The organism is Pararhodobacter aggregans, assembly GCF_003075525.1.
GTDB lineage: Bacteria > Pseudomonadota > Alphaproteobacteria > Rhodobacterales > Rhodobacteraceae > Pararhodobacter > Pararhodobacter aggregans.
Window position 1 is genome coordinate 1 of record NZ_QDDR01000003.1, and the last position, 400202, is coordinate 400202.

At 68.6% G+C, this 400202-nt stretch carries 406 protein-coding genes, 3 tRNA genes and 1 pseudogene; 203 read left to right on the top strand and 207 right to left on the bottom strand.

Going from position 1 to position 400202, the window contains the following annotated elements; all coding sequences use genetic code 11:
• The 3 genes from DDE23_RS06955 to DDE23_RS06965 form a co-directional block, all read left to right on the top strand.
• On the top strand, positions 1 to 129 hold a 129-nt coding region (locus DDE23_RS06955; protein ID WP_475271471.1), incomplete at its 5' end, for an EF-Tu C-terminal domain-related protein.
• A 154-nt stretch (positions 130 to 283) separates the two neighbouring features.
• On the top strand, positions 284 to 610 hold the full coding sequence (locus DDE23_RS06960; RefSeq protein ID WP_107751251.1) for a YnfA family protein: 327 nt from the start codon (positions 284 to 286) through the stop codon (positions 608 to 610).
• A gap of 74 nt (positions 611 to 684) precedes the next feature.
• Positions 685 to 2202 (top strand): YifB family Mg chelatase-like AAA ATPase, encoded by a 1518-nt coding sequence (locus tag DDE23_RS06965; RefSeq protein ID WP_107751252.1) that lies wholly within the window; start codon positions 685 to 687, stop codon positions 2200 to 2202.
• On the opposite strand, the gene DDE23_RS06970 is transcribed toward DDE23_RS06965, so the two are convergent.
• The 4 genes from DDE23_RS06970 to rsmI form a co-directional block, all read right to left on the bottom strand.
• Positions 2165 to 3070 (bottom strand): alpha/beta hydrolase fold domain-containing protein, encoded by a 906-nt coding sequence (locus tag DDE23_RS06970; RefSeq protein ID WP_107751253.1) that lies wholly within the window; start codon positions 3068 to 3070, stop codon positions 2165 to 2167. The two genes, DDE23_RS06965 and DDE23_RS06970, sit on opposite strands and share 38 nt — an antisense overlap.
• Positions 3067 to 4008, bottom strand: coding sequence for a glutathione synthase (gene gshB, locus DDE23_RS06975; RefSeq protein ID WP_107751619.1), 942 nt, complete (start codon positions 4006 to 4008; stop codon positions 3067 to 3069). Before gshB ends, DDE23_RS06970 begins: the two co-directional genes overlap by 4 nt.
• A gap of 124 nt (positions 4009 to 4132) precedes the next feature.
• Positions 4133 to 4486 (bottom strand): YraN family protein, encoded by a 354-nt coding sequence (locus DDE23_RS06980; protein ID WP_107751254.1) that lies wholly within the window; start codon positions 4484 to 4486, stop codon positions 4133 to 4135.
• Entirely contained in the window at positions 4483 to 5397 is a 915-nt protein-coding gene (rsmI, locus tag DDE23_RS06985) for a 16S rRNA (cytidine(1402)-2'-O)-methyltransferase (RefSeq protein ID WP_107751255.1), read from the bottom strand. The genes DDE23_RS06980 and rsmI overlap by 4 nt, the downstream gene beginning before the upstream one ends.
• Before the next feature lie 116 nt (positions 5398 to 5513).
• On the opposite strand from rsmI, the gene DDE23_RS06990 reads away from it, so the two are divergent.
• The 3 genes from DDE23_RS06990 to murJ all read left to right on the top strand — a co-directional run bounded on the left by DDE23_RS06990 (position 5514) and on the right by murJ (position 11217).
• Positions 5514 to 6740, top strand: coding sequence for a penicillin-binding protein activator (locus DDE23_RS06990; RefSeq protein ID WP_107751256.1), 1227 nt, complete (start codon positions 5514 to 5516; stop codon positions 6738 to 6740).
• 9 nt (positions 6741 to 6749) lie between these two features.
• The gene (locus DDE23_RS06995; protein WP_107751257.1) at positions 6750 to 9566 is read left to right on the top strand and encodes a [protein-PII] uridylyltransferase; all 2817 of its coding nucleotides are present in this window, start codon (positions 6750 to 6752) and stop codon (positions 9564 to 9566) included.
• A gap of 109 nt (positions 9567 to 9675) precedes the next feature.
• The gene (gene murJ, locus DDE23_RS07000; RefSeq protein ID WP_107751258.1) at positions 9676 to 11217 is read left to right on the top strand and encodes a murein biosynthesis integral membrane protein MurJ; all 1542 of its coding nucleotides are present in this window, start codon (positions 9676 to 9678) and stop codon (positions 11215 to 11217) included.
• 52 nt (positions 11218 to 11269) lie between these two features.
• Here the strand turns inward: murJ and DDE23_RS07005 are convergent, their stop codons facing one another.
• Positions 11270 to 11503, bottom strand: a complete 234-nt coding sequence (locus DDE23_RS07005) for a GlsB/YeaQ/YmgE family stress response membrane protein (RefSeq protein ID WP_107751259.1) — start codon at positions 11501 to 11503, stop codon at positions 11270 to 11272.
• A gap of 59 nt (positions 11504 to 11562) precedes the next feature.
• Positions 11563 to 12279 carry a rhomboid family intramembrane serine protease gene (locus DDE23_RS07010; RefSeq protein ID WP_107751260.1) on the bottom strand — a complete coding sequence of 239 codons (717 nt, stop codon included), beginning with the start codon at positions 12277 to 12279 and terminating at the stop codon, positions 11563 to 11565.
• A gap of 95 nt (positions 12280 to 12374) precedes the next feature.
• Here DDE23_RS07010 and trpS point away from each other — a divergent pair, with 95 nt between their 5' ends.
• Complete coding sequence (gene trpS, locus DDE23_RS07015) at positions 12375 to 13436, top strand: tryptophan--tRNA ligase (protein ID WP_107751261.1); 1062 nt, start codon at positions 12375 to 12377, stop codon at positions 13434 to 13436.
• A gap of 377 nt (positions 13437 to 13813) precedes the next feature.
• Here the strand turns inward: trpS and DDE23_RS07020 are convergent, their stop codons facing one another.
• Both DDE23_RS07020 and DDE23_RS07025 read right to left on the bottom strand, forming a co-directional pair.
• Positions 13814 to 15103 (bottom strand): HlyD family type I secretion periplasmic adaptor subunit, encoded by a 1290-nt coding sequence (locus DDE23_RS07020; protein ID WP_157957983.1) that lies wholly within the window; start codon positions 15101 to 15103, stop codon positions 13814 to 13816.
• Positions 15096 to 16805: a type I secretion system permease/ATPase gene (locus DDE23_RS07025; protein ID WP_107751263.1), complete on the bottom strand. Its 1710-nt coding sequence runs from the start codon at positions 16803 to 16805 to the stop codon at positions 15096 to 15098. The genes DDE23_RS07020 and DDE23_RS07025 overlap by 8 nt, the downstream gene beginning before the upstream one ends.
• 111 nt (positions 16806 to 16916) lie before the next feature.
• Between DDE23_RS07025 and DDE23_RS07030 the strand changes: the two genes are divergently transcribed.
• The 3 genes from DDE23_RS07030 to DDE23_RS07040 are packed head-to-tail and all read left to right on the top strand — an operon-like array spanning position 16917 to position 18602.
• Complete coding sequence (locus tag DDE23_RS07030) at positions 16917 to 17642, top strand: MlaA family lipoprotein (RefSeq protein ID WP_157957984.1); 726 nt, start codon at positions 16917 to 16919, stop codon at positions 17640 to 17642.
• Positions 17629 to 18237: an MlaC/ttg2D family ABC transporter substrate-binding protein gene (locus tag DDE23_RS07035; RefSeq protein WP_107751265.1), complete on the top strand. Its 609-nt coding sequence runs from the start codon at positions 17629 to 17631 to the stop codon at positions 18235 to 18237. The genes DDE23_RS07030 and DDE23_RS07035 overlap by 14 nt, the downstream gene beginning before the upstream one ends.
• Positions 18234 to 18602, top strand: coding sequence for a hypothetical protein (locus DDE23_RS07040; protein WP_107751266.1), 369 nt, complete (start codon positions 18234 to 18236; stop codon positions 18600 to 18602). Before DDE23_RS07035 ends, DDE23_RS07040 begins: the two co-directional genes overlap by 4 nt.
• 72 nt (positions 18603 to 18674) lie before the next feature.
• On the opposite strand, the gene DDE23_RS07045 is transcribed toward DDE23_RS07040, so the two are convergent.
• Positions 18675 to 20888, bottom strand: coding sequence for a transglycosylase domain-containing protein (locus DDE23_RS07045; RefSeq protein ID WP_107751267.1), 2214 nt, complete (start codon positions 20886 to 20888; stop codon positions 18675 to 18677).
• 275 nt (positions 20889 to 21163) lie between these two features.
• On the opposite strand from DDE23_RS07045, the gene DDE23_RS07050 reads away from it, so the two are divergent.
• Together DDE23_RS07050 and DDE23_RS07055 are read left to right on the top strand one after the other, a co-directional pair.
• Positions 21164 to 21502 (top strand): P-II family nitrogen regulator, encoded by a 339-nt coding sequence (locus DDE23_RS07050; RefSeq protein ID WP_107751268.1) that lies wholly within the window; start codon positions 21164 to 21166, stop codon positions 21500 to 21502.
• Between the two features lie 29 nt (positions 21503 to 21531).
• On the top strand, positions 21532 to 22881 hold the full coding sequence (locus DDE23_RS07055) for an ammonium transporter (protein WP_107751269.1): 1350 nt from the start codon (positions 21532 to 21534) through the stop codon (positions 22879 to 22881).
• Positions 22882 to 23108: 227 nt separating this feature from the next.
• On the opposite strand, the gene DDE23_RS07060 is transcribed toward DDE23_RS07055, so the two are convergent.
• On the bottom strand, positions 23109 to 24146 hold the full coding sequence (locus DDE23_RS07060; protein ID WP_107751270.1) for a LacI family DNA-binding transcriptional regulator: 1038 nt from the start codon (positions 24144 to 24146) through the stop codon (positions 23109 to 23111).
• 190 nt (positions 24147 to 24336) lie between these two features.
• Between DDE23_RS07060 and DDE23_RS07065 the strand changes: the two genes are divergently transcribed.
• A tRNA-Arg gene (locus DDE23_RS07065) sits at positions 24337 to 24413 on the top strand.
• 32 nt (positions 24414 to 24445) lie between these two features.
• On the opposite strand, the gene DDE23_RS07070 is transcribed toward DDE23_RS07065, so the two are convergent.
• Positions 24446 to 25624 (bottom strand): calcium-binding protein, encoded by a 1179-nt coding sequence (locus tag DDE23_RS07070; RefSeq protein ID WP_107751271.1) that lies wholly within the window; start codon positions 25622 to 25624, stop codon positions 24446 to 24448.
• Positions 25625 to 25912: 288 nt separating this feature from the next.
• Here DDE23_RS07070 and rpsO point away from each other — a divergent pair, with 288 nt between their 5' ends.
• From rpsO to pnp, 6 genes are all read left to right on the top strand, one after another.
• The gene (gene rpsO / locus DDE23_RS07075; RefSeq protein WP_107751272.1) at positions 25913 to 26182 is read left to right on the top strand and encodes a 30S ribosomal protein S15; all 270 of its coding nucleotides are present in this window, start codon (positions 25913 to 25915) and stop codon (positions 26180 to 26182) included.
• A 137-nt stretch (positions 26183 to 26319) separates the two neighbouring features.
• Positions 26320 to 26979 carry a potassium channel family protein gene (locus tag DDE23_RS07080; protein WP_107751273.1) on the top strand — a complete coding sequence of 220 codons (660 nt, stop codon included), beginning with the start codon at positions 26320 to 26322 and terminating at the stop codon, positions 26977 to 26979.
• A gap of 2 nt (positions 26980 to 26981) precedes the next feature.
• A complete protein-coding gene (locus tag DDE23_RS07085; RefSeq protein WP_238149938.1) occupies positions 26982 to 28325 on the top strand; it encodes a TrkH family potassium uptake protein in 1344 nt (447 codons plus the stop codon).
• A 197-nt stretch (positions 28326 to 28522) separates the two neighbouring features.
• Positions 28523 to 29554 carry a GAF domain-containing protein gene (locus DDE23_RS07090; protein ID WP_107751274.1) on the top strand — a complete coding sequence of 344 codons (1032 nt, stop codon included), beginning with the start codon at positions 28523 to 28525 and terminating at the stop codon, positions 29552 to 29554.
• A gap of 136 nt (positions 29555 to 29690) precedes the next feature.
• A complete protein-coding gene (locus tag DDE23_RS07095) occupies positions 29691 to 30083 on the top strand; it encodes a YbhB/YbcL family Raf kinase inhibitor-like protein (protein WP_107751275.1) in 393 nt (130 codons plus the stop codon).
• A gap of 248 nt (positions 30084 to 30331) precedes the next feature.
• Positions 30332 to 32470, top strand: coding sequence for a polyribonucleotide nucleotidyltransferase (gene pnp / locus DDE23_RS07100; RefSeq protein WP_107751276.1), 2139 nt, complete (start codon positions 30332 to 30334; stop codon positions 32468 to 32470).
• A 220-nt stretch (positions 32471 to 32690) separates the two neighbouring features.
• On the opposite strand, the gene DDE23_RS07105 is transcribed toward pnp, so the two are convergent.
• Both DDE23_RS07105 and DDE23_RS07110 read right to left on the bottom strand, forming a co-directional pair.
• A complete protein-coding gene (locus DDE23_RS07105) occupies positions 32691 to 33749 on the bottom strand; it encodes an aspartate-semialdehyde dehydrogenase (protein WP_107751277.1) in 1059 nt (352 codons plus the stop codon).
• Between the two features lie 269 nt (positions 33750 to 34018).
• On the bottom strand, positions 34019 to 35557 hold the full coding sequence (locus DDE23_RS07110) for a hypothetical protein (RefSeq protein WP_133239528.1): 1539 nt from the start codon (positions 35555 to 35557) through the stop codon (positions 34019 to 34021).
• A 144-nt stretch (positions 35558 to 35701) separates the two neighbouring features.
• Between DDE23_RS07110 and DDE23_RS07115 the strand changes: the two genes are divergently transcribed.
• The 8 genes from DDE23_RS07115 to DDE23_RS07150 all read left to right on the top strand — a co-directional run bounded on the left by DDE23_RS07115 (position 35702) and on the right by DDE23_RS07150 (position 42031).
• A complete protein-coding gene (locus tag DDE23_RS07115) occupies positions 35702 to 36469 on the top strand; it encodes an SDR family oxidoreductase (RefSeq protein ID WP_107751279.1) in 768 nt (255 codons plus the stop codon).
• Positions 36466 to 37092 (top strand): enoyl-CoA hydratase/isomerase family protein, encoded by a 627-nt coding sequence (locus tag DDE23_RS07120; RefSeq protein ID WP_107751280.1) that lies wholly within the window; start codon positions 36466 to 36468, stop codon positions 37090 to 37092. The genes DDE23_RS07115 and DDE23_RS07120 overlap by 4 nt, the downstream gene beginning before the upstream one ends.
• Positions 37093 to 37124: 32 nt before the next feature.
• Positions 37125 to 37478: a hypothetical protein gene (locus DDE23_RS07125; RefSeq protein ID WP_107751281.1), complete on the top strand. Its 354-nt coding sequence runs from the start codon at positions 37125 to 37127 to the stop codon at positions 37476 to 37478.
• A gap of 39 nt (positions 37479 to 37517) precedes the next feature.
• Positions 37518 to 38009, top strand: a complete 492-nt coding sequence (locus DDE23_RS07130; protein WP_107751282.1) for a copper chaperone PCu(A)C — start codon at positions 37518 to 37520, stop codon at positions 38007 to 38009.
• 243 nt (positions 38010 to 38252) lie between these two features.
• Entirely contained in the window at positions 38253 to 39386 is a 1134-nt protein-coding gene (locus DDE23_RS07135; RefSeq protein ID WP_133239529.1) for a hypothetical protein, read from the top strand.
• Between the two features lie 58 nt (positions 39387 to 39444).
• Positions 39445 to 40260: an alpha/beta fold hydrolase gene (locus DDE23_RS07140; protein ID WP_107751284.1), complete on the top strand. Its 816-nt coding sequence runs from the start codon at positions 39445 to 39447 to the stop codon at positions 40258 to 40260.
• Between the two features lie 59 nt (positions 40261 to 40319).
• The gene (locus DDE23_RS07145) at positions 40320 to 41408 is read left to right on the top strand and encodes a CobW family GTP-binding protein (protein ID WP_107751285.1); all 1089 of its coding nucleotides are present in this window, start codon (positions 40320 to 40322) and stop codon (positions 41406 to 41408) included.
• Positions 41409 to 41647: 239 nt separating this feature from the next.
• Entirely contained in the window at positions 41648 to 42031 is a 384-nt protein-coding gene (locus tag DDE23_RS07150; RefSeq protein WP_107751286.1) for a hypothetical protein, read from the top strand.
• A gap of 12 nt (positions 42032 to 42043) precedes the next feature.
• On the opposite strand, the gene DDE23_RS07155 is transcribed toward DDE23_RS07150, so the two are convergent.
• A complete protein-coding gene (locus DDE23_RS07155; protein ID WP_107751287.1) occupies positions 42044 to 43150 on the bottom strand; it encodes a PQQ-dependent sugar dehydrogenase in 1107 nt (368 codons plus the stop codon).
• 217 nt (positions 43151 to 43367) lie between these two features.
• On the opposite strand from DDE23_RS07155, the gene DDE23_RS07160 reads away from it, so the two are divergent.
• Complete coding sequence (locus tag DDE23_RS07160; RefSeq protein ID WP_107751288.1) at positions 43368 to 43883, top strand: hypothetical protein; 516 nt, start codon at positions 43368 to 43370, stop codon at positions 43881 to 43883.
• Between the two features lie 132 nt (positions 43884 to 44015).
• Here DDE23_RS07160 and trmD read toward each other — a convergent pair whose 3' ends face one another.
• The 9 genes from trmD to ffh all read right to left on the bottom strand — a co-directional run bounded on the left by trmD (position 44016) and on the right by ffh (position 49969).
• On the bottom strand, positions 44016 to 44822 hold the full coding sequence (trmD, locus tag DDE23_RS07165) for a tRNA (guanosine(37)-N1)-methyltransferase TrmD (protein WP_107751289.1): 807 nt from the start codon (positions 44820 to 44822) through the stop codon (positions 44016 to 44018).
• A complete protein-coding gene (gene rimM / locus DDE23_RS07170; protein ID WP_107751290.1) occupies positions 44819 to 45325 on the bottom strand; it encodes a ribosome maturation factor RimM in 507 nt (168 codons plus the stop codon). Before rimM ends, trmD begins: the two co-directional genes overlap by 4 nt.
• A gap of 130 nt (positions 45326 to 45455) precedes the next feature.
• Positions 45456 to 45803, bottom strand: a complete 348-nt coding sequence (gene rpsP / locus DDE23_RS07175) for a 30S ribosomal protein S16 (protein WP_107751291.1) — start codon at positions 45801 to 45803, stop codon at positions 45456 to 45458.
• 57 nt (positions 45804 to 45860) lie between these two features.
• Positions 45861 to 46157, bottom strand: coding sequence for a chorismate mutase (locus DDE23_RS07180; protein WP_107751292.1), 297 nt, complete (start codon positions 46155 to 46157; stop codon positions 45861 to 45863).
• A complete protein-coding gene (locus DDE23_RS07185) occupies positions 46154 to 46777 on the bottom strand; it encodes a GNAT family N-acetyltransferase (protein WP_107751293.1) in 624 nt (207 codons plus the stop codon). Before DDE23_RS07185 ends, DDE23_RS07180 begins: the two co-directional genes overlap by 4 nt.
• Complete coding sequence (locus DDE23_RS07190) at positions 46774 to 47331, bottom strand: GNAT family N-acetyltransferase (RefSeq protein WP_107751294.1); 558 nt, start codon at positions 47329 to 47331, stop codon at positions 46774 to 46776. Before DDE23_RS07190 ends, DDE23_RS07185 begins: the two co-directional genes overlap by 4 nt.
• The gene (locus tag DDE23_RS07195; RefSeq protein ID WP_107751295.1) at positions 47328 to 47864 is read right to left on the bottom strand and encodes a GNAT family N-acetyltransferase; all 537 of its coding nucleotides are present in this window, start codon (positions 47862 to 47864) and stop codon (positions 47328 to 47330) included. Before DDE23_RS07195 ends, DDE23_RS07190 begins: the two co-directional genes overlap by 4 nt.
• Complete coding sequence (locus DDE23_RS07200; RefSeq protein ID WP_107751296.1) at positions 47861 to 48370, bottom strand: GNAT family N-acetyltransferase; 510 nt, start codon at positions 48368 to 48370, stop codon at positions 47861 to 47863. The genes DDE23_RS07195 and DDE23_RS07200 overlap by 4 nt, the downstream gene beginning before the upstream one ends.
• A gap of 96 nt (positions 48371 to 48466) precedes the next feature.
• Complete coding sequence (gene ffh / locus DDE23_RS07205) at positions 48467 to 49969, bottom strand: signal recognition particle protein (RefSeq protein ID WP_107751297.1); 1503 nt, start codon at positions 49967 to 49969, stop codon at positions 48467 to 48469.
• 271 nt (positions 49970 to 50240) lie between these two features.
• Between ffh and DDE23_RS07210 the strand changes: the two genes are divergently transcribed.
• The 3 genes from DDE23_RS07210 (at position 50241) to DDE23_RS07220 (ending at position 52742) form a co-directional block, all read left to right on the top strand.
• Complete coding sequence (locus DDE23_RS07210; protein WP_107751298.1) at positions 50241 to 51059, top strand: rhomboid family intramembrane serine protease; 819 nt, start codon at positions 50241 to 50243, stop codon at positions 51057 to 51059.
• On the top strand, positions 51059 to 51970 hold the full coding sequence (gene trhO, locus DDE23_RS07215) for an oxygen-dependent tRNA uridine(34) hydroxylase TrhO (protein ID WP_107751299.1): 912 nt from the start codon (positions 51059 to 51061) through the stop codon (positions 51968 to 51970). The genes DDE23_RS07210 and trhO overlap by 1 nt, the downstream gene beginning before the upstream one ends.
• Before the next feature lie 130 nt (positions 51971 to 52100).
• The gene (locus tag DDE23_RS07220) at positions 52101 to 52742 is read left to right on the top strand and encodes a 5-formyltetrahydrofolate cyclo-ligase (protein WP_107751300.1); all 642 of its coding nucleotides are present in this window, start codon (positions 52101 to 52103) and stop codon (positions 52740 to 52742) included.
• A 104-nt stretch (positions 52743 to 52846) separates the two neighbouring features.
• Here the strand turns inward: DDE23_RS07220 and DDE23_RS07225 are convergent, their stop codons facing one another.
• The 4 genes from DDE23_RS07225 to DDE23_RS07240 form a co-directional block, all read right to left on the bottom strand.
• Positions 52847 to 54328 carry an inorganic phosphate transporter gene (locus tag DDE23_RS07225; protein WP_107751301.1) on the bottom strand — a complete coding sequence of 494 codons (1482 nt, stop codon included), beginning with the start codon at positions 54326 to 54328 and terminating at the stop codon, positions 52847 to 52849.
• A gap of 72 nt (positions 54329 to 54400) precedes the next feature.
• The gene (locus tag DDE23_RS07230; protein ID WP_107751302.1) at positions 54401 to 54859 is read right to left on the bottom strand and encodes an NUDIX hydrolase; all 459 of its coding nucleotides are present in this window, start codon (positions 54857 to 54859) and stop codon (positions 54401 to 54403) included.
• 78 nt (positions 54860 to 54937) lie between these two features.
• Positions 54938 to 55363 (bottom strand): alternative ribosome rescue aminoacyl-tRNA hydrolase ArfB, encoded by a 426-nt coding sequence (gene arfB / locus DDE23_RS07235; protein WP_107751303.1) that lies wholly within the window; start codon positions 55361 to 55363, stop codon positions 54938 to 54940.
• A 259-nt stretch (positions 55364 to 55622) separates the two neighbouring features.
• Complete coding sequence (locus DDE23_RS07240; protein ID WP_107751304.1) at positions 55623 to 56258, bottom strand: queuosine precursor transporter; 636 nt, start codon at positions 56256 to 56258, stop codon at positions 55623 to 55625.
• A 227-nt stretch (positions 56259 to 56485) separates the two neighbouring features.
• Between DDE23_RS07240 and DDE23_RS07245 the strand changes: the two genes are divergently transcribed.
• A complete protein-coding gene (locus DDE23_RS07245) occupies positions 56486 to 59884 on the top strand; it encodes a hypothetical protein (protein ID WP_107751305.1) in 3399 nt (1132 codons plus the stop codon).
• 53 nt (positions 59885 to 59937) lie between these two features.
• On the opposite strand, the gene DDE23_RS07250 is transcribed toward DDE23_RS07245, so the two are convergent.
• The 9 genes from DDE23_RS07250 to DDE23_RS07290 all read right to left on the bottom strand — a co-directional run bounded on the left by DDE23_RS07250 (position 59938) and on the right by DDE23_RS07290 (position 68430).
• On the bottom strand, positions 59938 to 60744 hold the full coding sequence (locus tag DDE23_RS07250) for a ferredoxin--NADP reductase (protein WP_107751306.1): 807 nt from the start codon (positions 60742 to 60744) through the stop codon (positions 59938 to 59940).
• Positions 60741 to 61118, bottom strand: coding sequence for a DUF934 domain-containing protein (locus tag DDE23_RS07255; protein ID WP_107751307.1), 378 nt, complete (start codon positions 61116 to 61118; stop codon positions 60741 to 60743). The genes DDE23_RS07250 and DDE23_RS07255 overlap by 4 nt, the downstream gene beginning before the upstream one ends.
• Entirely contained in the window at positions 61115 to 61840 is a 726-nt protein-coding gene (locus tag DDE23_RS07260) for a phosphoadenylyl-sulfate reductase (RefSeq protein ID WP_107751308.1), read from the bottom strand. The genes DDE23_RS07255 and DDE23_RS07260 overlap by 4 nt, the downstream gene beginning before the upstream one ends.
• The gene (locus tag DDE23_RS07265) at positions 61815 to 63479 is read right to left on the bottom strand and encodes a nitrite/sulfite reductase (protein ID WP_107751309.1); all 1665 of its coding nucleotides are present in this window, start codon (positions 63477 to 63479) and stop codon (positions 61815 to 61817) included. The genes DDE23_RS07260 and DDE23_RS07265 overlap by 26 nt, the downstream gene beginning before the upstream one ends.
• A gap of 10 nt (positions 63480 to 63489) precedes the next feature.
• Positions 63490 to 63789, bottom strand: coding sequence for a DUF2849 domain-containing protein (locus DDE23_RS07270; protein ID WP_107751310.1), 300 nt, complete (start codon positions 63787 to 63789; stop codon positions 63490 to 63492).
• Positions 63789 to 65183 (bottom strand): siroheme synthase CysG, encoded by a 1395-nt coding sequence (gene cysG / locus DDE23_RS07275; RefSeq protein WP_107751311.1) that lies wholly within the window; start codon positions 65181 to 65183, stop codon positions 63789 to 63791. The genes DDE23_RS07270 and cysG overlap by 1 nt, the downstream gene beginning before the upstream one ends.
• Before the next feature lie 192 nt (positions 65184 to 65375).
• A complete protein-coding gene (locus tag DDE23_RS07280) occupies positions 65376 to 66443 on the bottom strand; it encodes a hypothetical protein (RefSeq protein WP_133239530.1) in 1068 nt (355 codons plus the stop codon).
• On the bottom strand, positions 66424 to 67266 hold the full coding sequence (locus DDE23_RS07285) for a hypothetical protein (RefSeq protein WP_107751313.1): 843 nt from the start codon (positions 67264 to 67266) through the stop codon (positions 66424 to 66426). Before DDE23_RS07285 ends, DDE23_RS07280 begins: the two co-directional genes overlap by 20 nt.
• 69 nt (positions 67267 to 67335) lie before the next feature.
• Complete coding sequence (locus tag DDE23_RS07290; RefSeq protein WP_107751314.1) at positions 67336 to 68430, bottom strand: DUF475 domain-containing protein; 1095 nt, start codon at positions 68428 to 68430, stop codon at positions 67336 to 67338.
• Between the two features lie 275 nt (positions 68431 to 68705).
• On the opposite strand from DDE23_RS07290, the gene DDE23_RS07295 reads away from it, so the two are divergent.
• Positions 68706 to 69113, top strand: coding sequence for a hypothetical protein (locus DDE23_RS07295; protein WP_107751315.1), 408 nt, complete (start codon positions 68706 to 68708; stop codon positions 69111 to 69113).
• 15 nt (positions 69114 to 69128) lie between these two features.
• On the opposite strand, the gene DDE23_RS07300 is transcribed toward DDE23_RS07295, so the two are convergent.
• Genes DDE23_RS07300 through DDE23_RS07330 form a run of 7 tightly spaced genes read right to left on the bottom strand, consistent with a single transcriptional unit; the run spans position 69129 to position 76409 of the window.
• On the bottom strand, positions 69129 to 70103 hold the full coding sequence (locus DDE23_RS07300) for an ornithine cyclodeaminase family protein (RefSeq protein WP_107751316.1): 975 nt from the start codon (positions 70101 to 70103) through the stop codon (positions 69129 to 69131).
• Entirely contained in the window at positions 70100 to 70957 is an 858-nt protein-coding gene (locus DDE23_RS07305) for an alpha/beta fold hydrolase (protein ID WP_107751317.1), read from the bottom strand. The genes DDE23_RS07300 and DDE23_RS07305 overlap by 4 nt, the downstream gene beginning before the upstream one ends.
• On the bottom strand, positions 70954 to 72429 hold the full coding sequence (locus tag DDE23_RS07310; RefSeq protein ID WP_107751318.1) for a M81 family metallopeptidase: 1476 nt from the start codon (positions 72427 to 72429) through the stop codon (positions 70954 to 70956). The genes DDE23_RS07305 and DDE23_RS07310 overlap by 4 nt, the downstream gene beginning before the upstream one ends.
• Complete coding sequence (locus tag DDE23_RS07315; RefSeq protein ID WP_107751319.1) at positions 72426 to 72968, bottom strand: TRAP transporter small permease; 543 nt, start codon at positions 72966 to 72968, stop codon at positions 72426 to 72428. The genes DDE23_RS07310 and DDE23_RS07315 overlap by 4 nt, the downstream gene beginning before the upstream one ends.
• Before the next feature lie 27 nt (positions 72969 to 72995).
• Positions 72996 to 73958 (bottom strand): TRAP transporter substrate-binding protein, encoded by a 963-nt coding sequence (locus DDE23_RS07320; RefSeq protein WP_107751320.1) that lies wholly within the window; start codon positions 73956 to 73958, stop codon positions 72996 to 72998.
• Positions 73959 to 73992: 34 nt separating this feature from the next.
• Positions 73993 to 75279 carry a TRAP transporter large permease gene (locus DDE23_RS07325; protein ID WP_107751321.1) on the bottom strand — a complete coding sequence of 429 codons (1287 nt, stop codon included), beginning with the start codon at positions 75277 to 75279 and terminating at the stop codon, positions 73993 to 73995.
• Entirely contained in the window at positions 75276 to 76409 is a 1134-nt protein-coding gene (locus DDE23_RS07330) for an NAD(P)/FAD-dependent oxidoreductase (protein WP_107751322.1), read from the bottom strand. The genes DDE23_RS07325 and DDE23_RS07330 overlap by 4 nt, the downstream gene beginning before the upstream one ends.
• A 111-nt stretch (positions 76410 to 76520) precedes the next feature.
• On the opposite strand from DDE23_RS07330, the gene DDE23_RS07335 reads away from it, so the two are divergent.
• A complete protein-coding gene (locus DDE23_RS07335; RefSeq protein WP_107751323.1) occupies positions 76521 to 77147 on the top strand; it encodes a helix-turn-helix domain-containing protein in 627 nt (208 codons plus the stop codon).
• A gap of 404 nt (positions 77148 to 77551) precedes the next feature.
• Here the strand turns inward: DDE23_RS07335 and DDE23_RS07340 are convergent, their stop codons facing one another.
• The 7 genes from DDE23_RS07340 to DDE23_RS07370 all read right to left on the bottom strand — a co-directional run bounded on the left by DDE23_RS07340 (position 77552) and on the right by DDE23_RS07370 (position 83523).
• Positions 77552 to 78859, bottom strand: coding sequence for a branched-chain amino acid ABC transporter permease (locus DDE23_RS07340; RefSeq protein ID WP_107751324.1), 1308 nt, complete (start codon positions 78857 to 78859; stop codon positions 77552 to 77554).
• A complete protein-coding gene (locus DDE23_RS07345) occupies positions 78850 to 79860 on the bottom strand; it encodes a branched-chain amino acid ABC transporter permease (protein ID WP_107751325.1) in 1011 nt (336 codons plus the stop codon). Before DDE23_RS07345 ends, DDE23_RS07340 begins: the two co-directional genes overlap by 10 nt.
• A gap of 81 nt (positions 79861 to 79941) precedes the next feature.
• The gene (locus DDE23_RS07350) at positions 79942 to 80373 is read right to left on the bottom strand and encodes a hypothetical protein (protein WP_107751326.1); all 432 of its coding nucleotides are present in this window, start codon (positions 80371 to 80373) and stop codon (positions 79942 to 79944) included.
• Positions 80374 to 80398: 25 nt separating this feature from the next.
• On the bottom strand, positions 80399 to 80749 hold the full coding sequence (locus tag DDE23_RS07355; protein WP_107751327.1) for a hypothetical protein: 351 nt from the start codon (positions 80747 to 80749) through the stop codon (positions 80399 to 80401).
• A gap of 3 nt (positions 80750 to 80752) precedes the next feature.
• Positions 80753 to 81487, bottom strand: coding sequence for an ABC transporter ATP-binding protein (locus tag DDE23_RS07360; RefSeq protein ID WP_107751328.1), 735 nt, complete (start codon positions 81485 to 81487; stop codon positions 80753 to 80755).
• On the bottom strand, positions 81480 to 82271 hold the full coding sequence (locus tag DDE23_RS07365; RefSeq protein WP_107751329.1) for an ABC transporter ATP-binding protein: 792 nt from the start codon (positions 82269 to 82271) through the stop codon (positions 81480 to 81482). Before DDE23_RS07365 ends, DDE23_RS07360 begins: the two co-directional genes overlap by 8 nt.
• 70 nt (positions 82272 to 82341) lie before the next feature.
• Entirely contained in the window at positions 82342 to 83523 is a 1182-nt protein-coding gene (locus tag DDE23_RS07370; protein ID WP_107751330.1) for an ABC transporter substrate-binding protein, read from the bottom strand.
• Positions 83524 to 83969: 446 nt separating this feature from the next.
• Between DDE23_RS07370 and DDE23_RS07375 the strand changes: the two genes are divergently transcribed.
• The 6 genes from DDE23_RS07375 to DDE23_RS07400 all read left to right on the top strand — a co-directional run bounded on the left by DDE23_RS07375 (position 83970) and on the right by DDE23_RS07400 (position 90493).
• On the top strand, positions 83970 to 84689 hold the full coding sequence (locus DDE23_RS07375) for a metallophosphoesterase (RefSeq protein WP_107751621.1): 720 nt from the start codon (positions 83970 to 83972) through the stop codon (positions 84687 to 84689).
• 54 nt (positions 84690 to 84743) lie between these two features.
• Positions 84744 to 85544, top strand: coding sequence for a flagellar motor protein MotB (locus DDE23_RS07380; protein ID WP_107751331.1), 801 nt, complete (start codon positions 84744 to 84746; stop codon positions 85542 to 85544).
• Positions 85545 to 85627: 83 nt separating this feature from the next.
• Positions 85628 to 86935 carry a flagellar hook protein FlgE gene (locus DDE23_RS07385; RefSeq protein WP_107751332.1) on the top strand — a complete coding sequence of 436 codons (1308 nt, stop codon included), beginning with the start codon at positions 85628 to 85630 and terminating at the stop codon, positions 86933 to 86935.
• Between the two features lie 19 nt (positions 86936 to 86954).
• A complete protein-coding gene (flgK, locus tag DDE23_RS07390; protein ID WP_107751333.1) occupies positions 86955 to 88382 on the top strand; it encodes a flagellar hook-associated protein FlgK in 1428 nt (475 codons plus the stop codon).
• Between the two features lie 3 nt (positions 88383 to 88385).
• Positions 88386 to 89393 (top strand): flagellin, encoded by a 1008-nt coding sequence (locus tag DDE23_RS07395; RefSeq protein WP_107751334.1) that lies wholly within the window; start codon positions 88386 to 88388, stop codon positions 89391 to 89393.
• Positions 89393 to 90493, top strand: coding sequence for a flagellar basal body P-ring protein FlgI (locus DDE23_RS07400; RefSeq protein WP_107751335.1), 1101 nt, complete (start codon positions 89393 to 89395; stop codon positions 90491 to 90493). The genes DDE23_RS07395 and DDE23_RS07400 overlap by 1 nt, the downstream gene beginning before the upstream one ends.
• 2304 nt (positions 90494 to 92797) lie before the next feature.
• Here DDE23_RS07400 and DDE23_RS07405 read toward each other — a convergent pair.
• From DDE23_RS07405 to DDE23_RS07435, 7 genes are all read right to left on the bottom strand, one after another.
• The gene (locus DDE23_RS07405; RefSeq protein ID WP_107751336.1) at positions 92798 to 94024 is read right to left on the bottom strand and encodes a glycosyltransferase; all 1227 of its coding nucleotides are present in this window, start codon (positions 94022 to 94024) and stop codon (positions 92798 to 92800) included.
• Positions 94021 to 95643, bottom strand: a complete 1623-nt coding sequence (locus tag DDE23_RS07410) for an ABC transporter ATP-binding protein (RefSeq protein WP_107751337.1) — start codon at positions 95641 to 95643, stop codon at positions 94021 to 94023. The genes DDE23_RS07405 and DDE23_RS07410 overlap by 4 nt, the downstream gene beginning before the upstream one ends.
• Positions 95640 to 96749 (bottom strand): ABC transporter permease, encoded by a 1110-nt coding sequence (locus DDE23_RS07415; RefSeq protein ID WP_107751338.1) that lies wholly within the window; start codon positions 96747 to 96749, stop codon positions 95640 to 95642. Before DDE23_RS07415 ends, DDE23_RS07410 begins: the two co-directional genes overlap by 4 nt.
• A 3-nt stretch (positions 96750 to 96752) precedes the next feature.
• Positions 96753 to 97844: a microcin C ABC transporter permease YejB gene (locus DDE23_RS07420; RefSeq protein ID WP_107751339.1), complete on the bottom strand. Its 1092-nt coding sequence runs from the start codon at positions 97842 to 97844 to the stop codon at positions 96753 to 96755.
• 10 nt (positions 97845 to 97854) lie between these two features.
• Complete coding sequence (locus DDE23_RS07425; RefSeq protein ID WP_107751340.1) at positions 97855 to 99789, bottom strand: extracellular solute-binding protein; 1935 nt, start codon at positions 99787 to 99789, stop codon at positions 97855 to 97857.
• Positions 99790 to 99914: 125 nt separating this feature from the next.
• Positions 99915 to 100403: a c-type cytochrome gene (locus tag DDE23_RS07430; protein ID WP_107751341.1), complete on the bottom strand. Its 489-nt coding sequence runs from the start codon at positions 100401 to 100403 to the stop codon at positions 99915 to 99917.
• Positions 100404 to 100538: 135 nt separating this feature from the next.
• Positions 100539 to 101069, bottom strand: coding sequence for a c-type cytochrome (locus tag DDE23_RS07435; protein ID WP_107751342.1), 531 nt, complete (start codon positions 101067 to 101069; stop codon positions 100539 to 100541).
• A gap of 120 nt (positions 101070 to 101189) precedes the next feature.
• On the opposite strand from DDE23_RS07435, the gene DDE23_RS07440 reads away from it, so the two are divergent.
• From DDE23_RS07440 to DDE23_RS07455, 4 genes are all read left to right on the top strand, one after another.
• Entirely contained in the window at positions 101190 to 102023 is an 834-nt protein-coding gene (locus tag DDE23_RS07440) for a prephenate dehydratase (RefSeq protein ID WP_107751343.1), read from the top strand.
• A gap of 13 nt (positions 102024 to 102036) precedes the next feature.
• A complete protein-coding gene (locus tag DDE23_RS07445) occupies positions 102037 to 102261 on the top strand; it encodes a hypothetical protein (protein ID WP_107751344.1) in 225 nt (74 codons plus the stop codon).
• A 115-nt stretch (positions 102262 to 102376) separates the two neighbouring features.
• Positions 102377 to 103141, top strand: a complete 765-nt coding sequence (locus DDE23_RS07450; RefSeq protein ID WP_107751345.1) for an SDR family NAD(P)-dependent oxidoreductase — start codon at positions 102377 to 102379, stop codon at positions 103139 to 103141.
• A gap of 22 nt (positions 103142 to 103163) precedes the next feature.
• Entirely contained in the window at positions 103164 to 104243 is a 1080-nt protein-coding gene (locus DDE23_RS07455; RefSeq protein ID WP_107751346.1) for an AbrB family transcriptional regulator, read from the top strand.
• Between the two features lie 26 nt (positions 104244 to 104269).
• Here DDE23_RS07455 and hemP read toward each other — a convergent pair whose 3' ends face one another.
• The gene (gene hemP / locus DDE23_RS07460; protein WP_107751347.1) at positions 104270 to 104446 is read right to left on the bottom strand and encodes a hemin uptake protein HemP; all 177 of its coding nucleotides are present in this window, start codon (positions 104444 to 104446) and stop codon (positions 104270 to 104272) included.
• A gap of 71 nt (positions 104447 to 104517) precedes the next feature.
• Positions 104518 to 105312 (bottom strand): HTH-type transcriptional regulator BhcR, encoded by a 795-nt coding sequence (gene bhcR, locus DDE23_RS07465; RefSeq protein WP_107751348.1) that lies wholly within the window; start codon positions 105310 to 105312, stop codon positions 104518 to 104520.
• Positions 105313 to 105469: 157 nt separating this feature from the next.
• On the opposite strand from bhcR, the gene bhcA reads away from it, so the two are divergent.
• The 12 genes from bhcA (at position 105470) to lpxK (ending at position 117691) form a co-directional block, all read left to right on the top strand.
• On the top strand, positions 105470 to 106669 hold the full coding sequence (bhcA, locus tag DDE23_RS07470; RefSeq protein ID WP_107751349.1) for an L-aspartate--glyoxylate aminotransferase BhcA: 1200 nt from the start codon (positions 105470 to 105472) through the stop codon (positions 106667 to 106669).
• 205 nt (positions 106670 to 106874) lie between these two features.
• Positions 106875 to 107846 carry a beta-hydroxyaspartate dehydratase BhcB gene (bhcB, locus tag DDE23_RS07480; protein WP_202863228.1) on the top strand — a complete coding sequence of 324 codons (972 nt, stop codon included), beginning with the start codon at positions 106875 to 106877 and terminating at the stop codon, positions 107844 to 107846.
• A 3-nt stretch (positions 107847 to 107849) separates the two neighbouring features.
• A complete protein-coding gene (gene bhcC / locus DDE23_RS07485; RefSeq protein WP_107751350.1) occupies positions 107850 to 109004 on the top strand; it encodes a 3-hydroxy-D-aspartate aldolase BhcC in 1155 nt (384 codons plus the stop codon).
• Between the two features lie 67 nt (positions 109005 to 109071).
• Entirely contained in the window at positions 109072 to 110025 is a 954-nt protein-coding gene (locus DDE23_RS07490) for an ornithine cyclodeaminase family protein (protein ID WP_107751351.1), read from the top strand.
• A gap of 44 nt (positions 110026 to 110069) precedes the next feature.
• Positions 110070 to 111047 (top strand): type I glyceraldehyde-3-phosphate dehydrogenase, encoded by a 978-nt coding sequence (locus DDE23_RS07495; protein WP_107751352.1) that lies wholly within the window; start codon positions 110070 to 110072, stop codon positions 111045 to 111047.
• The gene (locus DDE23_RS07500; RefSeq protein WP_202863229.1) at positions 111044 to 111721 is read left to right on the top strand and encodes a 2-keto-4-pentenoate hydratase; all 678 of its coding nucleotides are present in this window, start codon (positions 111044 to 111046) and stop codon (positions 111719 to 111721) included. Before DDE23_RS07495 ends, DDE23_RS07500 begins: the two co-directional genes overlap by 4 nt.
• A complete protein-coding gene (locus DDE23_RS25395) occupies positions 111661 to 111810 on the top strand; it encodes a hypothetical protein (RefSeq protein WP_202863230.1) in 150 nt (49 codons plus the stop codon). Before DDE23_RS07500 ends, DDE23_RS25395 begins: the two co-directional genes overlap by 61 nt.
• A 114-nt stretch (positions 111811 to 111924) precedes the next feature.
• Positions 111925 to 113382, top strand: coding sequence for a cobyric acid synthase (locus DDE23_RS07505; protein ID WP_107751353.1), 1458 nt, complete (start codon positions 111925 to 111927; stop codon positions 113380 to 113382).
• 71 nt (positions 113383 to 113453) lie between these two features.
• Entirely contained in the window at positions 113454 to 114791 is a 1338-nt protein-coding gene (locus tag DDE23_RS07510) for a TldD/PmbA family protein (protein ID WP_107751354.1), read from the top strand.
• Entirely contained in the window at positions 114778 to 115584 is an 807-nt protein-coding gene (locus DDE23_RS07515) for an inositol monophosphatase family protein (protein WP_107751355.1), read from the top strand. Before DDE23_RS07510 ends, DDE23_RS07515 begins: the two co-directional genes overlap by 14 nt.
• Positions 115584 to 116693, top strand: coding sequence for a hypothetical protein (locus DDE23_RS07520; RefSeq protein WP_107751356.1), 1110 nt, complete (start codon positions 115584 to 115586; stop codon positions 116691 to 116693). Before DDE23_RS07515 ends, DDE23_RS07520 begins: the two co-directional genes overlap by 1 nt.
• A complete protein-coding gene (gene lpxK, locus DDE23_RS07525) occupies positions 116690 to 117691 on the top strand; it encodes a tetraacyldisaccharide 4'-kinase (RefSeq protein WP_107751357.1) in 1002 nt (333 codons plus the stop codon). Before DDE23_RS07520 ends, lpxK begins: the two co-directional genes overlap by 4 nt.
• Positions 117692 to 117758: 67 nt before the next feature.
• Here lpxK and DDE23_RS07530 read toward each other — a convergent pair whose 3' ends face one another.
• From DDE23_RS07530 to DDE23_RS07580, 11 genes are all read right to left on the bottom strand, one after another.
• Positions 117759 to 118949 (bottom strand): thiolase family protein, encoded by a 1191-nt coding sequence (locus DDE23_RS07530; protein WP_107751358.1) that lies wholly within the window; start codon positions 118947 to 118949, stop codon positions 117759 to 117761.
• A gap of 4 nt (positions 118950 to 118953) precedes the next feature.
• Complete coding sequence (locus DDE23_RS07535) at positions 118954 to 120741, bottom strand: feruloyl-CoA synthase (protein WP_107751359.1); 1788 nt, start codon at positions 120739 to 120741, stop codon at positions 118954 to 118956.
• Positions 120713 to 121177 carry a MarR family winged helix-turn-helix transcriptional regulator gene (locus DDE23_RS07540; protein WP_107751360.1) on the bottom strand — a complete coding sequence of 155 codons (465 nt, stop codon included), beginning with the start codon at positions 121175 to 121177 and terminating at the stop codon, positions 120713 to 120715. The genes DDE23_RS07535 and DDE23_RS07540 overlap by 29 nt, the downstream gene beginning before the upstream one ends.
• Positions 121174 to 121929, bottom strand: a complete 756-nt coding sequence (locus tag DDE23_RS07545; RefSeq protein WP_107751361.1) for a crotonase/enoyl-CoA hydratase family protein — start codon at positions 121927 to 121929, stop codon at positions 121174 to 121176. The genes DDE23_RS07540 and DDE23_RS07545 overlap by 4 nt, the downstream gene beginning before the upstream one ends.
• A 4-nt stretch (positions 121930 to 121933) precedes the next feature.
• On the bottom strand, positions 121934 to 122698 hold the full coding sequence (locus DDE23_RS07550; RefSeq protein WP_107751362.1) for an SDR family NAD(P)-dependent oxidoreductase: 765 nt from the start codon (positions 122696 to 122698) through the stop codon (positions 121934 to 121936).
• Between the two features lie 99 nt (positions 122699 to 122797).
• On the bottom strand, positions 122798 to 124111 hold the full coding sequence (locus DDE23_RS07555; protein ID WP_107751363.1) for a TRAP transporter large permease: 1314 nt from the start codon (positions 124109 to 124111) through the stop codon (positions 122798 to 122800).
• Positions 124108 to 124701 carry a TRAP transporter small permease gene (locus DDE23_RS07560; protein ID WP_107751364.1) on the bottom strand — a complete coding sequence of 198 codons (594 nt, stop codon included), beginning with the start codon at positions 124699 to 124701 and terminating at the stop codon, positions 124108 to 124110. The genes DDE23_RS07555 and DDE23_RS07560 overlap by 4 nt, the downstream gene beginning before the upstream one ends.
• A gap of 76 nt (positions 124702 to 124777) precedes the next feature.
• A complete protein-coding gene (locus tag DDE23_RS07565; protein ID WP_107751365.1) occupies positions 124778 to 125818 on the bottom strand; it encodes a TRAP transporter substrate-binding protein in 1041 nt (346 codons plus the stop codon).
• An 89-nt stretch (positions 125819 to 125907) separates the two neighbouring features.
• Positions 125908 to 126948: a TRAP transporter substrate-binding protein gene (locus DDE23_RS07570; RefSeq protein ID WP_170121816.1), complete on the bottom strand. Its 1041-nt coding sequence runs from the start codon at positions 126946 to 126948 to the stop codon at positions 125908 to 125910.
• A 213-nt stretch (positions 126949 to 127161) separates the two neighbouring features.
• The gene (gene maiA / locus DDE23_RS07575) at positions 127162 to 127806 is read right to left on the bottom strand and encodes a maleylacetoacetate isomerase (RefSeq protein WP_337589830.1); all 645 of its coding nucleotides are present in this window, start codon (positions 127804 to 127806) and stop codon (positions 127162 to 127164) included.
• On the bottom strand, positions 127803 to 128504 hold the full coding sequence (locus DDE23_RS07580; RefSeq protein ID WP_107751367.1) for a fumarylacetoacetate hydrolase family protein: 702 nt from the start codon (positions 128502 to 128504) through the stop codon (positions 127803 to 127805). The genes maiA and DDE23_RS07580 overlap by 4 nt, the downstream gene beginning before the upstream one ends.
• A 283-nt stretch (positions 128505 to 128787) precedes the next feature.
• Here DDE23_RS07580 and DDE23_RS07585 point away from each other — a divergent pair, with 283 nt between their 5' ends.
• On the top strand, positions 128788 to 129249 hold the full coding sequence (locus DDE23_RS07585) for a MarR family winged helix-turn-helix transcriptional regulator (protein WP_238149926.1): 462 nt from the start codon (positions 128788 to 128790) through the stop codon (positions 129247 to 129249).
• Here the strand turns inward: DDE23_RS07585 and DDE23_RS07590 are convergent.
• Entirely contained in the window at positions 129246 to 130826 is a 1581-nt protein-coding gene (locus tag DDE23_RS07590; protein WP_107751368.1) for an ATP-binding cassette domain-containing protein, read from the bottom strand. The genes DDE23_RS07585 and DDE23_RS07590 overlap by 4 nt on opposite strands.
• Positions 130827 to 131034: 208 nt before the next feature.
• On the opposite strand from DDE23_RS07590, the gene DDE23_RS07595 reads away from it, so the two are divergent.
• The 6 genes from DDE23_RS07595 to DDE23_RS07620 all read left to right on the top strand — a co-directional run bounded on the left by DDE23_RS07595 (position 131035) and on the right by DDE23_RS07620 (position 136677).
• A complete protein-coding gene (locus tag DDE23_RS07595; protein ID WP_107751625.1) occupies positions 131035 to 132210 on the top strand; it encodes a substrate-binding domain-containing protein in 1176 nt (391 codons plus the stop codon).
• Positions 132211 to 132344: 134 nt separating this feature from the next.
• Positions 132345 to 133109 (top strand): ABC transporter ATP-binding protein, encoded by a 765-nt coding sequence (locus tag DDE23_RS07600; RefSeq protein WP_107751369.1) that lies wholly within the window; start codon positions 132345 to 132347, stop codon positions 133107 to 133109.
• Complete coding sequence (locus DDE23_RS07605; protein WP_107751370.1) at positions 133102 to 133824, top strand: ABC transporter ATP-binding protein; 723 nt, start codon at positions 133102 to 133104, stop codon at positions 133822 to 133824. The genes DDE23_RS07600 and DDE23_RS07605 overlap by 8 nt, the downstream gene beginning before the upstream one ends.
• A complete protein-coding gene (locus DDE23_RS07610) occupies positions 133821 to 134855 on the top strand; it encodes a branched-chain amino acid ABC transporter permease (RefSeq protein ID WP_107751371.1) in 1035 nt (344 codons plus the stop codon). The genes DDE23_RS07605 and DDE23_RS07610 overlap by 4 nt, the downstream gene beginning before the upstream one ends.
• Positions 134856 to 134857: 2 nt before the next feature.
• The gene (locus DDE23_RS07615; protein WP_107751372.1) at positions 134858 to 135907 is read left to right on the top strand and encodes a branched-chain amino acid ABC transporter permease; all 1050 of its coding nucleotides are present in this window, start codon (positions 134858 to 134860) and stop codon (positions 135905 to 135907) included.
• A complete protein-coding gene (locus DDE23_RS07620; protein ID WP_107751373.1) occupies positions 135904 to 136677 on the top strand; it encodes an alpha/beta fold hydrolase in 774 nt (257 codons plus the stop codon). The genes DDE23_RS07615 and DDE23_RS07620 overlap by 4 nt, the downstream gene beginning before the upstream one ends.
• 160 nt (positions 136678 to 136837) lie before the next feature.
• On the opposite strand, the gene DDE23_RS07625 is transcribed toward DDE23_RS07620, so the two are convergent.
• Genes DDE23_RS07625 through sseA form a run of 3 tightly spaced genes read right to left on the bottom strand, consistent with a single transcriptional unit; the run spans position 136838 to position 139443 of the window.
• On the bottom strand, positions 136838 to 138016 hold the full coding sequence (locus tag DDE23_RS07625) for an amino acid aminotransferase (protein WP_107751374.1): 1179 nt from the start codon (positions 138014 to 138016) through the stop codon (positions 136838 to 136840).
• A gap of 10 nt (positions 138017 to 138026) precedes the next feature.
• Positions 138027 to 138593, bottom strand: coding sequence for a GNAT family N-acetyltransferase (locus DDE23_RS07630; protein WP_107751375.1), 567 nt, complete (start codon positions 138591 to 138593; stop codon positions 138027 to 138029).
• 1 nt (position 138594) lies between these two features.
• Entirely contained in the window at positions 138595 to 139443 is an 849-nt protein-coding gene (gene sseA, locus DDE23_RS07635; RefSeq protein WP_107751376.1) for a 3-mercaptopyruvate sulfurtransferase, read from the bottom strand.
• Between the two features lie 188 nt (positions 139444 to 139631).
• Between sseA and zapE the strand changes: the two genes are divergently transcribed.
• Positions 139632 to 140726, top strand: coding sequence for a cell division protein ZapE (zapE, locus tag DDE23_RS07640; RefSeq protein WP_107751377.1), 1095 nt, complete (start codon positions 139632 to 139634; stop codon positions 140724 to 140726).
• Here the strand turns inward: zapE and DDE23_RS07645 are convergent.
• Entirely contained in the window at positions 140723 to 140908 is a 186-nt protein-coding gene (locus DDE23_RS07645; protein WP_107751378.1) for a hypothetical protein, read from the bottom strand. The two genes, zapE and DDE23_RS07645, sit on opposite strands and share 4 nt — an antisense overlap.
• 58 nt (positions 140909 to 140966) lie before the next feature.
• On the bottom strand, positions 140967 to 141854 hold the full coding sequence (locus DDE23_RS07650) for an NAD-dependent epimerase/dehydratase family protein (RefSeq protein WP_107751379.1): 888 nt from the start codon (positions 141852 to 141854) through the stop codon (positions 140967 to 140969).
• 86 nt (positions 141855 to 141940) lie between these two features.
• Between DDE23_RS07650 and DDE23_RS07655 the strand changes: the two genes are divergently transcribed.
• The gene (locus DDE23_RS07655) at positions 141941 to 142843 is read left to right on the top strand and encodes a LysR family transcriptional regulator (protein ID WP_107751380.1); all 903 of its coding nucleotides are present in this window, start codon (positions 141941 to 141943) and stop codon (positions 142841 to 142843) included.
• 3 nt (positions 142844 to 142846) lie between these two features.
• Here DDE23_RS07655 and DDE23_RS07660 read toward each other — a convergent pair whose 3' ends face one another.
• Positions 142847 to 143239: a hypothetical protein gene (locus DDE23_RS07660; RefSeq protein ID WP_107751381.1), complete on the bottom strand. Its 393-nt coding sequence runs from the start codon at positions 143237 to 143239 to the stop codon at positions 142847 to 142849.
• A gap of 141 nt (positions 143240 to 143380) precedes the next feature.
• On the opposite strand from DDE23_RS07660, the gene leuB reads away from it, so the two are divergent.
• Positions 143381 to 144487 carry a 3-isopropylmalate dehydrogenase gene (gene leuB, locus DDE23_RS07665; RefSeq protein ID WP_107751382.1) on the top strand — a complete coding sequence of 369 codons (1107 nt, stop codon included), beginning with the start codon at positions 143381 to 143383 and terminating at the stop codon, positions 144485 to 144487.
• Between the two features lie 41 nt (positions 144488 to 144528).
• On the opposite strand, the gene DDE23_RS07670 is transcribed toward leuB, so the two are convergent.
• Entirely contained in the window at positions 144529 to 145098 is a 570-nt protein-coding gene (locus tag DDE23_RS07670; protein ID WP_107751383.1) for a TetR/AcrR family transcriptional regulator, read from the bottom strand.
• 54 nt (positions 145099 to 145152) lie between these two features.
• On the opposite strand from DDE23_RS07670, the gene DDE23_RS07675 reads away from it, so the two are divergent.
• From DDE23_RS07675 to DDE23_RS07690, 4 genes are all read left to right on the top strand, one after another.
• Positions 145153 to 145596, top strand: coding sequence for a VOC family protein (locus tag DDE23_RS07675; protein ID WP_107751384.1), 444 nt, complete (start codon positions 145153 to 145155; stop codon positions 145594 to 145596).
• Positions 145593 to 145907 carry an MmcQ/YjbR family DNA-binding protein gene (locus DDE23_RS07680; RefSeq protein ID WP_107751385.1) on the top strand — a complete coding sequence of 105 codons (315 nt, stop codon included), beginning with the start codon at positions 145593 to 145595 and terminating at the stop codon, positions 145905 to 145907. The genes DDE23_RS07675 and DDE23_RS07680 overlap by 4 nt, the downstream gene beginning before the upstream one ends.
• A gap of 68 nt (positions 145908 to 145975) precedes the next feature.
• On the top strand, positions 145976 to 146413 hold the full coding sequence (locus tag DDE23_RS07685) for an SgcJ/EcaC family oxidoreductase (RefSeq protein ID WP_107751386.1): 438 nt from the start codon (positions 145976 to 145978) through the stop codon (positions 146411 to 146413).
• A 303-nt stretch (positions 146414 to 146716) separates the two neighbouring features.
• The gene (locus tag DDE23_RS07690) at positions 146717 to 147091 is read left to right on the top strand and encodes a hypothetical protein (protein ID WP_107751387.1); all 375 of its coding nucleotides are present in this window, start codon (positions 146717 to 146719) and stop codon (positions 147089 to 147091) included.
• An 84-nt stretch (positions 147092 to 147175) separates the two neighbouring features.
• Here the strand turns inward: DDE23_RS07690 and DDE23_RS07695 are convergent, their stop codons facing one another.
• Positions 147176 to 148354, bottom strand: coding sequence for a thiolase family protein (locus tag DDE23_RS07695; protein ID WP_107751388.1), 1179 nt, complete (start codon positions 148352 to 148354; stop codon positions 147176 to 147178).
• A gap of 83 nt (positions 148355 to 148437) precedes the next feature.
• On the opposite strand from DDE23_RS07695, the gene DDE23_RS07700 reads away from it, so the two are divergent.
• Entirely contained in the window at positions 148438 to 148773 is a 336-nt protein-coding gene (locus tag DDE23_RS07700; protein ID WP_107751389.1) for an STAS domain-containing protein, read from the top strand.
• Between the two features lie 43 nt (positions 148774 to 148816).
• Positions 148817 to 149314, top strand: a complete 498-nt coding sequence (locus DDE23_RS07705; RefSeq protein ID WP_157957985.1) for an ATP-binding protein — start codon at positions 148817 to 148819, stop codon at positions 149312 to 149314.
• Between the two features lie 1864 nt (positions 149315 to 151178).
• Here DDE23_RS07705 and hspQ read toward each other — a convergent pair.
• Positions 151179 to 151505, bottom strand: coding sequence for a heat shock protein HspQ (gene hspQ / locus DDE23_RS07710; RefSeq protein ID WP_107751391.1), 327 nt, complete (start codon positions 151503 to 151505; stop codon positions 151179 to 151181).
• Between the two features lie 251 nt (positions 151506 to 151756).
• Here hspQ and DDE23_RS07715 point away from each other — a divergent pair, with 251 nt between their 5' ends.
• On the top strand, positions 151757 to 152350 hold the full coding sequence (locus DDE23_RS07715; protein WP_107751392.1) for a transglycosylase SLT domain-containing protein: 594 nt from the start codon (positions 151757 to 151759) through the stop codon (positions 152348 to 152350).
• On the opposite strand, the gene DDE23_RS07720 is transcribed toward DDE23_RS07715, so the two are convergent.
• Complete coding sequence (locus tag DDE23_RS07720) at positions 152347 to 152964, bottom strand: LolA family protein (protein WP_107751393.1); 618 nt, start codon at positions 152962 to 152964, stop codon at positions 152347 to 152349. The two genes, DDE23_RS07715 and DDE23_RS07720, sit on opposite strands and share 4 nt — an antisense overlap.
• A gap of 139 nt (positions 152965 to 153103) precedes the next feature.
• Between DDE23_RS07720 and DDE23_RS07725 the strand changes: the two genes are divergently transcribed.
• A complete protein-coding gene (locus DDE23_RS07725) occupies positions 153104 to 154306 on the top strand; it encodes a GTP-binding protein (protein WP_238149927.1) in 1203 nt (400 codons plus the stop codon).
• The gene (locus DDE23_RS07730; protein ID WP_107751395.1) at positions 154299 to 154598 is read left to right on the top strand and encodes a DUF6525 family protein; all 300 of its coding nucleotides are present in this window, start codon (positions 154299 to 154301) and stop codon (positions 154596 to 154598) included. Before DDE23_RS07725 ends, DDE23_RS07730 begins: the two co-directional genes overlap by 8 nt.
• 18 nt (positions 154599 to 154616) lie before the next feature.
• Here DDE23_RS07730 and DDE23_RS07735 read toward each other — a convergent pair whose 3' ends face one another.
• A complete protein-coding gene (locus DDE23_RS07735; RefSeq protein WP_107751396.1) occupies positions 154617 to 155270 on the bottom strand; it encodes a peroxiredoxin in 654 nt (217 codons plus the stop codon).
• A 235-nt stretch (positions 155271 to 155505) separates the two neighbouring features.
• Between DDE23_RS07735 and DDE23_RS07740 the strand changes: the two genes are divergently transcribed.
• From DDE23_RS07740 to DDE23_RS07765, 6 genes are all read left to right on the top strand, one after another.
• Positions 155506 to 156174, top strand: a complete 669-nt coding sequence (locus DDE23_RS07740; RefSeq protein ID WP_107751397.1) for a hypothetical protein — start codon at positions 155506 to 155508, stop codon at positions 156172 to 156174.
• Positions 156175 to 156254: 80 nt separating this feature from the next.
• Positions 156255 to 157700: an aldehyde dehydrogenase family protein gene (locus DDE23_RS07745; protein WP_107751398.1), complete on the top strand. Its 1446-nt coding sequence runs from the start codon at positions 156255 to 156257 to the stop codon at positions 157698 to 157700.
• Positions 157693 to 158145, top strand: a complete 453-nt coding sequence (locus DDE23_RS07750) for a hypothetical protein (RefSeq protein WP_107751399.1) — start codon at positions 157693 to 157695, stop codon at positions 158143 to 158145. The genes DDE23_RS07745 and DDE23_RS07750 overlap by 8 nt, the downstream gene beginning before the upstream one ends.
• A 16-nt stretch (positions 158146 to 158161) precedes the next feature.
• On the top strand, positions 158162 to 158545 hold the full coding sequence (locus DDE23_RS07755) for a histidine triad nucleotide-binding protein (protein ID WP_107751400.1): 384 nt from the start codon (positions 158162 to 158164) through the stop codon (positions 158543 to 158545).
• A 114-nt stretch (positions 158546 to 158659) separates the two neighbouring features.
• A complete protein-coding gene (locus DDE23_RS07760; protein WP_107751401.1) occupies positions 158660 to 159355 on the top strand; it encodes a haloacid dehalogenase type II in 696 nt (231 codons plus the stop codon).
• Between the two features lie 52 nt (positions 159356 to 159407).
• Positions 159408 to 160628, top strand: coding sequence for an MFS transporter (locus DDE23_RS07765; RefSeq protein ID WP_107751402.1), 1221 nt, complete (start codon positions 159408 to 159410; stop codon positions 160626 to 160628).
• A 119-nt stretch (positions 160629 to 160747) separates the two neighbouring features.
• Here the strand turns inward: DDE23_RS07765 and DDE23_RS07770 are convergent, their stop codons facing one another.
• On the bottom strand, positions 160748 to 161467 hold the full coding sequence (locus DDE23_RS07770) for a helix-turn-helix transcriptional regulator (RefSeq protein WP_107751403.1): 720 nt from the start codon (positions 161465 to 161467) through the stop codon (positions 160748 to 160750).
• 125 nt (positions 161468 to 161592) lie between these two features.
• On the opposite strand from DDE23_RS07770, the gene nthA reads away from it, so the two are divergent.
• The 4 genes from nthA to DDE23_RS25705 are packed head-to-tail and all read left to right on the top strand — an operon-like array spanning position 161593 to position 164083.
• Complete coding sequence (gene nthA / locus DDE23_RS07775) at positions 161593 to 162192, top strand: nitrile hydratase subunit alpha (RefSeq protein ID WP_107751404.1); 600 nt, start codon at positions 161593 to 161595, stop codon at positions 162190 to 162192.
• The gene (gene nthB / locus DDE23_RS07780; RefSeq protein ID WP_107751405.1) at positions 162189 to 162845 is read left to right on the top strand and encodes a nitrile hydratase subunit beta; all 657 of its coding nucleotides are present in this window, start codon (positions 162189 to 162191) and stop codon (positions 162843 to 162845) included. Before nthA ends, nthB begins: the two co-directional genes overlap by 4 nt.
• The gene (locus DDE23_RS07785; RefSeq protein ID WP_202863231.1) at positions 162832 to 163146 is read left to right on the top strand and encodes a nitrile hydratase accessory protein; all 315 of its coding nucleotides are present in this window, start codon (positions 162832 to 162834) and stop codon (positions 163144 to 163146) included. The genes nthB and DDE23_RS07785 overlap by 14 nt, the downstream gene beginning before the upstream one ends.
• 49 nt (positions 163147 to 163195) lie before the next feature.
• Positions 163196 to 164083 (top strand): DMT family transporter, encoded by an 888-nt coding sequence (locus tag DDE23_RS25705; protein ID WP_107751407.1) that lies wholly within the window; start codon positions 163196 to 163198, stop codon positions 164081 to 164083.
• 44 nt (positions 164084 to 164127) lie between these two features.
• Here the strand turns inward: DDE23_RS25705 and DDE23_RS07795 are convergent, their stop codons facing one another.
• On the bottom strand, positions 164128 to 165264 hold the full coding sequence (locus DDE23_RS07795) for a WD40/YVTN/BNR-like repeat-containing protein (RefSeq protein ID WP_107751408.1): 1137 nt from the start codon (positions 165262 to 165264) through the stop codon (positions 164128 to 164130).
• A 205-nt stretch (positions 165265 to 165469) separates the two neighbouring features.
• Between DDE23_RS07795 and DDE23_RS07800 the strand changes: the two genes are divergently transcribed.
• From DDE23_RS07800 to DDE23_RS07820, 5 genes are read left to right on the top strand one after another with little or no spacing between them, the layout of a single operon-like run.
• The gene (locus DDE23_RS07800) at positions 165470 to 166081 is read left to right on the top strand and encodes a TetR/AcrR family transcriptional regulator (protein WP_107751409.1); all 612 of its coding nucleotides are present in this window, start codon (positions 165470 to 165472) and stop codon (positions 166079 to 166081) included.
• The gene (locus DDE23_RS07805; protein ID WP_107751410.1) at positions 166078 to 166827 is read left to right on the top strand and encodes an enoyl-CoA hydratase/isomerase family protein; all 750 of its coding nucleotides are present in this window, start codon (positions 166078 to 166080) and stop codon (positions 166825 to 166827) included. The genes DDE23_RS07800 and DDE23_RS07805 overlap by 4 nt, the downstream gene beginning before the upstream one ends.
• Before the next feature lies 1 nt (position 166828).
• Positions 166829 to 168274: an AMP-binding protein gene (locus tag DDE23_RS07810; RefSeq protein WP_116548234.1), complete on the top strand. Its 1446-nt coding sequence runs from the start codon at positions 166829 to 166831 to the stop codon at positions 168272 to 168274.
• Positions 168271 to 168615, top strand: a complete 345-nt coding sequence (locus DDE23_RS07815) for a MaoC/PaaZ C-terminal domain-containing protein (RefSeq protein WP_238149928.1) — start codon at positions 168271 to 168273, stop codon at positions 168613 to 168615. Before DDE23_RS07810 ends, DDE23_RS07815 begins: the two co-directional genes overlap by 4 nt.
• A complete protein-coding gene (locus DDE23_RS07820) occupies positions 168612 to 168968 on the top strand; it encodes a hotdog family protein (protein ID WP_107751412.1) in 357 nt (118 codons plus the stop codon). The genes DDE23_RS07815 and DDE23_RS07820 overlap by 4 nt, the downstream gene beginning before the upstream one ends.
• A gap of 110 nt (positions 168969 to 169078) precedes the next feature.
• Here the strand turns inward: DDE23_RS07820 and DDE23_RS07825 are convergent, their stop codons facing one another.
• From DDE23_RS07825 to dapB, 4 genes are all read right to left on the bottom strand, one after another.
• Entirely contained in the window at positions 169079 to 170038 is a 960-nt protein-coding gene (locus DDE23_RS07825; protein WP_107751413.1) for a sensor histidine kinase, read from the bottom strand.
• Positions 170035 to 170706 carry a response regulator transcription factor gene (locus DDE23_RS07830; RefSeq protein ID WP_107751414.1) on the bottom strand — a complete coding sequence of 224 codons (672 nt, stop codon included), beginning with the start codon at positions 170704 to 170706 and terminating at the stop codon, positions 170035 to 170037. Before DDE23_RS07830 ends, DDE23_RS07825 begins: the two co-directional genes overlap by 4 nt.
• Positions 170703 to 172046 carry a DUF4153 domain-containing protein gene (locus tag DDE23_RS07835; RefSeq protein ID WP_107751415.1) on the bottom strand — a complete coding sequence of 448 codons (1344 nt, stop codon included), beginning with the start codon at positions 172044 to 172046 and terminating at the stop codon, positions 170703 to 170705. Before DDE23_RS07835 ends, DDE23_RS07830 begins: the two co-directional genes overlap by 4 nt.
• Before the next feature lie 90 nt (positions 172047 to 172136).
• Positions 172137 to 172958 carry a 4-hydroxy-tetrahydrodipicolinate reductase gene (gene dapB, locus DDE23_RS07840; RefSeq protein ID WP_107751416.1) on the bottom strand — a complete coding sequence of 274 codons (822 nt, stop codon included), beginning with the start codon at positions 172956 to 172958 and terminating at the stop codon, positions 172137 to 172139.
• A 90-nt stretch (positions 172959 to 173048) separates the two neighbouring features.
• Between dapB and rbfA the strand changes: the two genes are divergently transcribed.
• Genes rbfA through DDE23_RS07860 form a run of 4 tightly spaced genes read left to right on the top strand, consistent with a single transcriptional unit; the run spans position 173049 to position 176057 of the window.
• Positions 173049 to 173465 (top strand): 30S ribosome-binding factor RbfA, encoded by a 417-nt coding sequence (gene rbfA / locus DDE23_RS07845; RefSeq protein WP_107751626.1) that lies wholly within the window; start codon positions 173049 to 173051, stop codon positions 173463 to 173465.
• The gene (locus DDE23_RS07850; protein ID WP_107751417.1) at positions 173455 to 174186 is read left to right on the top strand and encodes a phosphodiester glycosidase family protein; all 732 of its coding nucleotides are present in this window, start codon (positions 173455 to 173457) and stop codon (positions 174184 to 174186) included. Before rbfA ends, DDE23_RS07850 begins: the two co-directional genes overlap by 11 nt.
• Positions 174187 to 174240: 54 nt before the next feature.
• The gene (locus DDE23_RS07855; protein WP_192883715.1) at positions 174241 to 175677 is read left to right on the top strand and encodes a protein adenylyltransferase SelO; all 1437 of its coding nucleotides are present in this window, start codon (positions 174241 to 174243) and stop codon (positions 175675 to 175677) included.
• 35 nt (positions 175678 to 175712) lie between these two features.
• Complete coding sequence (locus DDE23_RS07860) at positions 175713 to 176057, top strand: dihydrodipicolinate reductase (protein WP_107751419.1); 345 nt, start codon at positions 175713 to 175715, stop codon at positions 176055 to 176057.
• A 29-nt stretch (positions 176058 to 176086) separates the two neighbouring features.
• Here DDE23_RS07860 and DDE23_RS07865 read toward each other — a convergent pair whose 3' ends face one another.
• Entirely contained in the window at positions 176087 to 176278 is a 192-nt protein-coding gene (locus DDE23_RS07865; RefSeq protein ID WP_107751420.1) for a DUF1674 domain-containing protein, read from the bottom strand.
• 76 nt (positions 176279 to 176354) lie between these two features.
• Here DDE23_RS07865 and DDE23_RS07870 point away from each other — a divergent pair, with 76 nt between their 5' ends.
• The 9 genes from DDE23_RS07870 (at position 176355) to DDE23_RS07910 (ending at position 187846) form a co-directional block, all read left to right on the top strand.
• Positions 176355 to 177578: an RsmB/NOP family class I SAM-dependent RNA methyltransferase gene (locus tag DDE23_RS07870; RefSeq protein ID WP_107751421.1), complete on the top strand. Its 1224-nt coding sequence runs from the start codon at positions 176355 to 176357 to the stop codon at positions 177576 to 177578.
• A 37-nt stretch (positions 177579 to 177615) separates the two neighbouring features.
• Positions 177616 to 179382, top strand: a complete 1767-nt coding sequence (locus DDE23_RS07875; protein WP_107751422.1) for a heparinase II/III family protein — start codon at positions 177616 to 177618, stop codon at positions 179380 to 179382.
• A 14-nt stretch (positions 179383 to 179396) separates the two neighbouring features.
• Positions 179397 to 180980, top strand: coding sequence for a bifunctional phosphoribosylaminoimidazolecarboxamide formyltransferase/IMP cyclohydrolase (gene purH / locus DDE23_RS07880; RefSeq protein ID WP_107751423.1), 1584 nt, complete (start codon positions 179397 to 179399; stop codon positions 180978 to 180980).
• 4 nt (positions 180981 to 180984) lie between these two features.
• Entirely contained in the window at positions 180985 to 181476 is a 492-nt protein-coding gene (gene lspA, locus DDE23_RS07885; protein WP_107751424.1) for a signal peptidase II, read from the top strand.
• Positions 181477 to 181512: 36 nt separating this feature from the next.
• Positions 181513 to 182046 (top strand): DUF3035 domain-containing protein, encoded by a 534-nt coding sequence (locus DDE23_RS07890; protein WP_107751425.1) that lies wholly within the window; start codon positions 181513 to 181515, stop codon positions 182044 to 182046.
• Between the two features lie 132 nt (positions 182047 to 182178).
• A complete protein-coding gene (locus DDE23_RS07895; protein ID WP_107751426.1) occupies positions 182179 to 183510 on the top strand; it encodes a M16 family metallopeptidase in 1332 nt (443 codons plus the stop codon).
• Positions 183510 to 184832, top strand: coding sequence for a M16 family metallopeptidase (locus DDE23_RS07900; protein ID WP_107751427.1), 1323 nt, complete (start codon positions 183510 to 183512; stop codon positions 184830 to 184832). Before DDE23_RS07895 ends, DDE23_RS07900 begins: the two co-directional genes overlap by 1 nt.
• Before the next feature lie 39 nt (positions 184833 to 184871).
• Positions 184872 to 186701, top strand: a complete 1830-nt coding sequence (mutL, locus tag DDE23_RS07905; protein WP_107751428.1) for a DNA mismatch repair endonuclease MutL — start codon at positions 184872 to 184874, stop codon at positions 186699 to 186701.
• Positions 186698 to 187846 (top strand): DNA recombination protein RmuC, encoded by a 1149-nt coding sequence (locus tag DDE23_RS07910; protein ID WP_107751429.1) that lies wholly within the window; start codon positions 186698 to 186700, stop codon positions 187844 to 187846. The genes mutL and DDE23_RS07910 overlap by 4 nt, the downstream gene beginning before the upstream one ends.
• Positions 187847 to 188018: 172 nt before the next feature.
• Here DDE23_RS07910 and DDE23_RS07915 read toward each other — a convergent pair whose 3' ends face one another.
• On the bottom strand, positions 188019 to 190316 hold the full coding sequence (locus DDE23_RS07915) for an aldehyde dehydrogenase family protein (RefSeq protein ID WP_107751430.1): 2298 nt from the start codon (positions 190314 to 190316) through the stop codon (positions 188019 to 188021).
• Between the two features lie 7 nt (positions 190317 to 190323).
• Positions 190324 to 191274 carry a deoxyribose-phosphate aldolase gene (gene deoC, locus DDE23_RS07920; protein WP_107751431.1) on the bottom strand — a complete coding sequence of 317 codons (951 nt, stop codon included), beginning with the start codon at positions 191272 to 191274 and terminating at the stop codon, positions 190324 to 190326.
• A 179-nt stretch (positions 191275 to 191453) separates the two neighbouring features.
• On the opposite strand from deoC, the gene DDE23_RS07925 reads away from it, so the two are divergent.
• Together DDE23_RS07925 and DDE23_RS07930 are read left to right on the top strand one after the other, a co-directional pair.
• A complete protein-coding gene (locus tag DDE23_RS07925) occupies positions 191454 to 192542 on the top strand; it encodes an ABC transporter ATP-binding protein (protein ID WP_202863232.1) in 1089 nt (362 codons plus the stop codon).
• Between the two features lie 71 nt (positions 192543 to 192613).
• Positions 192614 to 194032 carry a lytic murein transglycosylase gene (locus DDE23_RS07930; protein ID WP_107751432.1) on the top strand — a complete coding sequence of 473 codons (1419 nt, stop codon included), beginning with the start codon at positions 192614 to 192616 and terminating at the stop codon, positions 194030 to 194032.
• A gap of 174 nt (positions 194033 to 194206) precedes the next feature.
• Here the strand turns inward: DDE23_RS07930 and DDE23_RS07935 are convergent, their stop codons facing one another.
• Entirely contained in the window at positions 194207 to 195076 is an 870-nt protein-coding gene (locus DDE23_RS07935) for a branched-chain amino acid aminotransferase (RefSeq protein WP_107751433.1), read from the bottom strand.
• A gap of 155 nt (positions 195077 to 195231) precedes the next feature.
• On the opposite strand from DDE23_RS07935, the gene DDE23_RS07940 reads away from it, so the two are divergent.
• From DDE23_RS07940 to DDE23_RS07970, 7 genes are all read left to right on the top strand, one after another.
• The gene (locus DDE23_RS07940; protein ID WP_107751434.1) at positions 195232 to 195732 is read left to right on the top strand and encodes a MarR family winged helix-turn-helix transcriptional regulator; all 501 of its coding nucleotides are present in this window, start codon (positions 195232 to 195234) and stop codon (positions 195730 to 195732) included.
• Positions 195729 to 196442 (top strand): response regulator, encoded by a 714-nt coding sequence (locus DDE23_RS07945; protein ID WP_107751435.1) that lies wholly within the window; start codon positions 195729 to 195731, stop codon positions 196440 to 196442. The genes DDE23_RS07940 and DDE23_RS07945 overlap by 4 nt, the downstream gene beginning before the upstream one ends.
• Before the next feature lie 102 nt (positions 196443 to 196544).
• Positions 196545 to 196619: transfer RNA gene (locus tag DDE23_RS07950), tRNA-Lys, on the top strand.
• A gap of 381 nt (positions 196620 to 197000) precedes the next feature.
• Complete coding sequence (locus DDE23_RS07955; RefSeq protein WP_107751436.1) at positions 197001 to 197807, top strand: UDP-2,3-diacylglucosamine diphosphatase; 807 nt, start codon at positions 197001 to 197003, stop codon at positions 197805 to 197807.
• Between the two features lie 5 nt (positions 197808 to 197812).
• Positions 197813 to 198928, top strand: a complete 1116-nt coding sequence (locus DDE23_RS07960) for a ceramide glucosyltransferase (protein WP_107751628.1) — start codon at positions 197813 to 197815, stop codon at positions 198926 to 198928.
• Positions 198928 to 199500 carry a DedA family protein gene (locus DDE23_RS07965; protein ID WP_107751437.1) on the top strand — a complete coding sequence of 191 codons (573 nt, stop codon included), beginning with the start codon at positions 198928 to 198930 and terminating at the stop codon, positions 199498 to 199500. The genes DDE23_RS07960 and DDE23_RS07965 overlap by 1 nt, the downstream gene beginning before the upstream one ends.
• The gene (locus tag DDE23_RS07970; protein WP_107751438.1) at positions 199497 to 200273 is read left to right on the top strand and encodes a glycosyltransferase family 2 protein; all 777 of its coding nucleotides are present in this window, start codon (positions 199497 to 199499) and stop codon (positions 200271 to 200273) included. Before DDE23_RS07965 ends, DDE23_RS07970 begins: the two co-directional genes overlap by 4 nt.
• On the opposite strand, the gene DDE23_RS07975 is transcribed toward DDE23_RS07970, so the two are convergent.
• The 6 genes from DDE23_RS07975 to DDE23_RS08000 form a co-directional block, all read right to left on the bottom strand.
• A complete protein-coding gene (locus DDE23_RS07975) occupies positions 200159 to 201508 on the bottom strand; it encodes an MATE family efflux transporter (RefSeq protein WP_116548235.1) in 1350 nt (449 codons plus the stop codon). The genes DDE23_RS07970 and DDE23_RS07975 overlap by 115 nt on opposite strands.
• A 92-nt stretch (positions 201509 to 201600) precedes the next feature.
• On the bottom strand, positions 201601 to 202641 hold the full coding sequence (locus DDE23_RS07980; RefSeq protein WP_107751439.1) for a saccharopine dehydrogenase: 1041 nt from the start codon (positions 202639 to 202641) through the stop codon (positions 201601 to 201603).
• Between the two features lies 1 nt (position 202642).
• Positions 202643 to 203095, bottom strand: a complete 453-nt coding sequence (locus DDE23_RS07985; RefSeq protein WP_107751440.1) for a GAF domain-containing protein — start codon at positions 203093 to 203095, stop codon at positions 202643 to 202645.
• A gap of 273 nt (positions 203096 to 203368) precedes the next feature.
• Positions 203369 to 204085 (bottom strand): LrgB family protein, encoded by a 717-nt coding sequence (locus tag DDE23_RS07990; RefSeq protein WP_107751441.1) that lies wholly within the window; start codon positions 204083 to 204085, stop codon positions 203369 to 203371.
• Entirely contained in the window at positions 204078 to 204431 is a 354-nt protein-coding gene (locus DDE23_RS07995) for a CidA/LrgA family protein (RefSeq protein WP_107751442.1), read from the bottom strand. Before DDE23_RS07995 ends, DDE23_RS07990 begins: the two co-directional genes overlap by 8 nt.
• Positions 204428 to 204865: a MarR family winged helix-turn-helix transcriptional regulator gene (locus tag DDE23_RS08000; protein ID WP_107751443.1), complete on the bottom strand. Its 438-nt coding sequence runs from the start codon at positions 204863 to 204865 to the stop codon at positions 204428 to 204430. The genes DDE23_RS07995 and DDE23_RS08000 overlap by 4 nt, the downstream gene beginning before the upstream one ends.
• Before the next feature lie 194 nt (positions 204866 to 205059).
• Between DDE23_RS08000 and hmgA the strand changes: the two genes are divergently transcribed.
• Positions 205060 to 206430 (top strand): homogentisate 1,2-dioxygenase, encoded by a 1371-nt coding sequence (gene hmgA, locus DDE23_RS08005; protein ID WP_107751444.1) that lies wholly within the window; start codon positions 205060 to 205062, stop codon positions 206428 to 206430.
• A 58-nt stretch (positions 206431 to 206488) separates the two neighbouring features.
• Positions 206489 to 207745: a fumarylacetoacetase gene (gene fahA / locus DDE23_RS08010; RefSeq protein WP_107751445.1), complete on the top strand. Its 1257-nt coding sequence runs from the start codon at positions 206489 to 206491 to the stop codon at positions 207743 to 207745.
• Between the two features lie 189 nt (positions 207746 to 207934).
• Here fahA and DDE23_RS08015 read toward each other — a convergent pair whose 3' ends face one another.
• From DDE23_RS08015 to DDE23_RS08035, 5 genes are all read right to left on the bottom strand, one after another.
• The gene (locus DDE23_RS08015; protein WP_107751446.1) at positions 207935 to 208258 is read right to left on the bottom strand and encodes a DUF3775 domain-containing protein; all 324 of its coding nucleotides are present in this window, start codon (positions 208256 to 208258) and stop codon (positions 207935 to 207937) included.
• A 71-nt stretch (positions 208259 to 208329) separates the two neighbouring features.
• Complete coding sequence (locus tag DDE23_RS08020) at positions 208330 to 209052, bottom strand: SDR family NAD(P)-dependent oxidoreductase (RefSeq protein ID WP_107751447.1); 723 nt, start codon at positions 209050 to 209052, stop codon at positions 208330 to 208332.
• The gene (locus DDE23_RS08025; protein WP_107751448.1) at positions 209049 to 209600 is read right to left on the bottom strand and encodes a DUF3833 domain-containing protein; all 552 of its coding nucleotides are present in this window, start codon (positions 209598 to 209600) and stop codon (positions 209049 to 209051) included. Before DDE23_RS08025 ends, DDE23_RS08020 begins: the two co-directional genes overlap by 4 nt.
• On the bottom strand, positions 209597 to 210352 hold the full coding sequence (locus DDE23_RS08030) for a DUF1365 domain-containing protein (RefSeq protein WP_107751449.1): 756 nt from the start codon (positions 210350 to 210352) through the stop codon (positions 209597 to 209599). The genes DDE23_RS08025 and DDE23_RS08030 overlap by 4 nt, the downstream gene beginning before the upstream one ends.
• Entirely contained in the window at positions 210349 to 211641 is a 1293-nt protein-coding gene (locus DDE23_RS08035; protein WP_107751450.1) for an NAD(P)/FAD-dependent oxidoreductase, read from the bottom strand. The genes DDE23_RS08030 and DDE23_RS08035 overlap by 4 nt, the downstream gene beginning before the upstream one ends.
• Before the next feature lie 273 nt (positions 211642 to 211914).
• On the opposite strand from DDE23_RS08035, the gene DDE23_RS08040 reads away from it, so the two are divergent.
• From DDE23_RS08040 to DDE23_RS08050, 3 genes are read left to right on the top strand one after another with little or no spacing between them, the layout of a single operon-like run.
• On the top strand, positions 211915 to 212421 hold the full coding sequence (locus tag DDE23_RS08040; RefSeq protein ID WP_238149939.1) for a sigma-70 family RNA polymerase sigma factor: 507 nt from the start codon (positions 211915 to 211917) through the stop codon (positions 212419 to 212421).
• A gap of 11 nt (positions 212422 to 212432) precedes the next feature.
• Positions 212433 to 213071: a ChrR family anti-sigma-E factor gene (locus tag DDE23_RS08045; protein ID WP_107751452.1), complete on the top strand. Its 639-nt coding sequence runs from the start codon at positions 212433 to 212435 to the stop codon at positions 213069 to 213071.
• A 60-nt stretch (positions 213072 to 213131) separates the two neighbouring features.
• Positions 213132 to 213572 (top strand): MaoC family dehydratase, encoded by a 441-nt coding sequence (locus tag DDE23_RS08050; RefSeq protein WP_107751453.1) that lies wholly within the window; start codon positions 213132 to 213134, stop codon positions 213570 to 213572.
• Between the two features lie 19 nt (positions 213573 to 213591).
• Here DDE23_RS08050 and smpB read toward each other — a convergent pair whose 3' ends face one another.
• The gene (gene smpB, locus DDE23_RS08055; protein ID WP_107751454.1) at positions 213592 to 214068 is read right to left on the bottom strand and encodes an SsrA-binding protein SmpB; all 477 of its coding nucleotides are present in this window, start codon (positions 214066 to 214068) and stop codon (positions 213592 to 213594) included.
• A gap of 105 nt (positions 214069 to 214173) precedes the next feature.
• Between smpB and DDE23_RS08060 the strand changes: the two genes are divergently transcribed.
• The 3 genes from DDE23_RS08060 to DDE23_RS08070 all read left to right on the top strand — a co-directional run bounded on the left by DDE23_RS08060 (position 214174) and on the right by DDE23_RS08070 (position 215829).
• Positions 214174 to 214569 carry an I78 family peptidase inhibitor gene (locus DDE23_RS08060; RefSeq protein ID WP_157957986.1) on the top strand — a complete coding sequence of 132 codons (396 nt, stop codon included), beginning with the start codon at positions 214174 to 214176 and terminating at the stop codon, positions 214567 to 214569.
• Positions 214570 to 214809: 240 nt separating this feature from the next.
• Positions 214810 to 215151 carry a DUF2794 domain-containing protein gene (locus DDE23_RS08065; protein ID WP_107751456.1) on the top strand — a complete coding sequence of 114 codons (342 nt, stop codon included), beginning with the start codon at positions 214810 to 214812 and terminating at the stop codon, positions 215149 to 215151.
• Between the two features lie 27 nt (positions 215152 to 215178).
• The gene (locus DDE23_RS08070) at positions 215179 to 215829 is read left to right on the top strand and encodes an RluA family pseudouridine synthase (RefSeq protein WP_107751457.1); all 651 of its coding nucleotides are present in this window, start codon (positions 215179 to 215181) and stop codon (positions 215827 to 215829) included.
• A 6-nt stretch (positions 215830 to 215835) separates the two neighbouring features.
• Here DDE23_RS08070 and DDE23_RS08075 read toward each other — a convergent pair whose 3' ends face one another.
• The 10 genes from DDE23_RS08075 to DDE23_RS08120 form a co-directional block, all read right to left on the bottom strand.
• A complete protein-coding gene (locus DDE23_RS08075) occupies positions 215836 to 216300 on the bottom strand; it encodes a PTS sugar transporter subunit IIA (protein ID WP_107751458.1) in 465 nt (154 codons plus the stop codon).
• 71 nt (positions 216301 to 216371) lie between these two features.
• Positions 216372 to 216938 carry a ribosome hibernation-promoting factor, HPF/YfiA family gene (hpf, locus tag DDE23_RS08080; protein ID WP_107751459.1) on the bottom strand — a complete coding sequence of 189 codons (567 nt, stop codon included), beginning with the start codon at positions 216936 to 216938 and terminating at the stop codon, positions 216372 to 216374.
• A gap of 81 nt (positions 216939 to 217019) precedes the next feature.
• Positions 217020 to 218306 (bottom strand): RNA polymerase factor sigma-54, encoded by a 1287-nt coding sequence (locus tag DDE23_RS08085; RefSeq protein ID WP_107751460.1) that lies wholly within the window; start codon positions 218304 to 218306, stop codon positions 217020 to 217022.
• A gap of 48 nt (positions 218307 to 218354) precedes the next feature.
• Entirely contained in the window at positions 218355 to 219095 is a 741-nt protein-coding gene (gene lptB, locus DDE23_RS08090) for an LPS export ABC transporter ATP-binding protein (protein ID WP_238149930.1), read from the bottom strand.
• A gap of 8 nt (positions 219096 to 219103) precedes the next feature.
• Entirely contained in the window at positions 219104 to 219601 is a 498-nt protein-coding gene (locus DDE23_RS08095) for an LptA/OstA family protein (protein ID WP_107751462.1), read from the bottom strand.
• Complete coding sequence (locus DDE23_RS08100) at positions 219601 to 220236, bottom strand: hypothetical protein (protein WP_107751463.1); 636 nt, start codon at positions 220234 to 220236, stop codon at positions 219601 to 219603. The genes DDE23_RS08095 and DDE23_RS08100 overlap by 1 nt, the downstream gene beginning before the upstream one ends.
• A 1-nt stretch (position 220237) precedes the next feature.
• On the bottom strand, positions 220238 to 220849 hold the full coding sequence (locus DDE23_RS08105; protein WP_107751464.1) for a ribonuclease D: 612 nt from the start codon (positions 220847 to 220849) through the stop codon (positions 220238 to 220240).
• 97 nt (positions 220850 to 220946) lie between these two features.
• Positions 220947 to 221831: a formyltetrahydrofolate deformylase gene (gene purU, locus DDE23_RS08110; RefSeq protein ID WP_107751465.1), complete on the bottom strand. Its 885-nt coding sequence runs from the start codon at positions 221829 to 221831 to the stop codon at positions 220947 to 220949.
• A gap of 164 nt (positions 221832 to 221995) precedes the next feature.
• The gene (locus DDE23_RS08115) at positions 221996 to 222664 is read right to left on the bottom strand and encodes a dienelactone hydrolase family protein (RefSeq protein WP_107751466.1); all 669 of its coding nucleotides are present in this window, start codon (positions 222662 to 222664) and stop codon (positions 221996 to 221998) included.
• 133 nt (positions 222665 to 222797) lie between these two features.
• Positions 222798 to 222882, bottom strand: a tRNA-Leu gene (locus tag DDE23_RS08120).
• A 201-nt stretch (positions 222883 to 223083) separates the two neighbouring features.
• On the opposite strand from DDE23_RS08120, the gene DDE23_RS08125 reads away from it, so the two are divergent.
• The gene (locus DDE23_RS08125; RefSeq protein WP_107751467.1) at positions 223084 to 224073 is read left to right on the top strand and encodes a complex I NDUFA9 subunit family protein; all 990 of its coding nucleotides are present in this window, start codon (positions 223084 to 223086) and stop codon (positions 224071 to 224073) included.
• 21 nt (positions 224074 to 224094) lie between these two features.
• On the opposite strand, the gene DDE23_RS08130 is transcribed toward DDE23_RS08125, so the two are convergent.
• Complete coding sequence (locus tag DDE23_RS08130) at positions 224095 to 224898, bottom strand: undecaprenyl-diphosphate phosphatase (RefSeq protein WP_107751468.1); 804 nt, start codon at positions 224896 to 224898, stop codon at positions 224095 to 224097.
• Between the two features lie 215 nt (positions 224899 to 225113).
• Between DDE23_RS08130 and DDE23_RS08135 the strand changes: the two genes are divergently transcribed.
• Genes DDE23_RS08135 through gltB form a run of 4 tightly spaced genes read left to right on the top strand, consistent with a single transcriptional unit; the run spans position 225114 to position 232276 of the window.
• Positions 225114 to 226550, top strand: a complete 1437-nt coding sequence (locus tag DDE23_RS08135; RefSeq protein WP_107751469.1) for an NAD(P)-dependent oxidoreductase — start codon at positions 225114 to 225116, stop codon at positions 226548 to 226550.
• The gene (locus DDE23_RS08140; RefSeq protein WP_107751470.1) at positions 226547 to 227284 is read left to right on the top strand and encodes a hypothetical protein; all 738 of its coding nucleotides are present in this window, start codon (positions 226547 to 226549) and stop codon (positions 227282 to 227284) included. Before DDE23_RS08135 ends, DDE23_RS08140 begins: the two co-directional genes overlap by 4 nt.
• The gene (locus DDE23_RS08145; RefSeq protein WP_107751471.1) at positions 227281 to 227724 is read left to right on the top strand and encodes a GFA family protein; all 444 of its coding nucleotides are present in this window, start codon (positions 227281 to 227283) and stop codon (positions 227722 to 227724) included. Before DDE23_RS08140 ends, DDE23_RS08145 begins: the two co-directional genes overlap by 4 nt.
• Before the next feature lie 13 nt (positions 227725 to 227737).
• Entirely contained in the window at positions 227738 to 232276 is a 4539-nt protein-coding gene (gene gltB / locus DDE23_RS08150; RefSeq protein ID WP_107751472.1) for a glutamate synthase large subunit, read from the top strand.
• An 86-nt stretch (positions 232277 to 232362) separates the two neighbouring features.
• On the opposite strand, the gene DDE23_RS08155 is transcribed toward gltB, so the two are convergent.
• Genes DDE23_RS08155 through DDE23_RS08180 form a run of 6 tightly spaced genes read right to left on the bottom strand, consistent with a single transcriptional unit; the run spans position 232363 to position 238980 of the window.
• Entirely contained in the window at positions 232363 to 233550 is a 1188-nt protein-coding gene (locus DDE23_RS08155) for an ABC transporter substrate-binding protein (RefSeq protein WP_107751473.1), read from the bottom strand.
• Between the two features lie 44 nt (positions 233551 to 233594).
• Positions 233595 to 235460, bottom strand: coding sequence for an AMP-dependent synthetase/ligase (locus tag DDE23_RS08160; RefSeq protein ID WP_107751474.1), 1866 nt, complete (start codon positions 235458 to 235460; stop codon positions 233595 to 233597).
• Positions 235457 to 236227, bottom strand: coding sequence for an ABC transporter ATP-binding protein (locus DDE23_RS08165; protein ID WP_107751475.1), 771 nt, complete (start codon positions 236225 to 236227; stop codon positions 235457 to 235459). The genes DDE23_RS08160 and DDE23_RS08165 overlap by 4 nt, the downstream gene beginning before the upstream one ends.
• On the bottom strand, positions 236224 to 237024 hold the full coding sequence (locus DDE23_RS08170; RefSeq protein ID WP_107751476.1) for an ABC transporter ATP-binding protein: 801 nt from the start codon (positions 237022 to 237024) through the stop codon (positions 236224 to 236226). Before DDE23_RS08170 ends, DDE23_RS08165 begins: the two co-directional genes overlap by 4 nt.
• A complete protein-coding gene (locus DDE23_RS08175; RefSeq protein WP_107751477.1) occupies positions 237021 to 238100 on the bottom strand; it encodes a branched-chain amino acid ABC transporter permease in 1080 nt (359 codons plus the stop codon). The genes DDE23_RS08170 and DDE23_RS08175 overlap by 4 nt, the downstream gene beginning before the upstream one ends.
• Before the next feature lie 4 nt (positions 238101 to 238104).
• Positions 238105 to 238980 carry a branched-chain amino acid ABC transporter permease gene (locus tag DDE23_RS08180; RefSeq protein WP_107751478.1) on the bottom strand — a complete coding sequence of 292 codons (876 nt, stop codon included), beginning with the start codon at positions 238978 to 238980 and terminating at the stop codon, positions 238105 to 238107.
• Positions 238981 to 239319: 339 nt separating this feature from the next.
• Between DDE23_RS08180 and DDE23_RS08185 the strand changes: the two genes are divergently transcribed.
• Together DDE23_RS08185 and DDE23_RS08190 are read left to right on the top strand one after the other, a co-directional pair.
• On the top strand, positions 239320 to 240393 hold the full coding sequence (locus DDE23_RS08185; RefSeq protein WP_107751479.1) for a transglutaminase domain-containing protein: 1074 nt from the start codon (positions 239320 to 239322) through the stop codon (positions 240391 to 240393).
• Positions 240390 to 241658, top strand: coding sequence for a phosphopantothenoylcysteine decarboxylase domain-containing protein (locus DDE23_RS08190; protein ID WP_107751480.1), 1269 nt, complete (start codon positions 240390 to 240392; stop codon positions 241656 to 241658). Before DDE23_RS08185 ends, DDE23_RS08190 begins: the two co-directional genes overlap by 4 nt.
• 83 nt (positions 241659 to 241741) lie before the next feature.
• Here DDE23_RS08190 and DDE23_RS08195 read toward each other — a convergent pair whose 3' ends face one another.
• Both DDE23_RS08195 and DDE23_RS08200 read right to left on the bottom strand, forming a co-directional pair.
• Positions 241742 to 242452 (bottom strand): hypothetical protein, encoded by a 711-nt coding sequence (locus DDE23_RS08195; protein WP_107751481.1) that lies wholly within the window; start codon positions 242450 to 242452, stop codon positions 241742 to 241744.
• Positions 242424 to 242714, bottom strand: coding sequence for a hypothetical protein (locus DDE23_RS08200; RefSeq protein WP_107751482.1), 291 nt, complete (start codon positions 242712 to 242714; stop codon positions 242424 to 242426). Before DDE23_RS08200 ends, DDE23_RS08195 begins: the two co-directional genes overlap by 29 nt.
• A 241-nt stretch (positions 242715 to 242955) precedes the next feature.
• On the opposite strand from DDE23_RS08200, the gene DDE23_RS08205 reads away from it, so the two are divergent.
• From DDE23_RS08205 to DDE23_RS08215, 3 genes are all read left to right on the top strand, one after another.
• Entirely contained in the window at positions 242956 to 243699 is a 744-nt protein-coding gene (locus tag DDE23_RS08205) for a hypothetical protein (RefSeq protein WP_107751483.1), read from the top strand.
• A gap of 222 nt (positions 243700 to 243921) precedes the next feature.
• Entirely contained in the window at positions 243922 to 244539 is a 618-nt protein-coding gene (locus DDE23_RS08210; protein ID WP_107751484.1) for a ribonuclease HII, read from the top strand.
• Positions 244540 to 244651: 112 nt separating this feature from the next.
• On the top strand, positions 244652 to 245758 hold the full coding sequence (locus DDE23_RS08215) for a site-specific DNA-methyltransferase (RefSeq protein WP_107751485.1): 1107 nt from the start codon (positions 244652 to 244654) through the stop codon (positions 245756 to 245758).
• Between the two features lie 244 nt (positions 245759 to 246002).
• Here DDE23_RS08215 and DDE23_RS25305 read toward each other — a convergent pair whose 3' ends face one another.
• The 5 genes from DDE23_RS25305 to DDE23_RS08235 all read right to left on the bottom strand — a co-directional run bounded on the left by DDE23_RS25305 (position 246003) and on the right by DDE23_RS08235 (position 249942).
• Positions 246003 to 246170 (bottom strand): hypothetical protein, encoded by a 168-nt coding sequence (locus tag DDE23_RS25305; protein WP_170121818.1) that lies wholly within the window; start codon positions 246168 to 246170, stop codon positions 246003 to 246005.
• Between the two features lie 11 nt (positions 246171 to 246181).
• Entirely contained in the window at positions 246182 to 246952 is a 771-nt protein-coding gene (locus DDE23_RS08220) for a FadR/GntR family transcriptional regulator (protein ID WP_107751486.1), read from the bottom strand.
• 111 nt (positions 246953 to 247063) lie between these two features.
• A complete protein-coding gene (locus DDE23_RS08225) occupies positions 247064 to 247699 on the bottom strand; it encodes a YiaD family glycine zipper/OmpA-like lipoprotein (protein ID WP_107751487.1) in 636 nt (211 codons plus the stop codon).
• A gap of 128 nt (positions 247700 to 247827) precedes the next feature.
• On the bottom strand, positions 247828 to 248679 hold the full coding sequence (locus tag DDE23_RS08230; RefSeq protein WP_192883714.1) for a methylated-DNA--[protein]-cysteine S-methyltransferase: 852 nt from the start codon (positions 248677 to 248679) through the stop codon (positions 247828 to 247830).
• Between the two features lie 87 nt (positions 248680 to 248766).
• Positions 248767 to 249942: a 4Fe-4S double cluster binding domain-containing protein gene (locus tag DDE23_RS08235; RefSeq protein ID WP_244913102.1), complete on the bottom strand. Its 1176-nt coding sequence runs from the start codon at positions 249940 to 249942 to the stop codon at positions 248767 to 248769.
• Between the two features lie 102 nt (positions 249943 to 250044).
• Between DDE23_RS08235 and DDE23_RS08240 the strand changes: the two genes are divergently transcribed.
• Genes DDE23_RS08240 through htpX form a run of 5 tightly spaced genes read left to right on the top strand, consistent with a single transcriptional unit; the run spans position 250045 to position 254290 of the window.
• A complete protein-coding gene (locus tag DDE23_RS08240) occupies positions 250045 to 251262 on the top strand; it encodes an MFS transporter (RefSeq protein WP_107751490.1) in 1218 nt (405 codons plus the stop codon).
• 38 nt (positions 251263 to 251300) lie between these two features.
• On the top strand, positions 251301 to 251945 hold the full coding sequence (gene nth, locus DDE23_RS08245) for an endonuclease III (protein WP_107751491.1): 645 nt from the start codon (positions 251301 to 251303) through the stop codon (positions 251943 to 251945).
• Positions 251942 to 252340 carry a RidA family protein gene (locus DDE23_RS08250; protein WP_107751492.1) on the top strand — a complete coding sequence of 133 codons (399 nt, stop codon included), beginning with the start codon at positions 251942 to 251944 and terminating at the stop codon, positions 252338 to 252340. The genes nth and DDE23_RS08250 overlap by 4 nt, the downstream gene beginning before the upstream one ends.
• A complete protein-coding gene (locus tag DDE23_RS08255) occupies positions 252337 to 253329 on the top strand; it encodes an adenosine kinase (RefSeq protein ID WP_107751493.1) in 993 nt (330 codons plus the stop codon). Before DDE23_RS08250 ends, DDE23_RS08255 begins: the two co-directional genes overlap by 4 nt.
• Positions 253330 to 253384: 55 nt before the next feature.
• Positions 253385 to 254290 (top strand): zinc metalloprotease HtpX, encoded by a 906-nt coding sequence (htpX, locus tag DDE23_RS08260; RefSeq protein WP_107751494.1) that lies wholly within the window; start codon positions 253385 to 253387, stop codon positions 254288 to 254290.
• 172 nt (positions 254291 to 254462) lie between these two features.
• On the opposite strand, the gene DDE23_RS08265 is transcribed toward htpX, so the two are convergent.
• Genes DDE23_RS08265 through DDE23_RS08275 form a run of 3 tightly spaced genes read right to left on the bottom strand, consistent with a single transcriptional unit; the run spans position 254463 to position 256863 of the window.
• Positions 254463 to 255593, bottom strand: coding sequence for a CaiB/BaiF CoA transferase family protein (locus tag DDE23_RS08265; protein WP_107751495.1), 1131 nt, complete (start codon positions 255591 to 255593; stop codon positions 254463 to 254465).
• On the bottom strand, positions 255593 to 256279 hold the full coding sequence (locus tag DDE23_RS08270) for a DsbA family protein (protein WP_107751496.1): 687 nt from the start codon (positions 256277 to 256279) through the stop codon (positions 255593 to 255595). Before DDE23_RS08270 ends, DDE23_RS08265 begins: the two co-directional genes overlap by 1 nt.
• Positions 256276 to 256863 carry a DUF721 domain-containing protein gene (locus DDE23_RS08275; protein ID WP_238149931.1) on the bottom strand — a complete coding sequence of 196 codons (588 nt, stop codon included), beginning with the start codon at positions 256861 to 256863 and terminating at the stop codon, positions 256276 to 256278. The genes DDE23_RS08270 and DDE23_RS08275 overlap by 4 nt, the downstream gene beginning before the upstream one ends.
• Positions 256864 to 256949: 86 nt before the next feature.
• On the opposite strand from DDE23_RS08275, the gene DDE23_RS08280 reads away from it, so the two are divergent.
• Positions 256950 to 258029 carry an A/G-specific adenine glycosylase gene (locus tag DDE23_RS08280; protein WP_107751497.1) on the top strand — a complete coding sequence of 360 codons (1080 nt, stop codon included), beginning with the start codon at positions 256950 to 256952 and terminating at the stop codon, positions 258027 to 258029.
• Positions 258030 to 258051: 22 nt separating this feature from the next.
• Complete coding sequence (locus DDE23_RS08285; RefSeq protein WP_107751498.1) at positions 258052 to 259194, top strand: alkane 1-monooxygenase; 1143 nt, start codon at positions 258052 to 258054, stop codon at positions 259192 to 259194.
• 4 nt (positions 259195 to 259198) lie between these two features.
• Here DDE23_RS08285 and DDE23_RS08290 read toward each other — a convergent pair whose 3' ends face one another.
• The 9 genes from DDE23_RS08290 to DDE23_RS08330 all read right to left on the bottom strand — a co-directional run bounded on the left by DDE23_RS08290 (position 259199) and on the right by DDE23_RS08330 (position 267545).
• Positions 259199 to 259918, bottom strand: coding sequence for a hypothetical protein (locus DDE23_RS08290; protein ID WP_107751499.1), 720 nt, complete (start codon positions 259916 to 259918; stop codon positions 259199 to 259201).
• Between the two features lie 81 nt (positions 259919 to 259999).
• Entirely contained in the window at positions 260000 to 260746 is a 747-nt protein-coding gene (locus tag DDE23_RS08295; protein ID WP_107751500.1) for a hypothetical protein, read from the bottom strand.
• Between the two features lie 11 nt (positions 260747 to 260757).
• The gene (locus DDE23_RS08300) at positions 260758 to 261498 is read right to left on the bottom strand and encodes a hypothetical protein (protein ID WP_107751501.1); all 741 of its coding nucleotides are present in this window, start codon (positions 261496 to 261498) and stop codon (positions 260758 to 260760) included.
• A gap of 71 nt (positions 261499 to 261569) precedes the next feature.
• On the bottom strand, positions 261570 to 262622 hold the full coding sequence (corA, locus tag DDE23_RS08305) for a magnesium/cobalt transporter CorA (RefSeq protein WP_107751502.1): 1053 nt from the start codon (positions 262620 to 262622) through the stop codon (positions 261570 to 261572).
• 10 nt (positions 262623 to 262632) lie between these two features.
• Entirely contained in the window at positions 262633 to 263505 is an 873-nt protein-coding gene (locus tag DDE23_RS08310; protein ID WP_107751503.1) for a DMT family transporter, read from the bottom strand.
• 355 nt (positions 263506 to 263860) lie between these two features.
• Positions 263861 to 264766 carry an SDH family Clp fold serine proteinase gene (locus DDE23_RS08315; RefSeq protein ID WP_238149932.1) on the bottom strand — a complete coding sequence of 302 codons (906 nt, stop codon included), beginning with the start codon at positions 264764 to 264766 and terminating at the stop codon, positions 263861 to 263863.
• Between the two features lie 391 nt (positions 264767 to 265157).
• Positions 265158 to 265529, bottom strand: a complete 372-nt coding sequence (locus tag DDE23_RS08320; protein WP_107751505.1) for a hypothetical protein — start codon at positions 265527 to 265529, stop codon at positions 265158 to 265160.
• Positions 265530 to 265631: 102 nt separating this feature from the next.
• Entirely contained in the window at positions 265632 to 265916 is a 285-nt protein-coding gene (locus DDE23_RS08325; protein WP_107751506.1) for an HU family DNA-binding protein, read from the bottom strand.
• Between the two features lie 153 nt (positions 265917 to 266069).
• Complete coding sequence (locus DDE23_RS08330; protein ID WP_107751507.1) at positions 266070 to 267545, bottom strand: AMP nucleosidase; 1476 nt, start codon at positions 267543 to 267545, stop codon at positions 266070 to 266072.
• A gap of 289 nt (positions 267546 to 267834) precedes the next feature.
• On the opposite strand from DDE23_RS08330, the gene DDE23_RS08335 reads away from it, so the two are divergent.
• Entirely contained in the window at positions 267835 to 268458 is a 624-nt protein-coding gene (locus DDE23_RS08335; protein WP_133239532.1) for an outer membrane protein, read from the top strand.
• A 422-nt stretch (positions 268459 to 268880) separates the two neighbouring features.
• On the top strand, positions 268881 to 269381 hold the full coding sequence (locus tag DDE23_RS08340; protein WP_157957987.1) for an outer membrane protein: 501 nt from the start codon (positions 268881 to 268883) through the stop codon (positions 269379 to 269381).
• Positions 269382 to 269444: 63 nt separating this feature from the next.
• Here DDE23_RS08340 and DDE23_RS08345 read toward each other — a convergent pair whose 3' ends face one another.
• Positions 269445 to 269900 (bottom strand): NADAR family protein, encoded by a 456-nt coding sequence (locus tag DDE23_RS08345; RefSeq protein ID WP_107751510.1) that lies wholly within the window; start codon positions 269898 to 269900, stop codon positions 269445 to 269447.
• Positions 269901 to 270360: 460 nt separating this feature from the next.
• Here DDE23_RS08345 and DDE23_RS08350 point away from each other — a divergent pair, with 460 nt between their 5' ends.
• A complete protein-coding gene (locus DDE23_RS08350) occupies positions 270361 to 270996 on the top strand; it encodes an outer membrane protein (RefSeq protein ID WP_107751511.1) in 636 nt (211 codons plus the stop codon).
• Positions 270997 to 271057: 61 nt separating this feature from the next.
• On the opposite strand, the gene dxs is transcribed toward DDE23_RS08350, so the two are convergent.
• The 6 genes from dxs to hslV form a co-directional block, all read right to left on the bottom strand.
• Positions 271058 to 272986 (bottom strand): 1-deoxy-D-xylulose-5-phosphate synthase, encoded by a 1929-nt coding sequence (gene dxs / locus DDE23_RS08355; RefSeq protein ID WP_107751512.1) that lies wholly within the window; start codon positions 272984 to 272986, stop codon positions 271058 to 271060.
• Between the two features lie 12 nt (positions 272987 to 272998).
• Positions 272999 to 273850, bottom strand: a complete 852-nt coding sequence (locus DDE23_RS08360) for a polyprenyl synthetase family protein (protein WP_107751513.1) — start codon at positions 273848 to 273850, stop codon at positions 272999 to 273001.
• A complete protein-coding gene (locus tag DDE23_RS08365) occupies positions 273847 to 274083 on the bottom strand; it encodes an exodeoxyribonuclease VII small subunit (protein WP_107751514.1) in 237 nt (78 codons plus the stop codon). Before DDE23_RS08365 ends, DDE23_RS08360 begins: the two co-directional genes overlap by 4 nt.
• Positions 274080 to 275015 (bottom strand): histone deacetylase family protein, encoded by a 936-nt coding sequence (locus DDE23_RS08370; RefSeq protein WP_107751515.1) that lies wholly within the window; start codon positions 275013 to 275015, stop codon positions 274080 to 274082. Before DDE23_RS08370 ends, DDE23_RS08365 begins: the two co-directional genes overlap by 4 nt.
• A gap of 265 nt (positions 275016 to 275280) precedes the next feature.
• Positions 275281 to 276579 carry an ATP-dependent protease ATPase subunit HslU gene (gene hslU / locus DDE23_RS08375; protein WP_107751516.1) on the bottom strand — a complete coding sequence of 433 codons (1299 nt, stop codon included), beginning with the start codon at positions 276577 to 276579 and terminating at the stop codon, positions 275281 to 275283.
• Positions 276576 to 277133, bottom strand: a complete 558-nt coding sequence (gene hslV / locus DDE23_RS08380) for an ATP-dependent protease subunit HslV (RefSeq protein WP_107751517.1) — start codon at positions 277131 to 277133, stop codon at positions 276576 to 276578. Before hslV ends, hslU begins: the two co-directional genes overlap by 4 nt.
• Positions 277134 to 277238: 105 nt before the next feature.
• Between hslV and tsaE the strand changes: the two genes are divergently transcribed.
• The 4 genes from tsaE to trxA are packed head-to-tail and all read left to right on the top strand — an operon-like array spanning position 277239 to position 284272.
• Positions 277239 to 277691: a tRNA (adenosine(37)-N6)-threonylcarbamoyltransferase complex ATPase subunit type 1 TsaE gene (gene tsaE / locus DDE23_RS08385; protein WP_107751518.1), complete on the top strand. Its 453-nt coding sequence runs from the start codon at positions 277239 to 277241 to the stop codon at positions 277689 to 277691.
• Positions 277678 to 280596, top strand: a complete 2919-nt coding sequence (addB, locus tag DDE23_RS08390; protein ID WP_420330160.1) for a double-strand break repair protein AddB — start codon at positions 277678 to 277680, stop codon at positions 280594 to 280596. The genes tsaE and addB overlap by 14 nt, the downstream gene beginning before the upstream one ends.
• Positions 280589 to 283897 carry a double-strand break repair helicase AddA gene (gene addA, locus DDE23_RS08395; protein ID WP_107751519.1) on the top strand — a complete coding sequence of 1103 codons (3309 nt, stop codon included), beginning with the start codon at positions 280589 to 280591 and terminating at the stop codon, positions 283895 to 283897. Before addB ends, addA begins: the two co-directional genes overlap by 8 nt.
• A 54-nt stretch (positions 283898 to 283951) precedes the next feature.
• Positions 283952 to 284272: a thioredoxin gene (trxA, locus tag DDE23_RS08400; RefSeq protein WP_107751520.1), complete on the top strand. Its 321-nt coding sequence runs from the start codon at positions 283952 to 283954 to the stop codon at positions 284270 to 284272.
• 72 nt (positions 284273 to 284344) lie between these two features.
• Here the strand turns inward: trxA and DDE23_RS08405 are convergent, their stop codons facing one another.
• On the bottom strand, positions 284345 to 285925 hold the full coding sequence (locus DDE23_RS08405) for a PAS-domain containing protein (protein WP_107751521.1): 1581 nt from the start codon (positions 285923 to 285925) through the stop codon (positions 284345 to 284347).
• 147 nt (positions 285926 to 286072) lie between these two features.
• On the bottom strand, positions 286073 to 287461 hold the full coding sequence (regB, locus tag DDE23_RS08410) for a sensor histidine kinase RegB (protein WP_107751522.1): 1389 nt from the start codon (positions 287459 to 287461) through the stop codon (positions 286073 to 286075).
• A 95-nt stretch (positions 287462 to 287556) separates the two neighbouring features.
• Here regB and DDE23_RS08415 point away from each other — a divergent pair, with 95 nt between their 5' ends.
• Both DDE23_RS08415 and DDE23_RS08420 read left to right on the top strand, forming a co-directional pair.
• Positions 287557 to 288201 carry an SCO family protein gene (locus tag DDE23_RS08415; protein ID WP_107751523.1) on the top strand — a complete coding sequence of 215 codons (645 nt, stop codon included), beginning with the start codon at positions 287557 to 287559 and terminating at the stop codon, positions 288199 to 288201.
• A gap of 101 nt (positions 288202 to 288302) precedes the next feature.
• Complete coding sequence (locus DDE23_RS08420; RefSeq protein ID WP_107751524.1) at positions 288303 to 288860, top strand: ActR/PrrA/RegA family redox response regulator transcription factor; 558 nt, start codon at positions 288303 to 288305, stop codon at positions 288858 to 288860.
• On the opposite strand, the gene smc is transcribed toward DDE23_RS08420, so the two are convergent.
• Positions 288861 to 292310, bottom strand: coding sequence for a chromosome segregation protein SMC (gene smc, locus DDE23_RS08425; RefSeq protein ID WP_107751525.1), 3450 nt, complete (start codon positions 292308 to 292310; stop codon positions 288861 to 288863).
• Positions 292311 to 292502: 192 nt separating this feature from the next.
• Between smc and DDE23_RS25825 the strand changes: the two genes are divergently transcribed.
• The 3 genes from DDE23_RS25825 to DDE23_RS08445 all read left to right on the top strand — a co-directional run bounded on the left by DDE23_RS25825 (position 292503) and on the right by DDE23_RS08445 (position 295319).
• Positions 292503 to 293417: a GNAT family N-acetyltransferase gene (locus DDE23_RS25825; protein ID WP_337589831.1), complete on the top strand. Its 915-nt coding sequence runs from the start codon at positions 292503 to 292505 to the stop codon at positions 293415 to 293417.
• A 90-nt stretch (positions 293418 to 293507) separates the two neighbouring features.
• Positions 293508 to 294713 (top strand): TsoY family (seleno)protein, encoded by a 1206-nt coding sequence (locus DDE23_RS25025; protein WP_157957988.1) that lies wholly within the window; start codon positions 293508 to 293510, stop codon positions 294711 to 294713.
• Between the two features lie 165 nt (positions 294714 to 294878).
• A complete protein-coding gene (locus DDE23_RS08445; RefSeq protein ID WP_107751526.1) occupies positions 294879 to 295319 on the top strand; it encodes a DsrE family protein in 441 nt (146 codons plus the stop codon).
• 21 nt (positions 295320 to 295340) lie between these two features.
• Here DDE23_RS08445 and DDE23_RS08450 read toward each other — a convergent pair whose 3' ends face one another.
• Together DDE23_RS08450 and DDE23_RS08455 are read right to left on the bottom strand one after the other, a co-directional pair.
• A complete protein-coding gene (locus tag DDE23_RS08450; RefSeq protein ID WP_107751527.1) occupies positions 295341 to 295841 on the bottom strand; it encodes a hypothetical protein in 501 nt (166 codons plus the stop codon).
• A gap of 94 nt (positions 295842 to 295935) precedes the next feature.
• Positions 295936 to 296280, bottom strand: coding sequence for an ArsR/SmtB family transcription factor (locus DDE23_RS08455; RefSeq protein ID WP_107751528.1), 345 nt, complete (start codon positions 296278 to 296280; stop codon positions 295936 to 295938).
• A 216-nt stretch (positions 296281 to 296496) separates the two neighbouring features.
• On the opposite strand from DDE23_RS08455, the gene DDE23_RS08460 reads away from it, so the two are divergent.
• The 5 genes from DDE23_RS08460 to DDE23_RS08480 all read left to right on the top strand — a co-directional run bounded on the left by DDE23_RS08460 (position 296497) and on the right by DDE23_RS08480 (position 299092).
• The gene (locus DDE23_RS08460; RefSeq protein WP_107751529.1) at positions 296497 to 296832 is read left to right on the top strand and encodes an AtpZ/AtpI family protein; all 336 of its coding nucleotides are present in this window, start codon (positions 296497 to 296499) and stop codon (positions 296830 to 296832) included.
• A gap of 3 nt (positions 296833 to 296835) precedes the next feature.
• Positions 296836 to 297606, top strand: a complete 771-nt coding sequence (locus DDE23_RS08465) for a F0F1 ATP synthase subunit A (protein WP_272947872.1) — start codon at positions 296836 to 296838, stop codon at positions 297604 to 297606.
• Between the two features lie 52 nt (positions 297607 to 297658).
• Positions 297659 to 297895, top strand: a complete 237-nt coding sequence (locus DDE23_RS08470; RefSeq protein ID WP_107751530.1) for a F0F1 ATP synthase subunit C — start codon at positions 297659 to 297661, stop codon at positions 297893 to 297895.
• A gap of 79 nt (positions 297896 to 297974) precedes the next feature.
• Positions 297975 to 298538, top strand: coding sequence for a F0F1 ATP synthase subunit B' (locus DDE23_RS08475; protein ID WP_107751531.1), 564 nt, complete (start codon positions 297975 to 297977; stop codon positions 298536 to 298538).
• Positions 298535 to 299092, top strand: a complete 558-nt coding sequence (locus DDE23_RS08480) for a F0F1 ATP synthase subunit B (protein ID WP_107751532.1) — start codon at positions 298535 to 298537, stop codon at positions 299090 to 299092. The genes DDE23_RS08475 and DDE23_RS08480 overlap by 4 nt, the downstream gene beginning before the upstream one ends.
• A gap of 56 nt (positions 299093 to 299148) precedes the next feature.
• Here DDE23_RS08480 and DDE23_RS08485 read toward each other — a convergent pair whose 3' ends face one another.
• Complete coding sequence (locus DDE23_RS08485; RefSeq protein WP_107751533.1) at positions 299149 to 299724, bottom strand: TetR/AcrR family transcriptional regulator; 576 nt, start codon at positions 299722 to 299724, stop codon at positions 299149 to 299151.
• A gap of 66 nt (positions 299725 to 299790) precedes the next feature.
• Between DDE23_RS08485 and DDE23_RS08490 the strand changes: the two genes are divergently transcribed.
• Complete coding sequence (locus DDE23_RS08490) at positions 299791 to 300216, top strand: VOC family protein (protein ID WP_107751534.1); 426 nt, start codon at positions 299791 to 299793, stop codon at positions 300214 to 300216.
• 3 nt (positions 300217 to 300219) lie between these two features.
• Here DDE23_RS08490 and DDE23_RS08495 read toward each other — a convergent pair whose 3' ends face one another.
• Positions 300220 to 301245, bottom strand: a complete 1026-nt coding sequence (locus DDE23_RS08495) for an NAD(P)/FAD-dependent oxidoreductase (protein WP_107751535.1) — start codon at positions 301243 to 301245, stop codon at positions 300220 to 300222.
• 55 nt (positions 301246 to 301300) lie between these two features.
• Between DDE23_RS08495 and mnmC2 the strand changes: the two genes are divergently transcribed.
• Together mnmC2 and DDE23_RS08505 are read left to right on the top strand one after the other, a co-directional pair.
• Positions 301301 to 301957 (top strand): tRNA (5-methylaminomethyl-2-thiouridine)(34)-methyltransferase MnmC2, encoded by a 657-nt coding sequence (gene mnmC2, locus DDE23_RS08500; protein ID WP_107751536.1) that lies wholly within the window; start codon positions 301301 to 301303, stop codon positions 301955 to 301957.
• Positions 301954 to 302832, top strand: coding sequence for a DMT family transporter (locus DDE23_RS08505; RefSeq protein ID WP_107751537.1), 879 nt, complete (start codon positions 301954 to 301956; stop codon positions 302830 to 302832). Before mnmC2 ends, DDE23_RS08505 begins: the two co-directional genes overlap by 4 nt.
• Before the next feature lies 1 nt (position 302833).
• On the opposite strand, the gene DDE23_RS08510 is transcribed toward DDE23_RS08505, so the two are convergent.
• Positions 302834 to 303145, bottom strand: coding sequence for a hypothetical protein (locus DDE23_RS08510; RefSeq protein WP_107751538.1), 312 nt, complete (start codon positions 303143 to 303145; stop codon positions 302834 to 302836).
• A gap of 201 nt (positions 303146 to 303346) precedes the next feature.
• Here DDE23_RS08510 and DDE23_RS08515 point away from each other — a divergent pair, with 201 nt between their 5' ends.
• Entirely contained in the window at positions 303347 to 304930 is a 1584-nt protein-coding gene (locus DDE23_RS08515; protein WP_107751539.1) for a GMC family oxidoreductase, read from the top strand.
• A gap of 184 nt (positions 304931 to 305114) precedes the next feature.
• Here DDE23_RS08515 and ubiG read toward each other — a convergent pair whose 3' ends face one another.
• Positions 305115 to 305849, bottom strand: a complete 735-nt coding sequence (ubiG, locus tag DDE23_RS08520) for a bifunctional 2-polyprenyl-6-hydroxyphenol methylase/3-demethylubiquinol 3-O-methyltransferase UbiG (protein ID WP_107751540.1) — start codon at positions 305847 to 305849, stop codon at positions 305115 to 305117.
• 72 nt (positions 305850 to 305921) lie between these two features.
• Here ubiG and pip point away from each other — a divergent pair, with 72 nt between their 5' ends.
• Complete coding sequence (gene pip / locus DDE23_RS08525; protein ID WP_107751633.1) at positions 305922 to 306905, top strand: prolyl aminopeptidase; 984 nt, start codon at positions 305922 to 305924, stop codon at positions 306903 to 306905.
• Between the two features lie 11 nt (positions 306906 to 306916).
• On the opposite strand, the gene DDE23_RS08530 is transcribed toward pip, so the two are convergent.
• Positions 306917 to 307798, bottom strand: a complete 882-nt coding sequence (locus DDE23_RS08530; RefSeq protein ID WP_107751541.1) for an esterase-like activity of phytase family protein — start codon at positions 307796 to 307798, stop codon at positions 306917 to 306919.
• A gap of 180 nt (positions 307799 to 307978) precedes the next feature.
• Here DDE23_RS08530 and rimP point away from each other — a divergent pair, with 180 nt between their 5' ends.
• Genes rimP through infB form a run of 4 tightly spaced genes read left to right on the top strand, consistent with a single transcriptional unit; the run spans position 307979 to position 313431 of the window.
• Positions 307979 to 308605: a ribosome maturation factor RimP gene (gene rimP / locus DDE23_RS08535; protein WP_107751542.1), complete on the top strand. Its 627-nt coding sequence runs from the start codon at positions 307979 to 307981 to the stop codon at positions 308603 to 308605.
• Positions 308606 to 308608: 3 nt separating this feature from the next.
• Positions 308609 to 310219, top strand: a complete 1611-nt coding sequence (nusA, locus tag DDE23_RS08540) for a transcription termination factor NusA (protein WP_107751543.1) — start codon at positions 308609 to 308611, stop codon at positions 310217 to 310219.
• A gap of 12 nt (positions 310220 to 310231) precedes the next feature.
• Entirely contained in the window at positions 310232 to 310858 is a 627-nt protein-coding gene (locus tag DDE23_RS08545; protein WP_107751544.1) for an RNA-binding protein, read from the top strand.
• 8 nt (positions 310859 to 310866) lie between these two features.
• A complete protein-coding gene (gene infB, locus DDE23_RS08550; RefSeq protein WP_107751545.1) occupies positions 310867 to 313431 on the top strand; it encodes a translation initiation factor IF-2 in 2565 nt (854 codons plus the stop codon).
• A gap of 54 nt (positions 313432 to 313485) precedes the next feature.
• Here the strand turns inward: infB and DDE23_RS08555 are convergent, their stop codons facing one another.
• Positions 313486 to 313977 carry a GNAT family N-acetyltransferase gene (locus DDE23_RS08555; protein ID WP_107751546.1) on the bottom strand — a complete coding sequence of 164 codons (492 nt, stop codon included), beginning with the start codon at positions 313975 to 313977 and terminating at the stop codon, positions 313486 to 313488.
• Positions 313978 to 313980: 3 nt separating this feature from the next.
• On the bottom strand, positions 313981 to 314244 hold the full coding sequence (locus DDE23_RS08560; RefSeq protein ID WP_107751547.1) for a YjhX family toxin: 264 nt from the start codon (positions 314242 to 314244) through the stop codon (positions 313981 to 313983).
• Positions 314245 to 314503: 259 nt separating this feature from the next.
• Between DDE23_RS08560 and DDE23_RS08565 the strand changes: the two genes are divergently transcribed.
• Positions 314504 to 315142, top strand: coding sequence for a LysE family translocator (locus DDE23_RS08565; protein WP_107751548.1), 639 nt, complete (start codon positions 314504 to 314506; stop codon positions 315140 to 315142).
• Here DDE23_RS08565 and DDE23_RS08570 read toward each other — a convergent pair.
• The 4 genes from DDE23_RS08570 to DDE23_RS08585 all read right to left on the bottom strand — a co-directional run bounded on the left by DDE23_RS08570 (position 315139) and on the right by DDE23_RS08585 (position 317526).
• On the bottom strand, positions 315139 to 315531 hold the full coding sequence (locus DDE23_RS08570; RefSeq protein WP_107751634.1) for a MarR family winged helix-turn-helix transcriptional regulator: 393 nt from the start codon (positions 315529 to 315531) through the stop codon (positions 315139 to 315141). The genes DDE23_RS08565 and DDE23_RS08570 overlap by 4 nt on opposite strands.
• 44 nt (positions 315532 to 315575) lie before the next feature.
• On the bottom strand, positions 315576 to 316421 hold the full coding sequence (locus tag DDE23_RS08575) for a carbon-nitrogen hydrolase family protein (protein ID WP_107751635.1): 846 nt from the start codon (positions 316419 to 316421) through the stop codon (positions 315576 to 315578).
• Positions 316421 to 316678 (bottom strand): glutaredoxin 3, encoded by a 258-nt coding sequence (gene grxC, locus DDE23_RS08580; RefSeq protein ID WP_107751549.1) that lies wholly within the window; start codon positions 316676 to 316678, stop codon positions 316421 to 316423. The genes DDE23_RS08575 and grxC overlap by 1 nt, the downstream gene beginning before the upstream one ends.
• Positions 316679 to 316752: 74 nt before the next feature.
• Complete coding sequence (locus DDE23_RS08585) at positions 316753 to 317526, bottom strand: ComF family protein (RefSeq protein WP_107751550.1); 774 nt, start codon at positions 317524 to 317526, stop codon at positions 316753 to 316755.
• Between DDE23_RS08585 and DDE23_RS08590 the strand changes: the two genes are divergently transcribed.
• Together DDE23_RS08590 and hemH are read left to right on the top strand one after the other, a co-directional pair.
• Positions 317525 to 318385 (top strand): methyltransferase domain-containing protein, encoded by an 861-nt coding sequence (locus tag DDE23_RS08590; RefSeq protein ID WP_107751551.1) that lies wholly within the window; start codon positions 317525 to 317527, stop codon positions 318383 to 318385. The genes DDE23_RS08585 and DDE23_RS08590 overlap by 2 nt on opposite strands.
• A 49-nt stretch (positions 318386 to 318434) precedes the next feature.
• Positions 318435 to 319484 (top strand): ferrochelatase, encoded by a 1050-nt coding sequence (gene hemH / locus DDE23_RS08595; RefSeq protein ID WP_107751552.1) that lies wholly within the window; start codon positions 318435 to 318437, stop codon positions 319482 to 319484.
• 115 nt (positions 319485 to 319599) lie between these two features.
• On the opposite strand, the gene DDE23_RS08600 is transcribed toward hemH, so the two are convergent.
• On the bottom strand, positions 319600 to 319779 hold the full coding sequence (locus tag DDE23_RS08600) for a hypothetical protein (protein WP_107751636.1): 180 nt from the start codon (positions 319777 to 319779) through the stop codon (positions 319600 to 319602).
• 150 nt (positions 319780 to 319929) lie between these two features.
• Positions 319930 to 320556, bottom strand: coding sequence for a L,D-transpeptidase (locus DDE23_RS08605; protein WP_107751553.1), 627 nt, complete (start codon positions 320554 to 320556; stop codon positions 319930 to 319932).
• A 154-nt stretch (positions 320557 to 320710) separates the two neighbouring features.
• Between DDE23_RS08605 and dalA the strand changes: the two genes are divergently transcribed.
• Complete coding sequence (gene dalA, locus DDE23_RS08610) at positions 320711 to 321316, top strand: divisome-associated lipoprotein DalA (protein WP_107751554.1); 606 nt, start codon at positions 320711 to 320713, stop codon at positions 321314 to 321316.
• Here dalA and DDE23_RS08615 read toward each other — a convergent pair.
• Together DDE23_RS08615 and DDE23_RS08620 are read right to left on the bottom strand one after the other, a co-directional pair.
• Positions 321313 to 321810, bottom strand: coding sequence for a L,D-transpeptidase family protein (locus tag DDE23_RS08615; RefSeq protein ID WP_107751555.1), 498 nt, complete (start codon positions 321808 to 321810; stop codon positions 321313 to 321315). The genes dalA and DDE23_RS08615 overlap by 4 nt on opposite strands.
• On the bottom strand, positions 321807 to 322253 hold the full coding sequence (locus tag DDE23_RS08620) for an NUDIX hydrolase (RefSeq protein ID WP_107751556.1): 447 nt from the start codon (positions 322251 to 322253) through the stop codon (positions 321807 to 321809). The genes DDE23_RS08615 and DDE23_RS08620 overlap by 4 nt, the downstream gene beginning before the upstream one ends.
• A 117-nt stretch (positions 322254 to 322370) precedes the next feature.
• Between DDE23_RS08620 and hslO the strand changes: the two genes are divergently transcribed.
• From hslO to DDE23_RS08660, 8 genes are all read left to right on the top strand, one after another.
• On the top strand, positions 322371 to 323363 hold the full coding sequence (hslO, locus tag DDE23_RS08625) for an Hsp33 family molecular chaperone HslO (protein ID WP_107751557.1): 993 nt from the start codon (positions 322371 to 322373) through the stop codon (positions 323361 to 323363).
• Positions 323347 to 323946, top strand: a complete 600-nt coding sequence (locus DDE23_RS08630; protein WP_107751558.1) for a CoA pyrophosphatase — start codon at positions 323347 to 323349, stop codon at positions 323944 to 323946. The genes hslO and DDE23_RS08630 overlap by 17 nt, the downstream gene beginning before the upstream one ends.
• Positions 323943 to 325094 carry a CCA tRNA nucleotidyltransferase gene (locus tag DDE23_RS08635; protein ID WP_107751559.1) on the top strand — a complete coding sequence of 384 codons (1152 nt, stop codon included), beginning with the start codon at positions 323943 to 323945 and terminating at the stop codon, positions 325092 to 325094. The genes DDE23_RS08630 and DDE23_RS08635 overlap by 4 nt, the downstream gene beginning before the upstream one ends.
• 47 nt (positions 325095 to 325141) lie before the next feature.
• Positions 325142 to 326986: an ABC transporter ATP-binding protein gene (locus DDE23_RS08640; RefSeq protein ID WP_107751560.1), complete on the top strand. Its 1845-nt coding sequence runs from the start codon at positions 325142 to 325144 to the stop codon at positions 326984 to 326986.
• A gap of 85 nt (positions 326987 to 327071) precedes the next feature.
• Entirely contained in the window at positions 327072 to 328907 is a 1836-nt protein-coding gene (locus tag DDE23_RS08645) for an ABC transporter ATP-binding protein (protein ID WP_107751561.1), read from the top strand.
• A complete protein-coding gene (locus DDE23_RS08650; protein ID WP_107751562.1) occupies positions 328908 to 329327 on the top strand; it encodes a VOC family protein in 420 nt (139 codons plus the stop codon).
• Positions 329324 to 330541 (top strand): class I SAM-dependent RNA methyltransferase, encoded by a 1218-nt coding sequence (locus DDE23_RS08655; protein WP_107751563.1) that lies wholly within the window; start codon positions 329324 to 329326, stop codon positions 330539 to 330541. The genes DDE23_RS08650 and DDE23_RS08655 overlap by 4 nt, the downstream gene beginning before the upstream one ends.
• Positions 330542 to 330557: 16 nt before the next feature.
• On the top strand, positions 330558 to 331331 hold the full coding sequence (locus DDE23_RS08660; RefSeq protein ID WP_107751564.1) for an ion transporter: 774 nt from the start codon (positions 330558 to 330560) through the stop codon (positions 331329 to 331331).
• Between the two features lie 12 nt (positions 331332 to 331343).
• On the opposite strand, the gene DDE23_RS08665 is transcribed toward DDE23_RS08660, so the two are convergent.
• A complete protein-coding gene (locus tag DDE23_RS08665) occupies positions 331344 to 332618 on the bottom strand; it encodes a PP2C family protein-serine/threonine phosphatase (RefSeq protein WP_238149933.1) in 1275 nt (424 codons plus the stop codon).
• A gap of 146 nt (positions 332619 to 332764) precedes the next feature.
• On the opposite strand from DDE23_RS08665, the gene DDE23_RS08670 reads away from it, so the two are divergent.
• A complete protein-coding gene (locus tag DDE23_RS08670) occupies positions 332765 to 333091 on the top strand; it encodes an Hpt domain-containing protein (RefSeq protein WP_107751565.1) in 327 nt (108 codons plus the stop codon).
• Positions 333092 to 333120: 29 nt separating this feature from the next.
• Here DDE23_RS08670 and ilvA read toward each other — a convergent pair whose 3' ends face one another.
• Entirely contained in the window at positions 333121 to 334368 is a 1248-nt protein-coding gene (gene ilvA / locus DDE23_RS08675) for a threonine ammonia-lyase IlvA (RefSeq protein ID WP_107751566.1), read from the bottom strand.
• A gap of 113 nt (positions 334369 to 334481) precedes the next feature.
• Between ilvA and DDE23_RS08680 the strand changes: the two genes are divergently transcribed.
• Positions 334482 to 335678 carry an alpha/beta hydrolase gene (locus tag DDE23_RS08680; protein ID WP_133239534.1) on the top strand — a complete coding sequence of 399 codons (1197 nt, stop codon included), beginning with the start codon at positions 334482 to 334484 and terminating at the stop codon, positions 335676 to 335678.
• Here the strand turns inward: DDE23_RS08680 and DDE23_RS08685 are convergent.
• Positions 335675 to 336322, bottom strand: a complete 648-nt coding sequence (locus DDE23_RS08685; protein ID WP_107751568.1) for a Smr/MutS family protein — start codon at positions 336320 to 336322, stop codon at positions 335675 to 335677. The genes DDE23_RS08680 and DDE23_RS08685 overlap by 4 nt on opposite strands.
• 15 nt (positions 336323 to 336337) lie before the next feature.
• Positions 336338 to 337006, bottom strand: a complete 669-nt coding sequence (locus DDE23_RS08690) for a Tim44/TimA family putative adaptor protein (RefSeq protein ID WP_107751569.1) — start codon at positions 337004 to 337006, stop codon at positions 336338 to 336340.
• A gap of 142 nt (positions 337007 to 337148) precedes the next feature.
• Between DDE23_RS08690 and DDE23_RS08695 the strand changes: the two genes are divergently transcribed.
• The 4 genes from DDE23_RS08695 (at position 337149) to DDE23_RS08710 (ending at position 339598) form a co-directional block, all read left to right on the top strand.
• Positions 337149 to 337598 carry an FxsA family protein gene (locus DDE23_RS08695; RefSeq protein ID WP_107751570.1) on the top strand — a complete coding sequence of 150 codons (450 nt, stop codon included), beginning with the start codon at positions 337149 to 337151 and terminating at the stop codon, positions 337596 to 337598.
• Positions 337599 to 337656: 58 nt separating this feature from the next.
• Positions 337657 to 338163: a protein-export chaperone SecB gene (gene secB, locus DDE23_RS08700; RefSeq protein ID WP_107751571.1), complete on the top strand. Its 507-nt coding sequence runs from the start codon at positions 337657 to 337659 to the stop codon at positions 338161 to 338163.
• A 111-nt stretch (positions 338164 to 338274) separates the two neighbouring features.
• Positions 338275 to 338949, top strand: a complete 675-nt coding sequence (locus DDE23_RS25030; RefSeq protein WP_157957989.1) for a hypothetical protein — start codon at positions 338275 to 338277, stop codon at positions 338947 to 338949.
• A 52-nt stretch (positions 338950 to 339001) separates the two neighbouring features.
• Entirely contained in the window at positions 339002 to 339598 is a 597-nt protein-coding gene (locus DDE23_RS08710) for an HD domain-containing protein (protein ID WP_107751572.1), read from the top strand.
• A 3-nt stretch (positions 339599 to 339601) separates the two neighbouring features.
• Here DDE23_RS08710 and DDE23_RS08715 read toward each other — a convergent pair whose 3' ends face one another.
• Both DDE23_RS08715 and DDE23_RS08720 read right to left on the bottom strand, forming a co-directional pair.
• The gene (locus tag DDE23_RS08715) at positions 339602 to 340027 is read right to left on the bottom strand and encodes an acyl-CoA thioesterase (RefSeq protein WP_107751573.1); all 426 of its coding nucleotides are present in this window, start codon (positions 340025 to 340027) and stop codon (positions 339602 to 339604) included.
• The gene (locus DDE23_RS08720) at positions 340020 to 340811 is read right to left on the bottom strand and encodes a hypothetical protein (protein WP_107751574.1); all 792 of its coding nucleotides are present in this window, start codon (positions 340809 to 340811) and stop codon (positions 340020 to 340022) included. Before DDE23_RS08720 ends, DDE23_RS08715 begins: the two co-directional genes overlap by 8 nt.
• A 130-nt stretch (positions 340812 to 340941) precedes the next feature.
• On the opposite strand from DDE23_RS08720, the gene DDE23_RS08725 reads away from it, so the two are divergent.
• Both DDE23_RS08725 and DDE23_RS08730 read left to right on the top strand, forming a co-directional pair.
• Positions 340942 to 342174 (top strand): argininosuccinate synthase, encoded by a 1233-nt coding sequence (locus tag DDE23_RS08725; RefSeq protein WP_107751638.1) that lies wholly within the window; start codon positions 340942 to 340944, stop codon positions 342172 to 342174.
• Between the two features lie 161 nt (positions 342175 to 342335).
• Complete coding sequence (locus tag DDE23_RS08730; RefSeq protein WP_107751575.1) at positions 342336 to 343289, top strand: LysR family transcriptional regulator; 954 nt, start codon at positions 342336 to 342338, stop codon at positions 343287 to 343289.
• Here DDE23_RS08730 and DDE23_RS08735 read toward each other — a convergent pair.
• From DDE23_RS08735 to DDE23_RS08755, 5 genes are all read right to left on the bottom strand, one after another.
• A complete protein-coding gene (locus DDE23_RS08735; RefSeq protein WP_107751576.1) occupies positions 343277 to 344593 on the bottom strand; it encodes a lyase family protein in 1317 nt (438 codons plus the stop codon). The two genes, DDE23_RS08730 and DDE23_RS08735, sit on opposite strands and share 13 nt — an antisense overlap.
• A 27-nt stretch (positions 344594 to 344620) precedes the next feature.
• Positions 344621 to 345913, bottom strand: coding sequence for a TRAP transporter large permease (locus DDE23_RS08740; RefSeq protein WP_238149934.1), 1293 nt, complete (start codon positions 345911 to 345913; stop codon positions 344621 to 344623).
• Between the two features lie 4 nt (positions 345914 to 345917).
• Positions 345918 to 346427: a TRAP transporter small permease gene (locus tag DDE23_RS08745; protein ID WP_107751577.1), complete on the bottom strand. Its 510-nt coding sequence runs from the start codon at positions 346425 to 346427 to the stop codon at positions 345918 to 345920.
• Positions 346424 to 347446, bottom strand: coding sequence for a TRAP transporter substrate-binding protein DctP (gene dctP, locus DDE23_RS08750; RefSeq protein WP_107751578.1), 1023 nt, complete (start codon positions 347444 to 347446; stop codon positions 346424 to 346426). Before dctP ends, DDE23_RS08745 begins: the two co-directional genes overlap by 4 nt.
• 210 nt (positions 347447 to 347656) lie before the next feature.
• Positions 347657 to 348682: a CaiB/BaiF CoA transferase family protein gene (locus tag DDE23_RS08755; RefSeq protein WP_238149940.1), complete on the bottom strand. Its 1026-nt coding sequence runs from the start codon at positions 348680 to 348682 to the stop codon at positions 347657 to 347659.
• An 86-nt stretch (positions 348683 to 348768) separates the two neighbouring features.
• On the opposite strand from DDE23_RS08755, the gene DDE23_RS08760 reads away from it, so the two are divergent.
• Genes DDE23_RS08760 through DDE23_RS08790 form a run of 7 tightly spaced genes read left to right on the top strand, consistent with a single transcriptional unit; the run spans position 348769 to position 355381 of the window.
• Entirely contained in the window at positions 348769 to 349191 is a 423-nt protein-coding gene (locus DDE23_RS08760) for a Zn-ribbon domain-containing OB-fold protein (protein WP_157957990.1), read from the top strand.
• Positions 349188 to 350288, top strand: coding sequence for a thiolase C-terminal domain-containing protein (locus DDE23_RS08765; RefSeq protein WP_107751581.1), 1101 nt, complete (start codon positions 349188 to 349190; stop codon positions 350286 to 350288). Before DDE23_RS08760 ends, DDE23_RS08765 begins: the two co-directional genes overlap by 4 nt.
• 18 nt (positions 350289 to 350306) lie before the next feature.
• A complete protein-coding gene (locus tag DDE23_RS08770) occupies positions 350307 to 350630 on the top strand; it encodes a hypothetical protein (protein WP_107751582.1) in 324 nt (107 codons plus the stop codon).
• A gap of 56 nt (positions 350631 to 350686) precedes the next feature.
• The gene (locus DDE23_RS08775; RefSeq protein ID WP_107751583.1) at positions 350687 to 352009 is read left to right on the top strand and encodes a Rieske 2Fe-2S domain-containing protein; all 1323 of its coding nucleotides are present in this window, start codon (positions 350687 to 350689) and stop codon (positions 352007 to 352009) included.
• Positions 352006 to 353226 (top strand): CaiB/BaiF CoA transferase family protein, encoded by a 1221-nt coding sequence (locus tag DDE23_RS08780; RefSeq protein ID WP_107751584.1) that lies wholly within the window; start codon positions 352006 to 352008, stop codon positions 353224 to 353226. The genes DDE23_RS08775 and DDE23_RS08780 overlap by 4 nt, the downstream gene beginning before the upstream one ends.
• Positions 353223 to 354413: a CaiB/BaiF CoA transferase family protein gene (locus DDE23_RS08785; protein WP_107751585.1), complete on the top strand. Its 1191-nt coding sequence runs from the start codon at positions 353223 to 353225 to the stop codon at positions 354411 to 354413. The genes DDE23_RS08780 and DDE23_RS08785 overlap by 4 nt, the downstream gene beginning before the upstream one ends.
• Entirely contained in the window at positions 354410 to 355381 is a 972-nt protein-coding gene (locus tag DDE23_RS08790) for a PDR/VanB family oxidoreductase (RefSeq protein WP_107751586.1), read from the top strand. The genes DDE23_RS08785 and DDE23_RS08790 overlap by 4 nt, the downstream gene beginning before the upstream one ends.
• Positions 355382 to 355420: 39 nt before the next feature.
• Here DDE23_RS08790 and DDE23_RS08795 read toward each other — a convergent pair whose 3' ends face one another.
• The 4 genes from DDE23_RS08795 to DDE23_RS08810 form a co-directional block, all read right to left on the bottom strand.
• Positions 355421 to 356413, bottom strand: a complete 993-nt coding sequence (locus tag DDE23_RS08795) for a nitroreductase family protein (protein WP_107751587.1) — start codon at positions 356411 to 356413, stop codon at positions 355421 to 355423.
• Complete coding sequence (locus DDE23_RS08800) at positions 356406 to 357530, bottom strand: CaiB/BaiF CoA transferase family protein (protein ID WP_107751588.1); 1125 nt, start codon at positions 357528 to 357530, stop codon at positions 356406 to 356408. The genes DDE23_RS08795 and DDE23_RS08800 overlap by 8 nt, the downstream gene beginning before the upstream one ends.
• Positions 357527 to 358684: an acyl-CoA dehydrogenase family protein gene (locus tag DDE23_RS08805; RefSeq protein WP_107751589.1), complete on the bottom strand. Its 1158-nt coding sequence runs from the start codon at positions 358682 to 358684 to the stop codon at positions 357527 to 357529. Before DDE23_RS08805 ends, DDE23_RS08800 begins: the two co-directional genes overlap by 4 nt.
• Before the next feature lie 63 nt (positions 358685 to 358747).
• Positions 358748 to 359479 (bottom strand): FadR/GntR family transcriptional regulator, encoded by a 732-nt coding sequence (locus DDE23_RS08810; protein ID WP_170121820.1) that lies wholly within the window; start codon positions 359477 to 359479, stop codon positions 358748 to 358750.
• Between the two features lie 143 nt (positions 359480 to 359622).
• On the opposite strand from DDE23_RS08810, the gene DDE23_RS08815 reads away from it, so the two are divergent.
• Positions 359623 to 361032 (top strand): hypothetical protein, encoded by a 1410-nt coding sequence (locus tag DDE23_RS08815; RefSeq protein WP_107751591.1) that lies wholly within the window; start codon positions 359623 to 359625, stop codon positions 361030 to 361032.
• Positions 361033 to 361092: 60 nt separating this feature from the next.
• Here DDE23_RS08815 and DDE23_RS08820 read toward each other — a convergent pair whose 3' ends face one another.
• The 4 genes from DDE23_RS08820 to DDE23_RS08835 all read right to left on the bottom strand — a co-directional run bounded on the left by DDE23_RS08820 (position 361093) and on the right by DDE23_RS08835 (position 364948).
• A complete protein-coding gene (locus DDE23_RS08820) occupies positions 361093 to 362199 on the bottom strand; it encodes a C4-dicarboxylate TRAP transporter substrate-binding protein (RefSeq protein ID WP_107751592.1) in 1107 nt (368 codons plus the stop codon).
• A gap of 31 nt (positions 362200 to 362230) precedes the next feature.
• Positions 362231 to 363538: a TRAP transporter large permease gene (locus DDE23_RS08825; RefSeq protein ID WP_107751593.1), complete on the bottom strand. Its 1308-nt coding sequence runs from the start codon at positions 363536 to 363538 to the stop codon at positions 362231 to 362233.
• Positions 363531 to 364070, bottom strand: coding sequence for a TRAP transporter small permease (locus DDE23_RS08830; protein ID WP_157957991.1), 540 nt, complete (start codon positions 364068 to 364070; stop codon positions 363531 to 363533). Before DDE23_RS08830 ends, DDE23_RS08825 begins: the two co-directional genes overlap by 8 nt.
• A 152-nt stretch (positions 364071 to 364222) precedes the next feature.
• Positions 364223 to 364948 carry a FadR/GntR family transcriptional regulator gene (locus tag DDE23_RS08835; protein WP_107751594.1) on the bottom strand — a complete coding sequence of 242 codons (726 nt, stop codon included), beginning with the start codon at positions 364946 to 364948 and terminating at the stop codon, positions 364223 to 364225.
• Positions 364949 to 365072: 124 nt separating this feature from the next.
• On the opposite strand from DDE23_RS08835, the gene DDE23_RS08840 reads away from it, so the two are divergent.
• Positions 365073 to 366611 carry an AMP-binding protein gene (locus DDE23_RS08840; RefSeq protein ID WP_202863233.1) on the top strand — a complete coding sequence of 513 codons (1539 nt, stop codon included), beginning with the start codon at positions 365073 to 365075 and terminating at the stop codon, positions 366609 to 366611.
• 123 nt (positions 366612 to 366734) lie between these two features.
• On the opposite strand, the gene DDE23_RS08845 is transcribed toward DDE23_RS08840, so the two are convergent.
• The 4 genes from DDE23_RS08845 to DDE23_RS08860 all read right to left on the bottom strand — a co-directional run bounded on the left by DDE23_RS08845 (position 366735) and on the right by DDE23_RS08860 (position 371019).
• Positions 366735 to 368042, bottom strand: coding sequence for a TRAP transporter large permease (locus DDE23_RS08845; protein WP_107751595.1), 1308 nt, complete (start codon positions 368040 to 368042; stop codon positions 366735 to 366737).
• Positions 368035 to 368553: a TRAP transporter small permease gene (locus DDE23_RS08850; RefSeq protein ID WP_107751596.1), complete on the bottom strand. Its 519-nt coding sequence runs from the start codon at positions 368551 to 368553 to the stop codon at positions 368035 to 368037. The genes DDE23_RS08845 and DDE23_RS08850 overlap by 8 nt, the downstream gene beginning before the upstream one ends.
• 70 nt (positions 368554 to 368623) lie before the next feature.
• Positions 368624 to 369748 carry a C4-dicarboxylate TRAP transporter substrate-binding protein gene (locus tag DDE23_RS08855; RefSeq protein ID WP_107751597.1) on the bottom strand — a complete coding sequence of 375 codons (1125 nt, stop codon included), beginning with the start codon at positions 369746 to 369748 and terminating at the stop codon, positions 368624 to 368626.
• Between the two features lie 206 nt (positions 369749 to 369954).
• Positions 369955 to 371019 (bottom strand): MBL fold metallo-hydrolase, encoded by a 1065-nt coding sequence (locus DDE23_RS08860; RefSeq protein ID WP_238149935.1) that lies wholly within the window; start codon positions 371017 to 371019, stop codon positions 369955 to 369957.
• A 148-nt stretch (positions 371020 to 371167) separates the two neighbouring features.
• On the opposite strand from DDE23_RS08860, the gene DDE23_RS08865 reads away from it, so the two are divergent.
• A complete protein-coding gene (locus DDE23_RS08865) occupies positions 371168 to 371890 on the top strand; it encodes a FadR/GntR family transcriptional regulator (protein WP_170121821.1) in 723 nt (240 codons plus the stop codon).
• Positions 371891 to 371926: 36 nt separating this feature from the next.
• On the opposite strand, the gene DDE23_RS08870 is transcribed toward DDE23_RS08865, so the two are convergent.
• The 7 genes from DDE23_RS08870 to DDE23_RS08900 all read right to left on the bottom strand — a co-directional run bounded on the left by DDE23_RS08870 (position 371927) and on the right by DDE23_RS08900 (position 380991).
• The gene (locus DDE23_RS08870) at positions 371927 to 372781 is read right to left on the bottom strand and encodes a MaoC/PaaZ C-terminal domain-containing protein (protein WP_238149936.1); all 855 of its coding nucleotides are present in this window, start codon (positions 372779 to 372781) and stop codon (positions 371927 to 371929) included.
• A 24-nt stretch (positions 372782 to 372805) separates the two neighbouring features.
• Positions 372806 to 374947 (bottom strand): 3-hydroxyacyl-CoA dehydrogenase NAD-binding domain-containing protein, encoded by a 2142-nt coding sequence (locus DDE23_RS08875; protein WP_107751599.1) that lies wholly within the window; start codon positions 374945 to 374947, stop codon positions 372806 to 372808.
• Positions 374948 to 374968: 21 nt separating this feature from the next.
• Positions 374969 to 376174: an acetyl-CoA C-acetyltransferase gene (locus DDE23_RS08880; RefSeq protein ID WP_107751600.1), complete on the bottom strand. Its 1206-nt coding sequence runs from the start codon at positions 376172 to 376174 to the stop codon at positions 374969 to 374971.
• A 55-nt stretch (positions 376175 to 376229) separates the two neighbouring features.
• Positions 376230 to 377771: an AMP-binding protein gene (locus DDE23_RS08885; RefSeq protein WP_107751601.1), complete on the bottom strand. Its 1542-nt coding sequence runs from the start codon at positions 377769 to 377771 to the stop codon at positions 376230 to 376232.
• 33 nt (positions 377772 to 377804) lie between these two features.
• Positions 377805 to 379106 (bottom strand): acyl-CoA dehydrogenase family protein, encoded by a 1302-nt coding sequence (locus tag DDE23_RS08890; RefSeq protein WP_107751602.1) that lies wholly within the window; start codon positions 379104 to 379106, stop codon positions 377805 to 377807.
• Between the two features lie 81 nt (positions 379107 to 379187).
• On the bottom strand, positions 379188 to 379928 hold the full coding sequence (locus DDE23_RS08895) for an SDR family NAD(P)-dependent oxidoreductase (RefSeq protein WP_107751603.1): 741 nt from the start codon (positions 379926 to 379928) through the stop codon (positions 379188 to 379190).
• A gap of 10 nt (positions 379929 to 379938) precedes the next feature.
• Positions 379939 to 380991 carry a phosphotransferase family protein gene (locus DDE23_RS08900; protein WP_238149937.1) on the bottom strand — a complete coding sequence of 351 codons (1053 nt, stop codon included), beginning with the start codon at positions 380989 to 380991 and terminating at the stop codon, positions 379939 to 379941.
• 125 nt (positions 380992 to 381116) lie between these two features.
• Here DDE23_RS08900 and DDE23_RS08905 point away from each other — a divergent pair, with 125 nt between their 5' ends.
• Complete coding sequence (locus DDE23_RS08905; RefSeq protein WP_107751604.1) at positions 381117 to 382103, top strand: NADPH:quinone oxidoreductase family protein; 987 nt, start codon at positions 381117 to 381119, stop codon at positions 382101 to 382103.
• A gap of 67 nt (positions 382104 to 382170) precedes the next feature.
• On the opposite strand, the gene DDE23_RS08910 is transcribed toward DDE23_RS08905, so the two are convergent.
• The 4 genes from DDE23_RS08910 to DDE23_RS08925 form a co-directional block, all read right to left on the bottom strand.
• Entirely contained in the window at positions 382171 to 383514 is a 1344-nt protein-coding gene (locus DDE23_RS08910; RefSeq protein WP_107751605.1) for a TRAP transporter large permease, read from the bottom strand.
• Between the two features lie 26 nt (positions 383515 to 383540).
• The gene (locus tag DDE23_RS08915; protein ID WP_157957992.1) at positions 383541 to 384053 is read right to left on the bottom strand and encodes a TRAP transporter small permease; all 513 of its coding nucleotides are present in this window, start codon (positions 384051 to 384053) and stop codon (positions 383541 to 383543) included.
• 82 nt (positions 384054 to 384135) lie between these two features.
• Positions 384136 to 385209 (bottom strand): C4-dicarboxylate TRAP transporter substrate-binding protein, encoded by a 1074-nt coding sequence (locus DDE23_RS08920; RefSeq protein ID WP_157957993.1) that lies wholly within the window; start codon positions 385207 to 385209, stop codon positions 384136 to 384138.
• A 136-nt stretch (positions 385210 to 385345) separates the two neighbouring features.
• The gene (locus DDE23_RS08925; RefSeq protein WP_107751608.1) at positions 385346 to 386347 is read right to left on the bottom strand and encodes an NADPH:quinone oxidoreductase family protein; all 1002 of its coding nucleotides are present in this window, start codon (positions 386345 to 386347) and stop codon (positions 385346 to 385348) included.
• 99 nt (positions 386348 to 386446) lie between these two features.
• Between DDE23_RS08925 and DDE23_RS08930 the strand changes: the two genes are divergently transcribed.
• Entirely contained in the window at positions 386447 to 387232 is a 786-nt protein-coding gene (locus DDE23_RS08930; protein WP_107751609.1) for an SDR family NAD(P)-dependent oxidoreductase, read from the top strand.
• Positions 387233 to 387249: 17 nt separating this feature from the next.
• Here the strand turns inward: DDE23_RS08930 and DDE23_RS08935 are convergent, their stop codons facing one another.
• Positions 387250 to 388407: an acyl-CoA dehydrogenase family protein gene (locus tag DDE23_RS08935; protein ID WP_107751610.1), complete on the bottom strand. Its 1158-nt coding sequence runs from the start codon at positions 388405 to 388407 to the stop codon at positions 387250 to 387252.
• A 1-nt stretch (position 388408) separates the two neighbouring features.
• Complete coding sequence (locus DDE23_RS08940; RefSeq protein ID WP_107751611.1) at positions 388409 to 389413, bottom strand: CaiB/BaiF CoA transferase family protein; 1005 nt, start codon at positions 389411 to 389413, stop codon at positions 388409 to 388411.
• Positions 389414 to 389510: 97 nt separating this feature from the next.
• Here DDE23_RS08940 and DDE23_RS08945 point away from each other — a divergent pair, with 97 nt between their 5' ends.
• From DDE23_RS08945 to DDE23_RS08975, 7 genes are all read left to right on the top strand, one after another.
• A complete protein-coding gene (locus DDE23_RS08945) occupies positions 389511 to 390446 on the top strand; it encodes an NAD(P)H-dependent flavin oxidoreductase (protein WP_107751612.1) in 936 nt (311 codons plus the stop codon).
• 174 nt (positions 390447 to 390620) lie between these two features.
• Positions 390621 to 391844: an acyl-CoA dehydrogenase family protein gene (locus DDE23_RS08950; RefSeq protein ID WP_107751613.1), complete on the top strand. Its 1224-nt coding sequence runs from the start codon at positions 390621 to 390623 to the stop codon at positions 391842 to 391844.
• Positions 391841 to 392953: an acyl-CoA dehydrogenase family protein gene (locus DDE23_RS08955; RefSeq protein WP_107751614.1), complete on the top strand. Its 1113-nt coding sequence runs from the start codon at positions 391841 to 391843 to the stop codon at positions 392951 to 392953. Before DDE23_RS08950 ends, DDE23_RS08955 begins: the two co-directional genes overlap by 4 nt.
• Positions 392950 to 394101: a thiolase domain-containing protein gene (locus DDE23_RS08960; RefSeq protein ID WP_107751615.1), complete on the top strand. Its 1152-nt coding sequence runs from the start codon at positions 392950 to 392952 to the stop codon at positions 394099 to 394101. Before DDE23_RS08955 ends, DDE23_RS08960 begins: the two co-directional genes overlap by 4 nt.
• Position 394102: 1 nt before the next feature.
• Positions 394103 to 394495 (top strand): Zn-ribbon domain-containing OB-fold protein, encoded by a 393-nt coding sequence (locus DDE23_RS08965; RefSeq protein ID WP_107751616.1) that lies wholly within the window; start codon positions 394103 to 394105, stop codon positions 394493 to 394495.
• A 10-nt stretch (positions 394496 to 394505) separates the two neighbouring features.
• Complete coding sequence (locus DDE23_RS08970; protein WP_107751617.1) at positions 394506 to 395276, top strand: SDR family NAD(P)-dependent oxidoreductase; 771 nt, start codon at positions 394506 to 394508, stop codon at positions 395274 to 395276.
• Between the two features lie 24 nt (positions 395277 to 395300).
• Positions 395301 to 396083, top strand: a complete 783-nt coding sequence (locus DDE23_RS08975; protein ID WP_107751618.1) for an enoyl-CoA hydratase-related protein — start codon at positions 395301 to 395303, stop codon at positions 396081 to 396083.
• Between the two features lie 88 nt (positions 396084 to 396171).
• On the opposite strand, the pseudogene DDE23_RS08980 reads toward DDE23_RS08975, so the two are convergent.
• A pseudogene (locus tag DDE23_RS08980) lies at positions 396172 to 396600 on the bottom strand (electron transfer flavoprotein subunit alpha/FixB family protein); the annotation flags it as partial.
• 148 nt (positions 396601 to 396748) lie between these two features.
• On the bottom strand, positions 396749 to 397624 hold the full coding sequence (locus DDE23_RS08985; RefSeq protein WP_107752285.1) for a 3-hydroxybutyryl-CoA dehydrogenase: 876 nt from the start codon (positions 397622 to 397624) through the stop codon (positions 396749 to 396751).
• Between the two features lie 144 nt (positions 397625 to 397768).
• Here DDE23_RS08985 and DDE23_RS08990 point away from each other — a divergent pair, with 144 nt between their 5' ends.
• Positions 397769 to 398428 carry a DUF6473 family protein gene (locus DDE23_RS08990; RefSeq protein ID WP_107752284.1) on the top strand — a complete coding sequence of 220 codons (660 nt, stop codon included), beginning with the start codon at positions 397769 to 397771 and terminating at the stop codon, positions 398426 to 398428.
• An 84-nt stretch (positions 398429 to 398512) separates the two neighbouring features.
• Here the strand turns inward: DDE23_RS08990 and DDE23_RS08995 are convergent, their stop codons facing one another.
• Both DDE23_RS08995 and DDE23_RS09000 read right to left on the bottom strand, forming a co-directional pair.
• The gene (locus DDE23_RS08995) at positions 398513 to 399439 is read right to left on the bottom strand and encodes an electron transfer flavoprotein subunit alpha/FixB family protein (RefSeq protein WP_116548237.1); all 927 of its coding nucleotides are present in this window, start codon (positions 399437 to 399439) and stop codon (positions 398513 to 398515) included.
• Positions 399439 to 400200, bottom strand: a complete 762-nt coding sequence (locus DDE23_RS09000; RefSeq protein ID WP_107755229.1) for an electron transfer flavoprotein subunit beta/FixA family protein — start codon at positions 400198 to 400200, stop codon at positions 399439 to 399441. Before DDE23_RS09000 ends, DDE23_RS08995 begins: the two co-directional genes overlap by 1 nt.
• Positions 400201 to 400202 lie beyond the last annotated feature (2 nt).

Genomic DNA, 400202 nt, shown 5'->3' on the forward strand with positions numbered 1-400202 from the left:
CCGGGCGACAACCTGAAGTTCGAAGTCTCGCTGATCGCGCCGATCGCCATGGAAGAGAAGCTCCGCTTCGCCATCCGTGAAGGCGGCCGCACCGTCGGCGCCGGCGTCGTCTCCAAGATCCTGAAGTGATCTCGGAAACTCGGGGCGGCGCCAGCGTCGTCTCGAAAACCCTGAAGTGACGAGACCCCGTAGGATGGGCAATATTGCCCATCCTACCGACACCGAACCAAAGGCGCGCCGGGCAACCAGCGCGCCCTTCTGCTTTCCCGCCCCGGATCCCGCCATGACCACAATCGCCCTCTATGTCGCGGCCGCGCTGGCGGAGATTGCCGGCTGTTTCGCCGTCTGGGCCTGGTGGCGGCTTGGTGCCGGGGCCCTCTGGCTGCTGCCCGGGCTGGCGGCGCTGGCGCTCTTCGCCTGGCTGCTGGCGCAGGTCCCCGCGGCCCAGGCCGGACGCGCCTTCGCCGCCTATGGCGGGATCTACATCACCGCCTCGCTCCTCTGGCTCTGGCTGGCCGAGGGGCGGCGGCCGGACCTCTGGGACCTGACCGGCGCCCTTCTCTGCCTGCTGGGCGCGGCGGCGATCCTCTGGGGCCCGCGCGGCGCCTGAGCGCAAGGTCCCGTTAACCATTCCTAAAAGGTTAACGGCGATCCTCGGCCCCTGCGGCGGAAACGGGGGATCGCATGCTGGCCTGCGCGCGCACAGTGGCCTTTGACGGGCTCGAGGCCCGTCTGGTCGAGGCGCAATGCGTCCTCAGCCCCGGCCTGCCCGCCTTCCATGTCGTCGGCCTGCCCGACAAGGCGGTGAGCGAGGCCCGCGAACGGGTCCGCGCCGCCCTCGCCTCGCTGGCCATCGCCCTGCCGCCCAAACGCATCACCGTCAACCTCTCGCCCGCCGACCTGCCCAAGGAGGGCTCGCATTTCGACCTGCCGATCGCCCTCTCGCTGCTCGCCGCGCTGGGCATCATCCCCGTCGACGCGCTGGCCGAAACCGTCTCGCTGGGCGAGCTGTCGCTCGACGGGGCGCTGGTGCCGGTGCTGGGCGCCCTGCCCGCCGCCATGACTGCGGCCGCGGAATCCTGTACCCTGATCTGCCCCCGCGCCTGCGGGGCCGAGGCCGCCTGGGTCGGCGCCGCGCGCGTGCTGGCGCCCTCCAGCCTGCAGGACGCCATCGCCCATTTCACCGGCCGCACCCCCCTGCCCGCCGCCCGCCCGGGCGAGGTCACACCTGTAGCCTCCGCCCGCGACCTGCGCGACGTCAAGGGCCAGGAACGCGCAAAGCGGGCACTGGAGATCGCCGCCGCCGGGCGCCATCACCTCATCATGGTCGGCTCGCCCGGCTCCGGCAAATCCATGCTGGCCGCCCGCCTGCCGGGGCTGTTGCCGCCGCTGTCGGCCATGGAAGCCCTTGAAACCTCGATGATCCATTCGCTGGCCGGGCTTCTGGACGAAGGCGGCATCTCCCGCACCCGGCCCTTCCGCGAGCCCCATCACACCGCCTCGGTCGCCGCCATCGTCGGCGGCGGCAAGGGCGCCAAACCCGGCGAGATCAGCCTCGCCCATAACGGCGTCCTGTTCCTGGACGAGCTGCCGGAATTCCCCCGCACCGTGCTGGAAACCCTGCGCCAGCCGATCGAAACCGGCGAGGTGGTGGTGGCCCGCGCCAATGCCCATACCCGCTATCCCTGCCGCTTCCTGCTGGTTGCCGCCGCCAATCCCTGCCGCTGCGGCTATCTGGCCGAGCCCGGCCGCGCCTGCAACCGCGCGCCGCATTGCGGCGAGGATTACATCGGCCGCATCTCGGGCCCGCTGATGGACCGCTTCGACCTGCGGCTTGAGGTGCCGCCGGTCGCCTGGTCCGACCTCGACCTGCCGCCGACCGGCGAGAGTTCGGCCGCCATCGCCGCCCGGGTCGCCCAAGCGCGCGCGGTGCAGGAGGCCCGGTTCGAGGGGCGCCCGGGGCTGCGGGTCAACGCCGATGCCGAGGGCGCCCTGCTGGAGGAAATCGCCGCGCCCGACCGCGAAGGCAAGGAGACGCTGGCCCTGGTGGCCGAGCGCTTCGGCCTGACGGCGCGGGGCTATCACCGGGTGCTGCGAGTGGCGCGGACGATTGCCGATCTGGACGGCTCGCCCGATGTGCGGGCGCCGCATGTGGCCGAGGCGATCAGCTTTCGGCTGTTGGTCGCAGACAGGACAGGATGAAGCGCGCCGTGTGATCGAGCGTATCGTCGGCTTCGGGCAGCCAGCCGTGCAGCATCGGCCAGACATGCGGCAGGTCCCCGGCGATGCGGATTTCGGCCCCGGGCAGGCGGCCGCGCATGCGCTGGGCGTCGTCGCGCAGGATCTCGGTTTCGGCGGCGAGGATCAGCACCGGCGGCGCGGCCGGGAAGGTCGCGTAGAGCGGCGAGAGGCGCGGGTCGTCGGCATCGGCGGGACGCGCCCCGCCCAGGATCTGCGCCCGCGTCTCGGTCAGGCGATGCGCGGGCAGCACCTGATCGCGCGAGGCATTGGTGACCAGCGAGGCGCCGGAAAAGGTCAGGTCGGTCCAGGGCGAAAAGGCGAAGAGCCCCGCCGGCACCCGCCCCTCGCGGCACAGATGCCCGAGGAGCGCCAGCGCCAGACCGCCGCCGGCCGAATCACCGCCCAGAACGATGCTCTCGGGCCGGTGGCCGCGCCGGACCAGCCCGTCATAGGCGGCCAGCGCATCCTCGAAAGCGGCGGGAAAGGGGTGTTCGGGCGCCAGCCGATATCCCGCGACGAAGACCCGGGCGCCGCTGCGCTGCGCCAGCGCGGCGGCGAGCGCGGCATGGGTGCGGGGGCTGCCCATCAGATAGGCGCCGCCGTGGAAATAGAGGATCACGCCCTCGTCCTGCGGCTGGTTCGAGATCCACAGACCCGGCACCCCGCCCTCTTCGGCCTCCAGCAGCAGGCTGCGCGGCGGCAGGCGGCAGAAACGCCGCGCCATCCGTTCGAAATGCGCCCGCGCCGCGCGCGGATCGCGCTGACGCGCCAGCGAGGGGCGCGTCAGGTTCAGCCCGACGAAGCGGGCGACCCTGGCCTGCCAGCTCATTTGGCCGCGCGCCGGGCTTCCAGCGCCTCCCAGATGCGGGCGGCCACGTTGATGCCATCGAAACGCTCCAGCTCCTGGATGCCGGTGGGCGAGGTCACGTTGATCTCGGTCAGCCAGTCGCCGATCACGTCGATGCCAACGAAAACCTGGCCCTTCTCGCGCAGGAGGGGGCCGATGGCAGCGCAGATCTCACGGTCGCGGGCGGTCAGCTCGACCTTCTCGGGACGGCCGCCGACATGCATGTTCGAGCGCGTCTCGCCCTCGGCCGGAACCCGGTTGATGGCGCCGACCGGCTCACCATCGACGAGGATGACGCGCTTGTCGCCCTTGGTCACGGCGGGGAGGTATTTCTGCACGATGAGCGGCTCGCGCGAGAAGCCGGTGAAAAGCTCGTAGAGCGACGAGAGGTTGCGGTCGTTGGCGTCGAGCCGGAACACCCCGGCGCCGCCGTTCCCGTAGAGGGGCTTGAGGATCACATCGCCGTGGCGGTGCTTGAAGTCCTTGATCTCGCTCAGAGATCTGGCGATCATCGTCGGCGGGGTCAGCTGCGGGAAGGTCAGGACCAGCAGCTTCTCCGGGTAGTTGCGCACCCAGAACGGGTCATTCGCCACCACCACCTTGTCGCGGATCAGGTCCAGCAGATGGGTGGTGGTGATATAGGCCATGTCGAAGGGCGGGTCCTGGCGCAGCCAGACCACATCCATGGTCGAGAGGTCCAGCCGCTCCTCCGGTCCGAAGGCCACATGGTCGCCCTGCACGCGCTTGACGGTGAAGGGGCGGGCCCGGGCCACGACTCGGCCTTCGTCGAAGGTCAGCTTGTCGGGCGTGTAGACCCACAGCTGATGGCCCCGCGCCTGGGCCTCTTCGGCCAGGCGGAAGGACGAATCCGCGTTGATGTTGACGCCCTCGATCGGGTCCATCTGGAAAGCGATACGCAGCGCCATGACACCTCCTGCCGATCCGCGAAGGGATCGCCGATCCGGCACCCCCAGCGGATAGATGGCTCAGACGCGCCGGAGTTTCAATCGCTTCGGCCGCTTCCGTTCGGTCTTCACGCAGGCGTCAGGCGCAAAGTGCGTTCTCCAGGATCTCGATCCGGCCGAAAGAATCGATCAGCGCCACGTCGAAACGGGCCGGTGTGTTCAGCCCGGCCGGACAGGTGCCGAGGAATTCCGACGCAGCGTCATAAAGCCGTTGGATCTGCCGGGCCGAGAGCCGTTCCGCCGCCCGTGCATGGCTGCGGCTTTTCTTGACCTCGACAAAGACAAAGCCGTCGCCGTCCCGCATCACCAGGTCGATTTCGCCGCCCTTGCCGCGCCAGCGATGCCGGACCAGCGGGAAACCCCGCTGCTGATAATCGCGCGCCACCTGCCCCTCGGCCGAAAGACCCGCGTGATAGGAAACCGATCCGCTCATTCGTCCCCTTTCCCGAGCGCCAGCGCCCGCTGATACACCTGCCGGCGCGGCAGGCCCGTCGCGCCCGCCACCGCATCCACTGCCTCGCGCAGCGAGACATCCGCCATCGCCGCCCGCAGCATTCCGTCCAGATCGAGGGCCACATCCCGCGCCGCCGCCTGCCCCAGCAGCAAGACGATCTCCCCCTTGAGATCACGGTCGGCAATCGCTGCCGTCACCTCGGCAAGCGAGCCTCGAATCACCTCCTCGAAGCGTTTGGTGAGTTCGCGGCACAGTGCGACCTCCCGTTCCCCATACTCGCCCAATTCATCTAACAATCGGTGAATGCGCTTGGGGCTTTCGTACATCACCAGCGTCGCCGGGATCCCTGTCACCTCGGCCAGCCAGCTTTTGCGCGCGCCGCCCTGCGCGGGGGGAAAGCCCAGAAAGCAGAAGCGGTCGGTCGGCAGCCCGCCCACCGCCAGCGCGGTCAGCACGGCCGAGGCGCCGGGCGCGGCAAGCACGGGAAAACCTTCGGCAATCGCCGCCCGGGCCAGCTGGAAACCGGGGTCGGCGACCAGAGGGGTTCCGGCCTCGCTGGCATAGGCCACCGACTTTCCTTCGGCCAGCAGGCCCATGATCCGCGGCCGGACCTGGGCGCCGTTGTGGTCGTGATAGGCGATCAGCGGACGACCCTTCAGGGGCACGCCATGGATCTCCATCAGCCGGCGCAGGCTGCGGGTGTCCTCGGCCGCCAGCACATCGGCCCCGGCAAAGAGGTCGAGCGCCCGCAGCGTGATGTCGCGCGCGGCACCGATCGGCGTCGAGACCAGATGCAGCCCCGGCGGCACCCGCCCCGGCCGCGCCGAATGGGCCTCGATCCCGGCGGAATGCCGCGCGTCCCCGTCCCCGGACCCTTGCGTCTCGCTCATGCTCGTTCCACAGACACGTTTACTTCACCCCTGGCGTTCAATACTTGTGCCATAGTGTCGCCCGCGGCGAACGCCACCGCAACCCGCCCTGCAAGACCTGATCCGTGAGGAAGTCGATGGATAGCGAAGCCCCCGCACGCAAGCGCCAAGACCGCCAGCCCCTTTCCATCCTGTCGTCGACGGCTCTTGCTGCTCCCACCCGCCGCGGCGCGCTGCTCGGCCTGCTGTCGCTTGCCGCCTGCGGCCCGATCGCGCTGGGGGGCTCGCGCAACGCCGCGCCGATCAATACCGCAGCGCCCGTGGCCGTGGGCCTGCTGGTGCCCTCCGGCTCCACGACCCAGGGCAATGACATCCTGGCCGCGAACCTGGAAAACGCCGCGCGGCTGGCCATCGCCGATCTGGAGGGCGTGCAGATCGACCTGCGCGTCTATGCCACGCAAGGCGACCCCACCATCGCCGCGCAGGTCGCCCGCCAGGCGGTTGACGAGGGCGCGCGCATCCTGCTGGGTCCGGTGCACGGGGCCGAGGCCTCGGCCGTCGGCACCGCCGTCGCCGCGCTGGGCATCAACGTGCTGGCCTTCTCGAACAACCCGGCGATTGCCGGCAACAACGTCTTCGTGCTGGGCCTGACCCCGGACAATGCCGCGCGCCGCGTGCTGTCCTACGCCATGGCCAACAACCGCGGCCGGGTGATGATCATCGGCGAGCGGACCAGTGCGGGCGAGTTGATGATGGCCTCGGTCAACCGGGCCGCGGCCGAGACCGGCGCGCAGATCGTCGCGACCGAGACTTACGATTTCTCGCAGCAGGGCATCGTCGCGGCGCTGCCGCAGATGGCCTCCTCGGCCCGGTCCTCGGGCGCGCAGTCGATCCTGTTCACCGCCGACAGCGCGGGCGCCCTGCCGGTGTTGGCGCAGCTGCTGCCCGACAACCGCATCGCCTATCCGCAATTCCAGTTCATGGGCGTGACGCAGTGGAACATTCCCCCCGCCACGCTGCAATTGCGCGGCTTGCAGGACGGCTGGTTCACCCTGCCCGACCCCGGCGTCACCCAGCAGTTCGAGAGCCGCTATGCCGCCGCTTATGGCGCAACGCCGCATCCGATTGCGGGGCTGGCCTATGACGGGATCGCCGCCATCGGCGCGCTGCTGCGCACCGGCTCGAACGAGGCCCTGTCGCACAGCGCGCTGCGCCAGCAATCGGGCTTCGTCGGCGTGAACGGCGTCTTCCGCTTCCTGTCCGACGGCACCAACGAGCGCGGGCTCGCCGTGGCCACGATCCGCAACAATGCGCTGGTCATCCTGGACCCGGCGCCGCGCAGCTTCGCCGGTCCCGGCGCGTAGGATCCGTCCATGGACAAAGCCGCCGCCCCTCTGGCCCCTGCCGAGCGGCTCTATGCCCTGCCTCCCGCCCCCGGCCCCGACGAATCGCTGATCGTCGAGGCGGGGCGGATCTGCGACCTCGACGCGCTGGAGACGGCGCTGCGCGAGGGGCTGGCGGGACAGGACGACGCGCGCGAGATCCGGGCGCTGACGGTCAAGATCCTGAGCGAGGTCCTGCGGCAGGGCAATGCGGTGCTGCATGCGGCGCTGGCCCGCTCGCCCCGCGATTCGCGCAGCTATGTCCGGGCGCAGAGCTGGCTGACGGATACGGTAGTGATCGCCGCGCTGCGGGTGGCGCAACTGAACCTGCATCCCAATGGCGCACCGACCAAGGGCCAGCGGATCGCCGTCATGGCGGTCGGCGGCTATGGCCGGGCCGAGATGGCGCCGTTTTCCGACGTGGACCTGCTGTTCCTGGCGCCGACCAAGCTGAGCGGCTGGGCGGAAAGCGTCATCGAATCCACGCTCTACATCCTGTGGGATCTGAAGCTGAAGATCGGCCATTCCAGCCGCACGGTCGAGGATTGCCTGCGCCTGGGGCGCGAGGATTACACGATCCGCACCGCGCTGTTGGAGACCCGCTTCCTGACCGGCAACACGACGCTGGCCCGGGAATTGCGCGACCGGCTCTGGTCCGAGCTTTTCGCCAATACCCAGTCCGATTTCATCGAGGCCAAGCTGGCCGAGCGGTCCGAACGGCACCAGAAACAGGGCGGCCAGCGCTATGTGCTGGAGCCCAACGTGAAAGAGGGCAAGGGCGGGCTCAGGGACCTGCAAACCCTCTACTGGATCGCCAAATACATGCACCGCGCGCAGAAGGCGGCGGAGCTGGTGGGCCTCGGCTTCTACACCAAGCCGGAATACGAGAATTTCCGCGCCGCCGAGACCTTCCTCTGGGCGGTGCGCTGCCATCTGCACATCCTGACCGGGCGGGCCACCGATACGCTGAGTTTCGACCTGCAGCCCGAGGTGGCCCAGCGCATGGGCTATCTGGACCATGGCGGGCGCCGCGCGGTCGAGCATTTCATGCAGGATTACTTCCGCCACGCCACCCGCGTGGGGGAACTGACCCGCGTCTTCCTCACCGCGCTGGAAGAGCGTCACGTCAAGCGGGCGCCCAAGCTGCTGGGCCTGCTCAGGCGGCGCAAAAAGGTGAAACCGGGCTACAGTGTCGAGCTGAACCGGCTGGACATCGAGGATCCGAAAAGCTTCCTCGCCGATCCGCTGAACCTGCTGCGCATCTTCGAGGAGGGGCTGCGCACCGGCATGCTGCTGCACCCCGATGCGATGCGCCTCGTTGCCGCCAACCTCGACCGGATCGACGCCGACATGCGGGAAAACCCCGAGGCGGCGCGCATCTTCCTCGACATGCTGCTCAAGCATGGCAACCCCGAGCGGCCGCTCCGGCGGATGAACGAGCTGGGCGTGCTCAGCGCCTTCATCCCCGAATTCGAGCCGATCGTGGCGATGATGCAGTTCAACGTCTACCACCATTACACGGTGGACGAACACACGATCCAATGCGTCAGCGCCCTGGCGCAAATCGAGCGCAAGGAGCTGAAGGAAGAGCTGCCGCTCTCGTCCGCGATCCTCGACGCGGGGGTCAACCGCAAGGTGCTGTACGTGGCGCTGCTGCTGCATGACATCGGCAAGGGCCGGCCCGAGGATCACTCGATCCTCGGCGCGCAGATCGCCCGCAAGGTGGCGCCGCGGCTGGGCCTGAACCCCGAGGAATGCGAGACGGTGGAATGGCTGGTGCGCCATCACCTTCTGATGTCCGACATGGCGCAGAAACGCGATATCGCCGACCCGCGCACCATCCGCGATTTCGCCAAGCTGGTGAAGACCAAGAAGCGGCTCGACCTGCTGACGGTGCTGACCGTCTGCGACATCCGCGGCGTGGGCCCCGGGACCTGGAACAACTGGAAGGCCATGCTGCTCAGGGCGCTGCACGCCGATACGGCGGCCGCGCTGCAGGACGGGGCCGAGGCGCTCAACCGCTCGAACCGCGAGGATGAGGCCAAGCGCGCGCTCCGCCGGGCCCTGGCCGACTGGCCGCGCGCCGATCTGGCGGCCGAGACGGCGCGCCATTACGGCCCCTATTGGCAGGGCCTCACCCCCGAGACGCATGTCGTCTTCGCCCAGCTGCTGCGCGACCTGCCCAACAACGAGATCCGCATCGACCTGAAGCTGGTCGATGACCGCGACGCGACCCGCGCCTGTTTCGCGCTGGCCGACCATCCGGGCATCTTCTCGCGGCTGGCCGGGGCGCTGGCGCTGGTCGGCGCCAATATCGTCGACGCGCGGACCTATACGACCAAGGACGGCTACGCGACGGCCGAGTTCTGGATCCAGGACGCCGAGGGCAAACCCTACGAGGAAGCCCGCCTGCCCCGCCTGCGCAAGATGATCGAGAAGACCTTTGCCGGCGAGGTGGTGGCGACCCAGGCGCTGAAGGACCGCGACAAGGTCAAGAAACGCGAACGCGCCTTCCGGGTGCCCACCAAGATCGTTTTCGACAACGAGGGCTCGGATATCTACACGATCATCGAGGTCGACACCCGCGACCGTCCCGGCCTGCTTTACGATCTGACGCGGACGCTGGCCGCGAACAACATCTACATCGCCAGCGCGGTCATCGCGACTTATGGCGTGCAGGTGGTGGACAGCTTCTACGTCAAGGACATGTTCGGCCTGAAACTGCACGCCAAGTCCAAGCAGGAATCGCTGGAGAAGAAGCTGCGCGCCGCCATCGAGGCCGGGGCGCAGCGGGCGGCGCAGGGGTGACAGGGGCGCGGCTGCCGGCGCTGCGGGCCGGGCGCGGCCGTCGGCGCCTGCCCGGGCCGATAGGGGGCAGCGCCGGAGTTAGGCCCGGCGCGGATACGAAGGACAAGTCTTGAAACCGATCCGCCTGATCCGTTCCGTCGTCACCGTCGGCGGCTGGACCCTGCTGTCGCGCGGCGCGGGCTTCGTGCGCGACGTGATGATGGCGGCCTATCTCGGCTCGGGCCCGGTGGCCGAAGCGTTCTTCGTCGCCTTCTCACTGCCCAACATGTTCCGCCGCTTCTTTGCCGAGGGCGCCTTCAACATGGCCTTCGTGCCGATGTTCGCCAAGAAGCTGGAGACTGGCGACGATGCGCAAGGCTTTGCCCGCGATGCTTTTTCCGGGCTGGCCGGGGTGCTGCTGATCTTCTCGCTGATCGGCACGCTGCTGATGCCCTGGCTGGTGATGGCGATGGCATGGGGCTGGATTGGGGACGAACGCTTTGCATTGACCGTCATGTTCGGGCGGATCACCTTCGTTTACATCCTGTTCATTTCGCTGGTGGCGCTGCTCTCGGGGGTGCTGAACACCTTCGGTCGCTTCACCGAGGCCAGTTTCGTCCCCGTCCTGATGAACCTGATGTTCATCGCCGCCATGCTGCTGGCCGACCGCGCCAACTGGGACATGGGTCTGACGCTTGCCTGGACGGTGCCGCTGACCGGCGTCGCACAGTTCCTGTTCACCTGGTTCTCGGCCCGTCGGCAGGGTTTCACGCTGCTGCCGCACTGGCCACGGCTGACCCCGGACCTAAAGCGCCTTCTCATCATCGCAGGACCCGCCGTCCTTTCCGGCGGCGTGGTGCAGGTCAATCTGCTGGTGGGCCGAGGGGTAGCCTCATGGACGGATGGTGCCGTGGCCTGGCTCAACTACGCCGACCGGCTCTATCAATTGCCGCTGGGCGTGGTGGGCATCGCCATCGGCACCGTGCTGCTGCCCGATCTCAGCCGCCGCCTGCGCGCGGGCGATGCCGAGGGCGGCCGCGCCAGTTTCAACCGCGGGACGGAATTCGCCCTCGCCCTGACCCTGCCCGCCGCCGTGGCGCTGGTGGTGATCGCCGGGCCCTTGGTCGGCGTGCTCTATGGCCGCGGCAGCTGGACGGCCGAGGATACCTGGGCCACCGCGCTGGCGCTGGCGATCTATGGCGCGGGTCTGCCGGCCTTCGTCATGCACAAGGTGCTGCAACCCCTCTATTACGCGCGCGAGGATACCCGCCGCCCGTTCCGCTATGCGCTCTGGTCGATGGGGGTGAACGCGGCTCTGGCGGTCGGCCTGTCGCCGCTGATCGGCTTTGCCGCCGCCGCGCTGGCGACCACGCTGTCGGCCTGGACGATGGTCTGGCAGTTGTGGTCGGGCAGCCGCGGCATGGGGGCCGAGGCGCAATGGGACGACCGCCTGAAATCCCGCCTGCCGCGGATCATCGCCGCCGCGGCGCTGATGGGCGCGGTGCTCTGGGTCGCGGCCGGGTCGTTGGCACCGCTCCTCGCCGCGCCCGGCTGGCGCTATCTGGCCCTGGCGGGCCTGGTGGCGATCGGCGTCGTCAGCTATTTCGGCGGCGGCGCGGCGCTGGGCGCCTTCCGCCTGTCGGATTTCAAGGGCCTGCGCCGGCGACGCTAAAGGCAAGCGCCGACCCGAAGACCGGCGCTGCCAACCCCCGGCACGGCGGCCCTCAGAAGACCTTTCGGCCCACGGCGATTAGGATCACGGCACCGACGAAGCCCGCGATCAGATAGCCGAAGATCCCCGAGAAGCTAACGCCGACCAGGCCGAAGATGAAGCCCGCCACCGCCGCACCGACGATGCCGAGGATGATGTTCAAAAACACCCCGGTGTCGGATTTCATGAACATCGCGGCGAACCAGCCCGCCAGACCGCCGATGATGATGGAACCGATGATCCCCATTGCAAACTCCCTGCGTTGCCTTCTTCATGTAGGGGATCGCGCCGGGCCGACAAGACGCCTCAGCCGCGAATCCGCGCCCTGAGACGCTGCCAGCTTCCGGGGCCCAGCACCAGCGCCGAAGCGCCGAAGCCCAGCGCGAAAGCCGCCAGCTCCGCCATCCAGGCGGGCCCCGTCTCGGCCAGCATCGCAAAGGCCAGCCGCGCGCCGATCAGGACGCCAATGAGGGCGAAGGCCCGGCGCTGCTTGACCCGGTCGCCATGGGCATCGCGCCAGCGCAGCCAGGTCACCGCGCCGACCAGCGCGAAGGCCATCGGCATCGCCCCCAGCAGCCAGCCCAGCTGATCCTGCGCCGTGACCAGCCCGAACAGGAACGCTGCCGCCACCGGCACCACCAGCGCCAGCGCCAGAAATCGGATCGCCCCGAAACTCTCGCCCACCATCTTGCCCAGCGCCGCCAGCAGCACCACGGCAAAGACGGCATGCATCAGGCTGCCATGGACGACGCTGTAGCTGAGGTAGCGCAGCAGGTGGGTCGGCGGAAAGCGCCTGTTCTCCAGCATCCACTCCTGGATACCGCTGGAAAAGGCGAAACGCTCGATCGCCCGGACCCGCCAGCCGATGCCCTGCTCACCGCCGATCACCCCCTGCCCGGCCAGGCTGAGGGTGATCTCGACCGCCAGGATCACCAGGACCAGCAGCCAGACCGCCCCCGGCAAAGGGTTGATCGGCGAGGAATTGAGGTCGCGCAGCAGGCGCTCGTCGTCTGGGTCGCTCATCGGGGCTCCGGTCGGGTCCGCGTGGGGTCGGTTGACGCCCCGTCGCGCCAGCGATAAGCGAGGCGGAGCCGTTTTTCCACCATGGAGTGTCGTCCATGACCGACGCCAAGGCCCCGACCGCCACCGCCGATGCGAACCCGGGCTTCACGCCGCGGGTGTTTTCCGGGATCCAGCCCTCGGGCGGCCTGACGCTGGGCAATTACCTCGGCGCCATCAAGCGCTTCGTGGAGATGCAGGGCCAGGGGGTCGAGACGATCTATTGCATGGTCGACATGCATGCGATCACCGTCTGGCAGGACCCCGAGGCCTTGCGCCGGCAGACACGGGAACTGGCGGCGGGCTATCTGGCGGCGGGCCTCGATCCCACGAAATCCATCCTCTTCAACCAGAGCCAGGTCTCGGCCCATGCCGAATTAGGCTGGATTTTCAACTGCGTGGCCCGGATGGGCTGGATGAACCGCATGACGCAGTGGAAGGACAAGACCTCGGGCAAGGATGCCGAGAAGGCCTCGCTGGGGCTTTTCGCCTATCCCTCGCTGATGGCGGCCGACATTCTGGTCTATCACGCCACGCATGTGCCGGTGGGCGAGGACCAGAAGCAGCATGTCGAGCTGACCCGCGACATCGCGGCGAAGTTCAACCATGATTTCAAGGTCGATTTCTTCCCGATGACCAACCCGGTGATCGAGGGCGCGGCGACGCGGGTGATGAGTCTGCGCGACGGCACCAAGAAGATGTCGAAATCGGACCCGTCGGATGCCGCGCGGATCAACCTCACGGACGATGCCGACACGATCGCCAAAAAGATCAAGAAGGCCAAGACCGACGCCGAGCCGCTGCCCGAAAGCTTCGAGGCGCTGGCCGACCGGCCCGAGGCGAAGAATCTGGTCAACATCTATGCGGCGCTCGCGGGCATGACCAAGGATGCGGTGCTGGCCGAGTTCGCGGGTCAGGGTTTCGGCGCCTTCAAGCCGAAGCTCGCCGATCTGGCGGTCGCCTCGCTGGCCCCGATCTCGACCGAGATGTCGCGGCTGATGCAGGACCCGGCCGAGATCGACCGGATCCTCGGCCAGGGGGCCGACAAGGCCGATGCCATCGCCCGGCCGATCCTGGAAAAGACCTACGACATCGTCGGCATGATCCGCTCGCGCCGCTGAGGCGACTGGCGGCGGCTGGCCCGCTCCCGCCCGCCTCCCGCCGCGAAGCGGCCGGTGCTGGTGACGGACCCTGCGCGGCCCGTCGCGCGCCCGGCGTTCCGTCCCCGGGGACGGGCATCCTCCCCCCTCCCCGCCTGCTCCCCCAAGGCAGTACGAAAGCGCCGCCCCTCTCCTCCCGCGCCACCGTCCTGCCGCCTTCTTTGCGCTTCAAATATCCTCGGGGGTTTCCAAAGGGGGTGGAAAACCCCCTTTGGCGGGGGGTGCGGGGGGCGGCGCCCCCCGCCGGTCGCCCGAGGAGCGCGCGCTTGCGCGCGGGACGAGGGCGAAACCGCTCCCCTGCCCCCGCCCCTGACCCTGACCTGGCGCCGTGCCCGCGCTCACGGCTCGCGCAGCGCCCGGGCGAAATGGTCGCGGACCGGGTCGATCAGATAGGCCAGCGGCGTGCGCACGCCGGTGGCGATGAAGGCCTGCACGCTCATCCCCGGGACCAGACCGTCCTCGCCCACGGCGCTCAGCGTCTCGGCTGTCGGCACGATCTCGACCCGGAAATGCCGCGTGCCGGTGCGTTCGTCGGCGAAGGTCGCGGCCGAAATCGCCGTCACGCGCCCCGGCAGATCCGGCAATTCGCGCGCGGTGAGGCCAGGAAAGCGCAGCATCGCCAGCTGACCGAGACGGATATAGTCGATCTCGTCGGGACTCACGCGCAGGGTCAGCACCGGCTTGGGCGGCGCCGAGAGGATCTGCATCACCACGTCGGCCGGGCGCAGCACGGTCCCGACGGCGGCGATCGTCAGGTCATGCACCACGCCCGCCGCCGGGGCCCGGATCTCGAGCGCGGCGAGATGGGTCAGCAGGGCCGCGCGGCGCGCGTTCAGCTCGATCAGCTGGCGCCCGGTTTCGGCGAATTGCAGTTCCGCTTCCTCGCGCCGGGCCGCCCCCAGCGACGAGACCTGCATGGCGATCTCGGTGATCTGGCCGCGCAATTCGCCGTCCCGCGCGGCGAGCGCGGCGCGGGACCCGGCCAGCCGGGCATTGGCGCGCGCCAGTTCGCTGACCCGGGTCGACGGGGTGAGGCCGCGGTCGCGCAGCACCTGCTGGTTGTCGAGTTCCTCGTGCAGGATCTGCGCCTCGGCCTCCAGTTCCTGCCGCTGGCCGATCAGCCCTTCCAGTTCGGCCTCGGCCTGGCGGCGGCGCTGCAGGAGCTGCGCTTCCTGCCGCTCGTAGGTTTCGCGCCGGGCATCGTAGAGGCGCAGCTGGGCCCGCAGCGCCCGCATGCGCACGCGGTCTTCCATCGCCGAGACCGGCACCACCGGGAAATCGAGGCCGTCACGCTCGGCCCTGAGGCGCATGAGCCGCGCCTCGGCCTCGACGATCTGCGCCTCGATGAAGTCGAGTTCGCTGCGGGGGGCGGCATTGTCCAGGGCGGCCAGCAACTCGCCCGCGGCGACCGTCTGGCCCTCGTGCACCAGCAATTGCGCGACGACGCCCCCGTCCGGGTGCTGCACCGGGTGGCGGTAGGGGGCGACATCGACCTCGCCCATCGCCACCACGGCCGAGATGATGGCGGCGCTCGCCGCCCAGCCGATCAGCCCGGTCAGCAGGATCACGCAGGCGGTCATGCCCAGCAGGATGGGCGAGCGGGCCTTGAGTTCGGGGATCTCATCCATCGCGCCCCCGCCCTCCGCCGCCGCCATTGCCGACCACCGCCATGTGATTGCGCACCATCTCGCGCAGGATGATGTCACGCGGGCCGAAGCCGGTCTGCACGCCGCCATCCAGCACCAGCAGATCGTCGCATTCGGCGATCGAGGTCGGGCGCAGCGCCGTCACCACCACCACCGCGCCGCGCGCCTTCAGCGCCCGGACCGCGGCGTTGAAGGCCGAGGTGCCGTCAGCGTCGAGATGCGCCGAGGGTTCGTCCAGAATGACCAGCGCCGGATCGTTGTAGAAGGCCCGCGCCAGCCCCACGCGCTGCACCAGCCCGCCGGCCAGATGCGCGACCTCGGGCTCGGTCGAGGTGTCATAGGCCTCGGGCAGGGCGGTGATCGCCCCATGCACCCCGGCCAGCCGTGCCGCGGCCTCGATCCGGGTGGGGTCGGCCTTGGGGTCGTGGCGGGCGATGGCCTCGCCCAGCGTGCCGGGCAGCAGGGCGAAGCGCTGCGGCAGGTAGCCGATGCGGGTCACCGGCACCTTGGAGAGCGGCACCTCACCCAGCCGCAGAACCCCGGCCGAAGGCGGCATCGCCCCGGCCAGAACCCGCGAGAACAGGCTCTTGCCCGAACCGCCCGGCCCGATCACCCCCAGCGCCGTGCCGGGGCGCACGGTGAAGCCGTTGAGCCTGAGCACCGCCTCGCGCCGCCCCTGCGGCACGACGACCAGCCCCCGCACGCTGAGCGCGCCGCCGACCGGGCCGCTGACCGGCTCGACCGCGGCGCCGGTGGCGCGCAGGAAGCCGTCGAGTCTGCGCCAGCCCGCCAGCGCCACATGCAGCCGCCCCCAATGCGCCGCCAGCTGCTCGACCGGTGCCAGCGCCCGACCGAGCAGGATCGAGGTGCCGACCATCAGGCCCGGCGACAGCTGGTTGTCGAGCACCAGCCAGGCCCCCAGGGCCAGCGTCGCCGATTGCAGGAACAGCCGGAAGGTCCGGGCCAGCGCCGTCGAGCGCACCGAGCGGTCAGTCGTGGTCAGCAGCGCTGACAGCGCCTCGCGCCGGTAATCGCGCCAGCGGGCGAAGACATCGGGCGTCAGGCTGGCGACGCGGTCGCCGCCCTCATTCTCGATCGCGGCCTGCAGCAGGTCGGCGGCCGAATCCTGCCGGTGGGCGTTGCCCAGAAGCCGCCGCTGCTGCATGTGCCCGGACAGAGCCAGCAGCGCCAGCACCACGCCGCCCCAGACCGCCAGCCACCCGAGATAGGGATGCACGACATAGAGCAGCGCGAGAAAGGCCAGGGTCCAGGGCAGGTCCAGCAGCGCCTGGGCGATCTGCGAGCCCAGCACGCGTTGCACCGTATCGAGGTCATGCATCGCCAGCGCGGCGCGCGGATCGGGCGGATCGCGCAGACGGGCACGGAGACTGGCCTCGAACACGCGCTTTTCCAGCTCGTGCCGGGCCCAGGCGCCGATGCGGAGCAGGATCTGCCCCCGCGCCGTGTCGATCCCCGCCATCATGGCATAGAGAAAGCCCACCAGCGCGAAGAGGACGAAAAGCGTGGCGGTCGAGCGGCCGGTCAGCACCCGGTCATAGACCTGCAGCATGAAGATCGGCCCGGTCAGCACCAGCAGGTTCGAAACCGCGCCGAAGAGCAGCGCCGCGACCCACAGGCTGCGCGTCTTCGCGGTCCAGTTTCCGGCCGTGATCCTGTTCGGCATGCCGCACCCCGACAAACGGGGAAGCACGGTTGCCCTTGTCACATTCCCCTTTTACACCACCCTTAGGACCGAGGTGCTAGTATTCGGTAAATGAGCGCAAAGGAGGCACGCGTGAGACATCGCTGGCTGGCAGCATTCTTCGCCATCGCGCTGATCGCAGGCTGCGCCCGCGCGCCGGAGCCGGGGGTCAACGACCCCTACGAATCGACCAACCGGGCCTGGTTCGACAGCAATCTGCGGCTGAGTTCGGCCATCACCGGCAGCGAGGAAGCGCCAGGGGAAACCACGCCGCCCCGCGCCAGCCCCTTCCGCCGCGCGCTGAGCAACGTCGGCGGCAACCTGGGCCTTCCGTCCAGCATTCTCAACGACTTGCTGCAGATCCGCCCCGCGCGCGCGGCCGAAAACACCGTGCGGCTGGTCATCAACACGACCGTCGGTCTGGGCGGGCTGTTCGACCCGGCCGGGGCCATGGGCTTCCACGGCCGCCGCTCGGATTTCGGCGAGACGCTGCATCGCTGGGGTGTCGGCGAAGGCGCCTATGTGGTGTTGCCGGTCTTTGGCCCCTCGACCGAGCGCGACAGCGCCGGGCTGGTGGTCGACATGCTGATCGACCCGCTGCGGTTCGTGCTGCCCGCCCCGGAATATGGCTACAGCAGCGCCGTGCGTCTCGGCGGACGCCTGGCCGATGCGGCGGAATATTCGGACCTGCTCGACGCGAATGTGATCAATACCGCCGACCCTTATGCCCAGGCGCGCCTTCTTTATCTGCAGACCAGACGCTATCATCTGGGCGTCGAAGTCGAAGAGGAGATCATTGACCCCTATGCCGATTTCTAGACCGACCCGCCGTCTGCTGCTGGCCAGCATGGCCGCCGCCGCCGCCGCCCCGATGCTGGGCGGGCCCGCCGCCGCGCTGACCCAGGCGCAGGCGAACGAGCTGATCGGGCGGGTGATGGCCGACGTGCAGGGGATCATCAACTCGGGATCCTCGGAATCGCAGGTCATCACCCGGTTCGAGCAGCTTTTCACCCGCTACGCCGATGTGCCGACCATCGCCCGCTCGGCCCTCGGCCCGCCGGCGCGGAGCGCGAGCGCGGCGCAGATGTCGGCCTTTACCGAGGCTTTCCGCGGCTATCTGGCGCGCAAATACGGCCGCCAGTTCCGCCGCTTCGCCGGGGCCGCGGCCGAGGTCACGGGCGCGCGCCAGGTGCAGAGCTTCTGGGAGGTCGTCTCGACCATCACCATGCGCGGCGAGGCCCCGTTCGAGGTTCGCTGGCATGTGTCGGACCGGTCGGGGCAGATCCTGTTCTTCAACCTTATCATCGACGGCGTGAATGTCCTGGCCGCCGAGCGGCAGGAAGTCGGCAGCATGCTGGAACGCCGGGGCGGCAACCTGGACCGGATGATCCAGGACCTGCGGCAAGCCGGATGAGGGCCGCGCTGATCCTGACCCTGGCCCTGATGGCGAGCGGCGCCTCGGCGCAGAGCCTCTATGACGGGACATGGACCTATCTCGATGCCTCCAGCTGCAGGCCCGGGTCGGATGCGGTGATCCGCGTCACCGGGTCCGAGATCCGCTATTACGAATCCCTGTGCCGCCTGTCCAATCCGGTGCCGGTGCGGGACATGGGCGCCACGCTCTATGACGCCGAATGCGCGGGCGAGGGCGACACATGGCAGCACCGGCTCATGCTGATGCGGACCGAGGAGGGGCAGCTGCTGCAGCTGACCCCGGGCCGCGCGCAGCTGCTGAATGCCTGCCCCGCGGACAGCCCGGCCGAGGCGCCGGGGAAATAACCCACCCGCCATCGCGCAAGCAAAAGGCCGGCTCAGCGCCGGCCTTTTGCGTTCAGTGCTGGCCTTTTGCGGTCAACGTCCGCCCAGCAGCCCGTTCAGGATCCCCATCACCGCGTCGCCAAGGCTGTCGCCGCCGCCTTGGGTCGAGCCCGGCGCGCCGCGGGTGGTCGGCGGTTGCAGGTCGGTGTTGGGCTGCGAGGGCACGATCATCGGCAGCGGATGCAGCGGCGTCCCCTCGTGCACGCGGACCATGACCTCGCGCCAGATCTCGGCCGGGAGGCCGCCACCGGAAACGCCGGTCAGCGGCGCGTTGTCGTCGTTGCCCATCCAGACGCCGACCACGTAATCGGCGGTGAAGCCGACGAACCAGGCGTCGCGGGCGCTGGTCGTGGTGCCGGTCTTGCCCGCGGCCTGCCGCCCGTCGGGCAGCCGGGCCCGCCGGCCGGTGCCATAGGGCGCGTCGATCACCTGCGTCATCATCCAGACCAGCCGCTCGGCCGCCTCGGCGCTGATAACCCGCTCGCCGATACCCGAGCCGATGGTCATCAGCGGCGTCCGCTCTCCGGCCAGCGACAGCGAGGTGAAGCCATAGGGCCGCACCGACGAGCCGCCGTTCAGGATGCCCGCGAAAGCCGCCGTCATGTCCAGCAGCGTCGCCTCGGACGAGCCCAGCGCCAGCGAGGGCCCCTCGGCCAGTTCGGAATGCAGGCCGAAGGCGTTCGCGGCCTGGCGCACGCGCTCGCGGCCCATCGCCTCGGAAATGCGCACGGCGGGGATGTTCTGCGACCGGGCCAGGGCCTCGGCCAGGGTCATGTAGCCCAGGAAGTTGTTGGAGTAATTCCGCGGCGTCCAGGGGCCCGAGCCCGGGACGTTGATGGTCAGGGGCGAATCCTCGACCAGATCGAAGGGCTGATAGCCGTCCTCCATCGCCAGCGCATAGACGAAGGGCTTGAAGGCCGAGCCGGTCTGCCGCTGCGCCTGGGTGGCGCGGTTGAAGCCGCCGGTCACGTAATGCCGCCCGCCGACCATGCCCCGCACGGCGCCATCGGCCGACATGATGACCACCGCCGCCTCGGCCTCGGAGCCCTCGCGCACCCGGTCGGCGAAGACCTGGCGCACGGCTTCTTCGGCGGCGCGCTGGATGCGCTGGTCCAGCGTGGTCTGGATCATCACGTCCTCGGTCGTCTCGCGCGTCAGATAGGCCGGGCCGCTCTGCATCACCCAATCGGCGAAATAGCCGCCGGTGGTGCTGTCCGCCGCCTCGTGCAGGGTCGCCGGATTGGCGCGGGCCTGCTGGTACTCGGCCTCGGACAGATAGCCCTGTTCGCGCATCAGCCCCAGCACCACCGCGGCGCGTTCCTGCGCGCGTTGCAGGTTGCGGGTCGGCGCGTAATAGCTGGGCGCGGGCAGAAGGCCCGCCAGCATCGCCGCCTGTTGCGGGTTCACCTCGCGCGCCGAGATGCCGAAATAGCGCTCGGACGCGGCCTCGAACCCGCGCGAACTGGCGCCGAGGAAGGCGCGGTTCAGATAGATCGAGAGGATCTCGTCCTTGGAATAATGCAGTTCCAGCGCGAAGGCATAGGGCAGTTCCTGGATCTTGCGCCAGATCGTGCCCTCGCGGCAATCGGCCTCGTAGGCGGCCTCGTTCTGCCAGACATCGGGGTCGAATTCACGCCCCAGGCACAGCAGTTTCGCCACCTGCTGGGTGATGGTCGAGCCGCCCGCGCCCCGGAACGCCCCCCGCCCCGAGGCGATGTTCGAGGCGATGGCCCCGGCGATGCCGCGCGGGCTCACGCCGAAATGCCAGTAAAAGCGCCGGTCCTCGGAGGCCACGACCGCGTGGCGCAGATGCTCGGACACATCCCCGGCCATGGTCGAGCCGCCGAAGGATTCGCCCCGCCAGGCAAAGACTGTGCCGTCCGCGTCGCTCATCGTCACCGAACCGCGGGCCCGGCCGTCCAGAAGCTCGGTCACGCTGCCGGGCAAGGTGGTGTAGAAATAGAAGGTCGCGGCCGCCATCACCAGCATGGCCAGCAGCGACACCCGCCAGGTGACGCCCCAGACGATGCGGAAGACCAGCCGGAAAAAGCCGCCGACGAAACGCACGATCGGGTTGCCCGAGCGTTTCGGCTGACGCTTGCGCGGGGGCCTGCGCCCGCCGCCCCCCGACCCGCCCCGCGACCCGCCGCCCGACCCGCCGCCCGACCCGTTGCCAGCCTGAGGCCGAGGCGCCGAGGCGCGCCGGTCCGCCACAAGAGGAGGACGCCGGGTTCCGTTCGATACCATACGCTGTTCTGCCCGCTGCCGTGCCGTTTCGTGTCTTTGGCGTACAATACCCGCGCGCCGCGCGCTTGTGGAGGCCCCCTCTCACGGCGATTCGCCTTCGTGATATGCCCGATATTTAATCGGCCGTGCCTAATTGTTCATTTTTTGAGCAATCAGCCGGTTTCGGGGCGGTTTCCGGCCCGTCCCAGCGTTGCGCTTTGCCGCTTTGGACAGCGCTATTGGCGCAGGACGCGCCCGGCGAAGGGCGCCCCTGGGACCGCAAGAAGGGGGCACACGTGAAGTACATCATCGCAGCAATCAAGCCGTTCAAGCTGGAGGAGGTCCGCGAGGCGCTGACCACCATCGGCGTGCGCGGCCTGATGGTCACCGAGATCAAGGGCTTCGGGACGCAGTCGGGACATACCGAAATCTACCGCGGCGCCGAATACGCCGTGAACTTCGTTCCGAAAGTGAAACTGGAAATCGCCGTGCCCGATGGACTGGCGGATCAGGTCGTCGAGACGCTGTCGCGGACCGCGCGCACCGGCAAGATCGGCGACGGCAAGATCTTCGTTCTGGATCTGGAACAGGCAACCCGCGTGCGGACCGGCGAAGCCGGCGACGAAGCGCTCTGAGCGACCACGGGACAAAGGGACCGACACACATGCAACTGAAAAAACTCCTTCCCTCTGCTGCCGTGGCCGCGATGCTGCCGCTGGCCGCCCTCGCCCAGGAGGCGACCGAGGCCGCCGCCGAGGTGGTGACCGAAACCATGGACAAGGGCGATGTCGCCTGGATGATGACCGCCACCGTGCTGGTGCTGTTCATGATCGTCCCGGGCCTGGCGCTGTTCTACGGCGGCCTCGTGCGCTCGAAGAACATGCTCTCGGTGCTGATGCAATGTACCTCCATCGCCGCCATGGTCATGGTGATCTGGGTGCTCTGGGGCTATTCCTTCGCCTTCGGCGGCAGCACCTCGCCCTATTGGGGCGGCTTCGGCAAACTGTTCCTCGGCGGTGTCACGGCTGATTCGATGGCCGCGACCTTCACCGATGGCGTGGTGATCCCCGAATTCATCTTCATCGCCTTCCAGATGACCTTTGCCGCCATCACCCCGGCCCTGATCGTCGGCGCCTTCGCCGAGCGCATCAAGTTCGGCGCGATGATGCTGTTCATGGCGCTTTGGGTGACGCTGGTCTATTTCCCGATCGCCCACATGGTCTGGGACGGCTCGGGCCTGATCTTCAACCTGGGCGGCGGCACCGGCGCCATCGACTTCGCCGGCGGCACCGTGGTCCACATCAACGCCGGGATCGCGGCGCTGGTCGCGGCGCTGGTCATCGGCCCGCGCGTGGGCTTCAAGAAAGACAACATGGCCCCGCATTCGATGACCCTGACGCTGGTTGGCGCCGGCATGCTCTGGGTCGGCTGGTTCGGCTTCAACGCCGGTTCCAACCTCGAGGCCAACGGGGGCGCCGGCCTGGCGATGATCAACACCTTCATCGCCACCGCCGCCGCCATCCTGGCCTGGAACATCGTCGAGAAGATCACCCGCAAGCATTCCTCGATGCTGGGTGCCGCCTCGGGCATGATCGCCGGCCTCGTGGCCATCACCCCGGCCTGCGGCACCATCGGCCCGATGGGCGCCATCGTGCTGGGCGCCGCGGCCTCGGTGATCTGCTACTTCTTCGTGGCGGTCGTGAAGACCAAGATGGGCTATGACGACAGCCTCGACGTGTTCGGCATCCACGGCATCGGCGGCATCGTCGGCGCCATCGGCACCGGCTTCCTCTCGGCCGAAGCCTTCGGCGGCGTGGGCACCCTGGCCGATACCGCGGCCGCCCAGACCTGGATCCAGATCCAGGCCGTGGCGATCACCATCGTCTGGTCGGGCGTCGTGTCCTTCATCCTGCTGAAAGTCGTCGACATGGTCATGGGTCTGCGCGTGTCGACCGATGACGAGCGTCAGGGCCTGGACCTCACCAGCCACGGCGAATCGGCCTACAACCACTGATCCCGCTCTCTCTCCGACGGGATCCTGGACCCGGGCGTTCGCGCCCGGGTTCTTTCGTTTCGGCGTTTGGAGCTTGGCGGGAGCAGAGGGGTTTCGCCCTCGGCCGCAAGGCTTTCAGCCTCGCGCCTTCGGGCGACCAGCCGGGGGGTTTCACACCCCCCGGACCCCCCGTGGGATATTTGCAGAACGAAGAGGGAGGGGGGGCGGCGCCTGGCCGCGCCCGGATCTCAGCCCCGGCGGATGGTGTCGCCCGGTTCCAGCCGCGGGGTGAGCTGGATCTTGTGGCCGCCCATCACCCCGTCGCCGAAGCCCTTGCCGGCGATGATCGCCGCCGCCTTCTCGCCGATCTCACGGCGGCAGGCGTCGATGGTGGCCAGCTGCATCGGCAGCCCGTCCAGGAAATCGGTGCCGTTGAACCCGGCGAGGCCCAGCCTGCCCGGGATGTCATAGCCCTTGTCGAGGCAGTAGAGCAGCCCGCCCGCGCCGATCATGTCGTTGGAATAATAGAGGAAGTCGATGTCCGGGTTGCGGGTCAAGATCGCCTCGGTCAGCTCGCGGCCCTTCTTCAGCGCCGAGCCCCCGGAATAGAGTTCCGTCGCGGTCAGTTCCAGCCCGTGCTCGGCCAGCCCCTCGATCAGCCCTTCCATGCGTTTGCGCGCGCGGTGGTCGTCGGTCATCTTGGTGCCCAGAAAGCCGATCCTGCGATAGCCCGCGGCGACGATGGCCTCGGCCATCTGGCGCCCCGCGGCGCGATGCGAGATGCCGACCACGCTGTCGATGGGCTCGCCGTCGGAATCCATGATCTCGACGATCGGGATCCCCGCGTTCTCCAGCATGGCGCGCGCGGCTTCGGTATGTTCGAGGCCTGCAATGATGACACCCGAGGGACGCCAGGACAGCATCTCGTAGAGGACTTCCTCTTCCTTCTCCGCCGAGTAATTCGTGACGCCGAAGACCGGCTGCAGCCCGCTGTCCTCCAGCGCGGCGGAGATGCCGCTCAGCACCTCGGGAAAGACCATGTTCGACAGGGACGGCACGATCACCGCCACCAGATTGACCTGTTGCGAGGCCAGCCCGCCGGCGATCTTGTTGGGCACATAGCCCAGCGCCCGGGCGGCGGCGAGGACCTTCTCGCGCGTGGCGGGCGAGACATCCTCGCGGTTCCTGAGCACCCGGCTGACCGTCATCTCGCTGACCCCGCAGGCCTCGGACACGTCCCGCAGCGTCAGGGGGCGGCGGATCTCGGGTTGACGGGGTTGCGACATGCGGCGGGCCTCCTTCGTGCGGAGGAACGGCGTGACGCCATCCTCCGCGCCCCTGATCGTTACGGCGAATGAGCCTTTCTAGACCGGGGTTTAGGCCAGTGTCAAAGCAAGGATGATACCGCAATCATCAGGCCCTGCCGCGCGGTCCGGGCTTGCCTTGCGCCGCACTTGCCGCGATAGAGGGGGCGGCGGCCCCGTGGCTCAACTGGATAGAGCAGTCCCCTCCTAAGGGACAGGTTGCAGGTTCGAATCCTGCCGGGGTCACCATCGCCCTTTTCGGGGCGCGCGATCTCCCTGTTTCAGCCCGAATGTATCGGGACCAGCGCGATGTCGGTGGGGCCGATCGCGGTGACACCCTGCAGCAATGCCAGCGGCTGACCGTCGATGAGGATGCGCAGGCCGCCCGCCTCGGCGTCGTAGAGGGTCGTGACCTCGGGCTCGGGGCCCTGCCCGTCCCAGCCGATGGTCAGATGGTCGATGCCGGGTTCGAAATCTGCCACCACGGCCGGGTTGTCGGCGTCGATCCAGCCGTCCAGCAGGAAGGTATCGGCCCCCTCTCCGCCATGGGCCAGATCGTTGCCGCCCAGATGCAGCGTGTCGGCGCCCGCGCCGCCGTTCAGCGTATCCGCCTCGCCGCGGTCGTTGCCGCCCTCGAGCCGGTCGTTGCCATCGCCCCCCATCAGGAGGTCGCGCCCCTCGCCCCCGTCCAGCGCGTCGTCGTCGAAGCCGCCCTCGAGCGTATCGTCGCCCTCACCGCCGTTGAGCGTGTCGGCGCCCGAGCCGCCGGTCAGCCAATCCGCCCCCGAGCCGCCATCAAGGATGTCATCGCCGCTGGCGCCCAGGAGCCAGTCGGCATCGTCGCCGCCAGTGAGCGTGTCGTTGCCGGTGCCGCCGTCGAGCGTGTCGGACCCCGCCCCGCCATCGAGCGAGTCGCGGCCGCCCATCCCCTCGACCCAATCGTTGCCGCCGCCGCCGAGAACCGTATCCGAGCCCGCCTCGACGGCCAGATTGTCGTCGCCATCGGTGCCTTCAAGGTAGCGGTTGGCGGGCAGTTCGGGCGGATATTCGCTGTCGGTGATGGTGCCGTCGGCGGGCTCTTCGCCGCCCGGCGCAGCGGGCGCCGGGTCGACCTGTACGGCGGGGGCAGTTCCGGCGGGATCGACGAGCGCCAGGGTGTCGTCCTCCGGGGCCGGGAGGGCGGAGGCGGCCGGGTCGTCTGCGGGCGCGGGTTCCCCGGGCATCGGCGTTTCGGGCAGGGGGTCTTCGGGCAGGGGATCGTCGGGCGGGGGTTCGGTTCCGCCGGGCTCCTCGCCCGCGGCGTCGATCAGCTCGCCTTCGCCGGTGGCATCGCCGCCGGGGTCGTCCCCGGGCGCCGCCGGATCGGGATCATCGACCGCGTCCTCGGCCGCGCCGCGGATGAAGGTATCGCTCACGCCCGCGGCGACCGCGATGCCGAGAAGCCCCAGCAGAAACCACATGCAAACCCCCAGCCGCCCGCAGACGGCACACCGTTACAGAGTCCAGAATACACCGCGAACCCTTGAACAAACAGGGACCATAGAGACGCAGCAAGGCAGATTCTGCGCGCATGGTTAACATCCCGCCCCGCCGCCCGGTCCCTGCCCCGCGCGAATCCGATTGCCCTTGGGCCGCCGATCGCCTATACGCGCGCATCCTCGCCCCGTCATGGGGTCAGGACCCTCCATGGGCCCGCGCTGGACGACATCCCGGCCGATGCCTTCACCCTTTGACCACAGGAGACCCCGATGTCGATCACCGTCGAAGAAAAGCAGCGTCTGATCAAGGAATTCGGCACCAAGGAAGGCGACACCGGCTCGCCCGAAGTGCAGGTTGCCATCCTGACCTCGCGCATCACCACCCTGACCGAGCACTTCAAGACCCACAAGAAGGACAACCACAGCCGTCGTGGCCTTCTGATGCTGGTCGCCCAGCGCCGCAAGCTGCTGGACTACCTGAAGGGCAAGGAAGAGGCCCGCTACACCGCGCTGATCGGCCGCCTCGGCATCCGCCGCTGAGCTGCCGCGCCTCGCGCAGACGACCGAACGCCGGCTCATCGAGCCGGCGTTTTGCATGCCCGATGGCCCTTTGGCCTCCCCTTGACTTCCCCGCTTCTGCGGCGCAGCGTGCGCGGGTTTTCCGCTTGGGGGACCCCATGGCAAAGAGAAACCGCAGCTTCGCGGTGGTCGGCCTCGGCGCTTTCGGCAGCACCGTCGCCACCGAACTGGCCCGCTTTGGCAACCGCGTTATCGGCATCGACATCGACGAACGCCGCGTCTCGCTTCTGACCTCGACCCTGAGCAGCGCGCTCATCATGGACGCCACCGACGAGGCGGCCCTGCGCGAGGCGGGGATCGACAAGTACGACGTGGCGCTGGTCGCCATCGGCTCGAACCTCGAGGCCAGCATCCTGACCGCGATGACGCTCAAGCTGATCGGGATCGAGACGATCTGGGTCAAGGCCTCGAGCCGCACGCATCACCGGATCCTGGCCAAGCTGGGCGTCGACCGGGTGATCCAGCCCGAGCAGGAGATGGGCCGCCACATCGCCCAGATGCTCAACAACCCGGTGCTGCAGGATTACGTCAGCCTCGGCAACGGCTACAGCGTCGTCAACATCGTGGTGCCGAAGCGGCTGGAGGGGCGCGAGCTGAGCACCCTGGGCCTGGGCACGGTCCATGACCTGCGGCTGCTGGGGGTGATGCGGGGGACCGAGTTCCGCCATTCCACCGAGGACACGCTGCTGGAGACCGACGACAAGCTGATCTTGCTGGGCAAGCGCGGCGAGTTGCGCAGCTTCGGGGATTCGCTGTGAGATTGCGCCGCCGGCTGCGGAAGCTGGGCGGCCGGCTGCGCCAGATCCCGCCGCCCGCCATCCTGGCCCTGCTCTATGCGGTGCTGATCGCCCTGGGCGCGATGGCGCTGAAACTGCCGCTCGCGCATACGGGCGCTCTCACCTGGTCGGATGCGATCTTCACCGCCACCTCGGCGGTGACGGTGACGGGGCTCGTGGTGTTCGACGTGGGCGCCCAGCTGACCTGGTTCGGCGAATTCGTGGTGGCCTTCCTGATCCAGCTGGGCGGGCTGGGGCTGATGACCTTCGCGGTGCTGATCCTGGCCGCGCTGGGCATGCCTTTGGGCATCACCGGGCAGGTCTTCCTGCGCGAGGACCTGAACCACCATTCCATGCACCGGCTGCTGGGGCTGGCCGGGACCGTCCTGCGCGTGGTGCTGGTCTGCGAGGTGGCGGGCGCGCTGCTCCTGGCGCTGACCTTCGTGCCGCGGCTGGGGCTGGCCGAGGGGATGTGGGCGGCCGTCTTCCACTCCATCTCCGCCTTCAACAACGCCGGATTTTCCACCTTCCCGGACGGGCTGATCGGCTATGCCACCGACCCGGTGGTCAACAGCGTGATCCCGGCGCTGTTCATCATCGGCGGCATCGGCTTCGTGGTCATGAGGGACGTGACCGGCGGCCGCCCGCCGCAGGCCTGGAGCCTGCACACCAAGATCATGCTGCTGGGGACCGGCATCCTGATCCCCTGGTCGGTGCTGGGCTTTGCCGCGCTGGAATGGAACAACCCCGGCACGCTGGGCCAGTATGACAGCACCATCGCCCGGCTGGTGGTCAGCTGGTTTCAGGGCGTGACCACCCGGACCGCGGGTTTCAACACCGTCGATATCGGCCAGTTGCACGACGACACCTCGGTCATGTTCATCTCGCTGATGCTGATCGGCGGCGGCCCGGCCTCGACCGCGGGCGGGATCAAGGTGACGACCTTCGTCGTCATGCTGCTGGCCACCGTCGCCTTCTTCCGCCGTCAGACACAGCTGCATGCCTTCGGCCGCTCCATCGGGCTGGAGCAGGTGCTCAAGGTCATGGCGCTGACGGCGATCTCGGTGCTGATCGTCTTCATCGGCGTCTTCATCATGACCGTGGCCCATGACGGCCAGTTCCTCGACATCGCCTTCGAGGTCTCCTCGGCCTTCGGCACCGTGGGCCTGAGTCGCGGCATCACCGGCGAGCTGAACGAGGTCGGCCGGACGGTGATCGTGGCGATCATGTTCCTGGGCCGGGTCGGACCGCTGACGCTGGGCTTCTTCCTGGCCACCCGCACCACGCCCCGCATCCGTTATCCGCAGGCGACAATTCACCTAGGCTGACGCTTGGCTCTTTCCCTGCGCGGCAGGCAGGCTATATTCCTCTGGTCAGCGCGTATGGGGCGCGCCCTATCCCGAGATCTGCCATCGACGACCTTCTCCGCCCGGCTCCGCAGCCGTTTCCGAATGTTGAACCCGCCGACCATGCCGAACGGCTCGCCGGCAGAGAGCGGCTCGACGCCCTAACCCGGAGCCAGCTGATGGATTCCGGGGCCGAAGTGGTGTTCGACCGGGCCTCGCGGCTGGCCTCGCGCATTCTGGGAACGCCGATCGCGCTGCTTTCGGTGGTCGATTCGAAGCGGCAGTTCTTCAAATCCTCGGTCGGGCTGGACGAGGGGCTGACCGGCACGCCGCTGTCGCATTCCTTCTGCCAATATGTGGTCAGCCGGGGCGCGCCGCTGGCGGTCAGCGACGCCCGTGTGCATCCGCTGCTGGCCAGCAACGGCGCGGTGCCGGACCTGCAGGTCATCGCCTATCTGGGCGTGCCTGTGCGCGATGGCGAGGGGCAGGTCCTGGGCTCGCTCTGCGCCATCGACCATGAACCGCGCGAGTGGACCGAGCGGGATCTGGCCGACCTGACCGACCTCGCCACCATCGTCGAGACCGAGATCGCCCTGCGACGCGTGGTGGTCGAGCGGCAATTGCTGATCCAGGAGCTGAACCACCGGGTGAAGAACCTGTTCTCGGTGGTGGGCGGCATCGTCCGCATGAGCCGCGCCACCGGCGAAAGCGCCAGCGCGCTGTCGGATCGCCTGCAGGCGCTGTCGCGGGCCCATGCGCTGATCGCCCCCGCCATCCACGCCAATCAACCGGCCGAAGCCGGGACCACGCTGCGCGCCCTGATCGGCACGCTGCTGGCGCCCTGGGATTCCGAGGGGCAGGCCTGGCAAATACAGGGCGGGGATCTGACCATCGGCGCCCGGGCCACCACGGCATTGACACTGGCCTTTCACGAACTGGCCACCAATGCCGCGAAATACGGCGCCCTGTCGGATGACACACCCGGGGCGAGGCTGAGCATCGACTGGGTGATCGGCGACGAGGATCTGCGCCTGACCTGGGCCGAATGCGGGGTCGAGGCCGTCGCCGCAGCCGCGGCTCCGGCCGGGTTCGGCACGCAGCTGATCGGCCTGACCCTGCAGGGCCAGCTGGGCGGCAGGGTCGACACCTGCCACGACGACAGCACGCTGCGCCATGTCATCACCCTCCCGCTGAGCGCGCTGGCCCATTGAGGCGCGGATGCCGGAGCCCCGACCGGCCGCCCGGATCTTTCCTTGACCCCTCGGACAGGTGACCCCACACTTCCCCGGCGCCTGCGGAACGACCAGACGACGGCGCATTTCACTGTAAAAAGTAGGGGAGAACGTCATGATCCGGTTTACGTTTTTCGTTGCGGCCGCCCTTCTGGCCGGCGCGACCGCAGCCCAGGCCCAATTCAGTCTCGCCTTTCAATGGGGCAATATTCCCCGCTGCACCTCGGGCAATCCCAACACCGTCCCGAACCCCCAGTTCACGATCCGCAACCTGCCCGCGGGCACTGACACGGTCGAACTGCGGCTCGTCGATCTCGACGTTCCGCAATACAATCACGGCGGTGCGACCCTGCGGCTGAGCCAGTCGGGCACCCTGCCGCCGGGGATCTTCACCTATCGCAGCCCCTGCCCGCCCAATGGCGTGCATACCTATCAATGGACGGCGACCGCCCGTCAGGGGCGGCAGGTGCTGGGCACGGCCACCGCGCAGCGGCGCTACCCGGAATAGATCGCCGGACGCAATCCGACCGACACCAGCGGGGAAAGGGGCGCCGCGCTGCGCGGGCTGTCGCCCGCGCGGCCGACTGCCGCGGCCTCCCCCTTCCCCCGCAGCCATTTTTCCTGTATGGCCCCGCAGCATCTGTGACGTGACGCTGTGACCCCGGCGTGATGCGAAGGATAGGGGTCGGCGGCAATGGGGCCGCCATAGACACGGGAGACCCGGCAGGGGCCGGGAGCGCTCCCAGAGGAAACTGAATGTTCAATATCACCAAGAAATCCATCCAGTGGGGCCAAGAGACGCTCACGCTGGAATCGGGCCGCGTTGCCCGCCAGGCCGACGGCTCGGTCATCGCCACGCTGGGCGACACCTCGGTCATGGCCAACGTGACCTTCGCCAAGGCGGCGAAGCCCGGTCAGGACTTTTTCCCGCTGACCGTCCATTACCAGGAACGCACCTACGCCGCGGGCAAGATCCCCGGCGGGTTCTTCAAGCGTGAAGGCCGTCCCTCGGAAAAAGAGACGCTGACCTCGCGCCTGATCGACCGCCCGATCCGCCCGCTGTTCGTCGAAGGCTTCCGCAACGAAGTGCTGGTCGTCTGCACCGTGCTGTCGCACGATCTGGTCAACGAACCCGACGTGCTGGCGATGATCGCCGCCTCGGCCGCGCTGACCATCTCGGGCGTGCCCTTCATGGGCCCGATCGCCGCCGCGCGCGTCGGTTTCGCCAATGGCGAGTATGTGCTGAACCCCGATTGCGACGACATGGTCAAGCTGCGGGACAACCCCGAACAGCGTCTGGACCTGGTCGTGGCCGGCACCGCCGACGCGGTGATGATGGTCGAATCCGAAGCCTATGAGCTGTCGGAAGCCGAGATGCTGGGCGCCGTGAAATTCGCCCACGAGTCGATCCAGCCGGTCATCGGCCTGATCATCGACTTCGCCGAGGAATGCGCGAAAGAGCCCTTCGACTTCGACGCGCCCGACTATTCGGCGATCCTGTCGCGGATCAAGGCGCTGGGCGAGACGCAGATGCGCGCCGCCTTCGCCATCAAGGACAAGCAGGACCGCGTCAACGCGATCTCGGAAGCCCGCGCCGCCATCAAGGCGCAGCTGAACGAGGCCGAGCTGGCCGACCCGCAGCTCGACACCGCGATGAAGAAGCTGGAAGCCTCGATCCTGCGCGGCGACGTCATCAACGGCGCGCCCCGCATCGACGGCCGCTCGACCACCGACATCCGCCCGATCACCTGCGAAACCTCGGTCCTGCCGCGGACGCATGGCTCGGCGTTGTTCACCCGGGGCGAGACGCAATCGCTCTGCGTGGCGACGCTCGGCACCGGCGATGACGAGCAATTCGTCGACGCGCTGACCGGCACCTACAAGGCCAACTTCCTGCTGCACTACAACTTCCCGCCCTATTCGGTCGGCGAAGTGGGCCGCATGGGCAGCCCGGGCCGCCGTGAGATCGGTCACGGGAAACTCGCCTGGCGCGCGCTGCAGGCCGTCCTGCCCGCCGCCACCGACTTCCCCTACACGATCCGCATGGTCTCCGAGATCACCGAATCGAACGGCTCCAGCTCGATGGCCACCGTCTGCGGCGGCTCGCTGTCGATGATGGACGCGGGCGTGCCGCTGAAGGCGCCGGTCGCCGGTGTGGCCATGGGCCTGATCCTGGAAGACGACGGCCGCTTCGCCGTGCTGACCGACATCCTGGGCGACGAGGATCACCTCGGCGACATGGACTTCAAGGTCGCGGGCACCGAGAATGGCATCACCTCGCTGCAGATGGACATCAAGGTTTCGGGGATCACCTTCGAGATCATGGAGCAGGCCCTGGCGCAAGCCAAGGACGGCCGGATGCACATCCTGGGCGAGATGGCGAAATCGCTGACCTCGGCCAATGCCTTCAGCCAATACGCGCCGAAGATCGAGACGATGACCATCCCGACCGACAAGATCCGCGAAGTGATCGGCTCGGGCGGCAAGGTGATCCGCGAGATCGTCGAAGTCTCGGGCGCCAAGGTCGACATCAACGACGACGGCACGATCAAGATCGCCTCGAACGACCAGGCGGCGATCAAGAAGGCCTATGACATGATCTATTCGATCGTGGCAGAGCCGGAAGTCGGCCAGATCTACACCGGCACCGTGGTGAAGATCGTCGATTTCGGCGCCTTCGTGAACTTCTTCGGCAAGCGCGACGGTCTGGTCCACGTGTCCCAGATCGCCAACAAGCGCCTGAACCACCCGTCCGACCTGCTGAAGGAAGGCCAGGAAGTGAAGGTCAAGCTCTTGGGCTTCGACGATCGCGGCAAGGTCCGCCTGGCGATGAAGATGGTCGACCAGGAAACCGGCGAAGAGATCGCCGAGAAGAAAGACGACAGCGCCGAGTGATCGGTTCTGTCTGAAAGATGCGGGGCCCCGGCAGCGATGCCGGGGCCCTTGGCGTTTGACGAGCGGTGCGTGCAAGCACGCACCCTACGGGCGCAGGGTCTGCTTGCCAGGCCTGCGCCTCTGCACCGGAAAGGCGGCCTCTTCCCGGCGGTAGGGTGCGTGCTTGCACGCACCGGGCCCGGTCAGGTGGGATGAAATCCCACCCTACGGGTGCCCCGCCTCAGAGCAGCGCCTCGGCGATCTGCACCGCGTTCAGCGCCGCGCCTTTCAGCAGCTGGTCCCCCACCACGAAGAGCGCCAGCGAATTCCCCGTGGGGTCGCCCAGATCCTCGCGGATGCGGCCGACCAGCACGGCGTCCTGGCCCGAGGCCTCGACCGGCATCGGGAAATGGTTGCCGACGCGGTCATCGACCAGCCGCAGGCCCGGGGCCACGCCCAGCAGCTGGCGGGCGCGCTCGACCGAGACGGGGGCGTCGAACTCGATGCTCACCGCCATGCCATGCGCGCGCAAGACCGGCACGCGGATGCAGGTGATGCCGACCGGCAGGTCGGGGCGGCCGAGGATGCGGCGGGTTTCGGCCACGACTTTCTCTTCCTCGCCGTTGTAGCCGCTGTCGGGATCGACCGCCGCGTTATGCGAGAAGAAGTTGAAGGCATAGGGATGCGGCAGAACCTTCGGCGTGAAGGGTTGGCCGTCCAGATAGGCGGCGGTCGCCTGACGCAGCTCCTCCATCGCCGCGGCCCCGGCGCCGGAGGCGGCCTGATAGGTCGCCACGTTCAGCCGCCGGATGCGCGTCTCCTGCGCCAGCGGCGCCAGCGCCACGGTCAGGATCGCCGCCACGCAATTCGGGTTGGCGATGATGCCGCTATGCGCCGCCATGGCGGCGGCGTTGACCTCGGGCACCACCAGCGGCACCTCGGGCGCCATGCGGAAGGCCGAGGAATTGTCGACGACGATGGCCCCGGCCGCCACGGCGATCGGCCCGTATTTGCGCGAGATCGAGGCCCCGGCCGAGAAGAGCGCGAGATCGACGCCGCGGAAGCTGTCCTCGGTCAGCTCCTGCACGACATGATCGCGGCCACGGAACGACAGCCGCGTGCCCGCCGAGCGGGCCGAGGCGAGGAGGCGCAGCTCGGCCACCGGGAAATCGCGGCTGGTCAGGCTTTCCAGGAGTTCGACGCCCACCGCGCCGGTCGCGCCGACGATGGCGACGACGGGGTGGGCCGGCAGGCGGCGGTTCAGGACGGGGGCGGGGGCATCAAGGACTTCGGTCGACATCGTCTTCTCCAAGAGAGGACGGGGACCGTTTTCCGTGTCGCGCCCCGTCCGGTTTCCGGCGGGGCTTTCGGGGTTCAGTTCGGCCGACCGACCGCGCACACCCGAAGGACCCCCGCCGGAGCGGTGGTTTTCATAGTGCGCTTGAGGGTCGATGCGAAGAACATGGCGCGGCAGGTAGCACCCGCCGCGCCGCAAATCAAGGGGCTTGCCGGGGGCGGCCCCGGGGCCGGGGTAGGATGGGCAATATTGCCCATCCTACGATCCCCCGCTCAGAACGGCAGCGGCGCGCCGTTCACCGTGATCGCGCCGCCGGGCTGCAGCACCACCTCGGATTGCAGGTGGTCGTCACCCACCGGCCGGCTCAGCCCGTTCATCATCATCCGCACGAAGAACAGCTGGTCCTGCGGCACCAGACCCATGCCCTGCAGCCGGGTCAGCAGCCGCTCGCCGCCCACCAGATCGAACAGGAACCGCCCGTCGGCATTGGGCCGCGCCTGGCCGATCTGGCCCATCAGCCCGCCGATCAGCGCCACCGCGCCCGAGCCGGTCAGCGCCGAATCGCCGACCTGCAGACGCAGGTCGTTCAGCGACACGCTGGACACATCGACGGGCGGCGCGTCGCTCTCGCCGAAATCGGGGCCGATCTCCTGGGTCAGCCGGCCCTGGGCGCCCAGATCCACGGTCAGCGTCACGGGTTCGCCCGCGAATTGCCCCGCGCCGACCATCGCCAGCAGCTCGGCCGAGGGCGCGAGGTCGCGGAACGAGATCATGTAGCGCAGCGGCTGGTCATCGGGCGTTGCCACCAGCGGGAAGCCGAAGGCCATGTCCATGCCGCCCAGCGTCACCGAGCCCGGCAGCTGGCCGTAGCGGCCGCTCATCGACACGCCCTCGGCGTCGCCGGTGATGTCGACCCGCCCGTCCGCCGCGTCGAGCCGCAGCTGGCTGGCGCCGCCCTGGGTCTGCATGGCGACTTCCACCCCCTCGATCATCTGGCGCGAGGTCTGCGCCGACGCGCCGGAGGTGAATTCGAGGCTGGCCGAGAAGCCGCTGTCGAAGGCCCGGCGGATCGCGCCCTCGTCATCCGACAGCGTGTCCAGTTCGGTGCCGGTGAAACGTATCGCGGGCGCGGTGATCGAGCCCGCCTGGCTGATGGTCACGCCCTCGGTGCCCGGATCGGGATAGGTCAGGTCATAGGCGACACTGGCCGCCTGCAGCGAGATTTCCGCCGCCCCTTCGCGCGCCGCGCGCAGGCTGGCGTCCAGCGCCTGGAACTGCATCGAGACGCTGAGCGGGTCGGTCACGGAGCCGCCCTTGCCGCCCGGCAGGGTCACGCTGCCCGGCACCTGCACCAGCGACAGGTTCGGGAAGTCCAGATCCAGCGCCGCATTCGTCTCGGTCAGGTTGCCGGTGATGGTGCCATCATGGGTGACGGTGAAATGCCGCGTCAGCCCGCCTGCGAACAGGATCGCCAGATCCACCTGCGCCGAGGGCGCCAGCGCGATCATCTCGCCCTGGGGTTCGACCCGGAGCGTGTCCATGCTGATGATAAGGTCATTGGGGTTGGCGGTCGGGAAGATCCGCAGCCCGCTGACGGTCACCGAGGCATCGGTGCCGGTCGTGCCGGTGCTGGTCATGGTGAGCCCGGCGCCCGCGGCCATGCTTTGCAGATTGGCCCAGGCTTCGGGGGCCGTCAGGGCGAAGGCCGCGCCCGGCTGGATCGCCGCCAGGCACAGCGCCATCGCCGTGGCGGGCGCCACAAACCGGGGAGTGGCGCTCCGGGCGGAAGGACGGAGGGAGATGAACGACATTTCGGGTGAACTCCTTTTCAGCCTCGCGGCGTAACAGGCGCGAATTCTGGCGTGCGCCCCCCGGGCGTCAAGTGAAAAGCCGGTGTACAGGGATGGTCAGGCACGAATCTGCGCGCTACCAAAGGCCGCAAACGGAGGCACAGGATGCAGCATAGCACAGAGCGCGAGGCGGCGATCCGGGGTCGTTCGGTCCTCGTCACCGGCGCAAGCCGCGGCATCGGCGCCGCCGCCGCGCGCCGTTTCGCCGCCGCCGGGGCCAGGCTGGGGCTGGCCGGGCGCCCTTCGGACGCGCTGGCCCGGGTCGCCGAGGAGACGGGCGCCACGCTCATCCCCTGCGACGTGGCCGAGGCGGATCAGGTCGAAGCGGCGGTCGCGCGGATGGTGGCGCTGCACGGGCGGCTCGATGTGCTGATCAACAATGCCGGTGTCATCGAGCCGATCGCGCTGATCGCCTCGGCCGATGTGACGGCCTGGGGACGGCAGATCGACGTCAACCTCAAGGGCGTGTTTCACGGCATGCACGCGGCGCTGCCGGTGATGCAGAAACAGGGCGGCGGCACCATCCTGACCGTCGGCTCGGGGGCGGCCTATAACGCGCTCGAAGGCTGGTCGGGCTATTGCGCCTCGAAAGCCGGGGCGATCATGCTGACCCGCGCCGCGCATCTGGAGGCGGGGTCGCGGGTGCGCGTGCTCTCGCTCTCGCCCGGGACCGTCGCCACGGACATGCAGCGGGCGATCAAGGGCTCGGGCATCAACGCCGTCAGCCAGCTGAACTGGGAGGCGCATGTGCCACCCGAATGGCCGGCCGAGGCGCTGCTCTGGATGTGCACCGCCGACGCGGACGCGTTCCGCGGCGCCGAGGTTTCCTTGCGCGACGAGGGGATCCGCGCCCGTCTGGGGCTCACGCGATGATCCGGCGCGAGGATGCGGGCGCGCTGACCATCCTGACGCTGGACCGGCCGGACAAGGCCAATTCGCTGACCCGGGCGATGATGGAACGGCTGGTGGCCGACCTGCGCGACGCGGGCGCGCGCCAGCAGGCGGTGATCCTGACCGGCGCGGGCAAGGTCTTTTCCGCGGGCGCCGATCTGGACGAGGCGCGGGCGGGGCTGGCCACCGACGGGATCTGGGAGGAATTGTCCGGCACCATGGCCGCTCTCCCCTGCCTGACCATCGCGGCGCTGAACGGCACGCTGGCAGGCGGGGCTTTCGGCATGGCGCTGGCCTGCGACATCCGCCTGGCGGTGCCGGGGGCGAAATTCTTCTATCCGGTGATGAAGCTGGGCTTCCTGCCGCAACCCTCGGACCCGGCGCGGCTGGCGGCGCTGGTCGGCCCCGGACGGGCGCGGATGATCCTGATGGGCGGCGCCCGGGTCGAGGCGGCAGAGGCGCTGGCCTGGGGCCTCGTCGACCGGCTGGTCGAGCCCGGGGCGCTGATGGACGCCGCCCGGGCCCTGACCGCCGATGCCTGCGCCGCGCCCTCGGGCCATGCCGGGCGGATCAAGGCGATGATCCCGCGCGATTGGTCGCACTAGCCTTTGCCCGGCCCGGCCCCTAGATTGGCGCCATGCGGATCCTGCGCGCCCTGTTCCTGACCTGCCTGGTCGCCACCCTGATCTCGGGCTCGGTGACCATGGCCTCTGCCCGCCATCAGGCGCGGGCGGCAGGCGAGGTGGTGATCTGCACGGGCTACGGGCTGACCACGATCTCGATCGACGAGAACGGCGATCCGGTCAGCGGGACCGTCATCCTCTGCCCCGATTGCCTGCCGGCGCTGGCGGCGCTGACCGATACCGTGGTCCGCCTGCCCGAAGCGCCGGGCAGGCTGAGCCCGGTGCGCTACGCCCTGCCGCATGTGCCGACCCCCGCGCCGCCGGCGCCGGTCCACAGCCTGACCCGCGGCCCTCCGGTCCCGGTCTGAAACCCCTTCGCTTTCAGACCCTCAAAGACAGGACAGATCATGTTCCGCACCTTGCTTCTTGCCGCCCCGGCGGCCCTTCTTTCCCTGCCCGCGCTGGCCTGCGACGGCTTCTCCGTCGAGGGCGGCTATGTCCGCAGCTCGACCGCGATGTCGACCTCGGGCGCGGGGTTCATGACCCTGGTGAACAACGGCGACACCGACTGCCGCGTGGTCGGCGCCCGCACCGGGGCCGCGGCCCGGGCCGAGCTGCACACCCACCAGATCGACGCCAATGGCGTGGCCCGGATGATCGAGGTCGAGGAAGGCTTCGCCATCCCGGCGGGCGGCACCCATGCGCTGGAACGCGGCGCCGACCATCTGATGCTGATGGGCCTGACCGCGCCGCTGACCCAGGGCGAGATGGTCGCGGTGACCTTCGTCTTCGAGGATGGCAGCGAAGCCTCGGCCGAGCTGCCGGTGGACAACGAGCGGATGCCGGGTGCCATGGGTGGCGGGTCCATGGGCGGCATGGGCCACAGCCACGGCAATTGAGGGGCTTCGCCCTCGGTTCCCTCGGGCGACCAAAGTGGGGGGGTGAGCGGCGTCTCGGAAACGCGCCAGTGGCGCGTTTCAGCCGCGAACGCCGCGCCCGTGGCGCGGCCGGATGGAGCCCCCCGCACCCCCTCGCCAAAGGGGGTTTTCCACCCCCTTTGGAAACCCCCGAGGATATTTTCAGAACAAAGATGACGGGGCCGGGTTGAGCGTTGACCCCGGCTCGCCCACATTGGGCGGGTCATGGCGCTGTTCAGGAAGCCTCCGCTGGATCTGCGCGCGCGTCGGCGACGGCGGGTGGAGCGGGGGATATTGGCGCTGCTGGCGCTGTGTTCACTGCTCTGGACCGGCTGGTGGCTGCGGGATCTGGCGGCGATGCCGGTTTTCGAGCCCTTCGTCGCGCGGACGGAATCGCAGCTGGCCGTGGCCTATGACCGGGCGCTGACCCGCGAGGCGACGCCCGAGGCGTTGATCGCCCGGCTGGAGGCACGGCTGGACGAGGATCCCCGCGACTGGGTGGTGATCGAAGCGCTGGTCGAGCTGGCCACGGCGCAAGGCATCGCCCTGCCCCAACCGCTGCTGGACCGGCGCGCGGCGCTCGATGCCGAGGACAATGGCTGGATCGCCAGCGGCATCGACTGCCTGGCCTGCAGCTGGGACCTGCGCGATTGCACGCTGTCGGGCGCGCTGGCCTGCGGCATCGCCGTCAATGTCACCGTGCTGGGCGATCTGGTGGCGCTGACCCGCGAGGGGGCGCATTACGCCGCTGGCGAGCCGGTCGATCAGGTCGATGTCGGCATCGCCTTTGTCGGCATCGCCGCGACCGGGCTCGTGGTCTTCACCGGCGGGACCTCCTATGCGGTGAAGGTCGGCTCGGGCCTGTTGCGCGTCGCCCATCGGATGGGGCGGCTCGCGCCCGATCTGATCGCGCCCTTCCGCCGCGCCGTGGCCTTCGGCATCGACTGGGGGCGGCTGCCCGCCGTGCGCTCGGCCGATGATCTGGCCGGGCTGGCGCGGCCGGCGGTGATCCGCCCGGCGGTCGAGGTGGCGCAGGATCTGGGGCGGCTCAACGCCCGGCTGGGCACCCGGCAGGCGCTGCATCTGATGGGTGGGCTCGACACGCCCGCCGATGCCGCGCGGGTCGCCCGGGCCTCGGAGGCGCTGGGGCCGCGCACGCTGGGCGCCTGGGAGATGCTGGGCAAGTCGCGGTTCCTGCGGCTGGGGCTGCGGTTCTCGGACGAGCTGCTGGCGGCGATGGTCGGGATCTTCTCGCTGATGACCTCGGCCCTGGCGCTGCTGGCGCCGCTGGTCGCGCGGATGGGGCGCGGCGCGGGGCGGCTGGTGCTGCGGGGCGTGCTGCGGCTGGTGATCCGCTGAGGCTTTCGGACCGCCCGGCCGCGCGCTAGGCTGCCGGCGAGCCACAGGAGCGCCGCCCATGAAAACCCACGCCATCGAGACCGATTTCGGCACCATCGCCGTGCAGGACAACGAGGCCGACGGCCCGGTCCTGCTGCTGGTGCACGGCAATTCCGCCTGCAAGGAGGTCTTCGCGCCGCAATTCGCCGCCCCCGCGCTGCAGGGCCTGCGGTTGGTCGCGCCGGACCTGCCCGGCCATGGCCATTCGACCGACGCGCCGGTGCCCGAGGCCGCCTATACCTTCGCCGGCTATGCGGCGATGCTGGAGGCGGTGCAGGCGGCGCTGGGGATCCGGGCGCCCTGGGTCTTCGGCTGGTCCTTGGGCGGCCACGCGGCGCTGGAGATGATCGGCCGGGGCACGCCGGTGGCGGGGCTGATGATCTCGGGCACGCCGCCGGTCGCCCCCTCGGTCGAGAGCTTCATGTCGGCCTTCAACATCGACCCCGCGGCCGAGAACCTGACCGCCAAGCGCGATTTCACCGACGCGGACGCGCTGGCCTATGCGCTGCACACCGGCGGCATCGGCGGCGAGGTGGATCCGCATCTGCTGGCCATGGTCCGACGCACCGACGGGCGGGCGCGGGAGATCATGTTCACCTCGGCCATGACGCAGGGCTTCATCGACGAACGCGCCGTGGTCGCGGGGATGGACGTGCCCTTCGCCGTGGCGAACGGGGCCGAGGATGCCTTCCTGCAGCATGGCTATTTCGACGGGCTGGAGGCGCCGACGCTCTGGCGGCACGGGATGCTCAGGGTCGAGGGGGCGGGTCACGCGCCCTTCCGGCAGACGCCCCGGGCCTTCAACACGCTGCTGGCGGAGTTCGTGGGCGCCTGAGCGCATTGCCAAGCGGCGCCCCAGACCCTAGGTGAGGGGCGTCAAACCGGAGATCCGCCATGCCCGCCCCCATCCCCGTGACCCTGCTGACCGGCTTCCTCGGCTCGGGCAAGACCACGCTTCTGAACGCGCTGCTCAAGGATCCGGGCATGGACCGGGCGGCGGTGGTCATCAACGAATTCGGCGAGATCGGGCTGGATCACGACCTGATCGAAAGTTCGACCGAGACGATGGTGCTGATGGCCTCGGGCTGCCTGTGCTGCACCGTGCGCGGCGATCTGGCCGAAACGCTGAACGACCTGCGCGAGCGCAAGGAAGCGGGCGAGATCGCCTTCGACCGGGTGGTGATCGAGACGACCGGGATCGCCGATCCGGCGCCCATCGTGCAGACCCTGGTGATGGATGGGGACCTGTCCTACGATTTCGCCCTCGACGGGGTGCTGGTGACGGCGGATGCGGCCACGGGCGCGCGGACGCTGGACCAGAATTTCGAGGCGGTGCAGCAGGTGGCCATGGCCGACCGGCTGATCCTGACCAAGACCGATCTGGTGACGGCGGCGCAGCTGGCGACCTTCGAGCAGCGTCTGGCCGCCATCAACCCGGGCGCGCCACGGCACAAGGCCGATCACGGGCGCATCGACCCCGCGCTGCTGTTCGGCCTGTCGCCCACGCAGGAGAGCAGCGCGCAGCAGGCGCTGGCCTGGGTCGCGGCGGCGCCGAAGAAGGCCAGCCTGCCGCCCTTGTCGGGGCTGAAGCAGACCGTCCCGGCCGGGCAGTCGCACGGGCTTTTCGCCAGCGGCGCCGGCCAGCGGCCCAGCCATGACGGCCGCGTCACCTCGCAATCCATCGAGATCAACGAGCCGATCTCGCCCATCGTCTTCGACCTCTGGCTGGAAAGCCTGATGAACTCGGCCGCCGCCGACATCCTGCGGCTGAAGGGCGTGGTGCATGTCGAGGGGATGAAACATCCCTTCGCCCTGCATGGCGTGCAGCACATCTTCCACCCGCCGGTGCCGCTGTCGCATTGGCCCGAGGGCGACCGCACCACGCGCATTGTCGTGATTGGACGCGACCTGCCGCCGGGCTATCTGGCGGACAGTCTGGCCTTCCTGCGGTCGAAGCCGCCGGTCACCGAACACCGGATCTGATCCGGGACCCTGCACCGGGTTCCTAAACCGGCATCGCGCCAACGCCACCCCGGAGCGCCCCGGTTTTGCGCAAGCGTCACCGAAACCGGCCAGAATCCGGGCGATTCGGCGCGCGACCCGGTGTCGCAGCGCGCAGGATTTTGACCGGACCTTGCGCCCGATCATGGTGAGGAGGGGCGCCCGGGTCAGGAATCGGCGCAGCGTCGTTCCGACGAGTTCGTTCAGGCGAGGAGGAAAAAATGTCCAACGAGTATCAGTCCACCGGCGGCTTTGGTCCGCAGATCAGCTTCTGGTGCCATATCTGGCAATCGCAGGTGGAACAGAGCTTTCGCCTCTGGGGTTACTGGGCGCAGTTCATGCCGCGCGACAGCGCCGCGAAACTGGCAGCCGAGGCTGAGGCGCTGAAACCCGTGGTCCGCACCACGCCGTCCCGTGCGCGCGCCGCCACGCCGAAAACTGCCAGATCGGCGCCGAAGCCGGACGCGGTGACGCCCGCCGCCCGCCCGGTTCTGGCCCTTGCGGCCGAGAGCCCGGCCCCCCGGACCACCCCGGCCAAGAAGGCGCCCCGCACCCCGGTCGAGGCCAAGGCCAAACCGGCCCCCGGCAAGCCCGTGGTGCATTGAGCGCGGCGCGGCCTATTCGGCCGTGAGCCGCATGAGCCGCCCGTCGACATCGTCCTCGATGAGCCAGACGGCGCCATCGGGGGCCACCGCGACATCGCGGATCCGCGCTTCCATGTAATAGCGCGCGGTTTCGTTCGGGACGCCGTTGTCGAACTGCACCACGACCAGCGCCTGACTGGCCAGCCCGCCGATCAGCGCCGCGCCCTCCCACTCGGGGAACATGGCGCCGCTGTAGAAGCTGAGCCCGGCGGGGGCGATCACCGGCGTCCACCAGAGCGCGGGCGCGTGCAGATCGGGGCGGGTGACGTGATCGGGAATGTCCGAACCGCCGTAGTTGCGGCCGTTCGACACCAGCGGCCAGCCGTAATTCGCGCCGCGCTCGATCAGGTTCATCTCATCCCCGCCGCGCGGGCCCATCTCATGCTCCCAGAGCCGCCCGTCGGGGGCGAAGGCCAGCCCATAGGGGTTGCGGTGTCCGGTGGTCCAGGTCAGCGCCCGCACCCCGCCCTCGCCCGCCATCGGGTTGTCGGCGGGGACGCTGCCATCGAGATGCAGGCGCAGGATCTTGCCGCGCGGGTCATCGGGATCGGGCAGGCGGTCATGTTCGGTGCGGTCGCCCACGGCCAGGAACAGGTACTCGCCCGAGGGATCGAAAGCGATCTGCGCGCCGGGATGGCCGCCGCCGCCGGGCGGGTCCTGGCGCCAGAGCTCGGTCACCTCCTCCAGCGCGGGGGCGTCGGTGAGCCGCGCGCGCACCAGCGTCAACGCGTTCCCGTTCCGGCCGGGCGCGGTATAGGTCAGATAGAGCAACCCCGAGGTGTCGAAATCCGGCGCCAGCGCCACGTCCAGAAGACCGTTCTGGCCCTGTGCATGCGGTTCGGGCGCATTGGCGACCTCGGTCAGGTCGCCCTGCTGCGTGACCAGGAAGAGGCCCCCCGGGCGCTGCGTCACCAGCATCCGCCCGTCGGGCAGAAAGGCCATGGCCCAGGGCGATTCCAGCCGCGCGACCTCGGTCACCGAAAAGGGCGGGGTGGCATCCGGCCGCTCGCCGATCTGGCGGTTCTGGGCCTGGGCGGGCTGGGCGAGAAGAGCAAGCGCGAGGAGCAGGGGAAGAGCCATCAGGAGGGTCCGTCATTGAGGGCGGGCGATCGGGCGGTTCCCCCCAAAGATAGGGATTTCCGCGGCCGAAAGAACCGGGGCGCGCTGACATTCGCGTCAGCCACCCTTGAAGCCACGCGAATCCCGGCGTCCGGCCGGGTGAATCGCGCGCAAGACCCTTGACCTTGGCGCCGCACCGGCCACCATTCCCGCATCCCTTTCGAACGCCCGGATTGCCGTGACCTATCGCTTCAGCCTGCTGCTCGCCGCCGCCCTCTCGGCCTCTCCCGCCCTTGCCAACCCCACCGACAGCGCCGAGACCAGCGCCTTCTACGGCTCGGCCCGCAACTGGATGATCGAGGCGCTCAGCGTCAACGGGGTCTTCACCGGCTGCCGGGCGACGATCCCGCTGCAGGCGGCGGGACCGCTGCTGCTGGAACGCAGCTATGCGGGTTATGGCGATTGGGCAATGTTCCTGCCGACCTCGCAGGCGCCGAGCCCGGTTTATGGCCACCAGCTGCCCGCCCGGTTCGGCGTGGACCAGCAGGAAGTGCCGACCGAAGTGCGGATCTATCCCGGCGGCTGGGCCTCGATGGCGGTGGACGAGGCGATGCTGCAGCAGATCATGGACGGCAACATCCTGACCGCCGAGCTGCAGGGCGAGGACCCGCGGCAATGGATCCTGAACGGATCGACCGCGGCGCTGGATCTGGCGCAGGAATGCTACGAACGGCAGGGAACCGCCTGGCGCTGAACCGGAGCGAGGGGTTTCGCCCTCGTTGCCCGCTGTCGCGGGCGCCTCGGGCGACCAGGCGGGGGGCGCTGCCCCCCGCACCCCCCGGGATATTTAAGGCGCAAAGAAAGGCAGATGCCGGGGTGCTGGCGCTCAATCCTTGCCCTTGTGGCGGGCCCAGAGGTCCGGGCGCCGCTCGCGGGTGATCCGCTCGCTTTCCGCGCGGCGCCATCTGGCGATCTCGGCATGGTTGCCGGACAACAGCACCGGCGGGATCTCGCGCCCTTCCCAGACCGGGGGTTTGGTATACTGCGGATGCTCCAGAAGGCCCGCCGAATGGCTTTCCTCCTCGGTCGAGGCGGCATTGCCGAGGACCCCGGGAAGCAGCCGCACGGTGGCGTCGATCATCGCCTGCGCCGCGATCTCGCCGCCGGTCAGGACGAAATCGCCAAGGCTGACCTCCTCGATCCCGAAATGCTCCAGCACCCGTTCGTCGACGCCCTCGAACCGGCCGCAGAGCAGCGTGACACCGTCGCAGGCCGCCCAGCGCCGCGCCGTCGCCTGGTCGAAGGGCCGCCCGCGGGGCGAGAGATAGACCACCGGCCAGCGCGCCCGCCCGGGGTTGCCCTGATCGGCAACGCGCAGGGCCTTGGCCACCACATCGGCGCGCAGCACCATCCCGGCGCCGCCGCCCGCGGGCGTGTCGTCGACATTGCGGTGCCTGCCCTCGCCGAAGGGGCGCAGGTCGATCGTCTCCAGCCGCCACTGGCCGCGGTCCATGGCCTTGCCGGTCAGGGATTGCTCCAGCACGCCGGGAAAGGCGGCGGGGAACAGGGTGATGACCTTGGCGGTCCAGGCGCCCTTGATCCGCGGCGGGCCGCCCATCAGATCCTCGGGCTGCAACGACAGCCGGATCGCCACCCGCCGGTGCGAGCGCTTGGGCGCCTCCTCGTCGCTCATTCCCAAAGGCCCTCGGGCGGGTCAGCGATGATCCGGCCCGCCGCCAGATCGACCGTCGGCACCACCGCCAGGGTGAAGGGCAGCAGCGCATTGCCCTTGCCGGGGCGCTGGATCTCCAGAATGTCGCCGGCGCCGTGGTTCAAGACGGCGCTCACCCGCCCCAGGACGGCGCCGCCGGTGTCCAGCACCGTCAGCCCGATCAGGTCGGCGTGATAGAATTCGTCGTCGGGCAGCGCCGGCAGGCGCTCGCGGTCGGCGAACAGCCGCAGGCCCTTCAGCGCCTCGGCTTCCTCGCGCGTGTCGATACCGGAAAGACGGGCCGAGAACCCGTTCGGGATCGCCTGCCCAAGCCGCACCGAGAACTGGCGCGTGTCATCCTCGGACCAGAGCGGCGCATAGGCGGCAATCGCCTCGGGCTGGGCGCAGAAGGACTTCAGCCGCACCTCGCCGCGGACCCCGAAGGCCCCGGCGATCGCTCCCACACAGACCCGGTCACTGGCCACGTGCCGCCCCCTTCATCTTCGTTCTGAAAATATCCTCAGGGGGGTCCGGGGGGCAGAATGCCCCCCGGCCGGTCGCCCGAGGGCTCGGCGCCGGAGGCGTCGCGGCCGAGGGCGAAACCCCTGCCCGGCCTTATTCGGCCGATTCGGCCTTGGCGGCGCGCTCTTTGGCGCGTTCCACGGCTTTCTTCCCCGGCTGGCCCTTGTTGGGGTTGTTGCGCTCGGTCTTGGCGCGGAGCCCCGCGGCTTCCAGGAAGCGCACGATGCGGTCGGTCGGCTGGGCGCCGCGGTCCAGCCAGAACTGGACGCGCTCGGCATCCATCTTCACGCGCTCTTCGCTGTCCTTGGCGACCAGCGGGTTGTAGGTGCCGACCTTCTCCAGGAAACGGCCGTCGCGCGGCATGCGGGAATCGCAGACGACGATGGCGTAGAAGGGGCGCTTGTTCGAACCGCCACGGGCGAGACGGATTTTGGTAGCCATGGTTGGATCTCCTTTGAATGGCTGGTCAGGCGGACCCAACGGGCCGCCACTTCGGGGTCAGTGCTGCAACCTCTCGTGGTGACGGATCACCTCCGAGATGATGAAGGTCAGGAATTTCTTGGCGAATTCCGGGTCGAGGTCGGCCTCTTTGGCCAACCATTCCAGCCGCTCGATCTGCCGCGCCTCGCGCGAGGGATCGGACGGGGGAAGGGCGTGTTCCGCCTTCAGCTTGCCCACCGCCTGGGTGTGCTTGAAGCGTTCGGCGAGGGTATAGACGAGGATCGCATCGAGCCGGTCGATGCTTTCGCGGTGGCCGCGCAGCAGGTCGTCGGCGCGTTGGGAATCGTCGGTCATGCGGGCCTCCGGGCCGTCGTTGCGGGCGGGTTTGCGGGCGAGGTTGCGTGGCGGGGCGCGCGGGGCGCCCCGGTCGGGTGATGGCGCCAGACCTCGCAGCCGTCGTGGCTGGCCACGGGCTCGGCGCCCAGGCGTCGCGCCAGCGCGCGCGAGCGGGCGTTGTCGGGCGCGACATAGCTGACCAGCGTGGTCAGGCGCAGCGGGCCCCAGGCATGGGCCAGCACCGCCTGCGCCGCTTCCTGCGCCAGGCCCTGCCCCTCATGCGCGTCGGACAGGAACCAGCCGAGTTCCGGCTCCAGATCCCCCGGCTCGAAGCCGATCAGGACGAAGCCCGCCGTTTCGCCAGCCTGCGTTTCCAGCGTCCAGATGCCGTGGCCGCGCAGCAGCCACAGGCTGACCAGCCGGCACCAGTCGTCCCAGGCATCGGCCCGGGTCAGGACCTCGCCCATCGGCTCGGCGCGGGGGCCGGTCAGGATCGCGGCATAGACCGGGAAATCCTCGAGCCGCGGGGCGCGCAGCACCAGCCGCTCGGTGCGCAGCACCGGGACCCTTGCGGCGATCGCCTGCGCCAGGTCCTGCGCGGGTCCGGGGATCGGCGTCTCGTGCGGGGCGGCGATCATGCGTAGGCCTCCATCCCGGCGCCCTGCGTGTCCGCAGCGGGGTGGCGCCAGATGCCGGCGGGGCCGAATTGCGCATGGGTGACGCTGCTTTCGCGGATGCAGCCCAGCCGGATGGCCAGCGCCTCGGAGCGGGTGTTGCCGTCGAGGATCAGGCTGATGGCGCTGGTCCAGCCCAGCGCCTCATAAGCCCAGGTCCGGGCCGCCAGCGCGGCTTCGGTCGCGATGCCGCGGCCCTCGCCCTGCCAGAGGGTCCAGGCGATCTCGGGCTCGGGCCAGCCTTCGGGGAAGAAGGGCCCGGTGGTGCCCAGCGCTTCGCCGGTCGCCTTGTCCTCGATCACGAAGACACCGTAGCCGCGCAGCACCCAATGCCCCACCACATGGCCAAAGGCCCGCCAGGCGAGGTTGCGGTCCATCGGCCCGCCGGTGAAGCGCGCGCGCTCGCTGGCCAGATAGGCGGCGTAGGCGTCGAAATCCGTGGCGCGGGGCGCGCGCAGCACCAGCCGCGGCGTCTCCAGCCGCGGCACCAGCGCCTCGAAGCTCTGCGACAGGCTCATGCCGCGCCCCCTTCCGGGTGGCGCCAGGCGCGCACATCGTCGGTGCCCGGGGTCGGGGCCGCGGCATCGGGCGTGCAGCCCAGCCGCCGGGCCAGCGCTTCCGAGCGGGCGTTCTCCCGGTCGATGTAGCTGACGAAACGGGTCCAGCCCAAAGCCTCGCGCGCCCAGTCGCGCACGGCGCTCGCCGCCTCGAAGGCATAGCCCTTGCCCTCGGCCCCGGCATGCCAGATCGACCAGCCGATTTCCGGCTCGGGCCAGGCGGCGGGGAACCACGGACCGGCCATGCCCAGCGCGCGGTCGTCGCCCTTGGCGGTGATGGTGAACATGCCGTAGCCGCGCAGCACCCAATGGCCGATGACATGGCCGAAGCCGCGCCAGGCCTTTTCGTCATCCATCTCGGCCGCGCGCACAAAGCGCGAGCGGTCGTCGCGGGTGAAGGCGAGGAACGCGGGCCAATCCGCCGCGACGGGCGCGCGCAGCACCAGCCGCTCGGTGGTCAGGACCGGCGTGGCCGAGAGGGTGACCGCACTCATGCCGCCCTCCGCAGATCGTGCAGGATCACCACATCGCCCGGGTCGACGCCCGGCCGCGCCGGGTCGATCACCCCGCCCAGCCTGAGGCCCAGCGCGAGGGAGCGGGTGTTGCGCGGGTCGATGATATTGACCAGATGCTCCCAGCCGAAACGCGCCCGGGCCCAGCCCATGACCGCCCGCGCAGCCTCGGCGGCGATGCCGCGGCCCTCGGCCTCGGGCACCACGAACCAGCCCAGTTCGGTCTCGGGGAAGCCCTCGGGCTGGTAGATCCCGACATCGCCCAGATAGGCGCCGGTTTCGCGATCCTCGACCGCGAAAGGGCCGTAGCCGCGCAGCAACCAGAGCGCCGCGTCCGAAGCCCAGACCCGGTAGGCGCCCGCGCGGTCCAGCGGCCCGCCCTCATGGACCGAGCGCCCGGTGGCGAAGAATTCCGCCCAATGCTCGAAATCCGACAGCTGCGGCTGGCGCAGGATCAGGCGGTCGGTGGTCAACACGGGGGCGATCATCCCCAGCCCTCCATCCCCGGCGCGCAGGCCCGCAGCCCGGCGGTGGCAGGCACCGTCGGCAGGGTCGCGCAGAGGATCAGGGCGAAGCGCATCGGTTTACCGCTTCTTGCCGAAGCCCGAGAGCCCGCCGGGCAGGCCACCACCCAGCCCCGGCAGGCCCATGCCGCGCGGCATCGCCCCGCCGCGCATGGCGGCGGAGGCGGCTTTCATCGCCTCGGGATCGGCCAGCTGCTTCTGCATCTCGGCCATGTCGGGATTCTTGCCGAACATCGACTTCATCGCCTGTTTCAGCATGCCGCCCTTGCCCATCTTCTTCATCACATCGGCCATCTGCCGGTGCATCTTGAGCAGCTTGTTCAGCTCGGACACTTCCAGCCCGGCGCCCGCCGCGATCCGCTTCTTGCGGCTCGCCTGCAAGAGGTCGGGGTTGGCGCGTTCCTTCTTGGTCATCGACTGGATCAGGGCGATCTGGCGCTTGAGCATGCGGTCGTCGAGCCCGGCTTCCTCGGCCTGTTTCGACATCTTGGCCATGCCGGGCATCATGCCCATGACCGATTGCATGCCGCCCATCTTCAGCATCTGGTCCAGCTGCTGACGCAGGTCGTTCATGTTGAACTGACCCTTCTGGAAGCGCTTCATCATCCGCTCGGCCTGCTCGGCCTCCAGCGTGTGCTGCGCGCGCTCGACCAGCGCCACGATGTCGCCCATGCCGAGGATGCGGCCGGCGATCCGCTCGGCCTCGAAGGTCTCCAGCGCGTCGGTCTTCTCGCCCAGACCGACGAAGCGGATCGGCTTGCCGGTGACGGCGCGCATCGACAGCGCCGCACCGCCCCGCCCGTCGCCGTCCATCCGGGTGAGGACCACGCCGGTGATGCCGACCTTGCCCTCGAATTCCGTGGCGACGTTCACCGCGTCCTGACCGGTCAAGCCGTCCACGACCAGCAGCGTCTCGCGCGGGCTGACCGCATCGCGGACCGCCTGAACCTCGTCCATCAGCACTTCGTCGATGTGCAGACGACCGGCGGTGTCCAGCAGATAGACGTCATAGCCGCCCAAAGTCGCCTGGCTCTTGGCGCGCTTGGCGATGGCGACCGCATTCTCGCCCTTGACGATCGGCAGCGTATCGACGCCGATCTGCCCGCCCAGAATCGCCAGCTGCTCCATCGCCGCCGGGCGGTTGGTGTCCAAGGACGCCATCAGCACCCGCTTGCCCTCGCGCTCCTTCAACCGGCGGGCCAGCTTGGCCGTGGTCGTGGTCTTGCCCGAGCCCTGCAGACCGACCATCAGCACCGGCGCCGGCGGGTTGTCGATCTTCAGCCGGCCCGGATCCTCGTCGCCCCGCAGGGTGGCGATCAGCTCGTCATGGACGATCTTCACCACCTGCTGGCCGGGCGTCACCGATTTGGTGACCGCCGAGCCCGTCGCCTTCTCCTGCACCCGCTTGATGAAGCTGCGCGCCACCGGCAACGAGACATCCGCCTCCAAGAGCGCCACCCGCACCTCGCGCAGGGCGGCGGTCACGTCGTCAGCCGACAGCGCGCCCGCCTTGGTGAGGCGGTCGAAGACGCCGCCAAGGCGCTCGGACAGATTCTCGAACATGGCAGTCCTTTCGGGACAGGCTTCGGGGCCACGGGGTTCCGCACCCGTGGGCGCAACGCGCTGACGGATGGCGATCCCCGCAAAATGCGATGGGACCGGACGCGTGAGGGCATCCGGGGAATTGTCCGGCACATAGGCCCGCAGGCCGCCCGAGTCAAGGAAATCCCCCGCCCGGGCCCGCGCCGCCTGTGCTTTTCATTCTGCCTGAAATACGCTCGGGGGGTCCGGGGGGCAGACGGCCCCCCGGCCTATCCACCCAGAGGACCCCCGGATGTTCGCGATCGCCGACCACAACCCCACCCGCCACATCCGCTTTCCCTATGTGAACTGGGCGATCATCGCGCTCTGCACGGTGCTGTTCGTGATCCAGGTCCCCTGGCCCGATTACGCCTTCACCCCGGCCAGCCTGCACCCCGTGGGCGGGCTGAAGCCCCCCGGCGGCGGGCCCGAGGTCATGGGCCAGATGGTCAGCTACATGTTCCTGCACGCCACCTGGCTACATCTCATCGGCAACATGGTCACGCTCTGGGTGTTCGGCGACAATATCGAGGATGCGATGGGCCATTGGCGCTATCCCCTCTTCTTCATCCTCTGCGGCATGGCGGGCGCGGGGGCCGAGGCCTGGCTCTCGGCCGATCCGACGGTGCCGGTGATCGGCGCCTCGGGGGCCATCGCCGGGGTGATGGGCGCCTATCTGCTGCTGCATCCGCGCGCCAAGGTGCTGGTGCTGGTAGCCTTCCGCGTGCCCGTGCTGGCGCCTGCCGGGCTGTTCGTCGGCCTCAGCGTGGCGCTCGACGTGATCGCCGCCCTGTCCGAGATCCCGGGCGAGGTACGGGTCGCCTTCTGGGCCCATGTCGGCGGCTTCGCGGCGGGGGCGGTGCTGATCGTGCTGATGCGCTGGCGCGACGTGCCGCTCCTCCAGCCGCCGCAGCCGCATCCCGAAGCCGGGTTCTTCGGCGCCGGCCGCTGGCTGCCCGATTTCGGCAAGGAACGCCCGGGCGGCTCGGCGCTGTGGTTCTGGGTCAAGGCCACGGTCTTCTTCATCGTCGTCGCCGTGCTGGTCGAGACGGTGCTCGGGGGGGCCGTCTGATGCCGGTCGTCGCCGCGCTTTACCATTTCGCCCGCTTCCCCGACCCCGCCGCGCTGAAGGGTCCGCTGGCCCGGCTCGGCTGTTCGCAGGGGGTGAAGGGCTCGCTCCTGCTGGCGCCCGAGGGGATCAACGGCACCATCGCCGGCCCCCGCGAGGGGATCGACGCCATGCTGACGCATATCCGCGCCCTGCCGGGCTGCGACGGGCTCGACTGGAAGGAATCATTCGCCGAGGACATGCCCTTCGGCCGCCTCAAGGTGCGCCTCAAGCGCGAGATCGTGACCATGGGCCAGCCCGGCGTCGATCCCCGCGCCCGGGTCGGCCATTATGTCGAGGCGCGGGACTGGAACGCCCTGATCAGCGCCCCCGACGTGGCCGTCATCGACACCCGCAACGATTACGAGGTCGCCATCGGCAGTTTCGAGGGCGCCGTGGACCCGGGCACCCGCTCCTTCGGCGATTTCCCGGCCTGGTGGGAGGCCAATCGCGACCGCTTCCACAACAAGCGGATCGCCATGTTCTGCACCGGCGGCATCCGCTGCGAGAAATCGACCAACTGGCTGCTGGGTCAGGGGGTCGAGGAGGTCTATCACCTCAAGGGCGGCATCCTGAAATACCTGGAAGACGTGCCCGAGGAGCAAAGCCTCTGGCAGGGCGGCTGCTTCGTCTTCGACCAGCGCGTCGCGGTGGGCCACGGGCTGAAACCCACGGGCCACGCGCTTTGCCACGCCTGCCGCCGGCCGCTCGATACCGCCGACCGGCAGCATCCGGATTACGAGGAGGGCGTGAGCTGCGCTCGCTGCATCGGGGAATACAGCGAGGACCGGCGCGAGGGCTTCCGCGAACGCCAGCGCCAGATCCGGCTGGCCGAGGCGCGGGGCGCGCGGCATCTGGGACCGGACGAGGCGTAGGATGGGCCGTTCCGCGCCCCGGCGCGGGTTGGCCCATCCCCCGCGCGGCGGTTTCGGCCGCAAGGCGGCGCTTTCCCCTGTCCGCAGCGGCCCGGGATGCCTAATTCTTGGGCAGCACCCGGAGGTCCCGATGAGCGACACACCCGATCCCGCCTCGCCCCCCTGCTACGCGCATGAGATCCCGCCACCTGCGGAGCCCCTCGACTGGCGGCTCTGGCGCAAGGCCCAGCGCGAGGCGCTGCTCGCCGCCCGGCAGGCGATCCCGGCCGAGGAGCGGGCGCGGGTGGCGGCCGAAGTAGCGGGGGTGCTGGACCGGCTGATCGCGCCGGGGCCGGGGCAGATCATCAGCCTCTACTGGCCGTTCAAGGCGGAACTGGACCTGCGGAACTGGATGGCGACGGCGCAGGCGAAGGGCGCCCGGATCGCCCTGCCGCTGGTCGAGGCCAAGGGCCGCCCGCTGAAATTCCGCGAATGGTTCCCCGGCTGCGCCATGGAGCGGGGGATCTGGAACATCCTGCAACCGGCGGGACCTGAGGAAATCACGCCGAATGTGGTGATCGCGCCTCTGGTCGGCTTCGACCCCGATGCCTACCGGCTGGGCTATGGCGGCGGGTTCTTCGACCGGACGCTGGCCGCGCTGGGGCCGGGGGTGAAGGCGGTGGGCGTGGGCCATCCCTCGGCCGCGCTCAGGACCATCCACCCGCAGCCGCATGACATCGCCATGAACGCGATCGTCACGGGCGAAAAGGGCGTGATCCTCAACGGGTGGTGAGCCGCTGGGTGGGATGAAATCCCACCCTACAGGGTACGGCGCATTGAAACCCCGTATGACAGGGCGCACAGGGCGTAGGGTGGGGTTCCACCCCACCTTGCGCCTTACCGCAACCCGGCCAGCAGCGTCGCCGCCCAGAACAGCCCCGCCGACAGCGCCGAGGTGGCGGGCACGGTAATCACCCAGGCCGCCAGGATGGTCAGCATATGCGAGCGGCGCACGACCTTGCGGCGGGTGCGTTCCTCGACCGGCAGGGTCGAGAGGTCGCGGTTCTCCTTCAGGATCTTCTCGTGATACCATTCGCGGTAGAAGCCCACGCCGAAGATCCCGCCGATGGCGATATGGGTGGAGCTGACCGGCAGCCCCAGCCACGAGGCGATGATCACCACCACCGCCGCCGACAGCGCCACGCACCAGGCGCGCATGGCGTTGAGGCGCGTGATCTCGGACCCCACGATGTTGATCAGCTTCGGCCCGAACAGCATCAGGCCCACCGACAGGCCGACGGCGCCGACGATCATCACCCAATAGGGGATCTGCACCCGGTCGCCCGAAGCCCCGTCCGAGACCGCATGCACGATGGCGGCCAGGGGCCCCACCGCATTCGCCACATCATTCGCGCCATGGGCGAAGGACAAAAGCGCCGCCGACAGCACCAGCGGGATGGCGAAAAGGCCCTTCAGGGCTTTCGTCCGGTTCTCCAGCCCGCGTGACTGGCGGGCGATCACCGGGCGCATGACCAAGGCCAGCGGCACGGCCACGGCCAGACCCACCAGCAACGATTCACCCAGCGACAGATGCACCAGCGCCTTCAGCCCCTTCAGCGCCATATAGGTGGCGAAGACCCCGCCCATGACGCCGATCAGGATCGGCACCCAGGTGCGGGCGGCGGCGATCTTGTCCTCTCGGTACAGAATCCGGTTATTCAGCAGCGCCAGGAACAGCGCCGCGATCACCCCGCCCATAACGGGCGAGATCACCCAGCTGGCGGCGATGGTGCCCATCACGCCCCAGTTGACCGCGCCGAACCCGGCTGCGGCGATGCCCGCGCCCATCACCCCCCCGACGATGGAATGCGTGGTCGAGACCGGCGCGCCCATGGCGGTCGCGAGGTGGATCCAGAGCGCGCCCGCCAGCAGCGCCGCCATCATCGCCCAGATGAAGATCTCGGGCGCAGCCACGCTTTCGGGCGCCACGATCCCGCGCGACACGGTGGAGACGACATCGCCCCCGGCCAGCAGCGCCCCCGCGGTTTCGCACAGCGCCGCGATGACCAGCGCGCCGCCCAGCGTCACGGCCCGCGCGCCCACCGCCGGGCCCATGTTGTTGGCCACGTCATTGGCGCCGATGTTCAGCGCCATATAGGCGCCGATGGCGGCGGCCAGCACCACCACCCAGGTCCCGGCGCCGCCCCCCATGATGGTGACGGCGGCCAGACCGGCGATGACGATGAAGACCAGCGCGATCCCCGGCGCGACCAGCGGACGCGAGGTGAACAGCGTCGCCTGTTCCAGCAGGCCGATACGGCCGAGGTCCTTGTCGAGGGTCTTGATGGCCTTGGCGTTCGGGTCGGCAGGCGAGGTCATGCGGGCTCCGGGGAGTGTCACAGAACTGTTACAGCCCCCTAACGCGGCATGGGCACGATCACAACCGGGAAGTCAGGCCAGCGCGCGGATCACCGCCTTCAGTTCCGGCTCTTCCACCGCTTTCGCGGCCTCGTTCACCCGCATCCAGCTGCGGCGGCGGCGGGCCCTTTCCGGGTATTCCTCGGCCAGCGTGGTCACGTCGATGCGGTAGACCGAGCAGCGGCAGGTGACGGGAATCCCGCCCTTGACGGTCTTCTGGTAGCCATAGCTGCCGACCGGGTATTCATCGACCGCACCCTGCACGCCCGCTTCTTCCCAGGCCTCCTGCAGGGCGGCCTGGGCCAGCGACTTGCCCTCCATCGGCCAGCCCTTCGGCACGATCCAGCGCTTCGAATCGAGGCTGGTCACCAGCAGCACCTCGGGGCCCTTCTTGCCCTGCCGCACGCACAAGGCCGCCGTCTGAACGAATTCAGGGCGCTTGAACACCGGTTCGACAAAGTTGCGAAAGGCCGCCAGGGCGGTCTGTTTCATGCGGTTCTGCTCGACCTCAGGGGCTGCCCCGCTGCGGGGCGGCTCGTTTTGCGGTTTGGACTTATCCACAGACTGGGCTCAGTTTTCCGGGTCGTCAACAGCACCGCGCAGGGATTTGACCGATCCTCTGCGAGTTTTCGCATCCATGCGGCGTTGCTGGCTACCATAGGTGGGTTTCGTGGCAATCCGGCGACGGGGGGCGACCAGCGCCTGGCGGATCAGGTCGGTCAGACGCTCGCGGGCGATCTCGCGGTTGCGGGCCTGGCTGCGGGTCTCGTCCACCTGCAGGACCAGCGCCCCCTCCAGCGTCCAGCGCCGTCCGGCCAGCCGCTTGAGCCGCGCCTTGACGGCGGGTGCCAGCGCGGGCGAGCGCTCGGCCTCGAATCGCAATTCGACAGCCGAAGAGACCTTGTTGACGTTCTGCCCGCCGGGCCCCGAAGCGCGCATGAAGCTCTCGCTCAGTTCCCAGTCCTGGATGACAATCTGATCGGTGACGTACAGCATGGATCTTGAAATAGGGTTCGCAGCGCCAATCGAAAGGGCCGCCCGGCTATTCGAGCGGCCCTCACGAGCTTCAGGAGATGGAGCCGGTTAGAAACAGGCCCAATCAGGATATTACAGCCGACGGGCTGCCGTCAGCTGGCCGTCCTCCTGACTGTCCCGACACCTCTCTCCAATATCACTCTCGACACTGGACCACCTCCTTTCGCTGGGTTGAACCGTAAGGCGATGGTGGCATGTATGTTGTATTTGTCAAAGGCTTTTACGCCATCCTTTGGGTCAATTTCGCAACGATGAGCCGGAAGGGCAACAATGCCACCATGGCCAGCGCCAATTTGACCATCCAGTCGGCAAGCGCGAGAGAAACCCACAAAGGTGTCATCGGACCGACACCCAGCACTGGCAAAATCTCCTGCGCCCAACTAACATCCGCCGCCGGATCGACCCAGGCCATGGTCGCCGAGAAGGCGGTCGAGAAGAAGATCAGCGTATCGAGCGAGGCGCCGATCAGGGTCGAGATCAGCGGCGCTTTCCACCACGCCCCGCCACGGACCGCGTTGAAGACGCCGATATCGACCATCTGCGCCACGAGGAACGCGGCGCCCGAGCCCAGCGCGATGCGCAGGGTGACGGCGGGGTAGGCGTAGCCGTCGCCCTGGATCATGATCTGCGTGCCGATCAGCGAGCAGGCGACCCCCACGGCGAAACCGGCCCAGACGACGCGGCGCGCGGCCTGCGGTCCGTAGACGCGGTTCATCACATCGGTGACGAGGAAGGCGAAGGGATAGGTCAGCGCCCCCCAGGTGAGCCAGTCACCCAGAAGGAATTGCACAAGGATATTCGAGGCCACGACGATGGCGGCCATGGCAAGGATGCCGGGCAGGTAGAGGCGGGTCATGTTCTGAAACCGTTTTGACAAGGTGGTCGGGGACTTGGCCGCGCCTCCGGTCCGTTCAGGCGGGCCGTTCGGGCCGGGCGGGCGACGCGCCCCTCTACGCCCGCGCGCCCAACAAATCAAGGGAGGGATGAAGAGGTCGTGATCCGCCAGCGCCACGAGAGGCTTTGATTGCGGGGAAGGAGTGCTATCGTACCCGGTAATTGACCGATCCTCCGGGGAAAATATTCATGACTGCCTTTTCGCTTCGCGGCTCGACCGCGCTCGTCGCGCTTTCGGTGTCTCTGACCATCGCCGTTCCGTTCACCGCCGTCGGGCAATCCTCGCCCGAGGTCACGGCGCCCGAGGCGCCCATACCCGAGATCGTCGCGCCGCAGGTCGCCGAACCGGCGATCGCGGCCCCGGCAGCCCCGGCTGCCCCGGCTGCCGAGGCCCCCTGGCAAACCGTCACCCGGCTGGGCCTCCGCTTCGAGGTTCCGCCCGGCGCCGTGCTCCCCGACGCCGCCGAAGGCCTGCGCGAAGCCGCCGTCTCGACCATCGGCGCCAACGGGGTGGGCGCGCGGATGGGGATCCGTCTGCTGGATACCGCCGAACGCGAGAGCATGCCGGCACCGGATGCGCCCGAGATGGCGGCGTTCCTGTCCGACCTGTCCGGCGTGCCGGTGACCGCGACCGGGGTCGAGATGACCCTGGGCACGTGGCGGCTCATCGCCTATGGCGGCAGCGGGGCGATCCCGGCCTCGGGCGGCGGCACGCTCGACGCGCGGATGCTCTATCTGATCTCCGCCGAGCCCGACGCGAACGGCCAAGCGCTGATGGTCGCGGTGTTCAGCGCGGGCCTCGGCGATGGCGTCGCGGCCGAGCTGGAGGCGCATTTCATCGGCTCGCTCGCCCCGGCCGATGACATGCCCGGGGCCGAAGCCGAGGAGCCCGAAGCGGCCACTGCCACGGCGCCCGAGCCCCCGGCAGCAAGCGCCGAGGCCGACCCGACCGCGCCGCTGCTGGCCGCGGTCGAGGCGATGCCCCTGCCCGCCCGGGTCACCCCCGAGGGCTGGGAACGTCACAGCGCCTTCGGTCTTTCCGTCGCCGCCCCGGCCGAGGCCGAGATGACCGACCGCAGCAACCGGCGGAACCCCGAAGTCTCGTTCAGGCTGCGGCCCGACGGTTCCGGGACCGAGCTGCGGATCGCGTTGGCGGCAATGAGCGCCGAGGAACTCTCGGCCCTCGGCATCGCCCCCGGAACCCCCGGTTTCCTCGAGATGATCGCCCAGGGCGCCGGGATCCCGACCGCCGAAAGCCCGCGCCGCATTCTGGTCGGCGACCGGGGGATGGTGATTTATGTCGGCATGGGCCTGCGCGAGCGACAGCCGAATCGGGGCGAGTATGAGCACACCCTCTCCCTGATCGCCGAGGAACCCGACGCCGAGGGCAATTACGCCGTGGTCGGCGCCACCGCCCGCGGCTATGCCCCGGATGAGGCCGAAACGCTGGTCAATCAGGTGATCGCCTCGGTCGCGCCCGAGATCGTCGAGGCTGCTCCGGCCACGACCGAGACCCCGCCCGAGACCGGCCCCGCCACCGAAGACGCCACCGATGACACCACGTCGGGCTTTGACGCCATCGCCGCGGCGCTGCCTGCCCCTTCGGGCACGATGCCCGAAGGCTGGGACGCGGTCGAGGCGATGGGCGTGCGCATGGCGGTGCCGCCCGGCCTCGATGTCGAGGCCGACCCCGAGGGCCGCGGCCTCGACATCGGCGGCCGCGACGAGGCGGCGCGGACCGAGATCGAGATGGGCGGCGTGCTGGCGGCGCCCGACCGGCTTGCGCCCTTCGACGGCCCGCCCGGCAGCCCCCGTTTCGCTGAGGGTCTGGCGCGATGGGCCCGGGTCGAGGTCCGCGATTCCGGGCGTGAACTGCCCCTCGGCGGGCGGTCGATGCGGCTTTACATCGCCTCGGGCGAGCAGGAGGAAACCCCGCAGCTGGGCGGCCGGGTGACCGGCTTCTATCTGGTGTCGATGCAGCCCGATGCGGCGGGCGACACGCTGATCCTGGGCGGTGCCTTCCGCGGCTATGCCGAGGCCGATGCCGTGGCGCTGATCGGCCAGATCGTCGCCAGCCTCGGCGATGCCGCCCCGTCCGCGGCGCCGGTGGCAGTTGCGGTGGCGGAAACCCCGATCCTGCCCGGGTTTGCCGCGATCCGGCTACCGGCGGGTGTCACCGTCTTGCAGGAGGACCGCAACGAACGGTCGGCCGACCTGTTCCTTGGCGAGGCGGGCGCCCCGCCGCAGACCCGCCTCAATGCCGGGCGCCTGATGGGCCGCCCGCTGGAGCGCCAGCTCGACCGCATGCTGCACGAGGTCGATGCGCTGACCGAGGCCGAGATCGGCGGCATGCCGGTCTGGGTGATCCACGGCACCGCCACCCATTCGCTCGAGGACCGGCCGGCCGATGCCGCCGCCCGGATCCCCGCGCAACTCGTCGTGCCGCAGCTCTGCGAGGAGGGCGCGCCGGTCTATCTGCTGGGCATCCTCGGCGCTCCGGGGGATGAGGCGCGGATTGACGCGATGCTGCCGCAGCTGGTGCTGCAGCGGCCCGAAGGGGCCGGGGAATGCCCGCCCTCGGTCATGGACGGGGTCCGCGCGATGATCGCCGCCGATACCGGGACCTCGGGCACCGGGGCCGCGCCGATCACCCTGCCGCAATCGCCTGCGGTGCCCGAGGGCTGGGCGCGGCACAGCCGCTTCGGCCTGACCTTCGCCGCGCCCGCGGAGATGGAGATGCGCCGCGAGCGGCTTCTGGCCGACCGGATGGAATACTGGCTGCAGGCGCGCGACGGCGCGGGTGAGGTCAGCGAGGAAATCTCGCTGCGCATCTTCACCCCGACATCGCTCGGCGACATGCCGCTGCAGACCCCCGACCAGCCGGGCTTTGCGGCGATGCTGTCGGGCTTCGGCGAGATCACCGTGGCCGAAAGTGGCGAACGGATGGTGCTGGGGGATGTGACGCTGCGCGCCTTCCGGGGCGACAGCAACATCGACGGGCGCCTCGTGCGGCTGCTTTATCTGATCGCCGAGGCGCCTTCGGCCAACGGGCTCAGCCCCTGGCTGGTGGTACGTTCGGCCGGGCAGACCTCGGATGCCGCCCTCGGCTTCGAACGGGACGTTCTGGCCAGCCTCAGCGGCAGCCCCGAGATCCCGCCGCAGACCGAGGAACCTGCGCCGGACCGCACCCCGCCCACGGCCGAGCCGCCGCGGACCCAGTCCCCGGTCGCCTCGACCGCCAGCCCCGAGGCGCAGGCCTTCCAGGCCGCGCGGACCGATGGCAGCACCGAGGCGCTGCTGGCCTATCTCGCCGCCTATCCGCGCGGGCTGCATTCGGGCGATGCGCGGACGATGCTGCGGGAACGCGGTATCGTGCCGCCGGACGAACGCCGCCCGATAGCGCCCGTGACCGACCCCGAGGCGATGGATTGGCAGCGCGCGCTGGACGAGGCGCGGATGGAGGGATTCTGGACCTATCTGAAGATGTGGCCGCAGGGGCTGCATGCGGACGAGGCCCGCGCCCGGCTCGATCAGCTGCGCCCGCCCGCGCCGGTGCCCTATGCGCCTTCGCCGCGGCCGATGAAGTAAGCGGGACGCGGGACTTGTAGGATGGGCAATATTGCCCATCCTACGGAAACGCCTCAGACGCCGTCGCCGACGAAGGCCTTCTCGATCACGTAATCGGCGGGGGCGGAATTCGAGCCCTCTTCCAGCCCGAAGCCTTCCAGCACCGCCGCCACATCCTTGTTGAACGCCAGCGAGCCGCAGACCATCGCCCGGTCCCGCACCGGATCGAGCGGCCCTTCGAGCCCCAGATCGGCAAAGACTTTGCCCGAGGTCAGGTTGTCGGTGATCCGGCCCATGAACGGGCCCTGTTCTCGGGTCGTTGTCGGGTAGTACTGCAGCTTGTCGCCGATCAGTTCGCCGATCACGGGATCGTCGCGCAGATCCGCCACCAGCTGCCGCCCGTATTCCAGCTCTCCGGCCTCGCGGCAGGTGTGCATCATCACCACGCTGTCGTATTTCTCCCAGGTCTCGGGCTCGCGCAGCAGCGAGGCGAAGGGGGCGAACCCCGTCCCCGTGGCCAGGAACCACAACCGCTTGCCGGGTTTCAGCGCGTCATGCACCAGCGTGCCCACCGGTTTGGGGCGCAGGATGATCGGCTGGCCGACCTCGATATGTTGCAAGCGCGAGGTCAGCGGCCCGTCCGGCACCTTGATCGAATAGAATTCCAGCTCCTCGTCCCAAGCGGGCGAGGCGATGGAATAGGCCCGCAGGATCGGCTTGCCGTTGTCACCGGCCAGCCCGATCATCACGAATTCCCCCGACCGGAACCGCAGGCTCTGCGGCCGCGTCACCCGGAAGGAAAACAGCCGGTCGGTCCAGTGGGTGACCTGGGTGACGGTCTGAAGATCGGGGTTCACCTTCAGCGATACGGGGGCGTTCATGCGGTCCTCCGCAGCCGGGCGCGGTAATCGTTGGCCTGCCAGGCGGCGCGGGACAGCCATTGCGCTTCGGGTTGGCGCTCGGCCAGATCCTCGTCGATCTCGACCTCGTCGAACCCGGCGCGGCGGGCCATGGCGTATTGGTCGGCGATCACATGGCCCGCGGCACGCAGGCGCCCGGTGAAGCCGGCGCGCCGCAGACGCGCGGCCAGCGTGAAGCCGCGCCCGTCCGAGAACGCCGGGAAGCTCACGCGGATCGCCGTCACGCCGTCGATCTGCGTCTCGACCGCGGCGATATCCACATCGGGGGCGAGGTCGAACCAGTCGCCGTTATGGGTTTCGGGCTGAAAGCCCTGGTCGGTGACGATCACGCTCATGACGCCTGCCTCCTGATAACGCGGCCATCGACGATATGGATGCCGCATTCGTTCTTGTCCTGACCGCGCCAGCGACCGGCCCGGGGATCCTCACCCGCGGCCACCGGCCCGGTGCAGGGCGCGCAGCCGATCGACGGGTAGCCCTTCGCCACCAGCGGGTGCCGGGGCAGATCGTGCGCGTCCATGTAGGCCGCCAGATCCGCAGCCTTCCACCCGGCCAGCGGGTTGACCTTTAGATGCCCGGTCGTGCTGTCATGCTCGAAGAGGTCGATCGCCGCGCGCTCGCCGCTCTGAAAGCGCTTGCGGCCGGTGATCCAGCCGTCGAAGCCCTGAAGCGCCTGTTCCAGCGGCCGCGTCTTGCGCAGGTCGCAGCAGCTGTCGGTATCCGACAGGTGCAGCAGGTTGTCGCTGTCGCCCTGAAACAGCGCCTCGCGCGCGGGGCGGATGACCCGCAGATCGCTCAGCCCCAGCCTTTCGGCCAGGTCGCGCTGATAGGTCAGCGTTTCCTCGAACAGCATCAGCGTGTCGATGAACAGCACCGGCGTGGCGCGGTCGATCTCGGCCACCATGTGCAGGAGCACGGCGGAATCGGCGCCGAAGCTCGACACCATGGCGATCTGCCCCAGCGCCCCCGAGAGCGCGACGCGCAGCGCGCCGGTGCCGTCGCCCTCGTAGCGGGCGTTCAGGCGGGTGAGGTCAGGCTGCATGACGTTCCGCGCCATAGAGCGCCTCCTTGAAGGGGCCGAGGCCGAGGCGGCGATAGGCTTGCAGGAAGGTCTCTTCGCGGCTGGTCCGCAGGTCCAGATAGGCCCGCAGGATCCGCTCGATGGCCGGGACGATCTGGTCATAGGCAAAGCCGGGGCCGGTGCGTTCGCCCAGCGCCGCATCCTCGGACCCGTCGCCGCCCAGCGTGATCTGGTAGTTCTCCACGCCCGCGCGGTCGAGGCCCAGGATGCCGATATGCCCGACATGGTGGTGCCCGCAGGCGTTGATGCAGCCCGAGATCTTGATCTTCAAGGGGCCGATATCGTGCTCCAGCTTCAGCGCGTCGAAATGGGTGGCGATCTCCTGCGCGATGGGGATCGAGCGGGCGGTGGCCAGCGCGCAGTAATCCATGCCCGGGCAGGCGATGATGTCGCTGACAAGGCCCACATTCGCCGTGGCCAGACCCCGCCCTTTCAGCGCCTTGTGCACCGCCGGCAGATCGGCCAGCGCCACATGCGGCAGGATCACGTTCTGCTCGTGGCTGAGGCGGATCTCGCCGTAGCCATAACGCTCGGCCAGATCGGCAATCAGCCGCATCTGGTCCGAGGTCATGTCGCCGGGCGTCTCGCCATGCGCTTTCAGCGAGATGGTGACGATGGCGTGGCCCTCGGCCTTGTGGGCGTGCAGGTTGGTATCGGCCCAGGCGCGGAACACCGGATCGGCGCTGTAGGCCGCCTGATAGCCAAGGTCCGAGGCCTGGCGGAACTGCGGCGCGCGGAACATTCCCTGGATGCGGGCCAGCGCGGCCAGCGTCCCGGCGGTGTCGAACTGCGGCGCGATCTCGGCGAAGCGGGCCTCGACCAGATCGCGGACCGTGTCGATCCCGTTCTCGTGCACGGTGATCTTGATCCGGGCCTTGTACTTGTTGTCGCGCCGGCCCAGCAGGTTGTAGGTGCCGACCACGGCCTCCAGATAGGGCAGCAGATCGGCCACAGGCAGGAAGTCGCGCAGCACCTTGCCGATCATCGGCGTCCGGCCGAGGCCGCCGCCCACGATCACCTCGAACCCCTCGGCGTAGTCCTTGCGAACCATGCGCAGGCCGATGTCATGGGCCCGGGTCACGGCGCGGTCGATCTCGGATCCCGTCACGGCGACCTTGAACTTGCGCGGCAGGAACTGGAATTCCGGGTGGTCGGTCGACCATTGCCGGATCAGTTCCGCATAGGGCCGCGGATCGGCGATTTCCTCGGCCGCGGCGGCGGCGAAATGGTCCGAGGTCACGTTGCGGATCGTGTTGCCCGAGGTCTGGATGGCGTGCAGCCCCACCTCGGCCAGCGCGTCCAGCATGTCCGGCACATCGGTCAGCTTCGGCCAGTTGAACTGCACGTTCTGGCGGGTGGTGACGTGGCCATAGCCCTCGTCCCAGCGGTCGGCGATCTCGGCCAGCTTGCGCAGCTGGATGGGGTTCAGCGTGCCGTAGGGCACCGCCACCCGCAGCATATAGGCGTGGAGTTGCAAGTAGAGGCCGTTCATCAGGCGCAGCGGCTTGAATTCGTCCTCGGTCAGCGAGCCGTCGATGCGGCGGGCGACCTGTTCGCGGAACTGGCGGTTGCGTTCCTTCAGAAACGCGGTGTCGAAATCGTCGTAGACGTACATGGATCTGTCCTCAGGCCGCAGCTTGCTTGCCGTGGGCATAATTCGAGGGGCCGCGGCGGCGGAAATCCTCGCGGAAATGGGTGGGTTCGATGCCCTGGGCGGTCAGGCGGACCTCGGCCAGGTAACAGCCGACCACCTCGCCCCCGCGCGTCGCCGCCTTGGCCAGCGCCGCCTCGGCCTCGGCCTGATCCTCAAACGCGCGGGCCGCTTTCAGGTCGCGGGTCCAGCCCTCGGCCGCGGTCAGATAGACCACATCGCCCTCGATCAGGGCGTTGGCGGTGACGACTTGGATCTGGGGCGCGCGGGACATCAGGCGAATTCCTCGAGAAGGGCGGGAAGGACGGCGGCGGCCTTGGCGGGCGCCAGACCGAAAAGGGTGATGACGGGACCGGCAAAGGCGGCCTCGGCCAGCGTGGCGGGCAGGTCGCCCAGCCGCGCCGTGACGATGCGCTGATCGGGGCGCGAGACGTTTTCGACCAGCGTGACCGGGGTCTCGGCATCGGCGCCGTGCATGATGAGGCGGCCCTGCACGAAGCGCGCGGCGCGCTTGCCCATGTAGATCGCGGCGACGGCGCCCGGGCGGGCCAGCGCGCGCCAGTCGTGATCGGCGTAGCCCTGCACATCCTGCGCCGTCAGCAGCCGCAGCTCGCCGTTGCGGCCCCGGCGGGTCAGGCTGGCGCCGATGGCGGCGGCGGCGGCGCTGGCGGCGGTGATGCCGGGCGTCACCGACCAGTCGATCCCGGCCCCGGTCAGCGCCTCGGTTTCCTCATCCAGACGCCCGAAGACCGAGGCATCGCCCCCCTTCAGCCGCACCACGCGCAGCCCGGCGGCGGCGTGGCGGATCATCAGGTCGTTGATCTGTTCCTGCGGGGTCGAGGGGCCGAACCCCTCCTTGCCGACGGCGATGAACTCGGCCTCGCGCCGGGCCAGTTCCAGGATCGCGGCGGGCACCAGACGGTCGTGGATCACCACATCGGCGGCATCCAGCAGGCGGCGGGCCTTCAGCGTCATCAGCTCGGGATCGCCGGGACCGGCGCCGACCAGATCGACGCGGCCTGGCTCGGGCTCGGCGTTCAGATGCTCGCGCAGCAGGGCTTCGAGCGCATGATCGAGCAGTTCCTCCCCCGCCTCGGCCAGAACCTCGGGCCCGGTGCGGAAATAATAGTCCGCCCAGAAGTCGCGGCGCGCGCGGCCCTGCGGCAGGGCTTCGGCCCGGGCGCGGAACAGCTTGCCGGCGCGGGCGAGCGGGCCCAGACCCTGCGGCAGACGCTCTTCCAGATCGGTCTTCAGCGCGCGGGCCAGCACCGGCGCCGCGCCTTCGGTGCCGATGGCGATGGTCACCGGGGCGCGGTCGACGATGGCCGGGGTGATGAAATCGCTGCCTTCGAGGTTGTCGACCACGTTGACCAGCACCCCGGCGGCACGCGCCAGCCGGGCGAAGCGCGCATCCGCCTCGGCCTCGCCATGCGCGCCATAGGCCAGCGCGGCGCCGGTCAGATCCGCGGCCCCGGGGGCGCGGCGGTTCAGGGTGACGCCATGGGCGGTGGCGGTCGCTTCCAGATCGGCCTCGGGCGCCTCGGCGAACAGGTGCAGCCGCGCCTCGGTCTTCAAGAGCAGCCGGAGCTTGGCCAGCGCGAAGGCACCGCTGCCAGCGATGACGACCTTGCGGTCGGCCAGATCGAGGAAGATCGGGAAATGCTGCATCGAAGCCTCCGGGGTTGAGGCTCAAGATGGAAAAATTTCCTCCAAACAGCAAGATAACCGGCAAAACAAGGAGGATTCAGGGGCCGCGCCGCGCCGGATGGGAGAAAATTGTTCCAGATCCGGCACAACAGGAATGGTTGTCCTCCGACTCCCTGCCGGGCCGGAATTCCCGTCTTGCCGCGCTGCCGCGACTCAGCGCTGGCCGAGGCGGAATCGAACCGAAAGCCCGGTCCGGTTGTCCTCGAACAGCGCGATGGTCGAGGTGGTGACCTGATGCGTGACCTCGATGCTCATGCCGCGCCGGGCCTCGATCGACAGGCCCAGACCGGTCACATGGTCCTCACGCGGCATGCCCAGCAGCATCCCGCCCGAGGCCTGCACATGCCAGGCGCTGACCGAGACCGGCCGGTCGCGCCACAGGAAGCCGACCCGCGCGCCGATCCGGCCCCGCGTGGCGGTGGCGCCCGCGATGGGCGTGGCGGTGCCAAGCGTAAGCTCGGTGACGGCGCCGTTCCAGACCGCCGACCAGCCCAGCGTGGCGCCGGTCTGCTGGCCCGCGTCCAGCGCCCGGCGGTCCAGTTCAAGGCTGATCTGATGCGCGGCCTCGGCGGTCGAGAACAGATGCACCAGCGCGGCCGAGATCCCGGTCGAGCTGCCTTCGGTCAGCGCCCGACGGCTGGCCGAGGCCGAGGCGCAGACATCGATGAAGGTCCAGCCGCTGACATGGTTGCGCGCGCAGGCCTCAACTCCGGCGGCGCCACGGCCGATATCATGCACCGGCGACCAGGCCAGTTCGGCCGTGGCGCGCAGGTCAATGATCCGCCCCTCGGCCCAGGAGAGCCGCGCCGTGGCATCCAGCCGTCCGCCCAGCATCAGCCCGGCACGGGCGCGGCTGGCGGGGTCGGCGTCGAAGATCAGCCCGCCGATGACCAGCCGGTCATGGAAATAGCCGCCGTTGATGTTGTCATCCCAGGTCAGGATCGGGCTGAACCGCAGGGAACGGTCCATCAGCTCGGCCCCGCCCTCGTTGTAAAAGCCGGTATCGCGCAGGGCGCGGCGCAGGGCATTGGTATAGGCGGGGGGCGCGCGGCGGGTGTCCTGCGCGCGGGCCAGGGTGAACAGCCTGAGCCGCTCGCTCGACGCCAGCGGCGCCAGCCGCGCCCGGTCGAAGGCATCCGCCCCCGCCCGCGGCGCCAGCGCCGTCAGGGCGAGGCAGAGCATCACCAGAAGCGAGAGTGCCTTACGGGCGAGGGAAGGCATTCGGATCCACCCCGACAAAGCCGCCGTCCACCGTCACCTGACGGCCGGTCGCCGAATCCGTGCCACTGGCCTCGTAAAGACCCGAGGTCGACAGCTCGTTCATGCCGTTCTCGTAGGTGGGGGTGCCGCCCAGCGTGCCGCGCAGGGTGCCGTCCACGGCCAGGATTGCCGGGCTGTCCGGGTCCCAGACGCGGATGGTGATGCCGTCGCCATAGGCGCCGGTAATGATGTTGAGGGGCACGTCCTCGGCCTCGATCTCCATGCGGACCTGCGATTCGGCGGTGACCCCGGTCCGCAGGTTCAGGCTGACCGTCTCGGCGTCGAAGTCGATCTCCATGTTGACCAGCCCTTCGGCGTCCGAGCCCTGCAGCATCGGACCGCCGTCGATGGTCACCCAGGAGTAATTCGCACCGCGCAGGTAGAAACGGCCGGTCGCGGCGATCAGGGCGCCGTCGCGCACGTTCGAGAAGGGCTCCTGATCGGCGGTCAGCCGGACCAGGCGCGTGGCGCGGCCGGTCGGGCCGTCGACCTCGGCCAGCACCTCGACCGCCATGCGCCCCTCGTAGGGGGTGCCCTGCAGGTCGATCAGGGACCGATAGCCTGCCGGATCGGCGGGATCGTCATCCTCGAAGGCGGCGATGGCGCTGGCATCGCCGGGCGTCGCGTAATCGCGGCGCACCCGGCTGTAGCCGTTATGCGCGGTGGTATAGGTCTCATAACCGGCAACCGTGATCGGTTGGCCGGCCGGCAGCGGCGGCAAGCCGCCCCCGGACGAGCAGGCGGCGACAAGAACGAGGGCGGGGAGGGTGAGGATCGGGCGCATGGCCCTTTCCTAAATGGAAACAATGGCAAAATCCGGGCAGATTGCCCTCGAAATTGTGGAAAATTGTTTCTATTCGCCCTCGCCGCCGTGCAGCCGGTTCCACCGCACCGAGGACCAGAGCGCCACACCGATCAGACCGGCGCCGAACAGACCCGTCACCACCTCGGGGATCGCCACCAGCGCCTGCACATACATGATGATCGACAGCGCGATGATGGCATAGAACGCCCCGTGTTCGAGGTAGCGGTATTGCGCCAGCGTCTGCTTTTCGACCAGCATGATGGTCATGGAGCGGACATACATCGCCCCAATGCCCAGCCCGATGGCGATGACGAACAGGTTGTGGCTGAGGGCAAAGGCGCCGATCACCCCGTCGAAGCTGAACGAGGCATCCAGCACCTCAAGATACAGGAACGCTCCGATCCCGCCCTTGGCGGCGGTGGCCAGCGTCGCCTGTTTCGAATCAAGGAAGCCGGACAGGACCTCGACCAGCAGGAAGGTCAGCAGGCCCCAGATGGCCGAAACGGTGAAGAGATGCCGCTCGAGCTCGGGCAGCAGCCGCGAGATGCCCAGCGCCAGCGCCAGCACCACGGCGACCTCGATCCCGCGGACCGTCGAATAGCGCGACATGCGGCTTTCCAGCCAGGGGAGCCAGTGGATGTCCTTGTCATGGTCGAAAAAGAAGGTGAGGCCGACCATCATCAGGAAGGTGCCGCCGAACGCCGCAATGGGCAGATGCGCGTTTTCCAGGATATGGGCGTAGCTGTCGGGCTCGGTCGCGGCGAGGCGCAGGGCCTCCCACGGGCCGACATGGGCGGCGATGACCACGATCAACAGCGGAAAGACGATCCGCATGCCGAAGACCGCGATCAGGATGCCCCAGGTCAGGAACCGGCGCTGCCATTCGGGGCGCATGTCCTTGAGCTTGTTGGCATTGACGACGGCGTTGTCAAACGAGAGCGAGATTTCCAGCACCGCCAGCACCGCGACGATGAACAGCGTCGACAGCGCGCCGGACCAGGTCCCGGTGCTTTGCCAACCCAGCACGCCACCCAGGGCGATGCCCAGGATGGTGACGACAAGGGCGGCACGGAAATAGTGGAACAGCGGTGCATGCGCCGGGCCGGGCGCAGCGGCGGAGGGCAGCTTGGGTGTCGGGGACATGATGACCGTAGCGCGGCAGTTGTCACGTCAGTGCCGACATCGCGAAAGCGCCGCAACTTTCGCCAGAGGGGCCCGGTCACCGATAGTGCCCCCGGAACCTGCCGGGGGTGCCCCTGATATAGCGCGGCCCCGGGCTTTGGAAAAGGGCCGTGACCCGGTCCCGGGTGGCGGAGGTCCGCCGCCCCCCGGCGCAGGGCCGGAACCCGGGCCCTGACCGGGCGTTTCCGTCCCGACCCCGCCCCGCCGCGGCGGTGCCCCTGAGAAAGGACAGAATGATGAAACGCGCGATGATCGCCGGCCTTGCCGCCCTGAGCACGCTGATCGCCGCCCCCGCAGCCTTTGCCGACCCGCCGCCCCATGCCCGGGCGCATGGCCGCGGGCACGCGGAATGCCGCGGCCATGAGTGCGGCAGGCGCGGCAATCCCGGCCACGGCTGGAATGACGAGCGGCATGGCGGGCGGCATCTGGACCGTCACCGCGACGCGTCTGTGCCCCATATCACCATCAACATCGGCGATGACGGCCGGTATGGCGAGCGCTGGACCTGGCGCGACGGCTACGGCTTCGGCCCGGCGCCCCGTGGCCGGGAATACCGGGTTATCAACGGCCAGCTGGTCATGGTCGACGCCCAGACGCTGCAGATCGTCGCCATCGTCGGCCTGCTGAGCGCGCTGCTCAACTGACCGCAGAGGCGGGGGTCAGAGGGAAACCTCGGTCCCCCGCCCCTCGCGCTCGGCCCGGGCCAGCGCGTGATGGGCGACGGCCAGATCCTGCGCCACGATCCCCAGCGAGCGATAGAGCGTGATCGCTTCCGGCCCCGACCGCCCCGGCCCGCCGTTCAGATGCGCGCCGATCTCGCCTTTCAGGTGTTCCGGCGCGAAGAGCCCCGCCTTCAGCCCCTCGACCACCTCACCCGCCTGCGCCATCAGCGAGGGCAGGTAGTCGCAGAAGACCTCGGCCCGGGGGATGACAGCATCGTCCAGCTCGCGTTTCGAGGCAACCGAGGCACCGACGATATTGAGGTGCTGCCCCGGTTCCAGCCAGGCGCCCTGCAGCACGGGCGTGGCGGAATTGGTCACCGTGCAGAGGATGTCGGCGCCACGAACGCCAGCCTGCGCGTCGGTGCCATGGGTTGTGGTCAGGCCGGGATGGCGGGAAGCGGCATGGGTGGCGAAGGCTTCCGCCGCCTCGGCCCGGCGGCCGACAACGTGCAGATGGGTGATCGGTCGGACCGCCAGCATCGCCGTCAGGTGGTGCTCGGCCTGCTCGCCGGTGCCGATCAGCGTCAACCGCGCGGCCTCGGAGCGGGCCAGTGCCCGCGTAGCAACCGCCGAGGCGGCGGCAGTGCGGATCGCGGTCAGCAGACCCGCATCCATCATCGCCACGGCGCCGCCCGTCTCGGATTCGAACAGGACCACTGCACCGCGATGCCCGGAAAGACCCTTCTTCGGGTTTTCGGGAAACAGGCTCACCAGCTTCACGCCGAAGCACATCGGCTCGCCCAGCGAACCCGACATCACCCCCATCATATTGGCCCCGCCCACCGGCACCACATGGCGCAGCGGCAGTTCCGCCGCCCCGCGCGAGACGCTGCGCATGGTGGTCTCGATCACCTCGATCGCCTGCTCCATCGGCAGGAGCGCGGCGATATCGGCGTTCGAAAGGATCCTCATGCCTGGTGGATCCCGTACGTCAGCACCCAGTCGGGCGAGAGGGGCTCAAGCCCCAGCCGGGCCTTGAGGATGTTGCTGTAAAGCGCGGGCCGCAGCAGATAGGGGAAATGCCCGCCCCAGAGGAAGCGGAAGGCCGCGGCGGGGGCGTTCCGCGCCCGCACGGCATCGCGCATCGGCGGGGGGATCAGCGGGTCGTCGACGGATTCGATGGTGGTGGCGCTGTCGGCGGTGTTGGACAGCGGCGGCAGCTCGGGCCCGGTCTTGATCGCGTCGAGCCTTGCGCGGAGTTCGTTCTCCAGGATCCGGCCGCCGGCCTCGGTCAGCAGCAGGTCGAACATCTCGGCCCAGTCGGGATAGGCGGCGCGGGCGGCGCTCATGCTGGTCTCGAACCCGGCGCGCAGGTCAGCGATGGGGGCCTGCCACAGATCCAGCGAATAGGGCAGATGGGTGCGCGGCGCACCGACATCCGACAGCGTGTTGCCGGGGAAGAGGTGGCTGACCAGCCCCGGGTGCTGCGCCGCGAAATACTGCGCCAGGAACCCGCCCAGCGAGGAGCCCAGCACGGCGGCCTTGGCGATCCCCAGCCGCTGCAACAGCACGGCCAGCGAGGCCGACCATTCCGGCACCCCGCCGCTGTCGGGGTAACTGACCGAAAGGACTCGACGATGCGGCGCCAGCGCCTCGATCTGCGCGAAGAAGATATCGGCGCGGCCCAGCGTGCCGGGCAGGAACAGAAAGGCCTCGCCCGTGCCGCCGGTGTCGATCAGGCCCCAGTCGCGGCCCTCCAGTTCGATCCGTTGTTCGGGAAAGCGCGAAAGAAAGGCATCGCGCGCCTGCATCAGGGAATTGGTCATGCGAAAGGGTTCTCCACGCGCGGCCAATAGGTCAGGGACCGGTGGCGATAGGGGATGGCGGTGAAATCGGGGGTGATGGCCCCCGGCGCGGCGATGGGGATGATGACCGAGGCGATGGGCGCGAACCCGGCGCGGTAATGGTTCGAGGATTTCACGCAGACATGGCGCTTCTTCGACAGGTCGATGCCCAGTTGGGTGAAGGCCTCGGGGTGGAAGGTCTGGGTGCGGGTGTCGTTGACGATCAGGTCGATGTTGTCCGTCTCGTCCCCGGTGCCCGCGTCAATGGACAGCCAGACGATGGTGCCCAGATTGACTGGCAGCGAGCCGAAGCGCTGGGAAAGGCCGGAGGCGACGCGCTTGATGGTGACAGTCAGGTCCAGGGGATCGCCCGACATCGGCCCGCATTTGCCGCCGAGCCGGATGGCCAGCTGCGCGCCCTCGCCGATCTCGGCGCAGAGCCGCACCACCACCGGGTCCCAGTAGATGCCCGAGGCGACCGAGGTCAGGCCCCGGTCCAGAATCGCCCTGAGCAGGAAGGTGGAATCGGACGGCGCCCCGCCGCCCGCGTTGTCGGACATGTCGGCCAGCACGATGGGGCCCTGATTGTGACCGGCGGCCTTGTCCAGCGCCTGGTCGATGGTCAGGACCTCCTGAAAGATCGCCTCCTTCTCGCGCCAGAGCTTTTCCCCGATCTCGCGCGCCATCCGTTCCGCCAGCGCAGCGTCGCCATCGGTGATGGCCAGCGCCCTTGCGCCGGTGCGTTCGTGGTCGCCCCAGGGGAAGCCATGCGCCAAGCTGAGGGACAGCACCCCGGGTTCGGATTCCCGCGCGGTCAGGGCGTCGACGAAGGCGCGCATCGGGCCTTCGGGCGTGGGCATGGCCATGATGATCCGGCAATCGTAATCGCGCATCACCGGCTTGGTCTTGCCCTCGGCCGCATCGGCGATGAGCGCGAACAGCTCCGCCCCGCGCTCCAGAATGTCGATATGGGGGTATTCCTTGAAGCAGATCAGCGCCGTGGCCTCGGTCAGCATCTGCTCGGTCAGGTGGCAATGCGGGTCCAGCAGGGCGCCGATCTTCGCCTCGGGGGCAACCGCGCGGCAGGCGGCGATCAGGTCACCCTCACAATCGGGGTAGCCGTCGGCGATCATCGCGCCGTGAAGCTGCAGCAGGATCACGTCCACCGGCATCGCGGCTTTCAGATCGGCGACGATCTCATCGCGGAAATCCTCGTAGACCTTGCGCACCGTCAGCCCGCCCGGCTGAGCGAAGGCGGCGAGGCTTTCGGCCACCTGCCAGCCCTTCGCCTCGGCCTGCTTGCGCCACAGGTGCAGCGCGCCGGTCCAGTAGACGGGCGCGCCCTGGGTGGCGGTGCCGTGGTGGACATGCCCCTCCTCGAAGGCGGCGATGCCGGTGGGCAGCGGGGAAAAGCTGTTGGTCTCGGTCGCAAGGCAGGCGATGAAGCACTTCATGGGGCAGTCCGGGCAGGGGCGGGAAGCTGGCCCGTCGCCTGCAGCGCCAGCCGCGCCAGCAGGTGGACGAGGATCAGCGCGAAGGCGACCGGCACGGCCGCGGTGAACCAGATCATCGGGATGTCCAGCATTTCGGCCGAGCGGCCAAGGCTGCGGCCGAGGAAACCGCGCGCCAGGTTCATGTTGGGGCCGAAGAGGCAGTACCAGAGCACCGGAGCGACAAACAGCACGACGCCCAGCGCCCGGACCACGGCCAGCGCCCCGCCCGCCGTGCCGCGCAGCGTGGCCACATGCGGAAAGAGCACCGGGTCGGCCCCGGCGCGAAACGCCGCCGAGGCCCCCAGCATGCCGGCCCAGACCATGGCGCGACGCGCCATTTCCTCGGTCCAGATCGGCGGGTCAGAGAGGATGTAGCGCGCGATGACCTGCCAGCCCGCGGCATAGACCATGACCAGCACCGCCAGCACCGCGCCCCAGAGGGCGATGGTGTTGAGCAGTGCTGAAATGCGGTCTAGGCCCCGGGCCATCCTGCCGATCATCACGCGCGTCCTTCCCCAACAGAAGCCTTACTCGGCGATCGCCGCCTGCCATTGGGCAAGTTGCTCGGGCGAGACGATCAGATCGTAGGTGGTGGCCGAGGCGGTCTGGAACTCGGCCCGCGCCTCGGGCGAGAGTTCCGAGATGGTGACGCCCGCGGCTTCGAGCTGGGCGATCACGCCGGTCTGGGTGCCCAGCCAGCTGCGGTTCGCCTCGTTGGCGGCGGCCGCGGCGGCATCGACCGTGGCGCGGTCGGAATCGCTGAGGCCCTCGTACCAATCCTCGGACACGATGACGATCCTGAGCGAGGGCGAGATTTCTGCCGGGGTGAAATACTTGATGAAGTCGGTGTGCCCGAACAGCAGCGGCACGAAGGCCGGGTTCAGGTAGCCGTTGGCGACGCCCGTCTGCAGCGCGTTCGGCACCTCGGCCCAGCTGACCACGGTCCCGGTCGAGCCCCAGGCGGCATAGAGCTGGATCTGGCTTTCATCGAGCGCCCGCATCCGCAGGTCCGACATGTCGGCCATCGAGGTGACGGGATGCAGCGTGTTGAAGATACCGGTCGCCGGACCCACGGTATCGACCGCCAGCACCTGCACGCCGGAGCCGTCGAGCCCCTCGTTGATCGCGGCCAGCATGCCGTTGTCGTAGAGTGCGCGGTCGACCGCGGCCATGTCGGCGAAGAAATAGGGCAGGCGCAGCCCGTAGATCAGCGTGTCGATCGAGGCGACGATGCCCAGGGGCGAGAGGCCCACTTCCACCAGGCCCTGGCTGACCTGATCGAACACCTCGTCATCGCCGCCCAGCGCGCCGCGCTGGTATTCCTCGGCCGCCAGCCCGTGTTCGTTCAGATAGGTCGAGAAGGCATGCGCCCAGACATAGCTGCCCGAGCCCTCCAGATCCGGCGGGCTGTCGAGCGAGATCTTGATCTGCGCCGAGGCGGCGCTGGCGAACAGGGCGAGAGCGCTCGCCGCGAGTAGGATCTTCTTCATCGTCTTACCTCCGCTTGTTGGTTTCGTTCTTGGGTCAGTCACCCAGCAGCCCCATGGTCCGGGGCAGCCAGAGCGTCACATCGGGCAGCCAGATCAGCACCCCCAGCACCAGCACCTCGACCAGCAGGAACGGCAGCACCGCGCGGGCCAGCCGCCAGTAATTCAGCCCCGTCACCGTCGACACGATCAAGAGGCACCCGCCCAGGGGCGGCGAAATCAGGCCGATGCAGAGGTTGAAGCACAGCACGATCCCCAGATGCACCGGGTCCGCGCCCTGTTCGATGGCCACGGGCGCCAGCAGCGGCACCAGCAGCGCCAGCGCCACGGGGATGTCCAGCACCATGCCCGCCGCCAGGAAGATCAGGTTCAGGAGGATCATGTAGCCGACCGGGCCCAGCCCCATCTCGGTCACCATCCCGGCGATGGCCTCGGGCAGGCGTTCCAGCGCGCCCAGATAGCCCAGCGCCGAGACGGCGCAGATGATCATGAAGATCGACCCCGACAGCATCGCCGTGCGCCTGAGCGCCTCGATCATCTGGCCCAGCGCCAGACGCTCGTAGAACATGCCCGCCAGCGTGGCGGCGACCACGGCGACGGCGGCGGCCTCGGTCGGGGTCATCCAGCCCAGCACGATACCGCCGACGATAATCAGCGGGATGCCCAGCGCGGGCAGCGCGTTCAGGACCGTGGGCAGCAGCGGCGGGATCTCGGCCCGCGTCAGCCGCGGGTGGTCGTCGCGCCAGGCGTAGAAGCTGTTCGTGGCCATCAGCGCCGCCGCCAGCAGCAGGCCCGGCACGATCCCGGCGATGAACAGCGCGGTAACCGAAGTTCCCATCAGCGCGCCGTAGAAGATCATGATGATCGAGGGCGGCACGATCGGCCCGATGATCGACGAGGCCGCGGTGATCGCGCCCGCATAGGGCAGCTTGTAGCCCTGCTCGGTCATCGCTGGCACCAGCGTGTTCGACACCGCCGCGCTGTCGGCCACGGCCGAGCCCGAGATCCCGGCGAAGAAGACCGAGGTCAGCACGTTCACATGCCCCAGCCCGCCGCGCACCCGCCCGACCATGACCATGGCCAGCCGGATCAGCACCCGGGTCACGCCGCCGCGGTTCATGATCTCGCCCGCCAGGATGAAAAGCGGCATGGCCATCAGCGCGAAGACGTCGATCTTGGAGAAGATCTGCTGCGGCAGGACGGCCAGATAGCGCTCCTGCCCGGCGGCGAAGAAGGCCAGCACCGTGGCGCCACCGATGACATAGGCGATGGCCAGGCCCGAGCCCAACAGCAGCGCTCCGACAAGGGGGACAATCCAGATCATGCGGCAAGCGCCTGGCGGCGGGGGGCGAGCGCCTCGGCCCGGACCCCGTGATCGGCGATATCCTGCGGGATCGGCTGGCCCAAAGCCAGCGCCGCGGCGGTGCGGCCCAGCGCCGGGGCGGTCTGGATGCCGTAGCCCCCCTGCCCCGCCACCCAGACGAAGCCGGCCGCATCGGGCGCAGGGCCCACGACCGGCGCCTTGTCGGCGACGAAGGACCGAAGCCCCGCCCATTTGTGGTCGATCCGCCGCACCGGCAGGTCCACCGCCTGCTGCACGCGGTCGATGCAGAGCGCCACATCCCATTCGTCGGGCTGGGCGTCGCAGGGCTCGGAGGGTGTCTCGTCGGCGGGGGACAACAGCAGCTTGCCGGCGTCGGGGCGCAGATAGAAGGTCTCGTCGATATCCACGACCATCGGCCAGTCGTCGACATTCTGCCCGGCAGGCGGCGCCACCAGCATCGCGGTGCGCCGCTTCGGCACCAGACCCACCGGCGCCACCCCGGCCATCCGGGCGATGTCGTCGGCCCAGGCGCCCGAGGCATTGACCAGCATCTCGGCCGTGATCTCGCCCTGCGGCGTCTCGATGCGCCAGCCTTTGCCCGCGCGGGTGATGCCCGTCACCTCGGCCTTGAGCCGCAGCTCGCCCCGATGAGCGGTCAGCGCCCGCAGGAATTGCCGGTGCAGCGCCTCGACGTCGATATCGGCGGATCCGGCGTCGTGCAGCGCGCCTGCGAGGTAATCCTCGCGCAGGAGCGGCAGCATCGCCCGGGCCTCGGCGGCGCTGATCCGCGTGACCGGCAGATCGGCGGCCGCGGCCTCGAGGCTGGCACCCTGACCGGCATTGGCCACGAACAGCACGTCCCGGGGACGCAACAGCGGATAGGGACGCTCGGCGCTGGGGGGCGCGTTGAAGGCGGCGGCCGAGGCGCGGGTCAGCGCCCGGATCACCGGCGGGCCATAGCTGGGGGTATAAAGCGCGGCAGAACGGCCGGTGGTGTGATAGCCCGGCGCGCTTTCACGCTCCAGCAGCAGCACATCCTGTCCCGCCGCCGCCAGTTCGGCCGCGACCGAGGCCCCGGCGATCCCGGCGCCGATCACGACGATCCCCCTGTGATGTCCCCTCGAGCCCATCGCGCGCCTTCCCCTTTGCCTCACGCTAACACGGTTTTTCGCATCAGAAAGAGGAATTTTTCCGATACGAAAATTAATTGCACGCGTCCCGGTTGCGCGTATGATCGGGGCATGCCGCCCAGAAATCGCGCCTTGGCCCGCCCCGACCCGACCGAGATGGCAGACAGCCAGCGCGCCGAATTCGGCAGCCGGTTGAAGGAGTTGCGCCGGGCCCGCGGCTGGACGCTGGCGCAGCTGGCGGAACGCTCGGGGCTGGCCGTCTCGACCATTTCCAAGGCCGAGCGCGGGCTGATGTCGCTGACCTATGACCGGATGCTCTCGCTCGCGCGGGGGATTGGCGTGGACATGGCCGAGTTCTTCACCGCCGAGGGCGCGGTCTTCGCGCCGGGCAGTTTCGCGGTGGCGCCGAAGGGCGTTTTCCAGAAGCAGGAGACGCGGAACTACGTCTACGAGATGCTGTTCCCCGAGATCCGCAACAAGGCGATGGTGCCGATGATGGGCACGCTCAAGGCCCATGACCTGATGGATTTCGACGATTTCGTCCGCCATCCGGGGCAGGAATTCCTGCTGGTGCTGGAAGGCGCCGTGACGGTTTTCGCCGAGGGCAAGGCGCCGGTGCTGCTGAGGCAGGGCGATTCGCTCTATTTCGACAGCTCGCGCGGGCATCTCTATGCCTCGGCCGGGGCGGTCGATGCCCGGATTCTGGTGGTCTGTACCGAGGTGGAAGGCGGCGCCTGAGCCGTTTGCGGTGCGTGCAAGCACGCACCCTACGGGTCATCGCTCATCCAAGCCCCATTGCCGCCTTGGCAGGGTAGCGCCGGAACTGCCCCCTGCGGGACCGTCGAGACGACCGCTCCCGTAGGGTGCGTGCTCGCACGCACCCTCCCCATGCACTCTTCGTGACAAGGGCGGCGCCCGAACCGCCGGGGTGGGCGAGAAGCGCCCGCCCCGGGGGGGCGGTTCGGGCGCTGCCCGGCTTGCCGCCGGGCGGGACCGTCGAGACGTCCGCCCCCGTAGGGTGCGTGCTCGCACGCACCGTCTGGCCCCCGTAGGGTGGGATTTCATCCCACCTGGGCGAGGCCCGAACGGAAAAGGGCCCGTACCACCGGTACGGGCCCTTTCCTGTCACATGCCGGAAGACGCTACTTCTCGGGGATCAGCCCCCTCGGCGCGAACCGCAGGACCAACAGCAGGATCAGCCCCATGGTCAGGAGCCGCATATGCGCCGCGCTGTCCAGCAGATGGCTGCGCAGGAAGCTGTCCTCGGGCAGGGGCGCGGTGATCCAGCCCATCAGCCACAGGCCGATCGGCTCGACCTCGACCCAGAGGAACCAGATCAGGAAGCCGCCCAGCACGGCGCCCCAATTGTTCCCCGACCCGCCGACGATCACCATCACCCAGATCAGGAAGGTGAAGCGCAACGGCTGGTAGGAGCCGGGCGTGAACAACCCGTCGAGCGTGGTCAGCATCGCCCCGGCGATGCCGCAGACCGCCGAGCCGAGGATGAACACCTGCAGATGCCGCTTCGTCACGTCCTTGCCCATGGCCCGCGCCGCCGTCTCGTTGTCGCGGATCGCCCGCATCATCCGGCCCCAGGGCGAGCGCCAGGCGCGTTCCGACAGCCACATGATGACGCCGAGGACCACGATGAAGGTCAGTGCGAAACAGGCTTTGACGAAGAGGGACGAGGCCTCGGCCGGGGCCAGCCCGAACCACGAGGCCCAGGCGATGAAATCGGGGTTGCTCTGCAGGCTGACCTCGTAGGGGATCGGCGCGCGCGGCAGGCCGTTCACGTTGCGCACCCCGCGCGACAGCCAGTCCTCGTTCTTCAGCACGGCGATGATCGTCTCGGCGATGCCCAGCGTGGCGATGGCCAGATAGTCGGACCTCAGACCCAGGCTGACCTTGCCGATCACCCAGGCCGCGCCCGCCGCCAGCAGGCCGCCAACGATCCAGCTGGCGAAGATCGGCAGACCGGCGCCGCCCAGATAGCCGGCGACGGCGGTGTTGGTGCCCTCGATCGCGTCGACCGCCGGGTCCAGCACCGCGCGGAAAAGAAAGAACCCGCCTACCACCACGACCAGCAGCACCAGCGCCCGGGTCCAGCCCTTCTGCATCCGCCGGTAGACCAGGACGCCCAGCGCGATGGCCGCGACGCCGATCAGGATGCCGAAGATCGCCCTGAGGCCCCCCGCCGCCCAGGCGTCATGCACCGGCGGCATCGAGGTCAGCACCGTGGCGACCCCGCCCAGCGCGACGAAGCCCATCGTGCCGACAGAGAAGAGCCCGGCGTAACCCCACTGGATGTTCACGCCCAGCGCCATGATCGCCGAGATCAGGCACATGTTGACCAGACCCATGGCGACCGAGGGGCTCTGCAGCCAGCCGACCAGCACCAGCAGCACCGCCATGATGAGGAAATAGGAGGTGTTTTTCGCGCTCATACGGATTGCCCCTTGAAGAGCCCGGTCGGGCGGAACAGCAGCACAAGCACCAGCAGCACGAAGCTGACCGCGAACTTGTAATCGGTGGAAAGGAGTTGCATCAGCCCCTGCGGCTCGAGGCTCTCGGGCAGCAGGTATTCAAAGAACTTGCGGAAGGCATAGGTAACGCCCACCTCGCTCAGCGCGATGACATAGGCCCCGGCCACGGCCCCCAGCGGGTTGCCCAGCCCCCCCAGGATGGCCGCCGCGAACATCGGCAGCAGCAGCTGGAAATAGGTGAAGGGCTTGAAGCTCTTGTCCAGGCCATAGAGCGTGCCCGCCACCGTCACCAGCACGGCGACGATCAGCCAGGTCACCATGACCACCCGTTCGGGATTGATGCCCGACAACAGCGCCAGATCCTCGTTGTCCGAGAAAGCGCGCATCGACTTGCCGGTGCGGGTGCGGTTCAGGAACCAGAAGAGCGCCCCCACCACGACCAGCGTCACCGAGATGGTGATGAGCTGCGACCAGCGCAGGCCCAGCCCCTCGGCCAGGCCGGTCGCGTCGCGGAAATCGCGCACGGTGAACAGGAACCGCGCGCCATCGGCGAAGTTCTGGTCATCGGGGCCGATGACCAGCCGGGTCAGCCCGTTCACCACGAACATGACGCCGAGCGAGGCCATCACCACGACGATGGGCGCCGCGCGGACCTTCCGATAGAAGCGATAGACGGATCGGTCGACCCCCAGCAGCAGCAGCGCCGTCACCACGATCCCCACCGGCAGCGCCAGCAGCGCGGTCGGAAGCGGGTCGATGGAGACGCCGAGCGATTGCAGCCACCAGGTGAACAGGATCACCGCCATGGTGCCGAAGGCCATCACGTCGCCATGCGCAAAATGTGAAAAGCGCAGGATGCCGTAGACCAGCGTGATCCCCAGCGCGCCCAGCGCCAGCTGGCTGCCATAGGAGACGGCCGGGATGAGGACGAAATTGCCCAGAAGGACCAGGGCGTTCAGGAAATCCATGTCGAAGCCTTTCCGGTTTCGATGGGGAACGAGGACGGCATCTGGTGCCGATCCGTGAGGCGGGCCCGGGTGAGGTCTGTGTCAGGCATCCCGAAACTCCCCGCATGCGCCGTGCAGCAGCCACTCGGTCGCGCCGTCGAGGCCGAGGGACAGAAGCTCGGCATTCGCGCCGGATTCATCGACGCTGAGCGCGAAGGCCCCGGCGGCATGCTCGCCCCCCAGAACCACGCGACCGGATTCGGTGCTGAGGAAATGCAGCCCCAGGTCAGCCTCGCCCAGCCGGAAGCCGATCACCGCGTCAATCGGCGTGCTGCGCTCCAGCCGGGCCACGATCTCGGCACTCTGGCACAGGCCATCGGCGTCGCAGCGCTGGTCGAAACGGCATTCCGCCGTTTGCAAGGCCAGCGCCGCGCCGGGGGTCAACAGCGCGCCCAGCACCAGCAGGCGGCCATGGGAGATGGCCGTGAAGAAGATGGATTTGCCCGGCGATCGCAGGGCGTTCAGAAAGTCCATACGTTTGCCTTTCCCGCGACGCGCGTCATTCGGGCGAACAGTGGATGGTCATCAGCGCGGCCTCGTCGGCACTGCCTTCCACCGGCGAGGCGGTCAGCAGGCCGGCGCCATCGCCGGTGAAACGAAGCTGATAGATGCGGCCGGCGCTTTCCCAGGCGGCGGTCTGCAGCACGCCGTCATAGACCGGGCTGAGGTGATCGCCGTTCATGGCGACCTCCAGCCCGCCACCGAGGAAGGCGAGGTCGAACCCCTCGCCCCCCTCGGTGCAGGTGCCTTGCAGGTCGCAACTGCGCAACACGGCGCAGGTGAACCCGTCGCGCTGGCTTTCGGCAAGGGCGGGCGTGGCGAGCAGCAGGCTCAGCAGAAGATACCGCATCGCTCAGCCCCCCAGGAAGGAACGCCGCACCTCGGGATCGGCGAGAAGCGCCTGCCCGGTATCGGTGTAGCGGTTGGCGCCCTGAACCAGCACATAGCCCTTGTCGGCGATCTCCAGCGCCTGGCGGGCGTTCTGTTCCACCATCAGGATCGAGATACCGGTGCGGGCGATCTCGATGATCCGGTCGAAAAGCTCGTCCATGACAATGGGCGAGACCCCGGCGGTGGGCTCGTCCAGCATCAGGACCGAGGGCTTGGTCATCAGCGCGCGGCCGACGGCCACCTGCTGGCGCTGCCCGCCGGAAAGCTCGCCCGCCGCCTGCCGCCGCTTGTCCTTGAGGATCGGGAACAGGTCATAGATCTGCGCCATCGTCTCGCGGTAATCATCCGTGCGGATGAAGGCGCCCATCTCCAGGTTTTCCTCGACGGTCATCGAGGGGAAGATGTTGCGCACCTGCGGCACAAAGCCCATGCCGCGCGCCACGCGGTCCTGCGGCGAGAGCGCGGTGATATCCTCGCCATTCAGCCGCACCTGCCCCTTGCGCAGGTTCAGCATGCCGAAGACGGCCTTCATGGCGGTCGATTTGCCGGCGCCGTTCGGGCCGACGATCACCGCGATCTGGCCCTTGTCCACGGCGATGGTGCAGGAATGCAGGATATCCGCCGCGCCATAGCCGCCGGTCATCGCCTCGCCGATCAGCACAGCCTCGGGGTCGGGAAGAACGGGATGTTCAGACATGGCCGACCTCCGCCTTCACCTTGTTCTTCAGCCCGGTGCCCAGATAGGCCTCGATCACCGCCTCGTTGGCCTTGATCTCGTCCAGCGTGCCCTCGGCCAGCACCTTGCCCTCGGCCATGCAGATGACCGGGTTGCAGATGCGGCCGATGAAATCCATGTCGTGCTCGATGACCACGAAAGTATAGCCGCGCTCCTGGTTCAGGCGCACTATGGCATCGGCGATGGTGTTCAGCAGCGTCCGGTTCACGCCCGCGCCGACCTCGTCCAGAAAGACGATCTTGGCGTCGGTCATCATCGTCCGGCCCAGTTCGAGCAGTTTCTTCTGCCCGCCCGAGATGTTGCCGGCCTTTTCGTCGGCGATATGGCTGATGGTCAGGAATTCCAGCACCTCGTTGGCGCGGCGGCGGATCTCCTCGTCTTCCAGGGCAACCTTGCGGCGCTGGAACCAGGCCGAGACCAGCCCCTCGCCCATCTGGCGGGGCGGCACCATCATCAGGTTCTCGCGCACCGTCATGGAATGGAATTCATGCGCGATCTGGAAGGTTCGGAGCAGCCCCTTGTGGAACAGCTCGTGCGGCTCGAGGCCGGTGATATCCTCGCCCGCCATCGTCACGGTCCCGGAGGTGGGTTTCAGCACCCCGGCGATGACGTTGAAAAGCGTGGTCTTGCCCGCGCCGTTGGGACCGATCAACCCGGTGATCGACCCTTCGGCGATATGCAGCGTCGCACCGTCGACGGCGTGAAAGCCCCCGAAGTGCTTGTGCAGATTCTCGACACGGATCATGGGAAATCCTTACGAAAAGGCAGCCCGGACCCGCGCCCGGACTGCCCTTGAGGTCAGGGTTTACGCCGCATCAGCGGAAGCGGACGGTGACGAATTCGTCGCCCTGGATCTCCAGCTCGCGGTAATTGCCCGCGCTTTCGCCCGGCCCGATCAGTTCCACGGCCGAGGCGCCGACGTAATCGACGTCACCACCGGCGGCGATGATCTCCAGCGCGCGCGCCAGCTGACCCGGGAAGATCTGCTCGCCCGGGGCGTTGGCCACGTCCATCACGTGATCCTTGTAATCGGCCGAAGCGGTCGATCCCGCGGCCGCCATGGCCAGCAGCATCAGCGCCGCAGCGTCATAGGATTCCGGCGCGAAGGCCGAGGTCCCGTCGAAGCCCGCCGCCGAGGCGAGGTCCTGGAACATCTGCGTGCCGGGGTTGTCGGCGCCCGGCAGCTGGCCGTAGGAGCCCTGGATCTCGTCGCCCATGGCGTCGATCAGCGACTGGCCGATCATGCCGTCCACCAGTTCGAACGTGTCGAAGGCGCCGAGGTCCAGCGCCGAGCGGATGATGCCGCGGCCGCCCTGGTCGACATAGCCCGCAACGACCAGCACCTCGCCACCGGCCGCCGCCAGCGCGCCGACTTCGGCCGAGTAATCCGCCTTGCCGTCCTCGTGGCTGGCAACCATGGTCACGGAGCCGCCCGCTTCGGTGAAGGCCGCCTGGATCGAATCCGCCAGGCCCGCGCCGTAGTCGTTGTTGGTGTACGAGATGGCGATCGACTCGACGCCGCGGTCACGCAGGATGTCGGCCACGACCTGGCCCTGACGGGCGTCCGACGGCGCGGTGCGGAAGAACAGGCCGTCGTCCTCGGCCGTCGACAGCGCGGGCGAGGTCGCCGAGGGCGAGATCATGACGATCCCGTTCGGGCGGGCGACGTTCTGCAGGATGGCGCCCGTGACGCCCGAGCAATCGGCGCCGACGATGCCGACCACGCGGTCCGAGGTCACCAGACGCTCGGCCGTGGCGACGGCGAGGCCGGAATCGACGCAGCCGTCATCGCCGCGCACCGAGGTCACGTTGCCCAGCGTGAAGAGGCCCGAGGCGTTGACCTCGGCAATCGCCATCTCGGCCGATTGGGCCATCGTCGGGGTGATCGATTCCAGCGGCCCGGTGAAGCCGAAGATGATGCCCAGCGGCACATCGTCAGCCTGCGCGGCGCCTGCCGCGAAGCCGACCAATGCGGTGGTCATAAGAAACTTTTTCATGGATCTGGTCCTTCCTGTGGATTGGATTTCCGGTCGGTCTCGGGGCAGGGTTGCCTCGGGAACCTTATCTGTCGCACCGGCTCTCGTTCCGCCTTGCGGGCGGCTGGCCGGTGTCGGCGGCAAAACTCGCGAGTCGTCTCGTGGGTCTCAACTCCCTCCTTCTGCGCCGTTGACCGGCATTCAGATGGCGTCCCCGAACCGGGCCCGAAGGCCGCGTCCCGGGTGTATCGCTTTCCCGACTTTACCCGGCGCCACGCTTTCGGCAACACCCTTCCGTCACCGAATTCCCCCTCCCGGCAGGGCCCGGCCGGGTTTTTCCCGCCTTCCGCTGGGTCAAGTGCGCGCCGCCCCGGCCGCCCTCGCCGAATCGTGCCCCGCCATCGCGTTGAACTCGCCCGGGTTTTGGCCCAGAAGGGCAACGCTTCCGAAAGGGATTCCCCATGACTCTGCGCAGCTACGCCATCGGCGATATCCACGGCCAGATCGACCTGTTGCACGCCGCCCATGCCCGGATCGCCGCCGACCGCGCCCGCACCGGCGACGCCGAGGCGCCGGTCATCCATCTGGGCGATCTGGTCGACCGCGGGCCGGATTCGCGGGGCGTGGTGGACCTGCTGCTGAAAGGCCAGCTTTCCGGTCAGAACTGGGTGGCGCTGAAGGGCAACCACGACCGCATGTTCGGCTATTACCTGGAGGGGCGGACCGATCCGGCGCTGCGCCCCGGCCTCGATTATCTGAACCCGCGGATCGGTGGCGATGCGACGCTGGCCAGCTACGGCCTCGCCCCCGATGCCCCCCCGGCCGAGGCCCGAGCCGCCGTCCCCGCCGGGCACCGCGCCTTCATCGAGGGGCTGCCCAGCTACCACCTGCGCGGCGGGGTGCTTTTCGTCCATGCCGGCATCCGCCCGGGCGTGGCGCTGAACGACCAGACCGAGACCGACATGGCCTGGATCCGCGCGCCGTTCCTGGACTTCACCGGGGCCCATCCCTGGCTGGTCGTGCACGGCCATACCCACCGCCCCGCCGCCGAGCATTGCGGCAACCGGGTGAATATCGACAGCTCGGCCGCCTATGGCGGGCCGCTGACCGCCGTGGTGATCGAGGGGCGCGAGGTCTTCACCCTGACCGATCAGGGCCGCGAACCCCTGCTGCCGGGCGCCGATTAACCCGGGCTTCACCTCTGCCTGCTAGGCCGGAAGCGGGTGAATAAAGGTGTTGAGATGAGCCGACAGAACGACGTCGCGCCCATCATCATCAAGCGCAAGAAGGTAATCGTGGGGGGCGGCCATCACGGCGGCGCCTGGAAGGTGGCTTATGCCGACTTCGTCACCGCGATGATGGCCTTCTTCCTGATGATGTGGCTGCTGGGCGCAACCACCGAATCGCAGCGCCGCGGGCTGGCGGATTACTTCAATCCCTCGATCCCGGTGCACCGGATCTCCTCGGGCGGGGAAGGGATGTTCGGCGGCTCGGATCTGGAGACCCGCGACCAATCCGCCCCCGCCACCCCCGCCGAGAACGAGACCGATTCGGGCGTCGATACCCAGGTCGAAACCCGCAGCTTCGAGGATCTTCAGCAGCGCCTGACCGGCCTCGGCGGCGAAAGCGCGGTGCTGGACGAGGCCCTGCGCCATGTCGTCACCCGCCAGACCGACGAGGGGCTGGTGGTCGAACTGTTCGACCTGCCCGGCGCCCCGCTCTTCGAGCCCGAAACCAACGAGCCGACCGAGGTGACCCGCCGCATCGTGACCATCGTGTCGCAGATATTCGGCATGGTTCTCAATCCCCTGGCGATCGAGGGGCATACGCGGACCTATTCCGTCGTCCAGGCCAGCGATCCCCGCTGGGCGCTGTCCACCGCCCGCGCCGACCGTATCCGCAGGCTGCTGGACGAGGACGGTTTCGACCCCGCGCGCATCGCCCGGGTGAGCGGCCATGCCGACCGCCGGCCCGCCGATCCCAACCCGATGTCGGTCCGCAACAACCGGCTGGAACTGATCCTGCTGCGCAGCCGCCGCTGAGCGGTCGGGCGTTAGGCGCACATTAAGACGCCTCGTGCAACCTCGGGTCCAGTCGCTCCGCACCAGCACGAAAGGCAGGACCCATGTCCACCCTCTATTCCTCGTTCAACGCCGGTATCGCCGGGCTGAATGCCAACTCGACGCGGCTTGCCGCGATCTCCGACAACATCGCCAATACCGGCACGCTCGGCTACAAGCGCGTCGTCGCCTCGTTCCAGTCGATGGTGATGGGCGGCTCGCATTACGGCCCCTATATCGCTGGGGGCGTGCGCGCCTCGACGATCCGGCTGATCGACGAACGGGGCGCCATCACCGCCAGCGCCAATGCCACCGACCTCGCGGTCAGCGGCCGCGGCTTCCTGCCGGTGACCGCGCAATCGGCGCTGAACCGCTCGGGCAATCTGCCGCTGATGCTGACCACCACCGGCTCCTTCCGGCCCAATGCCGACGGCCTCCTGGAAAATCCGGCCGGGCTGATCCTGCTGGGCTGGCCCGCCGATCCCGACGGCTCGATCCCCGCCTTCCCGCGCGACACGATCGGCGGGCTGGAACCGATCCGCATCAACTCGAACCAATTCGCCTCGGACCCGACGACGCGCATCAACGTCCGCGTCAACCTGCCCGCCACCGGCACCCGCGCCGATTCCGATGGCCGCTCGCATGACGTGGCGCTCGAATATTACAGCCCGCTCGGCACCACCGACACGCTGACCATGACTTTCGCGCCGACCGTGCCCGCCACCGGCCAGTCGAACGAATGGACCGCCACGGTGACCGATCCCTCCACCGGCACCGTGATCGGCGAATACACCATCACCTTCGACGACCAGCCGCCGAACGGGGGCCGCATCCTCAGCGTCACCACCGGCGGCGCGGGCGGCGCCTATGACCCGCTGACCGGCGAATTCACCGTCACCACCGACTCGGGTCAGGACATCGCGCTGAACATCGGCATGCTGGGGGACGAGGACAGCATAACCCAGATGGCCGACAGTTTCATCCCCGTCTCGACCGACCGCGACGGCTCGCCGGTGCAATCCCTGGTCGGCGTGCAGGTCGATGCGACCGGCTATGTGAAGGCCTATTACGACAGCGGCCTGATCCGCACCATCGCCCAGATCCCGCTGGTCGACGTGCCCAACCCCAACGGGCTGATGGCGCTGGACAACCAGGCCTATCGGGTCGCACCCGAATCGGGCGCCATGTTCCTGTGGAACGCCGGCGACGGCCCGACGGGCGAGATCAACGGCTTCTCGCGCGAGGAATCGGCAACCGATGTCGCGGCGGAACTGACCAACATGATCCAGACCCAGCGCGCCTATTCCTCGAACGCCAAGGTCATCCAGACCGTGGACGAGATGCTGCAGGAAACCGCCAATCTGAAGCGCTGACCGATAGGAGGGCCGGACCATGGGCATCACATCCGCACTGAACAACGCCAATTCCGGCCTTGCCGCCTCGGCGCGCGCGGTGCAGGTGGTCTCGGCCAATATCGCCAATGCGCTGACCCCCGGCTACGCCGCCCGCCAGCTGGAGCTGAGCGCGGCCACGCTGGGGGGCGTCGGCGGCGGGGTCCGGGTCAACGGAATCACCCGCCTGGTCGACCCGATCCTGCTGGGACTGCAGCGCGACGCGGGCGCCGCGCTGGCCTCGGGCAACAGCGCCTCGGCCTTCTGGCAACGGATCGAAACCAGCATCGGCCAGCCCGGCGAGGGGCTCTCGGCCGCACTCACGGCCTTCGACGCGGCGCTGATCGCCGCCAGCGAACGCCCCGATCTGACCAGCCGCCTCGCCGCGGTCTCGGACAGCGCCAAGTCCCTCGCCGCCAGACTGGGCAGCATCGAGGATACGGTTCAGCAGCTGCGGGTCGAGGCCGACAAGGCCATCGCCAATGACCTGCGCAGCCTGAACGAGGGGCTTGCCCGCGTCGATGTGCTGAACGACCAGATCGTCAAGATGCGGATGGGCGGCCAGCCCACCCAGGGGCTGGAGGACGAACGCCAGTCGCTGATCTCCTCCCTGTCCGAGATCGTGCCGCTGCGCGAATACCCGCGCGACAACGGGCGGGTCATGCTCTATTCCGCCGCGGGTGAATTGCTGCTCGATACCGAACCCGCGGTCTTCGGTTTCACCAATACCGTGGCCATCGACGCCGGGATGTCGGTCGGCGCCGGGCTTTCCGGCCTCACCCTCAACGGCCGCGCCATCGCCACCGGCGACAGCGGCCCGGTCGGTGGCGGGCGCCTCGGCACCAGCTTTGCCATCCGGGACGAGGCCGCGCCCGCTGTCCAGACCCAGATCGACGCCTTCGCCCGCGACCTGATCGCCCGTTTCTCGGATCCGGCAAGCGACCCGACACTGGCGGGGGCCGTCGGTCTCTTCACCGATGACGGGGGGCCGGACAGCGGGCTTGCCGGGCTCGCCGGTCGGCTGTCGCTCAACGCGGCGGTCGATCCCGCCGCGGGCGGTGCGCTCTGGCGGATCCGTGACGGGATCGGCGCCGCCATCCCCGGCCCGGTCGGCGATCCGGCACAGATCAACCGGTTGCTCGGCGCGCTCGATCGCAGCCTGCCCTCGGGCCCCGGCAGCCCGCTGCAGGATGTCGCCGCACAGCTGGGCGACCTGCTGACCGCCGTCTCCCGCAACCGGCAAAGCGCCGAAGACACGCAGGCCAGCGCCCGGACCCGCCACGACACCTTTACCGAATCGATGTTGGCGCAGGGCGTCGATACCGATTCCGAGATGCAGCGCCTCCTCCTGATCGAAGAGGCCTATGCCGCCAACGCCCGCGTCATCCAGACCGCCGACGCGATGCTGCGCACCCTGCTGGAGATCTGATCGATGAGCTGGCTCACCCTCGGCAGCCTGGCCCTGCCCTTCACCATGAACCGCAATGCCCTGATCTTGCGGCAGGAAATGTCCCGCCTCAATCAGGAGGTGGTCACGGGCGTCGCCAAGGATCCCCAGCGCCGGCTCAGGGGCGATCTGGGGCCGCTCAGCGCCGTCGAAAGCCGCCTCTCCCGGATCGAGGCCTTCACCCAGGCCAATACGCTGGCCACCAACGCCGCCGACATCGCGCAATCGGCCCTGAACCGCGCGGGGGATATCGCCTCGGACATCGGCAACCGGATGCTCGCGGTCTCGATCGACGGCATCGCCCCGGCGACCCTGCGCGCCGGGGCCACCGCCGCCCGCAACGCCCTCGGCGATCTGGCCAGCACCCTCTCGCAGCGCGTGGCCGGCCGGGCGGTCCTTTCGGGAAATGCAAGCGACACGGCCCCGCTGCCCGACGGCGAGGCGATCCTTGCCACGATCCTGCCCTCGGTTACCGGCCTGACCGACCCGGATGACATCGTCACCGCGGTCACCGCCGCCTTCATGGATCCGGGGGGCCTGTTCGAGACGACGCTCTACCAGGGCGGCCCCGCCGCCGAGGGCCCCGCCATCGACACCGCCGCCAATGCCCCGGCGCTGCCCACCGCCGCGGACCCCGCCCTGCGCAAATTGATGGCCGGGCTGGTGATCTCGGCCCTCGCCGGCAGCACCGCGCTGGGCCTCGCCGACGTGCACCGCCAGCAGATGGCGCAGGCCGGGGCCGAGGCGCTGATCGGTGCCGCCCCCGCCATCGCCGAGGCGCAGGCCAGTCTGGGCGAAACCCAGGCGCGGCTGGACACCACCCTCACCCGCCTCGGCGGTGAGCGCGACGCCCTCACCCTGGCCCGTCACAGCCTGATCGGCGTCGATCCCTATCAGGCGGCCAGCGAGCTCGACGTGGTGCAGACCCGGCTCGAGACGCTTTATGCGCTGACCGCCCGCACGCAGCGGCTGTCGCTGACGGAGTATCTCTGATGCTGCGCGCCCTCGCGGCCCTTCTGCTCATCCTGCTGACGGCCAGCGCCGCCGCGGCACAGATCCGCCTCAAGGATCTGGTCGAGTTCGACGGCGTCAGGGGCAACGATCTGATCGGCTACGGCCTTGTCGTGGGGCTGGACGGGACCGGTGACGGAATCCGCAACGCGCCCTTCACCGAGGACATCATGACCAACATCCTCGAACGGCTGGGGGTCAACATCACCGGCGAGCAATTCCGGCCCCGCAACGTGGCCGCGGTGCTGGTGACGGCGACGCTGCCGCCGTTTTCGCGCGCAGGCTCCCGGGTCGATGTCACCGTCTCGGCGATCGGCGACGCCAGCAGCCTGTTCGGCGGCACCTTGGTGATGACGCCGCTGAACGGGGCGGATGGGCAGATCTATGCCGTGGCCCAGGGCGCGGTTCTGGCCGGCGGGGTGGCGGCGCGCGGCGCCGCCGCGCAGGTGGTCGAGGGGGTGCCGACCTCGGGGTCGATCCCCGGCGGGGCCCGCGTCGAGCGCGAGGTCGATTTCACCCTTGCCTCGCTGCCCAGGGTCCGCTTGGCCCTCCGCCAGGCGGATTTCACCACGGCGGTGCGGATCGAGCAGGTGATCAACAGCCATTTCGGCCGGGCGGTGGCCGCAATGCAGGATTCGGGCACCGTGCTTCTGGACATCGCCGCCACCCGCGCCCCTTCGGCGGCCCATGCCCTCAGTCAGGTCGAGAACCTGGTCGTCGATCCGGGCTCGCGGGCCCGGGTGGTGATCGACCAGCGCTCGGGCACCATTGTCATGGGCGAGGATGTCCGGATCAGCCGGGTCGCCGTGGCGCAGGGCGGGCTCACGCTGCGGGTCGAGGAGACACCGCAGGCGATCCAGCCCAACCCCTTCAGCCCGGGCGAAACGGTGGTCGTGCCGCGCACCAACGCCTCGATCACCCCGCGCCCCGGCGTCGGCATGGCCGAGGTTGCGGGCGGGACCTCGCTGGCGCAGGTGGTGGCAGGACTGAATGCTCTGGGGGTGGGACCGCGGGACATGATCGACATCCTGAACACGATCAATGCAGCGGGCGCGCTGCATGCGGATCTGGTCGTGCGCTGACCGCTTTGACGGGATGTCCGGCGCCTGATCCCCGAGTGTCAACGGATTGCCTCGATTGGTCCGACACCGCGTCAAGCCGATGGGAGAATTGCCGGAGGTCGCAGGACGAGACCGCAGGAAGGGTCCGCAGGACGGAGCCGCCAGTCCGCTCGCCAGCCCTTGAACCAAGCCGGGAACGACATTCGCGATCGCGCGCCGGTGCAGAAGGATCTCGCGCTGGCGGGACGCCCCCTCGCTGCTGCGGACGTGGATCGAGCGCGCCGCCGATCGGCGGCGCCCCTTCCCGGACGCGAGGGGCCCCCGGCCTCCCCGAAACGCAGCGGCAAACGCGGGATCGCTGATCTCGGCGGCCGATCATGCGGGGTGCCTGCCCTCGGCTGGCGGGCGCGCGGCGGGCCCCCGGCCGCGCGCCCGCCGCCATCGGCCCTGCCTCGCGCAGCGTGCTCGATGGCGCGGGGGGGCCTTGGGAAAGGGCTCCAGCCCGACGGGCGTCGCCCCCTTGCCAGGCCGCGGGAGGCGCGGCAAGGCACCGGAGAGAGGTTCGCCCTCCGCGATGACCGGCCGGGCATGACGAGCCGTCGGCCAGAGAGCGGACGCCCAGCTGTCACAGGCGACTGGCTCTCGACCACGGGATGCTGACTGCTGTGACTGGCGCCGATTCCCTCGGCCTACCGGACGCCGTCGAGCGACGCGCTGGCGGCATGTCCGGGCCGGGTCGGCGGCAAATCCGGGTCTCGGGGATAGCGGATGTCCTGCGACCAGACCGGCACCCGCCGTCAGAAGAGCGCAGGCGCGGATCCGGGACGAAGCATCCGTGACCTCGCCCCCCGGCAACGCGGATCGGTATCGCCGTCCGATAGGGCGGGCCCCGCGCCATCGTCCAGGAATGCGGGGTCGGGCCAGGGATAGGCCGCTCATGCTTGGCCGGGCCCTGCGCCCCTTGCCGGCTTGGGTCATCGGCGGAGGCTGGGGCCCGCGGACCGGCACCCTGAACCCGGCAGACCGGGAGGAGGCGATCATGCCCCCTTGGATCGGCACGGCGCCGCGGTCGGGCGTGGATCGACCTCCGTCCTCCCGCGGCGCTGGGGCGAGGCAGGGGCGGTGGGATCGACCGTCGTCCCGGGCCGGGCTGACCCAGGCGTCTGCCGAAACCGGGGCAGGACCGACACCGGTCACCCGCAGCGGCAGAAGGCGGGCCGGCAACCGGAGGACCGCATGCGCATCATCAACGATGAACGGAAACAGGAGCCTCGCCCGGGCGCTACGGGATCGGCGCCGCTTTCCTCTGAGTGCGGGTTGAAGACGCCTGATTGCCTGAAGACAGCGCCTCTGGGGACCGCACCGATGCGGAGTTGCTCGGCCTCAGCGGCATGCGTGATGCAGGCCCCCCCAGGGGCAAGACATCGAGACCGGCGGGCCGAGACGCGCCAGATTGCGAGGCGGCGGGCAACGGGGCCACAGCGGCGCCCGACCGGACCAACGCCACCGCCCCGGCCCGCGGACTGGAAACACCGCGCGGACGACCACGGGACTGAGGCGCCCCCTGATGTCCTCATGCCGGGCTCGACCTGGGTCTGCGACCCGGCGTCGGGGCTGCCGACCCTTCGCGCCCGTGCTTGCTCTGCGCGGCATTGGCACGCGCGATGGGGCGCGCCTTTCCCGCCCGTCAACGTCCCGGATCAGACATCGGCGGCGGCAGAGAGACGGCCGCCGGTCGGGCCGAGAGTGGCTCCCCCGGCGGCGTGGCGGCGCAGGGCCCGGGTGGTCGGGGAACCGCGATCGCGGATCGGAGGGGCATCCCTCCGCCCCCGGATTTCGTCCGGCCGATAACCACGGGCTGGGCCAGAGGGAAGAGACCGGCCGCTCTTCGGCGTCCGGTCAGCCACCGCCGAAGCGCAGGGAAAGCGTCGCGGAGGTGGATTGCAACGGGCAGCTCCCCCTCGGGTCTTGACCAAGGTGATGCCGGTCGTGCGAAGCCTGTCGGCGACACCGGACCAGCCGCCGGAATTGGCCGGTCAGGCGGGCGATCCTGCCCCGCAACGCTGCCGCCTGATCTTGCCGATCACGCGCCGCTTGCGCGCGCTGCAACCTCTGCCGCTCCCGGGCGCGACCCACCGGTTTCATGCTGCGATACTGCAACGCCCTGCGCAGCCTGACATAACGGGTCCTCAAGGCAGGCGGCGAGCCGCGGATCTGCCGCCGCAGGAGCCGATACGGGGGCCCCTTGTCCGCAGGCCCGGATCCCCGCAAACAGAGGGCCGAGCCACGCGGGTCCGACAGATCGGCGGCCGGAAACGCCCAGGCTCAGGTCCCCAGCGTGCCCTCGACGAAGGCGACGAGGCGGGGCAGACAGATGCGGGTCAGGTCGTAATTCTCGACGATATGCGCCCGGGCGGCGCGGCGCAGGGGCTCGAACTCGGCCGGGCGGGCGAGGCATTCGGTCAGCGTCGCCGCCATCGCCCCGGTGTCGAAGAAATCCACCAGCCGCCCGTTCACCCCGTCCTCGATCAGCTCCTCGACCGGGGCGGTGCGCGAGCCGACCACCAGCGCGCCGGCACTCATCGCCTCCAGCATCGACCAGGACAGCACGAAGGGCACCGTCAGGTAACAATGCACGCGGGTGCATTGCATGAGACCGACGAAGGTGGCGTAAGGCACCTTGCCGGTGAAATGCACGCGAGACAGGTCCAGCCGGTCGCGCACCTCGTCGAGGAAGATCTCTTTCCAGCTGCGGCCGCCGCCCGGACGGGCGCCATAGCTCACTTCGTCGCCGCCGATGATGACGACCTGCGCCCGGGGCCGGGCGCGCAGCACCTCGGGCAGGGCGCGCATGAAGGAATGATAGCCGCGGTAGGGTTCGAGATTGCGGTTGATGAAGGTCAGGAGTTCGTCGCCCGCGCGGAATTCGACGCCCGAGGGCAGGGTCACCCGGGCCGCCGGATCGGGGGCCAGCCGCGCGGTGTCGACGCCGTCATGGATGATGGTGATCTTGTCGCGGAAACAGGCGGGGAAGGTGTCGGCCTGAAACTCGGTCGGCGCCAGCGCGGCATCAGCCTGCGCCATCATCAGCGCCTGATGCCCCTGCCGGGCGACGACGGCATAGGCCTTGTCCTCGGATTCGGTGGCGAATTCGGGATCGAAACCCACGTCGAGCCCGCGCGGCGCGTAATAGAGTTCGGCATAGACGATGAGCCGCGCCTCGGGCCAGACCTCGCGCAGGAACAGGGTCTCGCCCCAGCCGCCATGGCCGAAGATCACGTCCGGGCGATAGCCGTGCCGGTCACGCAGGATCCGGGCGGCGCGGGCCACGCGATAGGCGCGGTTGGTCATCTCGGCGAAGGTGGTGCCAAGCTGGGCGACCTTCGGATCGGGGCGGGGATCGGGCTTGCGGTAGCGGAAGGTGGTGATGGCGGTCTTGCGGGCGTTGGTCTCGTCGGTGAGCGCGGTCACGTCATGGCCGCGTTCCACCAGAGCCGGGGCCAGATGCAGGAACTGGCCCGGGAAATTCTGGTGAACGAAGAGGATCTTCATCCCTCGGACCGGCCGATCGTGCGCAGGTCGAAAGCCGCCGCCAGCAGGGCCTTGGTATACTCGCTTTCGGGCGCGTCGAAGATCTGCGCGGCGGGGCCGTATTCCAGCACATCGCCCGATTTCATCACCAGGATCTGGTGCGCCATGGCCCGCACGACGCGCAGATCGTGGCTGATGAACAGATAGGCCAGCCCGTGCTTGCGTTGCAGGTCGCGCAGCAATTCGACGATCTGCACCTGCACCGTCATGTCCAGGGCCGAGGTCGGCTCGTCCAGAATGACCAGCTTCGGTTGCAGGATCATGGCCCGGGCCACGGCGATCCGCTGCCGCTGCCCGCCCGAGAATTCATGCGGGTAGCGGTGCATCATCGCCGGATCGAGGCCGACCTCCTCCATGATCGCGGCGACCGCCTGGCGGGCGCTGCCGCCGGTCGGCACGCCGTGGACGCCCAGCCCTTCGGCGATGATCTCCTCGACCGTCATGCGCGGGCTGAGGCTGCCATAGGGGTCCTGAAAGACGATCTGCATGTCGCGCCGGAGCGCCCTGAGCGCGGCGCGGCCGGTCCCGTCACGGGCACCGGCCGAAATGTCGCGGCCCAGAAAGACGATCCGCCCCTCGGAGCGGGTCAGCCGGGCAATGGCCAGCGCCAGCGTGGTCTTGCCCGAACCGCTTTCGCCGACGATGCCCAGCGTCTCACCGGCACGCAGGCTGAGCGAGGCGTCGTTGACCGCCTTGATGTGCCCGACGGTGCGGCGCAGGAAACCGCGGGTGATCGGGAACCAGACGCGCAGATTCTCGGTCCGCAGGATCTCGGTCGCCTCGGCGGGCACCGGATCGGGGCGGCCCTGCGGCTCGGCGGCCAGCAGCTTGCGGGTATAGGGGTGGCGGGGATCGGAGAAGACGCGCTCGGTCGGGCCCTGTTCGACGATCTCGCCGTTCTGCATGACGCAGACCCGGTCGGCCACGCGGCGGACGATGTTCAGATCATGGGTGATGAACAGCATCGACATGCGTTCCGAGCGTTTCAGCCCGGCCAGCAGTTCGAGGATCTGCGCCTGAATCGTCACGTCCAGCGCGGTGGTCGGCTCGTCCGCGACCAGCAGTTTCGGGCCGTTGGCCAGCGCCATGGCGATCATGACCCGCTGGCGCTGCCCGCCCGACAACTGGTGCGGATAGGCGCTGAGCCGGGTCTCGGCGTCGCGGATGCCGACCTTTTCCAGAAGCTCCAGCGCCCGGGCGCGGGCCTGTTCGCCGCGCAGCGCCTGATGCAGTTCCAGCGCCTCGGTGATCTGCCGCTCGACCGTGTGCAGCGGGTTGAGCGAGGTCATCGGCTCCTGGAAGATGAAGCTGATGTCGTTGCCGCGCACCCGGCGCAGTTCGGCGGCATCGGCGCCGACCATCTCGGCCCCTTCGAAGGTGATCGACCCCGCCAGATGCGCGGCATCGCCCAAGAGGCCCACGGTGGACAGCGCCGTCACCGACTTGCCCGAGCCGCTTTCGCCGACCAGCGCCACCGTCTCGCCCTCGGCGATGTCGAAGCTGACGCCCTTGACGGCGCGGGTCTCCTGCCCGCCCTGCCGGAAGGTGACGCTCAGATCGTGGACGCGCAGCAGGGTCATCGGAAGGTCTTTCGCGGGTCGAAGGCATCGCGAATGCCCTCGAAGATGAAGACCAGCAGGCTGAGCATGATGGCGAAGGTGAAGAAGGCGGTGAACCCCAGCCAGGTGGCTTGCAGGTTCTGTTTCGCCTGCAGCGTCAGGTTGCCCAGCGAGGGGGCGCTGGCGGGCAGGCCGAAGCCGAGGAAGTCGAGCGTGGCCAGCGCGCCGATGGCGCCGGTGATGATGAAGGGCAGCATGGTGACGGTGGCCACCATGGCGTTGGGCAGCACATGGCGGAACATGATCCGCCCGTTCGAGACGCCCAGCGCGCGGGCGGCGCGGACGTATTCGAAGTTCCGCGCCCTGAGGAATTCGGCCCGCACGACGCCCACCAGCGCCGTCCAGCTGAACATCACCATCAGGAACACCAAGAGCCAGAAGTTCATCGGCGTGATCGCGGCGATGATGATGATGACATAGAGCGAGGGGACGGAGCCCCAAAGCTCGATCAACCGTTGCGCCACCAGATCGGTGATGCCGCCGAAGAAGCCCTGCACGGCCCCGGCGAAGATCCCCACGACCGAGGAAATCGCCACCACGACGAAGGCGAAGCTGACCGACAGCCGGAAGCCATAGATCACCCGCGCCAGCACGTCGCGGGCGCCGCCGTCGGTGCCCAGCCAATGATCGCCATCGGGGGCCGAGGGTGCCGGGCCGCCGAGGTTGTTGATCGTGTCATAGGAATAGGGGATCGGCGGCCAGAGCAGCCAGCCCGCGACCACCGGCTCGCCCTCGACACTGCCGGTGGCTTCGGCCTGGGCCAGCGCGTCCTCGGGGTCATCCAGACACCATTCGATGCCGCCGGTGCGGATCAGGCATTGCACCTCGTCCGTGCGGTAATCGGCCTGGGTGCGGAACTCGCCGCCATAGGCGGTTTCCGGGTAGAACTGGAAGATCGGGAATTGCACATCGCCGCGATAGCTGACGGCGATTGGCACGTCATTGGCCAGGAATTCCGCGAACATCGTCACGCCATAGAGGACCAGAAAGATCCACAGCGACCAGAAGGCCCGGCGGTTGGCGCGGAAGTTGCGCCAGCGCCGCTGATTCAGGGGCGACAGGGCCATGCGTCAGCTCTCCCGCGTCTCGAAGTCGATGCGGGGGTCGATCCAGACATACATCAGGTCCGAGATGATGCCGACGATCAGCCCCAGCAGGGTGAAGATGAACAGCGTGCCGAAGATCACCGGATAATCCCGGGCCAGCGCCGCCTCGTAGAACAGCTTGCCCAGCCCGTCGAGCGAGAATACCGCCTCGATGATGAGCGAGCCGCCGAAGAAGGCGCCGATGAACACGGCCGGGAAGCCGGCGATGACGATCAGCATGGCGTTGCGGAACACATGGCCATAGAGGACCTTGCGCTCCACCAGCCCCTTGGCGCGGGCGGTGACCACGTATTGCTTGCGCAATTCGTCGAGGAACGAGTTCTTGGTCAGCAAGGTCAGCGTGGCGAAGCTGGAGATGGTCAGCGCGATGGTCGGCAGGACCATGTGATGCGCGTAATCGAGGATGTATTCCGGCCAGCTCATCTGCGCCACGACCTCGGCCTCGGAATGGAGGCCGCGCAGCGGGAACCACTGGAAATAGGAGCCGCCCGCGAACAGCACCAGCAGCAGGATCGCGAACAGGAAGCCCGGGATCGCGTAGCCCACGATGATCGCGCCCGAGGTCCAGGTATCAAAGGGCGTACCGTCCTTGACCGCCTTGCGGATGCCCAGCGGGATCGAGACCATATAGGCGATGAGGGTGGACCAGAGGCCCAATGAGATCGACACCGGCATTCGCTCGATAATCAGCTGGATCACGGTCTTCGAGGTGAAATAGCTGGTCCCGAAATCGAAGCGGAAATAATTCCACATCATGTCGAGGAAGCGTTGAAGCGGCGGCTTGTCGAAGCCGAATTCGCGTTCGAGCTGCTCGATGAAGGCAGGCGGCAGGCCGCGGGCGCCGATATAGCGTTCCTCGCCGCCACCGCCGCCGCGGCTTGCGTCATCGCCCGCGCCGGTGAAGCCGCGGGTGACGTCGCCCTGCCCCTGCATGTTGGCGATGACCTGTTCGATCGGCCCGCCGGGGACGAACTGGACCAGCGTGAAATTGATGATCATCACGCCAATGAGCGTGGGGATCACCAAGAGCAGGCGGCGGAGGATATAGGCACCCATGCCGGAAGCCCTACCTCAGCGCCCCCGCGGCGCGCAACTCTGCCGCGCGCTCGGCATCGTACCACCACCAGTCCAGCACCCCTGCCGAATAGCGCGGCGTCTCCTCGGGATGGCGGTACATGTCCCAATAGGCGAACCATTGGTTGGCGCTGTACCACAGCGGCACCATGATCCGTTCCCAGCGCAGCACCCGGTCCAGGGCACGCAGCGTGGTATCGCGATCCTCGGGCGACTCGGTCACCAGCGAGATGTTGATGATCTCGTCCACCAGCGGGCTGCGCAGCGCCGCCGGGTTGAACAGGTCATCCGCCGCCTCGGATCCGAAGCGCTGGAGCAATCCGGTGCCGGTGTCGAGGAAGGCCGGATAGGAATCGAGGATCATGTCGTAATCGTGGTTCCGCTCGCGCTCGGTATATTGCGCGGGGTCGATGCGCTGGCCCTGCGCGTCGATGCCCATGGTGCGCAGATTGTCGAGGAAGCTCTCGATGATCGCCTCGGCGGTGGCGGAACCGGCGGTGGAATAGGGGAACTGGATGACCATCCGCTGCCCCTCGGCGTTGCGGCGCAGGCCCTGGTCGCCGACGGTCCAGCCCGCCTCTTCCAGCAGGCGGTTGGCGCGGCGCATGTTGCGCCGGTCGATCAGCTGATCGGCCGAGGAACTGTGTGCGGTCACCGCTTCCTCGGTCAGCAATTCCGGCGGCACCAGATCGCCCAACGATTGCAGGAACGCCAGTTCCGCGCCTTCGGGCACGCCCGTGGCCTCCAGCGGCGAGCCCTGGGAATAGGAATAGCGCTGGCTCATCAGCCCGTATTGCAGCTGCTGGTTGGTCCATTCGAAGTTATAGGCCAGGGACAGCGCCTCGCGCACCCGCCGGTCCTGCAGGAAGGGACGGTTGAGGTTGAAGACGAAGCCCAGCGCGGTGGGCGGGGTGCCGTCGGGGATTTCCTCGCGCTTGACCCAGCCGCGCTCGACCGCCGGGAAATCGTAGCCGATGGCCCATTGGCGCGAATTGCCCTCGGCGCGGAAGGTGTATTCGCCGGTCTTGAAGGCCTCGAACGCGGCGGCGTCGTCGCTGAAATACTCGACCCGGATGCGGTCGAAATTGTTGCGGCCGACGTTGATCGGCAGATCCTTCGCCCAGTAATTCGGGTCGCGGCGATAGGTGATGCGGCGGTTGACCTCGAAACTGTCCAGCACATAGGGGCCGGAGCCGGGCGAAATCTCCATCCGCGGCTCGTCGAGGCGGGCGCCGGTCTCCTCGTACCAGCGTTTGGAGAACACCGACTGATAGCCCACCTGGTCGATCAGCGAGCGGCGCGAGATATTCGGCGCGAATTCGAATTTGACGGTGTGGTCATCCAGCGCCACGGCGCTCAGCACCCGCTGGCGCACCGCCTCGGCATAGGAGGGCAGGCCCTGCTCCAGGATCAGGTCGTTGCTGAACACCACGTCATGCGCGGTCAGCGGCGTCCCGTCCGAGAAATGCGCCTCGGGGCGCATGTGGAAGATCACCCAATCCTTGGTTTCCGGGTATTCGATCGTATGGGCCAGCAGCCCGTAAAGCTCGTCATAGACATCGGCGGGGGTCGCGTCACCGAAGGGGCCGCTGGTCAGCAGCAGGCTCTCATAGATCGCATGGCTGTAACGCCCGGCCCGGCCCCGGCGCGAGAAAGGGTTCATCGAATCGAAGGTGCCCGAGGCGTATTCGGAAATCTCGCCGCCCTTGGGCGCGTCCGGGTTCACATAGTTGAAATGCTCGAAATCCTCGGCATAGCTGAGGTTGCCGTAATAGGAATAGCCATGCGCGCGGATCAGATTGTCCTGCGCCCGGCCCCGTCGCGGCATCATCAACCCCGCCCCCAGTGCCGCCGCCCCGCCCATCAAGCCGCGCCGCGTCAGCGTCAGGGCGGATTTCGATGCCAGGGGGGAAACGGGTCGGGTCATGCGGCGCTCTCCTGTAGACGTCTGACTTCTGGGGGTCAGATGGGCTTTCTCCACCTAAATCCGCCCCCGCCCCCTGTTGCAAGTGGCGTTTGCGTGAGGCCAGCGCGTTTTCTGCCCGCGAATGCTCAGCGCGCGCGCTCTTCGAGGAAGCGGATGACATTCAGGCGGTCGGCGCGGTCCTGCGTGCCGAAGAAGGCCATGCTGGTGCCGGGCGCCGCCTCGCTGGGGCGGGCGAGGAAACGGCTCAGCGCCGCGACGTCCCAGACCGGGCCAAGACGGGCCAGGGCGCCGGTGTAATCATAGCCCTGCACGCCATTCACCGGCATGCCGACCACGTCGAACAGGCTTGGCCCGACGCCGTTGTCGTTGGGGTCGAGCGAATGGCAGACCTGGCAGCGGCGGGTGAAATAGGCCTCGCCCGCCACCGGATCGGCCTGGGCATAAAGCGCCAGTAGATCGACGCCCGCATCGGGGTCGAAGGCGGGCGGCGGGGCCTCGTGGTTCAGCGTGTCGGCGGCCGAGGGCAATTGCCCCGTCTCGCGTGCCGTCTCGGCCAGGGCGGGGGCCGGGACCAGCATCAGGCACAGGAGCAGGGCTTTGGCGCGGGGCGTCATGGCATGTCTCGCAGGGGGTGCCATGGATGAAAGCCCGGCAATCCCGTTCCGGCAAGCGATTTTCGCCGACCCCCGGACAGCAAAAGGGCCGCGCGCGAAAGCGGCGGCCCTTTGACGATCGGTTGGTGCGGCGGATCAGCCCGGATGATCGGCGAGGTAGCGGATCAGGTTGACCCGGTCCTCGGGGCTGGAGATGCCGCGGAAGCTCATGCGGGTGCCCGGCGCCATGGCGCGGGGGTCGCGGAGGAAGTGGAACAGGTTCTCGACCGACCAGGTTTCGCCCATGGCCAGCAGCGCGCCCGAGTAGTTGTAGCCGTCCACCGCGTCGATGGCGCGGTCGACCACGCCGTCCAGATGCGGGCCGGTGCCGTTGGTGCCGTCCAGCTTGTGGCAGGACTGGCAGTTGCGCCACAGCGCGGCGCCGGCGGCGGAATCGGCGGTCTCATAAAGCGCCATCACGTCGATGCCGTCATCGGGGTTGGTCGGGGCGGCGGGCGCCGCGCCTTCACCGCCCTCGACGGGCAGCGGATAGACCGCATGGGCATGGTCGTCGCCATGAGCGGCGGGCAGATAGATCGCCGAGGCGCCCCAATTCGCAAGAAGGAAGAACAGGAGTGCCGCGCAGAGCGCTGCCACCGTCTTGGTGATAACCATGGTATCGAACATGTCGCATCCCGAGCCTGAGCAGAAGTCGCGCCCTTCTACCCGCTTCCCCTTGGCCAATTCAAGCGCTAGTTACCGCGACGAATTGACTGAGCAGCCTGCTTTTTGCGGGCGGAGGGCATGATGAGCAAGCGTATCGCATTCCAGGGTGAACCCGGCGCCTATTCGCACGAGGCCTGCGCGGCCTCGCGCCCCGGATTCGAGGCGCTGCCCTGCAACACCTTCGAGGAGGTGATCGACTCGGTCCGCGAGGGCCGGGCCGAGCTGGCCATGCTCCCGGTCGAGAATTCGACCTATGGCCGCGTCGCCGACATCCACCGCCTGCTGCCGGAAAGCGGGCTGCATATCGTGGACGAGGCTTTCGTGCGGGTGCGCATCGCGCTGATGGGCCTGCCGGGCGCCAGGCTGGACGACATCCGCCATGTCCGCGCCCATCTGGTGCTGATCCCGCAGGCGCGCAGCTTCCTCAAGTCCAAGGGCATCACCGCCGAGGCCGCCGCCGACAGCGCCGGTGCCGCCGCCGATCTGGCCCGCACCCGCATTGCGCATGAGGGCGTGCTGGCCAGCGAGATGGCGGCGCAGATCTACGGGCTGGACGTGCTGGCCACGGATATCGAGGACAACCACCACAACACTACCCGCTTCCTGGTCATGTCGCCCGAACCCGACCTGACCCGGCGCGGCAGCCATGGCATGGTCACCACCTTCGTGTTTCAGGTCCGCAACATCCCCGCCGCGCTCTACAAGGCGATGGGCGGGTTCGCGACCAATGGGGTGAACATGACCAAGCTGGAAAGCTACATGGTCGACGGCTCGTTCACCGCGACCCAGTTCTATGCCGATATCGAGGGGCACCCGGACGACCCCAACGTGAAACTGGCGCTGGACGAGCTGAGCTATTTCACCACCCGGCTGCATATCCTGGGGACCTACCCGGCCTCGGACGCGCGGCTCTGAGCGGGAGCGGGGGATGGTAAAGGCGCTATTGTACTTGGTTGGATGGTTGGCAGTTCTGGTTGCCAGCACAGGGATCGCCATCCGCGTTGCCGGATCTGATGCGATGGTGCGGCAATACGCAGGAGGATCCCGCAATCTGGATTTCACTTTCTATCTGCTGGTTGTCGGTCTCATATTCCTCGCTCTCGCCGCCATCCTTACCCGCCTCGACACCCTGCTGGCTCAACGCGAGGAGTGAGCGCCCCTCCGGTGGCGCTCCGCTCTGCCCCAGCGTAATTCCCGCCACCGTTCCGCCATCGCTTTCCTCTTCGTTTCAAGCGGTCTAGGCTCCGCGCAACCGAGGGAGGAAGCTCATGGATACGCAACTTCAGGGACGTCACGCGCTGGTCACCGGCGGGGGCACGGGGATCGGCCTGGCCATCGCGCAGATGCTGGCGGGGCGCGGCGCACAGGTCACCATCACCGGCCGCCGCGCCGATGTCCTGTCTGACGCCGCCGCCGCAACGCCCGGCCTGCACGCGCTGGCCATGGACGTGGCCGATGAGGCGAGCGTGGTCGAGGGCACGGCCAAGGCCGTCGCCGCGCGCGGGCCGGTCACCATCTGCGTCGCCAATGCGGGCATCGCCGAGGGCAAGTCGATGGCCAAGATGGACCTCGCCTTCTGGCGCAAGATGATGGCGATCAACCTCGACGGCGCCTATCTGACGGTGCGTGAATGCCTGCCCGGCATGCTGGCCGAAGGCTGGGGGCGCACGCTTTTCGTGTCCTCCATCGCCGGGATCAAGGGGCTGAAGGGGGCGCCGGCCTATACCGCCTCGAAACACGGGATGATCGGGCTGATGCGCGGCCTGTCCGAGGATTACCTCGGCTCGGACCTGACCTTCAACGCGCTCTGCCCGGGCTATACCGACACCGATATCATCGCCCGCAACACCCAATCCATCGCCGCCCGCGCCGGCATCGACACCGACCAGGCGCGCAACATGATGGTCAAGACCAACCGCCACAAGCGCCTGATTACCGCCGACGAGGTCGCCGCGGTGGCCGCGCTGCTGGTCGGGCCGCAATCGTCCAGCCTCAACGGTCAGGTCTACGAGATCGCCGGGGGGCAGATGTGACACCGGATGTGACTGCGGGCGCATGTCGGGCCTGACCCGGTTCACCAACGGCATCCCGCCGCTGACCATCCTGGCGACCTTTGGCCTGGGCGGCGCGGGCGGGTTGCTGGCCAGCTGGCTGGGCCTGCCCCTGGCCATGCTGCTGGGCTCGATGACTGCGGTAACGCTGGCCTCGGCGCTGGGGCTGCGGGTCAGCGGCCATGCGCTGGCCGTGCCGCAGAAATGGCGCTACGTGCTGGTGCCCATCGTCGGCACCGCCATCGGCGCCAGCTTCCCGCCGGATTTCGCCAGCCAGGCGATGCATTGGTGGCTGACCATGGCGGCGCTGGTGATCTTCATCCCGGCGGTGCATGCCCTGGGCTATCTGCTGTTCGGGCGCCTGGGCGGGCTCAGCCGTCCGACCGCCTTTTACGCCGCCATGCCCGGGGGCTTCATCGAATCGCTCGACATGGGGGAAAAGGCCGGGGCCGACATGCCGATGCTCATCATGCTGCAATTGCTGCGGCTGATCCTGTGCATCGTGCTGATCCCCATCGCCTTTTCGCTGATCGAGGGACAGGCCGTCGGCTCGGCCTCGGGCCTTGCCGCGGGCGCCGGGCACGCGCCGCTCACCGTGTGGGACGCGGCCGTGCTGACCGCCATCGCCGTTTCGGGCTGGTTCATCGCCAGCCGCCTCAACTTTCCCGCCGCCGTGCTGTCCGGCCCCCTGCTGCTGAGCGGGCTCGCCCATGCGCTGGGCCTGACCGCGGCGGTGCCGCCGGTCTGGATGGTGCTGGTCACGCAATGGGTGATGGGAACCTCGCTGGCGGTGAGGCTTTCGGGCTTCACCCGCGGCGAGGCGGGGCTGGCGCTGCGCCTGTCGCTGGCGCATGTCGGGCTGATGCTGGGGGTCGCGCTGGGCGTGGCCCTGCTGACCTCGGGCCCGGTGGGCGAGCCGATCTCGGCGGTGGTTCTGGCCTTCGCGCCGGGTGGCGTGACCGAGATGTCGCTGGTCGCGCTGTCGCTGCACCTGAGCGCGGTCTATGTCACGCTGCACCATCTGGCGCGCATCGTGCTGGCCGTGCTGGTGGCGCGGATCGGGCAGCGCTGGGTCGGGCTTTGACGCCCGACCCCAGAGCCGTCAGCGCGTCACTTCGTCAGGATCAGCTTGCCGGCGCGGGTGATGCGCAGGTCATAGACCTTGCCGTCCAGTTCGATCTGCGCCTGCGTGCCACCCTTGGTCAGCGCGCGGGCCGAATGCACGGGCAGGCCGCGTTGCGGAACCGCTTCGGCGCGGGTGAAATCCGGTTGGGAATAGAGGGACATAACACTCTCCATGGTCGGGTGAGCCTATTCCTGACAAAAACACTTGGATGAGTCAATCCCGATTTTAACACTCAGGATTTGACGGCCCCGCCGATGGACCGGGTGATCTCGGCTGCCGCCGCCCTGACCCGGGCGCCCAGCTCCGGCAGCGCATCGGGCGGCAGGCGGAACACCGGCCCGCTGATCGAGACACCGGCGACCGGCTCGCCATGGGCGTTGAAGATCGGCGCGGCGACGCAGCGCATGCCCTCGGTCCGTTCCTGATTGTCCAGCGCCCAGCCCCGGCTGCGGGTCAGGGCGAGGTTGCGCGCCAGCGCCTCGGGCTCGGTGATCGTGGCCTCGGTGAAGCGGGTCAGCGGCCCCGGGTTCAGCCCCGGCATCCAGGCCATGAGCGCCTTGCCGATGCCCGAGGCATGAAGGGCCGAGCGCGTCCCGGGCGAGAAGAAGGCGCGGATCGCCTGATGCGTCTCCACCTGCGTGAGGAACAGGACCTCGCCCTGCTGCTCGATCCCCAGATTGGCGGTCTCGTTCGTGGCCCGCATCAGCGCCTGCATTGGCGCCCGGGCCCGTTCGACGACATTGGTGCGCCGGAGGAAGGCCGCGCCAGTGCGGAAGGTGCCAGCGCCGACGTACCAGACCTGCCCCCGTGGATCGAGCTCCACCATCTGCCGCTGCGCCAGCGTGGTCAGCACGCGGTAGGTGGTGGCAGGCGATTCGCCTTCGGCCTGCGCCAGTTCGGTCAGGGTCATCCCGTCCGATCCCGCCAGCGCTTGCAACAGCGCCATGGCCCGGTCCAGCGCCCGGATCGTGTTCTGCTCGGTCTTGTCGTGAAAGGCCTTGGGACGGCCGCGGCGGGACTCGGTCATGTACGCCTCCGAAAATCGATTTCAATAGATGAAAAAGTATAGCAGCTTATGATGATTGGGAAAATCACCCTCAAGGCACTTGTGAAAAAACATTTCAAAAAAATTGAGGGGGGAGGCGCCGCGCCCTAGGATCAGCGGACAATCAAGGAGCGCGACCATGACCGCCCACCAAGCCTTTGCCCAGAACCCGGTCTTCATTCCCGGCCCCACCAACATGCCCGAGGCCCTGCGCAAGGCCTGCGATGTGCCGACGCTGGACCACCGCTCGCCCGCTTTCGCGCGAATGCTGGCCCCGGCGCTGGCGGGGGTGAAGCGGGTGATGGGTATGGAGTCGGGCGAGGTGTTCCTGCTGCCCGCCACCGGCACCGGCGGCTGGGAGGCGGCGATCGCCAACACGCTTTCGCCCGGCGACCGGGTGCTGGCGGCGCGCTATGGCGTCTTCTCGGCCCGCTGGATCGACCTCTGCCAGCGTTTCGGGCTGGAGGTCGAGGTGCTGGACACCCCCTGGGGCGAGGGCCTGCCGCTGGAGCGGATCGAGGCGGCGCTGAGGGCCGACCGGACCGGCCGGATCAAGACGGTTCTGGCCACGCATAACGAGACGGCGACCGGCGTGCGCTCGGACATCGCCGGGCTGCGCCGGGCGATGGACCGGGCCGGGCACGAGGCGCTGATGATGGTTGACGGGGTCAGTTCCATCGCCTCGATGCCGTTCGATTTCAGCGGCTGGGGCGTCGATATCGCGGTGACCGGCAGTCAGAAGGGCTTCATGCTGCCGCCGGGGCTGGCGATTCTGGGGCTCTCGGACAGGGCGCTGGCGGCGATGGAGAATGCCCGCCTGCCCCGCACCTATTTCGACCTGAAGGACATGCGCCGCAGCATGGCGGCGGGCGGCTATCCCTATACCCCGCCGGTCGGGCTGATCGCCGGCCTCGCCGCCTCGGTGGCGATGCTGGAGGATGAGGGCCTGGCGGCGGTCCACGCCCGCCACTACCGGCTGGCCGAAGGCGTGCGCCGGGCCGTGGCGGGCTGGGGGCTTTCCACCTGCGCCGCCGGGCCGGCGCTCGCCTCGGATACGGTGACGGCGGTTCTGGCGCCCGAGGGCTGCGATGCCAACGCCTTCGTCGCCCGCGCCGCCGGGACCTATGGCATGGCCTTCGGCACCGGGCTGGGACAGCTGGCGGGCAAGGCCTTCCGCATCGGCCATCTGGGGATGCTGTCGGACCCCCTGATGCTGGCCGGGCTGGCGACGGCCGAGATGGTGATGGCGGATCTGGGCTGGCCGGTCCGGCTGGGCTCGGGCGTGGTGGCGGCGCAGGACTTCTATCGCGGGGCCTTGCCGCTGGCGGCGGCGGCCTGAGGGCGGGGCTGACGCCCCGGGAAAGGGGGGGGGGGGGGGGGGGGGGGGGGGGGGGGGGGGGGGGGGGGGGGGGGGGGGGGGGGGGGGGGGGGGGGGGGGGGGGGGGGGGGGGGGAGCGGGGGGCTGCCGCCCCCCGCACCCCCCGCTTCAAGGAGGGTTTTCCACCCTCCTTGAAAATCCTCCCGAGGATATTTGGAGAACAAAGATGAAGGATCTGGGGATGGAACTCCCGAGCTATGCCGATGTGGTGGCCGCGCAGGCGCGGATCGCGCCGCATGTGCACCGGACGCCGGTGCTGACCTCGCGGATGATGGATGAACAGGCCGGGGCCTCGCTGTTTTTCAAATGCGAGACTTTGCAGAAGGCCGGGGCCTTCAAGGCGCGCGGGGCCGCGAACGCGGTGTTCGGGCTGAGCGAGGCGCAGGCGGCGCGGGGGGTGGCCACGCATTCCTCGGGCAATCACGGGACCTGTCTGGCCTATGCCGCCGGGCGGCGGGGCATTCCCTGCACCGTGGTGATGCCGCGCACCGCGCCGCAGGCGAAGAAGGACGCCGTGCGCGGCTATGGCGGGCGGGTGGTGGAATGCGAGCCCTCGACCACATCCCGCGAGGCGGTCTTTGCCGGGGTGCTGGCCGAAACCGGGGCCGAATTCGTCCATCCCTACAACGACAAGCGGGTCATCGCCGGTCAGGGCACCTGTTCGCTGGAGCTGATCGAGCAGGCGCCGGATCTGGACGCGGTGATCGCGCCGATTGGCGGGGGCGGGATGGTCTCGGGCACCTGTCTGGCGCTGTCGCAGGCGGCACCGCGGGTGCGGATCTATGCCGCCGAGCCTGAACAGGCCGACGATGCGGCGCGCAGTTTCCGCGCCGGGCATATCATCGCTGACGACGCGCCGGTCACGGTGGCGGACGGGCTGAAAGTGCCGCTGAAGGCGCTGACCTGGCATTTCGTCAGCCGCCATGTCACCGATATCCTGACCGTCAGCGAGGCGGAGATCATCGCCGCCATGCTGCTGATCTGGAAGCGGCTGAAGATCATCGCCGAGCCTTCGAGCGCGGTGCCGCTGGCCGCCGTGCTGAAGAACCCCGCCTTGTTCGCCGGGCAGCGGGTCGGCATCATTCTCACCGGCAGCAATGTCGACCTCGACCGTCTGCCCTGGCAGCAAGGAGCCTGAGCCATGAAAGATATCGCGGATCTGGAGGTCGGTTTCGATGTGCCCGCCCTGCCGGGGATGACGGAAGCCGAGATCGCGACGCCCTGTCTGGTGCTGGATCTGGACGCGCTGGAGCGCAATCTGCGCAAGATGGGGGCCTATGCCGCCGCCCACGGGATGCGGCTGCGGGTGCATGGCAAGATGCACAAATCGGTCGATGTCTACCGGTTGCAGGAGGAGATCGGCGGCGCCTGCGGCATCTGCTGCCAGAAGGTCAGCGAGGCCGAGGTCTTTGCCCGGGCCGGGGTCAGGGATGTGCTGGTCTCGAACCAGGTGCGGGGCGCGGCCAAGGTCGACCGGCTGGCGCGGCTGCCGACGCTGGGCGCGCGCACGCTCTGCTGCGTCGACGATCCGGCGAATGTGGCCGAGCTGTCGGCGGCGGCGGTGCGGCACGGGACGCAGATCGAATGCCTGGTCGAGATTGATTGCGGCGCGGGGCGCTGCGGGGTTTCCTCGACCTCGGACGTGGTGGCGCTGGCCCGGGCCATCGACGCCGCGCCGGGGCTGAAATTCGCCGGGCTGCAGGCCTATCAGGGGGCGATGCAGCACCTCGACCGCTATGCCGACCGCAAGGCCAAGCTGGATGTCGCGGTGGCCATGGTGCGCGAGGCTGTCGAGGCGCTGGCGGCCGAGGGGCTGGACTGCGACATCGTCGGCGGCGGCGGCACCGGCAGTTATTATTTCGAGAGCGCCTCAGGCGTCTATAACGAGCTGCAATGCGGGTCCTACGCCTTCATGGATGCGGATTACGGCCGGATCCTCGATGAAGGCGGCCAGCGGATCGACCGCGGGGAATGGGAGAACGCGCTGTTCCTGCTGACCTCGGTCATGAGCCATGCGAAGGCCGATCGGGCGGTGGTCGACGCCGGGCTGAAGGCGCAATCGGTGGACAGTGGCTTGCCGGTGGTCTTCGGGCGGGACGACGTGCGCTATGTGAAATGTTCGGACGAGCATGGCGTCATCGAGGACCCTTCGGGCGCCCTGACGGTCGGCGACCGGCTGCGGCTGGTGCCGGGGCATTGCGATCCGACCTGCAACGTCCACGACTGGTATGTCGGCGTCCGGAACGGGGTGGTCGAGGTGGTCTGGCCCGTCTCGGCCCGCGGCAAGGCCTGGTGAGGAAGCCGGGGGCATTCTGCCCCCGGACCCCCTGAGCGTATTTGGGACAAGATGATGAGGGTGCGGCATGCTGGTGGTGCCTGAGCGGCTGATTGCCGGGCTGATGGGGCCGGACGAGGCCTTCGAGGCCGTGGCCGAGGTGTTCCGGCAGACGGCCGGGGGCGCGGCGCGGAACTTTCCGGTGGTGCGCGAGGCCCTGGGGGGCGGGCGGCAGTACGGGTTCAAATCGGGGATGGGCCCGGGGGCGCTGGGGGTCAAGGCAGGGGGCTATTTCCCCGGCAACGCGGCGCGCGGGATCACCAACCACCAATCGGTGGTGACGCTTTTCGATCCCGAGACCGGGCGGCCCGAGGCGATGATCGGCGGCAATCTGTTGACCGCGCTGAGAACCGCGGCGGCGGCGGCGGTGTCCATCGACGCGCTGGCCCGGCCCGGGGCGCGGGTGCTGGGGATCGTCGGTGCCGGGCATCAGGCAGCGTTCCAGCTGCGCGCCGCGGCCCGGGTGCGGCGCTTCGAGCGGGTGATCGCCTGGAACCGGACGCCGGAGCGGCTGGCGGGGCTGGCGGCGGTCGCGGAGGAGCTGGGGCTGCCGTTCGAGGCGGTCCCGCTGGCAGGGATGCGCGAGGCGGAGGTCATCGTCACCATCACCTCTTCGCCGGCCTATGCCCTGGCGGCGGCACATGTCTCGCCCGGCACGCATCTGGCCTGCATGGGCACCGACACGATCGGCAAGCAGGAGGTCGAGCCCGCCCTTCTCGGCGCGGCGCGGGTCTTCACCGACGAGCCCGCGCAATCGGTGACGCTGGGCGAGGCGCAGCACGCGGTGGCGCAGGGCTTGCTGGACCCCGCCCGCATCGTGCCGCTGGGCGCGGTCCTGACCGGCGAGGCCCCGGGGCGCGAGGATCCCGACCAGATCACCCTCTATGATGGCACCGGGGTCGGGCTTCAGGACCTCGCCGTCGCGGCAAGGGTGCTGGCGCTGGCCAAGGCACGCGGCCTCGCAATCCCGGTTGAGATTTGATCAAACCAAGCCTAGCAAGGGGGCCTCAGCCTTCGGAGGGTGCCATGCGGGTGATGATCAACGGCTTCGGGCGGATCGGGCGGACGGTACTGCGCGCCTGGCTGAAAGGCGGCTGGCCGGGGATCGAGATTGTCGCCATCAACGACATCGCCCCCGCCGAGACCTGCGCCTATCTTCTGGAATACGACAGCGTTTTCGGGCCCTTGGAGGGTGTGGCGCTGGAGGGCGAGACGCTGGTCGTCCAGGGCCGCCGCCTGCCGCTGACCCGGGTGTCGGACATCGGCACGCTGGACCTGTCGGGCGTCGATCTGGTGATGGAATGCACCGGCAAGGCCGAGTCGCGGGCGGTCGCCGAGGCCGGGCTCAGCGCCGGGGCGGCGCGGGTGCTGATCTCTGGCCCCTCGGACGCGGCGGATGCGACGCTGGTCCTTGGCGCGAATGACGCGCTGCTCACGCCCGCCCTGCGCGTGGTCTCGAACGCCTCCTGCACCACCAACGCGCTGGCGCCCCTGGCCCGTCTGCTGGACGAGGCCTTCGGGATCAGCGCCGGCTGGATGACGACGATCCATTGCTACACCGGCTCGCAACCCACCGTGGACGCGCCGCGCTCCTCGGACCCCGCGCGCAACCGGGCCGCGGCGCTGTCGATGGTGCCGACCACGACCAGCGCCGGGCGGCTTCTGGACCGGGTGCTGCCGACGCTCGAAGGAATCATCGAATGCGCCGCGGTGCGGGTGCCCACCGCCAGCGTCTCGGCCGTGGACCTCTGCGTCGTGCCGAAGCGCCGCGCGGGGGTCGAGGCGGTCAATGCCGTGCTGGAGGGCGCGGGCGGGGTGATCGGCTGGACCGCGAAGCCGCTGGTGTCGTCGGACCTGCGCGCCCGGCCCGAATCGATCGTCATGGCCCTGCCCGAGACGCGGGTCAGCGGTGCCGGGCTGATCCGGGTGTTCGGCTGGTACGACAACGAATGGGGCTTCTCGTGCCGCATGCTGGACATGGCTGAGCGGATGGGCGCGGCATGATTACCATCGCCGACGCCATCCTGCATGCCTTCGACCGCGGCCAGCCGATGGCGCCGATCACCGACTCCGACCCGGGGTTCGACCTGCCCCGCGCCTATCAGGCGCAGGCGCTGCTGACCGCGGCCCGGGTCCGGCGCGGCGCCCGGGTGGTCGGGGTGAAAACCGGCTTCACCAACACCACGATCTGGGACGAGTACAACGTCCACGCCCCGATCCACGGGCCGGTCTTCGACACGACCTGGCGCACGGGACCCCTGGCCCTCGCCCCCTTCCTCGAACCCCGGATCGAGCCCGAGATTGTGCTGAAGCTCGGCGCCTCGCCCGCGCCCGGCATGGGGCCGGAGGCGCTGAAAACCTGCGTCGCCGAGGTCGCGCGCGGGTTCGAGATCGTGCACTCCCCCTTCCCCGGCTGGCGTTTCCGCGCGCCCGATACCGTGACGAGGGCGCCCTGCACGGCGCCCTCGTCACCGGCGATTTCGTCCCGGCCACGCCCGGGCTCCTCGACGCGCTCGCCGATCTCGACGTCACGCTCCTCTGCGACGGCGCCGCCATGGACCGGGGCCATTCCCGCAACGTCCTGGGTCTCGGGCCGCTCGCCGCGCTGGCCGATCTGGTGGCGCAACGGGGCGAGGACCGGCTGCCGGCGGGCTGGATCGTCTCGACCGGCACGCTGACCCGCGCCCTGCCCATCGCCCCCGGCCAGAGCTGGACCACCACCATCGACGGCGCCGACCTCCCGCCGCTGACCCTTGCCCTGACCTGACCCCTTCTTTGCGCTCCAAATATCCCGGGGGGTGAATGCGCGGCACGCGCAGAGGGGGGCTGGCCCCCCTCCCTTTCCCCGCGCTAACACAGGAACGAAGCAAGGGGTGAGGCGATGACGGCGACAGTGATGATCCAGGGCGCGGGCTCGAATGTCGGCAAGTCGCTGCTGGTGGCGGGCTTCGCGCGGGTCTTTGCCCGGCGGGGGCTCAGCGTGCGGCCCTTCAAGCCGCAGAACATGTCGAACAACGCCGCCGTCACCCCGGAGGGGGCCGAGATCGGCCGGGCGCAGGCGCTGCAGGCCATGGCCTGCGGCGTGCCGCCGTCCGTTCACATGAACCCGATCCTGCTGAAACCCGAATCCGAGACCGGCGCGCAGGTGATCGTCCAGGGCGCCCGCTTCGCCACCTGCAAGGCGCGGGAATATTCCGCGCTGAAGCCGCAACTCATGGCCCCGGTGCTGGACAGTTTCGCCCGGCTGACGGCCGAGGCCGATCTGGTCATTGTCGAGGGCGCGGGCAGCCCGGCCGAGGTCAATCTGCGCGCGGGCGACATCGCCAACATGGGCTTTGCGCAGGCCGCCCGGGTGCCGGTGGTGCTGACCGGCGACATCGACCGGGGCGGGGTCATCGCCCAGATCGTCGGCACGCAGGCGGTGCTGGATCAGGCCGACAACGCGCTTATCAAGGGCTTTCTCATCAACAAGTTCCGGGGCGATCCCCGGCTTTTCGACGATGGCTACCGGATGATTGCCGAGCGGACCGGCTGGCAGGGTCTGGGCGTGCTGCCGTGGTTCGCCGATGCCCACCGCCTGCCGGCCGAGGATGCCGCCGACCTGCGCCGCAAGAGCGCGGGCACCGGGTTCCGCATCGTCGTGCCGCAGCTCAATCGGATCGCCAATTTCGACGATCTCGACCCGCTGATGGCCGAACCCGGCGTCAGCGTCGAGGTGATCGCCCCCGGCCTGCCGCTGCCGGTCGAGGCCGATCTGATCCTGATCCCCGGCTCCAAATCCACCATCGCCGACCTCGCCCATTTCCGGGCGCAGGGCTGGGACATCGACCTTCAGGCGGCGCTGCGGCGGGGCGCCAAAGTCCTCGGCCTCTGCGGCGGCTACCAGATGCTGGGCCGCTCCATCGCCGACCCCGAGGGGATCGAGGGCGCGCCGGGCTCTGTCCCCGGCCTCGGCCTCCTGGACGTGGACACCGTCATGACCCCGGAAAAGCGGGTGACGCTGACCGAGGCGGTGCATGCGGCCTCGGGCGAGGCGGCGCAGGGGTATGAGATCCACATCGGCCGGACCGAGGGGCCGGACCGCGCGCGGCCCCTTTTCACCGTCGATGGCCAGCCGGAAGGGGCGATCCGGGCCGACGGGCGGGTCATGGGCAGCTACCTGCACGGGCTCTTCGGCGCGGACGGGTTCCGGCGGGCGTTTCTGGCCGGGCTGGGGGCGACCACCGGCAACGCCTCCTACGCCGAGGGGGTGGAGGAGGCGCTGGAAAAGCTGGCCGATCATCTGGAGGCCCATGCCGATTGCGCGGGCCTGCTGGAGATAGCCCGCCGGGGCCTCTGACCCGCGTCCCGGGTTTCCTTTGTCGCGCCTTGGCGCTAAGCCTCTGGGAACCAAGTTTCACAGGCTGATCCATGACCCAAGACCTCGCCCATGCCCTTCTCGATGCCGCCCGCAAGGCCGGGGCCGATGCCGCCGACGCGCTGGTGATCGAGGGCACGGCGCTGTCCATCGACGTGCGCGAGGGGCGGCTGGAGCATGCCGAACGGGCCGAGGGGCTGGACCTGGGCCTGCGGGTGCTGATCGGGCGGCGGCAGGCCTGCGTGTCCTCCTCGGATGCCAGGCCCGAAACGCTGGCGATGATGGCCGAACGCGCCGTCGCCATGGCCCACGAGGCGCCCGAGGATCCCTACGCGGGCCTCGCCGATCCCGGCCAGCTGAGCGCCCGGCGCGATGGCGAGGGGCTGGATCTGTTCGACCCCGCCGCCGAACCCGACCCCGCCGCGCTGGAAGACGACGCCCGCCGGGCCGAGGCCGCCGCCCGCGCCGTGCCCGGCATCAGCCAGATCGACCAGTCGGGCGCCAGCTATTCGCGCCGCACGATCCATCTGGCCGCGACCAACGGCTTTGTCGGTGGCTATCAGCGGTCCACGCGCAACACTTCCTGCGTCGCCATCACCGGCGAGGGCACGGGGATGGAGCGCGACTGGTCCAGCGAAAGCCGCATCTTCCAGGCCGACCTGCCCAGCCCCGAGGCGATCGGCACCGAAGCGGGCCAGCGCGCCGCCGCCCGCAAGGGCAGCCGCAAGCCGCCGTCGGGCGCCTTTCCGGTGCTTTATGACGAGCGCGTGGCCTCCTCGCTGATCGGGCATCTGACCTCGGCGATCAACGGCACCGCCATCAGCCGCGGCGCCAGCTGGCTGCGCGATGCGCTGGGCCAGCCGGTGCTGCCCCGGGGCTTCACGCTGACTGAGGATCCGCTGCGCCGCCGCATCGCCGGAACCCGCCCCTTTGACGCCGAGGGGCTGGCGACGGCCCGGCGCCTCTGGGTCGAGGACGGGGTGCTGCAAGGCTGGGTGCTGGACCTTGCGACGGCGCGGAAACTGGGGCTGGAAAGCACCTCGAACGCGGCGCGCGGCCCCTCGGCCCCGCCTTCGCCCAGCCTGTCCAATCTGGCGCTGAGCCAGGGGACGGCCAGCCGCGCCGATCTGATCGCGGGCATGGGGACGGGCCTGCTGATTACCTCGCTGATCGGCTCGACCATCAACCCGACGACCGGTGATTATTCGCGCGGCGCCTCGGGCTTCTGGATCGAGAACGGCGAAATCGCCTATCCGGTCAACGAATGCACCATCGCCGGCAATCTGCGCGACATGCTGATGCGGATGACGGCGGCGAATGACGCGCGCGCGCACCTCTCCACGCAGGTGCCGTCGCTTCTGGTCGAGGGCCTGACGATTGCCGGCGCGTGACGGCGATCTGGCCGATCTCCAGCTTCTGACCGAGGCCGCGCAGGCGGCGGGTGCCATTGCGCGGCGGTTCTTCGACGGCGAGGCCAAGGTCTGGGACAAGGGCGACGGGCAGGGCCCGGTGACCGAAGCCGACCTGGCGGTGAACGAGCATCTGCACGGCTTTCTGGGCCAGGCCCGGCCCGGCTATGGCTGGCTGTCCGAGGAGAGCAACCCGCTGGGCAACCTCGCCCGCCTCGCGCACGAGCGTTGCTTCGTCATCGATCCGATCGACGGCACGCGGTCCTTCATCGACCGTCAGCCCGGTTTCGCCCATGCGCTGGCGGTGACGGACAAGGGCGCGCCCGTGGCGGCGGTGGTGCATCTGCCGATGCTGGACCTGACCTATGCCGCGGTGCGGGGCGGGGGCGCCACGCTGAACGGCAAGCCCATCGCCGCCACCCAGCCCGAGGGGCCCTTGGGGGCGACGATGCTGGTGGCGCGCCCGGCCCTCGACCCGGTGCACTGGCCGGGCGGCGTGCCGCCGGTGAAGCGCGAATTCCGGCCCTCGCTGGCCTGGCGGCTGGCGCTGGTCGGTGAAGGCCGCTTCGATTCCATGCTGACGATCCGCGATTCCTGGGATTGGGACATCGCGGGCGCGGCGCTGATCGCCACCGAGGCGGGCGCCCGCGTCACCGACCGCCACGGCCATCCCCTGCGCTTCAACCGGGCCGAGGCCCGCAGCCCCGGCGTGGTCGCCGCGGGCCCGGCGCTGCATGCGGCGCTGATGGCGGGCCTGACCGGGGACGCGGCCTGATGCCCGCCGCGACACCCGCCCGCGGTGTCTGGTTGCACGCCACCGACGCCGCGCTGACCGGAGCGCTGCGGGTGCTGGCCCGGCAGCTGGCCGAGCGTCCCGATGCGCCCCCGACCTGGGTCACGGGCGATGCCGCGGCGCCGGGACCGGGCGAGGATCTGCGCGCCATTGACGCCGCTTTCGACCGTTTCCCGACCCGGCTGCTGGTGCTGGCGGGCCCGGCGCTGCCCGCGGCGCTGATGGACCGCGCCCGCGCCCGCAACATCGCCCTGATGCTGGTCGAGGCGGTGCCGCCCGGCGCCCGCGGCGGCTGGCGGCTTTTCGGCGCGCAGCCGCGCGGCCAGCTGGGCCGCTTCCAGCAGATCCACGCCCGGGACGAGGCCGCCGCCACCGCGCTGCGCCGTCAGGTCAGGGACGCGGTGCCGGTCCTGCCGACCGGGCGGCTCGCGCGCTTTGCCCCGGTGCCGGGCTGCAACATCCAGGAGCTGGACGCGATGCGCCAGTCGATCGGGGCCCGCCCGGTTTGGCTGGCCCATGACCTGCCCGAGGCCGAGGCCGACGCGGCCTTCCTCGCCCATTCCCACGCCCTGCGCCGCGCCCATCGCCTGCTGATGATCGCCCAGCCGCGCGACCCCGCCGGGGGCGCCACGCTGGCCAGCCGCGCGGCCGAGGTGGGGTTCGTCTGCGCCCGCCGGTCGGCCGACGAGGAGATCGACGAGACGACGCAGGTCTATGTCGCCGATGCAGGCGACGATCCGGGGCTTTTCCTGCGGCTGGCGCCGGTCACCTTCCTCGGCGGCTCGCTGACCGCGGGGGCGCCGATCCCCTCGCCGGTGATCCCGGCGGCGCTGGGTTCGGCGCTGGTCTTCGGCCCGCATGCCGAGGGCGACGAGGGCCGCTTCATGGACCAGCTGCGCACGCAGGGCGGCGGGCGGCAGATCAACGGGCCGTCGGACCTCGGCCCGGCGGTCAGCGCGTTGCTCTCGCCCGAGGCGGGGGCCGATGCGGCGCTCAGGGCCTGGTCGCTGGCGACCGACGGGTCCGAGGCGACCCTCGCCGTGGCCGATGCGATCTGCGACTGGCTGACGCTGAACGGGGGACGGGGATGAGGGCGCCGCGCTTCTGGACCAATCCCCCCGCGCGGCCCGGCTGGCAGGCCCGGCTGCTGGCGCCGCTGGGCTGGCTCTATGCCCGCGCCACGGCGCGGCGCGTGGCGCAGCCCGGCGCGCTGCGGGTGGGGGTGCCGGTGATCTGCGTCGGCAACCTGAACGCGGGCGGCACCGGCAAGACACCCACGGTCATCGCCCTGATGCAGGCGCTGGCGGCACGCGGGCTGTCGCCGCAGGTCGTCTCGCGCGGGTATGGCGGCACGCTGGAGGGGCCGGTCTATGTCAACGAACGCGGCCACCGCGCGGCCGAGGTTGGTGACGAGCCGCTGCTGATGGCCGCCTTCGGCCATGTCTGGGTGGCGAAGGACCGCGCCGCGGGGGTGCAGATCGCCGCCGACAAGGGCGCCGATGTGGTGCTGCTGGACGACGGGTTCCAGAACCCCTCGGTGGTCAAGACGGCCTCGGTCGTGGTGGTGGACGCGGCGGTGGGCTTCGGCAACGGGCGCTGCATCCCGGCCGGCCCCCTGCGCGAGCCGGTGGCGGCGGGTCTGGCGCGGGCGACCTGCGTGCTGGCCATCGGCGGGGACGAGGCGCAGGCGCGGTTCCGCGCGGACTGGGGCGCGGCGCTGGGATCGGTGCCGCTGTTCACCGGCGCGCTGGAGCCCTTGCAGACCGGGATGATGTGGCAGGGGCTGCGGGTGCTGGCCTTCGCCGGTATCGGCCGGCCGGGCAAGTTCTTCGAAACGCTGCGCCAGACCGGGGCCGAGGTGGTGCGGATGCAGGCGCTGGACGACCACCAACCGCTGACCACGCCGCTGTTCATGCGGCTCGAAGCCGAGGCCAAGGCGGCCAAAGCGCAGCTGGTGACGACCGAGAAGGACGCGGTGCGCCTGCCGTTGGACGCCAGAAAGCGGGTGCTGACCCTGCCGGTGCGGTTGAAGATCGCCGATGAGGCGGGGTTCCTGCGGGTGTTGGGGCTCACGGCGCCGTCGCCCTGACGTAGGGTGCGTGCTTGCACGCACCGATCCAGAGGCAGGGAAGGTGCGTGCAAGCACGCACCCTACGTCAGCCGACCCGGACCACCACCGCCATCGCCGAATCCCCGGCCGCGCAGCCCTGGAACAATCCGGTGCCGCCGCCGCGCATCTCCAGCTCCTCGATCAGCTCGATCACGCCGCGCAGCCCGGTCGGCCCCTGCGGATGGCCCCAGATCAGCGACGAGCCGTAGTTGTTCATCCCCCGCCAGTCGATGCCGAAGGCCCGGGCAAAGGCGATGTCATTGACCGCGAAGGGATTGTGCGACTTGATCGCGTCGATCCCGCCGATCCCCAGCCCCAGCTGATCCAGCGCCCGCTGTGTGGCCTTGATCGGCGCGGCGGGCATGAAGCCCTTTTCCTCGCGCGCCTGCGTCACCGCCAGGATCGAGACCCTGGGCCCCGTCCCCAGCTCCGCCGCCTGCCCGGCCTCGGCACAGAGGATCATCCCCGCGTTGCCGTCGGCGGGATGGGTCTGTCCGGCGAAGGTCACGCTGCCGCCCTCGCGCACCGGCTTCAGCCGCGCCATCTTTTCGGCATCGACCGGCTGGATGCCCTGATCGCCCGAAACGGTGCCGACAGACTTGCGGAACCCCGCATCCGGCACCTCCAGATCCGCCATGTAGCGCCGCTGAAAGGCGCGGTCCCCGGCCAGCGCGTCCTGGTACTGGGCGTGACGGTGGATCACCAGCTCGTGCTGTTCCTCGGTCGCGATGCCCTCGCGGCGGGCCACGTTCTCGGCCGTGTCGACCATGGCGTTCTTGGCGAAAGGATCGTGGTTGAAACTGTCCAGCACCCAGTTCTCGCTGGCGCCGGTGCCGCCCGGGCCGCCCGGCGCCGGGTAATAGACATGCGCGCCGTTGGACAGCCGGTCGCCCGCCGCGACCAGCGCCACCTTGGCGTTGCCCAAAGCCATCTCGCCCGCCGCGGTGGCGATCAGCCGCGGGCCGGTGGCGCAGGCCTGGTTGACGGTGGGGCCTGCCAGCCCCTCGGCCCCGATCAGGGCCGAGAACCACGGCGCGCCGTAAAAGATGTTGGGCTGGATCACGGTATAGCCATAGGCGACGTAATCCAGCGCCTCCGCTGCAAGGCCACGGTCAGTCATCGCCGCGCGGGTGACATGGGCGGCGAACTGCACCGAATGCAGATGCGCGAAGGCCCCCTGCCAGCGGGCGAAGGGCGAGGACCAATAGGCCCCGTAGGGGATATGGGCGATGGCCATGGGGTCAGACCTTGATCGTTGCGGGGTCGGCGTCGTCATAGAGCCGGTCGAGCATCGCCTTGCGGGTCAGCAGCAGCTTGCGGAAGTTGAGGTTGCCCTTGGCGGTGATCTCGCCCTCGGCCATCGAGGGCGGCTCGGCCAGCACCTGCGCCCGGCGCACGGCATGGGCCGAACCCTCGGTCGGGCCGGGTTTCAGCCGCAGGGCAATCTCGGCCGCCTGCGTCACCGCCAGCGCGCCGCCGTGATCCACCGCGCCTGCGCGCAGGGCGTCGGTCGGCACGATCATCACCCCCACCTCGGCCCGGTCGGCGCCGGTGATGACGATGTCCTGCGCCAGGCCCTTCAGCTTGCCCAGCAGCTCCAGCCTGAGGCCCGCTGCCCGCACCCAGGTGCCGGTGTTCAGCTTGAACTCCTCGGCCAGGCGGCCGTCGAACTTCATGCCCTTGTTCATGTCGGCGGGATCGACGAAGCGCATGGCGTCGCCGGTGATGAAATAGCCTTCCTCGTCAAAGGCCTCGGCGGTCTTTTCGGGGTCGTTCAGATAACCCGGCGTGATCGTGTCGCCCTTCACCCGCACCTCGAAGCGGTTCTCGTCATCGGCGGGGACCAGCTTGATCGTCACCTCGGGCAGCGGCACGCCGATGATCCCCGATTGATGGGTGAATTCGTGCTGGATCAGCGCGGCGGGCGCCGTCTCGGTCAGGCCCCAGGACGAGTTGAAGAGCGGCATGTCGCCCCGCACCTCGTGCGCCATGGCCTCCAGATCGGCCCAGATGTCCTGCGGCAACGAGGCCCCGGCGTAGAACAGCATGTCGAGGTTCTGGAAATACTGGCGGCGCAGCGTGGCGTCCTCCTTCATCGCGTCGCGCAGCACGGCGAAGCCGACCGGCACGTTGAAGGCGATGGTGGGCGAGACCATGCGCAGGTTCTCGATCGTATGCGCGGCGAGCGCTGGCGTCGGCTTGCCGTTGTCGATATAGAGCGTGCCGCCGTTGGCCAGCACCAGATTGAAATTGTGCGAGCCGCCGAAAACGTGGTTCCAGGGCAGCCAGTCCAGCAGGACGGGCGGCTTTTCGGTGACGAAGGGCAGGCAGACGGCCAGCTGCGCCTGATTGGTGGTCATCATCCGCTGCGTGGTCAGGACGCCCTTGGGATGCGAGGTCGAGCCCGAGGTCAGCAGGTATTTCGCCACCGTGTCGGGGCCGACGGCGGCGTTCAGCCCGCTGACATCGCCCCGGCCCTTTTCCAGATCGGCAAAGGCGGTCAGGCCCGGACCCGCGCCCTGGCTCACGACCTTCTCGATACCGTCGAAGACCGGCAGCGCCAGCGCCGCGCCATAGCGGGCGGCATCGTCGGCAAAGACCATGGCCGGGCGGATCATCCCGGCGATGCGTTCCAGCACCGGATGCGCCCCCGGGATCAGCGCGTATTGCTCGGCCACCGGCACGCTCGGCACGCCGATATACTGCGCGGCGAGGGTCAGCAGGGCGTGGTCCACCCCGTTGCCGCTGACGATCAGGATCGGCGTCCCCGCGCCCATGCCACGGTCGGCCAGCGCGGCGGCGAGAGCCTTCACCTGCTCCAGCGCCTGGGCATAGGTGACCTCGCGCCAGCCGGGGCCCGAGCGTTCGGCCAGGAACACGCGGTCCGGCGCGGCGGCGGCCCAGTCGACCAGCCAGTCGGTGGTGCGATGGGCGACCGGGCCCAGATCCCAGCCGCTGCTCAGCAGGATCGCGCCATCGGGCCGATCCTCGCGCGTTGCCCTATGGGCGCGATACCTGTCGTGCGTCATCCGAACTCCTCCCGTTCGATTGAATCTGCCGCAGGGCGCGGTGCAGGGCTGCGCGTTCCTCGTCGCTCAGCCCCCGCGCCATGCGGTCGTCATGCTCGGTCACGGCGACGAAGCTGCGCTCGGCCAGGCGGCGCCCCTTCAGCGTGACCTTGAGTTCATAGGCGCGCCGGTCATCCCGCGCGCGGGTCCGCGTCACCAGATCGAGACCTTCCAGCTCGTCCAGGATCAGCACCAGATTGGGCCGCTCGATGGCCAGGATCTCGGCCAGCTGCGTCTGCCTCAGGCCCGGGTTGTCGCGGATCACCGAGAGCACGGAGAAGGTCAGCATCCTCAGGCCATAGGGCGCCAGCACCGCGTTCACATCGGTCTGGATCGCGGCAAAGGCGCGCTTCATGTCGTAGCCCATGAAGACGCGCAGGATGCTGTCGCCGCTCATGCCCGGAATTGCGGATCGCGCTTTTGCAGGAAAGCGGTCAGGCCCTCGCGGGCGTCGCTGCTGGTCTGGGTGATGGCGGCGCAGAGGCTTTCGGTGAAGAACCCGTCTGCCCTTCCCATGTCGTCGATCCGGGCCAGCGCCTGGATCATGATGTAGTTCGACAGCGGCGCGTTGCCGGCGATCTGTTCGGCCAGTTCCCGCGCCTTGGCCATGGCATCGTCCACGACATAATGGGCAAGGCCCATCGCCCGGCCGTCCTGCGCGTCATATTTGCGCCCGGTGAGCATCATCTCGGTCATCCGGTCGGCGCCGATGATGCGGCCGACGCGGACGCTGGCGCCGCCGCCGATGAAGATGCCGCGCCGCCCCTCGGGCAGCTGGAAATAGGCGGTGGGATCGGCGACACGCACATGAGTCGCGGTGGCAATCTCAAGCCCGCCGCCGATCACCGCGCCGGACAGGGCCGAGACCACCGGCAGCCCGCCAAACTGCACCCGCTCCAGCGTGGCATGCCAGCCGCGCGAATGGCGCATGACGGCTTCGGCATCCATCCGGCCCGCGTGTTCGCTGAGGTCGAGGCCGGAACAGAAATTGCCCCCCGCCCCGGTCAGGATCGCCACCTTCACCGCGGCCGGAGGCGCGCGGAAGAAGGTGTCGATCTGGGCGAACAACCCGTCCGACATGGCGTTGCGCTTGTCGGGACGGTTCAGGGTCAGCGTGGCGATGCTGCCGTCGATCGCGATGTCCAGCATGGGCTTAGCGCGGCGGCAGGCGGGTGGCGCCGTCAAGGCGGATCGTCGTGCCGTTGAGATAGGCGTTCTCGACGATCTGGGCGACCATCAGCCCGTATTCCGAGGGATGGCCCAGCCGGTCCGGGAAGGGGATGTTGGCGGTGATCTGGCGGGTGGTTTCCTCCGGCAGGCTCTCCATCATCGGGGTGTTGAAGAGGCCGGGCGCGATGGCCATGACCCGGATGCCCGAGCGCGCCAGTTCCCGCGCGGCGGGCAGGCACATCGAGGCGATGCCGCCTTTCGAGGCCGAATAGGCCGATTGCCCGACCTGACCGTCCTGCCAGGCGGCCGAGGCGGTGTTGATGACCACGCCCCGTTCGCCGCCGTCCAGGGGGTCCTGCTCCTGCATGCCCTTCACGGCATAGGACATGACGATGTAGCTGCCGATCAGGTTGACGCGGATCACCTTCTCGAAAAGGTCGATCGACATCTTGCCCTCGCGCCCGACGATCCGGGCGGCGACGCCGATCCCGGCGCAGTTCACGGCGACCCGGGGTGCGGCGCCGTAATGGGCCTTCACCGCGTCGAAAGCCGCGGCCACCGCCGCTTCGGAGCCGACATCCGCCTGCACGCCGAAGCCGCCGATCTCGGCCGCGACCGCATCGGCCTTGCCGCCGTCGAAATCGAGCACCGCAACCCTGGCGCCCCGGGCAGCCAGCAGCCGCGCGGTGGCGGCACCCAGGCCGCTGCCGGCACCGGTGACAAGGGCGATCTGTCCGTCGATTTGCATGGAAACCTCCTCCCAAGGTTATGTTGGATATTAATTACATCTCGTAACTATATCGAGTCAAGAAAACCCCGGGGCCTTGGCCACCGGGGTTTTCAGGGATCAGGGGATCAGGAACAGCGTGATCGCCGGGAAGGCCACCAGGATCAGCACGCGGATCAGGTCGGACACCACGAACCACGACACCGCCTTGTAGGTGTGGGTCATCGGCGTCAGCCGGTCCATGGCGTTGATGATGAACAGGTTCATCCCCACCGGCGGGGTGATGAGCCCCGTCTCGACCACGATCAGCACCAGAATGCCGAACCAGATGGCGACATGTTCCGAGGGCATGCCGAAATCCAGCGCCATCATCATCGGGAAGAAGATCGGGATGGTCAGCAGGATCATCGACAGGCTGTCCATGACGCAGCCCAGAACCAGATAGATGGCGAGGATCAGCAGCAGCACGGCGACCGGCGCCAGGCCCAGGCTGACCACCCAGTCGCTCAGCGCGTTGGGCACCTGGGTGCGGGCGAGGAAGCCGTTGTAGAAGGCCGCGCCGAAGACGATGAAGAAGATCATCGCCGAAGAGCGCGCGGTCGAGGTGAAGCTTTCCAGCAGCGTCCTCAGGTTGAGGCCCCGGTTGGCCAGCGCGATCAGGCCGGTGCCCAGCGCCCCGACCGCCGCGCCCTCGGTGGGGGTGAAGACACCGCCATAGATGCCGCCGACCACGGCCAGGAACACCAGGATCACCGGCCAGACCTGCCACAGCAGTTTGAAACGCTCGCCCATCGGCACGCGCTCGGCGGTGCCCGCCCGCTCGGGGTAGATGCGGACATAGATCGAGATGACGATCATGTAGCCGATGGCGGCCAGGATCCCGGGCGCGAAGGCGGCAAGGAACAGCTTGGCGATGTTCTGCTCGGCCAGGATGGCGTAGATCACCAGCACCACCGAGGGCGGGATCAGGATGCCCAGCGTGCCGCCCGCCGCCAGAAGCGCGGTCGAGATGCCGCCGTCATAGCCGAAGCGCCGCAGTTCCGGCAGCGCCACGCGGCCCATGGTGGCGGCGGTGGCCAGCGACGAGCCGCAGATCGCCCCGAACCCCGCGCAAGAGGCGACGGCGGCGATGCCGACCCCGCCCTTGCGGTGGCCGACGAAGGATTCCGCCGCCTTGAACAGCGCCTTCGACATGCCGCCGATGGTGGCGAAATAGCCCATCAGCAGGAACATCGGCACCACGGCCAGCGATTCGCTGGCAAAGGTCGAATAGGCCGCGTTCTTCAGCTGGGCCAGTGGCACACGGGTCGAGCCGTCGATGATCCAGTAGCCGGCGAAGCCGGTGACGAACATCGACAGGCCGATCGGCACGCGGACGAAAATCAGGCCGAGGAGGACGGGAAAGGACAGGATGCCGATCGCAAGGTTGCTCAATGGTCTGCTCCGGCGGTGGCGATGAGGGTACGGTTGGTGACGGCCTCGGCCAGGCGGACCAGGGCCATGTAGACGGCAATCGCGGCCGTGGCGATGGCGGGCACCAGGGCCAGCGCATAGTTCCACCACAGCGGATATTGCAGCAGGAAGGTGGTCGAGCGGCGCCGCGCCAGCGTGTTCATCCCGTCGTAGAGCTGCACCGCGATCAGGACCAGCGCCGCGGCGAACAAGGCCTCGATCAGCACCTGCATCCAGCGCCGGGTCCGGTCGCTGAGGCCCGAGGTGAAGACATCGACCGTGGCATGCCCGGCGGTGATCTGGCACCAGCCGAGGAAGCAGAACACGGCAAAGGCCAGCCCGCCGACCAGCAGCTCATAATCGCCGAAGATCGGCCCGACGCCCGCGTCGAGCAATTGCCGGGCGAGGCCGGGCATGGTCGACTGCATCCAGGTGGAATGCAGCAGGTCCGAGGCCTCGCGCCCGATGATCGAGAGGCAGAGCATCAGCACCAAGATGGTCAGCACCAGGCCGCCGATCACGGCCATCAGCCAGGCGATGCCGTAGAAGATCCTGTGTATCGTTGCGAACATGCGTGTCCCGTCCCTCGGGTCCTTCAGGTTGCCGCCCGCCCGCACTCAGGCGGACGGGCCTGTCGCTGCCCCGCGGTCAGTGCGAGGCCTGATAATCCGCCATCAGCTGGCGGGCCTCGTCGAGAAGCGCCTGACCGTCGATCCCCTGCGATTGCATGTCGGCCAGCCAGCTGTCGTAGACCGGCTGCGCCGCCTCGCGCCAGGCCGCCACATCGGCCTCGGGGATGGTGATGATGTTGTTGCCGTTATCGACCGCCAGCTGACGGGCGGGAATGTCCGCATCCGCCTGCGTGCCACCGGCGAAGACCGACAGGTCGGCGCCCGAGTTGCGGTCGATGATCTCGCGCAGGTCGTCCGGCAGCCCCTCGTAGACCTCGCGGTTCATCGCCAGGGTGAAGGTCACCGTATAGGGATAGGAATTCTCGAACTCGGTGTGGTTGTTGACCAGTTCCGGCACGCGCAGCGAGGTCGTCACCTCCCACGGGATCACCGCGCCGTCGATGACGCCGCGCGACAGGCTTTCGGGGATCATGGTGACCGGCAGGCCGATCGGCTCGGCCCCGAGGATCTGCAACAGCTGCCCGACCATCCGCGACGGCGTGCGCAGCTTCAGGCCCTGCATGTCGGCGATGGTGTTGACCGGCCGGTTCGAGTGGATCACGCCCGGGCCATGCACCCAGGTCGCCAGCAGATGCACGTCCTGATAATCGGTATCGGCCATATGCTCGGTGAACATCTGCCAATAGGCGGCCGAGGCGGCGCGGGCATCCTGCACGAAGAAGGGCAGTTCGAAGACCTCGGTGCGCGGGAAGCGGCCGGGGGTGAAGCCGTTCACGGTCCAGGCGATGTCGGCGATGCCGTCGATCACCTGATCCATCAGCTCGGGCGGGGTGCCGCCCAGCGCCATGGCCGGGAAACGCTCGATGCGGATACGGCCCTCGGATTCACGCTCGATCGTGTCGGCCCAGACGTCCAGCACCAGCGCCGGCACATTGGCCTGCGGCGGCAGGAACTGGTGCAGGCGCAGCGTGACCTCCTGCGCCAGCGCGGCGCCCGCGGTCAGCGCGCTCAGCGCCACGGCACTGGCAAGGCCTGCGATCTTGGAAAAATGCGGCATACTGTCCTCCCTGATGCCCCGTACAATCGTTGGTGCGAGAGGGGCGCGGCTTGTGACCGCGCCCCCAGGCTTCTTGGTGCCTCTGCGGCTTATTGGTGCGCCGCTTCGTATTCGGCCATCAGCGACTGGGCTTCGTCGATCAGCGCCTGACCATCGATGCCGCGGCCGTTCATGTCGGCGACCCAGGTGGCATAGAGCGGCTCGACCAGCGTGCGCCATTCGGCCGCGTCCGCTTCGGACACGGTGACGATGTTGTTGCCCGCATCGACGGCGATCTGACGGGCCGGACCGTCGGCATCGGCCTGCGTGCCACCCGCGAAGATCGAGAATTCGAGGCCCGAGTTCTGGTCGATGACCTGTTGCAGGTCCTCGGGCAGCGAATCGTAGGTGTCCTGGTTCATCGCGAACGAGAAGGTCAGCACATAGAGCGCCGGGCCTTCGAATTCGGTGTGGTTATGCACCAGCTCCGAGACATGCAGCGCGGTGGTCACTTCCCACGGGATCGTGGTGCCGTCGATCACGCCGCGCGACAGCGCTTCCGGCACGCCCGAGACCGGCAGGCCGACCGCTTCGGCGCCGACCAGCGCCAGCAGGTCGTTCACCCCGCGCGAGCCGCCGCGGATCTTCATGCCCTGCAGGTCCGAGGGATGCATGACCGGACGGTTGGTGTGGAACATGCCCGGGCCGTGGACCCAGGTGGCCAGCATGTGCACGCCGGCGAAATCGTCCTGCATGTGCTCTTCATACATCTGCCACAGCGCCGACGAGGCCGCGCGGGCATCGGCGACCATGAAGGGCAGTTCGAAGACTTCGGTCTGCGGGAAGCGGCCCGGCGTGTAGCCGTTCACGGTCCAGATGATGTCGGCCACGCCGTCCATGACCTGATCCATCAGCTCGGGCGGGGTGCCGCCCAGCGCCATCGAGGCGTAGCGCTCGATGCGGATGCGGCCGTTCGAGTCGCGCTCGACATTGTCGGCCCAGACGTCCAGCACGTCGCGCGGCACATTGGCCTGCGCCGGCAGGAACTGGTGCATCCGAAGGGTGAATTCCTGGGCCGAGGCCGTACCGGCCGTGAGGGCCACCGCCGCCGCGGCACCCATCAGACCCAGGATCGTTCTGCGCTTGGTCATGTGTGTTCCTCCCAAAGACACAAGGCTGGCACTATGTTGCAAGTGATGGCACACGTCGCATTATATTGCCAACATATTTTTGTTTGTCGTGCATTCCCCGCCGCGGACGCTCCTCGCCCCCGCTTTGTTGCGAGTGCAAGGTTCCATGCGGCGACGATTCCTGCAAGCATTATTTGTTGACCGATCGGTCACTCTTTGCGGGGCGCGCTTGGCTCATTCGGCGTCGGGCTGACGGCTGGGATGAGCCTCGGCGAAGGCCGGCAGCGCCTCGCAGGCCTCGGCAATCGCGCTCAGCCGCGGCATGGCTGACAGATCGACCTTGAAGCGCCGCGCGGCGAAGATCTGCGGCAGCAGATAGACCTCGGCCATGCCCGGCGCCTCGCCAAAGGCGTAGCGGCTGGCGGGGCGTTTGGCCAGCAGCGCCTCGCAGGCGGCCAGACCGTCGCCGATCCAGCGCTGGCACCAGATTTCCTTGCCCTCGGCCCCCTGACCGAACGCCGTGTCCAGATATTGCAGCACGCGCAGGTTCTGCAGCGGATGGATCTCGCAGGCGATGACGGCGCAGAAGGCCCGGACCGCGGCGCGGTCGGCAGCGCCGGTCGGCAGGAGCGCGGGCTCGGGATGGGTTTCCTCCAGCCATTCGAGGATGGCGGGGGATTGCGTCAGCACCAGCCCGTCCACCTCCAGCGTCGGCACCAGACCTTGCGGGTTCAGGGCCTTGTAGGCGGGGGATTTCTGCTGCCCGCCGTCCTTGACCAGATGCACCGCCACCTGCTCATAGGCCAGCCCCTTGAGGTTCAGCGCGATCCGGCAGCGATAGCTCGAGGACGAACGGAAATAGCCGTGAAGCGTCATCATTCCGCCACCCCCAGCGTCAGGGCGATGGGCTCCAGCCCGTCGATGCCGCCGGTAATCACGTCGCCCGCCACCACGGCGCCGACACCCGCGGGGGTGCCGGTCATGATGATGTCACCGGGCATCAGGTGATAATAATGCGACAGATGGCTGATGACCTCGGCCGGGGACCAGACGAGTTCGTCCAGCGTCGCGTCCTGGCGGATCTGGCCATTCACCGACAAATGGATGCGCCGCCCGGCCAGCGAGGGGATCGAGGCCGCCGGGGTCAGCGCCGTCAGCACCGCCGATTGTTCGACATCCTTGCCCAGATCCCAGGGGCGGCGGTTGTCCTTGCCGTCCTGCTGGCGGTCGCGCCGGGTCATGTCCAGCCCCGAGCCATAGCCGAAGATCGCCGCCTGCCCGGCCGCCAGATCGCCCTTGAAGACCGGCGCCCCGACGGCGACGACCAGCTCCATCTCGTAATGGAAATTCGAGGTGCCCGGCGGATAGGGCACCGTCGCACCCGAGGCGCAGAAGGCCCCGGCCGGGGTCTTGGTGAAATACCACGGCGCCTCGCGGTCCACCGTGCCACCCATCTCGGCGGCATGGGCCTCGTAATTGCGGCCGACACAGAAAATGCGGTTCACCGGGTATTCGGCGCTCTGGCCCAGCACCTTGACGCTGTGCACCGGCGCGGGCGGGAAGAGATAATCGGTCATCGGGCGCGTTCCTTGTCGTGTTCCTGCCTGTCCGGGGACGGCGTGAGATCGGGTCGGGGAGGGCGATGGCCAATCCCCCGGCCGCCGCTGTCAGGCCTAGCGCGGCGGGGGCCCGTAGGGAAGACCGAAGCGCGGGCGCCGGTGGCGGCGGCAAGGCACCCCTGCCCCTGCGGTCCTTGCTGCATCATGACATCCCCCTCGCCCCGGCCGCGGCCCGGCATTTGGGTAGTATGCTAACGATCAGCATGCTTGTCAAAGCCCCCGCGCCGCGTATCCTTGGCCCATGTCCATCGTCCATGCCATGCCGGGTTTCCTGATCCGCCGCCTGAACCAGATCTCGATGTCGGTGTTTCAGGAGCGCATGCAGCGCCTGGGGCTCGACCTGACCTCGGTGCAATTCGCGGCCCTCGTGGCCCTGTCCGAAAACCCCGGGATCGACCAGGCGACGCTGGCCGGGCTCATCGCCCATGACCGGGTGACCATCGGCGGTGTGGTGGACCGGCTGGTCGCCAAGGATCTGGTCGCACGCCGGATCAACCCACAGGACCGCCGCGCCCGGCAACTGGCCCTGACCGACAGCGGCGCAACGCTGCTGCAACGCCTGATCCCCGAGGTTCAGGCGTTGCAGCACGACATCCTCGCCGGTCTCTCGGCTGCGGAGGTCGCGGCCTTCGTCACCCTCGCCAGACGCACCACCGAGGCGGGCAACGACCGCTCGCGCGCCCCGCTCCGCCCCCGGGACTAGCCCAGCGCCAGCCGCCTTGTCGGCGCCAGCGCCTCAAGGAAACGGGTGTCGTGGCTGACCACCACCAGCGCCCCGTCATAACCGGCCAGCGCCGCCTCCAGCGCCTCGGTCGCGTCGAGGTCCAGGTGATTCGTCGGCTCGTCCAGCAACAGCAGCGAGGGTGGCCGCGGCCCGCCCAGCGTGCAGGCCAGCCCGGCCCTCAGCCGCTGCCCGCCGCTAAGCGCGCCGACCGTCTGCAAGGCGTCCTCGGCCCGAAACAGGAACCGGGCCAGCGTCGCCCGCGCCCTGTTCTCGTCCGCCCCGGGGTTGAGCCGCAGGAAGGCCTCGCGCAGCGTCTCGGCCGGGTCGAGCAGGCTCACCGATTGGTCGAGCATCGCCAGCGGAACCGGCCGCTCCACCGTTCCGGTCAGGGGTGCCAGCGCCCCGGTAATCAGCGCCATCAGCGTCGATTTCCCCGCCCCGTTCGGCCCGGTGATCGCCAGCCGCTCGGGCCCGGTCAGCACCAGCGACAGGTCGCGGATCACCGGGTGCGCCGGGTCGTGCCCGCCCGTCACCCGGTCCAGCCGCAGGACGATCCGGTCGCGCGGCAGGCCGGTCGGCGGCAGGTCCATCCGCATCGGCTGCAGGATCTCGACCTTGGCCCGCGCCGCCTCCAGCGCCGCCCCGGCCTCGGCCGCGCGCGCCTCGCGCAGCCGGGCGCCGGACCCGTCGGTGCCCTCGGCCCGGTCCTTGCGCGCATCGAGCAACAGCTTCGGCTGATCGCCCCGCGCCCGCACCCGCCGGCCCGCGGCATCGCTGCGCGCCTTGCGTTCGGCCGCCTGCCGAGCCCGGCGCGCACTCTCGTCCTGCTGGCGCGCGGCATGGTCCAGCGCCTGCCCGGCCGCCTGCAGCGCCACCGCCTTCTGCGCGCGATAGGCGCTGTAGCCGCCCCCGAACCGCGCCGCGCCCAGCGTCGTCAGCTCGACGATGGCATCCATCTGCTCCAGCAGTTCCCGGTCATGGCTGACGACGATCGCCGCCCGGCCCCAGGCGGCCAGAGCCGCCAGCACCGCCGCCCGCCCCTCGGCATCGAGGTTGTTCGTGGGCTCGTCCAGCAGCAGGATGTCGGGCGCGTCGAACAGGGCCGCCGCCAGCGCCGCACGGGTCACCTGACCGCCTGACAGGGCGGCAAGCGGCGTCCCTGGCGGCATCGCCAGCCCCAGCGCCAGAAGCGCCGCCTCCAGCCGCGCGGGCAGGGTCCAGTCGGCCTCGGCCAGATCCTCGGCGCTGGCCGCGCCCGCCTCGGCCCGGTCGAGGAGCGCCAGCGCCGCGCGCGCGCCGAACAGGTCGGCCAGCGTCTGGTCCCCGGCATGGACCTGCCGCAGCATCGCCACCCGGCCATGGCGCAGGATCTGCCCCGAGGCGGGCGTCACCTCTCCGGCGATGAGGCGCAACACTGTGGTCTTGCCGGTGCCGTTGCGGCCGACAAGCCCGGTGCGCCCGGGGCCGAAGGACAGGGACAGATCGGTGAAAAGCGGCGCGCCGTCAGGCTTGAGGAAGCCGAGCGCTGCAAGGGTGACGGAGGTCAGGGCAGACATGGAGAATTTCCCGAATCGTGGCGGTAGGGGCGACGGTTTCGAGATGGCGATCCATGGCGGTAACTCCGGTGCTTTCCGCCGCCAATCTAACCCCTCGGCGCCCGAGTTCAACCGAACCGGCCAAAGTTTCCTTGACAGAAAGGGATTCGCCCGGCATCCCTAAGTGAAACATGAATCATTGTTCATGTTTGCGAACAGGGAGGAATTCATGAGATTGCTGTTGAGCGCGGCCTTCGTTGCCTTGGCCACCGCCCCCGCCATGGCCGACGAGATCCGCATCGCCCATATCCACGACATGACCGGCGCGCTGGAAGCCTATGCCGCGCAAAGCCAGATCGGCCTGATGATGGGCCTCGAATACGCCACCGAAGGCACGATGCAGGTGGAGGGTAACGATCTGGTTGTCACCGAATATGACAGCCAGCTGCGCCCCGATCTGGGCCGCGCCCTGCTGGCGCAGGCCTTCGGCGACGATGGCGCCGATATCGCCGTCGGCCCCACCTCGTCGGGCGTGGCCCTGGCCATGCTGCCGGTGGCCGAGGAATACGAGCGCATCCTGCTGGTGGAACCGGCGGTGGCCGATTCGATCACCGGCGCCGACTGGAACCGCTACATCTTCCGCACCGGGCGCAACTCCAGCCAGGACGCCATCTCGAACGCCATCGCCCTGGGGCAGGAGGGCGTGGTGATCGCCACGCTGGCGCAGGATTACGCCTTCGGCCGCGACGGCATCGCCGCCTTCCGCGAAGCGCTGGAAGGCACCCCCGCCCGGCTGGTGCATGAGGAATACGCGCCCACCGACACCACCGATTTCACCGCCGCCGCCGAGCGCATCTTCAACGCCCTGCAGGAACACGAAGGCGACCGTCGCCTGTTCGTCATCTGGGCGGGCGGCAACAACCCGATGAGCCGGATCCAGGCGATGGACCCGGGCCGGTTCGGCATCCAGATGGCCACCGGCGGCAACATCCTGCCTGCGATGGTCAGCTACCGCGACTTCCCCGGCATGGAGGGCGCGACCTATTACTATTATGAGATCCCGCAGAATCCGGTGAACCAATGGTTCGTCGAACAGCACATGGAACGCTACGGCACCCCGCCCGATTTCTTCACCGCAGGCGGCATGGCGGCCGGGATCGCCATCGTCGAGGCCCTGCGCGCCAGCGGCGGCTCGACCGATGCCGAGGATCTGATCACCGCCATGGAGGGCATGCATTTCGAGACGCCCAAGGGCGAGATGTGGTTCCGCGCCGAGGACCATCAGGCCATGCAATCCATGTACCACTTCCGCATCGCCATCCATGACGGCGTCGAATGGGCCGTGCCGGAACTGGTGCGCGAGATCACGCCCGACATGATGGACATCCCGATCCGCAACCAGTGATCGGGCGTTGATCGGCCGGGGGGCGTCCGCCGCGCGCCCCCCTCATCTTTGTTCTTCAAATATCCCGGGGGGCTCGGGGGGCTGGCCCCCCGAACCTTGCCGCACGCGCCACCCTCCCCTCGAAAAGGCCTGCCATGCCCCAGCCTTCTCTCGTCACCCAGGATCTGACCGTGCGCTTCGGCGGCCATGTCGCCGTGGACCGCGTGAGCTGCGCCTTCACCCCCGGCGAGCTGACCGCCATCGTCGGCCCCAACGGCGCCGGCAAGACCACCTATTTCAACCTGATCTCGGGCCAGATCCGCGCCACCTCGGGCCGTGTGACGCTCATGGGCCGCGACATTTCCGGCCTCTCGCCCTCGGCCCGGACCGAGGCAGGGCTCGGCCGCGCCTTTCAGCTGACCAACCTCTTCCCCCGCCTCACCGTTCTGGAAAACGTCCGCCTGGTCATCCAGGCGCGCGAGCGGCGGGGCTTCAACCTCTGGACCATGGCGATGGGCCACCGCGACCTGATCGAGGAAGCCGAGGCGGTGCTGGACCGCGTCCGCCTGACCGCGCTGCGCGACCAGAATGTCAGCGCCCTGTCGCACGGCGACCAGCGCAAGCTGGAGGTGGCGGCGATGATCGCCCTGAAGCCCCGGGTCTTCATGTTCGACGAACCCACCGCCGGCATGTCGGTCGAGGAGGCGCCGGTCATCCTGGACCTGATCGCCGGGATCAAGGCCGACCCCGCCGCCACCGTCCTGCTGGTCGAACACAAGATGGACGTGATCCGCAGCCTCGCCGACCGCATCATCGTCCTGCACAACGGCGCGCTGGTGGCCGATGGCAAACCGGCCGAGGTCATGGCCTCGGCCGTGGTGCAGGAGGCCTATCTCGGCAAGGAACTGACCGATGTCTGACGCCATTCTCAGGCTGAAGGGCGTCAAGACCGACATCGCCCAGTACCACATCCTGCACGGCGTCGACCTCGATGTGCCACGCGGCGCGGTGACCATGCTGCTGGGCCGCAACGGCGCGGGCAAGACCACCACGCTGCGCACCATCATGGGGCTGTGGAAGCCGCATCAGGGCGAAATCCTGCTCGATGGCGCGCCGATCAACGGCCTCAACCCCGCGCAGATCGCCCGGCGCGGCATCGGCTTCGTACCCGAGGATATGGGGATCTTCTCGGACCTCACGGTCGAGGAGAACATCCGCCTCGCCGCCCTGTCCGGCCAGCCGATCCCCGAACGCCTCGACTGGATTTTCGAGGCCTTTCCGGCGCTGCGCACCTTCTGGAAATCCGCCGCAGGCACCCTGTCCGGCGGGCAGAAGCAGATGCTCTCGGTCGCCCGCGCGGTGGTCGAGGATCGCGAACTCTACCTGATCGACGAACCCTCCAAGGGGCTGGCCCCCGCCATCGTCGCCACGCTGGCCAAGGCGCTGAAAGACCTGAAGAACCGCGGCGCCTCGATCCTGATGGTCGAGCAGAATTTCTCGCTGGCCAAGGCCCTGGGCGATCATGTCGCGGTCATGGATGACGGCAGGATCATCTGGACCGGCCGCATGACCGAGCTGGCCTCGGACACCGGCCTGCAGGAACGCCTGATGGGCCTGAAGATGGAAACCGCATGACCGATTCCGCCCCCACCCATGCCCCCACGATGACCAAGTTGCCGCTGGCCGAACGGCTGCGGCCCTGGCTGCCGGTGCTGCTGGTGCCGGTGCTGATCGTCATCGGCTACCTGATCATCCCCTCGCAATCGTCGTGGCTGACGCTGACCGTCTCCGGCCTCGCCATGGGGATGATGATCTTCGTCATCGCCTCGGGGATGACGCTGGTTTTCGGCCTGATGGATGTCATCAACTTCGGGCACGGCGCCTTCATCTCGTTCGGGGCCTTCGTCGGCACCACCGTGCTGCTGGCGCTGGGGCAGATGACCGGCGCACCCTCGCTACTCCTGAACCTGCTGGCCATCGCCGGGGCGGTGCTGGCGGCGATGATCGTCACCGGCGGCATGGGCTGGGCCTTCGAGCGCGCCATCGTGCGCCCGGTCTATGGCAGCCACCTCAAGCAGATCCTCGTCACCATGGGCGGGCTCATTGTCGCCGAACAGCTGATCTATGTGATCTGGGGCGGGCATGAGATCGTCATCGCAAGGCCCGAGACGCTGAAAGGCGCCATCACCTTCGCCGGCGCCGCGCTGGAGAAATACCGGCTGGTCGCGGTCGCCGTGGGGCTGATCGTGTTCCTCGCGCTCAGGCTGGTGCTCAGACGCACCAAGCTGGGCCTCATCGTCCGCGCGGGCGTCGAGAACCCCGAGATGGTGCAGGCGCTGGGCTACAACATCACCCGCGTCTTCGTCGGCGTCTTCATCGCCGGATCGGCGCTGGCGGGCCTCGGCGGCGTCATGTGGGCGCTCTATCAGGAGGTCATCACCGCCCATATGGGCAACGAGATCATGATCCTCGTGTTCATCGTGGTCATCATCGGCGGCCTCGGCTCGGTCGAGGGCTGCTTCATCGGCGCGCTGACCGTGGGGCTGGTGCAGAACTACGCCGCTTTCATGGAGCCGAAACTGGCCCTGATTTCCAACATCGCCCTGATGGTGGCGATCCTGATGTGGCGGCCCATGGGCATGGTCCCGGTGGTGAAGGCGAAGTGACGATGATGCGCATTCTTTCCGGCGATTCCCCGAAAAGCCCGGTGCTGGCGGTGCTGCTGGCGCTGATCCTGCTGGCGCTGGCCTTCGCGCCTTTCCTGTTCCCCGGCTCGCGGTCGCTGGAAACCGCCGCCCGGATCTGCATCTTCATCGTGCTGGTGGCGAGCTACGACTTGCTCTTGGGCTATGGCGGCATCGTCAGCTTCGCCCATACCATGTTCTTCGGCATGGGCGCCTACGGCGTCGCCATCGCCACGGCGCGGATGGGCACGGGATACCCGGCGCTGGCGGTGGGCGCACTGGCTGGCATGGTCGCGGCGGGACTGGTGGCGCTGCTGATCGCGCTGCTGTCACTGCGCGTGCGGGCGATCTTCTTCGCCATGATTACGCTCGCCATCGCCTCGGCCGTGGCGGTGCTGGTCAGCCAGCTGTCGGCCATCACCGGCGGCGAGGACGGGATGAACATCCGCATCCCGCGCGAACTGACCCCGGCCTTCCGGCTGGGCGAGGTGATGGGCACCGGGATCAACGGCAAGATCCTGAACTATTACCTCGTGTTCTTCTGCTGCCTGGCGCTGTTCCTGCTGATGCTGCGCATCGTCAACTCGCCCTTCGGCCGCGTCCTGCAGGCGATCCGCGAAAACGCCTTCCGGGCCGAGGCGATCGGCTACCGCGTCGTCCTCTACCGGGCGCTCGCCACCTGCCTCAGCGCGATGATCGCGGCACTGGCGGGGTCGCTCTTCGCCATCTGGCTGCGCTACGTGGGCCCGGCGACCACGCTGGGGATGGAGATCATGATGGACATCCTGCTCATCGTGGTGATCGGCGGCATGGGGACGATGTATGGCGCGGTAGTCGGCACGGCGATCTTCGTGCTGGCGCAGAACTACCTGAAAACGCTGATGGGCGGCATGTCCGAGGCAACCTCGGCCCTGCCGCTGATCCCCGACCTCCTCAGCCCCGACCGCTGGCTTCTGTGGCTGGGCATCCTCTTCATCCTGTCGGTCTATTTCTTCCCCACCGGCATCGTCGGCCGCCTGCGGGGAACCCGGTGACGCGCGAGTCCCGCGTGACAATCCGGGGCCCTGCGGGCGCCCCGCCGGTCATCCTGCTGCACGGCTGGACCATGACCGGCGGGATCTGGGCGCCGGTCATGGAGCGGCTTCCTGCGCGCTGCTACGCCCCCGACCTGCCCGCACATGGCGAGACCACGGGCTACGCGCCCTCGGTCGAGGGCGGCGTGGCGCAGCTGGGCGATCTGATCGCGGAGCAGGGGATAGAGGGCGCCACGCTGGTCGGCTGGTCGCTGGGCGCGCTGATCGGCTGGCGCTACCTGGCCGGGGGCGGCGCGGGCGTGGCGCGCATGGTCTCGCTCGACATGTCGCCCTGCCCCCTGCCCGCGCCCGGCTGGGATTTCCCGATGCGCGGCCAGAGCGCCGAGAAAGCCGCCCGCGGCGCCGCCCGCTTCCGCGCCGACTGGCCGGGCGCCGCGCGCGCCATCGCCCAGGGCATGTTCGCCCGCCCCGAAAGCGCGCCGCCGCAGATCGGGGCCGGGATCCGCCGCCAGGACCCCGAGGCCATGGCGTGCTTCTGGGAATCGCTGGTGGCGGTGGACCTGAGGGAGGCCATCCCGACACTGGACCTGCAGCTGCTGGCGATGCACGGCGCCGAGAGCCGGGTCTATGCCCCCGAGACCGGCGCCTGGATCGCCAGCGCGGCGAAACGGGGATCGGTCAAAGTGCTGCCCGGCTGCGGCCATGCGCCGAACCTTGAAGACCCGGACAGCACCGCCGCGGCGATCCGCGATTTCGCCCGTCTCGCCTGAGGCACGGTTCCTCCGGAAGGGCGTATTTTCAGCAGAATGAAAAGGCGCAGACAATTTGACTCAAATTGCGCATCTTTGTTCTGCAAATATCCTCGGGGGGTGAGGCCGCAGGCCGAGGGGGGCAGAAGGCCCCCCTGCTCCGCTGCCACCCGAGGTGCCGTCAAAGGATTGCGGCGATGCCGCGGGCCACCATCGGGATGCTCTCCTCGGTCAGGCCCGCCATGTTCAGCCGTCCGCCGCCGACGACATAGACGCCGTATTCCTCGCGCAGGCGCTCAATCTGGGCATCGTCCCCGCCCAAGAGCGAGAACATGCCGCGCTGGTCGGCGAGATAGCCGAAGCGGTCCGAGCCGGAAGCATCGCGCAGGGCTTCGGCCAGCAGCCGCCGCAGGCGGTTCATCCGGTCGCGCATCTCGGTCAGTTCCGCTTCCCAATCGGCGCGGAGTGCCGGATCCTCGAGGATCATCGTCACCACCCGCGCGCCGTGGTCGGGCGGGAAGCTGATCGCCTGGCGGTTCAGCACCTCCAGATTGCCCTGGACCGTGGCGCGCTCGCCCTCCGGCGCGATGACCAGGCAGCAGCCGGTCCGCTCGCGGTAGAGGCCGAAGTTCTTCGAGGTCGAGGCGGCGACGATCATCCGCTCGACCCGCGCGGCGAGCATCCGGACGCCCGCGGCATCGGCATCGAGCCCGTCGCCAAAGCCCTGATAGGCGATGTCGACGAAGGGCAGCACGCCCGTCTCGGCGCAGAAATCGGCGAGTTGCGCCCAATCCTCGGCGTTCAGATCCGCCCCGGTCGGGTTGTGGCAGCAGCCATGCACCAGCACCACATCGCCCGCCTGCGCCCCGGCCAGATCGGCCCACATGCCGGCGCGATCCACCACGCCATTCTCGGCGTCGTAATAGCGGTAGGTCTTGAACGAGAGGCCCGCGGCCTTGGTCAGGGCGAAATGGTTGGGCCAGGTCGGTTGCGAGATCCAGATCGTGGCGTGGGGATGGGCCTTGGCCACCAGGTCGAGCCCCAGCCGCACCGCCGCCGTGCCGCCGGTCGCGGCGCTGCCCGCCAGACGCGCGGCGGGCACGCTGTCGCCCAGCACCAGCCCGGCCATCGCCGCGCGGAAGGCGGGATCGCCCGAGAGCGTGGTATAGGTCTTGGTTTCCTGCGTCTCGACCAGGCGCCGTTCGGCGGCCTTGACCGCGCGCATCACCGGCGTGTTGCCCTGCGCATCCTTGTAGACGCCGAGGCCGAGGTCGACCTTGGCCGTGCGCGGATCCTCGCGGTAGAGGGTCATCACCTTGAGGATCGGGTCGCCCGGCGGGGGGGTGAGCGTCTGGAACATGGCAGGATCCTCAGGTCAGGGGTTGCGAGGCGGTGAAATCCTGCACCAGCTTGCGCGATTTCACCTCGGTCCGCACGGGCGAGAAGCCCATGCGCTGGTATTGCTGCAGGGCGCGGGGATGGTCCAGCGTGCAGGTGTTGACGGTGACTTTCCGCGTGTCCGGCCGCTCCCAGGCGGTCAGCAGCGCGGTCTTCAGCAGCCAGGACCCCAGCCCGGTCCCCACCGCCTGCGGCACCAGTCCGAAATAGGCAAGGTCGCAGGTCCCGGCCTCGGTCCCGTCGAGCATGAAGAAACCCTGCGGCCAGCCCCGCGACATCAGCGCATAGAGCGCGACCTCGGGGTGCTGGATCCAGGCCTCGACCTCGGCCGCAGGGCGGGCGTGCTGGTCGGTCCAGGCATAATCGCGTCCGACCGCGTCATAAAGCGACAGGAACCACCAGACCGGCGGCGCATCGGCGCGGACCAGCAGCCCTTCGCGCCCCAGGGGCAGCGGTGGCCAGCCGAAGCCCGGCCGCTTGGTCATCTCCAGCCAGGTGACGCGGTAGTCGATCGACTGGCCGGCCCGGTACAGCGTCATCTCAGCCCTTCTCGACCTTCAGGTCGGGGTACATGCCCCATTCCGACCAGGACCCGTCATAAAGCGCGTGCTGGCGGTTGCCGAGGATCTCCAGCGCCAAGGACAGCACCGCCGCCGTGACCCCCGACCCGCAGGAGGTGATGACCGGGCGGGCGATATCCACGCCCGCGGCCTCGAAGGCGGCGCGGAGCCCGGCTTCGTCCTTCATCGTGTTGTCGGAGTTCAGCAGCGTCAGGAACGGCACGCTTTTCGCGCCGGGGATATGACCCGCGCGCAGGCCCGGGCGGGGTTCGGCGGCCTCGCCCCGGAAGCGTTCGGCGGACCGCGCATCGGCGATCTGCCAGTCACCCAGTTTCGAGGCCGAGGCGACCTGGCTCACGTCCTTGACCAGATGCGCCTGGCGCTGGACGGTGATGTGGCGGTCGCGGACCACGGGCGGCATGTCGTCCAGCGGGCGGCCCTCGGCCTTCCACTTGGGCAGGCCGCCGTCCAGCACCGCGACATCGGTCTTGCCCATCAGGCGGAAGGTCCACCAGACGCGGGGCGCCGACCAGATGCCCTTGCTGTCATAGACCACGACCTGATGGCCGTCGCCCACGCCCATCGCCCGCATCCGGCTGATGAATTTCTCGGGCGGGGGGGCCATGTGGGGCAGCGCCGAGCGCTGGTCGCTGATCTCGTCGATATCGAAGAAACGGGCGCCGGGAATATGCTCGACCTCGTATTCCTCCCGGGCGTTGCGGCCCGAATCGGCGAAATGCCACGAGGCATCCAGAAGCCGCAGATCGGGATCGTTCAGATGCGCGGCCAGCCACTCGGTGGACACCAGCGTGCGCGGATCGTCGGCCATCTCAATCTCCCTTGCTTCACACGGCCCACCGTTACCGAATGCGCACCGGGTGAGGCAAGGGCAGAAGCGGGGTTGCGCCCCCGTGACGGCGGGGCCGGCGGCAATTGGCGCGCCCGCCGGCCGGGGATTTCGCCCCTGTATACCGGCGCATGCTGGCCTTGGCCGCAGCGGCGCGCTAAGTCAGCCGGATGACACAGAACGCCCGACTGACCCTGACCGAGATCTACGACGCCAAGGTGGCGGCGGGCGAGCTGCATCCCGACGCCGCCCAGCGCGCCGTCCTGCCCGCGCTGGAGGAACGGCGCGCCTTTCTGGAGCAGCCGGTGAAGAAGGGCCTGTTGGGCGGTTTCTTCAAGAAGGCGCCCGAGGGTTACAAGGGTCTCTACCTCTGGGGCGGGGTCGGACGCGGCAAGTCGATGCTGATGGATCTGTTCGAGAAATCCGTGGATATCGAGGCCAAGCGCCGGGTCCATTTCCACGCCTTCATGCAGGAAATCCACCACGGCATGCACGAGGCCCGCAAGACCGGTGTTGACGATGCGCTGGCCCCGGTGGCGAAGAAAGTGGCCGAGGATCTGCGGCTGCTGGCCTTCGACGAGATGCAGATCACCGATATCACCGATGCGATGATCGTGGGCCGTCTGTTCCAGATGCTGATGGAGGCGGGGGTGGTGATCGTCACCACCTCGAACCGGGTGCCCGAGGATCTGTACAAGAACGGGCTGAACCGGGCGCTGTTCCTGCCCTTCATCGCGCTGATCCGCCAGAAGATGGACGTGATCGACCTGATCAGCGAGACGGATTATCGCCAGCACCGGCTGACCGGCCAGCAGGTCTATTTCACCCCCGCCGGTTCCGCCGCGCGGGCGGCGATCGACACGCTCTGGCACGAGCTGACCGGCCATGCGACCGGCACGCCCTTGGTGCTGAGCGTGCAGGGCCGTCAGGTCGAGGTGCCGCGCCATCACAACGCGGTGGCCCGGGCCTCGTTCTGGGATCTCTGCGGGCGGCCGCTGGGTCCGGCGGATTACCTGTCGCTGGCGGAAAAGGTGCGGGTGCTGATCCTCGAGGATATCCCGATGCTGTCGGCGTCGAATTACAACGAGGCCAAGCGCTTCGTCACGCTGATCGACGCCTTGTACGAGGCCAAGGTCCGCCTGATCGCCAGCGCCGCCGACGAGCCTGAACGGCTTTATGCCGAAGGTGCGGGCGCCTTCGAATTCGAACGCACGGCCAGCCGCCTGCGCGAGATGCAGGCGGCCGACTGGGGCAGCGACCTTTAGGCCCCGCTGCCGGTCTTCTCGATCCGGGAGAAGGCTTTCAGCTTGCCGTCGCCCTGCGTCCGGGGGCGCTGCTGCAAGGCCATCGTCGCCTTGCTGGGCATGTCGGCCTTGGCGGCGGCGGTGAACCTTTCCAGCCGCCCTTTCGAGGCACCGCGATCATGGTCGAGGGGATGTTTGGACATCAATCTCTCCTGTGTCGATGGCGTCGGAAGGGCAGCCTAACGCAGCCGCCCCCGCAAGTCACGCCGCAGCCGCGAAACCCTGCCGCCGCGCCAACACGGCACGCAGAACCTCGCTGAGCGGGGTTTCGCGGAACTCGGGCAGCAGCGCCCGAAGCCGGGCGCCGGACAGGCTGTGCGGCGTGTCGTAGAGGTAGCGCATCTCGCCCAGCTCGCGCCCCAGCTCCCAGACCGGCGCGGCCAGACGGATCGCCCACCACGGGAAATGGCCCAGCCTGAGCTTGCGGCCGGTGAGCCCGTGCAGCGCCTGCATCAGGTCGCGGGTCGAGGCGGTGTGACCGGGGAACGGCACATCGCAGAAAGCTGGCAGCGCGGCGCGCTTTTCGGCCAGCATGACGCCGGCGCGGGCCATGTCGGGCAGATAGGCATAGGCATGCGCGGCGTCGGGATCGCCCATCGAGGTGACGACGCCCTTGGCGAAACTGCGCAGCGTGGCGATGTCGATCAGCGATTCCGCCGTGTCGGGGTCGATGAAATCCCCCGCCCTGACGATGATCGTGCGCACCCCCTCGGCCGCGGCAGCCTTGTAGCGGGCCTCGACCTCGGCCCGGATGCGGCCCTTGCGGGACACCGGCCGGTGCGGAGTCGTCTCGTCCCAGGGGCCGGGCTGGGTGCCGAAGACATAGACATTGCCGGGAAAGAGGATCGTCGCGCCCGAGGCTTTGGCGGCGGCCAGAACCTCGGTGGTGATGGCGGGCAGGATCCGGTCCCAGGCGTGGTAATTGGGCGGGTTCAGCCCGTTGACGATCACCGCGCAGCCCTGCGCCGCGGCGGCCATGTCGGTGCCGCGGGTGTAGGCCCTTGTCTGCCAGCCAGCGTCCTGGAAGGCCTTGGTGAAATGGCGGCCGATCTTGCCACGGGCGCCGAGGATCAGGGCGGTCTGGGTCATGGGACATCTCCTTTGCCCCCCTGATATGCCCCCGCGACACCCTGAATGAAATTGCATGGCCGCGCATATCCTGTATTCAGAAATGTATGGATACGCTCGCTTCCCTCGACTGGTCGCTGGTTCAGGCCTTTCTCGCCGTGGCCGAGACCGGCAGCCTGTCCTCGGCCGCCCGCCAGCTGGGCCGCAGCCAGCCGACGCTCGGCCGCCAGATCCGGACCATGGAGGCGCAGCTGGGCGCCGACCTCTTCCACCGCCAGCCGCGCGGCCTGGCCCTGACCGAGACGGGCAATGCCCTGCTCTCGCCCGCCCGGGCGATGCGCGAGGCGGCGAACGCCATGGCGCTGGCCGCCGCCGGGCGCGAGGAGAGGCTGGAGGGCAGCGTGCGCCTGACCGCCTCGGTCGCCGTCTCGGTCTTTCACCTGCCGCGCATCCTGACCGCGATCCGCCGGGCCGAGCCCCGCATCGCGCTGGAGCTGGTGCCGTCCGACCGCTCTTCGAACCTGCTGTATCGCGAGGCCGATATCGCCATCCGCATGTATCGCCCGACGCAGCAGGATCTGGTGACCCGGCATCTGGGCGACACGGCCATCGGCGCCTTCGCCTCCCGCGACTACATCCAGCGGCGCGGCCTGCCCCGCGGCGTGGCCGAGACCGCGACGCACGACCTGATCGGCCAGGACCGCGAGACGCTATTGCTGGACGGGATGCGGGCGCTGGGCCTGCCTGCCACGAAGGACATGTTCGCCTTTCGCTGCGACGATGTGGCGACCAGCTGGCAATTGATCCGGGCGGGGGCCGGGATCGGCTTCATCCAGCGCAGCCTGGGCCAGCGCGACCCCGATCTGGTCGAGATCGACCTCGGGGTGAGCCTGCCCACCCTGCCCGTCTGGCTGACGGCACACGAGGCCATGCGCCGGACACCGCGCATCCGCCGGGTCTGGGACCTGCTGGCCGAGGCGCTGGTCCCGGCGATGGACCTGCGCCGCTGAGCCCTATTCGATCGGCGTCGCGTCGAGCGATCCGCCCCAGGCGATCAGCCGACGGATCAGCGGCTGCACCCGGGGCATTTCGCGCGCGCAGGTCTCGGGCTTGTCCAGCATGTCGAAGGCCGGGTGATAGAAACGGTCGTCATAGGCGTTGGCATCAAGGCCCAGACTCTCGGCAATCAGATCGGCGGTGCCGGTCAGAAGCGCCCATTCGGCGCTGTTGTCGCTGCCCCCCGGACAATTGCTCTGCACGACATTGGCGACGACCAGCTGCATGAGCAGGTGCTCCTGCTCGCCCTGGGTCATCGGCGGCAGCGTCGGCAGGGGGACGGTAACCCCGCCATCGGCCTGGGCGGCACCGGCCGTCAGGCACAGGGCGAGGACAAGGGAAAAGCGCATGGAAAGAACCTGCTGAAAAGGGATCAGACGGCAGAGTAGCACGGAGTCGGGGCCGGAAAAGACACGAAAACCGGCGCGCGCTTGACCGCGCGGCAGAGGCAGGCTAGGCCGCTTTCGCATCCGTATTGACAGGAGTCCCCCGTGGCGAACCCTTCCATCCTGATCCTGGCCGGCGACGGCATCGGCCCCGAAGTCATGGGCGAAGTGAAGAAGATCATCGCCTGGTACGGTGACAAGCGCGGGCTTGCCTTCGACGTGAGCGAGGATCTGGTGGGCGGCTGCGCCTATGACGCGCATGGCACGCCCCTGACCGATGCGACCATGGAAAAGGCGCAGGAGGTGGACGCCGTGCTGCTGGGCGCCGTCGGCGGCCCGCAATACGACAGCCTGCCCTTCGCCGTGAAGCCCGAGCGCGGCCTCCTGCGCCTGCGCAAGGAGATGGACCTCTACGCCAACCTGCGCCCGGCCCAGTGCTTCGACGCGCTGGCCGATTTCAGCTCGCTGAAGAAGGACGTGGTGGCCGGGCTCGACATCATGATCGTGCGCGAGCTGACCTCGGGCGTCTATTTCGGCGAACCGCGCGGCGTCTTCACCGAAGGCAATGAGCGCGTCGGCATCAACACCCAGCGCTATACCGAGAGCGAGATCGCCCGCGTCGCCCGCTCGGCGTTTGAACTGGCCCGCAAGCGCGGCAACAAGGTCTGCTCGATGGAGAAGGCCAATGTGATGGAATCGGGCGTCCTGTGGCGCGAGGTCGTGCAGGAGATCCACGACAAGGAATACCCGGACGTGGCGCTGAGCCACATGTACGCCGATGCCGGCGCCATGCAGCTGACCCGCTGGCCGAAGCAGTTCGACGTGATCGTCACCGACAACCTGTTCGGCGACCTGCTGTCGGATCTGGCGGCGATGCTGACCGGCTCGCTGGGGATGCTGCCCTCGGCCTCGCTCGGCGCGCCGATGGCGAATGGCCGCCCGAAGGCGCTGTATGAACCGGTGCACGGCTCGGCGCCCGACATCGCCGGTCAGGGCAAGGCCAACCCGATCGCCTGCATCCTGTCCTTCGCCATGGCGCTGCGCTATTCGTTCAACGAACTGACCGAAGCCGATCGCCTGGAAAAGGCCGTCGAGAAGGTTCTGGCCGATGGCCTGCGCACCGGCGACCTGATGGGCCCCGAGGGCGGCACCCCGGTCTCGACCGCTGCCATGGGCGACGCGATCATCGCCGCGCTGGACGCCAGCCTCTGAGACGACGCCGGTAGGATGGGCAATATTGCCCATCCTACGCCTCAGCCCTCCACCAGCCGCAGGGCCAGCGCCGCCAGCCCGTCGGCGAAGTCGCGGTCCAGGGGCAGGTGCCCGGTCAGGAGCCGGTAGAAGAGCGGCCCGTAGATCATGTCGAGCAGCGTCTCGATCTCGGCCTCCGCCACCCTTCCCTGCAACAACCCCCGCCCCGTCTCCCGGCTGGCCAGGATCACCTGATTGCGGAACGCGCGGCTGATCTCGCTTTCCGGGTCGGACGCCGCCAGCGCCATGGCGATCTGCCGCCCCCGCGTCGCCGCGAAGGTCGCGACCAGCGCCCTCAGCTGACCGCGCAGCCGCAGCGCCAGCGTATCGCCCCGCGGTTCGGGATCCTCGGCATCCAGCATCAGCGCCGCCATCGCCAGCTCCAGCGCATGGGCCCAGTGGCGGTAGAGCGTGGGCTTGCCCACGCCCGAGCGCTGCGCCACCGCATCCATGGTCAGGCGTCCCAGCCCCTCCTCGGTCAGGATGGCGCGGGCGGCCTCCAGCGCCTTGTCGCGGGCCTCGGCCGAGGGGGGGCGGCCTGGGCCGCGGCGGGAAACGGGTTGACGGGTCATATTACGAAACGTAACGTAACATAATTCGCCGTCAACCCCCAACCGGAGTCGCCGATGCCCGCCCTTCTTTCGCTCAGCCCCTATCTGGTCTGCCGCAATGCCGCCTCGGCACTCGCGTTCTATCAGGCGGCCTTCGGCGCCGAGGAGATCTTCCGCATGACCGATCCCGCCGATGGCCGTATCGGCCATGCCGAGCTGCGCATCGCAGGCGCCTTGGTCATGATCGCCGACGAATACCCCGATTTCGGCGCCATCAGCCCCGACACGCTGGGCGGCACCGCCGTCACGCTGCATCTGGCGACCGAGGATGCCGATGCCGCCACCGCCCGGGCCGAGGCCGCCGGTGCGCTGGTCCTGCGCCCGCCCGCGACGCAGAGCTTCGGCGAGCGCAGCGCCGTGCTGCTGGACCCCTACGGCCATCGCTGGATGCTGTCGCAGAATGTCGAGGCCCTGACCCCCGAGGAAATGCAGCGCCGCTGGTCGGAACAGGGCGCGTGACCGGAGCCGAGTTCCGGACGATGGCGCTGGCCCTCCCCGGCACCGGGGAGGCGCCGCATTTCGACCGCGCCGCCTTTCGCGTGCGGCGGATCTATGCCTCGCTGGCCGCCGACGGGCTCAGCGCCAATCTCAACCTCTCGCCCGAGGAACAGGCGCATTACGCGGCCCTGCTGCCCGGCCATGTCAGGCCGGTCCCGAATGCCTGGGGCGCCCGGGGCTGGACCGAGGTGACGCTCTCGGGCCTTTCTCCCGACAGGCTGGAGGGCCCGCTGCGCGCCGCCTGGGCCCGGGGATCGGCGCGCGGGCTCTAACCCGAATGGGTAAAGCGCCGCGGCCAGGGCGGGCGTAGACTGATCGCTCATCCCAACGAGGTTCTTTCATGCACGCCCTGCGCTCCCTGACCGTCGTCCTCGCCTTCCTCCTGTCCCTGACCCCCGCCGCGGCGCAGGTCGCCACCCCGCGCGAAGCAGCCGACCGCATGGTCGCCGCCGTCGCCGCGCGGGACGCCGCCGCTGTCGCCGCGCTCTATGCGCCCGAAGCGATCGTCCTCGTCGCCTCGCAACCCGTCATCGCCGGACGCGAGGCGATCGGCCAGGCATGGGCGCGCAATTTCGCCGGCGGCTATGCCGCGCTGGCCATCCTGCAGGCCCGCACCGACACCGGCAGCGACCGCGCGGCGATGGTCATCCTGTGGGAGGCGACGATCCGGCCGCAGGGCGCCGCGCCGCAGTCGATCCGGGGCCGGTCGCTTCTCTATTTCACCCGCGCGGCGGAAGGCTGGCTGATTTCGGCCGACATGTCGCAAGTCCCAGGCTGAGATTTTTCGGCGGCCAAGGCAGCACCCCGCGCATCTGCCCCGACGTCAGGCATGACGCCCCGCCCGGTCGCAGCGGCCGCACCCGGCGGGTGCCGTTACGGCATCGTTACAAAACCGCCAAGAACGTTACGCATGTTAAGGGTTCAAGGCCCCTCACGCGATTTTTTACCCGCATTTTTGCACAGTCTGCGGTCAATTTGGGCATATGTGTTACGGATTGATGACGCGGCACCGGAGACCTACCTCCATCTCGTGACCGGAAACGATCACAAGAACCAAAGACAGAAAAGTTAGAGAACTGACATGAACCGCGTTATCACCACCGCCGCCGTCGCCGCTTTCGCCGCTCTGGGCGCCGTCGCTGCCCATGCAGCCGACGTCAATGGCGCTGGCATCGTGACCCCGTCGACCGTCGCTGCGACCTCGTCCGCCCACACCCTCCGTGCCGGCAACGTCTATTCGGCCCGTGACCTGGCGGTTGCCGGCCTGAACGCCTCGGACGTCCTCGAAGTCCAGGCCCCCGCGCAACTCGAAGTTCGCGCCGGTGACGTCTATTCGTCGCGCGACCTGAACGTCGCCGGCCTGAACGCCAACGATCTGGTTGTCGTCAGCAACTTCGCCGATCCGACCCGCAACCCGTCGACCAATGACCGTCGCAGCCTCAGCGACGAACGCTGATCCCAGCGACATCGTTAGCGTTACCCTCACGACGCGCGCCCTCCCCGGCGCGCGTCGAAATGTTTCGAGGCGCGGCCCCGGCCCTCAGGGCCGTTCGATGGCGATGGCCGTGCCCTCGCCCCCGCCGATGCAGATCGCCGCGATTCCCCGTTTCAGGCCCCGGTTCTCCAGCGCGTGCAGCAGCGTCACGATGATCCGCGCGCCCGAGGCGCCGATCGGATGGCCCAGCGCGCAGGCGCCGCCGTTCACGTTCATCTTCTCGCGCGGGATCCCCATTTCGCGCATGAAGGCCATGGGCACCACGGCGAAGGCCTCGTTGACCTCCCACAGGTCCACATCCGCGACCGACCAGCCCAGCCGGTCCAGCAGCTTGCGGGCGGCCGGAACCGGAGCGGTGGTGAACCAGCCCGGCGCCTGGGCGTGGCTGGCGTGACCGCGGACGATGGCGCGGATCGGCGCGCTCGTCTCCTCGGCCAGCGCGCGGGACGCCAGAACCAGCGCCGCCGCTCCGTCCGAGATCGAGGAGGAATTCGCCGCCGTCACCGTCCCGTCCTTGCGGAAGGCAGGTTTCAGCGTCGGGATCTTCTCGGGCCGGGCATTGGCGGGCTGCTCATCGGCCGTGATCGTCACCTCGCCCTTCGGCGTGTGCAGCGTGACCGCCGCGATCTCTCCGTCGAAGGCGCCGTCGGCCTGCGCCGACAGGGCGTTGGTCAGCGAGGTCAGCGCGTAATCGTCCTGCGCCTCGCGGGTGAACTGGAAATGCCCGGCGCAATCCTCGGCGAAGGTGCCCATGAGGCGGCCCCGGTCATAGGCGTCTTCCAGCCCGTCGAGGAACATGTGGTCGATCACCTGCTGGTGGCCGATCCGCGCGCCCGCCCGCATCTTCGGCAAGAGATACGGCGCTTCGGTCATACTTTCCATGCCGCCCGCGACCATCAGCCCGGTCTGGCCCAGCGCGATCTGGTCATGGGCGATCATCGCCGCCTTCATCCCCGAGCCGCACATCTTGTTCAGCGTCGTCGCCGGCACTTCGGGGCCGAGACCCGCCTTGAACCCGGCCTGCCGCGCGGGTGCCTGCCCCTGACCGGCGGGCAGAACGCAGCCCATTAACAATTCCTCGACCCGTTCGGGCGGGGTGCCCGCGCTCTCCAGCGCCGCGGCGATTGCCGCGCCGCCCAGTTCCGCCGCTGGCATCCCCTTGAAAATACCCTGGAAACCACCCATCGGGGTGCGCGCGGCACCAATGATGACGACCTCGGCCATCGGGCTCTCCCTTCGCACGTAAACCTTTCGGTAACGTTTAGCGCCTAGGCTGTTCGATGAACAAGACAATTGCGGAGGATGGAGTGGACATCGCCACGTCACGGGTCGGTCAGGCGCTGGTCGTCACCGTCATGGACAGCCGGATCGACGCCGCCGTGGCGATCGAATTCAAGGAGGCCGTGCGCACGGAAGCCGAGTCGCCGGGCAATCCCGTCATTCTGGACCTGTCCAACGTCACTTTCCTCGACAGCAGCGGGCTGGGCGCCGTGGTGGCGGTCATGAAGCTTCTGGGCGCCGAGCGTCGGCTGGAATTGTCGGGCCTGACCCCGCCTGTCGCCAAGGTCTTCCGCCTGACGCGCATGGACAGCGTCTTTACCATCCACTCGGAACTCCCCGGCGCGTTGCGGGCCACCGGCTGACTGCAGGGGAGAGGATGAAACAATGTCGGGCCGCGCTGTGAGCATGTCAGATTCCTCCGTTGGCGCCCCCTCCCGGCCCCGGACGGCGGCCGGACATGACAGGGGCGACGCAGGCAATCCCCGCCCCCTTTTCGACCGTGGCTTCCTGGCCGCGGACAAGACCACCCGCGCAGTGCTGGCCGATCTGGTGGCCGACCTGTCCCGTGCCGGGCTCACGCCGGACGACCTGTCGAACGCCGAGCTGGTTCTGGCCGAAGTCCTGAACAACATCGCCGAACACGCCTACAGCAAGGCACCGGGCCCGGTCGAGCTGCGGGTCGAGCTGCAGCGCGCGGGTCTGGGCTGCACCATTTCCGATCAGGGCCGCTCGCTGCCCGCGGGCGTGGTGCCGGACCCGGAACTGCCGCTGATCGCCCCGCCCGATCACCTGCCTGAGGGCGGGTTCGGCTGGCACATCATCCGCTGCCTGACCACCGATCTGCGTTACGCCAAGGACGGCGACTGGAACCGGCTCAGTCTGCGCATCCCTTGGGCGGATTGACGTTGGGCTGGACGAACTTGGTCGGGCTGGCGCGCTCCGCTCCGCCCGACCCCCCCGCCAGCGGCAAGGGCCGGCGATCCGGCGATGCGGCGCTTGAGAAGAAAACCCGCTGAGGGCACGCTCTCCCCGGGGTGACCGAGGCCAAGACCAGACGGCAGGCCCACAAGACGGCCAAATCCCCGCCTTGCGTCAGCGATGGTCGGGTCGGCCGCTGCAGGTCGAGGCCGGGTTCCTCAGAGCCCACGACCGCACCCCGCGAAAATTCTGACGAAACGCAGCCTGGCTGACGCACAAGCCCGCTTGCACTGACCCCGCCTGCTCTGGCCCGGCTGTCGGAGGCACGCGCTGACATCGGCCTTCGGCCATTTGCCCAGCCGCAGGGACGTCGCCCGCTTCCACCCGCCCACCAGGCGCCGGAACGGCGCGCGCGCACCCGGAGGCACTCTCCCCACCACCGCAACAGCGGCCGTCACGCGCCCGGACGGGACACGGGCGACAGGGCCACCCCCAAGGACGGCGCCCCATGCCACCCGCCCAATCCGCGCCGGGGCTGCGTGCTTTCACCCGGCCGACACTCTCCCCGCCACCACAACAGCGACCGTCAAGCGCCCGGTCGGGACAAGGGCGACAGGGCCACCACCAAGGACGTCGCCCGATACCACCCGCCCACCAGGCGCCGGAACGGCGCGCGCGCACCCGGAGGCACTCTCCCCACCACCGCAACAGTGGCCGTCAAGCGCCCGGTCGGGACAAGGGCGACAGGGCCACCCGCAAGGACGGCGCACCGCGCCACCCGCCCAGTCGGCGCCGGAACCGCGTGCGCTCACCCGGCCGACACTCTCCCCACCGTCGCAACAGTGACCGTCACGCGCCCGGTCGGGACAAGAGCGACAGGGCCACCCGCAAGGACGGCGCCCCATGCCACCCGCCCAATCCGCGCCGGAGCAGCGTACTCTCACCCGGCCGACACTCTCCCCGCCACCACAACAGCGGCCGTCAAGTGCCTGGGCGGGACACGGACGACGGGCACAGCCGCAGGGACGGCGCCCCGCGCCACCCGCCCAGTCGGCGCCGGAACAGCGTGCGCTCACCCGGGGGGCGCTCTCCCCACTATCGCAACAGTGACCGTCGAGCAGCCCGGACGGGATACGGTCGACAGGGCCACCCGCAAGGACGGCGCCCCATGCCACCCGCCCAATCCGCGCCGGAACAGCATGTGCTCACCCGGGGAGCACTCTCCCCACCATCGCAACAGCGACCGTCAAGTCCCCGGTCGGGACACGGACGACAGGAAACCCGCAAGGATGCCGCCCCATGCCACCCGCCCAATCGGCGGAGGCTGGCCTTGCGCTCGCGCGGGCGTGCCCCTGCCCCGTTGACAGAGGCGCGACCAGGAGCGGCTCCGTCAACGGTGGCCGGTCTGACGCAAGGTCCGCTCGCACGCGGGCCCCGGCCCTCGGCGCCTGAACGGGCGGACCCTGCGCCTGTCCGGTGATCGCCCGCCCCGACCGCGAGGCGCGATCCCGACCGGCTCGGCCGAGACCTGCCCGACCGACGCGGGAAGGGCGTTTCGGTCCGACTGCGCTCGCCAGGCGTCCGTTCGCCCAGTCCGCATGGACGCCATCCGCATGCGCCCGGTGAACGTCGATCCGTCGGCGCCGGGTCGGCCCGATGTCGGCACGCGACGCTCTCCGACCGGCGCCAACGCATCCTGCGCCCGGCCGGGACCGGCACCGGCCACCGCGCAGTCTGCCCCATCGGGAACCGCCTGCAACGCCGCGGCCCGAGGCAACGGCGATGCCCCGGCGCGACACCGGCCTGCCGCGTGCAGCCCTTCGCCGGGCCGCCCGAGCATCTCAGGAATTCAGTTCAGCTGCGCCTGCAGCGGATAGAAGCCGTTCTCGAAATCGCCGAACAGATCCGGCAGATCGGGGTGGTCGATCGGCTCGCCCGTATCGTCCGCCACCAGATTCTGTTCCGAGACATAGGCCACGTAATAACTGTTATCGTTCTCGGCCAGCAGGTGGTAGAAAGGCTGATCCTTGGCGGGACGGCTGTCCTCGGGGATCGCATCGTACCATTCCTGCGTATTGGCGAAGATCGCGTCCACATCGAAAACCACGCCGCGGAACGGGTGCTTACGGTGGCGGACCACCTGGCCGAGCCGGAATTTCGCGTGTGTCTTGAGCATGGAACGGTCCTTCACGCCGACCATCTAGCGTGAGTCGGCGGTTAACGTCCATACGGCTCCGCGGGATGGCGGGGAAACAGTCTGTGAATCCTGTCCCAACAGTGGCGCAATTGCGGCAAGATTGTGGCGCCGAAACCCGATCGCCCCCCGATCACGGCCGGACACGTCCTCGTTACGGCATTTTCCCTGCAAGATCGTTTCAAAACGCACCGAAATGCGCTACCAAGGGAAAAAAAGATCGAGGCAGTATCATGAGCAGCGTTCCCCGCCTTGCGGCGGCGGTTCTGGCATTGTCGGTCCTGGCCGCCTGCGGCGGGCGCGACCATGCCCCTCCCCGCAATCTGGATGACGCCTGCGCGCTGGCAGACGAGCGCCCGGCCTATCTGCGCGCCATGCGCGACACCGAACGCCGCTGGGACGTGCCGGTGCCGGTGCAGATGGCGATCATCCATGCCGAAAGCCGCTTCCGCGGCGATGCCCGCACCCCGCACCGCTACGCGCTGGGTGTCATTCCGATGGGGCGGCAATCCTCGGCCTATGGCTATAGCCAGGCGCTGGACGGCACCTGGGAGGAATACCAGAGTGACACCCGCAACCGCCGCGCCTCGCGCGATGACATCCGCGATGCGACCGATTTCATCGGCTGGTACTCGTCGCTCTCGGCGCAGCGCAACGGCATCCCGCCGACCGATGCGCGCAACCTCTACCTTGCCTATCACGAGGGGCATACGGGCTATGCCCGCGGCAGCTATCAGAACCAGGCCTGGCTTCTGCGCGTGGCCGACCGGGTGGCCGACCGCGCGGTGATGTACGATACCCAGCTGAGGGCCTGCGGGCGGCGTTAGCGGCCCTGGGTCAGGCCCCGGCGCTGAAGCTCGGCATCGAGGCTGAAGAGCAGCGAGCCGAGCGAGACGCCGGTCCTGAGCGTGCCCAGAATCACCGTCGTCTCGCGCCCGGTGTCATCGGTGATGACCCATTGCCTGAGCTCGGTCGGGTTGGCGCTGAACACCAGCCGGATGCTGCCGTATTCCGGATGCGCCGGATCCTGGGCCACGACCACGGTGGTCGGCCCGTCCTCAGCGTGCTGCACGACCATGCGGTCGCGCTCCAGGTTGACGGTGTCGTCGAGGATCAGGTTCAGCGGCGTGCGCGACAGCGGATAGGTCGAGGGCCCGGCATTCGAACGCGCGTCGAAGATGTTCACCGCCCCGTTCGAGGCCAGCACCAGCGAGCGGTCGGGCGCATCGTATTCGAAGCGCACCCGCCCGGGGCGGTGGATCATCAGTCGCCCGGTCGAGATGGAGCCATCGGGGTTCACCTGGGTGAAATCCGACTGCGCCGTGCGGAACGAGTTGAAATAGCGCGAGATCTCGGCCAGCGAGATCGGCGCGGCGAGGGCCGGCTTGGCAAGGGCGAGGCCGGCGAGGGCCAGCGAGGCAAGAAGGGTGCGTCGGTTCATGCCGATTAGATAGCGCAGCCCCTGCCATGCCGCAGCAGGGAAGTTGCTCACGGGTAAACACATCGGCGCGACGGCGCCCGTTGCCTTCCGTCGCCCGGCCCCGTATTGTTATGTTATCACATATCCAATGAGGCCCCGCATGTCCCCCGATCCCCGCCTGCCCGTGACGATCCTCTCGGGCTTCCTCGGCGCCGGCAAGACCACGCTCCTGAACCATGTCCTGAACAACCGCGACGGGCTGCGCGTGGCGGTCATCGTCAACGACATGTCCGAGGTGAACATCGACGCCGACCTGATCGCCGCCGGGGTCGACCTGCGGCACGGCGAGGAGCGGATGGTCGAGATGTCGAACGGCTGCATCTGCTGCACCCTGCGCGGCGATCTGCTGGCCGAGGTCCGGGCGCTGGCCGAGGAAGGCCGCTTCGACCATCTGCTCATCGAATCGACCGGCATCAGCGAGCCCCTGCCGGTCGCCGCCACCTTCGCCTTCCGCGATGAGGCGGGGCAGGCGCTGGACGATGTGGCGCGGCTGGACACGATGGTGACGGTGGTCGATGCGGTGAACCTGCCGGGCGATTTCGCCAGCCATGACGCGCTGGCCGACCGGGGCGAGACCTCGGGCGAGGGCGACGAGCGGCATCTGGTGCAGCTCTTGACCGAGCAGATCGAATTCGCCGATGTGATCGTGCTGAACAAGGTGACGGATGCGGGGCCCGCGCGGCTGGATGCCGCGCGCAAGATCGTGAAGGCGCTGAACCCCGACGCGCGGTTGATCGAAACCGACCGGGCGCAGGTTCCGGCGGCCGAGGTCCTCGCCACCGGGCGTTTCGATTTCGACCGGGCGCAGGAGCATCCGCTCTGGGCCAAGGAGCTTTACGGTTTCGCCCAGCACGTGCCCGAGACCGAGGAATACGGCATCGCCAGTTTCGTCTACCGCGCCCGGGCGCCCTTTCACCCGCAGCGGCTGCATGCGGTGCTGAACGGCCCGCTGCCCGGGGTGATCCGCGCCAAGGGGCATTTCTGGATCGCCACGCGCCCGGCCTGGGTCGCCGAGTTCAGCCTGGCGGGCGCGCTGTCCTCGGTCACGCCGCTGGGCATGTGGTGGGCCGCCGTCCCGCACGAGCGCTGGCCCGACGATCCGCGGATGCGGGCCGAGATGGCCGAGCATTGGGTCGAGCCCTGGGGCGACCGGCGGCAGGAACTGGTCTTCATCGGCGCCGGGATGGACGAGGGGGCGATTCGCGGCGCGCTGGACGCGGCACTGGTCTCGGGCGCGCAGGAGCCGGGCGATGCGCTGGGCCTGCCCGACCCGTTCCCGCGCTGGGGCAAGGGCGATGCCTAACCTGCGCAGCGGCTTGCGGCGGCGGGCGGGCTCGATGCGGGCGCATGACGCGCTGCCGCCACCGCTGCGCGCCTGGCTCTGCGCCGCCGCCCTGCCCTGGAGCCCGCGCTCGGCGCTGAAGCTCTGGACCCGGGCGCTGGCCGAGACCGGCGACCCGGCCGAGGCCCGCGCGCGGCTGGACCGGGCCGAGGCGCGGACCCTGGCGCGGGACGCCGGGCGCATCTGGGGGCAGGATCATCCCGCCACGCCCCCGGCAAAGGAAAACCCGCGCCGGGGGGACCGGCGCGGGTGATAGCGGTGCAGGGCTGGATCAGACCGGCGCCTTGGTCTTGCGCAGATAGGGCAGCGGGATGTCCAGCTTGCCGAAACGCGCCTGCGCATCCTCGGTCGAGACCGACAGCGCCACGATCACGTCGTCGCCCGGCTGCCAGTCCGCCGGGGTGGCAAAGGGCTTGCCATCGGTCTGGCGGATGGCGTCCAGCGCGCGCAGGATCTCGTCGAAGTTGCGGCCCACCGACATGGGATAGATCAGCATCAGGCGGATCTTCTTGTCCGGCCCGATGATGAAGGTGGTGCGCACGGTGGCGGTGTCATTGGCGGTGCGGCCATCGGGCAGATAGGCCTCGGCCGGGAGCATGTCATAGAGCTTGGCGACATTGAGCCCCTTGTCGGCGATGATCGGGAAGGTCATCTCGGCGCCGCCATAGGTCTTCACGTCTGCCATCCACTTGTGGTGATCCTCGACCCCGTCGATCGAGACACCGGCCAGCTTGCAGCCGCGCTTGGCGAATTCGCCCGTCAGCTTGGCCGCGGCCGAGAATTCGGTGGTGCAGACCGGGGTGAAATCCTTGGGATGGCTGAAGAGAACGGCGTAATTGTCGCCGATGTATTCGTGCCATTTGATCGTGCCCTGGGTCGATTCCGCGGTGAAATCGGGGGCGATGTCATTGATGCGCAGGCTCATGGATCATTCCCTTCAGTGAATGCTTGAATTCGAGATAAGGGTCCTCCCGGCAAAGAGAAGCCCCCATCCGGCGATTTCCGCCGATGGCGACATTCCGTCACGCAGCCCGGCCCCGGCGTCAACGGGAATCTTCCGGCCGGGCCAGAGGCCGCCTGCCAGCCCGCCGCGTCGTGGATTCACCTTTCGTTAACCATCAGTGGGCGACAAGAGAGGCTTGTTGTCGTGGGGAAAGGCCATGGTGCGTTTCCGGGTTCTTCTGGCGCTGGTGCTTGCGCTCTCGATCGGCGCCGGGGGTCCGGCCCGGGCCGGACCCTGGCCGCGCGAACAGGGCCGCTTCTTCCTGTCCACAACCTCCACACTGGGCGCGGCGAACGGCTGGCGCCCGCAGCAGACCGAATATTACGCCGAATACGGCCTGCGCCCGCGGCTGACCATCGGCGCGGCGCTCTCGACAAGCTGGCGCGTGGATTACGCCGATCTCTTCTTGCGCTGGCACCCGCTGGACCTGCCGCAGGGGCTGGCTTTCGGCGTGACCTCGGGGCTGCGCTACGTGCCCCACAGCATCGCCCCTTACCAGCCCTTCGTCGCCGTGGAAGCCGGGCGTGGCATGGCACTGGGCGAGGGCAACCTCTGGACCCAGGCGGGTGTCCGGCTCTATGCCGCGCGCGTCCCATGGGGCACGGAACTGGCCACCGACTGGAGCAGCCAGGTCGGCTATGCCCGGGGCCGTTGGCTGGTGATGCTGGGCGCCACCCATTTCCGCAGCCGCCAGGTCGCCATCACCCGCCTGCGCCCGGCCATCGGCCTGCGCCTGATGGACCGTTTCCGTCTGGTGGCCGAGGCGGTGATCCCGCCGGGCGGCCGGGTCGACGCGGTTCGCATCGGCCTCTGGTCCGAGTTCTGAGGGCACCCGCCCGGGCGGCTCCCCTTGCCCTCTGCGGGGGCAGGTGACAGGTTGTCGGGAAATTACCGGAGATCGCACCAATGCTGGACAAACGCCGCTTCTACATCAACGGACACTGGGTGAACCCGGTCGCGGGCCGCGATCTGGAGGTCATCGACCCCTCGACCGAAGAGCCCTGCGCGGTGATCTCGCTGGGCGGCACCGCCGACAGCGACGCCGCCGTGGCCGCCGCCCGCGCCGCCCTGCCTGCCTTCATGGAAACCCCGCCCGCCGAGCGCAAGGCGCTGGTCGAGCGGATTCTGGAAGTCTACAAGCGCCGCAACGACGAGATGGGCGCCGCGATCAGCCTGGAAATGGGCGCGCCCATCGACATGGCGAAGAGCAGCCAGGCGACCTCGGGCACCTGGCATATCGAGAATTTCCTCCGCGCCTTCGACCAGATCGAATTCGAAGCCCCGCTCAGCGAGCGGGCGCAGGAAGACCGGATCATCAAGGAAGCGGTCGGCGTCTGCGCGCTCATCACGCCCTGGAACTGGCCGATGAACCAGGTCACGCTCAAGGTGATCCCGGCGCTGCTCGCGGGCTGCACCATGGTGCTGAAACCCTCGGAAATCGCGCCGCTCTCGTCGATGCTGTTCGCCGAGATTCTCGATGAAGCTGGCGTGCCGCCCGGCGTCTTCAATCTGGTGAACGGCGACGGGCCGGGGGTGGGCACGGACCTGTCGGGCCACCCCGATGTCGACATGGTCAGCTTCACGGGGTCGACCCGCGCGGGCATCGCGATTTCCAAGAACGCGGCCGAGACGCTGAAGCACATCCACCTCGAACTCGGCGGCAAGGGGGCGAACATCATCTTCGCCGATGCCGACGAAAAGGCCGTGATCCGCGGCGCCCGGCATTGCTTCAACAACACCGGCCAAAGCTGCAACGCGCCGACCCGCATGCTGGTCGAACGCTCAATCTATGACCGCGCCGTGGAAATCGCCGCCGAGACGGCCGAAAAGACCCGCGTCGCCAGCGCCCATGAGGCGGGCAACCATATCGGCCCGGTGGTCAGCCAGGCGCAATTCGACAAGATCCAGGGCCTGATCCAGAAGGGCATCGACGAGGGCGCCAAGCTGGTCGCCGGGGGCCTCGGCCGCCCCGACGGGCTGAACCGCGGCTTCTTCGTGCGCCCCACGGTCTTTGCCGATGTCACCAACGACATGACCATCGCCCGCGAAGAGATCTTCGGCCCGGTGCTGTCGATCATCCCCTTCGAGGACGAGGCGGAGGCGCTGCGCATCGCCAATGACACGGTGTACGGGCTCACCAACTACGTCCAGTCGCAGGACGGCGCCAAGCGCAACCGGCTGGCCCGGCGCCTGCGCTCGGGCATGGTCGAGATGAACGGCAAGTCGCGCGGCCGCGGCTCGCCCTTCGGCGGCATGAAAGCCTCCGGGCGCGGGCGCGAAGGCGGGGTCTGGGGCATCGAGGATTTCCTCGAGGTCAAGGCCGTCTCGGGCTGGTCGGCCGAAGATGCGTAAGCTCGCCCTCGCCCTGGCGCTGACCCTCGCCGCCCCGGTGGCAGGCGCCTGGACCGAGCCGCCGCGCGGCTCGGCGCTGAGGGCCGACCTGATGGACGCGGCCCGCCCGCTGGCCGAACGGGTGCTGGGCGCGCCGGTGGAATTCGTGGTCCATGACCTGCGGGTCGAGGGCGATGTCGCCTTCGCCGCGCTCACCGCCCAGCGACCGGGCGGCGCCCCCATCGACCTGCTCGCCACGCCCGGATACCGGCGGGGCGAGATCGATCCCGAGTTCATGGACGGCTCGACCCTGCAGGTGCTCTACCAGCGCTCGGGCCGTCAATGGGTGGCGGTCGACCACGCCATCGGCGCCACCGATGTCTGGTACGCCGACCCCGCCTATTGCCCGATCTGGGCCCCCGTCCTGCCCGGGAATTTCTGTCCCGGATCCCCGTCGATGAAATGAGAGCGGAGTAAGCGCCGTGGCCTATGCCTATGATACCAATAACATCTTTGCCAAGATCCTGCGCGGCGAGATCCCCTGCAACAAGCTGCTGGAGACCGAGCATTCGCTGGCCTTCCACGACATCCGCCCGCAGGCGCCGCATCATGTGCTGGTGATCCCGAAGGGGCCCTATGTGACCTTCGACCATTTCGCGCTGGAAGCCTCGGACGCCGAGAAGGCCGATTTCCTCACCGCCATCGGCAAGGTCTGCGCGGCGCTGGGCGTGCAGCCGGGCGAAGGCGGCGCGGGCTATCGCGCCATCTCGAACGCCGGCAACGACGGCGTGCAGGAGGTGCCGCATCTGCATGTGCATATCCTGGGCGGAAGGGTGCTGGGCCGGATGCTGGAGCGCGCCGAGTAAGGCACGGGAAACAGGAGGGGGGCCTTCTGCCCCCCTCGCCTTCGGCTCACCCCCCGAGGATATTTGCAGCGCAAAGAAGCGGCGGGTCGGGGAGCGGTTTGGGAGGGGCCTCGCATGAGCAAGAACCGGATCAGGGCCTGCGTGTTTGACGCCTATGGCACGCTCTTTGACGTGGGCGCGGCGGCGCGGATCGCGGCGGGCGAACCGGGGGCCGCAGCCTGGGCGCCCCGCTGGCCCGAGATCGCCGCCGACTGGCGCCGCAAGCAGCTGGAATACACCTGGCTCAGGGCGGTGGCCGGGCATCATGCCGATTTCTGGCAGGTGACGCAGGACGGGCTCGACTGGGCGCTGGAGAAGGCGGGGCTGACCGATCCCGCCCTGCGCGAACGGCTGCTGGCGCTGTACTGGCAGCTCGCGGCTTTTCCCGAGGTTCCGGGCATGCTGGCCGCGCTGGCCGGACAGGGGCAGAGGCTGGCGATCCTGTCCAACGGCTCGCCCGGGATGCTGGAGGGGGCGGTCAATTCCGCCGGGCTTCAGGGCGTCTTCGAGGCGCTTTACTCGGTCGAAAGCGTCGGCGTCTTCAAGCCGCATGACCGGGTCTACGAACTGGTCGGCGCCGGGCTGGGGCTGGAACCCGGGGAGGTGCTGTTCGTCTCTTCAAACGGCTGGGACGCCTGCGCGGGCGCGGCCTTCGGCTTCACCACCGCCTGGGTCAACCGTGACGGGGCGCCGATGGACCGGCTCTTTGGCAGGCCGCATCATGTGCTGGGCGATCTGGCCGCCCTGCCCGGGCTGCTGGCGGGCCTTTAACCTGTAAAGTTTTCACTGGCAGCAAGGCCGGACGGGCCCTAGTCTGCCCGGCATGAACCCGATCCTCGACTCCCGCTATTCCTGGGCGCGTCTTGCGCTGTCGCTGTCGATCTCGACCGTCGGCAGCGTCGGCATGTGGTCGATCATCGCCCTGATGCCCGCCGTGCAGGCCGAATTCGGCGGCGGGCGGGGCGCGGCCTCGTTGCCCTATACGCTGACCATGACCGGCTATGCGCTGGGCAATGTCGTCTGGGGTCGGCTGCTGGACCGGTTCGGCGTCATCCCGGTGCTGATGGCGGCGGCGCTGTTGACGGCGCTGGGCTACGTTCTGGCGGCGATCAGCCCCTCGATGGCGACGCTGGCCGCGGGGCAGGCGGTGATCGGGCTGGGCGCGGCGGCCTTCTTCGCGCCGCTGATGGCCGATATCTCGCTCTGGTTCCGCCGCCGCCGGGGGATCGCCGTGGGCATCGCCGCCAGCGGCAATTACCTGGCCGGTGCGATCTGGCCGCTGGCGCTGTCGGGCGTCCTGGCCGAGAGCGGCTGGCGCGGTGTCTGTTGGCTGCTGGCCCTGCTGGTGCCGCTGCTGATCGTCCCCGCCTCGCTGTTCCTGCGCCGCCGCCTGCCCGCCGAAAGCCTGACCGCCGCCGCCCAGGCCACCGGCCGGGCGCTGCGCGAGGTGCCCTGGTCGCCACGGATGATGACCTGGCTTCTGGCGCTGGCGGGCGTGGCCTGCTGCGTCGCCATGTCGATGCCGCAGGTGCATATCGTCGCCTTCTGCGTCGACCTCGGCTATGGCCCGGCCGTGGGGGCCGAGATGCTCAGCCTCATGCTGATGGGGGGCGTCGCCTCGCGGCTGGTCTCGGGCTTCGTCATGGACCGGCTGGGCGGCATCCCGACGCTGCTGATCGGCTCGATCGGGCAGATGATCGGGCTGATCCTGTACCTGCCCTTCGACGGGCTGGCCTCGCTCTATGTCGTGAGCCTGATCTTCGGCCTCAGCCAGGGCGGCATCGTGCCCGCCTATGCCATCATCATCCGCGAATACCTCCCCGCGCGCGAGGCCGGGGCGCGGGTCGGTTTCGTCATCATGGCGACGATCCTGGGCATGGCGCTGGGCGGCTGGATGTCGGGCTGGATCTATGACGCGAGCGGCTCGTATCAGCTGGCCTTCCTGAACGGGATTGCCTGGAACGCGCTGAACATCGGGGTGATGGTCACCATCCTGCTGCGCAGCCGTCCGCGGCGGCCCGAGGCGGCGCTGGCCGCGGCCTGAACGGACAGGAAAAAACGGGACGGCGCGGGTTGCACCGTCCCGTACCTTGCAGAAATGTTTCTCTGAATGGGATCAGCCTAGCGCGGGTTGACGCTGAGACAACTGTGACTTGTGACAGGTCACACGGGCAAAAGATGCTGTTCCACGGCGATGGCGATCGCCTCGGACCGCGAGCGGGCCGCAAGCTTGCGGCGGGCGTTGTCGAAATGGAAGCGCACGGTGCGGATGCTGATCGCCGCCTGCCGAGCAATATCGGCATCGCCCTGGCCCAGCCGCGCCAGCGACAGGATCTGCACCTCGCGCGGGGTCAGCAGGGCATTCTCGTCCAGTTGCTGCGCCACCAGCACCCGCAGCCGGTCATGGGCATGTTCCAGCAGGAATTGCAGCCGGGCGCGCAGTGCGGGCCCGGGATCGGGCGCATTCCCGGCCAGCACCGTAAAGCCGCGGTAGCCGTTGGCGCGGTAGACCGGCACCAGAAAGCCCTCGGGGTAGCCGAGGCCGGCGGCGAAATCGAGCACCTCGCGCTCGGCGGCAGCGGGCAGGAAGCCGCAGCGCCCGGCCCGCAGGTCCGAGATGGTGAACGGGCGGCCCAGCGCCTTCATCGCCCTGAGCGTCGGGTCGCGGTCGCCGAACTGCCGGTCGTAATAGGCGCTCTGCCAGGCCTGCGGCCAGTTGGTGACCATGAATTGCGTGGGATAGGGCGCATCGGGATGCGGCGCGGCGCCGATGGCATAGATCGAGAACCCGTGCGGCTCGGACCAGGACAGCAGCTCGGCGCAGGCGGCGGCCGGTGTCTGGGCCTGCGCCAGCGCGGCGGGAAAGTCGAAGACGTCGGGCATTGCGTCGATCCTCTTGCGCGGCCCCTGACGCGAGCCTGCCAGATTCCACGCATCCCACAAGCCCCTTGCAGGGCTTGCGCGCGCGCGCCTTTCGCCTAACCTAGGCCGCTGACCAAGGAGCCGCCATGCCCCACGATCACGACAACCACCTCGACCCGATGGATGCCCGTGTCCGGGCGCTGGAGACGATCCTGACCCGCAAGGGCCTGATCGAGACTGCCGCGGTCGACGCGATCATCGAGACCTATGCCGAGAAGGTCGGCCCGCAGAATGGCGCCTCGGTCGTGGCCCGGGCCTGGACCGATCCCGCCTTCGCCGAGTGGCTGGAGCGCGACGCCACCGCGGCCGTCGCCTCGATGGGCTTCACCGGCCGTCAGGGCGAGCATGTGCGCGCCGTCTTCAACACGCCGGACCAGCATCATGTCATCGTCTGCACGCTGTGCTCCTGCTATCCGTGGAGCCTGCTGGGCCTGCCGCCGGTGTGGTACAAATCCCCCGCCTACCGCTCACGCGTGGTGATCGAGCCGCGGGCGGTGCTGGCCGAATTCGGGCTGAACCTGCCCGAGGGCACCAAGCTGCGCGTCTGGGATTCCACCGCCGAGCTGCGCTATCTGGTCGTGCCGATGCGGCCCGAGGGGACCGAGGGCTGGTCGGCCGCGCAACTGGCCGAACTCGTCACCCGCGAAAGCATGATCGGCACGGGCCTCGCCCGGGTTCCGGCATGAACGGCCCGCATGACCTTGGCGGCAAGATGGGTTTCGGCCCGGTCCTGCCCGAGGCCGACGAGCCGTGGTTTCACGCCCCGTGGGAGGCCCGCGCGCTGGGTGTGGTGCTGGCCTGCGGGGCGCTCGGCCGCTGGAACCTGGACGAAAGCCGCCACGCGCGGGAATGCCTGCCGCCCGCCACCTATTACGCGGCCAGCTATTACGAGATCTGGATCCGGGCGCTGGAGGTGCTGCTCACCCGCCACGGCCTTGTCACGCCCGATGAACTGGCCATGGGGCACGCGCCCGAAGGCCCGGCCGATGCCCGCCGCCTGAGCGCCGAGCGGGTGCCCGCCGTCCTCGCCCGGGGCGGGCCCTGCGACCGGCAGGTGGACAAGGCGCCGCGATTCGCTGCGGGCCAGCGGGTGCGGGCGAAGAACGCCCATCCGCGGGGTCACACCCGTCTGCCGATCTATCTGGCCGGCAAGCAGGGCGTCATCGACTCCGACCACGGCGGCTTCGTCCTGCCCGACAGCAACGCCCATGGCCTGGGCGAGACGCCGCAGCGCCTCTATACCGTCGTCTTCGACGCGGCCGAGGTCTGGGGCGCCGACAGCGAACCCGGGCTGACGATCAGCGCCGACCTCTGGGAGGGGTATCTTGACCACGCCTGAGCCCACGCCCCCCGACCATGCCCCGTTCCAGGCCCCCTGGCAGGCGCAGCTCTTCGGCGTGACCGTGGCGCTGGCCGATGCGGGCGTTTTCACCTGGCCCGACTGGACCCGCGCCCTGGGGGCCGAGATCGCCCGCGAGACGCCCTATTGGGAGGCCTGGCTGGTGACGCTGGAGAAACTGCTGGCCGGTCTGGGTGTCGCCCTGCCGCCCGAGGTCGCGGCGCTGGCGCATCGGTGGGAAGAGGCCGCGCATGCCACGCCGCATGGCCAGCCGATCCTGCTGGAGAATGCCCAAGGCTAAGTCGCCCGCGCTCCTGTACGGAGCGGATGCGCGCTGATAGACCCGGGGGATGCCCCGTCATCAGACCCTTGCGCTCCTCGGCGTGATCCTCGCCTCGGTCGGCTTCGGCCTCGTGCCGCTCTTCGCCCGGTCGCTGACCGATCAGGGCATGGCCCCGCACGCCGTGGCGCTTTACCGCTACACGCTGGCCACGCTCCTGCTGGCGCCGCTGGCCTGGCGCTGGCGGCACCGGGGGCGGGTGCTGGCCTGGGGGCTGGCGGCGGGGCTGCTGATGGGGCTGGGCTGGGCCGCCTATGTCCGCGCGGTCGAGGTGGTGCCGGTCTCGACCGCGGGCGTCCTCTACATGACCTATCCCGCCTTCGCGCTGGCCTTCGCCTGGGCTCTGTTCGGCGAACGGCCGCAGGCCCGCGCCATCGTCGCCGCGCTGGTGATCCTGGGCGCCGCGGCGCTGGTCACCGGCCCGGGCAATGTCGAACCGCAGCACCTGCCCGCGCTGCTGATGTCGCTGGCGGCCCCGGCGGGCTTCGGGCTGGGGATCGCGGTGCTGGTCCACCGTCTGCCCGAGGTTCCGGCGCTGGTTCGCATCGGCATCGTCTCGGCCGGCTCGGTGCTGGGCCTCGCGCCGCTGGCGCTGGCGACGCCGGTAGAGGCGCTGCTGCCGGTGGATGCGGCGGGCTGGGGCATGGTGGCGGGGATCGGGCTGGGAACGGCGCTGATCCCGCAGCTGCTTTACACGATCTGTTCGCCGGTGGTCGGCACCGCCCGCACCGCCGTGGCGGGCAGCGTCGAATTGCCGGTGATGTTCGCCATCGGCTGGTTCGCCTTTGGCGAGGCGCTGGGGCCGCCGCAATGGATCGCCTGCGCGCTGGTGCTGGGGGCGATCCTGCTCAGCCCGGCGCGGCGTCCGCGCAGCGTGGCCGGGGCCGTGGAGCCGTAGGATGGGTCGTTCCGCGCCCTTGGGCGCGGGTTGACCCATCCTCCTCAGCGCCGGTGCATGACCTCGACCCCCAGCACGGTCGGCAGGTGGCGGGCGATCTCGGACCAGGTCTCACCCTCGTCCACCGAGGCAAAGACGCTCCCCGAGTTGGTGCCGAAATAGATCCCCGCCTTTTCGGCCCTGTCGGTCGCCATCGCCTGCCTGAGCACCGTGAAATAGGCCCCGTCCGGCAGGCCCTGCCGCATCGGCTCCCATCCCTCGCCCGCCTGCCGCGAGCGCCAGACGGTGGCCTTGCCCTCGGGCGGGGTGCGCCCGCCCCATTCGCTGAGCGGCAGGACATAGAGCGTGTCGGGGTCCTGCGGATGCACCGCCACCGGGAAGCCGAAATTCGACGGCAGCCCCTCGGTGATCTCATCCCAGGACCGCCCCTCGTCGCGCGAGCGGAACACGCCGTTGTGGTTCTGCATGTAGATCACCCGCCCATCGGCCGACCGCGCCATGTTGTGCACGCAGAACCCGACATCCTTGGCGCATTCGCCGGTGAAGGGGTCGGGCGTCGTCGCCTGATTGGTGCGCCGGTTACGCCGCTCCCAGGTCGCGCCCCCGTCCTCCGAGGCAAAGACCCCGGCGGCCGAGATCGCCACCCAGAGCTTCTCGCCCTCGCCCAGCACCGTGTGCAGCACCAGCCCCGCGCCGCCCGGCTCCCAGCTGTCGGCAGAGGGGTGATTGCTCAGCCCCTCGACCCTCTCCCAGCTCGCGCCCTCGTCCTTGCTGGCATAGAGCGCCGCGGGGCGGGCCCCGGCATAGAGCGTGTCGCCCACTTTCGACAGCACCCAGATCGCGTTCATCTGCCCCTTGAAGGGCGCATCCGGGTTGGGGCCCCGGCCCAGCATCTTGCGGAAATTCTCATCGGCGGCGAGGTATTCGTCCATCTTGCCGTTGGACAGCTGCGCGTGGCTCCAGCTGGCGCCGTGGTCGGGGGATTTCCAGACCGCCACGCCCTGCCATTCGCCCCCCGCCGCGGCCCAGATCGTGCCGGTCTGCGGGTCGCCGGTGGCATGGTTCACCGGCCAGCCGTCGCAGAACGGGCCGCTCACCGTCCATTCCTGCCGCGCGCCATCCGAATCGATCAGGAACAACCCTTTCGAGGTGCTCGCCAGCACCGTCACCCGCTCGTCCATCGAATCCTCCCGTCCGTGGTCGGGAGGATCCTAGCACAGTTTCCATACCGGTTGGTCGGTTTCTTGCAGGGCCGCGCGAAAGTCAGCGCGGCCCCTCCGGCAAGACCGCGAGGCGAGGGGCGATCCGCCGGGCAAACCCGGATTGGACTTGACAGATTTTCCGCCGCTTTCAATATGACGACTGATTCAGGTGTCAGGAGTGCCGATGACCGACCCAGCCGCCCGCCGCCCCGTCGCCAGCCGTCCGCGCACCCGTCGCGGGCAGGACACGCGCGAGGGGATCCTCCGCGCGGCCGAGGCGGTGATCGGAGACCTCGGCTTCGCCGCCGCCTCGATCGCCGACATCACCCGTCGGGCGGGGATCGCGCAGGGCACGTTCTATATCTATTTCCAGTCGAAGGACGAGGTTTTCCGCGAACTGGTCATCGAGATGGGCAAGCTGACCCGCGCCCATCTGGCCGAAGCCGTGGCCGACGCCCCCGACCGCCTGACCGCCGAACGCCGGGGCCTCAGGGCGTTCCTGGGCTTCGTCGGCACCCGCCCCACGCTCTATAACATCGTCATGGAAGCGCGCTTCGTCGCCCCCGATGCGTACCGGCAGTATTACACCACCTTCGCCCGGGGCTATGGCCAGAACCTCGCCGCCGCCGTGCGCGAGGGCGAGATCCGCTCGGGCGACGCCGAGATCCGCGCCTGGGCGCTGATGGGCATGGCGATCACCCTGGGCGAGCGCTTCGGCATCTGGGAGGGCGAGGCGGATCTGGACCGCATCGTCGACGAGGTCTTCGACATGCTGGAACGCGGGCTGAAGCCATGAGCCTGGTGACGCTGGAGGAGGAGGCCGGCGTGGCCCGCCTGACGCTCCACCGCGAGGGGCGGGCGAACGCCCTGACCGCGGAATTGCTGGAGGATCTGCTGGCGGCGCTGGACCATGTGGGCACCCCCCGGGCGCTGGTCCTGTCCGGCGCCGGGCGCCATTTCTCGACCGGCGGGGATGTGGCGCGTTTCGCGGCCGAGGTCGAGGCGGGCAATGGCCGCGCCTATGCCCGGCGCACGGTCGGCGCCCTGAACGCGGCGATCCTGCGGCTTTCGGCGCTGCCCTGCCCGGTCATCGCCCGGGTGCAGGGCGCGCTGACCGGCGGCGCCTTGGGGCTGGTACTGGCCGCCGATCTGGTGGTGATGACCCCCGGCGCCTTCATCCAGCCCTGGTACGCGGTGGTGGGTTTCGCCCCGGACGGCGGCTGGACCGGGATGCTGGCCGACCGCATCGGCGCCGACCGGGTGCGCGCGCTGCATCTGCTGAACGGCCGGATCACCGCGGCTGAGGCGCAGGCGCTGGGCCTCGCGCAGGCGGTCAGCGACGACCCGGAGGGGGTGGTGGCAGGCTGGCTTTCCACCCTCGCCGCGCATGAGCCGGGCTGCATGGCGGCGGTGAAGCGGCTGCTGGCCCGCGACCCCGCGCCCTCGCTCGCGGCGGAACTGGCCGCCTTCGTCGAGCGGGTCGAGGCGCCCGAGGTCCGCGCCGGGATGGCCCGCTTCCTGCACTCGCTGGAGAGGGCGTGACATGGGCCTGATCCCCGACCTTTCTGCCCGCCGCGCCCAGCTGTCGCCCAGGGCGCCCGCCTTCGTCGACCATGAGACCGGCGATGTCTGGTCCTTCGCCTGGGTGGACGCGGCTGCCGCTCGTCTGGGCGCCGCGCTGCTGGCCCGGGTGCCGCGGGGGTCGCGCGTCGCCATCCTCTGCCACAACCGGCCCGAATTCTTCGTGGCGCTCTTCGCCTGCCAGAAGGCCGGGCTGATCCTCGCGCCGTTGAACTGGCGTCAGCCGGTGGCGGAGCTGCTGCCGGTGGTGGCCAGCGTCAACTGCGCGCTGGTCCTGCATGACGAGACCTTCGCCGCCCCCGCCGCCGGGCTGGGCCTGCCCACGATGGCGCTGGAGATCCCCGACACCGCCCCCCTGCCCCCCGTCCCGGTGGACGAGGATCAGCCGTGGTACGTCCTTTTCACCTCGGGCACCACCGGCACGCCCAAGGCGGTGATCCAGACGCCGCGCATGGTGGTGGCGAATGCGGTGAACATCGCGCAGGCCATGGGGCTGACGGCGCAGGACCGGACGGTCAATTTCCTGCCGCTGTTCCACACCGGGGGGATCAACCTGTTTACCATGCCGCTGTTCTTGTGGGGTGGCGTGTCCCTGGTTCTGCGCAAGTTCGACGCGCCGGTGCTGCTGGACCTGCTGGCAAAGGGCGCGGTGACGCAATTCTTCGGGGTGCCGGCGATCTATCAGGCGCTGATGCAGATGGACCTCGCGCAGGCGGATTTCACCGCCTGCAAGGGCTGGGCCTGCGGCGGCGCGGCGCTGCCCGAGGCCACGATCCGCTTCTTCGCCGAGAAGGGCGCGCTGATCTGCAACGGGTTCGGCATGACCGAGACGGGGCCGACCGGCTTCCTGATCGACCGCGACGCCGCCATCAGTAAGATCGGCAGCGTCGGCAAGCCGCAGATGATGACCGAGGCGCGGCTGGATGGCGTGCCGGATGGCGAGCCGGGGGCGGGCGAGCTGCTGCTTCGGGGCCCCACGGTGACCCCGGGCTATCTGGACAATCCGCAGGCGACCGGGGCCGCCTTCACCCCGGACGGCTGGCTGAAATCGGGCGATGTCGCGGCGCGGGATCAGGACGGCTATTACCGGATCATCGACCGCATCAAGGACATGTACATCTCGGGCGGCGAGAACGTCTATCCGGCCGAGGTGGAGAAGGTCCTCATCACCCATCCCGCGATTCTGGAGGCCGCCGTTCTGGGCATACCCGACGCGCGCTGGGGCGAGACCGGCGTCGCCTTCCTGATCTCCCGGCCCGGGCAGGCGCCGGACCCCGTCGCGCTGACCGCCTGGCTGCGCGAGAGGCTGGCGGCCTACAAGCTGCCGAAGTCCTTCCACGTGGTCGAGGATTTCCCCCGCACCGCCGCCGGGAAGGTCCGCAAACCCGAGTTGAGGAAACTTCTGTGACAGAAACGCTCTGGACCCCCACGCAGGCCGATTTCGACGCCTTCGCCCGCGTCTCGGGCGATGACAACCCGATCCATGTGGACCCCGCGTTCAGCGCCCGCACCCGGTTCGGCCGCACGGTCAGCCACGGGATGCTGATCTATTCCCGCCTCTGGGCGATGGTGCGCGCGGCGCATCCCGGGCGGGGGCAGGTGTTTCAGGACATGATGTTCCCCAACCCCGCCTATGCGGGCGAGACACTGGTCCTTTCGGTCGAGGGCGCGGGGCCGGAACTGGCGGTCAGCGCCCGGCGGCAGGCGGATGGGGCGGTCTGCTTTCAGGGCAAGGCGGTGCTGGCATGAAGGTCGGGGACAGCGCCGAGGTGACGCGCCGGTACAGCGCCGGGGACATGGCGGATTTCGCCGCGCTGGCGGGCGGGGATCTGCCCGGCCATGTGCCCGAGCCGCTGATCGGTGCGCTTTTCAGCTATCTGCTGGGGGTGGAGCTGCCGGGGTCCGGCACCAATTACCTCAAGCAGAGCCTCGATTTCCGGGGCGCGGCTCCGCTGGACGTGCCCCTGACCGCGCGGGTCGAGATCACCCGGTTGCGGCCGGAAAAGCATCTGGTCGATCTGGCCACCACCTGCCGGTTGCCGGACGGAACGCTGGTCTGCGAGGGCCGGGCGCTGGTGCTGGCGAAGGACGTGGGGGCTTAGGCGGCAGGAGCGCCAAGGGCGGCGCCCGTACCGCCGGGGTGGGCGAGAAGCGCCCGCCCCGGGGGGGCGGTGCGGGCGCTGCCCGGCGTGCCGCCGGGCGAAACAGGAACTTACCCCCGAAACTCGATCCTGAACCGCGCGCCCCGTTCGGACGGGACCAAGACGATCCCCGCCCGATGAGCCTCCAGCAGGTTGCGCACCACCGAAAGGCCCATGCCGGTCCCGCCCTGATCCCGGCGCGTGGTGAAGAACGGGTCGAACACCCGCCCCGCGTTCCCGGCCGAGACCCCGCGCCCGTCGTCCGCCACCTCGACCCAAGGCGCAGGTTCCCCCCCCGCGATCAGCACCACCCGCCCCGCGCCATGCTCGGCCGCGTTGCGCAGAAGCTGCCCCAGCACGATCCGCAACCCCTCGGCCGCCAGCGGCACCGGCGCATCCGCCGCGACCTCGACCGCCAGATCGGGGAAATCAGCGGCGAGCACGGGCACCACCTCGCCCAGCCGCGACTGGCCCAGATAGCGCACCTCGCGCGCCTGAGCGGCCCGCCGCAGGGCCGCAAGCTGCGCCTCGATCTGCGCCCGCGCGCCGTCGATCTGCGCCACCAGCGCCCGGTCCTCGGCGCCCAGCGTGCCGCCGTCCTCCAGCAACTCCACCGCCGCGCGGATCGCGGAAACCGGGGTCTTCAACTCGTGCGTCACATGGTCGGTATGGGCGCGGATCGTCGCCTCGCGGTCCCTGAGCGCCTCGGCCATGGCGATGACGCGCTGGCCGGTGCGATAGGTCTCGCGCGTGCCGAAATGGCGGGGGCGGTCAGGGCTGGCGGCGGTTTCCTGCGCCTCGGCATAAGCCTCGAGCGCCAGCGTCGGCCGCAACAACAGCCGCCATTGCAGCCAGCCCAGAAACCCCGTGCCCAGGGCGATCAGCGCGGCGAGGATCATCTCGGCGTTGCGAAAGCCGATGGCGGGGCCGAGGTAGCGCAGCGCCACCAGTCCGGCAAAGGACAGGGCCAGCGTCCCCGCCAGCCCGCCCGCCAGCACGAAGGCGAGGGACGGACGCCAGCCCGGCCTCATGCCCGGACCCCGGCGCGGATGCCCTGCCCGTGGACGGTCTCCAGCACGCCATCGCAGCCCGCCTCGGCCAGCTTGCGGCGCAGGTTGCGCAGGTGGCTGTCCAGCGTCCGGTCCGACACCGCGCTGCGCGCGCCCCAGAGCGCCGCGACCAGCACGGGGCGCGTAACCAGCCGCCCGGGCGCCGCCATCAATTGCGCGAGGATCTGGAATTCGGTGGCGGTCAGCGGCACCTCCACCCCCCCGGCCCGGCATTGCCGCGCCTCCAGATCCAGCACCAGATCGCCCAGCGCCAGCCGCTGGCCGGGTCCGCCGCCCGCGCGCTTGAGGATGGCGCGGACGCGGGCCACCACCTCACGCGGGCTGAAGGGCTTGGTGACGTAATCGTCGGCCCCCAGTTCCAGCCCCAGCACGCGGTCGATCTCGTCGTCGCGGGCGGTCAGGAACAGGATCGGCACGTCCGAGGTGGCGCGGATCCGGCGGCAGGCCTCGAACCCGTCCATCTCGGGCAGGCCCACGTCCAGGATCACCAGATCCGGCCCCTCGCGCGTCACCGTGGCCAGCGCCGCACGCCCGTCGCCGGCCGTCACCACCGCATGGCCCGCGCGTTCCAGCGCCAGCCTGAGCAGGTCGCGCAGGCGGGGGTCGTCATCGACGATCAGGATCTTCATCGGCCAGCCTCCAATGCCGCGAGATTATGGCGCACCCGCCACGCCCGGAAGCCCCAATCCCGCCAGCCCCGGGTCACGGGTGCGTGCCTGGCGCCACAGCTGCCCAGGCGGAAGCCGGGGGGCGGCGGGGTCTCGGCCCCGGCCCAGGCGACGGCGGCCATCGGCCCCAGATCGCAGACGTAATTCGGATCGGCATTGGGATGGGCAAGGTTCTGCGCGGCGACGATCCCGGCGAAATTGACGAAGCAGGCGACATAGAGCGTGACAAGCCCCAGCCCCCCGGCCCGGACCAGCAGCCAGAGATTGCCGCGCCCGGCCAGCACCTGCCACAGGCTGAGCCCCAGCCCGGCCGCCACCAGCCCCATCCAGATCAGGGCATGCAGGCGCAGATAGGTCAGCCCGTAGGCGCCGATATAGAGGTCGAGCCGCAGCATCGCCGCCCCGCACAGCACCATGTTCTGCGCCAGCCACAGCCCCAGCAGCGGCTTGACCGCCGGATGCGCCGACAGGAACGGCCGGGCGGCCAGCGCGAAGGCCCCGGCCAACATGGCGGTGGCCAGCAGCGGATAGGCGCCGCGATGGGCGTAATCGGCAAAGCTCATCCCCTCGGGCAGGTCGGCGCCCGCGATCAGGATCGACAGGTCGGTCAGGGTCTGCACGCCGATCACCAGATTGAAGAGGATCAGCGCCCGGATCACCGACCCCGCGCTGAGCCCGCTGCCGGGCAGGCGCAGCTGTGGGGCGGCGGTTACGGGGCCGGGGGTCAGGAAAGGCGCGACCAGGAGCGCGGTTCCGCCCCAGAAGAGCCCCCGCTCCAGCGCGGCAAAAAGGTCCAGATCCAGCGAGAAAAGCCGCGACAGCACCGGGTTCGCATCCATCAGCAGCGCGATGAACACCGCGCTGCCCCCCAGCGGAAAAGCCCAGAGCGCGACCTGACGGCGGATCGCCCCGGCCTCGGCCGGAAGGGCGCGGATGGCGCGCAGGCTGCGCCCCGGATCAAGCGGCGCCAGCCAGCGCCCGGGCAGGGCCAGCGCATAGCCAAGCGCGCCGCTCAGCGGGCCATGCACCCAGGCCAGCGCCACGATCAGCCCGGCGGCGAGGAAGGCCATCGACAGCGCCTGAAGCATCTCGATCACCGGCAGGGCGGCGGCGAGAAGCAGCAGGGCGGGACCGACAAGGCGGCTGAGCGGCCGGACCGACCAACTGGCGGCAGCGAAGATGGCAAAGGCAAAAAGCGCCAGCGACAGGCCGGGAGCCTGCCGCCAGAAGAGGAAATCGCCGAGAAGGACAAGAACGGCCAGCGCGGCCAGCGGCGCGAGGGGGGAAATACGGGTCTGCATGAACGGCTCCGGGTCAAGGTGGATCGCCCCACCCTGCCCGGTGCCCCGTGCAGATGCCCCGCGCGGTTCGTGCAGATTTCGTGCAGGGCGTCAGAGGCCCAGCACGGCCGCCATGTCGTATTCGCCCTTGGCCTGCCCCTGCGCCCAGAGCGCGGCCTTGACCGCCCCCCGCGCAAAGACGCCCCGGTCCGAAGCGACGTGGCGCAGGATGATCCGCTCGCCATCCGCCGCGAAGATCACGTCATGCTCGCCGATGTAATCGCCCGCCCGGATGGCCGAGAAGCCGATGCTGCCGCGCTCCCGCGGGCCGGTGATGCCGTCGCGCCCGCGCACCGCGGCCTCGTCCAGCGACACGCCCCGCCCTTCGGCCGCGGCCTGGCCCAGCATCAGCGCGGTGCCCGACGGGGCGTCGACCTTGTGCCGGTGGTGCGATTCGACGATCTCGATGTCGTAATCGGCGTCGAGCGCGGCCGCGACCTTGCGGGTCAGCGCCACCAGCAGGTTGACGCCGAGGCTCATGTTCCCGGCCCGCACGATGACGCCCTGTTTCGCCGCCGCGCCGATGGCGGCGATGTCGTCCTTCGACAGGCCCGTGGTGCCGATCACATGCGCGCAGCCCGCGGCCATCGCCACCGGCGCCAGCGCCACGGTGGCGGCGGGGGCGGTGAAATCGACCACCGCCTGCGCGCCCGACAGCGCCGCCGCGGGATCGTCCGAGACGGTCACGCCCAGCGGCGCCCCGCCCAGCATCAGCCCCAGATCCTTGCCGACCCAGGGGTGGCCCGGACGCTCCAGCGCGCCCGCCAGCCGCGCCTTGTCCGAGCCGGTCAGGACCTGCACCAGCATCCGGCCCATGCGGCCGGAAACGCCGTTGACGACGATCGCGGGAAGGGGGGCAGCGGTGTCGGTCATGTCAAACTCCTGTGTTCGCCCCTCCATATCCTGCGTCAAGGGACAGGAAAACCGCTTTCCGCGCCCGGTTTCTTGCCCTAGATGGAGGGCATGTGCGCAAAACGTTTCTCTCAGGGATCGGGTCCCACCCAGCGGCAGCTTCGCGTCGCCGAGGTCATCCGCCACCGTCTGGCCGAAGTGCTGGCGCGGGGTGATATCCATGATCCCGACCTGTCGCGGCTGGTCATCACCGTGTCCGAGGTGACCACCTCGCCCGACCTCAAGCACGCCACGGCCTATATCATGCCCCTGGGCGGCGAAGGGGCCGAGGAGGCGCTGAAGGCGCTGCGCCGGTCCAAGGCGGAACTGCGCCATCATGTGGCGCGCGATCTGGGGCTGAAATACGCGCCCGATCTGAAGTTCGAACTGGACGCCACCTTCGACCGCATGGATGACGCGCGGCGCATCTTCAACGATCCCCGCGTGCAGGCCGATGTCGCCGCCCGGGACGAGGACGATGAGGAATAGCCTCGCCGTCGCGCTGGGACTGGTTCTGGCCGGTCCCGCCTCGGCCGAATGCCGCGACATGGCATTCGAAGCGCTCAGCTTCTCTGTCTGCGAAGTCACGGCCGATCAGGATCTGCGGCTTTTCCTCGACGATGCCGAGGGTCAGCGCTTCGGCTCCTTCGCCCGGATCGACGCCGCGCTGAACGCCGAAGGCGCGCATCTGGTCTTCGCCATGAATGCCGGCATGTACCACCCCGACCGCGCCCCCGTGGGCCTTTACGTCGAGGAGGGCGAGCGCCGCGCCGGGCTGGTCACGCGCGAGGGGCCGGGCAATTTCGGCCTGCTGCCCAATGGTGTCTTCTGCTTCGGGGACGGCACCCTTGCAGTGATCGAAAGCCGCCGCTTCGCCGAGGAGGCGCCCGCCTGCCGCTTCGCCACGCAATCGGGGCCGATGCTGGTGATCGACGGCGCGTTGCATCCGCGCTTCCTGCCCGACAGCGACTCGCTGAACCTCAGGAACGGGGTCGGCGTCAGCGCCGACGGGCAGACGGCTTTCTTCGTCATCTCGGACCAGCCGGTCACCTTCCACCGCTTCGCCCGCTTCTTCCGCGACGAACTGGGCGTGCCCGATGCGCTCTATTTCGACGGCCGGATCTCGCGGCTTTACGCGCCGGAACTGGGCCGCGACGATTGGGGCGTGCCGATGGGGCCGGTGGTCGGTCTGGTCGCGCCCGGCAGCTGAGGGGGTTCCCCCGGGCGCCGGGATGCCTATCTGGAGGGGCAGAGGTGCCCCATGCTGACCATTCCCTTCGACAATTCCTATGCCCGCGATCTTGAGGGCATGTATCTGCCGTTCCAGGGCGCCGTCGCGCCGGAACCGGCCTTGGTCTGGCTGAACGAGGGGCTGGCGGCCGAGCTGGGCCTCGATCCCTTGGCGCTGCGGGAACCGGCGGGCCTCGCCATGCTGACCGGCGGCGCCATGCCCGAAGGCGCCTCGCCCCTGGCCATGGCCTATGCCGGGCACCAGTTCGGCGGCTTCTCGCCGCAGCTGGGCGACGGGCGGGCCATGCTGGTGGGCGAGGTGATCGACCGGCAGGGGCAGCGGCGCGACCTCCATCTGAAGGGCTCGGGCCGGACGCCCTTTTCGCGCGGCGGCGACGGCAAGGCGGCTTTGGGGCCAGTCCTGCGCGAGGTGATCCTGGGTGAGGCGATGCAGGGCCTTGGCATCCCCACCACCCGGGCGCTGTCGGCCGTGACGACGGGCGAGACGGTGTGGCGCGACGGCACGGGGCTGCAAGGCGCGGTGCTGGCCCGGGTCGCGTCCAGCCATCTGCGGGTGGGGACCTTCCAGTTCTTCTATGCCCGGCGGGAAACCGCCCGGCTGCGGCTGCTGGCCGATTATGCCATCGCCCGGCATGACCCGGATCTGAGCGGCACGCCGGATCGTTACCTCGCCTTCCTGCACCGGGTCATTGCCCGGCAGATGGCGCTGGTGGCCGGGTGGGTCTCGGTCGGGTTCGTGCATGGGGTGATGAACACCGACAACATGACGATCTCGGGCGAGACCATCGACTATGGCCCCTGCGCCTTCATCGACGCGCATGATCCGGCGGCGGTGTTTTCCTCGATCGACGCGCAGGGCCGCTATGCCTATGGCAACCAGCCGCTGCTGGCGCGCTGGAACCTGGCCCGGCTGGCAGAGACGCTGCTGCCGCTGATTGCCGAGAACCCGGACGAGGCGCTGCCGGAATTGCAGGCGGTGATCGAAGGGGCCGAGGGGCTCTACGCCGCCGAACGCCGCAAGCGGTTCGGGGCGAAACTGGGGGTCACGGGCGCGGACGACGCGCTGATCGACGGGTTCCTCGACATGCTGACGGCGCAGGGGGCGGATTTCACCGGCGCCTTCCGGGCGCTGTCGGAGGTCGCCCGGGGCAACCGGCTGCCGCTGGGGGCGCTGATCGGGCGCGATCCACGGCTGGAGGGCTGGCTGGCGGAATGGGACAGCCGCCGCGACCGGACGCCTGAGGCGATGGAGGCGGTGAACCCGCTCTACATCCCGCGCAACCACCGGGTGGAGGAGGCGCTGGCCGCAGCACAGACAGGCGATCTGGCCCCGATGCAGCGGCTGATGGAGGCGCTGGCCACGCCCTGTGCCGCGCGGCCCGGTTTCGAGGATCTGGAGGGCCCTGCACCGGCGGGATTCGGCGATTACGTCACTTTCTGCGGCACCTGACGAAACCAATCCGGCCCCTGCTGCGTAGGAGGGGCATGCGCTCGATCCTGACCCTTGTCCTGATCCTGATCCCCGGCCTCGCACCGGCCTTCGAGCCGGTGCGCGACGGCGGCCAGTTCCGCCACCTGATCGAAGGGCATGCGCTGACCCGGCTGGGGATCCGGCTTGAGGTGCGGGCGGATGGCCAGATCACCGGGCGCGGCATGGGCCGGCCGGTCAGCGGCGAATGGCAATGGCGGGACGGGTATTTCTGCCGGACGCTGTTTTGGGGCGACACGGATCTGGGCGCCGATTGTCAGGCGGTACTGCGGGACGGCGACGAATTGCGCTTCGTCACCGAACGCGGCGCGGGGATCCATGCGGATTTCCGGCTGCGGTGAGGGATGGGCGAATCGCCCATCCTACGGGCTCAGAAATCGACCGCGATGCCCTTCTTCTCCCAATCGCCATAGCGCACGGGCTCAGGCCCGTTGCGGCCACCCAGTTTCTTGGGCAGGGTCGCGGCCTCGGCTTCGGCCTTCTGGCGGCGTTCCTCGGCCTCGGCCAGGGCGCGTCGGGCGGCCGGTGGCAGGTCGGAGGCGGGCAGGTCGGAGGCGGACATCGGCTTTCCTCTCGTCGGTGGGCGGGATAAGGGCTAGGTAGCCCCCTGCCCCAAGCGAAACAAGCCCGAGGACCCGATGTCGCCCAGCCAAGACCCGCGCCGCATGGCTGCCACGCTGGTGGCGGGCGTCGTCGGCGGCGCCATGCTGCCCGAGGTGCCGCTGCCGCCCGCAGACCCCGCCGACCGGGCCCGCGCCCAGCGGCTGGCGCTGGCCACCCTGCGCAATTTCGCCCGCACCCAGGCAGTGCTGGCGCCGCTGATGGCCCGCGAACCGGCGCCTCTGGTGATGGCGGCGCTCAGGGTCGCCACGGTCGAGCTGCTGGAACTGGGCGAGGCGCCGCATGGCGTGGTCAGCGCCACGGTGAACGGGCTGAAGGCCGACCGCCAGACCGCCCGCGCCGCCGGACTGGCCAATGCCGTGCTGCGCCGGGTCGCTGGGGTCGAGGGCTGGGCCGATCTGCCGGTGCAGCCGCTGCCCGGCTGGCTGCGCCGCCGGTTGCGGGGGCTCTGGGGCGAGGAGGTCGTCAAGGCCATCGAGGCCGCGCATCACCGGACCCCGCCGCTGGACCTGAGCCTCAAGCCCGGCAAGACCGCGCCCGAGGGGGCCGAGCCCGTCGCATCCTCGTGGCGGTTGCCGGCCGGGGTGCAGGTCAGCGCCCTGCCCGGCTTTGCCGAGGGCGATTGGTGGATTCAGGACGCCGCCGCCGCCCTGCCCGCGACGCTGCTGGCGGTGCAACCCGGCGAGACGGTGCTGGACCTCTGCGCCGCGCCCGGGGGCAAGACGATGCAGCTGGCGGCCCGGGGCGCCGAGGTCACGGCGCTCGACCTCAGCGCGCCGCGGCTGAAACGGCTGTCCGAGAACCTCGCCCGCACCGGCCTCTCCGCCCGGATCGTCACGGCCGATGCGCTGGACTGGAGCCCGGAGGCGCCGGTCGATGCCGTGCTTCTGGACGCGCCCTGTTCGGCCACCGGCACGATCCGCCGTCACCCCGACCTGCCCTTCGTGCGCAAACCCGCCGATGTGGAGGCGCTGACCGCCTTGCAGGGGCAGCTTCTGGACCGGGCGCTGGGCTTCCTCAGACCCGGCGGGCGGCTGGTCTATTGCACCTGCTCGCTTCTGCCCGAGGAGGGCGAGGCGCAGGTCTCCGCCGCGCTGCAACGCCATCCCGGCCTGACCGCCGGGACCCCGGCCCTGCCCCTGGGTCGCGCCACGCCCGAGGGTGGCTGGCGCCTGCGCCCCGACGATCACGAAGGGGGCATCGACGGCTTCTACATGGCGCTCCTCCGCCAGAGAGGATGACAGAAGCCGCCCTTGGCGCTATGCCCGAGGGAAAAGAATGGTGAGGGCCATGGAGCAGGGCTGGAGCGCGCGCAAGACACGGTGGGGCAACCGCCTTGCCGCGCGTGCGGTGCGCTCGGCGCCCCCGGCGGGCGGCTTCGTGTCGATGCCGGAACCCCGCACCGTGGGCTTTTACGCCAAGGGCCGGCAACTGGCGCAGGGCAATTTCCTGCTGGCCGGGCATATGGTGGAAACGCTGGCGCCCTGGGATGTGGAGCCCCCCTCGCAGGGCTTTGCGGCCGAGTTGCACGGCATGGCCTGGCTCGACCATCTGGCGGCCAATGGCGACCGCGAGGCGCGGCTCAAGGCGCAGGCCTGGGTCAGCGACTGGATCCAGCGCTTCGGCATGGGCGACGGCCCGGGCTGGACGCCGGATGTGACCGGCCGAAGGGTGCTGCGCTGGCTGCATCACGCGGTGTTCCTGACCGTGGGCCGCGAGGCCGAGGAGAACCAGCCCTTCTTCGCCGCGCTGGGCCGGCAGACCGCCTTCCTGGCCCGCCGCTGGCGCCATGCCACCCCCGGCCTGCCCCGGTTCGAGGCGCTGACCGGCCTCCTTTACGCCGCCTTCGCCCTGATCGGGATGGAGCCGCACCGCGGCGAGGCGGTGAGCGCCCTGACCCGCGCCTGCACCGACGACATCGCCGCCGACGGCGGCCTTGCCAGCCGCAATCCCGAGGATCTGCTGGAGACCTTCACCCTGCTGACCTGGGCGCTGCGGGCGCTGGAGGATGCCGGGGCACCGATCCCCCCGGCGCTGGAAACCGCGCTGGGCCGGATCGCGCCCTGCCTCAGGACGCTCAGACACGCCGATGGCGGGCTCTGCCGTTTCCATGGCGGGGGCCGGGGGATGGAGGGGCGGCTGGAACACGCGCTGTCCATCGCCGCTGTGCCGGTCCGCCCCAACCGGACGCTGGCCATGGGCTATGCCCGGCTCGAAGGCGGGCGGACGACGGTGCTGGTCGACGCTGCCGCTCCGCCCGGCGGACCCTCGGCGCGGCAGGCGCATGCCTCGATGCTGGCGTTTGAACTGACCTCGAACCGGCGGCCCCTGGTGGTCAGCTCAGGCTCGGGCGTGCCGTTCGGGCCGGAATGGGAAAAGGCCGGGCGCGCCACCAATTCGCATTCGACCCTCTCGCTCGACGGCTTCTCCTCGGCCCGCTTCGGCCGCATCTCGCGCCCCGAGGAAGGCGGCGCGCCCTTGGTCGAGGGGCCCTCGCTGGTCACCCAGCACCGCTCGGACGAGCGCGACGGATCGTCGCTGCTGCTCAGCCACGACGGCTATGTGCCGACCCATGGTCTGACGCATATCCGCACGCTGAGCATGGGGCGCGACGGGCGGGTGCTGCTGGGCGAGGATACGCTGGCCGCGCTGGAACCGGCCCATCGCAAGACCTTCGAGGCGGTGCTGATGCGCGGCAAAATGCGCGGCGTTTCCTATGCCTTGCGCTTTCATCTGCATCCCGATGCCGATGCGTCCCTTGATATGAACGGCAGCGCCGTGTCGGTGGCGCTGCCCTCGGGCGAGATCTGGGTCTTCCGATTCGACGGCGCCGGGCGGCTGTCGCTGGAGCCCTCGGTCTATCTGGAAAAGGGGCGGCTGGCGCCCCGGCCCTGCCAGCAGGTGGTCATCCGGGGCGTGATCCTGGACGATAGCGCGCAGATAAACTGGACACTCGCCAAGGCACGCGATACCCCGCTCGCGATTCGCGACATCGGCCGCGACGACGACCTGGCCCTGCCGCGTGACCTGTTCGCCCTGGATTGAGGAAGCCCTCCGAAATGACCGATCTTGTCCCCGTCAAACGCGCCCTTCTTTCGGTTTCCGACAAGGGCGGCCTGATCGAACTGGGCCAGGCGCTCGCCGCCAAGGGCGTTGACCTCGTATCCACCGGCGGCACCGCCAAGGCGCTGCGCGAGGCGGGGCTGGCGGTGAAGGACGTGGCCGATCTGACCGGTTTCCCCGAGATGATGGACGGGCGCGTCAAGACGCTGCATCCGATGGTCCATGGCGGGCTGCTGGCCCTGCGCGAGGATGCGGGGCATCTGGCCTCCATGGCCGACCACGGGATCCTGCCGATCGACCTGCTGGTCGTGAACCTCTACCCGTTCGAGGCCACTGTCGCGAAGGGCGGCGATTACGACGATTGCGTGGAGAACATCGACATCGGCGGCCCGGCCATGCTGCGCGCCGCCGCCAAGAACCACGCCTATGTCACCGTGATTACCGACCCCGAGGATTACGCACCCCTTCTGGCGCAACTGGAACAGGGCGGCACCACGCTGCGTTTCCGGCAGGAATGCGCGGCGAACACCTATGCCCGGACCGCGGCCTATGACGCGGCAGTTTCGGCGTGGTTCGCGAAGACGCTGGAAACCCCGGCGCCGCGCCGCCGTGCCTTTGCCGGCACGCTGGCCCAGACCCTGCGCTACGGCGAGAACCCGCATCAATCGGCGGCCTTCTATACCGATGGCACCGGCCGCCCGGGCGTGGCCACCGCCGTGCAGCATCAGGGCAAGGAACTGTCCTACAACAACATCAACGACACCGACGCGGCTTTCGAGCTGGTGGCGGAATTCGACCCCTCCGAAGGCGCCGCCTGCGCCATCATCAAGCACGCCAACCCCTGCGGCGTGGCGAAGGGCAAGACCCTGCTCGAGGCCTACAAGGCCGCGTTTGACTGCGACCGGACCTCGGCCTTCGGCGGCATCGTGGCGCTGAACCGGCCGCTCGATGCCGAGACCGCGCAGGAGATCACCGGCATCTTCACCGAGGTCGTCATCGCCCCCGGCGCCTCGGACGAGGCGAAAGCCATCTTCGCCGCCAAGAAGAACCTGCGCCTCTTGACCACCGAGGGGCTGCCGGATGTGCGCGACGGCGGGCTGACCTTCCGCCAGGTCGCCGGCGGGTTCCTGGTGCAGGACAAGGACAACGGCTTTGTCGGGCTGGACGATCTGAAGGTCGTGACGAAGAAGGCGCCGACGCCTGAGCAGATGGCCGACCTGCTGCTCGCGTGGAAGATCGCCAAGCACGTCAAGTCGAACGCCATCGTCTATGTCAAGGACGGCGCCACGGTCGGCGTCGGCGCGGGCCAGATGAGCCGGGTCGATTCGGCCCTGATCGCCGCCAAGAAGGCCGAACGCATGGCCGAGGCGCTGGGCCTGCCCCAGCCCCTGACCATCGGCTCGGCGGTGGCCTCGGACGCGTTCTTCCCCTTCCCCGACGGGCTGATGGAAGCGGCGGCCGCGGGCGCGACCTGCGTCATCCAGCCCGGCGGCTCGATGCGCGACGCCGAGGTGATCGCCGCCGCCGACGAGGCCGGGCTCGCCATGGTCTTCACCGGCATGCGCCATTTCCGGCATTGATCGCATGCGGCTGACCTTTATCACCGCCCTCGTCACCCTCTTGGCCGACCAGATCCTGAAATGGCTCGTGGTCGTCGGCCTGAACCTGCGCGAAATCCTGCTGATCGAGGTCTGGCCGCCCTATCTGACCCTGTCCATGGCCTGGAACCGGGGCGTCAATTTCGGCCTTTTCGCCGATGAGTCGCCGGTCCTGCGCTGGGCGCTGATCGTGCTGCCGGTGGTGGTGACGGTCTGGGTCTGGCGCTGGGTCCGACGCGAGGGCGGCAGCCCCCTGATGCGGGCCTCGGCCGGACTTTTGATCGGCGGCGCGCTGGGCAATGCCATCGACCGGCTGGTCTGGGGCGCGGTTGCGGATTTCCTCAACGTTTCCTGCTGCGGCTTCACCAACCCCTGGGCCTTCAACGTGGCCGATATTGCCATCTTCGTGGGCGCCTTCGGGCTGATCCTCGCCGCGGGGGGAAAAACGCCCCGTGACGACCGCGCCAGCATGGGCTAAGACAGGGCAACTTTCCTGCCGCTGTCCGAGACCGGGATGACCCTTCTTCGCCTCTGCACCCTTGCCACGATCGGCGCCCTGGCCTTGGGCGCCTGCTCGCGCAATGGCGACGTGCCCTTGCTGATGAACGCCTCGGCCCGGCAGGATTCGCCTGACGAATTCTCGGTCCTGCCGACGCAGCCGCTGCAGGCACCGCCCGATTTCAGCTCGCTGCCGACACCGACGCCGGGGGGCTCGAACCTTGTCGATCCCGATCCGCGCGCGTCGGTCGTGGCGGCGCTGGGCGGCCGGGTCTCGGCCGAACGCACCGGCAGCGTGCCCGCCGCCGATGCCGGGCTGCTGGCCTATGCCGGGCGCAACGGGGTCACCCCCGATATCCGCACCACGCTGGCGGTCGAGGACGAGGACGTCCGCCGTCAGGGCGGCGGCCGCATCCTGGAGCGGATGTTCAACACCAACCTCTACCGCCGCGCCTATGAGGAGCAGATCCTCGACCCGCAGGCGGAATTGCAGCGCTGGCGGGCCCGGGGCGTTCGCACCCCGGCCGCGCCGCCGCCGCCGCAGAACTGAGCGCCCCGAGACGCTTCGCGACACGCTTCCCGACACGGCCCCCGACACTGAGGCTTCACAAACGCGGCACACCCCGTTGCGCCGCGCCTGTGCCGCGGTCATTCTGCCCCGACTGACCGCGGAGCCCTTTTCATGTTCGTTGCCAAGCGCCTGATCGCCGCCACTTTCGTCTGGGCTGCGAGCGCCCTTGCCGCCGCCGCCGAAGATCCCCAGCTCTTTACCCTCGACAACGGCATGCAGGTGGTGGTGGTCGAGGATCACCGCGCCCCGGTCGTCGTGCAGATGGTCTGGTATCGGGTCGGCGCCGCGGATGATCCCGCCGGGCATTCCGGCATTGCCCATTTCCTCGAACATCTGATGTTCAAGGCGACCGACAGCATGGAGGAAGGCGAATTCGACGCCGTGGTGCAGGCCAATGGCGGCAGCCACAACGCCTTTACCAGCTGGGATTACACCGCCTATCACCAGCGCGTCGCCGCCGACCGTCTGCCGATCATGATGCAGATGGAGGCCGACCGCATGGTCAACCTGCGCCTCGACCGGTCCGACTGGCTGCCTGAGCGTGACGTGATCCTGCGCGAACGCGGGCAGACGCTGGAATCCAGCCCCGACCGGGTGTTCGGCGAACAGATGCGCGCCGCGCTTTACCAAAACAGCCCCTACGGCCGCCCGATCATCGGCTGGCGCCACGAGATGGAGCAGCTGACCGGCGATATCGCCACCGATTTCTACCGCGTCCATTACGCGCCGAACAACGCCATCCTGGTGGTGGCGGGCGATGTCGAGGCCGAGGAGGTTCTGGCGCTGGCCAACCAGTATTACGGCCCGATTCCCGCCGTCACCGACATGCCCGAACGGTTCCGCCCGCAGGAGCCGCCGCAGCTGGCTGAACGGCGGCTCGTGATGCGCGACGCGCGCGTCGGCCAGCCCTATGTCAACCGCCTCTATCTGGCGCCGAACCGCCGCCCGGGCGATCAGCACGAGGCCGCGGCCTTCGAGGTGCTGGCGGCGATCCTAGGCGGATCCTCGCAGACCTCGGTGCTGGAACGCCGCCTGACCTATGACGAGGGGATCGCGATCAGCGCCTGGGCCGGTTACAGCGGCGACGCGCTGGACAGCGGCACCTTCTCGCTGGGGATCATGCCGGCCGAAGGCGTGACGCTGGAAGCGGCCGAGGCCGCGCTGGACCGCGTGCTGGCCGATTTCATCGAGACCGGCGTCGACATGGACCAGCTGGAGCGCGTGCGGATGCAGATCCGCGCCGCGGCGATCTATGAACAGGATGACACCGCTGACCGGGCGAACACGCTGGGCGCCGATCTGGTGCTGGGGTTGAGTCTGCAAGACAGCGAGGATTGGCTGTCGATCCTCGAATCGGTGACGCCCGAGGAGGTGCTCGCCGCCGCGCGCAGGCTCGATCGCCGCGCCTCGGTCACCGGCTGGTTGATGGGAGCGGAAGAGTGATGCGTTTCAACCGTCTGATCGGCGCCGCGCTGGCGCTTGCCCTGTCCTTCGCCGCCCCGGCGCTGGCCATCGACATCGAGGACGTGACCTCGCCCGCCGGGCACGAGGCCTGGCTGGTCGAGGAGCATTCGATCCCCTTCGTCTCCATCGAGGTGATCTTCACCGGCGGCGCCTCGCTCGATCCCGAGGGCAAGGCGGGCGCGGTGTCGCTGATGACCGCGCTGCTGACCGAGGGCGCGGGCGATCTGGACGCGCAGGGCTATGCCGCCGCGCTGGAGGCCCTCGCCGGTTCGGTCAGTTTCGACGCCGGGCGCGATTCCGTCTCGATGACCATCCGCGCGCTGAGCGAGAACCGCGATCAGGTCATCGACCTGGCGCTGATGGCCCTGACCGATGCGCAATTCAGCCACATGAGCCTGGACCGGGTGCGGGCGCAGACCATCGCCTCGCTCGAACGCGCGGCGCGCAACCCCAGCACCATCGCGCAAGAGACCTATTCGCGGCTGGGCTACGCCGGGCATCCCTATGCCACGCCCACCGACGGCACCGCCGCCACGGTGGGGGCGCTGACGCTGGATGACATTCTGGCCGCCCATCGCGCCGCCTTCACCAGCGACCGGATCGTGGTCGGCGCCGCGGGCGATATCACCGGGCCGGAACTGGCCGCGATCATCGACCGCATCGCGCAGGATCTGCCGGCGGCCGAACGCCCGCTGCCCGAATACCGGGTCTATGACGCGGCGCCCGGCGTGACCGTGGTCCCCTTCGACGGGCCGCAATCGGTCATCCAGTTCGGCCATGGCGGCATGGACGCCGACGACCCCGATTTCATGGCGGCCTTCGTCATGAACGAGATCTTCGGCGGCGGCGGCTTCAACTCGCGCCTGATGGCCGAGATCCGCGAGGCGCGCGGCCTGACCTACGGGATCTATACCTCGCTTGCCTCGTCGCGCTTCGGGGACAGCTATGTCGGCCGCTTCTCGACCGGCAACGAAACCGCGGCCGAGGCGATCGAGCTGGTGCGCGAGCAGTTCCAATGGCTGGCCGATGGCGGCATCACGCAGGAGGATCTGGAACGCATCCAGACCTATATGACCGGCGCCTATCCGCTCAGGTTCGACGGCAACGAATCCATCGCCCGGATCCTCGCCTCGATGCAGTTTCAGGGCTATCCGCTGAACTACGTCAACATCCGCAACGATCTGGTCCGCGCCGTCACGCTGGAGGATATCCAGCGCGTCGCCCAGCGTCTGGCCCAGCCCGAGGCGCTGCATTTCGTGGTGGTCGGCCAGCCCGCGGGCGTCGAGTCCACGACGCCGTGACGCTTTAACGGGGCCGGGCTTCATGCTATGCCTAGTGGCATGCAAGCAGCCCGCCCCAAGATAAGCCAAGCCCTTCCCGTCATTCGTCAATTGGACGATGCCGCCGCGAATCGCATCGCGGCGGGCGAAGTGGTGGAACGGCCGGCCTCGGCCGTGAAGGAACTGGTGGAGAACGCGCTCGACGCGGGCGCCACCCGGGTGCGGGTCGATTACGCGGGCGGTGGCAAGGTGCTGATCCGGGTGACGGATGACGGCCACGGCATGACGCCCGCCGATCTGCCGCTGGCGCTGAGCCGCCACGCCACCTCGAAGATCGACGGCTCGGATCTCTTGGACATCCACACCTTCGGTTTCCGGGGCGAGGCGCTGCCCTCCCTCGGCGCCGTCGGGCGGCTGACCATCACCAGCCGGGCCGAGGGGCATGAGGGGGCCGAGATCACCGTGACCGGCGGCCAGATCGGCCCCGTCCGCCCCGCCGCACTGAACCGCGGCACGCAGGTGGAACTGCGCGACCTGTTCTTCGCCACGCCCGCGCGGCTGAAGTTCCTGCGCACCGACCGGGCCGAGGCACAGGCCATCGCCGAGGTGATGCGCAAGCTGGCCATGGCCGAGCCCTTCGTCGGCTTCACCCTCTATGACGTGGACGGCCAGCGCGAGATCCTGCGGGTCGATGCCGAACAGGGCGAGTTGTTCGACGCGCTCGGCGCCCGCCTCGGCCGGTTGATGGGCCGCGACTTCGTGGAGAACGCCATCCGGCTGGATCTGGAGCGGGACGCCTTCCGCCTGACCGGCTTTGCCGCGCTGCCGACCTATTCGCGGGGCTCGGCCGTGGCGCAGCACCTCTTCGTCAACGGCCGTCCGGTGCGGGACAAGCTGCTGATCGGTGCCCTGCGCGCCGCCTATATGGATGTGCTGTCGCGCGACCGGCACCCGGCGGCGGTGCTGTTTCTGGATTGCGACCCGCATCTGGTCGATGTGAACGTCCACCCCGCCAAGGCCGAGGTCCGGTTCCGCGATTCCGCTCTGGTGCGCGGCATGGTGGTCAGCGGGCTGCGCCACGCGCTGGCCGGGGCCGGGCACCGGGCCTCGGGCACCGTGGCCGATGAGACGCTGGCGGCGATGCGGCCCGAACCCGTGGCGCCGCGCGTCTACCAGATGGATTTCGCAAGCCGCCCCAGCCTTGGCGCGCTGCGCCACGCCTATGCCGCGCAGGCCCCGGCCGAGGCCCTCCACGAAGCCCCCGCGCCTTTCACCTCTGCCCGGGTCGAGCCCGAACAGGGCCCGGTCGAAACCCCGCTGGGTGCCGCCCGCGCGCAGCTGCATGAAAACTACATCATCGCCCAGACCAAGGACGGGATCGTCATCGTCGACCAGCACGCGGCGCATGAGCGGCTGGTCTATGAGCGGCTGAAGGCACAGGTCGCCGAACACGGCGTCACCGCGCAGGCGCTGCTGATCCCCGAGATCATCACCCTGTCCATCAGCGACGCCCAGCGCCTGCTGGACCATGCCGGGGACCTGGCGACGCTGGGTCTGGTGCTGGAACCCTTCGGCGAGGGCACGGTCGCCGTCCGCGAAACCCCCGCCGCGCTGGGCAATTGCGACGCGCGGGGGCTGGTGCTGGATATCCTCGATGAACTCGCTGACCTCGGGTCCTCGCAGAAGCTGGGCGCGCGGATTGATGCCGTCCTCAGCCGGATGGCCTGCCACGGCTCCATCCGCTCGGGCCGCCAGATGCGGGCCGAGGAGATGAACGCGCTTCTGCGCGAGATGGAGGCGACGCCGCTGTCCGGGCAGTGCAACCACGGGCGGCCGACTTACGTTGAGCTGAAACTCTCGGATATCGAGAAGCTGTTCGGCCGGCGATGACCCTCGATCTATCCGATCCCTGGGTTCTGGCGGCGGGCGGCGCCGGGTTCCTCGTCCTCCTCCTGCTGCTGATTCTCCATGCCGCGCTGAAATCCGCGCGCATCGCCGCGCCGATCGCCGGGCAGATGGCGCAGCTGGGTCAGCGGGTGCAGGCGCTTAGCGACGGCCAGCAGCATCTGGCGGGCGGGCTGCACCATGTGTCCGACGCGCAAGCCCGGGCGCAGACGCAGATGCTGGGGCTGATGGAGCAGCGGCTGGCGGACGTAGCCGACACGATGGGCGAGGCGCTGGAAGGCAGCGCCGTCCGCACCGCGCGCAGCCTCGGCGACCTGCACGCGCGGCTGGAGGCGATCGACAAGGCGCAGGCGAATATCGAGAAGCTGTCGGGCGATGTGCTGTCCCTGCAGGACATCCTGTCGAACAAGCAGACCCGCGGCGCCTTTGGCGAGATCCAGCTGCATGACATCGTGGCGCAGGCGCTGCCGTCCGACAGCTACACGATGCAGGCGACGCTCTCGAACGGGAAGCGCGCCGATTGTCTGGTGCATCTGCCCAAGCCCCCCGGCCCCATCGCCATCGACGCCAAATTCCCGCTGGAACCCTACGAGGCCCTACGCGCGGCCGAGACCGAGGGCGAAAAGCAGGAGGCCCGGCGGATGATGCGCGCCGCGATCCGCCACCACATGCGGGCCATCGCCGAGAAATACATTCTCGAGGGCGAGACGGCCGAGGGGGCGCTGATGTTCCTGCCCTCGGAGGCGGTCTATGCCGAACTGCACGCCAACTTCCCCGATCTGGTGCGCGAGGGCTTCGGGCTCAGGGTTTGGGTCGTCTCGCCCACCACCTGCATGGCGACGCTCAACACCATGCGGGCGGTGCTGAAGGACGCGCGGATGAAGGAACAGGCGGGGGCGATCCGGCGGGAGCTGGCGATGCTCTGCCGCGATCTGGACCTGCTGGGCGGGCGGGTCGAGAACCTCGACCGGCACTTCGCGCAGGCGACAAAGGACGTGGCCGAGATCCGCACCTCGGCCGACCGCGCCACGCGCCGCGCGCGGCGGCTCGACAATTTCGACTTCGAGGAGGTGGCGCCCGAGAGCCCGCCGCAACGCCTGACCGACCGGCAGCCCGAACGGCTGGGCTGAACCCGCGCAGCGAAAAGGGCCGGGGAGCGAACCCCGACCCCTTTGCCTTCCGAAGTTTCCCAACCCGGAATGCCCCCGCCGCCCGGCCCCAACCGCCAGACGACAAGGGATCTTCAAATGGGGGACGGGCGGGGATGGACCCCGCCCTGGCATCGCCGATGCTGGAAGGGTGTTACGCCCCGTAAGGCACCCAGACCGTCTTGACCTGCACGGACCGCCGCAGGAACTCCCGCGATTGTCCGGCCGGTCCCGTCCAGTCGCGCATTCGCGACTCGGCCCAGACGGGTTTGAGGTTGCCGGCCGAAAAGGCCTCGGCCTTGCGGCAGAGGTCGGGGTCGGCAAAGACCCAGAGCGCCGCCACGTCGTCGTGTTTCGCCAGCGTCTCGGCCAGTTCCCCGCGCGGGCCGGTGACGATGTTGACCACGCCCCCCGGCACGTCCGAGGTATCCAGCACCTGATAGAGGTCCAGCGCCGGGACCGGATTGGATTGCGAGGCCACGGCCACGACCCGGTTGCCCATGGCGATGGCGGGCAGGACGGTCGAGACGAAACCCAGAAGCGGCGCTTCCTCAGGGCAGACAATGCCCATGACGCCGAAGGGTTCCTTCATCGCCAGGGTGACGTTGGGGCCGGTGGTGGAATGGACCTTGCCGTCGTACTTGTCGGCCCAGGCCGCCCAGTAGAACGCGCGTTCCACGGCCTGCGCGACCTCATCCTTCGGCGCGAAGTCTTTGGCGCGGGCGCTCAGGTTCTCGGCCAGGAAATAGAGGACCTGCGCGCGGTTGTGGCCGGTGACCTTGGACCAGCCCTTGGCCCCATGCGCCGCCTCGACCGCGTTGCGGATGTCCTTGCGGCCGCCCAGCGGCACCTGCGCGCCCGCCACGGCATAGGAATAGCCGCCATCGGGCCGCTTCTGCGCCCCGCCGATATAGAGCTTGCGGGTACGGTCCACGGCATCGCCCGAGGCCTCGCCCGGCAGGGCCGAGACGGCGGCGGGGGCCTTGCGTTCCTTGCCACTGGCCTCGTCCGAGGTCAGGTAGGCCAGCATCCCCTCGCGCGCGCCCTCACGGCCAAAGCCCGATTCGCGCATCCCGCCGAAGGGGGCGTTGGCGTCGAACATGTTGGTGCCGTTGATCCAGACGACGCCCGCCTTGACCTGCGCGGCAATGTCCAGCGCGGTCGTCAGGTTTTCCGACCAGATCGAGGCCGCGAGGCCGTAGCGGGTGTTGTTGGCCAGTTCCACCGCCTCACCGGGGGTGCGGAAGGTCATCAGCGTGACGACGGGGCCGAAGATCTCCTCGGTATTGGCGATGTTGGCGGCGCCCAGATCGGTCAGCAGCATCGGCGGGCAGAAGGATCCCGGACCGTTCGGCACCGGCGCCTGATGCAGGATCGCGCCCTGTTGCACGGCCTGATCGACCAGCCCCCGGATGCGTTCAAGCTGCGTGGTGTGAACCACGGCGCCGACATCGGTAGACTTGTCCAGCGGATCGCCGACGCGCAGCTTCGCCATGCGGGCTTTCAGCCTGGCGGTGAAGGTCTCGGCCACCTGCTCCTGCACCAGAATGCGCGATCCCGCGCAACAGACCTCGCCCTGGTTGAACCAGATCGCGTCCACCACGCCCTCGACCGCCGCATCCAGATCGGCCTCGGCGAAGACGATGAACGGCGACTTGCCGCCCAGTTCCAGCGTCAGCGCCTTGCCGGTCCCGGCGGTCTGCTGGCGGATCAGGCGGCCCACTTCGGTCGAGCCGGTGAAGGCGATCTTGTCCACGTCCGAGGCGACCAGCGCCGCCCCCGTCCGCCCGTCGCCGGTGACGATGTTGACCACGCCTTTGGGCAGCCCGGCCTCGACGCAGAGTTCCGCGAAAAGGAGCGCGGTAAGCGGCGTGAATTCGGCGGGTTTCAGGACCACCGTGTTGCCTGCGGCCAAGGCGGGCGCGACCTTCCACGCCAGCATCAGCAGGGGGAAGTTCCACGGGATGATCTGCCCGCAGACGCCATGCGGCCGCATCCCCGGGAATTCGTCGGCCAGCAGCTCGGCCCAGCCGGCGTGGTGATAGAAATGGCGCACCGCCAGCGGCACGTCGATGTCGCGCGATTCGCGGATCGGCTTGCCGTTGTCCAGCGTCTCCAGCACCGCGAACAGCCGCTCGCGCTTCTGCATCAGCCGGGCCAGCGCATAGAGATGCCGCGCCCGCTGCCCGCCGGACAGCTTCGCCCAGCCCTTGGCGGCGGACCGCGCGGCCTTCACCGCCTCGGCCACGTCGGCCTCGGACCCCTGCGCGACCTGCGCCAGCTCCGCCCCGGTGGCGGGGTTGGTGACGGCGAAACTCTCGCCCGGTTTGGTGAAGGCACCGTTGATGAAATGCCCGAAGGCGCGGCCTTTCAGCCAGTCCATGGCGATGGCGGCGGATTCGGGGGCGGGACCGTAGTCCATCATGGCGAGGGCTTCCGTGACTGTGGGCATGGCGACCTCAGGCGATGGCGTGGCGGTGCGAGGCGGCATAGCGCCCGGTGACATGGTGTTCCAGCTGGCGCTCGATATCGCCCAGCATGGACGAGGCGCCGAAGCGGAAGAGGTCGGGCTCCAGCCAGTCGCGGCCCAGCTCCTCCTTCATCAGGATCTGCCAGGACAAAGCGTCCTTGCCGGTCTTCATGCCGCCCGCAGGTTTGAAGCCGATCTTCACCCCGGTCCGGTCGCCGTAATCGCGCAAGGCCCGCACCATGGTCAGCGACACCGGGATCGTGGCATTGACGCCCTCTTTCCCGGTCGAGGTCTTGATGAAATCGGCCCCCGCCTGCATCGCGACCATGGACGCCGCATAGACATTCGACAGGGTGACCAGATCGCCGGTCGCCAGAATCGCCTTCATATGCGCCGCGCCCGAGGCTTCGCGCATCGCCGCGACCTCGTCGTAAAGCGCGTTCCACTCGCCCTGAAAGACATGGGCGCGGGTGATGACGATGTCGATCTCGTCGGCGCCCTGATCGGCGGCATAGCGGATCTCGGCCAGCCGCAGGTCCAAGGGCATCAGCCCCGCCGGGAACCCCGTCGCGACCGAGGCCACCGGGATCCCGCTGTTCGACAGCGCGCGCTTGGCCGCGCCCACCATGGTCGGATAGACGCAGACCGCGCCGGTCTTCGGCATCTCGGCCAGTCCCAGCCCCTCGGCAATCGAATCGGCCAGCGGGCGGCGGGCCTTGGCGCAGAGCCGCGCCACCCGGTCCTCGGTATCGTCGCCGGCCAGCGTCGTCAGATCCATGCAGCGAATGGCATTGACCAGCCAAGCCGCCTGATGTTCCTTCTTCACACTGCGCCGCGCCAGCAGGCTGGCCGCCCGACGCTCGGCAGCGGGGCGGTTGACCTGAACGCGGTCGAACCAGTCTTTCGTCAGCGGCATTCCGGGGTTGCGGTCGTGCGTCATGGGGGGAATCCGGGCTCGGGGAGAAGCGACACTATGGCATGCTCCGGGTAGCACACAATTCCCTTTTGACCAAACGGTCAAATTACCTCACGTCGCAAGCGACACCGCGCCCGGCCAAAGAAAATTGACATTCCCGCGACCCGGGAATACCCAAGCGCAACGGTTGGGATTGCCGAAAAATGACCGAACTGCCCAAGACCCTGACCTTCCGCATGCCGGCCGACGCCTCGCCTCTGGGCTTCCGCCAGCGCCCGGCCAAGCCGCTGCTGGAGGTCGACCGCCTGCGCAAGACCTTCTCCCATGCCGGGGCGGCGGCGGTCGAGCGCGTGTCTCTGGCACTGGGCGAAGGTGAGTTGCTGGCGCTCCTCGGCCCCTCGGGCTGCGGCAAGACCACAACGCTGAGGATGATCGGCGGCTTCGAGGACCCGGACGAGGGCTCGGTCGCCTTCGAGGGTCGCGACATCACCCATCTGCCGCCCGAAGCCCGCGGCATCGGCTTCGTCTTTCAGGATTACGCCCTGTTCCCGCATCTGAGCGTGCTGGACAACGTGAAATTCGGCCTGCGCAAACTGCCCCGCGCCCAAGCCCAGGCCCGGGCCGAGGAAATGCTGCGTCTGGTCGGGCTGGCCGATCTGGGCAAACGCCGACCGCATCAGCTGTCGGGCGGGCAACAGCAGCGCGTGGCGCTGGCGCGCGCGCTGGCGGTGGCGCCGAAGCTGATCCTGCTGGACGAGCCCTTTTCCAACCTCGACGCCAAGATGCGGGTCGAGACGCGGCAGGAAGTGCGCAAGCTGCTGAAGGAAACCGGCTCGGCCGGGATTCTGGTCACGCATGACCAGGAGGAAGCGCTGGCGCTGGCCGACCGGATCGCGGTGATGGATGCGGGCCGGGTGGTGCAGATGGGCACGCCCGATGAGATCTACCGCAACCCGGTCAGCGAATTCGTGGCGAATTTCATCGGCCGGTCGAACATCCTGACTGGCACGGCGAACGGCATGAACGTGCAGACCGCCTTCGGCAATCTGCCGATGAGCCGCGCCGCGAATGGCGCGGTGACGCTGGCGGTACGCCCGGAACAGATCATGCTGGACGCCGACCCCAACGGCGCGGCGATCATCACCGGACGGGAATTCCGCGGCCATGACCAGATCTATTGGGTGCAGGAAGGCGACGATTGCCTGATCGTCATCTCCGGCCCCGGCCAGCAGCATGCCATCGGCACGCGGGTGACGATGCGGATCTGCGATTGCGTGGTTCCGCTCACCTGAACACGCCGTTCTTTCCCGCTTAACGCGATTGCGGTAGACTTCTGTCAAAACAAGGACAGAGCAGGCTTTCCATGGATCTCCGCGCCGGATTCCTCTGGCTGTGCGCCGCATGCCTCCTCCCGATCGACGCGGGCGCCAATGTCGATCGCTCGCCGCGCCCGCACAGCCGCCCGGTTTCGGGCGGCAGCGTCCTCACGCCGCCGACCCGCGCCGCCACCCCGATCGAGGGCGATGAGCGCGAGACGACGCGCGCGCTGGCCCGCGGCGCGGTGCTGACCGGGCTTGCTCCGGCCGTCAGCCAGCGCCCGCAGGCCCGGCCCGTTGCGCTGGCCCGCGCCACAAGGGCCAGCGCGCCGGTCATCACCGCCTCGGGCAATGCCCAGTTCGACCGCTGGCTGGCCGGGTTCCGCAGCCGTGCGCGTCAGGCGGGGATCTCCGAGCCGGTGCTCAACGCCTCGCTCAACGGCATCCGCCCGAACAGTGAGATCCTCCAGCGCGAGGCGCATCAGCCCGAATTCAGCCGCCCGATCTGGGAATACCTCGACAGCGCCGTGTCGCAGACCCGCATCGCCAATGGCCAGCGCGCCCTGCGCGAACACCGGCGCCTGCTGGACGAGATCGAGGCCCGCTACAACGTCGACCGCGAGGTGGTGGTGGCGGTCTGGGGGCTGGAAAGCTCCTTCGGCACGCTCAGGGGCCGCACGGCGATCATCCCGGCGCTGGCCACGCTCGCCATGTCCTCGCGCCGCGCGGATTTCTACGAGGAACAGCTGATCGGCGCGCTGCGCATCATCCAGTCGGGCGACGTGGACCCCAGCCACATGGTCGGCTCCTGGGCCGGCGCCATGGGGCATACGCAATTCATCCCGACCAGCTACCTCGCCTATGCGGTGGATTTCCGCGGCGACGGGCGGCGCGACATCTGGTCGGACGACCCGACCGATTCGCTCGCTTCGACCGCCGCCTATCTCGCCAGCCACGGCTGGCAGCGCGGCCAGCCCTGGGGGGTCGAGGTGGTGATCCCCCGCAATTTCAACCCGCGCCTCGCCAACACCAGCCGCAGCGTCGGCGAATGGCGCCAATTGGGGGTCGAACCGCAGCGCGGCGCCACCCTGCCCCGCTCGGGCGAGGCGACGCTCCTGTTCCCGGCCGGCTCGCGCGGGCCCGCGATCCTCGCCTTCCAGAACTTCCGCACCATCAAGCGCTACAACAACGCCGATGCCTATGCGATCGCCATCGGCCATCTGGCCGACCGGCTGCGCGGCGGCGGCGGCTTCGTCGGCACCTGGCCGCGCGACGACCGCCCGCTCAGCCGGACCGAGCGCGAGGAACTGCAACGCATCCTCGCCCGGGCGGGCCATTACGACGGCACCATCGACGGCCGCGTCGGCCAGGGCACGCTCAGCGCGGTGCGCGACTGGCAGGCCCAGAACGGCCTGCCGCCCGACGGCTATGTCTCGCTCGCGCTCCTGCAAAGGATGAGGCGGTAAGGCAAAGCCCCACCGCCCCATCTTTGTTCCGGAAATATCCTCGGGGGTTCCTCAAGGGGGTGGAAAACCCCCTTGAGCGGGGGGTGCGGGGGTGAGCGGCGTCTCTGAAACGCGCCAGTGGCGCGTTTCAGCCGCGAACGCCGCGCGGCCGGACCTTGCCCCCCGCTTCCTCCGTCACGCGCGGACCAGCGTCTCGTAGGTATCCGAGACCTTCCGCGTCAGATCGCCCACCTGGAAATGGAACTCGCCGATCTGCCCCACCGGGGTCACTTCGGCCGCGGTGCCGGTCAGCCAGCATTCCGAGAACGAGGACAGCTCCTCGGGCATGATGTGGCGCTCGACCACTTCCAGCCCCATGTCCTTGAGCATGCCGATCACCGTCTGCCGGGTGATGCCGTTGAGGAAGGCATCGGCCAGCGGCGTATGCACCACGCCGTCCTTGACGAAGAAGACGTTGGCCCCGGTCGCCTCGGCCACATAGCCGCGGTAATCCATGAACAAGGCGTCCGAGCAGCCCTTGGCCTCGGCCGCGTGCTTGGACATGGTGCAGATCATGTAGAGGCCGGCAGCCTTGGCCGCGGTCGGGATCGTTTCGGGCGAGGGGCGCTTCCATTTGGCGATGTCGAGCTTGGCGCCCTGCCACTTCGCGTCGCCGTAATACGCGCCCCATTCCCAGCCCGCGACCGCCAGCATCACCGGGTTGCGCGCCGCCGAAACGCCCATGTCCAGCCCCGCCCCGCGCCAGGCGACCGCGCGCACATAGGCGTCGGTCCAGCCATTGGCCTTGAGCATCGCATATTTGGCTTCCTCGATCTGATCGACCGTATAGGGGATCGTCATGTCCAGGAGGCGCCCGGATTCGATCAGCCGGGCCGAATGCTCGCGGCTCTTGAAGATCTTGCCGTTGTAGCAGCGCTCGCCCTCGAACACCGACGAGGCGTAGTGCATGGCATGGGTCAGGATGTGGACCTTGGCGTCGCGCCAGGGCACCAGCGCCCCGTCCATCCAGATGTATCCGTCTCTGTCGTCATACGCGCCGGCCATCGTCGCCTCCTCAGGCACAGAATTTTCCGATTGTTGCGCCGGTTACGTTCAAACTGGACATAATCTTGCGTCAACCCGCCGGGTTGCTAACAATTGATTCTTGGAAAGTCAACAAGGCTGACATAAACAGGGGCTGACCGGAACGGGAGGCACGGATGGCTGACGGGACCACGGGCGGCGAGAACCTGCTGTTCCTGACCGACGAACAGCTGCGCAAGGGGATCGAGGCGATGTTCTTCGCCTATCGCGGCTTCACGGCCGATCCCGACCGCATCCTCGATGAACTCGCCTATGGCCGCGCCCATCACCGGGCGCTGCATTTCATCAACCGCTCGCGCGGGACCACGGTCAACAACCTGCTGGCCGTGCTGGGCGTGACCAAGCAATCCCTCAACCGCGTGCTGCGCACCCTGATCGAGGACGGGCTGGTCGAATCGCGCGTCGGGCGCGAGGATCGGCGCGAGAGGCACCTCTACCTCACGCCTGCGGGCGCCGAGCTGGAGCGCCAGCTCTCCGAGGCGCAGCGGGCGCGGATGCGCGCCGCCTATCGCGCGGCGGGGCCGCAGGCGGTGGCGGGGTTCCGGCAGGTGCTGGAGGCGATGATGGACGACGGGATCCGCGCCCAGTATCTGGCGCTGAAGGACGGCAAAGCATGAGTGACCAGCCGGCGCATCTGTTGATCGTCGACGATGACGAGCGGATCCGCGACTTGCTCAAGCGGTATCTGATGAAGCAGGGCTTCATGGTGACCGCCGCGCGCGACGCGGCGCAGGCCCGGCGGCTGCTGTCGGGGCTGGCCTTCGATCTGATGGTCCTCGACGTGATGATGCCCGGCGAGGACGGCGTGGCGCTGACCCGCTGGCTGAGGGGCGAGCTGGCGACGCCGGTGATCCTGCTGACCGCCCGGGGCGAGGCGAAGGACCGCATCACCGGGTTCGAGGCAGGCGCCGACGATTACCTGTCCAAGCCCTTCGAGCCGCGCGAACTGGTGCTCAGGATCAACGCCATCCTGCGCCGCACCCCGCGCCCCGAGGCCGACCAGACCCAGCAGCCGGTCCTGATGCTGGGCCGCCTGCGCTACGAGATCGAGACCGGCGATCTGCGCGACGGCAGCGACCCGGTGCGCCTGACCCAGACCGAGTCGGCCCTGATGAAGGTGCTGGCGGCGCGGCACGGCCAGGTGGTCAGCCGCGAGGCGCTGGTCGATCAGCTGGGCCGCGAGCGGGGCCTCGGTGCTGAGGTGGCGCAGGAGCGCGCCATCGATGTGCAGATCACCCGCCTGCGACGCAAGCTCGAGGCCGATCCGCGCCGCCCGCGCTACCTGCAAACGGTGCGCGGCGAGGGCTATATGCTGACCACCGGCTGAGGGACGCGGCGTCGCGACGAAGCGCCCTGCAAGTCCATCTGAAAAAAAGGCATCTTTCGCCTTGACCCCGGCGACAGTTCTTTCTAGTTAGCCTCGCATCGTGGGCCGGTAGCTCAGCGGTAGAGCAACTGACTTTTAATCAGTTGGCCACAGGTTCGATCCCTGTCCGGCTCACCACTTTCTTCCGAAGGCTCGGGCGGCAACGCCCGGGCCTTCGGTCGTTTCAGGCCCCCGCGCCGCGCCTGCTGACGGGCGCCTTCCCCGCCCCTCCGGCCTTTGTTTCCTGCCCTATTCGCGCCTCCTGCCCCTGACCGGCCAGCGGCGCGCGCCTCCGCCCCGGCCGGGCCAGACCCGCGCCCGGCGCGGGCGGGATGACGCGAATCACTTGGGGCCGACCGCGCGCGGCGGGTAAAGATATCGTGCACCGCAGATCCTCTTTTCGGCTGGGCGGGATCGTTCTCTGGTTTATGCTGCGTTGCAGAAGCGTCATGATTCCGTCACGCGACCGTTTCCCGCCCCGGGCAAGTTGCGCGCGACCGTAGCGACCGCAGGTTCAGAATGCCCGACCGCTCTGCCCCGTTCCCCATGCCGCAGCCCTGCCGGACGCTTTTCCTCTCCGATCTGCATCTGGGCGCGCTGGGTGCCCAGCCCGAGAGGATCCTCGAATTCCTGATGGCCAACCCGGCCCAGACCTATGTGCTGGCGGGCGATGTGCTGGACCTCTGGCAGCCGCTGCTGCCGCATTGGACCGGCGCCGATCAGGCGGTGATCGACCACCTGAACGCCCGGCAGGCGCAGGGCGCGCGGCTGATCTATCTGCGCGGCAACCACGACCCCTTCCCCGAGCGCGCGCCCGAGGCCAAGCGCCCCCGGGTCGAGGCGGTCGAAACCCATCTGCACGAAGCCGCCGACGGCCGCCGCTATCTGGTGATCCATGGCGACCAGATCGACGCGCGGATCTTCCGGGCCCATGTCTTTACCCGCCTCGGCAGCCGCATCGACCACGCGCTGCGGCTGGTGGACCGCCGCCTGCAACGCCTCTCGCGCTCGGCGCCGGGGACCGAGGCCCGCAGCTCGATCGAGGCGCTGCTGGCCTGGCTGAACACGCTGATGCACCTTGGCCGCACGCATGAGCGGCGGCTGGTGGAACTGGCCCGGGCGCAGGGCGTCGACGGGGTGATCTGCGGCCATTTCCACATCGCCGGGCTGCACGCCGATCACGGTCTGGTATATGCCAATTGCGGCGATTGGGTGGATAGCCTAAGTGGGTTGGTGGAGACTTTCGACGGCCGCCTTCGGCTGGTCACCGCGCCCGAACCCGCGCGCGTCCCGCAGACCGCGACCCCCGACCTGCTGGAGGCGTGATGTCCCTGCTGCTTGCCCTCGGCGCCGCAACCCTGCTGGGGTTGCATCTGGCGAGTGTCGCCCTCTATCTGCACCGGCTGAACCGCCCCCGCCGCCTGCCCTTCGGCATCGGCAGGCCGACGGTGACGCTGCTGCGGCCGGTCTGCGGGCTGGACCCTTTCGACGCCGAGACGCTGGAAAGCTCGTTCACGCAGGATTACCCGGATTACGAGGTGATCTTCTGCGCGCAGGCCGCGGACGACCCCGCCGTGCCCCTGCTGCGCCGCCTGATGGCCCGCTATCCGCAGGTTCCGGCGCGGCTGATGATCGGTTTCGACGCGGTGACCGGCAATCCCAAGCTGAACAACCTGTGGAAGGGCTGGAACGCCGCCGGTTCGGACTGGATCTGCACCACCGACGCCAATCTGCTGCTGCCGCCCGACTACCTCAGCACCGTGGTGGGTTCCTGGGGCGCGGGCACCGGCCTTGTTTCCTCGCCGCCCCTCGGCATCCGGCCCGAGGGCTGGGGCGGGCATCTGGAATGCGCCGTGCTGAATTCGAACCAGGCGCGGCTGCAATACGCCTCGGACAGCCTCGGCAGCGGCTATGCCCAGGGCAAGACCATGTTCTTCAACCGGGCGCTGGTCGACCGGGCGGGCGGCTTCATCGCGCTCGGCACCTATATCGCCGAGGATGCGACCGCCACCCGCATGACCCGCTCGCTGGGGCTGGAGGTGACGCTGGCGCCCCTGCCCTTCGCCCAGCCCGTCGGCAAGCGCAGCCTGCGGCAGGTCTGGGACCGGCAATTGCGTTGGAGCCGGGTGCGCCGCGACGCCTTCCCGGGCCTCTTCGCGCTGGAATTCCTGAACGGGGCGCTCGCGCCCGTCCTGCTGGCGCTGCTGGCCGCCGGGCCGTTGTTCGCGCTGGCCTATCTGGCGATCTGGTATCTGGCCGAGGCCTATCTGATCCGCCGCGCCGGTTGGCCCGGCGGCTGGCGTGACCTCGCCGTGCTGCCGCTGCGCGACCTGATGCTGCCCGCGCTCTGGCTCGCCACCTTCGCCCGGCGCGGTTTCGAGTGGCGCGGCACGACGATGACCAAGCCCGAGCCGGACAGAAAAGGGCAGATGTCTGTTGCGGAATAATGGATAACGCCGAACTTCTGGCCCTGGTCCACCAATACGGGCTGGCGATCCTCGCCCCGCTGGCGCTGATCGAGGGGCCGATCGTCTCGATCCTGGGCGGGTATCTGGCCGGGCACGGGCTGGTCAAGCTGCCCGCGCTTCTGGTCGTGGTGATCGCCGCCGACCTGCTGGGCGACGCAATCCTCTATGGCATCGGCCGGCGGGGCGGGCGGCTGCTGCCGGCGCGGCTGCGCGCGCGGATGTCCCGCAACACCAAGCTGCAAGACCGCCTGAAGCGAGAGATGCAGGACCACGGCGCCCGGCTTCTGGTCATCGCCAAGCTGACCCATGGCGCGGGTTTCGCCGTGCTGCTGGCGGCGGGCGCCACGCGCTACCCGTTCCCGCGTTTCCTGCTGGTCAATCTGGGCGCCACGATCATCAAGAGCAGCGCCCTTGTGGCGCTGGGCTGGTGGCTGGGCGACCGCTGGCAGCATGCCGAGGTCTGGATGGACCGCGCCATCGTCGCCGTGGTGGCGCTGGCGGTGATCCTGCTCATGGTCTGGCTGCACCGCGCCCACCGGAGCGAGGCATGACCCGCCTCACCTGCCTGATCCCCGCCTGGAACGAGGCCGCCCGCCTGCCGGGCGTGCTGGCCGCGGTGCAGGACCATCCGCTGATCGACCGGCTGCTGGTCATTGACGACGGCTCGACCGACGGCACGGCCGAGGTGGCGCGCAGGCTGGGGGCCGAAGTGCTGGAAATGCCCGTGAACGGCGGCAAGACCGCCGCGCTGGCCGCCGGGATCGCGGCGCTCACGGGTGAACATGTGCTGCTGCTGGACGCCGATCTGCTGGGGCTGACGGCCGAGGATGTGACCCGCCTCGCCGCCCCCGTGCTGGACGGGGCGGCCGAGGCCACCATCTCGCTCAGGGGCAATGCGCCGGGGCTGTGGCGGGCCTTGGGCGTCGATTACATCAGCGGCGAGCGGGTGCTGCCCGTGGCGCTGCTGCAGGCGCTGGCGCCCGAACTGCCCGGCCTGCCGCGCTTCGGGTTCGAGGTGTTCCTGAACCGGGCGATGAAGGCCCATGGCCTCAGGGTGCAGATCATCGGCTGGCCCGGGGTGGCCAGCCCGTGGAAGGCCGCGAAGCAGGGCCTCTGGCGCGGGCTCCGGGGTGATGCCGCGATGATCCGCGACATCCTGCGCTGTCAGAGCCCCCGCGAATTGCTGGCGCAGATCCTCTGGCTGCGGTCTCAGACCGCGCGCCAGAACCGCACATGCAGCGCCAGCGCGGCGGTGGTCAGCCCCATGACCAGCCCCAGCCAGATCCCCACCCCCTCCCAGCCCAGCAGGAAGCCCAGCCCGTAACCGCAGGGCAGGCCCACCAGCCAGTAGGAAACGGCAGCAATGACCATCGGCTGCTTGGTGTCCTGAATGCCGCGCAACAGACCCATGGCCATGACCTGCCCCGAATCCGCGAACTGGAACAGCGCCGCCACCATGAGCAGCGTCACGCCCAGCGGGATGATCGCCGCGCGCTCGGGATCGTCGGGTTTCAGGAACAGGCCCACCATCTGTTCGGCAAAAATCCAGTAGACGAAGATCGTGGCCAGCGCGAAGCCCAGCGACAGGACCACGGCGGCCAGCGCCCCGGACCTGAGCGCCGCCACATCGCCCCGCCCCCGCGCCCGGCCGACCATCACCGTCGCCGCGTTCGAAAGCCCCAGATGGACCATGAAGAACAGCGCCGTGATCTCCAGCGCGATGGAATGCGCGGCCAGCGTGTTCTTGCCCAGCCAGCCCATCATCACCGCAGAGGCGGCGAAAAGCCCGGTCTCGGCCAAGAGCGCCAGCCCGATGGGCAGGCCCAGCGCATTGACCCGCCGCAGCGCCACCCAATCGGGGCGCCAGAAGCGGACCAGCAGCTGGTAATGCTTCAGCGACGGCAGGCTGATGGCATAGACCATCAGCACCACCAGCGTGACGATCTGCACCAGGACCGAGGCCACGGCCGCGCCCCGCGCCCCCATTTCGGGAAAGCCCAGATTGCCGAAGATCAGCAGCCAGTTGACGCCGATATTGACGAAGACCCCGGCGATGGTCGCCCAGAGCACCACCTGCGTCCGGCCCAGCGCCGCGAGGTAGCTTTTCATCACCATCGCGACCAGCGCCGGTGCCAGACCGAAGCCGACGATGGACAGGTATCCGCCGCCCACCAGCGCCACATCCGGCTCCTGCCCCAGCGCCGCCAGCAGCGAGCCCGACAGCAGGAACAGCGGCAGCGCCACCGCCGCGAAGGCCAGCGACAGCCAGATCCCCATCCGGGTGACGCGCCGCACCTCGGTATCGTCGCCCGCCGCGGCGGCGGTCGCCACCATCGGCATCACCGCCTGGGCAAAGCCCATGCCCAGCGTGAAGATGACGAAGAACACCGTCGCCCCCAGCGCCCCGGCCGCCAGATCGGTGACGGTGTACCAGCCCAGCATGACCGTATCGGTCACATGCAGCAGGAATTGCGCGACATGGCTGCCGACCAGCGGCAGACCCAGAACGAGCACGGCACGGGCATTCGCAAGAAAGCCGGTTTGAACAGGGGCAGACATGGGTGAATTCCGAGAACAAACGCCCGGCAAAATGGCCGAGCCGTCCTCTATGCCTGCGATCCCGTTCCTTGAAAAGACCCGGAGGTTGTTTTTTAACCTGCGAAGCGTTCGAACTCGGCCCGGGCCCGGCCCCAGACGCCCTGCTCCGGCGCGTCCAGCGCCATCAGATGCGGCAGCAGCTGCGCCGCGAAATCCTGCGAGGATTCGACCGGCAGCAGCGAAGGCAGGTTGTCGATGGCCATGACATCGAGCGGCGGGTTCTCCGCCACCCGCAGTACCGGCGCCGCCCAGTCGGTCGCCCGGTCATAGACCGGCACCGGGTTATAGGCGCTGCCCGGGTCGCAGGCGATATCGCCGATCACCGTCAGGCGGCGCGCGCGCGTCCCGGCATCGGCGGGCACGAAGACCGGGCAACCGGGCCGGGCGAGGATGCAGTTGAAAAAGAGGTCATGCGCCAGAACCTCGGGGAAGGGCCCGCCACTGGCGGTCTCGGCCATGTCCCAGCGGGTGACGGCCAGGCCCAGCGCCTCCAGCAGATCCGCCGCCCCGGTGCCGACCCGACCCAGCGCACCGATAATCAGGGCGGTGGGTTTGCGGCCCGCCAGGTCGGCGGCCAGATCGGCGATCATCGCCTCCTTGTCGGCATGGCGGTGGACCGGCGGGCAGAGCCCGCCCGCTTGCTGCGCCGCCCAGGCCTTGACGCTGACCCCCGCGCCCGCGAAGCCCGCCCAATAGCCGAAGGCCGCGACGCGGCGCCCGCGCTCGTCCACCAGCGATTCAAGATCGTAAAGCGTGCCGCCCCCGTCCCGGAACCGTTTCAGCAACGCAGGTCCGGCGGGCTGGCCCTTGTAGGCATGACCGAACAGAATGTGGCGGTGCCTGAGCGGCGTGCCATCCTCGGGCAATTCCTTCAGGCCGAAGACGATGGCGTCCGAGGGCGCCTCGGGCCAGCTGGCATAGGGCGCGCGCTCGCAGCCCGCCGCGAGGTAAGGCGCCAGCGGCAGCGCCCGCACCGGGCTTTCCTCGACCGTGACGCGGAAGCCCTTGGCGATCAGCGCCGCCGCGCCCTCGGGTGTCAGACCCACCCGCTCCTCGTTCGGCCGCTGCTCGGCCCGGACCCACAGATGCACCATGTCAGACTCCGGCAAAGGTTTCGGCCAGGATCGCGGCCAGCGCGCGCGCGTCCTCGTCGGTGAAGGCATCGGGCCGGTCGCTGTCGATGTCGAAGACGCCGATCACAGCGCCCCGCCCGTCAAAGACCGGCAGCACCAACTCGGACCGCGTGGACGAGGAACAGGCGATATGCCCGGGGAAAGCCTCGACATCCGGCACCAGCTGCACCGCCCGCGTGCGCGCTGCCGCCCCGCAGACGCCGCGCTCGAAAGGGATCACCAGACAGCCATGGCCGCCCTGATAGGGCCCGATCTTCAGCAGACCCGGCGCCACGACCCGGTAGAACCCGGTCCAGTCGAAGCGGTCATCGGCATGATGCACCTCGCAGGCGAGCGTCGCCATCAGCGCCACCACATCGGTCTCGCCCTCGGTCAGGGCACGGATTGTCTGGGCAAGGGCAGGATAATCGGCCATCGGCGCCTCCGTTTCGCTGACCTCTGCCACAGCGCGGGCGGCGAAGAAAGGGGGGCGCTGCCCCCCTCGGCCTGACGGCCTCACCCCCCGGGATATTTGACGCGCAAAGAAGCGGCCTTAACCAGGCATCAAGGTTAACGCCGCACGGCCCCCCGCGCCCCTCCCGGCTCAAGCGCGACGGCACAGCCGCCGCGCGCCCCCTTCCATCTTTGTTCCTCAAATATCCCGGGGGTCCGGGGGCAGCGCCCCCGGGGCTGCCGCATGCGCGCCGCGTCAGAGGAAGAGCCGCAGCACCACCGGCGCCAGCAGCGCCGTCAGGATCGCGTTGAGCCCCATGCCGATCCCGGCGAAGGCGCCCGCCGTCGGATGCACCTGAAAGGCCCGCGCCGTGCCGATGCCATGCGCCGCCGTCCCCACCGCCAGCCCCCGCGCCCGCCAGTCCCGCAGCCGCAGCGCGTCAAGAAGCGGCGTCGCGATCAGCGCGCCGGTGATCCCGGTCAGGATCACCAACACCGCCGCCAGCGTGGGCGAGCCGCCCAGCCCCTCGGCGATGCCGATGGCGACCGGCGCGGTGGTGCTCTTGGGCGCCAGCGAGGCCAGCGTCGCCAGATCCAGCCCCAGCGCCCGGCCGATCGCCAGGGCCGAGATCATGGCCACGACCGACCCCGTGACCACCCCGGCCAGCACCGGCAGCACGGCGCGGCGCAGCCGGGCGCCCTGCCGGTAGAGCGGCACCGCCAGCGAGACGGTGGCCGGGCCCAGCAGGAAATGCACGAATTGCGCGCCCTCGAAATAGGTCGCGTAGGGCGTGCCGGTGGCCCAGAGCATCAGCCCCAGCAGCACGACCGAGATCAGCACGGTATTGGCCAGCGGCGGGCGGCCCAGCGCCTCGGCCACCAGATCGGCCAGCGCATAGGCCAGCAGCGTCAGCGTCAGCCACAAGAGCGGCCCCTGCGCGAGATAGGACCAGATCTCGGCCACGTCACGCATCGTGCGACCCCGTCAGCCGCGCCACCAGCGTGAAGGCCAGCGCCCCGGCGGCGATGGCCAGCGCCGTGGAAATCAGGATCGCCGCACCCAGCGCCAGCGCCTGAGGCCCCAGCCGGTCCAGATGCCCGACCACCCCCACCCCCGCCGGCACGAAGAGCAGGGACAGATGGCGCAGGATCCCCTCGCCCACCGGCATCACCGCCTCGGCCACCCGGGGCAGCAGGACCATCAACGCCCAAAGCAGCGCCATGCCCAGCACCGGCCCCGGCACGGGCAGCGACAGCAAGCGGGCGCCGACCTCGCCCGCCAGCTGGCAGGACAGGATCAGCGCCAGGGCGCGGATCATTTCGGATCGTCCAGCAGCGCGGCGATCCCGGCCTCCAGCCCCTCGACCAGCGGGCCGAGCCGGGCCTTCATCTCTTCCTGATAGCCGATCGCCACCGGCAGCAGCCGCGCCACCAGCGCCTCGCCCTCGGGCGTGAGCCTGAGCAGCAGAAGCCGCCGGTCGCTGTCATTCACCGCCTTGGTGATGTAGCCCGCCGCCTCCAGCCGAGAGGCGGCGCGGCTGACCTTGGATTTCTCCATATCGACCCGCGCCTCGACATCGCGGACCGAGACATCGCCGCCCTGATGCAGATGCACCAGCACCCGCCATTCCGGGATCGAGATGCCGAATTCCTCGCGGTAACGCTCGGCAAAGGCCCGGCTGATGCGGCCCGCCACCGCGTTCAGGCGGTAGGGCAGAAAGGTGTTCAGGTCGAAGGCGTTGGCGTCGGTCATGCGCGGTCAATTTCGAGGATCAGGGGAGGTGGCGGCCAGCCGACCACACTTGACGGGCGAAATCAATCGGCCCCTCGGCGCGGCTTTGCTGCTCCCCGCCCGCAGATCCGCCGGGGGGCCTTGACTTTGTTGCATATGCAATAAATATTTGGTGCATCGCAGATGACCCATTCCGCCCCAGCGAGGAGCCCGCCATGAACGACCAGAGCCTGCCCATCGGCATGATCCGCGCCCCCTCGGTCACCGGCCCGCATGAAGGCTACATGCCCGGCTTCGGCAATGATTTCGAAACCGAGGCGCTGCCGGGCGCCCTGCCGCAGGGCCAGAACTCGCCGCAGAAGGTCAATTACGGCCTCTATGCCGAGCAGCTTTCGGGCACCGCCTTCACCGCGCCCCGCGGCCAGAACGAGCGGACCTGGTGCTACCGCATCCGCCCCTCGGTCAAGCATACCGGCCGCTTCGCCAAGATCGCCGTCGAGGGCTGGAAAACCGCGCCGCATGTGCTGCCCGATGTCATCAGCCTGGGCCAGTACCGCTGGGACCCGGTCCCGATGCCGGGCCAGGGCGAGAGCTACAGCTGGATCACCGGCATGCGGACCATCACCACGGCGGGCGACGTCAACACCCAGGTCGGCATGGCGAGCCATGTCTATCTGGTGACCACCTCGATGGTGGACGAATATTTCTACTCGGCCGATTCGGAATTGCTGGTGGTGCCTCAGGAAGGGCGCCTCAGGTTCTGCACCGAGATGGGGATCATCGACCTCGAACCCAAGGAAATCGCCATCCTGCCGCGCGGGCTCGTGTACCGGGTCGAGGTGCTGGACGGCCCGGCGCGCGGCTTCGTCTGCGAGAATTACGGCCAGAAATTCGACCTGCCTAACCGCGGGCCGATCGGCGCCAATTGCCTGGCCAATCCGCGCGACTTCAAGACCCCGGTCGCGGCCTTCGAGGACAAGGAAACCCGCTCGCGCGTGGTCATCAAATGGTGTGGCCAGTTCCACGAGACCTTCATCGACCATTCGCCGCTGGACGTGGTGGCCTGGCACGGCAATTACTGCCCGGTGAAATACGATCTGCGCACCTATTCGCCGGTCGGCGCGCTGCTGTTCGACCACCCGGACCCGTCGATCTTCACCGTGCTGACGGCGCCCTCGGGGCAGGAGGGGACGGCGAACATCGACTTCGTGCTGTTCCGGGAACGCTGGATGGTGGCCGAGAACACCTTCCGCCCGCCGTGGTATCACAAGAACATCATGTCGGAACTGATGGGCAACATCTATGGCCAGTATGATGCGAAGCCCCAAGGCTTCCAGCCGGGAGGCCTGAGCCTGCACAATTGCATGTTGCCGCACGGGCCCGACCGGGACGCGTTCGAGGGCGCCTCGAACGCCGATCTGAAGCCGCATCTTCTGGACAACACCATGTCCTTCATGTTCGAGACCCGCTTCCCGCAGCACCTGACGGAATGGGCCGCGACCAAGGCGCCCTTGCAGGACAATTACCTCGATTGCTGGACCTCGCTGGAGAAGAAATTCGACGGCACGCCCGGTATCAAGGACTGACCCCTTGTAGGATGGGCAATATTGCCCATCCTACGGGACGACAATTGCTGGAGTTTTCATGACCCTGATCCGTTCCTGGCTGACCGCGGCCAACGACCCCGCCTGCCCCTTCCCGCTCAACAACCTGCCCTGCGGCGTTTTCTCGACCCCGGGCGGCGCGCCCCGCTGCGGCGTGGCGATCGGCGATCAGGTGCTGGACGTGGCGGGGATGGAGAAGGCAGGCCTGCTGCATCTGGCCGAGAAGCCGCTGCTGCAGGCGGCGGCCTGGAACCCGCTGATGGACGCCGGCCAGCCGGTCTGGGAGAAGCTGCGCAGCGCCCTGATGGGCCATCTGCGCGAGGGCTCCGACACCCAGGACCAGCTCGCCGCCTATCTGCACCCGCTGTCCTCGGTCCGGCTGCACCTGCCCTTCCAGGTCACCGAATACACCGATTTCTACGCCGGCAAGAACCACGCCTTCAACGTCGGCACCATGTTCCGCGGCCCCGAGAACGCGCTGCCGCCGAACTGGCTGCACATCCCGATCGGCTACAACGGCCGCGCCTCCTCGGTCGTGGTCTCGGGCACGCCGGTGCGCCGCCCCTGGGGCCAGCTGAAGGGCCCGCAGGACGAGGCCCCGCGATTTGCCCCCTGCGCCCGCTTCGACCTTGAGCTGGAAATGGGCGCCGTGGTCGGCAAACCCTCGTCCGGGCCGGTGACGGTGGCCGAGGCTGACGACATGATCTTCGGCTATGTGCTGCTCAACGACTGGTCGGCGCGCGACATCCAGGCCTGGGAATACGTCCCGCTGGGCCCGTTCCAAGCCAAGGCCACGGCCACCACCATCAGCCCCTGGATCGTGACCAAAGCCGCCCTCGGCGCCTTCCGCGCCTCGACGCCCGCCCGCGAGAAACCGCTGCTGCCCTATCTCGAGGAACCGCGGCCGATGCTCTATGACATCCAGCTCTCGGTCGAGCTGGCGACCGAGGGCGGCCCCGCGACCGAGATCTGCCGCACCAACTACCGCGAGATGTACTACTCCGCCGCCCAGCAACTGGCGCATCACACCACCTCGGGCTGCCCGATGCGGGTGGGGGACCTTCTGGGCTCGGGCACCATCTCGGGTGCCACGAAGGACAGCCGCGGCTCGCTGCTGGAACTGAGCTGGGGCGGCAAGGAGCCGCTGACCCTGCCCGGCGGCGGCACCCGCAGCTTCCTGGAAGACGGCGACACGCTGACCCTGAAGGGCCAGTGCAAGGGCGAGGGCTATACCATCGGCTTCGGCGATTGCACCGGGACCATCCTGCCCGCGCTGGCGGATCCCTACGCGCGGTGAAACAGAAAGGGGGGCTTTGCGCCCCCCTCGGCCTGCGGCCTCACCCCCCGCAGGATATTTGAAGAACAAAGATCATGGTTAGCGAATCGTTAAGCCCCATCTTTGTTCTCCAAATATCCCGGGGGTGAGCCGCGGATGCGGCGAGGGGGCAGCGCCCCCTCCTTGCCCGGCCGGGGCCAGGCGCGGACCTCAGCGGTCGTAGAAATCCTCTTCCGCCTCGGTCACGTCGATCTCCAGCGCCTCGAGCCCCGCTTCCAGGTTCTCGGACAGATGCGGCATCCCCATCAGGTAATCCGCCGTGGGCGTCGTCGCTTCGGCGAAGGCGGTTTCCAGCGCTTCGGCGTAATCCTCGGGCTCGAAGGCGCCGCGGCCGACCCAGGCGATCGCCACCAGATGCGCCTTCTCGTCATCATTCAGCGCGTCGATGAAGGCGTGCACCTCGCCCGGGCGACCGCGTTCGCGGGCCTGAAAGATGATATGGACCACCTTCTTGATGCTGATTTCGGGCGTCATCGCGATCTCCTGTCCGTGACTCCAGCATCGCGCCGATGACCCGCGCGTGCAAGGGGGCGTCAGCCCGGCGCTCAGGATCGGGCGAAAAGCCGGTTCCAAAGCGGCGTGGGCAACAGCCGCCCGGCGCGGAACAGCCAGGAGAAAAGCATCGGGAAGGAGGTGGCGGGCCTTCCGGACCGGATGGCGCCCAGAACCCGCGCCGCGGCATCCTCGGGCTCCATCAGGAAGGGCATGGAGAAATCGTTGCGATCGGTCAGCCGGGTGCGGATGAAGCCCGGGTTGACCAGCTGCACCCGAACGCCGGTGCCCCGCAGATCCGCCTGCAGGGACTGGCCGAGGTTCATCAGCGCGGCCTTGGACTGGCCGTAGCCCAGGCTGCCGGGCAGGCCCCGGAACCCCGCCAGCGAGCCGGTCAGCACCACGCGCCCCTGATTGCGCGCGATCATGCCGGGCAGGACATGGCCCAGCACCCGCACCGCGCCATTGAGGTTCACGTCGAGCATGGTCTCGATGCGGACGCTGTCCCATTCCTGCGCCGTCATCGGCCAATAGGCGCCCGCCAGATAGATCAGGCCGTCGACCGGCCCCGCGGCCTCGGCCGCGGTGGCGACGGCGGCGGGGTCGCTCACATCGAGGGGCAGCGCCCTGGCGTCGAGATCACCGGCCAGCGCCCGCAGCCTTTCCTCGCCCCGGGCCGAGAGGATCAGCCGCGCGCCTTCGGCCGCCATCGCGGTGGCCAGCGCCCGGCCCAGCCCCTCGGAGGCGCCGATCAGCCACCAGCGCTGGTCCTTCACGCCGGCACCTGCCGCATGGTCGCCACCAGCTCGGCCACCTTGATGCCGAACTTGCGGAACTGGCTGCGGTTGATGATCGTGCCGTTCTCCATCAGGTACATCCAGTCGGTCACGTCCAGCACCCAGCCCCCGGCGTGATCGGGCAGGCGGATGCGGTATTGCAGCTGAAGGCCCGCCCCTTCCTGCCGGCCGCGACCGGGGTCGGTGAGGTCATCGGCCTCGGCCTTGATGGCGCCGTCGTTGCCCAGCGTCAGGCGCCACTGGCGTTGCTGGGTTTCGCCGCTGGCGTAGCGGAACGTCTCGTCCAGCAGGCCGCGGTTGCCGTCCCAGCGGCCCTCCATCTGCGCGACAAAGCGCGAGGTGACGCGGCCGGTCGGGCCATAGATCACCCCTTCGCAGAGCAAGGGCCCCGAGAGGTGGCGGCGGATATCCAGCTGCGGCGACATTGCCGCGTAATCGCCGGGCTGCTGGGCGGTGAAGCCCAGAAAGCGGCGGGCGATCAGCGCGGCCATCAGCACGCCGACCAGGGTGAGCAGAACCTCGGTCATCGCGAAACCTCCTCGACGGGCGGGGTGGGGCGGGGGCGATAGGCCGCCCCCTTCCACCAGAGTTTCAGCGCCTGCCAATGGATCAGCGCCAGCACCCGGCGCGAGCCCAGCGGGCGGCGCAACATGGCGCCGATCAGCCCGGGCGCGGTGGCGGGTTTGCGCAACCCGGTGAGCGTGGCGACGAGGCCGCCCTTGGCATGGCCATAGGCGATGCGGATGGCGATGGCCTCGGGGCGGATGTCGAAGCGGAAGCGGTAGTCGCCCTCGACCGGCTGGAAGGGCGAGACATGGAAGATCTTCTGCGCTTGCAGCGAATCCTCGACCGTGATCGCCGCCCAATCGTCGCGGCGGCAAAGATAGGAATGGCGGTCGCCGAAGGTGTTGCTCACCTCGGCAATCACGCAGATCAGCGCGCCCCCGGGATCGTGGCAGAGCCAGAAACTGACCGGGTTGAACACATGACCCAGCACGCGGGGTTGCGCCAGCAGGTCGATCCGCCCGATGGGCGGCGCCCCGGCATCGGCCAGCACCGCGCGCACCCATGCCGCGCCCTGACCGCGCCCGCGCTCGCCGCCATGGTCGGTGTCGTGCAGGGACATGAGGTTCGCGCGGTTGCGCGACAGCAGCCAGGGCATGCGCTGCGGCGCCTCGGCGTCGATCAGCAGGTAATCGACGCCATAGGCGAAGCGGTTCGCCAGCGCCCCCGCGCGCCCGTGAAAGGTGCGCCCGGCGATATGCTCGACCGCGCTCATGCCGCCTCCTGCGCCAGAGGCTGGCCCATCTTCGCCACCACATCCACGGCGCTGGCGAAACCGTCCTCGTGGAAGCCGTTGCGCATCCAGGCGCCGCAGAACCAGGTGTTGCGGTGGCCGTTCAGCACCTTCAGCACATCCTGCGCGGCAAAGGCGGCCAGATCGAAGACCGGATGGCGGAAGGTGTTCTGGTCATAGATCAGCTCGTCCGGGATCGGGCGGGTGCTGTTGAGGGTCACGAACATCGGATCCTCGGCCGGGATCGGCTGCAGCGAGTTCATCCAGTAGCTGAGGCTGATACGGTCGCGATCCTCGGCCGAATGCTCGGTATAGGTCCACGAGGACCAGACCTTGCGGCGCCGGGGCATGACCGAGGCGTCGCAATGCAGGATCGAATCGTTGTCCTGATAGCGGATCGCAGAAAGCGAGACGCGCTCGGTCTGGCTGGGATCGGCGAGCAGGCTCAGCGTGGTGTCGGAATGGGTGGCGAAGATCACCTCGTCGAAGGCCTCCCACTCGCCGCCCTGCACCCGGACCTCGGGCCCGGTGGCGGTGCGGCGAACGCCCGCCACCCCGGTGCCGAGGCGCAGCGCCACGCCGCGGGCGAGGAGGTCACGCTCCAACCGCCGGACGTATTCGACGGAGCCGCCGCGCACCGTGTACCATTGGTGCTGCCCGCCGTTCGACAGCAGCGCGTGGTTGCGGAAGAACTGGACCATGGCCCGGGCCGGGAAATCCATGATCTTGGCCTTGGGCGTCGACCAGATGGCGCCGGAAAAGGGCTGGATATAGCGCTCGCGGAACCAGCGCCCCATGCCGAGATTGTCCATCAGCCCGCCGATGCTGAGGCCGGGGTCCTGCGCCGCCTTCTCGGCATTGGCGTTGAAATGCACGATGTCGCGGACCATGCGCAGGAACCGCGGATCGGCCAGATTGCGGCGCGCGGCGAAAAGCGTGTCGAGCGAGGCCAGCGCATATTCGCAGGCGCCATTGTCGAAGGAGGCACCGAAGCTCATCGCAGCCGGGGCGGTCGGCACGTCGAGCGCCTCGAACATCGCCGTCAGGTTGGGGTAATTCGCGTGGTTGAAGACGATGAAGCCGGTGTCCACCGGCTGGTCGCCCCGCTTGCCCGCCATCACGGTCCGCGCATGTCCGCCCAGACGCGGCTCGGCCTCGATCAGGGTGACGCGGTGGCCCGGCGCCAGCAGCCAGGCGGCGGCCATGCCCGAGCTGCCGCCGCCGATCACGGCGATGTGCCGGGGGGAATGGGCGTGGGGTTCGAAGGGCATCTGTCACTCCTGCTGGTTTGCAGGAGGTACGGGGCAGAATCGCGTTTGGATGCGCTCCGTCCGAAATTTTTTCGCGGGCGCGGGATTTTCGTGCGCCCCGGTGATCCGGCCCGGACTGCGCCGCGTAGTGGGGGCATGTTGCAAGCGATGCCCGATCAGACGACAATGCCCCGGCCGGTGCTGCCCCCAAGGCAGCGCATCGCGGCACGGCCTGTCACGAAGGAGCGGCACCAGGTGACGATCGACGACGACGCCGCGCGGCATTGCGCGCAGATGCTGGCCGTCGCCCGCCACGCCGACCAGACCGCCTTTGCTGCGCTCTTTGCGCATTTCGCGCCGCGGCTGAAGGCGTTCCTGATGAAATCCGGCGCGACGGCGGCCCAGGCCGAGGATTGCGCGCAGGATGTGATGGCGACGGTCTGGCGCAAGGCGGGGCAGTTCGACCCCGAGCGGGCCAGCGTGGCGACCTGGATCTTCACCATCGCCCGCAACCGCCGCATCGACCTGTTGCGCCGCGACCGGCGACCCGAGCCCGAGGACCTGCCCTGGGGCCCCGAACCCGAGCCCGATCAGGCCGACGCGCTGGCCCTGCAACAGGATAGCCAACGGCTGGGCGAAGCACTTGCCCAGCTTCCCGAAGAACAACGCGCGCTGATCGAGCGGGCCTATTTCGGCGATCTCAGCCATTCCGAGATTGCCGCGGCCACCGGCCTTCCGCTGGGCACGATCAAGTCGCGCATCCGTCTGGCGCTGGAGAAGCTGCGCCAGAAACTGACCTGAGGTACCACGCGATGATCCGTCATCATCTCTCTGACGCGCTGCTGACCGGCTATTCGGCCGGCACCCTGCCCGAGGCTTTCAGCCTGCTGGTCGCGACGCATGTCTCGCTCTGCGACGAATGCCGCGCCCGGCTGGCGGCGCTGGATGCCGTGGGCGGCGCGCTGCTGGACCGGCAGGAGGCCGTGCCGATGGCCGAGGGCGCGCTGAGTGCGACGCTGGCCCGGATCAGCGGCACGGCGCCCGAGGCACGGCCCGCGGCCCCTGCCCCCGGCCTCTTCCCCGAGCCGCTGCGCGCCTATGTCGGCGGCGATGCCGGGGCGGTGCGCTGGCGTCCGGTCGGTGGCGGCGTGCGGCAGGCGATCCTGCCCACCGCCGCGGGGGCCAGCGCGCGCCTCCTCTACATCCCGGGCGGCACGGCGGTGCCGGATCACGGGCACCGCGGGACGGAACTGACGCTGGTGTTGCAGGGCGCCTTCCGGGACGAGACCGACCGCTTCGCCCGGGGCGATGTGGAAACCGCCGACGAGGCGCTGGAACACACGCCCATCGCCGAGGCGGGCGATCCCTGCATCTGCCTCGCCGTGACCGACGCGCCGCTGCGCTTCAACGGGCTGATCCCGCGGCTGCTGCAGCCCTTCCTCAAGATCTGAGGCCCCCTTCCGGGTCCCGGCCGGGCATGGCAGGATGCCGCCCTCAACACGGGAGGCGGCATGCAGGATCTGGTGGATCGGGTGGGGCAGGAGATCGGCCTTTCGCCCTGGGTGAGCCTCGATCAAGCGCGGATCGACGCCTTCGCCGAGCTGACCGAGGACCGGCAGTTCATCCATATCGACCCGGTGCGCGCCGCCGATACCCCGTTCGGCGGCACCATTGCCCATGGCTATCTGACGCTCTCGATGCTGAGCCGCCTGTTCGAAACCGCCGAGATCCCCTTCCCGCCGGTCCGCGCCAGCCTGAACTACGGTTTCGACAAGCTGCGGTTCCTGACGCCGGTGCGCGCGGGTGCCCGCATCCGCGCCCGGTTCACCCTGCAAGGGGTCGAGGAACGGCCGGGCGGGCTGCTGCTGCGCCTCGACACCAGGGTCGAGATCGAGGGCGCCAGCCGCCCGGCGCTGGCCGCCGACTGGCTGGTGATGCTGCAACTGGCCTGACCAGCGCGCCTGAACCGGCTCAGCCCTGCTCCTTCAGCAGGCGCCGCTTCTGGCGGTCCCAGTCGCGCTTGGCCTCGGTCTCGCGCTTGTCGTGGTTCTTCTTGCCCTTGGCGATGCCGATCTTCAGCTTCACCATGCCGCGGTCGTTGAAATACATCACCAGCGGCACCAGCGTCATGCCCTGCTTGGCCGTCGCCGCCCAGAGCTTCGCCAGCTCTTTCTTGCTGACCAGCAGCTTGCGCTTGCGGCGTTCCTCATGCCCCCAGGTCTTGGCCTGGGCATAGGGGGCGATGGCGCCGTTGATGAGCCACAGCTCGTTCTCCTCGACCGAGGCATAGCTCTCGGCGATGTTCGCCCCGCCATCGCGCAGCGACTTCACCTCGGACCCCATGAGCATGATTCCGCATTCGAGATCGTCCTCGATGAAGTAATCGAAGCGCGCCCGCCGGTTCTCGGCGATCACTTTACTGTTGGGGTCATGCTTTTTCTGGGTCATTGTCGCGAGATATTGGTTTGATCCCAAGCTGTCCAGTGGCGCCACCGGCGCCAGGCATCACTGTTGAGGGACAAGCACCATAGTTGAGGGAAAGGAATGCCGACCGTGAAACCGCTTCTGCCACTCGCCGCGCTGATCCTCGTCGCCGCCTGCGACATGCCGCCGTCCGGCGCACCCTATTCGCGCGCGCCCATCGCCGCCCCGGCACCGCCGCCCGCCCCGGTCGAAACGCGCCCCGGACCGGCGATCACCGTGCCCGGCTATCAGCCCGATCCCATGCCGAACGAACCTGCGCGCGTCACCACCCCGGGCGATACCTGCGGCGCCTCCAGCCTGCAGGGCTTCGTGGGATCCGTCGCGCCCTCGCCCTTCCCGGCCTCGGGCCCGGTGCGGGTCTATGCCGAGGGCGACCCGGTGACCATGGATCACAACCCCTCACGCGTGAATGTCGTGGTGGACGGCGACAACCGTCAGCGCGTCGTCGCCATCAGCTGCGGCTGATCGAAAGCACGCGATGAGACCGGGCGCCAACCACGCGCCCGGTCCCTGACTTGCCGGTCGCCGGTCCGCCGGATGGGGGTCCGACAGGGGCGACCGTCCTTTCCACGAGGCCTCAGGGTCGCCGGTGAAGCGGGCGAAACCTTGGCAGAGCCGGGGCAAGACGGGGGTCATTCGGCGATAAATGCCAACCGCCAGGACCGGGGACTTGATTTCGCCGCGCCCCGGCGTCACCCTTTTGTCATGAACGTGCAACGCTTTGTGCCCGCCGGATCCGCCTATCCCGAACAGGTCAGCTTCGACCGGTTCGAACTGGGCCAGATCCTTTCGGTCTATGGCCGGTTCGTCGCGGCGGGTCTGTGGCGCGATTACGGCATCTCGTGCCTAAAGGACCGCGCCGTCTTTGCCATCTTTCGCCGCGCCGCCGAGAACCCGCTCTACCGGGTCGAGAAGATCCCGGCGCTCAGGGGCAAGCAGGGGCTCTACGCCCTGTTCGGCCCCGAGGGTCAGGTGCTCAAACGCGGCAGCACGCTGAAAGGGGTGCTGGCGCCCCTGGAACGCAAGCTCCTGCGCCCGCTGGACTGATCGGGCCCGCCGCGTTAGGCACGGGCCATGATCGTGATGCCCTACAACCCGCCCCCCGGCGATCCCGTCATCCTGTATCAGGACGACGACCTACTGGTCATCGACAAGGCCTCGGGCCTGTTGTCGGTGCCGGGCAAGGGCGAGGGCAAGCAGGACAGCCTCATCACCCGCCTGCAGGCCGTATTGCCGCAGGTCCGGCTGGTGCACCGGCTGGATTGCGACACCTCGGGGGTCATCATCTTCGGCCTGACCCCGCAGGCGCAGGCGCATCTGGGCCAGCAATTCGAACACCGCAAGACGCAGAAGCGCTATGTCGCCCTGATCGCCGGCCACCCGGCCGAGGCACAGGGGCGCATCGACCTGCCGCTCTGCGTCGACTGGCCGAACCGGCCGAAGCAGCATGTGGATCACGAAATCGGCAAACCTGCCCAGACCGACTGGAAGGTGCTGCGGCCTGAGGGCGAGAATACCCGCGTGGTGCTCAAACCGCTGACCGGGCGCAGCCACCAGCTGCGGGTCCACATGCTGGAGATGGGCCACCCGATCCTGGGCGACCCGCTCTATGCCACGGGCGCGGCGCTGGAGCACCCGCGCCTCATGCTGCATGCCGAGGAATTGCGCCTGCGCCACCCGATGACCGGCGCGGCGCTGACCTTCAGGGCGCCGGTTCCGTTCTGAACGGGTTCAGGCGGCCTTGGTATCGGTCTGCTGGGTGAGGATGGCGAAGAGCTTGTCGGTCTCTTCATTCGCGCGCAGCTTGGCGCAGACGGCGGGGTCGCGCAGCGTGCGCGAAACCAATGCCAGGGCTTTCAGATGCTCGACCCCCGCATCGCGCGGGGCAAAGAGGGCAAAGACCAGATCGACAGGCGCCCGGTCGACCGAGCCGTAATCGAGCGGCCGGTCCAGGCGGATGAATACGCCGCGCACGCGTTCGATCCCGTCGATGCGCGCATGTGGCAGCGCCACGCCGTGGCCTACGCCGGTCGGCCCCAGGCTCTCGCGTTCCTGCAGCGCGTCGATGGCGACCGCCTCGTCCAGCCCATGCGCGGCGGCGGCGGTTTCAGCGAGGTCCTGGAAAAGGCGCTTCTTGCTTTTCACGGCGTTGCAGACCCGGATCGCTCCGGGGGTCAACAGATGGGCCAGTTCCATACGCGCTCTTGCCTCACGTCGCTAAGGGCGCCGGCCTCCGGGATCTTGCGAATCCCGGAGGCCGGACCAAATTATTGCGGGTCGATCCAGCCGATGTTGCCGTCCTCGCGCCGGTAGACCACATTGAGCCCGCCGTGCCGCTCGTTGCGGAACACCAGAACCGGGGTATGCGAAAGCTCCATCTGCATGACCGCCTCACCGGCCGAGATCGACGGAATGCGCGTCTCCATCTCGGCAATGATCATCGGTGCAAGCGTATCGGGCTCATCGCCTTCCGACCCGTCGTCAGACGCGAGGATATACGCGGATGCCCCGCCGAATTCAACCGGCGCCGGCCGGTCGCGGTGATGGTCCTTCAGACGGCGCTTGTAGCGGCGCAATTGCTTGTCCATGCGCTCGCAACAGGCGTCAAAAGCGGCATAGATGTCGTTGGCCTGGCCCTTGGCCTGAGCGGTCAGGCCGGTGCTGAGGTGAACGGTCGATTCGCAGACATAGGCGTGCGCGTCACGGGAAAAGACGATATTCGCGTCGGTGGGACGCTGCGAATACTTCTCCATCACATTGCCCAGCTCACTTTTGACGTGCGTCTGAAGCGCCTCGCCAACGTCGATCTGCTTTCCGCTGATCTGGTACCGCATGAACCTCTCCTTCTGGTGACGGATGCCCCGAGGCCAACGTGACCGCGGGCATCTCCGCCGATATGACCTGACGGCGCGGGCTCAGTCTCGATGCCGCGCCGCAGCCATTCTCCGGCGCGTTGCCGTGCCGGGAATTCTCAAGCCTTGCCTGTATTTGGCGACAGTTCGCCGGGCGATGTCAACGCCCTGCTCACGCAACAATCCGGCAAGGGATTCGTCCGACAGCGGGCGGCCATGGGGCTCGGCGGCGATCAGCTCGGCGATGCGCCGCTGCACCACCCGCGACGAAACGACGCCCTCGGCCGTGGGCAGCCCGGTCGAGAACAGGACCCCCAGCGGCCAGAGCCGTCCGTCGATGTCGATGGCCTTGCCCGCCAGCGCCCGCCCCACGGTCGAGGGATGCAGCCCCAGCGCCCCGGCCAGATCCTGCCGCGTCGCCGGCAGAAGGCCCGCGATCCCCTCCCGGAAAAAGCCCGCCTGATGGTCGGCCAGCCAGTCGCCGATCCGCGCCAGCGTGTGCCCGCGTTGTTCTAGCGCCGCCAGCAGCGCCCGGGCCCGGACCAGCAGCTCGGGCGCGAAACCCTCGCTCGCGGCCTTGTGAACCATCGCCGCGTCCAGCCGCAGCCGGGGGCGCGAGGTTTCGGCGGGCTCGACGCTCAGCTTGCCCCCCTCGCCACGCACCAGCCGCAGGTCGGGCAGCAGCGGCGCGGCCTCGACCTCGGGCCCGGCGGCGGGCAGGGCCGGGCGCGGGGTCAGACCCTTGAGCAGCGCCGCCCGCGCCTCGGCCCCGGCGGGGTCGAGCCCCAGCTCGCGCCCGATCCGCGCCCAGTCCCGCCGGGCAAAGAGCGGCAGCAGCCGCAGGGTCGCCGCGGCCTCGTCCGGGTCCAGCCCCTTGTCCACCAGCTGCAGCAGCAGGCATTCGGTGACATTGCGCGCGCCGATCCCGGGCGGGTCGCAGCGATGCAGCGCCGCCAGCGCCTGCTCCAGCCGCTCGGTGTCGATGCCCTGTTCCTCGGCCAGCACCTCGAGATCGGTGTCCAGAAACCCGTCCGGCCCCAGTTCGGCGACCAGGAACAGCGCCAGCGCGGCGATCCCGGGCGGCAGGTCCATCCGCTCGATCTGCAGGCGCAGGTCTTCCTGAAACGGGGCCGAGCGCGCCTGCGCATCAATGTCGAGCCCCTCGAAGGGCGCCGAGGGGCGGGACGCCGGACGGTCGAGCAGCAGGAAAGGATTGCGCGCAGCCTCGCGCGCCAGTTCGTCGGCCAGTTCGCCCGGCCCCATGCGCAGCATGCTGAGCCTGAGCCGAACATCCGGGGTCAGCGCCAGCCGCTGCTGTTGCCGCAGCTCAAGCCTCGGGTTCAGCGCCATCGGACAGCTCCGCCGTTGTCGGCGGCCCCGACGTCAGCGGCCCCGTCTCTAGCGGAACGAGTCGCCCAGATAGACCCGGCGCACATCCGCATTGCCCACAACCTCGTCCGGCGTGCCGCTCATCAGCACGGTTCCATCATGAAGGATATAGGCACGATCCACGATCTCAAGGGTCTCGCGCACGTTGTGATCGGTAATCAGCACGCCGATGCCGCGCGCCGTCAGATCGCCCACCAGCCCGCGGATATCGCCCACCGCGATCGGATCGACCCCGGCGAAGGGTTCGTCCAGCAGCACGAAGGACGGGTTCGAGGCCAGACAGCGGGCGATCTCGGCCCGCCGCCGCTCGCCGCCGGACAGCGCCAGGGCGGGCGACTTGCGCAGTTTCTCGATGCGGAATTCGTGCAGCAGCTCTTCCAGACGGGCGGCGCGGGTGGCGCGGTCGGGCACGGCGATCTCCAGGATCGCCGAGATGTTGTCCTCGACCGAAAGGCCGCGGAAGATCGACATCTCCTGCGGCAGATAGCCGATGCCGAGGCGCGCGCGGCGGTACATCGGCCAGCCCGTCACATCGAGCCCGTCAATCGAGACATGGCCGCCATCCACCGGCACCAGCCCCGCCACGCAATAAAAACAGGTGGTCTTGCCCGAGCCGTTGGGGCCCAGCAGCGCCACGACCTCGCCCCGGTGCAGGTCCAGGTCGATGCCCCGCAGGATCGGGCGGCGCTTGTAGCTTTTCTTCAGGCCACGGATGCGCAATCCGTCGGGCCGGGCGTCGGGGTCATCCATCGGTGGCGTCATTCCATGCGGATGATGGTCCGCACCCGGCCGACCATCCGGCCGGTTCCGGCCCTGAGATCCGCGACGAAGCGTTCGCCCGACAACAGGTTCTCTCCCTGCACCAGCATCACCGCGCCGGTCATTTCCAGGGATTGCGCATCGAGGGAATAGACCGCCTCACGCGATTCCAGCGCCTCGCTGGGGGTGGACATCGTTACCCCGCCCGAGGCCACCAACCGGCTGATCCGCTGCTGCCCCTCGCGGGCGCCCGCAGCATATTCCAGCCTGAGCGCCCCGGCCGAGATCCGCATGTCGCCCTGCACCGCCAGAACGTTCCCGCTGAACTCCGACGCGCCGGTCGTCTGATCGACAGTGAGCAGATCCGCCGTCACCTCCAGGGCCGAACCTTCCAGCCTGAGCGACTGGCCGAAGCTGATCTGCACCCCTTCCTGCGCCGAGGCGGGAAGCGCGGCGAGCATCAGCACCGCAAGCAGTCGGAGGAAGAGACGCGGCATCACGGGGCCCCTTGGTTTTCTGGCTGATAGTTCAACCGCACACCGCCCCCGAAAACAAGCACATAACCGGCGCCATCGGTGGAATCGGCCCGCATCTCCATGTTTCCGGCCTGAATTGTGCCCGCGGGTGCGGCCCCTTCGACAGCGCCCGCGGCGCGCACGCGGGTCGAATCCAGCAGGCCGTCCAGCCGCTCGGTCGCCAGCCGGTAGCCGGGGCTGACCGTAACCTCCAGCCCGCCGCCCAGTTCGAAACTGCCCCGGCCGCGGTCGATGATCCCCTCATGCGCCGCAGCGTGCATCGTCTCGCCGTCCCGGCCCTCCAGCTGCAGATCCAGCCCCGTAACCTCAAGCCGCATGGTCGCGCCGGGGTCGGAACGCGCGGTCTCGGCGACGATGGTCAGCGCCGCGCCATCCTCGGTCACGCCGGCGAAGCGGGCGCCCGACAGGCGCGGATCGCGGGCGCGGTCCTCGACGTCGATCTCGGCATTCGAAATGGCCTGCGTGGGATCGACAGTCCGGGCCAGCAGGAAGACCAGCGACAACAGCGTCAGCGCGGTCAGCGGCAGCAGGACTTTCAGGATCCCTACGGTCCTGCTGTAGCCTGCCCTGCGCTGTCCGGGTTCCGCCAATGCCATGTCAGTGCGCGAAGATATCCACCTCGGGCCAGCCGGCAAGGTCGAGCTTGGCACGCATCGGCAGGAAATCGAAACAGGCCTGCGCCATCGCGGTGCGGCCCTCACGCGCCAGCATCCCTTCCAGCACCTCTTTCAGCCGGTGCAGGTACAACACGTCCGAGGCCGCGTAATCCTTCTGCGCCTGAGTGATCTCGACCGCGCCCCAGTCGCTGGATTGCTGCATCTTGGAAATGTCGACGTTCAGCAATTCCGACAGCAGGTATTTCAGCCCGTGCCGGTCGGTATAGGTGCGCACCAGCTTGGAGGCGATCTTGGTGCACCAGACGGGCGCGGCCAGCACGCCGAAGCGATGTTCCATCACCGCGATGTCGAAACGCCCGAAATGGAAGAGCTTCAGCACCTTGGGATCGGCCAGCAGACGGGCGAGATTCGGCGCCTCGGTCTGGTCCTGGGCGATCTGCACCAGATGCGCGTTGCCGTCGCCGCCCGACAGCTGCACCAGGCACAGCCGGTCACGGTGCGGGTTCAGGCCCATCGTCTCGCAATCGATGGCCACCACGAGGCCGAGGTCCAGACCGTCGGGCAGATCGTTCTGGTAGAGAAAATTCGCCATGAGGATGGTCTTTCGCCGGGAATGCGAACCCATCTAGTCCCGGGGGCGGGCCACGTCAATTCTGCGCACCCCCGGGCCTTTCTCGATGGCGCGGGCCTCAGCCCATCCGGTCCGAGGCATAGGCCCCGGGCGAGGCCGGGAAAACCACGGTGCGGTGGCCGTTCTGGAAGACCCGATGCTGGGCATGGGCATGGACCGCCCGGGCCAGCACCTGCGCCTCGACATCGCGGCCGAGCGAGACGTAATCGGCCGGGTTCTGCGCATGGGTCACGCGCACCGTGTCCTGTTCGATGATCGGACCCTCGTCCAGATCGGCGGTGACGTAATGCGCCGTGGCGCCGATCAGTTTGACGCCGCGCTGATAGGCCTGCTTGTAGGGGTTCGCGCCCTTGAAGCTGGGCAGGAAGGAATGGTGGATGTTGATGATCCGCCCCGACATCTTGGTGCAGAGCGCATCGGACAAGACCTGCATGTAGCGCGCCAGCACGATCAGCTCGGCGCCGGAACCCTCGACCACCTCCAACAGCCGGGCCTCGGCCACGGGCTTGTTCTCTTTGGTGACGTTGATGTGCCAGAAGGGCAGATCGTGGTTCACCACCACCTTCTGGTAAGTCATGTGGTTCGAGACCACACCGACCAGCTCCACCGGCAGGGCACCGATCCGCCAGCGATAGAGCAGGTCGTTCAGGCAATGGCCGAAGTTCGACACCATGAGCAGCACCTTCATGCGGCCGGCCGTGTCGTGGATCCCCCAATCCATGTCGAAAGCCTCGGCCACCGGGGCGAAGCCCGCGCGCAGGGCCTCGATGGTGGCACCGGTCTCGGCGGCGAAGCTGATTCGGGTGAAGAACTTGCCGCTTTCCAGATCGTCGTACTGGGCGGCGTCGGTGATGTTGCATCCCGCCTCGGCCAGATAGCCCGAGATTGCGGCAACGATCCCGCGGCGCGAGGCGCAGCGGACGGTCAGAACGTAGGGAATCATGGCGGGGCTTCCTGAAGGGAGGGGCTGGCGTCGGTCGATCCTGAGGGATTCTGCGACGCGGCATAAGGCCCCGACACAACGCCGGCGACACAAATCACGCGGCCTGCGACGCCGAAACCGAACCGCTGACGCCGATCGTCAACTTCGGTTCCCGCCCCGCCCCGTCAGCCCAGCGTGCGGCCGAAGAAATCCAGCGTCCGCTGCCAGGCCAGCGCTGCCGAGGCCGCGTCATAACTGGCCCGCTGGTCGCAGTTGAAGCCGTGGCCCGCGCCTTCGTAGACGTGGAACTCGGCCCCGGGCACGGCGGCGCGCACCGCCTCGTAATTCTCGGGCGGGATGCCAGTATCCTCGGCCCCGTAGTGGAACTGCACCGGGCAGCGCGGCAGCTGGGCAATCAGCCTGTTGACCATCCCGCCGTAGAAGCTGCTGGCGCCCGCGAAGCCTTCCAGCTGAGACGCCGCCGCATAGGCGACCGAGCCGCCCAGGCAGAAGCCGACAATCCCGGTCTTGCCCGCCCCCGCCAGATGGTCCCGCGCCGCCGCCACGTCGAGCAGGCATTTGCCCATGTCGAAGAGCGGGATCATGCCGCGGGCACGCGCCACCTCGTCGGGGGTATAGCCGGTCTGGAAATCGGGCTCGATCCGGTCGAAGACCGCCGGGGCAACGGCCCGGTAACCCGCCTCGGCCAGCCGGTCGCAGATCGAGCGGATATGGCTGTTGACGCCGAAGATCTCCTGCACGACGACAATGCCGCCCCGGGGCGTGCCCGCAGGCTCGGCCAGCCAGGCGCCCAGTTCGAAGCCGTCAGCGGCGGTGAGGGTGATGTCGGTCATGCGGGCAACTCCTGCTTTTGGATGGCAGGGTGCCGAATAAAGCCGGGCGACGCCAGCCTGTTGTTGCGCTCTGCGTGACCCAGGAAAAGCGAAACCCCGCAAGGCAGAACCTTGCGGGGCTTACGAGGACGCTTGGTGCCCAGAAGAGGACTCGAACCTCCACACCTTGCGGTACAGGTACCTGAAACCTGCGCGTCTACCAATTCCGCCATCTGGGCTGATTGCGTGAGCGGTGGATTATCCGGGGGCCGTGGGAGTGTCAACGGGGGCCACGAAAAAATCCGCGGGTCCGGCAAGAAATTTCCCGCGCCCTCCTCGCCGCAACGCAGCGACAGGCGGCGGCGCGGACCGCTTTGGACTTGTCCGCAAGGGGGGGCGGCGGTATTGAGCATCAAGTCTATAAAGGCGCGGAGGGCGAGATGACGAAACTGGTCACGATCCTGGGCGGTTCGGGCTTTGTCGGGCGCTATGTCGCGCGGCGCATGGCACAGGCCGGCTGGCGGGTTCGCGTCGCGACGCGGCGCCCGAACGAGCGGCTCTATGTCCGCACCTACGGCTTTGTCGGTCAGGTCGAGCCGGTTCTGTGCAACATCCGTGACGAGGCCTCGATTCGCGCCGTGATCCGCGGCGCCGATGCGGTGGTGAACTGCGCGGGCATCCTGCTGGAATCGGGCAAGAACACCTTTGACGCGGTTCAGGCCAAGGGCGCCGGCACCGTCGCCCGCCTCGCCGCCGAGGAAGGCGTCAAGCAGCTGGTGCATCTGTCGGCCATCGGCGCCGATGCCGAGGCCGAAAGCGATTATTCCCGCACCAAGGCCGAGGGCGAAGCCGCCGTGCTGGCCGCCTTCCCGGGCGCGGTGATCCTGCGGCCCTCGATCATCTTTGGCCCTGAGGACGATTTCTTCAACCGCTTCGCCGGGATGACCCGCTTCTCGCCGCTGCTGCCGATCGCCGGGGGCAAGACGCTGTTCCAGCCGGTCTATGTCGATGACGTGGCCGAAGCCGCCGTCAAGGGCGCGATGGGCGAGGCTCCGGCCGGTGTCTATGAGCTGGGCGGTCCCGAGGCGCTGAGTTTCCGCGCGCTGATGGCGATGATGCTGGACATGATCCGCCGTCACCGCGTCATCGTGAACCTGCCGAACTGGCTGGCCAGCGTCACCGCGACCCTGTTCGGCACCGCGCAATTCCTGACCGCGGGCCTGTTCACCAACCGCGTGCTGACCCGCGACCAGATCCGCGACCTGGGTCAGGACCGCGTGGTCGCCCCCGGCGCCAAGGGCCTGGCCGATCTGGGCATCCGGCCGACGCCGATGGACCTGATCCTGCCGACCTATCTGTGGCGCTTCCGCCCGGCCGGCCAGTACGAGTCGATCAAGGAATCGGCGAGCGGGCTGCGCGGGCAGGAATAAGCCCGCGCCCCCTTTCCGGCCTCAGGCATAGGCCATCCACAACAGCACCGCCCCCAGCACGATCCGGTAGATCACGTAGGGGGTGAAGCTGACCGCGGCCAGAAAGCGCATCATCAGCTTCAGCGCGATCAGCGCCGCCACGAACGAGATCGAGGCGCCGATCAGCCCGTCCAGCGCGGCGCGGGCATTGGCCGTCTCGACCAGATCCAGCGCCGTCAGCACGCCCGAGGCCATGATCGTCGGGATCGACATCAGCATGCTGAGGCGTGCGGCGTCGTGCCGCTCGAACCCCAGGAAGCGGGCGCCGGTGATCGTCGCGCCCGACCGCGAGGTGCCGGGGATCAGCGCCACCGCCTGCCACAGGCCCAGAACCACCGCATCGCGCAGGGTCCAGTTTTCGGCCCGGCGCTGTTCGCTGCCCATCTTGTCGGCGGCATAGAGCACCACGCCGAAACCCAGCATGGTCCAGCCGATCACCGCCATGGAGCGCATGCTGTCGACCAGCCCGGTCACTTTCAGCACCAGCCCCAGCAGGATGACGGGAATCGTCGCCACGATCAGCAGAAAGGCCATCCGCGCGCCGGGCGAATCAAGCCGCCCGCGCGCCATGTCCGGCAGCCCGCGCCAGACCTGGGCGACATCCTGCCGGAAGTAGAGCATCACCGCCAGCAGCGTCCCCACATGGACGCTCACATCCAGCGCAACCCCTTGATCCTGCAGCCCGGTAAGCTGCGGAAACAGGATCAGATGCGCCGAGCTGGAGATCGGCAAAAACTCGGTAATTCCTTGAATTAACGCAAGAATAAAGATGTGGTAGAGTGGCATGAAAGGGATCCCGGCTGCAGTCGGCGGCACCTTACGCCGTTTTGTGAAAAGCGGAAGTGACAAATGGTAGGTAAGTACTACTAACATATTTTCATGCAACACCCCGCAGATTCGACTACTTGCCGCAGAAATAAGTTGGATATAGGTAACTCATACTGACTTTTATTGCGGCGCGGTTCGTCGTATGCCAGCGCGACATTTCGGGAGGCCCAGCCATGGCAACACAGCGCATGCTTCAGTTCGTCACCAAGTCGAAGCAGATGCCCAGCAAGCGGGCGGCCGACGAGCGGCGCGAGGACTTCGCCGAGATCTACCGCGAATTCGCCGCCGAAAAGGCCGAGGAACAGGCCAGCCGCTGCAGCCAGTGCGGCGTGCCCTATTGCCAGACGCATTGCCCGCTGCACAACAACATCCCCGACTGGCTGATGCTGACCGCGACGGGCCGCCTGCGGGAAGCCTATGAGCTGAGCCAGGCGACCAATACCTTCCCCGAGATCTGCGGCCGCATCTGCCCGCAGGACCGGCTCTGCGAAGGCAATTGCGTCATCGAGCAATCGGGCCACGGCACCGTCACCATCGGCGCGGTCGAGAAATACATCACCGATACCGCCTGGGAAAACGGCTGGGTCCAGCCCGGCAAGCCGATGGTCGAGCGTGACCAGTCGGTCGCCATCATCGGCGCGGGCCCGGGCGGGCTGGCGGCAGCGGACAACCTGCGTCGCGCCGGCGTGCAGGTCACGGTCTATGACCGCTATGACCGCGCGGGCGGGCTGCTGACCTATGGCATTCCCGGCTTCAAGCTGGAAAAGCCGGTCGTCATGCGCCGGATCGAGCAGCTGGAAGCCGCGGGCGTGCAATTCGTGCTGAACTGCACCGTCGGCCAGGACATCAGCTTTGACGCGATCCGCGGCAAGCATGACGCGGTGCTGATCGCCACCGGCGTCTACAAGTCGCGCGACCTGGAAGGGCCGGGCGCGGAACTGGGCGGCATCGTCAAGGCGCTGGATTACCTGACCGCCTCGAACCGCAAGAGCTTTGGCGACGAGGTGCCGAATTTCGATTCCGGCCTGCTGAACGCCGAGGGCAAGCGCGTCGTCGTCATCGGCGGCGGCGACACGGCCATGGATTGCGTGCGGACCGCCGTGCGGCAGGGCGCGACCTCGGTCAAGCTGCTCTATCGCCGTGACCGCGACAACATGCCCGGCTCGCAGCGCGAAGTGCAGAACGCCGAGGAAGAGGGCGTCGATTTCGTCTGGCTGACCGCTCCCGCCGGGTTCGAGGGCGAGGACAGCGCGTCCGGCGTCGTGGTGCAGAAGATGCGTCTGGGCACGCCCGACGCCTCGGGCCGCCGCTCGCCGGAACTGATCGAGGGCGCCGATTACCTGGAGCCCGCCGATCTGGTCATCAAGGCGCTCGGTTTCGAGCCCGAGGCCCTGCCGACCCTCTGGGGTGTGCCGGAACTGACCGTGACGCGCTGGGGCACGATCCGCTGCGACCATGCCACGCATGCGACCAGCCTGCCCGGCGTCTATGCCGTGGGCGACATCGTGCGCGGCGCCTCGCTGGTGGTCTGGGCGATCCGCGACGGGCGCGAAGCGGCCGAGTCGATCCTGTCCTATCTGGCGCAGCCCGCCTCGGTGGCGGCCGAATGATCGCGGCGCGGCCCCACGCCCGCCCTGCCCTGAGCCGCCGCGGCCTTGTCGCGGCCGGTTTGGGCGTGGCCATGCTGGGGGCCGCGACGCAGGCCGGGGCCGAGGATTTCACGCCGCCCCAGGGCTGCACCGCCTTTCTGGCGGTCCAGACCCGGGCCTGCACCGTCTCGCAGCATTACACCTGCACAGACGCGCCGGGCGATCTGTGGCGCATGGATTTCGACGAACAGGGCGCCTTTTACCTGGGCCTGATCGACGCCGAGGCGCAATGGATCGAAAGCCGCTCCCTGCCCAGCGGCACAATCACCCGCACGCTGCTTCCGGCCCGTGACGCGGCCTCGGTCTCGACGCTGCTGTCCACCGGCTACGACGATTGGGATTTCGACGAGATCCGCGGCGGGGAACGGACCCGCGTGACGGGCTTCGACCGGCTGACCGGCGGGACCGAGGTGATCGACGGCGAGACGCTGCTGGGGACCGAGTTCGAGACCCGCTATTACAATGAGGCCGGGACGCTGCTGAGCACGATCACCGGGCGCGAATACGTCTCGGCCACGCATCGGCGGTTCTTTTCGGGGATCCGCACCTGGCGTTCGGGCGATCAGGAAAACACCACCGACAGCTCGCCCGCGGAATTCCTCTATCCCGGCGATCCGGGCTTTGCCTCGACCCAGCCGCGGCACAATTGCGGGCCGATGCTGAGCGCCCTGCCCCTGGCGGAGGATCACGCATGATCGAGACCCGCAAAGGCGGCTGCCTCTGCGGCGCCGTGCGCTTCGAGGCCGACCTCACCAAGCGCGAATTCGGCGCCTGCCATTGCGAGATGTGCCGCCGCTGGACCGGCTCGGCCCTGCTGGGGATCACCGTGCCCACCGGCAATGTCCGCTGGACCGGCGAGGCGCATATCGCCACCCGCCAGACCAGTGCCTGGGCGATGCGCGCCTGGTGCCGGGACTGCGGCTCGAACCTTTATTTCCGGGTTACCGCCGACAGCGAATGGGCGGGCAATACCGAGCTTCCCATCGGCCTGTTCGACGATGCGAACGGGCTGATTCTGTCCAACGAGATCTACATCGACCACAAACCCGACAGCTACAGCTACGCGGGCGAGGGGCGAACCCTGTTGACCCGGCAGGACTGCATCGACCGATTCAGCCAGCTTGCCAGCGAGTGAGAAGGAGACTGCCATGACCGTCTATGATGAAAACTGGGTCGCGGCCGAAGAAGCCAAGCGTCAGTGGATGGATGCCAACGGTCTTTACAAGACCGATGACGAGCATGCCTCCTGCGGCGTCGGCCTCGTCGTCTCGATCAACGGCAAGCCCTCGCGGCAGGTCGTCGTCAACGGCATCAACGCGCTGAAGGCGGTCTGGCACCGGGGCGCGGTCGATGCCGACGGCAAGACCGGCGACGGCGCGGGCATCCATGTGCAGATCCCGGTCCCCTTCTTCCATGACCAGGTGCGCCGCACGGGTCACGAGCCCGACCTCGACGCGCTGATCGCCGTGGGCCAGGTGTTTCTGCCGCGTACCGATTTCGGCGCGCAGGAGCGCTGCCGGACCATCGTCGAGGCCGAAGTGCTGCGGATGGGCTATTACATCTATGGCTGGCGCCATGTGCCGGTCGATACCTCGGTCCTGGGCGAGAAGGCCAACGCCACCCGCCCCGAGATCGAGCAGATCCTCATCAAGAACACCAAGGGCACGGACGAAGAGACCTTCGAGCGTGAGCTCTACGTCATCCGCCGCCGGATCGAGAAGGCCGCCGCCGCGCAGCAGATCCAAGGGCTCTACCTGTGCTCGCTGTCGTGCCGCTCGGTGATCTACAAGGGGATGATGCTGGCCGAACAGGTCGCCGTCTTCTACCCCGACCTGATGGACGAGCGCTTCATCTCGTCCTTCGCGATCTATCACCAGCGCTATTCGACCAACACCTTCCCGCAATGGTGGCTCGCCCAGCCGTTCCGCATGCTGGCCCATAACGGCGAGATCAACACGCTGAAGGGCAACGTCAACTGGATGCGGTCGCACGAAATCCGCATGGCCTCGTCCGCCTTTGGCGAGATGGCCGAGGATATCAAGCCGATCATCCCGGCGGGCACCTCGGATTCGGGCGCGCTGGACGCGGTGTTCGAGGTTCTGGTGCGCTCGGGCCGCTCGGCGCCGATGGCCAAGACCATGCTGGTCCCCGAGGCCTGGTCCAAGGCAACGGTTGAACTGCCGCAGGCCTGGCAGGACATGTATTCCTATTGCAACTCGGTGATGGAGCCCTGGGACGGCCCGGCGGCGCTGGCCATGACCGATGGCCGCTGGGTCTGCGGCGGCCTCGACCGCAACGGGTTGCGTCCGATGCGCTATGTGGTGACCGGCGACGGGATGCTGATCGCCGGTTCGGAAACCGGGATGGTGCCGGTCGACGAGATGACGGTGCGCGAAAAAGGCGCCCTCGGCCCGGGCCAGATGATCGCCGTCGACATGAAAGAGGGCAAGCTCTACCGCGACGTGGCGCTCAAGGACCGTCTGGCTGCCAGCCAGCCCTTCGGCGAATGGACCGACAAGATCGTCGAGCTGAACAAGCTGCTGGCCGATGTGCCGGAACTGCCGATCTTCGACGGCGAATCGCTGCGCCGCCGCCAGATCGCCGCCGGCTATTCGATGGAAGAGGTCGAGCAGGTCCTGACGCCGATGGCCGAGGACGGCAAGGAAATGATCGCCTCGATGGGCGATGACACGCCCGCCGCGGTGCTGTCGAAGGTCTATCGCCCGCTGAGCCATTTCTTCCGCCAGAACTTCAGCCAGGTGACCAACCCGCCGATCGACAGCCTGCGCGAAAGCCGGGTGATGTCGCTGAAGACCCGCTTCGGCAACCTCAAGAACGTGCTGGATGAAAGCAGCGCGCAGACCGAGATCCTGGTCCTCGAATCCCCGTTCATCGCCAACGAGGAATTCAAGGTCATGGTCCGCCAGTTCGGCGACGGCGTGGCGATGATCGACTGCACCTTCGAGGATGGCGCGGGCGAGGACGCGCTGCGTCAGGGGCTGGAGCGGATCCGGGCCGAGGCCGAGGATGCCGTCCGTTCGGGCAATTCGCACATCGTCCTGACCGATGAAAAGCAGGGCCCCGGCCGCGTCGCCATGCCGATGATCCTGGCCACCAGCGCCGTGCATTCCTGGCTGACCCGTAAGGGGCTTCGCACCTTCACCTCGATCAATGTCCGGGCCGCCGAATGCATCGACCCGCATTATTTCGCGGTGCTGATCGGCTGCGGCGCGACCACGGTGAACCCCTATCTGGCGCAGGACACCATCGCCGACCGCATCGGTCGCGGCCTGATCGAGGGCTCCTTGGTCGACGCGATGCGCCGCTACCGCGACGCCATCGACGCCGGTCTGCTGAAGATCATGTCGAAGATGGGCATCTCGATCATCTCGTCCTATCGCGGCGGGTTGAACTTCGAGGCCGTGGGCCTGTCCCGCGCCATGGTCGCCGAGTATTTCCCCGGCATGCACAGCCGGATCTCGGGCATCGGTCTGCACGGCATCCAGATGAAGGTCGAGGAAGTGCACGACAAGGGCTGGAAGGCTCCGGTCGGCCCGCTGCCGGTCGGCGGTTTCTACAAGGCGCGCCGCTCGGGCGAAAAGCACGCCTGGGAAGCCCAGACCATGCACCTGCTGCAAAACGCCTGCGAGCGCGCCTCCTATGATCTGTGGCGCAAGTATACCGCGGCGTTGCAGGCGAACCCGCCGATCCATCTGCGCGACCTTCTGGACTTCAAGCCGCTGGGCCGTCCGCTGCCCATCGAGGAGGTGGAATCGATCACCTCGATCCGCAAGCGCTTCGTCACCCCCGGCATGTCGCTGGGCGCGCTGAGCCCTGAGGCGCACAAGACCCTCAACGTCGCCATGAACCGGATCGGCGCCAAATCCGACTCGGGCGAGGGTGGCGAGGATCCGGCGCATTTCTTCCCCGAGCCCAACGGCGACAACCCGTCGGCCAAGATCAAGCAGGTGGCCTCGGGCCGGTTCGGCGTCACCGCCGAATACCTGAACCAGTGCGAGGAACTGGAGATCAAGGTCGCGCAGGGCGCCAAGCCCGGCGAGGGTGGCCAGCTGCCCGGCATGAAAGTGACCGAGCTGATCGCGCGGCTGCGGCATTCGACCAAGGGCGTGACGCTGATCTCGCCCCCGCCGCACCACGACATCTATTCGATCGAAGACCTCGCGCAGCTGATCTATGACCTCAAGCAGATCAACCCGCGGGCCAAGGTGACGGTCAAGCTGGTGGCGTCGTCCGGCGTCGGCACGATTGCGGCCGGCGTGGCCAAGGCCAAGGCCGACGTGATCCTGATCTCGGGCCACAACGGCGGCACCGGGGCCTCCCCGGGCACCTCGATCAAATACGCGGGCCTGCCGTGGGAGATGGGCCTGACCGAGGCGCATCAGGTCCTCGCCATGAACAACCTGCGCGACCGGGTGACGCTGCGCACCGATGGCGGGCTCCGCACGGGCCGCGACATCGTCATGGCGGCGATGCTGGGGGCCGAGGAATTCGGCATCGGCACCGCGGCGCTGATCGCCATGGGCTGCATCATGGTGCGTCAGTGCCAGTCGAACACCTGCCCGGTGGGCGTCTGCACCCAGAACCCGGAACTGCGCGCCAAGTTCACCGGCAACGCCGACAAGGTGGTGAACCTCATCACCTTCTACGCCTCGGAAGTGCGGGAAATCCTCGCCTCGCTGGGGGCGCGGTCAATTGACGAGATCATCGGCCGGGCGGATCTGCTGGCGCAGGTCAGCCGCGGGTCGGCGCATCTCGATGACCTCGACCTCAACCCGCTGCTCATCACCGTCGATGGCGCACGCTCGATCCGCTACGACCGCGACAAGCCGCGCAACGCCGTGCCGGATACGCTGGATCACGAGATCATCCGCGACGCCGCCCGCTTCTTCGAGGAAGGCGAGAAGATGCAGCTGAGCTACGCGGTGCGCAACACCCACCGCACGGTCGGCACCCGCGCCTCCAGCCATATCGTCAAGAAGTTCGGCATGCGCAATTCGCTGCAGCCCGATCACCTGACGGTCAAGCTGGCCGGTTCCGCCGGTCAGTCGCTGGGCGCCTTCGCGGTGCGCGGGCTGAAGCTGGAAGTGTTCGGCGATGCCAACGATTACGTGGGCAAGGGGCTGTCGGGCGGGCTGATCGTGGTGCGTCCGCGCATGTCCTCGCCGCTGAAGGCCTCCGAGAACACGATCATCGGCAACACGGTCCTCTACGGCGCGACGAACGGCAAGCTCTTTGCCGCCGGTCGCGCGGGTGAGCGGTTTGCCGTGCGCAACTCGGGTGCCTCGGTGGTGGTCGAGGGCTGCGGCTCGAACGGCTGCGAATACATGACCGGCGGCGTGGCGGTGATCCTCGGTTCCATCGGGGCGAACTTCGGCGCCGGGATGACCGGCGGCATGGCCTATGTCTATGACCCCGAAGACGCGGCCGAAAACCTGATCAACATGGAATCGCTGGTCACCTGCCCGGTGACGGTGGCGCATTGGGAAGATCAGCTGAAATCGCTGCTGGAACAGCATGTGGCCGAGACCGAAAGCGCCAAGGGCGCCGAGATCCTGCGCCGCTGGGATGTGGAGAAGGCGAATTTCCTGCAGATCTGCCCGAAGGAAATGCTGGTCCATCTGCCGCACCCGCTGGCCCACGAGGCCCAGGCGATGCCGGCCGAGTAACCCGTAGGGTGCGTGCTTGCACGCACCCTTCCCCACGAAAAAAGGGGCCGCGCGCGCGGCCCCTTTCCTTTTGTCCGGCGGACGGATCACTCCATCGGCACTTCCTGCATGGTGTCGCCGTCGATCTCGGCCAGGGTGTTCCAATGCCCCTCGCCGACCTGGCTGATGAAGATGTTGTTGGCGCCCTGATGGCCCGCACCGAAGTTGATATGGGTGCCCAGCAGCGGATCGTCGTAATCCAGCGCTTCCATCGCCGCGACGAAGCCCTCGGTCGTCAGGTCCGGCCCGGCGGCTTCCAGCGCCATCACCATCTGTTCGGCGGCGGTGTAGCCCAGCATGGCGAAACCGCTGGCCGGCTGGCTGTAGCGCGCCTCGTAGGCGGCGATGAAGGCGGCCGGGGCCTCTTCATCGGCGCGGGCCCGCAGGTCCTGCCACCCGGCCGAGGCATAGAGCCCGTCGGTCACGCCGCCCGGCACCATGGCCACGGGCTCCAGGAACCCGGCCGAGGAGGTGAGGAAGCTCACGTCGGTCCAGCCCAGCCGCTTGGCGGTGCCGACCACGGTGATCCCCTGCCGCACGCCCAGCGCCTGGGTGACGATCTGGCAGCCCGCGTCGCGCAGACGGCTGACGGCACCGACGAAATCTTCCTCGTCGGGGCGGTGGGTAGTCTCTTCGCCGAAGGTCAGGCCCAGCCGCTCGGCCGCCTCATGCGAGGCCAGCGCGATCTCCTCGCCGAAATCGGTCGGCAGGTACATCGAACAGACCGTGGTCGCGCCGGTGGTGTTGTGCAGATACTCGATCCCGGCCTGGATCTGGTCGTAATAGCTGGAGAAGCCGGTGAAGTTCATGCCGGGCGGATCGGGCAGGACCGCGCGGGCCGCGGTCAGCGGGTTCAGGTTCGGCACGCCCCGGCGTTCCATCAGCGGGTAATGCGCGAGGTTATGCGGCGTGCCCAGGTTCAAGAGCATGGCGAAGACGCCGTCGCGCTCGATCAGCTTGTTATAGGCCTGGGTGGCGCGGGGCAGCTGATAGCCGTGATCCTCGACGATGTAGCGGATCATGCGGCCATGCACGCCGCCATTCTCGTTCACCATGTCGATATAGAGGTTGGCGCCGTTCACCGCAGGCGTCGAGACCGCCGCGAACACGCCCGACAGGTCATGCGCCCCGCCGATCAGGATCTCAGTATCGGTGACGCCGCGCGTCTGCGCGCCGGCGCCGGCAGCCAGCGCCGTGAAGGCGGCCGCCGTCAGAAGCATCTTGGTCGTCGTCATGTCTTCCTCCCCTTTCGGACCCCCGCGGGGCCCCTTTGCGATCGTCAATACATGGCGTCGATCAGCGCCTTGTGCCGCTGCTCGACGGTTGCGCGTTTCAGCTTCATCGTGGCCGTTAGCTCCTCGTCCTCGGCCGTCAGAAGCACGTCGATCAGGCGGAAATCCTTGATCTGCTCGACGCGCGCGAACTCCTTGTTCACCGCCTCCACCTCGCGGCGGATCAGGTCCAGCACCGGCTCGGCGCGGCACAGCGAGCGGAAGTCGCTGAACGGCACCTTGTGGTCCTGGGCGTATTTCTCGACGTTCTCCTGATCGATCATGATCAGGCAGGTCAGATACTTGCGGCGGTCGCCGATGATGACCGCATCCGAGATGTAATGGCTGAACTTCAGCCGGCTCTCGATCTCGGCCGGGGTGATGTTCTTGCCGCCCGCGGTGATGATGATGTCCTTCATCCGGCCGGTGATGGTGACAAAGCCCTGATTGTCGATGCGGCCGACATCACCGGTGCGCATCCAGCCGTCCTCGGTAAAGGCCTCGGCGGTCTTGTCGGGCTTGTTCAGATAGCCGGTGAAGACATTGAGCCCTTTTACCTGGATCTCGCCATCCGGGGCGATCCGCGTCTCGATCCCGGCGCAGGTCTGGCCGATGGAGCCGACCTTGTTCGCCCCCGGCAGGTTGATCGTGCCGATGCCCGAGGTCTCGGACATGCCCCAGCCCTCGTAGACCGGGACGCCGATGGCGAAATACCAGCGCAGAAGATCGGGCGAGATCGGCGCGGCGCCGGTCAGCCCGTGGATGATCCGGTCCATCCCCAGCATGCGCCGCAGATTGGCCAGCACCAGGAAATCCCAGATCCGATAGCGCAGCGCCACGCCCGCGGGCACCGGCCGGTCGTCCAGCAGGCATTCCGCCCGTGCCCGCCCCGCCTTCAGCGCCTGGGCGAAGGCCCAGCGCCCGATCAGCGTGCTTTCCTGCGCCATCAGCAGGACGCGGGAATAGATCTTTTCCCAGACCCGCGGCACAGCGACGAAACCATGCGGCGAGATTTCCCGCAGGTTGTCGAACACCGTCTCCGGGCTTTCGGCGAAATTCACCGTCGAGGAGACGATGAGCGGCGTATAGAGCGAGACGATGCGTTCGAGGATATGGCACAGCGGCAGGAAGCAGAGCTGTTCCGCCCCCTTGGTGAAGGGCAGGTTGTAGAGGCTGACCTCCATCCCGGCCATGATGTTTTCCTGCGTCAGCATCACCCCCTTGGGGTTGCCCGTCGTGCCCGAGGTATAGATCAGCACCGCCGTGTCGCCGGGCTGCACCGCGTCGATGGCGGCGTCGAACTCGGCCGCCGATCCGCCGCGCCCGCGCTCGACCAGATCGCTGAGGAACAGGCATTTCTCATGCCGGAAGTCGTGCAGCCCCTCCTTGTCGAAGATCACCACATGCCTGAGGCCGGGCATCTGCCCCTCGACCGCCAGGAACTTGTCGAGCTGTTCGTCATTCTCGACGAACAGGATCTGCGTGTCGCTGTCATTGACCAGATAGGCCAGCTGCGAGGGCGAATCGGTGGTGTAGACGCCCGAGGAAATGGCCCCCAGGCATTGCGCGGCCATGTCGCACTGGATCCATTCCAGCCGGTCCTCGGACAGGATCGAGATGACCTGCCCCTTCTCCAGCCCCAGCGCCCGCATGCCCAGCGCGATCTCGCGCACGCGGTCCAGGTAATCGGCCCAGGAAAAGGCCTGCCAGATGCCCAGCTCCTTGGCCCGGTGCGCCGTGGCGCTGCCGTTCTCCTGGCAGCGGGCGCGCAGCAGGGCGGGGATGGTGGCATGGCCGTCGATATGCACCGGGCGCTTGCCCGGCTGGGCGTTGACGCGGACGCCCTTGATAACCGTCTGGGGAAGCGTGCTCATCGCCAGGTCTTCCTCTTCTTCCAGCGCCGCTCGCCCCGCGCGCCTTCGTTGGCGTGGCCCAGATAGAAACTGCGGATGTCTTCCGAGGCCGCGAGCTTCTCGGCGGTGTCCGACATGACGATGCGGCCCAGCTCCATCACATAGCCCTGATCGGCCAGATCCAGCGCCACGGCGGCGTTCTGTTCGACCAGCATCATCGTCACGCCCTCGTCCTGGTTGAGGCGCCGCAGGATGGTGAAGATCTCTTGCGTGAGAAGCGGCGACAGGCCGAGGCTGGGCTCGTCCAGCAGCATGATCTTCGGGCGCAGCATCAGCCCCCGGCCGATGGCCAGCATCTGCTGTTGCCCGCCCGACATGGTGCCCGCCTCCTGCCCCCGGCGTTCGGCGAGGATCGGGAAATAGCTGAACACCATGTCCCGGTCGCGGGCGATCTCGGCCTTGTCGTGGCGGGTATAGGCGCCGAGCGCGAGGTTTTCCTCGACCGTCAGCAGCGGAAAGACCTCGCGCCCCTCAGGCACCTGCACGATGCCGCGGCGCACCACCTGATGCGGCTCGCGGCCCTGGATCTCCTCGCCCTCGAACAGGATCTGGCCCTTTTCGGGGTCCATGATGCCGGAAATCGTCTTCAGCAGCGTCGTCTTGCCCGCGCCATTGGCGCCCAGCACGGTGACGACCTGCCCCTTGTGAACCTCCAGACTGACGCCCCGGATCGCCATGATCGGGCCGTAGAAGGTTTCGAGGTTCCGCACCTCAAGCAGCGCGCTCATACCCGCACCCCCGCCGCGTTCGCGGTTTTCGAGATGGCCGAGGTGCCGAGATAGGCCTCGATCACCGCCGGATGCGCCTGCACCTCGGCGGGCGTGCCCTCGGCGAGTTTCGCGCCATCGGCCAGCGCCAGCACCCGGTCGCAGACCTTGCTGACCAGCCCCATGTCGTGTTCCACCATCAGCACGGTGATGCCCATCTGGCGACGGATGTCGTCGATCCACCAGCGCATATCCTGCGTTTCCTCGACCGAGAGGCCCGAGGCGGGCTCGTCCAGCAGCAAAAGCCGCGGCTTGGTGGACAGCGCGCGGGCGAGTTCCACCACCTTGCGGACGCCGTAAGGCAGGCCGGCGATGCGCGTGTCGCGATAGGGTTGCAGGTCCAGGAAGTCGATCACCTCCTCGACCGCGTGGCGATGCTCGCGCTCTTCCTGCCGGACGCGGCCCGCGAACAGCATCTGTTCGACCAGCGTGCTGCGCCGGTGCCGGTGCCGCCCGACCAAGAGGTTCTGCAGCACCGTCGCCATCTCGAAGAGTTCGATGTTCTGAAAGGTCCGGGCGATGCCGAAATTGGCGATCTCATGCGCCTTGTGGTTCAGCAGGTTGTGGCCGTCGAAGGTGATCGACCCCGACACCGGCCGGTAGAAGCGCGAGATCATGTTGAAAACGGTGGATTTTCCGGCGCCGTTCGGCCCGACCAGGGCAAAGACCTGCCCCTCCTCCACCGCCATGCTGAGGTTGTTGACCGCCGTCACGCCGCCGAACTTGAGCGTCACGCCATCGAGGGACAGAAGGCTCATCTCAGGCGCTCCGTCTTCAGATAGGATTTCTGGCGGCGGAACATGTCGCGGCGGGCGAAGGGGAAGAGCTGCAGCCAGGTCCGCATCTTCAGCCAGCGGCCGTAAAGCCCCATCGGCTCGAACAGGATGAAGGCGATGAGGATCATGCCGAACACCCCCGTCTCCAGCCCGGGGATGGAGGTGGAGCCCAGCTGATCGGTGACGATGGACAGGAATTGCGGCAGGAAGGCGATGACGATCGCGCCGAGAAAGGCGCCGTGGATGAAGCCCAGACCGCCGATGATGATCGCCATCAGCAGCTGGATCGAGATCAGGAAATTGAACGTCTCATTGTTGAAGGCCCCGGCGAACAGGCCCATCAACGCGCCGCCCAAGCCCGCGAAGGCGCAGCTCAGCCCGAAGGCCAGCGTCTTGGTGCGGGCCACGTCCACGCCCATCGCCTGCGCCGAAATCTCGGAATCGCGGACGGCGGCGAAGGAGCGGCCCAGCGGCGAGCGCAACAGGTTGCGGTAGAAGAACGTCACCATCAGCGCCGTGCCCAGCGCCAGATAATACCAGGTCTCGGGCGCGGCCCAGCGGTTGATCTCGATCCCGAAGATCCAGATCTCGGGCGCGAAATAGCCGTTCACGCCGCCGGTCCAGGGCGAGAGGATGACGATCAGGTCGTCCATCAGGATCGACAGCGCCAGCGTGAAGATCGCCAGATACACCCCGTGCAGCCTGAGCGCCGGGATGGCGATGATCCCGCCGATGATGCCGGTGAACACCCCGGCCAGCAGGAAGGCCGCGAGGAACGGCAGCCCCAGCTCCATGAAGTTGACGCAGGAATAGGCCCCCATCGCCATGAAGGCGGAATGACCGAGGCTGACCTGCCCGGTCTGCCCGGTCAGCAGCATCAGCCCCAGCCCGGCGACGGCCCAGATCAGCACGTTGGTCATCTCGCCCAGGTAGAAGCTGTCGATCACCCAAGGCAGGGCCAGCAGCACCAGCAGGAGGGCCGCATAGAGCGAGAAGTTCCACCAATCGGGGAACAGGCGGATGTCGTGGTCGTAGCTCGTCTTGAAATGGAACCGCATCCGCTCAGACCTTCTTCACGCGGACCTGCGCGAACAGCCCGTGCGGGCGGAACACCAGAACCAGGATGAGCAGCGCATAGGGCGCGATCTGCGAGTAACCGGCAGGGAAATAGCGCGCGGCGAAGGGCTCGATGATCCCGACGATCAGCCCGCCCATCAGCGCCCCCGGCAGGCTGCCGAAGCCGCCGATCACCGCCGCGGCGAAGGCCTTGATGCCGATGAACCCGGCCGAGATGGCCAGCGTCCCCTTGGACGCATAGAGGATCCCCGCCACGCAGGCGACGACCCCCGCCAGCGCCCAGACCGCCCCCTGCACCCGCTTGACCGGGATGCCCATGTAATAGGCCGCCATCTGATTCTGGCTGGCGGCCTGCATGGCGAGGCCCAGCTTGGTGCGCTGGAAGAACTGCCACAGGCCCAGCGTCATGGCGAGTGTGACCACGATCACCGCGATATCGGCCATCGACAGCACGACGCCGCCCATCCGCACATCGCCCAGCGCAAGGGGTGAATGCAGGTTCTGCGGCTCGTGCCCCCAGATGACCCCGGCGACGAAGCGAATCACAAAGCCCAGCGCGATGGTCAGGATGACGACCGCCGTCTGGCTCTGCCCGAACATGAAGCGCAGGATGGCGATATCCAGCAGATACCCCAGCGCCCCCATTATCAAGAGCGCCAAGGGCACGGCCAGCCAGAAGTTCAGCCCCATGTATTGCGGGTTGACCAGGCCCACCATGACGAAGGCGCCCAGCATCATCAGGTCGCCCTGGGCGAAGTTCACGGCCTCGGTCGCCTTGTAGATCAGCACGAATCCCAAGGCGACGAGACCGTATACGCAGCCGTTCGCGAGACCGCTCAACAGCAGTTGCAGCACATCCATGGATGGTCCTCCCAGACCCGCGCCGCCCCTGACCCGGCGTTGGCCGCCGGTGCCGGTCCTCCGGACGCGTCAATCCAGAATTGCTGCAACCCTCCTGCGATTCAACCGTTTTTCGACCGAATGGGAAAAAGCGACGTCGGGGAACCCTGCGTCCCGACACCATGGCAAAAGTGTGGCAAAGGTTTGCACACATTTGGATTTGTAGCCCCGGCGGAAACAAAACTCTTCTTCTGCGTGCATTGCGGGGTTATTCTTCACGTGTGTCCGACCGTATTTTTCGCTGCCCTGACCAGTACGGGTCGTATCGATCTGCTGCAAAGCTAACCTTTGGGGGTTCTCATGCCAAATCTCGCTGCCGAAAAGTTCAACCCTGAATTGCTCTCGCTGTTCAGGGACTCAACTCTCGGCCTTTATCTGGACGGTTTCGAGGACGAGATCTTCGCCCGTGGCCGCGTCCGTCACCTTGCCCCCGGCGCCCATCTGGAGATGACCGGCGATGCGCCGCTCAATGTCGTGCTCGACGGTCGCCTGGCCGGTGCGCGGGGCTGGTACGGGCCCGGCAACCACTTCGGCGCCGACCAGAATGACCTTCTGGCGGTCGACATGCCGGCCCGCGTCTGGTCGCTGGACAGCCAGAACGCCAGCCGCGAGCAGCACCGCGTCATCGCCAAGGCGCTGATCGGCGCCGATGCCGCCGAACTGGCCGCGACGCCCCCCGAGCACCTGCCCGACCCCGAGACCCTGTGTAACCACGAACACCCCGAGATCCGCCGTCAGGCCGCCCGTCTGCGCCGCGCCACCCCCGCCAGCACCGCCGAGGCGATCCTCAAGTTCGTCCATGCCATGCCCTACCGCTTCGGCGCCTGGCAGGAGCGCGCCTCGGACACGCTGGTGCGCGGTGTCGGCATGTGCACCACCAAGACCAACCTGCAGGTCGCGCTGATGCGCGCCGCGGGGCTCGAGGCCGGCTTCGCCGAAATTCCGATTTCCACCAGTGTGTTGGGCAAGCTGATGCCGACCGGCTGGCTGGCCCTGCAACGCCCGAGCGTGCGCCATTACTTCGGCGCGGTGAAGCTGGGCGGGCGCTGGCACGGGGCGGATGCCTCCTACGATTACGCCAGCTATCGCATCTTCCTGGAGATGTTCCCCTGGATGGCGCCGCGCGAAGAGCCGGTCCTGACCGAGGGCAGCCCCTATATCCCGTCGATGGAGATCCAGCACCTCGACCTCTTCGACATCACGGTCGTACCCTCGATCGCCGAGGAGATGGGCAAGCGCAGCCGCTTCCTGACCCGTCATTTCGAGGCGCTGAACACCCGCGTCGACCGCGCCCGCGGGGCGCATCTGAAATGGCGTCCGGGCCTCGACCAGATTGCGCAGACCAGCGCGCAGGACGACGAGGTGCGTGCATGAGCCTTTACGACTGGGACTTCCGGGCACCCACGCCGTCCAGCATGGGCGACCACGACGTGCCCCGGGCGTCCGACCGGCTGGCGGGCAAGCGCATCGCGCTGCTCGTCACCGGCGGCATCGCGGCGATGAAGACCCCGGAAGTGGCGCGCGGCCTGCGCCGCCACGGGGCCGAGGTGGTGGCCTTCGCCAGCGAGGACGCGCTGCGCTACGTCGCGCGCGAGGCGCTGGAATGGGCCACCCTGGGCCCGGTGGTGACCGGCCTGACCTGGCGGGCCGAGCATCTGAGCGATTCGCAGCCCTTCGACGCCTATCTGCTGGCCCCGGCCACCCATTCGACCATCGCCAAGATGGCGCATGGCATTGGCGATTCGGTCGTCACCTCGACGCTGATCTCGGCTTTGGGGCGAATGGAGCAGGGCCGCGCGCAGGTGCTGGTGGCGCCGACCATGCACGGCACGATGCACAACGCGCAGCTGGTGGACAACGCCCGCCGTCTGGCCGCGCAGGGCGTGCATCTGATCGCGCCGCGCGACGCCTATGGCAAGCACAACCTGCCGGAAACCGAGTTCCTCTGCATCGCGGTCGGCCGGGCGCTCAGCCAGTCGCGGCTGCGCGGGCGGCGGATCATGGTCACGGCGGGCCCCACCCCGGTGCCGATTGACGGTGTGCGGCGCATCGTCAACCGCTTCCGCGGGCGACTGGGCGCGCAGGTGGCCGAGGAACTGACCTGGCGCGGGGCCGAGGCCGAACTGATCCTCGGCGACGGCGCCTGGCGGCCGAAGACGCCGATGCCGATCACCGTGACCCGCACCTATGACGAATACCGCGACACGGTGGTCGAGCGGGTCAAGGCCGGGGTCTGGGCCGGGATCTTTTCGGCGGGCGTCGCCGATTACCGGCCGAAACAGGCGGTGCAGGGCAAGATCGCCTCGGGCCAGTCCAGCCTGATGCTGGAGTTGGAGCCGACCGAAAAGGTCATCGACATGGCCATGGCCGCCGATCCCGACATGCACACCGTCGCCTTCAAATATCTGGAAGGCGTCAGCGAGGACGAGCTGATCCGCGTCGCCGCCAAGCGGCTGGACCGGGCCGGGGTGGTTGTGGCGACCCGGGGCGAGGATACCCGCGGCACCGACCAGCGGGCGCTGATGGTCTATCCGCATGGCGTCACCCCGATCGAGAACAAGCGGGCCATCGCCAACGCGATTGCCGACCACCTGGAAGGCCTGGCCGGGCAAGCGGCGATGCTGAACGCTGCCGAATAGCCCCGCGAACGACCGGCACGGCCCCCGTCCCGCCCCTTCCCTCGGGGGGCGGGACGGTCCTTTTCCGGGGGACCGCGGTGCGGTCAGATCATGCGGATCACGTCCTTCTCGACGGCCAGCATGTAGCCCTGACGGGGAATGTTGCGCACCAGAAGCTCGCTGACGATCTGGTTGCCCAGCGAATCGCGCAGCCGCTTGATGCGGGTGGCGCCCGCCGCTTCCTCGCAATCCGACTCGCGGCGTCCGGTGATGACCGCTTCCAGCGAGGTGCCGGTCAGCATCTCGTCATCCATCCGCGCCTCGGCCAGAACCGCCAGCGCCTCGACCGCGGCTTCGGTCAGGTTGAATTCCAGATCGTTGATATAGACCTTGCGCTCGGACCGGCTGATGACCAGCGAGGACACCTGGATCCCGGTCTTCTGCACCACGGCCAGCTTGCGGTTCAAGGCGATCAGCGCCAGCACGAGGACCAGCGAGGTGATGAGCAGAAGGCTGGCAAAGACGATCAGCACGAAGATCACGCCGCGATAACTGACCAGAACCTCGGTGAAGGTGGTGCCCGATTGCGCCAGGATCTCCAGCAGCCGCAGTTCAGCCTGTCCGGTCAGATCCGAATTCTCGGCAAAGATCTGCAGGACGCGGGCGTTGAACTCGTTGGTATCCGGCAGGTTCAGGAACAGCAGAATGGCGGCCGCCGCCAGGATGAGGACGATGGCCGCCAGACCGAGCTGAATCGCCCGGGACCCGCCGCGGGTGAGGGAGTTCTCAGTAAGAGAGGTAGTGTCCACCGGTATAGCCCGAGTTTGCTGGCGCAGAGTTGCTGGTCACTGTGGACACAATATTCTGCAAGGTCCAGCCGGACCGCGACAGACGGGATTGAAGATATTGCGAGGCGGCCTGCGCGCTGCAGCTGTTTCCGGGGATCTGGGCGATCCCATAGGCCAGCTGCACCGGGTTCTGACGCGATGCGCGGTATTCCGCGTAACAGGCAGCCTGGGCAGGCAGGGCCAGCGTCATCAGCAGGGCCAGGGAGAGAATCGGCAGTTTCATGCGCATGTCGGGGTCCTTCGGGGGAATGGCGGGATCTTCGGCAAAGATGCGCCGACCCCCTGCGCTATGCAATATCGGGGCGATGGAACCCACGGACGACACAGGCGTTATCGGATAACCGACCCGCGATATTGCCTGTCACGACCGGTACGCGCAGCGTGAAGCCATGCCGGCAAGGCCTCTCTCGAGTCCCTTCGTGGCTGGGCCCTTGCCGACCCGTCAACCCGCATCCCTGAAAGGTCAGGTCATGACAAACTCCACCCCCCTTCGCCGCTTTGCGGCCGGGCTGCTGCCGCGTCGGGCGACGATGTTCGCCGCCGCAGCCGCCGTGGCCCTCGCCGGTGTCAGCGCCGCCCCCCGTCCGGCGCAGGCCGACAATGCCGAGGACATCCTGCGCTTCCTCGCCGGTGCCATCGTCATCGGCGCCATCGTCAACGCCATCGACGACAACAGCACGCCCGCCTACACCGGCCGCTGGACGCTGCCCGGCCAGTGCCTGGAAACCATCCGGGTGAACGGGCGGAACATCAATTCCTACAACGCCCGCTGTCTGAACCGCGCGGGCTACGACAACCTGCCCGGCAATTGCCGCTACGAGTTCCGCGTCAACAACGGCAATGCCCGCACCCGCACCGGCTATATCGCCGAATGCCTCTATGACGCCGGTTACAGCCGGTCCTCCGGGGGCGGCTGGAGCCAGCCGCCGCGCTGGGACGACCGCTGGGACAACGACCGCCGTCCGCCCTATGGCGGGCGCCATCCCGACCGTCGCCCGCCCTATGGTGGCGGTGGCTGGCAGCGCCCCATCACCCGTCTGCCCGACCAGTGCAGCATGCATTTCCGCATGAACGGCAGCCGGGTTGACGGCTATTGGGCGAACTGCCTGGAAAACGCCGGTTTCTACAACCTGCCGGGCTATTGCCAGGTCCGCTCCACCGACGGCCAGCGCATCTATACCGGCCAGTGCCTGCGGCAGGAAGGCTACCAGTAAGCCGCGGAACATTTGCAGATCACCGGTCCAATGTAAGCGTTTCGTAACGATTGCCCGCGATGGTGAGAACAGTAACGAGTGGGTCGGTGCCGGCGCCGATCAGTGAGTAGCAGGGCATGTCATCGCTCCCGGTCCCCGGACCGGGCGGGGCGGGTCGAAAGGCCCGCCCTTGCTGTTGCCCGGCACCGTTGCGGGCAGACGCGGCGCATGGTTCAACGGCGCATGACCCTCGCACGCCCCCGCCCCGATCTGTCGCTGGAAACCGCCCTTGGCCTGCCGCTGGTGGCTGGCGTCGATGAGGTGGGCCGCGGCCCGCTGGCGGGCCCCGTCACCGCCGCCGCGGTAATCCTGGACCCTGCCCGCATCCCCCCAGGCATCGACGACAGCAAGCGGCTGAGCGAACGGATGCGCCAGCGACTGGCGCTGGAGATCCGCGAGAGTGCGCTGGCCTTCGCCGTGGCCCATGCCAGCGTCGAGGAGATCGACGCGCTCAACATCCTCGAGGCCAGCCACCTCGCCATGCGCCGCGCGCTGGCTGCCCTCACACCCGCCGCCCAGCACGCGCTGATCGACGGCAACCGCCTGCCCAAGGGGCTGGAGATCCCGGCGCAGACCGTGGTGAAGGGGGATGCGATCAGCCTGTCCATCGCCGCCGCCTCGATCCTGGCCAAGGTGGAGAGGGACGCGATCATGCGTGAACTTGCGCTCGCAAACCCCGGATATGGTTGGGAAAAAAACATGGGCTACCCCTCGGCCCAACACCGCGTTGCACTTGAGCAACAGGGGGTCACCCCACATCATCGCCGCAGCTTCGGCCCCGTCCGCAAGATGTTGTGTTAAGAACGCAAAATAAACACCTGATTCAAAAAGGAATTGACGGGACGCCCGTCTTGAATCATCTTGGCCCGTAACGGAGCGCTGCGAAAAAAGATGGCGCCCAGATGAGGCAGTGATGACAACCAAGACCCGGGCGCCGGTGGCTGAAAAGCTACCGCTCGACCAAATTCTTGCGGGCGATTGCATCGAGATCATGAACAGCCTGCCCGAGGGCAGCGTTGACCTGATCTTTGCAGACCCGCCGTATAACCTTCAGCTGAAGGGCGCCCTGCATCGGCCGGACAATTCCGCCGTCGATGCCGTGACGGACCACTGGGACCAGTTCGCCAGTTTCGCCGCCTATGACGCCTTTACCCGCGCCTGGCTGAAAGCCGCGCGCCGGTTGCTGAAACCCGATGGCGCGATCTGGGTGATCGGCAGCTATCACAACATCTTCCGGGTCGGTGCGGCCCTGCAGGATGCGGGTTTCTGGGTGCTGAACGACGTCATCTGGCGCAAGTCGAACCCGATGCCCAACTTCAAGGGCAAACGGCTGACCAACGCGCATGAGACGATGATCTGGGCCTCGAAGGCCGAGGCGTCGAAATACACCTTCAACTACGAGGCGCTGAAAGCCCTGAACGAGGGCATCCAGATGCGCTCGGACTGGGTGCTGCCCATCTGCACCGGGCATGAGCGTCTGAAGGACGAAAACGGCGACAAGGCCCATCCGACGCAGAAGCCGGAAAGCCTGCTGCACCGGGTTCTGATCGGCTCCACCAACCCCGGCGACGTGGTGCTGGATCCCTTCTTCGGCACCGGCACGACCGGCGCCGTGGCCAAGATGCTGGGCCGCCATTTCATCGGCATCGAGCGCGAGGAAAACTACCGCAAGGCCGCCACGGCGCGTCTGGCGCGGGTGCGGCCCCTCGATGCCTCGGCGCTGGAAACGACATCCTCGAAACGCGCCGAACCGCGCGTTCCCTTCGGCCAGCTCGTGGAACGCGGGTTGCTCAGGCCGGGCGAGGTGCTGCTCTCGCCGCGCGGAAAGCCGGCGAAGGTGCGGGCCGACGGGTCGCTGGTGTCCGAAACGCACCGCGGCTCGATCCATCAGGTCGGGGCCGCGCTCGAAGGCGCGCCCTCCTGCAACGGCTGGACCTACTGGCAGTTCAAGCGGGACGGCCAGCTGATCCCCATCGACATCCTGCGTCAGCAGATCCGGTCCGAGATCGGCCGCGACTGACGCGCATTTGTTTACCGCCAGCGTCCTGTCGCCAGATGGGACGCCACTTTGCCCCCCGGCTTCGGCCGGGGGCTTTTTTCTTACCTTGATCTAGCGCTCGCGCCCGGCGGTCAAGGGCGAAGACCCGCGACCGGCCCCGATCGGCACCCAACCGCCGGACAGGCGAAAACCGGCGCCGGGCTGCGGCGCCGGTTTCGGCGTTCGGGATCGGGAACCACCGGGCCGGTTTGCCCGCGTCCGGGGCTCAGGCGTCCTTGTCGGCGTTCTTCTCGGCGGCTTTCTTCATCCGCGCCAGCAGTTCCGCCTTGTCCGGGGCGCCGCCCAGCTTGCCCTTGGGATGTTCGACGACCGTCTTGTTGCGGGGCTGTTTGCCCGCGCCGCTGCGCCCGCCCGATTTGCTGTAATCTGCCATCTTCTGTCCTTTCAGTCCCGCGCCAGCTCGTGCTGATACCTGAGCCGCGCGACGTCTTCGTTGCGATCCGCCTTGCGCAGGTCGCTCAGCGTTTGTTCCACATAACTCATATGATGCTCGGCCGCAGCCCGTGCGGCGAGCGGATCGCGCATCTGGATGGAATCGTTGATCGCCCGGTGCTGTTCCAGCAACAGATCGCGCGTCGTGCGCTGCCGGAACATCTGCTGGCGGTTATAGAAAACCCCCGCCTTCAACAGGTCGAACATGGCCCGCATCATGTGCAGCATGATGATGTTGTGGCTGGCCTCGATGATCGCCAGGTGGAATTCGGCGTCCAGCTCCGCCTCGTCGGCCGGGTTGCGCTTCTGATGCGCCGCTTCCATCTTGCGAAACACCGTGTCGATGACCTTGAGGTCGGTCTCTGATCCGAAGCGCGCGGCGCGGTCGGCGGCCATCCCCTCCAGATCGCGGCGGAAGCTCACGTAATCGAAGACCGCCTCGTCATGGCTGGCGAAAAGCTGGGTCAGCGCGCCCGAAAAGGCCGAGCCCAGCATGTCAGCCACGAACACGCCCGAGCCCGCCCGGCTGACCACCAGCCCCCGCGCCTGCAGATCGGCGATCGCCTCGCGCAGGGACGGACGGCTCACCCCCATCCGCTCGGCCAGCTCGCGCTCGGCCGGCAGACGCTCGCCCGGACGCAACAGGCCGCGCAGGATCAGAAGCTCGATCTGGCGAACCACCCCCTGCGACAGCCTTTCCTGATGAACCGGTTGAAACGGCATGGCTCTCCCTCGATTGGTCAAGAGATATGACCGCAGCCGGCGTCAAGCAATGGGCTATCAACGAAAAGGGGCCGGGCGCATGGCCCGGCCCCCGTCGCGCTGTCCAGCCGGTCAGCTGGGGCGGATGGTGATGACCACGCGGCGGTTCTGCGCCCGGCCCGAGGCGGTGTCGTTCGAGGCGACGGGCTGCGATTCGCCCATGCCGCGCGCCTGCACCCGGTTGCCCGGCACGCCCGCGCCGATCAGCACGCCCGCGACCGCATCGGCCCGGCGCAGCGAGAGCTGCTGGTTGTAGGATTCCGAACCGGTCGAGTCGGTATGGCCGGTCACATAGACGATGCTCAGCGGGTAGGAGTTGATGTTCTGCGCCACGCTGCGCAGCATCTGCGCCAGATCCGGGCGGACCGAATAGCTGTCGGTGGCGAACAGGATGTCCTGCGCCATGGTCACGGTGATTTCCTGCCCGGTGTTGACCACCGTCGCGTTCGAACCGAGCTGCGCGCGCAGTTCCGCCGCCTGACGGTCCATATGCGCGCCGATGGCACCGCCCGCGATGGCACCGAGGCCAGCGCCGACCAGCACCTCGGGGGTGCGGTTGCCCTGGCCGGTGGCCAGGCCCAGCAGACCGCCGGCCAGCGCGCCGGTCATGGCGCCGGTCTGGGTGCGGTTCATTTCGCCCGTCGAGGTGGTGCAGGCCGCGGTGAGCGAGAGCGCGGCAAGCGCCGCGAACGCCTTGGATGCCATCATGGAAATACTCCTTCGGAATGGTTTGGCCGAAACCCTAGCGAAAGGCGTTTCCCGGCGACAGAGCCCGCAGCATGCCGCTCGCGTCAAGATTGCTTGATCGGCGGGTTGCCGCCAGCGGCATCGGCGGCTCAGGCCGCCTCGTCGCGCGCCGCCTCCCAGGCCAGCATGGCCCGCTTCACCGGAATCCCCCAGTGATAGCCGGTCAGCGCGCCCGATTTGGCCAGCGCCCGGTGGCAGGGGATCAGCCAGGAGATCGGATTGCGCCCGACCGCCGCCCCCACCGCCCGGTTGGCGGTCGGCTGGCCGATGGCGCGGGCGATCTCGGAATAGGTGGTGACCTTGCCCGAGGGGATGGACAGCAGCGCCTCCCAGACCTTGATCTGGAAGGGCGCGCCGATCAGGTAGAGCGGCGTCTCGCTCAGCCCGCCCTTCGCGCCAAAGGCGGTGTCGACCCAGGGCCTCAGCCGCATCGGATCCTCGACAAACCGCGCCTTCGGCCAGCGCCCGGTCAGATCGGCAAAGGCCGCCTCCGCCCCCATCTCGGCGGCGAAACCCATGCCGCAGAGCCCCTTGTCGGTCCCCATGACCAGCGCCGGGCCGAAGGGGCTGTCGAACCAGCCCCAATGGATCACCAGCCCCGCCCCGCCCTTGGCGTAATCGCCGGGCGTCATCGCCTCCCAGCGCAGGAACAGGTCATGCAGCCGCCCCGGGCCCGACAGCCCGCTGGCATGCGCCGCCTCCAGCACGGTGAACCGCTCGGCCAGCAGGCGCCGGGCATGGCCCAGCGCCAGATATTGCTGGTAGCGTTTGGGCGAGACGCCGACCCATTGCGTGAAGACCCGCTGGAAATGCGCCGGGCTCATGCCCAGCCGCCCGGCCAGCTCCTCCAGCGAGACCCGCTCGCCCGCCGCGTCGATCTCGGCAATCGCCCGGCCGATGACCCCGTAATGATAGGCCCGCTCGTCCTGATCCCCGTCCATCGCCCGCCCCTTCATTCTGCTGCAAATACGCCCTTCGGCACCAACCTATCCCCCGGGTGCCCGGGCTTCGACCCGGAACCTGCGCTTTCAGCCCGCCCACCAGTCGCGCGGCTTCAACCGTTTGGCCCGGCCGGACCGGTCGTCCAGCCACAGGGCCAGCCGTCGCAGCGGCGAGAGCGCCAGCTTCAGCCACAGCCGGTTGCGCCGCTTGCTGAAATCGCGGTTGAACGGGCAGACCCGCAGGCAGATCGCGCAGTCGGAGGCCAGTTTCGCCCAATAGCCGAAGCATTTCTCGGCGTCCGAGGTCCATTTGACCACGCCCTTGATGGCGCTGCGGTTGGTGCCGCCTGCCTCGGGCGCGCCGAAGGGCAGCGCCTTGACCGGGCAGCCCTCGGCGCAGCGGGTGCAGATGTCGCAGACCGCCTTCACGCCCAGCGGTTTCGGCGCGTCATGGGCCAGCGGCAGGTCGGTGAAGATCTTGGAAAACCGCAGCCTCGGCCCGAATTCGGGGGTGATGACCAGCTGGTTGCGGGCGTATTCGCCCAGACCCGCCTTCACCGCGAAGGGGATGACCAGCCCGGTGTCGTTCATCGAGGCCACTGCCCGATAGCCCATGTTGCGGATGAAGGCCGCAAGCTGCATCACGATCGCCGCCTCGTGGCTGTATTCCCGCCCCGTCGCCGCCCCGGCCAGCGCCGAGGGATAGGTCTGCACCAGCGGCGCATCCATCTGGTGCCCCAGCACGATGACCGAGCCGAGGCCGGGCGGCAGATCCACCGGCACCTCGGAAAAATCGCGGGTATCGACCTGCGAGGCATAGATCCAGCGCGGGTCCATCCCGGTGATGCCGCAGAGGTCCGCGCCAAAGAAGCGGGCGACGCGCTTGACCTCCTCGGCCATCGCCGCCGGGTCCTCGACCGGCACCTGCACCGGCGCCACCGGCGTGTCGGCGCGGATCGGCGCCTGAAACCCCTCGCGCACCCCCTCGGCGGCGGATCGGTTCGAGATGATATCGCTGACCAGCCAGGCCGCGTTCCGCAGCGCGAAATCCTTCTGCTGGAACCCCTCGCCCTTTCGCGGTGTGGCGTCGATCCGGTAGCTGCCGAAGAAGGCATCACTCTGTTTCGAGCGCACCGCAGGATCCCAGAATGCCCGGGTGAAGATGTCGTCGCGCTGGCGGAACCGCTCGAAATCCGCCGTCACCTCGATCCCGGCGGCGGCATCGAGCGGATCGGGCGGCAGGTTGTGACCGGGCATGCTCATGGCATCGACGCTACGCGGCGGGACCCGGTCAAGTCAAAGCCTCTGGACGCAGGCCCTGCCCCGCGCCAAGGTAGCGCCAACAGACCGCCTGGACCGACGCGCATGACCCTGCTGATTTCCTTCGCCGCGCTTTTCGTCTCGGTCTTCTTCCTGCAGCTGGGGCTAGGCGGCGTGGTGCCGCTGGACGCGCTGTCCGGCACCGTGCTGGGGTTCACCGCCGAACAGATCGGCACCATGGGCTCGGCGCATTTCCTGGGCTTCTTCGTCGGCTGCTGGTGGGCGCCGCGGCTGATGGGCGAGGTCGGCCACGCCCGCGCCTTCGCCGCCTTCACCGCCGCGGGCACCACCGGGATCCTGGCCCATATGATGTGGCTCGATCCCTGGGCCTGGGCGGGGATGCGCATGCTCTCGGGCCTGGCCGTCGCCGGGTGCTACACGATCATCGAGGCCTGGCTGCAATCCAAGGTCACGAACGAGACGCGCGGCCGGGCGATGGGCGTCTACCGGATGGTGGACGTGTCCGGCAACCTGGGCGCGCAGGTGCTGATCGCCTTCCTGCCGCCCGCGGCTTACGTCAGCTACAACCTGCTCGCGCTCTTCATGTGCTTCGCGATCTTCCCGCTGCTGCTGACCCGGGCCGAGGCCCCCTCGGCCGGTCCCGCCCCCCGCCTGAGGCCGAAACTCGCCTGGAGCAAATCGCCGCTCGGCGCCGTGGGCGTCGTCGTTTCGGGCATCACCGGCGCTGCCTTCCGCATGGTCGGCCCCCTCTACGGCATCGCCGTGGGGCTCGAGGCCGACCGCATCGCCCTGTTCCTGTCCGCCTATGTCGTGGGCGGGGCGCTCGCGCAATTCCCGGTCGGCTGGATCGCCGACAAATACGACCGACGGCTGGTGCTGATCGGCATTTCCGTGGCCTCGATCCTGGGTTGCGTGGCGATGATCGCCGGGGCGCAGGGCAACGTCGTCACCATCTTCCTCGCCGCCGCCTTCTTCGGCTTCACCACTTTCCCGATCTATTCGATCTCGACCGCGCATGCCCATGACTTCGCCGAACAGCATGAACGGGTCGAACTCAGCGCCGCGCAGATGTTCCTCTATGCGGTGGGCGCCATCGCCTCGCCGGTGATCGCCTCGGCGCTGATCTCGGGCTTTGGACCCGCCTCGATGTTCATCTTCATCGCGCTGGCGCATGTGCTGCTGATCGTCTTCGGGCTTTACCGCATGCAGGTCGGCCGCACGCCCCCCGCCCATACGCCCTATGTCTATACGCCGCGCACGTCCTTCCTGATCGGGCGTTTGCTCCGGCGGCGTGACGACTAGCCCTTGCGCCACGGCCCCGGCCGGGGCAAGGAACCGACATGGCCGCGCAACTCGATTACCTCACCCTCAAAGAGATCTTCCGCCGTTTCCAGGCGGCCGAGGCCGAACCCAAGGGCGAACTCGACCATACCAACGCCTTCACCCTGCTGGTGGCCGTGGCGCTTTCGGCGCAGGCCACCGATGTGGGGGTGAACCGGGCCACCAAGGCCCTGTTCCCCATCGCCGACACGCCGGAAAAGATGCTGGCGCTGGGCGAGGACGGGTTGATCGAGCATATCAAGACCATCGGCCTTTACCGCAACAAGGCCAAAAACGTCATCAAGCTCTCGCAGATCCTGGTCGATCACTACGGCGGCGAGGTGCCCTCGTCCCGCGCAGCGCTGCAATCCCTGCCGGGCGTCGGGCGCAAGACGGCGAATGTGGTGCTCAACATGTGGTGGGGCGTGCCGGCGCAGGCGGTCGACACGCATATCTTCCGCATCGGCAACCGGACCGGCATCTGCCCGGGCAAGGATGTCGACGTCGTGGAACGCGCCATCGAGGACAATATCCCCGCCGAATTCCAGCATCACGCCCATCACTGGCTGATCCTGCACGGCCGCTACGTCTGCAAGGCGCGAAAACCCAATTGCCCCGCCTGCCTGATCCGCGATCTCTGCCCCTTTGAGGAAAAGACCCTATGACCCGCAGCCTCGTCTCCTCGGGATCCTATCTCGAACCCATCATCGGCTTCAGCCGCGCCGTGCGCATCGGCCAGCATGTCTCGGTCGCCGGCACCGCACCGATTGCCGAGGGCGGTGGCACGGCGGGCGTGGGCGACATGGCCGCGCAGATGCGCCGCTGCCTCGAGATCAGCCTCAAGGCCCTTGCGGATGCCGGCGCCCGGCCCGAGGACGTGATCCGCTCGCGCATCATCGTCACCGACATCACCCGCTGGGAAGAAGCCGCGCGGGTCCATGGCGAGGTCTTCGGCGAGATCCGCCCGGCCTGCACCGTCATGGCCGTGTCAGGCTTCGTCGACCCCGAATGGCTGGTCGAAACCGAAATCGACGCGATCATCCCGGAGGCATCGCAATGAGCAAAACCTATCAGGTCGCCGGCATCGGCAATGCCATCGTCGATGTGATCTCGACCGTGGACGACCATTTCCTCGACCATATGGGCATCCACAAGGGGATCATGCAGCTGATCGAACGGGAGCGCGCCGAGACCCTGTTCGGCGCCATGCGCGACCGGCAGGAGGCCGCGGGCGGCTCGGTCTGCAACACGATCGCGGGCGTGGGCGCGCTGGGCCTGAAAACGGCGCTGGTCGGCCGGGTGCGCGACGACAGCCTGGGCCGGTTCTTCGCGCAGGACACCGAACGCACCGGCACCGCCTTCGTCAATGCGCCGGTGACGGGCGGCGACCTGCCGACCTCGCGCTCGATGATCTTCGTCACGCCCGATGGCGAACGCTCGATGAACACCTATCTCGGCATCTCGTCCGAAGTCGGCCCCGACGATGTCGACGAAGCGGTGATGGGCAACAGCGAGGTCGTGTTCCTCGAAGGCTATCTCTTCGACAAGGACAAGGGGAAAGAGGCCTTCCTGAAAGCCGCCCGCGCCTGCCACAAGGGCGGCGGCCGCGTCGGCATCGCGCTGTCGGATCCCTTCTGCGTCGACCGCCACCGCGCCGATTTCCGCCGTCTGGTGGCGAACGAGATGGATTACGTCATCGGCAACGAGAAGGAATGGACCTCGCTCTACCAGGCCAATGACCTCGACGAGGCGCTGGCCCAGGCGGCCGAAGATTGCGGCATCGTGGTCTGCACCCGCTCGGGCGATCCGGTGGTGCTGATCCAGAACGGCCACCGCGTGACGGCCCCGGTGCGCACCGTGGTCCCGGTCGATGCCACGGGCGCGGGCGACCAGTTCGCGGCGGGCTTCCTTTACGGGCTGGTGACGGGCCATTCGATGGAGACCTGCGGCCGCATGGGCAACATCGCCGCGGCCGAAGTCATCGGCCATATCGGCGCCCGGCCCCGCGCGAATGTGCTCGCCCTCTACAAGGGTGAAGGGCTGCTCTGATCTTGCAGCGCGCCCGGCACACCCCATATCGGAAACCGTAAGAACGGAGGCGATCATGGGCTACGTCAAGACCGGGATCCTGATGGCGGCGATGACCGCCCTGTTCCTCGGCATGGGCTATCTCATCGGCGGGGGCACCGGCGCGCTGATCGCGCTGGTGGTGGCGGCGGGCATGAATGCCTTCAGCTACTGGAATTCGGATTCGATGGTGCTGCGGATGCATAACGCGCGGCCGGTCGATGCCCATACCGCGCCCGAACTGCAACAGATCGTCATGGAGCTGTCGCGCAACGCCGGGCTGCCGACGCCCAAGGTCTATGTGATCGAGAGCGACCAGCCCAACGCCTTCGCCACCGGCCGCAACCCCGACAACGCCGCGGTGGCGGTGTCGCGCGGGCTGATGGACCGGATGACGCGGGAAGAGGTGGCGGCGGTCGTCGCGCATGAACTCGCGCATATCAAGAATTACGACACGCTGACGATGACCATTACCGCAACCTTCGCCGGTGCGATCTCGATGCTGGCGAACTTCGCCATGTTGTTCGGCGGCAACCGCGAACGGGCCAATCCCATCGCCATGATCGCCATGATGATCCTGGCGCCGCTGGCTGCGGCGCTGGTGCAGATGGCGATCTCGCGGTCGCGGGAATACGAGGCCGACCGGATCGGCGCCCAGATCGTCGGCAACCCGCTGTGGCTGGCCGATGCGCTGCGCAAGATCCAGGGCTACGCCAGCCGGATCGACAACGACGCGGCGGAGAGGAACCCGGCGACGGCGCATCTGTTCATCATTAACCCGCTGCACGCCCACGCCCGGGACAAGCTCTTCTCGACCCACCCGGCGACCGAGAACCGCATCGCCGCGCTCGAGGCCATGGCCCGCGAGCAGGGCGCCCGGCCCATGCCGCGCCCCACCTCCTCGCGCCCCGTCTCCCGCCAGAACCCGGGCCCCTGGGGCTGAACCGGCCCGCCTGTGGCTTCTGTCGGACCGGGGGGCCAGCCCCCCGGACCCCCCGGGATATTTAGAGAACAAAGAAGCGCGATTTACCTTTCATCAAGGTTAACGCGCCCCCAATCCCGGGAGCGCGCCTTGCTCATTTTTGTTCTGCAAATATCCTGGGGGGCTTGGGGGGCTAGCCCCCCAATGTCCCGTCCGCCTCACCCAGCGCCGGCGCCGGCAAGGACGCGCTGCAGCGCTCGCCGTCGATCACAAAGGGCGAGCGCACGCCCTCGTGCGGGCCCAGCGACAGCCGCATCCCCCGCGCCGCGACCTGCGGATCGGCGAAGACCTCGTCCATCGTGTTGATCGGCCCGGCCGGGATGCCCTGCGCCTCGCAGGCGGCCAGAAGATCGGCCTTGCTCCAGCCGCGGGTCTTCTCGGTCAGCAGCGCCACCAGCGCGGCGCGGTTGGCCACGCGGTCGGCGTTTTTCAGATAGGCGGGGTCGGTGATCAGCCCCTCCAGCCCCAGCACCCGGCAGAGCCGCTGGTACTGGCCGTCGTTGCCGGTGGCGATGATGATATGGCCGTCCGCGACCTCGAACACCTGATAGGGCACGAGGTTCGGATGCCAGTTCCCGGTCCGGCCCGGCGGCTGGCCCGAGGCGAGGTAGTTCATCGCCTGATTGGCCATCACCGAGACCGCGCAATCCAGGAGCGCCATGTCGATATGCGCGCCCTGCCCGGTGCGCGCACGCTCCACCACCGCCGCCAGGATCGCGGTCGAGGCATAGATCCCGGTGAACAGATCCGTCACCGCCACGCCCACGCGATGCGGCTCGCCCTCGGCCGGGCCGGTGATCGACATCAGCCCGGACATGCCCTGGATGATGTAATCGTAGCCCGCGCGATGCGCATAGGGGCCGTCCTGCCCGAAGCCGGTGATCGAGCAATAGATCAGGCGCGGAAACTCGGCCTTCAGCGTCGCGTAATCCAGCCCGTATTTGGCCAGCCCGCCGACCTTGAAATTCTCGATCAGGATATCGGCATCGGCCAGCAGCGCCTTGACCCGCGCCTGCCCCTCGGGTGTGCGGAAATCGGCGGTGACCGAGCGTTTGCCCCGGTTGGCGGAATGGAAATAGGCCGCGACGGGGGTGCCGTCGCGGTCGATGAAGGGGGGACCCCATTGGCGGGTGTCGTCGCCTTCGGGCGCCTCGACCTTGATCACCTCGGCCCCGAGGTCGGCCAGCGTCTGACCGGCCCAGGGACCGGCCAGGATGCGGGCCAGTTCGACGACCCGCAGCCCCGCGAGCGGCTTGGCGGACATCAGGTCAGCAGCGGATCGAGGATCGCGCGGAACTCGTCCATGCTCATGTTGGAATAGGTCGTGCCGTTGATCACGAAGCTGGGCGTGCCCTGGATGCCGTATTCGGTCATCCCCTCCTGATAGACCTGCATCATCGCCGTGGCGAGGTCGCGGTCGGTCAGGCATTGGTTCAGCTCGTCGTCGGACATGCCGGCGCGGCGGCCGATGCGGCGCAGGTTGTCGGCCACGGCATTGCCGTCGGCACCGCGGGCCCATTGGTTCTGCTCGTCATAGAGCATGTCCGAGATGCCGAAATAGCGCATCTCGCCGCCGCAGCGGGCGACCAGCGCCGCCCAGAGGCCGTAGGCGTCGAAATAGACCTCGCGGTATTCGAAGCGCACCTTGCCGGTGTCGACGTATTCGGCCTTGAGCGCCGGCCAGACATTGGCGTGGAAGCTGGCGCAATGCGGGCAGGTGTAGGAGGCGAATTCGATGATCGTCACCTCGGCGTCGGGATTGCCCAGCACCAGATCCATCACGCGCGAGGTATCGACCGCGCCTTCACCGGTCTGCGCCTGGGCGGCGGTCGGCAGCAGCGTCTGCGAGAGCGAGGGCGCGCGGCCGCCGGTCAGGCTGTTCAGACCGGCATAGGCGCCGGCGGCGACCACGGCGGCGCCCCCGGAGAGGAGAAGCGAGCGTCGGTTCATGGATCTTCCTTTCTGTCGCCGGCAGGGCCCTTTGCCCCGAGCCGGTCCTGTCGCAAGAGAACTTGAGTGGCCAGCCGCTCGAGCGCGCTTTTCAGCCCGCTGTCGGCCACCCCCTCGGTCAGCCCGTCCAGCACGCCCTGCGCGCGGGCCAGCGCCTGGGCCGAGGGGCGGGTGATATTCGGCCCGTCGAAGGGGCGCTGGGCCTCGGCCAGACCCGCCATTGTGCCGCGGGCCGAGGTCTGGGTCACGCGGATCCGGGCGATCGCGGCATAGCCGTAGATCGCGTTGACCCGTTCGCGCAGCTTGTCCGCCTGCATCTGCACCAAAGGCGCCGCCGCGCCCGAGGTGAGCAGCGTCAGTGTCGCGCCCAGCCCCTGTTTGGCGTAGCTGACATTGACCGGGCGGCAGAGCGGTGCCAGGTCCGGCCCGGCCACTTCCGGCCAATGGGTCAGCAGGCGGGTCACGGCGAAGCCGCGGGTTTCCCCCGCCTTGCGGATCGGATCGCGCAACAGGCCAGCCGCAGCCTCGAACCCCCGCATGCGGCGGGGACCCCGGGGGCCGGTTCTGTCGGCGGGTTTGCTCATGCGGCGGGCGGCTTTCCTGTCACTCACGAATATCTTAGTGAGTTCGCAGACCTTGGCCAGAGGGTCCAGCGAGGGGAGCGTCAAGAATGCGTGACGGAATCGAGAGCGCGGCGGTCGCCCCGGCGCTTCTGCGCTGGTACGATTCCGCCGCCCGGGTGCTGCCCTGGCGCGTCGGCCCCGCCGAGCGCGCGGCGGGCGAGATCCCCGATCCCTATCGCGTCTGGCTGTCCGAGGTGATGCTGCAACAGACCACCGTGGCGACGGTGAAGGGCTATTTCCACCGTTTCACCACCCGCTGGCCCGATGTGCAGGCGCTGGCCGCCGCCGCGGATGCCGAGGTGATGGGCGAATGGGCCGGGCTTGGCTATTACGCCCGCGCCCGCAACCTGATCGCCTGCGCCCGGGCCGTGGTGGCGCAGGGCGGTTTCCCCGATACGCTGGAGGGCTTGCGCGCCCTGCCGGGGATCGGCGCCTATACCGCGGCCTCGGTCGCGGCCATCGCCTTTGACCGGGCCGAGACGGTGGTTGACGGCAACGTGGAGCGCGTGGTCGCGCGGCTTTTCGCAGTGACCGAGCCCCTGCCCCGCGCCAAGCCAGGGCTGGCGAAGCTGGCGGCCCGGCTCACGCCCCGGGAGCGGCCCGGCGATTTCGCGCAGGCGATGATGGATCTGGGCGCGACGATCTGCACGCCGCGCAATCCGCGCTGCGCCGACTGCCCGCTGGAGGGGTTCTGCGCCGCCGCCCATCAGGGCATCGCCGCCGATCTGCCGATGAAGACCGCCAAGGCGCCGAAGCCCACCCGGCGCGGTTATGCCTATGTGGCGATCCGGGCGGATGGGGCGCCTTTGCTGGAGACCCGGCCGCCCAAGGGCCTGCTGGGCGGGATGCCCGGCTGGCCCGGCAGCGACTGGGGCGAAGACCCCGCGCCGCAGCCGCCGCTGACTGCCGAGTGGACGGAACTGCCGGGCGTGGTGAAGCACACCTTCACCCATTTCCATCTGGAACTCACGGTCCTCATGGCGCATGTGCCGCTGGGCGCCAATCCGCAGAGGGGCGACTTCCGCCCCGGGTTCGACCCCGGCGACCTGCCGACCGTGATGCGCAAGGTGCATGACCACGCGTCCGCGGCATCAAGCGATCTTTTCGGCCCGCGCCCCGGGGCGTAGACTCGGGGCATCGGAGGCCCCCATGTCCACAGCCCGCCCCCTCGGTTCCGTCATCCAGGCCCTGCCCTTCTGGGCCTCGCTCGGCTTCGTGCCGCTGGTCTGGGCCGGTGCGGCCTATGGCGGCTGGATGGTGGCGCTGGTGCCGCTCTATACTTTCGGGCTCTTCTCGCTGCTCGACGCCGTGACCGGGCTCAACACCGCCAATCCCGATACCGAGACCCCGGTGCAGGAGTTGCGCTGGTATCGCGCCATCACGCTGATCTGGTTCCCGGTGCAGGCCTTCCTGATCTACGGGCTGATCTGGTACGTGACCCAGCGCGCCACGCTGGCCTGGTGGGAGGTGCTGATCCTGTTCCATGCGCTGGGCGTGGTCAGCGGCGGGATCGGCATCACCTATGCCCATGAGCTGATGCATCAGAAAACCCGGGCCGAGCGCTGGCTGGGCGACCTGCTGCTGGCGACCACGCTCTATTCGCATTTCCGCTCCGAGCATCTGCGGGTCCATCACCTCTGGGTCGGCACCCCCGCCGATCACGTCACCGCCCGCTATAACGAGGGGTTCTGGCGCTATTTCCTGCGTGTGCTGCGCGGTTGCCCGGCCTCGGCCTGGCGTAGCGAGGTGGCGATGCTGGCCCGCGCCGGCAAGGGACCGTTCGACCGCGCCAATCCGTTCTGGCGTTATGCGGGGTTGCAGGCGCTGGCGCTGCTGGCGGCGGTTCTGGCGGGTGGCTGGCTGGGGCTCCTGCTGTTCCTCTTTCAGGCGCTGACCGCCATCACGCTGCTGGAACTCACGAACTACATCGAGCATTACGGCCTGACCCGCCGCCATCTGGGCGAGGGGCGGTACGAGCCCGTGCGGCCGCATCACAGCTGGAACGCCTCGCACCGGGCCTCGAACTGGCTGCTTATCAACCTGCAGCGCCATTCCGACCACCATTACAAACCCGACCGCCGCTATCCCCTGTTGCAGACCTATGCCGAGGCCGAGGCCCCGCAACTGCCGCTGGGCTATCCGACCATGGTGGCTGCGGCGGCGATCCCGCCCCTCTGGCGGCGGATCATGAACCCGAAAGTCCGCGCCTGGCGGCGGCATTTCTACCCGGATATCGAGGATTGGTCCGCCTACAAGGCCGGAACCACCCCGATGCCACGCGGCCTGCGCTGAGGGGTCAGTAAAGCCCCGCCACCGTTGCCAGATCCGCCCGGATCCGGTCCGCCCCGGGGAAATCCGCGTCGCGGGCGACGGTCAGATACTCGGTGAAGGTCTGGCAGAGGGCCCGGTCATTCGGGTCCATCGCCGCGATCCGGTCGAACCAGGCACCGTCCGCGCCCTGATCGGCCAGACGCTGGCTGATCGCGGCGTAATCCGCGTCGCTGGCCAGATCCCGGTGCGGAACGGCATCGCGGCTGGCATCGGCAATGGCGAGGCGCTGGCGATAGGCCTCTTCCAGCACGCCCTCGGTCAGATAGCGGTGGTCCGACCCCAGCGCGCCGGGCCCCTGCACCACGACCCGGGCGCAGAGCATCGGCTGGCTCGCCAGCCCCTGCAGCATACGAAGCTGCGTATCCAGCAGCGCCACCAGATCGCCATCAGGCGCCTGCGCGACCATGCCCATGATCGGCGCCATGATCTCGGCGTTGAGGGTGCTCAGCCGCTCGAACCCGGCGGCCGAGAACCCGTCAGGCTCGGAAACGACCTCGCGCAAACTGTCCACCATGCGCTGCGCTTCGGCCGGGAAATAGGCCATGAGCCCCGGCATCGCACTGCGCGCCGGTTCCGACGCCAGAACCAACGCGACCCGTTCGGCAATCCCGGCAGGGGCGACTTCGGCCTGAGCCGGGATCGCACTCGCGATCAGCAGGGCGGTGAGCGGGGCGTTCAGTGGCATGGCGGGCCTCCGGGGTTCTGGGTGACGATACAGAATGTCTAGCGCAGGGTCGGGGGCACGGCTGTTCCGCCGGGAACCCGCTCAGCCGTTGGCCAGCGCTGCCACCCAGGCGCGGCGCAGGCGGTCGGCGCCCTCGAACTCGCCATGACGCACCGCTTTCAGGATGGTGACAAAGGCCACGCCCAGCCGCGGCTCCTCGGGGTCCAGCCGCTCCAGCACCGCAAAGGCGTCGTCCATGCCCCAGACCCGGGCCAGCGCCGCCTGCAAAGGCTCGTAATCGCCGACCACCGGCATCGCCGCCCCCACGGGCGCCCCGCGATACTGCGCCATGGCGCGATAGACCCGGGTCCTGATCCGCTCGCTTTCGGCGAGGATACCGTCCGGCTCCGAGCCCGACAGCGCCTTGATCCCCCGCACCACGAAACGCGAGGCCAGCAGTGGCTCGCCCTCGAACCGGCGGTAGAGAGCGATCTGGTCATCCAGCAGGGCGTCGATCTCGGCCCCGGGGATCGACAGCACCGCCGCGCCCAGACCGCGCCGCACCGCGGCCGCCGCATTGGCGATAGCGACCTGCCGTTGCCAGACGCTGCCCGGCCCGCGGGCGATCCGGATCATCTTGCGGCGAAGCATCCGGGCATCGGCCGGAAAATGCGCCGCCATTGCCGCAAAAAGGCTGCGCCCCGGCTCCAAGGCCAGAGCCTGGTCCACAAGGCGACTGGCGGCGCGGCGCCGGGCCAGCGCCTGCCGGCCAAGGCCCCAGCCGCCCCAGAGACCGCCCAGCGCCGCACCGGCCAGCGTGGCGGCGACGGCGGTTTCCATGCCGATCATCGCCCGCCCCCTCAGCCGCCAAACAGCGACACGACGATCTCTAGCCGCATCCGGTCGGCGCCCTCGCTTCCGGCGCCGCGCAGGCTGGTCAGAAGCCGGCGATAGGCACCGCAGAGCTGCGGGTCGGCCGGATCGCGCGCCTCGACCGCGGCCAGATCGGCATCGGTCCCGCCATCGGCCAGAAACACCGGGGCGAAGGCGTCGAAATCCGCCTCCTCGACATAGCGCCGGTCTACGGCGAAGCGGTAGCGGTCCATCGTGGCGTAAAGCCGCTCGGCCGCCTCGGCCAGTTGCACGGGATCAAGCCGCGGGTCGCCGGGCTGCACCGAGGTCAGCCCCCCTGCCGCGATGGCCGAACAGGCGGTGGTGTCGCTGTCGAAGGGCGCGATGGAGACCAGCCAATCGTCCAGAATCGCCACGATCTCGGCATCCGTGGCGGCGCGCAGCCCCTCGGCCAGCCGGAAATGGATCTCGCCCGCCTCGCGCGACAGGACCACCAGCGCCGCGTCGTTCGGCCGTCCGCCGCGATAGGCGTCCAGCATCAACCCCCGCAGCTGCACCGCCTCGATCGGGAAATGCCGCCGCATCGCCTGATAGGTGCTCGCGACCGGCTCCTGCGCCAGGATCGCATCGACCCGCTCGGCGGCGGTGGGGGTCGTGGCGGCCAGCACCCCGATCACCACGCCCTTGGCAAGGACGAAGGCACCGGCGGCAAGGCCCCAGGTGAGCATGGATTTCAATGTGCGGTTCATGGCGGGGCTCCTGTCTCTGGCTTGCCCCCTTGTTCCATGCCACCGCCGGCTGCGCTGTTCCCCGGGGAACCCTAGCGTTTCGGCCCCAGCCAGCCCTTGCGCCGAAACCACCAGGCCAGCACGCCCGCGATCACCGCCATGAAGGCCATCACGGCGGGATACCCCCAGCGCCAGTGCAATTCCGGCATGTCGTCGAAATTCATCCCATAGACCCCGACGACGAAGGTCAGCGGGATGAAGATCGTGGCGATCAGGGTCAGGACCTGCATCACCTCGTTGATCTTGTTCGACTGGCTGGACAGCAGGATATCGACCAGCCCCGTCGCGATCTCGCGGTAGGTCTGCAAGGTCTCGATCAACTGCACCGCGTGGTCCTGGCAATCCCTCAGGTAAAGCCGCGTCGTCTCGGTGAAGCGGGGCGTCTCCTCTCGGGTCAGGGCCGAGACCAGATCGCGCAGGGGCCAGACCGCGCTGCGGACGGCCATCAGGTCACGCTTGATGGCGTGGATATCGCCCATCTCGGTGGCGCTGGCCTTGAAGACGACCTCATCCTCCAGCGCTTCCAGCTGCTCGCCCAGGGTCTCCAGCACCGGAAAAAAGGCGTCGATCACCGCATCCAGCAGGGCGTAGCACAGGTAATCGGCACCGCGCTTGCGCATCTGGCCCTGCGGGTTCCTCAGCCGCACCCGCACCGGGTCGAAGACATCGCCCGAGCGCTCCTGAAAGGTGATGACGAACCCGTCGCCCAGAAACATCGTCACCTGCTCGGTCGCGACCAGCCCCGCCCGGCGGTCCGGCATCCGCAGCGCGATGAACTGATGCGCCTCGTATTCCTCGGCCTTGGGGCGCTGGTGGCCGTTGACCACATCCTCCAGCGCCAGCGGATGCAGGCCGAAGATCTCGCCGATCCGCTGCAAAAGCGCGGTATCGGCCAGCCCGTCGACGTTCAGCCACAGCACCGTGCCGGGCTTGCAGGTCAGGATCTGGTCGCTCTCTTCCACACCCTCGGCCGAATAGCGGAAGGCGTGGATCGTCGACGGATGCGCACCGGGGTCGGCGGTCAGCGTGCCGGGGGCGGTGCCGGGCGGCGAGCGGCGGCGGCGGATGTAGCGGGGCGGTTTCATGGCCGGAAAGCTAGCGCGCGGCCGGGGCCTTGGAAAGCTGCACCGCCAGAATCCCGGCCATGATGATCGCCACGCCGATCACATCGGTCAGGTTCAGCGTCTCGCCCAGCAGGGCGGCGGCGATGGCCACGCCGAAGAACGGGTTGAGGAAGTGGAAGGTCGCGCCCCGGATGGCGCCGATCCGCTGCACCAGCTTGAACCAGACCCAGGTCGCGGCGACGCCGGGAATGAGCGTGGTATAGAGGAAGGCGAGGATCAGCCGCGGGGTCCAGGTGACGGTCAGCGTCTCGAAAGCCAGCGCCGGGCCGATCAGCGCGGCGGCGCCGACCAGCATCTGCAGGCCGACCACCATCATCACGTTCCCGCCCGAGGAGGCGCCCCTGAGCGCCAGCGTCGCCACGGTCAGCGCCATGGCGGCGATCACGCAGAGGATGACGCCCAAGGGGTCGAGCCCCCCGCCGAAGCGCGCGCCCATGATGAGGATGACGCCGCCGAAGCCGGCGACGAGGCCCGCCACGGCCACGGGTTTCAGCCGGTCGCCGAGGAACAGGAACCCGGCGGCGGCGACCATCAGCGGCAGGGTCGAGGCGATGATGGCGGCGGCCGAGGCCTCGACCCATTGCATGGCGATGAAGTTGAGCCCGAGGTAAGCCGCGTTCTGGCAGAGGCCGAAGATGATCGTGGCCCGCCACTGGGCCCGGGTCAGGCGCCAGCTTTCGCCCATCAGCCGGGCGAGGATGATGGCGAAGAGGCCCGAGATGAGGAAGCGGAAGGAGAGGGCGTAGAGCGGCGGCGCGTCCTGGACGATCATGCGGGCCGAGGTGAAGGCCGAGGACCACATGAAGGCGAAGGCGAGGCCCATGAGGAGGGCTTTGAAATCCATGACATCCTCCCCGGGCCGGACGGGGCCCCCTCGGCAGGGATAACGGGGAAATCCGCAGAGGGGAAGAGGTGTCCCGCGTGTGGGACAGGGGGGCGGGGTGTGGGATTACAACGGGTTAGGGGGGTGCGTTAAGGTTTTGGCAGGAATGTCCCATGGGGTGGGGAGCGTCCGGTGGACCAAGGGAGGGGTAGGTGGGTAGGGTGCGCATTCATTGCGCACCGGGGAGCGGGTTGGGCGAGGGGAGCGGGTCGCGCCCGGTGAGGGGTGCGCAATGAATGCGCACCCTACGGCTCGCTGCACCCAGTGGGATGGCTCCAAGAGCTGGAATAGACCTCAAACTGCGGGTTACAAATCGTTAGCTAACCGCTGGCGACCAGGTCGCACCATGCGCATTCTGAATGATCTTAATAGCATTCGTTCTTGCGAATGAGGCGATAAAGGAGTGATGCACACTCAGAATATCCTCTTGAAGCTCTTGGTTATCCTCGATAGCCAAGACCTTGAGGCCCATTTCCTTACACTTGTCGATCAGGAAGTGATGAGCGTGGTCTGTAGTGCCAAGATAGTTCATGAGGTTCGCGACGGTCGCATTCGCGGCGACGGAAGGATTTTCCTCCTCGGATAGCATATTCGTCGCCAACCATTCACAGACCATGTCACGAGATCCGGCAACTGAACGCTCGCAGTCCAAAATAAATGCGGGCGGGTATTTCGCAAATATTTGCTGGTAAAGTAATTGCTTAAGTGGCTCCTTTTTGATTTCGATAATGGCTTGGTCGACTTCAGCGAGGACTCCCATTGCCGGATGGCCTCTAACTTGAGGATCGGTTGGCCCAAGGCAAGAGTGCTTTCCCATCAGCACCTGTCGACATGCGCACGCGATCATTGTTCCCGCAGACATCGCTATCTGTGGGACGATCGCTCTTATGTCGCGTCCGAACATCTTGTAAAGGTATTCGACCAGCGCCCTCGTCGCCTCTGTGCCACCTCCGGGCGTATGGAGAATTAGGTCAAGACCGCGATCACGAGGAACATTGTGAACGACCGCCATAAAGCCATTCATGTCCAGATCAGTAATCGCGGATTCCGGATGGGCACGACCATCCGAAGACTTCTTTTGAAGGAAGCCCGAGTAATAGGCGATTACGGTTCGGTCTACCCGCCTCTCTAGCGCGGAGAGATACTTGGCTCTTACACGGTCACAAGCGTCGGGTTTACCTATCCGCGAAATCTCGGCGTTGATCTCATTCCAAGTGGGCATCTCTGAGCACAGTGTCCGATCTAACAGTTATCGGAGTGAACTCGCCATAGCCAGAAAAAGCAAGAGATGTATCGCCGTTTACAACATCTAGTAACATGCTACCGGTGTTTGTAGCCGCGCAGAGATCGATACCCATATCAAGAAGGACGACCTCGCGTGCAGACTTAACGCGTTGCATAGCTTGGGGCTCCACTCTATAGGTGATTCGCTACACAGTAGCACCCACGTGTCAAGAGACAAGCGAATTGACCAAACAAGGTTCCGAAATTCTTGGCGTTCGAGTCTTGTTCCACACGTTTCCTACATCTTTCTTTAACAGCGTTGAGAGGGCACCTCCTGCGAGGAACATGAGCTTCCACTTTTGCAATGGATTGAGACTCCAGCATCCCCCTCACCCCTCCTTCTGAAACCATTTCTCCACATACTCCAGGATATCATCCACGATCCCCGGATGCGCCGCGTGCCGCGCGTCGATGCGGATGGTCCAGCCTGAGGGGGTCCATTCGCGCCGGAGCGTGTTCCCCGAATTGAGGCGCAGCACGCGGTGGGGGCGGCCTCGAGGCCGGGGAAATAGCGCCGCGCGCCCGGGATCAGGGCCCAGGGGGCGCGGGCCCTCGACGGGCCAGACCTCGACCGGCTGGCGCAGACCATCCTGCAGGATCGGCAGCAGGAGGGTGTCGAGCGGCCCCTCCTCCATCGCCAGCCGGTCACGCGGCAGGGCCTCGGGGTCGATGTCGGCAAGGGAGATCGGGGTGATGTCCATGGCGGGCTCCTTTGCCGCAGGAGGCCATGATCCGGTTGACGGAAAACGAAGAGGCCGCCCGGAGGGGCGGCCTTGCGGTCAGTCGCGCGGGCGAGCGGTGGCTCAGGCGACGGCGTCTTTCAGGGCTTTCGCCACGGTCACTTTCACGGCGCGGTCGGCGGGCTTGGTCAGCGTCTCGCCGGTGGCCGGGTTGCGGACTTCGCGCTCGGGGCGGGCGCGGCAGGCGACTTTGCCGATGCCCGGCAGGGTGACCGAACCGCCGGCGGCGACTTCGGTGGCGACGATCGAGGCAATGCCGTCCAGCGCGGCGGCAGCGGTCTTCTTGTCAGCGCCCATCTGCTCGGCAAGGGTGGCGACGAGCTGGGTTTTGGTCATCGGCTTGTTCATATCGGTGCTCTCCGTCTATCAAAACGCTGGCAGGCCGAGGCCTGCGTTGTTCAGCGCATCTATCGGCTGCGCGGGCCTCAGGCAATCGGAAAGCAGCGGGCATGCGGGGGATTTCGCCGAAAACCCCCGAAAACCCGGCGTCCCGGGGCCCGATTACAGGAAGGCCGTCTCGTCGAAGCTGCGCAACTTGCGCGAGTGTATCCGGTCGAGCGGCATGTCGCGCAGCCGTTCCATGGCGCGGACGCCGATCTGCAGGTGGCGGGCGACCTGGGTCTTGTAGAAGGCCGACGCCATGCCGGGCAGCTTCAGCTCGCCATGCAAGGGCTTGTCCGAGACGCAGAGCAGCGTGCCATAGGGCACCCGGAATCGGAACCCGTTGGCGGCGATGGTGGCGCTTTCCATGTCCAGCGCGATGGCCCGCGACTGGCTGAGGCGCTGCACCGGGCCGGACTGGTCCCTCAACTCCCAGTTGCGGTTGTCGATGGTGGCGACGGTGCCGGTGCGCATGATGCGCTTGAGCTCGTAATCCTTGAGCTGGGTGATCTCGGCCACGGCCTCCTGCAGGGCGATCTGGATCTCGGCCAGCGCCGGGATCGGCACCCAGACGGGGAGGTCCTCGTTCAACACGTTATCTTCGCGCAGATAGGCATGGGCGAGGACGAAATCGCCGAGCGACTGCGAGTTCCTGAGCCCGGCGCAATGGCCGACCATCAGCCAGGCATGCGGGCGCAGCACGGCGATATGGTCGGTCGCGGTCTTCGCGTTCGAGGGGCCGACGCCGATATTGACCAGGGTGATCCCCTGCCCGCCCGGCCGTTTCAGGTGATAGGTCGGCATCTGCGGCAGGCGCGCCAGATGCGGGATCTGCGCCTGCGAGTCGGTCAGCACCGCGTTGCCGGGCGCGACGAAGGCGGTGTAGCCGCTGTCGGGATCGGCCAGGACCTGACGGGCATAGGCCTCGAATTCATCGACGTAGAACTGGTAGTTGGTGAACAGGACGTGGTTCTGGAAATGCTCGGGATCGGTCGCGGTGTAATGCGCCAGCCGGGCCAGCGAGTAATCCACCCGCTGCGCCGTGAAGGGTGCCAGCGGGACCGAGCCATCGGCGTTGCGCACCCCCTCGCCGTTGACGATATCGTCATTGGTGATCGACAGGTCCGGCACATCGAAGATGTCGCGCAGGGTGAAGCTGAGTTCCCCCGCCATGGCCACGTCATCACGCCCGGCCATGGCGAAATGCAGCGGGATCGAGGTGTCGGAATAGCCCACCATCACCGGCTGGTTGTGGTTCTTCAGCAAGAGCTCGATCTGCTGCTCGAGGTAATTGCGGAACAGATCCGGCCGGGTGATCGTGGTGGCATAGGTGCCGGGTTCGGGCACATAGCCGAAGGCGAGGCGGCTGTCGGGCTGGTCATAGGTCGAGGTGGTCAGCCGCAGTTCCGGATAGAACGCGCGGTAGCGGGCGCGGGGCGTGCCGTCGGCGATGGCGGTGCGGAAGCTGGCGGCCAGGAAATCGGTAGCCTGATTGTAGAGAGCCTGCAGATGCGAGACGGCCTGACGGGCATCGGAAAAAGCCACCGGCTCGGCGCCGGGGGCGGTCAGGATCGGAAGGGTTCGGGTCGGTTTCATGCGGATACTCGGATAATTGCGTCCCCTCCCTGCCGCGGGAATGCGGCGGGGCCGTGACGGCTGCGGAGAGGGGGAAGGTGTTCCATGCGCCAAGATGGCAGAGGGGCGACAGGAAGGGAAGACCCGACCGCGGCACCCCCCAGCGGTGCAAACAAGACGCACTTCACGAAAGAAAATGCTGCTGCTGCAGCCCGCCGATTGAACCGCGGGACAGAACGCGTAGACTCACCCGCAGACGTCCGCTTTCGGAATCCCGTCAAGTCATTCGAAACCTCAGGTGGTGAATACCATGACCTCGACAAAATCCCTTGTTACCCGTGTTTCGGCGCTGGCCCTCGCCTGCGCGCTGCCGATTGTTCCGGCGCTGGCCTCGGGCCCCGTTGCCCCTCCGCCCCAAGTCGTTGATTACGTGATGCCTGCCCCGGCCTTCGACTGGGCGGGTGCTTATGGCGGTCTGAGCTATTCGGCGGTGAGCGGCCGGATCACCCAGGCCCCGGGCGGCACGCCGGACATGGAAAGCGTGAACGGCTGGGGCGCCTTCGCCGGCTACAACTGGCAGCGCGGCAATTTCGTCTTCGGCCCGGAACTGAGCTACATCGATTTCGAGGCGAATTATCCTCCGTTCATCAACCAGCAGCGCAACGCTCTCGAACTGCGGGCCCGTGCCGGCTATGCCGTGAACAACGTGATGTTCTACGGCTTCGTCGGTGCTGCGCGCTCGGAATTCTTCGGCGGCGGCGTCTGGAACTCCGAGAACGGCGTGAGCTACGGCCTCGGCGCGCAGTTCCACGTTCGCAACAACTTCTTCGTCGGCGTCGAAGCGGCGCGGCGCAACATGAGCTTCTCCACCGGCGGCGCCGACATCGAGAACGACATCGACACGATCTCGCTGCGCTTCGGCTATCAGTTCTGAGCCGGTCTTTTTCGGCCATACAGCCGCCCTTCGGGGCGGCTGTTTGCGTTTCAGGGGGTCGATCGGTGGGCACCCGGCATGATGTCGCCTCCCGATAGCCCGGGACGGCCCCGGCCGCAGGTCAGCGCGCTCCTGCCCGCGGTCGCAGGGCCGATGCAAGGAAGGCGCAGTGGACCACGAAAATAGACCCTGGACCCCTGGGTGATTGAACCAAGGCCCAAAGTGCATAGACTCACCCGTGACACACCGTCGAGATTCCCGCGTCCCGACACCACTCCGGCCCCAAATTGGTGGACATCATGACCTCGATCACAACCCTCGCTACCCGTGTATCCGCAATTGCGTTGGCCTGTTCCCTGCCGATTGTTCCGGCGCTTGCCTCGGGCCCCGTTGCCCCCCCGCCCCAAGTCGTTGACTACGTGATGCCCGCCCCGGCCTTCGACTGGGCGGGTGCTTATGGCGGTCTCAGCTATTCGTCGGTGAGCGGCCGGGTCACCCAATCCCCCGGCGCCCTGCCCGATCTGGACAGCGCGAACGGCTGGGGCGTCTTCGCCGGCTACAACTGGCAGCGCGGCAATTTCGTCTTCGGCCCGGAACTGAGCTACATCGATTTCGACACGGGCTATGTCGGCTTCCCCGAACGCCAGCGCAACGCGCTGGAGCTGCGCGCCCGTGCCGGCTATGCGGTCAATAACGTCATGTTCTACGGCTTCGTCGGCGCCGCGCGCTCCGAACTCTTCGGCCTCGGCGTGTGGAACAGCCAGAACGGCGTGAGCTACGGCCTCGGCGCGCAGTTCCACGTTCGCAGCAACGTCTTCGTCGGCGTGGAAGCCGCGCGGCGCAACATGAGCGCCACCATCGGCGGTTCCAACGTCGAGAACGACATCGACACCATCACGCTGCGGATCGGCTATCAGTTCTGATCCGGCCGCTATCGGCATCGCAGCCGCCCTTCGGGGCGGCTGTTTGCGTTTCAGGGACGGGTTTCAGAGCGCGCGGCGGAGGTCGGCCCGCACCTGCATGAGCAACTGACCCAGCCGGTTCAGCCCGCTCCCGTCCGCCCCGCATCCCCAATAGAAATCGCCCGGCGCATTCTCGACGATCAGCCGCTCGCCGGTGCCCAGCAGCAGGTCGCGCGGGGTCTGGTGGGTGGCGAATTTTACGCGCAGCGCGTCCAGCATGAGGGTGTCCTTGACCGCCTCCCAATCCGGCCGGAGGGGCAGATCGCGGCTCATCCCCAGCCCCTTGGCCTGTTTCGGGGTCGAGGCCCTGCGGATCCGCTCGCGATACGCGGCATCGTGGAACTTCTGCGCCTGGAAATAATGCTCGACACTTGGCCAATAGGCGCCGTCCATCGCCACGCCGTAGGGCGCGAAGTTGGAGAACTCGGCATAGGGGTCGGTCTGGGCGTAGAACCAGATCGTGTCGAGGGGGTGGGTCATTGCGGCCCCCGGACAGGCCTGCCACCCGGGACAGATCGGCGAAATCCGCAGGCAAGCGCAACCCAAAGGAGAGCCGCCGGGATAGGGCGGGGACCGGCAGGCGCCAGACAGCGGAGACCCCCGGGCCGCGGCGCTGCGAGGGGCGCGCGGGCCTGTTCAAGAGTTGGTTCCATCACAACTTGGCGGATTGTGAAGATTTTTCTGCCCATCCCGACCGCCCTCAGCACGACGTCGAACCAACTATGTGAGCAGCACGGCATAGATCCTTGCAACCATTAAAGAACCCCGATCACGAAAAAATCACGCCGCGGTGAACAACCTGAACGGGTGGTGCAGGAATGCAGCAGACGAGGTTCACATCGCCGAGAGCGCCGGTCCTGCGGTTGAAGCCTCGCCCGAAGCGGCAGATTTTGGCCCCCGCAAACCGTGCCCCCGGGCACACATAACGGAAGAGAGCATCATGTCGATGTCCAAGAAAATCATCCTCGCCGCCACCGGCTCCCTGCTTGCCCTGACCGCCACCTCGGCGCTGGCCTCGGGCCCGGTCGCCGTCCAGCCGGTGCCGGAAGTCGTCTACACCGCCCCCGTCGCCACCGCCCATAACTGGGCCGGGGGCTATGGCGGTCTGAGCTTTTCGCGCGTGACCGGCGGCATCAACGAGAACACTACGCCGGGCGGCGTGACGCCGGATATGGAAGGCGACAACGCCTTCGGTGCCTTCGCCGGTTACAACTGGCAGAGCGGGAACCTCGTCTACGGTGGCGAACTGAACTACACCCATTTCGCGACTCCGTTTGTCGGCTTCCCGGGCAGCCAGCAGGAAAACGTGATCGAGCTGCGCGCCCGCCTCGGTTACGCCGTGAACAACGTGCTGATCTACGGCTTCGTCGGTGCGGCCCGTTCTTCCATCGAAGACGGCGGGATCTCGGCCAGTCAGAACGGCGTTTCCTATGGCCTGGGCGCTCAGATGGCGTTCCGCAACAACATGTTCGCCGGTCTCGAAGTCGGTCGCCGCGACGTGTCGGGTGACGTCCCGACCGGCACCGTCGGGACGGATATCGACACCGTCACGCTGCGCGTCGGCTTCCAGTTCTGATAGCGTTAAACAGGAAACGGCCGCGTCCCCCGGGACGCGGCCGTTTTCTATTGCGCGGGGCTCACGCCCGCTTCGCCCCGATCCGCGCAACGCCCAGCACGTCCAGCACCTTCGCCTCGATATCCGCCGCCGTGAGACCGGCAGCTTCGTACATCTGGTCGGGCGAGGCCTGGTCGAGGAACACGTCCGGCAGCACCATGGAGCGGTATTTGAGGCCGGTGTCGAAGACCCCCTCCTCGGCCAGCAGCTGCGCGACATGGGAGCCGAAGCCGCCCACCGCGCCCTCTTCGATGGTGATGAGCGCTTCGTGCCCGGCGGCCAGCGTCAGGATCAGCTCGCGGTCCAGCGGCTTGGCGAAGCGGGCGTCGGCCACGGTGGGGCTGATGCCGCGCGCGTCCAGTGCCTCGGCGGCCTTCATCACCTCGGCCAGACGGGTGCCGAAGGACAGGATCGCCACCCGCTGCCCCTGCCGGATCAGGCGGCCCTTGCCGATCTCCAGCGGGATGCCGCGTTCGGGCATTTCCACCCCCACCCCCTCGCCGCGCGGAAAGCGGAAGGCGATGGGCCCGGTGTCATGCGCGGCGGCGGTGGCGACCATGTGCACGAGTTCCGCCTCATCGGCGGCGGCCATGACCACGAACCCGGGCAGGTTGGCCAGATAGGCCACGTCGAAGGACCCGGCATGGGTCGCGCCATCCGCCCCCACCAGACCGGCGCGGTCGATGGCGAAGCGCACGGGCAGGCCCTGAAGCGCCACATCGTGCACGACCTGATCGTAGCCGCGCTGCAGGAAGGTCGAATACATGGCGCAGAAGGGCTTCAACCCCCCGGCAGCCAGACCGGCGCAGAAGGTCACGCCATGCTGTTCGGCGATGCCCACATCGAAAGTGCGGCTGGGGAAACGCTCGGCGAAGAGGTTCAGGCCGGTGCCGTCCGGCATGGCGGCGGTAACGGCGACGACCTTGTCGTCGGCCTCGCCCTCGCGGATCAGGGCCTGGGCGAAGACCTTGGTGTAGCTGGGCGCGTTGGACGGCGCCTTCACCTGCTTGCCGGTGATGACGTCGAACTTCGCCGTAGCATGGCCCTTGTCCGCCGCCATCTCGGCCGGGCGATAGCCCTTGCCCTTCTTGGTCAGCACATGGATCAGCGTGGGCCCGGTGGCCCGGGCGTGCAGCGTGCGCAGGACGGAGAGCAGCGTCTCCATATCGTGCCCGTCGATCGGGCCGACGTAGTGGAAGCCCAGCTCCTCGAACATGGTACCGCCGACGGTCATGTGCTTGAGCATGTCCTTGGCCCGGCGCGCGCCCTCCTGCAGGGGCGGCGGCAGCAGGCCCAGCGCGCCCTTGGCGGCGGCCTTGAGGTCCTGCAAGGGCTTCTCGGTATAGAGCCGCGACAGGTACGAGGACAGCGCGCCGGTGGGCGGCGCGATCGACATCTCGTTGTCGTTGAGGATGACGAACAGCCGCTTGCCCAGATGGCCCGCGTTGTTCATCGCCTCGAAGGCCATGCCGGCCGACATCGAGCCATCGCCGATCACCGCGATGGCATCGCCCAGCGCGGGCTCGGGCGTGCCGCCGAGGTCATGGGCGACCTTGAAGCCCAAAGCGGCGGAGATGGAGGTGGAGCTATGCGCGGCGCCGAACGGGTCATAGGGCGATTCCGCGCGCTTGGTGAAACCCGAAAGCCCGTCCTTCATCCGCAGGGTGCGGATGCGGTCGCGCCGCCCGGTCAGGATCTTGTGCGGATAGCTCTGGTGCGAGACGTCCCAGATCAGCCGGTCGCGCGGCGTGTCGAAGACCGCGTGCAGGGCCACGGTCAGCTCGACCACGCCCAGCCCCGCGCCCAGATGCCCGCCCGTCTCGCTGACGGCGCTGATCGTCTCGGCCCGCAGCTCGTCCGCCACCTGTTTGAGCTGCGCATCCGACAACCGCTTCAGATCGGCCGGGCTCTGCACACGGTCGAGGAGGGGCGTGGCGGGTCGGGTACTCATGGGCGCTCCGGGTTACTTGTCGCGGCTGATAACGAAGCGGGCCGCTTCGCGCAAGGAATCGGCCCGCGAGCCATAGGGTGCCAGAGCCTCCCCGGCCTGGGAAATCAATTCACGGGCACGCTCCCTTGCCGGTTCCAGCCCCAGCAGCGAAACAAAGGTCGCCTTGCCCGCCGCCGCATCCTTTTGTAGCCGCTTGCCGGCGGTGGCCGCATCGCCCTCGGTATCCAGGATGTCGTCTGCGATCTGAAAGGCAAGGCCCAGCGCCATGGCATAGGCGGCCAGTGGCGCGGGATCGGCCCCGGCCAGGATCGGCCCGGTCAGGCAGGACCAGCCGAAGAGGGCGCCGGTCTTGCCCTGCTGCAACTGGACGATCTGCTCCAGCGTCAGGGGGGCAGCGGCAGTCTCGGCCGCGATGTCCAGCGCCTGCCCCAGCACCATGCCTTCGGCCCCGGCGGCCCGGGCCAGCGCGGCGGTCAGCCCCGCATGCCCCGTCTCGGCGCAGAGCTGGAAGGCCAGCGATTGCAGCGCGTCACCGGCCAGGATCGCGGTCGCCTCGTCAAAGGCGACATGCACCGTGGGACGGCCGCGGCGCAGGTCGTCGTCGTCCATGGCGGGCAGGTCGTCATGGACCAGCGAATAGGCATGCATCGCCTCGATGGCGGCGGCGGCGTTCAGCGCGACGTCGCGGGCGATGCCATGCAGCGCGCAGGATTCGAGGACCAGATAGCCCCTCAGCCCCTTGCCGCCATGCAGCCCGTGGGCCATCCCCGCCTTGACCCGGCTCTCGGGCAGGGCATCGAGCGCGCGCGCCAGCCGCCCGGCCACGGCCAGCGAGGCGGCGCTCAGATCGGCGGGAAAGCTCATTTGGCGTCGAAGGGCGCGGTGCCGTTGGGCTCGCCAGTCTCGGCCAGCGTGATCTGCTCGATCCGGGCCTGCGCCTGGGCCAGTTTCGCCTCGCAATGCTTCTTCAGCTTGGCGCCGTGGTCATAGAGGTCGATGGATTTCTCCAGATCGACCTGGCCGCTTTCCAGCTGCCCCACCACCTGTTCGAGGGCGCGCAGGGCCTCCTCGAAGGACATTTCACTCACGTCTTTCATGCGCCCCGCTCCCTCAGCACCCGGACATGCGCCGCGGTCGAGGCCGCCAGCGCGTCGAGGTTATAGCCCCCTTCCAGCACGCTGACCACCCGGCCCCCGGCATGGGCATCGGCCAGATCGCAGAGGCGGTGGGTGATCCAGCTGAAATCCGCTTCCGTCAGGTTCAGTTGCGCCAGCGGATCGTCGCGGTGGGCGTCGAACCCGGCCGAGACGAGGATCAGTTGCGGGTCGAAGGCCGCGACCCGGGGGAAGACAGTCTCTTCCCAGGCCTGGCGGAAGGCGGGCCCCTCGGTGCCGGGGGGCAGCGGCAGGTTCAGGATGTTGCCGTGCGGGCCGGTTTCCTCGGCCCGGCCGGTCCCGGGCCAGAGCGGGAATTGATGCGAGCTGACGAAAAGCGCGCGCGGCTCGTGCTGCAGCAGATCCTGGGTGCCGTTGCCGTGGTGGACATCGAAATCGAGGACCGCGACGCGGCTCAGCCCGTGATGGTCGAGCGCCCGCTTGGCGGCAATGGCGATCGTGCCGAAGAGGCAGAAGCCCATCGGCGTCGCGGTCTCGGCATGATGCCCGGGCGGGCGGATCGCGGCAAAGGCGTTCCGCGCCTCGCCCGCCATCACCGCATCGAGCGCCCCGTTCAGCGCCCCCACCCCCGCCAGCGCCGCATCCCACGACCCGGGCGAGACCCAGGTATCGGGGTCGAGCTGGTGGCTGCCCTCGGCCGGAATGCTGGCCCTGATCTGCGCTACATAGGCCGCCGGATGACAGCGCAGCAATTCAGCCTCGGGCGCGGGCGGGGCCTGTCGACGGTCGAGACCGGCGAATTCCGGAGCTTCCAGCGCGGTGAGGATCGCGCGCAGCCGCTCCACCCGCTCGGGGTGGCCCTGGGGGGTGACATGGGTCAGGCAGGCGGGATCGGTGAAGAAGAGGGTGCTCATGGGGCGAGGCTATCCCTGCCCCCTGCCCGGTTCAAGCGCGGCGGGGTGCCGCCAGAAGGGCGTATTTTCAGCAGAATGAAGGGGCGGGCTCATCGTGAACCAGGGATGCGTATTTGGGACAAGATGATGGGGCGGACGAGGCACAAACAATTTTAATCAAATTCGCGCATCTTTGTTCTCCAAATATCCTCGGGGGGTGAATTGGCCGCCAGGCCAAGAGGGGGGCAGACGGCCCCCCTCCCTTTTCCCGCCAAGGCCTCCCCGGTCAGAGAACGTAGCGGCTCAGATCCGCCGAGCGGGACAATTCACCGATATTCGCCTCGACATAGGCGGCATCGACCACCACCGCCTGCCCGCCGCGGTCCGGGGCGGCGAAGGAGAGTTCCTCGAACACCCGCTCCATCACCGTATAAAGCCGGCGCGCGCCGATATTCTCGACCGAGCGGTTGACCTCTGCCGCGATGGCGGCGAGCGCGCGGATGCCGTCCTCGGTGAAGCTGACGCCCACCTCCTCGGTCTGCATGAGCGCCGTGTATTGCAGCGTCAGCGCGTTGTCGGTCTCGGTCAGGATGCGGACGAAATCGTCCTCGGTCAGCGCCCTCAGTTCCACCCGGATCGGCAGGCGGCCCTGCAATTCCGGCAGCAGGTCCGAGGGTTTCGCCACATGGAAGGCGCCCGAGGCGATGAACAGGATATGATCGGTCTTGACCGGCCCGTGCTTGGTGGACACCGTCGTGCCCTCGATCAGCGGCAGCAGGTCGCGCTGCACCCCCTCGCGGCTGACATCGGCGCCGCGGGTTTCCGCCCGGGCGCAGACCTTGTCGATCTCATCGAGAAAGACGATGCCGTTCTGTTCGACCGCTTCCAGCGCGGCGGCTTTCACCGCCTCCTCGTCCAGCAGCTTGTCGGCTTCCTCGCTCAGCAGGAGGTCGTGGCTTTCGGCCACACTCATCCGCTTCTTCACCGTGCGTCCGCCGAAGGCCTTGCCGAAGAGGTCGCCCAGGTTCATCCCCTGCGCCTGCATGCCGGGCAGTTCCAGCATCGGCATCGAGGGCGCGGCTTCGGCCAGTTCCAGCTCGATGATCGTGTCATCGAGGTCACCCGCCCGCAGCTTCTTGCGGAACAGATCCCGGGTGCCGGCGCGGGATTCCTTGCCGGCGACGGCATCGAGCACCCGTTCCTCGGCATTGGCCTGGGCCCGGGCGCGGACATCCTCGCGCATCGCCTCGCGGGTCATCACCATCGCCGCATCGACCAGATCGCGGATGATCTGTTCCACGTCGCGGCCGACATAGCCGACCTCGGTGAACTTGGTCGCCTCGACCTTCAGGAAGGGCGCCTTGGCCAGCTTTGCCAGACGGCGCGAGATCTCGGTCTTGCCGACGCCGGTCGGGCCGATCATCAGGATGTTCTTCGGGTACACCTCGTCCCGCAGATCGGCGCTGAGCTGCTTGCGCCGCCAGCGGTTCCTCAGCGCCACGGCGACGGCGCGCTTGGCCTCGGCCTGGCCGATGATGAAGCGGTCCAGCTCGGAAACGATTTCGCGGGGGGTCAGGTCGGTCATTTGCGGATCCTCTCCACCGTCAGGTTGCCGTTGGTATAGACGCAGATCGAGGCGGCGATCTCCATCGCCTTGCGGGCGATCTTCTCGCCCTCCCAATCCGTCTCCATCAGCCCGCGCGCCGCGGCGGCGGCGAAATTGCCGCCCGAGCCGATGGCGGCGATGTCGTATTCCGGCTCCAGCACGTCCCCGGCGCCGGTCACCACCAGCAATTCCGCGCCATCGGTGACGATCAGCATCGCCTCCAGATTCCGCAGGTATTTGTCGGTGCGCCAGTCCTTGGCCAGCTCCACACAGGCACGCGCCAGCTGGCCCGGCAGCGCCTCGAGCTTCTTTTCCAGCCGTTCCAAGAGGGTGAAGGCGTCGGCGGTCGAGCCCGCGAAACCGACCACGATCTCGCGCCCCGGCGGGCCGATGCGGCGCACCTTGCGGGCCGAGCCCTTGATGACCGTCTGGCCCAGGCTCACCTGCCCGTCGCCCGCGACCACCACTTCACCGCCCCGGCGCACCGCCAGGATCGTGGTGCCGTGCCAGCCGGGAAACTTGTCTTCTGCCATGGGGGAAACCCTTTCGCTGTCTGCCGCCCTATATGGAGCCCGACCCCGGCCGTCGCAAGCCGCTGGCCTCTGGCGGGTCCCCTTGGGCGCCGTTAAGCTGGCCCGATGCAGCCCGTTCATCCCCCCGTCACCCTGCCCGACCCCGACGCCACCGAGGCCCTGGCCCGACGTTTCGCCCCCCGTCTGGGGGTGGGCGATGTGCTGTTGCTGGAGGGGCAGATCGGCGCCGGCAAGACCGCTTTTGCCCGGGCGCTGATCCAGGCGCTGGGGGTGGCCGAGGACGTGCCCTCGCCGACCTTCACGCTGGTCCAGACCTATGACGCCGGGATGGAGGTCTGGCACGCCGACCTCTACCGCCTGTCCCATCCCGACGAGGCGGTCGAACTGGGCCTGACCGAGGCTTTCGAGACCGCGCTTTGCCTGGTGGAATGGCCGGAAAAGCTGGGGGCGGATCGGCCGGAAAAGGCTCTGACATTGCGGTTTTCGGTGGTCGGCGAGGGGCGTGAGGTCGCGTTTCTCGGCCCCAAAGCATGGGAGGCGCGCCTTGCCGATCTTTGAGCCCTGCCCCGGTCCGCGCGTCTTCGGCGTTCCGCCCGGCGCCGATTTCCCGCTGCATCTGGCCCGCGGCCTGCGCGAGCGTTTTGCCGGTCAGCCGCCCGAGGCCGTCGCCCGGGCCGAGGTGCTGGTCAACACCTCGCGCATGCGCAACCGGCTGCGCGAGGCGCTGGTCTCGCTCGGCCCCGGCTTCCTGCCGCGGATCCGGCTGATTACCGATATCGCCCCGCCGGGGGCGGATGTGCCGCTGCGCGCGCGGCTGGAACTGGCGCAGCTGATCCGGCAGCTGCTGCTGGCCGAGCCTGATCTCGGCCCGCCTTCCGCGGCTTTTTCGCTGGCCGAGAGCCTGTTTCGTCTGCTCGACGAGATGCAGGGCGAGGGGGTGACGCTGGAGGCGCTGAACGGCCTCGATGTCTCGCAACACTCGCTGCATTGGGACCGATCGCTCAGGTTCATCCGGCTGATCGCGGGGTTCCTGGGCCCCGCTTCCGGCGGGCAGGCGCGGCTGCGTCAGGCGGCGCTGGCCTTGGCGGCCGACTGGGCCGTCACCCCGCCCGCGCATCCGATGATCGTGGCGGGCTCGACCGGCTCGCGCGGGCCGACGGCGCTGCTGATGCAGGCGGTCGCGCGTCTGCCGCAGGGGGCGCTGGTGCTGCCCGGTTTCGATTTCGACCTGCCGGGGCCGGTCTGGGGCAGCCTCGACAACCCGCTGCATTCCGAGGACCACCCGCAATTCCGCTATGCCCATCTGCTGGACTTGCTGGGCGCAGGGCCTGACGCCGTGCAACGCTGGGGGGCTGCGGATGCGCCCGATCCGGCACGCGGGCGGCTGGTCTCGCTGGCGCTGCGGCCCGCGCCGGTGACCGACCAATGGCTGCGCGACGGGCCCTCGCTGACGGACCTGCCCGCCGTCACCGAGACCCTGTCGCTGATCGAAGCGCCAAGCCCGCGGGCCGAGGCGCTGGCCATCGCGCTGGCCCTGCGGGAGGCGGCGGTGCAGGGACAGAAAGCGGCTCTCATCACGCCGGATCGGACCCTTGCCCGCCGCGTCACCGCCGCGCTGGACCGCTGGCATCTGCGCCCCGATGACAGCGCCGGGCGCCCGCTGGGCCTGTCCGCGCCGGGCCGCTTCCTGCGGCAGAGCGCCGAACTGCTGGCCGGATCGGTCACCGCCGAGGCGTTGATCGCGCTGCTCAAGCACCCCATCGTCCATTCGGCCGAGGGGCGCGGCGACCATCTGCGCCACCTGCGCGACCTGGAACTGCATTTGCGGCGCCGCGCCGTGCCCTTCCCCGACGCAGCCGCGCTGAGCGATTTCGCCGACCGCGCGCCCGACCGGAAGCCCTGGGCCGAGTGGCTGTCGCAGGCGCTGGCCCTGCTGCCGGGCGATGGCGAGCGCCCGCTGGACGACTGGCTGGTCGCGCATGAGCGCGTCGCGCTGGCGCTGGCCGCCGGGACCGGCGAGGGCTCGGGCGAGCTGTGGCTGGCCGAGGCCGGGGCCGAAGCGCAGGCGCTGGTCGAGGAATTGCGGGCCGAGGCTGGCCACGGCGGAATCGTCGCCGCTCGGGACTATTCAGCCTTGCTAGAGACGCTTTTTGCCGGGCGCGAGGTCCGCGAGGTGCTGGAATCCCGCCCCGATGTGATGATCTGGGGCACGCTCGAGGCCCGCGCGCAGGGGGCCGATCTGGTGATCCTCGGCGGACTGACCGAGGGCACCTGGCCCGCCGCGCCGAAGCCCGACCCCTGGTTCAACCGCCAGATGCGGCTCAATGCGGGTCTGTTGCTGCCCGAACGACAGATCGGCCTGTCGGCGCATGACTTCCAGCAGGCGGTCGGCGCCCCCCGGGTGATCCTGTCCCGCGCCCGGAGGGATGCCGAGGCGGAAACCGTGCCCTCGCGCTGGCTGAACCGGCTGGTCAACCTGATCGGCGGGCTCAGGGCACAGGGGGGCGATACGGCGCTGGCGGCGATGCGCGCGCGCGGCAATCACTGGCTCAGGCTGGCCGAGGCGCTGGAGGCTGACCTCTCCGCCGTGCCCGAGGCCAGCGCCCGGCGCAACCCGCGGCCCGCCCCGGCCCCGCCCGCGCGGGCCCGGCTGACAGAACTGCCGGTGACGCGGATCGAGAAGCTGATCCGCGACCCTTACGCGATCTATGCCGAGCGGATCCTGCGGTTGCGCCCCTTGGACCCGCTGGCGCCCGAGGCCGATGCGCGGCTCAGGGGCACGGTGCTGCACCGGGTGCCGGACCTCTATGTCCGCGACTTCCCGCCGGGGACGCCGGGCGATCTGGCGGCGTTTTTGGCAATCGCAGAGACGATTCTGACCGAGGAATGCCCCTGGCCCGCGACCCGGCTGCACTGGCGCGCGCGGCTCGACCGGACCGCCGCCGATTTCGTCCGCTGGAACGCGGGGCTTGAGGGGCAACCGGCACTGCTGGAGCAAAAGGGCGCGTTGACCCTGGCCGATCCGCCCTTCACCCTGACCGGCCAGCCGGACCGCATCGACCGCGACCCGGACGGGCGGCTCAGGCTTTACGATTACAAGACCGGCACCCTGCCCAGCCCCAAGCAGATCGCTTTTTACAACAAGCAGTTGAGCCTGCTGGCGGTGATGGCGCGGGACGATGCCTTCGGCCTTGGCCCCGGCAGCGTGGCGGAAGCGATGTTCGTGGGCCTCGGCAGCAAGTTCGACACGCGGCCGGTGCCGGTGGAGCCCGCCGATATCGCCGAGCACCAGGCCAAGCTGCGGACGCTGTTGACCTCCTACACCAGCCCCGACCAGGGCTTCACCGCCATGCGTGCCGTCGAACAGGAGGAGCGCGCGGGCGATTACGACGCGCTGTCGCGGCGCGGTGAATGGGAAACCACGGACGAACCCGTGCTGCAAAGGGTCGGCGACGATGGATGAGGCGACGCTCAATCAGGTCCGCGCCGCCGAGCCCGGGCAATCGACCTGGCTTTCGGCCAATGCGGGCTCGGGCAAGACCAAGGTGCTGATCGACCGGGTGGCGCGGCTGCTGTTGGGCGGGACGCCACCGCAGCGCATCCTGTGCCTGACCTATACCAAGGCCGCCGCCGGTGAGATGCAGAACCGGCTGTTCAAGCGGCTGGGCGAATGGGCCATGCTGGAGGATGCGGCGCTGGTCGCGGAACTGGCGAAGATGGGCGAGGCGGTGCAGGACCCCGACCTGCTGCCCCGCGCGCGCAGGCTCTTTGCCCGCGCCATCGAGACGCCGGGCGGGCTGAAGATCCAGACGATCCACGCCTTCTGTTCCTCCCTCCTGCGCCGCTTCCCGCTGGAGGCGGCCGTCGCCCCGGACTTTACCGAGGTCGAGGAACGCAGCCTGCAACAGCTGCGGATGGAGCTGCTGGACCGCTTCGCCCGGGGGCCCGAGGCCGGGGCGATGATGGCGCTGCTGGGGCGGTTGAGCGAGGAGGGTTTCGACCGCCTGCTGGGCGATCTGGGCAAGTACAGAGACGCTTTTGACGGGGATCTGCCCGATTTCGACCGGCTGTTCGACCTGCCGAAGGGGCTGTCCGAGGACGGGCTTCTGGCGCAGGTGTTCGACGGGGGCGAGGGGGATCTTTGCGCCCGGCTGGTGCCGAAGCTGCTGAAGGGCGGGTCGAACGACAACAAGCTGGCCGCGAAACTGGCGCGGATCGGGGCGCCGGGGATGGCGGCGCTGGCCGAACTGGAAGGCGCGCTGCTGACGCAAACCGGCGCCAATGCCGGGCAGGCGAAGACCGGCAAGCACATCACCAAGGCGACGCAGGCGCTGGTCGGCCCCGACGATCTGGCAGCGCTGGACGATCTGGGCGAGCGGGTGGCCGAGGCCCGGCCGCTCAGGCTGGGTCTGGAAGCCAAGCGCATGGCCGAAGCGCTGCATGGCTTCGCCCGGCTCTGGCTGCCGGCGCTGGACCGGGCCAAGGCGGCGCGCGGCTGGCTGGATTTCGACGACCTGATCCGCCTTGCACGGGACCTGCTGTCGCGCTCGGACGTGGCGCAATGGGTGCTCTTCAAACTCGACGGCGGCATCGACCATATCCTGGTGGACGAGGCGCAGGATACCTCGCCCGGGCAATGGCGGGTCATCGACCTGCTGACCCAGGAATTCACCGCGGGTGAGGGCGCGCGCGAGGTGCTGCGCACGATCTTCGTGGTGGGCGACCGCAAGCAGTCGATCTATTCCTTCCAGGGTGCCGATCTGCAGGGTTTCGAGCAATCGCAGAGTCTGTTTTCGGAACGGCTGGCGGCGACGGGACAGGGGCTCAGCCGTCAGGAACTGAAGCATTCCTTCCGGTCCTCGGATGCGGTGCTGCGGCTGGTGGACCAATGCTTTGCCGGCAGCGGGTCGGGGCTGGGCGGCGCGCCGGAGCATCTGGCCTTCCATCCCGGGATGGCCGGTCGCGTCGACCTCTGGCCCGCGATCCCCAAGCCCGACAAGCCCGAGGACACGCCCTGGGAAAGCCCGCTGGACCGTCCCTCGGCCGACCATGCCGAGATCCAGCTGGCCCGGACCATCGCGCGGGAAATCCGGGCGATGATCGACCGGGGCGAGCGGATCGAGGGGCGGGACGGCCCCCGCGCGGTGCATGAGGGCGATTTCCTGGTGCTGGTGCAGCGCCGCCGCCTGCTGTTTCACGCGCTGATCCGCGCCTGCAAGGCCGAGGGGCTGGAGATCGCCGGCGCCGACCGGCTGGCTTTGGGCGAGGTTCTGGCGGTGCAGGACCTGATCGCGCTGCTCAAGTTCCTCGCGCTGCCGGAGGACGATCTGTCGCTGGCCGTGGCCCTGCGTTCGCCGCTGTTCGGCCTCGGCGAGGACGATCTGTTCCGGCTGGCCTGGGACCGGCCCGGGTTCCTGTGGGAACGGCTCAGGGCCGAGCCCGCACTGGCCGAGGTCCGCGCAGTGCTGGACGATCTGCGCGGGCAGGTCGATTTCCTGCGCCCCTATGAGCTGATCGAACGGGTGCTGACCCGCCATGACGGCCGCCGCCGGATCCGGGCGCGCTTTGGCCCCGAGGCCGAGGATGCGCTGGAGGCTTTCGTCGATCTGGCGCTGGGCTATGAACAGGGGCATGTCCCCTCGCTCGACGGGTTCCTGGGCTGGCTGGCGGCCTCGGACGCCGAGGTGCAGCGCCGGTCCGAGGGGGCCGGGCGGGTGATCCGGGTGATGACGGTGCATGGCTCGAAGGGGCTGGAGGCGCCGATCGTCATCCTGCCCGACACCGCCAGGCGCCGCCCGCAGGAGCGCGCGACGCTGGCCGATGCCGCGGGCGTGCCGATCCTGCGCGCGGTCAAGGATCTGGCGACCGAGGCCCAGCGCGAGGCCGACGGGCTGAGCGAGACCCTGCGCCATGAGGAGGGCGACCGGCTGCTCTACGTGGCGCTGACCCGGGCGGAACGCTGGCTGATCGTCTGCGGCGCGGGCGATACCGGCGAGGGCAGCTGGTACGAGCGGATCGAAACGGCGCTGGCCGGGCTGGCCCCGGTGCCGCTGGCGGCGCCGACCGGTACGGGTCTGCGGCACGCCCATGGCGAGTGGCCGGCGCCGCTGGTCATGCCGCGCGACACGGCAGAAAGCGGCTCTGCGCCTGCGGAATTGGCCGATCTGCCGCCGGTCAGCGCGGCGTCTCGGGTGCTGACGCCTTCGGATCTGGGGGGTGCCAAGGCGCTGCCCGGCGAGGGGGCAGAGACCGAGCAGGCGCTGGCCCGCGGGCGGCTGATCCATCTGCTGCTGGAGGAGCTGGCCGACCTGCCCGACGCCGACCGCAAGCCCCGCGGCACCCTACTCGCCGCCGGGATGGCCGGGGGCGAGGCCTGTCTGGCCGAGGCGCTGGCGGTGCTTCAGGACCCCGCGCTGGCCCCGGTTCTGGGCGGGGGCGCGCTGGTCGAGGTCGGTCTGTCGGGTGCGTGGAACGGGCGGCCCATGTGGGGCGTGATCGACCGGCTGATCGTCACCGACGATGCGGTTCTGGCGGTCGATTTCAAGTCGAACCGCGTGGTGCCGGACGGGCCGGACGGGGTGCCCGAGGGCCTGCTCAGGCAGATGGGGGCCTATGCGCATCTGCTGGCGGCGCTTTATCCCGGGCGGCGGATCGAGACGGCGCTCTTGTGGACCGCGACGGGCGCGCTGATGCAGCTGCCGCCCGGGGCTGTCGCCGCGGCGCTGGACCGCGCTGCCCTTGACCCGGATCGGCGACCTTCCTAGGTAAGGAAAGACCAAAGACGCTTCCCCCTTTCCCCGGATCCGCAGGAGATTCCCATGGCTACCTTTCCCGTGACCGACGCCACTTTCGACTCCGAAGTGCGCAACAGCGACCTGCCGGTCGTGCTCGACTTCTGGGCCGAATGGTGCGGTCCGTGCCGGCAGATCGGTCCGGCGCTGGAAGAGCTGTCGGAGCATTACGAGGGCCGCGTGCGCATCGCCAAGGTCAACGTGGACGAGAACCCGCAGGTCGCCGCCGCCATGGGCATCCGCGGGATCCCGGCGCTGTTCGTGGTGAAGGACGGCAAGATCGTCGCCAACAAGGTCGGCGCTGCACCCAAGGCGGCGCTGCAAAGCTGGATCGACGCCTCGATCTGAGCCACCTGCCGGGTTGATGGAAACGCCGGGCCCGTCGGGTCCGGCGTTTTTCTGTGGCACCCCGCGCTGCGCTCAGGCGCTGGCGCGCAGCACCTGCGCGCGGGGGCTTTCCTGCGCCGGGGGATTGGTCGTGGTGAACGAGATCATCACCGCCCCGGTGGCAGTCCGCCGCGCCGCGACCCGCAGGACCTCGCCATCGGTCAGCGTCATGCTGCCGGCAAGCGGCGCGCCATCGCCGGAACCGGGCCGGGCCAGCGTCGCCACCTGAGCCCAGAAGGCCGGATCGCCACCCGCCTCGCGCCAATTGGCCAGCGCCTCGGGCAGGGTGACGGCGCCGAGCGATTCCTCGCCTTCCAGCGTCCAGAGCTGGGTGAAGGCGCTGTTGGTCAGCAGCAATTCGCCGTTCGAGGCGAAGACGGCGATCGCCTCGTCCAGCTGGTTCAGCACGGCCTGGCTCGTCTCCATCTCGGCCCGGACATTGCGGGTGAGATGGGTTTCCGAGGTGATATCCTCGATCAGGAAGGCCAGCGCGCCATCGGGATGCGGATTGGCGCTGACGCGGAAGGTCTGGCCGCTGCCCAGCGTCCAGGTTTCCTCGAACTCGCCGCCGGGGCTTGAAGCCTCGATATCCAGCAGGCGCCGCGCCCAGCTGCGGTAATCGCGGGGCTCGGGCAGCACGCGCTTGTCGCGCATGCGGTTGAGGAAGCCTTCGATCCCCGGGCGCGACAGCAGGAATTCGGGCTCCAGCCCGGTCAGATCGGTCAGCGCCGGGTTGAACATCTGCAACCGCCGCGTCCGGTCGAAGACGGCAAGGCCGATGGGCAGGGTGGCGAAGGTCTTGGTCAGGGTCTGGATGAAGGCGCGCTTGGTGCGTTCGGCCTGATAGGCCTCGTCCGCGGGGAGGGCATAGACCAGCATCCCGTCCTCGCCATTGACCCGGGTGACATCGAACCAGGATTGCGCCGTCCCTTTGCGCGCGCCGTTCGGCACCGGCAGGCCGGTGCGGCGGGCGGGCCCGGCCTCGGCCCTGGGGAAGAGGGCGGGCAGCGGCCAGGTCATCGTCGCACCCTCGCCCGCCTCGGACACCCGCTTGAGATAGGCGTCATTGGCCCAGGTCACCTGCCCCTGCGCCCCCTCACGCCAGAGCAGCAGCGGCGCGGCTTCGGTGATCTGCCGCAACAGCGCGAGTTCCTCCTGCAGCGCGCGGTAGCTGAGCCGGTCCAGCACCACCGCGCCATCCTCGGCCAGGGCGTCGATGACGGTGAGCCTGAGCGCCCCGTCGAGCCAGTCCATCACCAGTTCGGTGCGCCGGTCGTCGCCGGCGACCAGACGGGCGCGGCGGGTCAGCGGCAGATCGGCCAGCGCGGTCGCCAGATCGGGGAAATCCTGCGCCAGGAAATAGGTCAGGCGGCTCCATTCATCGCCACCCTCGGTCCCGTCCTTGCGCAGGGAGTCCAGCAGCGCGGCGCCGCGGGCGTTGGTGTCGATCAGGGTCTGGCCGTCGAACAGGAACGCCGCATCGCTGCCGATGGCCAGGGGCGAGGCGCTGCGTTTGCCCGGGCCCCGCAACGCGCCGAAGATCAGCAGGCTGGCCAGCACCGTCAGGACCGAGGTTCCGACAAGCACGAGGGCAAAGGCAAAAGTCGTCTGCATGGGCGGCTCCTGTCCCCCTGTCGGCTACCCGGGAGAGCTGACCGAGTCGGGGCCGGGTCAGGATCGGCGCTATTGGTTAAAGCTGTGTTAAGAAGTGATAATAGCCATAGAAATGGCGATCTTGGCAGAAAAACTTCAGACGGGGTATCAGGTCATTGACTTGTCGATGGGCGTGTTCTCGCCCAGCGCGCGGCGCGGGTCGGCCTCGATCGCGCGCCGGGGCCAGCGGACTTCGGCCAGGGCGCCGCAGCGGCGGTCGGGGGCCTGGCGGGGGCGCGTGCGCTCGGTGCAATTGCCGAAACGCACGCTGGCGCCGGTGCGTTCCAGCAGCGTCTTGGCAATGAACAGGCCCAGCCCCATCCCCTCGTATTCCGGGCGGGATTCGTCGCGCGGTTCGTCCCAGCGGCGGTTCTTCAGATAGGGCTCGCCAAGCCGTGCCAGCAGATGCGGCGGATAGCCCGGGCCGTCGTCGATGACCCTGAGCACCACCTCGGTGGCGGTCCAATGCGCCTCGACCCAGACCTCGGAGGCGGCGAAATCGACGGCGTTCTGGATCAGGTTGCGCAGGCCGTGGACGATTTCGGGGCGGCGGAAGATCTCGGGCATGCGGCCATCGGCGGCGCCGGTATCGAAGCCGATCACCTTGCCGCGGTCGGTGTGGGGCGCGGCGGCCTCGTGCAGCACGGCCTCGAGCGGCGCGTGGCGCAGATGCAGGTCGTCCTTGCCCGCCTGCCCCATCGAGCGCAGGATCGCCCGGCATCGGTCGGCCTGTTCGCGAATGAGGCGCGCGTCCTCGGCCAGATCGGGGTCGTCCAGCGCGTCGATCAGCTCGGAGGACACGAGCTTGATCGTGGCAAGGGGCGTGCCCAGCTCATGCGCCGCCGCCGCCACCACGCCGCCCAGATCGGTCAGCTTCTGTTCCCGGGCCAAGGCCAGCGAGGTGGCCAGCAGCGCCTCGGTCAGGGCGTGTTTCTGCGCCGCGACCGAGCGGGAATAAAGCCCGATGAAGGCGATACCGATGACCAGCGCGATCCAGAAGCCGAAGCGGAAGAGATCGGGCATCAACACGGGATCGCCCGCCTCGGTGCGCAAAGGCTCGAAGGCGAAGGCCAGGAGCGAGGCCAGCAGCACCGCCGCCCCGCCAAGGATCAGGACCGAGCGCAGGGTCAGCGCGGTTGCGGCGATGGTCACCGGCGCGATCAGCAGCAGCCCGAAGGGGTTGTTCAGCCCGCCGGTCAGGAACAGCAGCAGCGCCAGCTGGGTCGTATCGAACAGAAGCGTGAGCAGCGCCTCGGTTTCCGACAGGCGCTTGGTGCGGGGAAAGACATAGGCCGACAGCAGGTTCGACGCGGCCGAAACGGCGACGACCGACAGGCACAGAGCCAGCGGGAAATCGAGGCTGAACAGGAAATGCGTGACCAGAAGCGCCACGACCTGACCCGAGGCCGCCAGCCAGCGCACCCGCGTCAGCGTCTCCAGCCGGACCCAATGGCCCTGCACGTCGCGGTTCATGAGGCCCTGGGCGGTGCTGTCCATCGGCGTCCTGTTGTCGCGGTCACGGGTTTGCGCCTTGTTACGCCCCGCGGGTTGAGGCATCAAGCGGTGCAAACCCGCAAGCGACGGAGAGACGCATGACCAAGGCCTATGCAATCGGAGCGGCAACGCTGGTCGCGGTGATGCTGGCGGGGCTGGCGCTGTTCGCCTATCAGCCGCCGTTCCTGCGCACGATGCTGGGGATGAGCGACGATCCCTTCGACCCCTGCCGCTCGGGCGCGGTGATGGGGGGCCTCGACCAGATCGGCGGCCCCTTCACCCTGGTCAATGCCCAGGGCCAGACGGTCACCGATCAGGACGTGATGACGATGCCGTCCATCGTGTATTTCGGCTATACCTTCTGTCCCGATGTCTGCCCGCTGGACAGCGCCCGCAACGCGCTGGCGACCGAATTGCTGGAGGCCGAGGGTCAGATCGTGCAACCGGTCTTCATCTCGATCGACCCCGAGCGGGACACGCCCGAGGTGGTCGGCGAATTCGCCTCGATCTTCCATCCGCGGATGATCGGGCTGACCGGCAGCGACGAGCAGGTCCGGGCGGCGTCGCGCGCCTATCGCACCTATTTCTCGCGGCAGGAGGGCGACGATCAGTATTACCTCGTCGATCATTCGACCTTCAGCTATCTGGTGATCCCCGGTCACGGCACGGTCGAGATCTTCCGCCACGACACACCGGCCGAAGAGGTCGCGGAAATCGCGCAATGCTATCTGTCGCGGGTCTGACAGCGGCGGACTGACGCAGGCATATCAGCAATCCCGCATCCATGTTTGATTTTCGCGCTCGGGGCGACTAGATCGGACCAAGACACCCCGAGGAGCCCCGCATGACCGACGACAGCCCGCTCGATCTCGGCCCCGACCCGTCGCTGTTGCTGGTCGATGACGACGAAGTCTTCCTCAAGCGGCTGGCCCGCGCCATGGAGCGGCGCGGTTTCGCCGTCGAAACCGCCGCCTCGGTCGCCGCTGGCAAGGCGCTGGCCATGGCCCGGCCCCCAGCCTATGCGGTGATCGACCTGCGGCTGGACGACGGCAACGGCCTCGATGTGGTCGAGGCTCTGCGCCTGAAGCGGCCCGACGCGCGGATTGTCGTACTGACCGGCTATGGCGCGATTGCCACCGCCGTGGCCGCGGTCAAGATCGGCGCGACCGACTACCTGTCCAAGCCCGCCGACGCCGATGAGGTGGTGAACGCCCTTCTGCAACGCGAGGGCGCCGTGCTGCCCGAGCCGCCGGAAAACCCGATGTCCGCCGACCGGGTGCGCTGGGAGCATATCCAGCGGGTCTATGAGCAATGCGACCGCAACGTGAGCGAGACGGCGCGCCGCCTCAGCATGCACCGCCGGACGCTGCAACGGATCCTCGCCAAGCGCAGCCCGCGCTGATCACGCCACCAGCGATTCCGCCGCTTTCAGATCGACGCTGACCAGCTGGCTGACGCCCTGCTCGGCCATGGTCACGCCGAACAGCCGGTCCATCCGCGCCATGGTCAGCGCGTTATGGGTGATGATGAGGAACCGTGTCTCGGTCCGCCGGGTCATCTCGTCCAGCAGATCTGCGAAGCGCATGACGTTCGCGTCGTCGAGCGGCGCGTCCACCTCGTCCAGCACGCAGATCGGCGCCGGATTGGCCAGAAACACGCCGAAGATCAGCGCCAGCGCGGTCAGGGTCTGTTCCCCGCCCGACAGCAGGCTGAGCGAGCTGAGTTTCTTGCCCGGCGGCTGGCAGAGGATCTCCAGCCCCGCCTCCAGCGGGTCGTCGGATTCGACCAGCACCAGACGCGCCTCGCCCCCGTTGAAAAGGTGCGTGAAGAGCGTCATGAAATTCGCGTTCACCTGATCGAAGGCGGCCAGCAGACGCTCGCGCCCCTCGCGGTTCAGGGCGGCGATGCCGCCGCGCAGCTTGGCCACCGCGGCCTCCAGATCGGCCTTTTCGCGGACCAGCGTGCCGTGTTCCTCCTCGACCTGCCGGGCGTCTTCCTCGGCCCGCAGGTTGACCGCGCCCAGCGCGTCGCGGGCCCGGCGCAACCGGGCGATTTCCGTCTCTAACGTTGCCGAATCCGGCATCTCCTCGGCCCCGACGCCCAGCTGGTTGAGCAGGCCCTGCGGCGTCGCGTCCAGCTCGTCGGCGATGCGGTTGGCGGCCAGCGCCACGGCCTCGCCCGCGGCATCGACCCGCGCCTCGGCCCGAGCGCGGGCCTCGCGCGCCTCGCCGGCGCTGCGCTCGGCGGCGCGTTCGGCCTCGCCCGCCGCACGGAGCGCGCTTTCGGCAGAGAGCAGCGCCTCGACCGCGGCGGTGCGGCGGGTCTCGGCCTCGGCAATCGCCTCGGCCAGTTCGGCGCGGCGGGCCAGAATTTCCTCGGGTGCGGCATTGGCTTCCGAGAGTTCCTCCTGTGCGTCATCGGCGCGGCGTTCCAGCTCGGCGATGCGGTCGGCGGCGTTGGTCTTGCGCGCCGTCCAGCTTTGAATGTCGCGCGCCACCTCTTGCGAGCGGGTGCGGCGGGCAGCGCCCTCGCGGCGGATTTCCTCCTGCGCGGCGCGGCGCGACATCATCGCCATGCGCGCGGCCTCGACCTGGGTGCGGATGGTTTCCAGCCGGGCACGGGCGCTGTCCAGATCGTCGATCCCGGCCAGCGCCTCCTCGGCTTCGGCCAGCCGCGAGTCCGCCGCTTCGGCCTCGGCCTGCATCCGTTCCAGCGCCAGTTCCGCCGTCTCGCGCTTCGAGCGCGCGAGGCTCGCATCCGCCTCGGCCTTCGACGCGGCGCGGGAGGCTTCGGTCAGCCGCATCTCGGCCTGACGGCGGGCGTCGCGGGCCATGCGGTCGGCCTCGGTCAGCTGGGTTAGGCGCGACTGGCGGGCCTGATGCGCCTCACGCGCGGCCTCCTGCCGTTCCTCGGCCTCGTCGAGATCGGCGCGCAGCTGGTCCAGCCGGTTGCGCTGCGTCAGGCGGATGGCGGCGGCCGAGGGCGCATCCTCGCCCCGCTGCATCAACCCGTCCCAACGCCAGAGGTCGCCGCCCTTCGTCACCAGCCGCTGCCCGGGTTTCAGGCTGGCGTGCAGGGCCTCGGCCTGCCCCGGCTCCACCAGCCCGATCTGCGACAGGCGGCGGGTCAATTCGGCAGGCGCAGAGACGCTTTTTGCCAGCGGCGCAACCCCGGCAGGGAGCGCGGCGGGTGCCTCATACGGCATGAGCGCGCGCCAGCCCGAGCCGGTCGCCGCCGCCGCGATCCTGAGATCATCGCCCAAGGCCGCGCCCAGCGCGTGTTCCAGACCCGGCGCCACGCGGACCTGATCCAGGAGCCCCCCGGCAAGATCCTTGTCGCGCGCCAGCAGCCGTTCCAGCGCCGTCAGTTCCGCCGACAATGCCGTCGCCTCGCCCTCGGCCCCGGCGCGGGCGGCGCGCGCCTCGACCTCGGCGGCCTGTGCATCGGCGCGGGCGGCTTCGGTTTCGATCAGCGTTTCCTCGGCCGATTCCAGCAGGTCCTGTGCCGCGTCCCGGGCCTCGGCCGCTTGTTCCTGACCCTGCTCGGCAGCCTCCAGCGCGGCCCCGGCCTGCGCGGCATCATCGGCGGCGCGCTGGGCCCCGGCGGCGGCTTTCGCCCCTTCGGCCCGGGCATCGGCCGCCTGACGGTTCAGCGACTGGTGACGGGCGGCGAGGCGGGCCATGTCCTCGGTCGCCTCGGTCAGATGCGATTCGATGTCGGCCAGCACGTCCGAGGCCTCGCGCGCCGCTTCCACGGCCTCGGCCAGCTTCTCCTCGTGCCCCTCGGCGGCGCGGGCGAGCTGCTCCTCCTCCCATTGCAGGCGCTCGATGCTCTCATCCGCATCCGCCGCCAGCCCCGATTCGCGCTGCGCGTCGCGGCGGAGCTGCTCGATGCGGGCCATGAGGGTCTGCACCGCTTCCCGCGCCCGGGCCTCGGCATCGGTCAGCGTGTCGCGCTGCACCTGTAGGCGTTGCAGGATGGCGCCGGCGATGGCTTCCTCCTCGCGCAGCGGCGGCAGGGCGTCCTCGCGGCTCTCGCGGGTGGTCTTGGCCTCGCGCGCGGCGCGTTCGGCAGCGGCGGCGGCGGTGATCGCCTGGGTCAGCGACGCCTGCACCTCGGCCCGTGCCTGACTGGCCTCGCGCCAGCGACGATAGAGGATCATCCCCTCGTTCTTGCGCAGCTCGACCGCGATCTCGCGGTAGCGGGCCGCCTGCCGCGCCTGCCGGGCCAGAACCGAGAGCTGTTGCGCAAGGGCCTCCACGGTATCGCCGACCCGGGCGAGGTTGGTCTCAGTCGCGTTGAGCCGCAACTCGGCCTCGTGCCGCCGCTGATACAGGCCCGAGATGCCGGCGGCCTCTTCGAGAACCCGCCGGCGCGCCTTGGGCTTGGCGTTGATGAGTTCCGAAATCTGCCCCTGCCGAACCAGCGCCGGGGAATGCGCGCCCGTCGAGGCATCGGCGAAGAGCATCTGCACGTCGCGGGCGCGGACCTCCTTGCCGTTGACGCGGTAGGCCGAGCCCGCGTCGCGGGTGATGCGGCGCGTGACCTCGAGGAAATCGGCGTCGTTGAAGCCCGCGGGCGCCACCCGGTCGCCGTTGTCGACGGTCAGCGCCACCTCGGCAAAGGCCCGGGCGCCGCGCGACTTGGTGCCGGCGAAGACCACGTCCTCCATGCCCGAGCCGCGCATGGCGGTCGGGCGATTCTCGCCCATGACCCAGCGCAGCGCCTCCAGCAGGTTGGACTTGCCGCAGCCGTTCGGCCCGACCACGCCGGTCAGCCCCTCGCGGATCACCAGTTCGGTGGGATCGACGAAGCTCTTGAAACCGTTGAGGCGCAGGCGGGTGAAGTGCAAGGGCGGGTCCCGGGGCTGGTGTCTGGTAGGATGGGCAATATTGCCCATCCTACGGGGCGCAGTTTCCGGTGAGGGCGCGACCCTGTCAAGAAACCCGCCGGATATGGCGGGCGCCACGGGGGTTATCCACAAGATATTGGGGCATTGCGGCCACACCGGCGGCGTCCTAGCCTGCCGGCAAAGAGGTCCGCCATGGCTGTTTCCGTCCGCCCCGATTCCCCCCGCGACCCCGGCGCGACCGCCTTGTTGCAGGCGTCCCATGCCTATCTGCAAAGCCTCTATGACCCCGAAGACAACCATTTCCTGTCCATTGACGCCCTTTGCGCACCGGACATCCTGTTCTTCACGGCGCGGCAGGACGGCCGGGTCATCGGCACCGCGGCGCTGGCCTTGCGGGCGGGGTATGGCGAGGTGAAGTCGATGTTCGTGGACCCCGCCGCCCGGGGTCAGGGCGCTGCGGGGGTGCTGCTGGCGCGGCTGATCGGCGAGGGGGCGTTGCGCGGCCTGCCGGTGCTGAAGCTGGAGACGGGCCCCCTCAACACCGAGGCACTGGCGCTTTACGCGCGGCATGGCTTCAGCGTCTGCGGGCCCTTCGCCGACTATGCGGATGTCCCGGCGTCGGTGTTCATGGAGCGACCGCTCGATCCCGTGACCCTCCGGCGCATGGCGCCGGACGAGGAGATGGCGCCGGTCCATACGCTGCTGACCGACGCTTTCGGTTATATGGAGGGGGTGATCGACCCGCCGTCCTCGCTTACCCGGATGACGCCGGCGGATCTGGCCAGCGACGCGGCGCAGAATGAGCTTTGGGTGCTGGAACCGGGGCCTGCCGCCTGCATGATCCTGACGGTCAAGGGCGACACGCTCTATCTGGGCAAGCTGGCGGTGGATGGTCGGCTTAGGGGCGCGGGGCTTGCGCGGCGGATGATCGGGCACGCGGTGGCGCGGGCCCGGGCGCTGGGGTTGGCGCATGTCACCTTGCAGACCCGGGTCGAGTTGACCGGCAATCAGGCGACTTTCCAGCGGCTGGGCTTTCGCGAGGTCGAACGGACGGCGCACCCGGGCTATGACCGCCCGACCTCGATCACCTATCGGCGCGCGGTCTGAACCCGTTGCACCTGCGACAATCGGGCGCTTCACATTCCAAATTTGGAATGCTATCAAGTATTCCATAACTGGAATATGTGAGGTCCCGCCATGTCTCCCACCCGTCCCTCGGACACCTATACGCCAATGTATTTCCTGGCCTCGCTCGGTGCCGGGGGCCTGTCGGTCAGCTTCTTCATGTGGCTGATGTTCTGGCTGCCGCATCCCGGCCGCACGGTGCCGATCTTCGAGGATATCGCCGCCGCCTTCCAGAGCGGGACACCTCTGAAACAGGCGATGATTGCTGCGGCGATGGCCGGAATCGCGCTGTTCGTCGTGCTGAATCTGAAATCGCTGCTGTGGAACCTCAGCCACTTCGTCGCCTGGAAACGGACCGAGGCCTATGAGAAATTCACCAAGACCAACGCGCAAAGCCAGTTGATGGCCCTGCCGCTGGCGCTGGCCATGTCGGTGAACGGGTTGTTCATCGCCGGGCTGGTCTTTGTGCCCGGCCTGTGGACCGTGGTCGAATATTTGTTCCCGGTGGCGCTGTCGGCCTTCGTGCTGATCGCCGTGCTGGCCTTCCGCAGCTACGGCGCCTTCATCGCCCGCATCAAGGTCGAGGGCGGGTTCAACCACGCCGCCAACAACAGCTTCGGCCAGATCCTGCCCGCCTTTGCCTTTGCCATGATCGGGGTCGGCATGGCCGCCCCCGCGGCGATGAGCACCAATGCGGCCGTGGTCGGCCTGTCGATCGTCGCCTCGACCTTCCTGCTGGTGACTTCGGTCCTGATCGCCGGGATCGCACTGGTGCTCGGCATCCGCTCGATGCTGGACCATGGCACCAATGCCGAGACCGCGCCGACGCTGATGATCCTGATCCCGCTGATGACCATCCTCGGCATCCTGATGATGCGGCAGAATCACGGGCTGGGCACCCAGTTCGAGGCGCATACCTCGGACGCCGAGACCTTCCTCTTCCTGGCCAAGGTCGTCTCGGTGCAGCTGGTCTTCGCGCTCTTCGGCTGGCTGATCCTGTCGCGCCACCAATACGGCAAGCGCTTCATCTGGGGGCGCGAGACCTCGGTCATGAGCTATGCGCTGGTCTGCCCCGGCGTCGGCTTCACCGTGCTGTGGCAGTTCTTTGTCCACAAGGGGCTGGTCGCGGTGCATCTGGTCGACAAGTTCTCGGCCGTCTACTGGGCGCTGATCGCGGTGGCGCTGCTGGTGCAGGCGGCGATGGTGGCGCTGGTCTTCACCCTGAACCGGCGCCATTTCGGCAGCCCGCGCGCCGTCGCGGCGGTGCCCGCCGAATAACCGGGGCTTCGGACAAGGACAGGGGCGGCACCGCGCGGGCCGCCCCCTCTGCATTCGTATATGCGCATTCTTTCATTGTGCGGGCCGGGCAGACATGCCTATCCTGACCCCGGGTTTCGGCCCCGCGCGTTTGGGAGGATGCGCGTCACGAACCGGAGGATTTCCATGCTGAAGACTGCTTTGCGCGCGACCGGCCTCGCCGTCGCGCTGTCGCTCGCGCCGCTGGCCGCGCTGGCCGAGACGCACCGCGTCGCCTTTCACGTCGACGAGAATGACCCGCAGGTCATGAACATGACGCTGAACAACGTGAACAACCTGATCGCCTATTACGCCGAGCAGGGCGACGAGGTGGAGGTGCAGGTCGTGACCTATGGCCCCGGCCTGCACATGCTGCGCGAAGATACCTCGCCGGTGGCGCCGCGCATCGCCCAGATGGCGCTGGAGCATGAGAACGTCACCTTCCAGGCCTGCAACAACACCCTGCAGGGCATGCAGCGGCAGGCCGGGCACGACATCGCGCTGTTGTCCGAGGCCAATATCGTCCCCTCGGGCGTGGTGCAGCTGGTCACGCTGCAGGAGCAGGGCTGGTCCTATATCCGGCCCTGACCCGCAGGCGCCGGGGTCGCCTTACATCGCCGGATGGCAGGCGGCCTCGGACAGGGTGAGCAGCGTGTCCGAGGTCCGCACCACCCGCCCGTCACCCAGCGCCCCTTGAACCGCCGGGCGGAACGTCTCGGGCATGAAGCCCAGCGGCATCAGCAGGGTCGGCACCTGGCTGACCTCCAGCTGGCAATCGTTGTAGCGCATCACCTCGACCAGCAGGGCGTCGGCGCTTGGCGCCTGGTCCAGCGTACAGAAATCGGCGTCGAGCGTGACCCCGCCCATGACCGAGGCATCGCCGGTGGCAAAGCCCCGGGCCACGGCATCGGCCAGGACCTCCTGATATTCCTCGGGCGTGGTGCCCATGTCGCTCATGAAAAGGCCGGTCTGCGCCTCGTTCAGGGTGCAGCCATAGGCGCGCAGCATGCCGATCACGGCATGGGCCTTGGCGGGGTCGACCTCTGCCCGGGCGGTGAGGGGGGCAAAGGGCAGCAGGGCCGCAGCAGCGGCCAGAAGATAACGGGTCATGCTAATGCCTCATGCAAATACGGGTGGGAAACACCACCACGATCAGGGAAACACCGCCGCGCCCACCCGTCAACGCAAACCCGCGCGGGCGGGCCTATTCGTCCTTTGGCAGGGGGGCGAGTTCGGTTTCCAGAAACCGCTCGAAGGCGTCCAGGTTCAGGGGTTCGAACTGCCCGAAGGCCTGCATGAAGACCGAGGCCGCGCGCATCGCGTCGGGCTCCAGCTTGCACCATTTCACCCGGCCGCGTTTCTCCTGGCTGATGAGCCCGGCCTCGGCCAGAAGCGCCAGATGCTTGGAGACGGCAGCGAGCGAGATGGCGAAGGGCTCGGCCACATCGGTGACGGCCATGTCGTCTTCCAGCAGCATGCCCAGGATCGCCCGGCGCGTCGGATCGGCCAGCGCCATGAAGATCACGTCAAGAGGATCGGGGGATGCCATGGCCAAGGGCCTATCCAGCCCCCGCGCCCCGGTCAAGATATTCAACCGATCCGTTGAATGTGCAGATGCGGCATCGTTAGCGCCCGAAACCCCACGACCCCGTGAAGCACCGGAAAATTTCCGCTCTTTATCAAAGACTTGCAGGGCAGTATTCGCGCTTGACTCTGTGCCCCCCCGCTTCTAGGTTCCGCCCGTCACTCCCCAGGGGGGTTCCCGATGTCCGACCCGAACGATCTGGAGCGCCTGAAAGCGCTCGACGAACGGCTGCGGAGCCTGAAGAAGGCACAGGAACCGACCGTCAACGGGGTGGCGCAGGGTCATGAGATGGCGCATTTCGCCTGGCGCATGGTCACCGAGTTGGTTGCCGGTCTGCTGATCGGTTTCGGCATCGGGTACGGGCTGGATACGGTGTTCGACACCATGCCGCTGTTCCTGGTGCTGTTCATATTGCTGGGCCTCGTGGCCGGTATCCGCGTGATGATGCGGACCGCCCAGGACGCGCAGCGCAAGAGCACGCAGGCGGCAATGCCCGCCAAGAACGAAGGGGACTGAGACGTGGCCGCAGAAGAGCATGGCGAAGGCCTGGCCTTCCACCCGATGGACCAATTCATCGTGCGCCCGCTGTTCGGCGAGGGCGACGTGGGGGTCTTCACGATCACCAACGCCACGCTGTGGATGGCGCTGAGCGTCCTGGCCATCGCGCTTCTGTTCATCGTCGGCACCCGCGGCCGGGCCATCGTGCCGACCCGGGTGCAGTCGATCGCCGAACTGGCCTATGGGTTCATCCACAAGATGGTCGAGGATGTGGCGGGCAAGGAAGCGCTGGCCTTCTTCCCCTATATCTTCACCGTGTTCCTGTTCATCGTCTTCTCGAACTTCCTGGGCCTCCTGCCCATGGCCTTCACGCCCACCTCGCATATCGCGGTCACCGCGGTGCTGGCGATCGGCGTGTTCCTGACGGTGACCATCGTCGGTTTCGCCAAGAACGGCGCGGGCTTCCTGGGCCTGTTCTGGGTGTCCTCGGCGCCGCTGGCGCTGCGCCCGATCCTGGCGCTGATCGAGATCATCTCGTATTTCGTGCGCCCGGTCAGCCACTCGATCCGTCTTGCCGGCAACATGATGGCCGGTCACGCCGTGATCAAAGTGTTCGCCGCCTTCGCGCCGCTGATCCTGCTCTCGACCATCGGGATCGCCGTGACGCCGCTGTCGATCATCGCTATCACCGCGATGTACGGGCTCGAAATTCTCGTGGCCTTCATCCAGGCCTACGTCTTCACCATCCTGACCTGCGTCTACCTCAAGGATGCGCTGCATCCGCACCACTGACGCGGGCTCTCGACACCTCACTCAACCTATTCCAGCCTCAAGGAGAAAGATCATGGAAGGTTCCATCGTTCAAATGGGTGCGTACATCGGCGCTGGCCTGGCCTGCATGGGCATGGGCGGGGCTGCGGTCGGCGTGGGCAACGTCGCCGGCAACTTCCTGTCGGGCGCGCTGCGCAACCCGTCGGCGGCCGCTGGCCAGACCGCGACGCTGTTCATCGGCATCGCCTTCGCCGAAGCGCTGGGGATCTTCTCGTTCCTCGTCGCGCTGCTGCTGATGTTCGCCGTCTGATCCTGACCATTCCGTGATCCTTGCGGCCGGGTGGGTCTGACGACCTGCCCGGCGGATACGGTCAATCAGGAGGACGCCCATGTCTGCAGAAACCGCAGCCGAGCACGGCGCCGCCGCTGCGCATGGCGCCGAAGCGGCCTCGTCGGGTGGCATGCCGCAACTCGATTTCGCGACCTTCCCCAACCAGATCTTCTGGCTGGTGGTGGCGCTGGTCGTGCTCTACTTCATTCTCTCGCGCGTGGCGCTGCCGCGGATCGGATCGGTTCTGGCCGAACGGACCGGCACCATCACCAACGATATCGCCGCCGCCGAGACCTACAAGCAACAGGCCGCCGAGGCCGAGGCCGCCTATCACAAGGCGCTGGACGACGCACGCGCCGCTGCCGCCAAGGTGGTCGAGGAATCGCGCGCCGAGATCCAGAAGGAACTCGACGTGGCCATCGCCAAGGCCGATGCCGAGATTGCCGCGCGCACCGCGGAATCCGAGGCCCGGATCGGCGAGATCCGTGACAGCGCGGCCGAGGCCGTGAGCACGGTCGCCAAGGACACGACCAAGGAAATCCTGGGCGTGTTCGGGGTCAAGGCCGATGCGCGGTCGGTGACCTCGTCGGTGAACGCCCGCCTGAAAGGGGGTGCCGCATGACCCGGCTTCTCGCCGTGATGCTTGCCGTTGCCGCTTCGCCGGCGATGGCGGCCTCGGGTCCGTTCTTCTCGCTGCGCAACACCGACTTCGTGGTGCTGCTGGCCTTCCTGCTGTTCATCGCGGTGCTCCTTTACTTCAAGGTGCCCGGGCTGATCGGCGGTCTTCTGGACAAGCGCGCGGCCACCATCCGCGCCGAGCTGGAAGAAGCCCGCAAGCTGCGGGAGGAAGCGCAGGAGCTGCGCGCCTCGTTCGAGCGCAAGAAAGCCGAGGTCAAGGACCAGGCCGACCGCATCGTAGCCAAGGCGAAAGCCGACGCGGAGGTGGCGGCGGCTCAGGCCAAGGCCGATCTGGAAACCTCGATTGCCCGCCGTCTGCGCGCGGCCGAGGATCAGATCGCTGCGGCCGAAGCGGCGGCGGTTCGCGAAGTCCGCAACCGCGCGATCGCCGTGTCGGTCGCGGCGGCGAGCGATCTGATCGCCAAGAACCTGACGGCCGAAGACGCCAACAAGATGATCGAGGATTCGATCGCGACGGTGGAACAGCGCCTGCATTGAGCGCGCCTCACCGCACCGGAAGGGCCCCGCTTCGGCGGGGCCTTTTCGTTTCCGTTTCAGGCCAGCCGGGCGAGGAGGCTGTCGATCATCGCCGCATGCGGCCCGGCATCGCCCCCCTCCGCACCGGCCAGCGCCGCCCGGTCGAACATCGCCGACACCAGATCCGCCAGCGCCTCCAGCTCCGTGCCCGTCGCCGTGACGCCGGGCAGCGCCGCCAGCCCCTCACGCAGCGTGGCGCCGCCGGTCGCGGCGTCGATCCGGCGCATCTCGTCGGGGCCCAGCACGGCCGGACCGTCGATCAGCATCAGCCGCACCCGGCCCGGCGCCTGCATTGCCGCGAAATAGGCCCGAGCGCCCTGTCTGAGCGCGGTCAGCGGGTCGCTGGCATCGAGGCTTGCCGCGTCGATACCGGCGGCGATGGCCTGCGCCTCGGCCTCGATCAGCGCCTGGAACAGCGCGCGTTTGTCGGCGAAATGGTGGTAGAGCGCGCCGCGCGTCACCCCGGCCCGGGCGACGATCTCGGGCGTGCCGGTCTCGGCATAGCCGGTTTCGGTGAACAGCGCCCGGGCGGCCCCCAGCAGGGCGGCGCGGGTTTCCTGTCGGCGGTCGGCGTTGCTACGTCTCTCTTGCATACATGCAGCCTGTATGTTACTCACTTCCATACAGACTGAATGTTTTTGACTCCCGGAGCAAGCCCCATGCAGATCGCCCAATTCTATCCCGTGCTGATGGTCGAGGATGTCCCGGCCACCGCCGCCTTCTACCAACACCATTTCGGCTTTGAGGCGGCGTTCGAAAGCGACTGGTATGTCCATCTGACGATGCCGGGCGCGGTGCCGGTGAACCTGGCGATCCTCGATGGCAGGCATGACACGATCCCCGCCATGGCCCGGGGCAAGGTCACGGGCATGCTGCTGAATTTCGAGGTGGCGGATGTGGACGCCGTGCATGAGACGCTCAGCGCGGCGGGCCTGCCGATCCTGCTGCCCCTGCGCGACGAGGATTTCGGCCAGCGGCATTTCATCACCGCCGACCCAAACGGCGTGCTCATCGACGTGATCACCCCGATTGCGCCCAGCGCCGACTATGCCGCGCAGTACACAGCCGAGGCGCTGCCCGGATAAGACCTAGCGGCGGCCGAGATTGTCTCTGACGCGAAACCCCTCAGGCACCGCGTCCCGACCCTCCAGCAGCAGATCGGCCGCCAGTTCCGCGAGCTTCGGCGCCATGCCGAAGCCGATCTTGAACCCGCCGTTCAGCACGAAATGCCCGGGCCTGTCGGGCCAAGCCCCCAGCATCGGCGCGCGGGACGGGGCGCGGGGGCGGACGCCCGCCCAGCGTTCGATCACCGGCGCCCCGGCCAGGTCGGGGCACAGCGCCCGCACCCGCTCGATCAGGCTCTCCAACTGCTCGTCGGTGCTGTCGGGGCTGGCGTAATCGCGTTCGCTGGTCGATCCCACGGCAACGGTGCCGTCAGCATGGGGCACGATATGCAGCGAGTCAGCGAAAAGCTGCGGCGCGGTGCGGAAATCGGCCCGGAACAGGGCCGCCTGCCCCTTCACCCCCGCCCCGATCCCCAGATCGGCCAGCCCCTGCACCCCGGTCGCCCAGAGCACCTGACCCGAGGGCTCGCCGCCGATCTCGACCGTCACGCCCCTGGTCGCCAGCGCTGCCACCAGCGCCTCGGCCGCGCCGCGGGGCCGCATCCGGGCGGTCAGCGTGTCATGGACCACCAATCCGGTCGGGCTGGACAGACGCATTCCCGGCACCTGATCCCCCGGCACCACGCGCCACTCGGCCTGCCCCTGCCAGAGGTCGCGCGCCTTCTCGCCCCGTTCGCGCGCGCGGGTCACGGCGGCCTCGTCCGCCAGCGGCTGCACCCGGCCCAGCCGCGCGTAGCCCGGGTCGCGGCCGCCAGCCTGCGCCACTTCTGCCCAGAACCCCTCGGCCATCAACAGGCTGTCGAGCTGAAACGCCTTCTTGGTGTTCCAGTTCTCGGGCACATGCGGGGCCAGCGCGCCGACGATCCCGCCCGAGGATCCGGCACCCACGCGCGCGGCCTCGATCACCCGCACCCGGGCGCCCCGCCGGGCCAGCGCCCAGGCGGCGCTGAGGCCGAAGATCCCCGCCCCCATGACGGTGAATTGTGCCATTGCCTTTCCCCTGCCCGCGCGTCATGCAGGGCCTGACGCAGCCCTTCACACGCGAATGAACCAGCCCGACCTCACCTGGACCGAGAGCGACACGCCGGTCGCAACGGCGTTCGACGATCCCTACTTCACCGGAGGGCTGGAGGAAACGCGCCATGTGTTCCTGGCGGGCAACGATCTGCCCGCGCGGCTGCGGGACGGGTTCCATGTGGCCGAACTGGGTTTCGGCACCGGGCTGAACCTGCTGGCGCTGGCGCAGATCTGGGACGGCCCCGGCGTTCTGCGTTTCACGTCGTTCGAGGCCTTTCCGATGGCCGCCGCCGACATGGAGCGCGCGCTGAAACCCTTCGCCCTGCCCCAGACCGGGGCGCTGGTCGCGCAATGGGCGGCAGCGGAAGGCCCGGTGCGGCGCCTCACCCTCGACGGGATCGCGGCGCAGGTCATCATCGGCGATGCGCGCCAGACGCTGCCCGACTGGGACGGCGCGGCCGATGCCTGGTTCCTCGACGGTTTCGCCCCGGCGCGGAACCCCGAACTGTGGAACGATGACCTGCTGGCCGAGGTCGGGCGCCACACCGCCCCCTTGGGCAGCTGCGCCACCTATACCGCCGCGGGCCATGTCCGCCGGGCGCTGGAGGCCGCTGGTTTCACCGTCACCCGCCAGCCCGGCTTTGGCCGCAAGAAACACATGACGCACGGCAGGAAATCCGCATGAGCGCCCGTCAGAACACCACCCTCGGCGTCTGGCTGATGATCGCCGTGACCTTCGTCTTCGCCATGCAGGACGGGATCTCGCGCCATCTGGCCGGGGAATACAACGTCTTCATGGTGGTGATGATCCGCTACTGGTTCTTCGCCAGTTTCGTCATCGTGCTGGCCAGCCGCATGGCCGGGGGGCTGAAGAACGCCGCCCGCTCGGGCGCGACCAAGATGCAGATCTTCCGCGGCGCCCTGCTGTCGCTGGAGATCTTCGTCGCCATCATGAGCTTCGTCCTGCTGGGTCTGGTCGAGGCGCATGCGGTCTTCGCCACCTATCCGCTGCTGATCGCGGCGCTATCGGGCCCGGTGCTGGGCGAGAAAGTCGGCTGGCGGCGCTGGGTCGCCATCGGCATCGGCTTTGTCGGCGTGCTGGTGATCCTGGAACCCGGCTTCGGCGTCTTCCGGCCCGAGGCGCTGATGTCGGTCCTCGCCGCCTTCATGTTCGCGCTTTACGGGCTGCTGACCCGCTATGTCGCGCGCTACGATTCCGCCGCCGTCAGCTTCTTCTGGACCGGCGTCACCGGCGCCGTGGTCACAACGGCGGTCGGCGTCTGGTTCTGGGAACCGATGAGCGCGGGCGACTGGGGGTGGATGGGGCTGTTGTGCATCACCTCGGCCTCCAGCCATTTCCTGCTCATCAAGGCCTATGAGGTGGCCGAGGCGAACGCGATCCAGCCCTTCGCCTATCTGCAGCTGGTCTTCGCCAGCGTCATCGGCATCACCATCTTCGGTGAGACCCTGCGCCCCAATGTGGCGGTGGGCGCGGCGATCGTGGTCTGCGCCGGGCTCTTCACCCTGTGGCGCGCCCGGATCGCCGCGCAGCGCGGCTAGGTCAGCCGGTCGCGCACATCTGTTCGGCCAGCGAGCCGAAGTTGCGATAGCGCGCCCAGAATTCGTTGTCGGCGCGCGTCGGCGACATGCGGACCGATTGCGCCTCGTCGGGATTGGTGAAGAAGCGCGCGGCGCGGCGCTGCTCCGACCGGGTCAGCGTATGGTCCGCCGCCGCGTCGATGCAACGGCAAAGCTGGCGCGAGGCGCCGGGCCGGTCCGAGCTGTTGCAGGCGGCCTCGATCGGGCCGGCAAGGGCCGCCACCGGGACCATGGTCGCCAGCGCCAGCACGGAAGCTGTCAGGAGTTGTTTCATTCTTGCCTCTGTCCGGGTCAACGCGGCCTTTCCGGCCGTCTTAACAAAGCGTTATAAGCATACGTTATTCTTAGCAAAATCCCCGCGATTCGGCAATATCTACCCCTAGTATCGGCAACAATCCCCGCCGCTAGATCGGCACCGCGCCGCTTGCCCGCGAATCGGCCGGGGCCTATCGTGGCCCCGGACAGGGAGGCGGCCATGGACGTCTGGGATTACATCATCGTCGGCGCGGGCAGCGCGGGCTCGCTGCTGGCCAACCGCCTCAGCCGCCAGCACAAGGTCCTGTTGCTCGAGGCCGGGGGCTCGGACAATTACATCTGGGTGCATGTCCCGGTCGGCTATCTCTATTGCATCGACAACCCCCGCGCCGACTGGCGCCTGCGCACCGCGCCCGAACCGGGGCTGAACGGCCGCTCGCTGCTCTATCCCCGCGGCAAGATGCTGGGCGGCTGTTCGTCGATCAACGGCATGCTCTATCTGCGCGGTCAGGCGGCGGATTACGACCAATGGCGGCAGATGGGCAATACCGGCTGGGGCTGGGACGACGTGCTGCCGCTGTTCAAGGCGCATGAGGATTACGCGGCCGGTGAGGCTGGCGATATGCACGGCACCGGCGGCGAATGGCGGGTGGAAAACCAGCGCCTGCGCTGGCAGGTGCTGGACGATTGGGCGAAGGCCGCGCAGGAGGTGGGCATCCCCGCGACCGCCGATTTCAACACCGGCGACAACGAGGGCGTGGCCTATTTCAAGGTGAACCAGCGGGCGGGCTGGCGCTGGAACGCGGCCAAGGCCTTCCTGCGCCCGGCGCGGCGCTCCGGCAATCTGGCGATCCACACCCAGGCGCAGGCGACCGGCCTCGTGTTCGACGGCACCCGCTGCACCGGCATCCGCTACCTGCGCGATGGCCACCCGGCCGAGGCCCGCGCCCGGGCCGAGGTGATCCTCTGCGCCGGTTCGGTGGGCTCCACCCAGCTCCTGCAGCTGGCTGGCATCGGCCCCGCCCCGCGGCTGCGCGCGCTCGGCATCGCGCCGCTCCACGATTGCGACGCGGGCGAGAATCTGCAGGACCATCTGCAATTGCGCCTCGCCTACAAGATCACCGGCGGCAAGTCGCTGAACACGATGGCGAATTCCCTCATCGGCCGGGCCCTGATCGGCGCCGAATACGCGCTCAGGCGCAGCGGGCCGATGTCCATGGCCCCCTCGCAGCTCGGCGCCTTCGCCCGCTCCAGCGCCACGGTGGAGCGCGCCGATCTCGAATACCACGTCCAGCCGCTCAGCCTCGAAGCCTTCGGCCAGAAGCCGCATCCCTTCCCGGCGATCACCGCCTCGGTCTGCCACCTGCGCCCCGACAGCCGCGGCCATATCCGCCTCGCCAGCCCCGACCCGCGGACCCCGCCGGTGATCCAGCCCAATTACCTCAGCGCCGAAAGCGACCGCCTGACCGCCGCCAACGCCATCCGCCTGACCCGAAGGATCATGGCCGCGCCCGCGCTGGCGCAGTACCGCCCCGAGGAATTCAAACCCGGCCCCGGGGCCCAGACCGAGGCGGATCTGATCCGCGCCGCGGGCGAGATCGGCACCACGATCTTCCACCCGGTCGGCACCTGCCGCATGGGCACCGACCCCCGCGCCGTGACCGGGCCGGACCTGCGGGTCAACGGCGTCCAGGGCCTGCGCGTCGCCGATGCCTCGATCATGCCGACCATCCCCTCGGGCAACACCAATTCGCCGACGCTGATGATCGCCGAAAAGGCCGCCGCCCTGATCCTCGGCGCCTGATCGCTTCTTTGTTCTGCAAATATCCTCGGGGGTTCCCCAAGGGGGTGGAAAACCCCCTTGGGCGGGGGGTGAGCGGCGTCTCGGAAACGCGCCAGTGGCGCGGCCGGGAGTCGAGGGGGCAGCGCCCCCCGCTTCCGTCGCCCGAGGCGCCCGCGTCAGCGGGCAACGAGGGCGAAACCCCTCGCTACCTGCGCACCGAGGCCGTCACGTAATTCACCGACAGATCCCGGTCCGACAGCGACCAGCGCCAGAGGATCGGGTTGAACACCATCCCCTTGCGGTCGACCGGATCCAGCGCGGCGCTGCGGATCAGCGCGTACAGCTCGTCCGGCGTGATGAATTTCGCCCAGTCATGCGTCCCCTTCGGCAACCAGCGCATCACCACCTCGGCGCCGACAATCGCCATGGCATAGCTCTTGGGATTGCGGTTCAGGGTCGAGCAGATCATCAGCCCGCCGGGTTTCAGCAGGTCATGGCAGGCGATCAGGAAAGCCTGGGGATCGGCGACATGCTCGATCACCTCCATGTTCAGCACCACGTCGAACCGCTCGCCCGCCGCCGCCAGATCCTCGGCCGTGGTATGGCGATAGTCGATTTCCAGCCCTGATTGCTGGGCATGGATCTGCGCCACCGGGATGTTGCGCGGTGCGGCGTCCGCGCCGATCACCGTGGCCCCCAGCCGCGCCATCGGCTCGCTGAGCAGCCCCCCGCCGCAGCCGATATCCAGCAGCCTGAGCCCCTCGAAAGGTTTCGGCCCGGTCAGATCCCGGTCGAATTCGGCGGCGATCTGGCTGGTGATATAGTCCAGACGGCAGGGGTTCAGCATGTGCAAGGGCTTGAACTTGCCATGCGGATCCCACCAATCCGCGGCCATGGCCTCGAATTTGGCGACTTCGGCGGGGTCGATACTGGTGCTCATCCTGCGCTCCGGCTTGCCTTTTCCGCCCGCATCCCGTGGAATGCGGCGATTGGGCGGTATATAGACCGGATGATGGACAAGTCCCACGAGCAAAAGAGCGCAGCCGCCTTCCTCTATCCCCCGATCGAACCCTACGAGCGGCGGATGCTGGATGTGGGCGACGGGCACAGCCTCTATGTCGAGGAATGCGGCAATCCGGCGGGCGTGCCGGTGGTGGTGCTGCATGGCGGACCGGGCGGCGGCTCCAGCCCGATGATGCGGCGCTTCTTCGATCCCCTGCATTACCGGATCGTCCTCTTCGACCAGCGCGGCTGCGGCCGTTCGCGCCCCCATGCCAGTGTCGAGGCCAACACCACCCAGCACCTGATCCGCGACATCGAGGCGATCCGCCAGACCCTCGGCATCGGCCGCTGGATCGTCTTCGGCGGCAGCTGGGGCGCGACGCTGGCGCTGGCCTATGCCCAGGCCCATCCCGCCCATGCCGCCTGGCTGGTGCTGCGGGGCGTGTTCCTGGGCACGCAGGCAGAACTCGACTGGTTCTACGGCGGCGGCGCCGGGCGTTTTTACCCCGAGCTCTGGGCCCGCTTCGCCGAGGCGATCCCGCCCGAGGAGCAGGGCGATCTGATCGGCGCCTATCGGCGGCGGCTCTTCTCCGGGGTCTTCGCCCAGGAATCGCGCTTTGCCCGGCTCTGGTCCGATTGGGAGAACGCGCTGGCCACGGTCGAGACCCGGGTCTTCCACGACACCCCGGTCGATTACGCCCGCGCCTTCGCCCGGCTGGAGAATCACTATTTCTCAAACGATTGCTTCTTCGACCGGGACGGCCAGTTGCTGGAGGATCTGTGGAAGATGGCCGGCGTCCGGGGCACCATCGTGCAGGGACAGCTGGACATGATCTGCCCGCCGGTCATGGCCTGGACGCTGCACCGCGCGTGGACCGGCAGCACGCTGCGGATGGTGCCGATGGCCGGCCACGCCCTCTCGGAACCCGGCATCACCGCCGAGCTGGTCGGCGTGATGGACAGCCTGCGCAACATCGGGCTGCTGAGGGCCTGATCGGGGCCGGATCAGGCCTCGGGCAGCCGGAACTCGGCGATTTCGGTGTTCTGCAGGCGGAGCTGGTTGTCGTCCGAGATTGTCGTGGCCCAAAGCTGCCCGGCACGGTCGCGGGTGACCGAGATCCCCTCGTGATTGTCGAGCTGTCCCAGCGAGGTCTCGACCAGCGTCTCGGGCCGGTCCCAGGCGCCGGGGCGCAGGCGGCTGATGCGGGTGGCGAAGAAGGCGAGGCGGAATTTGCGTTCCAGCAGGTAGAGGTTGCCGTCCGGCCCGAAATCCATGCCGACCGGCCGGAACCCGCCACGCGAGGGGATCATGCCCGCGACCTCCCAGCCGTCGCGCAGCCGGTAGAGCGGATGACCGCCGTCGAGCGTGGCCTCGGGCAGGACATGCACGACGCCCCGGGCATCGAGCGCCAGCGACTCGAGGCTGGCGTTCCTCGGCAGGCGGCGCCAGTCGGGCGACACCGGCAGGGCCACCGCGGGCCCGCCGAGCTCGGGATAGGCGTAGACGCGGGGCTGGGGGCCCTCGAACGAGACATAGAGCGTGCCGTCCGGGCCGACATCAAGCCCCTCGGCATCGGCGCGATGGACGGGCATCTCGTTGCCCTCGGGGTCGCGCAGGGTGAAATGGTCGATCTTCTCGACCGCCTGCAACCGCCCCGCCGCGTCGCGGATCAGCCGGACGCGCAGCGCGAATCCACGGTCGCTGACCACCAGCGCGCGGTCGCGGCCGGGGGTCAGCCGGATGCCCGAGAAGCCGCCGAAGAACGGCCCGCCCCCTTCCCAGCGGAAAAGCGAGTCGGCACGGGCGGCGATGGCACCGGCAGGGCGGCCAAGGGGCAGCGCGCTGGCGGCAGCGAGGGTGAGGAAAAGGCGACGGGTCAACGGCATGGCGGCACCCTACAGACGAAATATGACAAACGGAATCCCGCCTCACGACATTGCGCTTGAAACGAGCGGCGCTTGGGCGTATATCGCCCTCAACAGCGGCGCTGCAGGGTCCAAACCTGCAGCCCACCGAAAAGTATCGCGGGCCGCTTCGGCCCGTTTTTTCATTTCTGGAGGTCGCGCATGACCGACCAAGACCTGCACTCCGATCCGACCCCCGGCCAGCCCGAAGATCTGGTGGCCCGCACCGCCATCGACCGGCGCCTGGCCGAGATCGTCCAGCCCGCGGTCGAGGCCGCCGGCTTCGAGCTGGTGCGCATCCGGCTGATGTCGGGCAAGACCCGCACCCTGCAGATCATGGCCGACCGGCCCGAGGGCGGGATCGAGATCGACGAGCTGGGCGAGATCACCACGCTGGTCGGCGCCGTTCTGGACGTCGAGGACCCGCTGGAGGACGCCTATGTGCTGGAGGTCTCCAGCCCCGGCATCGACCGGCCGCTGACCCGGCTCAAGGATTTCGACACCTGGTCGGGGCACGAGGCGCGGCTGGAGACCAGCGAATTGATCGACGGCCGCCGCCGCTTCAAGGGCATCCTGCAAGGGACCGAGGAGGGCGAAGTGCTGGTCGAGATCGAGGAAAAGGGCGAGCCGCTGATTATCGGCCTGCGCTTCGAGTGGCTCTCGGACGCCAAGCTGGTGCTCACCGACGAGCTGATCGCCCAGACGCTGCGCGCCCGCAAGGACGCCGGCGCCATCACCGAATCCGACTTCGATTCCATCGAATCCGAAAACGCTTCCGAGGAGGAGTGACGAATGGCCATCACCAGCGCCAACCAGCTTGAACTCTTGCAGACGGCCGAAGCCGTCGCGCGGGAGAAACTGATCGACCCCGAGCTGGTCGTTCAGGCGATGGAAGACAGCCTCGCCCGGGCCGCGAAGTCGCGCTATGGCGCCGATATGGACATCCGCGTCCACATCGACCGCAAGACCGGCCGCGCCCAGTTCACCCGAATCCGCACCGTGGTGGCCGACGAGGAATTCGAAAACCACCACGCCCAGATGACCGTGGCGCAGGCCAAGCAATTCATGGCCGACCCGCAGATCGGCGACGAGCTGAAGGATGACGTGCCGCCGGTCGAACTGGGCCGCATCGCCGCGCAATCCGCCAAGCAGGTCATCCTGCAGAAGGTCCGCGAAGCCGAGCGGGATCGCCAGTTCGACGAGTTCAAGGACCGCGTCGGCACGATCATCAACGGTCAGGTCAAGCGCGAGGAATACGGCAACATCATCGTCGATATCGGCCGGGGCGAAGGCATCCTGCGCCGCAACGAGAAGATCGGCCGCGAATCCTATCGCCCGAACGACCGCATCCGCTGCTTCATCAAGGATGTCCGCCGCGAGGCCCGGGGCCCGCAGGTCTTCCTGTCGCGGACCGCGCCCGATTTCATGGCTGCCCTCTTCAAGATGGAAGTGCCGGAGATCTATGACGGCATCATCGAGATCAAGGCCGTGGCCCGCGACCCGGGTTCGCGGGCGAAGATCGCGGTCATTTCCTATGACAACTCGATCGACCCGGTCGGCGCCTGCGTCGGTATGCGCGGCTCGCGCGTGCAGGCCGTGGTGAACGAGCTGCAGGGCGAGAAGATCGACATCATCCCGTGGAACGAGGATCAGGCGACCTTCCTCGTCAACGCGCTGCAACCGGCCGAAGTGTCGAAAGTGGTGATCGACGAGGATGCGGCCCGCATCGAGGTCGTGGTGCCGGATGAGCAGCTCTCGCTCGCCATCGGCCGCCGCGGTCAGAACGTGCGTCTGGCCAGCCAGCTGACCGGCCTCGACATCGACATCATGACCGAGTCGGACGAATCGGCCCGTCGTCAGGCGGAATTCGCCGAGCGGACCAACCTGTTCATGGAAGCGCTCGACATCGACGAGATGATGGCGCAGCTCTTGGTCGCCGAAGGCTTCACCAATCTGGAAGAAGTGGCCTACGTCGAAATCGACGAGCTTCTGTCGATCGACGGCTTCGACGAAGGCACCGCGACCGAGCTGCAAGCCCGGGCCCGCGACCGGATCGAGGCGGCCAATCAGGCGGCGCTGGACAATGCCCGCGCGCTGGGTGTCGAGGACAGCCTCATTGACTTTGAGGGTCTGACGCCCCAGATGATCGAGGCACTGGCGAAAGACGGCATCAAGACGCTGGAAGATTTCGCCACCTGTGCGGACTGGGAACTGGCCGGTGGCTGGACGTCGGTCAATGGTCAGCGTGTCAAGGACGACGGCATCCTCGAGCCCTTCGAGATGAGCCTCGAAGAGGCGCAGACCATGATCATGACCGCGCGCGTCCTGCTGGGCTGGGTCGATCCCGCCGAGCTGGAGGCCGAGGCCGAGGAAGAGCCCGCCGACGACGAAGACGACGCGTAAGGAGTCCGACCCATGACCAGGGGCGGGCGCGTCAAGGACCAGGACGGGCCGGAACGGCGCTGCATCGTCTCGGGCGAGGTTCAGCCCAAGGGTGGGCTGATCCGCTTCGTGGTGGGGCCGGGCGCCGCGCTGGTGCCGGATATCGAGGGCAAGCTGCCCGGTCGCGGGATCTATGTCTCGGCCGACCGGGCGCTGATCGCGCAGGCGGCGAAGAAGAAGCTCTTCGCCCGCGCGGCCCGGGAGCCGGTCACGGTGCCTGCGGATCTGGACGCGCTTGTCCACGACCTGCAGACGCGGCGCGTGATCGGTCTGCTGGCGCTGGCCCGCAAGGCGGGTCAGGCGGTGGCGGGCTACGAGAAGGTGAAGGACTGGCTTCGGTCGGAAGAGGCGGTGGTGCTGATCCAGGCCACCGACGGCTCTGAACGGGGCAAGACGAAGCTGAAGGCCCCGCCGGGCGAGGACGGTTTTGTCGGCTGTCTGCTGGCTGGGGAAATCGGTTTGGCTTTCGGCCGGGAACATGTGATACATGCCGCGCTTGCCGCTGGCGGTCTGTCTGCACGTGTAGTAGAGGAAGCGGCGAAACTCGCGCGTTTGCGCGGGCAGGACGGTGGCCATTGTGGCGCCACCCGAGAGGATTGACGAGACGCATGAGCGATACTGACGGCAAGAAACCCCTTGGGCTGCGCAGCGGCTCGACCCCCGGGCAAGTGAAGCAGAGCTTCAGCCACGGGCGGACCAAGGCGGTTGTGGTGGAAACCAAGCGCAAGCGCGTTGTGGTGCCCAAGCCCGGCGCCGCGGGTGGTGCGTCGGACGGATCGGCGAACAAACCGGCGGCGGGCACTCTGGGCTCGCGCCGCCCCGCAGGCATTTCCGACGCCGAGATGGAGCGCCGTCTGGCCGCTGTCCGCGCCGCCAAGGCACGGGAGGCCGACGAGGCCATCCAGCGCGCCGAGGAAGAGCGCCAGCGCGAGGAAGACCGCGAGCGCCGCCGCGCCGAGATCGAGGCCCGCGAGCGCGAAGAGCGTGAACGCGAGGAAGCCCGCAAGGCCAAGGAAGAGGAAGAGGCCCGCAAGGTCGCCGAAGCCGCTGCCGCCGTGGCTGAAAAGGCCGCCGCCGCCGTGGCCGAGAAGGCCGAGCGCCCGGCCCGTGGCGCCGACCGCGCCCCCTCGGCGCCGAGCCCGGCCAATGCCCCCGCCGCCGAACGCAGCACCCCGCCGCGTCCGGCCGGTGGCCCCGTGGGCGCGCCCCGCAAGTCCGAGCGCGAGCGCGAGGACCGCGATTCGCGTGGCAAGAAGGGCGACGACGCCGGCCGCCGCGCCGGCAAGCTGACGCTGACTGCCGCGCTGGACGGTGGCGAGGGCGGGCGCCAGCGCTCGCTGGCCGCCATGAAGCGCAAGCAGGAAAAGGCCCGCGCCAAGGCGCTGGGCATGGGCCACAAGGCCGAGAAGCAGTCGCGTGAAGTGCGCCTGCCGGAAACCATCGTCGTGCAGGAACTGGCCAACCGGATGGCGGAACGCGCCGCCGACGTGGTCAAGGCCCTGATGAAGATGGGCATGATGGTCGCCATGAATCAGGCGATCGATGCCGATACCGCCGAGCTGGTGATCGAGGAATTCGGTCACAAGGCGATTCGCGTCTCGGACGCGGATGTGGAGCAGGTGATCGACACCGTGCAGGACAAGGACGAGGATCTCGTCTCGCGTCCGCCGATCATCACCATCATGGGCCACGTCGACCACGGCAAGACCTCGCTGCTGGACGCGATCCGCAAGGCGAACGTCGTGGCGGGCGAGGCCGGTGGCATCACCCAGCACATCGGCGCCTATCAGGTGACAACCGAATCGGGGGCGGTGCTGTCGTTCCTCGACACGCCCGGTCACGCGGCCTTCACCTCGATGCGGGCCCGCGGTGCGCAGGTCACGGATATCGTGGTTCTGGTGGTGGCGGCCGACGATTCGGTCATGCCGCAGACGATCGAGGCGATCAACCACGCGAAAGCGGCCGGTGTGCCGATGATCGTGGCGATCAACAAATGCGACAAGCCCTCGGCCGACGCCAACCGCGTCCGCACGCAGCTGCTGCAGCATGAGGTCGTGGTCGAGGAAATGGGCGGCGACGTCCAGGATGTCGAGGTTTCGGCGCTGACCGGCAAGGGGCTGGACAGCCTGCTCGAAGCCATCGCGCTGCAGGCCGAGATCCTCGAACTCAAGGCCAACCCCAAGCGCTCGGCGCAGGGTGCGGTCATCGAGGCCAAGCTCGACGTGGGCCGCGGTCCGGTGGCCACTGTGCTGGTTCAGCACGGCACGCTGCGCAAGGGCGACATCTTTGTCGTCGGCGAGCAATACGGCAAGGTCCGCGCGCTGATCAACGATCAGGGCGAGCGGGTCGACGAGGCCGGTCCCTCGGTCCCGGTCGAGGTTCTGGGCCTGAACGGCACCCCGGAAGCCGGTGACGTGCTGAACGTGGTCGAAACCGAAGCCCAGGCGCGCGAGATCGCCGATTACCGCGCCCATGCCGCCAAGGACAAGCGCGCCGCCGCCGGTGCCGCGACCACGCTGGAACAGCTGATGGCCAAGGCCAAGGCCGACCAGGACGTGGCCGAGCTGCCGGTGCTGGTGAAGGCCGACGTGCAGGGTTCTGCCGAGGCCATCGTGCAGGCGCTGGAGAAGGTCGGCAACGACGAGGTCCGGGTGCGGGTTCTGCACTACGGCGTCGGCGCGATCACCGATTCGGACGTCGGCCTGGCGGAAGCCTCGGGCGCGCCGATCATCGGCTTCAACGTCCGCGCCAATGCCACAGCGCGCAGTTCCGCGTCCCAGAAGGGCGTCGAGATCCGCTATTACTCGATCATCTACGACCTGATCGACGACATCAAGGCGGCGGCCTCGGGCCTGCTGAAGGACGAGGTTCGCGAGAACTTCATCGGCTATGCGAAGATCATGCAGGTCTTCAAGGTCTCGGGCGTCGGCAAGGTCGCCGGCTGTCTGGTCACCGAAGGCGTGGCGCGTCGTTCGGCCGGCGTCCGTCTGCTGCGCGACAACGTGGTGATCCACGAAGGCACGCTGAAGACGCTGAAGCGCTTCAAGGACGAGGTGAAGGAAGTCATCTCGGGCCAGGAATGCGGCATGGCCTTCGAGAACTACGACGATATCCGCGACAACGACGTGATCGAGATCTTCGAGCGTCAGACCGTGGAACGCACGCTGGCCTGATCGGGTCAGCCGCGACGAAAAGGGCCGGGGAGCGATCCCCGGCCCTTTCCTTTGTCAGCCGTCAAAGGCCGGATGGCAGACCAGCGCGCCCTTGGGCACGGTATCCGGCCCGAACGGCAGCGCCAGCGTCACCTCCGGCGGGATGCCGGGCAGATGCAGCCCGTCGAACGGCCGGAACCCGAAGCGGCGGTAATAGCCGGGGTCGCCGACCAGCACCACGCCCGGCGCCCGCCCCCGCAGACGCTCCAGCGCCGCGTGCATCAGCGCGGAACCGATGCCCTGCCCCTGATGCCCCGGCGCCACCGCCAGCGGGCCGATCAGTGCCCAGCCCGCCTGCCCGCCTACGGACGAGGGCGAGACGGCGATATGGCCGAGGATCGCGCCCGCGTCCTCGGCCACCAGTGAAAGCCAGAGCGCACCATCCTCCCGCAGGCGCCGGACAATCCCGGCCTCCCCGCCGCTCGCGACACGGGCGGTGAGGAAGGACTCGGTGATCATCCGGTCCAGAAGAGTCGCGTCGGCGGGGATTTCATCGCGGATCTTCATCCCTCACCCCCCCTGATTGTCGAGCTGGGCGCGGACGCTCAGCCGCCCGCGGTGCGAGATGCGGTAGGCGTCGCCGCCCCGTGATTCGATCAGCTTCTTGCGCTTCAGCTTCTGAAAGACGCGCAGGTCGCAATCAGCCAGCACCATCCCCTCGCGGGTGTAGCAGGTGGTGTCGATGATCTTGCGGCCCTCGCCGCGCTCGTGCTGGATTCGGCCCCCCAGGGCCAGGACGTGCAAGGTCCGTTGTTCCGGTCGGGAAATATTCATGGATGTCTCGTATGACAGACGTGTCAGATCACCCGGCAGCGTCACGCCGCCCGGCTGGTTCCGGATCACGCGGTCCCCGGCGACGGGGACCTAGTCACACAAGCTCTGACATCCACTCTCCATGGGCCGCACCCGCCGGTCAGCCGGGGGCGCAGGGCCAAGATGGGCGATCGGCGCGGCGATTGCAACGGGTGGCCCCTTGCCGCCGCCGGGGGCGAGGCGTTAGCGTCACAGTCGATCCCCCTGCCCCCGGTGTCCCATGTCCTCGGCCCAGCTTCTTGCCTTCGTGGTCGCGACCACGCTCCTCGTCACCTCGCCCGGCCCCAATGGCGTGCTGATCGCCCGGCTGGTGCCGACCTCGGGCCGCGCCGCGGGCTTTGCCGCCATCGCCGGTTTCTTCACCGCCTTCTACATCCACGGCACGCTGTCGATCCTCGGCATCTCGATCCTGCTGATGCAATCGGCGACGGCCTTCACGCTGGTGAAGCTGGCAGGCGCGGCCTATCTGCTGTGGATCGGCGTGAAATCCCTGATCGCCGCCTGGCGGGGCGCGGCGCCACTGGCCGAGGTCGCGCCCGCCCGGCGCGCGCGGACGCTCAGGCGGGCCTATCTGGAGGGGCTCTTGACCAACGGGCTCAATCCCAAGGTCTCGATGTTCTATCTGGCGGTCTTTCCGCAATTCGTCCCGGTCGGGGCGCATCCGGTCGCCACCGCCTTTGAACTGGTGTTCATCCATTCGATGATAAACGTGATCTGGTTTTCGGCCGTGGTCCTGCTGCTGGCAAGGCTCAGCGCTGCAACGCAAGGCGCACGGTTCCAGCGCTGGCTCAAGGCAGTCACCGGCGTGGTCTTCATCGGCTTCGGGCTGAAACTGGCCAGCCTGCGCCCGACTGCCTAATCCTCGTTCTCCAGCTCCGACCGCAACTCGCGCAGCACCGGCAGGACGGCGCGCACCTTGTCGGTGCCGATCTTGGTGGCGAGCGCCCCGATCACCGGGGCGATGGCATGCAGCGCCGCGTCCCGCGCCTGCCGCCCGGCGGGCGAGATCGAGACGAACTTGCGCCGCGCATCGTCCCAGTCGGGGCGGATGTGGATATGGCCCGCGACCTCCAGCTTGCCCAGCGTGTTGGTCATCGCGCCCCGGGTCACGTGGAACGCCTTGGCCAGTTGCGCGGGCGTCCGTTCCTCCTGCTTGCGGGCCAGCAGGTTCAGCACGCTGAAATGCGACAGCTCCATTCCGCGCGGCAGCACCTTGGTCAGCCGGGCGCGGGCCAGCTGATCGGCCATGAACAGCTCGGCAAAGAGCGGGATGGCGAGGTCGTCGAGGTTCTTCACGTCAGGCGCTCCGGCGGCGCGAAGGGGCGGTCGTGTTCGAGCGAGGGCACCCGGGTCCGGGCATGCTCCACAGCGCCCAGATCGAGGTCGGCAAAGATCAGCCCCGGTTCGGTCCCGGCATCGGCCAGGATCTCGCCCCAGGGAGCGATGGCCAGCGCGTGCCCGTAGGTAGCACGCTGGCGGCCAGTGGTCTGGGGGTGCTGCCCGGTCTGCGCCGGGGCCAGCACGTAGCAGCCCGTCTCGATGGCGCGGGCGCGCAGCAGCGTCTCCCAATGCGCGGCGCCGGTGACCGGGCTGAAGGCGGCGGGGACGGTCAGCACCTGTGCTCCCGCCTGCGCCAGCGCGCGGTAGAGGTGAGGGAAACGCACGTCGTAGCAGATCGTCATGCCTAGCGCCGCAAACGGCGTCTGCGCCAGCACCGCGCGGTCGCCCGGCCGGATGCCGGCCGATTCGCGGTAGGTCTCGGTCTCCGTCACCTGCACGTCGAAGAGGTGGATCTTGTCATAGCGCGCGGCGATGCCGCCATCCGGCCCGATCAGGATCGAGCGGTTGGCAAAGCGGGTATCCTCCGGATCGGCGGTCTTCAGGATCAACGAGCCCGCCAGCAGCCAGATCCCGGCCCGCGCTGCCTCGTCCCGCAGCATGGCGAGGACCGGATCCTCGCCCTCGACAGTCAGGACATTCTGCTGGTGCTTGCGGTCGGCCGAGATGCAATTGGTGCATTCCGGCGTCAGCACGAAGCCCGCCCCGCCCGCCACCGCCCTGCGCACGGCGTCGCGCACCAGCGCCACATTCCCGGCCGGCAGGTCGCCGACGCTCAACTGGCAGAGACCGGCGCGCATCATCCCGCCAGCAACGGGTCGAGCCCGCCCCGCCGGTCCAGCGCGTGCAGATCGTCCGAGCCGCCGATGTGCTTTCCGTCGATGAAGATCTGCGGCACGGTGCGGCCGCCCTTGGCGCGGTTCACCATCTCGGCCTTGCGGTCGGGGTGTTCCAGCACGTCGATTTCGGTGAAGCTCACGCCCTTCTGCTTCAGCAGCCGCTTGGCGGCGTGGCAATAGCCGCAGAAGGGCGAGGTGTAGATTTCCACGTTGGCCATGGCGCATCCTTTCACGATTGCTTTGGATGTAGTGCGCCGGAGGGGGCTTGTGAACCGTGATTACGGTCTGACGATCATTCCTCGCGCAGAACCCGGGCCAGAACGATGACATCGACATCATCGGCGCCCGCGGCAAAGCAGGCTTCCGCCGCCGCGGCCAGCGTCGCGCCCGAGGTCATGACGTCATCGACCAGCAGCACATGCCGCCCCTCGATCCGTCTGGCACGGCGGGGGCGGGGGGCGATGGCGCCCTGCTGGTTCTCGAACCGGGCGGCGCGGCTCAGCCCGTCCTGGATGCCGGTGCGCCGGGTGCGCAGCAGCAGGTCGGGCAGCGCCGGGCGGTCCAGCTCGCGTGCCAGCGCCAGCGCCAGCAACGCCGATTGGTTATAGCGGCGGTGGAACAGGCGCGCGCGATGCAGCGGCACCGGCAGGACCAGCGTATCGGCGCGGCACAGGGGCGCGGCCTGACGCGCCAGCCAGCGCCCCGCCGGGCAGGCGATGTCGTGCCGGTCGCCGTATTTCAGCGCCAGCACCAGCTGCCGCCCGGTGCCGCCGTAGAGGAGTGCGGCGCGCCCGTGGCTCCAGGGTCGGGCGACGCGCAGGCAATCGTCGCAGAGGACCGGCGCCTCGGCCGGGTCGCCGGGCAGGGGTGCCGCGCATTTGTCGCAGGACAGGCCGGTCTGGAACGCCGCCCCGACCCAGCAGGCACCGCAGAGCGTGCCGGGTTCCAGCACCGCCGCGTCGCAGGCCAGGCAATGCGGCGGATAGAGCGTGTCCAGCACAAGCCGGGCCGCGCGCCGAAGCCCGGTCTTGACTTCGCCCTCCGCAAGGCCAAACACACCTGCCATGAGTGCCCAACGCCCCCCTGCCCTGACCGACCGCCCCGCGCTGGAGCGTTTCCGCGCCCGCGCCCGCCGCGCGCCCGCCTTCTTCCTGCACGAGGATGCGGCTGACGAGGTTCAGGAAAGACTCGCCGAGGTTAACAGAACGTTTACGGCGCCCGCCGTGGTGACGCCTTTCCCCGAGGTCTGGGCGGGTCGCCTGCCCGGCGCAAGGCTGATCCCGGATACCGAGGTGCTGGATCTGGAACCCGGCGCCCATGATCTGGTGATCCACGCGCTGGCCCTGCATTGGGCCGACGATCCGCTGGGCCAGATCATCCAGGCGACCCGGGCGCTGCAGCCCGATGGGCTGTTCATCGGCGTGCTGTTTGGCGGGCAGAGCCTGCAGGAACTGCGCATGGTGCTGGCGCAGGCGGAAAGCGACGTGACCGGCGGCCTGTCGCCCCGGGTGGTGCCGATGGGCGAGATCCGCGATCTGGGCGCGCTGTTGCAGCGGGCCGGGCTGGCGCTGCCGGTGGCGGACAGTTTCACGCGGACGGTGCTCTATCGCGACCTGCTGCATCTGGTGCGCGACCTGCGCGCCATGGGCGAGGTCAACGCGCTGGACGCCCGCCACCGGGCGCCGCTCAGGCGTGCGGTGCTGGCCCGGGCCGCCCGGCTCTATGCCGAGAGTTTCGCCGATGCCGAGGGCCGCCTGCAAGCCACGGTCGAGACGCTGTTCCTGACCGGCTGGGCGCCCGCCGAGGGCCAGCAGAAGCCCCTGCGCCCGGGGTCGGCCGCGCAACGGCTGGCGGCGGCGCTGGGGACCACGGAAACCGGCCTGGAGCCCGCGCCTTTTGCCGCAGCCCCCCGGCTCAAGGATTGACGGGACCGGCCCGCCCGCTAGGTCTGGGTCGCCACCAGAGAGGAAGCCGATGACCGAGTTGCACCGACCGGCCCATGCCCCCGCCGACCACCCCGCCCTGCCCCGGGCCAAGGTCGGCGTCCTGCTGGCCAATCTGGGCACGCCGGACGCGACCGATTACTGGTCGATGCGGCGCTATCTGAACGAATTCCTGTCCGACCGGCGGGTGATCGACATCGCGCCGTGGAAATGGCAGCCGCTGTTGCAGCTCATCATCCTGTCGAAACGCCCCTTCACCTCGGGTGCGAATTACCGGCTGATCTGGAACAAGGAGCGCGACGAGAGCCCGCTGATGACCATCACCCGCGCCCAGACCGAGGCGCTGGCGAGCCGGATGCAGGAGGCCTATGGCGGCGCGGTGCAGGTCGAGTTCTGCATGCGCTACGGCAACCCCTCGACCGCGAGCGTGGTCGAGAAGATGGTCAAGGCGGGCTGCGAGAAGATCCTGTTCTTCCCGCTCTACCCGCAATACGCGGGCGCCACGACCGCCACCGCCAATGACCAGTTCTTCCGCGCGCTGATGGGTCAGAAATGGCAGCCCGCCGCCCGCACCGTCCCCGCCTATTTCGACGATCCGCTCTATATCGAGGCGCTGGCCGCCTCGGTCGAACGGTCCTATGCCGCACTGCCGCAACGGCCGGACCGGCTGGTGGCCAGCTATCACGGCATGCCGCAGCGCTACCTGCGCGAGGGCGACCCCTATCATTGCCAGTGCCAGAAGACGACGCGGCTGCTGCGCGAGCGGCTGGGCTGGGAGGCGGACGCGATCGACACCTCGTTCCAGTCGGTGTTCGGGCGCGAGGAATGGCTCAAGCCCTATACCGTTGAGCATGTGGCGAAACTGGCCCAGTCGGGGGTGCGTAACATTGCCGTGATCGCCCCCGCCTTCAGCGCCGATTGCATCGAAACGCTGGAGGAAATCCAGGGCGAGATTCGCGAGGCCTTTGTCCATGCAGGCGGTGAGAGCTTCACCTATATCCCCTGCCTGAACGATGATTCGGCCCATATGGACGCGCTGGCGGCCATTGCCGGGCGCAATCTGGCCGGTTGGCTGGCGTAACTTTCTGCATCGCAGAATGAGCAAAGGCCCGGCAGGTTTCCCGCCGGGCCTTTGCTTTGGGCAAAACGAAAGGGGCCAGGCGAACCTGACCCCTTTGTTTGATCGCGTGTGCGGATCAGTTCGCCAGAGCGGCGACCAGAACCAGCAGCAGCAGCGGGATCACGATGCCGCCAACCGACGACGACGAGTGAGCCACAACGACTTCCGGCTCGACCATCGGCGGGGCAACGTAGCCCGAAGCCATGGCGCCGGTGCCGACGACGGCCAGCAGGCCAGCGAGAGCAAGTTTCTTCATGTCAACCTCCAGTATTCGCATGCCCCTGTTTTGTTATGAGGACAGGAACATGCACCCAAGACGATACCTCGTATCTGATCTGAAAGCAGTTTGCGGGCTGAATTGCAACGGGGCACGTGCGGCTTTTCACGCATCTTCGCCCCGATGTCGTCAAATTAGCAACACCTGTGTTCCGACCTGCGCGAAGGAATAAAGCTGTGCAATATGTTCATTGTAGAGGCCGATGCAGCCACTCGAGGAGCGCCGCCCGATCTTGCGCGTGTCATGCGTGCCATGGACCCGATAGGCCGGCCAGCCGAGGTACAGCGCATGGGTGCCAAGCGGGTTGTCCGGGCCCGGTCCGACATAGCGCGGCCAGTCGGGATAGCGCGCCAGCATGTCCGCCGTGGGCCGCCAGTCGGGGCCGAGGACCTTCTGCACCACCTCGGTCCGGCCGCGGCGGGTCAGCTCGTCCGTCATCGGCACCGACGAGGGGTAAAGGCGATAGGTCCGCCCGTCCTCGGACCAGAAATGCACGCAGCGGCTGATCGTATCGGCCAGGATCGCGCCCTTGCGCAGGCTGTCGAAGTGATCGCGCCATTCCATCGTGCGGAAGCTGGAGGCGTTGCGGCGCGTCGTCTCGCGCACGTCCTCTTCCATCTGGGTGGAGTTCTGCAGCGCGCTGGGGGGTGGCGCGGATTGCGCCATGACCGCGGGCGCGGCCAGCGCCCCGCCAAAGGCGGCGGACGTCGCAAGGAAACCCCGGCGGCTGAACCGCGGGAAAAGATCGCTGGGCATGAAACTGCTCGACTGCTTTGTATTCTTGTTTTTCGCCATGCTACGCGAAAAACCGCGTTCTCGCAACGCAGAGCGCGGGGCGCCCCGGCCAGTACCGTTGAGTTTTTGGCAGAATTTCGCTATGGCTGGAGGATCGAAGCAGTCAGAGACAAAAATGTCCGAACTCGACCTCTCCCTCCTCGCCGCGTTTTCCGCGGCGGCCGCGCTGGCCGCCTGTTCGTCTGCGCCGCCCGAAACCGCCATGCGGCTGGGCACCGACGGCCGGCCGATGCCGGTGGTCTACCGGATCACCCCCGGCGATGCGACCCAGGTGCAGGCCCGGATGCGCGATGCGCTGAACACGGTACGCCAGCAGCAGGGCCTGCCGGGCGTCGAGTTCAGCCAGGACCTGACCACCGCCGCTGCCACCCATGCCCGCGACATGTCGGTGCAGGTGCGGCCCTGGCATTTCGGCTCGGACGGCTCCTCGCCGATCGACCGGGTGCGGCGCGTCGGCTACACCGGCTATTTCCTGGGCGAGGCGGTGTCCGAGACCTATGAGACCGAGATCGAGACGCTGACCGCCTGGCTGTCGCAGGAGGACACGCGCAGTATCCTGCTGGACGCCCGCGCCCTCGATCTGGGCTTTGCCTGGTATCAGGAAGCGAATGGCAAGATCTGGTGGTGCCTGACCACCGGTGCGCCTGCGATTCCCGCCGGGGCCTCGCAGCAGATCGCCCAGCAGGCGCCGGTCGCCGATACGCGGCCCAACCGCTCCTAAGCGGTCAGGACGATGCGGGTCCCGTCGCGGACCATGGCGTAGATCTCTTCGATCTGGCGATTCGTCACGGCGATGCAGCCATCCGTCCAGTCGCCCCGCCGGTAGCGGCTGAAACGGCTGCGCGTGCCGGTCCCGTGGATGAAGATGTCGCCGCCGGGATCCACCCCCGCCGCCTGCGCCCGCGCCACATCCGCCGCGTTGGGATAATCGATCCCCAGGGACAGATGGAAAGCGCTGGCCGGGTTGCGCCGGTCGATGCGGTATTCCCCCTCGGGCGTGCGGGAATCGCCCTGTTGCTGCTTGTGGCCCAGGGGATTGGCGCCCAGCGCGATGTCATAGGTCCGAAGGCGGGTCGCGCCGGACCACAGCTCCATCCGCCGCTCGGATTTGAGGACCCGGACCTCGGTCACCTCGGGCCCGTCATAGTCGCGAAACTGCGGGCCGCGGGCGCAGGCCGCCAGCGCCAGCAACAGGAAGGTGCGCCGCGGGATCATGTGAGCCCCCGGATCACCCGCCGCAGATAGGCGGCGTCGCCGGCGTTGCCGACCCGATCTGCCGCATCCTCCGGCGCCATCCATTGCGCGCTGTGGCCGGGTTCGGTCGGCGGGCCCAGCCGCCGCACCGGCCGCGCCAGGAAGATATGGCAGAGCTTTTCCGCCCAGATGTCGTATTCCGGCATGAAGGTGAAACGCCGGAAGGCCCCCAGCCGCCGCGCCGCGCCGATGCGCCAGCCGGTCTCCTCATAGACCTCGCGGTGCAGGGCCTGGATCGGTGATTCGCCCGGGTCGATGCCGCCGCCGGGCAGCTGGAACTCGGGCCAGGGGTCTTGCTGATGGGTCAGCAACACCCGCCCGTCGCGCCAGAGCACCGCATAGGCGCCCGGCCTCAGCCGATAGCGCTGCCCGCTTTCGCGCGGGTCGCCGTATCGCGGGATCATGCCCGTCTCCTTGTTGTCTGCCCGAGGAACGCGCGAATCGCTTTGCCCCTTGGCCCCAGGAAAAGGATTCCTATATGACGGCCTTAAAACCAAGCCCCATGATGTGAAGGTTTCCTGATGACTCTCGGTGCGCAAATCGCCTGGGACGATACCGTCCTGCCGTTCCAGCTGGACAAGGCCGACGTGCGCGGCCGAGTCGCCCGTGTGGACGGTGTCCTCGATACGGTGCTCTCGCAGCACCGCTACCCGGCCCCGATCGAGGATCTGGTGGCCGAGGCCGTCCTGCTGACCGCCATGATCGGCCAGACGCTGAAACTGCGCTGGCGCCTGTCGCTGCAGGTGCGCGGCAAGGGCGCGGCGCGGCTGATCGCGACCGATTACTACGCCCCCACCGCCGATGGCGCCCCCGCGCGGATCCGCGCCTGGGCCAGCTTCGACAACGAGCGCCTCAGCCTGACGGACCGCGGGTTCGATCAGATCGGCGAGGGCTATCTGGCGATCATCATCGACCAGGGCGAGGGCATGCAGCCCTATCAGGGCATCACCCCGATCGCCGGCCAGTCGCTGAGCGATTGCGCCGAGACCTATTTCGCGCAATCGGAACAGCTGCCGACCCGCTTCTCGACCGCGCATGGCCGCAACCAGATGGCCGGTCAGGCCGAGCATTGGCGCGCCGGCGGCGTGATGCTGCAGCACATGCCCAAGGCCAGCCCCTATGCCCAGGGCGGGGCGACCGGCGACAACGGTCTGCTGCACGCGCGCGATCTCGTCTCGGGCGATGATGCCGAAAACTGGAGCCGGGTGAACATCCTGCTCGACACCGTCGAGGAGCTGGAGCTGATCGGCCCCAGCGTGCAGCCGACCGACCTGCTGCTGCGGCTCTTCAACGAGGAAGAGCCGCGGGTCTACGATGCCCAGCGCATCGAGTTCGGCTGCTCGTGTTCCGAGGACAAGGTGCGTCAGTCGCTGTCGATCTATTCGGCCAAGGACATCGGCCACATGACCACGCCCGAGGGTACGGTCACCGCCGATTGCCAATTCTGCGGGGCGCATTACGTTCTCGACCCGAAGAGCGTGGGGTTCGAGGCGAGTAATGGCGGCAAGGCGTGAGATCATCGAGCATCTGCGGGACGTGCTGAACCGCGACGGCCCGCAATCCTCGGATTTCGACCTGAACCCGCAGTTTCGGCCCACCGGGCTGAAACTGCGGCCCGCCGCCGTGCTGATCGCCCTGGCTGAAAAGCCGGGCGGCTGGCATGTGATCCTGACCAAGCGCGCCTCGACCCTGAAGCATCACCCGGGGCAGATCGCCTTTCCGGGCGGCAAGGTCGATCCCGGTGACGCGGGACCCGAAGCCGCCGCCCTGCGCGAGGCGCAGGAGGAAGTGGGCCTCGACCCCGCCCGGGTGCGGGTGCTGGGCGCGATGCCGGTGCATGAGACCGTGACCGGCTTTCGCGTGACGCCCTTCGTCGGCGTCATCGACGGGGATTTCACCCCGGTGCCCGAGGCGGGCGAGGTCGAGGAAGCCTTCTTCGTGCCGCTCGCCCATCTGATGGACGAAGGCGCCTACTCGGTGCAGCGCCGCCGCTGGCTGGGGCAATGGCGCAGCTATTACACCGTGCCCTGGGGCCCCTATTACATCTGGGGCGCGACGGCGCGGATGCTCCGGGCGCTGGCGGCCCGCGCGGCATGAAGGTCAGCGGCGACTGGCTCGACAATCCCGCCACCCAGTCGGTGATGGGCATGCTGACCGGCGCCGGGTATCACGCGCTGGCGGTCGGCGGCTGCGTGCGCAACGCCCTGCTGGGCGTGCCGGTCGCGGATGTGGACATCGCCACCGATGCGCTGCCTGAAACCGTCTCTCGACTTGCCGAAACGGCCGGTTTGAAGGCGGTGCCGACCGGCATTGCCCATGGCACCGTGACCGTCGTCGCGGGCGGCGAGGGCTTTGAGGTCACCACTTTCCGCCACGATGAGGAGAGCTTCGGCCGCCACGCCCGGGTATCCTTCGGCGCCTCGTTGCAGCAGGATGCGGCGCGGCGGGATTTCACCATGAACGCGCTCTATGCCCAGGCGGACGGCACGCTGATCGACCCGCTGGGCGGCCTGCCCGACCTGCAGGCCCGGCGGCTGCGCTTCGTCGGCGACCCGCAGGCGCGGATCACCGAGGATTACCTGCGCATCCTGCGCTTCTTCCGCTTCCACGCCCAATACGGCGACCCCGAGCAGGGTCTGGACGCCGAGGCGCTGGCCGCCTGCGCCGAACATTCGGCCATGTTAGAGACGCTTTCGCGCGAACGGGTGACGGCGGAACTGAAGAAGCTCCTCGACGCCCCGGACCCCGCCCCCGCCATCGCCGCCATGGCGCAATCGGGGGTGCTGCTGCCTGTCCTGCCCGGCGCCCAGCCGCAGGCGCTGCCGGTGCTGGTGCATCTGGAAGGGGACAAACCGGGCGGCTGGCTGCGCAGGCTGGCGGTGCTGACCACTGAGGTGGAAACGCTGCGCCTGTCCAAGGCCGAAACCCGCGATTTCGGCAAGGTGAGAGACGCTTTTTCCGGGATCGACAGCCCCGCAGCCCTCGGCTGGCGGCTGGGCTGGCGGCTGGGCTGCGACGCGCTGCTGGGGCGGGCGGCGCTGCTGGAGACGCCCCCTGCCCCGGGCTGGCAGGCCGAGGTGATGCGCGGCGCGCAGGCCGATTTCCCGCTGAAGCCAAGGGACCTGATGCCGATGCTGCTGGGTCCGGATCTGGGCCGGGCGCTGGCCCGGGCGCAGGAGCATTGGCTGGCGCAGGATCTGAAACCCGACCGCGCACAGCTTCTTGCGCTGCTGGGGCTGGCCTGATCCCCGACTCCGCCCTAGATTGCCTTCACAGGTGAAGGATTGGCGGATTGTTCAGATTTTTTGAAAACCTGGTGGATCCCTATGCCGCCTATCCCGAGAACGACACACCGCCGCGCCGCCTGTGGTCGTTCCTGGGTGTCTACATGCGCCCGTTCCGCAAGGTCTTTGCCGTAACCGGCCTGTTCTCGGTCATCGTCGCGGCGATGGAGATCGGGCTGCTGGGCTATCTTGGCCGCCTCGTCGACCTGTTCGAAGAGGCGGGCCCGGCCGAATTCTGGGCCGAACACGGGACCGAGATGATCCTCGCCGCGCTGTTCCTGCTGTTCCTCAGGCCGGTGTTGCAGCTGGTCACCGTCGCGCTCCTGAACAACGCGATCATCCCCAATTTCGGCACGCTGATCCGCTGGCGCTCGCATCGCCATGTGCTGCGCCAGTCGGTCGGCTGGTTCGAGAACGATTTCGCCGGGCGCATCGCCAACCGGATCATGCAGACCCCGCCCGCCGCGGGTGAGGCCGTGTTCCAGATCTTTGACGCGCTGGGCTATTCCGTCGCCTATATCGTCGGGGCCGGCGTGCTGCTGGCCGGCGCCGATCCGCAGCTGGTGATCCCGCTGCTGATCTGGCTGGTGCTCTATGGCACGCTGCTGCGCTGGACGATCAAGCGGGTCGGTCCGGCCTCCGAGGCGGCCTCGGACGCCCGCAGCGCCATCACCGGCCGGGTGGTCGATGCCTATTCCAACATCCATTCGGTCAAACTGTTCGCCCAGAACGACCACGAAACCGCCTATGCCAAGGAAGCGATCGAGCGGGCTCGCAAGACCATGCAGGTGGAGATGCGGATCTTCACCACGATGGAATTCTGGCTGGTCACGCTGAACGGTTTCCTGATCGTCGCCGTGGTCGGCTGGGCGATCTGGCTCTGGTCGGCGGGCACGGCGAGCGTCGGCATCGTCGCCGCCGCCTCGGCGCTGGTGCTGAGGCTCAACGCCATGACCGGCTGGATCATGTGGGCGGTGAGTTCCTTCTTTCGCAGCCTCGGCGTGGTGGCCGAGGGGATGGATACCATCGCCCAGCCGATCACCCTGACCGATGCGCCGGGCGCGAAGCCCCTGGCGTTCACGGACGGCGAGATCCGGTTCGAGGGGGTCAGCCACCATTACGGCCGGGGTTCCGGCGGGCTGGACCGCATCGACCTGACCATCCGCCCGGGCGAGAAGCTGGGGCTGGTCGGGCGCTCGGGCTCGGGCAAATCGACCCTCGTCAAGCTGCTTTTGCGGTTCTACGACCCCGAAAGCGGACGCATCCTGATCGACGGACAGGACGTGACGCGGGTCACGCAGGACAGTCTGCGCGCGCAGATCGGCATGGTCCAGCAGGACACGGCGTTGCTGCACCGCTCGGTGCGGGAAAACATCCTCTACGGCCGCAGCGGCGCCGACGAGGCCCGGATGCTGCAAGCCGCGCGGCGGGCCGAGGCCGAGGAATTCATCGCCGGACTGGCCGATGCCGAGGGGCGGCAGGGCTATGACGCGCGGGTCGGCGAACGCGGCGTGAAACTGTCGGGCGGGCAACGCCAGCGGATCGCCATCGCCCGGGTGATCCTGAAGGACGCGCCGGTTCTGGTGCTGGACGAGGCGACCTCGGCGCTGGACAGCGAGGTCGAAGCCTCGATCCAGGAGACGCTCTACGGGATGATGGAGGGCAAGACCGTCATCGCCATCGCCCACCGACTGTCGACCATCGCCCGCATGGACCGGATCGTGGTGCTGGACGACGGCCATGTCGCCGAAGAGGGCAGCCACGCCGAGTTGCTGGCGCGCGGCGGGCTCTACGCGCGGTTCTGGGAGCGGCAGTCGGGCGGGTTCATCGGCACCGAGGACACCGCGGAATGAGACCGGGTATCGGGGGGCCAGCCCCCCGAACCCCCCGGGATATTTGAAGAACAAAGATGAGGGCGCGGGATTGCGCGCAATTTGAATGGCATTGTCTGATCTGATCCGGCCCTTCACCCCCGCCGAAGGCGAGCCGCCGCGCAGCCTGTGGTCCTTTTGCCGCTGGGCGCTGAAGGGCGCATGGCCGGGGATCTGGCTGGCGACGGTGATCTCGGCCGCCGGGGGCGTGACCGAGGTCGTCTCGGCCTGGGTCATGGGTCAGGTGGTGGACGCGGCCGTCGCCGGGGGCGCGGTGGATTTCGTGGCGCAGAACTGGCCGATGCTGGTGTTCTTCGCCGCCTTCTTCCTGCTGCTGCGGCCGCTGGCTTTCGGGTTGAACAGCGCCGCCAACTTCCTGCTGATCGCGCCGAACATCGACCCCCTGGTCCTGTCGCGGCTGAACCGCTGGACCATGGGGCAGGACATCGTCTATTTCGACAATGATTTCGCCGGGCGGATCGCGCAGAAGCAGATCCAGACCGCGCGCGCCCTGACCGAAGTGGTGAGCGAGAGCATCAACACCGTGGCTTTCGCGCTGTCCTCGGTCATCGGCTCGGTGGCGCTGATGGCGGCGATCGACTGGCGGCTGGGACTGGGGCTGCTGGTCTGGGCGGTGGGCTATCTGCTGCTGATCCGCCTTTTCATGCCCTATATCCGCAGCCGCGCCGGGGCACGGGCCGGGGCGCGGGCCATGGTCACCGGGCAGGTGGTGGACACGATCACCAACATCCGCACCGTGAAGCTGTTCGCCCACGCCCGGTTCGAGGACCGCAACGCGCTGGACGCCATGGGCCGGTATCGCGAGCGGGTGATGGCCTACGGGCGCGTTTCCGCCACCTTCCGCATCTGCCTGATGCTGGTGGCGGGGTTGCTGCCCGTCGCGCTGGTCGGCGGCACGCTGGCGCTGTGGTCGGCGGGCGAGGCCTCGACCGGGGCCATCGTCGCGGCGGGGACCGTGGCGATCCGGCTGGCGCAGATGACCGGCTGGGTCAGCTTCACGCTGATGGGGATCTACGCCAATATCGGCGAGGTCGAGGACGGGATGCGGACCCTCGCCGTGCCGCATGCGCTGGTCGACGCGCCCGACGCCGCCGAGCTGCCGCCGGTGCTGGGCGAGGTGCATTTCGACGGGGTGAGCTTTGCCTATGGCCGCCGCTCGGGCGGGGTGGAGACGCTGGATCTGAGGATCGCGGCGGGTGAGCGGATCGGCATCGTCGGCCATTCGGGGGCGGGCAAATCGACCCTCGTCTCGCTGCTTTTGCGGCTCTATGACACCGAAAAGGGCGCGGTCCGCATCGACGGGATCGACGTGAAGACCGTGACGCAGGAGAGCCTGCGCCGCCAGATCGGCATGGTCACGCAGGACACCGCCATGTTCAACCGCTCGGCCCGCGACAACATCCGCTACGGGCGGCCCGATGCCACCGAGGCCGAGGTCGAGGCCGCCGCCCGCGCCGCCGAGGCGCATGAGTTCATCCTGGCGCTGACCGACAATGCCGGGCGCAAGGGCTATGACGCACAGCTGGGCGAGCGGGGGGTGCGGCTGTCCGGCGGGCAGCGGCAACGGATCGCCTTGGCGCGCGCCTTCCTGAAGGACGCGCCGATTCTGGTGCTGGACGAGGCGACCTCGGCCTTGGACAGCGAGGTCGAGGCCTCGATCCAGGGCACGCTGGCCGAGGTCATGGCCGGCAAGACCGTGCTGGCCATCGCCCACCGGCTGAGCACCATCGCGCGGATGGACCGGATCATCGTCCTTGACGAAGGGCGCATCGTCGAGGAAGGCACGCATGCGGAGCTGTTGGCGCGCGAGGGTCGCTATGCGCGCTATTGGGCGCGGCAATCGGGTGGCTTTCTGGGCGTCGACGAGGATGAAGAGGCGTGAATGGATCTGGAAACCATCGGGGCGGCTGACTTCGGGCGCAGCCTGACGGGGCTGGGGCTGAACCTGCTGTGCCGCGATGTGCGGGGCATGGCGTCGTTCCTGGAGCGGGTGTTCGGGCTGGGGATCCACCGGCTGTCCGATGATTTCGCGCTGGTCCGGCACGGGGCGGTGCTGATCCAGCTGCATTCGGACGCGACCTTTGCCCGGCATCCGCTGCATGATCTGTTGCCCGAGAGCCCGCCACGCGGGGCCGGGGTGCAGCTTTACCTGTTCGGAATCGACCCTGACACTGCCGTTTCCCGCGCCGAGGCGCATGGCGGGATGGTGATCGAGCCGCCCGCCGACAAGCCGCACGGGCTGCGCGAGGCGACGATCCTGTCGCCCGAGGGTTACGCCTTCAGCCCGGCGGTGCCGGCATGACCGTGATCGAGCGGCTGAACCTGCGGGGCGAGGGCGTGGCGCCCGGGCTGATCGTGGCGCGGGCGCTGCCGGGCGAGGCGGTGGGCGGCGAGGCCCTGGATGGCCGGATCGCGCAGCCGAAGATCCTGACGCCCTCGCCCGACCGGGTGGCGGCGCCCTGCCGGCACTACAAGGCTTGCGGCGGCTGCGCCTTGCAACACGCATCGGATGCGTTCGTTCAGGACTGGAAGACCGGCGTCGTCCGGCAGGCGCTGGCCGGTCAGGGGCTGGAGGCGCCGTTTCGCCAGGCGCTGACCTCGCCCGCCGGGACGCGCAGGCGGGCCACGCTGGCCGGACGGCGGTTGAAGTCCGGCGCGCTGGTCGGCTTTCACGGGCGGGCCAGCGATACGGTGACGGCGATCCCGGGCTGCACGCTGCTGGACCCCGCGCTGGTCGCGGTGATCCCGGCGCTGGAGGCGCTGGTGACCGAGGGCGGCTCGCGCAAGGGTGAGGTGCGGCTGACCGTCACGCGCTACACCGAGGGGGTCGAGGTCTCGGTCGAGGAGGGCAAGCCCTTGGACCGCGACTTGCGCGTGAGCCTGCCGCAGATCGCCGGGGCGCATCGGCTGGCGCGGCTCGTGTGGAACGGCGAGGTGCTGTTGCAGGAGGCGCCGCCGAGCCTGACCATGGGCCGGGCCCGCGTCTCGCCCCCGCCCGGTGCCTTCCTGCAGGCCACACCGCAGGGCGAGGCCGCGCTGAAGGCGGCGGTCGTCGAGGCGGTGGGCAGCGCGAAGCAGGTGGTGGACCTGTTCGCGGGCTGCGGCACTTTCGCGCTGCCGCTGGCCGAAACCGCCGAGGTGCACGCGGTCGAGGGCGCGGCACCGATGCTGGCGGCGCTGGACCTCGGCTGGCGCAACGCGACGGGCCTGAAACGGGTCACGACCGAGGCACGCGACCTGTTCCGCCGCCCGCTGATGCCGGACGAGTTGAAACGCTTCGACGCCGCCGTCATCGACCCGCCGCGCGCCGGGGCCGAGGCGCAGGTGGCGGAACTGGCGCAGGCGGCGGTGCCGGTCATCGCCCATGTGTCCTGCAACCCGGTGACCTTTGCGCGCGACGCCAGGGCGCTGGTCGGCGCCGGCTACCGGCTGGATTGGGTGCAGGTGGTGGACCAGTTCCGCTGGTCGGCGCATGTCGAGCTTGTGGCGCGGTTCTCGCGGGCCCATATGGCGTAAAAACCATGGGGTTATCATGTCCTTGAACGAACGCATCCTGGCGTTTCTCGACAGTCCTGCCGTGCGCAACGGCATCATCGCGGTGATCCTCCTGAACGCCGTCGTGCTGGGGATGGAGACCTCGGACAGCATCATGGCCTCGTTCGGGCCGCTGATCGTGGCGATCGACACGGCCTGCCTTGCGGTCTTCGTGGTCGAATTGACCCTGAAACTGGTGGCGCTGCGGCTGTCGTTCTTCCGCTCGGGCTGGAACCTGTTCGATTTCGTCATCGTCGGCATCGCCATCGTGCCGGGGGCGGGGAATTTCAGCGTGTTGCGGGCGCTCAGGGTGCTCAGGCTCCTGCGGGTGATCTCGGTCGCGCCGGCGCTGCGCCGGGTGGTCGAGGGCTTCGTGCGGGCCATCCCGGGCATGGGCTCGGTCATCCTGCTGATGGGGATGATCTTCTACATCTCGGCGGTGCTGGCGACGCAGCTGTTCGGCGCGGGCTTCCCGGAATGGTTCGGCGATCTCGGCGCCTCGACCTATTCGCTGTTCCAGATCATGACGCTGGAAAGCTGGTCGATGGGCATCGTCCGCCCGGTGATGGAGGTCTATCCCTACGCCTGGGCCTTCTTCGTGCCGTTCATCCTGGTCACCACCTTCGCGGTGGTGAACCTGCTGGTCGGCCTCATCGTCAATTCGATGCAGGACGCCCATAACGAGGAAAGCGACGCCCGCACCGACGAATACCGCGACGAAGTGCTGACGCGGCTGCGGGCCATCGAGGCCCGGCTGGAGCGCAACGAGTAAGGGCCGGAGCCGTCAGGCGCCGTATTCGTAGACCGCGCAGCTCATATCGTCGGGGAAATCCTCGGACCCGTGCCAGCGCGCGAGTTCCCACATCAGCGCATCCAGCAGGCGGGTGCCGGTCAGATCGCCGAGATTGCGCAAGATCTCGGCCAGCCCCTCCTGCCCCAGCTCGACGCCGTCGGGATTGGGGCATTCGGTGATGCCGTCGGACAGGATCAGCAGCCGTTCGCCGGGCTCGAGCCGGGTTTCGAAGCCGGTATAGGTGGCCTCGTCCAGCAGGCCCACGGGCAGTCCGCCCTCGCCCAGCAGGCTGATCGAGCCGTCGCGGTGCTGGATGACCGGATAGGGGTGGCCCGCCTGCACCATGCGGATATGGCCGTTGGTGCGGTTGATCTCGGCATAGGCGAGGGTGGCGTAGCGCTCGGTCTGGATCTCCGACAGCATGAGGCGGTTCATCGCCGCCGCAACCTCGGCCGGGGGGCGGCCGACGGGGCCGTCGGGGCCCATGGTCACGGCGATGTTCTGGTCGGGCGTGGCACCCGACAGCAGGCCGTAAAGCCGCGCGGTCAGCAGCGCCGAGGTCACGCCATGGCCCGAGACGTCGATGCCGTAAAGCCCGGTCACGCCCGGCGAGACCTCGAAGAAACCGACCATATCGCCGCCGACATGCCCCGAGGAGCGCAGGATCAGGCTGACCTCCCCCTCCTCGTAGCGGTGGAAGCGTTCGCGCAGCAGCGATTGCTGGAGGTTCCGCGCCTCGACCAGATCGCGGTCCAGCGCGGCATAGAGGGTGCGCAGCCGGTCCAACGTCTCGCTCAGCAGGGCGTTGTTGCCGCGCAGCGCGCGTTCCATGGCCAGCACCCGCTCCCCGGCGTTGATCCGGGCCCGCAATTCGCCCTGATCCAGCGGCTTGGTCAGGAAATCGTCGGCGCCGACATCCAGCCCTTCGGCCACCGCGCCCTTGTCGGATTTCGAGGTGAGCAGGATGAAATAGACGTAGCGGTCGCTGGGCAGGGCCCGCAGCGCGCGGCAGAACTCGATCCCGGTCATCCCCGGCATCATCCAGTCCGACAGCACCAGATCGATATTCTGGCGGCTGCACAGCTCCAGCGCCTTGGCGCCGCAATCGGCGTGGTGCACGATGAATCCGTGCCCGCGAAGACCGGCCTCGACAATCATGCGCTGGGCGCGCGAATCATCGACGATCAGAACATGCCTGATGGCCCGCTCGGACGACGCGATACGCGCAGTCGGGGCATCGGCCGAGGGGAACGCAATGGAAGACACAGGGCACCTTGGATAGCCGTTGCGCCAGTTGAGCCGCAAATTGATTAACAACTATTAAACCGCCAGTTGTTTTTCTACTCTTTTCGGCGTTAGGATTTCACTCAAAGGTTGATACCCAAACTCAGACGATCGAATGGAGACAGGCCATGATCGATTGGAATCAGGTTGATGAGTTGCGTTCCGACATGGGCGACGCTTTTGGCGAGGTCGTCGAGGTTTTCCTGCAGGAAGTCGATGACGCCCTGCTGCGCCTGAGCCAGCAGGAGGTGGGGCCGGACATGGCCGCCGATCTTCATTTCCTCAAGGGGGCCGCGCTGAATCTGGGCTTTTCCAGCTTCGCCGCGCTCTGCGCCGAGGGCGAGACGCTGGCCAATGACGGCCGGGCCGAGCAGATCAATCTGGCCCGCGTCCTTGGCAGCTATCGCGACTCGCGGGACGCGTTCCTGTCAGGACTGGCCCGCCGCGCCGCCTGAGTCGTTCTCCGGAACGCACCAATCCCCGCTCAAAGCAGGAAATTGGCCAGCGTCTCGTCGATCGTCACATCGCGGAAGTCGAAACCGGCTGTTTCCATCCGCGCAAAGAGGCTGCGGATGTTCTCGGCCCGTGTCGTCTCGATCCCGATCAGGACGGTGCCGAAGTTGCGCGCCGATTTCTTGAGGTATTCGAAGCGGGCGATGTCGTCCTCGGGTCCGAGGATCTCCAAGAAATCGCGCAGGGCGCCGGGACGCTGCGGCAGACGCAGGATGAAATACTTCTTGGTCCCGGCGAAGCGCATGGCGCGTTCCTTGACCTCGGGCAGACGCTCGAAATCGAAATTCCCGCCCGAGGTCAGGCAGACCACCGTCTTGCCCCGGATCTGGTCCTGAAGATCGGGCAGCGCGTCGATCGACAGCGCCCCCGCGGGTTCCAGAACGATCCCCTCGACGTTCAGCATCTCCAGCATCGTCACGCAGATCCGGTCCTCGGGCGCGAGCAGCACTTGCGAGGGGTCGGCGTCCTTCAGCGTGGCGAAGGGCCGCGCGCCGATCCGGGCCACGGCCGCGCCATCGACGAAACTGTCGACGCGCGGCAGCGTCACCGGCGCGCCAGCCTTCAGCGCGGCGGTCAGGCTGGGACCGCCGAGCGGCTCGACATAGCGGAAGGCCGGCGGGGTGCCCAGCGCCTCGAAATAGCGCTTCACGCCCGCGGCCAGCCCGCCGCCGCCCACCGGCAGGACCAGCATGTCGGGCGCCCGGCCCAGCTGGTCCATGATCTCGACCCCGACGCTGGCCTGACCCTCGATCACGTCATCGTCATCGAAGGGCGAGAGGAAATGCGCCCCGACCTCGGCGCAGAAGGCCTGCGCCGCAGCCAGCGACTGGTCGAAGTAATCCCCGGTCAGCCGGATCTCGACCTGATCGCCGCCGAAGATGCGGGTCTTGTCGATCTTCTGCCGGGGCGTGGTCACCGGCATGAAGATCACCCCCCGGCGGCCGAAATGCCGGCAGGCATAGGCCACGCCCTGCGCATGATTCCCGGCCGAGGCACAGACAAAGACCTCCTGCGCCGGGGTGTCGTCCAGCACCCGGCGCATGGCGTTGAAGGCGCCGCGGATCTTGTAGCTGCGCACCGGCGTCAGATCCTCGCGCTTGAGCCAGATCTCGGCCCCGAAGCGGTTCGAGAGATGGTCGTTGCGCTGCAGGGGCGTCGGCTCGAAGAGCTGGCGCAACTGGTCGGCGGCGGTGCGGGCAGAGGTCAGGATATCGCGCATGTCCCCCCTTACTGTGCAACCCCTGCCACGGCCAAGCGAGAAGTGCGCCGCCCCCGATGACGCGCTGCCCGGGCTCGTGTATCAAGGCGTGACGCTTCTTGCTGGACGACCCGATGCGCCGTTTCCTGCCTGCCCTTCTGCTGCTGCTGCTTGCTGCCTGTCAGGTGCGCGAGCAGGTCGATTTCCTGCAAAGCCCCGGCGTCGGCAATGCCTTGCGGCCGGTTCTGGTCGGCACGACGCGCGGCGCCGACCCGAATCAGCCGGTCCCGGGGTGGGAGCGCAATCCGCAGGTCACCTATGGCCGCTATGTCGTCTCGATCCCGCCGGACCGCGAGGTCGGCACCATTCCGCGCCAGCGCCCGCGGCAGGTCGCCGATCCCGAGCGGCATTTCATGCTGGCGGAATCGGTGCAGGAGACGCCCGCGGAATTCGTCGCCGCGCTGCGGGCGGAACTGGCGCAGCAGCCCAGCAACCAGCACGAGGCCGTGGTCTTCATCCACGGCTTCAACACCGCCTTCATCGAGGGGGTCTACCGCACGGCGCAGCTGGATTACGACCTGCGCATCCCGGGTGTGATGCTGCATTATTCCTGGCCCTCGCTGGGGGCGCCGCTGGCCTATGCCCATGACCGCGACAGCGCGCTCTTCGCCCGGGACGGGCTGATCGACATGCTGCACCAGGTCCGGCAGGCGGGGCCGCGGCGCATCATCCTGATGGCGCATTCCATGGGCTCGCATCTGCTGATGGAGACCCTGCGCCAGATGGCGCTGACCCGCGATCCGACGCTGCGCCAGATCGGCGGGGTGATCCTGATCTCGCCCGATGTGGATGTCGAACTCTTCCGCCAGCAGGTGCGCACCATCGGCACCCTGCCCGAACCCTTCCTGATCATCACCTCGCAGCGCGACCGCATCCTGGCGCTGTCGGCCAGCCTGACCGGCGAACGCTCGCGGCTGGGCAACCTGCCCGACGCCACCGCGGTCGAGGGGCTGGGCGTCACGCTGGTCGATGTCAGCGCCTTCGGTCAGGGGTCCGGGCATTTCACCGCCGGGTCCTCGCCGGCGCTGATCGGGCTTCTGGACCAGATGAACGCGCTGAACGTGGCGCTGGGGTCCGAGAACGCGGGTTCCGTGCCGCTGCTGCCCGCCACCATCCTGACGCTGCAAAGCACGACCGAGGTGATCCTGACCCCCTTCACCGAGATTTCGGGCGAAGTCACCGGCAACAACCGCAACCCGCGGGCGGTGATGCCCTGGTGGCTGAGGAATTTCGTGGCCGGGGGACACGCGCTGCAGGATACCGCCCGCTAACGGCGCTTGCGCAGATAGATGTAATAGGCGCCGGTCCCGCCGTGGCTGCGGTGGGCCTCGCGCACCTCCATCACCAGGGCGTTCAGGGGCGGCAGGCGCAGCCAGTGCGGGACCTCATGCTTGAGGATCCCGGCGCGGACGGGCATCGGCGCGACATGGTCGGGGCCGGGCTTGCGCCCCTTGCCGGTGATGACCAGCACCAGCCTCAGCCCCCGCGCATGGGCCGAGATCAGAAAGCCGTTCAGCGCCGAATGCGCCTCGGCCACGGTCATGCCGTGCAGGTCGATGCGGGATTCGGGGTCCAGCTTGCCGCGGGTCATGCTGCGGTGCAGGTTGCGGTCCATCCGCACCGGCTCCTTCGCCAGACGCTCGCTGACTGTTTCGGCCAGATCCAGCCGCACGGGCGGCGGGCTGGCGCGCCCACTCAGGGCCGCGGGCGGGATCGGCAGGGCGCGCGGCGGGGCCTTGCCCTTGGCCTTGGCTGGCGGGACGGGCGGATCGGAAAACGGCGCCCTGGGGTCAGGCGCCGTTGCAGGGGGGGTGGGGTCGTCGGGCAGCTCGCCTGACAGGCTGAGCCGCCGGGCGCTGCGCGCCACACGCTGCCAGAGCTCGCGCTCGTCGTCGGTCAGGCGGCGGCGCGGCACGGCGCGGACCCGGGATCAGTCGCCGGTGGCGACAAGCCGCCAGTTGGGATTGTCCGAGCCCATGGTGCGGGCGAAGGTCCAGATGTCACGCTCCTGCTTCACGCGGTTGGCGTCACCCTCGACGATAGTGCCCGCGCGGTCGCGCACCACCGAGGTGATCTCGCCCACGAAGCGCACGCTCAGCTCGGCTTCGCGCGTGGCGGGGTCGAAGCGGGCATCCGACACGGCGATCTCGCGCAGGCCGACGAAGCTGGCCTCGACCGTCAGGCCCTCGCGTTCGCGGTGCTGGACCACTTCGTCGAAGCTTTCGAACACGTCCCGCGACAGCAGCGGCACCAGATCGTCCAGCTCGCCCCGTTCGAAGCCCATGAGGATCATCTCGTAGGCGCCGCGCGCGCCGCCCAGGAATTCCGTCAGGTTGAACGAGGGTTCGGCCCGTTTCATCGCCGCCAGCGCCTCGGCCGCCGGGGAGTTGGCGGGAACGTGATCGGTGATGTCGTGATCCTCGCCGCCCTCGATCACCTCGAAGCCGGATTTGGTCCGCGAAGCGGAGGCAGCAGGGCCGGGCATCGGCTCGGGCGGGCGCTCGTAGCCTTCGCGCGTTCCCAGTACGTTGCGCAGCTTCAGGATCAGGAAAACGGCGATGCCGGCGAGAACCAGAAGTTGTATCACAGCGGAATCCATCATGTCCTCGGGGGCGTGCGGCCTTGGTTTCATACGTTCGTTGCTTATGTAGGGTGCGCCGGCCCCCGTGTCTACCGCACCGGACGCCGCATGACGCCTTGGTCACGGAAAGGGGCCTTGGTCACAGAAAAGGGATATCCGCTTGCCTGTCTTGCTGCTTTTCATCCTGATGCCGCTGATCGAGATCGCGCTTTTCATCGCGGTCGGCGGACAGATCGGCGTCGCCGCGACGCTGGCGCTGATCGTGCTGTCGACGCTGGCGGGTTTCGCCATCCTGCGGGGGCAGCAGACGCGGGCCCTGGCGATGATGCAGGGCGGCCTCAGGGTCCAGCCCGGCACCTTCCTGGCCGAGGGCGCCTTTCGCAGCCTCTCGGGCATCTTGCTGATCCTGCCGGGCTTCCTGACCGATGCCCTTGGCCTGCTGCTGCTGTTCCCGCCCCTGCAGCGCGCCATCGTGCGCGGCATCGGCGCGCGGGCCGGTGTCGTCTCGGTGCGGACATGGCAGCAGGACGACGTGGTCGAGGGCGATTATACCGTCCGCGAGCCCGATCCGCTGGGCCCTGAGCGCCGTCTGGACGATGCGCGGCATTGAGGCGACAGGACTCTGCTGCTAGAACCCCGCCAAACAACAGGTCAAGCAGGAGAGTCCAATGGCCGCTACTGGCAACGGCGCCGATCCGCAGGGGGCTGCCGCCCCGGGCGCGCAGCCGCAGGTGAAATTCCAGGTTCTGGCGCAGTTCGTCCGCGACCTGTCCTTCGAGAACGCGGTCGTCCGCGGCGCAGGCGTGATGCCGCAGGGCCAGCCCGACATCCAGGTGCAGGTCAGCCTCGACGCGAAAAAGCGCGAGGCCGACGGGCATTACGAGGTGATCTCGAAATACAAGGTCGAGTCCAAGATCAAGGACACCGGCCAGACGCTCTATCTGGTCGAGCTGGAATACGGCGGCATCTTCCTGATCGAGGGGCTGCCGCAGGACCAGATGCATCCTTTCCTGCTGATCGAATGCCCGCGGATCGTCTTCCCCTTCGCCCGCCGGATCATCGCCGATGTGACGCGCGACGGTGGCTTCCCGCCGCTGAACCTGGACATGATCGATTTCATGGGCATGTACCGCCAGCAGCTGACGCGCCAGCAGGCCCCCGCGCCGCAGGCCTGAGCCCGCGCCACAAGCCTCGATACGGCCGGACCTTCGGGTCCGGCCGTTGCCGTTTCAGGGTTTCTTAACCTTTGTCTTGCAAGGTGTCGGGGAAACCGAGGACGTGCCCCGATGCAGGACCATACCGACACGATCAACCCCGAGGCCGGGCTTCCCCCGGTCGACGCCGCTGAACGGATCCACCGCAACCGGCAGGATCGGCTTGAGCGGCAGGCGCGCGTGGGCATCCTGCGCAATCCCAAATCCCCGCCGCGTCCGCCGTCCCGCCGCGCGGCGCTGATGGGCCGCTGGCCGAAGCTGCGCAGCTCGCGCCGTCCCCGCGACAGCGCGGTCGAAGACGCCGCGCAGGCCGTCGTCACCAGGCTGGTGCCGGTGGCCGAGGGGGCGCGCGGTCCCCTTGCCGTCCGCCGTGACGCCGAGGGGCGCGTGCAATCCATCGACCTGGCCGGGCTGATGGCCTCGGTCGACAGCATGGGGTCCGCCGCGCCGGTCCGCACGCCCTTTGCCGCCTCGATCCGCGCCGACGGGACCGAGGCCGAGGCGCCGCCGCCCGCGCCCGCGAAACCCGCGATCCTGACCCCCGCGGCCTGGATCGACGATCAGGACGACCCGGTCGAGGATCAGGATGCCCTGGGTCAGGCCTTTCGCGACGCCGCCGAGCCGCCGGTCACCGACGCCGCCCCCTCGCCGCGCCGTCGCGGGCTCTGGATCGTCGGTCTGGGGGTGCTGATCGCGCTGACCGTGCTGGTCATCCTGCCCGCCACCGGGATCCTGCGCGCGACTTGAGCCCGCCCCGCGGTTTCGCTATCGACGAAACCGAAGCGACGCGGGGATCGGGATGAAACAGGCACGCGCCTGGCAACGGATGCTTTCGGGCCGCAGGCTGGACCTGCTGGACCCGACGCCGCTGGATATCGAACTGGAAGACATCGCCCACGGCCTGGCCTTCGTGGCGCGCTGGAACGGGCAAACCACCGGCGACTGGCCCTATTCCGTGGCCGAGCATTCGCTGCTGGTGGAAACCCTGGTCACACGGCTGGACCCGGGCTTCGCCCCGCGCTGGCGGCTGGCGGCGCTGCTGCATGACGCGCCGGAATACGTCATCGGCGACATGATCTCGCCCGTGAAAGCCGCGGTCGGGCCCGGCTATGGCGCGCTGGACGCCCGGCTGACGGCCGCGATCCACCTGCGCTTCGGCCTGCCCGCCGAGATCCCGAAAAGCGTGAAACGCCTGATAAAGCGCGCCGATACGCTCAGCGCCTGGCTGGAAGCCACGCAGATCGCCGGTTTCACCCGGGCCGAGGCGGACAAGTATTTCGGCCGCCCTTCGCCCGAGGTCGCCGGGCTGACCATCCACCCCCGCCCCCCGGCCGAGGTACGGGCCGATTACATCGCCCGCCACGCCGAGCTGCTGCGCCTGATCGACGGCCGCTGAGCCTCAGCCGACCAGATGGGGCGCGAGCCGGCTGCGCACCGCCTCGGGCATCGGCGCCGAGGCGCGGGTTTCGGGGTCGAAGAACACCTCGGTCAGGTCATAGGTCGCGTGCAGGGCCCCGGTCTCGGCATGGATCATCCGCAGGTGAAAAGTCATCGACCGCCCGCCCAGCCGCTTGACCGCGCCGTCGATGACGAACCCGTCCCCGGCCTTCAACTCCTTGATGAAGTTGGTTTCCGCCTTGGCCGAGACGATATGCACCCCGTGCTCCTCCAGCATCCACGAGATCGGAATGCCCAGCGCGGTATAGAGGAAGAACGAGGCGTCATCGAAGAAGGGTGCGTAATGGCGCACGTTCATGTGGCCGAAGATATCGTGGTGCCAGGGATGCACCACGCCGCGCAGAAGTTCGGGGCGGTTTTCAGACATTGAGGTCCCGCTTTTCGATGAAATGGCCGTAGATCGTGGTCAGGATCGACACCGCGGCCAGCGCGGTGATCCAGGTGGTTGCGATCTCCCAGACGAGTCCCAACGGCGTCGACATCTGGGCAAGGATCGGCGCCGGCATCGCCAGCGCCATTGACGCCAGTATGCTGATCACGCTCAGCACGACGAACGACCCGTTCGCCCCCGCCGTGGCGCGGATCGAGTCCCGGACCCGCATCCGCTCGCCCAGTGCCGCCGACGGCAGCACCGGCGAGGCGCGGTAGCTGATGATCGCCAGCGGCACGCCGATGAAGGCGGTTATGAATAGCGCCAGCAGGTTGGGCGGCAGGATGTCCGACAGAATGTAGGCGAGGATGGCAGCAAGGATCACGAAGACGATAGCCCAGAGGATCATGTAGATCGCGAAGACGAAGGACGCGACGAAGTAGCGCCAGATCGCCTTTCCGGCCCACGGCGGGCCGAACGCGGAGGGCCCCTCTTCGCACAGGATGTAGCGGTGCCAACCCACGGCGACCCACAGCATGACGATGCCGAACACCAGGAAGGCGGCGACATAGGCGCTGGCGAAGCCGCCGCCCATGGCATCCAGGTCAAACTTCCAGCGGCCCGCTCTGTCGGGAACCAGCCCGCCGATCTGAATCGCGCGCTGTTGCATCAGGGCGAACACCGCAGCGCAGGGCAGGGCAGGGAGCGAGATGCGGATCGCCGCGGGGAAGTTGCTGAGGATCATCCTCATCGCATGCAGAAACAACCGGAAACCGAGCACGGACACTCTCCTCAACCATCGGGGGCGCGGCATTCTTCACGGCACCGTGAACCCTTGTCAATGCGGGGTGTTGCACAGGCAGGGCAAAGGGGATAGCGAAAGCGCGGTTCCAACCCGTGGGAGAATGCTCATGTCCGCGCCCAAGAAAGTCGTGCTGGCCTATTCCGGCGGGCTCGATACCTCGATCATCCTGAAATGGCTGCAAACCGAATACGGCTGCGAGGTGGTGACCTTCACCGCCGACCTCGGCCAGGGTGAAGAGCTTGAACCGGCGCGCGAGAAAGCGCTGATGCTGGGGATCAAGGAAGAGAACATCCATATCGTCGACGTGCGCGAGGAATTCGTGCGCGACTTCGTGTTCCCGATGTTCCGCGCCAACGCGGTCTATGAGGGGCTCTACCTGCTGGGCACCTCGATCGCGCGGCCGCTGATCTCGAAGCATCTGGTCGATCTGGCGCACAAGCACGGCGCCGATGCCGTGGCCCATGGCGCCACCGGCAAGGGCAACGATCAGGTGCGGTTCGAGCTGTCGGCGCTAGCGCTCGATCCCTCGATCCAGGTGATCGCGCCCTGGCGGATCTGGGATCTGACCAGCCGCACCCGCCTGCTGGAATTCGCCGAACAGAACCAGATCCCGATCGCCAAGAACAAGCGCGGCGAAGCGCCCTTCTCGGTCGATGCGAACCTGCTGCACACCTCGTCCGAGGGCACCGTGCTGGAGGACCCGGGTGTCGAGGCCCCCGATTACGTCGCCCAGCGCATCGTCGCGGTCGAGGATGCGCCCGATCAGCCCGAATTCATCGAAGTGACCTTCGAGCAGGGCGACGCCGTGGCGATCAACGGCGAGGCGATGTCGCCCGCCACGATCCTGACTGCGCTGAACGAATATGGCGCCAAGCACGGCATCGGCATGCTGGACTTCGTGGAGAACCGCTTCGTCGGCATGAAGTCGCGCGGCGTCTACGAGACCCCCGGCGGCACGATCCTGCTGGAGGCCCATCGCGGCATCGAGCAGATCACGCTGGATGCGGGCGCCGGGCACCTCAAGGATTCGATCATGCCGCGCTATGCCGAGCTGATCTACAACGGCTTCTGGTTCAGCCCCGAGCGTGAGGCGCTGCAGGCGCTGATCGACAAGACGCAGGAGCATGTCACCGGCACGGTGAAGCTGAAGCTCTACAAGGGCGTGGCCCGCACCGTGGCCCGCTGGTCGGATCATTCGCTCTATTCCGAGAAGCACGTGACCTTCGAGGAAGACGCGGGCGCCTACGACCAGAAGGACGCCGCCGGCTTCATCCGCCTGAACGCGCTGCGCCTGAAGCTGATCGCGACCCGCAACGCGCGGGTGGCCGGGAAGTCCTGATCCGGGCCTTCGGCTGACGGCCCCATCGGGGCACGGCGCCTTCAACGGGCTCCGTGCCCCGTTTCCGTTTGCGGGCGACGCCTGCCGTCGCGACGGCCCCCTCGCCGTGCAGGGCGCTCCGGGGCGCTGACTTTCGCGTCGGTCCGGGGTAGGACGGTGGCATGAGTGCCCCTGTCCCCCATGCCCAATTGTTCCAACGCCTGTTGCTGAAAGGCCGGTTGCGCCAGTTGCAGATGGTGGCCGGCGTCGCGCGCTCTGGCTCGATGCAGGCGGCGGCGCGGGCGCTGTCGGTCAGCCAGCCCGCCGTCACCAAGGCCGTGGCCGAGATCGAGGAGGATATCGGCATCGCCCTGTTCGACCGTCATGCCCGCGGCATCCGGTTGACGCGCGCCGGGCACGAGCTGGTGCCGTTGATCGAGCGCATCCTCGAGGCGACGGACCTGTTTGCGCAGGGTGTGGCGGTGCAGCGGGACACCGGGTCGACGATCCTGCGCGTGGCCTCGGTCGCGGCGGGGATCAGCGGCCTGCTGGCGACCCATGCCCCGGCCTTCTGCCGGGCCTATCCCGATATCGTGCTCAGGGTCGACGAGGCCGACGGCCGCCAGATCCTGAACCTCGCCGCGCGCGACGAATACGACATCTTCGTCTGCCGCCCGCCCGAGACGATCCCCGAGGGTTGGATCTTCAGCGAGGTTGAAGGCGATGAGCACGCGCTGGTTGCGGCCGCCACCCATCCGCTTGCCGGACGGCATGACGTGAGCCTCGAGGCGCTTCATGCCTGCAGCTGGCTGATGCCGCCCGCCGGGGTTCCGGCCGAGAGGCTGATGGCCGACTTGTTCGACGGCCGTCCCCCGCCGCATATCGTGCAGCTGCCCTCGCGCTCGCGGACCCTCAACCGGGCCGCCATCCAGGAGCTCGGGCTGGTCTCGGCCGCGCCCATCAGCATCTACCGGGCCGAGCTGACCAACAAGACGCTGGTGCGCATCAATTTCCCGCTGTCCAGCGCGCTGCCGCCGCTGGGCTTGCTGCATCCCGCGCACAGCAAGGGGACGGCGATGGACCGTTTCCTGTCGCGGGTTCTGGGCCCCGCGCGCAAGAACCGTCAGCCGCGGTAGCCCAGCCGTTCAAGGCAGGCATCGACCAGCGCCGGGGCCTCGCCCATGGCGCTGTCGGCATCGGGCAGGGTGACGCCCGAACACCGGGGTTCGGCGGCCAGCGCCTGGGCCAGGGTCAGCCCCCCGGTCCCCATGCGCGCGACGATCTGGCGCATCAGCTCATGGGCGCTGCGGCGGCCCAGCCGGTCGGCCAGCGCCACGGTCACGGATTCCGTGTAGATCGCGCCCTGCGTGCGGTCGATATTGGCGCGCATCGTCCCGGGGTGGACCACCAGCCGGTCCAGCAAACCATCGGCGCAGGACAGCACCTGCGCGGCATCGGTACACATCTGTTCCAGCGCGCCGAAATGCAGGGCCGAATCGCGCTCGTGCATCGTCACCACCCAGGTCAGCAGGACCGACAGCGTGGCCGAGACCTCGGGCGCGCGGGACATGATCTCGATGCACAGCGTCGGATTGACCTTGTGCGGCATGGTCGAGGATCCGACGTCGTGGTTGCGGATCGACAGTTCGCCGATGTCGTCGCCCTGCATCAGGAAGATCTCCTGCGCGACGCGCTGCACCCCGCGCACCATGATCGCCACCACCGCGCCGAATTCGGCGAAGATGTCGAGCGCGCCCTTGCTGTCCACCGGGTCCGGCGCGCCAAGGCCAAGGCGCTCCATCACCGCGGCCTCGACCTGACGGCCGCGCGGGCCCATCGCCGCATGGGTGCCGACCGCGCCGCTGAGGACCCCGGCCCCGGAGAAACGGGCCCGCCAATCGGCCAGCCGGGCGCGGTCACGCTCCAGCTCGGACAGCCAGACCGAAACCTTGTAGCCGAAGCTGATCGGCAGGGCGTGACGGCCCAGCGTCCGGCCGATCATCGGCGTGGCGCGATGGGTACGGGCCAGGTCTGCCATGCGCAGGCCGATCGCCTGAAGGGCCGCGTCGAACTGCGCGGCGACATCGTGCAACTGCTGCGTCGCCACGGTGCGGAACACATCCGCCGTGGTCGTGCCGAAATGCAGCCATTCCCGGCCTTCGGGGCCGATCCCTTGCCCGAAGGCCTCGAGGATCGCCACCATCGGATGTCCGACCTGCGCCCGTTCGGCGGCGACGGCACCGGGATCCGGGTCCCAGCCGGCCGCGGCGCGGGCGATGGCCCCGGCGGCGTCGGCGGGGATCACCCCCAGCTCGGCCTGAACCTGCGCGAGGGTCACCTCGAACCGGATGATCCGCGCGAGCACGGCCTTGGGGGCAAAGGACGCGGCCACGACCGCACGAGTACCGGCTGGGTCATGGAGGGAACGATCATCGAGCATGGGACTTCCGGGATCAGGGGCAGGCGATTACGGGCGGGGCATCAGGACCGAGGGCAGCCAGGTCGAGAGCTGCGGCACGAAGGTGACCAGCAGCAGGAGCCCCAGCATCAGCCCGAAGAAAGGCAAGGTGCCGCGCAGGACCTCGGCCACGGGGCGGCCGGTGACATTGGACATGACGAACAGGTTCAGCCCGATCGGCGGCGACAGCAGCGCCAGTTCGATGTTGATGACCATGACCACGGCGAAATGTTCGGGCGCGATGCCGATCTGGTGCATCACCGGCGCGACCACGGGCACCACGATCAGGATGATCGCCACCCCCTCCAGGAACATGCCCATCAGCAGCAGGATCACGTTCAGCACCAGCAGGAACTGCCAGGGCTTCAGCCCGCTGTCGATCACCCAACGCGCAAGATCCTGCGGCAGGCCCGAGCGGATGATCCAGGCCGAGAGCAGCGAGGCGCCGATCACGATCACCACGACGACGGCGGTGCGGTCGACGGCCTCGACGAAGAAGCCGCCGATCTCGCGCGGGCGGCGATTGCCGAAGAACAGCACGACGACCAGCAGCGAAACGACGGCGCCCAGCACGGCCGATTCCGTCAAGGTGACGAAGCCGCCGTAGAGCCCGCCAAGGATCACGACCGGGATCAGCAGCGCCGGCAGGGCGTTCAGGTTGTGGCGGGCGAACTCGGCGCGGGTCGCAAGGGGCATCGGCGCGCCGCCGACCTTGCGGGCGACCAGCAGGACGTAGCCCGCGAAGAGCGCGGCCTGCAACAGTCCGGGGATCACCCCGGCGAGGAACAGGCGGGGGATCGAGGCCTCGGCGATGAGGCCGATCAGGATCAGCGGCAGGCTGGGCGGGATCAGGATGCCGAGCGTTGCGGCGGCCGCCGTCAGGCCCATGGCGAAGCCCGGCTTGTAGCCCTTCTCGATCATCATCGGCACCAGCAGCGACCCCATCGCCAGCGCCGTCGCCACCGACGAGCCGTTGATCGCCGCGAACAGCGCGGTCGCCGCGACCCCGGCCAGCGCCAGGCCGCCGGGCAACCAGCCGATCCAGGTGATCGCGGCATCGAACAGGGCCTTGGCCACGCCGCCGCCCCGCATCAGCACCGCGGCCAGCAGGAAGAACGGCACCGAGACCAGCGCGGGTGAATTGAGGTGATCGACGACATGCTGCGCGATCCCGGCGACGGATTTGCCGTCCAGCATCAGCGCGGCCGTGGCGACGCCGGTCAGCACCAGATAGATCGGCACGCCGAGCGCCAGCAGGATCACGACGGCCAGCAGGCCGCAGAGCAAAAGCACGGGGGTCATGGCATCAATCCGACAGATCGGGGGCGGGGGCCACCGGGGCCGCGCCGCGCAGAAGGTCAGCCACGCGCTCCAGCAGGAAGATCAGCTGCAGCGCGAAACTGGCGGGAAGGGCGGCGTAGTAGATCCACAGCGGCATACGCAGCGAGCTGATCGACCGTTCGTCCCAGATCATCGCCTGGTCCACGACCTGCCAGCCGGACCACACCAGAAAGGCGCCAAGGGCGAAGGCGATCAGCAGGGACAGGAATTCGGCCGCGCGCTGCCCTGCGGCGGGCAGGCGGTCGACCAGGAAATCGACGCGGATATGGGTCGCGCGGCGCAGCACGCGCGCCGCGCTCAGCAGCACCGCCCAGATGACGAGGTAGATGACAACCTCGCTGCCCCAGTCCGGCGCCAGCGCGGTCGAGACATAGCGCCCGGCCACCCCGGCCAGCGACAGGAGCAGCGCCGCCGCGAACAGCAGCGCCACGATCAGGCCCACCAGCCCGTCGAGGAAGCCGAGCGCGCGTTTCACTGCACAGCGTCCCGGGCGAGCGCCATGATGTCGTCTTCAATCCCGAGGTCCGAGATCATCCGCGCCTGCGCCCCGGCAAGGCGCTCGCGCTGGGCGGCGGCTTCCTCGGCCGGTTGCTCGACAAAGACCATGCCGGCGGCTTCCAGCGTGGCGCGGGCTTCGTCCTGCTGGCGGGCCGCGTCCTGACGCTGGCCGGGCACGAACTCGGCCCAGGTGGCGCGGAACAGGGACTGTTGCTCTTCGGTCAGCTGGTCCCAGTAGGCGTGGCTGACGATCGGCATGTAGAAGCCGGTGAGCATGTTGTTGAGATAGGCATGGCCCAGCCCCGATTCCTGCAGCGAGCCCGACAGGACCGAGGCGTTGGACGACACGATGGCATCGACAGTACCCTGCTGAAGCGCCAGCGGCACGTCGGTATAGGGCATGGAGACCGGGATCGCGCCCAGCGCCTCCAGATAGGCGACGGCGCCCACGCCACCCGGGTGGCGCACCTGCAATCCGCGCAGGTCTTCCAGTGAATTCAGGGGCGTGGTGGTGGAATAGGTGTTGATCGGGCCCAGCATGTACCAGCCGTCCAGCGCCACGACATCCATCTTCTCGCCCAGCATCGCGCCCAGACGCTGGCCAAGGGGACCATCGACGATCTCGCCCATGCGCTCGGCCGAAATGCCCGAGAACATCGGGAATTCCAGCACGGTCAGCGCCGGTTCGATCCGGCTGAGCGGCGCGGTCGAGACGATGGCCATGCCGGCGTCGCCCCGGGCCACGGCCCGGCCCGCGTCACGGCTGGAATAGAGCTGGCCGGAATCGAAGATCTCGACGGTCAGCGCGCCGCCGGAGCGGTCGGTCAGCGCCTCGGCAAAACGGCCGACATAGACGTTGCGCATATGGCTGGGCGGGGTGTCCAGCGTGATCGTCAGGGTCGGTTCGGCCAGCGCCGGGACGGCGGCGAACAGCGTGGCCACGGCGGTCGCGGACGCCAGGAAACCCGCGCGGCGCAGGGGGGGCAGGACGGTCATCAATATCTCCTCCAAGGGTGGAGCCTCCACTCCATCCCGGGCAGGCTATCCGGCTCAGCCATGCCTGAAAAATAATGTCTGCGGCTTTTATATAACCAGATGGAATAGGTGTACCCCCGCCGTACTCCGGGTGAGGGGCGCGCCTTCTGCCGGGGGATGGCCGCGAACGGTCGACGAGAAGGACGGCCGACACCCGCGCCATGCAGCGGTTCAGTCGGAGGAGGGGCCCTTCGACCGGGGCGCCCGCCAAGCGCCCGGTGCCCGCGTCAGGACCGGCGCAGGCTTCGGCCGGGCGACCGGGCCCAGCCAGTCGAAGTACCGCCCGACCTGCGGGTGCCGCACCGCCTCGTCCACCGACAGCACCGGCGTGACGCAGGCGTCGACCCCCGCGAAAGCCGCCTCCCAGTCCTGCCGCGAGCGGGAGGCGAAGCGCTCGGTCACCGCGGCGATCATCGCCGGCCAATGGTTGCGCTCGCCCTGCCAGGCGACGAACTCGGGCGGCAGGCCCAGGACCGCGACCGCGTTGGTCCAGAATTGCGGCTCGACGGCGGCGATGGCCATCCATCCACCCTCGGCGCAGGCATAGACGCGGTAGAAGGGCGCCCCGCCATCGAGCGCATTCGCCTCGCGGCCATCGCTCCAGCCGCCCTGCACCCGCCGCCCGTGCACGAAGGTGGCAAGGTGGCTGGTGCCATGCACCATGGCCGCGTCGATCACCGCGCCCTCGCCCGTCAGCCGCGCCTTGAGCAGGGCGCAGGCGATGCCGAAGGCCAGATACATCCCGCCCCCGCCGAAATCCGAGACCAGATTCAGGGGCGGGGTCGGCGGGCGGTCGCGATGGCCCATCAGCGACAGAAGCCCGGTCATGGCGAGGAAGTTGAGGTCATGCCCGGCCATCCCGGTCAGCGGCCCCTCCTGCCCCCAGCCGGTCATGCGGCCGTAGATCAGCGCGGGATTGACGGCGAACGCCTCGACCGGGCCGAGGCCCAGCGCCTCCATCTTGCCGGGGCGGAAGCCCTCGATCAGCACATCGGCGCGGGCGATCAGGTCCAGCGCCGCCTGACGCCCGGCCTCGGATTTCAGGTCCAGCACCCGGAAATCCCGGTCCCGGTCCAGCCAGATCGCCGGAGCCTGCGGTGGTTTGCGGCCGATGCAGATCACCTCGGCCCCCATGTCGGACAGCGCCATCGCGGCAAAGGGGGCGGGCCCAAGCCCTTCGAATTCGACGATTTTCACCCCGTTCAACGGCTTTTCCAAATTTCCTCTCCCGGCATTGCGCTAATGGTCAGTCCATTATATACATTGATTCAATGACACAGTCGATGACCCAAGCCCCCGCGCGGCCGCAGCCCGTCCCGACCGCCGAAACCCGCCCCTTCTGGGCGGGCGCCGCCGAGGGCGCGCTGGTCCTGCGCCGCTGCGGCGCCTGCGGGCGGCTTGCGCCGCCGCTGGCACCCCGTTGCCCGGAATGTCTGGGCGACAGCCTGCAGCCGGAAACGCTGTCCGGCCGGGCCACGCTGAAAGGCCGCACCCGGCTGCATCTGCAGCCCCTGCCCGGTCGCAGCGGCCCGCTGGTGATCGTCGAAGCCGCGCTGGTCGAGGATCCGCGCATCGTTCTGGTCGCCCTCGACGAGAGCGGCTGCACCGCCGAGGCGCCGCCGGGCACACCGCTGCGCCTTGGCTTCGCGGCGCCGGATGACGGCACGCGCTTTCTCATCGTCCTGTCGGCGGAGGGGCAGCCATGAACGTGGTGATCGCCGGTTTCGGCAGCTCGACGCTGGAAAAACGCAGCGACCGGGGCATCGCCGCCTTCGCGCTGGACGCGGCATTGGCGGCGCTGGCCGATGCGGGTGTGGCGCGCGACGACATCGACGGCTATGTCGGCGCCCCCTTCGCCACCAACGCCGGTTCGCCCCATGCCGAGGGCGGGGACGAGATCTCGCTCAAGACCCTCTCGTCGCTGATGGGGCTGCGGCTGAGCTGGGGCGCGGACCTCTACCGCCGCTATCCGACCGATATGGTGGCCTCGGCCGCCCATGCGCTGCAGGCCGGGACCTGCCGTTTCGTGCTGGGGCTGCGGGCGATGTATGTGGCGCCGGGCCTCGATTACGCGACCGGCGCGACCAGGCAGGTGTTCGGCGCCGACCAGTTCACCAAACCCTATGGCCATACCACCGCGGGCGCCCGCTTCGCCGCCCGCGCCTGGGCCTATATGGCGCGGCATGGGGCGACGCGCGACGACCTCTTCGCCATCGTCGACCTCTCCCGCCGCAACGCCGCCCGGAACCCGCAGGCGATCTGGCGCGACAAGCCCCTGGGGCGCGAGGATTACCTGCGCGGCCGGATGATCGCCGAGCCGCACGGGCTTTACGATTGCGACCTGCCGGTCTGTGGCGCGCAGGCCTTCGTCATGTGCCGCGCGGGCGACCTGCCGCAGGGCGCCACCCCCGCCCGCGTCACCGGCTTCAGCGGCTTCGCCCGGCCCGAGGCGCTGTGGTCGATGAGCGGCCGCCGCGTGACGGATCTGAAGACCGCGCAGCTTTATGACGGCTTCTCGTCGATGGTCTGGGAATGGCTGGACGGGCTGGGCATCACCGCCCCCGGCGGCGCCCCTGCCTTCCTGCGCGACGGTCACGCGGAACCCGGCGGGCGCCTGCCGCTCAACACTTTCGGCGGCGCGCTTGGCGAGGGGCGACTGCACGGCATGGGCCATCTGCGCGAGGCGTACCTGCAAGCCGCCGGCCGTGCAGGGCGGCGCCAGCAGGCCGAAGGCCCCACGCTGGTGCAGGTCGGGCCCTATGACGACAGCTCCTTCGTGCTGCTCGAACCCGCAACCGCCTGAGATACCGGAGGGAATGCCATGAAAGTCCGCGAGTACCTGTCCATCCCCTACCTGCTGGAGGCTCAGGCCGTCGAGCGGGACGGGCGCTGGACCCGGCGCCTGCGCTACCCGGAACTGGGCAGTGTCGCGGCAGAACACGACGATGTGGAGGTGGCGCTGGTCGAGTTGGAGCGCGCCCGCATCACCGAGGTGATGCGCCGCCTGCGCGCGGGCGATCCGCCGCCGGTGCCGCGCCGTCCGCTGGAAACCACCGATCAGGGCTGGTGGGCACGCCATCTGGGGCTGGGCGCGCTGGTCGAGGGTCAGCTCGACCGCGAGGGCGCCGAACTCGCCGGTCGCTAACGGAACAGGCGCCGCCTCCGCGGGGGCGCGGCGCGAGGATACAGGAGGAAATCACCATGCTTTCGCACGAAGACAACGAGACGCTGGTCCGGGTCGGCCCGGGCACCACGATGGGCGGGATGATGCGGCTCTACTGGCTGCCGTTCATGGCCTCGAAGGATCTGGAAAAGGATGGCCAGCCGCAGACCGTGCGGCTGCTGGGCGAGACGCTGGTGGCCTTCCGCGATACGGCGGGCAATGTCGGGCTGGTGGATCACATCTGCCCGCACCGCGGCGCGCCGATGGCCTTTGCCCGCAACGAGGATTGCGGCCTGCGCTGCGTCTATCACGGCTGGAAATTCGGCGTGGACGGCAAGGTCGCCGACATGCCCGCCGAACCCGTCCGCTCGCGCCTGAAAGAGCGGGTGCGGATCAAGTCCTACCCCTGCGTAGAGCGCGGCGGTGTCGTCTGGACCTATATGGGCTCCGAGCCCGAGGAAAGCCGCCCGCCGCTGCCCAACCTCGAATGGAACATGGTCCCCGAGGAGAATGTGGTGGTCAGCTTCCGGGTGCAGGAATGCAACTGGCTGCAGGCACTGGAGGGCGAGATCGACAGCGCCCATGCGCCGATCCTGCACGGGCGGATCGACGATGGCGGCTCGATCAACCAATGGGTCGCCAAGCGCGACCTGCGGCCGACCTTCGAATGCATGCGGCAGGAATTCGGCATGTCCATCGCCTCGCGCCGGGTGCTGGACGACGAGACGCTCTACTGGCGCGTGAACCAGTTCATCATGCCCTTCTATTCGCTGGTCCCGCCGCAGTCGAACTACCCGGAGCTGTCCGGCCACGCCTGGGTGCCGATCGACGACGAGAACACGCTGTGCCTGATGTTCAGCTATCACCCGACCCAGCCGATGTACGAGAAAAGCCGCGACATCTTCGTCAACGGCCACAGGGGGCGCGAGACGGGGCACGCCAGCGTCAATGCCTTCGAGGACAAGGGCGCGCTGGTGCCTTACGGGCGCTACATCTCCAAGTACCGGCGCGAGACCGGGTATCTGTTCGACCCCGAGGCGCAGCGCACGACATGGTTCTCGGGCCTGCCCGGGCTCTGGGTGCAGGACGCGGCCTGTCAGTCGGGCGTGCTCAGGATCTATGACCGCACGCTCGAACATCTCTGCACCTCCGACACCGGGATCGCCATGACCCGGCGGATGCTGCTGGAAACCGCCCATGCTTTCGCCGAAAGCGGCCAGCGGCCCGAGCGTTTCGCCGATCCCGACCTCTACATGGTGCGGGCGGTGTCGATGAAGCTGCCCAAGGATCAGGCCTGGGATGAAGCCGGGCGCGGGCCGATGACGGCGCGTCTGGGCGAAGGCTTCGGGTACGAGCTATGAGCGGGACGGCACAGGCCCTTGCGGGCATGCGGGTGCTGGAGATTTCGGCGCTGGCGGGGTCGGTCGCGGGCCGCGTCCTCGCCGATCTCGGCGCCGAGGTCATCAAGCTGGAGCCCGAAGGCGGCGAGCCCTTCCGCCGGGCGCTGCCGCTGATCCCGACCGCCCGGGGCGAGGAAAGCGCGGCCTGGCTGGCCTATAACCACGGCAAGCGCAGCGTGACGCTGGATCCGGTGGCGGATGAGGCGGGTTTCGCCGCGCTCTGCGCCTCGGCCGATATCGTGGTGACCGACTGGGAGCGCCTCGACCTCGACACGATGGACCGGCTGGCGGGGATCGCCCGCCGCGCCAATCCGGCGCTGGTCTGGTGCGAGGTGCTGCCCTTCGGCCGCGGCGGCCCCTATGAGCGCTATGCCGCCACTGACACCGTGTTGCAGGCGCTGGGGGGGCATCTCTACCTCAACGGCGACGTGGACCGCCCGCCGGTGCGCATCAGCCTGCCCGTGGGCCTGATCCAGGGCGGGGTCGAGGCAGCCTCGGCCGCGCTGATGGCCCATTGGCACGCGCTGAAGACCGGCGAAGGCCAGCGCGTCGATGTTTCGGTGCAGGCCTGCATCGTCTGGACGCTGCTCAACTCGACAATGGCCTGGCAGATCCTCGGCCTGAACGAGATGCGCGGCGGCGCCATCCGCAAGGAACGCGCCAACCGCTTCTTCACCCGGCTGGTCTGGGAGACGCAGGACGGCTTCGTCTTCTTCGGCCCGGTCGGCGGCGGCGGTGGCTCGGCGCGGATCAAATCCTACGAGGCGCTGATCGCCTGGATGGCCGAGGACGGGATCACCGACCCGATCCTGACCCGCCACGACTGGAACGGCGACGGGCAGTTCTTCATCCCGCAGGAGGATTACGACGCGGTGACGGCCGTCATCATGGGCTTCATCGCCTCGAAAACCACGGATGAGCTGATGGCGCGTTCGGTGCGCGAGCGGATCCTGCTGGCGCCGATTTCCTCGGTCGCGGGGGTCTTCGACAACCCGCAATTCCGCGCGCGGGGCTATTTCCGCCCGCTGGCCGATCCCGACCGCGGATTGCAGGTCGAGCTGCCCGCGCGGTGGGCCAATCTCTCGGCGACGCCGCTCGCCGCCCCCCGCCCGGCGCCGCTGCCGGGCGCCGATACCGCGGTGCTGCTGTCGCCGCTCAACCAAGGAAGCCCGGCATGAAAGACGCCCTCACGCAGGTGACCACCGAAGCCAGCGGCATCTTCGCGGGGCTGAAGGTCGCCGATTTCACCTGGGCGGCCGCCGGTCCCATCGTGACCAAGCAGCTGGCCGACAACGGCGCCACCGTCATCAAGGTCGAAAGCTTCAAGCACCCGGATTCCATCCGGCTGGGCGGGCCCTTCATCGACGACAAGCCGGGCATCAACCGCTCGGGCTTTTTCGCGGATTTCCATTCCTCGAAGCTGGGGATTTCCGTCGACATGAGCAACCCGGCGGCGATCGAGATCATCCGCCCGCTGATCGAATGGGCCGATGTGGTGGCCGAAAGCTTCCGCCCCGGCGTGATGCGGAAATGGGGCCTCGATTACGCCAGCCTCAAGGCGATCAATCCCCGGATCGTCATGCTGTCCTCGTCGCTCTACGGGTCCGAGGGGCCCTGGGCGCGGCATCCGGGCTACGGTGCGCAAGGGCAGGCCTTGGCCGGCATCCATGGCATGACCGGCTGGCCCGACCGGCCCCCGGCGATGCCGAAGGGCGCCTATTCCGACAGCGTTTCGCCCCGCTATGCGCTGTCGGCGCTGGTCGCGGCGCTGATCCATCGTGAGAAGACCGGCGAGGGCCAGCATGTGGAGCTGAGCCAGATCGAGGCAACGGCGCAACTGCTGGCGCCCGAATTGCTGGTCTATCAGGTCACGGGCGAGGAAATGACCCGCGCGGGCGACGCCAAGCCCGGCTCGGTGCTGCACGGCGTCTTCCCCTGCCAGGGCGAGGAACGCTGGATCGCCCTCGAGGCGGTGACCGAGGCGCAGGCGCGGGCGCTGCAGGCGATCCTGGGTCTGGACGGGCTGGACAGATCCGCCGTGGCCGAGGCGACCGCAACCCGGGATGCCTTTGCCCTGATGGCCGAGTGCCGCGCGGCGGGGGTTCCGGCGGGCGTGGCGAACAAGGCCTCGGACCTGCTGGAGGACGACGTGCTGAACGCGCATCACCATTTCTGGCCGCTCGACCATGCCGAAATGGGGCGGCTGAACTACAACGGCCCGGCCTATCGCTTCGAGAAGACGCCGAGCGCGCTGCGTTTCGCCTCGCCCCGGCTGGGCGAGCATACCGAGGCGGTGATGACCCGGGTTCTGGGCTTCGGCCAGGACGACATCGCCCGCTTCAAGGCGGAAGGATTGCTGCAATGACCGAGGCCGAGATCCCCGTCCGGGTGAAGCAGATGCGCCACGAGGCCGATACCGTGCTGTCGGTCGGGTTCGAGACGCTGGACGGCTCGCCCCTGCCCCGCGCCGAACCCGGCGCGCATGTCGACCTGATCCTGTCGGACGACCTGCGCCGCAGCTACAGCCTGACGCAGGCACTGGACGGCACGACGCCCGGCTGCACCGTCGCGGTGCATCGCGATCCGGCCAGCCGCGGCGGTTCGGCCCATGTGCATGAGCGGTTGCGGGTCGGTGACAAGCTGCGACTGTCGCGGCCCAAGAACAACTTCCCGCTGGATGAGGGCGCGGCGCAATCGGTGCTGATCGCGGGCGGGATCGGCATCACGCCGATGCTGGCCATGGTCCGGCGCCTGACCGAGGCCGGGCGCCCCTGGCATCTGCATTACGCCGCCCGCAAGCGCAGCGCCGCCGCCTTCCTGTCCGAGATCGCCGCCTGCGTCGCGGCGAGCGGCGGCAAGGGCCGGCTGACCACCCATTTCGACGACGAGGCCAAGGGCGCGCTTCTGGACATCGCCGGGATCTTCGCCGGTGCCGCACCCGGCACGCATTTCTATTGCTGCGGGCCGGAGCCGATGCTGGCCGCCTACGAGACGGCGGCGCGCGGGATGCCCAAGGAACGCGTCCATGCCGAGTATTTCTCGGCCCGCGAGGAAGCGGCGCGCGAAGGGGGCTTCGACGTGGTGCTGAACCGCTCAGGCAAGGTGCTGCATGTGGAGCCGGGCAAGACCATCCTCGACGTGCTGATCGCCAATAGGGTCAGCGTGCCCTTCGCCTGCACCGAGGGCACCTGCGGCACCTGCGAGACGCGAGTGATCGAGGGGCGGCCGGATCACCGCGACACGATCCTCACCGACGAGGAACGCGCCCATGGTGATACGATGATGGTCTGTTGCTCGGGCTCGAAAAGCGCGCGGCTGGTGCTGGACCTCTGAACGGAACGGCCCCGTCCACGCGGCGGGGCCGGTTTGCGTTCAGCCCGCGAGCGGCGGGTTCAGCCTGAGCGCCGCGCCCTCGGGCAGGCGGGGCGAGGCGCAGACACTGGCGCTGTCGGGCATCAGCCCGAAACCCAGCAGCACGATCACCAGCTGGCTGTCATCGAGCCCGATCTCGGCCCTCAGCGCGCGGTCGGTGGCCGGCGTCACCGACCAGTTGAGGAAGCAGGTCCCCAACCCTTCGGCATGCAGCCCGTGGCAGAGCGACATGGCGAAAAGCCCGCCGTCGATCCAGGGCTGATACCGCTCGCCCGCGTGTTCCCAATGCCGCAGGTCCGAGGTGATGACGGCGATCCCGCCCAGCTCGTGCCCGAAGGTGCGGTTGCCGGCCTGATGGCGCCGTACCCGGTCGATCAGGGCGCGGTCGGTCCAGACATGCGCGGTGCAGGTCTGGCGGTTGCAGCTGGAGGGCGCTGCCTGCGCGGCGGCCACGGCGCGGCGGATCGCCGCCTCCGGCACCGGGCCGGGGGCGAAGTGCCGGACCGAGCGGCGGGATTGCGCGAAGGCCAGGAAATCGGTCGCGGGCGGCGCACCGCCCGCCTGCGCCACCCCGGCCGCGATCCCCTCGCCCCCGGTCAGGGCCAGCGCAGGGGCGATGCCCGGCGGCAGCGCGGTGTCGCGGTTGAAGTCGGCCCAGCCGCGCAGGGTGGCAAGACCGATATGAGCCGCGGGCCCGCCGCTGCCCCCGTCCCGCAGATCGCCCGCCAGCCGGGCAGCGCGGGCCAGACCGAAGCCCGGCCGCGCCTCCCGCAGGGCCATGCCGTATTCGAGGAAATGCGCATCCGCCAGCATCCGCGCCGCGCGGCTTTCCGGGCTGTGCGCCCGGTGCAGCCAGGCGTGACGCCGAAAGCGCACAGCGTCATAAAGGGCGCCCTGCCAGAAAGCCGCTTCCGCGCGGACCCGGGACCAGAGGCCCGACAGCCCGCCCCCGGCGGCCAGTCGGCGCCCGGCTTCCGGGCGGGCCTCAGCCATCGTCCCCTACCCGCAGCGGGCCGAGGATTTCCTCCGTGCCCTCGCCCAGCGCCGGGATCCGGCGGCGGACATGGGCCTCGGTCAGGGACAGGCGGAACGGCGGGTTCGGCACGGCGAAACTGCCCGCGCCATCCTCGACCTCGCCGGTGATCCCGCGCTCGACCGAGACGGGATCGGCCAGCGCCTCGGCCACCGTGCGGTAGCGCGAGCAGGGCACGCCCGCCGCCATGAAAAGCCGCTCGCATTCGTCCGAGCTGCGGGCCTCGGTCCAGCGCTCGACCCGGGACATGATCTCGGCCCAGTTCGCCTCGCGCCCCGCCGGGGTGGTGAAGCGGGGATCGTTGCCCCAGTCGGGGCTGCCCAGAACCTCCAGCATCGCCGCGAAATTCTTGGCCGAGAGCGGCACGACGATCACGAAACCCTCCGCCGTGCGCACCGGGATATAGACATGGCGCTTGCGGGGCTGGGGGAATTGCGCCTCCTGCACCTCGTAGATCATCATCGAGATCAGGCTGTCCATCAGCGCGACATCGACCATCTGCCCCTTGCCCGAACGCTCCCGCTCGAACAGCGCGGTCTGCACCGCGCCCCAGGCATAGATCGCGGCCAGCACATCGGCGTAGAACATGCCCGTGGGTGCCGGACGCTCGGCCCCCGGCACGAAATCCATCAGCGCCAGATCGAGGCCCGAGGCCGCGTGGATCATCGGCGCATAGGCGGGGCGCTTGGCCCCCTCGCCCTGCTGGCCGAAACCCGAGATGGCGCAATAGATCAGCCCGGGATTGACGGCCGAAAGCGCTTCGTAGCCCAGACCCAGCCGGGCCATGACGCCGGGGCGGAAATTCTCCATCACCACATCGGCGGTCTTGGCCAGCGCGAAGGCATCGCGCCGCCCTTCCTCGGTCTTGAGGTCCAGCACCACGCTGCGCTTGCCGGCGTTGAGCGTGCCGAAATAGGCGGAATGCCCGTCACGCAACGGCGGGCGGCCCCGCATCGCGTCGCCCTCGGGCGTTTCGATCTTGATGACCTCGGCGCCGACATCGGCCATCAGGCGGCCCGCGAGCGGGCCTGCCATCACCTGTCCGAAATCGAGCACCCGGATGGGGCGCGCACTCATGCCTTCAGCATCGCCCGGGCGATGATGAGCCGCTGGATCTGGTTGGTGCCCTCGTAGATCTGGCAGACCTTGGCGTCGCGCATGTAGCGCTCGACCGGGTTGTCCTGCAGATAGCCCGCGCCGCCGAAAACCTGCACGGCGTCGGTGGTGACCTTCATCGCCATGTCCGAGGCGAAGGTCTTGACCATCGACACCTGCATCGGCACCTGCGGGTTGGTCGGATCGCGGTCGATCAGGGCCGTGACCTGATAGAGCATGGCCCGCGCCGCCTGGATCTGGATCGCCATATCGGCCAGCATCGCCTGCACCAGCTGGAACTCGGCGATCGGGCGGCCGAACTGCACCCGGTCCTTGGCATAGGCGAGCGAGGCATCGAGCGCGGCCTGCGCCAGGCCGATGGCGGCGGCGGCGACGGTCGGGCGGTTGAAGTTCAGCACGCCCATGGCGTTCTTGAAGCCCTGCCCCTCGGCGCCGATCATCGTCTCGGCCGGGACGCGGACGTTTTCGAAGAACAGGTCGCAATTCTTGATGCCGCGCAGGCCCATCTTCTTGGGGCTGCCGCCGATGGTGATGCCGGGCGTGTCCATCGGGATCAGGAAGGACGAGATGCCGTCATGCCCCTTGCCCTCGGCCGTGCGGGCGAAGAGCAGGATGTATGTCGCCTGATCGGCCTTGGTGATGAAGACCTTCTGCCCGTTGATGACGTAATCGCCGCCCTCCTTGCGGGCCGAGGTCTTGATCCCCGACACGTCCGAGCCAGTCTGCGGTTCGGTCAGGCCGATGCAGGACAGCGTGCGGCCCTTGGCGATTTCCGGCAGGTAGCGCTGGCGCTGTTCCTCGGTGCCGAAATGGACCAGCGGCAGGGCCATGGCGATGGTGGTGGCGCCGACCAGATGCGAGACGGCGAACGAGGCGCGGGCGACTTCCTCCTTGGCGATGCAGGCCATGGTCGTGGTGCCGCCGGGACCGCCATAGGCTTCGGGCACCATGATCTGGATCAGCCCCAGGTCGCCGAAGATCGGCACCAGGGAATGCGGCATCTCGTCGTCCTGGTCGATCCGGGCCGCGATGGGCGCGACTTCCTTTTCCGCCATGCGCCGCACGGTATCGCGGAACATCAGCAGGTCTTCATCGGTGTGGGTGCTGTCCAACATGGCCTGTCCTCCTTTGGCTTGCCAAAGGTGTATTGGACCTACCATTAAGAGTCAACGCCGGAATCAGGGCGTCGGCGGGGCGTTCCACAGCCGCCGGTGAACCCGGTCGAGATGCTCGGACAATTCGAGTTTCGCCGCCTCGAACCGACCCTCGCGCAGATGCGACAGGAAGGCGCGGCGCGAGTGCAGCAGCTTGTCGCCGTCCATGTCCGAGACCCGCCGCCGCAGGTAGGTCTGGATCATCTCGGTCTGGGCATCGATGGTGAATTCCAGCGCCCGGTTGCCGGTCAGCGCGGCGATCTCGTGGTAAAAGGCCCGGGCCAGCGGCACGCGGCGGGCGGATTCGCCCTTCGCCACCGCCTCGGCCGTCGCGGCGACATTGGCCTCCAACGCCGAGAGGTCCGGTGCCTTGCCCGATTTCGCCAGATGGTCCAGCACCATGCCCAGCATCATCACCCGCGCCTCGAACAGATCGTCGAGGCTGACAGCGTTGAGGATCACCAGGTCGTTCAGCGCGGCGCTGATCTGCGCGGCGCTGCCTTCTTCGATGAAGGCGCCGCCATGCGCGCCCTTGCGGGTCTTCAGCATCCCGGCGTTTTCCAGCACACGCAGCGCCTCACGCACCACATTGCGGCTGACGTCGAGCTGCTTGGCCAGCTCGCGCTCGGCGGGCAGCTTGTCCCCGGGCCTGAGCTCCCCCGCCGCCAGCTTCTCGCGGATGCGCTGCACGACAAGCTCGAAGGTGCGGTCGCTGCGAACCGGGTCGAACAGGGCTTCGCCCGCTGCCTTGGCCATGGGGATCTCCGTATGCTTGCGGTTCTGGACAGGCGGGCACAGTGCCATGCGCGGCCCGGAAGGGCCAGCGCAATCAGCCTTGCGCCAACCACGGGCTATTGGTAGGTCCAATAAAGACCGGAGCTGCCAGAAGCGAGATCCCGATGCCGATGCGCCCGCCGCTCTCCCTGTTGGACGGCCCCGAAACCCGCGCGAGGCTCGCCGCTGCGGCGATCGGCTGCGCGGCGCTGTTCACGCTCGCCGACATGCTCAGCCATCGCCATGGCTTTGCGGTCATGGCGGGCGCGCTGGTCTTGTTGCATGTCGCGCTGCGCTGGTCGGCGCTGCGCGTCAACGCCCGGACGATGCTGGCGGCGGCGCTGGTCATGGCGCTGGCCTTCCTCGCCACCGGCGGCACGGTCGATGCGCTGATCCTGGCGCTCAGCCGGGCGCTCTACCTGCCCGCGCTGCTGGCGGTGATGACGGTGCTGCGGGTCGCGGCGCTGCGCTCGCGTCAGGTCGGGCTGGCCGCGCGTTTCGTGGTGCAGCAACCCCCGGCGCGGCGATACGCCTTCCTGTCGACCGGGGCGCAACTGCTGGGCATCTTGCTGAACATCGGCGGTTATCAGCTGTTGCTGGGCATCGCGCTGGGGCAGCGGGACGCGCCCGCGGCCTCGCCCCGGGCGGCCGAGATCCGGACCCGCCGCATCGCCAGCGCCATCATCCGCGGCTTCAACGGCACCGTCCTGTGGTCGCCGGTCGGGCTGGCGGTCAACCTGCTGTTTCCGCTGATGCCGACGCTCGACTGGCTGGGCTACCTGCCCTATGGGCTGGGCATGCTGGCGCTGTTCACCCTGCTGGGCTGGGGCCTGGACCGGCTGGGCCCGCGTCCCGCCGCCCCCTTCCCGGTGCCCGAGCGCAAGGACGCCTGGCCCGCGATCCTGGCCTTGCTGGGGCTGGTGCTGGCGATCACCGGCAGCGCCGCCTCGCTGGACGCGCTGGCCGGGATCCCGATGCGCGCGGCGATCCTGATGGTGATCCCGGTCATGGCGCTGCTCTGGGTCCTGCTGACCGAAGAGGGCCCGGCCGCCCCCCGCGTCCAGTCGCTGGCCAGCCAGACGGTGCGCGCGCTGCCCGGCTCGGCCAACGAGATCGGGCTGCTGGTCGCGACCGGCTTTCTGGGGCTGATCGTGGCGCAGATGATCCCGCCCGCGGCGGTGCGGGATCTGGTGGGGATGTTGTCCCTCGGCCCCGGCAGCCTGGGCGCCCTGGTCGCGGTCATCATCCCTGTCATCAGCCTGCTCGGCATCTCGCCGATGATAAGCGGCGCGGCCTTTGCCGGGGCGGTCATCGCCTCGGGCGTGGGGATGCCGGAGCCGATGCTGATGGTGGCGACGCTGTCGGGCTGGGTCGCGGCGGCGATGCTGTCGCCGATGACCTCGACCGTGGCGATTGCCGCGGCTGAGACGGGGCTTCCCACGCGGGTGGTCGGCTGGCGCTGGAACGGGATGTTCGTGGTCAGCTACCTGGGCCTGATCGTGCTGACGCTGCTGGTCTGGGAAAAGATGCTCTGAGCCAGCAAAAAGGCCGGCGCGAAACGCGCCGGCCCGCATCCTCCCAACCCGGATGACGGCTCAGAAATCGACCTTGCTGAAGATCTCGTCCCAAAGTGCCTGAGCCATCGCCTCGGTATCGCCGTGGATGCGGTCCTCGGCGATCTGCTGCCAATGGGCCAGATTGCGCTGATAGGCCTCGGCGATGGTCGCGGCATCGGTCGCGCCCCGCGCCTGGGCGGCGGTGATGATCTCGGGCAGCCCCTCGGCGTTGATCCGGTCCAGCGCCGCGCGGATCTCGGGCACGGAATCGTTGAAGGCGACGCGGCCCTCGTATTCGGCGCGCACGTCGCTGTCGTCGGCCATGTAGCCGTCGATGGTGGCGCGGGCGATCACGCCCGGCATCTCGCGCAGGATGGCCTGCTGCTGCTCGTCGCCGAGCCCGTCCCAGGCGTCGCGGTTCCAGGTGACAAGGCCGAGGCCCCCCAGAACGCCCAGCGGCTCGCCCACGACCGAGCCGATGACCTCGCCCAGCGAATATTGCCGCAGCCAGGCGATGGGACCGACCACGCAATCGAGCTGCCCGCGTTCCAGCGCCTCGTACATGTCGCCCGCGCCCATGTTCACCGGCGTCCCGCCCAGCGCCTGCGCGATCCGCGACATGGCGCCCGAGCCGCCGCGCATCCGCAGCCCGGCGATATCCGCAAGGCTCGAGACGTCATCGCGGCACAGCAGCCGATAGGGCGTCGGCGCATGACCGCCGAAGAACACGAGGTTGTTGTCGGCGAATTCCTCCAGGCATTGCGGGCAATCCAGCAGGATCGTCTGCAGCGAGGCCCCGGCCACGGCGATGGGATCGGCGCCATAGGGCATCATGTCCGAGATGACCACCGAATTGGGCAGGTCCGACGGCGCATAGACCGGGATGACGAAGCCCAGATCGGCGATGCCGTCACGGACGCCCGCCAGCATGTCCTGCCCGCCCAGCAGCTGGCCACCGGCGAACATCCTGATCTGGACCTCGCCGCCCGTCGCCTCGCTGATCGCGTCGAAGGCCGGTTGCAGGCCGATGGTGTTGTTGGCTGCCTGCGGCGGCACGAAGGTCGCGTAATTGTACTCGTCCGCCAGAACCGGCGCCGCGAACCCGATGACCGCCAGCGCCGTGGTGGCGCGCAAGAGCGTCTTCATGTCTTCCTCCTCCGTTGAAAGGGCCCGGGCCTCAGCTCATGAGGCCCGGCAGAAACAGGGCGATCTGCGGAAAGATCACCAGCAGCGCGACGACGAGCAGTTCGCAGACGAGGAACCAGCCGATGCCGCGGAAGATCTGGGTCAGCGCCACCTTGTCGCCGACCACGGTCTTGATCGTGTAGACCGACAGCCCCACCGGCGGGGTTATCAGGCCGATCTCGACGAATTTGATGGTCAGGATGCCGAACCAGATCAGGTCGAAGCCGCTCTGGTCGATGATCGGCAGCATGACCGGCAGGGCGATCAGCATCAGCCCGATCGGGTCGAGGAACATGCCGAGGAACAGGAACACCAGCCCGCAGAACAGGACCACGGAATAGCCCTGCAGCCCCCCTGCCCCGAACAGCTCGACAATCGCATCCGGCACGCCCGACAGCGCCACGAAACGCGACAGCATCACCGCCCCGATGGAGACGAAGAAGATCACCGCCGTGCCGGTCACCGTGTCCACGATGCTGGCGCGCAGCACCGTCCAGTTGAGCCGCCCGTAGAAGGCCGCGATCACCAGCGCGAGGAAGGCCCCCAGCGCCCCGGCCTCGGTCGCAGTGACATAGCCGCCGTACAGCCCGCCGATCACGCCCAGGATCAGCAGCGGCATCGGCCAGACCTGCGCCAGCGCCTGCATCCGCTCGCGCAGGGTGGGGTTGATGTCGACCGGGGGCGCCAGCTCGGGCCGGATCACGCAGCGCAGCCAGATCATCGCCGCATAGATCACCGCGGTCAGGATGCCGGGCAGGATCCCGGCGATCATCAGCTTGCCGATCGAGGCCTCGGCGAAAGTGCCATAAAGGATCATCAGGATCGAGGGCGGGATCAGCGAGCCCAGTGTCCCCGCCGCGGCGACGACGCCCGTGGCAAGGCCGGGATCGTAGCGGTAGCGCAGCATTTCGGGCACCGCGATCCGCCCCATGGCCGAGGCGGTGGCGACCGACGAGCCCGAGGCCGCGGCAAAGCCCGCACAGGCGAAGTTCGAGGCGATGGCCAGCCCCCCCGGCAACCGGCAAAGCCAGAGCCGGGCAGCGGTGTAAAGCGAACTGACGATCCCGGAATGATAGGCGACCGAGCCCATCAGCAGGAACATCGGGATGGCCGACAGCGACCAATGTGCCACGAACTGGTAGGGGATGGTCCGCAACGAGCCCAGCGCCGGGCGTTCGCCCAGCAGTGCCCAGAGCCCGGCGATGGAGACGCCGATCAGCGCGAAGGCGATGGGCACGCGCAGCGCCAGAAGGACAAGGATCCCGGCGAGGCCGAGGCCCCCGATGGCGACATCAGACATCAAGAGACTCCCGGTGGGGCTGGACCGGCGCCTCGTTCCGCACGAGCGCCCGGGCCAGGTCAAAGGCCTGCAGCAGGCAGATCAGGGCGGTGGTGGCCATCGACAGCGGCACCAGCCAGCGGGTGGGCCAGACCGGGATCGTGCCGGTTCCGGCCTCGACCACCGCCAGACGGCTGGTCTGGCGCAGGGCCTCTTCGCTGCTGACCCAGACGAAGAGGACCAGCAGCGCGATGCAGCCCAGAAGCACCAGCAGGTCGATGCCCTGCTGTACCCGCGGCGGCACGGCGGCGGTGAAAAGTTCGACGCGGATATGGTGGCCATGGGCCTGGGCGACCGGGATCGCCAGGAAAACCAGCGCCACCATGTACCAGAACGAGACGATTTCCAGCGTGCCGGAAAAGGGCACATGGACCTCGCGCAGGATCACATCGAGGACGACATGCCCGAGCATCGCGATCAGCGCGACCCCGGCAATCACCAGATCCAGTGTGATGAGGCCGTCGATCGCCCGACGCAGGCGCCCCCGCTGCATACCTCGCTCCTCCCCGCTGAGTATCAGACTGGCCAATGAATGGCCTAACCATTTACACATTGCAAGAAGAAACCTTCGGCGCAGATGCACCTTCCGTGGGCGCCCCTGAGGTCTTGCCGGTCACATGGGGGGATGGCCCGCCGGGCTGCGTGTCACTCGGGCTGGGTCAGCGCGCGCGACAGCATGTAGGCGTGCAGCCGCTCCATATGCGAGATCATCTCGTCGATGGCGCCCTGGGTGTTGCGGGCGCGCAGATGCTGCACGACCGTGGTGCGCGAGGCCGCCACATCCCAGGTCCGGTCGACGCCTATCTGCCTGATGTAATAGGCCAAAGGCTCGGTCACCGCCGACATCAGGATCTCCATCGCCTTGTTCTTGGTGGCCCGGGCCAACAGGGCGTAGAATTGCAGCGTGAGCGCGGTGCGGTCCTCGATCTGCGATTCCGAGGTCTTCTCGCGCGTGGCGGCGATATTGGCCTCGAGCGCGGCGAAATCCTCTTCGGTGGCGCGTTCGCAGGCCAGGCGGATGATTTCCTTCTGCAGGCATTTGCGGGCTTCGGTGTAATCCGCCAACGACAGCCCGCCCAGCGACAGCAGGTCGGAAATCGTCTGGTTGATCGGCCGCACATCGCCCTGCATGACCACGGCGCCGCCCTTCACGCCCTTCTGCAAGGTCAGCACCCCGCCGATTTCCAGCGTGCGGAAGGCCTCGCGCACGGTGGCGCGGCTGACCTGCAGCTGCTCGGCCAGGTCCCGCTCGGACGGCAGCTTGTCGCCGGCGGCGATTCGTCCTGCCTGAATTTCGGACCGGATCTGGTCACAGACCTCTTCGAAGGCGCGTTTCGTCTTCACCGGGCGAAAGCCCATCGATGAGGGCATGATTTTCTCCTTACGAACCTAGCCAATTATCGGACTATTAGACCATGTATGGCAAGGGTCAGTTGACTTATTGGTTCTACCATTTAAAATTCTGGACATTCCAGCGCGTGACGGAGGAGACAGCGTGACAGCGGAACCGGCAGGGCGCCTTGCGTCCATCATCACCCCCGATGCGACCATGGAGCAGGCGGCGCTGCAGCGGCGTGCCAGCGCGGCCGCGACGGGGTTTCAGGCCCTCGGACTGCGCGAGGGTTCGACCGTCGCCATCCTGATGCGCAACGACATCCCCTTCATCGAAGCCTCGATCGCCGCGCAGAAGATCGGCGCTTTCGCGGTGCCGATCAACTGGCATTCGACCGCGACCGAGATCCTCTATGTGCTGAACGATTGCCGCCCCGACCTGCTGGTCGCGCAGGCCGATCTGCTGGCCACCCCGGGCCTGACCCTGCCCGAGGGCCTGCCGGTCATCGCCGCCGCGACCCCGCCCGCCACCGCCCGCGCCTTCCGCCTGCCGGCCGAGGCCTGCAAGGTCCCGCCCAGCGTGCAGGATTGGGACGATTTCGTTGCCGCGCACGCCCCCCGCACCGCCCCCGACGCGGCGGCGCGCGGCGCGATCATCTATACCTCGGGCACCACGGGCCATCCCAAGGGGGTCAAGCGGGTGCCGATGGACGCCGACCTGCTGGCCCGCAACATCCGCTGTTTCGTCGATACCTATGGTCTGGCGCCCGATGTGCGCACGCTCTTGGTGACGCCGCTCTACCACGCCTCGCCGGGCGGTTTCGCCCGCTATGCGGCGACCCGGGGCGAGTTGCTGGTGCTGGTGCCGCGCTTCGATCCCGAGGAATTCCTCGCCCTGATCGAAAAGCACCGGATCAACACGATCACCGCCGTGCCGACCATGTTCATCAAGCTGCTGAAGCTGCCCGAGGAGGTGCGCGCCCGCTATGACCTCAGCTCGCTGCGCTGGGTCAGCCATACGGCGGCCGCCTGCCCGGTCGATGTGAAGAAGGCGATGATCGACTGGTGGGGCCCGATCCTGCACGAGGTCTATGGCGGCACCGAAGTCGGCATCGCCATGCATTGCACCTCGGAGGAATGGCTGGCCCATCCCGGCACCGTGGGCCGGGTCATCGACGGGGCCGAGGTGCGGATTCTGGGCGAGGACGGTGCGGTGCTGCCACAGGGCGAGACGGGCGAGATCTATGTGCGCAACCCGAACTACGCCGATTTCACCTATATCAACCGCCCCGAGGCACGGGCCGAGACCGAGAAGGACGGCTTCATCAGCATCGGCGACGTGGGCTGGCTGGATGCGGACGGGTTCCTGTTTCTGGGCGACCGCAAGCGCGACATGATTATCTTCGGCGGCACCAACATCTACCCGGCCGAGATCGAATCGGCGCTGGTGCAGCACCCGCAGGTCGCCGATTGCGCGGTGATCGGCCTGCCCGACCCCGAATTCGGCGAGATCGTCTGCGCCTGGATCCAGCCCGCCCGCGGCGTCAAGGCTCCGACCGAGGCCGAGGTCGCGGCCTTCCTAGGCAAGACGCTGGCCCGCTACAAGCTGCCGCGGCGCTATCTGTTCGTCGACAGCCTCCCGCGCGAGGAAAGCGGCAAGCTGATGAAGCGCAAGCTGCGCGATGCGATGGTTCCGGGCTGAGGCCCGGGCCCTGACGGCCGGCGCCGCTTGGCGCTCGCCTGCCCGCCGGGACGAAGAAGGGGCCGGAGCGTATCGCTCCGGCCCCTTTTTCTTTTGCCTGATCGGGATCGGGCCCGACCCGGCTCACATCAGGTCCGGCAGGAAGGTCACGATCTGCGGAAAGCCGATCAGCAGCGCCATCACGAAGACCTCGGCCACCAGAAACAGCGACACGCCGCGGAAGATGGTGCCCAGCGGCACGCGGTCGCCGACCACCCCCTTCATGACGAAGACATTGAGGCCCAAGGGCGGGGTCAGCATGCCGATTTCCAGGTATTTGACGATGATGACGCCGATCCAGATCGGGTCGATATCGGCGGCATGGAAGATCGGCAGCACCACCGGCAGGGTCAGCAGCAACACGCCCAAGGGGTCGAGGAAACAGCCGAAGATCAGATAGACGATCGAGGCGCCCAGCACGATGACCAGCGGGTCGGTGCCCATCTGGTCGATCAGCCCGGCGATCTCGTAGGGCAGGCCGGTCAGCGCCAGAAAGCGGGTGAAGAGCAGCGCGCCGGTGGCGATGAACAGGATCGAGGCGGTGGTCGAGACGGTCTCGAACAGGCTGCGGCGGATCACGTCGGCGCTGAGCGAGCGGCGCATCGCCGCAACCAGGAAAGCAAGCCCCGCCCCCAGCGCCCCGGCTTCCGTGGGCGAGACGAGGCCGGAATAGATCCCCCCGATCACCCCGAGGCTCAGCACCGGCAGCGGCCAGGTGCGCCACAGGATGCGCCGCGTCTCGGCCCTTGGCAGCGCCTCGGGCGTGAGCCTTGGCGCCATGCCGGGGCGGACGCGGACCGCCAGATTGATGACCAGCGCATAGGCGGCGGCGGTCAGCAGGCCCGGCAGGATCCCGGCGATCAGCATCTTGCCCGCCGAGACCTCGGCAAAGATCGCGTAGACGATCATCATGATCGAGGGCGGGATGATCGCGCCCAGCGTGCCCACGGCCGAGGCGACGCCGGTGGCCAGCGCCGGGGAATAGCCCGCGGCCAGCATCTCGGGCACGGCGATGCGGCCCAGCGTGGCGGTGGTGGCCATGCTGGACCCGCAGGCGGCGGCGAAACCGGCGCCGGCGAAGTTGGTGGCGATGGCGATGCCGCCCCGGAGACGGCCGAACATCAGCCTGAGCGCGCGGAACAGATCCGTGGTCAAGCCGGAATTGCCCGCCAGCGCGCCCATCAGCAGGAACATCGGCACCGCGGTCAGCGTCCAGTGGGCGGTGAATTCATAGGGCAGGTTCTGCAGGATCGAGGCGGCAGGCCGCGGCCCCCGCACCGCCCAGGTGCCGCCGAAGGCGACGGCCGCCAGCGCAAAGCCGATCGGCACGCGCAGCGCCATCAGCAGCAGCAGGATGCCCACGGCCAGAAGTCCGATGGTGGTGTTATCCATGGGCCCGCTCCGTCATCGACAGGGGACGCCCGGCCAGACACAGGATCGCCTGCAGGCAGAGGGTGAGGAAGGTCGTGCCATAGCCCGCAACCAGCAGCCAGCGCGCAGGCCAGAGCGGGAAGTCTATGACCGAGAGGTCGGTGTATTCTCCGGTCCGCGTCTTATGCAGCGCCGACAGCGCCGAATGCCAGGTCAGCAGCCCGCTGATCCCGGCCGCCACCAGCAGCGAGAACAGGGTGACGACCTGCAGCGCGCGGGGCGGCAGCGCCATGGTGAAGGAATCGACGGTCAGATGCGCGCCCTCGATCTGCACGAAGGCCAGCGGCAGGAAGCAGACCGCGATCATGTAGTAATTGGTCACCGTCTCGACCATGCCGACGGTCGGTCGGCCCAGCAGCGCGCGCGACAGCACATCGGCGCCGATATGCAACATCATCAGGATCACCGCGACAGAGCCCGCCAGGAACAGCAGGCGCATCAGGTGCCAGGTGAGGCGGGTCAGGCCCGTCATGGAAACTTCCCTTGCCCATGGTGCGAAAGGACGCCGCGCCGCCCGGATGGCAGCGCGGCGGGGGCCGGTGTCACTCGGACGGATAGGTGGCGTAGATCTCGGTCCACAGGACCTCGGCGATCGCCGCCTCGTCCTCGTCGCGCGGCAGAAGCGCGTTCCAGCGGTCGATATAGGGCAGGAAGCGGTCGACGATGGCCTGGGCGTCGGTCACGCCGCGCTCGGCCGCGCGCTGGGCGGCGCCGGTGCCGTTCTCGGCGATCCAGCCCGCCAGCGCCGCCTGCACCGCGTCGTCGACCGGGGCAACGATGCTGCCTTGGGCCCGCGCCGCCTCCAGCGCCGCCGCGTCCTCCTGCGCATAGGCGATGGCGCCATGGGCAGTGGCGTCGGCCGTGGCGCGCAGGATGGCCTGGCGTTCCTCGGGCGTGAACTCGGCCCATTTGTCGCGGCTGAAGGCAAAGACCGAACCGCCGAACGAGGCGCCCGAGGCCAGCTCGACCACGTGATCGGCGATGTCGATGAAGGAATAGGTCACATAGGTGCTGGCCGGTCCCGCGTGGCAATCGACCTGGCCGCGCTGCAGCGCCTCGTAGGATTCGGTCAGACTGACCGTGACCGGCACGACATCGCCCACCGCCCCGAAGAGCCGCGAATAGGGCGGAATGGCGCGGATCCGCAGGCCGTTGAAATCCTCGGGCGTGGTCACGGCGCGGGTGCAGAAGAGGTAGTAGTCGCCAAGGCTGTAGCCGCCCAGGAACTGCTGGTTCCAACCGGCCAGTTCGGCCTGGCATTCCGGGCAATCCTCGATGACGAATTCGTTGAAGGCGCCGAGGCGCGCGGCGTTCGACTGGCCCAGCCCGATCAACTCGGACAGCATGAACAGCACCGGCAGGTCCGAAGCATAGGAGACGGTGACATAGAAGGCCCCGTCGACCACCCCGTCGCGGATGCCGGACACGGCCGTCCGCATGTCGACCACGCCGCCGCCCGGCACATAGTTGAAGTTGACGCTGCCATCGGTCGCCGTGGTGATCGCGTCGATCCAGGGCTGGAGATAGCCGGTCGAGAAGGCCGAGGTGGCCGGCGCGAAGCTGCCATAGAGCACGTCGGTCTCGGCCGCAGCGAAGCCCGGCAGGGCAAGCAAGGGCAGAGCCAGGGTCAGCCCGGTCCGGGCCGGTGACTGGAATCTCTTGAACATTGTTTCCTCCCTTTGGCACGAAGCCTCGGTAAAGATACAAATGGTTCTACCTTTGTCAATATGGTAGAACCATTCGAAAGGCCCCTTCACCCGCCCCGGAAGCCGAAGATGGCCCGCACGCGCCCCGGCCCGAGGGGAAAATACCCCCGCTTCCCCGCCTGCCAGACCCGATTTATACCCCCGGCAACCAGCGTCGCCCCGGCCTGTCAGCCCGGGCGCCTGGCCGGTACGCTGACCAGACGCCCCTCCTGCCGGATCGTCTCGATCTCGCCGCGCCGGACCAGCCGGTTCACATGCGCCAGCGTTTCGGTGAAGGCGAAGGTCATCTGATGCGGGTCGAGCGGCCGCGGGAACAGGATCGGCACCAGATCGGCCACCGTGCGCGGCGCGCTCGCGCAGGCCTCGCGGATCAGATCGCAGCGTTCCTCGTGATGCGCCTCCAGCTCGGCGCAACGCTGATGCAGCCCGTAGAAGGGCAGCCGGTGGCCGGGCAGGACCAGCACATCGCCCGGGATCTCTTGCCGCAGGAACCGCAAGGAGCGCAGGAAATGGCCCAGCGGATCGCCGTTCGGCTCGTTCGCATAGACGCTGATATTGGGCGAGATCCGCTCGATCACCTGATCGGCGGCGAAAAGAAGCCGCTCGTCGTCGCAATAGAGCATCACCTGCTCGGGCGCATGGCCGTCGCCGATCAGCACCCGGAAACTGCGCCCACCGATCTCCAGCACATCGGCCATGACGAGGCGCAGGAAGGTGATCGGCAGGTTGGCCACCCGGCGCAGGTATTCGTTGCCCTGGATCGCCACCACGCCCGCGACCTCCTCGCTCATGCCGTGGCGGGTGTAGAAGTTGAAATGATTGCGCGTCATGCCCTCATCGGCGCCAAGCGAAATCACCTTGCTGCCCATATAGGTCGAGTAGCTGGTGAGCAGCGGCGCATCGAATTTCTCGCACAGCCAGCCGGCCAGCCCGATGTGATCGGGGTGGTGATGCGTGGCGATCACCCGGGAAATCGCCTTGCCCTTCAGCGGCCCGGCCAGAAGCTGCTCCCAGGTCGCGAGTGCCGCATCGGTCTTGATGCCGGTGTCGATGACCGCCCAGCCCTCGCCGTCCTGAACCAGATAGATGTTCACATGGTCCAGCTGATAGGGCAGCGGAATCCGCGTCCACAGCAGGCCTTTCGCGATCTCGCGGACCTCGCCATAGGCAGGGGCGGCGTCGAAGGCCGGGCGCAGCGCCGTCACCGGCGCGGGGGATCTGTCGTCAGCCAAGGGCTTTCCTTCCTGGTTCGGGCCGTCTGTTATCCATGGCGCCAACGGGCGCGGAGAGAGGGCGCGGCTGTCGCCACGCTAATTCCGGTTCCCCTTGCTGCGCAATGGCAGTACCATGAACAAAAGTAACAGAGGACGTGTGGTTACGGTGTTCAAGCCCGTCAAAAGCATTCGCACTTTCGAAGCGATCTCCGATCAGATCCGGCGGCAGATCGAAACCGGCACGCTGCGCCCGGGCGACAAACTTCCCGCCGAGCGCGAGCTGGCGATCCAGTTCGGCGTGTCGCGCAATGCGGTGCGCGAGGCGCTGCGCATTCTGGAAAGCGCGGGCGTGCTGGAGTTGCAGAAAGGCGCCAGCGGCGGGGCCTTCATCCTGGACGGCGACGGGTCGAACATCAGCCAGTCGATCAGCGACATGATGGCGCTGAAACGCATCAGCCTGCAGCACCTGACCGAAGCCCGGGTCGAGCTGATGAACGTGATCCTGAAACTTGCCTGCGCCCATGCCGACGATGCCGATTTCGCGTTGCTGGAAAAGAATATCGAAAAGAGCCGCGTCGCCATCGAGGCCAAGGATCGCGACACGCAGATGGAATTGAACGCCGAGTTCTATTCCATCATCGCCCAGGCCACCAAGAACCCGATCTACACCCTGCTGGTCGCGCCGATTTCCGAGGTGGTGCGGCGCTTCGTCAAGGATGCCGGGATCCGCGCCACGATCGAGGTCATCGACACCCGCGAGGAATTGTTGCGCCTCATGCGGGCGCGCGAGGCTGATCGCGCCATCGCCCTGTTGACCGAGTATCTCGAAACCACGCATCGGGCCATTCTGCGCCGCTCGCCGACCGAGACGCAGCCCGCGCCGCAATAGCCCGGCCCGGCGGGAGGAGCCGGACCGGGCAGGCCGTCACTCGGCGCGCGCACGACCCGCCGCAAGGACGACGGCATCGCGGGAGGGCACGCTGGCCTCGAAGAGCAGATCGGCGCCCATGTCCCAGACCTCGAACCTGAGCGTCTCACCGGGGTAGACCGGCTTCGCCATCCGCACCGACAGCGCCTTCAGCGCGGCGCCCGGTTTGGCCGCCAGGATCGCCCGCCCGGCGATGCCGAAGGTGCAGAGCCCGTGCAGGATCGGCCGGTCGAAACCGACGCTGCGGGCGCGCTCGGGGTCGATATGCAGCGGGTTCATGTCGCCGTTCAGCCGGTAGATCAGCGCCTGTTGCGGCAGGGTGGCGATCTCGATGCGGGCGTCGGGCGCGCGGTCAGGCTTCTGCCAGTCGTTTCGCGGCTGCTGCTGCGTCCCGCCAAAGCCCCCGTCGCCCCGGCACAGGTATTGCGAGACGGTGGTGGCGACCAAGGCGCCATCCTCGGTCGCCAGTCGACGCTCGACCTCGATGATGACGCCCTTGTCGGCCCCCTTGTCATAGACCGCGGTGATCCGGTTGGTGGCGGTCATCGGGGCGTCGACCGGGATCCGCCGCACGACCTCAAGCGTCTGCCCGGCATGGACCAGCTTGCGGAAATCGAGCCCGGCGCGGTCGAACCACATCCCCGGGCTGCCCAGCACCACGGGCATGGTCGGAAAGACCGAGAGGTCCTTTTCATAGACATAGGCCAGCGCGCGCGAGTCCAGCGGATCGTCGCCTATGCCGAGGCCAAGCGCATAGAGGATGGCGTCGCGGGGGCTCAGGCGGACCGGCTTGGGGTCGAAGCCGATCCCCATCAGCTGGTCCTCGCGGGGGGAGGTGACGTCAGTGGTCATGCGGGACACTCCTTCGGTTCACGGTCAGACAAAGGCTTCGTTGCGCGCGGCTTTCTCGCGCAGCAGGGCGGGCGGGCGGAAGCGTTCGCCATGCGCATCGGCCAGCGCATCGGCGCGGGCGGCAAAGGCCGCGGTGCCGATCATGGTGACGAATTGCAGCACGCCGCCGGTCCAGCGCGGATAGCCGATGCCCAGGATCGAGCCGACATTGGCGTCGCGCACCGTCTCGACCACGCCTTCCTCGAAGATGCGGATCGCCTCGATCGCCTGGATATAGAGCAGGCGATCCTCGACCTCTTTCGCGTCGATGCTGGCCGAGCCCGCGTTGAACTGCGTGGCCAGCCCGGGCCAGAGCGTCTTGCTGCCATCCGCGCCGTAATCGTAGAACCCGCCGCCCCCGGCCCGGCCGGGACGCCCCAGCTCGACCATCCTGGCGATGATCCCGTAGCCCGCCGCCGGGGCGAGGGTGGTGCCCTCGGCCTCGGCATCGCGCAGGGCCTGCTGGCGGGCGGAATGGGTCAGGCTCAGCGAGACCTGATCCAGAACGGTCAGCGGGCCGACCGGCAGCCCGGCATCCGCCGCGACATTCTCGACCAGCGCGGCCGAGATGCCGTCTTCCACCATCTGCGCGCCCTCGCGGATATAGGTGCCGAAGACGCGGCTGGTGAAGAAACCGCGGCTGTCGTTCACCACGATGGGCGTCTTGCCGATCTGCTGCACGAAATCGAGCGCCCCGGCCAGCGTCTCGGCGCTGGTTTCGCGGCCCTTGATGATCTCGACCAGCGGCATCCGGTCCACGGGCGAGAAGAAGTGCAGCCCGATGAAATTCGCGGGCTTTGCCGAGGCCTCGGCCAGCCCGGTGATCGGCAGGGTCGAGGTGTTCGAGGCGAAGATCCCGCCCGGGGCCAGCATCGGCTCGGCCTCGCGCGTGACGCTTGCCTTCAGCGCGCGATCCTCGAACACCGCCTCGATAATCAGGTCGCAGCCGTCCAGATCCTTGGCCTCGCCACTCGGCCGGATCCGGGCCAGCAGCGCATCGGCCTTGTCGCGGCTGGTGTGGCCGCGGGCGATCTGCCCCTCGACCATGCCGCGCAACCGGTCCATGCCCTTTTCGGCGTTCTCCAACGTCGCGTCCTTCATCACGCAGTCGACCCCGCGCGAGGCCGCGGCATGAGCGATCCCGCCGCCCATCATCCCCGCGCCCAGCACCCCCAGACGAGAGACCTTGCGCGGGGCGATGCCCTCGGGACGCGCCTTGCCGGCATTCGCGTCCTGCATGTGGAAGAACAGCGTGGTTATCATGTTCTTGGCCACCGGCCCGGTGCCGACCTCGGCGAAGCGGCGGCTCTCGATCCGCGATGCCGCGTCGAAATCGACGCTCGCCCCCTCGAAGGCCGCGCGCATCGCCGCTTCCTGCGCCGGATAGCGGCCGCGGGATTTCTTGATCAGCAGGATCGGCGCGGTGCGCAGATACATCGGATCGGCGATATAGGCCTCGGTGCTGCCGGGCAGAGTGTATCCCTTGCGGTCCCAGGGCTTGGTCAGCTCGGGCCCCGAGGCGATCCAGTCGCGGGCCTGTCGCAGCGCCGTGTCGATATCGGGCACGACCTCGGTCACGAGGCCCAGCTCCAGCGCCTTGGCGGGAGAGATGCTCTTGCCGTCCACGATCATCGGCACCGCGGCTTGCAGACCGATCATCCGCACCAGCCGCACGATGCCGCCCGCCGCCGGGATGAGGCCCAGATTCGTCTCGGGCAGGCCCAGCTTCAGGCCCTTTGCATCGACGCAGAACCGGGCGTGACAGGCGAGGCACAGCTCCATCCCGCCGCCCAGCGCCGAGCCGTTGATCGCCGCCGCGACCGGGCGGCCCAGCAGTTCCAGCCGCCGCAGCAGCGACTTGGTGTGTTCGGCTCGGTGGAAGGCGTCGGCGAAATCGCCGGGTGTCAGCGCCAGGATCGCCGAGAGGTCGCCGCCAGCCAGAAAGGTCTTCTTGGCCGAGGTGACGATGACGCCGCGGATCTGGCCGCGTTCGGCCTCAAGCCGGTCCACGGCCCGTTCCAGCGCGGCGCGGAAGGCGGTGTTCATCATGTTCGCCGACTTGCCGGGGTTGTCCAGCGTCAGGGTCACGATGCCATCGGCGTCGCGGTCATAGCGAATGCAGTCCATAGTCGATTCCTTGCTCACGCCTCAGACCCTTTCGATGACCAGGGCCGATCCCATGCCGCCCATGACGCAGGCGGTGACGACGCCGACCTGCTTGTCGGCGCGCTCCAGCTCATCCAGCAGCGTGCCGATCAGCATGCCGCCGGTCGCGCCAAGCGGGTGGCCCATGGCGATGGCGCCGCCGTTGACGTTGATGCGGTCCATGTCGACGCCGGTCGCCGCAGCAAAGCGCAGCACGACCGAGGAGAACGCCTCGTTCACCTCGAAGAGGTTGACATCGGACAGCGCCATCCCGGCCCGCTTCAGCGCCAGTTCGGTGGCGGGCGCGGGGGCGGACAGCATGATCGTCGGCTCATCGCCGATGGCCGCGGCCGAGCGCACGCGGGCCCGGGGTTTCAGCCCCAGCCGCGCGCCCATCTCGCGGGAACCCACCATGACCAGCGAGGCGCCATCGACCACGCCCGAGGAATTGCCGGAGGTGTGGATATGCTCGATCGCCGCGACCTGCGGATAGCGTGACAGGGCCACGGCGTCGAAACCCATCTTGCCCATCTGGTCGAACGCGGGTTTCAGCGCGCCCAGCTTCTCCAGCGTGGTATCGGCGCGCACGGTTTCGTCGTGGTCGAGGATCAGCAGCCCGTTCTCATCCGCCACCGGCACCAGCGAGCGCTGGAATCGACCCTCGGCCTGCGCGATGGCCGCGCGCTGATGCGAGCGCAGGGCATAGGCATCGACCTCGGCCCGGGTCACGCCGTCAAGGCTGGCGATCAGGTCGGCGGCGACCCCGGTCGGCAATTGCCGCAGCTTGAAGGACAGATCCGGCAGCGTGTCGCTGGCCCCCGGCGCCCCGCCCATCCGCACGCGCGACATGCTTTCGACGCCGCCCGCCAGCACCAGATGTTCCCAACCCGACATGATTTTCTGCGCGGCCAGAGCCACGGATTCGATGGCCGAGCCGCAATAGCGGTTGATCTGCGTGCCCGGCACCTGGCTGTCCCATCCCGCCATCAGGACCGCGGTCCGGGCGATGTCGCCGCCCTGCTCCTGCCGCGGCTGCACGCAGCCCAGCACCACGTCATCGACCAGCCGCGTGTCCAGAGCGTGGCGCGTCTGCAAGGCCTTCAGCAGGCCCACGACCAGCGAGATCGGGTCGACCTCGTGCAGCGCGCCGCCTGCCTTGCCGCGGCCGCGCGGGGTGCGGATCGCGTCGTAGATATATGCCTCGGTCATCGGGCCTCTGTCGGGTTGGGGGCTTTGCCCCGCGTGTCTGGGTGGGGATGCGCCGTCAGATCCGGCGGCCGGCGGCTTCCCAGTAGGGCGCGCGCAGATGGAATTTCTTGACCTTGCCCGAATCCTCGCGCGGGAGGGTGTCTTCAAAGACGATCCGGCGCGGCACCTTGTAGCCCGCGAGCCTGTCCCGCATCCGCGCCTGTATCGCCTTTGCGTCGCGCGCCACGCCTTCCTGCAGGAGGATATGCGCGCAGATCGACTCGCCGTATTCCTCATCCGGGATGCCGAAGACCGCGCAATCGGCGACCTCGTCCATGGCGTGCAGGACGGCTTCGATCTCGGCCGGATAGATGTTCACCCCGCCCGAGATAATCATGTCCTTGTTGCGGTCGCAGATGAAGAGATAGCCGTCCTCATCGACGTAGCCCGCGTCGCCCGGCACGATCAGGCCGTTCATGAAGCAGGCGGCCGATTCCTCCTCGCGGTTGCGATAGACGAAATCGGTGATTCCCGGCGCGCGGCCGAGGATCGTGCCGATGGTGTTGGGCGGAACCTCGTTGCCCGCCGCGTCGACGATCTGCAGCCCGGCGCCCGGCAGCTTGCGGCCGACCGTGCCGGGGCGTTCCAGCCATTCCGGCGAGGAGCAGAGCGTGATGTTGCCCATCTCGGTCGAGCCGTAGAATTCGCTGATGATCGGCCCCAGCCAGTCGATCATCCCCCGCTTCACATCGGGCGGACAGGGCGCCGCCGCGTGCGAGATATAGCGCAGCGACGACAGGTCATAGGCGGCGCGGACCTGTTTCGGCAGCTTCAGCAGGCGCGAGAACATGATCGGCACCATGTTCAGATGGGTGATGCGCTCCTTCTCGATCAGCGCCAGCAATTCCTCGGCGTCGAAGCGGGGGACGACGACGATATCCGCGCCGCGCCCGTAGCAGAAATTGGCGTGGACCGTCGGCGCTGCGTGGTAATGCGGCCCGATGATCGCCGTGCGGACCAGCGCGCCATCGCTGCCGGTCAGGCCATAGCAGGCGATCAGCGCATTGCGCGAGGCCAGCGCCTGTTCCGCCGTCCGGGGAATGCGCACCACGCCCTTGGGGTGCCCGGTGGTCCCCGAGGTGTAGATCACGCTGCTGGGCATCGGCGCGTTGTCCCTGAAGGTCGGTGTGCAGGCATCGCGCCAGGCGGTGTATTCGACCGCGCCCTCGGGCAGATCGGCGGTCGAGGGCGGCAGGGCAAAGGCCTCGCGCACCGCGGCGGGCGTCGACAGGATCACGACCTTGACCCCTGCGGGGAAGGCCGCAGGCCCCGCGACCTGATAGAGATCCGAATGCGCCACCACGACCTTCGCGCCGCAATCTTCCAGCACATAGCGGGTTTCCTGGGGCGCGTTGTGCCAGTTCAGCGGCACCGCCAGGATGCCGGTGATCGCCGCCGCCTGCTCGACCTCCAGAAAGGTCAGGTCGTTGCGCAGCAGCAGCGCGACGCAATCCCCCTCGCGCAGGCCTTCCTGCACAAGCGCGCTTGCCACCCGTCCGACCTGTTGCCTGAACGCGTCCCGCGACAGGGTTTCGCCGCCCGCCATCTTCAATGTCATCGGTAATCTCCCGTATCGAGCCGCAGCGCCCGCTCAGCCATGCGCCGCCTCAAGGGCCAGCCCCTCGAGGAGGTCGCGGAATTTCTCGTCGGCGGCGGCCTGCCGGCTGGGCAGGCTGTAGTCCGGGAACAGATCCGGGCTGGGCGTGTAATCCCGCAGGGTCTGACGGGCGACGGTGACCTTGTGGAGCTCGGTCGGTCCGTCGGCCAGCCCCATGACATAGGAATTGGCGATCATGCCCAGAAACGGCAGCTCGTCCGAGATGCCATAGGCGCCGTGCAGGTGCAGCGCGCGGGCCACCACGTCATGCAGAAGCTTCGGCATCTGCACCTTGATCGCGGCGATGTCGCGGCGGACCTTCAGGTAATCGTTGTAATGGTCGATCCGCCAGGCGGTGCGCATCAGCAGCAGGCGGAATTGTTCGATCTCGATCCAGCTGTCGGCGATCTTTTCCTGCACCATCTGCTTGTCGGCCAGCCGCCCGCCCTGCGCCTGCCGCGAGATGACCCGCTCGCAGACCATGTCGAAGGCCTTCTGCGCCTCGCCCAGCGTGCGCATCGCATGATGCACGCGCCCGCCGCCCAGACGGGTCTGCGCCACGGCGAAACCCTGTCCCGGCGCGCCCAGCATCGACGCCCGGGGCACCCGGACATCGGTGTAGCGGAAATAGGAATGCGAGGGCGTGCGGTGCCCGGCGATGGAGGACACGCGCAGGGTCTCGATCCCGGGCGTGTCGGCGGGGACCAGCAGCATGGACAGCCGGTTGACCGGCTTCGCCTCGGGGTCGGTCACGGCCATCACGATATGGAAGGCGGCGAAGGGGCCGCTGGAGATGAACCATTTCTCGCCGTTGATGACCCAATCATCGCCATCGGCCACGGCCATGGTGCGGAATTGGGTCGGGTCCGACCCGCCCTGCGGCTCGGTCATCGAGAAGGCCGAGACGATCTCATTGGCCAGAAGCGGCTTCAGGAACCGTTCCTTCTGTTCGGGGGTGCCGAAGCGGGCGAGGATCTCGGCGTTGCCGCTGTCGGGGGCCTGCGCGCCGAAGACCACCGGGGCAAAGCGGGCGCGGCCGAGGATCTCGTTCAGCAGCGCCAGCTTGACCTGGCCATAGCCTTCGCCGCCGAGTTCAGGCTCCAGATGGCAGGCCCAGAGCTTCTGCCGACGGACCTCGGCCTGAAGCGGCCGCACCAGACGCTGGAACAGCGGGTTCGCCACGTCATAGGCGCTGTCCAGAACGTATTGCAGCGGCTCGACGTCCTCACGGACGAAGGTCGCGGCCCAATCGAGTTTTTGCTGAAAGTCCGGATCGGTCTGAAAGTCCCAGGTCATCGTCTGCTCCACCCGCCCTTTCCCAAGTCAGGGTCATGAGTATGGTACTACCATTTAATAATCAACCGCCAATTTACCGCCCTAGATCATCCCGCCATCGCAGCGCAGAAGCGCGCCGGTGGTGAAGCTGGAGGCGGGGCTGGCGAGGTAGAGCGCGGTCGAGACGATCTCTTCCGCCCGGCCCGGCCGCCCCAGGGCATTGCGCGCCCGGCTGCGCATCTCTTCGGTCCAGGCCTTGGAGATGTCGGTCAGGAACGGCCCCGGCAGGATCGCATTGACCCGGACCTTCGGCGCATATTCATGCGCCAGCGAGACGGTCATCGCGTTGAGCGCGGCCTTGGCGCCGGAATAGACGGTGGTGTTCCGCACCGGCAGCAGCGAGGCCGAGGAGGAGACATTGATGATGCTGCCCCCCTCGCCCTGCGCCATCCGGTGCGCAGCGAGCGATGCCAGGCGGTAGGGCCCCTTGAAGTTGACCGCCGTCACCTTGTCGAACAGCTCTTCCGACATCTCGTGCGAGGGGGTCGCGGGGCCCATGCCGGCATTGTTCACCAGAATGTCGATGCGCCCGAAGGTGTCACAGGTCGCGGCGACCAGCCGGTCCATATCGGCCCAGTGGCTGGCATTGACCGAGAGCGCGATGGCCCGGCGGCCCAGCCCGCGGACCTCCTGCGCCACTTCCTCGCAGGCGGCGATCTTGCGGCTGGCGACGACGATATCCGCCCCGCGCTCGGCAAAGGCCCGGACCATCTGCAACCCCAGCCCGCGCGAGCCGCCGGTGACGACGGCGACCTTGCCGGTCAGATCGAACAAGGAATCCACGTCGCCCCCCTCAGTCACGGATGCCCTCGCGCGTCAGATCCTGCGCGCGGGCGAGGTATCGGCAGGCGGCGGCATGCAGCCGGTCGCCGGTATCGCGTGGCGCCTGCCCGGCGCAGGCCCTTGCATGGGTGCCCTCCAGCAGGATGCCGAGCTTGTAGCAGCCGAAGACCGCGTACCATTCGACCGCTGACAGATCGCGGTCGGTCCCGACGGCGTAGCGCGCCACCAGAGCCGAGCGGCGCGGCAACCCGTCCCAACGGATCATCCCCCGTTCGGCCGGTCGCGAGGGTCCCTGATCCGGCCAGGTGGCCAGCAGCCAGCCGAGGTCGATCAGCGGGTCGCCGATGGTCGCCAGTTCCCAGTCAACAATCGCGGCCAGTCCGGGGCCGTCCGGGCGGAACATGACATTCGCCATGTGGTAATCGCCATGCATGATGCCGGGAAGGAAGCTGGCCGGGCGATGCGCCTCCAGCCAGTCGGCGACCTCGCGCACCGGACCCAGCGCCGCGGGGCCCGGCCAGCCGGGATACTCGTGATAGCCGTCCAGCTGGGCGGACCAGCGGGCGACCTGGCGGTCCAGAAACCCCTCGGGCCGGCCGAAATCCTCCAGCCCCGCCGCCCGGTAATCGACCGCGGCAAGCGAGAGGGCGCCGTCGACCATGGCCAGGCCCATGCCGTGACGGATCGCGGCGGAGCCAGCGTGCAGGGGGGGCAGCGTCTCGCTGGCGTTGAAGCCGTCGACCTCGGCCATCAGGTAGAACAGACGCCCGATGACGCCCTCGTCCTGGCACGCCGCGATCAGCGCCGCATGGGGCACGCAGGTACCGCCCAGCGCCTTCAGCAGGCGGATTTCACGTCCCACAATGCGGTTGGGGTCGATCCGGGCCGTGGCGGCGGGGGCGCGCAGGACATAGGCCCGGTCTGCCCGCCGGAACCGCAGCATCACGTTCTGGGTGCCGCCGGGGATCGGCCGGGCCTCGGCAATCGGTCCCTGCCCCAGACCGGCGCTGTCCATCCAGGCGGCCACGGCGCCGAGGTCGACACTGCCGTCTGTTGTCTGCACGTCCCATCCTCCCGGTCCGTCGCACGGGCCTCTGGGCCGTTGCGGTCCAACTGTTTTAATGGTACTTCCATTGAAATGTAAAGAGCGGATCGCACCCGCTCCCCTCGCCAACGACCGGAGAAGCCATGCGCGCCATTCACGTCACCGAGTTCCGGAACATCAACGACATCGCGCTGTCGGACCTGCCCGAACCCGCCATCGGCCCCGATCAGGCGCTGGTCCGGGTGCATGCCGCAGGCGTGGGCTTCGTCGACGGGCTGAAGGTGCAGGGCCTCTATCAGACCCGCGACCCGCTGCCCTTCATCCCCGGCAGCGAATTCGCCGGGGTGATCGAGCGGCTGGGCGACAACGTTCAGGGCTTCACGGTCGGCGAGCGGGTCATGGGGCTGGTCTGGAACGGCTCGATGGCCGAGAAGGCGGTGATCCCCGCCCGGTCGATGGAGCGGATCCCCGAGGGCGTCGATTTCTCCGCCGCCGCGGCCGCCAGCGCCAATTACGTCACCGTCACCTATGCGCTGACCGAACTGGGCAAGGTCCGGAAGGGCGAGACGGTGCTGGTGCTGGGAGCCTCGGGCGGGATCGGCTGCGCGGCGATCCAGCTTGCGGCGCTGCTGGGCGCGCGGGTCATCGGCGCCGCCTCCAGCGCCGAGAAATGCGCCTTCGCCCGCGAGGCCGGTGCGCAGGAGGTGGTGAATTACGGCGATCCCGACTGGCGCGAGCAGCTGAAGGCGCTGACCGGCAAGCGCGGGGTCGATGTGATCGTCGATCCCATCGGCGGCGAGATCGGGCTTCTGGCCTTCCGGCACATGGCCTGGGGCGGGCGGTTCCTGGTGGTCGGCTTCGCCTCGGGCCAGATCCCGGCGCTGCCCTTCAACCTGCCGCTGCTGAAAGGCGCCACGCTGATCGGCGTCGATGCGGCGCAGCTGCGGCTCCATGCGCCGGAACTGCGGGCGAAAGCGGTGGCGCAGGTCATGGCCTGGCTGCAATCGGGCGCGCTGCGGCCCATCGTCGGCGGCGAATATCCCCTCGCCCGCTTCAAGGAGGCGTTCAATGCCCTGGACGGGCGGGCGGCGCGGGGCAAGATCATCCTGCGGCTCGACGACCTGGGCTGAGACTGGCCCCCTGGCAAATGAAAACGGCCTCCGAGCGGATCGGAGGCCGTTTTGCTGTCTCGATCCCTCAGTTCCAGAGGGCGTTTGGCAGCCAGAGCGTGATGATCGGGAAGCTCATCAGCAGGAACAGCGTCACCAGATCGACCAGCAGGAAGCCCGCCACACCACGGAAGATGGTCTCCAGCTTCACCTCGGAGCCGACCACGCCCTTCAGGATGAAGACGTTCAGACCCAGCGGCGGGGTAATCATGCCGATCTCCAGCAGCTTGATGAGGATGATGCCGAACCAGATCAGGTCATAGCCCAGCCCGTCGATCACCGGAATCACCACCGGCAGGGTCAGCAGCATGATGCCCAGCGGCTCCATGAAACTGCCGAGGATGATGTAGAGAAGCGAGATCACCAGCAGCACGGCAAAGGGCGGGATGTCGAGGTGCAGGAAGAAATCCGACAGCACCGTCGTAACCCCGGTCAGGGTGATGAAACCGACGAAGATCTTGGCGCCGACCACGATGGCGAAGATGCTGCTGGTCTGCACCACCGTCTCGACCATCGAGTTGCGCAGGATGCCACGGGTCATCCGGCGGCCGAGGAACGAGATGGCATAGGCGCCGATCGCCCCGATCGCGGCCGATTCCGTCGCCGTGGTGATGCCGGAATAAAGCCCGCCCATCACCAGCACGAACAGCACCAGCACCGACCAGACACCCCTGAGCGAGCCGAAGCGCTCGCCCCAGCCGACCCGGCCGGGGCGCGGCGCCCATGTCGGCTGGATCGTGGCGCGGATGCCGATGTAGAGCATGAACATCCCCGCGCTGAGGAGCCCGGGCACGATCCCGGCCTGCAACAGCCGCCCCACCGATTGCTCGGTGAAGATGGCGTAGAGGATCATCAGGATCGAGGGCGGGATCAGCGCGCCCAGCGTGCCGCCCATCGCCACGACGCCGGTCGCCAGCCCCTTGTCGTATTTGTTGCGGATCATCTCGGGCACGGCGAGCTTGCCCATGGCCGCCGCGGTGGCAAGGCTCGACCCGCTGACCGCCGCGAACATGGCGCAGCCGACGACCGTGGCCATGGCCAGACCGCCGGGCAGCCCCGACATCCAGGCGCGGCCGGTGTTGTACATGTCCTTGGTGAAGCCTGAATAGAAGGCGACGAAGCCCATCAGCAGGAACAGCGGGATGGCGATCAGCGTGTAGCTGGCGACGGCCTCGTAGGGCTCGGTCGTCAGGTAGGTCCAGGCGATGTTGAAACCGCGGGTGAGGTTCATGGGTCGGTTGGCGGGCACACCGAACAGCAGGATCATCCCGCCGACCCCGACCAGCCCCAGCGACACGGCCAGAGGCACGCGCAGGGCGACGAGGGCAAGCATCACGACGATCCCGCCAATTCCGAGAAGCAGGGGGTCCATGGTCTGTCTGTTTCCTTATTGAAGCGTCAGACGCCTTCAGCCTTTTCCGGGGGTTCCTGCGCGGTGCTCTTGCCCATCAGCGCCAGGACCAGCTCCAGAAACAGCCGCAGGACGAACCCGATCACCCCGACCGCCATCACCGCATGCGCGGGCCAGGTCGGCAGGTCCAGCTCGCCCCGGGTCGATTCGCCGATGTGATAGGCTTTCAGCGTGGCGGCGACGGCGGTGGCCGCGATCAGCCCGAAGAAGATCAGGCTCAGAAACAGCCCGAACCCTTCCAGCTTGCGCAGCCCCCCGGGCGGCAACCAGTCGGAGAACAGCGTGACCGAGACGTGGTGCCGCAGCTTCTGCACATAGGCCAGCGGCAGGAAGACGATCAGCACCATCATCATCTGGCTGACGGTGACATTGTCCGGCACCGGCCGGTTGAAGAAATACCGGCCCAGGGCCGACAGGGTGGTCATCGTCATCAGGATGGTCAGGGTCAGGGCAGCCAGAGTCACCATGATCCGGTCATAGAGTTCGATCAGCCTGTTCAAGGCTCTATCCCCCGCATTGCGTTGGTCGCGCCGGGACCCGGGCGCCGGGCGCCCGAGTCCGTGAACGACATGTCCGGGCGGCTCACCGGGCCCACGGATAGCCTTCGGTGGCAACGATCTCGCGGTAGCGGTCGAGATTGGCCGCATAGATGTCCCAGATGGCCTGACCGTCGGCTCCGCCGCCGTTGGTCTCCTCTATGTATTCCGGGATCTGGAAGGCCGCGCGTTCGCGCCAGCGGGCCAGCTCTTCCTCGGGCAGGTCGTGGAACTGCACGCGGAAGCCGTCGACCCCCTCGGTGAGCTGGGCGCGGATGGCGTCGGTTTCCTCGATCAGCGCCTGGCCGTAATGGTCCATCAGCTCGATGCTCGCCTCCAGGATGATGGCGCGCAGCTCCTCCGGCATGCTGTCGAAGAGCTCCTTGTTGATGGTGATGCCGTAGGACGAGGTCTGGCCGGCATTGGCCATGGTGACATGCGGCACCACCTCGTAGAGCTTGTAGGCCATCATCGGGCTGAGGAAGCCCGCCATCGCGTCGACGATGCCGCGCTCGATGGCCTGATAGCTTTCATGCAGCGGCAGGGCGACCGGGATGGCACCCATGTTCTGCCCCCAGGTCAGCCAGGCGCCGGTCGAGCGGTAGCGCAGGCCCTGGAAATCCTCGACCGAGAGGACCGGCTCGCGGCTCAGGATCTGGATCGGACCGGGCGCGAAATTCATCAGGAACTGGATGCCGTTCTCCGTCGCCTGCTCGTGCACCGGATCGGCCTGGGTCAGCGTGTCGAAGGTCGCGCGCATGGCGACCCAGGGATCGTTCTCGATATAGGCGATGTTGGCGTAGAGCAGCCGCGGCAGATGGGCGCTGTATTCCGCCACCACGACGCCGATATCGGCCAGGCCCGAGCCCACCGCCTCGACCATCGCCGAGGGGCTGGCAAGGGCGCCGCCCCAGAAGAACTCGATCTCGACCTGCCCGTTCGAGCGGGTGTTGATGTCATCCGCCCATTGCTGCATCGCTTCGGCCCGGGCGCCGCGCGGCGGCCCGATCTCGGCGAAGCGCAGGTGATAGGTGGCCTGGGCGGCAAGGGTCGTCGGCACGAAGGCCGCCAGCAGCGCCGTGGCCATGACCTTGCGCCGCGTGAAATTCCAGATACTCATCGTTCCTCCCATTGGTTTATCGACCTTCGGCAGCGGGGCCAGAGGCTGTTCAGGGTCAGCGCGCATCCTCCCGGCGACCCTCCCTGGCAAAAAGCTATCTTGGTTCTACCATTGTATCAATCAATATTTGAGCCAACTACGGATCGGCGCGGAGGCGAACGACGATTTTGCCGGTCGCCGAGCGTTCCAGCAGGCTGGCGAAGCCCGAAGGCGCCTCGTCCAGCGTCACCACCCGCGAGACCATGGGCTTGATTCGCCCCTGCGACCACCAATCGACCAGTTGCTCGACCTGTCCTGACAGCGCGCCGGGTGTCCGGTCGATCCAGGCGCCCCAATAGACGCCCAGCGCATCCGCCGATTTCAGCAGCAGGAGATTGGCCGCCAGCGACGGGATGCCCGCCGCGAAGCCGATCGCCAGATACCGCCCGCCCCAGGCCAGCGCCCGCAGCGACAGTGCGCCATAGAGGTCGCCCACCGGGTCGAACACCACGTCGCAGCCGGGCTCGCAGGCCTGGGCGATGGCGCGGCCCAGCGCCTTCTGCGCCGCCGGATCCAGCGGCAACCTTGGATAGACCAGCGTCCGGTCCGCACCCCAGGCCGCGGCCTGGGCGACCTTCGCCGGCGTCGAGGCCGCCGCCACGACCTGCGCGCCCATCGCAGCGCCGATCTGCACCGCCGCCAGCCCGACCCCGCCCGAGGCGCCGAACACCAGAAGCCGTTCGCCCGGTGCCAGACGCCCCCTGTCGGCCAGCGCGTGCAGCGCGGTGCCATAGGTGACCAGCAGCGCCGCCGCCTCGTCGTAGGGCATGGACGGCGGGATGGCGAAGCACCTGTCCTCCTGCGCCACGGCGTATTCGGCCAGCGCCCCCCGTCCCACCGCCATCACCCGGTCCCCGGGCCTGAGCAGCGTCACCCCCTCGCCCACTGCCGCCACGCGGCCGGAAAACTCCATCGCCGGAACGAAGGGCCGTTCGCGACGCAGCTGATAGCGGTCGGCGATGACCAGCGCGTCGGGGTAGTTCAGCGCCGCGGCGTGGACGGCGACCAAGACCTCGCCGGGGCCGGGGCCGGGGATATCCAGCTCGGCCAGCTCCAGGGTTTCGGGGCCGCCCGGCACGCGGGACACGATGGCGCGCATGAAGTCTTCTCCGGTTCCTTGCGAGGGAAGGACAGGCACCGTTGACGCCTGGCCTTCATTGGTCCTACCTTAGCAATTATTCTACATAAGGCGAGACCCATGGGACGCTATTCTGCCGAAACCGATCCGAGCGCGCTGACCGGGGCCTCGGTGTTGATTACCGGCGCCGGAAGCGGCATCGGCGCCGCCGCCGCCAGGCTTTTCGCCCGCGCCGGGGCATCGGTCGCGGTGACGGACCGTGACGGAGACGCCGCCGAACAGGTCGCGGCCGAGATCCTGCACTCCGGTGGCACCGCGCGTGCCTGGATGCTGGATGTCGCCGACCGGACGGCAATCTGCCGCGTGGTCGAGGAGGTCGCCATGGCCTTCGGCGGGCTGGATTGCGTGGTGAACAACGCGGGCTACGGGCCCTGGGCACCCATCCTGTCCGAGGATTTCGAGGAAAAATGGGCCGCCGCCCTCGATGTGATGCTGAGCGCGGTGCCGCGCATGGTGCGGGCCGCCCTGCCCCATCTGCGCCGCTCGCCGCATCCGCGCATCGTCAACATCGCCTCGACCGAGGCCTTTCTGGCAACCGCCCAGCTCAGCCCCTATGCGGCGGCGAAAACCGGCCTCGTCGGCCTGACCCGCAGCCTGGCGGTCGAGCTGGGCAAGGAGGGGATCACCGTCAACGCCATCGCCCCCGGCCCGGTCGAGACCGCGCTGACCGCCCGGATCCCGGCCGAGGACCGCGAGACCTATGCCCGTCGCCGCACCGCCCTGCGCCGCTATGCCCGGCCCGAGGAAATCGCCCATGCGATCCTGTTCCTGTGCCAGCCGGGGGCCAGCTATGTCACCGGCGCGGTGCTGCCGGTCGACGGTGGGCTTCTGATCCGCAACGTCTGACCGGGCCGGGGTCCGGTTCAGGGGCTCAGCGGGTCCAGCGAGCGGGCGATCAGCTCGCGCATGATCTCGTTCGACCCGGCGAGGATCCGGTGGATGCGGACATTCTGATAGAGCCTGGCGATCGGGTATTCCGCCATATAGCCCGCGCCGCCATGCAATTGCAGACAGGCATCGACGATCTGCCCGCAGCTGTCGGTGGCGAAATACTTGAGCTTGGCGGCCTCGGCCGGGTCCAGATGGCCATCGAGCAGCCGCTGCGCGCATTGCGCGAAAAAGGCCTGGGCCAGCGACAGCTTGGTGGCGCAATCGGCCAGCACGAAGCGGGTGTTCTGCATCTTGATAAGCGGCTTGCCAAAGACCTTGCGATTGGCGGTGAAAGTCACCGTCTCCTCGATGGCGCGATCGGCACAGGCGATGGCGACCAGCCCGGCGATCACCCGCTCGCGCGCCAGTTCCGCCATCAGCTGGTAGAAGCCCTGCCCCTCGACCCCGCCCAGCAGCGCCGAGGCCGGCACCCGCATCCCCTCGAAGAACAGCTCGCAAGTGTCTTGCGAATGCAGGCCTATCTTGTGCAGCGGCTTGCCGCGCCTGAGGCCCGTCACCTTCTCCGCCTCGACCGCGAAGATCGAGATGCCGCGCGCCCCGGCCTCGGGGTCGGTCTTGGCCACGACGCAGATCAGTCCGGCCTGCGTGCCGTTCGAGATATAGGTCTTGCTGCCGGTGATGAGGTACTCATCGCCCGAGCGCACCGCCCGGGTGCGGATCGCCTGCACATCGGACCCGGCGTCGGGTTCGGTCATCGCCAGCGCGCCGATCAAATCGCCGCGCGCCATCCGCGGCAGCCAGGCGCGTTTCTGCTCTTCGCTGGCGAAGGCATGGATGTAATGGGCAACGATGCCGGAATGCACCGCATTCCCCAGACCCGGCGCCAGCGCCCGGGCCTGTTCGGAAAAGGCGATGGCTTCATGCAGGAAAGTACCGCCGCCGCCGCCGTATTCCTCGGGGATGCCGCAGCAGAGCATCCCCGCCTGCCCCGCCTTGAGCCAGGCCTCACGGTCGACGTGCTGCTGCGCCTCCCAGCGGGGTTCGTGGGGCAGCAGTTCACGCTCGCAGAAACGGCGAATCGTGTCCCGGAAATAGGCCATCTCCGGGGTCATCCAGGCGGGATCTTGCATCTCAGAATCCTTGCGGGGGCGTGAACAGCGGCGCCGGCAGCGGCATCCGCCCTTGATCGGTGGACCGGAAGAATTGCGCCATCTGCGGATGGTCCTTCGCCTCGCTCAGGGTCAGGACCGGGGTCACGCAGGCATCGACGCCGTCGAAGGCCGCGACCCATGCGTCCAGCGTCTTTTCGGCGATCCGCGCGGCGAGGCGCCGGGCCTGCGCCGGCCATTCCGCGCGCTCCATCTGGGCGTCCAGCATCTCGGGCAGGCCGAACACCGCCAGCGCGTTGCGCCAGAACTGCGGCTCGATGGACCCGACGGCGAGGTATCGGCCATCCGCCGTCTCGTAAGTCCGGTAGAAGGGCGCGCCACCGTCCAGCAGGTTCGCCTGCCGCGCAGGCTGCCAGCGCCCGCCATTGGCCATGCCGTGAAACAGCGTCGCAAGGTGGCTGGCGCCGTGGATCATCGTCGCGTCAACCACCGCGCCCTGCCCGCTGGCCCTGGCCGCAAGGAGGGCGCTCACCACGCCCAGCGCCAGATACATGCCGCCGCCGCCATAATCCGCCACCAGGTTGAGGGGCGGCGCGGGCGGGCGACCCGGCTCGCCCATCATCGACAAAAGCCCGGTGAGACCCAGGTAATTGAGGTCATGCCCGGCCAGATGCGCCATCGGCCCGGTCTGTCCCCAGCCGGTCATCCGGCCATAGACCAGCCGCGGGTTGATGGCATGGGCGGCGTCCGGGCCGAGGCCCAGCTGCTCCATCTTGCCGGGGCGGAACCCCTCGATCAGGATGTCGGCCCCGGCGATCAGGGCACGCGCAGCCTCGACACCGGCGGGGGATTTGAGGTCCAGCGCCACATCCTCGCGGTCGCGGTCGATGGGCGATTGGGCCGCCGATCCCGGGCGGGTGATGCGGCGCACGCGCGCGCCCAGATCGGCAAGGCACATCGCCGCAAAGGGCGCGGGCCCCAGGCCTTCGAACTCCAGAACGGTGACGCCAGTGAGCGGAGCGGACATGTTTCCTCCTGTTGTTGTATCAATGGTACTTCCATTGGATCATTTGAGGCAATAGGGTAAAGCCCTATTCTCGTCGCCCGAGCAGGAGCCGCCGCCGATGTCCCGACCCGATCCCCGCCGCCTGTTCCGCGATCTGCGCGTGCCGGTCGTCGCCGCGCCGATGTTCCTGGTCTCGGGGCCCGGGCTGGTGATCGCGCAATGCCGCGCCGGGGTGCTTGGCACGCTGCCAAGCCTCAACGCGCGCTCGACCGACGAATTCGCCGGGTGGTGCGACCGCATCGCCTCCAGCCTGCCCCCGGGCACGCCCTGGGGCGTCAACCTGATCGCCGCGCCGACCAACGCGCGCCTCGATGCCGATCTGGAGGTCTGCGTCGCCAAGAGGGTGCCGCTGGTCATCACCAGCTTCCACGCCCCACCCGAGATCGCGCAGAAGGTCATCGCCTATGGCGGCGTGCATCTGCATGACGTCGCCACGCTGCGCCACGCGCGAAAGGCGCTGGCCTCGGGGTGCAGCGGCGTGGTGCTGGTCGCGGCGGGCGCGGGTGGTCACGGCGGCACCCTGTCGGCGATGGCCTTCGCGGACGAGGTTCGCCGGATCCACGACGGGCCGATGCTGATCGGCGGCGGAATCGGCAGCGGCGCCGGTGTTCTGGCGGCGCGGGCCTGCGGGGCGGATGCCGCCTATGTCGGGACCCGGTTCATCGCCGCGGAGGAATCGCTGGCCTCGGACCAGTACCGGCAGATGCTGATCGCTGCGGGTTCGGCCGACATCACCTATACGCCGCTCTTTTCCGGCGTCGCCGCCAATTACCTAAGCCAGAGCATCATCGAGAGCGGGCTTGACCTTGCAACGATGCCGATCGGCCCCAAACGCCCGCCCGAGATGAAAAAGCCCGAAGGGGTGCGGACCTGGGTCGATGTGCTGGGCGCCGGCCAAGGTGCAGGCGCGGTCGAGCGCGTGGAGAGTACCGAGGCCATCGTCGCCACGCTGGCGGCGGAATACCAGGCGGCGCGGGCCCGGTTGATCGGCTGACCGGGGTCAAACCCGGCCCACCGTCTGCTGCCGGATTTTTTGCATTCGCCCGTTGACGGGTTGCGAATTTAGCAATACCCCTACATATGTAATGGTAGTACCATAAACCACGCAAGCCTGCCTGGAGACGAACATGCTGCGAAATCTTGGCGCCCGCCCAGGGGCCGTGCAACGATGAAGGATGGTCCGAAACCCGGTCAGGCCGATCACATCGACCTGCTGCTCGACGACGATCTGCGCGCTTTCCGGCGCGACGTGCGGGCCTTCCTTGGCGCCGCGGTTCCGCCCGAAACGCGCGAGCGCGTGGACAATGGCTATGCCGCCACCAAGCCCGAGATCGTCGCCTTCCTGAAGATCCTGGCGACACGGGGCTGGGTCGCCCCCGGCTGGAGCCGCGAGCATGGCGGGCCGGGCTGGACCCAGCTGCAGCGCTTCGTCTTCAACCTGGAACTCGCCCGCAGCGGCGCGCCCACCGTGCCGCCCTTCGGCACCTCGATGGTGGGCCCGGTCCTCTATACCTTCGGCAGCGCCGAGCAGAAGGCCCGCTACCTGCCCGGCATCCTGAGTGGCGAGGATTTCTGGTGCCAGGGCTTTTCCGAACCCGGCGCCGGGTCGGATCTGGCCAGCCTGCGCACAAGGGCCGAGGACAGAGGCGACCATTACCTGCTGAACGGGCAGAAGATCTGGACCTCGAAGGCGCAATACGCCGACCGCATTTTCCTGCTGGCCCGCACCGATGAGGGCGAGCGCAAGCAGCACGGCATCTCGTTCTTCGTCCTCGACATGGAAACGCCCGGGATCGAGGTGAAACCGATCATTTCGATCGACATGAACCATTCCCTGAACGAGGTCTTCTTCACCGATGTGAAGATCCCGCGGGACGGGCTGGTCGGCGAGCGCGGCAAGGGTTGGGATTACGCCAAGTTCCTCTTGGGCAACGAGCGGACCGGCATCACCAATGTCGGCCGCTGCCGCAACCAGATCGAGCGGCTGAAGCGGCTGGCGCGGGCCCGGGGGCTGGGTTCGGACGGGGCCTTCCTGACCGAGCTGGCGCGGGTCGAGGCCGATCTGACGGCGATGGAGATCACCGAGATCCGGCTTCTCTCGGCCGGTCCCGGTGCGCCCTCGGCACTGACCGGCCCCTCGATCCTGAAACTGCAAAGCGCGCAGATCCAGCAGACCTTGCAAGCCATGATCGTCACGGCGCTGGGGCCGATGGCGGCGGCGCGGGGGGGCGAATTCCTGTCCGCCTTCGAGGATCTGGACGGCCTGCCGCCCGGCTTCTTCGACGGGGCGGTCGGCGAATACCTCTTCGGCCGCGCCGCCTCGATCTATGGCGGGACCAACCAGATCCAGCGGGACATCCTGGCAAAGATGGCATTGGACGGACGGGCATGACCTTTCTCGAACACCTGAACCAAAGCGACGAAGCCCGGATGATCCGCGACACCGCCGCCCGCTGGGCCGGCGGGATCGCCGACGAGGCGGTGCGCGCGTCAAAGGGCTTCTCGGCGGATCGTTGGGCCGAAATGGCCGACATGGGCTGGCTGGGCATCCTGGCGGGCGAGGATCAGGGCGGCCTGGGCATGGGCGCGGCGGAAGCGGCGATCCTGGCCGGGGCGATGGGCGGCGCGAAGCTGCCCGAGCCCTTCATCGCCAGCGCATTGGTCGCGGCCGGGGCGCTGACCCGGCTGCCCGGCGCGGCGGCCGAGGTGCTTCTGGCCGACATTGCGGCGGGTCAGACCATCGCCGCCCCCGCGGGCTTCGGCCTGCCCTGCGACAGCGACGCCCCCTGCCCCACGGCGAGTGCCGACGGCGACGCGCTGGTGATTTCGGGCGAGGTTACGCTTTGCGAGGCAGGGCCGGCGACCGGCGTCTTCCTGCTGCGCACCGGCGGGGCCGAGACCGGCCTTGTCCGGCTCGACCGCGACGCGCCGGGGCTGGTCGTCACGCCCTACCGCGCCGTCGATGGCCGCCATCTGGCGCGGCTGGTGCTGGTGCAGGTCCGTGTCCCGGCCGAGGCGATCCTGGGCCGCGGCGCCGGGGCCGAGGCGGCGCTGGCCCATGCCGAGGCGCTGGCTGTCGCCGCGCTCTGCGCCGATGCGGTGGGCACCATGGACCGGGCGCTGGCCCTGACCGCCACCTATCTCAACGAACGCGAACAATTCGGCCGCAAGCTGGCCAGCTTCCAGTCCCTGCGCCACCTGACCGCCGACATGATGGTCGAAATCGAATTCGCCCGCAGCATGGCCGATCTCGCCGCCTTCGGCTGCGACGGGATCGAAGCGCCCGGCGAATTGCTCGACCGGGCCCGGGCGCGGGTCTGCCGCGCGGCGAAACTCGTGGGCGAGACATCCATCCAACTACACGGAGGCATGGGAATGACCGACGAAATGGCCATCGGCCATTATTTCCGCCGCCTGATTTTCCTTCAGGCGATGCTGGGACAGGAGGCGGGCGCTCTGCGCCGCCGCGCGCGGGCGCTGGCCGCCGAGGTGGCCGCGTGAGCGCCGCCTATATCGCCGGGGCCTATGAGCATCCGACCCGCAAGGCCGACGGCATTTCGGTCGCGCAACTGCACATGCAAAGCGCGGCGGGGGCGCTGGCCGATGCCGGGCTGAGCTTCGACGATGTCGACGGCTATTTCTGTGCCGGCGACGCGCCGGGCCTCGGCGCGATGTCGATGCTCGAATACATGAACCTCAACGTGCATCATGTGGACAGCACCGAAACCGGCGGCTCGTCCTATCTGATCCACGTCGCCCATGCCGCGCAGGCCATCGCCGCGGGCAAGTGCAACGTCGCGCTCATCACCCTCGCCGGACGGCCGCGCGCGGCGGGCCTGAAATCAGCCAAGATGCCGCCCAGCCCGACGCCCGACACCCCCTTCGAGGGGCTCTTCGCGCCCTCGGTGGTCGAGATGTACGGCATGGTCGCGGCGCGGCACATGTACGAATTCGGCACCACCTCGGAGCAACTCGCCTGGATCAAGGTCGCCGCCTCGCACCACGCCCAGCACAACGACCGCGCCATGCTGCGCAATCTGGTCACGGTCGAGGATGTGGTGACCTCGCCCCTCGTCGCGGCCCCCTTGCACCGGCTCGATTGCTGCGTGGTCAGCGATGGCGGCGGCGCGCTGGTCGTGACCAGCGAGGCGGTCGCCAAATCCCTGAACCGGCCGCTGGTCAAGGTCCGGGGCAGCGGCGAGGCGGTCAAGCACCCCTCGGCCGGGCGCGTGGATCTGACCACCTCGGCCGGCGCGATCTCGGGCCCCCGGGCCTTTGCCGAGGCGGGCGTGACCCCCGCCGACATCAAATACGCCTCGATCTACGACAGCTTCACCATCACCGTTCTGGTCGCGCTGGAAGACCTCGGCTTCTGCGCCAAGGGCAAGGGCGGCGCCTTCGTGGCCGATGGCAACCTGATCTCGGGCGTGGGGCGGCTGCCCTTCAACACCGATGGCGGCGGGCTGTGCAACAACCACCCCTCGAACCGGGGCGGCATGACCAAGGTGATCGAGGCCGTCCGCCAGTTGCGCGGCGAGGCGCATCCGGCGGTGCAGGTTCCGGGCTGCGACCTGGCGCTGGCGCATGGCACCGGCGGCTCGCTGGCCACGCGCCACGGCAGCGCCACGCTCATTCTGGAAAGGCTCTGACATGACCCTCGCTGACCTTGCCGCCGTGAATTTCGACGCGCTGCCCTTCTGGCAGGGGACCGAGGCCGGAGAGTTCCTGCTGGCCCGCTGCGAATCCTGTGGCGAAGCGCATCACTATCCCCGCGCCCTCTGCCCCTTCTGCCGGTCCGAGGCGATCCGCTTCTCCCCGGCCTCGGGCAAGGGCGCGATCTACAGCCTCGCCGTCACCCGCACCCCCGGGAAACCCCTGCGCGTCGTGGCCTATGTCACGCTCGCGGAGGGGCCGACGATCATGACCCAGATCGTGGACGCCGACGAGGCGGTCGCCATCGGCGACCCAGTCCGGGTGGATTTCCAGAAACATCCCGAGGGGTTGACCGCTGCGGTCTTCCGCCTCGCGCGCAATACCAACTGAGGAAACGACAGTGCAGAATCTCGGAACGCTTGAAGGCAAGGTCATCGTCGTCACCGGCGCGGGGCAAGGCATCGGCCGCGCCCTGTCGGGGCTGATCGCCGATCTGGGCGGCACGCCCGTGGCGGTCGATCTGAACGGCGCGGCGCTGGAGGCGCTGAAGGCCGATATCCCGCAGGCGCTGACCTTCACCGGCGACGTCTCGGACGTGGCCTTCGCCGCCGAAACCGTGGCGGCGGTCGGCGCCAAGGGGCTGCAGCTGACGGGGCTGGTGAACAACGCCGGCATCACCCGCCCGGCCATGATCAAGAAGATGGAGGAACGCCAATGGGATGACGTGATCCGCGTCCATCTCAAGGGCGCCTATGTCTGGACCCAGGCGGTGGGCCGGGCGATGCTGGAGCAGGCGGAATCGGGCAAGAACCGCAACATCGGCTCGATGGTGCATATCTCGTCGATCGCCGGGCGCGGCGGCTCGATTGGCCAGATCAATTATGCCGCCGCCAAGGCCGGGATCTTCGGCATCTCGATGACCGCCGCCAAGGAATGGGCCCGCTACGGCATCCGCTCGAACAGCGTCAGTTTCGGCGTGGTCGAAACCCCGATGACCGAAGTGATCCGCGGCGAGAAGTTCCGCGACGACATCCTGTCGCGCATCCCGATGGGCTATTGGGCCGAACCGCTGGAGGTCATCCGCCCCGTCGCCTTCCTGCTGTCCGATTCCGCCTCGTATATCACCGGGCAGAACCTGGGGATCGACGGCGGCATGAACATCAACCTCTGATCGTCGCACGGGGACCGGGAAGCCATGGATATCCTGCTGAGAGAAGACCGCGAGGGCGTCGCCATCCTGACGCTGAACCGACCCGAGGGGCTGAACGCGCTGTCGGGCAGCCTCGCCCGGGCGTTGCAGGCCGCGGTCGAGGATTGCATCGCCGGGGGCAATGTGCGCTGCATCCTGCTGACCGGCGCCGGGCGCGGCTTCTGCTCGGGCGCGGATCTCGGCGAGAAGCTGGAACCCGATCCGGGCAAGACCCTGCTCGAGACCTGGTATCACCCGATGGTGCTGGCGCTGCGGCATTGCCCGATCCCGATCGTCGCCGCTGTCAACGGCGTGGCGGCCGGGGCGGGGATGAGCCTGGCGCTGCTGGCCGACATCATCCTGTGTTCGGAAAACGCGAGCTTCCTGCAGGCCTTCGCCCGGATCGGCCTGGTGCCCGATTGCGGGTCCAGCTGGCTGGTGACACGGCGGATCGGCGAGTCCCGGGCGCGGGAACTGACCCTGCTGGCCGAGAAGCTGAGCGCCGAGAAGGCGCTGGCCTGGGGGTTGGTGAACCGCGTCTGCCCGGCCGAGACGCTGATGGACGAGGCCGTCGCGCTGGCCAGCCGGCTGGCCAACGGGCCGGTGAACGCGCTTGGCCGGATCCGCGCGCTGCATGAAAGCGCCGCCATGCTCGATTTCGAAAGCCAGCTGGCCGAGGAAGACCGCCTGCAACGCGAATGCGGCGCCGGGCCCGAGGTCCGCGAAGGACGGGCCGCCTTCCTGGAAAAGCGCCCGCCCAATTTCGGCGCCATCCCGCGCGGGCAATAGCCGACCCTTTCCTCAGGCAAACGGCCCGCCATCTCTGGCGGGCCGTTGTCTCGGCTGCGTAGGGTGCGTGCTTGCACGCACCACCCCCTCACAGTTTCGCGGTCAGTTCCGGGACGAGGGTGAACAGATCGCCGACCAGGCCGTAATCGGCGACCTGGAAGATCGGCGCCTCCTCGTCCTTGTTGATCGCCACGATCACCTTGGAATCCTTCATCCCGGCCAGGTGCTGGATCGCGCCCGAGATGCCCACCGCCACATAGAGCGCCGGGGCCACCACCTTGCCGGTCTGGCCGACCTGCCAGTCGTTCGGCGCATAGCCCGAATCCACCGCCGCGCGCGACGCGCCCACCGCCGCGCCCAGCTTGTCGGCCAGCGCCTCGATGATCTTGAAGTTCTCCTCGGAGCCCAGGCCGCGCCCGCCGGACACCACGATCCCGGCCGAGGTCAGCTCGGGCCGGTCCGACGCCGCCACCTTGTCCTCGACCCAGCTCGACAGGCCCGGATCGGCCGCCGCCGCAGGCTTTCAGCCAATTCACCCCCGAGGATATTTGCGGCGCAAAGAAGGGCCTTAACCCTTCCTTAACCTCGTATCTTCGTTCTGAAAATATCCCGGGGGGTGAGGCGCGCCTCGCGCGCCGAGGGGGGCTGGCCCCCCTCCTTTTGTCTCACCGCGTCGGGACAGGGACTTCGCCCCGGTAATCGTAGAAACCGCGCTGGGTCTTGCGGCCCAGCCAGCCGGCCTCGACATATTTGGTCAGCAGCGGGCAAGGGCGGTACTTGGTATCCGCCAGCCCGTCATGCAGCACGTTCATGATCGCGAGGCAGGTGTCGAGCCCGATGAAATCCGCCAGTTCCAGCGGGCCCATCGGGTGGTTGGCCCCCAGTTTCAGCGATTCGTCGATCGATTTGACCGAGCCCACGCCCTCGTAAAGCGTGTAGACCGCCTCGTTGATCATCGGCATCAGGATGCGGTTGACGATGAAGGCCGGGAAATCCTCGGCCGAGGCGGCGGTCTTGCCCAGCTTCTCGACCACCGCATGCATGGTCTTGTAGGTCGCGTCATCCGTGGCGATGCCGCGGATCAGCTCCACCAGTTGCATCACCGGCACCGGGTTCATGAAATGGAAACCCATGAAGCGTTCGGGCCGGTCGGTGCGGCTGGCCAGCCGGGTGATCGAGATGGACGAGGTGTTCGAGGTCAGGATCGTATGCGGTTTCAGATGCGGCAGCAGATCCTCGAAGATCGCCTGCTTGACCATCTCGCGCTCGGTCGCGGCCTCGATCACCAGATCGGTCGGGCCGACATCGGCCAGCCGGGTCGTGGTGCGGATCCGGGCGAGGGCGGCGGCCTTGACCTCCGGCTCGATCTTGCCGCGCTGCACCTGGCGTTCGAGGTTCTTGTCGATCAGCGCCAGCGCCCGGCTCAGCGCGTCCTCCGAGATGTCGTTGAGCACCACATCGAAGCCGGCCATGGCGAAGACATGGGCGATCCCGTTGCCCATCTGCCCCGCGCCGACGATCCCCACGCTCTGAATGTCCATGACCTGTCCCCGGTTGATTGCGGCGACCTTATGCATCCGGCGCCGGGGGGCGCAAGTCTTACCCCGCGGCGAAACCGGGCGGGGTTAGGGGATTGTAAGCATTCGGGGATAGAATTCCTGGCGGGCGATGAAAGGGGACGGGCCATGCAACACTTTCCGCAACCGCTGGACCGCGGGCGCGCGGGCGTGCCGCCTCTGGGGCAGAGCCCGGCCTGCGCCGCGCTGCGCCACCGGGCGCTGATGCTGATCGGGCCGCGGGGGCCGGACCGGATGGCGGGGCCGCTGGGGACGCGGGTGCTGGACCGGCTGCTGGTGCCCGCCGCGCAGGTCGAAGGCGTGGACCTGCATCTGGCTGACCCGGCGCTGGCGGGGCGGGCGCGCTGGGCGGTCGCCTTCGCGCTGGTGCTGCCGCCGCTGGGCAATCTGTCCAATGTTTTCTACCGCGTGCATCCGCGCCGCAACGACCGGTTTCTGGCCGCGCGGGCGCCGCTCAAGGCCCTGTTTCCGGAGGTGGATTTCGCGGCCTTCGCCTTCACCGGCCATGCGCTGGGCAGTCTCGCTGCCGTCTGTCCCGAGCGTTTCACGCTGGTGCGCCGGGGGCTGGTCGAAGCCTGGGTGCCGCGGATGCGGCTGCTGGTGGAGGTTCTGCCGCCGCGGGGGGTGCTGATCGACTTGCCCGCGCCCGACTGGCTGCGCCGTCCGGTGACGGCGCGGGAAGGGCTGCGCCAGATCGCCCTTGATCCCGAAGATCGTGCGGAGGGCCTGGCACGGCTGCGCGCGGCACTGCTGCAGGGGGCGCTGTGAGGGGCGGCAAGGGCAAACGGCCCGCCATCTCTGGCGGGCCGCTGTCTCGGCTGCGTAGGGTGCGTGCTTGCACGCACCACCCCCTCACAGTTTCGCGGTCAGTTCCGGGACGAGGGTGAACAGGTCACCGACCAGACCGTAATCGGCGACCTGGAAGATCGGCGCCTCCTCGTCCTTGTTGATCGCCACGATCACCTTGGAATCCTTCATCCCCGCCAGATGCTGGATCGCGCCCGAGATGCCCACCGCCACGTAGAGCGCCGGGGCCACCACCTTGCCGGTCTGGCCGACCTGCCAGTCGTTCGGCGCATAGCCCGAATCCACCGCCGCGCGCGACGCGCCCACCGCCGCGCCCAGCTTGTCGGCCAGCGCCTCGATGATCTTGAAGTTCTCCTCGGAACCCACGCCGCGCCCGCCGGACACCACGATCCCGGCCGAGGTCAGCTCGGGCCGGTCCGACGCCGCCACCTTGTCCTCGATCCAGCTCGACAGGCCCGGATCGGCCGCCGCCGCGACGCTCTCGACCGGGGCCGCCGCCTGCTCGCCCGCCGCCTCGAAGGTCGAGGTGCGGATCGTCGCGACGATCACGCTGTCGGCGGATTTCACCGTCTGGATCGCGTTGCCGGCATAGATCGGCCGCTCGAAGGTCTGCGCGTCGACCACGCCCGAGACATCCGACAGCACCATCACGTCCAGAAGCGCGGCGACGCGCGGCAGCACGTTCTTGGCGTCCGTGGTCGCCGGCGCGAAGATGTGGCTGTACGCGCCCGCCAGCGACACGATCAGCGCCGCGGTCGGTTCGGCCAGACGGTGGCCCAGCGAGGCATCCTCGGCGACCAGCACCTTGGACACACCGGCAATCGTCGCGGCTTCGGCGCCCGCAGCGGCGGCCGAGGCCCCGGCGCAGAGCACGACGACCTCGCCGATTTTCCTGGCGGCCGTCACGGCCTTGGCGGTGGCGTCGCGGTTCAGCGCGCCATCGGTCACTTCACCCAGCAGCAGAACGGCCATCAGATCACCCCCGCTTCGTCTTTCAGTTTCGCGATCAGCTCGTCGACCGAGCCCAGTTTCACCCCGGCCTTGCGCGCCGCCGGTTCCGAGGTCTTCACCACGCTCAGCCGCGGCGTGACATCGACGCCGTAATCGGCGGCGGTCTTCTCCTCGAGCGGCTTCTTCTTGGCTTTCATGATGTTGGGCAGCGAGGCATAGCGCGGCTCGTTCAGACGCAGGTCCACCGTGACGATGGCGGGCATCGCCACCTCGATGGTCTGCAGACCGCCGTCCACCTCGCGGGTGATCTTCGCCTTGTCGCCGCTGATCTCCAGCTCGGACGCGAACGTGCCCTGCGACCAGCCCAGAAGCGCCGAGAGCATCTGCCCCGTCGCATTCATGTCGTTGTCGATGGCCTGCTTGCCGGCCAGCACCAGGCCCGGGGCCTCGTCCCTGACCACGGCGGCGAGCAGCTTCGCCACCGCCAGAGGCTCGATGTCAGTGTGCACGTCATCGGCGGCCACGATCAGGATCGCCCGGTCCGCCCCCATCGCCAGCGCCGTGCGCAGCGTCTCCTGCGCCTGCTTCACGCCGATCGACACCGCCACGACCTCGGTCGCGACGCCTTTCTCCTTCAGCCGGATCGCCTCTTCAACCGCGATCTCGTCGAAGGGGTTCATCGACATCTTCACGTTCGCAAGGTCAACACCAGACCCGTCCGCCTTCACGCGAACCTTCACGTTGTAGTCGATAACCCGCTTCACGGGCACCAGGATTTTCATGG

Coding starts and splice junctions, on each gene's coding strand:
- DDE23_RS06960 (WP_107751251.1), top strand. CDS start 284: ATGACCACAATCGCCCTCTATGTCGCGGCCGCGCTGGCGGAGATTGCC.
- DDE23_RS06965 (WP_107751252.1), top strand. CDS start 685: ATGCTGGCCTGCGCGCGCACAGTGGCCTTTGACGGGCTCGAGGCCCGT.
- DDE23_RS06970 (WP_107751253.1), bottom strand. CDS start 3,070: ATGAGCTGGCAGGCCAGGGTCGCCCGCTTCGTCGGGCTGAACCTGACG.
- DDE23_RS06980 (WP_107751254.1), bottom strand. CDS start 4,486: ATGAGCGGATCGGTTTCCTATCACGCGGGTCTTTCGGCCGAGGGGCAG.
- rsmI (WP_107751255.1), bottom strand. CDS start 5,397: ATGAGCGAGACGCAAGGGTCCGGGGACGGGGACGCGCGGCATTCCGCC.
- DDE23_RS06990 (WP_107751256.1), top strand. CDS start 5,514: ATGGATAGCGAAGCCCCCGCACGCAAGCGCCAAGACCGCCAGCCCCTT.
- DDE23_RS06995 (WP_107751257.1), top strand. CDS start 6,750: ATGGACAAAGCCGCCGCCCCTCTGGCCCCTGCCGAGCGGCTCTATGCC.
- DDE23_RS07005 (WP_107751259.1), bottom strand. CDS start 11,503: ATGGGGATCATCGGTTCCATCATCATCGGCGGTCTGGCGGGCTGGTTC.
- DDE23_RS07010 (WP_107751260.1), bottom strand. CDS start 12,279: ATGAGCGACCCAGACGACGAGCGCCTGCTGCGCGACCTCAATTCCTCG.
- trpS (WP_107751261.1), top strand. CDS start 12,375: ATGACCGACGCCAAGGCCCCGACCGCCACCGCCGATGCGAACCCGGGC.
- DDE23_RS07020 (WP_157957983.1), bottom strand. CDS start 15,103: ATGGATGAGATCCCCGAACTCAAGGCCCGCTCGCCCATCCTGCTGGGC.
- DDE23_RS07025 (WP_107751263.1), bottom strand. CDS start 16,805: ATGCCGAACAGGATCACGGCCGGAAACTGGACCGCGAAGACGCGCAGC.
- DDE23_RS07035 (WP_107751265.1), top strand. CDS start 17,629: ATGCCGATTTCTAGACCGACCCGCCGTCTGCTGCTGGCCAGCATGGCC.
- DDE23_RS07040 (WP_107751266.1), top strand. CDS start 18,234: ATGAGGGCCGCGCTGATCCTGACCCTGGCCCTGATGGCGAGCGGCGCC.
- DDE23_RS07045 (WP_107751267.1), bottom strand. CDS start 20,888: ATGGTATCGAACGGAACCCGGCGTCCTCCTCTTGTGGCGGACCGGCGC.
- DDE23_RS07055 (WP_107751269.1), top strand. CDS start 21,532: ATGCAACTGAAAAAACTCCTTCCCTCTGCTGCCGTGGCCGCGATGCTG.
- DDE23_RS07060 (WP_107751270.1), bottom strand. CDS start 24,146: ATGTCGCAACCCCGTCAACCCGAGATCCGCCGCCCCCTGACGCTGCGG.
- DDE23_RS07070 (WP_107751271.1), bottom strand. CDS start 25,624: ATGTGGTTTCTGCTGGGGCTTCTCGGCATCGCGGTCGCCGCGGGCGTG.
- rpsO (WP_107751272.1), top strand. CDS start 25,913: ATGTCGATCACCGTCGAAGAAAAGCAGCGTCTGATCAAGGAATTCGGC.
- DDE23_RS07080 (WP_107751273.1), top strand. CDS start 26,320: ATGGCAAAGAGAAACCGCAGCTTCGCGGTGGTCGGCCTCGGCGCTTTC.
- DDE23_RS07090 (WP_107751274.1), top strand. CDS start 28,523: ATGGATTCCGGGGCCGAAGTGGTGTTCGACCGGGCCTCGCGGCTGGCC.
- DDE23_RS07095 (WP_107751275.1), top strand. CDS start 29,691: ATGATCCGGTTTACGTTTTTCGTTGCGGCCGCCCTTCTGGCCGGCGCG.
- pnp (WP_107751276.1), top strand. CDS start 30,332: ATGTTCAATATCACCAAGAAATCCATCCAGTGGGGCCAAGAGACGCTC.
- DDE23_RS07105 (WP_107751277.1), bottom strand. CDS start 33,749: ATGTCGACCGAAGTCCTTGATGCCCCCGCCCCCGTCCTGAACCGCCGC.
- DDE23_RS07110 (WP_133239528.1), bottom strand. CDS start 35,557: ATGTCGTTCATCTCCCTCCGTCCTTCCGCCCGGAGCGCCACTCCCCGG.
- DDE23_RS07115 (WP_107751279.1), top strand. CDS start 35,702: ATGCAGCATAGCACAGAGCGCGAGGCGGCGATCCGGGGTCGTTCGGTC.
- DDE23_RS07120 (WP_107751280.1), top strand. CDS start 36,466: ATGATCCGGCGCGAGGATGCGGGCGCGCTGACCATCCTGACGCTGGAC.
- DDE23_RS07125 (WP_107751281.1), top strand. CDS start 37,125: ATGCGGATCCTGCGCGCCCTGTTCCTGACCTGCCTGGTCGCCACCCTG.
- DDE23_RS07130 (WP_107751282.1), top strand. CDS start 37,518: ATGTTCCGCACCTTGCTTCTTGCCGCCCCGGCGGCCCTTCTTTCCCTG.
- DDE23_RS07135 (WP_133239529.1), top strand. CDS start 38,253: ATGGCGCTGTTCAGGAAGCCTCCGCTGGATCTGCGCGCGCGTCGGCGA.
- DDE23_RS07140 (WP_107751284.1), top strand. CDS start 39,445: ATGAAAACCCACGCCATCGAGACCGATTTCGGCACCATCGCCGTGCAG.
- DDE23_RS07145 (WP_107751285.1), top strand. CDS start 40,320: ATGCCCGCCCCCATCCCCGTGACCCTGCTGACCGGCTTCCTCGGCTCG.
- DDE23_RS07150 (WP_107751286.1), top strand. CDS start 41,648: ATGTCCAACGAGTATCAGTCCACCGGCGGCTTTGGTCCGCAGATCAGC.
- DDE23_RS07155 (WP_107751287.1), bottom strand. CDS start 43,150: ATGGCTCTTCCCCTGCTCCTCGCGCTTGCTCTTCTCGCCCAGCCCGCC.
- trmD (WP_107751289.1), bottom strand. CDS start 44,822: ATGAGCGACGAGGAGGCGCCCAAGCGCTCGCACCGGCGGGTGGCGATC.
- rpsP (WP_107751291.1), bottom strand. CDS start 45,803: ATGGCTACCAAAATCCGTCTCGCCCGTGGCGGTTCGAACAAGCGCCCC.
- DDE23_RS07180 (WP_107751292.1), bottom strand. CDS start 46,157: ATGACCGACGATTCCCAACGCGCCGACGACCTGCTGCGCGGCCACCGC.
- DDE23_RS07185 (WP_107751293.1), bottom strand. CDS start 46,777: ATGATCGCCGCCCCGCACGAGACGCCGATCCCCGGACCCGCGCAGGAC.
- DDE23_RS07190 (WP_107751294.1), bottom strand. CDS start 47,331: ATGAGCCTGTCGCAGAGCTTCGAGGCGCTGGTGCCGCGGCTGGAGACG.
- DDE23_RS07195 (WP_107751295.1), bottom strand. CDS start 47,864: ATGAGTGCGGTCACCCTCTCGGCCACGCCGGTCCTGACCACCGAGCGG.
- DDE23_RS07200 (WP_107751296.1), bottom strand. CDS start 48,370: ATGATCGCCCCCGTGTTGACCACCGACCGCCTGATCCTGCGCCAGCCG.
- ffh (WP_107751297.1), bottom strand. CDS start 49,969: ATGTTCGAGAATCTGTCCGAGCGCCTTGGCGGCGTCTTCGACCGCCTC.
- DDE23_RS07210 (WP_107751298.1), top strand. CDS start 50,241: ATGTTCGCGATCGCCGACCACAACCCCACCCGCCACATCCGCTTTCCC.
- trhO (WP_107751299.1), top strand. CDS start 51,059: ATGCCGGTCGTCGCCGCGCTTTACCATTTCGCCCGCTTCCCCGACCCC.
- DDE23_RS07220 (WP_107751300.1), top strand. CDS start 52,101: ATGAGCGACACACCCGATCCCGCCTCGCCCCCCTGCTACGCGCATGAG.
- DDE23_RS07225 (WP_107751301.1), bottom strand. CDS start 54,328: ATGACCTCGCCTGCCGACCCGAACGCCAAGGCCATCAAGACCCTCGAC.
- DDE23_RS07230 (WP_107751302.1), bottom strand. CDS start 54,859: ATGAAACAGACCGCCCTGGCGGCCTTTCGCAACTTTGTCGAACCGGTG.
- arfB (WP_107751303.1), bottom strand. CDS start 55,363: ATGCTGTACGTCACCGATCAGATTGTCATCCAGGACTGGGAACTGAGC.
- DDE23_RS07240 (WP_107751304.1), bottom strand. CDS start 56,258: ATGACCCGCCTCTACCTGCCCGGCATCCTTGCCATGGCCGCCATCGTC.
- DDE23_RS07245 (WP_107751305.1), top strand. CDS start 56,486: ATGACTGCCTTTTCGCTTCGCGGCTCGACCGCGCTCGTCGCGCTTTCG.
- DDE23_RS07250 (WP_107751306.1), bottom strand. CDS start 60,744: ATGAACGCCCCCGTATCGCTGAAGGTGAACCCCGATCTTCAGACCGTC.
- DDE23_RS07255 (WP_107751307.1), bottom strand. CDS start 61,118: ATGAGCGTGATCGTCACCGACCAGGGCTTTCAGCCCGAAACCCATAAC.
- DDE23_RS07260 (WP_107751308.1), bottom strand. CDS start 61,840: ATGGCGCGGAACGTCATGCAGCCTGACCTCACCCGCCTGAACGCCCGC.
- DDE23_RS07265 (WP_107751309.1), bottom strand. CDS start 63,479: ATGTACGTCTACGACGATTTCGACACCGCGTTTCTGAAGGAACGCAAC.
- DDE23_RS07270 (WP_107751310.1), bottom strand. CDS start 63,789: ATGTCCCGCGCGCCCCAGATCCAAGTCGTCACCGCCAACGCCCTGATC.
- cysG (WP_107751311.1), bottom strand. CDS start 65,183: ATGCAGCATTTCCCGATCTTCCTCGATCTGGCCGACCGCAAGGTCGTC.
- DDE23_RS07280 (WP_133239530.1), bottom strand. CDS start 66,443: ATGCCTTCCCTCGCCCGTAAGGCACTCTCGCTTCTGGTGATGCTCTGC.
- DDE23_RS07285 (WP_107751313.1), bottom strand. CDS start 67,266: ATGCGCCCGATCCTCACCCTCCCCGCCCTCGTTCTTGTCGCCGCCTGC.
- DDE23_RS07290 (WP_107751314.1), bottom strand. CDS start 68,430: ATGTCCCCGACACCCAAGCTGCCCTCCGCCGCTGCGCCCGGCCCGGCG.
- DDE23_RS07295 (WP_107751315.1), top strand. CDS start 68,706: ATGAAACGCGCGATGATCGCCGGCCTTGCCGCCCTGAGCACGCTGATC.
- DDE23_RS07300 (WP_107751316.1), bottom strand. CDS start 70,103: ATGAGGATCCTTTCGAACGCCGATATCGCCGCGCTCCTGCCGATGGAG.
- DDE23_RS07305 (WP_107751317.1), bottom strand. CDS start 70,957: ATGACCAATTCCCTGATGCAGGCGCGCGATGCCTTTCTTTCGCGCTTT.
- DDE23_RS07310 (WP_107751318.1), bottom strand. CDS start 72,429: ATGAAGTGCTTCATCGCCTGCCTTGCGACCGAGACCAACAGCTTTTCC.
- DDE23_RS07315 (WP_107751319.1), bottom strand. CDS start 72,968: ATGATCGGCAGGATGGCCCGGGGCCTAGACCGCATTTCAGCACTGCTC.
- DDE23_RS07320 (WP_107751320.1), bottom strand. CDS start 73,958: ATGAAGAAGATCCTACTCGCGGCGAGCGCTCTCGCCCTGTTCGCCAGC.
- DDE23_RS07325 (WP_107751321.1), bottom strand. CDS start 75,279: ATGATCTGGATTGTCCCCCTTGTCGGAGCGCTGCTGTTGGGCTCGGGC.
- DDE23_RS07330 (WP_107751322.1), bottom strand. CDS start 76,409: ATGGGCTCGAGGGGACATCACAGGGGGATCGTCGTGATCGGCGCCGGG.
- DDE23_RS07335 (WP_107751323.1), top strand. CDS start 76,521: ATGCCGCCCAGAAATCGCGCCTTGGCCCGCCCCGACCCGACCGAGATG.
- DDE23_RS07345 (WP_107751325.1), bottom strand. CDS start 79,860: ATGGATTTCCTGAACGCCCTGGTCCTTCTGGGCAATTTCGTCCTCATC.
- DDE23_RS07350 (WP_107751326.1), bottom strand. CDS start 80,373: ATGGACTTTCTGAACGCCCTGCGATCGCCGGGCAAATCCATCTTCTTC.
- DDE23_RS07355 (WP_107751327.1), bottom strand. CDS start 80,749: ATGCGGTATCTTCTGCTGAGCCTGCTGCTCGCCACGCCCGCCCTTGCC.
- DDE23_RS07360 (WP_107751328.1), bottom strand. CDS start 81,487: ATGTCTGAACATCCCGTTCTTCCCGACCCCGAGGCTGTGCTGATCGGC.
- DDE23_RS07365 (WP_107751329.1), bottom strand. CDS start 82,271: ATGATCCGTGTCGAGAATCTGCACAAGCACTTCGGGGGCTTTCACGCC.
- DDE23_RS07370 (WP_107751330.1), bottom strand. CDS start 83,523: ATGAAAAAGTTTCTTATGACCACCGCATTGGTCGGCTTCGCGGCAGGC.
- DDE23_RS07380 (WP_107751331.1), top strand. CDS start 84,744: ATGAGCCGACAGAACGACGTCGCGCCCATCATCATCAAGCGCAAGAAG.
- DDE23_RS07385 (WP_107751332.1), top strand. CDS start 85,628: ATGTCCACCCTCTATTCCTCGTTCAACGCCGGTATCGCCGGGCTGAAT.
- flgK (WP_107751333.1), top strand. CDS start 86,955: ATGGGCATCACATCCGCACTGAACAACGCCAATTCCGGCCTTGCCGCC.
- DDE23_RS07395 (WP_107751334.1), top strand. CDS start 88,386: ATGAGCTGGCTCACCCTCGGCAGCCTGGCCCTGCCCTTCACCATGAAC.
- DDE23_RS07400 (WP_107751335.1), top strand. CDS start 89,393: ATGCTGCGCGCCCTCGCGGCCCTTCTGCTCATCCTGCTGACGGCCAGC.
- DDE23_RS07405 (WP_107751336.1), bottom strand. CDS start 94,024: ATGAAGATCCTCTTCGTTCACCAGAATTTCCCGGGCCAGTTCCTGCAT.
- DDE23_RS07410 (WP_107751337.1), bottom strand. CDS start 95,643: ATGACCCTGCTGCGCGTCCACGATCTGAGCGTCACCTTCCGGCAGGGC.
- DDE23_RS07415 (WP_107751338.1), bottom strand. CDS start 96,749: ATGGCCCTGTCGCCCCTGAATCAGCGGCGCTGGCGCAACTTCCGCGCC.
- DDE23_RS07420 (WP_107751339.1), bottom strand. CDS start 97,844: ATGGGTGCCTATATCCTCCGCCGCCTGCTCTTGGTGATCCCCACGCTC.
- DDE23_RS07425 (WP_107751340.1), bottom strand. CDS start 99,789: ATGACCCGACCCGTTTCCCCCCTGGCATCGAAATCCGCCCTGACGCTG.
- DDE23_RS07430 (WP_107751341.1), bottom strand. CDS start 100,403: ATGACGCCCCGCGCCAAAGCCCTGCTCCTGTGCCTGATGCTGGTCCCG.
- DDE23_RS07435 (WP_107751342.1), bottom strand. CDS start 101,069: ATGTTCGATACCATGGTTATCACCAAGACGGTGGCAGCGCTCTGCGCG.
- DDE23_RS07440 (WP_107751343.1), top strand. CDS start 101,190: ATGAGCAAGCGTATCGCATTCCAGGGTGAACCCGGCGCCTATTCGCAC.
- DDE23_RS07445 (WP_107751344.1), top strand. CDS start 102,037: ATGGTAAAGGCGCTATTGTACTTGGTTGGATGGTTGGCAGTTCTGGTT.
- DDE23_RS07450 (WP_107751345.1), top strand. CDS start 102,377: ATGGATACGCAACTTCAGGGACGTCACGCGCTGGTCACCGGCGGGGGC.
- DDE23_RS07455 (WP_107751346.1), top strand. CDS start 103,164: ATGTCGGGCCTGACCCGGTTCACCAACGGCATCCCGCCGCTGACCATC.
- hemP (WP_107751347.1), bottom strand. CDS start 104,446: ATGTCCCTCTATTCCCAACCGGATTTCACCCGCGCCGAAGCGGTTCCG.
- bhcR (WP_107751348.1), bottom strand. CDS start 105,312: ATGACCGAGTCCCGCCGCGGCCGTCCCAAGGCCTTTCACGACAAGACC.
- bhcA (WP_107751349.1), top strand. CDS start 105,470: ATGACCGCCCACCAAGCCTTTGCCCAGAACCCGGTCTTCATTCCCGGC.
- bhcB (WP_202863228.1), top strand. CDS start 106,875: ATGAAGGATCTGGGGATGGAACTCCCGAGCTATGCCGATGTGGTGGCC.
- bhcC (WP_107751350.1), top strand. CDS start 107,850: ATGAAAGATATCGCGGATCTGGAGGTCGGTTTCGATGTGCCCGCCCTG.
- DDE23_RS07490 (WP_107751351.1), top strand. CDS start 109,072: ATGCTGGTGGTGCCTGAGCGGCTGATTGCCGGGCTGATGGGGCCGGAC.
- DDE23_RS07495 (WP_107751352.1), top strand. CDS start 110,070: ATGCGGGTGATGATCAACGGCTTCGGGCGGATCGGGCGGACGGTACTG.
- DDE23_RS07500 (WP_202863229.1), top strand. CDS start 111,044: ATGATTACCATCGCCGACGCCATCCTGCATGCCTTCGACCGCGGCCAG.
- DDE23_RS07505 (WP_107751353.1), top strand. CDS start 111,925: ATGACGGCGACAGTGATGATCCAGGGCGCGGGCTCGAATGTCGGCAAG.
- DDE23_RS07510 (WP_107751354.1), top strand. CDS start 113,454: ATGACCCAAGACCTCGCCCATGCCCTTCTCGATGCCGCCCGCAAGGCC.
- DDE23_RS07520 (WP_107751356.1), top strand. CDS start 115,584: ATGCCCGCCGCGACACCCGCCCGCGGTGTCTGGTTGCACGCCACCGAC.
- lpxK (WP_107751357.1), top strand. CDS start 116,690: ATGAGGGCGCCGCGCTTCTGGACCAATCCCCCCGCGCGGCCCGGCTGG.
- DDE23_RS07530 (WP_107751358.1), bottom strand. CDS start 118,949: ATGGCCATCGCCCATATCCCCTACGGGGCCTATTGGTCCTCGCCCTTC.
- DDE23_RS07535 (WP_107751359.1), bottom strand. CDS start 120,741: ATGACGCACGACAGGTATCGCGCCCATAGGGCAACGCGCGAGGATCGG.
- DDE23_RS07540 (WP_107751360.1), bottom strand. CDS start 121,177: ATGAGCGGCGACAGCATCCTGCGCGTCTTCATGGGCTACGACATGAAG.
- DDE23_RS07545 (WP_107751361.1), bottom strand. CDS start 121,929: ATGCTGGACATCGCGATCGACGGCAGCATCGCCACGCTGACCCTGAAC.
- DDE23_RS07550 (WP_107751362.1), bottom strand. CDS start 122,698: ATGCAAATCGACGGACAGATCGCCCTTGTCACCGGTGCCGGCAGCGGC.
- DDE23_RS07560 (WP_107751364.1), bottom strand. CDS start 124,701: ATGTTCGCAACGATACACAGGATCTTCTACGGCATCGCCTGGCTGATG.
- DDE23_RS07565 (WP_107751365.1), bottom strand. CDS start 125,818: ATGCCGCATTTTTCCAAGATCGCAGGCCTTGCCAGTGCCGTGGCGCTG.
- DDE23_RS07570 (WP_170121816.1), bottom strand. CDS start 126,948: ATGACCAAGCGCAGAACGATCCTGGGTCTGATGGGTGCCGCGGCGGCG.
- maiA (WP_337589830.1), bottom strand. CDS start 127,806: ATGATGACGCTTCACGGCTATTTCCGTTCGTCCTCGAGCTATCGCTGC.
- DDE23_RS07580 (WP_107751367.1), bottom strand. CDS start 128,504: ATGACCGATTATCTCTTCCCGCCCGCGCCGGTGCACAGCGTCAAGGTG.
- DDE23_RS07585 (WP_238149926.1), top strand. CDS start 128,788: ATGTCCATCGTCCATGCCATGCCGGGTTTCCTGATCCGCCGCCTGAAC.
- DDE23_RS07590 (WP_107751368.1), bottom strand. CDS start 130,826: ATGTCTGCCCTGACCTCCGTCACCCTTGCAGCGCTCGGCTTCCTCAAG.
- DDE23_RS07595 (WP_107751625.1), top strand. CDS start 131,035: ATGAGATTGCTGTTGAGCGCGGCCTTCGTTGCCTTGGCCACCGCCCCC.
- DDE23_RS07600 (WP_107751369.1), top strand. CDS start 132,345: ATGCCCCAGCCTTCTCTCGTCACCCAGGATCTGACCGTGCGCTTCGGC.
- DDE23_RS07605 (WP_107751370.1), top strand. CDS start 133,102: ATGTCTGACGCCATTCTCAGGCTGAAGGGCGTCAAGACCGACATCGCC.
- DDE23_RS07610 (WP_107751371.1), top strand. CDS start 133,821: ATGACCGATTCCGCCCCCACCCATGCCCCCACGATGACCAAGTTGCCG.
- DDE23_RS07615 (WP_107751372.1), top strand. CDS start 134,858: ATGATGCGCATTCTTTCCGGCGATTCCCCGAAAAGCCCGGTGCTGGCG.
- DDE23_RS07625 (WP_107751374.1), bottom strand. CDS start 138,016: ATGTTCCAGACGCTCACCCCCCCGCCGGGCGACCCGATCCTCAAGGTG.
- DDE23_RS07630 (WP_107751375.1), bottom strand. CDS start 138,593: ATGACGCTGTACCGGGCCGGCCAGTCGATCGACTACCGCGTCACCTGG.
- sseA (WP_107751376.1), bottom strand. CDS start 139,443: ATGGCCGACGATCCGCGCACGCTGGTGTCCACCGAGTGGCTGGCCGCG.
- zapE (WP_107751377.1), top strand. CDS start 139,632: ATGACACAGAACGCCCGACTGACCCTGACCGAGATCTACGACGCCAAG.
- DDE23_RS07645 (WP_107751378.1), bottom strand. CDS start 140,908: ATGTCCAAACATCCCCTCGACCATGATCGCGGTGCCTCGAAAGGGCGG.
- DDE23_RS07650 (WP_107751379.1), bottom strand. CDS start 141,854: ATGACCCAGACCGCCCTGATCCTCGGCGCCCGTGGCAAGATCGGCCGC.
- DDE23_RS07655 (WP_107751380.1), top strand. CDS start 141,941: ATGGATACGCTCGCTTCCCTCGACTGGTCGCTGGTTCAGGCCTTTCTC.
- DDE23_RS07660 (WP_107751381.1), bottom strand. CDS start 143,239: ATGCGCTTTTCCCTTGTCCTCGCCCTGTGCCTGACGGCCGGTGCCGCC.
- DDE23_RS07670 (WP_107751383.1), bottom strand. CDS start 145,098: ATGACCCGTCAACCCGTTTCCCGCCGCGGCCCAGGCCGCCCCCCCTCG.
- DDE23_RS07675 (WP_107751384.1), top strand. CDS start 145,153: ATGCCCGCCCTTCTTTCGCTCAGCCCCTATCTGGTCTGCCGCAATGCC.
- DDE23_RS07685 (WP_107751386.1), top strand. CDS start 145,976: ATGCACGCCCTGCGCTCCCTGACCGTCGTCCTCGCCTTCCTCCTGTCC.
- DDE23_RS07690 (WP_107751387.1), top strand. CDS start 146,717: ATGAACCGCGTTATCACCACCGCCGCCGTCGCCGCTTTCGCCGCTCTG.
- DDE23_RS07695 (WP_107751388.1), bottom strand. CDS start 148,354: ATGGCCGAGGTCGTCATCATTGGTGCCGCGCGCACCCCGATGGGTGGT.
- DDE23_RS07705 (WP_157957985.1), top strand. CDS start 148,817: ATGTCAGATTCCTCCGTTGGCGCCCCCTCCCGGCCCCGGACGGCGGCC.
- hspQ (WP_107751391.1), bottom strand. CDS start 151,505: ATGCTCAAGACACACGCGAAATTCCGGCTCGGCCAGGTGGTCCGCCAC.
- DDE23_RS07715 (WP_107751392.1), top strand. CDS start 151,757: ATGAGCAGCGTTCCCCGCCTTGCGGCGGCGGTTCTGGCATTGTCGGTC.
- DDE23_RS07720 (WP_107751393.1), bottom strand. CDS start 152,964: ATGAACCGACGCACCCTTCTTGCCTCGCTGGCCCTCGCCGGCCTCGCC.
- DDE23_RS07725 (WP_238149927.1), top strand. CDS start 153,104: ATGTCCCCCGATCCCCGCCTGCCCGTGACGATCCTCTCGGGCTTCCTC.
- DDE23_RS07730 (WP_107751395.1), top strand. CDS start 154,299: ATGCCTAACCTGCGCAGCGGCTTGCGGCGGCGGGCGGGCTCGATGCGG.
- DDE23_RS07735 (WP_107751396.1), bottom strand. CDS start 155,270: ATGAGCCTGCGCATCAATGACATCGCCCCCGATTTCACCGCGGAATCG.
- DDE23_RS07740 (WP_107751397.1), top strand. CDS start 155,506: ATGGTGCGTTTCCGGGTTCTTCTGGCGCTGGTGCTTGCGCTCTCGATC.
- DDE23_RS07745 (WP_107751398.1), top strand. CDS start 156,255: ATGCTGGACAAACGCCGCTTCTACATCAACGGACACTGGGTGAACCCG.
- DDE23_RS07750 (WP_107751399.1), top strand. CDS start 157,693: ATGCGTAAGCTCGCCCTCGCCCTGGCGCTGACCCTCGCCGCCCCGGTG.
- DDE23_RS07760 (WP_107751401.1), top strand. CDS start 158,660: ATGAGCAAGAACCGGATCAGGGCCTGCGTGTTTGACGCCTATGGCACG.
- DDE23_RS07765 (WP_107751402.1), top strand. CDS start 159,408: ATGAACCCGATCCTCGACTCCCGCTATTCCTGGGCGCGTCTTGCGCTG.
- DDE23_RS07770 (WP_107751403.1), bottom strand. CDS start 161,467: ATGCCCGACGTCTTCGACTTTCCCGCCGCGCTGGCGCAGGCCCAGACA.
- nthA (WP_107751404.1), top strand. CDS start 161,593: ATGCCCCACGATCACGACAACCACCTCGACCCGATGGATGCCCGTGTC.
- nthB (WP_107751405.1), top strand. CDS start 162,189: ATGAACGGCCCGCATGACCTTGGCGGCAAGATGGGTTTCGGCCCGGTC.
- DDE23_RS25705 (WP_107751407.1), top strand. CDS start 163,196: ATGCCCCGTCATCAGACCCTTGCGCTCCTCGGCGTGATCCTCGCCTCG.
- DDE23_RS07795 (WP_107751408.1), bottom strand. CDS start 165,264: ATGGACGAGCGGGTGACGGTGCTGGCGAGCACCTCGAAAGGGTTGTTC.
- DDE23_RS07800 (WP_107751409.1), top strand. CDS start 165,470: ATGACCGACCCAGCCGCCCGCCGCCCCGTCGCCAGCCGTCCGCGCACC.
- DDE23_RS07805 (WP_107751410.1), top strand. CDS start 166,078: ATGAGCCTGGTGACGCTGGAGGAGGAGGCCGGCGTGGCCCGCCTGACG.
- DDE23_RS07810 (WP_116548234.1), top strand. CDS start 166,829: ATGGGCCTGATCCCCGACCTTTCTGCCCGCCGCGCCCAGCTGTCGCCC.
- DDE23_RS07820 (WP_107751412.1), top strand. CDS start 168,612: ATGAAGGTCGGGGACAGCGCCGAGGTGACGCGCCGGTACAGCGCCGGG.
- DDE23_RS07825 (WP_107751413.1), bottom strand. CDS start 170,038: ATGAGGCCGGGCTGGCGTCCGTCCCTCGCCTTCGTGCTGGCGGGCGGG.
- DDE23_RS07830 (WP_107751414.1), bottom strand. CDS start 170,706: ATGAAGATCCTGATCGTCGATGACGACCCCCGCCTGCGCGACCTGCTC.
- DDE23_RS07835 (WP_107751415.1), bottom strand. CDS start 172,046: ATGCAGACCCGTATTTCCCCCCTCGCGCCGCTGGCCGCGCTGGCCGTT.
- dapB (WP_107751416.1), bottom strand. CDS start 172,958: ATGACCGACACCGCTGCCCCCCTTCCCGCGATCGTCGTCAACGGCGTT.
- rbfA (WP_107751626.1), top strand. CDS start 173,049: ATGTGCGCAAAACGTTTCTCTCAGGGATCGGGTCCCACCCAGCGGCAG.
- DDE23_RS07850 (WP_107751417.1), top strand. CDS start 173,455: ATGAGGAATAGCCTCGCCGTCGCGCTGGGACTGGTTCTGGCCGGTCCC.
- DDE23_RS07860 (WP_107751419.1), top strand. CDS start 175,713: ATGCGCTCGATCCTGACCCTTGTCCTGATCCTGATCCCCGGCCTCGCA.
- DDE23_RS07865 (WP_107751420.1), bottom strand. CDS start 176,278: ATGTCCGCCTCCGACCTGCCCGCCTCCGACCTGCCACCGGCCGCCCGA.
- DDE23_RS07870 (WP_107751421.1), top strand. CDS start 176,355: ATGTCGCCCAGCCAAGACCCGCGCCGCATGGCTGCCACGCTGGTGGCG.
- DDE23_RS07875 (WP_107751422.1), top strand. CDS start 177,616: ATGGTGAGGGCCATGGAGCAGGGCTGGAGCGCGCGCAAGACACGGTGG.
- purH (WP_107751423.1), top strand. CDS start 179,397: ATGACCGATCTTGTCCCCGTCAAACGCGCCCTTCTTTCGGTTTCCGAC.
- lspA (WP_107751424.1), top strand. CDS start 180,985: ATGCGGCTGACCTTTATCACCGCCCTCGTCACCCTCTTGGCCGACCAG.
- DDE23_RS07890 (WP_107751425.1), top strand. CDS start 181,513: ATGACCCTTCTTCGCCTCTGCACCCTTGCCACGATCGGCGCCCTGGCC.
- DDE23_RS07895 (WP_107751426.1), top strand. CDS start 182,179: ATGTTCGTTGCCAAGCGCCTGATCGCCGCCACTTTCGTCTGGGCTGCG.
- DDE23_RS07900 (WP_107751427.1), top strand. CDS start 183,510: ATGCGTTTCAACCGTCTGATCGGCGCCGCGCTGGCGCTTGCCCTGTCC.
- mutL (WP_107751428.1), top strand. CDS start 184,872: ATGCAAGCAGCCCGCCCCAAGATAAGCCAAGCCCTTCCCGTCATTCGT.
- DDE23_RS07910 (WP_107751429.1), top strand. CDS start 186,698: ATGACCCTCGATCTATCCGATCCCTGGGTTCTGGCGGCGGGCGGCGCC.
- DDE23_RS07915 (WP_107751430.1), bottom strand. CDS start 190,316: ATGCCCACAGTCACGGAAGCCCTCGCCATGATGGACTACGGTCCCGCC.
- deoC (WP_107751431.1), bottom strand. CDS start 191,274: ATGACGCACGACCGCAACCCCGGAATGCCGCTGACGAAAGACTGGTTC.
- DDE23_RS07925 (WP_202863232.1), top strand. CDS start 191,454: ATGACCGAACTGCCCAAGACCCTGACCTTCCGCATGCCGGCCGACGCC.
- DDE23_RS07930 (WP_107751432.1), top strand. CDS start 192,614: ATGGATCTCCGCGCCGGATTCCTCTGGCTGTGCGCCGCATGCCTCCTC.
- DDE23_RS07935 (WP_107751433.1), bottom strand. CDS start 195,076: ATGGCCGGCGCGTATGACGACAGAGACGGATACATCTGGATGGACGGG.
- DDE23_RS07940 (WP_107751434.1), top strand. CDS start 195,232: ATGGCTGACGGGACCACGGGCGGCGAGAACCTGCTGTTCCTGACCGAC.
- DDE23_RS07945 (WP_107751435.1), top strand. CDS start 195,729: ATGAGTGACCAGCCGGCGCATCTGTTGATCGTCGACGATGACGAGCGG.
- DDE23_RS07955 (WP_107751436.1), top strand. CDS start 197,001: ATGCCCGACCGCTCTGCCCCGTTCCCCATGCCGCAGCCCTGCCGGACG.
- DDE23_RS07965 (WP_107751437.1), top strand. CDS start 198,928: ATGGATAACGCCGAACTTCTGGCCCTGGTCCACCAATACGGGCTGGCG.
- DDE23_RS07970 (WP_107751438.1), top strand. CDS start 199,497: ATGACCCGCCTCACCTGCCTGATCCCCGCCTGGAACGAGGCCGCCCGC.
- DDE23_RS07975 (WP_116548235.1), bottom strand. CDS start 201,508: ATGTCTGCCCCTGTTCAAACCGGCTTTCTTGCGAATGCCCGTGCCGTG.
- DDE23_RS07980 (WP_107751439.1), bottom strand. CDS start 202,641: ATGGTGCATCTGTGGGTCCGGGCCGAGCAGCGGCCGAACGAGGAGCGG.
- DDE23_RS07985 (WP_107751440.1), bottom strand. CDS start 203,095: ATGGCCGATTATCCTGCCCTTGCCCAGACAATCCGTGCCCTGACCGAG.
- DDE23_RS07990 (WP_107751441.1), bottom strand. CDS start 204,085: ATGCGTGACGTGGCCGAGATCTGGTCCTATCTCGCGCAGGGGCCGCTC.
- DDE23_RS07995 (WP_107751442.1), bottom strand. CDS start 204,431: ATGATCCGCGCCCTGGCGCTGATCCTGTCCTGCCAGCTGGCGGGCGAG.
- DDE23_RS08000 (WP_107751443.1), bottom strand. CDS start 204,865: ATGACCGACGCCAACGCCTTCGACCTGAACACCTTTCTGCCCTACCGC.
- hmgA (WP_107751444.1), top strand. CDS start 205,060: ATGAACGACCAGAGCCTGCCCATCGGCATGATCCGCGCCCCCTCGGTC.
- fahA (WP_107751445.1), top strand. CDS start 206,489: ATGACCCTGATCCGTTCCTGGCTGACCGCGGCCAACGACCCCGCCTGC.
- DDE23_RS08015 (WP_107751446.1), bottom strand. CDS start 208,258: ATGACGCCCGAAATCAGCATCAAGAAGGTGGTCCATATCATCTTTCAG.
- DDE23_RS08025 (WP_107751448.1), bottom strand. CDS start 209,600: ATGACCGAGGTTCTGCTCACCCTGGTCGGCGTGCTGATGGCCGCGCTG.
- DDE23_RS08030 (WP_107751449.1), bottom strand. CDS start 210,352: ATGAGCGCGGTCGAGCATATCGCCGGGCGCACCTTTCACGGGCGCGCG.
- DDE23_RS08035 (WP_107751450.1), bottom strand. CDS start 211,641: ATGCCCTTCGAACCCCACGCCCATTCCCCCCGGCACATCGCCGTGATC.
- DDE23_RS08040 (WP_238149939.1), top strand. CDS start 211,915: ATGCTGGCCGTCGCCCGCCACGCCGACCAGACCGCCTTTGCTGCGCTC.
- DDE23_RS08045 (WP_107751452.1), top strand. CDS start 212,433: ATGATCCGTCATCATCTCTCTGACGCGCTGCTGACCGGCTATTCGGCC.
- DDE23_RS08050 (WP_107751453.1), top strand. CDS start 213,132: ATGCAGGATCTGGTGGATCGGGTGGGGCAGGAGATCGGCCTTTCGCCC.
- smpB (WP_107751454.1), bottom strand. CDS start 214,068: ATGACCCAGAAAAAGCATGACCCCAACAGTAAAGTGATCGCCGAGAAC.
- DDE23_RS08065 (WP_107751456.1), top strand. CDS start 214,810: ATGAACGTGCAACGCTTTGTGCCCGCCGGATCCGCCTATCCCGAACAG.
- DDE23_RS08070 (WP_107751457.1), top strand. CDS start 215,179: ATGATCGTGATGCCCTACAACCCGCCCCCCGGCGATCCCGTCATCCTG.
- DDE23_RS08075 (WP_107751458.1), bottom strand. CDS start 216,300: ATGGAACTGGCCCATCTGTTGACCCCCGGAGCGATCCGGGTCTGCAAC.
- hpf (WP_107751459.1), bottom strand. CDS start 216,938: ATGCGGTACCAGATCAGCGGAAAGCAGATCGACGTTGGCGAGGCGCTT.
- DDE23_RS08085 (WP_107751460.1), bottom strand. CDS start 218,306: ATGGCGCTGAACCCGAGGCTTGAGCTGCGGCAACAGCAGCGGCTGGCG.
- lptB (WP_238149930.1), bottom strand. CDS start 219,095: ATGGATGACCCCGACGCCCGGCCCGACGGATTGCGCATCCGTGGCCTG.
- DDE23_RS08095 (WP_107751462.1), bottom strand. CDS start 219,601: ATGCCGCGTCTCTTCCTCCGACTGCTTGCGGTGCTGATGCTCGCCGCG.
- DDE23_RS08100 (WP_107751463.1), bottom strand. CDS start 220,236: ATGGCATTGGCGGAACCCGGACAGCGCAGGGCAGGCTACAGCAGGACC.
- DDE23_RS08105 (WP_107751464.1), bottom strand. CDS start 220,849: ATGGCGAATTTTCTCTACCAGAACGATCTGCCCGACGGTCTGGACCTC.
- purU (WP_107751465.1), bottom strand. CDS start 221,831: ATGATTCCCTACGTTCTGACCGTCCGCTGCGCCTCGCGCCGCGGGATC.
- DDE23_RS08115 (WP_107751466.1), bottom strand. CDS start 222,664: ATGACCGACATCACCCTCACCGCCGCTGACGGCTTCGAACTGGGCGCC.
- DDE23_RS08125 (WP_107751467.1), top strand. CDS start 223,084: ATGACGAAACTGGTCACGATCCTGGGCGGTTCGGGCTTTGTCGGGCGC.
- DDE23_RS08130 (WP_107751468.1), bottom strand. CDS start 224,898: ATGCCACTCTACCACATCTTTATTCTTGCGTTAATTCAAGGAATTACC.
- DDE23_RS08135 (WP_107751469.1), top strand. CDS start 225,114: ATGGCAACACAGCGCATGCTTCAGTTCGTCACCAAGTCGAAGCAGATG.
- DDE23_RS08140 (WP_107751470.1), top strand. CDS start 226,547: ATGATCGCGGCGCGGCCCCACGCCCGCCCTGCCCTGAGCCGCCGCGGC.
- DDE23_RS08145 (WP_107751471.1), top strand. CDS start 227,281: ATGATCGAGACCCGCAAAGGCGGCTGCCTCTGCGGCGCCGTGCGCTTC.
- gltB (WP_107751472.1), top strand. CDS start 227,738: ATGACCGTCTATGATGAAAACTGGGTCGCGGCCGAAGAAGCCAAGCGT.
- DDE23_RS08155 (WP_107751473.1), bottom strand. CDS start 233,550: ATGACGACGACCAAGATGCTTCTGACGGCGGCCGCCTTCACGGCGCTG.
- DDE23_RS08160 (WP_107751474.1), bottom strand. CDS start 235,460: ATGAGCACGCTTCCCCAGACGGTTATCAAGGGCGTCCGCGTCAACGCC.
- DDE23_RS08165 (WP_107751475.1), bottom strand. CDS start 236,227: ATGAGCGCGCTGCTTGAGGTGCGGAACCTCGAAACCTTCTACGGCCCG.
- DDE23_RS08170 (WP_107751476.1), bottom strand. CDS start 237,024: ATGAGCCTTCTGTCCCTCGATGGCGTGACGCTCAAGTTCGGCGGCGTG.
- DDE23_RS08175 (WP_107751477.1), bottom strand. CDS start 238,100: ATGCGGTTCCATTTCAAGACGAGCTACGACCACGACATCCGCCTGTTC.
- DDE23_RS08180 (WP_107751478.1), bottom strand. CDS start 238,980: ATGGATGTGCTGCAACTGCTGTTGAGCGGTCTCGCGAACGGCTGCGTA.
- DDE23_RS08185 (WP_107751479.1), top strand. CDS start 239,320: ATGCCAAATCTCGCTGCCGAAAAGTTCAACCCTGAATTGCTCTCGCTG.
- DDE23_RS08190 (WP_107751480.1), top strand. CDS start 240,390: ATGAGCCTTTACGACTGGGACTTCCGGGCACCCACGCCGTCCAGCATG.
- DDE23_RS08200 (WP_107751482.1), bottom strand. CDS start 242,714: ATGCGCATGAAACTGCCGATTCTCTCCCTGGCCCTGCTGATGACGCTG.
- DDE23_RS08205 (WP_107751483.1), top strand. CDS start 242,956: ATGACAAACTCCACCCCCCTTCGCCGCTTTGCGGCCGGGCTGCTGCCG.
- DDE23_RS08210 (WP_107751484.1), top strand. CDS start 243,922: ATGACCCTCGCACGCCCCCGCCCCGATCTGTCGCTGGAAACCGCCCTT.
- DDE23_RS08215 (WP_107751485.1), top strand. CDS start 244,652: ATGACAACCAAGACCCGGGCGCCGGTGGCTGAAAAGCTACCGCTCGAC.
- DDE23_RS25305 (WP_170121818.1), bottom strand. CDS start 246,170: ATGGCAGATTACAGCAAATCGGGCGGGCGCAGCGGCGCGGGCAAACAG.
- DDE23_RS08220 (WP_107751486.1), bottom strand. CDS start 246,952: ATGCCGTTTCAACCGGTTCATCAGGAAAGGCTGTCGCAGGGGGTGGTT.
- DDE23_RS08225 (WP_107751487.1), bottom strand. CDS start 247,699: ATGATGGCATCCAAGGCGTTCGCGGCGCTTGCCGCGCTCTCGCTCACC.
- DDE23_RS08230 (WP_192883714.1), bottom strand. CDS start 248,679: ATGGACGGGGATCAGGACGAGCGGGCCTATCATTACGGGGTCATCGGC.
- DDE23_RS08235 (WP_244913102.1), bottom strand. CDS start 249,942: ATGAGCATGCCCGGTCACAACCTGCCGCCCGATCCGCTCGATGCCGCC.
- DDE23_RS08240 (WP_107751490.1), top strand. CDS start 250,045: ATGACCCTGCTGATTTCCTTCGCCGCGCTTTTCGTCTCGGTCTTCTTC.
- nth (WP_107751491.1), top strand. CDS start 251,301: ATGGCCGCGCAACTCGATTACCTCACCCTCAAAGAGATCTTCCGCCGT.
- DDE23_RS08250 (WP_107751492.1), top strand. CDS start 251,942: ATGACCCGCAGCCTCGTCTCCTCGGGATCCTATCTCGAACCCATCATC.
- DDE23_RS08255 (WP_107751493.1), top strand. CDS start 252,337: ATGAGCAAAACCTATCAGGTCGCCGGCATCGGCAATGCCATCGTCGAT.
- htpX (WP_107751494.1), top strand. CDS start 253,385: ATGGGCTACGTCAAGACCGGGATCCTGATGGCGGCGATGACCGCCCTG.
- DDE23_RS08265 (WP_107751495.1), bottom strand. CDS start 255,593: ATGTCCGCCAAGCCGCTCGCGGGGCTGCGGGTCGTCGAACTGGCCCGC.
- DDE23_RS08270 (WP_107751496.1), bottom strand. CDS start 256,279: ATGAACCGACGCTCGCTTCTCCTCTCCGGGGGCGCCGCCGTGGTCGCC.
- DDE23_RS08275 (WP_238149931.1), bottom strand. CDS start 256,863: ATGAGCAAACCCGCCGACAGAACCGGCCCCCGGGGTCCCCGCCGCATG.
- DDE23_RS08280 (WP_107751497.1), top strand. CDS start 256,950: ATGCGTGACGGAATCGAGAGCGCGGCGGTCGCCCCGGCGCTTCTGCGC.
- DDE23_RS08285 (WP_107751498.1), top strand. CDS start 258,052: ATGTCCACAGCCCGCCCCCTCGGTTCCGTCATCCAGGCCCTGCCCTTC.
- DDE23_RS08290 (WP_107751499.1), bottom strand. CDS start 259,918: ATGCCACTGAACGCCCCGCTCACCGCCCTGCTGATCGCGAGTGCGATC.
- DDE23_RS08295 (WP_107751500.1), bottom strand. CDS start 260,746: ATGATCGGCATGGAAACCGCCGTCGCCGCCACGCTGGCCGGTGCGGCG.
- DDE23_RS08300 (WP_107751501.1), bottom strand. CDS start 261,498: ATGAACCGCACATTGAAATCCATGCTCACCTGGGGCCTTGCCGCCGGT.
- corA (WP_107751502.1), bottom strand. CDS start 262,622: ATGAAACCGCCCCGCTACATCCGCCGCCGCCGCTCGCCGCCCGGCACC.
- DDE23_RS08310 (WP_107751503.1), bottom strand. CDS start 263,505: ATGGATTTCAAAGCCCTCCTCATGGGCCTCGCCTTCGCCTTCATGTGG.
- DDE23_RS08315 (WP_238149932.1), bottom strand. CDS start 264,766: ATGCCCACTTGGAATGAGATCAACGCCGAGATTTCGCGGATAGGTAAA.
- DDE23_RS08320 (WP_107751505.1), bottom strand. CDS start 265,529: ATGGACATCACCCCGATCTCCCTTGCCGACATCGACCCCGAGGCCCTG.
- DDE23_RS08325 (WP_107751506.1), bottom strand. CDS start 265,916: ATGAACAAGCCGATGACCAAAACCCAGCTCGTCGCCACCCTTGCCGAG.
- DDE23_RS08330 (WP_107751507.1), bottom strand. CDS start 267,545: ATGAAACCGACCCGAACCCTTCCGATCCTGACCGCCCCCGGCGCCGAG.
- DDE23_RS08335 (WP_133239532.1), top strand. CDS start 267,835: ATGACCTCGACAAAATCCCTTGTTACCCGTGTTTCGGCGCTGGCCCTC.
- DDE23_RS08340 (WP_157957987.1), top strand. CDS start 268,881: ATGCCCGCCCCGGCCTTCGACTGGGCGGGTGCTTATGGCGGTCTCAGC.
- DDE23_RS08345 (WP_107751510.1), bottom strand. CDS start 269,900: ATGACCCACCCCCTCGACACGATCTGGTTCTACGCCCAGACCGACCCC.
- DDE23_RS08350 (WP_107751511.1), top strand. CDS start 270,361: ATGTCGATGTCCAAGAAAATCATCCTCGCCGCCACCGGCTCCCTGCTT.
- dxs (WP_107751512.1), bottom strand. CDS start 272,986: ATGAGTACCCGACCCGCCACGCCCCTCCTCGACCGTGTGCAGAGCCCG.
- DDE23_RS08360 (WP_107751513.1), bottom strand. CDS start 273,850: ATGAGCTTTCCCGCCGATCTGAGCGCCGCCTCGCTGGCCGTGGCCGGG.
- DDE23_RS08365 (WP_107751514.1), bottom strand. CDS start 274,083: ATGAAAGACGTGAGTGAAATGTCCTTCGAGGAGGCCCTGCGCGCCCTC.
- DDE23_RS08370 (WP_107751515.1), bottom strand. CDS start 275,015: ATGAGCACCCTCTTCTTCACCGATCCCGCCTGCCTGACCCATGTCACC.
- hslU (WP_107751516.1), bottom strand. CDS start 276,579: ATGACCGACCTGACCCCCCGCGAAATCGTTTCCGAGCTGGACCGCTTC.
- hslV (WP_107751517.1), bottom strand. CDS start 277,133: ATGGCAGAAGACAAGTTTCCCGGCTGGCACGGCACCACGATCCTGGCG.
- tsaE (WP_107751518.1), top strand. CDS start 277,239: ATGCAGCCCGTTCATCCCCCCGTCACCCTGCCCGACCCCGACGCCACC.
- addA (WP_107751519.1), top strand. CDS start 280,589: ATGGATGAGGCGACGCTCAATCAGGTCCGCGCCGCCGAGCCCGGGCAA.
- trxA (WP_107751520.1), top strand. CDS start 283,952: ATGGCTACCTTTCCCGTGACCGACGCCACTTTCGACTCCGAAGTGCGC.
- DDE23_RS08405 (WP_107751521.1), bottom strand. CDS start 285,925: ATGCAGACGACTTTTGCCTTTGCCCTCGTGCTTGTCGGAACCTCGGTC.
- regB (WP_107751522.1), bottom strand. CDS start 287,461: ATGGACAGCACCGCCCAGGGCCTCATGAACCGCGACGTGCAGGGCCAT.
- DDE23_RS08415 (WP_107751523.1), top strand. CDS start 287,557: ATGACCAAGGCCTATGCAATCGGAGCGGCAACGCTGGTCGCGGTGATG.
- DDE23_RS08420 (WP_107751524.1), top strand. CDS start 288,303: ATGACCGACGACAGCCCGCTCGATCTCGGCCCCGACCCGTCGCTGTTG.
- DDE23_RS25825 (WP_337589831.1), top strand. CDS start 292,503: ATGGCTGTTTCCGTCCGCCCCGATTCCCCCCGCGACCCCGGCGCGACC.
- DDE23_RS25025 (WP_157957988.1), top strand. CDS start 293,508: ATGTCTCCCACCCGTCCCTCGGACACCTATACGCCAATGTATTTCCTG.
- DDE23_RS08445 (WP_107751526.1), top strand. CDS start 294,879: ATGCTGAAGACTGCTTTGCGCGCGACCGGCCTCGCCGTCGCGCTGTCG.
- DDE23_RS08450 (WP_107751527.1), bottom strand. CDS start 295,841: ATGACCCGTTATCTTCTGGCCGCTGCTGCGGCCCTGCTGCCCTTTGCC.
- DDE23_RS08455 (WP_107751528.1), bottom strand. CDS start 296,280: ATGGCATCCCCCGATCCTCTTGACGTGATCTTCATGGCGCTGGCCGAT.
- DDE23_RS08460 (WP_107751529.1), top strand. CDS start 296,497: ATGTCCGACCCGAACGATCTGGAGCGCCTGAAAGCGCTCGACGAACGG.
- DDE23_RS08470 (WP_107751530.1), top strand. CDS start 297,659: ATGGAAGGTTCCATCGTTCAAATGGGTGCGTACATCGGCGCTGGCCTG.
- DDE23_RS08475 (WP_107751531.1), top strand. CDS start 297,975: ATGTCTGCAGAAACCGCAGCCGAGCACGGCGCCGCCGCTGCGCATGGC.
- DDE23_RS08480 (WP_107751532.1), top strand. CDS start 298,535: ATGACCCGGCTTCTCGCCGTGATGCTTGCCGTTGCCGCTTCGCCGGCG.
- DDE23_RS08485 (WP_107751533.1), bottom strand. CDS start 299,724: ATGCAAGAGAGACGTAGCAACGCCGACCGCCGACAGGAAACCCGCGCC.
- DDE23_RS08490 (WP_107751534.1), top strand. CDS start 299,791: ATGCAGATCGCCCAATTCTATCCCGTGCTGATGGTCGAGGATGTCCCG.
- DDE23_RS08495 (WP_107751535.1), bottom strand. CDS start 301,245: ATGGCACAATTCACCGTCATGGGGGCGGGGATCTTCGGCCTCAGCGCC.
- mnmC2 (WP_107751536.1), top strand. CDS start 301,301: ATGAACCAGCCCGACCTCACCTGGACCGAGAGCGACACGCCGGTCGCA.
- DDE23_RS08505 (WP_107751537.1), top strand. CDS start 301,954: ATGAGCGCCCGTCAGAACACCACCCTCGGCGTCTGGCTGATGATCGCC.
- DDE23_RS08510 (WP_107751538.1), bottom strand. CDS start 303,145: ATGAAACAACTCCTGACAGCTTCCGTGCTGGCGCTGGCGACCATGGTC.
- DDE23_RS08515 (WP_107751539.1), top strand. CDS start 303,347: ATGGACGTCTGGGATTACATCATCGTCGGCGCGGGCAGCGCGGGCTCG.
- ubiG (WP_107751540.1), bottom strand. CDS start 305,849: ATGAGCACCAGTATCGACCCCGCCGAAGTCGCCAAATTCGAGGCCATG.
- pip (WP_107751633.1), top strand. CDS start 305,922: ATGGACAAGTCCCACGAGCAAAAGAGCGCAGCCGCCTTCCTCTATCCC.
- DDE23_RS08530 (WP_107751541.1), bottom strand. CDS start 307,798: ATGCCGTTGACCCGTCGCCTTTTCCTCACCCTCGCTGCCGCCAGCGCG.
- rimP (WP_107751542.1), top strand. CDS start 307,979: ATGACCGACCAAGACCTGCACTCCGATCCGACCCCCGGCCAGCCCGAA.
- nusA (WP_107751543.1), top strand. CDS start 308,609: ATGGCCATCACCAGCGCCAACCAGCTTGAACTCTTGCAGACGGCCGAA.
- DDE23_RS08545 (WP_107751544.1), top strand. CDS start 310,232: ATGACCAGGGGCGGGCGCGTCAAGGACCAGGACGGGCCGGAACGGCGC.
- infB (WP_107751545.1), top strand. CDS start 310,867: ATGAGCGATACTGACGGCAAGAAACCCCTTGGGCTGCGCAGCGGCTCG.
- DDE23_RS08555 (WP_107751546.1), bottom strand. CDS start 313,977: ATGAAGATCCGCGATGAAATCCCCGCCGACGCGACTCTTCTGGACCGG.
- DDE23_RS08560 (WP_107751547.1), bottom strand. CDS start 314,244: ATGAATATTTCCCGACCGGAACAACGGACCTTGCACGTCCTGGCCCTG.
- DDE23_RS08565 (WP_107751548.1), top strand. CDS start 314,504: ATGTCCTCGGCCCAGCTTCTTGCCTTCGTGGTCGCGACCACGCTCCTC.
- DDE23_RS08570 (WP_107751634.1), bottom strand. CDS start 315,531: ATGGCCGATCAGCTGGCCCGCGCCCGGCTGACCAAGGTGCTGCCGCGC.
- DDE23_RS08575 (WP_107751635.1), bottom strand. CDS start 316,421: ATGCGCGCCGGTCTCTGCCAGTTGAGCGTCGGCGACCTGCCGGCCGGG.
- grxC (WP_107751549.1), bottom strand. CDS start 316,678: ATGGCCAACGTGGAAATCTACACCTCGCCCTTCTGCGGCTATTGCCAC.
- DDE23_RS08590 (WP_107751551.1), top strand. CDS start 317,525: ATGAGTGCCCAACGCCCCCCTGCCCTGACCGACCGCCCCGCGCTGGAG.
- DDE23_RS08585 (WP_107751550.1), bottom strand. CDS start 317,526: ATGGCAGGTGTGTTTGGCCTTGCGGAGGGCGAAGTCAAGACCGGGCTT.
- hemH (WP_107751552.1), top strand. CDS start 318,435: ATGACCGAGTTGCACCGACCGGCCCATGCCCCCGCCGACCACCCCGCC.
- DDE23_RS08600 (WP_107751636.1), bottom strand. CDS start 319,779: ATGAAGAAACTTGCTCTCGCTGGCCTGCTGGCCGTCGTCGGCACCGGC.
- DDE23_RS08605 (WP_107751553.1), bottom strand. CDS start 320,556: ATGCCCAGCGATCTTTTCCCGCGGTTCAGCCGCCGGGGTTTCCTTGCG.
- dalA (WP_107751554.1), top strand. CDS start 320,711: ATGTCCGAACTCGACCTCTCCCTCCTCGCCGCGTTTTCCGCGGCGGCC.
- DDE23_RS08615 (WP_107751555.1), bottom strand. CDS start 321,810: ATGATCCCGCGGCGCACCTTCCTGTTGCTGGCGCTGGCGGCCTGCGCC.
- DDE23_RS08620 (WP_107751556.1), bottom strand. CDS start 322,253: ATGATCCCGCGATACGGCGACCCGCGCGAAAGCGGGCAGCGCTATCGG.
- hslO (WP_107751557.1), top strand. CDS start 322,371: ATGACTCTCGGTGCGCAAATCGCCTGGGACGATACCGTCCTGCCGTTC.
- DDE23_RS08630 (WP_107751558.1), top strand. CDS start 323,347: ATGGCGGCAAGGCGTGAGATCATCGAGCATCTGCGGGACGTGCTGAAC.
- DDE23_RS08635 (WP_107751559.1), top strand. CDS start 323,943: ATGAAGGTCAGCGGCGACTGGCTCGACAATCCCGCCACCCAGTCGGTG.
- DDE23_RS08645 (WP_107751561.1), top strand. CDS start 327,072: ATGGCATTGTCTGATCTGATCCGGCCCTTCACCCCCGCCGAAGGCGAG.
- DDE23_RS08650 (WP_107751562.1), top strand. CDS start 328,908: ATGGATCTGGAAACCATCGGGGCGGCTGACTTCGGGCGCAGCCTGACG.
- DDE23_RS08655 (WP_107751563.1), top strand. CDS start 329,324: ATGACCGTGATCGAGCGGCTGAACCTGCGGGGCGAGGGCGTGGCGCCC.
- DDE23_RS08660 (WP_107751564.1), top strand. CDS start 330,558: ATGTCCTTGAACGAACGCATCCTGGCGTTTCTCGACAGTCCTGCCGTG.
- DDE23_RS08670 (WP_107751565.1), top strand. CDS start 332,765: ATGATCGATTGGAATCAGGTTGATGAGTTGCGTTCCGACATGGGCGAC.
- ilvA (WP_107751566.1), bottom strand. CDS start 334,368: ATGCGCGATATCCTGACCTCTGCCCGCACCGCCGCCGACCAGTTGCGC.
- DDE23_RS08680 (WP_133239534.1), top strand. CDS start 334,482: ATGCGCCGTTTCCTGCCTGCCCTTCTGCTGCTGCTGCTTGCTGCCTGT.
- DDE23_RS08690 (WP_107751569.1), bottom strand. CDS start 337,006: ATGGATTCCGCTGTGATACAACTTCTGGTTCTCGCCGGCATCGCCGTT.
- secB (WP_107751571.1), top strand. CDS start 337,657: ATGGCCGCTACTGGCAACGGCGCCGATCCGCAGGGGGCTGCCGCCCCG.
- DDE23_RS25030 (WP_157957989.1), top strand. CDS start 338,275: ATGCAGGACCATACCGACACGATCAACCCCGAGGCCGGGCTTCCCCCG.
- DDE23_RS08710 (WP_107751572.1), top strand. CDS start 339,002: ATGAAACAGGCACGCGCCTGGCAACGGATGCTTTCGGGCCGCAGGCTG.
- DDE23_RS08715 (WP_107751573.1), bottom strand. CDS start 340,027: ATGTCTGAAAACCGCCCCGAACTTCTGCGCGGCGTGGTGCATCCCTGG.
- DDE23_RS08725 (WP_107751638.1), top strand. CDS start 340,942: ATGTCCGCGCCCAAGAAAGTCGTGCTGGCCTATTCCGGCGGGCTCGAT.
- DDE23_RS08730 (WP_107751575.1), top strand. CDS start 342,336: ATGAGTGCCCCTGTCCCCCATGCCCAATTGTTCCAACGCCTGTTGCTG.
- DDE23_RS08735 (WP_107751576.1), bottom strand. CDS start 344,593: ATGCTCGATGATCGTTCCCTCCATGACCCAGCCGGTACTCGTGCGGTC.
- DDE23_RS08740 (WP_238149934.1), bottom strand. CDS start 345,913: ATGACCCCCGTGCTTTTGCTCTGCGGCCTGCTGGCCGTCGTGATCCTG.
- dctP (WP_107751578.1), bottom strand. CDS start 347,446: ATGACCGTCCTGCCCCCCCTGCGCCGCGCGGGTTTCCTGGCGTCCGCG.
- DDE23_RS08760 (WP_157957990.1), top strand. CDS start 348,769: ATGACCCAAGCCCCCGCGCGGCCGCAGCCCGTCCCGACCGCCGAAACC.
- DDE23_RS08765 (WP_107751581.1), top strand. CDS start 349,188: ATGAACGTGGTGATCGCCGGTTTCGGCAGCTCGACGCTGGAAAAACGC.
- DDE23_RS08770 (WP_107751582.1), top strand. CDS start 350,307: ATGAAAGTCCGCGAGTACCTGTCCATCCCCTACCTGCTGGAGGCTCAG.
- DDE23_RS08775 (WP_107751583.1), top strand. CDS start 350,687: ATGCTTTCGCACGAAGACAACGAGACGCTGGTCCGGGTCGGCCCGGGC.
- DDE23_RS08780 (WP_107751584.1), top strand. CDS start 352,006: ATGAGCGGGACGGCACAGGCCCTTGCGGGCATGCGGGTGCTGGAGATT.
- DDE23_RS08785 (WP_107751585.1), top strand. CDS start 353,223: ATGAAAGACGCCCTCACGCAGGTGACCACCGAAGCCAGCGGCATCTTC.
- DDE23_RS08790 (WP_107751586.1), top strand. CDS start 354,410: ATGACCGAGGCCGAGATCCCCGTCCGGGTGAAGCAGATGCGCCACGAG.
- DDE23_RS08795 (WP_107751587.1), bottom strand. CDS start 356,413: ATGGCTGAGGCCCGCCCGGAAGCCGGGCGCCGACTGGCCGCCGGGGGC.
- DDE23_RS08800 (WP_107751588.1), bottom strand. CDS start 357,530: ATGAGTGCGCGCCCCATCCGGGTGCTCGATTTCGGACAGGTGATGGCA.
- DDE23_RS08805 (WP_107751589.1), bottom strand. CDS start 358,684: ATGTTGGACAGCACCCACACCGATGAAGACCTGCTGATGTTCCGCGAT.
- DDE23_RS08810 (WP_170121820.1), bottom strand. CDS start 359,479: ATGGCCAAGGCAGCGGGCGAAGCCCTGTTCGACCCGGTTCGCAGCGAC.
- DDE23_RS08815 (WP_107751591.1), top strand. CDS start 359,623: ATGCCGATGCGCCCGCCGCTCTCCCTGTTGGACGGCCCCGAAACCCGC.
- DDE23_RS08820 (WP_107751592.1), bottom strand. CDS start 362,199: ATGAAGACGCTCTTGCGCGCCACCACGGCGCTGGCGGTCATCGGGTTC.
- DDE23_RS08825 (WP_107751593.1), bottom strand. CDS start 363,538: ATGTCTGATGTCGCCATCGGGGGCCTCGGCCTCGCCGGGATCCTTGTC.
- DDE23_RS08830 (WP_157957991.1), bottom strand. CDS start 364,070: ATGCAGCGGGGGCGCCTGCGTCGGGCGATCGACGGCCTCATCACACTG.
- DDE23_RS08835 (WP_107751594.1), bottom strand. CDS start 364,948: ATGCCCTCATCGATGGGCTTTCGCCCGGTGAAGACGAAACGCGCCTTC.
- DDE23_RS08845 (WP_107751595.1), bottom strand. CDS start 368,042: ATGGATAACACCACCATCGGACTTCTGGCCGTGGGCATCCTGCTGCTG.
- DDE23_RS08850 (WP_107751596.1), bottom strand. CDS start 368,553: ATGACGGGCCTGACCCGCCTCACCTGGCACCTGATGCGCCTGCTGTTC.
- DDE23_RS08855 (WP_107751597.1), bottom strand. CDS start 369,748: ATGTTCAAGAGATTCCAGTCACCGGCCCGGACCGGGCTGACCCTGGCT.
- DDE23_RS08870 (WP_238149936.1), bottom strand. CDS start 372,781: ATGACCACTGACGTCACCTCCCCCCGCGAGGACCAGCTGATGGGGATC.
- DDE23_RS08875 (WP_107751599.1), bottom strand. CDS start 374,947: ATGGACTGCATTCGCTATGACCGCGACGCCGATGGCATCGTGACCCTG.
- DDE23_RS08880 (WP_107751600.1), bottom strand. CDS start 376,174: ATGACCGAGGCATATATCTACGACGCGATCCGCACCCCGCGCGGCCGC.
- DDE23_RS08885 (WP_107751601.1), bottom strand. CDS start 377,771: ATGACATTGAAGATGGCGGGCGGCGAAACCCTGTCGCGGGACGCGTTC.
- DDE23_RS08890 (WP_107751602.1), bottom strand. CDS start 379,106: ATGACCTGGGACTTTCAGACCGATCCGGACTTTCAGCAAAAACTCGAT.
- DDE23_RS08905 (WP_107751604.1), top strand. CDS start 381,117: ATGCGCGCCATTCACGTCACCGAGTTCCGGAACATCAACGACATCGCG.
- DDE23_RS08910 (WP_107751605.1), bottom strand. CDS start 383,514: ATGGACCCCCTGCTTCTCGGAATTGGCGGGATCGTCGTGATGCTTGCC.
- DDE23_RS08920 (WP_157957993.1), bottom strand. CDS start 385,209: ATGAGTATCTGGAATTTCACGCGGCGCAAGGTCATGGCCACGGCGCTG.
- DDE23_RS08925 (WP_107751608.1), bottom strand. CDS start 386,347: ATGCGCGCCATCGTGTCCCGCGTGCCGGGCGGCCCCGAAACCCTGGAG.
- DDE23_RS08930 (WP_107751609.1), top strand. CDS start 386,447: ATGGGACGCTATTCTGCCGAAACCGATCCGAGCGCGCTGACCGGGGCC.
- DDE23_RS08935 (WP_107751610.1), bottom strand. CDS start 388,407: ATGCAAGATCCCGCCTGGATGACCCCGGAGATGGCCTATTTCCGGGAC.
- DDE23_RS08940 (WP_107751611.1), bottom strand. CDS start 389,413: ATGTCCGCTCCGCTCACTGGCGTCACCGTTCTGGAGTTCGAAGGCCTG.
- DDE23_RS08945 (WP_107751612.1), top strand. CDS start 389,511: ATGTCCCGACCCGATCCCCGCCGCCTGTTCCGCGATCTGCGCGTGCCG.
- DDE23_RS08950 (WP_107751613.1), top strand. CDS start 390,621: ATGAAGGATGGTCCGAAACCCGGTCAGGCCGATCACATCGACCTGCTG.
- DDE23_RS08955 (WP_107751614.1), top strand. CDS start 391,841: ATGACCTTTCTCGAACACCTGAACCAAAGCGACGAAGCCCGGATGATC.
- DDE23_RS08965 (WP_107751616.1), top strand. CDS start 394,103: ATGACCCTCGCTGACCTTGCCGCCGTGAATTTCGACGCGCTGCCCTTC.
- DDE23_RS08975 (WP_107751618.1), top strand. CDS start 395,301: ATGGATATCCTGCTGAGAGAAGACCGCGAGGGCGTCGCCATCCTGACG.
- DDE23_RS08985 (WP_107752285.1), bottom strand. CDS start 397,624: ATGGACATTCAGAGCGTGGGGATCGTCGGCGCGGGGCAGATGGGCAAC.
- DDE23_RS08990 (WP_107752284.1), top strand. CDS start 397,769: ATGCAACACTTTCCGCAACCGCTGGACCGCGGGCGCGCGGGCGTGCCG.
- DDE23_RS08995 (WP_116548237.1), bottom strand. CDS start 399,439: ATGGCCGTTCTGCTGCTGGGTGAAGTGACCGATGGCGCGCTGAACCGC.
- DDE23_RS09000 (WP_107755229.1), bottom strand. CDS start 400,200: ATGAAAATCCTGGTGCCCGTGAAGCGGGTTATCGACTACAACGTGAAG.